Here is a 461,373-nt window from a genome sequence, read left to right as displayed (position 1 = left end):
AGGTAGGCGACGGAGAATCCGGTCCACGACGTGGAATGTTCCGAACCGCTGATCACGAATGCAGCGAGAATGGTTGCCACCGTCGCACTGCAGATCGTGCTTCCGGACGTCCGCAGAAGTGAGTTCACCCCGTTGGCAGCCGCCAGTCGCTGACGAGGTACGGCAACCAGAATCAGCAGCGAGAGCGTGCTGTACACGATGGCAGTCCCGACCGCTGTGATACCCAGTGCTGCAACCACTCCCCACAGCGGCTTACCGGCAACGGCGTGAATCCCGTACCCGCCGGCGAGGAACACGGCGCCGGTCAACATCGCGGTCCGTGAACCGAAGCGGTCGGTGATACGCACCGCAACCGGTGAGAACAGCACCATCGCGATACTCGCCGGAATCTGGCAGAGCGCTGCCGCGATGATCGACAGGCCGTACCCGGCACCCGGCCCCTTCATCCCCTGCAGCAGTTGTGTCGTGATCAGCGTGTTCCCGAAAAACGCGAACCCGACCAGCAGAGCCGCCAGATGCGGGATCAACACCGCACGTTTCACGAGAGCACGGACGTCGACCAGCGGATTGACGTTGCGCCGCTGTTGAATTACCCAGAGCGTGAACAGCACCGCCGACGCGGCCAGCATGGAGATCACCGCTCCACTGGTCCACCCCCAACTCGACCCCTGAGTGATCGGCACAAGCAGAGCAATCATCGCGGCGCTCAGACCAACCGCCCCGACGCCGTCGAATCTTCCCGACGGATTCGGCTCGGACTCTCGAATGAACAGCACCGCAGCAAGAGTCACGGACAGCCCGATGGCGGTGGTTACCCAGAACAGGACGTGCCAGTTCGAGTACTGCGCGATCATCGCGGAAAACGGTATGCCCAAAGCGGTTCCGACGCCGAGCGTCGAACTCATCATGGCCACTGCGCCGTTGACCTTGTTGCGTGGCAATTCGTCACGGAGCATGGAGATTCCGATGGGGATGACTGCCGACCCGGCCCCCTGCAACGCTCTCGCGAAGATGAGGACAGCGATGTCCGACGACAGCGCACACAACATCGAGCCGAGAGTCATCATCGAGAAAGCAACCAGAAGCATCTTCTTCTTGCCGAACATGTCGGCGAGTCGACCGAAGATGGGAGTGACGACAGCGCCGACCAGCAGCGTGACGGTCACCAGCCAGGACACGGCCGTGCGTCCAGCGCCGGTGAAGTGCGGCAACTCCGGCAGCAGTGGAACGATGACCGTCTGCAGAACAGCCTGGAACACTGCGGCGGCGACAACGATGGGGAACAGGAAGCGGGAGCGCGGCTGCGCGAGTCCCGCATCGGAGGTGGTGACTGCAGGCGTGCCCGGCGGACGGTCGAGCGTCGTCACCCCACACCGCCTGTTCTCACTAGGTAAATATCCGTTCACCTACATTAGGTGAACGGATATTTACCTAGCAAGAATTGTGACGCCGCTCACCCGTCGAGCAGCTTTTGCACCAGCGGTGCGTACAGCGCAACCACCTCGTCCTGGGTGCCGGTGGCATGGCCGGCCATCATCCGTCGGCGCATGATCGCCACTCCGACCACCATCGACATCGCCAGTTCCGCGCGCAATCTCGCGTCGGGGCCGGACAGGCGACCGGCGAGGGTGTCGATCATCTGCGTCGAATAGTTCTCGCGCAGCTTGCGGTTGCTCTCTTCACTGACGCCGCTCATGAACAACAAGCTCATGGACAGCGGCTTGTACGACTCCAACGGCTTGGTGAACAGCGAGACCATGCGCTCGCCGAGCGAGTCGTTCGGGGCATCGAAGACCGTGACCGCCGCTGCCCGGAAGTCGACCAACTCGTCGTACAACTGCTCTTTGGAACCGAAGTACTTGATGATCAGAGGCGCGCTGACGCCTGCGTCTTCGGCGATGTCCTTGAGCGTGATTTCGCGGTACGGCCGAGTCGCGAATGCTTTCCCGGCCGACGCGATGATCTGCGCACGCGTCTGCTCGGACGTACGACGCACCTGCTGACCTTGCTCCGTGCCGCTCATCAAGCGTTCCGCGACAATTCACGACGGCCGGACAATGCCCGACCCAGCGTCAACTCGTCTGCGAATTCGAGATCGCCACCCATCGGAAGACCCGAAGCCAACCGAGACACCGTCAGCCCCGGAATGTCTCGCATCATGCGAACGAGATAGGTAGCTGTCGCCTCACCCTCCGTGTTGGGGTCGGTGGCGATGATGACCTCGGACACGTCGACGCCGTCCTCCTGATTTGCGATGCGAGCCAACAACTCCCGGATACGCAACTGGTCAGGCCCGATCCCCGAGAGCGGATTGAGCGCACCGCCGAGCACGTGATAACGACCCTTGAACTCACGGGTGCGCTCGACGGCCTGAACGTCCTTCGGTTCCTCCACGACGCAGATCACCGTGCGATCGCGACGTGCGTCGGCGCATATGCGGCACTTCTCCTGATCGGAGACAGTTCCGCACACCGTGCAGAACTGAACGCCGTCACGGATGCGCTGCAATGCATTTTTCAAACGGTCGATCTCGGGAGGCTCCACGGAGAGCAGGTGAAAAGCGATGCGTTGAGCGCTCTTCGGCCCGACTCCGGGAAGCTTCCCGAGTTCGTCGATCAGATCCTGAACCGGACCTTCGTACACGCGTTCTCGTTTCTAGAAGCCGGGGAGACCGGGAAGGCCTCCGCCGAGTCCGCCGGCCAACGGGCCGAGCTTCTCAGCAGCGACTTCCTGTGCCTTACGCGAAGCGTCCTCGATCGCGCCGATCACCAGATCCTGCAGCGTCTCGACATCTTCGGGGTCGACGACCTTGGGATCGATCTGCAGACCGACAACCTCGCCGGTGCCCTTGACCGTGGCGACAACCAGTCCGCCACCGGCCTGACCGGTCACTTCGGCCTGAGCCATTTCCTGCTGCGCCGCCATCAATTGCTGCTGCATCTGCTGAGCCTGAGCCAACAGAGCAGACATGTCGGGTGCTCCACCTGGTTGCACGAGCGGTCCTTTCTACAGAGTTATCCCCACCAGCGTAGTCGGTGCGCGCTACCGTGAGCGGGTGCGCCGGAACCAGTCAGACACCGTAAAACCGTCAAGAGGGTCAAACATGGCATCTCGTGTGTTCCGCTCCACTGCCCTGATCGCCGTGGTCTGGGCCGGGCTTCTGAGCGCTGCGTGCACGATTCCGACCGAGACTGCCGAGGCCACGACTTCGGTCGAGGTGTCTCCGCTGAGCACTGTCGCCGCTGACGTCCCCGCTGCGCTCACCGGCAAGGTCGTCTTCCTCGATCCCGGGCACAGCGGGGCGAACGACGACAGCATCAACACCCAGGTCCCCACGGGCCGCGGCGGCACCAAGAACTGCCAGACCACCGGCACCAACACCGATGCCGGGTTCCCCGAGCACACCTTCAACTGGGAAGTCGCGAGCCTGGTCAAGAGCGAACTCGAAGGCCAAGGCGCCACAGTGGTCCTGAGTCGACCGGACGACATCAGCGTCGGATCTTGCGTCGACGCACGCGCCGAAGCTGCCAATTCCTCCGGCGCCGACGTAGTGGTGAGCATTCACGCGGACGGCGCAGCAGCCGGAGCCGAGGGCTTCCACGTCTGCTACTCCGCGCCCCCGCTGAACGCGGTGCAGGCCGGCCCGTCCGTCACCTTTGCCGAGACCATGCGCGACTCACTCGTCACAGCCGGACTCACCCCGTCGACCTACATCGGTGACGACGGGCTGGCACCGCGCGCCGATCTGACGGGACTCAATCTGTCGCAGCGGCCGTCGATTCTGGTCGAACTCGGCAACATGCGAAATGCCGACGAGGCAGCGCGCATGACGAGCCCGGACGGTCAGCAGGAATATGCGTCCGCCGTCACCAGCGGAGTCACCGCCTTCCTCACAACCCCCTGACCTGTCTTCTGTGGAGAAATTCCACTTGTCCACAGGTATGTCGGCACCGCCGAGGTAGCCCGCTCACCTGGATACGGTTCTGCCATGGGGCCGATACTTCAGGTAGATTTCGCTGCTCTGCAGCAACTTTCAGCTGATCTGTCTCGAATTGCGGATCAGATCTCGGGGATCGATTCCGCCGGCCCGATTTTCGAAGCCGCGGCGGCCCTGAATTCGTCCGCTGTCACGGCTGTGTCGACTGGGAATGCAGGCGTCATCGCCGACGCGTACCGGCACCTGGCTACGCAGTTGGGACTCATGGCGTCGGGAACCGCTGCCGCAGCACGTCTGTACGACGCTGCCGAGGGCGAAGTGGTGTCCGAACTGCGCGGAGCCTACTGATGCAGCCCACCGTCTCTCAGCTTCGAACGTGGTCACCGGAGAAATTGCGCACAAGCGCTTCAGAATTGATCGACATCGACCGGCAGATCGAAGTCCTCGGCAATGACGCCGGACGCAGCATCGACGCCGTCCGCGAATTCTGGCAGGGACAAGCGTCGAGCGCGGCGGCAGTGCAGTGGTCGGGTATCTCGCTTTCCTCGTCGCGGCTGTCGGTTGCGGTTCGCGTAGTTGCGGATCTGTATGGCGGAGCGGCCAATACGATCGGTGCGGCGCGAAAATCAGTTCTGGACCTGGTCGAGGAGGCGACTCTCGAACACGGCTTGACGGTGTCAGACAGTGGAGCGGTATCGGCACCTGAGACGAAGCAGCCATGGAATCTGGCCGACGCTATGCAAGATTCCGAAAACGCCACGGCTGCACAGGTTTTTCAGCAGAAGATCTCCACTGCATTGACGGCACTCGACGACGAAGACAACCGGGCCGCGACTGCTCTGCGTGCGGCATTCCGAGAGATCGGATCACTCCTTGGCAATCAGCCTGATCGCCTCGACCGCACTGTCGTCGACATCCTCGACGGGAGGTCGACACTCCCCGGGACACCCACGGAGCTACACCGACTCTGGGAATTGCTCACGCCCAACGAGAAAGACGCGTTGGCGAGGTGGGATCCGTCCATCGGTAGCCGCGACGGCCTTCCCGCTCTCGACCGGGACTACTACAACCGGCGGTACCTCTCTGCGCTCGAGCAGTTGCCGGATCGAACGGTAGCTGCCGGATACACGGCCGTGCGCGGCGAACTTCGACCGGACACGTTCCTTCTCTCGGTCACGGATGGGCATGCCGTCGTGGCAGTCGGTAATCCCGATGCCGCCGGCAACGTCGCAACACTGGTTCCCGGAACCGGCTCCGGGCTGTCGGGCGTCGGCGGAGACCTGCAACGAACCAAGGCCATGTACGACGCGTCCGTCAGGGCAGCACCGACGGAAGCCACATCAGTGATCCTGTGGTCCGGATACGACGCTCCCCCAGGCATTCCCGAGGCAGCATCGGATCGGTACGCCACCTCCGCAGCGCCGAGGCTCGACAGCTTCCAGGACGGGTTACGAACCTCGCATGACGGTCCGCCTTCGCACAACGTGGTGATCGGTCATTCCTACGGCAGCACCGTCATCGGTGCTGCGACTACCCGTGGCGCTTCCCTCGACGTCGACGAACTGGTTTTTGTCGCAAGCCCCGGCGTCGATGCCGAGCGCGTGAACGAACTGAGCCTGGACGGCGTCGACTCGGCCGAGATGGCTCGCCATGTTCATTCGACGACGGCCTTCTGGGATCCGGTCCAATTGATCCCCACGATCCTCGGAGTCCACGGGTTCGACCCGTCGGATCCGGAATTCGGCGCGCAGGTATTCACCGGATCTCCCGGGGAGCCTGGGTTCGGAGTTCACAGCGATTACTGGGAAAGCGGAAACCCCGCACTCACCGAATTCGGACGGATCATTACCGGCCCATGAAAGAAGGCGCCGTACCGGTGAAGGTACGACGCCATCTCGGTGATGCAGGATCGGTTAGACGAGTTCGCGCTTGAGGTTGTCCAGGACCTGGGCCTGGATGCGCTGCAGACCCTTCGGAGCGAACGTGCGCTCGAAGAAGCCGCCGATACCGGTGGCACCCTGCCACTGGGTGAGCGTCGTCACCGTCGTTCCGGTGCCGTTGGGGGCAACGGTCCAGGTGGTGACGAGGCTGGAGTTCGCGTCCTTCTCGGTGATGACGTTGCCGTCGACCGTCACTGTCGCCTTGACGTTGCGCGAGCGCTTTTCCGTCGCCTTGAGCGTCCACTGCGCGACGGTTCCGTCACCCTGGCCACCTTCGACGACCTTGTAGTCGAGGTACTGCTCGGACAGGATTCGCGGGCGAACCGTCTCGTAGTCCGAGAGCGCCGCGAGCACCTTGTCGGGTGCTGCTGTGACGACTGTCGAACTCATTGCATTGACCTGACCCATATGCTCTACGTCTCCTTGCTCGACCAACGCGGCTCGATACCGCGAATGACTACCCGAATCCGCACCTCGAACTGCGCAGATATTCCTTTCCATACTGCCTGCTGCGCCCGGGTATCTCGACCATCTACCCATTCCGTGTGAGCTGGTTCACCACTCGGAGCATTTACCGAGTTCGATTGCAACAACTCGATCAAATTCGGGCATTAATACCCCTCCGGATAGCTTGCACACGCAACTACCGATAGCGTCAGGGTGTGACTCTCTCGTTCAATGGGGTAGTTCAGAAGTTAGATCGAATCCGGACAAAGCAAGGCCCGGGTTCCGATGCTGCGCGTGAAATGGGGTTCGAGCAGCACAGAGAAGGCGTCGAACGCCTACTCGCGTCATACCGCGCCATTCCCGCCGATGCTTCTGTACGCCTGGCAAAGAAGACATCCAATCTGTTCCGCGCTCGCGCCAAGACGTCGGCCCCCGGCCTCGACGTCAGCGGTCTGGCAGGTGTCATCGCCGTCGATGCGCAGGCGCGCACAGCCGACGTCGCCGGCATGTGCACGTACGAGGACCTCGTCGACGCGACGCTGCCCTACGGGCTGGCGCCCCTGGTCGTGCCTCAACTCAAGACCATCACCCTGGGCGGTGCGGTGACCGGCCTGGGCATCGAGTCCACCTCGTTCCGCAACGGCCTGCCGCACGAGTCGGTACTCGAAATCGACGTACTGACCGGAAGCGGCGAGATCATCACCGCAACACCGGACGGCGAACACGCCGAACTGTTCTTCGGTTTCCCCAATTCCTACGGCACCCTTGGCTATTCGACGCGATTGAAGATCGCACTCGAACCCGTCAAGAAGTACGTCGCCTTGCGCCACGTGCGCTTCGATTCGTTGAAGAAGCTCGAAGAAACGATGGATCGCATCGTCACCGAACGCGAGTACGACGGGATCGCCGTCGACTATCTCGACGGGGTGGTCTTCACCGATTCCGAGAGCTACCTCACACTCGGCGTGCAAACCGACGAGGAAGGCCCGGTCAGCGATTACACCGACCAGGACATCTTCTACCGGTCGATCCAGCATTCGTCACTCACCCAGCCCAAGACGGATCGCTTGACCATTCGCGACTACCTGTGGCGCTGGGACACCGACTGGTTCTGGTGCTCACGAGCTTTCGGTGCACAGAACCCGAAGATCCGGCGCTTCTGGCCCAAGCAGTACCTGCGCAGCAGCTTCTACTGGAAGCTGATCGCCCTCGACCACAAGTACGACATCGGAGATCGCCTCGAAAAGCGCAAGGGCAAGCCCCCGCGCGAACGCGTCGTCCAGGACGTCGAGGTACCCATCGAACGAACCGCGGACTTCGTCTCGTGGTTCCTCGAGGAAATCCCGATCGAACCACTGTGGTTGTGCCCGTTGCGTCTTCGTGAGCCAAGCCCGGCCGCCGCTTCTGCATCACGGCCGTGGCCCCTCTACCCCCTCGAACCCAAGCGCACCTACGTCAACATCGGCTTCTGGTCTTCGGTGCCGATCGTTCCCGGTGAGCGCGAGGGGGCAGCAAATCGACTGATCGAAGAAAAGGTCAGCGATTTCGACGGACACAAATCGCTCTACTCCGACTCCTACTACTCGAAGGAAGACTTCGAGGAGCTGTACTACGGCGGCGACCGGTACATCGGACTCAAGGAACGCTACGACCCGAAATCCCGTTTATTGGATCTATTCTCTAAGGCGGTGCAACGTAAATGACCACGTTCAAAGACTCCAAAAGCCAGGACAAGCTCTCTATTGCCGAGATTCTCGAGACGCTTTCCGACGGCATGCTGCCGCTTCGATTCACCGCGTACGACGGCAGCACCGCCGGCCCCGAAGATGCCGACTACGGACTGCACCTCAAGTCGACTCGCGGAACCACTTATCTCGCAACAGCTCCCGGCGACCTCGGCATGGCCCGCGCGTACGTCTCCGGCGATCTCGAAGCCGAGGGTGTCCACCCCGGTGATCCGTACGAGATCCTGCGCATCATGGGTGACGAACTCCACCTCAAGCGCCCGTCCGCACTGACGCTCGCCAGCATCACGCGCTCCCTGGGCTGGGATCTGTTGCGGCCCATCGCCCCGCCGCCCCAGGAACATCTCCCTCGCTGGCGTCGCGTCGCAGAAGGACTGCGTCACTCCAAGACTCGTGACGCCGAAGTCATCCATCACCACTACGACGTCTCCAACACCTTCTACGAGTACGTCCTCGGCCCGTCCATGACGTACACCTGTGCCGCTTACGACAATGCGGAACAGACGCTCGAAGAAGCCCAGGAGAACAAGTACCGCCTGGTGTTCGAGAAGCTCGGACTCCAGAAGGGTGATCGACTTCTCGACATCGGCTGCGGCTGGGGCTCGATGGTCCGCTACGCGGCCAGGCGCGGCGTCAAGGTGATCGGCGTGACTCTCTCTCGCGAGCAAGCGGATTGGGCACAGAAGGCCATCGAGGACGAGGGCCTCGCCGATCTCGCCCAGGTCCGTTTCTCCGACTACCGCGACGTGGCCGAGACCGGATTCGACGCAGTGTCCTCCATCGGCCTGACCGAGCACATCGGCGTCGGAAACTACCCGGCGTACTTCGAGTTCCTCAAGGGCAAGCTGCGTGAGGGTGGGCGTCTGCTCAACCACTGCATCACCCGTCCGGACAACCGAAGCAGCGCCAAGGCAGGCGGATTCATCGACCGGTACGTCTTCCCCGACGGGGAGCTCACCGGTTCGGGTCGCATCATCTCCGAGATCCAGAACGTCGGCCTCGAGGTGCGTCACGAAGAGAACCTTCGCGAGCATTACGCACTGACGCTCGCCGGATGGTGCCAGAATCTCGTCGACAACTGGGACGCCTGCGTCGCCGAGGTCGGCGAAGGAACCGCCCGCGTCTGGGGCCTGTACATGGCCGGCTCACGACTCGGGTTCGAGCGCAATGTCGTTCAGCTGCACCAGGTTCTGGCCGTGAAGCTCGGCCCCAAGGGTGAGGCGCATGTGCCGCTTCGCCCGTGGTGGAAGGCCTAGGGGCAAAGCCCCCGTGCGCCTTTTTGGTAGTCGGCACTACCAAAAAGGCGCACAGGTGCCGCAGGCACCCGACTGCGTCCTCACCCAACCTCCCCGCCGCAAGACCGTCTCCACCTCGTGCGCAACCTGGCACGGGGTCTTCATCACCTCGTCGAATCCGTAGACCAACCGCGGACGACCTGCCAGCTCTGCCGCATTGTCACGACGGCGATCACGGAATGCCACCTCGGCCATGGAATGCGCCCACCGACCGTCGAGACGCACGATCAGCGGCACACCGAATTCGCTGTAGTCGCAATCCTCGTACAACGTGCGACCGTCGACGCGAACCGGTGACTGGCGTCTGGCCGACGGCAACCCGTGCGCCTGCTCCACGTCGACCGCATAGTGGTATTCGAGCGTTGACTGCACCCCGTCTGCCAGGAGTCGTACCGCATCGGAAAGCGCGCCCTTGAATCGATGTGGTGTTCGTTCGTCAATCCGACGACGTACATGGTTCAACGGAATTCGCGCATTTGTCACTGTAGTGATGAGTGAAACGTAGGCGCTTCGCGCTGTGGATTCGGCGGTCGCAAGATCAATCGCGGTATCCGCACGCGACGTTCGAGGTATGACTGACGGCACGCCGATGTATCGGTGGGCTCGGGATCGGTGGACGACTACCCCGGGGTGAACCACGCCACCCACTCTGACAAGTGCACCCGACGTTCGCGCTGGAACTCGGCGGATTGTCGCGGGCTGACAGCGAGCGGACTTGCCGTATGGCACGGTGACATGGACTGGCTTGTCTGCGTCGATGCGACGCATTCCCCATTCCTCAGCTGCAGTGTCGTGGCTCAGAATCGCTTGCGCGCCACCATAAAGCCAAGCGGCGTTCAAGATCATTTCTCTGGTGAGCGGGCCAGCGGTCACTGCATACACGCCTTGTAGAACGCGCTGCCATTCGCCGCGGTCCAGAAAGTTCCGCAGCATCCCTCGGTTGTATCCGAATGACGAGAGTTGCTGTTGCCGTACCAGACCGGATTGCGCATCGAGAATCCGGAGAAACTCGCTTCCACCATGAGACGTAGTCATGGCACCAAGCGTCAGGCCGAACTCCGACAGGACTGACGTGAAATTCGCTGTCGGAGTTCGTCTGTGGATAACTCACCAGCTGGGGATGAACCCCTGTGCGCCTTTTTGGTAGCCGTAACTACCAAAAAGGCGCACGGGGGCTATGCCCCTAGCGAAGCCGGCGGGGTGAACCGCGGGCCGTACTGCGCAGCGAGTTCCTTTGCACGAGCGACGAAGCCGGCCGTGCCGCCCTCGTAACCGACGATGAACTGGTGAACGCCACCGGTCCAGGCCGGGAATCCGATGCCCATGATGGAGCCGATGTTGGCGTCCGCCGTGGTGATCAGGACGTTCTCGTCGAAGCACTTCTGCGTCTCGATCGCCTCGATGAACAGCATGCGGTCGATGAGGTCCTGGATCGGAGCATCGGAGGTTCCGGAGTTGAAGTTCTCGCGGAGTCCGGACCACAGGCCGGTGCGCTTGCCCTCGGCGTAATCGTAGAAGCCGGCTCCACCGAGCTTGCCCTTACGATCGAACTTCTCGACGAGGGTGTTGATGACCTCGCCGGCCGGATCTGCCGGCAGTTCCTTGCCCTCGGCCTTGGCGGCGTCGGCAGATTCCTTGCGGATCTTCTGCATGAGGGTGAGGTTGAGCTCATCCGAAAGCTGAAGCGGCGCAGCCGGGTAACCGGCCTGCATACCGGCCTGCTCGATGGTGGCGGGCTCGACGCCCTCGGCGAGCATGCCGATGGCCTCGTTGATGAAGGTGCCGATGACACGCGAGGTGAAGAAGCCACGCGAGTCGTTGACCACGATCGGCGTCTTGCGGATCGCCTGGACGTAGTCGAACACGCGAGCCAGAGTCTCGTCGGAGGTCTTCTCACCGCGGATGATCTCCACCAGCGGCATCTTGTCGACGGGCGAGAAGAAGTGGATGCCGATGAAGTCTTCCTGACGCTTCACGCCGGTGGCGAGACCCGTGATGGGCAGCGTCGAGGTGTTCGAGCCCAGCAGTGCCTTGGGATCGACGATGTCCTCGATCTCCTGGAACACCTTGTGCTTGAGTTCCTGGCTCTCGAAGACTGCTTCGATGACGAAGTCGACGCCGGCGAAATCTGCCGGGTCAGCCGTCGGGGTGATCTTGGCGAGGAGTGCGTCGGACTTCTCCTGCGTGGTCTTGCCGCGCGAGAGCGCCTTGGCCTCAATGCCTTCGGCGTACGCCTTGCCCTTGTTGGCAGCCTCGATGCTGACGTCCTTGAGGACGACGTCGAAGCCGGCCTTCGCGGAGACGTACGCGATGCCCGCGCCCATCATGCCTGCGCCGAGGACGCCGACCTTCTTGATGGTGGACTTCTCGATGCCTGCCGGACGTGAACCGCCGCCGTTGATCGACTGCAGGTCGAAGAAGAACGCCTGGATCATGTTCTTCGCGACGCGGCCGGTCACCAGCGAGGTGAAGTAGCGAGCCTCGATGAGCAGCGCGTTGTCGATGTCGACCTGCGAACCCTCGACGGCTGCGGCCATGATGGCGCGCGGAGCTGGCATCGGAGCGCCCTTGAGTTGCTTACGCAGGTTCGCGGGGAACGCCGGAAGGTTGGCAGCGAATGCCGGAGTGGACGGAGTTCCGCCAGGGATCTTGTAGCCCTTGACATCCCACGGCTGAACGCCGCCTTCGGGGTTGGCCTTGATCCATGCCTTCGCAGCCGGAACCAGTTCTTCTACCGAGCCGACGACCTCGTCGATGAGGCCGACTTCCTTGGCCTGAACGGGTCCACGCTGCTGCCCCTGGAGCAGGACGCCCATGAGCGCGTTCTGCAGGCCGAGCATCCGCACGGTGCGCACGACGCCGCCGCCGCCGGGCAGCAGGCCGAGGGTGACCTCGGGCAGGCCGATCTTGACGCCCTTGACGTCTGCCGCGATGCGGTGGTGGGTCGCGAGAGCGATCTCGAGGCCGCCGCCGAGTGCCGCGCCGTTGATGGCGGCGACAACCGGCTTGCCGAGAGTTTCGAGACGACGCAGGTCTGCCTTGATCTCGACGCTGTGGTTGTAGATCTCCTCGGCCTGCTCGGGGCCGACCTTGATCATGTTCTTGAGGTCGCCACCGGCGAAGAAGGTCTTCTTGCCGGAAGTGATGACGGCACCGGTGATGGAGTCCTTCTCGGCGACCAGACGGTCGACGGTGGCCTTCATCGACGCGATGTACGCGTCGTTCATGGTGTTTGCGCCCTGGTTGGGATCGTTGATGGTGAGCACGACGATGCCGTCGGCGTCCTGGTCCCAGTTGATGATGTTCTGATCAGTCACTTTGCTTGACTCCTGGTAAGCCTCGTTGGAAGGACGGACGCCGCGTCAGACGCGCTCGATGATGGTGGCAACGCCCATACCGCCGCCGATGCACAGGGTGATGAGGGCGCGCTTGCCGCCACGACGCTCGAGCTCGTCGACCATCGTTCCGGTGATCATCGCGCCGGTTGCACCGAGCGGGTGACCCATGGCGATAGCGCCGCCGTTGACGTTGAGCTTCTCGTCCGGGATGTTCAGGTCCTTCTGGAACTTCAGGACGACGGAAGCGAATGCCTCGTTGATCTCGAAGAGGTCGATGTCGTCGACTGTCAGGCCGGCAGCTGCCAGAACCTTCTTCGACGCCGGCGTCGGGCCGGTGAGCATGATGGTGGAGTCGGCGCCGCTGGTGGCGGTGGCGACGACGCGAGCGCGCGGCGTCAGACCCATGTCCTTGCCGGCCTGCTCGCTACCGACGAGCACGAGGGCAGCGCCGTCGACGATTCCCGAGCTGTTACCGCCGTGGTGAACGTGGTTGATCTTCTCGACCCAGTGGTACTTCTGCAGCGACACGGCGTCGAATCCGCCGATTTCACCGATCACACCGAACGCGGGAGCCAAGCCGGCGAGGTTCTCTGCCGTGGTGCCCGGACGCATGTGCTCGTCGTTGTCGAGGATGGTGATGCCGTTGATGTCCTTGACCGGCACTACCGACTTGGCGAAGTATCCGCCGGTCCACGCCTTGGCGGCGAGGTCCTGCGAGCGCACGGCGTATGCGTCGACGTCGTCACGCGAGAAGCCCTCGATGGTGGCGATGAGGTCTGCGCCGACGCCCTGCGGCACGAAGTAGTTGTCGTAGTTGGTGGCGGGGTCGAGTGCCCACGGTCCACCGTCGGATCCCATCGGAACGCGGGACATCGACTCGACGCCACCGGCGATCACCAGTTCGTCCCAGCCGGACCGAACCTTCTGAGCAGCCATGTTCACGGCCTCGAGGCCGGAAGCGCAAAAACGGTTGAGCTGAACGCCGCCGACGGTGTCGGGCAGTCCCGCATCGTTGACTGCAACGCGGGCGATGTCCATTCCCTGATCGCCAACGGGGGTGACGACGCCCAGGATGAGGTCGGAGATCCGGTCCTCGTCGAGGTCGGGAAAGCGCACGCGCAGTTCCTGGATCAGACCCGTGACCAGCGAGATCGGCTTGACCGAGTGCAACGACCCGGTCTTCTTGCCGCGGCCTCGCGGGGTACGGATGGCTTCATAAATGAATGCCTCTGTGGTCACTGTGAGGTGTTCCTTCCGTGTAATTCGTCGAACCGGTCTGCAGATCGTCCGCGCCACCTTCGGTGGTGGCGCATGGCCGAGGTACAGACCTCAGCCCTTTCACTGTAGAACGTGTTCCAAATTCATGGGAAGGACCGAAGCGATCCTGCTAGGTGACCGAGGTGATCAGGTGCGCGAACGCCTGCCCGCTTCGGTTCATTTCGGGTGCGCCCCCGGAAGCACTCACGGCACGATGCGATACGGCAACATCATGTCGTGATCTTCGTGATCGAGTAGATGGCAATGCCACACGTATCCCTGGAGTCGACCAGAATCAGCCATATCGTGGCGCCCACCGCCCGTCATCCCACTACCCGTCATCACACCGCTCGGAAGACGATCGAACATCGCGTCGGGATCGAAACCCAGCTCATCCGCGGTGGGGAATCGCACGATGATCCGGGTGACAGTGCCGCCGTCCACCCTGACGGTGTCCTTCATCCCCGCTTCCCACGGCGCCGGCGCGATCATCGGCCCCGCCTCGAACCCGTCGGGCGACGGAGTCCACTTGTTGCCGATCACCGGCTGCGGATGGCGGATCAAGTACTCCAGCGTCCGCATCGGTGTTCTGCCGAAAATCCGGAAATTCACCAAGTGCAGGTGTATCGGATGCGGGTCCGGCGTGGTGTTGACGATGTTCCACTGCTCGACGGTGCCTTGCCGCGGCCTCTCGACGTCCGTGGTGCTGAACGTCAGGTTGTTCAACGTCATCTGAGCCGGTGGATTCCGCAGTTCCAGTTGCTGGCTCACCGTCACCGTGCGAATTACCGTCGGCTGCTCCAACGGGGCGAGAACGTCACGTTGCCGGCGCCCACCGCGCAGTTGCGACGGAACACCACCGGTGAATCCGCGCCTGGCGTCACCGCGGAACCGGCAGAACAGCGGCATAGTCACTTCACCGATGACAGCGGCGGGTAGCGGGGGCGCCTCGTCGTTGCGAAGCTCCACCGTCGATCCCTCCGACAGTCCGGTGAAATCGACGAGGAGGTCGTACCGCTCCCCCGGTGCGCAGCGGAAGGCATTGACCGCGACGGGTGCGTCGAGCATTCCGGCGTCGTTGCCGATGACCCAGAACGTCATCATGTTCGAGAAGTGAAGATTCCACACACTTGCCGACGACGCATTGACGATGCGGAGGCGGCAAAGGCCCCGAGCCACGGACAGTTCCGGCCACACCTTGCCGTTGACCAAGCCGACGTCGCCCACCGCGCCGCCTTCCCACGATCCTTCCGGGATCAAGATGGTGGATCGGCCGTTCTGGGCGCCTGTCGGCGTGAAGATCTTCTCCTGCAGGATCAACGGGATCTCGAATTCCTCGGCCGGCAACCCCAACGGATTTCCCAGTTCGCCGGTGTCGAATTCATCCCTGATCAGATAGTTGCCGATCAGACCGGCGTAGACGTTGAGCCGGGTGATGCCCATCGCATGATCGTGATACCAGAGGTGGGCGGCTTCCTGACCGTGCAAAAAGTGATGCATCGCAGCCTGTCCCGGCATCACCAGCAGCTCCGGATGGCCGTCGCTCTCAGGTGAAGTGACTCCCCCGTGCAAGTGCAACGACGTCGGCGGGTGCGCACGAAAGTCGGCCTGCATTCCGTGCAGCGTCATATCCATGTCCGCTGCCAACGGATGTCCGGTCAGATCGTTCTCGAACGTCAACATGATCGGCTCGCCGGAATGCGCCTCGACGGTAGGGCCCAGATAACCGCCACCGATCTCTCCGCTGCGGTACGACAGTGCTGGGGACGAGGGAAAATCCCGATGAAAGGCATGTTGCCCCACTTGCGCTGTCAGTGTGATCTCGTTTCCGGAAAGCGTTGACAACGAATGTAGTTCGTCACAGAACGGCTCGAACTCCGGCGAATGAAAAATCAACGGAGACTCGATATCCACACTCCCCGCCGGAGCAGCACCTGCCTTTGCGCCCAAAGCAACAGCCGCTGTGCCGACTACCGACCCTTTCAGAACCGATCTTCTGGAAACCCCGATACCCATACATGCCCCTCCCCATCGAAACGGGTTGCGTTCTCCGGCAAGGAAAACGCAACCCGTCTCTCCACTTCGATCTCGGAAAATCCCCCGTCTACTTTCCGTCGATCGCCTCCAGCACCGAATCGATCAGCGACTGTGGAAGTTTCGACGGCGGAGAGATTTCCAGTTCTCCCGGAGCGCCCGGCATCGTCCAGACAGTTCTGTGCCGAGCGATCGCGAGCTTCTCCCGTGATCCGTCCTCATTGACCTTGAAGTACTCGAACTCGAGGTCGATCCCCCTCTCGTAGAGGGCAGACAAGGACATCGTGACCAGGACGTCGTCGAACGGCATGACCTCGCGCAGATGCTCAACCCTGGTGTGCACACAACGAAGTTCCCCGAGAGCGCCTCTGGCCGCCACGGCCTCACGCTGAGAACGGACCAGGAACTTGTCCCGAACCCTCGACTGCCAGATGTAATAGTTGCCGAAGTAGATGTTGCCCACGACGTTTCCGTCCTGCAACGTCGTCGAGAACACCTCGGATTCGAGCAGGTACGGATTGCGCGGCACCATCGGAGCCGAGCGGATCACGGAACCACGATCGACGTTCTTCGGTTCGGTGGGAACAGCGATGTTCTTCGTCCCCGTCGGAATCGTCATCGGCTCGATGAAATCGTGGAAGTACTGCGGCATCGGCCGTGCCGCCACCACACCGTGGGAGAGGATTTCCACCCACGTCGTCTGCATCGCACTCCACCCGATGTGAGTGCGCGTCTCGCCGTCGACCCGGCACCATTCGACATGCAGATTGGTGGTTGCCCGATCCGGACCGGTGAGCTCGGTGATCCAGATCGTCCCCTCGACAATGTCGTCGGTGTACAGGTTCGCATCGATGAACACCTCGGAGTTGTTGGTCACCATGCCCCAACGACCCGTCGCCATGTCCTCCACGATCTGCTTCGAGATCGGTCCGGTTCCCCTCTCTCGCAAAGCGCCCAACCACAGCGCGAAGCTCGCGAACCCCACTGATCCACCGACGTTGCACGCGTCCCGGAACCCGACGGGGAACCGGATCGACACCGCCGGATAGCCGCTCCGGGCCACCACATGCACGTCGGAGCCGTAGGCCATCGGATCGAACTGCGCGAGAGACTTCGCCGACAACGGGCCGGAGTCGAACTGTGGTGCCGAGTCCTGCGCCGGTTCTTCCGCATCCTCCTCATGAGTCACAAACGCGAGAATCCGCTCCTCGTTGTCGGTCAACAGAGCTGGAAAAGTAAGAACCACCACGCTTCCGTCTGCGCCGCCGCGGAAGGTCACTGCGTCGTCCTCCCTGGCGCCCATCGCCAGAGAAACCGACATCTGCCCCGTGGCCTTTCGGATCGCCTCGGCCGCCGCCCACAGCCTGGTTCCCGCACGATCGAGTGATTCGCCGCCCGCGATCAACTCGTCCAGCAGCGGAATCCGCGCCGAACCCAGAAGCGCCTTCCACTGCATGACGGTTCGGGAGCGAATCGGTTCGATGTCACACCCCTGAGGCCAGTCGCCGGCCGAACTGAGTGACTTACTGCCGTCGTGCGAGAGCGAGACATCCACAGAGTGTGGAATATCACCGACGACGACGGGCTTTCCGGTTTCCTGCCATTCGATGGCAAAGGCATTACTCATTTGATCACCACATCCTCATCGAGATGAATGTTCACGGCCGCCTCGGCGATCGGTTTCTCCTGCTCGTGGCGTTCCGACTTGGTCAACTCGTGAATCCCCGGGGTATGCGCGACCACAACCCGCGGGCTCTTCACTCCCAACGCCCGGCTGTGTTGCGCGAGCTTGTCGAGAATGATCTGTGCGTCGCGCGCAGTCGGATCCGCGATTTCCTCAGCCGTAGGACGGCTTTCGTCGTGGGAGAGAATCTGGGAGCGATATCCCTCGAGCTGCATCACCACTCGTCCGTCCTTCACCACCGCCACGTCGGCTTGCATGTGGGTCTCTGTCTGCACCTTGTCGTAGGCGTACGCGGTGAACGAGCGAGCCTCGAATCGTCCGTCGTACATGTCGATTCGCGCAATGTTGACCGGAAGGCAGATCTCCCGCGGAACCATGATCTGACCCGATTGGAGCAGGGAATCGAGGAAGTAGGGATCACCGAGGAGGTGCTGCTTACGGTCGGCTCGCGAAATAGCGCTGAAGAGAATGTGCTCGGAATCGAGGCTCGAGATCTCTTCGAGTCGGCGGAAATCGCCCTCCTGGAACAGCAACCACGAGTAGAGATCGTCCAACGGATCGATGTCGAGCACCGGTCGCGGCAACTCCTTCTCGAACTCCGGCAGTGTTTCGTCCAGCCCGAAGATGAAGTCGGCCGAGAAATGGGGCCGTCCGTACCCGGTCCGTTCGGTGCCGATCGTGACATGCACCCGCGTTCCTGCAGCATCACGATCCTGCTCCACGACGCTTGCCTTGATCTCGACTCTGGTGCCCTCGACCGTGTCGACGACGATCGGTCGATCCAGCTTGATGTCGTCGATGCGGACGCGGCCCAGAGTCGCGCGTCCGGTGACATAGGCCGCCGCCTGCGACATCGCCTCGAGTCCGAACACCGTCGGAAGCAGCGCCGATCCTTTCCAGACATGGTCTAGGACAAAAGGATCTGCCGAGGTGGACAACGTCGTCCGGGTAACCAGTTCTACCTGCGGCTCGAAGGTCACCACTTGGTCGATGTACCGCGACACCGCCGGCAGAGCCGGTGCTGCCGGCGCCCAGGTGTCCAGACCGCCGAGTCGACTGGTCACGACGATACGACTCGCCTCGGGTCCGCTGTCGACCAGGCGAAGGAAATGATCCACTCCCGCAGCTGTGGAAATCGGCATGACACCCATCTTCGCGAGGTGGTTGACACTGCCCATGCGGGCACCCATGCCGGTCTCCCCCCCACACGCTGTAGGCGAGCGAAAACGTCCGAGTCTTCGGGTGCCCGGCGGCATACCGCATCACCATTTCGTCGAGAAGCTCGTTTCCGTATGCATACCAGCTGTTTCCGGGCATACCTGTGAATCCGATGATGGAGGAGAAGCCCACGAACAGCTTCAAGTCGCGATCAGCGAGCGCTTCGACGAAGTTGGCTGCGCCCAGGACCTTAGGTGCAACCTCCTTGAAAGCCGCAGCGCTGTCTACTCTCTCGAACCGCCGCGGAACATTCGCCCCCGCACCGTGGACAAACCCGGTGATCGGCCCAACCTCGACCTCGATCTGGGCGACGACGCCGGCCACCGCCGCAGCATCCGTGACGTTGCAGCGATAGTAGTGAGCGCTCAAACCGGCAGACGTGAAGTCCGCAAGAGTGGAAGCGATTTCGTCACCCGCTTGTCGCTGAGAGCTTCCGATCAGCACTAGTTCGGCGCCTGTCTTTCGGCCGAGAGCCAGAGCGCATTGCGCCATGATGCCTTTCGCGCCACCGGTCACGACCACTACATCCGAACTCCCCAACCCGCTCTCGCGGACGGTGTAGTCGCTCGAGGCGAGAACCCGCGGTTGCAGTGCCGTGCGTCCCATCTCGGTGTCGTAAGTCGCGAACACATAGGGTGCAACCGAATCCAACTCGGAGACGACGGTGGTTGCCACCACCGCGTCCGCAGTCGAGCCGTCGAATCCTATGACGCGGACATCCAGTTCGGGGCGCTCGTGATGCACCGAAGCGGCAAAAGCCGCCGCACTCGGTACCGGCGCCGGATTGCCCAACTCGACATCGGTGAACTGAATCACTGCCAATGTGGTTCGTGCGCCTGCACTTTGCTGTGCCGGAACCATCTTGTGCATGTGTTCGATCCCACTGCGCAAGCCGATTTCGGTGACGGAATCATCGGTCACGCGCGGCATTACGGCAACCACGTGCTGCGCATTCGCAGGAGCGCCGTCGGAGAATGTGCGAATGTCGACCTGAGCACCACGCACTCGTAGTCCGGATTCCAACCTTCCGACCAAACCGGCGTCGTCACCGATGACGACAAACGTCATGTCCGTGAGGTCTCGGACTCCGTGCAACGCTGTCTCGCTCCGAACCTTTTCCAGGGTGTAATCGCGAACCCAGGTGAAGCTGTCGGCTGACATACCCTTTGCCTTCACCGGCAGCGCCCGCGCAACCGGCTGCTGCTGCCCCGACTTCTCTTTCGCGGATCGATCGAGCACTTCGATCAGTTCACCCAGGCTGACGTTGACGAGTTCGGCCGGATCCAGATCACCCTGAACGCCCAATCGCGTTGCCACAGTTGCTATCGCATCGGCAGCCTTGATCGAGTCCATGTTCAGGTCGTCGAGCAGGTGGAGATCCACATCGAGAGACTCCACCGGAAATCCGGTGTCCTCCGCGATTACCTCGAGCAGTATTCGCGACACGTCCGACTGCACCGAACTCGCTGCTGGAACGGCAGAACCGGGATTCGGTGATGCCGCAAGGATCAGCGATGCTGCATCTCCGATCGTGGCATTGGCCAACTCGGCAGGGTCGAGGTCGACAACCTCGAACTGATGCGCAACCTTCGAAATAGCCTCTGCCGCACTGATCGAGTCGAGATTCAGATCATCGAGCAGACGCAGATCCGTCGTGATCGACTCGGCGGGGAATCCCGTCGTATCGGCGAGGATCCTGATCAGCTCACTTTCCACGGACCCAGCGCCCGCGTCAGCCGGCTCTTCGACTACCGGAGCCGAAACCGGCGAAGGAGCTTTCGCTGCCACGGATTCGTGGCCGTTGGTGACTGCCCGCGAAGTCGGAGCAGATGGAGAAGACGGAGAAGTCGCTCCACTGCCTACATCAGCACGAATCACGTCGACGAGGAAGGTCCCGCGTCGGCTCAGGTAATCGGCCAGCGCCGCAGCCGGATCCCCGCCGGACGTACCAAGTGCGAGCGGTTCGGGAGCAGAGGTAACCGTCAGCTTCGCCTCGGCCAGGTTCTCGATGAACACCTTCTGATCGGCAGGAACGAATTCGCGCACGAACCGGCCGTCGAAAAGTTCGTTCCATCGGACCTGAGCGCCGTGTACGTACATCGCGGCCAGTGCGACATTGAAGTCCTCGTCGCGTCCGGACTTGGACGCAACGGGGAAGCAGCGCACGCCGTCGGTCCCATTGATCGCCTTGGTGAGCCCGGTCAGCACACGGCCGGGACCGACCTCGACGAGCAGGTCCACGTCCTGCGCGATTCCACTTACCGTCTTGACCCAGTCGACCGGTGAGACAACCTGTTTGGTGACCAATTCGCGAAGTGCCAGTGGCGTCTGTACGCGTTTCCCTTCGACGCAGGAATAGACGGGGCAAGTCAGCGAATCGACTTGCTCGTCAACGGGCGCAGTGGACTTCAGCTCCCGCTCGGCCTCGTTCATCATCTCGGAGTGGAAAGCATTCGACACGGCAAGCGCCTGAGCCGACACTCCGCGCGTCTTCGCGATGGCAACCACATCGTCGACCGCGTCTTTGGTGCCCGAAACCACGGTCTGTGTAGGCGTATTCAGATTCGCGACGGTCGCGTAACCCTTTGTTTCCGCGATGATCGCCTCAGCCGTCGATCGGTCGCAGGTCAGGCTCGCCATCGCGCCGTTTCCACCACCACTGACAGCCATGGCCGCACCCTTCGCCGCAGCCAAGGTGATCAGCGTCTTCTGGTCGTAAGCTCCTGCCGCGTAGAGCGCGGTCAACTCGCCGAGACTGTGGCCGGCGACAGCACTGGGTGTGACACCCAATCGGCGGACGTACTCGAACCAGAGCAGCGAAGCCAAAGCGACGGCAGGCTGGGTGAACTGCGTCTGGGCGAGATCCCGCTTCCACTTCGCCAATTCCGCAGCGTCAGCGCTCTTGACCGGGTTCCGCAGAATTCGAGGCGTGATCGCCTCCGCTCCAACTCCCTCCAACCAGCCGTCCGCCTCGGTCGCCAGTTCGCGTGCCCACTCGAAGCGCTCGATCAGCACGCGCGCCATCTCTAGTTGTTGGGATCCCTGTCCCGGGAACAGGAATCCGATGTCGTGGTGGACGGCGTTCGAGATCGAGATCTCGTTGCTCACGACCTTCACCTGGCCGGATGCAGGAGCGGAGTTCTCGCAGATCACGGCAAGCTGACGCATGCGTTCGGCCAACTGCGCGGGACGTCCGGCCACCACTGCGGCACGAAAGGGCGCGGTCGGCGAGATCACTCGAGAGAGTTTCGCCGAAAAGTCCAGCAGCTCGGCAACACTCAACGGAACCGCCAGATCTGCAACATCCCGCGCTCGGGTCGCCAAGTCCACCGCGGAATCTGCAGAAAGTACGAAAACCTCGGTGTCCTGATACGACGCCATCATCGTGCGGACGTCTCGCGAGGGTGTCAGCTTGCTGGACGGTGCATCAGCCGATTCGATCGCGACGTGGCAGTTGATACCGCCGAAACCCATGGCTTGCGCACCGGCCCGCATCTTCTCGGACGGATCTCTGATCTCACCGTTGACGAGCGGAAAGAGTGCCGGCGCTTCGGTTCCGAACGCCGGGTTCGGGTCGGTGCAACCGGCGAGCGGCGGAAGGATTCGTTGATTGACGGCCATGGTCGCCTTGATCAGCGCAAGGATGCCCGACGCCGCCTTCGTGTGCCCGATCAACGACTTCAGTGACGTCATGCCGATGCTACGAGCCTCGACGGGCCCGTCCGTCTGAGCGGCCTGCTGGACGCCGGCCAGTTCGACGGGGTCTCCGACGGGAGTACCAGTTCCGTGTCCTTCGACGAAGGCAACCTCGCTGGCCGCGAATCCCGCTCGCGAGTATGCGCGACGGATCATCTCGGCCTGAGTTTCGGCGCGGGGCTTGGTGATTCCACCCTTGCCATCGGTGGAGATACCCCAGCCGCGAATCGTCGCGTACACGTAGTCGCCGTCCGCCCTGGCGTCCTCGAGTCGTTTCAAGGCCACGAATCCGCAACCTTCACCCGGGATGAATCCGCTTCGGCTTGCGTCGTACACGTTCATGTCGCCACGGGTCAGTGCACCCAAACGGGCGAATCCCACCAGTTCCAAAGGATCCAAGCTGACGTCGACTCCCCCTGCCAAGACGAAGTCGGCCGCGCCGGACGCCAGCTTTTCGGCTGCAGTCGCCACCGCGAGCATTCCGGACGCGCACGCACCGTCCACGACGTACCCGCCGCCGTTGAAGTCGAGATAATTGCAGATCCGGCCGGCAATCGTATTCGACAACATGCCGGCGAGAGTGTCTTCACTCGGCTCCACCAATGGGCCCTTGTAGACCTCTTCCATCGTCTCGGCGAGAGCATCGGCGACGGAACTGTCCAACTGGCGCGCTTCGGCTGCCACAGCGAGTGCGCGCTTGACGTAAGGCCAACGCAAACGCATCGACCACATCCGGGATTCTTCACCGGTGAGGGAGTTGCCGACGATTGCGGCGCTGCGTCCAGAGGGTGCCGATCCTCGGCTGTAGCCCGCGTCGGTCAAAGCCCCGAGTGCTGTTTCCAGAGCCAACCAGTGTGTGAGATCTGTCGACTTGAAGGTCCGCTCCGGTATCCGGCGACCGACCCAGTCGAATTCGAAACCATCCATGAACGCGCCGCGATCGGCGTATGTCTTGTCGACGTCGTCAGGGCTCGCGCTCCAGTAGTCGTCGAGGGACATCCGTGACTCCGGAAACTTTCGGAATTGCATCCGACGCGCGAGGACGTTCTCCCAAAATCCTTGCAGATCATGTGCACCGGGGGACCACATGCTCATCCCGACTATCGCAATCGCAGGATTAGTTGAATCTTCAGTCATCTTACACTTCCTATTTTCGCGCGCATCCACGGGAGACTCAATCGACCGAAGACTAACCACGCCCTCATCGGTGTGTAAAACGCAGATTCACCTCAAGGCATAAACAAATAACAAAGGTTGTTCGGCGCAATGAACGTGTTTCAGCAATTTGACAGCAATCGAGAGTTAGCTGTAACTCGGAGTTACCTATTTGCTTCGTAACCGGTCATGCTCCTGCTTGAACATCCGTACCGGATCCCGGTTTCACGGCCGCCATTTTCTCGCGATCGGCAAATATTCAGTTGAATATGCACCGAAATGCCGCAATGCCGAATATGTGGCCAATTCGCCGGATGTCCCAAATTGGTCGATCCCCGCAAATCAAACATCCGACAACTATCAATCTGAACATTCGTGACACACCGAAATTTAACAGCAGCACTCGAATGCCCATCAGACAACGAGAAATTCCAGATATTCTTCGGCGACCATCGTCCGAATCGACGTTTCGTTACACCGGAACTGAGCGAACGAATGTGCCAGCAAACCAGCCACATACAATTCAGCTTTGCGAGGCCGAGCCGGCGCGCTTTCGAGACGCGCGCGCACAAAGGGAACGGCACTTATAACAATTCGATCACACAGTGGTGCAGCTGGATTCCGACAGCTGTTTCACGCACACGGACCGAGACGGCAACTCAGCTTTCGAGGCGGCGAGCTCCGAGGACGTCCTTGAGGAGTTCCTTTGCAACATCCTCAGGATCACGTCTGGCAGTCGGATCAGCGGGCTCAGCCGCCTCCGCAAACATCTCGTCCTCGTCCTCCGGCGTTGCAGGCGGAGGAGTTGCCTCGTAGTCGACCTCAGGAGCAGGCGCCGGTCCAGGGTCTTCCGGATAGTTGGGTGCCTCGGGCGGCGGAATGTCGTCCGAATCGCCGCGCTGGGGCTGCGGGGCCTTGGGCTGCTGCGCTGCGCGCTCCTGACTGGGCCGCGAGAAGCGGGGCGCAGCGGCAGGGCGGCTCGGAGCTTCCGTCGCCTTGGTTGCGCTCGATACTGTCGGCGCTGTAGGCGCACCTTCTTGATACTCGACCTGCCAAGTGCCACCGAACATTTCGGCAAGGACCTCGCAAATGACCGCCGCGTTGTGCGGTTGCGTCACACGAGCACCCAGGACCGGTGAGCCGTGAGCGATGACAACGACATGTCCACGCACGTCGTGAACCGTCGCAGCGGACAGCATGGCCGGAAGAACCTTGTTTCGTTCACCGACCTTGTTGCGCAAGGTGTTCCACGATTCACGGAGAGTCTCGACTGTGGGGCCTGCCGAGACCGGCGCAGCTTCGGCAACCGCCGGCTCGTCGAACTCGGGCTCGGGCTCGTAGTCGGGTTCCGGCTCGGCAAGCCCGATCAGCTCTTCCGCCTCGACAGAAGCAGTAACCGGTGGTTCAACCACAGGAGCTTCAACTATTGGAGCTTCGGCAACCGGAGCTTCAACCACCGGAGCTTCGGCAACCGGCGGTTCCACGATCTCGACAGTGGGAGTCTCGGCGACGGGAACTGCCGCTACCGGAGGTTCGACGACAGGAGCCTCCACAACCGGCGGCGCCGCAGCTGGAGCAGGCGCGGCTGGTTCCGGCCGCACCTCAGGCTCGGCCTTGCGTTGAGAGGGCCGTTGGAACTTGGAAGCAATCTCCGGTTCGAGCGGCGGCACGGTCGGTGCCGGCGTTGCTGCCGCGCGAGGGGCAGCCGCGACTCCGGCAGCCGGAATACCTTGTTCCAGGCGCTCCAGCCGCTGCAATACAGCTGACTCGGTGTCGGAGGCCGACGGCAGCAGCATTCGCGCGCACATCACTTCGAGCAGCAGCCGCGGCGCCGTCGCCCCACGCATTTCGCTGAGTCCGGCATGGACAGTCTCGGCGAAGCGGGTGAGCGTGGCCGGGCCGACTCGTTGAATCTGCTCACGCATCGTGACCAGCTCCGCTTCCGGAGCGTCGACCAATCCTCGTTCGCTGGCGTCGGAAACAGCCTGCATCAAGATGAGATCACGCAGGCGCTCGAGAAGATCGAGCGCGAATCGGCGTGGATCGTGACCGGCGTCCATCACGCGATCGACAGTGCCGAACAACGCGGCCCCGTCACTGGCAGACAGGGCGTCTACTGCTTCGTCGATGAGCGCGACGTCGGTGACTCCGAGAAGAGAGAGAGCGCGCGGATACGTGACACCTTCTTCTCCTGCGCCCGCGAGCAGCTGATCGAGGACACTCAACGAGTCACGAGGGGAACCGCCGCCGGCCTTGATGACCAGTGGATACACCGCAGGCTCGACCGGTACGCCCTCCTGGGCGCAGATCTTTTCCAGGAGTCCGCGCATGGTCGACGGCGCCAACAGGCGGAACGGGTAATGGTGTGTACGCGAACGGATGGTCGGGAGAACCTTTTCCGGTTCCGTCGTCGCAAAGATGAAGATGAGGTGTTCCGGCGGCTCTTCGACGATCTTGAGCAGCGCATTGAAACCCGCCGCCGTCACCATGTGTGCCTCGTCGATGATGAAGACGCGGTAGCGAGATGCGGCGGGTGCGTGGAACGCCTTGTCTCGGAGTTCTCGGGTGTCGTCGACGCCACCGTGACTTGCGGCGTCGAGTTCCGTCACATCCAGGTTGCCTGTGCCGCCCGGGCCCAGCGAAACGCACGAGTCGCACACGTCGCACGGCGTCGACGTCGGTCCCTGCTCACAGTTCAGCGAACGCGCCAGGATTCGCGCCGACGACGTCTTTCCGCAGCCGCGCGGGCCGGAAAACAGGTAGGCATGGTTGATGCGTCCGGTGTCGAGGGCCGTGCTGAGCGGTGCGGTGACATGCTCCTGCCCCACCACCTCGGCGAAGGACGCGGGTCGATACTTCCGGTACAGGGCCACGCGCAAAGACTACCGGCGACCCACGACAGGTGGTCCGGTGCGGGTGCAACGCCGACTTCTCCCGAAACATGTTCGCAACACAATCGCAGTGCGGAGGAAACCGCACGCACCCATCGTGGGTTCCGTGCACGCGGGCTGGTCCGCGTGCGTGAGGAGAAAACTGTGCCCGCCACCATCGATGCCGGAGCAACTGCCTGGTTGCTCGTCAGTACTGCACTCGTACTTCTGATGACGCCAGGACTCGCACTGTTCTACGGCGGCATGGTCCGCTCGACGGGCGTACTCAACATGATCATGATGAGTTTCGTCTCGATCGCACTCGTCACGGTTGCGTGGTTGTTCGTGGGCTACAGCCTCGTGTTCGGCGACGATCACGGTGGCATCATCGGCGGACTCGAGCACATCGGCATGGCGGGCATCGACCCGTCGACGGTGCACGGGAATGTCCCGGAAGTGTTGTTCGCAACCTTCCAATTGACGTTCGCAATCCTTACTGCAGCGCTCATCAGTGGTGCGATCGCCGACCGCGCGAAGTTCTCCGCCTGGATGATCTTCGTCCCCATCTGGTCCTTGCTCGTCTATGTCCCCGTCGCTCACTGGGTGTGGAATCCGCAGGGATGGCTCGCCCAGATGGGCGCACTCGACTACGCCGGTGGCCTCGTGGTCGAAATCGTGTCCGGAGCGTCGGGTCTGGCATTGGCACTGGTCCTCGGCCAGCGGATGGGTTTCAAGGCCGAGTCGATGCGTCCGCACAATCTGCCGTTCGTCCTGCTCGGCGTAGGCCTGCTCTGGTTCGGTTGGTTCGGATTCAACGCCGGCTCGGCCCTTGCGGCCGACGGTATGGCCTCGCAGATCTTCCTCAACACACTCGTCGCCGGTTGCACCGGACTACTCGGCTGGCTGTTCGTCGAGCAGAATCGTGACGGACACCCCACCACGTTCGGCGCAGCTTCGGGCGTCGTCGCCGGTCTGGTCGCGATCACCCCGTCGTGCGGAACGGTGAACATGTTCGGTGCGCTCGTCATCGGTCTGATCGCCGGCATCGTCTGCTCGTACGCCGTGGGATGGAAGCACAAGCTCGGCTACGACGACTCCCTCGACGTCGTCGGCGTGCACCTCGTCGGCGGAATCGTCGGCTCGTTGTTGATCGGACTCCTCGCGACGGCCGTGATGACAGGCGGTCCGGAAGGTTTGTTCTTCGGCGGTGGATTCGCGCAGTTGGGCAAGCAGTTCGTCGGCGTCGTCGTGGTCGCGCTCTATGCCTTCGGTGTGACCTACGGTCTCGGAAAGCTCATCGACAAGACCTTCGGCTTCCGCATTTCGCGTGAAGACGAGGCCCGCGGAATCGACGTTGCCCTGCACGCGGAGTCGGCCTACGAGCACGGAGTCCTCGGCCACGGTCCGATCGGCGGACAGAACCCGAGCCCGTTCCTCCAGCGTCAGCGGGAGGAACGGGAGAACCGCGAGCGGGACTGACCGCCCTCACCGGTTCGCGATTTCCTCCATCAGGATCGGAACGCCGACATTGCAGGAATGAATCCCGACGACGGTGGTCAGTTTCAGCACCTCGAGAATCTCCTTCGGGGTCACTCCCATGTCGAGCGCGGCGCGAATATGGCGTCGTACGCCGGGCGCGTACATGTGTGTGCTCGCCGCATCGACGGCTATGCACAGCAACTGGATCACCTGAGGTGACAGCACCCCGCTGTTCCAGGGCTGCATCGCTGTCTTCATGTACAGCTCGGTCCACTCGGGATCCAGCTCCGAAAGTCCGTCCCACAACGGATTCCAGCCACCCGAATCCTTCATGGCCTGGGTCACGGGAAAAGCTTCACTTGCTCGAACGTCAGTCATCGATCTCCTCAGACCATCGAAAATGCTTGATTCAGTTCACGTTTGAGAATCTTTCCGGTTGCCGTCATCGGCAGCGACGGCACGAACTCGATGCGACGCGGATATTTGTAGGCGGCCATCTGTTCCCGCGTCCATTCCACGAGATCCGATTCGGAGATCTCTTCACTCGGCTCTCGGATCACGAACGCGACAACTTCTTCGCCGAGGCTCGTGTCCGGCACCCCGACGACGGCGACGAGTGAGACGGCTGGGTGGGTGAGCAGAACCTCTTCGATTTCGCGTGGGTAGACGTTGAATCCGCCCCGCACGATCATGTCCTTCGCGCGATCGACGATGTAGTAATTTCCGTCGGTATCGACCCGTGCCAAATCCCCGGTGCGAAACCAACCGTCGCGCATGGCTTCCGCCGTCGCCTCTGGTCGGTTGAAATAGCCCTTCATGACGTTGTGCCCGCGAATGGCCAACTCACCCACTTCGTCGGGGCCGGCGATCGTGTGCCAAGAGTCGTCGACAAGCCGCGCTTCGACGCCCCAGATCGGCACGCCGATCGAACCGGGCCGGGGGTCGCTCTCCGGGTCACTGAACAAGGCCAACGGAGAGGTCTCGGACAACCCGTACCCTTCGAGGATCTGAACACCGAAGCGTTCCCTGAACTGTGTCAAGATTTCGACGGGAAGCGCTGCACCACCGGAGATCGCGCACCGCATGTTCTGTGCAACGGTCTCGATATCCACCCCGGATTTCACTACCTCGTCCAGCACGCCGAGCAGTCCCCAATACATGGTCGGGACGCCCGCGAAGACCGAGATCTTTTCGCGTTCCATGATCTCGAGTGCCGCGGTCGCATCGAAGCGCGGCATCAACACCAAGGTGGCACCGACGCAGATTCCCGCATTCATGGTCACTGTCTGGCCGAACGAGTGGAACAACGGCAAAGTCAGGAGATAACGCTCATGCATGGACGGAACGCTCTCGAACAACCGGTTGGTCGACAGTGCATTCAAGACCATGTTGCAGTGAGTGAGTTCGGCGCCCTTGGGCTTTCCGGTCGTGCCGCTGGTGTAGAGGATGACCGCGGTGTCCGTCGGTTCACGAACAACCGCGACTGCAGGCGTTTCCGTGCCGGACACGGATGCCAGTGCTTCGCCTAGAGTCTCGACTCCGAGGATCGACGACGGTGCACCCGACTCGGCGCTGATCACGATCAGGGCCGAACAGGTCTCGCTCTGCTCGAACCCGGCGATGGCGTACTCAGCGATCGGCAATTCGGGACTTCCCTCGAAACAGAAGTACAGCTTTGCTTCCGAATCAGCCAGGTGATAGGCGATTTCGCGCCCCTTGAGCAGAATGTTCAGAGGAACGACGACGCCGCCGGCCTTGAGAATGCCGTAGTAGACGATCGGGAACTCGAGAACGTTCGGGCAGGACAACGCCACCTTGTCACCTGGCTCGACACCCCGCGAGACGAGCAGATGGGCGATGCGATTCGCGTAGGCGTCGAACTGCGCATACGTCAGCCTCGCTTCCCCGAGAACCAGCGCATCCCGTTCCGGGTATCGCCGGGCCGAATCTTCCAGCAGAGCAGCAAGATCAAGCATGACTGTGTTCCTCCTGCGCCTCGGAATCCGTGGCATGAGACGAGGCAGCGCGCGACACCGACTCGAGCAGTTCCCGCACCAACGATTCCGCCCGCGGCCAATACCCGTATCCGGACGCCGGATTGAGGTGTCCGACCTCGCCCAGATCCAGTAACCGACTCCCCCATCCTTCAGCCAAACCCACAACTCGGCGATACCCGGCCAGCGGATCGTTCCGACTCGCCGCGACCGTGCTCGGAAACGGCAGACGCTGACGCGGTATCGGTAGCCACCCGTGTCGGTCGAGATCTTCGAGAGACGGATAAGACTCGGGCAGCGGAAGTTCGAGATCCGCCGGCGTGACCAGAAGTGCGCCCGCAACCTCTCGATGATGCGCCCTCGCCCAGTGAGCAACTGTCATGACTCCGGCGCTGTGCGCGACCAGGACCACCGGGCTGGAAACACTTGTCAACACCTCGTCCAATGCCGCAACCCGCGCATCGCGACTGAGCTTGTCGGTCTCGAGGGGAGGAACCGTCAGAACGTTGTCGAGCCTGCGCGCGAGGTGAGTCTGCCAATGATCCTCGACATGATCGCGCAGACCGGGAACTATTACTACCGTGGGTGATTCATCCATCAGGCACTCCGAACATCTGCTACTTCAGTGGCGTCGGGGATCTCGGGCCGATTCTGCAACGTCGCCAGCCGCCTCATCCCGGCGGTATAGGCACGCTTGCCGGCTACCAACGCGAGGGCCGCGACGACATAGACGAAGGGCGAAAGCTGTAGAGCGCCGAGAAGACCCAGGTGATCGGCGAGGATGCCGACCACGAAGGGGCCGAGCGCCAGCCCGAGAAGGTTGTTGGCAACGGTGAGCGTTCCCATGGCCGACGCTCGAATCGAGTGATGGGTAAGGTTCGCGACCATAGCTGCCGTCGGCCCCGACGAACCGGCGGAGAAGAATGCACCGATACCGAGCAACACGAGTTGTGCTGTCCCCGTGCCCAACCGGAGCCCGATGCTCAGCGTCACCAACGAGATGGCGCAGTAAACGATGGCGGTGGTCCATTTTCGCGCCGAATCGTCGCGGCTGAATCGATCTGTGATGAAACCGCAGACCACCATCCCGCTTCCGACCAGGAGGACGAATACGGAAGCTGTGACGCCGGCCTTGTCCGGGGCCAAATCGTAGTAGCGATTGAAGAAGCTCGGCAACCACGCCAGAAGTACAGCGGCGGTGAACATCTGGAGACCACCACCGATGTAGGCGAACAACACGGCGGGATTGGTGAACAGCGAGGACACCGGCGCACGAAAACCGTCGTGTCTCACCGCTTCCCCGGCGGCATCCGGCGCGGCCTCGACGGCGTAAGCGGTGAGCTTCTTCTCGGTGACGAGGGCACGGAAGAGCGCGACCAGAATCAGACCGAAGATTGCCATGGCGGCAAAAGACCACCGCCAACTGAACTGGACTGCGATGAACCCACCGATTGCCACACCGATGACCGAACCGAACGATCCACCGGCCATGAAGGCACCGGCAAGAGCTGCGTGCACGCGGGGCGCAAACACACTGAGGACCACGGCGATACCCACGCTGCCGTACGCCGCTTCACCGACACCGACCAGGAACCGGGCGCCCAACATCTGTTCGTAGGTCTGAGCGATTGCGCACAGCAACGTCGCGACACTCCACAACACCGCCATCAAGATCAAGCTCTTGACGCGGCCCCAGCGGTCCGCGAGCAGCGACAACGGGAACGTCAACAGCCCGACCATCAATGCCACCACGCTGCTCAGGGAGGCGAGGTGCGAATCGGAGAGATCCCAGTCCGCTTTCAGGATCGGGAAGACTGCACTGAGCACCTGCCTCGACATGTAGTCCGAGAGCAGAAGACCGAAAGCCAGGGCGAAAACGATCCACGGGTATAACTTTCGTCGTCCGCCGATTCCGAGCGCGGTGTCCACACGTGGCGTGGCGGGAGCTTGCAGTCCCATGACTCTCCTAGGAAGTACTCGAGGTAGACGGGGGGATTCGGGGGTACGAACCGTCGCGGTTCGTACCCCCGGAACTGTTGTACGAGAGGGTGCGAACTCAGGCGTGCTGCGTGAATCCCAGCTGGCCGATCCGGCGGTTGGGCGCGTAACCCAGCTTCGCCAACGTCTCGTCGGTGTCGGCATACGTCTCACCGATCCGGTAGATGTCCCGAGCTTCCTTCGCCGTAGCCACCTCGCGGCCCAATTCGCCTGCAATGCGCACCAACTGCTCGATCTGCTGCACCGACGTCATCTTCTCGCCCTTGCGGCCCCAGATGGTGTCCTCGTTGCCGCAGCGAGCGTGCAAGCCCATCGCGATGGCCATCGTGTTCACCGGCAGGACGCTACGCATCAGCGTTTCCAGCGTCAGGCACGCACCGTCGGGAACACGCTGGACGAAGTTCATCATGTTGTACGGGTTGGGTCCGTCGAAGCCGCCGCCGATTGCGACCCACGTGAGGTTGACCGGACCCGTGTAGATGCCGCGTCGGATCAACCGCTCCACCGTTTCGAGCTGCGGAATACTGGACAACTGGAAATGCGGCTGGATTCCGGCGGCCTGCAACCGGCGCAGGTGCTCTGCCACCCACTCCGGACCGGCGGGCACAGTCATTTCCCGATACGTATCGGCCAATTCCGGACGCTGCATCGACGTACCCGCGATGTCGTCGTCGGTCATCAGTTCCATGATGTTCATCTGGCTGGTATTGATCGCGATCGTCACCTGATCGGGAGCCGGCTCCAATTCCGCCAGCATGTGACGCACGTCGTCGGACAACCACTTCGCATCGGCACCTTCCCCCTCCGGGGCAAACGAAATCGACCCGCCGACCTGCAGAATCATCTCGGGAACGGCCTCACGCAAGCGACCGAGAAGCTCGTTGAACTTCGACAGACGCTTCGAGCCCTTGCCGTCGAGTTCACGCACGTGGATGTGGAGAACTGTGGCACCGGCGTTGAAGCAGTCGACGGCTTGCTGGACGTGCTCGTCCATCGACAGAGGGAGGTCTTCTGCAAAATCGTCCGGCTCCCACTCCGGTCCGTAGGGAGCAACGGTGATGACAAGCTTGTCCTGGGTTTCGGGGAACAGTGAATCGTCGTGGAAATGCATAGCGTGACTCCGATCGAGTGAATGAATTTATCTTCGGGGCTGGGAAGAGAGATCAGAACGGTGCGTCGCCGATGATTCCGGCGCGCTCCATCTTTCGAACCGCGGGCCAGTAGTCCTGCACCGCGTAATGCTGTGTCGATCGGTTGTCCCAGATCGCGACGCTGTTTTCGGTCCAACGCCACCGAACCTGGTACTCGGGAATCTGAGCCTGGCTCGCCAGGTAAGTGAGCAGATTCCCGGCGCCGGGGGCGTAATCGATTCCATAGCGGACGTTCTCGGGCGTGTGATAGTTCACGAGGTGTGTGGCGAACGAATTGACGAAGAGAATCTTCTCGCCGGTCTCCGGATGTGTTCGTACCACGGGATGTTCGGCGTCGGGAAAGCGTTCCTTCAGCTGGTGCCGCTGTTCGATCGGCATCCGAGCGCCGAAGGTCGACTCGATACTGTGCCTGGCACGCAGATCCTTGATCTGCTCCTTGACCCGCGCCGGCAGATTCTCGTAGGCGAGTGTCATGTTCACCCAAATCGTGTCGCCGCCGACAGGAGGTGTTTCCACACAACGCAATACACATCCCATGGGCGGGTTAACGCGCCAGGTGGCGTCGCAGTGATATGCATTCTCGAAATGCTCCGGCGGGCTGTCCAGATCCTTGTAGATGCGGACCAGGCCCGGGTGGTCGGGGTCGCTGCCCAGAGCCGGATGATCCTCGAGTTCACCGAATCGCTGGGCAAGTTCTACGTGCTCGGCTTTGGAGAAGGTCTGGTCGCGAAAGAACAGAACCTTGTGTTCGAGCAACAATGCCTTGATTTCGGCGAAGAGTGCATCATCTCGCGCGACCTCGCCGAGATCCACCCCGGACAACTCTGCCCCGATCGAACAGGTCAATTTCTCGACGCGGATCGTATTCCTCGACGAGGGAAGGTTTTCTGTGAGCGTTGCGGTGTTGGTCATGACAATTCCTCTGGGAAGTGCTGTTTCGGTTCAGACGGAGAAGACGGAGGAACCGATACTGCGACCGGACTCCATGTCGTGGTGCGCACGCACCGCATCTTCGAGGGGGTACCGCTGGTTGATCTCGATCTTGATTCGCCCGGACTCGACGTGTGAGAACAGTTCGCCCGCCAGTTCGGCACGTTCTTCGGGATCCGCGATGTAATCGGCGAGAGCCGGACGTGTGAGGAAGAGTGATCCCTTGACTGCCAACTGCATTGCCTGAATCGGCGGAGTCGGTCCGGACGCCGTTCCGAAGCACACCAGCAGCCCCCGCCTGGCAAGGCAATCGAGAGAGATGTCGAACGTGGATTGCCCGATACTGTCGTAGACAACCGGCACGCCGACGCCCCCGGTGATCTCCTTGACACGCGCGACGACGTCCTCGCGGGTGTAGATGACGACTTCATCGCACCCGTGAGCTCGGGCAACGCTCGCCTTCTCGTCGCTCGACACCGTTCCGATCACTTTGATTCCCAACAGTTTTGCCCACTGGGTGAAGATCAGTCCAACCCCGCCCGCCGCAGCATGTAGCAACACGGTGTCTCCCGCTTTCAACGGGTAGATGCGACGCAGAAGGTAGGCGGCAGTCAGTCCTCGCATGGTCATGGCGGCCGCGGTGTCGAAGGCGATGCCGTCGGGTAGCGCGATCAGGTCGGACGACGCCATGATCCGCTCGGTGGCGTACGCACCCAGCGGACTGCCGGTGTAGGTCACACGGTCCCCCACTGCAAAATCGACTACTCCCTCGCCGATCTCTTCGACCACACCGGCGCCCTCGACGCCCATCCCGGCAGGCAATTGCGCAGGATAGAGGCCACTTCGAAAGTAGGTGTCGGCGAAGTTCAACCCCACCGCTTCATGACGAACCCGAACCTCTCCGGCGCCCGGTCGTCCTACCTCGATCTCTTCCCAACGCATGACGGACGGTGTGCCGATCTCGTGGAACCGAATGGCGTTTGCCATCAATGCTCTCCAATTCTGTGGGCGGGCTCGACTCGATTACGGTCGAGCTGTATTCGTACGCAACAACTTCCAGAAGTCGGTGCTCGGCTTCGTGGTCGTGCCGAACTGATGTGAACAAAACTATGTGAGATCCGGCTCACATGCTTAACTTGACGAGACACACAACACAACATTTCGGGACATCGAGTAAAGGGGGCCCTATGAAGCCACTCGCCCGCTACGCGTCACTGAACCGATACGTCGACCTGTGCCGAACAGTGGACGTGGACGCTGTGGCCCTCATGAGAAGTGTCGGCCTGAGCCCGGCAAGCCTGGCGAACCCCGACCAATGGGTACCGGCCGCCTCCATCGCATCGCTCCTGGAGCGATCGGCAGCGGAGTCCGGACACGAAGACTTCGGGCTTCTACTCGCCGGCCTGCGTCGACTGTCCAATCTCGGTCCCCTCAGCTTGGTCATCAGGGAAGAACCAGACGTCAGGAGCGCGCTCGACGTATTGATGCGATACGAGCACACGTACAACGAGTCATTACGCATTCGATTGAACGAGGTCAACGGACTCGCCACCCTGCGAATCTCGCTCGAGGTCGGCGAACCGGTCGACACCAGACAGAGCGTCGAACTCGCAGTCGGCGCGACGCTGCAGATCCTGCGAAGTTTCCTGGGTTCTCGATGGCAACCGGTCAGCGTGGGATTCACGCACAATGCCCCGAAAGACACGAGCACGCATCGGCGAATCCTCGGCGAGACGGTGGAATTCGATCACGAGTTCACCGGCATCGTTTTCTTCGCCGCCGACCTGGATGCGGCTAACCAACTTTCCGACGAGTTACTCCGGCCGTACGCTCGCCAGTTCCTCGACTCGCTTCCCGCCTCGGAAACCTCCGATACCCTCAGCCGCACCAAGGAATTGATCGAAGTTCTGCTTCCGACCGGCCGCTGCTCTGTCGAGCAGGTGGCACGCAGTCTCGGATTCGACCGGCGGACACTGCACCGTCATCTCGCCGAATCCGGAGATACGTTCACGGCCGTTCTCAATTCGGTTCGAAGCTCCCTCGCGGAACGATTTGTCTCCAACCCTCGCTATTCGTTGACCGAAGTGGCTGTGCACCTCGGGTTTTCGACGCAGGGTAGTTTCTCGCGCTGGTTTCGCACTCAGTTCTCGATGAGCCCGAGCGCGTGGCGGACTCAGCGCTCGATCAGCTGACCAGCACGACTCCGACGTAGGCGATCGTTGCCACCCACACAGTGGAAATCGCGGCCAGCACGAATGGCCGGGCGCCAACTCCACGAATGACGCTCAACCGCACCCCCAGCCCGAGTGCGAACATCGCGGCCGCCAACAGCGCCGTCTGCACCGTCTTCGCCAGCCCCAGAAGCTCATCCGGCAAGATGCCCGTGGAGCGCAAGCCCATGCAGCCGATGAATGCCACGACGAACAACGGAATCAGCGGGGGACGCTTGGCGGCAGTGCTGTCGACCATCCTGCGTTGCCGGATACTCAGAAATGCCATGACCGGCGCCAACATCAACACGCGCGCAAGTTTCACCACGGTCGCGACACCCAACGCGGTGGCGCCGAGAGCGCTGCCGGCAGCCACCACTTGCGCCACTTCGTGGATCGACCCACCGGCCCACAAGCCTGCACCGACCTCGTTCATACCGAAAGCGTTGGCCAACAGTGGGATTGTCGGAATCATCAGAGTTCCGAAGATCACCACCAACGCAACAGCGGTGAGCAACTCTTCCTCTCGCGCATTCACCACACCGTCCGCAGCAGCCACGGCGGCAGCGCCACAGATCGAGAAGCCGCAGGCAATCAGAATTCTCTGCGACCAACTCAATCCGAGAAGTTTTCCGGCATACATGGTCCCGGCGATACCGAGGAACACAATCGCCACCACAACGGCGATCACTCCCCAGCCCAAACCGACGATGTCGGAGAACATCAATTGCAGCCCGAGCAGAGCGATACCCACCCGAAGTAGCCGTTTCGCCGAGAATGCCAGGCCAGGTTGGAATTTCGCCGGCAAAGAGACGGTATTCGCCAACACCGCACCCGCCACGATCGCAATCAGCAACGGACTCACGGCGGAGGTGAACTGACCGGCTATCAGCGCGACCGTGGCCCCCAAGGCGCACAACGCAACTCCGGGCACCAATGCAGCCACACTGGACCACCGTCGTACTTCTGACGAAGGTGCGACTGCGGGTTTCTCGGCCACGGACTTCACATCACGGTTCACTCATCCAGCGTCCTTGAGCCACCATCGCTCCGGTAGGGCGATTTCTACCATCACGGCATATCAAATCGATATGAACGTGAAGTTCGGTATAGCCTGTTTGCATGACCAGACGGTGGCCCGACCTCACCACTCTCGAGCTACTCATCGGCATCGATGATCACGGAAGTCTCAGTGCGGCAAGCCGTTCAGCAAACATTGCGCAGCCGAATGCCAGCCGCGCCGTCAAAGCCCTCGAGCGGCAGCTCGGGATGCCACTCATACACCGAAGGTCGACGGGGGCGACTTTGACTCCGCAGGGGACCGTCATCGTCCACTGGGCGCGCCGCGTCCTCGCCAACTCGAGGCAGCTTCTCGACGTCGCCGAAGGGATGCGGACCGAACGATCCGCGGAATTGACCGTGTGTGCCAGCATGACCGTCGCCGAACATCTGATTCCGGCCTGGCTCGGTATCTTTCGGTCACTACATCCTGGTGTCACCGTCCACCTTCAGGTCTACAACTCGACCCGCGTCCTCGAGGCTGTCGAGGTGGGAATGTGCGACCTCGGATTCGTCGAGTCACCGACCGTTCCGAAGAGCCTGTCCAGCGTCACCGTCGCGCGTGACTCGCTGGTCGTGGTCGTTCATCCGGATCATCCATGGGCGCGTCGACGAAAGCCGCTGACCGTCGCCGAACTGGCAGCGACGCCGCTGCTGGTGCGCGAGCCCGGATCGGGAACCAGAACGACTCTCGACCTGGCGTTACACGAATACGAGCGCGGTGCACCGTTGTTGGAACTGGGTAGTTCGGCCGCGATTCGAACCAGCGTGCTCGGTGGCGTCGGCCCGGCGGTACTGAGCACGCTGGCCGTCGAGGACCAGGTGAAGCAGGGAGAACTTCGGGTCGTAGCCGTCGAAGGCTTGGAACTCGACCGATCCCTGCGTGCAGTGTGGCGCCCGCCGCGTCAGCTCGAGGGCCCCGCAGGCGACCTGATGAAAGTAGTGCGTGCCAGCGGGTCCCGGAAATCCTGAAAGCGGCTTACTTCTTGTCGGCCTTCGCTGCTGCCTTTGCGGCCTTCTTGAACTCGCGGACCTCGAGCAAAGACTGTTCGTCGACCACGTCTGCAATCGAGCGCCTCGAACCTTCGAGCCCGTAGTCGCCGGCCGCTTGGCGCCAACCTTTCGGCTCGACGCCGATCTGTTTTCCGAGCAACGCCAGGAAGATCCGGGCTTTCTGATCCCCGTAACCGGGTAGGGCTTTGAGCCGCTTCAGTACTTCCTTGCCGTCGGGATTTCCCGAAGTCCAGATCGCCGCGGTGTCGCCGTCGTAGTTCTCGACGATGAACTGGCACATGAGCTGGATACGCTCGCCCATCGACTTGGGGAATCGGTGCACAGCCGGAGGCTCGGCACAGACGGCGATGAACTCGTCGGTGTCCATGTCGGCGATACGCCTGACGTCGATACCGCTGAGCCGATCCGCCAGCTTCTTCGGACCGAGGAAGGCCGTTTCCATCGGAACCTGTTGATCGAGAAGCATTCCGATCAACAACGCCAACGGGTCCTCGGCGAGGAGAGCATCAGCTTCGGGGTCACCGACAAGGTTCAGTTGAAGTGCCATGAGTCCGATACTGCCACGTCAGACGGCAGTTGTGACCGGCGCCGACGCATCCGGGGCCGGAATCTTCCACTTCTTCCAGCCGAACAGAACCAACGTCCAGACCGCGGCAAGCGTGAAGACCCAGAGGTAGACGCCGACGGTCGGAATCCGCAGATACTCGGGCGGCACGAACATGAACAGGCCCATTCCGATGAAGCGATCCGTACCCGGAATGACCGACGGGTCCCACCAGGTGTGAGACCAGTTCAAGACCGGGAGCAGGAAAACGAACGGCGCCACCCACGCCCAGCGCTTCTTCGACACCATCGCGTAGTGCGCGGCGAGGACGACCAGCGGGACGAACCACACCCAGTGATGGCCCCACGAGAACGGCGAGACAGTGGTCGCAGTCAACCCCGTCATGGTGAGGCCGAGCAATTTCTGGCCGTGCCGGTGAGCAATCCTCGCGGCACCGAGTCCGAGGCATACCGCCAGCGCACTGAAGACTAGAACCAGGACCCGCGACGGCGTCGGAGTGTGAGTGAGCTGAGCGATCAGACCGGACACGGACTGGTTGCTCGGAGCATCCGTCGGTCCGACGCGTTCGCTGTCGACAAGAGTGCCGGTCCAGTACTTGTACGCATCGTTGTAGATCACGACGAAGCCGATCGCAACGGTCGCAGCGAACGTCACGACGGCCGTCACCAACGCACGCCATTGACGAGTGATGAAGAGGTACGCCCAGAAGAAGGCCGGAGTGAGCTTCACGCCGGCGGCGATGCCTGCCCCGATTCCTCGGAGCCGACTCTTCTCGTCCCGACCGAGGTCCCACACGATCAAGAGCAGCAGGAAGATGTTGATCTGCCCGAGCCAGAGCGTCGTACGTATCGGTTCCATGAACAGAAAGATCGTCGTCGCCAACGCACTCACGGCGTACGCCTTCACGTCGAGCCGATAACCGAGGTACTTCCAGCACAACAAGATCACTGCGAACAACGCAGCGATGTTCAAACCCGTCCACACAACAATCGCCTGTTTGAACGAGAGCACCGCCCACACCGTGAACAGCAAAGCCGCAAACGGGGTGTACGTGAACATCATTCCGTCCAGGACTGGCCCGTCGTACAACGGAAGGCCCTGAACCACAACGCTGCCGCCGTGGCGGTAGACGTCGAGATCGAGGAAATTTTCGAAGATCCCCCAGTACCGCGTATTCATCGGCACGGCGAAAAGAACCATCAGCACGGACGCGACTGCCAGAACACCGAGTACAGAGAATCCGAGAACACCGACACGGAGGGTGCGTCGCGGTATGTCAGCTTCGATGACCGACTCTGATTTCGCGGTGTGCGCCTCGAAAGAAGGCCCATCCGAAGCGTTGATCGCGCCCGTCACTACAACCTCCGGGATTTACACCCTATGTCGGGAATTGATGCTCCGAACGGTACAAGACGAGACCGAAAAGTACCGACCGGGCACGCCGCTTCGAGAACTCAGATCTCGGAGAGACGCGATTCGGTGGCTGCGAGCAGAACACACGTAGCCACGCCGTCCATGGCAACTTCGAGTTCAGCCTTGGACGGGAAGCTCGGGGCCAACCGGATGTTCCGGTCATCCGGATCCGTGCTGTACGGGAAAGCCGATCCGGCAGCGGTGAGCGCGATACCCGCGTTCTTCGCCAGTTCGATGACCCGCTTGGCCGTGCCGTCGACCACGTCGAGGCTGATGAAGTATCCGCCCTTCGGCTCGGTCCAAGACGCGACCTTCGATGCACCGAGACGATCCTCGAGGATCCGCAGTACGAGCTCGAACTTGGGCGCGAGGAACGCGCGATGCTTCTCCATGTGCGCACGAACGCCGTCGGCATTGCCGAAGAAACGCAGGTGGCGAAGCTGATTGACCTTGTCCGGTCCGATGCTCTTCTTGCCCAGGAACTTCTGGTACCAGGCAAGGTTTTCCGCCGAGCTACCGAAGAAGCTCACACCGGCGCCGGCGAAAGTGATCTTGGACGTCGACGCGAACACGAGCGGACGGTTGGGGTGTCCGGCCTCCGCTGCCATCGAGAGAATGTCGTAGGAAGGCGCAGTCTCGCCGACAAGCGGATGTACGGCGTACGCGTTGTCCCAGTACAGGCGGAAGTCGGGCGCGGCCGTCGGCATCGACGCGAGCGTACGGACAATTTCTTCGGAGTACACGGCACCGGTGGGGTTCGCGTAAACCGGAACCGCCCACATGCCCTTGATCTGCGGATCTGACGCAACAAGTTCGGCGATCTTGACGACATCCGGGCCGTCGTGGTTCATCGGCACCGCGATCATCTCGATGCCGAGGGACTCGGTGATCGCGAAGTGGCGGTCGTAGCCCGGTGCGGGGCAGAGAAACTTGATCTTCTCTTCCTGTGCCCACGGCCGGGCCGAATCCGGAGTGCCGTGGAGCAGTGAGAACACGACGTTGTCGTGCATGATCTCGAGGCTCGCGTTGTTTCCGGCGAGAAGGTTCGCAACGGGGATACCCAGCAGCTCGCCGAAGATGGCGCGCAGTTCCGGCAGACCGGTGAGTCCGCCGTAGTTACGGCAGTCGGTGCCGCTTCCGTCACGGAAATCACCGTCGCCGGGCAGCGTCAGCAGCTCTGCGGAAAGGTCGAGTTGTTCCGGGGAAGGCTTACCGCGGGTCAGATCGAGTGCGAGCTTCTGCGCCTGGAGCTGCGTGTACTTCGCGCTCTGGCTCTCATGCTCGGAGGTGAGTTCTTCATGGCTCATCAACCCGATCTGGGTTTGGATAGGCATCCGGAGCGGCCTTTCACCGACGAGGCGGGGTCGGGTATGTGAAAAAATAGAGGACCCCGCGCACCCGGCAGAGCCCGTTGACCCTTGCTGCCTTCCGGCCCTGGGGGAGTTCACAGGATGCGCGCCGCGCGGGATCCAATGAACAGTGTAGACGGCTTTCTCCGGCCGCTGCACACCACCTACCGGGGCCGAGATGCAAACCTCGAGTTCCACCGGTTCTTCGCAGGTCAGGTACCCGTTTAACGCTTCGCGCCCGCAATTGGGTATGCTGCTCCACGGAGGATTCGCCTAGTGGCCTATGGCGCTCGCCTGGAACGCGGGTTGGGTTAACGCCCTCAGGGGTTCAAATCCCCTATCCTCCGCCAAAGGAACCCCTGTGAACTGCTGAGAAGCGGTTCACAGGGGTTCTTTTCTGTCCTCATGCAACGAGTAATGCAACAGGGTCTCGGTTCAGCTCGATGTTCTGCGAGCTCAGACGGTCTGCCGACTCGTGGTGGTTTCGATCCCGCAGCGCGCCGAATCGGAATGCTGCTGCGTGATTTCGAGTGGCCCGCCGATGGCCCGAACCCGATTCGGGAAGCTATGGCCACATCTGCTCCTGCAGCCCGCGTTGGTCATGAAATGACACCCGCGCCGCAAGTCTTATTTATCCAGATCCCATTCTGGATAAGATAGGCATGGAAAGCAAGGCGGCAATATAGCGTGGATACAGGGAGAGACCAGATGGCGTACAGGACGTTGAAATCGATCTTTCACCAACGAGATCGTGCTGGTGCCGATGCTGAGGAGCGAGCGCGACGCGATTCTCCCGCCGCCGTCCACTGGGACCTACTGATCGGCGAACACTCGACGTTCGCACTGATGACACCCGAAGTCGCAGCGCTGATCGAACGGATCATGAGCTTCGAGCCGAAGATCCGGGCTGAGTGGAACGGGCTGCCGGCCCTCGCGCGCACCCACTACCTGCATCGCATGGTGATCGACGAGATCCAGGCAACGAACGAGATCGAACAGGTCCGCTCAACCCGGAAGGAGATCAGCGAGGCAATCGAGATGGTGTGGGCGGAGCAACCCCTCGCGAACAAGCGGTTCGCCGAGATGGCGCGGCTCTATCTCAATATCGGCAACGACCAGGCCGAGAGTCCGCAGACGCTCGACGACATCCGAGACGTCTACGACGCGGTAACTCGGGGCGAGATTCGCGACGAGGACGCCCCCGATGGGAAGCGGTTCCGGCAAGGGCCAGTATCGATCACGTCAGGAATCAAGGTCGTGCACACCGGTGTGGTACCCGAGTCAGCGATCGACGACGCGCTGACCCTCATGCTGAGCCAGGGGGGCGACGACTCGATTCCACGACTGATCAGGGCAGTGGTCGCGCACTTCATCTTCGAGTACACGCACCCGTTCTACGACGGCAACGGCCGAACCGGACGCTACCTTCTCGCGCTGGACCTTCGACAGGTGTTGGCTCCGTATGCGAGCCTGGCATTGTCGGCGACCGTCGCCGACAACAAGGATCGTTACTACAAAGCATTCTCTGACGCGGAGAATCCATTGAACCGCGGAGATCTGACGCCCTACCTGATCGATATGCTGGAGATCATCGCCGAGGCGCAACATCGACTGCTGCTCGACCTCTCCGAGAGGCGGCATAAGATCGACACACTCGAGGCGCGTATCCGCGTTCTGGTGGAGGATGAGGAATTTCCGCTGAACTTGGGACTCGATCGCGAGTCGACGCCGCCGGTTGATAGCAACCACATCGGCGCAGTCCTGTTCACCCTGGGTCAGGCCCACTGCTTCGAGGCGAACCGCGCCATCAAGTTGAACACCCTGGTCGAGGTGGTGGGTCGATCCAGCCAGTTCGCCCGCCCGCGACTTCAGCGCCTGGACGATGCCGGGATCATTGAGACGGTTACGAAGAGACCGCTGCGCTTCCGGCTCACGGCACGGGGGGTATCGCTCCTCGATCTGGATGGGGCGTGATTTTCGCCAGGTCGCAGATGGGCTAGGTGGCGATTGGGCGCACGATCGACGTTTCCATTCCCACTCGCGAATGGAGTGCAGTGGCCGCAACATTTGTGGTCTTCGTCGGCGCACTGGTTCTGCCGCCGGGTACCGCACGACGATTGGTTGCAGCGAGCTGGGCCGTCCACCCGATTTTCGACCTACTTCACGAGCGTGGTCCAGAATCACGTCTGCCGGATTGGTACCCCGCAATTGCGCGGGATACGACCTCGGAGCCGCTGGACTTCTTGCTGCCGAACCACGCAATTTCGTTTGACAGACTCACAAACCCGAGGACAGACTTTCCGTCCAACCCAACCATCGGGAGTACGCGTGATTGCCGGCCAGACCAATCTGCTCGCAGATTGCAGCAGTTGCTTCGGTCTGTGCTGCGTCGCACTCCCCTTTTCCAAGTCCTCCGACTTCGCGACCAACAAGAATGCCGGCGACCCCTGCAAGAACCTGCAGCAGGATTTCCGTTGCGGCATTCACACCGGATTGCGAAAGAAGGGCTTCACCGGTTGCACCGTCTACGACTGTTTCGGTGCGGGACAGAAGGTTTCACAGCAGACCTACGACGGCGTCAGCTGGCGTGATGCCCCGGAGACCGCGTCAGACATGTTCGAAACCTTCCCTGTCATACGCCAGTTGCACGAACTGCTCTGGTATCTCGCCGAAGCCCGCTCGCTGAAGCAAACCCACTCGATACGAAAGGAACTCGACGCTGCACTCGCAGAGACGGAAAGCCTGACCAACGGCACACCTTCGCAGATTCAAACCGTCGACGTCTCAGCACACCGAGCGGCAGTCAACACACTGCTCTTGCAGACGAGTAACCTTGTGCGCTCACCGATCTCAACCAAGAAGGGTCGAAAACTCGACCACCGCGGCGCAGACCTCATCGGCGCCAAATTTCGTGGTTCCGATCTACGTGGGGCCAACTTTCGCGGGAGTTACCTGATCGGTGCAGACCTCCGCGACTGCGAACTCGATCGAGCCGATCTGATCGGTGCAGACTTGCGCGGCACCGACATTCGCGGCGCAAAACTCCGCGGCAGTATCTTTCTCACGCAGTTCCAGATCAACGCGGCGATCGGCGATTCGGCTACCACGCTGCCCGATTCACTGACCCGCCCCAGCCACTGGGCCTGAACCCGACTGTCAACTCCGTCGACGGAGAACGACCTTGTTAGCTTCCGGATCGACAGACACCCACGGCGGGTCACCGTCCGTTCCGTCCTCACGATGCATCAATGCGCTCTGACGCTGTTCGAATTCATGATGCTTGGACCCCTGAAACAGAGCAGCAACCTCTTCGAAGCCCGCGGCCGAGACCGGACGAGTCGTACGTCCCCGAGTCCACGGCAGTGCCCGGCCGCCGGTGAGCCGGTTCCAGAGAGTCTCGGCGAAAGCGAACAGGACCAGCAGCACGAGCAAGCCTGGCAGCGTCAACGCGAACAGAGTGCCCATGAAAGAAGTCTAGCGACGAACGCCCCCGGTCCCCTCGACTTCCGATCGGCCGCCCTATGTCTGGTCCCGCGGTCGATGATCTGCCACAATGCAAGCTGTTACGACTAGTAACACCTTCGGGGGGAGGATTTCACGTGAGCTTGATACTTGCAGCTACCGATCGTTCGGAGCTTGCCCAGACGCTTGGTACCGAATTAATACATTTCGGGCACCAGATACAGCTCGTCCGCACCGGGCGTCGACTACTCGATGACCTGGACACCGACAGTTTCGATATCGCCGTGATCGATCTCCTTCTGCCGGACATCGACGGCTACGAGATCGCACGGCAGATCCGCTTGCGCAGTTCGATGCCGATCATGATGCTGGTGGATACCTACGAGGACATCGACGAAGCACCACATCGCGCTGTCTCGGACTTTGTGCTGAACCCGATCGATTCTCACGCGCTCGATCTTCGGGTCACCGCAATCCTTCGTGAAACCGCACATCCCGCCCCCGGCAAACACCAACGTCACGGTGACCTGCTCCTCGATCGACGTGCGATGACGGCGACGATGGGCGGAAAGCTGCTGGTCCTCAGTCGGACCGAGTGGCGGGTACTCCTGGAGCTGTCGACCGAGCCTGGGCGCGTGTACTCACGTGATCACCTGATCCGAAACGTGTGGGGTTCCGACCACGAAAGGACGCGTGTAGTCGACGCAACCATTCTCAGCCTGCGGTCCAAACTCGAATCCGATCCCGCGAAACCGAAGTACATCAAAACCATCAGGGGATTCGGATACCGCTTCGGCCCGGTCGACTGAAGTCGCCTTCGTGTCGGTGCCGCTCGATAAGCTCTTGTCATGGGTTGGTACACACCACAATCGGTCGCCCCGGATCTCTCCGACATCCTGGTGTGTGGCTGGACGGCGTGCGCAGAAGGAGAACACCTCCTCGTGCCCGATGCTTGCATGGACGTGCTGTGGATACGCGGCGTCGGCATACGCGTCTGTGGCCCCGAAACCGCTGCATGGTCATTCACTCTTCCGCCCGGAACACGCTCCGTGGGTGTTCGATTCCGCCCTGGATCGGCATCGCCGATGTTGCGAACCTCGGCGTCCGAGCTTCGGGATTCTCGCGCCGATCTCAGCGATGTAACCGACGCACGCACGGAACGAATACTGTTGAACCGCTTGGAAAATTCCGAAGACCACGAACAGGTCTCCATCCTCGAAAGCGCTGTTCGGAGTTGGGTAAGTTCGAGTTTCCGTCACGATCCGGTGATCAACCACGTTCGCACCGCACTGTCCGAACATTCGTGGAATGTCAGCTCTCTCGCCGACGCGGCGGCACTGACTTCGCGCCAACTCCAACGTCGATGCAACGACGCCTTCGGATACGGCCCGGCAACGCTGCGCTCGATCCTGCGCCTCCAGCGCTTCATGGCGCTCGCTCGCAGTCGACCCGCGCTGGGACTCGCTGAATCCGCCGCCCACTGCGGATTCAGCGATCAGGCCCACTTGACCCGTGAATGCCGCCGAATCTCGTCGCTGACCCCGGCGGCTCTACTCCGCACCCAAGCCCCCGACTGGCACGGGTCGGATACCGTTGTCGCGCTGGCGGAGGGAGACGCGGTCGCGTAATCCCGACCGCGCTCCCCCGCCGTCACTTCTGGCTGAAAAGCGTCCTTGCCGACCACAGCCCACCGAGGGAAAGAACTGCGACCGTCATGTAGTAGTAACTGGGGGCGTCGAGCGAGCCTGTTGTACTGATCAACCAGGTCAAGACCAACGGCGCGATTCCGCCGAGCAAAGTCACTCCGAGGTTGTACGACAATGACATTCCGGTAGCCCGGATCTCTGCCGGGAACAGCGAACTCATCAGGGCGGGCAAGGGACCGAAGGCAAACGCCATGATGACACCCAGGACCGAAACAACCAGGACGAGGGTCAGAGTCGACGGGTGATCGACCATCAATTTGAAGAGCGGCCAGGCCAAGACGATCGCCGCAACGGCAGCCCAGGTCATAACTCTCGCCGGTCCGACCCGGTCTGCAAGATGCCCGATCAACGGCACGGTGATCAAGGTGACCAGTCCGGCGACGATGCCGCCGAGATAGCCGGCCGAGGCGGAAACTCCGAGGTTCTTCACGGCAAACGTCGGCATGTACAAGATGAGGTAGATCGAGATAGTCGCGACGCCCACTACTGCGGCACCGGTCAGCACCCGGCCGAGATGCCTGGTCAGCGTCGTCTTCAGCGGAGCCCTTTCCGGGACGCTCGTCTTGAAATCGTCCGTTTCGTCAAGCTTGGCACGGATGTAGAGTCCGACCGGCCCGACGATGATGCCGAAGAAGAACGGAACGCGCCAGCCCCACGAGTAGAGCGCTTCATGCGAAAGGTGAGTGTTGAGCACGTATCCGAACAGCGATGCCAGGAAAACCGAGGCACCCTGGCTGGCAACTTGCCAGGAAGAGTAGAACGCCTTCTTGTGTGGCGCAGTCTCCACGAGGAAGGTTGTAGCAGTACCGAATTCACCGCCGGCGGAGAATCCTTGAATGAGACGCGAAACAAGGATGACGACGCCGGCCCACGGTCCGATCATCGAGGTCGTCGGCGCCACGGCCATGATGAGCGTGCCGATCATCATCAGCATCATCGTCAACGTCAAGGCGTTCTTGCGCCCGCGACGATCGGCGTAGCTACCGAGAACCATCCCGCCAAGCGGCCGGATGACGTACGAGATCGCGAACGTCGCGAACGTCAGTATCAAACCGAGCGTGTTGTCGCCGCCGGGAAAGAAATTATGGGCGATCACCACTGCGAATGATGCGTAGACGATGACGTCGAACCATTCGAGCGCAGCGCCGAGCGAACTGCTGATAACCGCCTTGCGAGCAGCGGCCAGGCGTTCCGGGGTGACTGTTCCGGAGGTTGGCGTAGTTGCCGTGGACATGGTTTTCCTTAGGGGGTCAGGGTGGGTCAGGCGCGGGCGTGAGCGATGACGTTCCGAACGAATTGCTCGCACTGTGCCAATTGGTCAAGTGTCACGTACTCGTCAGGTGCATGCGCCTGAGTGATGCTTCCCGGCCCACACACGACAGTGGGGATACCGATAGTCGCGAACATCCCGGCCTCGGTGGCGTACGCGACCTTTTCGTCCGATGCCCGACCACCCCATTGTTCGACCAGTGCGGCCGCCGAAGCATTCGCATCCGTCTCCAGGGGAGGGACCGAGGCCGACACGTGCATCGTCACGGAGGCTGACGGGTTTTCTTCCTGCATCAGGTTCTCGATCCGATTCGTCTCGGCGGCAAAGCGTTCGAGCAAATCTGCGGCGCCAGCTGAGCTGATGCTCCTGAATTCGAAAGTGATGGAGCAATCCTCGGGGACAGTGTTCACTGCGATCCCGCCGGATACGAGATTGACCGAACACGTCGTCCAGGCCACGTCGAATGCGTCGTCGTACGGGCCGGACGCACGGAGCTCGTCGGCCGCGCTTCTGACGAATCGAATCAACTCCGCGCCGTATTCGATCGCGTTGACTCCTTGCGGAGTGAGCGACGAGTGCGCCGAAACACCATGCAGATCAACACGTATGACGTTCATCGACTTGTGTGCGCGAATGACCCGCATCTCCGACGGCTCTCCGACGACGCACACATCAGGGCGCAGGTTCCGGGAAACAACCTCCTCGACCAACCCGGCCGCACCGATGCAGCCGACTTCCTCGTCGTAGGAGAATGCAAAGTGAATCGGCTTCGCCAGCGGCCGAGCAACGATGTCGGGGATCGCAGCGACGACGATCCCGATGAACGACTTCATGTCGCACGTGCCACGTCCGTACAGGCTTCCGTCGCGAACGTCGGGCGTGAAAGGCTCGCTACTCCAGTCTTGATCGTCAACCGGCACTACGTCTGTATGGCCGGAGAACATCACACCGCCGGCAGTACTTCCGTCAGGAGGCGTGAACGTTGCCAACAAGTTGAGTTTCGTTCCCTCGTCATCGGCAACAAGTACCGGCTCGACCCCATGGCGACGTAGTTCCGCCGCAATGAGATCGATCAACGGTCGATTGCTCACGGCACTCGTCGTATCGATTCCGATGAGGCGTTGCACCCACTCGAGGCTTCTCTCTGTCGGAACAGCGGGCAACGTGGTCGATGACATCTGGTTTCTCCTTTCACAGCATGAACGCGGTGGGCACTCGCCACCGCGTTCTGCCCTTCGAGCATGAATGAAGTGATCCCAGACACAGTGAAGATGCACGATACTTGCACCATGATCGAAGAAACGCAGGATTCCGCCGTACTGGACGACGTCGACCTCGCCCTGATCAATTGCCTGCAACTCGACCCGCGAGCGTCGTGGCGCACGGTTGGCGACGCGCTCAAAGTAGATCCGGTTACCGTGGCTCGCCGCTGGCAGCGGTTACAGGATTCCGGCACCGCTTGGGTCTCTGCCAGGGCAACCGGCCATGGCCGTCCGGAATCGTGTCTGGCTTTTGTCGAAGTCGACTGCACGACTTCGAACGCGTTGACGATTGCAGAACGACTTGCCCGCTGGCCGCACGTGCTGAGCGTCGAACACACAAGCGGCCCAGGCGACTTGACACTTCTCGTCGAGGTCAGAGACATGGCTTTCCTGTCGCGCTTCCTGCTTCGGTCGCTCGCGTCGGTACCCGGGATCGTCAGTTCGCGTGCACACCTCGTCACCGAGGTCTTCGCGATCGGAGACGATTGGAAATTGCAGGTACTCGATGCCGCGCAGCGGGCGACGATGACAGACCGGCCTGTGCGATACAAATACGCGCCGACGGATCAGCGCCATCACGGGAAGACGTTCGACGCTGTCGACCGACAATTGATATTGAAGCTGGGCGAGGACGGTCGATCCTCGATTGCCGAGCTCACGGTCGGTACCGGCCTCAGCGAAAGTACGGTCAGGCGGCGACTTGCCGAATTGACGTCGCGCAACCAGATCGTGTTCCGCTGCGACGTGTCTCTGCCACTGTCCGGCTGGCCCCTCGTGACCTGGGTGTGGGGATATGTCGATCCCACGGACCGGTCGACGATTCGTGCCCTGGTGGAGCGAGTGCCGGGAACGCGGGTGTGCATGCGGATATCCGGTGGACGCGCCAACACACTGCTCGCGATCGCCGCACACTCCCTTCGCGAAACTCCCATTACCGAAGTACAACTCGCACAAGAGGCACCGGGCCTGGTGGTGCTGAACAGGTCAGTGGTGCTGCGATCGATGAAGAGGGTGGGCCGACTTCTCGACGACGAGGGCAAGAGTGCCGGGGTCGTACCGATGGACATCTGGGCGGAGGCCCCGGAGATCGAGTGAATGTCCGAAATAATCAATCATGACGCGCCGCGGTGGAGAAGGATTGCTGTCATGACTTCAACAGAGATCTCCCCCGCCCAGCGTTATCGGGATCTGGCCGCCGGATTCACGGCGCGGATCGACGCCGTACCCGCCGACCGCTGGGACGACGATTCCCCCTGCGAGGGCTGGACCGCCCGCGACGTGGTGAGACACGTACTCGACAGCGAACGAGACATGGTCAAGGTAGTCGGCCTGGAATTGGCACCCGGTCCGTCGGTCGACGACGACCCGTCGGCAGCCTGGGCGGCCGTCCGCGATTCGATGCAGGAAATTCTGGACGATCCGGCAAAGTCCACCCTGGAATACGACGGACACTTCGGCAGGACCAATCTCGGGGCCACGGTCGAAGGGTTCTTGTGTTTCGATCTGGTCATCCACGGTTGGGACCTCGCGGCCGCAACCGGCACCGATACGACGATGCGAGACGCGGACGTGGAGTGGGTGTCGGAGATCGCCGCGGGCCTGGGCGAGTCGATCCGCATGAGCGGTGTGTGCGGCCCGGAAATACAGGTTCCGGACAACGCTGACAAAGCGACGAAACTCCTTGCCTTCCTCGGCCGGAAGGCGTGAAAAAGCACCCCTGACGTGGGCATTACTTCCATACGCATGTAATGTCGCGGTATGCCGGAACGCCGAAAATCCTCCACGAGTCCAGACCTGCTTGCGGCGGCATTGTTCGATGTCGCCGCGGAATCCGGACTGGAAAATGCCAGCGTTCGCGAGGTCGCAAAACGGGCGGGTGTCTCGATCGGCGCAGTGCAACATCATTTCTCGACCAAGGACGAGATGTTCGCATTCGCACTGCGAACACTCGTCGATCGATTGTTGACGCGACTGGCCGAATCGTCCGCCGACGCAGACCCGCATACCGCCCTGTTCCAGGCGCTCTCGCAACTCCTGCCCCTCGACGAGCAACGCACGCGTGAGGCGCATGTGCTCGCCGCGTTTGCCGTGCGCGCCGCAACCAGTGAGTCACTCTCCGAAATTCGCCGGACAACCCTGTTCACAATCCGCACCGGCATCTCGACAGTTCTGATCGGCATCGGAACTCCGGAAGCGGAAACCAGAGCGGCACTTCTGCTTTCAACCGTCAATGGATTGGCACTCGACGCACTCGGAAGCCCCGCCATGTATCCGCCGCAGTACCTCGATCACGCTTTGGAAACCCAGATCCGCCTCACCCTGCACGACGCCGAGAACCCGCTCGCCTCCGTCGGGCTCGCCAGCTGACGTGGAAGGAGCAGGACGCTTCGCGCCGAGCCCGTCTGGCGATCTCCATCTGGGAAACCTCCGAACCGCCCTCTTGGCTTGGCTTTTCGCCCGCACCAGCGGGCGCGACTTCCTCATTCGGGTAGAGGATCTCGACCGTGTCCGCCCCGGCGCGATGGAACGACAACTCGACGATCTGCGCAGGCTCGGCCTCACGTGGGACGGCCCAGTCGTATTGCAGTCACACCGTCTTCCCTTGTACCACAAGGCTATCGACCAATTGCGCGAGCGTGACCTGACCTATCCCTGCTTCTGCACACGCAAGGAGATCCTGCAGGCACCGTCAGCGCCCCATGCTCCAGACGGCGCCTACCCCGGCACGTGTCGGAACCTTTCGGAGGCCGAACGCGCCGAGAAATCGGCAAGTGGCCGATCTCCCGCGCTGAGGCTACGGGCCGGCATCGACTCGTTCACCGTCCATGACGAACTGTTCGGCGAGGTGACGGGACCAGTCGACGACGTCGTCCTGCTCCGCGGAGACGGGGTGCCCGCTTACAACCTTGCCGTTGTCGTCGACGACGGTGCACAGAACATCGACCAGGTGGTTCGCGGCGACGACCTCCTGACCTCGGCTCCACGTCAGGCATACCTTGCCCAGCTGCTCGACATCGAACCACCGTCGTACGCCCACGTTCCTCTTGCCTTGAACAGTGAAGGCAAGCGACTCGCGAAGCGCGACGGCGCAGTGACTCTGGCAGATCAACTCGAGGCCGGACGCAGTACCGAGCAGGTTCTGACGATGATCGCGTCGAGCATCGGTCTCGCCGAACCCGGCGAGGTTGTCACACCACCCCAATTGGCGGATCGATTCGACTCTCGCAAGATCCCCCGGACCCCGTGGGTTTTCCCGGCGAAGTAAGTGACGTATCAATCGGTGCCTCGTCGGAACAAAACTACGATTGTCCGATATGACAAAGCCGTCCGCAATAGCTATTCGTTGGCAATTCTCGAATAGTGAAGTACGGTCGAGACTGGCGAAGGAAATTCAGGGCGAGTTGTTCCTGCAAAACCACGCCCGGGATCTGAACCTGGAATCCGACCACAGTACCCACTTGCAGCATCCACGCTGACACGCACGTGCGGCACGGGCGACTCAGGACGAAAAGGAATACGCATGGTCCGCGAGCTTCGCGAGGCACTCGACGACCATCAATTCGAGGTGTTGTATCAACCCCAGGTCAATCTGAACTCGTCAGCAATTATCAGCTATGAAGCTCTTTTGCGTTGGCGCCATCCGCTGCGAGGGTTGATCGAACCTCAAGATTTCATGCGCTCCGCCGAATCCTCTGGGCTCATCATTCCCATCGGGCTACAAGCTCTGGAAATGATTTGTGCCCAAACAGCGTCGTGGCCTGAGCACATGATGGTCGCGGTCAACTTTTCGCCTCGCCAACTCGCTACCCCGCACGCCGCTCACGAGATCCTCGGAGCCCTCGACAGTTCACAAACGCCACTGAGCAGAATAATCGTGGAAGTCACCGAACTCGGCGTCGTAGGCCGGCATGCCGCCGAGACTCTTCACGTCTTGCACAACGAGGGAATTCGAATCGCGCTGGATGATTTCGGGGCGGGCTTCGCGTCCTTCTCCGCATTGTCGGAATTGCCGCTCGACATTCTCAAGATCGACCAATCCTTGACCTGGGCTGTCAGCGCAGCGGGTCGTGCTGGAGACCGCGCCTTCATGGTCATGGAGTCCATCGCCGACATCGCTCGGAAGCTAGGGCTTGATTCGATCGCAGAGGGCGTCGAAACCGCGGAACACGCAGCCAACGTCTTGCGGGCCGGCTGCGACATGGGCCAGGGCTATTACTTCGGCAAGCCACTTCCTGCGTCGTCCGTCGTCACTCCCGTGTGAGCGCTCGCCACTTCAGCACGACGACACTTCAGTACGACGACGATGCACTCGCTATGAGTGCGACCACGAGAATCACGGCAAAAATTGCCAAGAAGGCCGCGCCGACCGCAATTCCGGCTATCGCAAGCCCTCGCCCCTGTTGACCTGTCTGCTTGATCTGATTGAGCGCGACAATTCCCAGAATGATTCCGACGATTCCGCCGAGACTGTAGAAGCAACCACCCGCAAGCGATACAACCAGCGATGCAATTGCGAGACCATTGGTGCCGACCGGCTGCATCGGCGGTGCGTACCCACCCGCGAATTGATTCGGTTGACCGTACGGGTTCGGAGGTTGGCCGTACTGAGGCTGTCCGTATTGAGCTTGTCCGTATTGTCCGGATTGCTGATATTGATTCTGCTGATACTGATTTTGCGGTCCGAAATTCTGCGGCGGCAGGTACGGGTTCGGTTCACCGATTCCGCCCGGCTGGGGGTTATTACCGGGCGGGTTGTACGACGGCGGTGGATAACCCGGGTACTGCTCGTTGGGAGTGGTATATCCGGGAACTTCAGGTGAAGACTGCGTTTCGGACGGGGACACGCCGTACCCCTCAGGAGGCAGGCTCGGAAATTCTCCGTACCCAGGTTTTGCCTGGTAATCGCTCGAAGAATCGTCGTTGTTGCCCCCGGAACTCGTCATACAACGCAGCCTAAACCACAGGTGACCTCCGAATCCAAGTGAGCAGATGTCATCCACATCGCTCTTTGATCCCAGTAGGGTCATATCCACTGTCACACTCGAGCGCGATATTTACGACTGAGGGGAACACATGACAACCGGTGGGTACGACCCCAACCAGAATCCAGAAGGCGGGAAGCAATTCCCACCCCAGGATCCATATGGCCAGCAGGGAACACCTCCTCCCGGAAGTTACCCCCCTCCCGCCGGCCCCCCGCAAGGCGGAAGCTACCCGCCCCCGCAGGGCGGAAACTTCCCGCCCCCTCAGGGTGGCAACTACCCGCCTCCCGGTGGATACCCGCCGCCGCCCCAGGGCGGAAACTTCCCGCCGCCTCCGCAGTTCAACGACCAAGGTGCGTACGGCGGAGGAAACCGGCTGCCTTCGGGTGCTCAGCCGGGCGATCTGTGGATTCGACTCGGTGCCCGCATCATCGACGGCATCATCGTCGGCGTCATCGCCGCGATTCTGGCTCTATTGGTCAGTGACTCCGACAGCTTGATTCTGGTCTCGGGACTGTTCTCGGGAATTCTGACCTTCGCTTACTTCATCGCAATGGAAGTAACGCAGGGTCGGACTTTGGGAAAGATGATTCTGGGCCTTTCAGTACACGGTCCGGGTGGCGCACCTCGCCCCTCCGTCCAGCAGTCTGCGATTCGCAACGCCTTCACGTTGCTCTCGATCATTCCGATCATCGGCGGAATCCTCGCGTTGGTCGCCTACATCGTCATCGCGGTCACGATCAACAACAGCCCCACCAAGCAGGGCAAGCATGACGAGCTCGCTGGTGGAACTCAGGTAGTCAAGGGTTAGGTGCGCATATGACAACCGGTGGGCACGACCCCAACCAGAATCCCGAGGACGGAAAGCAATTCCCGCCCCAGGATCCCTACGGCCAGCAGGGAACGCCTCCTCCTGGGAGCTATCCCCCGCCGGCGGGGCCTCCGCAGGGCGGAAGCTACCCGCCGCCTGGTGGATACCCCCCACCTCCTCAAGGTGGCAATTACCCGCCGCCAGGTGGATATCCGCCGCCTCCGCAGGGTGGAAGCTATCCCCCTCCCGGTGGCAACTACCCACCGCCCGGTGGATACCCGCCACCTCCCGGAGGCGGTAACTTCCCACCGCCGCCCGCCAACGACTACGGCGCAGGATTCGGTGGACCGCAGCTTTCTGTGGGTGCGGCAATTACCTACGGCTGGAACAAGTTCAAAGACAACGCATTGGTTTGGATCGGAATCTCGATCATCGCGTTCTTGATCGCCGGACTGATCCAGGGCGCTTTCAACGGTTTCGACTACACCAATACCGAATTCAGCGCGCTGTCGATCGTGGGTGGATTGGTCACCGCTATCGTCGGCTACATCATCCAAGCCGCATTCCTTCGTGGAGCGTTGAGCGAACTGGATGGAATCAAGCCGGCTTTCGGCACCTTCTTCCAATTCACCAACATCGGCGCAGTTGTTCTCGGCGGTTTCCTGGTAGCAGTGGCAACTTACGTCGGTTTGGCTCTCTGCATCATTCCCGGCATCATCGCGGCGTTCCTGCTCTACTACACGCTGACCTTCATCGTGGACAAGAATCAGGATGCGATTTCGGGCATCAAATCGAGTTACGCGTTGACCTCGTCGAACGTCGGAACGTTGGTCCTGCTGGCGCTCGCTCTGATCGGTATCAACATCGTCGGTGCGCTGCTGTGTGGAATCGGTCTTCTGGTGACGGCGCCCGTCGCGTTGATCGCCAGCACCTACGCATACCGCGTGCTGACCGGCGGCCATGTAGCTGCCTGATCCGTTCGTTTGCATCACCGAAGGCCCTGCGGTTCCACGTGAAACCGCAGGGCCTTCGGTGTGTTCTGCGCAACTGGACGGTCGCCAACTCGCATCCGAGCGCCTTGTGGTGCTTGGATGACGGACGTGACAGCTCAGGATCAGCAAGACGAATCGACCCACGAAACCAAATTTGCGCACGTCAGCCGGGGTTATTACCCGACGATCGTCGCGCTCTTCACCGCAACGCTGCTGATCTCGAACGTGGCGGCGACCAAGGGGGTCGCCTTCTTTGCGGATTCCGACTTCTCGCTCGGTCCCTTGCAGATTCTGCCCATCATCACCGATGGTGGATTCTTCTTGTTCCCGCTCGCCTACGTCCTCGGTGACGTGCTCAGCGAGGTCTACGGCTTCAAAGCGACCCGACGCGCGATCTACCTGGGCTTCGGCGCACTGATTCTTGCCGCTGCGTGCTTCTGGATTGCAGTGCAACTCCCGTCGGCAGAGTTCTACGAGAACCAGGCCGCCCTCGAAACCGTGGTCGGTGTCATTCCCCGGCTACTGGTCGCGGGCTTGGCCGCCTACCTCGTCGGACAGCTACTGAACTCACTGGTTCTGGTCATGATGAAAAAGCGCATGCAGGAGAAGCATCTTTGGGCGCGACTGATCGGCTCGACCGTCGTCGGCGAATTCGCCGATACCCTCATCTTCTGTTCCATCGCGGCCGGTGTCATCGGCATCAGCACATGGGAAGACTTCATCAACTACGTGCTGGTCGGCTTCCTGTGGAAGACGCTTGTCGAGGTTCTGGTCATGCCGATCACCTACCGCGCCATCGCATACGTGAAGAAGCGCGAACCGACCTACGCCTGAGGTGCAGGCGTCTTCGCCGCGTAGAACTTTCCGAGCATGTCTGCCTTGAAGTCGTGGAAATACCCACCTTCGATGCTGGCTCGGATGTCGTCGACCAACTTCACGGTGAATCGCTCGTTGTGGATGGTGCAAAGCGTCGACGCGAGCATTTCCTTCGCCTTGAAGAGGTGATGGATGTACGCGCGGGTGTAATTGGCGCACGTGTAGCAGTCGCACTCGTCGTCGATAGGCGTGAAGTCACGACGGAATCGGCTGGTGTTGATGTTGAACCTGCCGGAGCGGACGTAAATCGCAGCATTGCGAGCAACACGCGACGGGTTGACGCAGTCGAAAGTGTCCGCGCCGTTCTCGATTGCGACGAAGAAGTCGTCCGGTTCACTGATGCCGAGCATATGACGCGGCTTGTTCTCGGGTAGTTCCTCGTTACACCAACGCACGATCGTTCCGAGGTTCTGCTTCTCGAGGGCGCCGCCGATGCCGTAGCCGTCGAAGCCGTATCCGTTCTCGCCTTCGATCGACTCGAGTCCGCGGCAGGCTTGACGTCGCAGATCTTCGTACTGCGCGCCTTGGATCACGCCGAAGAGAGCCTGATAGGGCTTGTCAGCGCGTTCGGCGGTGAGCTTCTCGTGTTCATTGATACAGCGGATCGCCCACGCCTGCGTGCGCTCGACCGATCGCTCCTGGTAGCCGCGGGTGTTGAGCAGCGTTGTGAGCTCGTCGAACGCGAACATGATGTCGGCGCCGAGCTGATGCTGGATCTGCATCGACACCTCGGGGGTGAAGCGATGCTTACTGCCGTCGAGGTGCGATTTGAACGTCACGCCCTCGTCGTCGACTGTCGCGAGACGCTCCTTGCCCTTCGCGATGACGTCGTCGGACTGCACACCGACGGCCTCCATCGCGAGCACCTTCTTGAACCCGACGCCAAGAGACATCACCTGGAAGCCACCGCTGTCGGTGAAGGTGGGCCCGTCCCAGTTCATGAACTTGCCCAGCCCGCCGGCCTCGTCGACGATGTCGGGGCCCGGCTGCAGGTACAGGTGGTACGCATTGGCGAGCAACGACTGCGCACCGAGTTCCTTCATGGACTCGGGCAGCACGGCCTTGACCGTGGCCTTGGTTCCGACAGCCACGAACGACGGCGTCGCGATATCGCCGTGCGGTGTGTGGATGGTTCCGGTTCGTCCGAGCCGGTCCTCGAGCCTGGTCCCTATCGTGAAAATCGACTCGGGACGCTTGTCGACGGAGGGCGCGGGCGGTGTCGGTACTGCAGAAGTCACGGGCTCAATCCTGTCACAGGAGCAAATATCGCCGTGATCACAGCGAAGAAAGTTCCTACGCGATCAGCATCCGCATTGGTCTACTGACCGAACCCGAGCGGTACCGCCGCGTGAGGGTCCCCACCATACTTCCCACTACACATCCCCCGGCTCGACCGGTTTACCCCGCCAACCCGCTGACAGGAGCTCACTTGACGAGACAGACCGGCCAGACCTACAACTTCGTCACCGTCGAGGTCACAGACTCGATTGCCACCGTGACTATCGACAAACCTCCAGCCAACGCATTCAACCCCAGCATGATCGCCGAGCTTCTGGAGATACTGCCGGTACTCGCGTCGGACCAGACCGTCCGCGTCATTGTCGTGACGGGCACTGGACGGTTCTTCGTCGCCGGTGCGGACATCACCGTGATGCGCGAGCTGACGGAAGAAACTCAGCGCGCGATGCGCCCGTGGGTCGACGTACAGCGGATCCTCGAGTCGGCTCCCAAACCTGTCGTCGCGAAGATCAACGGGCACGCACTCGGCGGCGGAGCAGAACTGACGTTGGCCTGCGACTTCCGCATCATGGCGCAGTCGGCGACCATCGGCTTCCCCGAGATCGGACTTGGGCTTTTTCCGGGTGCCGGTGGCAGCCAGCGACTTCCACGCCTCATCGGGGCTCACCGAGCCAAAGTGCTCATGATCGAAGGCAAGCGCCTCAGCGCCGAGCATGCACTCGATATCGGCCTGGTCGACACCGTCGTTGCGGACGCCGACCTCGATGCGCATTGCGCTGACCTCGCACGCGAACTCGCGACGAAACCCACTGCCACCATCGGAATGATCAAACGCATTGTCGACGAGGGCATGTCGTTGCCGCTCGATCAAGCGCTGGATCTCGAATTCGAGGCAGTGCTCGACCTGATCAAGACGGACGACGCTGCTGAGGGACTTCAGTCATTCCTCGACAAGCGGTCCCCCACCTTCACGGGACGCTGACAGCTCCCATTTACCGAGAGGCCATCATGCTCAACAAATTTCAGAAGAAATGGGTGGGCGCAGTCGCTTCTCTCGCCGCCCTGACGATCGCGGTCAGCGGATGCACCCGGCCCGCTACCGACAACTCCGCGGAAAGTGGTGGCCTGGTACGGATCGCGGTGGGTGTAGACCCGTCGTACGCCCCGATTTTCCTGGCCGACCACGAGGGCATGTTCGAGGCCGCCGGCCTCGACGTCCAGGTCATCCAGACGGAAGGCGGGGCGGCGGGCGCCCAGAACGTCGTAGCCGGAACTTCGGAACTCTCCGGCAATGCCGACTCGACGGCACTGTCCGTCATGGCCGCCAATCCGAGCCTGCGGGCGCTGGGCGTATTTCAGGAATCCGACCGGTACTTCCAGGTTGTACTGAGGAACGGCGTCGAACCGAAGTCGATCAAGACCATGGGCGTCTTCCCCGGCATCGGTCTCTACTTCACGAACCAGTACCTGGCCAGTCTCGGCATCGACCCCACGACGGTCACACTCGTGAGCACAAGCCCGCCCGAACAGCCTGCTTTGCTGGCGCGCGGTGACATCGACGGCTTCCTGTCCTTCGACCCCTGGGTGACGCAGAGTGTCAATACCGGCGGGCGCGTTGTTGCCACGACCGGCGACTTCGGCGCCAAGTACGCCCAATGGATCATCGCTTCGGACAACTGGTTGTCCGCGAACGAAGAAACCGCAGGCAAGGTGTTCAAGGTGATCTCGGAAGCGTCGGCAATCGTGAACTCGGATCCGGATCGGGCTGCAACCGCAATTGCCGCGTCTATCCAGATGGACCCGGCCGAGGCCGCAGACCGGGTGACCCAAATCGATTTCGGTGGACGCGGATTCACCGAGGACGACGTGGAGCGCGCAAACGAACTTGTTGCATTCTTCCGCGAGCAGGGCAAGATCTCCGCGGACATCGATCCGTCGGCCGTCCTGCTCTCGGGATGGGTCGAGCAGAACGCCGCCTGAGCGGAGAGTGAGAACGGGTCCGGTGGGCAGACCGAAATCATGTCGCCCACCGGCCCGCAGAACTACGTTCGACACCAGTCGGTTCGGCGATATCTTTCGATTGAAACGGAGTAGTTGTGGTGCATCCCCCGGTACGGGTCGTAGAGATTTCCAGTCCGTTTGCGCGATTCGCCGGGCGCATCCTGGTCGGGCTGGGTTTCGAAGTCATTCTGGTAGAACCACCCACCGGTGACCCCAGTCGCACCGAGTCCCAGGGTGATTCGTACTTGCATTGGCATGCGGGCAAGAAGTCCGTTGTCCTCGATATCGACGACAGCAACGATCGCCTCGCTTTCGAAGCACTGCTGCGCAGTGCCGACGTCCTGCTCGACGGCAGCGCGACCGGCGCTCTACGCGACAACCGAGGATCTCTCGTTCACGTACGAGTGACACCCTTCGGCACAACCGGACCGCGAAGTGACTGGAAGGCAACAAATCTGACCGTCGCGGCACTCGGCGGGATGATGGCCCAGGTCGGCGATCCCGAGCACCCTCCACTGCTGCTCCCCGAACTCCAGGCTGAGCAGCTCGCCGGAATCAATGCCGCAATCGGCGTGCTTCTCGGACTGCGTTCGCGATCCAAGGGCCACAACCCGTTGCTGGAGATCAGCGCTCAGGAATGTGTTGCCGCCGCGCTGGAAGCGGGCACTCTTGCCTACATTCACGAGGACCGCGTACCACCGCGTCCGGGCCGGGTACATCCGCTCGTTCCGCACGGACTGTTCCAGGCCGCCGACGGTTATGTCGGTGGCGGCCTCGGCGGTAGCCCCCGCATGTGGGACGGCATGCTGGCCTGGCTGATCGACAACGATGCTCAGGACGATCTCGATCAACCGGAGTGGTCCGACGCGGTCTACCGAAAGACGCATCAGGAACACATTTTCGACGTTCTGTCCGCCTTCATCGCGAAGTGGCCGAAGGAAGAATTCGCGGTCAGCGCGCAGTCACGCAAGTTGCCGTGGGCAGCGGTCGACCGGCCCGAAGAACTGCTGCGTAACCCGCAACTCAACGACCGGGACTTCTTCACCGACGTGACCGGAGATCACGGTACCTACCGCGATCTCGGGTTCGGCTTCGCTTTCCCCGAAGGCCGGCGCATCGGAACGCTCGAGGCTGCCCGGTTGGGCCAGCATCAGGAACTCTTGAAGGCCACCTCGCCTGTGGCAGTGAACGAAACCCACGAGTTCAGCGGTGGCAGCACGCCCAGCCTCGAAGGTGTCCGCGTCCTGGATCTCACGTGGGTGTTGGCGGGCCCGTACGGCACCAGAATCCTTGCCGACCACGGTGCCGATGTCATCAAGGTCGAATCGATCGGACGCCCGGACCCGACTCGCTTTGCACCGTTCATGCATCTCTCGCGAGGACCGCACGACAATCCGAACACCAGCGGGTACTTCAACGACGTCAACCGAAACAAGCGCAGCATCACACTCGATACCCGATCCGCAGAGGGCCTTTCGGTACTGCGCGACCTGATCAGGAACTCCGACGTCGTGGTCGAGAATTTCAGCTCGTCGGTCATGGACAAGATGGGGCTCGGCTACGAACAACTCCGGGAGCTCAACCCGGACATCATCTACGTGTCGATGTCCGGGATGGGTCACACCGGTCCTCGCAAGGACTGGGTGTCGTATGCCGACATCGTTTCGGCAAGTACCGGTTTGACCGCACTGACCGGCTGGAACGCCGATGACGTTGTCGGAGTCATCTACGGCCATGGCGACATCGTCGCCGGACTGCAAGCCGGCGTCGCGATGCTGGCAGCCCTCGACTACCGCGACCGGACCGGCCGGGGACAGCACGTAGACCTGTCACAACTCGAAGCCATGACAGCGCACATGGGTACCAGCGTTCTCCGAGCCGCCCGGTCACAGTCCCCCGATCCGATCGGCAACAGCCATCACGAACTGGCACCACACGGCGTGTACCCGTGCCTCGGCAGCGACCGGTGGTGCTCGATTGCCGTTCGCGATACCACGGAATGGAATGCATTGTGCCGCATCATCGAAGCAGAGAAATGGATCGGCAATCCTGACTTCGCGAGTGCAGAAAGCCGCCAAGCCGATCACGAACGTATCGACGACGCCATCGCCGACTGGACCAGGACTCTGTCACCCGAAACCGTCATGGAACGCTTGCAATCGGCGGGTATCGCGGCCGGCACCGTCCAGGACGGACGCGACCTGGTCGAGAGCGATCCACATCTTCGGGCACGCAGTTTCTATTCGGCACAGGAACATCCCCTCGCCGGAACATTCCTCCACGAAGGCATCCCCGTTCGCCGGAACTCCGAACCCGGCTCGATCCGACGCGCTGCGCCGGTGCTGGGCGCGGACACCGACGACGTCCTCGAGTCGGTGCTCGGATACAGCGACGAACTGATCGCCGGACTTCGCGACCAGTCGATCCTGTCCTGACCGCACTCATATTCAGTACATCCATTCACAGATCGCTACTAGGAGACACAATGCGCGCGGCCCGACTCCATCAGTTCGGCACTTCACCGGTCATCGACGACATCGACATTCCCACACGTGAATCCGGTCAGACGCTCGTGCGCATCGACGCTGCCGCGCTCGGCCATCTCGACATCACCGTCGCGAGCGGAAACTTCGGAGTCAAGCCGAACCTGCCACATATCGGTGGAACAGACGGAGCGGCGACGGTAATCGAATCCGACACCTATGAGCCTGGCACCCGCCTTCTGGTCCGAGGCGGCGGAGTCGGCCTGTTCAAGAACGGTTGCTGGGCTGAGTATCTGGTAGCGGCAGACAAGGCGTTCACACCCTTTGATCCCGCACTGTCGCCGGCCGTCGCCGCAACCTTCTTCCTGCCCAGCACAACCGGCTATGTTGCCGTCAACGACATTGCAGCCGTCGCTCCCGGCGAACGAGTTGTTGTCGCCGGAGCATCCGGCGCTGTCGGATCGATGGCAGCACAGTTCGCTCTGCTTGCCGGAGCGTCCGAGGTAATCGGTGTTGTACCGCGCGAAGATCAGGCTGCCTTGCTTCCGGAGGGTGTGCGTCCCGTCGTCGGGCAAGGCGACGAACTTGCCGGAGTGCTGGGATCCGAGCCTTCCGTCGACGCCGTGATCGACACGCTTGGCGGCGACGGCTTGCCGCACCTTCTGGCGAGTGTTGTCCCCGGTGGCCGGGCTGCCCTGATCGGATATACCTTGGGTAAGAGCCTCACCCTGGACTTGCCGAACTGGTTGCTCAGCGATGTCCGGATCCTGCCCGTCAACATGATTCGCAAGACTGCCCGGCAAGCCGAACTGGCACCTGAAATGATCCGGCTGCTCATCGAACGCAAGATTTCCGTTGCAGTGCAGGAGTTTCCGCTGGATGACATCGCAACGGCACTGCAGTTGATGGGTGAGGGCAAGGTTGCCGGCCGGGCCGTCGTCGTACCCTGAGGGATACAATTACCCATGCCCCACGACGCACATGCCATTCCGCGCTCGCTTCCGGATTTGATCCGGAGGCGAGCTTTGGAGCGTCCGGAGCACCCGGCGCTCGTCGTCGACGGGATCACGGTCACCTACCGTGAATTGCGGGATCGTGCAGCGTCGATTGGGGCGGATCTCCGTAATCACGGTGTCGGCCGTGGGGAGCGCGTGGCGGCACTGTCCGGCAACAGGATCGAACTGGCAGACCTTGTTCTCGGATGCGTGTGGATCGGTGCGGTTGTCGTCCCACTCAATACGGCCCTCCGAGCCGACAGTGTTGCCAGCGCACTCGAACAGGCTGGTGTACAACGGATCCTGGTTTCACCCGAATACTCAGGCGCTGTAGCCGGATTCGACGGCACCGTGTGGGTCATGGGTGAACAGTGCGTCCCCACTGCCGGTTCGCATCCGGGCTGTGAGCCCGAGACCCTCGATCCGCTCGACCTGGCCGCGATACTCTTCACCTCCGGCACCACCGGTCTGCCCCGAGGCGTCCGATGCCCGCACGCGCAGTTCCTGCAGTGGGGCAAAGGCGTCGGCGCCTCACTCGGGCTCACCGGGGACGATGTGCTGTACAACTGCCTGCCGCTGTTTCACACCAATGCTCTCAATGCCTTTGTTCAGTCCCTTTGGGCCGGGTCTACTTTTTTCCTGGGACAACGCTTTTCGGTCCGCAATCATTGGCGCGAAGTTCGCGAGATCGGCGCAACTGTCGACTACCTGCTGGGTGCGATGGTGGCCATGTTGATGAACGCGGACCCATCGCCGCAAGACCGACAGCACAGCGTCCACGTGGCACTTGCCCCCGCAACGCCGGCTCATCTGATCGAACCGTTTGCCCAGAGATTCGGTGTAGAACTCGTGGACGGATTCGGAAGTACCGAAACCAATCTCGTGATCGGCACACTTCCGGGAGATCGGCGGGCCGGGTACATGGGGCGGGTGATGAGTGGCTACGACGCCGCAGTCGTCAACGACGGTACTGCTGCCGCAGACGGGGAGCCCGGCGAACTGGTGGTCCGCAGCACGATCCCCGGCGCCTGTTCACTGGGCTATCTGGGCGAGGAGATTCCGGCGACGGAGAGTTGGATACAGACCGGTGACAGGGTGATTCGGGAAGCAGACGGCTGGTTCCGATTTGTCGATCGCATCAAAGACGTGATTCGGCGCCGCGGTGAAAATATTTCCGGGGCCGAAGTGGAAACCGTTCTGGCGTTGCATCCGTCGGTCGGTCAGGTTGCCGTCTTCCCGGTACCGTCGGATCTGGCCGAGGACGACGTCATGGCAACTGTAATACTGCGCCCCGGAGTATCTTTCGACCCCATTTCGATTCTGGAGTTCTCCCAGCAACAGCTGCCGTACTTTGCACTTCCCCGGTACATCGACGTCGTGGACACGTTGCCACTCACCGAAACCGGCAAGGTACAGAAAGCAGTGCTACGTGAGAGGGGCGTCGGCCCACACACCTGGGACTGCGAGAAGAGCGTGTTCCGCGCCCGGCGATAGACCGCGCCTCGCTACTTGCCGCAACCGTTGAACGAACACATCACCGGACTGCAGATCGTGCGCAGAGCCAGCGGGTCGCTCGGCGAATGTGTGCACTTCATGGCATGAAGTTTTCGGGTGATTCCGGCGCCGGCAGTGCGCAGGGCCCCGGTGATGCGGCTGACGTTGAGGCGAGCCGTCGGCGCTGTCACAGACAACGCGCCGGCCAGAGTGCGCGGGCCGCTGAACACCGGCACTGCGACGCTCATGTACCCGAGCCGTGTCTCCTCGACCTCCACCGCGAGTTGTTCCTTACGCATCCGCTCGGTTTGCTGGCGCAGCACGCTGACGGACATCGTCGTTCGACTGGTCAAGGCGGTGAAACCCTGCTCGACTACCTCGTCGAAGACCGATTGCGGGGAGAAGGCAAGGATGATCTTGCCGGTGGCGGTGCAGTACAGCGGGAGCCGACCGGCCACCCGCGACTGCTGATTGAGCCCGCGGTGTCCGATGATCTTCTCGATGTAGAGGACGTCGATGCCGTCACGAACCGCAAAGTGAACCGTCTCCTGCGTCGCCAGCAGTAGGTCCTCCATGTACGGCAGCGCCGCGTCGCGCAGAATCCGCTGACGCGGCACCAATTGGCCCAGCTCGAACAATCGCAGGCCGAGCCGGTACTTGGTACCCGCGCGCTCGAGCAATCCCCACTCGACCAGCTCGCCGGCCAACCGGTGAACCGTCGCTTTCGCGACCCCACTGCGCCGGGTGAGCTCCGTCAGAGACAGGTCACTGTGGTCGGTGTCGAAAGCGTCCAAGATCATTCGAGCCTTGCCCAGGACCGAGGACAGTTCACCTGCAGGCTGCGATGCAGCGGTCGTTTCCGACGCGATGGGTAGTACGGATCCGAACCCGACGGATTGTTGTGGAGCGGCCATGAGTGTCCTCCTGAACGATCTGTGACAGCCTGCCGAGACCGAGTGCCACAACGACCGAGATCGGTCGGGGTCCTCGTTAGGTGCAGGTGCTTCGAGACTGACACTATGGTGACGACACGATGAGACGCACGCCACACGGTCCGCTCAGTGAACCCGTCCCGCAGAGTTTACACGGGGCGCCTACCTGCGTAATTCTCCAGAAACATGCGGACGGCGGATGCAATCTGCGGAGCGTGCTCCTCGACGAGTGCGACGGTCCCCGATTCGACGATCTCCGTTTCCACCACTGCCGCACCCGTCAGGTGTGCACGTAACGGCGCAATGTTAGGCATCGAGAAGGGATCCTTCTGCGCGCCGATCAGCAAAACCGGCGCAGTCACCGAACCGACTCTCGCCTCCATGACGTAGCGGGCGCAGGCTTTGTGCCCCTCCGCCGGATCTACCCGGTAGGCAAGCGCGTCTCGGATGAACCTGTCGAGCAGTGCGGTGCCTGGTTCGGGGTAGTAGGGGCGACGCATCTCCCACAGCCTGGTCAGATGGCTACCGTCTGCGGCCCGGTCGACGCAGTCGATCCCACCGGGTCCCGAGTGCCCCTCGCGGTAGTTGCGGTCGGTCCACGGGCACGACGAGAGCACGGCAGCGTGCACCCTCTCGGGGCGTGATGCCGCCATCTCGAGCGCCACTGCCGCACCGGTGTGGTGACCGATGACCGTGACTCGATCGACGCCCAGGGTGTCGAGCAATTCCCACGCGCCTCGCGCATAGGTCTCGATGGTCTGCGGGCCGGGCACCGGAGCACTGTTGCCGTACCCCGGCATGTCCATCGCGACAACGCGGAAGTCGTCGGCAAGGAGTGGAATGAACTCGCGGAACTCGTCCCACGACCGGGGCGCCTGATGAAGCAGGAGAATCGCCTCACCCGAACCTTGCTGCGCGTAATGCAATTGCCCGAAAGACGAATCAACGTATCCGAGTTGCAGGCCGCCAGCCATCAGAACGCCGCAACCATCGGGGTATCGACGCCGACGATGTCGATCTTTGCCGAACCACCCGGATTTCCGACGGGCTCGCTACGGGTAGGCAAGACCTCGAGGAAGAAGCGCTTGTTGTCTTCCTTGAAATCCGGGTCTGCTTTCCGGTCGACGGTGATCGCCTCCACCGGGCAGGCCAATTCGCAAGCGCCGCAATCGATGCATTCGTTCGGGTTGATGTAGAGCTTGCGATCACCCTCGTAGATGCAATCCACGGGGCATTCTTCCATGCATGATCGGTCCGTGTAGTCGATGCATGCTTCACCGATGACAAATGCCATTGCCTAGCTCTCCTGTTCGGTGGAGTGTCCAGGGAAGATTTCTGCTTCCGGATCCAGCACTGCCGCAGCGTTGTTCACCGCAGTCGCGGCCTCGCCGAAACCGACGGCGATCAAGCGGACCTTGCCGGGATAGTCCGTGATGTCCCCGGCGGCATACACACGCGGAACATTCGTCTCCATCCGTGTGTTCACCGCGATGTGGCGATTGTCGATCTCGATTCCCCACTCCATCATCGGACCGAGGTCGGCCGTGAATCCCAATGCAGCGATGACGGATTGAGCGAGCAGCGTGGACGTGCTCTTGTCTTGTTTGTGGGTGATGTCGACCTCGCCGATCCACCCGTTTCCACGTACCGCCGAGACATCGGCGTTGACGAGAACCTGGACACTGCTTTCCTGCACCTTGGCGACTGTGGATTTGTGCGCGCGGAAACGATCTCGCCGGTGAACCAGGGTGACGGACTTGGCAATCGGTTCCAGGTGAACGGCCCAGTCGAACGCGCTGTCGCCGCCACCGACGATGACAACGTCTTTCCCGGTGTGCGCCGACAAATCCGGGACGAAGTAACTCAGCCCCCGATCCATGAACTCCGAACCCTTCGCCAACGGACGCGGGGTGAAGGTTCCGATGCCGCCGGTGATGACAACCGCGCCGGCCACCACGACCTGGCCCGTGCTGGTGGTGATCCGCACCCGGCCGTCGTCGTCATGCGACAGCTCACGAGCCTGCATGCCCAGAAGGTACACCGGATCGAACGGGGCAGCCTGCGCCATCAAACCCTCGATGAGGTTGCGTCCCTTGACCGAAGGGAATCCCGCGATGTCGAGGATCGCCTTCTCCGGGTACATCGCACTGACCTGTCCCCCCGGTTCCGCAAGGGCATCGATCACGGCAACCGAGAGGCCGCGGAAGCCTGCGTAGTACGCGCCGTACAGCCCGGCGGGGCCGGCACCAATGATCAGAATATCGACGCCGATCTCGTTGTCGGTCGCCGTGGAAGACGTTTTGTTCACACTCGATACGGTATTGCGCCGACGGACTCACGCAAATGAAACCGGTCCGCTCAACAGACCTCGGTAACAGTTGCGGGACAACACGAAAAGGGCCCGCCGACCTCTCGGTCGACGGGCCCAAAGTTCGCAGGAATTCAGTGCGCGAAGAATTCAGTGCGCGAATACCTCGGGTTCGTCTGCTGCGATCTTCTGGATGATGGTCGAGTACGCAAACCACCCCACCTTCTCGGTGCCGACTGCTTCGTAGGTCTGCGCCGCGATCTTCTCGTGCAGGACAAGCGGATCACCGGCGGCTCGCGCCGTCAACTCCGCCTGCATCGACCGCTCCATCGACACATACCACCACACTGCGCTCTCCACGGAAGTTCCGACGGTCAGATGACCGTGGTTGGTGAGGATCACGGCCTTGTTCGATCCGAGGGCATCCGCGATGCGAATCCCCTCCTCTTCGTCCAGCGCCACCCCGTGATACTCCTCGTAGATCGAGTGATCCTCGTGAAAGGCGCACGCGTCCTGAGTGATCGGCGTGAGGCGGGTGTGCAGCGAGGAGAACGCCTTACCGTTCAAACCGTGAGCGTGAACAGCTCCGATGACGTCGGGACGAGCCTCGTGAACCTTGCTGTGGATGACAAACGCTGCTCGGTTGAGCGGTCCGTCTCCGGAAATGACCGCGCCGTCCGACGCCACATGCAGCAATTCCTCCGGCTGAACCTGGGAGAAGTGCCGCCCGAACGGCGCAGTCCAGAAAGTCTCCGGATCTTCTGGGTCTCGGGCGGTGATATGTCCCGAGATTCCCTCGTCCAAACCGAATTTCGACAAAATCCGATACCCGCCGATGACAGCGGTCTTGCGACGACGCCGCTCACTCTCGATATCGGTGAACTCGGGCGGTCCCGGAATTCCGGCCTGCTCGGCAATGCTCAGCGGGTGATTCATGCTGCGCTCCTGACTATTTGACGCCGTAACGGGCGAGGTACCGCGAGGACAGAATGCGGAGAATCCGGTCGAAGATGAAGCCCATGATGCCCAGGACGATGATGCCGACGAACGTCCAGTCGATCCGGCCGTAGTTTCGAGCCTGCCAGATCATCGAACCGATACCCTGGTCGGCGGCGACGATCTCCGCCGACACGATGGTGAGGAAGCTGTTGCCCATCGCCAGGCGAGCGCCCGTGACGATGCCGGGGATCGACGACGGCAAGACCACCGTCTTCATGATCTGAAGTTTGTTGGCACCAAGATTTGCCGCTGCCTGCAGTTTGTTCTCGCTGATCGCTACAGTCGCGGCAATCGTGCTGACCGTGACGATGAATACCGAGGTGTAGAAGATCAGAACAACCTTCGACGTCTCACCGATGCCGAACCAGACGACGGCGAGAGTGACAAACGCAATAGGCGGAATGAACCGGAAGAACTCGATGTACGGATCGAGGAGCTGTCGCACGATGGAAATGCGGCCCATCAGAATTCCGACGGGAGCACCGATCACGACACCCAGGAACCAGCCGATGAGAATTCGCTGACCCGATGCGGTGATCGACGACCACAGAACGCCGCTCTCCCACAGTTCCTGTGCCGCCGACCATACTTCGGCCGGTGATGCAATGGTGGTCGGCCCGTACCACCACGCCAGGAACGACCAGATGCCCAAACCGATTGCCGCTGAGGCTGCATACATCAGCGTCGCTTTGACAATCTTGGATCGCCGCGCCGACGAACGCTTTTTTGTCTCCGCCACCTTCGCTGTTCTCACACCGGCTGAACCACCGGTCACTACAGCCGTCACAGCTCGTCCTCCTCAATGCCTTGGTTCCGCAGCGACGCAACCACTTCTGCCCGAATGTCGTCCCGCAGCTTCTCGTAGAGCTCGATCACCTCGGGATCGTTGCGGTCTCGCGGACGAGCCGCATTGACCTCGTAGACGCTCTTGATCCGGGCCCGCGGGCCGGCCGACATCACGATCACACGGTCAGCCAACGTCAGTGCCTCGTCGATATCGTGAGTCACGAATACCACGGTGCAGCGGGTGTGCCGCCAGATACGGTCGAGTTCGGTCTGCAGAACCTGACGAGTCTGAGCGTCCAACGCACCGAACGGCTCGTCCATGAGAACCAACGACGGCTGGTTGGCAAGAACTCGTGCGATCTGAACACGTTGCCGCATACCGCCGGACAGCTGCGAGGGGAACTTCGCACCCGCGTGGGGCAAGCCGACCATCGCGAGGTACTCGGCCGCGATACTCGCCTGCTCGCTGCGGTTCGCTCCACGCATCCTGGGGCCGTAGGCCACGTTCTGGCTCACGGTCATCCATTCGAACAACGCTTCGGAGCTCTGAAACACCATGCCGGCGTGGCGGTTACTGCCGGCGACGACATCTCCGTCGCACACGATCTCGCCGGCGCTGGGTTCCACGAAGCCGGCCATGGACGACAGCAGCGTCGACTTGCCGCAGCCACTCGGACCGAGCAGACAGACGAATTCACCTGGCTGCACGTGCATGTCGATTCCGGCGACGATCTCCGCCGCGCCGAAGCTGATTCCGAGGTCGACCACGTCGATGGCAACACCGGTGTTCTTCTTGCCGGGGCCGGCTGTCCCCGCGCTATTCGTCGAGCTGGTCGTTGAACCACTTGTTGCGATACTCACTGTGCACCATCCTTGTACCAATCCAGAAGCATTGCCGATTCGAGATCCGGCTGGTCGCTGAGAACACCGATCGACTTGTAGAAATCTACGATCGACTGAGCCGACTCGACATCCGCAGCTTCGAGATTCACCACGGCGAAGTCGATCTCGTCCACCGCGGCAATAGTCTGATCCTCGCTGACGTTCACAGCCGCCTTGGTCGCGGACGCTGCCACGCCCGGATCCGACTCGACCTTGCGCGTTGCCTCGTCGAGCACCTTCGCGACGGTTCGCGCTGTCTCTTCGTTGGCCGACAACCACGGAGCCGTCGTGATCGCCCAATGATGATAGAACCAGCCGTAGTCTCCGGTTACTGCCACCACGTGGCCGGTTCCCTGATCCAGGGCGGTGGCCGGCCACGGCTCCCACAGGACAAACCCGTCGATGTCGCCGCGACTGAGCAGTGCGGGCATGTCCGTCGGGGTCGCCGAGATCATCTCGACCGAACCGGGGGCAATGGAGTTGGCAGCGAGGTACTTGTCCGTCGAAATCTGGCTGAGACCCGGGACGATGCCCATCTTCTTGATCGCAGCCGGTGAGTCGACACCGTTACGCAGCACGACCTTGATGTAGTCACCCGACGCCTCGTACGAGTACATCGCGCGCAACGACGGATTCTGACGCAACTGGGCGATCGTTGTCGTATCGGAGCTACCGGCGATCTGGACCTGCCCGGTCGAGAGTGCGTCGACGGCCTCGCCACCACGACCGAACTGGACGAGTTCGACGTCCAAACCGGCAGCGTCGAACATGCCTTCCTGATCCGCTACGAAGAACGGAGCGTAGGAAGCATCGATTCCGACTGCGATACGCAGTGGTCCACTTCCGGCAGAATCAGCTGTGCTTTGCGTCGCCGGGCGGCTGCATGCGCCGGTTGCAACGGTCAGCAGCAGCGCAGCCGAAACAAGAGCAGTCCTTCCAAACTTTGACAGCGAGGCCATCTACTCACACCTTTGTTTGTGATCTGTGCCGCAGTTGCGGGTCGTGGAGAGCAAACCTAGCTGTGTGTACCTACACCCGAGAACCAACCGGGTCCACCGTGCGGACCGGGGACAGGAACTTACCTCGGCGAAACACTGCGCCTGGAGGAACGTGCGGACCGAAATACTTCGGTAACACGGCCCTCGATCACAATGTCCACCGAATCACAATGTCCACCGAATTGTCTGCGAGCGCAGCGCACTGGCGACATTCTGCGCCGTCATCGAATAGATCGACGCACGCGCTCCGGCGCTGCCGCCGGCGACGTGCGGGCTCAGGAGGGTCGAATCGAATCCACGGAGCGGGCTCGAAATCGGTAGTGGTTCAACGTCGAACACATCGAGGGCAGCGCCGCCGACATGCCTGGAACGCAAGGCACGCGCCAATGCCGCGTCGTCGACGACAGCGCCGCGCGCCACATTGACCACGATCGCTCCGGTGGGCAACTGCGCAACTCGATGGGAATTGATCAGTCCCCGAGTTGATTCCGTAAGCGGGACGGCCAGCACCAGGACATCCGCGAGAGGCAGTAACTCGTCGAGTGACACAAACGTCGCAGCCACAGTGTCACGCGGTCTCGAACGCGCGGTGACATAGACGTCGCAACCGAAGGCGGCAAACAATTCTGCACACCGGCGGCCGATCGAACCAACACCTACGACGCCGACCCGGCGCTGCGCCAGATCGCGGCAATCGCGCGTCAGGATGGATTCCTGTGGCCATCGACCATCGGTAACCTCGTTGTGCGCCCAGAACATGGAGCGGCACAACACACCTGCCGCGAGCACTGCCCACTCCGCAACCGAGTTCGCGTTTGCACCGGGAGTATTCGCCACCGGAACTCCGGCGGCGCGCCAGGCTTCGGCATCGATGAAATTGGTTCCGGCACCAGGCTGTTGGACGAGGAGCACATTCCGGCCGAGCTCTGCTTCCTCCTTGCCCAGTGGCAGATCACCACTCCAGTCCCCCACCACGACGTCGCATGTCGGCAACTCCGCACGGAGCGCCCCCGTGGTGCGCTCAGGTAATCGAACTACCTCCGCCTCACCCCTGACAGCGTCACGGATTGCGGTACCGAGTCCGTTGTCGGCGTCGGCCGTCAGCAGAAGTACTTTCTTCACGAGAACTCCTTCGCTGTAAGACGATGACTGTACCTTCGAAAACGCGGAAGCCGGCCTCCCAATCGAGAGACCGGCTCCATTACGCAGCAGCATATTTGGCAGGAACTTCTCAGATAGCTGCCTTCGCGCTGGCTGATGCCTTTGCCAAGAACTCGAGGCTCAGCGGGTTGTACTTCGCTGCCTGCTCGTGCTGCGGCCAGTGACCGCACTCCGAGTAGAGTTCGAGCTGAGCGCCCGGAATATCCTCGGCCATCTTCTTCGCTTCCGGAACATCACCGAACGGATTTTCCTGACCCCAGACCACAAGAGTCGGCGCCTTGATGAGTGCCATTCGATCCGGGCGCAGCAGGTTCCGCTGGCGAACCTCCATCTCCTGCAGGGAAAGGAGGTTGTGGATGTTGGCGACAAAGTCAGGCTGATGGTAGATCCGGTGACGAGCCTGAACCAATTCCTCGGTTGCATCGGCGGGATCATGCATGAGCAACTGCATACGTGCGCGGGTCAATTCGATGTCGTCACTCTGGACGGCCTTCGCGGTCGACGTCTTGATGCGCTCCATGACTACCGGGTTCGCGACTGTTCCGCCTGCTGCCAGCAACTGCAGCGACAGAACACGTTCGGGCTGCTCGCTGGCCAGGTAGGCAGCGACCCAACCACCGAGGCTTTCACCCACCAAGTGCACACGGTCCAGTCCGACCGCGTCGAGGTAGTTCACCAAATGCTCGACGTAGCGCGGAATCTCGTACGGGTAGTCAGGCTTGCCGGTGTAACCATGGCCGAGCATGTCGATCGCGTGAACCCGGTAAGACTCGGCGTGCGGTGCAATATTGCGTGCAAATGCCTCGAGGTGTCCGCTGGTGCCGTGCAGGAAGATCACGGCCTCGTCACCGGATCCTGCCTGCAGAGAGCGCGTGGGCACACCGCCGGCGTCGACGGTCGTCAACTCGAAATCGAGCCCGGCAAGTTCGTTCCAGATTGTCATCAGAGAAACTTCCTTTACTGAAGGTGCAGATTATGTTGTTGCGCTGTCTGTTCCAGCTGGATCGAGAATCGTGACACCCATACCGGTGAGCCACTCGGGAATCGCTTCGTAGGCAAGGCGTTCACCCGGAACGTAGTCGAGCATCGCGGCCATCATGAGCCAGGTCCGCAACTCCTGCGCCCCGTTGCCCGCCTCGTCTTCGATCTGCTGCGTCGTGAACTCGGCAAGCTCACTTGCCTTGCCGCTGGCAAACAGATCAAGAATTCGGTCATCGAACTCCGGAGTGATCGCGGCATCGGCTGCGCGGATGATCTGGCGTCGCCGGACGTCGTAGTCGGACCAGTTCTCCCGGCCGTCCAGCCAGGCTTGAACCATGAAATCCTCGTCCTCACCGTGCGGATCCCGCCAGTCCGGCCAGGGCAGACGATGAGACAATCCACCGGACGCGATCACCACGACCCGGGTATCCGCCGGATACGACGCAACGGCATCCCGCAGGGCCTTCGCCACTTCCTCACATCGCTTGAACGTCGGGAGGGGCGGCGCGAATACGTTGACCACCAACGGAACTATCGGAACATCGATTCCGTCGAGAAGGTACTGAATCGCGTGAGACTGACCATGATCGATCTGCAATCGCGCCGAGTAGGCAAGATCGAACCGGCCACCTTCGATCAGCTCGTTTGCAAGGTGCCTGGCGAACTCCACGTCGACCCGTTGCGGCCCCTTGGGTGTTCCTGACTCGCCACTGGAAATGCACTCTCCGACGCCGAGAGTGAACGCCGGAATCAGATCCAGCCAGAAACCGCGAAAGTGGTTGGAGCCGAAAATCAAGACAACATCGGGTTTCGACGCCGCGATCTTCTCCCGGCTCAGATACAGCGCGTCCCGGAAGCGTTCGGCCTCCGCCTTGTGCGTCGTCTCTTCCCAATGGGTGTTCATCAAGGTGCTGTGGGAGGCACCGATACCCAGAACTATCTTCGCCATCAGTCGATTCCTACTTCCTCGAGCGAGCGGGTGACGGTGTCGAGGGCCACTCGGATCAGATACTTCGTAAATCTCTCCGCCGCAGCCAGGTCCACAGTGTTCATCCCCATCGCGAAGTCCACCTCGAACGGTGCGTCGACCACCTTGGGCATACCCACCCGAATCGTCGGGATGCCGCGGCTGCGCAGGATGTTTGCGTCGGTGGCTCCACTCGCGTCGAAGAAGTCCTGATGCGGCTCTCCTTCGGCAGCTTCCCACGCGTGGACTGCGGCGCGGCGCAACCACATTCGAGGGTCGGAACCCTCACCGGGGATGGCAAGAACCTGTTCGACGTCGATCTGCAGATCCAGCGATTGTGCGATCTCCGCAACGACGGCTTTGAGTTCGCGCTTGGCCGCGGTGGGCGTCGTCCGCGGGCTGAGCCGTAGATCAACGGTAAGGCGCACCTGCTCGGGGGTGAACGACGCTGTTCGCTCCCACCCGCCGCGGATGTTGGCAACGATCCCCTGAGGCGCAACCAAACCGTCCTGATGCGCCGCCGAGTACTTCGGGAACCATTCCTCCAACTTGGCGACCACCTCGCCGGCTGCGGTAATCGCGTTGCGGTACGGCAACCGGTGGCGCGAGCCGACGTAGGTGTGCAGACCGTGCACCGTGATCTCGAACCAGGCCAGTCCCACTTCTTCCCAGGAGACCGTCCAGCCGGGCTTGGCGATCAACGCGCAGTCCGCCCACACTCCCTGTTCCAGGAGGAACGAGCAGCCGACGCCCTGGCCGGTGTTGCGTCGGGGGTTTCCGACACCGGGGCGGGCATTGGTCGGCATACCACCGGCGCCGAATCCGAGCACCAGGTCACCGCGGAGCGGAATACCGGCTGCGGCAATTGCTTCGGCCGCCGCGACAATGCAGACGGCGTGGCCTTTGGGGTTCGACGCACCCAATCCGATCACGTAGTTCTCGTCGCACTGGGCGTGCGGCGTCAGATCCGCTCGCAGCTCATTTCCCACCCACGGCAGGTCTTCCGCCGGATCGCCGGTCGTGACGGTGTCGATCGGCGCATACAGCAACAGGTCCGGTCCGGACCCGTCACCGCGGAGCCTTCCCCACGAGTTCGCCTGCCGATCATCGAGATCCATTGTGTGGGCCTCGATGCCCGACGCTGCCAGGACCGCCGTGATGTAGCGGGCCAGCGGTGCTTCGTCACCCGTCGGACTGGGAATGTTGACCACCGAAGTGGCGAGATCCCGCAATCGCGCACGATCGACATGGGCGTAGGCTCGCTCGACCCATTCCCGGCGCTCGTCGCCTAGGCCTGCGAGAGCATCGGCCCTCGCAGTGGTCATGGATTGACCTGATGTACCTGAGTATTGCTGCGCTCGCCGGCCAGCTGCCACAGCTTGGGAACTGCCACTGCAACAGCGGCACCGATAGCGACAGCCGTCAGAATCTTGAACATGTATCTCTCCTATTCGCTGGTGCCGGTGGGAATCTGAGCGTCGGCGACAGGGGCCGAGCGGGGCGTTGGCGTCCGGCGCTCTCGGGTGGGCCTGACCGGCGCCTTGGGGGTGTGCTTGGCCGCGTCGGCGATCTTCTCGGCGTACTCTTCCTCTGCCAGATTTCGCCACGTCGTCAGCGACACGTCCGGTCGGTACAGCTTCTCCGGCGGTGCGTCGGTGACCTCGACCATCCACGCATCCTGACCCGAGAACTGACCGTGGAACAGCCAGCGGATCGCGCCGAGATACTTGGCGTAGAAGCCCAATTTTGCTGCGCCGGAGACGAAGTTGACCATGAGGCCGACGTACTTGTGGTTGTCTTCGTCCACCGGGACGTAGAACTCGTAGTGAATGAACTTGGGGTACGCGATGCGCAGGACACCCGGCATGGACAGTGAAGCAAAACCGGGGAAGTTCTGAGCTGCGATCACAGGATTGACGTCCAGACCGGCGCCGACGTTTCCGATCTGCGAAATCTGGGTCTCGTCCGGCTTCTTCTTCCACCACCGCTTGTTCGTCCAGGTTCCCACGCCCGGGAATTCCGCCTCCCAGTACACCTCTTCCTGCACGCGGTAGATCCAGCGTCCCTCCGGAACGATGCTCGTGATGTTCCACGTCGGCATCGGCTTGAACAGACGCCACAATGCGGTGCGGTGCAGGTACTTCGCATGTCCCTCGTCGAAACCGTTCTCACATGCGAAGCGCCAGTTGCCTTCTCGGGGCTGAATCCGACCACCGACGATACCCTTGTTCTCCACCAGCTCACGCGGCAACTGGTCGTCGATGGACGGCGCCGGCTCGTTGGCGATCGGGATGTACACCCACACCAGACCGAGTCGCTCCTCGATCGCATAGGTCTGGACGTTCAGCTTGCCGCAGATCTTGGAATCCGGACCGTCGGTGATGACCGCGGCCAGCTTGCCGTCAGTGAGCCGGTACGTCCAGCCGTGGTACGGGCAGCTGACAGTTCCCGGGAACTGCTGATCGCCCTCGGACAACGGAACGCCGCGGTGCGGGCACCGATCGTGCAGGGCATATGCCTTGCCTGCGTCGCGGATGATCGCCAGCTTTTCACCACAGATGGTGAAGCTCTTGGGGTCTTTGGTGATGTGGTTCGACCACGTGACCGGGTACCAGTAACCGCGGTATCCGCTGCCGGCTGCGTTGTAACCCGGCCATGCCGTCCAATCCTGCCGACCGGCCGCTCGTGGCCGCTCGGGCAGCGCGAACGTGGCTTCCGACGCCTCGACACCAGTCATGTGAAGTCCTCTCGACACTGAACGTTTGAATGAAACAGATCTTGGGTGAGATTGCTTTCTACGCCAATGGATTCGGTTCGCTCAGCAGACCCGGACCACCACAGCGGTTCCGACGGCACACAGCACGCCATTGTCCGAATGCTCCCGCAATGCCAAAGTTAGTTGGTCACTGTCGATTTGGGACACTTCACCCGACACCTCGAGTGTGGTTCCGACGGGCGCGGGCGCACGATTCTGCCAGGAGACGGACACAACTCCTTCGTATCCACCGGCAAAGTGTGACGCGGCACGAAAGAACAGCGTGCCCTGCAACTGGGCCATCACCACCGGTGCGGACAACCCCTCCGTCTGCGCATAGGAGGCGTCGTAGTGAATACGGTGCGAATTGTGCGTCGACGCCCCGAATCGAAGGATCCGAACCGGATCGCAGACCAAGGTCACCGATTCGATCGGCGTGCCCACGACTACTGTTTCGGTCATCGGACGATGAACTTCTCGACGACCTCGGCGAATGCGCCGGACTGCGCACCCCGGTAAGTCTTGGTGACCGAGAGCAGCAGAAACTCGTCCGGAGCCCGGCCCTTGGTCGTCACGGTATCGAGTACTCGCCCTACGACGACAGCCTCACCCAGCGGGGCCGGTCGCAAGAAAGTCACACTCTGCCCGCCGGCCATCAAGCGCACGTCGATACCGTCTGTGCCCGGCACTTCGTCACGGAACATGCCGTCTGCTCGGTACTCTCGATCGGAGCCACCTTGCGGTCCTCGCAAAAGCGAAGGCAGATACATCGGATGGACGGCAAATGCCGGGTGCACCGGGTCGAGAAACCGGGGGTCCGTCTCGGCGGTGGCAACCGCAAACGCAACCGACTCCGCCGGACGCACCGTTCCCAACTCTCGCGTTTCCCGCGTACCGATCATCGCCTCCGCGCGATCACGCGCGTGCTCGAGTTCTGTTCTCATGCCAGCACGCTAGGCATTCGGAAGTCTCACAGCCACGAACCGGGTTCGCCTGCCGGACCGCGATACTTCCCATACCGCTCACCTCGAGGTCAGGTATAGCCATGGCTGATCAACCGAAGAGCTTGTACGCCAAAGCAGATGGCGTCACATTCCATTACTACGACCTCGGCGAGGGCGACCCCACGATTTTCCTGCACGGAGGCGGCCCCGGCTGCACTGCGTGGTCCGACTTCGGGCCAGTGGCACCGCTCTTCGCCTCGGATCGACGAGCGATTCTCGTTGATCTGCTGCAATACGGTCGGTCCGACAAGTGCACCATCGCCGGCCCAATGTGGGACTTCCACGCCGCCAAGGTGGTTGCCCTGCTCGACGAACTCGGAATCGAACGCGCAGACTTCGTCTGCAACTCGTGGGGCGGCACCATAGCTCTCAATCTTGCGGCAAAGTACCCGGAACGCGTTCGCTCCCTGGTGATCACGGGCAGCATGCCCGTCTTCTACGGTCCTCTCGCGCCGCTCCCCGAGGATGGCCGTCGTGGCCGCAACGCCCGCGACGTCTACTACGGCGGCACCGGCCCCACCCTCGAAAAACTCCGCACCTTGATCACCAGTCTCGAATGGTTCGACGGATCGAAGTTGCCCGCCGAAACCCTCCAGATGCGATACGAGCAAAGTCTCGACCCCGAAGAAATGGCCCTGGCTGCCTCGGCGGACTCACCTCGTGGCGATTGGCAGGATCTCACAGCTGAACTCGGCCAGATCCAGGCGCCGACGCTCTTCGCCTGGGGCATGCACGACGCATTCCTCACCCCGGACTACCCGCTCATGCTTGCGCGGATGATTCCCCATGGCCATCTCTACATCATGGACAAGGCGTCGCATCATCTTCAGGAAGAACGACCATACGACTACTACAGTGTAGTTTCGGGTTTCCTTGACCAACAGCACAACTGAACGAACGGTGATCGCCCCGACGGGCGGTGCACGGATCCGATTGGTACTGCTTCTCGGAATTCTCACCGCCCTCGGGCCGTTCACCGTCGACATGTATCTTCCTGCGCTGCCACAGATCACGCAGGAATTCGGCACGTCGGACACGGTGGTTCAGCTGACCCTGACGGGCACACTGCTGGGTCTGGCTTTCGGCCAGTTGCTCATCGGCCCACTGTCCGACATCTACGGACGTCGACGTCCCCTGCTCGTGGGCACAGTAATTCACGTCGGCGCGTCGTTGGCCTGCTTCTTTGCTCCGTCCATCGAAGTCCTCACTGCGCTGCGAACCCTTCAAGGTTTCGGCGCCGCCGCGACAGGCGTGATCGCGATGGCAATCGTTCGTGATCTATTCACCGGACACGATGCGGCAGTTGTACTTTCGCGGCTGATGTTGGTCATGGGCGTAGCGCCCATCCTGGCCCCCTCCATCGGCGGGGCACTGATGTCCGTAACACAGTGGCGCGGAGTCTTTCTCGCTCTCTTCATCCTGGGCATCGCGATGATCGCACTCGCGGCAGTATCGCTGCCGGAAACACTTCCACCCGAGAATCGGTCGGGCAAGGGCATCGGCGCCATCGCGCGAAACTACATTGCGCTCGGCAAGGATGCCCACTTCATGGTGTTGGTGCTCGTGTGCGGTCTCGGCCGCGGCGTTTTGTGGTCGTACATCGCCGCGTCGTCCTACGTGATGCAGGAACAGTTCGGACTGAGCGCCACCGCATACGGATTTGCCTTTGCCGGCGGCGCCGTCGTTCTGATCGGTTCGTCCCAGCTCAACGTCGTGCTTCTCGGCCGGTGGTCGCCGAATTCCATCACGATCTGGGCAATGTGGGGCAGTAGTGCCGTCGGCGCTGCATTTGTTGTTGTTGCCGCCACCGACTCGTGGGGATTCGTCGGGTTTGCCGTCCCCATCCTGCTGATGCTCTGCGCAACGGGTTTTGTCATGCCCAACGCACCGGCGGTTGCACTGTCCCGTCACGGAGAAGCCGCAGGCTCAGCAGCCGCGCTGATCGGATTTGCGCAGTTCGGCGCTGCCGCTGTGGTTGCGCCCATCGTCGGCCTTCTCGGCAACACCAGTCTTGCCGTGGCCATCTCCATGACCGGGGCTTCGGTTCTCGGCGTGATCGCGCTGCTCTGCGTGCGTCGATAAAACGGTTATGCCGAGCGTTCGAGAACCGATACCTTCCGGCTGATCCCTTCGGCCGCCGCGCGCAACGGTTCGGCAAAACGCTCGGTGTCCATTCGATACCGCGGACTCGACACACCGATCGCGGCAACTGCTTCACCAAGTCCACCGAAGATCGGGGCAGCGATACTCGATGTTCCCAGGCGAACCTCCTCGGTCTCGACCGCCAACTGCTGCGAACGAACAGCGTCGAGTTGCCTACGTAACCCGTCTTCCGAGTTCACCGTCCGATCGGTGAACTCGACAAATCCGTTGCCTGTTACCGCTCGAAAAACGGAATCCGGTGAGTACGCGAGTATCGCTTTGCCGGTTGCCGTGGCATACATCGGCAGCCGGCCAGCCACCCGCGACGGCAGGTCCACCCCGTGATGACCGGAGATCTTGTCGATGTACAGAACATCGAGGCCGTCGCGAATCGCGAGGTGAACCGTCTCCCGGGTCGCCGCGTGAAGATCCTGCACATACGTCAAGGACACCTCGCGCAGAATACGTTGACGAGGAACCAACTGCCCCAGTTCGAAGAGCCGTAACCCCAACCTGTACTTGGTTCCGACCCGTTCCAGTAGACCAAGAGACACCAGTTCACCGGCTATTCGATGCACCGTCGCCTTCGCAACACCACTCCGATTCGCAAGTTCGGTCAGCGACAGCGCACCCGAATCCGCATCGAAGGAATCGAGTATCAGGCGCGCTTTCCCCAGCAACGAATGCATCGCCGAGCGCCTCCAGTACACAGAATGTGGTCCACCCAGCGGACCAAGTCTGCTCCAGTCTACTGAGGCATCAGATCTCCGCGCCCACGAATTGGCTGTTGTACAGACGGAAGTACGCGCCGCGGGATTCGAGCAGAGCCTCATGGCTCCCCTGCTCCACGATCCGGCCTTCATCCATCACCACGATCAGGTTCGCATCACGAATTGTCGAAAGACGGTGCGCGATGACAAAGCTGGTTCGGTCGTTGCGCAGAACCGCGGTGGCGCTCTGGACCAGCAGTTCGGTGCGCGTGTCCACCGAACTGGTCGCCTCGTCGAGGATCAGGATGGACGGCTGCGAGATGAAGGCGCGGGCGATAGTGATGAGCTGCTTCTCGCCCGCACTGACGTTGCTGCCTTCCTCGTCGATGACCGTGTCGTAACCCTCAGGCAGAGAGTGCACGAACTTGTCGACGTAGCTCATCTCGGCCGCACGACGAATCTCCTCGTCGGTGGCACCAGGCTTGCCGTAGGCGATGTTCTCGCGGATGGTTCCACCGAACAGCCATGCGTCCTGCAGAACCATGCCGATCCGTGAGCGCAGATCGTCTCGCGTCATGTCGGCGATGTCGATGCCGTCCAAAGTGATTCGGCCCGAATTGAGTTCGTAGAACCGCAGGATGAGGTTGACGAGGGTGGTCTTGCCTGCGCCGGTGGGTCCGACGATCGCAACCATCTGGCCCGGCTCGGCAGTCAGGGACAGGTCCTCGATCAGCGGCTGTTCCGGCTTGTAACTGAAGGTGACGTTCTCGAACTTGACGCGACCCTTGTCGACCGTGGGCGACTTCGCGCTCTTCGGGTCCTCCGACTGCTCGTCTTGGTCGAGCAGCGCGAAGACCCGCTCGGCCGAAGCGACGCCGGACTGCAGCAGATTGGTCATCGACGCTATCTGCGTGAGCGGCTGGGTGAACTGCCGCGAGTACTGGATGAACGCTTGCACATCGCCGAGCGTCATCGTTCCGGATGCGACGCGCATGCCACCCACCACTGCGATGGCGACGTAGTTGAGGTTGCCCAGGAACATCACGGCCGGCATGACCAGACCGGAAATGAACTGCGCCTTGAAGCTGGACTCGTACAGATCCTCGTTCTGCTTGCGGAAGCGCTCCTCGACCTCCTGCTGGCGACCGAACACCTTGACCAACTCGTGGCCGCTGAATGCTTCCTCGACCTGCGCGTTGATTCCGCCGGTGCTCTTCCACTGCGCCACGAAGTGCTTCTGTGAACGCTTCGCGATAAACGCCGTCACCATGATCGACAGCGGAACAGTTGCCACCGCGATCAAGGCGAGCAGCGGTGAGATCCACAGCATCATCACCAGAATGCCCAGGACGGTCATCACCGACATGACCAACTGGCTGAGCGTCTGCTGCAAGCTCTGCGCGACGTTGTCGATGTCATTGGTCACGCGTGAGAGAACATCACCGCGGGCATGGGTATCGAAGTACCGCAAGGGAAGTCGGTGAATCTTCTGCTCGACGTCCTCACGCAGACGACGAACGGTTCGCTGGACCACGATGTTGAGCAGATACGCCTGCAGCCAACTGAACAGCGACGCGCAGACGAACAGCAGCAGCACGATCATCAAGACCTTGCCGACTGCGTCGAAATCGATTCCGGTTCCAGGCACAACTGCCATGCCGGACACCATGTCGGCGAGCTGACCCTGCCCCGAAGCGCGCAATCCTTCAACAGCCTGTTCCTTTGTCGTCCCCGGCTGGAGTTGCTTGCTGACGATTCCGTCGAAGATCAGGTTGGTGGCGTTTCCCAGGATCTTCGGAGCGATCGAGGAAAGTACGACGCTTGCGGTCACCAAAGCGAAGATCAGGACGACGATCGGCTTGTCGGGGCTCAAGCGACCGAGGAGGCGTTTGAGCGAAGGGCCGAAGTTCATGGCCTTCTTTGTGGGATCGCCGCCGCCGGGCGGGCCGATGGGAGGCGAGGAAGTCGGTCGATTGCTCATGATGCGTCCTGTACGGCTAGCTGAGAGGCGACGATTTCGCCGTAGGTGGGACAACTGACCACGAGTTCGTCGTGCGTGCCGATCCCCACGATGGCGCCGTCGTCGAGCACGATGATCTGATCGGCTTCCACGATGGTGGAAATGCGCTGCGCGACAACGACGATGCAGGCGTCTTGCGTGACCGGCCGGAGCGCCGCACGCAGCCTCGCATCCGTAGTGAGGTCGAGTGCCGAGAAGGAATCGTCGAACAGATAGATCTGTGGCTTACGCACCAACGCTCTGGCGATGGCGAGTCTCTGACGCTGACCGCCCGATACCGTCGTACCGCCTTGTGCCACCGGTGTGTCCAGGCCTTCGGGCATGGCGCGGACGAAGTCGGCAGCTTGGGCGATCTCGAGGCACTCCCACAGCCATTCGTCGGTAGCTTCGGGGTTTCCGTAGCGGAGATTGGTGGCGACAGTGCCGGAGAACAGATACGGCTTCTGCGGGACCAGACCGATCACCGAACAGAGCAGCTCCGTGTCGATGTCGCGGACGTCGACGCCGCCCACCGATACCGATCCGGAGGTGGAGTCGATCAAACGCGGAATCAGGTTGAGCAGAGTGGTCTTTCCCGAACCGGTGCCGCCGATGATCGCCGTCGTCTTGCCTGGTTCGGCACGGAACGTGATGTCGCGCAATACAGGTTCCTCGGCTCCGGGGAACTGGAACTGAGCTCCACGAAGTTCGACGACTCCCGGGTCCTTCAGTTCTCGGACCGGATTCTCGGGCGGAATCACCGACGAATCCGTGTCGAGCACCTCGGAGATACGTTCGGCGCACACCGACGCACGCGGCAGCATCACCGCCATGAAAGTGGCCATCATGACGGCCATCAGGATCTGCATGATGTAGCTGAGCATCGCGGTGAGCGAGCCGATCTGCATCGAGCCCTCGTTGATCTGATGGCCACCGAACCAGATGACCGCGACGCTGGTGACATTGCTGATCAGCATCACGAGCGGGAACATCAGTGCCATGAGGCGGCCGACGCCGAGTGCAGTCTCCGTCAGCTCACGGTTGGCATCGCCGAAACGCTCTACCTCGTACGGTTCCCGTACAAACGCTCGGACGACACGGATGCCCGTGATCTGTTCGCGAAGAACACGGTTGACGGCGTCGAGGCGGCCCTGCATGACCCTGAATCCGGGGACCATCCGGGCAATCAGGAAACCCATCGAGACTACGAGAAGCGGGACGCTGATCCCCAGGATCCAGGACAGATTCAGGTCCTGGCGCAGAGCCATGATGATGCCGCCGACGCACATGATCGGCGCCATGACGAGGATGGTGCAACTCATCACGACCATCATCTGCACTTGCTGGACGTCGTTGGTGTTGCGGGTGATCAGCGAAGGCGCACCGAAGTGCCCGACCTCTCGGGCCGAAAACGTCCCGACCTGATGCAGCACCGAAGCCCGGAGATCGCGTCCGACGCCCATGGCAACTCGCGCACCGAAGAAGACGGCCCCCACCGAGCACAGGATCTGCGTGAGCGTGACCATCAGCATCATCCCGCCGGTGGAGAGGATGTAGCCGGTGTCGCCTTTCGTCACGCCGTTGTCGATGATGTCGGCGTTGAGACTCGGAAGGTAAAGGGCCGCCATAGTCGAAATAAACTGCAGGACGACAACGCCCGTGAGTTCACCCCGGTACGGCATCAGATAAGTGCGCAGCAGCCTGATCAGCATAGTGAGCGAAGGTTACCAATCCTGGCCGACATGTGCCGCTGGATATTTCGATACACAAAAACTGCTGTGCGCCTTTATTAACCGCGGGGGGTTAATAAAGGCGCACAGCAGAGATCAAGCAGATGCGGACTGAAGCTCCGCTTCCTTTTCTTCACGGAGGGCCTTGCTGAGCTTCTCACCCTCGATGTCGACGTTCGGCAGAATCTTGTCCAGCCACTTCGGCAACCACCACGCCTTGTCGCCGAGCAGTGCCATGACGGACGGGATGATCACCATGCGCACGATGAAGGCGTCGAAGAACACCGCCGCGGCAAGCGCGAAGCCGATCGACTTGATGAACGAGTTCGGTTCCGCGATGAAGGCACCGAACACGGAGATCATGATGACCGCGGCCGCACTGACGACCCGGGCGCCATGGTTGAAGCCGATGGTCACGGCCTCCTTCGCGCTCGCGCCGTGGACGTACTCCTCACGCATACGCGTCACGAGGAACACCTGGTAGTCCATCGCGAGTCCGAACACCACACCGATCAGGAAGATCGGCATGAAACTCACGAGTGGTTGCGGGTTCGAGATGATGCCCAACCAACCGTGCTGGAAGATCGCCACCGTCGCACCGAATGTCGCGAGCACGCTGAGCAGGAAGCCGAGCGTCGCCGTCAGCGGAACCAGGATCGAACGGAACACCAAGAGCAACAAGATGAATGCAAGGCCGACGACGACGGCCAGGTAGGGCACCAATGCATCCTTCAGCGTGTCCGAGACGTCGCCTTCGAGTGCGGTCTGACCGGTGATGCCGTAGCTGACGCCGATCGAATCGTTGAGTCCGCCTTCGGCTCCACGAAGGCTGGACACCAGATCCATCGTGGCGGGGTCGGTCGGACCACTCTTCGGAGTGATCAGTACCTGCGCGGTGTCGCCGGCCTCGTTGACCCCGACGACCTGTGCGTTCTGGACGTCATCGAAGCCCGAGATGGTCGAGACGACCTCCGCAAAGGCCTCCCCGGCGGGAACGCTGGCATCCTTGGCGTCGACAACGGCGATGAGCGGTCCGTTGCGACCGTCACCGAAGCCCTCGTCGATCAGGTCGTATGCCTGACGCGCACTGGTCGCCGGGTCACCGGTGGCCTCCGACGGCAGTGCCAGGCTCAATCCCGTTGCGGGCAGAGCCAATGCGCCCAGAAGCACTACTCCACCGATCAGCGGCACCAGCGGACGACGGACGACGGCACTGATGAAGCGCAGAGCCAACTTCGGCTTGCCCGAATCTTCGTCTTCGGACTCCTCAGCGCGCTTGCTGAGGAAGGGAATCTTGCCGGCAAAAGCCTTGCGTCCGAACATACCCAGGATCGCAGGCAGCAAGGTCAAGGCGATCAGAACCGCGATCAGCACGGTAAAGGCCGCTGCCGCACCCATATCGGAGAGGAACGGGATGCCGACGACGCGCAATGCAACTAGCGCGATGATGACCGTCAAACCAGCGAATACCACTGCGGAACCGGCGGTTCCGACGGCGCGACCTGCTGCTTCGGCACGGTTGTCGGTAAGGGTGAGCTCATGCCTGAACCTGGACATGATGAACAGCGAGTAGTCGATCGCCACAGCCAGACCGATCATGATCGCCAGCGTCGGAGTCATCGAACTGAGATCCATGAATCCGGTGGCAACCGTGATTCCGAGGCTGCCGATAGCGATACCGATGATCGCGGTGAGGAGCGGAAGCCCCGCGGCCACAAGCGAACCGAACGTGATGGCCAGAACGACTGCGGCAACGGCGATACCGATCAGCTCGGTGACACCACCGGGCATCTCCGCTTCCTGAGCAGCAGAACCACTGACCTGGACGTTGAGTCCCTCGGCCCGACCGACATCGGCTGCGGAGTTGATCGAATCACGCAACGCCTGATCGAGATCGGCGAAGTCACCGCTGAACGGAACCTCGACGTACCCGACTGTGCCGTCGGCACTGAGCGGCGACAACGCACGCGCGTCGTCCACGGCCTGTGTCTCGGAAGTTCCAGCCGCAGCAGCCTTTTCCTTGAACATCGCAACCATGGAGTCGTTGCCGGTAACCGGATTGACCAACGCCTTCGCGGCCTGTTCCGGAGTGGCAGTCGCCGGGTCCACCTTGGCAGAGTCGGCGACCTTGTCGATGCCACGAATACTCGCGAGCATGTCGTCCATGGCCTTGACGTTCGCCGGATCGGCCAGCGTCGTGCCTGCCGGAGCTTGCACTACGTATCGCGCGCTCAACGAATCCATAGGATTGGGCGCGTCGGGAAAACGCTCCGCCATCAGGTCTTGCGCCTGCTGCGCCGGGGTTCCCGGAATGGAGAACGAGTCCTTGGTGGGGCCGGACAGAGTCGCTGCCCCGACGCCCATCAGGACCAGGATTATCAGCCAAACGCTGAGGACCGCGCCTTTTCGCCGGTAGGCGAACTTGCCGATCCGATAAAGATAGGTGGCCACGACGGGCTCCTTGCTGTTTCGGTGCGTGTACGTGGACAGGTATTACGTGTGGGGCTCAGAGACGAGACATCTCAGGGACGCGACATCTCAGGGGCAGGCGGCGGCGCGGGCAACCCGGCACGAATCTGCCGAAAAGCGTCGTGAACCAACTCTTCCGGACTGGAAGCCTCCGACTTTCCGCCAGTCCAGACGTCGATCACCGATTTAGCGGCTCCGCCCACCGCTCCCAGGAGGAGCGTCGGGTACAGGTCCTTCTCGGCGTCGGTACCGGTGCGTTCCGCCAATGCCTGAACGACTGCACGGTTGATCCGCTGATGCATGTCTGCGGCATCCCGGTAGAGCGCGGGACTCGAATCCGACAGCAGCCAGATACTTGCCTTCTCACTCCCACTCGGACCTGAGTCGTTCACGATTTCGACCACAAGTTCTTCGAGGACGTCGAGAATTGGTTCGTCCGCGGGCCGTGACGCAAGCGCCTCGATCCACAGGTTCACCGATTCCTCGAAACTGGCGAGCACTGCCTCCTCCTTGCTGGAGAAGTAGTTGTGGAACGTCCTCGTCGACACTCCGGCCTCGGAGGCGATTGCGTCAGCGGTGACGCATTCGATCCCCAGCGCACGAGCGAGCCGTGCTGCCGCGCCGCTGAGTGCGGCACGGGTTGCTGCCTTCTTGCGGTCACGAAGGCCTTGTTCGATGATCACCCCAACACGGTACCGAACTTGCAGACCTCTGCAACTTTGCAGAGGTCTGCAATATTGTGCGATCGAACACACGGCACGGAAACTCGAGGCGTACCTCACACTCACGCACGGCAAATGCCTGAACAGCGCGACGGAGAGAGTTGCGAGCAACTCCGCAGCCTGACGCCGCCTGCCAAGTTGACGCGTGAATCAACATGGCCTGACATACTTTGCGGTGAATTAACCGTAATTTGCTCGGCGAAGGAATCTGATGGACCCGCTCCTGCACACCTGGCCGGTTTCGTCCACGGTGATGCTGTGGGGATCGAAGTCCGGACGAGGCTCCGTACTACGTCTCGTCCGTCTCACCATCGGGTTCTGCTCACTCAATTTCTCGATCGTGGCGTTCCTGTTTCTCCTCAGCGGAGAGGGCCCGGACGGACCGTTTGCGCGCAGTTGGCTCGTCGGCATTGCGGCCGTCAACCTGATCCCTACGATTCTCTGGTTTGTCGGCCGAATCAGAGGTTCACGCATGCTCAAGCTCTACGGACTGTGGGCAGATCTCGGAACTGCCTCGGTTCTCATCACCTTCACCAGCCATAACGCCGCCCTCTTCGGCGCGGCACTCTTTGTCGCCACCGGCGCCTACTTCACCTATTTTCTCGATTACCGCTGGTTGGCCTTCCATCTCGCCTTTGCCACGACATTTGTCATCGCCCTGACGGTGCTCGGCCTGACGAACGGCGACTACTCGACAACCAGCGTGATCGCACGCACGGACGTCGTCCTGTGTGCAGTGATCTTCATTCCGGCCACAATTCAGTTCACTTGGCGGCAATTACTCGCGCGCGCAACGGGATCCAAAGTGGATGCGCTTACCGGCCTACTGAACCGACGAGGACTGTGGGACATGTCGGAGCGCATCTGGTCGGTCGCGTCGGCAAATCGTGCCGACATTGCTGTTGCCGTCGTCGACATCGACAAGTTCAAGGCGGTGAACGACACGTTCGGCCACGAAGTCGGTGACGCCGTCATCATCCGGACCGGAACGCGCCTGCAGGCGCATGTGAACGGTTTCGGTTACGCCGCGCGCACCGGCGGCGAGGAGTTCACCGTTGTGATGATCGGTACTCCGTACGGACTTCGCAAACGAATCGCGACGCTCCCCAAAGCCGTGGTGAACGCCTCCGACGACCCCCTGGCCACGGTCAGCGTCGGCGCAGCGACGCTACCTTTCATCCCACATCAGGAAGAGTTCGACTACAACGAGTTCTCCCGAGCAATCGTTGCGGCCGATCATCTGATGTACGACGCAAAATCCGCGGGAGGCAACACCGCGAACACTGCTCCTATGGCAGTTCCGCGTCGACGGGCACACTGAAACCGGGCTGTATCAGCGCCGATTCCACGCCTCGGGATCTGCCGTCAGTTCGTGAATGAACTCGGGCAACTCTCCACCTGCAACATCGGTGAGTGTGACATTTTCGAGCACAGCACGGAGGTTGACTCGCACTGCAATCCACACCTCCTTGAGGGGCGTTGCCGGTCCCCCGTAGTCGACGTCTTCCGGTCGCTGACCCCGAATCGAAGCCAGCGGTCCTTCGACAGCTCGTATGACGTCGGCAATCGTGATCTCGTCCGCGGACCGAGCGAGCCAGTATCCCCCGTCCGGGCCTCGACGGCTGTTGACCAAGCCGCCGCGCCGCAGGTCCGAGAGCACCGCTTCCAGGAACTTGTGGGGTATTACCTGGGATTTGGCGAGAAACTCGGCCTTGGCCGGGTCAGGACCAACTGCCGCGAGCTCGACCAGAGTCCGCACGGCGTAGTCCACCTTCGCGGTGATATGCACCGGCAATTCCTACCATCGTTCTATGAATAGTCGCAACAAACCTGCGAGTTCTTCGCCGCAAAGGGTTCCCTGACGTTACATTTTGATGCATGATGTAACGATCAGAGCTAGAGAACAGGACAAATCGCGTGTGGGAAACCCTTCTCGAATCATGGAAGTCACTGCTCGAACCGCTCCATGATCCCGTTACGCTCGCAATCCCCGCGTTTGTCATCTTCCTCGCAATCGAATGGTTCGCGGCCCGTGCGCTCGAAGATCATCCCGACGACGCCGACGGACGCGCACGGCCGGCACAGGGCGGCTACCGAAGCGTCGACGCCAGAACCAGCGTTCTACTCGGACTCGTGTCGATCGCAACGAGCACCTTCTGGAAAGTGCTGGCGCTGATCGGCTATTCCGCAATCTGGGTGTATCTCGCTCCGTGGCACCTCTCGCCGACTGCCTGGTACACCTGGGTGATCCTGCTGCTCGGAATCGACGTCCTCTATTACGCGTATCACCGCATCGCACACCGAGTTCGAGTCATCTGGGCCACACACCAGGCTCACCATTCGAGCGAGTACTTCAATTTCAGCACCGCACTGCGGCAGAAGTGGAACAACAGCGGTGAGATCATCATGTGGTTGCCGTTGCCGTTCCTCGGGATCCCGCCGTGGATGGTGTTCGTCGGCTTCTCCGTCAGCCTCGTCTACCAGTTCTTCGTCCACACCGAACGTGTCGGAAAACTCTGGCCGCCCATCGAATTCATCTTCAACACGCCGTCACACCATCGCGTCCACCACGGCTCCGACGCCGAGTACCTCGACCGCAACTACGCCGGAATCCTCATCATCTGGGACCGGATGTTCGGAACCTTCGCAGCCGAAACCCACCGCCCCACCTACGGACTCACGACGCCGGTCGGAACGTACAACATCTGGAAGCTCCAAACGCGCGAATATGCTGCCATTGCTCGCGATTGGAAGGCGTCGACATCGTGGCGGCAGCGAGCCGGCTACGTGTTCGGCCCGCCCGGCTGGGCGCCGAAAGCCGAGGTCACTTCAGCAGAATCCACAGCCCCGTCGCACTGAGCAGGAGCAGAGCGACCGCGAGAGTTGCTCCCATACCCAAAGCGGGCGTTGCCTTTTCGGCCGAAAACTGGGCCAACCGCCTGGGCCGCGACCGACGTTCGTAGACCGTCACCGCGACGACGAGCACGGCAGCGACGGACGGGCCGATCAGGGCCACCGACCCGAACGGCGGCAACCATCTCAGACAGGCGGCAGACAAGCCGAGGATCGACAGACTCGTACGCACGAACGAGAGCGATGTGCGCTCGGACTGCAAGCCCTTGTCCGGAGGCTTGACACCTTCCGACGGTTCCAGCGCGGTCAATCAGTTCACGACCTCGACCACCAGGACGGTCGCGCAGATCACCAGCACGATGCCGACGACCGGCGCCATGAGCGGCACCGGCAACGAGCGCTCAGTTCGCAGTGCACGCTCGGCGCTGATCCAGTGGACAAAGGAAGTGATGGCGATCAGAGCACCGCCGACGAGCAACAACGCGGCCAAGCCGGATCGAACCGTCGGATTGAGAATGTCGCCGCCGAACGCTTCGAGTCCGACGCCCGACGCGACGAAAGCCGTTGCAGTGCGGATCCAAGCCAGATATGTCCGCTCATTGGCGAGAGTGAACCGTGGATCGGGGTCTTCGCCCGTTCGGAACGGTCTCCACCGGGGCATCACCTGTTCATTCCGTCCGGGCAGAGATCGCACACTGCCTTCGGAACGGACAAGAAGAAAGGAAGGTCATGTCCTTAATCTTCCCTGCCCGCCCCGAAGCAGTGCGAATCGGGTGGACGTAATTCAGCTCGCGGCGAGTGAGACCAGGAAGTCCACCGAGCCGCTGCCGTCGACGGTGACGAAACCGAGGGACGGAGGCTCGACTCCGAAATCGGTCCAGGTGACCGGAATCGAGCCCGATGCGATCAGCGAATCACCCGAATGCAGCACGGTCATGTCGACCGACACCGGCTTGGACTGACCCTTGAGCGTCAGCGTTCCTGACACCGTGACCGTCGCCGTTGTTCCGTCCGTCGGTACAGCAGACAAGTCCACCGGCGAGTCGATCGTGAACGTCGCCGTCGGATACGTGCTGGTATCCATCACATTGCCCGTGAACTGGCCGTCGCGCCGATCCGAGTCGGTCTTGATGCTTGCCACCTGCACCGTTACTTCGCCGGAAGTGAGCTTTTCACCCTCGACAACCGCGTTTCCGCTCACCTCGCCAGTGGTTCCGACGACGGTCACACTCGATCCGTTGAGAATCTCGTGCACGGTGTACCCAGCTGCCGTCTGGTTGTCCCCCTGCCCGGCGACGACGGTCCATTGCCTGTCGATCGATCCGGACGCCGCCTCCGCGCCCTCAGTGGACACCACGGCCGCCGGTGCATCGTCTTCAGCGATGAACTTCCCGTACGCCCACGGCCCCACGAGCAGGGCGAGTACGACCACAACTACTGCTCCGCCGATCCACCAGATCTTTTTCATGGGCTCGACGATAGTTGCAGCTTCAACAGTTGTCAGGACTTACGACCTGGGAGAACCCTGTGAAAGTGCTCCACGAACACCGAAGGGTGAGCCGCGCCTACAGCCATTAGTAATCATTTGGTAAAGTCGACTGTGCATTCCGGCCCCCAGCCTGGAATGCCTGGGCCGTGCGCATCGAATCATGCATCGATCCCGATGCGCACGGTCTGCCCGAAACACGAATCACACCGATCGAGGGAGCTCGCGATGGCGGACCTGACGCTCCTGACCGACGACGAGTTACGCGAGCGTCGGATCGCCCTCAGTCGATCCCTCACTACCGCAGCAGATTTGATCCCCACCCCGCCACCTTCGTTCTTCGAGAAGCTGAAGCAGGACATCGATGCCGCCGCTGCAGAGTGGATCGCCCGCCGCTCCTGAACTTCGTCAACCTGGGAATGTCCACCGGAGGACGGCCCCTCCCCCATAAGACTGAGTGCGGCTTCCGGTCTCCTCCGAAGTCCAGCGCTGTCCTCGTCCGAATGACGGATTTCTGCTCAATCCGAACGATTGTTTCTCGATTGCGGAATAGGTTCACGACGACGGATCCGCCCGGCGGCCGATCAGGTCTGTGTGTCGAACCCTCTCAGCCTCGACATGCATGGACGCGGGCTTCGACCTGGCCGGTCGTCCGATGGTCCAGTCGGAGCGTGTCCGTCCCCGACAGTCGGCAGCATCCGGGACCCATCCACAAAAAAGCTCCCCACCTGCGTGAACAGGTGGGGAGCTTTGGCGGTGGCGGAGGGATTTGAACCCTCGGACGGGGGTTACCCGTCACACGCTTTCGAGGCGTGCTCCTTAGGCCGCTCGGACACGCCACCGTTGGTGACTTTACCGGATGGAGTGCCCGTGGCTGAAATCGCCAGGTGGATCGGTATTACGTGAGCTTGTCCTTGATGCTGGAAGCGGCGTCCTTGACCTTCTCGCCTGCATCCTTGACGGCCGATTTCACCTGGTCGCCCTTGCCTTCGTTTTCGAGGTCCCGGTCACCGGTAGCGCTGCCAGCAGCTTCCTTGGCCTTGCCCCCGAGGTCTTCGGCCTTGTTCTGAGCCTTGTCTGCGATTCCCATGAGTACTCCTCTGTGAACGCGAACGAATCGCCTTCCGACGATCCGCCGATGCCCTGACGGCATCTGCCTCCACCATGCCCTCGATTAATGGATCCGGCTACCCGAGTGTGCGATCACTCTCGATGGGGAATACCGAATTCAGGCCCGCTGCTCGCGGAAGAAATCTTCCAAAAGCCCAGCGCATTCGTCCTCGAGGACCCCGCCGCGCACCTGCGGCCGATAGGTCAATCTTTTATCTCGAACTACGTCCCATAATGATCCGACGGCTCCGGTTTTCGGCTCCCACGCCCCGAAAACGACCCGAGAAACCCGGGCGAGGACCAGAGCGCCCGCACACATCGTGCATGGCTCGAGGGTCACGGCAAGCGTCGCACCTTCCAGGCGCCAGCCGTCACCGTAGGTTTTCGCGGCAGCACGCAACGCGAGGATTTCGGCGTGCGCGGTCGGATCGGACGACGCTTCCCTGGCATTGGAGGCCCGAGCAACTTCGACGCCGTCTGCGTCGAACACCACTGCCCCGACCGGGACGTCTGCGTCGGAGGCGGAACGCGCGGCCACGATGGCCGCACGGATCATGCGCTGATCGTCAGCGAGAGTCATCTAGCGCGGGAGCTTGTCGAGCGCTGCGCCGAACTCGGATGCGAACCCGAGTCGCTGCGCGATCATCCCCAACTGCTCGTCCGGATAGAGATCGGTCTCGGCCGCGATGACGGCGAGCACGGGTTCCGGCAGGCCCAGATCGGCCAGCACGGACAGATCGCCCTCTTCCCAGGGTTCGACATCGTCGAGGTCGTCCGGGTCGATGTCGGGGATCTCGATGTGCAAGGCGTCGAGGACGTCGGCCGCGATGTCGTAGTCGATGGCGGCGGTCGCGTCGGAAATCAGCAACTGCGTGCCCGACGGCGCCGGACGCAACACGATGAAGAACTCGTCGTCGACGTCGAGAAGACCGAAGACGGCACCCGAACTTCGCAGCTCACGCAGCTGCGTTTCGGCGGCCGAGAGCGAGGTCAACGCGTCGGGCGTCAGTGCCTTGACCGTCCAACGCCCCTCTTCACGGACCACCGCGACACCGAAGCCTTCAAGCTCCTCCGACTGGTTCGAAGAGGCGCTCTTGTTACCCGCGCGCTGTGCACCCATGGCGCAACGGTAGCCCGCCTGGTGCCAGTGAGTGAAGTCCGAGCATCGATGTGCCAACCTGAACTCGTGTCTGCGATCGATTCCGCCCCACCAGTCTGCGTTCTCGGCCTCGGATTGATCGGCGGTTCGCTACTTCGCGCCGCCGTCCGATCCGGCCGCCGGGCGTGGGGTTACAACCGTTCCAGCGAGTCCGCCGACGCGGCCCGAGCCGACGGTTTCGACGCCGACACCGATCTGGTTTCAGTGCTGCAGAGAGCAAACGAAAGCGGCGCGATCATCGTGGTCGCCGTGCCGATGCCTGCCGTCGACGCCACCTTGGAGGCAATCGCCGCGCATGCGCCCGACAATCCGATCACGGACGTCGTCAGCGTCAAGGGTGAAGTGAAGGCCGCGGTCGAACGAGCGGGCTTGAGCGCCAAGTTCGTGGGCGGTCATCCGATGGCGGGGACGTCAGCTTCGGGTTGGGCGGTCGGGGATGCCGATCTGTTCGTCGACGCGGTGTGGGTCGTTGCCACCGACGAGGGCGTCGACGCAGACGTGTGGTCGCAGGTCGCCGACCTTGCACTCGACTGCGGCTCGGTCGTCGTGCCGGCCGAATCTCTGGAACACGATCGAGCAGTCGCGCGAATCTCGCATCTGCCTCACCTGCTCGCGGAAACGCTTGCGATCACCGGAGCTGCCGGAGGCGAACTGGCTCTCGGGCTGGCTGCCGGATCATTTCGCGACGGCACTCGCGTGGCCGGGAGCGCTCCTGGCCTGGTGCGGGCGATGTGCGAGGGCAACCGCGACGCCCTGCTGGTCGCGCTGGACGAGGCGCTCGACCTTTTGCAGGGTGCACGTACCGATCTGCTCGACAACGGCTCGACGGCACGACTGGTGGACGCGGGGTTCGCTGCGCGCGGAGCGTACGAGTCGCACGAGCGGTGGGACATCGAAGACGTTCAGGTCGGAGAACCCGACTGGATCAACCGGATGCGGGACGCCGGTCGACGCGGCGGCGTCATCCGGCGATCCGCAACCTAGAACTACGCAACCTGGAGATACGAAACCTAGATACGAGTTGCCAGACCCGGGTAGTCGAGGACAAAGCCTTCGGTATCGACGGACAACGTCGAGCTGGACACCGGGGACAGCACACTGATTCCGTCGGCGCCGGAGCTGTAGGTGATGGTCGCACCCTCGACGCGCAGGTCGAGAAGGTTTACGTAGACGACCGGCACCTCGGCGTCTTCGATGTCGTTCTGCAGACCGACGCGGCGGATGGGCAGCGTGTTGAAGAACGGGCTGAGGATCACGTCGACATCGAGTGCGCCATCGAACGCAGAGCGCTGGTGACTGGCGCCGTTCTCGACCATCCAGGTGCCTTCTTCGTCCCGGCTGATCGACATCTGACGCTCACCGGCGGCCAGGGCGGTCCGCACGGACAACCGGCGGGTGATGCCGGCCTCGTCGGTGACCAGGTCGTACGACGCGCTGAATGCCGGGTGCTCACTGCAGGCTCCACCGATGATCCGGCCGGAAGCCTTGATGCGATTTCCGTTCAGCTGCACACGAACAGACTCCATACGAGGAGCGTTGTGGGCCTGCCAGGTCAATACCGCGGGCCAGGACGCGTCACCGGAAGGTTGGATGCTCACCCGACCACGGTAATGGACGAACGGGCACGGAGCACCGCTGGTTCGGGTTATTGCTTCGATCAGGGACCTTTTAAGGACTTCGATCGGCCCCGAAGATCTCGATGTAAGGCGTTTCACAACGGTTCTTCCGTAAGGAGCACGCCGCGGACCGAATAGTTGGCAAACGGTGTCGGAGTTCTCGAGTACCGTGCTTCTAGGTCGGTTCGTGAGGAAGGGTGCTGTGACGTCGTCGCGGAGCATGGTGGGTTTGTTTGCCGGTATCGGTGGTCTCGAGTTGGGGCTCTCGGAACATGGGTGGAACACCGAACTGCTGTGTGAAATCGATCCGGGCGCGCAGGCAGTTCTCCGTTCGCGTTTCGCCGACGTGCCGTTGCACGGTGACGTCACCAAACTTCGCGCGCTGCCCAGTGACATCGAATTGGTGGCCGCAGGTTTCCCCTGCCAGGACCTCTCTCAGGCCGGCAAAACGGCAGGCATCACCGGCGCACGCTCAGGCCTGGTGGACGAGGTGTTCCGTCTGGTCAAGCGTAAGAGGGGCCCGCGCTGGCTGTTGATCGAGAACGTTCCGTTCATGCTCCAGCTCGGCAAGGGCGCCGCCATGCGGCACATCACCGACGCCCTCGAAGACCTCGGATACACCTGGGCGTACCGGGTGGTCGACGCCCGCGCCTTCGGACTCCCCCAGCGTCGCCAGCGAGTCATCATGCTTGCCTCGCGCACAGACGATCCCCGCGAAATCCTGTTCGGCCAGGACGCCGGCGAGCGCCTGGGTGGCGATCCCGCGGACTACCCCTGCGGCTTCTACTGGACCGAAGGCACTCGCGGTCTCGGATGGGCCGTCAATGCCGTGCCGACGCTCAAGGGCGGCTCGTCCGTCGGCATCCCCAGTCAGCCGGCAGTCCGGTTGCCGTCAGGTGAGATCGTCACTCCCGGTCTAGTCGATGCCGAGCGACTGCAGGGTTTCGATCCCGACTGGACGCTGCCGTCCGTCGAGGTTCCCGGCCTACGCCACAGCCATCGCTGGAAGCTCGTCGGCAATGCCGTGAGCGTGCGGATGGCGTCGTGGGTCGGTGGCCGGTTGAGCGATCCCATCGAATACGACGCCGCGGGCGAGACGCCACTCGAACCGGGCGACGCCTGGCCGAGTGCGGCCTGGGGCCGTAACCGCCAGGCCTTCCGCGTCCATACCTCGACCTGGCCGGTCCAGTACGACTACGAGGATCTGAGCGGCTTCCTCGAAGACACGCGGTTGCTGTCGGCTCGGGCCACCGCCGGCTTCCTCAAGCGCGCGCGCATGGGCAATCTTCGGTTCATCCCCGGTTTCATCGAGGACGTCGAAAGCCATCTCGAGCGGATGGGCGGATACCCCGAGGCCGCAGCATGACGGACTCGCTGTTCCCCGAACCGGAAACGCTGTTTTCCGAGCCGGAACACGAACCACTGTGGAGTGCACTGCAACTCGCGGGCGACAAGCCCCCGGCCGACGCCGATCGCGGCGAGAAGAAGAACTACGCCCAGCGACTGTCCAATCAACTGGCACAGACGGTGGCCGACGCTCTGCGTCCGCTGTATCCCAACATCACCCCGACGGCGTCCGGTGAAGGCCAGGAGGCAACAGTCGATGTCGCCAAGGGCCGAAAGCGCTTGGATGTCAAGGCACTCGACCCCACTCTCGGCCTGATCCTCTGCGTTTCCATCAAGACGTACAACTTCCAGGACTACAGTCCCCGCAGCGGCAAGCTGGGACGGTGGACCAAGAACATCGTCCGCAACGACCACGAATTGCGTGGCGAGGCAATGGTTCTGCATCAGCGTCAGCCGTACAGCGTGTTGGTCGCCGTCATGTTCGAGCCGTACGCCACGTGCGACGACGGCGACCCGACCAAGACCAGCGACACCGGCAAATCCTCTTTTGCACACCACGTCACGACGCTCTCGAAGCGCTCGGGCCGAGGCAAGCGCGCGGTGGTCGGCGTTCCGGGAAAGGCCTGGGTGGATCTCGGCGCCGAGGACACCCGCTACGACCTCTTCGAGAAGGTCTACATCGGACTCTACGAACCCGATGGTGCAGTCCGGTTCTTCGACGTCGACGAGCCGCCGCCGCGCAACGGCCGCCCCACCGAAGCTCAGACGCTCTCGTTCACCGACTTCGTGACCGTCGTGCACGGTGAAGTGGAGCGTCGCAACAGGTTTGCGCCTACCTGGTCCGATCCCGAAGACAGCGAAGATTCCGACGGCTGAGGGAACCACGGTGCCTGCGACGGATCCTGCCACCAGCGCTCGGATGAGCGCTCAGCGTCGGCGCGACACCAAACCCGAAATCGCACTTCGACGCGAGCTGCATCGACGCGGACTCCGGTACTTCGTGGATCGGGCGCCGATCAAAGGTGTTCGCCGACGGGCCGATCTGGTATTTCCACGCCGCAAAGTCGCGGTGTTCGTGGACGGATGCTTCTGGCACAGCTGCCCGCAGCATGCGACGTTTCCCAAGAACAACGCGCAGTGGTGGACGGACAAGTTGGCCGCCAACGTGGTTCGAGACCGCGACACCGATGCACGTCTGGCAGAGCAGGGTTGGACCGTCATCCGCATCTGGGAGCACGAAGATCCGCTGGTAGCGGCCGAACGCGTCCAGAAAGCCCTGCTCGGTCCGTAAGCTCGATTTCGTGAAGGAACGCAACGTTGCGCGGTGGGGTTTGGTGGCTGCGCTGGCTCTGGGCGGAATCGTCTACTCGTCGTGGATTCTCGAATTCTTCCTGGACACCGGCCTCGACCCGGTGACATCGTTCCTCAGCGAACTCGATGCCGAGAACCAGAAATACCGCGATGTCTTCGGTAACGCCGATGTCCTGTCCGCAATCTTGATGTTGATCTCCGGAGCGCTGGGTCTGCTGATCACGCCCCGGCGAAGGCTCTACGTCACGGGCTGGATTGCGCTGGCGTTGTTCGGCATCGCGACCATCGCCGACGCGTCGTTCCCCCTCGAATGCTCGGGCGAGGGTTGCCCGTCGAGCGCACCCGACGGTCTACTTCCGCAGCTCCACCATGTTCACGCGTTGACGAGCAGCGTGGCGGTCTTCGCGATCTTCACCGCGATGATCGCATTCACCGTGGGAGCGTTCAGGTATCGCGAGCACCCTTCTTTGCGGACGACGGGTCTGACCATTCTGATCCTGACTTCCCTTGCGACGGTGTGGATGTTGACGACCAACAGCATCGAAGTCTCCGGCGGCGGTAATCTCGGACTGGGTATCGCTCAACGTGCGCAGGTGCTGGGAATGTCGTTGTGGTTGTGCACCCTGGCATTTGCGATGTCGAGGCCGCCATCCACCGGGCTCCCGGCGTCGCCGCGCTGACAGGTTTTCCGGCAAGCGATTCGGGCGATCCTGGAACTACAACTGAAAATGGCTGCCCCGAACTAGCGAAGGTGTGCCCATGTCTCTCGCGTCGTCGTTATTCGCCCATCCGCACCAGGCGTTCACTGCTGGTTTCTATCGCAACGAGTCCTTCGACTTCGAGCTACGAGTCGTTCTCGGGCAAGCCACCTTCGGCGCGGCAGATACCGGCGAAGTGCTCTCGGCCATCGCTCACGTCGGCGAGAAGGACCTCGAAGGCTGGTACGAGGCCTGGTTCGACCTCGGCACACGGGTATTCGGGCAGGCCGATGAGGCAGCCGAGGCCGGGCATTCGCGAAGCGCGTCCAACGCGTACCTGCGGGCGGCGTCGTACTTCGGTGTGGCGATCAACGCCGTCGACGGTCTCAGCGACGATTCGGTTCTGGTCCCCACTTTCAAACGTCACCGACAGGCGTGGGACCGCTTCGTCGACACCACCGCCCAGCCCGTCGAACGCGTCCGGATCCCTTACGAGGACACCTACCTGCCCGGGTACTTCTTCCGGCCGCCCGGGGACGTGCGACGGCCGACTTTGATCATGGTGAACGGTAGCGACGGCCCGATCAGCGGGCTGTGGGGCAGCGGCGGTGCCGGGGCGCTCGAGCGGGGCTACAACGTGTTGATGTTCGACGGTCCCGGTCAGCAGTCGATGCTCTTCGAGCGCAACATCCCGTTCCGTCACGACTGGGAAGCCGTCATCACGCCCGTCGTCGACTATCTCGTGGACCGGCCGGACGTCGATGCGTCGAAGCTGGCGATGTACGGGATCAGTCAGGGCGGGTACTGGGTGCCCCAGTCGTTGGCGTTCGAGCATCGGATCGCGGCAGCGATCGCCGATCCGGGGGTCGTGGACGTGGCCGCGTCGTGGCTCGCCCATATCCCCAAGAACATGCAGAAGCTGCTCGACGAGGGGAAGTCGGAGGCCTTCGACCGCGACATGGCGATAGGGCTGGGGATGAAATTCTCGAAGGACAGCGCCCGGATCTGGCGTTTCCGAGCGCGTCCGTATCTCGCCGACGGCTACTACAACACTCTCGCCGAGGTTCGGAAGTACCACCTCGAACACGTCGCCGGCTCGATCTCCACTCCCCTGCTCATCACCGATCCGGAAGGCGAGCAATTCTGGCCCGGTCAATCCAAGCGGCTTGCCGCCCTATCCGGCGGACCGACGTCGGTGGTTCCCTTCACCGCTGCCGAGGGCGCGAACTTCCACTGCCAGCCCATGGCGAGGCGTCTGACGGATCAGCGGATGTTCGACTGGCTCGACGAGCAGTTGGATCTCTGAATCAGGCCCTCGAATCAACGATCGAATGATGGCGTATTTGCTGTGCGCTCGATGGAGTTCGGCATTCGTCGGGTATCAATCTGTGGAAGCGTGCGAGTGTGCCTACCTATCACGACTATGTGTGGATTCAGCAGTACCTCAACACGAGCCTGTCTCTCGGGTACTGCGCTGCACTCATCCCTCGGTCCACTCCCGCACAGGTGTTGAGTACCCTCGGCGCCGACGAGAACACACAATCGGAGGCAATCGGGATCGCCGAACTCGGCGAGGTGATGTCCGATCTCACTGAACAGCCCGAGACAGCCGGGGCTGGGCAGGTAGTCGCAGTCGCGGCGGTGGGCGACGACAGCACACTGTTGATGCAGATCAACGGCGGTTCCTTCGCTATCTCGGAAGAATTGATGCGGCCCCTTCTATCCGATCGCGAGGTGGCTTCGCACTATCTCAGCGTCAATGCCGACAGCCAGTTCATCTGGTGGTCGAACGGCACACGCGTGGCTGAATTCGAACTCTTCGGATCCAGCCCGGTGGTCGGGGACGATCGGATGGTGGATTTGATTCTCGATGTCGGCGGAATCGGAATCGACGATGACGCCCAAGGCTATGCAGGTGAGCATGCGTTGGAGGGCGCCTTTGCTCTCGCCGAGCAGATCACCGGCGTCGCAGTCCCCGCCTCGCTATTCGTGGAAGGCCAATTTATGGTGGCCGTTGTCCCCAAGTCAGGACAGTCCCCCTCGGCAGATGTGCCATCTGAGGCTTCTCCGCGAAAGTCGCCCGCTGCGTGGAGCGAGGTAGCGCGACGTTACAAAGCGGCGGAACGGATTCCGCTACATGGGGTGATGTTCCGCGGGCGACCCCCCGGCGGTCGTCCCTCCGTGCGACTCGAATTCTGGTTCAAGCCGCGCACCTGCATCCGTCTCGAAGACGAGCAGGGAGTGCTGTTTCTGCAGAACCGACAGAAGCAGACGTGGTTCCGCACCGACGGGGTCCTCGAACGACGAAACGGCGGATACAGTCTCGACATCCATATCGAACAACTTCTCCAGATACACAGAACCTGGCCGTACACACCTTTCGCCGACCTACGCCCACCCGACACGACAGGGCGGGAAGTAGAGGTCGACGGGCGGAGAGCGTGGGAATTCGCGATGCCACCGGATTGGGCCGGCCGTGATGCCACGGTGGCGTTCGACGCGGAAACCGGGATCCCTTTGCGGTGGGCGGACCGAACGGGCAGCCATGAGATATCGGCGCTGGAAACCGGTATCGACGTCGACGACGGCTTTTTCTCCGGCCCCTGATAATCGAAGCAAGCGAAGCGTCTGACGGATCAGCGGATGTTCGACTGGCTCGACGAGCAGTTGGATCTCTGAATCAGGACACTTTCTCTTTCTTCGACAACAGAGTGGCAATCATCGGCAACAGCAGAACCGTGATCGCCCCGGCCGCGACAAGAATCGACGCGTTGTCCGAGGACATCTGATGCGCGTCGACGGCCGCGCCCGTGACCGCCACGATCATGGGCAGGCCGGTAGCCCCGTACAACGCGACTTGCGCACTTTCGCGCGTGGTGAAGGGTGGTTCGACCTTCTCGAACTTGGTCACGAAGAACACCGGCACGCCCCGGACGACAACGATCAGGATCAAAAACGCAGTCAGTATGCCGGGACTGGCGGCGACCGCCGAGACGTCGATCGCCATGCCTGAAGTGATGAAGAAAATCGGGATGAGGAACCCGAAGGCGATCCCGTCGAGCTTGATCTCGAGGCGCTCGTCGCCCTCTGGCATCAATCGCCGCAGGATGAAGCCGGCCGCAAATGCACCGAGAATGACGTCGAGTGAGAACACGGCCGACAGCACTCCGAGGCTGACCAACAACAGAACGGTGAGGCGGACCGTCGTCTGCGCCGTCGTGTCCGCCCCTGCCCGCACCAGGCGATGTGTCCACGAGCCTTCGTGAATCAGCTTGCCGGGCAGCACCGCAACGATGACAGCGATCAAGGCGAAGACGGCAAGAACGATCAGCGACAGTACGGCACCACGGGCACTCAGCAGCACCGCCATCGCGACGACCGGCCCGAGCTCGCCGACGGCCCCGTGGTTGAGGACGGTCTTACCCAAGCGTGTGTCGAGGAGTTTGTTGTCCTTGAGGATCGGCAGCAGCGTGCCCAGAGCGGTCGACGTCATCGCGATGGCAACAGCGGCTTCGGCGGAGATCACGTTCCTCATGCCAAGCAGCGCGACCACCGTGAACGCCAGCGCGAGGCAGAACAGCCACGTGTAGAGCGCTCGACGTCCGCCGCGCCCACTGAGTTCCTGTCGGTCGATCTCGTAGCCGGCGAGCAGGAACAGCATGCCGAGGCCGAGTTCGCGCAGGATGCCGACCGCTTCGCTGTCAGCTGCGATGTTGAGGGCGAACGGCCCGACCACTGCGCCCGCGACCAGTAGCAACACCACTTCGGGAACCAGTCGACGCGGGATCAGGCCCGCGACTATCGGCGCAATGGCCGCGATCAGCGCAATCCAGAACAGCGATGAGGCAATTGAAGGCACGGATCATTATCGGACATAGGTGACGGATCTGCGCTCAGTACAGGTACTTGCGGTACGCCTCTTGTCTGGCGGGTGCGAGGTCCTCGACGCGCAGGCTGTGTTGCTCCGCCATCATGTCGCGCAGACTCGGCACCTCATCGGATGCGGGCCACGTCGACGGATCCCACAGCTTCGCCCGCAAAATTGCTCTCGCGCAATGCAGATACGCCTCGTCGATCTGCACGATCACCGCAAGCTGTGCAGGCTTGCCGTTCATCGCCATCGAATCCAACAGATCAGGATCGGTGGACAGAGTCGCCGTGCCGTTGACGCGCACGATCTCGTCGTGCCCGGGCGCGAGAAAGAGGATCCCCACGTGAGGATTCTCGATCATGTTCCGGTACGAGTCAGCGCGCCGGTTGCCCGGACGATCCGGGAGCACGAGCGTCTTCTCGTCGGGAAACAGAACCTGACTGACCAGGTCTCCACGCGGCGAGCAGTCGCAATTTCCGGCCGCATCGGATGTCGCGAGCACAAAAAACCGTGCCTGCTCGATGAATTCACGGATCAACGGAGTCGTGTGAGCGGTCTGCTTCTCCATGATCGTCGGATGGGGCTGTCCGAGAATCGCATTGAGTTGTTCCACGGATTCGATCCGCCCGCCCGGGGCGTTCGACGCCGTCACGTCGACACGTCGTCGAGCACGTGGTGGCGCCCGAGCGGCAACACCAACGGCTTACCCGACATGGGGTCGGGGATGATTCGGCTCTCGAGACCGAACACGGTGCGGACGTTGTCGCTCGTGAGCACCTCGGCAGGATCACCCGCCGCGTAGACCCGGCGATCGGCCATGGCGACGAGGTAGTCGGCGTAGCGGGCGGCGAGATTGAGATCGTGCAGAACCATGACAATCGTTGTACCCCGAGTCCGGTTCAGGTCGGTGAGCAGGTCCAAGACCTCAACCTGGTGGCTCACGTCCAAGAAGGTGGTCGGCTCGTCGAGTAGAAGCAGATCGGTTTGTTGGGCGAGCGCCATCGCAATCCACACACGTTGGCGCTGACCACCGGAAAGCTCGTCCACCGATCGCTCGGCCAATCCGGTTGTGTCCGTGGCCGCAAGCGCCTCGGCGACGGCTGCGTCATCCTCGCGGCTCCACCTCGACAGCACCCGCTGATGTGGATGACGACCACGGCCGACGAGATCGGCGACAACTATCCCTTCCGGTGCGATCGGTGACTGCGGCAGCAGACCGAGCGTGCGAGCGAGCTTCTTCGCAGGCAGGCGATGAACATCCTTGCCGTCCAACAGAACATGACCGCTTCGGGGACTGAGTAGCCGCGACATCGACCGCAGCAGTGTCGATTTGCCGCACGCGTTGGCGCCCACGATGGTCGTGATCTTTCCCGGCGGCACCGCGAGGTCGAGCGATTCGACGACGGTCCGTCCTCCGTAACCGAGTTCGAGGTTTTCGACAGTCAGAGAGTGGGATTCGGTCACAGCGAACCTCCCGTTCGGTTGGAGCGAATGATGAGGTAGACAAGATACGGCGCTCCCAGCGCACCGGTCACCACGCCAACGGGGTAGCGGGTGCCGAAGGCGTACTGTCCGCAGAAATCGGCGACGAGCACCAGCAGCGCTCCGACCAGCGCCGACGGAATCAAAAGTGATGTTCCCGGACCGACGATGCGGGCGGCGATGGGCCCTGACAGAAATGCGACGAAGGCGATGGGCCCCGCAGCGGCAGTGGCAAAGGCGATGAGTCCGACGGCCGCAATGATCGTCAGAATGCGCGTTCGTTCCACTCTGACGCCGAGCGCTTGTGCTGCGTCGTCACCGAGCTGGCTGGTCGAAAGGTTGCGCGATTGGCTCAGCAGCACCGGTCCGAGGACAACCAGCGCCAGGAGTACGGGAACCGTCGAACCCCAGTTGGCACCGTTGAGACTGCCGGTGAGCCAACGCATCGTCTCCTGCAGATCCCATGCGGCGGCGGTACTGAGAAGGTAGGCGGTGACGCTGTCGAGCATCGCGGCGATGCCGATACCGATCAGTATGAGCCGAGTGCCCGCCACACCGTCCCGGAAAGACAGAACGTAGATCAAGACTGCGACGCCCAGACCGACGGCGATAGCAAAAACCGATACCTGTGAACCGCCGAGTGAAAGCGAGATGATCGCGAAAGCCGCTGCAGCGCTTGCGCCGGAGCTGATTCCGATGATGTCGGGGCTCGCGAGCGGGTTGCGCAGCATCGTCTGGAACGTGATGCCGCCCAAGCCGAAACAGATTCCGGCGACCACAGCGAGGACAGCGCGAGGCAGACGGAGGCGACCGACGGTGAACGAGGCACCAGGCACGTTCTCCCCCAGCACGACGCGAAGCACATCTGACGGCGGGTAGAAGGTTTTTCCCACCATCAGAGTGACCGCGAAAGAGGCGACGGCGAGGACCGTCAGCACGGCAATCACGATGCGGCGGCGTCTACCTCGTCGGATACGGCTTGCTCCGACTGCGTCGACCTCGACTTCGGGAGTAACGAATGTAGTGGTCACAGCTCACGTATCTTCTGACGGCGGACGATATAGATGAAGAAGGGCGCTCCGATGAGCGCGGTGATGATGCCGACGTCGATTTCGCTCGGCCGGGCGACAATTCGTCCGAGAATGTCGGCGGCGACGAGAAGGCCGGCACCTGTCAGCGCAGAAAACGGTAGTAGCCAACGGTTGTCGATACCGATCAGCAGGCGGCACAGATGCGGGACAACCAAACCGACGAAGCCGATCGGTCCGGCAATGGCAGTGGCTGCACCGCAGAGCAACACTGCACCGAGCGCTGCCACTGCACGAACCACCGCGACGCGTTCGCCGAGACCTGACGCAACCTCGTCGCCGAGCGCAAGAGAGTTGAGACTGCGCGCTGACAGCAGACAGATCACGAAGCCGACAATGAGGAAAGGCAGACCCTGCCGGATCACCTCGAAACTCGCGCCACCGACGCCGCCGATCTGCCACGAACGAATGTTGCCCGCAATATCGTTTCGCGGCAGCATGATCGCAGTGATGAACGAAGCAAACGCAGCCGATGTTGCGGCCCCGGCGAGAGCCAACTTGAGTGGGGTGGCTCCACCTCGCCCGAATGACCCGACCACGTAGACGAACAACGCCGCCCCGGCTGCACCGAGTACGGCCACCCAGATCATGCTGGTCTGGGTCCACAGTCCGAACCATGCCATTCCGATCACCACGGCGAGCGAAGCGCCCATGTTGACGCCCAGGATTCCGGGATCCGCCAAAGGGTTTCGGGTGATCCCCTGCATCACTGCGCCGGCAAGACCGAGCGCAGCTCCCACGATTATCGCGAGCACCGTCCGCGGAATGCGCTTGGCAATCGCACCCTGACCGATGTTGTCCGTTGAACCGCCTAGTGCGGCAACGATATCGGACCAGTCGACCTCACGAGAGCCGATGACGATCGAGGCGCACATGAGCACCGCGAGGACAACGAGAAGGGCGATCAGCCACAGCGAATTGCCGAACGTCGGGCGCCGCGTATCGCGAGCGCCCGACGTCGAATCCTGCGAGGTTACAGTCACTCCGACTTTCCAGCGGCCCCGGCGAGCAGATCGACGTAGTCGCCGAGTACCCACGAAATTGCGAGTGGAGTCGGGTTGGCCGCCGTTCCCATCGGCCCGGTTCCATTGAGGAACACGATCGCGTTGTTGGCGACGGCAGGCATCTGCGAGAGCAGCGGGTCAGCCTTGAGTGCGTCGACAAGTGCCTGGTCACCGTAGGTGACGATCAGTTCGACGTCGTCGAAGACGTCCACACGCTCCGCACTGACCTTCTTCGAGAACTCACCACCCGTCGAGGCGTCGGCAACGCTCTTCGGCGTCGAAAGTCCGAGGTCCTCGAAGAACGCGGCGCGCGTGTCGTTCGCCGTGTAGAAGCTGACCTGGCTCAGATCAGCGGTGTCGACGTGCGTCAGGAACATGGTTGCCTTGCCTGCAAGCTGCGGATGCGCGGCAACCTCGTCGGCGATCTCCTTCTCGATGGTGGAGATCAGTTCCTGCCCTTCGGATTCCATGCCGAGGCCCATGCTGTTGAACTTGATGACGTCACGCCACGACGTCGCCCACGGCCCCTCGGGGTATGCCACGACCGGAGCGATCTCACTGAGAGTGTCGTAGTCCTCCTGCGTCAATCCGGAGTATGCGGCAAGAATGACATCAGGGTTCGTATCGGAGACGGCTTCGAAGTCGATGCCGTCGGTCTCGTCGAAGAGCACCGGCGGCTTCGCGCCAAGGTCGTCGAGCTTTTCCTCGACCCACGGCAGCATTCCGTTGCCGTTGTCGTCACCGAAAGTCGCCGCTGCCATTCCGACGGGAACCACGCCGAGAGCAAGGGGCACTTCGTGATTGGCCCAGGCAACGGTGGCAACTCGCTCCGGCTTGGCGTCGATCGTCGTAGTTCCGAAAGCGTGCTCGATCGTGACAGGGAAGGAGCTGGATCCGCTTCCGGCGCTGCCGCCGTCGGCGGTCTCCGAGGAGTCGGAACTGCAAGCTGTCATGCCGAGGGCGACTGCGACCGCTGCTGCGGCCACCGCCAAGAAGCGTTTTGAACGCATGAAAACAGAACTCTCTCGAGAAGGGGTACGGCCCTCAACCCGGCTCAATCAGGCACTTAGGTGAGGTTTGCCTAAACCGTATACGGGAGGGCAATGTGGCGCAATCGCGTGTTTGGGACACCCCGTGTAGCGATCGAGACAAGGTGTGATGGCCGATCAGCTAGCCCGGAACATCCCTGGTGTAGCGCCTGTAGTGCGCCGGAATGCCGCCCCAAATGCGCTGGTCGAGTGGTAGCCCACACGCTCGGCAACCTCTTGTAGATCCAAGCCGTGGGCAAGAAGGGTCACCGCTCGTTGGGCGCGCACAGCCGAGACCCACTGCCCGAAACTCATCCCGGTCTCCGACCGAAATACCCGGGTGATGGTTCGCGGGCTGACACCGAGGAGCCTTGCCCAGTCGGACAGCGTTCGCATGTCACTCGGATCGTCACCGATCGCATCGACGATGGGTTGCAGAAGTGGCGAGTCCGGCACCAGCACCAGCAACTCGTTCGGCGACGGTGCCAGCACGTCGATCACCATCTGCTCCGTGAGCGAGCGCGAAGGAGCTCCGAGTGACTCGTCTGCCAGTCGCTCGAGGAGGTTCCGCAGCAGCGGAGTGACCTCGATCGCCACCGGCACGTCGGACAGAGAAGGAACCGATGCGATGTCGAGCTGAGCGGCGCGATACCAGGTGCCGGCCGGCGCGATCGCCGAGTGCAGGACGCCGGCGGGCATCCACAGACCGACGGTCGGCGTAATGGTCCACGTGCGCGATCCCACCGTGGCGCTCGACGCTCCCCGCTCGTTCCACAACAATTCGTGAGTCGGGTGCGAGTGCGCATCCCACCGGGTCTCGCGGGAGACAAGTTCGTCCATGCCCGCAATGACAAAGGGCACCTCGACCGCCCCGGCCGAGTAGACCGGGAGCGTCCGACTGTCGACGGTCTCCAACGGGTTCTCCTCGGTTCGCGTGGCTGCTCCGCAGAAAGCATAGGTCGCGGGGATCGGTTGTCGGTTCCCACGATCGCGAGGATCACCGCCCGAAATCGCCGAGGTGACCTCACACACATTCAAGAATTGCGTATGCACCACAACAAAAAGAAGGTCACAGACCTGAAGTCTGTGACCTTCTTTCTTGTGCGCCCGAAGGGATTCGAACCCCTAACCTCTTGATCCGTAGTCAAGTGCTCTATCCGTTGAGCTACGGGCGCATGTTCTGTTGTCTTGCTGGTCTTGCGTGTCTTACCGTCGTAATTTCTATCATTTCTAACCCGCCGGTCAAAATCACCGGCTTGGCGGAGGCGAGAGGATTTGAACCTCCGGTCCCTCGTAAAAGGGACAACTCATTAGCAGTGAGTCCCATTCGGCCGCTCTGGCACGCCTCCCTGGGGGTTCCGATCCTTTCGGACCGCCGGATCGAAAGATTACACACCCTTCGCCACCAAAGGCAAAACGTGTGGTCAGCGGACTGTTTTGTGGACTTACCGCAGGTGGCTGTCGAACCAGTCGAAGATCCGGGTCTGAGCTTCGATGATCGAGGCCGAATCAGGGTCGTCGAGGTCAGCGTCCTCGGACAGCTGTGGCGGCTCGTCCGCCCGGTGAGCCAGTCCGGCGTAGCTGACCACCAGTGTCGCGACGTCGGCCTTCGCGGTCGCTTCCCGGAGCAGAGTCACGTGTTCGCGAGGCGTGCTGGGATCGTCCTCGCCGTACAGCGCCAGCCACGGCGCCTGCAGGGAAGTGGCCGCGTCGACAAGCGCCTGAGCATCCACCGACAAGGCTTCGACGATTCCCCGGGCGGCGACGCTCACCGCGGCGCCGACCGGACGGCTGGTGGCCACGCGCATCGCGGCGGTACCGGCGTCGTCGAATCCGAGCACCCCGATGGTGTCTGCGAGAACTTCGCGTCCGACGAGCCAATCGAGGGTCGCGTCGAAGTCGGCGAAGAGGTTGTCACCGAACACCTCACCCTGCATGTGTTCGGGTTCGCGGTGAAACAGGTGAGGTGCGACGCTCACCCACCCTTCGCCGGCAAGCGCGCACATCAGATTCAGCAGAGCCGGGCTGAACTTCCGGGCTTCATGCAGGACGACGATCCCGCCCCTCGTCGGGCCGTCCGGCTCCACCACGGTCAGCGGAACAGCCGTGGCGACCTCCCCTTCGGCTCCGCGCAGATACGCGGTGGCTCGGAAGATTTCCGACATCTTCTAACTCTGACACGCAGACGGCCGCTACGCACCAAATCAGTGCGCGCATAATCGACTCGTGACCGCACACATTCGCCCTGACCTCGCCTCCATCCCCGCCTACGTTCCCGGACGCAATTTTCCGGGTGCGATCAAGCTGGCGAGCAACGAAACGACAGTAGGGCCGTTGCCCGGTGTGCGTGACGCCGTCGCCGACGCGGTCGCCAATGCCAACCGCTACCCGGACAATGCCGCGGTCGCACTCATCGAGGCGCTGGCCAGCTTCCTGAAAGTCGAGCCGGCCAACGTCGCCGCTGGTTGTGGCTCCGTGACGCTGTGCCAGGAACTCGTGCAGATCACCTGCGATCAGGGTGACGAGGTCATCTACGCGTGGCGTTCGTTCGAGGCGTACCCCGTGGTCACCCAGGTCGGCCATGCCGTCTCGGTCAAGGTTCCGCTGACCGAGGACTTCGGCCACGACCTCGACGCGATGCTGGCCGCGATCACGGATCGCACGCGGTTGATCTTCGTATGCAACCCCAACAACCCGACCGGCAATGCACTGTCGAAGGCAGAGCTCGAGAGCTTCCTCGACGCGGTCCCGGCGCACGTCGTCGTCGCACTCGACGAGGCGTACTTCGAATACTCACGCTCGGACGCCGACGGCATCGAGCTGTTCCGCAGCCGCCCCAACGTGGTTGTTCTGCGCACCTTCTCGAAGGCGTACGGCCTCGCGGGAATCCGCGTGGGTTACGCGGTCGCGGATCCGGAGATCATCGTGGCCCTCGGCAAGGTGCACACCCCGTTCACCGTGAGCGCTGTTGCGCAGGCCGCCGCAATCGCTTCCCTGGCTGCAGCAGACGAACTGCTTGCCCGCACCGAAGGTGTCATCGCCGAGCGGACGCGAGTTCGAACCGCTCTGATCGAAGCCGGGTACACCGTCCCCGAGTCGTCGGCGAACTTCGTCTATCTCCCCCTCGGAGAACTCTCTCCCGCTTTTGCCGAGGCGAGTACCGAAGCGGGCATTCTGATCCGCCAGTACGGCGTCGAGGGCGTCCGGATGACCATCGGCGATCCACACGAGAACGACGCATTCCTCGCTTTCGCTGACACCGACGTCGCGAAGCAGGCCGCGGGCATCGGCGTCACCGCGTGACACTCGATACATAACTGTTACGCCGGGGACTGGAATTCGTTTCGGCAGACGGGCACACTCAGGGAGGTTCGAAGCCGGTCCGAGTGAGGGAGCACGACGCATGACGCGACGCATGACACGAACGTGTGCCGTGCTCGCAACGACCCTTCTCGCCACCACCGCGACCTCCCTGAGTGGCGTCGCCGACGCAGAGTCCCAGGACACGGTGTCGGTACGTCTGTTGGCGTTCAACGATCTGCACGGCAGTCTCCGCCCGCCGGAAGGTGTTCGCAGCGAGATCAGGCAGGCCGACGGCTCTCTCACCCCCGCAGGTGGCGCGGCGTATCTCGCTGCTTACGTGACGCAACTTCGCAGTCAAGCCACCAACTCGCTGCTGTATTCGGTCGGTGACAACTGGGGATCGTCGGCGCTCGAGTCGGCGATGTTCAACGACGAACCGACGGTCGAACTCCTGAACCGGATGAAGATCGACGCTTCCGCGATCGGCAACCACGAACTGGACAAAGGGCTCGCCGAGTTCCGTCGCATGCAGTCCGGCGGTTGCTCCGCCGTCGATGCATGCACGTTCAGTCCGTCCTTCGGCGGCGCCAACTTCCCTCTGATGGCCGCGAACATGACGTACACCAACGGCACCCCGGCCACGCTGCCCTTCACCGTGAACATGGTCGACGGCATTCCGCTCGGAGTCATCGCGATATCCCCCGCCAACACGTCGCAGATCGTGACACCGGGTGGGATCGCCGATCTGCAGTTCGGCGACGAAGTCGAAGCGATCAACCGCACCGCCGACGTCCTCGACTTCTTCGGCGTCAAAGCCATCACCGTCCTCCTGCACCGTGGGGACGAACCGGCCGTCGAAGGTGGGCCCAACGACTGCAATGTCGAGTCCGGCCCGGCCCGCGACATCGCCCTTCGCGCCTCACCGAAGGTGGACGTCATCTTCACCGCCGACAGCCACCAGCAGTACAACTGCGAATTCCCTGATCCCGCAGGCAATCCCAGAGTCGTGATGCAGGGCGCTTCGCACGGCCGGATCGTGTCCGTCGCAGACGTCACCATCGATCGCAACACACGCGAGGTCGTTCGCGATCAGACGTCCGCGTTCAATCAGATAGTGACACACGACATTTCGCCGGATCCCGATATTCAGGCTCTCGCCGACCGGGCCTGGTCGGAGGCGTCGGACAGCGCTCAGCGGCCGGTGGGGACCATTACCGCCGATCTGACACGCGACCGCGTCCCCAGCGGCGAATCGACACTCGGCAACCTGGTCGCCGACGCTCAACTCGCCGCCGGATCGACACGAGGCGCCCAACTAGCGTTGACGAACCCCGGCGGCATGCGCGAGGACTTGGACTTCGGCACTTCCGGCCAGGTCACCTACCGCCAGGCCTACGGTGTTCAACCCTTCGGTAACAGCCTCGAGGTGCTCTCCGTCACAGGAGCGGTGTTGAAGGACGCTCTCGAACAGCAATTCCAGATCGACCTCGACGGCACCGCTACCGAGCGCATCCTCTCCCCGTCCGCGGGCTTCACCTACGCCATGGACCGGCGAGCAGCGCCGGGCTCGCGAATCTCGGAAATGCGCTTGAACGGGCAGGACATCGCCCCCGACGGCGTCTACAGCGTCGTGGTGAACAAGTTCCTCGCCGAGGGCGGGGACGGCTTCACCGCACTGAAGAACTCCACCCAGATGACCGGTGCCGGCAACGACCTCGACGCCTTGACCGCCCTGTTCGCAGCCGGGTCGCCGGTCTCGCCACCTGCCACCGACCGCATCCGCACCATCGGCTGACTAGGCATCCCCGCGCTCGATTGCCTAGTCTCGACGGGTGATCATCGCGACCCATAACGGCAAGTTCCATGCAGACGACGTCTTCGGCGTATCGCTGCTCAAGCAGCTGTACCCCGACGCCACCGTCGTTCGCAGCCGTGACGAGTCCGTCCTCGACAGCGCGGACATCGTGCTCGACGTCGGCGGTCGCTACAACCCGGCCGAGGGGCGCTTCGACCATCACCAGCGTGATGCCGGCGAGCGCAGCAACGGCATCCTGTACTCCGCCTTCGGTCTGCTCTGGCAGGAATACGGCCTGCAGTTCTGTGAAGGCGACGCCTCCGTGTTCCGCCGTATCGACAGCCGACTGGTCGAGGGCATCGACGCCGTCGACAACGGCCAAGAGATCTACACCCTCAACGACTACGGCACCAAGCCTTTTGATCTGTCGTCCGTGCTGGACCTTTTCAATCCGATCTCGTCCACCGACGAGGAGTTCGACACCCAGTTCGAGCTGGCCGTCGTTCTCGCAACCCAGGTCTTGATTCGCCTGCGCGCCAAGTACGCCGGCGACGCGGCCGCCGAGCGCGAGTTCACCGAGACCTACGAAAAAGCAACGGATCCGCGCTTCGTCGTCCTGGATCGCTTCGTTCCCCACGGCCGCGCCGCGTCGGCCCAGCCGGAGCTGCTGTTCACCATCTTCCCGAACACCAACGGCGGCTGGTCGATTCAGACGGTCAAGCCTGCTGACTCCAAGTTCGGTTCACGAAAGCTGTTGCCGGAGCCGTGGCGCGGCCTGAACGGCTCGGATCTTGCCGCCCAGACGGGCGTCGACAGTTCGGTCTTCTGCCACAAGGCCGGGTTCATCGCGGCTGCGCAGACCCGTGACGGCGCCCTCCAATTGCTCGAACTGGCACTGGCCGAGTAGTTCTCAGCTCACATTCCCAGTGCCGTCTTCACCGTCGGCCAGGAATCGTGAAGCGCGTCTTGCCAGTACGGCCACGAATGGGTGCCGTCGTTCCGATACGCGAATACTGCGGGAATCGACAACTCGCCCAACCTCGCTTCGAACAGTTGTGTGCACGTATTAGCGAGCGCCTCGAGCGGTCCGCCTTCGATGGCAGTCTGCAGTCCACTCGGGGTGAAGACGTTGTCGTATTCTCCGGGCGCACCTGTACCGGAGGACACGTAGATCGTCTTCCCTCGCAGCGTTTCCGCGTTGGTGGACGGGTCGTGCTTTTGCCAGTCGGGGTCCGACGCCGGACCCCACATGTTGGTGGCGTCGCCCGCCTTGCTGGCCACGGTGAGCCGCACGGAATCCTGCGAGGACGATTCGGAGTTGTCGAGACAGCCACTGTACGAGGCCAATCCGGTGTAGAGCTTCGGGTGATGTGTGATGAGGTTGGCCGCGCCGAGCGCACCCATGGACACCCCGCCGACCACATTCGTCCCATTTCCGGAAAACGCAGAATCGATCAACGCCGGAAGCTCTTCAGCGAGAAACGATTCCCACTTGTTCACACCGAGGTTCGGATCGTCGTTCTTCCAGTTGGTGTAGAAACTGCCGGTACCGCCAACAGGGAGAACGACGTTGACGTTTTTGTCGGCGAAAAACGCTTCGATGTCGGTCTTTTGAGTCCAGGTGCTTTGGGAGTATCCGGATTCCGAACCGGCACTGACGCCGTCGAGTAGGTAGAAGGACGGACGCGAACCGGCACTCGACGCTGGATGCAGAACCTGCACTTGCACCTCGCGCCGCATGGCCGGCGACTCGACGAAGACGGCACTGCGTGTGGGCGACAACTGCTCTATGCGATTGATATGAGCCCCGGCCTGACCGGCCGAATCTCCTGGCGGGTTTTCAGGTGCCGGTTCGGCATACGCCACTCCGCCCACGACAAGCGCGAGCACGACCAACACAATCCCGACAAACCCAAATCTCCGCATCCGTCAAGCGCCCCCTGAGCATCGCACGACTACCGCTGACTCTCGATTGGACAGGACGAACGTCCCGGGGTCAACCCACTGGTTGGGATTTATTACTCGCGGGTATCCAATGGAGTTGGACAGTTCTCCACCGATGCACACACAGGTGTGGATAACTTCATTCACATCCGCTTCCCAGTTGTGCATAACCTGTGGACAAAAGGATGAATTACAACATAGTTATTCCTTCTACCTGCAACGATTCGTTTCCCCACAGTGTGCATAACTTTGTCGAACAGGGCTCGCGAGACGCCGGTTTCCGGGCGTGTCCATGCAGTTCACACCGCCGCGCCACTCTTTGTTCACAGGCCCGACACCACCGGCCGACAATGCTCCCCACCCCGACTTCATACTTGTTGCATGCTGACCGCTCTGCTCGCCGCCACAGCTGTGCTCGCCCTACTGACTCTGGTCCCCGGGCCCGACATGGCCGTCGTGACGCAGGCTGCTCTCGGCGCGGGCAGATCCGCCGGTTTCCGGGTAGCTGCCGGCATCGTCTCGGGCCTTCTGGTGTGGGGTCTGTTGACCGTCCTCGGGCTGTCGGCGATCCTGGCCGCGTCGGCGGAGGCGTACACCGTCGTCAAGCTCGCCGGCGCGGCTTACCTGATCTATCTCGGTGTGCGAGCACTGTGGGAGAGCCGGACGTCGCGGATGCAACACAATGCCGACGCTCCACGATCGCAGAAGGCCGGGACATGGAAGACGGGCTTCACCACCAACCTGCTCAACCCCAAGATCGCCGTCTTCTACACCGGACTGTTGCCGCAGTTGGTTCCGGCCGGGTGGCCGACGGGACCGTCGCTTGCATTGCTGGTGCTCATCCACGCAGCCATCACCATCGTGTGGCTCAGTGGCTACGTGGTCCTTCTCTCGCGAGCGCGTAGCACCTTCGAAAAGCCCCGAGTGCGACAGGCACTCGAGCGCATAACCGGAACAGTTCTTCTAGGATTCGGAGCGAAGATCGCGCTCGAAGCGCGCTGACACGGCAATCGGAAAAGAGTAGACAGTGGGCGCGTGGGGATCGGGACCGTTCGAGAACGACGGTGCAGGGGATTTGATCGCGTCCATCGGGCACGGTGATTTCACCTTCGAATCGGTGAAGTGGGCATTCGAAGACGACTACCTCGAGGTCGACGGCGGTCAAATCGCCGTCGCCTTGCTCGAATTGGTACTGATCGTGCGTGCCGACCGCAAGCGTGACCCTGCCACCCAAGACCTCGATCTCGACTCCTTCACCTCGGCTCTGACCAGTGAACGGCTCACCTGGCTGATCGAAATGGTGGAGCGCACCATCGCATCGACCGATTCGGAACTGTTCGAGCTGTGGGACGAGCAGGGACCGGAAGAGCTTGCGTCGTGGCGCGTTCCCGTCGTGGACGGTCTCGAGGATCTGCGCGTTCTGTCGGTCTGATTCCGTCGCCGCTCCATCACGTTTGCTTATCGGGCCACAACGGTTCGGTCTTGGTCAGATGCCCTGGTAGGACCCTATGGTCGAACGGATCACCGAGTGAGAACTGTGGCTCGTCGACGACGGGAATCCACGCTCACCCCGGACCCAGGAGCAGACCATCATGGCGACTTTCGTTCCGGCTGCGCGCGTCGACAGAATCAGGGAGTCGCCGAGTGTGGCTGCCGCACAACGAGTGCGCGAGCTGAAGGCCCAGGGCCGTGAAATACTCGACCTGACCGTCGGGGAGCCCGATTTCGACACACCCGACAACATCAAGTCTGCGGCGATCACTGCGATCAACACGGGTCAGACCAAGTACACCGCAGTCAACGGCATCCAGGCTCTACGCGAGGCAATCGCAGCACGCGCGGCTTCGCGAACCGGAATCCAGTACGCGGACAACCAGATCACCGTCGGCGGCGGCGCGAAACAGGTCATCTTCCTCGCTCTCATGGCGACGGTCGAAGCCGGCGTCGAGGTTATCGTTCCCGCCCCTTACTGGGTTTCGTACCCGGATATGGTCCTCGCTCACGACGGAACTCCGGTGATCGTTCAGTGCGAGGAGTCCGACAACTTTCTTCTCACAGCCGAAGCACTATCCGCTGCAATCACTTCGAACACCAAGTGGGTCATCCTCAATGCCCCGGGCAACCCCACCGGATCTGTGTACACCCGCGAGCAGCTGCAGGCCCTCGCCGAAGTGATAGAGGCCAATCCCCATGTCAGTGTGTTGGTCGACGAGATATACGACGAGATCAACTTCGGCGACGCTCCGATCCCGAGTCTGCTGCAGGTCGCTCCGCACCTCCGTGATCAGGTACTGGTCACCAACGGAGTCTCCAAGTCTCATGCCATGACCGGGTGGCGACTCGGATACGGACTCGGAAATTCCGGATTGATCGGCGCCGTCAACAAACTGCAGGGTCAAAGTTCTTCCTGCCCGTCCTCGATCAGCCAGGCCGCAGCCGTGGAAGCCCTTACCGGCGACCAGAGTTTCCTCACCGAATCCGTACGAAGTTACCGACGACGACGCGACCTCTCGGCTCACCTCCTCAGTGTTGTCCCCGGGCTCGAGCCCGTCGTGCCGCAGGGTGCGTTCTACCTGTTCGTCAACTGTGCCGGCTTGATCGGCAAGCAGACCCCGGATGGCACCGTGATCGAGTCCGACCAGGATCTCGTCCTCTATCTCCTCGACGAGGCGTCGGTTGCCACCATTCAGGGTTCGGCTTACGGCGCATCGCCGTACTTCCGTATCTCCTTCGCCACCTCCGAGGCCGTCCTCGAAAAGGCCGCGGCACAGATCGCCGCGGCAGTCGAACGCCTTTCCTGATCTTTCATACTTTCTGGAGTACAAGATGATTCACGTCAAGACGAAAATTGATCGCGCGGACAAGGACCTGATTGCCGAACTGGGGACGTTCTCCGCGGCCACGATTCACGAGGCACAGGGACGTAAGGGGTCGCTGCATCCGGCGATCAAACCGATCGACCGCGACATGAAGTTCTGCGGCTCCGCCTTCACAGTCAAGTGCCATCCCCGTGACAACCTCATGCTGCAGGTTGCGATCAGCTACGCACAGCCGGGTGACGTCCTGATCGTCTCTTCAGGTGATCAAGCCGCCGGCCAGTTCGGCGATGTCCTCGCCAATGCCTGTGTTGCGCGCGGCATTACCGCACTGGTCACCGACGGCGGAGTGCGCGATACCCGGGAGATCCGCGAACTCGGATTCCCCGTCTTCTCCAAGCACGTGTACATCGAGGGAACCGTCAAGGAATCTCTCGGCCCGATCAACCATCCCCTGGTCTTCGGAGAACAGGTCATTTATCCCGGTGACGTCGTCAAGGGTGACTGCGACGGCGTTGTCGTGGTCCGCCGCGAGGAGGTTGCCGAGGCAATCGAACTCTCGCGTGCCCGTGACGAAGCCGAAGCCGGGTACATCGAGCGTTACAAGCGGGGCGAGACCCCACTCGAGGTGAGCAATCTGACTGCTCTGCTGGAAGCCAAGGGCCTGGTGGTCGAATAACCTGCTGTGCGCCTTTATTAACCGCCCGCGGTTAATAAAGGCGCACAGGGTCGAAGGACTCAGAACCGCAACAGCACCTTCCCCGACACCGAAGCATCCTTGGCGACTGCGAAGGCTTCCAGAGCTTCCTCGACCGGATATTCGTGTGTGAGAACAGCATCGACAGCAAGCGAACCGTCGGCGAGGGCGAGCAGCACCTCGTCGATTTCGTCGTTGAAGCGGAATGAGCCCACCAACTCCAACTCTCGCGTGATCGCCAGCGAAATGTGTACCGGTTGAGGTCCGGACGGAAGAAGCCCGAGCATGACCACCCGTCCACCGCGCGTCGCCCCGCGAATAGCGGATTCGAGCCCGCGATGATTGCCGGTGCACTCGACGACCACGTCGGCATCGGATGCGGCGACTGCCTCGGCGTCGGTGGCCTCGAGAACCCGATCCGCACCGAGCGTCGACGCGATCTGCAGCGGAACGTCGTGCACGTCGACCGCGGTGATCGACTGCGCGCCTGCTCGTCTGAGCACAGCCACGACCAGTGCGCCGATGGGTCCGCAGCCGACGACCAGCGCCTTCTTCCCGCGTACGTCTCCCGCTCGCGAAACAGCGTGCCAGGCAACGCTTGCCGGTTCGGCTACCGACGCAGTCCGCAGGTCCAACCCCTCGGGCAGTTCCCGGAGCATGCGTGTCGGGAGCACTGCGTATTTCACGAAGGCGCCCTCGGTGTGTGGGTACTGCGCTGCACTTCCCAGGTATGTGCAGCAGGGCGAGAGGTTGGGCCGATCGCTCGGGAACCGAGGCGCGGTCCCACCGGGCGTTGCGGGGTGTACGGCCACGGAAGTTCCAACTGCCGGCCCCGTTCCGTCCGCCGCGGCCGTCACGACCGTGCCGACCACCTCGTGACCGAGCAGCATCGGTGCCTTCAGAATCGACTCCCCCGCCGCGCCGTGCGTCCAGTAGTGCAGATCTGATCCACACACACCGCCGTAAGCGATCTCGATCACTGCCTGCTCGGCGGTCGGCGCAGTCAACGCAACATGCTCGACCCGCAGGTCACCTGCCGCATGGGCCACCACTCCGAGCGTCGTTTCCGGTAGTACAAAACTCATGATGCGCTCTCTCAGTCGTTGCGACGGATGAAGTCGAGGCCACCGGGCACCTGGAAGGTGGGGAGCACCTCGATGAGACCAAGATTGACGTGGCCAGGGGCGTCGATCGCGAACTCGATGGTATCCGCGATGTCCTTGGTAGTGATGGATTCGTAGCCTTCGTAGAAGGTCTCCCACGCTTCCTTCATGGCTTCGGGCGTGCCGCCGAGGTTGCGACCGAAGATCTCGGTCTCGACCCGGCCAGGGCAGATCTCGGTCACTCGAATCCGCTTGCCGATGCAGTCGTTTCGCAGCTGGCGCGAAATCTGGTGCACCGCAGCCTTGGTCGCGTGGTAGGCAGTGTGGCCGTAGAAGTTGTACAGGCCGGCGATGGAGCTGATGTTGACGACATGACCTAGATCGCGCTCCACCATTCCCGGCAGCAGAATGCGGCACAGGTGCAGCACCGCACGAAGATTCACGTCCACCATCGCGTCGACCGATGCTTCTTCGGCGTCGAGAATGTTTCCGGTTGCGGACACCCCCGCGTTGTTGACGAGGATGTCGATCTCCAGTCCGCCGACAGCTTCGGCGAGCGCGGCGGTGTCGGTGATGTCCACGGGCAGAGGGATCATTCCGGTGCGATCGGCAACCTCACCGAGCTTGTCGGCATTGCGGGCGACGCCGTAGACCGTCAGTCCGCGCTTGGTGAACATCTCGGTGACGGCGGCACCCATTCCGGTGTTGGCGCCGGTGACGAGAGCTGTGCGGTAATCGGAGAAAGGCATTGTGTGCTCCTACAGGAAGAAATTGGTATGACCCGGCGGCCGCCGCGGACTGCAGGCGGCCACCGGGCCGGATCAGGAGTGACTCACGCGAGAAGTCACAGAGTGTCGCGTAGCGGAACGTGGGCGCGATCGGTGATGGTGCTGACCGCGATCAGCGTGCCGACTGCGGTGATGACCGCGTAGAAGGCGGGAACGTAGATACCGAATTCGGGGATCAACCAGGTCATCAACAACGGTGCGGTACCACCGAAGAGTGCGGACGAGATGTTGTAACCCAAACCGTAGGCGGAGTAGCGAACCCGCGTGGGGAACAGTTCGACGATCAGGATGTGGATGACGGCTGTGTGCCCGGCGAAGATCACTGCCATGAGGCAAGCACCGAGAACGGCGAGGCCGACGTTGCCGGTCACGATCATGGCATAGCAGGGGATCGCTCCGATCGCCATTGCCGCAGCTGCACCGGCGATGACCTTCTTGCGACCGATCCGGTCGGAGAGAGCACCCATGAACGGAATCGCGAAGCAGATCGCGACCAGGCTGGATGCGGTGACGAGAAGCGCTGTCCCGGTCGAGAATCCGATCTGATCGCCTTTGAGGAACGTGGGCATGTACGAGAACAGAACGTAGTAGCCGGAACCATTCATCAAGGGGATGAACAGGGCGAGGATCATGGCGCGACGGTGTTCGGGAGTGGAGAATGCTTCCTTGAGCGGATTGCGCGACAAACCGCCGGATTCCTTGAGCCGCTCGAAGTTCGGGGTATCGGAGATCGCGCGGCGGATGTACCAGCCGATGATTCCCATCGGAATGGCCATGAGGAACGGGATGCGCCACGCCCACGATGCGAGTCCGCCGCCGTTGATCGCGTCGGCGTTGAGCCACGGCGACATGGCAAACGCGATCATCGTTCCGGTCAGCAGTGCGAGGAACGACGCGATCTGCGCGTAGCTCGTGATCAAGCCGCGCTTGCCTTCCGGGGCGTGTTCGGCGAGGAACGTCATGGCGCCGGCAGCTTCACCACCGACGGAGAATCCCTGCACGATCCGCAGAAAGATCAGCAGTGCCGGTGCCGCGATACCGATGGCCGCGTAGGTGGGCAGCAAGCCGATACCGGCGGTCGCCACGCTGATCAGCATGATGACGAACACCAACATCTTCTGTCGACCGATCCGGTCGCCGAGGATGCCGCAGACCACCGCGCCGAGGGGTCGAACGAAGAACGAGACCGCGTAGCCGGCGAACACCAGCATCAGCGCGTCGCTCGACTTCGATACGTCGAAGAACACGATGGCCAGTGCCGTCGCCATGAACGCGAAGACACCGTTGTCGTAGAGCTCGACGAAGATGCCGACGCAGCCCGCTGCGACGACTTTCCGGACCTTGCGCGGGTCGACTACCTGGCCGTCTACCGCTTCGATGGTGTTGGTCATGCTGTCTCCAAAATAGACGCGCGGCGCGGAGCGCTCGCGGGGCGTGTGGTGCCGACGTGGCTCGGTACTCGGGCTTCCGAGGTGTGAAGAGGTATCCGGAGGGTGGTGAATACGTTCTCCACACGCCGCCTCAGCAAGGCGATGCGGTGCTGCTGTTCGCGGTGCTCTGCAACCGCCGTTGCGACGCTGCAGTTCCGGAATCGGACGCGGTGCCCGGGTCGGGCCTGTCCCAGCTGTGAGAGTGAAACGGTGGTGACGACTGCCAGCACCGGATAACCGGCGGTGACGCCTCTACCTCGATGCAGGACCAGAAGTTCGTTGCCAGCGGGTACTTCGACGGCGCCGATGGGGACGCCGCGCGAGAGGACCTCGCCGGTGCCGGTGCGCTGTGGGAGCGGCTGCTCATCGGTAGATGCCAGCCGAAGCCCGATGTGATTGCTCTGATCGCCCACCACGAATTCGGTGCCGAACAGCGCGGCTGCACTCTCCCCGAAGTCGTCGATGTCGGGGCCGTCGGTCACGTCGAGCGTCCACACGTTGCCGAAGGTCGGTCGGTCGGGCAACAACCGGAACAGCGGTAGCCGGAAGACCGGGTGGTCGATCGGCGGGCAGTCGGTGTCGACGACCAGCGTCTCCCCCGCGGTCAAGTGACGGCCGAATCCGAGGACCTGGTCGGGAGCGCAGCTGCCCAGGAGGTAGTCGGCCGTCAGCTCTCCGTGGACGGCGACGTAGACGCGCAATCCGTCGTGGATTCCGGTGACGGCAAGCCGCTGACCGGCTCGCCAGACGATCGGTTCCCACTGCGGTTGCCGATGTCCGTCCACCGTCACCGTTGCGGGTGCACCCGTGACGGCGATCAGCAGATCCGTGGACGCCGACGCTGAAAAGTCGAGGGCCGTCAACTCCAGTAGCGGGGCCTCGCGCCTACTACCCACCAACGCGTTGGCGATCTCCGCGCTGATCTGGTCGGCTGCGCCGCCCGTCGCCTGACCGAACTGTGACGCCGATCCACGCCCCAAATCCTGGACGGAGCTGATTCCGGGAGTCAGGACGGTGACGGTCTCAGCCATGGGGATCACCCCCTACGGGCAGGAGCGAGCGTCCGTCGAAGTCGTCCCAGCGATCGGCGTCGATCGCACGGAAGACGAACAGATCGCCCGGGCGGTAGGCAGAAATCTGCTCCGACGCCGGATCGACCAAGATGAGCGGGGTCCGGCCGATCACTGCCCAACCGCCGGGCGCAGGCCTGGCCGAAACGACTGCCTGACGTCCGGCCACCGCAACGGAACCGGCCGCGACGTGCGGTCGCGGGCTCGATCGGCGCGGGATGGGAAGGCCGAACGCCGGGCCGTCGAGCATCGGGGCGCCGCCGGGTGAGCCGTAGCAACGCATGACCAACGGGGCTGCGGAGTGAAGGCGCACCACTTCGGCTTCGGTGACGCCGAGAAACCGCGCTGTATCACCCAGGTCCGGGCCGTGTTCGCCCCCGTAGACGACGGGGATCTCGAACGTCCTAGGTTCACCTTCCAGCGGTCGGGGGATAGTCGTTGCTTCGCGAACCAGGCCGCGGACGGCGTCGTGGTCCGTGAGGAGGTTGTCGAACTCGACCAGCAGGGCGTCGTATGTCGGGATGACGCTGACGATGCCGTCGGCACCGAGATCGAAACGTGCAGCGATCGATCGAACGGTGTTCCAGTTCTGCTCGGCGGTCCCGCCGCTGACACTGACGCGAACGGCGGCGTCACCGCAGTCGGCGACGTAGGTCTTCACGCGGAACACCCGACATCACGGGCCCGCCGTGACGCCACGACCCGGGTCAGCGGCGCAATGGTGACACCGGCGGCCTCGAGCGCGGCGCGAATCGCCTTCGCGTTCGCGACGGCACCGGGGTTGTCACCGTGCACGAGGACCGTATCGGCGACAACCGGGATCAACGTGCCGTCCACAGCTTCGACGACTTCCTCGACCACCATCCGAACGGTCCGCTCGACCAGAACGTCGACGTCGTGAATCACCGCTCCCGGCTCGCTGCGGGGCACGAGAGTTCCGTCGGAGTTGTATGCGCGATCCGCGATTCCGACGATGCCGACGCTCAATCCGCGGGCAGTCGCCTCGTCGGCCAACGCCCCGTCCTGGGCGAGCACGATCAACGACGGATCGAAGGCCGCGACCGCATCGACGACGGCGCGCGCGTAATCCTGGCGTACAGCAACAAGATTCCCGAGTTTGCCGTGGGGAGCGATGTGCGACAACGACGTTCCGTTCGCGACCGCAAAGGCGTGAAGGGCGCCGAGTTGGAACAGCACGTCGGTTCGGACCTCGTTCTCACTGAGATCCATCGCGCGACGTCCGAATCCGGCGAGGTCCGGAAAACTCGGATGCGCGCCGATGGCGATACCGCGCGATACGCACCCCCGCACGGTCGCATCCATGGTTCGTGGATCGCCTGCATGGAATCCGCAAGCGATGTTGGCCGAAGTCAGCGTGTCGAGCAGAGCATCGTCGGCGCCCATGGTCCACGTGCCGAAACCTTCGCCGAGATCGGCGACAAGATCGATGCTGGTTGCCATTTCGGTCCTTCCGGTTCGTTTACTTGTTCGTACGGGCGCCGTTGCCCGTGGTTGGTCCGACTGTCGAAGTTCTGTGTGTCGACTTCGGTGTTTCTGGGACGCTACTCAGGAACGCCAAAGGGTTGTTAATACCGTTTCGCGTTGGGGTGATCGGAATTCGATATGTCCGTTGAGCTGGTAGTTTGCACAGCATGGACACGAGAAGGCTCTACTCGTTCGTACGAATTGTCGATGCCGGCAGCATCACCCGAGCCGCCGACATCCTGCACATCGCACAACCCGCCCTGAGCCAACAGATGACGTCGCTGGAAACGCAGTTCGGTCAGCAACTTCTGATCCGCAGCAAACAGGGTGTCGAGCCGACCGATGCGGGGCACGCACTCTATCGGCATGCTCAGGTGATTCTGCGTCAGGTGGAGAGTGCTCAGGCCGAGGTGTCCGTGGTCGGACGGGCGCTGGCGGGTGGCGTCTCGGTCGGCCTCGCCCCGTACAGCACCGCGACGGCAATCGCCTTGCCGCTCTTGGCCCGTGTGCGCGAGCAGCACCCGAATATCTTGTTGCACATCAACGAGAACTTCGGTGGCGTGCTCAGCGAAGCGATGATGACCGGTCGCATGGATCTGGCGTTGTTGTACGACGCCGGCCCGATCAAGGGTGTGACGTTCGAACGCTTGCTCACCGAGGAGCTGGTGGTGGTTGCGCCGTTCGGTACCGGACTGGCAGGCGAATCGGGATCCGACATCTCCCTGCCCGAGATCGCCGAACTACCACTATTGCTTCCGGGTCGGATGCACACCATCCGCAAGGTGGTGGAGCAGGCTTTCGACCGTGCAGAGCAGCAACCGAACATCGTGGCCGAAGTGGAATCGGTGATGACGCTGTCCGAGGCCGTACGCACCGGATTGGGCGCGACGGTTCTGCCGTGGTCGGTGGCCCGCAGGGTCATGGACGTCGAAGCGCTCGAGCTACGACGCATCGAGCCGGGCATCGAAGTGCATGTCTCCCTTGGCACCCCGGCCAATCAGCCCCTCTCCAAACCGGCCGAGGCGGTGCGCGATGTTCTGCGCACCGTCGTTGCCGATTACGTGAAGGGAACCAACGCGAGCGGTCAGTAGCCCGCCGACGGATCGATCACGGCGGCGAGGTCCTCACCTGCGGCGAATCGGGCGACGTTGGCTGCAACGTGATCTGCCAGGACGCGGGTGAGCGTCGTAGCCGGGTTGGCGACGTGTGGAGTGATGATCGCGTTGGGCAGCTTCCACAACCGATGCCCGTCCGGCAACGGCTCGGGATCGGTGACGTCCAGTGCCGCCCCGCCGATCGAACCGGCTTCCAGTGCGTCGACCAATGCGTCCGTGTCGACGAGGGTGCCACGCGCGATGTTCACGATCCAGCTCGACTCCGACATCTGGTCCAGTTCGGCCTTGCCGACCAGATGCCGCGTCGCGGATGTCGACGGTGCTGCGATCACGAAGTGATCTGCCTTGGACCAGATTTCGCCGGTGCGGTCGGCCGAGAGCGTTTCGGAAGCACCCTCGACAGGGGTCCCGGAGCGGGTGATCGCGATGACCTTGACTTTGGACGCGGCGAGGTACGGGATCAACGCACGGCCGATTCCGCCGCAACCGATGATCGCCACTGTCGAGCCCTGCAAAGTGCCCACCCGCGGGTCGAACTCTTCCTTGCGCCACGATTGCGCCGCCAATTGTTCGGGGAGAGAACGAACTCCGGCGAGGAGAAGCATCATCGTATGTTCGGCAACATTGCCCGCGTACGCTCCGGCAGCAGACGTCCAGACCCGCTTGTCGTCGATCACCCCGGCGTCGAACCAGGGCTCGATGCCGGCGAACGGCAACTGCACCCAACGAACCGAATCGGGTAGCGACGACGGGAACGTCTCCGGCCCGTGTACCCACACGACGCCCTCGGCGTCTGCCAGTGGAACGAGAACTCCACCGGCTCGGCGTATTCCGTCGGCGACGTGAGGATCCTCGACGGGACCGAGGTGGATGCGAGGGGCGCTGGCGTCTGTCATGTGGGTGCTTTCTGTTCGAGTAGCGGACGATCTAACAGCGGACAATCAGACGACGGCCGTCATTCCGCCGTCGACGTAGAGGATCTGACCGTTGACGAAATCCGAAGCCGGGGAGGCCAAGAACAGTAGCGACCCGATCAGCTCCTCGGTACGGCCCCAACGTCCGGCGGGTGTCCGCTTGGCGAGCCACGCGGTGAACTCCGGATCGTTGACCAGCGCAGAGGTCAGTTCGGTGTCGAAGTATCCCGGTGCGATCGCGTTGATCTGCAAACCGAAGGGTGCCCAGTCAGCGCACATTCCGCGGGTGAGCATCTTGAGCCCGCCCTTGCTGGCCGCGTACGGTGCGATTCCCGCTCGGCCGAGTTCGCTCTGCACCGAGCAGATGTTGACGATCTTCCCGTGTCCGCGCTCGACCATGCCGCGGGCGAATTCACGTCCGACGTAGAACGCACTGGTCAGGTTGGTGTCCATGACACGCCGGAAGTCGTCGTCGCCGAACTCGAGAAGCGGGGCGCGGTGCTGCACGCCGGTGTTGTTGACAACGATCTCGACCGGGCCGACCTCCGCCTCGATGCGTGTCGCCGCATCCCGGACGGCGGCCGAATCGGTGACGTCGAACGCGTATGCGTGCACCGTTGCGCCGGTCGCGTCGGCGATGCGTCGACGCTCGGCTTCGAGCACGTCGGAATTTCGGCTGTTGAGCACCACCACCGCACCCGCCTCGGCGAGACCAGTCGCGAGGGCCGAGCCGATGCCTCGGCTCGAACCCGTCACCAGCGCGACCTTCCCGGAAATGTCGAACGGGCCGGGGCTTGCGGTGCTACTCACGCTGTGACGCTCCTCTGAGATGTATGGATGTAGTCGACTGCCTCGCCCACCAGTGTGCTCGGTTCGGAGACGACATTCAGCGTGATGCCGCGCTCGTCGTCTGTAAGCGGTTCGAGAGCCTCGAACTGGGAGATGAGCAGACTCTCCGGCATGAAGTGCCCGGCGCGGAAACGCATACGTGCGGAGATAGTCTCGAAATCACCGGCCAGGTGGACGAACTGCACGTCGAGACCGTCCGGGCGCAACCGGCCCCGATAGTCCTTTCGCAGAGCCGAACAGGCAACGACGCCTGTTCGTCCCGCATCGGCACGCTCGGAAAGCCAGGCCGCGATCGCGTCGAGCCACGGCACACGGTCTTCGTCGGTCAACGGTGTCCCCGAACGCATTTTGGCGACATTGGACTCGGGGTGCAGATCGTCACCGTCGACGAAGTCTGCCCCGAGAGACGTGGCGAGACCCACTGCCACGGTGCTTTTTCCAGCACCGGCCACACCCATCACAACTACCTGCACGGTCATGCTTCGACCATGCCCGACTACCGAAGGCCAGACAATACTCGAGTGATACCGGTTCGCGAGGGTGCCATAGCGGAACGATCTAGGAACTTCTGCCCGTTCGAGCCCTATCCGTTCGCCTTCGCGATCGAATCCTTGCCCTCGGCCGCTCCACCCTCGATGGTGTCGTGCTGGATGGGAACGAACTTCTTCTTCGGCAGCAGGAACAGCCACGTCGCGAAGACGAACGGGCCCGTTCCGGCCGGCAGGCTGATCGGAGCAAAGGCAGACACCAGCGTGCCGTGGATGACAACAGTCACCAGTACTCCGAAGACGGTGTAGACGAAGACACGCCACGACGGGTTGTAGAACACCGATCCGAGAGCAATTGCCGTCAGCACCGAACTGAGCCCGTAGAGACCATTGCCGATGTCGACGGTGTTTGCGCCCAGCGCCAGTACCGAACCCATCGCTATCGCGGAACCGATGAGCGCGAACAACGCCGCCCAACGCGACGCGACCAGCAGCGCGATCACGAAGATAATGCCGGTGACGGTGTTGTTGATCAGAAAGATCTGGGAAACGTTGCGGAACAGCGTGTCCCACAGGAAGCTGAAAGTAATTTCGGCATGAACTGACGCGTCCCCGATGTGCTGGGGAAACTGGCCCGCGCTGAGGTCTGACGTTTCGATCCGCAGGAACTGGAACGCCGCGAGGAGGAAGAACCAGTTGACGAGGTTGAACGGAAAGGTCAGCGCCGGTACGCCCCACGTCTTGAAGACATTGGCAACGGCCAGGAACGCGATCGTCGACGCGGCAGCTCCCACCACGAGGTAGATCCACAGCATCACACCGCCGGCAAGGAACGTCGGAAAGGCAGCTCCCACAAGAACTCCGTTGTATCCGTACAGGCCGATACGCATCGAATCGTCGTCGGAGTGCAGCATCATGCCGGTGACGGTGGATACCACCAGACCCACCACGGCACCAATTGCGACGGTGATCGTGTCCGCGGCTATCGCTCCCCAGAAGATACCGACCAGAAACAGCAGGCCCGTCAGCGCATTGCCCTGGAACATCACCTGCCCGGAGCCTTTGAGATTGGTGTCGATGAATCTGAGCACGACGTTCTTGTCCGCGACGTCGTCCCAGGGTTTGGTGATGGTGGTCATCGCACGTCCCTCGATCCTTCTCCGACGATCCGCGTCATCCCCACAGCGGGACGGGCGGAATGGTGGTGTCCAGAACTGCCTTTCGCACCAGAGCCCAGAAATCACGAACCTTCGCCTTGACGGGTTCGCTCTCCGGACCGAGGACTTTGAAGATGAGACCGGCGTCGTTCGGTAGCCGACTCGCTCCGGAAACGACCTTGCCGTCACGGCCCGGAACTACCTCTTCGAGAATCGCGTCGGCGTGCTCCTTCGGTGTCAGCAGGATGACATTGCCGAACACGTCGTGGTCGCCCATGATTCCGCCGTATCGCACGGGGAAGCGTGCCGGTTCGATCACCAATTTCTCGGTGAAGAGGTTCTTCCCGTCCGGACGCTCCGCCTTGATCATTGTGGAGTACAGGTCGTAGACGAACATCTCTCCGCCGTCGTGGTACTTGCGACCCGACATCACGATCTCCGAGAACAACAGCGTTGCAGTCGGATCCACCGTGATGTCGGTGCGCGCGTAGTACCTCGCGTTGCGGTGTGGGATCGTCACCCCGGGCATCAGTTCGAGATACGAATTCTCCGCGAGCACCACTTTCTGGAGTTGCGACGCGTGATTGGCATCCATCCGGTGAACCTTGGTGGCCGACTGAGTGGTCACGTGCGCGAGGGAACCCGGTTCCATCTCGATGGTCAGGAACAGTCGATCGCCTTGCAACACACTGCCGGACGTCGAGATCATGTAGACGCACGGCATGGTCGGCAACGCTTCGTCCCAGTACAGCGCCTGCTGAACGAGCAGCGGTGTCTTGCGGTACATGTCCCGCAGAATCGTCTTGTCGCCACGGTCGACAAATCGCATCTCGAGAACGCCGGTCTTCCCGACCTTGCCGGCCGGGGCCTGCTTCGGCTGGTCCTGGTACTGGTCGAGTTCCGGGATGGTCGGGATCGGCCCCGGGAGCGACCGCGATGCTCCCGGGACGGACGTTGCGCTCACGGTGCGCTCGCTCCCACTTCCTCTTCGTCGAAGAGGACTCCGTGCACGATGAGGTCCACCACTTCCTTGATGCCTTCCCCGGTCATGCAATTGGTGAAGACGAACGGCTTGTCGCCGCGCATCCCCTTGGAGTCGCGATCCATGACTCCGAGATCGGCGTTGACGTACGGTGCGAGATCGGTCTTGTTGATGACCAGGATGTCGGACTGCGAGATTCCCGGACCGTTCTTGCGCGGAATCTTGTCGCCTGCGGCTACGTCGATGACGTAGATGAAGAAGTCGACCAGAGCTGGACTGAACGTCAGTGTGAGGTTGTCGCCACCACTTTCGATGAACACCACGTCGGTGTCCGGGAACGTTTTCTCCATGTCCTCGACCGCCGCGAGATTCATACTCGGGTCTTCGCGGACGGCGGTGTGTGGGCAGGCTCCCGTCTCCACGCCGACGATACGTTCCTCCACGAGAACACCTTTGAGAGCCTTGCGCACATGCTTGGCATCTTCGGTGGTGACCACGTCGTTGGTGATGATCAGAACGCTGGTGCCCCGCTTGATGAACTCCGGTGTGATCGCCTCGATGAGCGCGGTCTTACCCGAACCCACGGGTCCGCCGATTCCGATGCGCGTTGTCTTCTTCATCGTTCTCCTTCTAGTTCATGAACATTCGGACGTGCGCCTTGACGTGCACCGCAGCCAGAATGTCGATCATCGGGGCGAAATTGGACATGTCGTCGAGTCCGTAGTCACGCACTGCGGCGTACTCATGGCCGGCAGTCTGATTGACCTCGAACAGAATCTCTTGCGTCGCGAGGTGATCGACTCGGACGATACGAAGGGCAGCGCCGAGCAACGTCATCGCGACACCGTACTGATTGACCGTGAAAGCGTCCTCTTCCGGAGAACCCATCTCCGCGAAAGCAATTCCGAGGCCGACGGGGTAGGTACCCGGTGTCTCCCCCGATGCGATCGCGGCCAACCACTTGTTGAACAGGGTCTCACCGGCCAAGCGCCCGCCGAGTTCGGCCAACTTCTTACCCATGCGGGTACTCATCGTGCGTGCTTCTTCGTTGAGTTTGCGTTCGATCACTGCATGATCAGCGGCGAGGATCGCCGAGAAATCACCGGCTGCCGCACCCCGGTGCGCTGCGAGTACGGCGATACCGTCGCACGTCGCGCCCTGATGGGCGGCCGAGAGCACAAACTCCCGCAGCGACGGACCACCCGTGACAATTCCTTGCGCCACGGCCGATTCCAAACCGTTGGAGAACGAGAAGGAACCGACCGGGAACATGGAATCGGAAAACTGCATCATCCGCATCGCGCGGTTGATGCTGAGCCCGGATCCCTCAGACGAGAGGGTCATGGGTATGCCCCTCGCCCTCACGCGCGGCCGCACCGAACAAACGGCGTGCCTCGTGTGGAGCGATGTAGGGAATGACCTCGGCGCCCGGGATGAAGGTGTACTCGATGCCCTCGAAAGCATGCGTACGCATCACCGAGCCCATGACCGCCTTGTCGACGGTCAACGGAACGTAGACCTTCATTCCCTTCACCACCGCAGGCCAGTGCTGGTTACCCACGGCATGTCCCAACTCCAGGCACGTCTGAATCATCTTCTCGGGCGTGACGTCGACCAGCGCGCTCAGGTCGATCTCCAACACGTCCTTGAGGTTGATCCTGGCCACGACCACGGTGTTCGCCGGCTCGTCCCACAGCAGAATGTCGCCGTCCTGCAACTGAATACCACGATCAAGCGAGACGGCCAATTCACGGCCACCGATCGTGGTGCGTCGTAACCGACTCTTCTGCGCTTCCCACTGATCGAGCGACAAGACGTCGACTACCGCATTGTCGAGTCGACCGGCCCACTCCTCGTCGGTCTCCTTCCCGAGCAGCGCGTCGACTCGCGTCGGCTTTCCGCTCGGCGCGGTCATCTCGCCGTGCGTGTGTGGCGTCGCATCGGCACCGTGCGTGTGTGTGATTGTTCCCGACACTGGAGACCCCTAACTGAAGAAGTAAAGTTGGTTCAAGCGAATGGATTCGGCGGGTTCGACGTACGCATGGACACCGTCCGCAGTCACCGCGAAGGTCTCCGGGTCCACCTTGATTTCCGGAGTAGCCGAGTTACGAACCAGATCACGCTTGGTGACCGTCCTCGTGCCCTCGACGGCGACAACCTGACGTTCGAGACCGAGTCGATCCTTGATGCCGTCGTCGAGCGCCGCTCGCGAGACGAACGAGACCGAACTCTGCGGCAACGCCTTGCCGAATCCACCGAACATCGGCCGGTAGATCACCGGTTGTGGTGTCGGGAGCGACGCATTCGGATCTCCCATGGCGTGCCAGCTGATCAACCCGTTCTTGATGATCGTCTTCGGCTTCGCGCCGAAGAATGCGGGCTCCCAGAGAACAAGATCCGCCATCTTCCCGACACCGATCGACCCGACCACATGCGAAAGACCGAACGTCAACGCTGGATTGATCGTGACCTTCGCGACGTAGCGCAACACGCGAAAGTTGTCGTGCGTCGGTGAATCCTCGGGCAGCTTTCCGCGGGACCGCTTCATGCAGTCCGCTGTTTGGATCGCGCGTAGCCAGTTTTCTCCAACCCGGCCCATCGCCTGTGAGTCACTCGAGAACATCGAGATGACGCCCATGTCCTGCAGTACGTTCTCGGCACCGATCGTCTCGGCGCGAACGCGGGACTCGGCAAACGAAACATCCGAGGGCACTTTGGGATTGAGGTTGTGACAGACCATGATCATGTCGAAGAGTTCGGCCTGAGTGTTGATGCCGTATGGCAACGTCGGATTGGTCGACGCCGGAAGTACGTTGTCCTCGCCCGTCACCCGCAGAATGTCGGGTGCGTGACCGCCACCCGCGCCCTCGCTGTGATAGGTGTGAATGGTACGGCCTTCGAAGGCCGCGATGGTGTCCTCGACGTATCCGGCCTCGTTGAGTGTGTCCGTGTGAATGGCGACCTGAACGTCCATTTCGTCTGCCACCCGCAGAGACTCACGAATTGTGGCCGGTGTCGCGCCCCAGTCCTCGTGGACCTTCAGACCGGCCGCACCGGCCTTGATCTGTTCGACCAGCGACTGATGCCCGGACGAGTTCCCCTTGCCCAACATGCAGACGTTGACCGGCAAACCCTCGTTGGCCTTGAGCATCATCTCCATGTTCCAGATACCGGAAGTGATGGTGGTGCCGTTCGTTCCGTCGGTCGGGCCGATGCCACCACCGATCAGCGTCGTCACTCCCCCACTGAGTGCGTGGTACGCCTGCTGTGGTGACACGAGGTGCACGTGCGGATCGATGCCGGCGGCAGTGAGGATCATCTGCTCACCGGAAATCGCGTCGGTCGCCGGACCGGTGGTCAGCCCCGGGGTGACGCCTTCCATCGTGCTGGAATTTCCCGCCTTACCCCAGCCGACGATCTTGCCGTCCTTGATTCCCACGTCTGCCTTGACGACGCCGATGGTTGCATCGACGATGACCACGTTGGTGATCACGAGGTCGAGGGCACCGTCGATGCTGCACGACTCCGGATCCTGGCCCATGCCGTCGCGCAGCGTCTTGCCGCCGCCGTAGATCGACTCGTCGCCGATCGTTCGAAGATCTTCCTCGACCTCGATGTACAGGTCGGTATTGCCCAGCCTGATCTGGTCACCCGTGGTGACCCCGAACAGACCCGAATACTCTTGTCTCGAAATGCTTGTCATGGGTATTGCTCTCCTTCGTCCGCCGTGAACGAGAATCAGTCGGTTTGAGGTTCGGACAGGAAGCCGAGTTCTTCGGCACGCTGGACGGCTCCGGGGAGCCTCGGCCGGTAGGCGGCGTGGGTCGGCGCCCAACCGTCGACAAGTCCGTTGAAGCCTTGCACTCGTTGCTTGCCGCCGAACGGCACCAACGTCACTTCCTTCTCGTCGCCCGGCTCGAACCTGACCGCCGTGCCCGCGGGAATGTCGAGGCGCCAGCCGAAGGACTGTTCACGATCGAAGGACAACGCGCGATTGACTTCCATGAAGTGGTAGTGCGAACCCACCTGGATGGGACGGTCACCGGTGTTTCGGACTCGCAACTTCAAACGTGGACGGCCCTCGTTGAGTTCGATCGGCTCGTCCCGCAACACGTATCCGCCGACCGGTACTTTCTTCTCGCCGCCGGAATCCTTCTTCGTCGATTTGCTTGCCATCTTGGAGTGCTCCTGACATCTCGGTCGGGCTACTGGATCGGAGAGTGCACGGTGACGAGCCGGCTACCGTCGAGGAACACCGCCTCGACCTGCACACGTGGAATCATCTCCGCCACACCGTCCATCACGTCGTCGACCGTCAAGGCGTGCGATGCGTCGGCCATGACCTCCTCGAGAGTCTTGCCCTCCCGAGCTCCCTCCAGGGCGGCTGCAGTGATAACTGCGACGGACTCCGGGTGATTGAGTTTGAGCCCCTTTGCCTTTCGCCTCAGTGCGACATCCGCCAACATGAGGATTGTCAGCTTGTCGAGTTCTCGCGGTGTCAGATGCATTCTGAACGCTCCTTGTCGATCATGCGGTAACTCCCTGTCGTCGAATACATGTCAGCTCCCCTGTTCCGTCGCTTCGGTGAGAGGTTCGGCCGCTTGCTGGACGAAACCGCTCCTCCTGCCGCCCGAGTACTCGTTGATCGCGTCCAGAACTGCCTGGGCATGTTCCGAGGCGACCAGCACCTCGACACGCAACCGCTCGGTGAACACGACGTCGTTGCGTTGTCCGCGGAACTTGAGCGAGGCCGAGTCACTCGCGGAGACATGCGCTTCCGATACGACTATCGACTCCGCTCCGGCAGCCAGCAGCGCCTCCCGTAGCTTCTCGGACTCGATGGTCTGCAATACCGCGGTGATGAGTTCGTGCTTCGGGGCGCCGAGGTTCGGAACAAGTTTTGCCCCCTCGACCAGGACCCCCGAGTCGAACCCGCTGGTCTGCGGCGCACCACCCGCGCCCACGAATGCGGCGTTGTAGCGGTATGCGTCCATGCCTTGCTGACGACGGTCGATGTCCACCTGGTCTTTCGGGGCCAGCTTGAGACCGATGGTCTTCTCGATGCCCGTGGCGATCAGCCAGGTCACCACGAACGAGAAAGCGATGACGACGATCAACGCCAGCGCCTGCTCGCCGAGTAGTCCTGCCCCGCCGCCGAAGAAGAGTCCGTCGCGGCCGATCGAATTGATGGCTTTTTCGCCGAACAAACCGAGAAGGAGTGAACCGAGGATGCCGCCGATGAAGTGGACCGCGATGACGTCGAGCGCGTCGTCGAACTTGAAGATCGACTTGAGCGCGAGCGCGAAGTGGCAGACCAGTCCGGCAAGCGCGCCGATCGCCAACGCGGAGAAGGTGCTGACGAAGCCGGCGCAAGGGGTGACGGTCGCGAGACCGGCTACCGCGCCGGTGATTCCGCCGATCGCCGTGGCCTTGCCCTCGGTGTACCTTTCGATGACGAGCCAGACGACCATACCGCCCGCTGCGGCGATGTGAGTGTTCATCAAGGCTTGTGCCGCAACACCATCGGCGGCCAATCCGTCGCCTGCGTTGAATCCGAACCAGCCGAACCACAGGATGCCTGCGCCGATCAACGCCAGAGGCACCGAGTGCGGGACTGCCTCGGCGTTGGGCCATCCCGGACGTTTACCGACCACCAGCAAGATTGCCAGGGCGGCGGCGCCGGCGGATGCGTGGACGACAATTCCGCCGGCCCAGTCCTGAGCTCCGCGGAGCGCCAACCAGCCTTCGGGATTGAAGAGCCAGTGCGCAATCGGGGGGTAGACGATGATCGACCACAGCACGAGCAGAACGGCCCAGCCCAAGGGCTTGAGCCGGTTTGCGGTCGCACCGGTGATCAGCGCGGGCGTGATGATCGCGAACATCATCTGATAGACCACGAACGCCAGAGTCGGTACCGCGACTGCACCTTCGATCAGGTGGAAGCCCGGGGCGGCGGCTGTGTGTATGTCCTGCAAGCCGAACAATTTGAGGTCACCGAGGAAGCCGGAACCCCAGTCTCCACTGAACGCGAAGCTGTATCCGAACACGACCCAGGTAATCGAGACGAGTCCGAGTGGGACGAGGTTCTGCTGCAACATGACGAGCGCACTGCTACCACGCACCAGACCGGCGTAGAAGAAGGCGAGTCCGGGAACCATGAAGAGAACCAGACCCGCGGAGATCAGCACCCACGCCGTGTCCCCACTGTCTATCACTGCTTCGGCTAACACCATTTCCATCGACATCGACGACCTCCGAGCATTATTCGGACCTGAACAAAGTCATTGGTTAGAGCAGCAATTCGCGATGTTCCGGTTCGCTGCGACAGTTACGCTACGCCCCATAGTTGCACCTTCTCAGCAAAATCGGGGGAACATCCGGTTTTCACGTTTAGTAGAGCATTGTTCTGGGAAAAGATGGGACTTTGCCTAAACATTGCGGACGCTCCACAACCTACAATTGCGAGACTAAATCTCGCCGAAAGTGGTTTAAGTCCTGCAAAATGGGGAACGTAGCCGCAGGTGAGCGCCACTTTCGGAGCAGAAATGCCGTTTCCAGCTCGGGACTTAGCTCCCTAACCAAGACAATCGCGAGCACCTTATGCGATTACCAACGTCGGTGACCCGCCTATCCAATCGGGTAGGTAATTTCACCGAACATCTTCTCACCTGTTCAGATGATTAACCTTCACCGCACTGAGGGCAATCCTGTCGTTAATATGTTCTTCATCTGTACTGGATATTTCGACTGGAAGGTCGAAGATCACCTTTCGATAACCTTTAAGGTTGAATGAATTTCGCTGTGACTCTTTTGTTATGCAGAACCTAGAGGGGAGGATTGATCCCACCAGGCGAGCACTCGGATGCCGGATAAAGTCAGCCACCTCGACGGCTCCCCCGCCTTTGTGTCGACCTCGAACCACACCCGCCCCGGTTGGCGACCGGCCTGGAGCCACGTCCCATCCGAGGCTCGAGCGGCCCGGATCATCTCGATCGCGTCCGCCATTCGCGGATCAGGCTCATTTCCATCCGACAACGACGCTTCGCGGAAGTAGTCGGCTGCGTTGAGCACGTTGTAACGCCACCGGAACGGGTACGCGAACCGGCCGATCCAGTCCCCCACCGGTTCCCCGGTCGAGAGTCTCCGGAACAGACCGCGCTGCAGCAAGAATTCCTCACCGGATCGTCGAGCCGCGCGCGTCTCAATTGTTCCCCCGGTCGCGATCTCGTACGCGAGAAGCCCTTTGAGTGAATTGAGCGTCGAATGGAACGACGATCGGGTCGAACCTTCGATCCACTCACAGTTCCACCCACCATCCGGAAGTTGATGCCGCACAAACCAATCAGCCAGTTCATCAACGGGCATGCCGAGCCACACACCGTTTGCCACCGTCCAGGCGTTGATGCAGCAATCGACCTCACCGTCCCAGTACGGCCGGCCCTCGTACTCCCAGCGACAGTTCTCCGCGAGCAGTTCTGCAGTACGACGCTCCCGCAGAACACTGGCGTCGAGGCCCCACTCACGCAAGGAGTTGAGCGTCCAAGTAGTTGCCGTCCAGGGTTGCGAACCTTCTTCTGCTGCTTCGGGTCCCACGAAGTCGAATTCTGCCGGGAAGAACGCCCCACCCGCCCATTTGCCGTCTCGATCCTGCAATGAAGGCAGGCGTGCACCAAATCCTTTGGTAGCGATCGACGCGCGCGTCGCCGCCCACACAGTGGGCGCTTCGTTCAGCAGGTCGCGCTCCACCTGCCACCGAATCGCCGGATCCGAATCGAGGAGCCACGCGAGCAAGTCGGCTCGGGGTGCCATCTGGCAATACTATCGAAAGGCGAAGCAGGTCATCCGGTTAACACATTTCTCGACGTCTGATGCAATGGTGAACTCCGGACCCGTTGCGTGGCCTACACCGGATAACCCAACGCCGCCCGCACCGCCACGATGTCGGCGGCAGCGACCTGCATAGGCTTGTCCCCCAACCGAATCAACGTGCCAGTGGGCAGTTCCTCCACCACCGCAGATTGGGGGAGTTTGCTGCGATCGAACGTAACTCCTGAATGGAAGTATGTTTCCCATCCCACCTCCACCTCACCTTTCGACCGATTCTGAAGGTGCCGGTAGTCGCCGATGCTCCACCGAGCCCGATCCGGATCCCAATGCTTGACGATCACTCTCACGATCGCGTCTCCGATATCCGGGTCGAGCAACCGCCGGGTACTGTCGGTGAGCTGCTTCTCCGTCGGCAACGACACCCGGACACTGTTGGGGGCGCTGGTTTCTAAGCCGCCGACCCCGGCGATAATCCGCCGCGCGGTCCCGTCCTCGGGCGACAAACCGATGCTGTACCCCGGTCCCGGGGTGTCCGAATACCCCATCTCCTTCGAGCGGGAATGCTCGAAGATTCGCACCAACCCGTCCACACTGAGATCTGCGGGGCCTTTGTCCAGTTTTTTGGTGTACACCCACGGCAACGCCAACTCCGGGTCGATCTCTTCCAGATCGTCGAGGAAGGCCCGCATCGTCTGCGCCACTTCCTGACTCGACTGCACCCGCGTGCCCCAATATCCGATCACGGTCGGCCATCGCCCGACTATGCTCATCGCCCCGTCCTTTCCAACCACTGCGTAATAGTCTCCGTCCGACTACGTGTCGCGACATGAGCAAGGGTCGGCGGTCACGCGGCGTCTTAGACCGGGTAACCCAGTGCTTCCCGCACGGCCAGGATGTCGTCGAAGTTGACGTCTAACGGTTTCTCGCCCAACCGAATCAGCGTTCCGTTGGGGAGTTCCTCCAGTACGGCGACGACGGGCAGTTTGCTGTGATCAAGATCGATCCCGGACTGGATGTATGTCTCCCAACCGACTTCGATTTCGCTGACCTCATTTCCCTGCGCATTGCGGTACTCCCGCGTCCCCCACCGCGCAGACTCCGGCGACCAATGCTCGATGATCGCTTTCATGATCGCGTCCCCGACGCGTGCAGTCAGCAACTGCGACGCCTCCCCGATTGCTTGTTTCTCCGGGGGGAGGGTGACGTTGACGAGATTCGGAACCCTCGGAACATTCCGGCCGAGAGAGAATTGGATTCTCAAGAACTGATATCTGTCCGGGTGCAACAAACTCACGATGTAGCCAAGGTCGAAGGCAGCAACGGATTGCCCTTCGACATCCTTCGCTGCCCGGAAGATTTTCGCTAGGCCTTCCACGCTTAGATCGGTCGACTCGAAGGCAGTCTCGGGCGAAAACACCCAAGCTTGTCCAAGTGCTGGATCAATGTTCCTCAGACTATGAAGAAACGAGAACACCTCCGCTGCAATGTCTTCTACCGGTTGCGTCCGAGGGCCCCAATACCCGATCACTGTCGCGCCACGATCCGAATTCATCGACCTTTCCTTTCCAGCCACTCTGCGATCGTCATAGTCGTTCTCGGCAAATCATTGTCATTGAACAGTTGTGGTCCGGGTTGCTGCGGAGCGCCGGGAGCATCCGGATTCACCGGCACCTGACCGACATCAGGCAGAGTCGGCACACTCGGTTCCTCGGCACGACCTGGCGAGGGAGCCTCCGGGGTGGAGTTCTCGGGTCTCGGGTTCGACCCCGGATCGCCAATCCCACCGGGCGAGAATGATTCCCACTCGCCACGATCGGGAACGCCGGGAAAGTGGGTTGCGAGGGTTCCGGAATCGCGGGATCCGGGCGTGCAGGTTTCATTCACGGACGGAACAGAGGGTTGATCATGCTCGGCAGGTTGAACTGTGCCGTCGATGGCGGGTATGCCGCGCGGTGGCACTCCACCCGGAGCGTCGATCAGCTGGTGCGTAGCCGGATCGGGATCGCGGCGCGGTAATTGCGGGCAGGCTGGTCGGTCCGCGCCATCCCTACCTGCAGGCAGCCCCGAGTGCGCCCAACGTAGGGCTCACAGCCGTCTGAAACCTTTGGGTAGAGGAATCTCCGGTCGTTCGGTCGGCAGTCCTGCTGCTGCGCGGATGCTTCGGATGTCCTCGACGGTTAACGGCGTGGACAGATTCTTCTGGATGACGATTGTGCCGTCCTGGTAGGGAAACGCCTCCACGCTGGGCGGGAGCTGCGTTTCCTTGATCGGCAACTCAGGACCGAAGTAGGTGCAACTGCCCACGATCGCGTCACCCGGTACGTTGAACTGAGGCGATGATTCGGTTCGGCGGTAGAGCACGGTGACACGCGAGTCCCAGATGTCGGCTAGTCCCTGTACGAGCTTCAATGCCAGCGAAATCAGTGATTCGTCGGCAAAGGCACATGCGAATGCGCCGGACCCTGAGGTGCCCCCGAAACTGACAACGACTTTGACGTCTCCAGCGGGTGAATACAGGGTCATATGTCGTCCCAATGAGAGGGGATACATACCGCCGGTGGCATCGGGGGATCGTCTGCGCTCGATCAATGCGGCTTCGATCGATTTTTCCGTCGGAGGTACAAGGATCTGACGGAGATTCGACGCCAAGGCCTGCTCGACTCCGGCGCCGTCGGGGAGTGCATCGCCTACTGTTTGGTACAAGTCGACGTCGAAGACAGGATCGATGTCGCGAAGCAATCGTAGCGAACGTGCAACGAGCGCGGCCGTGACGGCCTCGCTTTCAGGCGAACCCTTTCGTGGAATGACCTTCACTGTCAAGCCCGCCGTAGGATTGCGGCGCAGTGATGACGTAGGCACTTTCACTCCCCTCCAAATACGATGATGTTGATGTTCTCCATCCCGATGACCTCGTCGAACGCATCCTCCATTATCTGAGCAGCTTGTTCTTAAGAACACCATCACCTGCGGACGTGAGCTTGGCCGTAACTTCTGGTGTCACAGCCGGCGCGAGCCTTTCGGTAGGCGAACCTCCGGTCGTTCGGTCAGCAGGCCGACTGCTGCACGGATGCTTCGGCTTCCGTCGGCAACCAACGGGGCGCGTGGATCACGCTGGATGACGATCGTTCCTTTCTTGTACGGAAAAGCTTCGACAGTGGGTGGGATCTGCGTTTCGTTGATCGGCATCTCAGGGCCGAAGTAGGTGCAACGTGCCCACCGTTGCGTCGCCGGGCACGTTGTACTGAGGTGTGAGCTCCGCATCCCGGTAGAGCACGGCCGTGGGAGCGTCCCAGATATCGGCCATGCCCTGGACGAGTTTCAATGACAGTGAGATCAGAGATTCATCGGCGAAGCCCCCTGGGTACGGCCAGATGAAGGTGCAAAGTAAGGAACCTGCTCCTGCCGTACCCCCGAATCCGATGAGAATTTCGATGTTTCCGTTGTCGGTGAACAACCTGAGTTGATGCCCGAATGAGAGTGGGTAAATCCCGCCTGCGGCATCAGGAGACTTTCTGCTCTCGATCATTGCGGCCTCGAGGGAGTCCTCTGCCTGAAGCGTGAGGATCCGTCCACCATTCGATGCCAGAGCCTGCTCGACCGTAACGCCGTCGGGAAGGTCATTCCTCACGGCGCGGTACATGTCGACGTCAAAGACTGGGTCAAGCTCTCGAAGGAACTGCAGTGACCGCGCTGCCAGCGCCGCGGTGACCGATTCGGCTTCCGGCGGTCCCTTTCGCGCCATGACTTTCAAGGTCAACCCGGAGGTCGGATCACGACGTAAAGATAAGGCAGACAACGTCACTCCTGTTCGAAGACGATCGACCAATTGGAACAGGCTCTGGCGCTACACCGGGTAACCCATCGCCGCCCGCACCGCCACGATGTCGGCGGCAGCGACCTCCATTGGCTTGTCCCCCAACCGAACCAACGTGCCAATGGGCAGTTCCTCCACCACCGCAGATTGGGGGAGTTTGCTGCGATCGAACGTAACTCCTGAATGGAAGTATGTTTCCCATCCCACCTCCACCTCACCTTTCGACCGATTCTGAAGGTGCCGGTAGTCGCCGATGCTCCACCGAGCCCGAACTGCCCACGATCGCGTCGCCGGGTACGTTGCGCTGAGGCGATGATTCGGTCCGGTGGTAGAGCACGGTGACACGAGAGGCCCAGATATCGGCCTGCCCCCGTACGACCCTTAACGCCAGCGCAATCAGCGATTCGTCGGCAATGGTGCAGGAAAACGAGTCGATGCGTGAGGTACCCCCGAAACCGATCATGACCTCGAGATCCCTTTTGGTCAGACAAATTGATCATCTGCTCTTTGGAGACTGGATCCGAGGCACGTGGGGCAAGAGCGCACACAAATTGCTTAGACTGTCTCCAGTCTGGCTATCCAAGGCGCAGGCTCTAGGCACCGAGTCCGACGTTGGTCCAGATATCAAGGTAAGTGGAGTAATCGACCAGTTCAGGGGGTTCCGTCAATGACCACACAACACCCCTTGTCGATTCCTCACCAAAGTACAAGCAAAGATAACCGCCGCCGCCCGATCTGAATGTCGCGATGCAACGAGCCGGATCTGGGTACTCTTCAGGGGACAGCCCGTCCAGAATAGACCATTCAAAGCTGTCAATTCGAAACATATCTTCAAGAGGCAGTGGCCCGACAGTCTTACCGGCAATATAGTACCAACCGTTGTGCAAATTTGAATAGAAATTCTTTAGACTGGAGGGGAATTTATTCCAATACCCTGAAAGTTCATCACCATCCACTACCGGTGGCGTACCCAAATAGTAGAGATCGGTCCCGTCTGCCATTTTAATTTTATATAGAAGAAAGAACCTATTTTCAGACCTGAGCAACCGCACATCAGATAGATTATCTTTAATGTTTCTGTAAGTGTCGCCCAATATCGGTCGCCCAAATACGTCCCATTGGTCCAATATCCCAGAAATTCGAGCTGCAACGTCACCATTTAGTGCATCCAACCAATAATTCGGAAGCGCCATACGTTCAAGTGGTGTCAAGTCGTCAATCTCCGCAAGCACGGGCGAGTCGACACACCGCGAAATCTTGACCAGATCCACTACTGAACTCCATTCAATATATTAGATATCATTAACTATCCAGACGAGGCGGATGCTCGAAAAATGGGATGAGCTGCAGGGACTAGGGGAAGAGGACTACCGCTCGCGATGGCGCTGACAGCTACTGAATTGGGCTGCGCGAAGAGCAGCTTCGAGCCATCGATCATCCTGGTTACTGTACAGCTTGCGCAAACCGGGCAGGTGTACGCCGCCATGTGGAAAGTACTGTTTCCCACGGCATCTCACTACAAGCTGTTCGGGTACGCGCGAGGGTGGTATCAAGGACAAAGCGCTCTACGCGCCGGCTCAGGTGTTGACCTGATTTCCGTCAGAATCGGTATCTCGTGCTTGGCGGTCAGTGTCTTTGTAGTGCAATTTGTCGTACCTGTTTACCGGAGGTGCATCCTTCTGCTCGCGGTAGAGCGCCCGTGTCAGCCAAGCACCGAAAACATCGTTGAATCCGGTGGGATGCCTTCGCGTGAGGAAGGGGGTCCACCACCACGCCACGAACACAGCAGCGAAACCGCACAAGAGGACAGGTCCGAGAATCGACCGCTGTGGAGCGGTGAGCCAAGCGAAAACGATGGTAAGGATCGACGAACTCCAGTAGATCGTTCTCGCATGACTGCGGTACATCACGTAGGGCGTAGATACGATCAACGCCACAGCCCCTGCAGCAATCGCACAAATCGCATAAAAGGTGGTCATGGTGCCGGTTCCGCTTGAGGAACGGTGTGTCGTCGGTATATGGAACTCTTCGGGAGAAAACGCAAAACGAGGACCGCCGCAGTGCCCGCGACAGCGCCGATCCGGGTGGTCGAATTGTCAGTCACGAGGAACACCATCCCACTCGCAGCCGTCAACGAAACGGCCAAGGTTATCGCGCCCCGCATCGGATTGCCTGCTGCGGCATCAAGCGCCGACAGCACCCCCGAGGCTAGGCAGAATGCAATGGCAGCGATCAGCAGGTAATGCACGGTCTCAGTCCCTTCTCTTGGAGCGATCGATCATTGTCTAAGGCTTCAATCAAATGATCGGCCTGCCCGGGTACCCAAGTATGCCCCGAGTAGCGATCCTCCGATTGCACCGATTCCGCCCCCGACTGCGGCACCTATCGGGCCGCCGAGAAACCCGCCGAGTGCGGCGCCACCTTTGCCGCCTGCCCATCCCAATGCGATTGCGCCACCGGAATTTCCCACAGTTTCGCCACGTGGCGCGCCTTCGCGCCACTTGATGACACCCGAGGCAACCTCAACTGCCACCGATAATCTGCTTAAAACAGTACCCACTGCCGCCGACCGAGCGGCCTGCGCAGCGCTCGGGAGCGAACCAGCATGATGCACACCGGTGTTCGCAAGGGCGCCCGCAGATTGCAAGCCCGAGGCGGGGCCACCGAGCGCGGTGCTGCCTTTACTCAAGACAGTTGCGATCTCGGAATCTGTATAGCCGCGGTCTCGCATCTGATCCACCTGCCATTGCAGGTCGTCAAGTTGTTGCTGTGCGGTCAGAGGGACGTTGCCAGTGAAGTCAGCAGGTACGTCGCCATGGGCGAGCGCCCGTTGGTTCGCGGCCCTCTGCGCGGGGCCGATCAAACCGTTGTTGGGATCAGAGTCAAAGATCCCGAATGGTAATTCCATTGGAGGATCTGGCTGCGTCTGCGTTTCCATGTCGAGGTTGTCGAGTGGGTTCCACGGAGGGTCGCTCGCTGTACCCCCGGGTGTATCGGTGCCCGAGTCGGTCGGCGATCCGATATCGAACGGCAGTGGTGTTGTCGGTGCCGGCTGCGTCGGGGCGTCCATGTCGAGGTTGTCGAGTGGGTTCCACGGAGGCTCGCTCGTATCGGTGCCCGAGTCGGTCGGCGATCCGATATCGAACGGCAGAGGCGTTGTCGGTGCCGGCTGCGTCGGCGGATCCATGTCGAGATTGCCCAGTGGGTCGATCCCGCCGACGTCGTTGTAGGGGGAGTCTGTCGGGACGTTGACCATGACCGGTCCGCCGGACTGGTTGACGACCTCACCGCCGCCTTGAAGGGGTGTAGCGGTGACGTCTCGTCCGGTGACCGGGTCGCTGCCGCCGTAGGGGCCGTCAGCAGTGACCGGGTAGATGACGCCCGGGGTCGGGATAACGACTTGGTAGAGCTTGCCGTCACGGATCTCGTAGTAGGTGGGAACCGGATCGCCGTTGACGTCGTACGCCCACGCAGCGGCAACGGTGCCCTGCAAGTCTCCGTTCGCGTCGTAGACACCGACGGACCCGTCGTCGTTGATGCTCATGTGTCCGCCGGGTGGTAGGTCGACCACCATTTCAGCTTCATGCGAGGAGGTTTCGTCGTGAATGAGGAAGATGGTGCGTTGTCCGCCACCTGGGTCGGGGATGACCACGACGTCCTGACCGCCGACGAAATACGGCATGAACGGTTTCGCGACCGTACCGACTACCTGGGAGAGAACCGACTCCCACGGACGCGCGCTCACACGCGCACTGAACGGTCCCGGCCGCCCCCTCACTCTCATACCCGCAGCGGTGAACGCCGCGGCCCCGACGAGGACCAGTTCGAGATACCGGTCACGGCCCGAGTCCTCCCCGGCGGTGGAAACATCTGCTGCCGGGCCCGGAACCGTTTGGGCCGGTGCGATATTCGAATCCGAATCCGCGGGGATCGGTCCGGGACCACGATCGGTGGTGGTTCCCTCACCCGGGGTGGGTGTGGGTGAGGGAACCGCTGATGCCGATGCATTGGGGAATGCACCGACACCAGTTTCCGAGGCCGGGGACTCGGAAGTAATGGGCGGAACCTCGATCGTCGGCACAGGGACGATGGGGGTGCCGTTGTAGGTGGGAAAGTTCGTCGGAGCATTCGCGCCGACATTCGGGCCACCGCCTGGAGCCTGCGCACCGGGGAGCCCGACCGTGGTCGTCGGCGCAACTGTCGCCGTCGTGGACGGCGCACTCAGGCACGGGTTGATGATCTCTGGCGGGATGGGTGCACCAGGTGGCAGCGACGCAATGAGATTCAGGTAGATCTGATGATCACGTGCCCGCACCGCCGCGCAGTCTTCTTCCGGCGTCGCGTTCGCCGGAGCGGCGGAGAGTGCGATTCCCGCACCGATCACTCCGGCCGCTCCGGTCAACAGCGCCCCGGCGGCAAGCACTCCCGCGAGAGTCCGGCGAAGTCGTCTACCGGACTTCACCGGTGCGCACCACAATTGTCACTCTTCTTCGTTCGGAGTAGCGCGATGAGTTTGTCTGCGCCCCACCAGAACAACCGTCCGGAGATCGACATCCACAAGAAGAATGCCAGGTAAACCAGGATCGTCCCGTAGTCGTTCGCCCAGCCGGCGAGCTTCCCGATCACCGCGAATGCCGCGATCAGCAACCCCAGTCCGACTGCGGTGGCGATCACAGCCTTGGAAAGTGGACTGAGTTCGCTGTCCGGATCCCAGTCATCAACGTCTGCAACGTCTTTACTATCGACGGCAGTGGATTCCGACTGGGCACTGCGGCGTTCGGCGTTGTTGACGGGCATGGCTGGAACTCCAAATAGGAAGGGAGAGCGGGGACAACGGGTCGCCGACGTTCGGCCTGGTATCAGTTCCAGTACTGCTCCGTCAGCACTATGTGCCCCTCACTGGCGGGGTGATTCGGGTCGGAGACAAAGACATTGGCATGCCCACCACGCGCGGCTGCTTCACCGAGCACAGCTCCTTCGAGGGCGTCGACCTTGCCATCGGTAACAGTTATCGCGGAACCAGGCGCCAACCAGACCCCCCTCAGCGAACCTGGAACGATGTTCGCAATCGCATCAGGAATCGGGCTCGCCGCCAATGCCGCGGTTTCCGCATTCGAGAGCGACAGACCGATCCGGCCATGTTCCGGTTGCACGATCGGAGTTGCAGCAGATGCCACGCCGGCGCCGAGAACACCGATCAGGGCGATACCTGCGGTGAGGGTTCCGGCAGTGGCCAAGGTACGAATCTTCATGATTTCTCCTTTGTGAGCGTGATGAGTAACCACCCAGGGACGGGACGGATCAGGAATAGTCGCCAGCAGCGCCGGCGAAGTCTGCGTGGGTTAGAGCCAGGTGGGATCGGAGTACACGAACAACGTGTTGTCGGACGTCGCCGTCGACACCGAGAGTTGTGCGTACGAGCGGATCGTCACCGGCCCCATGCACGCATCAACCTTCACGTGCACGTTCTCCGCGGTGATCGACGCCTTCGACGACTCGAGATCCTTCTTCCCCAACGGAATCGTCGTGATCGTGCCCGGCGCAATCGTCGACTGAATACTCGGATTCACCGACGCATTCACACCCACGTTCGCCGACGGGACACCCGAAATACTCACACCGACAGACGGACCGAGCGAAAAGCCAAGCCCCAAGCCAAGTCCGGAGGAAACATCGATCTGGCAGCCGATCTGCAACCCCTGCTCGACATAACCGGTCTTCACCGCCGAATCACCCGCACCACCGATCGTGCCGGTCACCTTCGCCGACACGAACCCCTCACGGGTGAACGCCGTCGTCGCCAGATTCGGCACCGGGTTCGCCGACAGTTTCGTGGCGGCAAGATCCAACGACCAGCCGTCATCGGTGACCGTGCTCGCGAATTTGTCCGCCAACGCCGTCGGCGTTGCCGATGCGCTCCCTGCGAAGACCACACCCGACGACAGCGCGGCAACCGCACACGCCGCGAGCCCTACCGCGGCCCTCGATCGACGATGGGATACGCCGTTTTGCGATTCGATCGACATGAACTGCTCCTCCACGTGACACAGCAACCAGAGCGGTAGCCGACAACTAACTGAATTAGTTACCGGACGGTACCAATCGTCCTGTTTGCCCGCCAGTGCGCCATCTCCCACATCTTGGATTTAGGGTGAACTTTCGGTAACAGATATATATCGACAGGCTTATCAGCAGCGAAAAGGACCTAAGTCCCACTATGAGCAAGGTCACCGTTTACGGACGACAAGATCCCTCAGAAACAGTGCGGCAAATCGAATTGAATCCGCATTTCGCGGGCCTCAGAGCAGTTGAAGACCGAAAGTGCGGGCATCAAGCCAGTGCGCGTACTTGAATATGAAACCAACAGGCATTACTTGGCAATCAATCGTGTAGTACGGCGCCCGAACGGGGCCTGGGAGCGCAACTCTGCACAGCTCACGCGGAGATACTCACTTCGTGGTCGGCGCGAACTCGTCGGACCCAACGGCATCGCATCGTTAGCTTGTCAATCACTGATTCGCGCAGGCGACGCACACAAGTAGTACGCAAGTACGAGAAAAGGCCCTGACCAAGACCGGAGTCCTTGATCAGAGCCCTACCAACTCAGGGTCGAACGTTATGCCGGTTCTCTCATGATGCCGAGATGCCGAGCAGTCCCGGACACCCCAGGAACCTCTTGCACAGGAGACCAGGTGTTCAGCCCGTCCGTGCTGTCGGAGTAGAGATACTTTCCTTCGGTATAGGCGTCGAGATAGATCCGCCAGTCGCCGCTCGGCAACTGAACCACGGCCGGACCTTCGACAAGCGAACCCCAATTCCCGGGCGGGACAAACGAATAAGGTCCCGTCACCGAAGGAGCGACCGCATGCTCGACGACCTTCTTCGTCTCGTTCTTGGTGAACGCATGATAGGTCGATCCGACTTTGACCACGGTGGTGTCGATGTGGTCCGCACCGATCCCGGCGAGCGGAACAGGCGGGCTCCACAACCGGAGCGACGGTTCCAACGCCGTCATCAGATACGGCACAAATCCTCCACCGGTCGACATCGACAGGATGACGTTGACGCGATCGCCGTCCACAAACCATTCAGGCGCCCAGGCCTTGGTGACGAATGGTGACAGCGACGGTCCGTCGCTGAAACCAGCCGAACCCGAGAAGCCCGGGGGGCTCGCAGAACCGGTGCCATCTCCCGTACCGGGCAACAAGGCGCAGCAAAACGGAACCGGATAGTTCCCCAGCGGCGTCCAGTTGATGCGGTCGCTGCTGCGTGCGAACCCGATGTTCGCCCCACCACCCGTCGTGTAGGTGAGGTAGTACACCCCGTCCGTGTTCCGGAAGATGCTCGGATCACGCACGAGCCCAGATGGCGGCCTGTACGCCGACTGCTGGACGAGCTGAAAGCCGGTGCCGTCGGCCGACTCGTAGACATCCATGTCGCGGTCGCTGGCATTGCTGAACGCCACCATTGTGTATTTCCAGTCAGGCGGCGGCGCGGCGCTGCTGGCAGGGGCTGCGACCAGCAACCCCGCGACGACGAGGATCACCAGCGATACAACAGAAAGGCCGGTCCGTTTTGTCGGAATCACCGATGAAGTATGTATGACAGCAGGCCCACCATGGGTAACTTCGGTCGGAGGCAGAGCAGGATCGTTACCTAAGTCGATTCGTCTTGTAGTGACGGCGGGACGGCGGCAGGTCGGCCGTTAGCATCACGCCATGGAACTTGGGGTGCATTTCGCGCTGTCAGACAGCGTGGCAGCGGAACTTCTGGACGCGCGCGGCGACGACGACAAACTCGGCGCTGTGGTCGAGGACATCGAGGAGACGGGCCGATCCGAGTTCTCGTGCGACACGGACAAGGCGTGGGATCCGATCCTGTGCGCCCTCTCCAGCACGGGGTACGAGCGCGTGTCCGAGAACTGGCCGGCCTACGGCGTGATCCTGGGGGACGAAGACCTCAACACCGACACCGACGACCAACTCGTCACCTACCTGGCACCCGATCGGGTCGCCGAAGTCTCCTCGTACCTGGCGGAAATCACCGAATCCGAGTTCGGCGTGCGCTACGACGCGATGCCGCTCGACGACCGCAACCCGGAGTACGGCTCCGACGAGCGCGGGTACGCCTGGGGCTGGCTTCAGGAAGTGGCGGACTTTTTCCAGCGCGCGGCCCGAGAGCGTCGCCACGTGGTATTCACCGTGCGGTTCTGACAGTCGAGAGCCCACTGCCGAAGCAGCGCGCCCTCGAAGAAGGAAAGACCGCTTGACAGTGGCGCTCAACTGCGGAGGACCCTCTGCGCGGGTTCTTGCTCTGACAATTCCTGTGCCGCAGCGTTTCTGGGTGACCGAGTGCGTGTCCTTCTCGCAGCCAGACTGACCAGTAACGGAAACGTAACGACGGCCCGGGCGCTTCTCTGGCATTCACGATCTTGACCAGCAATTTCACTGAAACAGTTTATTCTTCAACGGATTTCCAGTAGTGAGCTGCATCTCAAACCAACCCAATGGATTGCTCATTGTTTGCAACATGTCGTTGACTGTTACCGGAAGAATCAGACAAAGTGGCCCGTGGAGGCGCCAACTCGAGTGGGCCACCGACGAGGGAGAAGCCGAATGACGCACCTACGCAGGATGATTACCGCGGCCGCATTGATACCTGCCGGTATCGCAGCCATCGCACTCAGTGGCGCGGGCGCAGCATCAGCTGTTACTCCGATCGCCGACAACGGGCGCATCGGCGTGCAGCTGAACCAGGGTGAGACGGCATTGTTCGGCCAGCTCAATGCCGGCGCTGCGATCGAAAGCATCACTAACTCCACCCAGATCGGCGTGCGCCTCGCACCAGGATCGCGCTTCGAGAGCGGCCCCAACGTCGTCTGGGGACGTCTCGACCAGTTCGCCAACGAAGCAGCCTCCCGTGGTGGAGAAATTTCTCTCGGCGTACTCAACCCGGCGAGGGGTTCACAGCAGTTCTTCTTCATTCAGAACTGGTAATACCCTCCGCCGTCGAATTGATGCTTCGCTCTTCCTGTGGCGGGGCGGAGTATTTTTCGTTTCCCGTGGCCACGTTCGTCGCCGAGTGTTGAACAGGCGACGTTATCCCGGACGACTTTTGCGAGGACTGCAATCGGGCACCGATGCGTGCGGGAATTCCCTGTGCCGCTGCGTAATAACGCATCCACAACCGACCCCTGAGGCGAACGAATGAGGTGGACTCGGCGCACCTCTTTTATTGAAAATGAAAATCATTTTGACGGAGGCAAGTGGATGGCATTCAAACTTAACTGTCCAGACGAGACGGATCCTCGAAAAGTGGGATGAGCTGCAGACTTAGGCGGCGTTGCCGTGCCGGTCGCTCTGCTCCATTACGTCCAGTTCGTCTGAGACGACGTCACGAGCGCTTTCGAATACTGAAAGTAACTTCTTCTGTTCCGAAGACAAGGTGACACGCCAGGCAGGCATACGGACGCCTGCGCTGCTGTACAGGTAGTCGGTTTTACCTGGAATCATCAGGATGTGGTCGTGTTCCACTGGGATGCGGTAGGCGAGGTAGTCGTGATCGGTGATCAGGGCAAATGGATGGCCGCCCTCGAAGGCGAAGACGTCTGAACCGTCAGCCTGCGAATCCTAATCTGCTCCCGCATCACAATAAGCAACTGCTGGCCAGTGTCACTTGACATGACACTGGTCGCGCAAGTGAGTCAAAGCCTGCCTTGATTAGTCGCCCCTGGACCGAGAAAAGAGACTACGGAAGCAAGTCCAAGAATTCTTGAATAACTTCTCGCACCTCCGACTCATTTTTGCTCGAATTCGAAGGATCATCCTGGTTAATTGCATTCATTATTTCAATTTGACCCCAGGCCCCCCTCAGGGTTTCGGAATCTGATGCACGCTCCGATTCACGTTCTCTGACGTACCTCTCGAATATTTCAACTAGCGCATGCAGGGATATTTTTCCGTCACAATAATCACGATTAACCTGCTCAGCTTCCAGGCGGTAAATTGATTGATCCGTCATGTTTTTCACTTTCCCGATAAATTGCCAAATGAGGTGGCCACAACTCTGCCCGTTTCATTGATGATAACTGATAGGTTGTTTATCGAATCATAGATCACGGTCGTGTTTCCTCTGCTCGGGGTCGCCAACCCTTCACGAATGGCCTGTTCAACCAGGGATGGAAGTATGCCGCGCTCTTGCATTCGGTCGAACGCATGCCCCGTATATTCACGACCGTTGACTATTCCAGGACGATTGGTTCCGGGCTTTACATTTATTTCGCGATCTCCGCGCCCACCCACAGGCGTCGAGGCCGGTCTGTCTCCGACGGGAATAGTCGGATCGCTAGGGGCTCTATTCCCGGCCTCACCGGCGGTGGCGGCTGCCCTGCGACCTGCGGCTTCGGCGTCTGCGGCGGTTCCGCCGCGCCGCAGAACAGCCTCCACCGCTTCTTGCACGGCAGCTCCGCCGACTTTGCCTCCTGTGCCTACGATCGGAAATGAGGGAGACGATATTTGCTGCTGCGGCAGCGATCTCAGCCGGAGAATGCTCGGGTGAAGGCTGTGCTCGTTGGCCGCGATTGAAGCCGAACGGATCGACGGCGGCATCGTGCACGGGGACTACGAGGAAGTTTCGCCACGCGTCTCCGAGCGTTCCGACGCTATCGACTGTTGTGTCGACGGCACTTTCCCCGACACCCCACGCGGTGTCCCATACTTTTTGCGGGAACGATCGGTCGTCGGGCTCGTTCGGATCTGGCGGGATCGGCACATTGCCGGTGAAACCGGCAGGCACGTCCCCGTGCGCTTCGGCAAGCTGGTTCGCAGCTTGTTGACGTGGACTGACAGTGGGTTTGGGGCCCCGACTGGTCACCAAACTTGGACCATCCGCCCATTGGTGACAGTCGAGCAAACGTGCAAACAAGGCACGATCCGGAGCATTTCAGCAGATTGAATGCAACGTGGTCTCTGGCGATATGGCCACGCAAACTTATTGAACGGTCAACAGTTAATTGGTGGCGCGCAGCTCATTCGGACACCAAGCGCAAGGAGGCCGCGTAAACCACGAGCCCATCTAGCCAAGGAGGGAATCGAATTGACCACCAGCCGCACGATGCGATCACCTGGAACTCTCGTCGCCGAGCGCCGCAATGGCTGATCGTTCACCACAGCACAACGAGAACCGGCAGATTGCCGCAACATCGGACGTAGCACCGAAGTGGCGAAGCCATTGCTTCACCCGGCGACCCCAGGGCGGCAAAGATTGCTACACATCCGACTCCTCGACGCTCCTGCGCTTCGTAGGGCACGAAAAAACCCAGCCCACGCTTTCGCGCGGGCTGGGTTTGAACAACGAACATTTGGCGGAAGCGGAGGGATTTGAACCCCCGGTGGGTTTAACGCCACGCTCGCTTTCAAGGCGAGTGCATTCGGCCGCTCTGCCACGCTTCCGTGGGCGATCCTATCGGGTGTTCCCACGGACCGCGAAAACGGCTCCAGAAGTCAGCGCTCGCCGATGGCTTTGTCGACCTTCTCGAAGACGTCTGCCAGCACGTCCAGTTCCTGGGGAGTCAGCAGATCGACCAGATTGTTCCGCACCCCGGCCACGTGAGTAGGCGCTGCCTCGGCGAGGCGACGCCTACCCTCTTCCGTGATCCGCGCGAGCACGCCGCGACCATCTTCGACGCAGGTGTCTCGCACGACGATGCCCTGAGATTCCATCCGCCTGATCTGGTGCGTGAGGCGACTCCGCGAAGACAGCACGCCGTCTGCCAGGTCACTCATCCGCAACGACCCGTCAGCTGACTCCGAGAGCATGACCAAAATGCGGTAATCGGCCAACGACAGGTCGTGTGAATCCTGCAGTTCGCGGTTGAGAACCTCCATGAGGCGCTGATTACCGTCCATGTAGCCGCGCCATGCACGCATCTCGCATGGCGTCAGCCACGGTGTCTCACCGTGCGCCGCCTGCGATGTCTCCTCGGTTGTCGCTTCAGCTGTCACAGGTTCCAAGTTTAGACCTGTGTCCGCCCGTCACAGTAAGACTCACCCTAAAGTCACGAATTGGACATCAGGATCGAACGGTCGATTTCGGCAACCGATGCCAGCCCCGCCAGTCCCATAGTGAGATCCAGGTCGGCCAGGAGACTGCGCAATGCATGACGCACTCCGTCCGCTCCGGCCAATCCCAACCCGTACACCCACGGCCGCCCGTACAGCACTGCGTCGGCACCCAAGGCCAGAGCCTTGATTACGTCTGCGCCACAACGAATTCCGGAGTCCATCAGGATGTCCACCTCATGCCCCACCGCATCAGCGACGGGACCGAGAGCGTCGAGTGCCGAAATCGACCCGTCGACCTGACGCCCACCATGGTTGCTCACCACAATGCCGTTGGCGCCGGCCGCGACGGCCTCACGTGCGTCGTCGGGATGGACAATTCCCTTCACTGCGATCGGAAGTGTCGTCCACTGGCGAAGTTTCGCGATATCCGCGATCCGCACCGCATGGTTACCGAACAACGACACCCACGTGAGAACCGCGATCTGCAGCGCTTCTGCGCTCTCCTCGGGCGGCGTCGCCAGTTTGGCGCGGAACACCGGATCCGACAGATAGTTGGCAATACCCTTCGCCTGCAGGAACGGAAGGTGGCCGAGCTCGAGATCCCTTGGACGCCAACCCATACCGGGAGTGTCGGCAGTCAGGACGATAGCCTTCGCGCCCGCCGTCTCCGCTCGGCGGACAAACGACTCCGCAAGTTCGTCGTCGGCCGGCCAGTACAGCTGGTACCACCAGTTCTCGCCGGAGGCCGCCGCTACGTCTTCGATGGTCGAGGATGCCGCCGTCGAGAGAATCGATCCGATCCCCAACTCGGCAGTGACCGAACCGACCGCAACCTCGGCGTCGTCGTGGACCAAGCCGAGCACGCCCACCGGAGCCGTCAGGATCGGTGCAGCCAACCGCGTCCCCAACACCTCGACGCTCAGATCACGCGCGTCGGGCGCCGCAGTCCCCCGCAACATCCGCGGCACGATCGCATGCTTGTCGAACGCCCGCAGATTCGACACCGCGGTTCGTTCGGTCGACGCGCTACCGGCGATGTACCCGAAGGCCTCCGGTGAGAGTTGCTCGCGCGCGGCATCTTCCAAGCCTGCCGCAGTCATCGGCAAAGCCGGCTTCGCGCCGCTCAGTCCCGTCAGATAAATCTCGTTCTGCATGTTCCCGAAGTAAGTCACGTCCGCGACGGTAGCGGCAAAACACCCGTCAGCGGGGAGATTCGCTAGCGTCGTATCCATGTACGCCATAACGATCGATCAGCCCGGCGGTCCCGAGGTCATGAAATGGGCGCAGCAGCCCGATCCTGAACTACCTCGCGGGCACGTACTCGTCGAGGTCGCCGCAACCGCGGTCAACCGCGCCGACCTGCTCCAACGTCAAGGCTTCTACCCGCCGCCGCCCGGCGCGAGTGACATTCTCGGCCTCGAATGCTCGGGTGTGATCACCGAACTCGGCGAAGACGTCACGGGTTGGTCCGTCGGCGACGAAGTCTGCGCACTGCTGGCCGGCGGCGGTTACGCCGAGAAGGTCGCGGTCCCGGCAACACAACTTCTCCCGGTTCCCGCGGGCGTCGATCTCCGTGTCGCAGCGTCTCTGCCGGAAGTTGCGTGCACGGTGTGGTCGAACGTCGTGATGCGCGGCGGCCTACGACGCGGACAGGTACTACTCGTCCATGGCGGTGGCGGCGGAATCGGCACCCACGCCATCCAGGTCGGCAAAGCCCTCGGCGCCCGCGTCGCAGTTACCGCGGGTTCGGAGGACAAATTGAACCGCTGCCGCGAATTGGGCGCGGATATTCTCATCAACTATCGCGACAGCGACTTCGTAGCATCACTCGCCGAAGCCACCGACAACCACGGCGCCGATGTGGTTCTGGACAACATGGGAGCGTCGTACCTCGGGCGCAACGTCGACGCACTCGCCATGGACGGCCACGTCGTGATCATCGGAATGCAGGGTGGCCGCAAGGGCGAAGTCGACATCGCCAAGCTGATGGGAAAGCGCGGAAACATCACGTCGACGGGCCTGCGCGGGCGTCCGCTCACCGGCCCAGGCGGTAAAGCGGACATCGTCGCCGACGTCCGTGCGAAGTTGTGGCCGTTGATCGCCGATGGATCGGTTCAACCGATCGTGTCGACCGAACTTCCGATCACCGAGGCGCCATTAGCCCATCAGTTGCTGGATTCGTCGGAAACCGTAGGCAAGGTCATCCTCACCGTGAAGTGAGCCGAGCGGGATCGATCAGCCCAGGGCGCCGAGTTCGGCGACCAGCTGATTGATCTCGTACCGCGTCGTATACGGCGCAAGGCCGACGGTGACCGCGCCGCCTTCGTCGTTGACACCGAGGGCGTCGAGCAGCCTGGAACCACCATGCGTACCGCTGACCGTCGCGATGCGCTTGTCGGCCAGGTGCGCCGCGACCTTGTCTGCCGCCATCCCCTCGAGTGTGAAGCTGAGCGTCGGCACCCGCGTGGGTGCGCCGCCGATCACCATCACGTTGGGCAGGGCTGCGAGAGAACGCATGAGGTGATCGAACAGACCGTCCTGGTAGTCCTGCAGCGAGCTGATCGAGGTTTCGAGGCGCTCACGCCTGGTTCCCGTTGCCGATTCGTCCAAGCCCGCCAGGAAATCGATCGACGACGTGAGACCGGACAGCAGCGCGAACTGATGACCGCCCACCTCGAGTCGCTCGGCGCCACGCGCGTACGGGTTGAGCGACACGGCCGGAATCCGGTCGAGCAGTCCGGGATCGCGGAAGACGAGTGCGCCCACCTGTGGACCGCCCCACGACGGCGCGCTGACGGCAACGATGTCCGCCCCGAGATCAGCCATGTCCACATGCGCATATGGCGCTGCACCGACGGCGTCGACCACCATCAGTCCGCCGAATTCGTGCAGACGATCAGCTGCGGCACGGACGTTCGGAGCCGAACCGACGACCGGCGATGCGGCCGTCAAGGCCACCAAGCGAGTGGTCGAGGTGATGAGATCGTTGAACTGCCAACTCGGGAGCTCACACGTTTCGATTTCGACCTCTGCCCATCGCACCTGAGCGCCGTAGCGACTGGCCACACGAAGCCAGGGCGCGACGTTCGCCTCTTCGTCGAGGCGCGAGAGTACGAGACCGGTTCCGAGGCCCAACCGCGAACTGAGCGACTCGGCGAGCCAAGCCAACAACACCGCTCGGTCTGATCCGAGAACGACTCCCGCAGGATCTCCGCCGACCAGATCCGCGACCGCGGTGCGCGCACTCTCGAGAATGGCAGCACTACGACGGTTCGAGACGTGGCGACCGGAGGAAGAAGATGCAGAGGCACGGAACGCGGTGGAGACCGTCCGCGAGACGGCGTCCGGGATCTGCATTCCGGCCTGCGGATCGAGGTGGATCCAGCCGTCACCGAGTGAGGGAATCAACCCCCGTACGCGGGCAACGTCGTAAGCCATGCTCGACACTCTAGGTGCAGACGCCCGCTTAGTCGAAGGCAGTCACCCAATTACCCGTCAGTACAGTTATTCGGTAGCTAACTTTTTGGGGGTTACGCGGCGTTTGTCGCCCACACACGACAAGATGGAAGCATGACGAACCCCGACAAAGAGCAGGTACTCGTTATCGGACCCGACGGTCGACCCGTCGCGATGCCGGCGGCCGAGGCAGAGGCCTCCACATCTGGCACCACCGAAGGCGCGGAATCCGAAGCCGAGTCCGTCGCCGAGATGGTCGAGCAGCCGGCGAAGGTCATGAGAATCGGCACGATGATCAAACAACTGTTGGAAGAAGTGCGCGCCGCGCCGCTCGACGACGCCAGCCGCAAGCGCCTCAAGGACATCCACACCTCGTCCATCCGAGAACTGGAACAAGGCCTGGCACCCGAACTCCGTGAAGAACTCGAGCGACTGAGCCTCCCGTTCACCGACGACTCCATTCCCTCGGACGCCGAACTGCGAATCGCGCAGGCCCAACTCGTCGGCTGGCTCGAAGGACTGTTTCACGGAATTCAGACCGCACTGTTCGCGCAGCAGATGGCAGCGCGCGCTCAGCTCGAACAGATGCGTCAGGGCGCACTGCCTCCCGGCATGAGCATCGGGGCTCCGCATTCGCCTGCCCATCCGGACCAACAGAGCCCAGGAACCGGCCAGTATCTGTAACTCGGACCACCACGAAGTCCGCGGGAAAACCGGCTCCGACGCCAGGCCGGTAGGCTCGACCTCCGTGTCAGCATCCGCAATCGAATCCGAGACGCCGGGCGCACCCGCGCCCGTGTCCGACTCCCAGACGTTCCGTCGTGCGTTCAAAGACCTTCGCGACGGTCTGAATCAGCGTGAGTTGTGGCTCAGCCTCGGCTGGCAGGACATCAAACAGCGCTACCGCCGGTCGGTGATCGGTCCGTTCTGGATCACGATCGCCACCGGCGTTCAGGCCGCCGCGATGGGTCTTCTGTACTCCGCGTTGCTGAACATTCCGCTCAAGGAGTTCCTGCCGTACGTCACGGTCGGGCTGATCGTGTGGAACCTGATCAGTGCAAGCATTCTCGAAGGTTCCGAGGTCTTCATCGCCAACGAGGGCCTGATCAAGCAGTTGCCGTCGGCGTTGAGTGTGCACGTATATCGCCTGGTTTGGCGTCAGGTGCTGTTCTTCGCGCACAACTTCGCGATCTACATAGTTCTTCTGTTCGCGTTCAGTATCTGGCAGAACATGAGCTGGACGGCGCTCGCGGCAATACCGGCATTCGTGCTGATCGTCGCGAACACGCTGTGGGTCTCGATCGTCTTCGGTATCTTCTCCACCCGGTACCGCGACATCGCCCCCATCCTCGGCAGCCTCACCCTGCTGCTGTTCGTGCTGACGCCGATCATGTGGACGACGCAGGCTCTCAAGGATCAAAGTCCAGAAGCCGCAGGGCGCGTGCGACTCGCCGAGCTCAACCCGCTGTACCACTACCTCGAGATCATCCGAGCACCACTCATCGGGGCCGACCAGCAGGCATACCACTGGTACATCGTCATCGCCTTCACCGTCGTCGGCTGGGCCGTCGCGATTCTGGCACTCCGCAAGTACCGGGCACGCGTGCCCTACTGGGTCTAGAGGAAACACATGAGTCAGCCAGTCAGCATCCACACGCAGAACGCGTGCGTCGACTTCCCGATCTTCGACGCGAAATCCCGCTCGCTCAAGAAGGCCTTCCTCGGCAAGGCCGGAGGATCCATCGGCCGCAACGACTCCGATGTCGTCGTCGTCGAAGCGCTCCGCGACATCACGATGACGCTCAAGGAAGGCGACCGCATCGGGCTCGTCGGCCACAACGGCGCCGGCAAATCCACCCTGCTGCGCCTGCTCTCCGGAATCTACGAACCGACCCGGGGATCCGCCAGCATTCGCGGACGCGTCGCACCCGTCTTCGACCTCGGTGTCGGCATGGACCCGGAAATCTCCGGGTACGAGAACATCATCATCCGCGGCCTGTTCCTTGGTCAGACCCGCAAGCAGATGCTCGCGAAGATGGACGAGATCGCCGAATTCACCGAACTCGGTGAATACCTCTCCATGCCACTGCGTACCTACTCCACCGGTATGCGCGTTCGCGTTGCCATGGGCGTCGTGACCAGTATCGATCCCGAGATCTTGCTTCTCGACGAGGGCATCGGTGCCGTCGACGCGGAATTCATGAAGAAGGCCCGCATCCGGCTGCAGAAGCTGGTGGAACGCTCCGGCATCCTGGTATTCGCCAGCCACTCCAACGAATTCCTCGCTCAGCTGTGCAACAGTGCGATGTGGATCGACCACGGCCAGATCCGCATGCAAGGCGACATCGAAGACGTCGTACGCGCCTACGAAGGTGACGACGCCGCCGAACATGTGCGCCACGTGATCAAAGAAATGGAACGGGAGAACACCCCGTGAGCGCACCCGAGAAAATCATCGGGGTCGTCGTCACTCACAAGCGTCGTGAACTGCTGGCCGAATCCTTGAAGGTTCTCAGCACCCAGTCGCGTCCGCTCGATCATCTGGTTGTCGTCGACAATGCCGACGAAGCCGATGTGAAAGAGCTCGTCGACAACGCTCCACTGCCGACCAGTTACATCGGTTCTCAGCACAACCTCGGCGGTGCCGGAGGATTTGCTCTTGGCATTCTCTACGCGCTTTCACTCGGCGCCGACCGCGTCTGGCTCGCCGACGACGACGGCCGCCCGGAGGGGCCTGAGGTCCTGGAAACACTGCTCGACTGTGCAATTCGGAACGACCTGGCCGAGGTCTCCCCCGTCGTCTGCGACATCGACGACCCCGACCGACTCGCTTTCCCACTTCGCCGCGGCACGTCGTGGCGCCGGTTGCGTTCCGAGCTCGGCGACGAGGATCTCCTGCCCGGTATCGCGTCCCTCTTCAACGGCGCACTGTTCACCGCCGACGCGATCGATGCCGTCGGAGTTCCGGATCTACGCCTGTTCGTCCGCGGCGACGAGGTCGAGGTACACCGTCGCCTCGTGCGCTCCGGCCTGAAGTTCGGTACCTGCCTGCAAACTGCCTACGTCCACCCCAACGGCGCGGACGAGTTCAAGCCGATCCTCGGCGGACGCATGCACACGCAGTACCCCGACAACGACGCGAAGCGCTACTTCACGTACCGCAACCGTGGATACATCCTCTCCCAACCGGGAATGCGGAAACTGCTTCCGCAGGAATGGGTTCGGTTCGGCTGGTACTTCCTGATCACCCGCCGCGATCCGGCCGGACTGCGCGAGTGGATGCGACTGCGCAAGCTCGGCCGGGAAGAGAAGTTCGCACGCCCGAGTTGAGTCAGTCGGCCTGAGTTGAATCAGTTAGCCGATCTCTTTTAAATCAGTTGCACAGTCGCGACCGCGGCTGAGACGATTCTGATCCGACGCATGGTGCGTCCTGAGATTTTCGAGGAGTGAGTATTGATGACTGTCGTGTTCCGCAGTTTCAGCGCCGTCAAAATTCACACTTCTTCGCACTCGAGGACACACTCACCATGTCGGAAAACAGCACGCCCCTGACCGAATACGGTTGGAACGCAACACTCTCGAACACATTCACTGACCTGGCCCCACCGGACTCCGCACCCGGGCGCATTCTTCGCGTCGACCGCGGCCGATGCGACGTGGCCGTCGCCGAAGGCACAGTTCGCGCACTCAGCGGCAGCGATCCACTCTGTACGGGTGACTGGGTCGCCGTGGCCGAGTTACGGGACTCACGCGAACCCGAGATGCACACGGTCACTTCGATACTCCCTCGATCAAGCAGCATCGTTCGATCCTCGGCATCCGGAAAATCGGAAGGCCAGATTCTGGCGGCCAATGTCGACACCGTCGTCATCGCCACGGCTTCGGACGGCGACGTCGATCTCGGGCGCATCGAGCGACTACTCGCACTCGCCTGGGAAAGTGGTGCAACCCCTGTCGTCGCACTCACCAAATCGGATGCAGCTCACTATATCTCCGACACTCTCGCCGAGGTCACTGCCATTGCGCCCGGCGCAACAGTGCTGGCCGTCAGTGCCGAGACCAACGAAGGAATGGATGTACTCGATGCAGTTCTGGACGGCACCGTGGCGATACTCGGTCCATCAGGCGCCGGTAAGTCGACGCTCGCGAACGCCCTCCTCGCGGACACCACAGACGCCGATCGACTCGAGACCGGTCGCGTTCGGACCGGTGACGGAAAGGGACGCCACACCACCGTCACCAGAGAGTTGATCTCATTCTCCGGCGGCCGGACACTGATCGACACACCCGGCCTGCGAGGGGTCGGCATGTGGAACGCGGCGGAGGGGATCGAGAAGACGTTCCCCGAGATCGAGGAGCTGATTGCAGAGTGCCGGTTCTCCGATTGCGCACACAACTCCGAGCCGGGATGCGCAGTCCTGAGCGCACTCGGGCGTGGCGATATCGATGAGCGGAGGCTCGCGAGCTACCGGAAACTACAGCGAGAGAATGCATGGAACGCCGCGCGAAGCGATGCTCGTCTGCAGGCAGAGAGGACGCGGGAGATCAAGGTGATCTCCCGACAACTCAAGAGTCACTACCGCGGTCGGGACCGGTAGCGAACAAAGCCTGGCAGCATGGGGGTGATCCCGACGAGAGGTTGCCATGTTCGAGCAGTTCCGTTCCAGCGCCAGAACCAAGCTTCAGCGTGCGGTATCCGAGGTGGTCGAGGCCGCCGACCGGCGCAACGCAGATCGCACGCAACAGATCCTCGACGCGCTGGCACTCTCACGTGACGAACTGGCCGAGGCCCGCGGTGACATCGCGGGCCTCCGGTCCAGGATCGACGAGCTGGAATTTCGCCAGCGTCGGGATCTGGCCTACGCCGTGGATCTGGAAGCGACAGCGTCGACTGCCGAGTTCATCCTCGAACACCTTCGCGTCGCGGAGACATTCGGCCACCCGCACGACACGCTGCGCCACGCATTGGGCTTGATCGAAATACCCGGCATGGCACTCGAATTCGGCGTCGCCAGCGGAACCACACTCAGGATCGTCGCGGAGGCTTTCACCGAACGCGAGGGGACCGTCGCAGGTTTCGACGTGTTCTCCGGCCTTCCGGAGACCTGGCGCACCGGGTTCCCGGTCGGCGAGTTCGCTCAGGAATCCATCCCCGAAGTGCCTGGAGCGCAACTTGTTCCGGGCCTCTTCGAGGACACCTTGCCCTCGTTCCTGAACGACGAATCCGGCCCCGTTGCGTTCCTGCACCTCGACGCCGACCTTTACTCGTCCACCAAGACCGTGCTCGATCTGCTCGGCGACCGACTGGTACCCGGGTCGATCGTCGTCTTCGACGAGTTCTTCAACTATCCCGGGTGGCAGCTGCACGAGTACCGGGCGTGGACGGAGTTCGTCACACGCACCGGCATCTCGTTCGAATATCTCGGGTACACCGTCGACAACGAGCAGGTCATCGCCAAGATAGTGCGTTGAGGCTCACTTTTCGTACAGACGGGCCCAGTTCTCGCGGCTGGTGAGCTGCGGGAACTCACGAGCGAATGCTTCAGCCACACTTGGCGCTTCGGCGAGGAACCGCTTCATGACGCCGGCGAGGCGACCGCTCATCTCGGCGGCCTTCTCGCTGTCGAAGCGGCGTTCACGCACGCCTCCCTGCGAAGCATCGGTGACGAAGACGTGATCGAAACGTCCGACGTGCCACCACTGCGCATCTTCGTACGAGATCGCCACCGGACCCCGCTCCAGATGATTGCGCGCCTGCATCACAGCGCGTTTCGCCAAAACGAGGTCTGTCCACAAACCGGGTTTCGGGCTGGGCGCAACGCGACGGATCGGCAGCCTCCCCGGCAACTCCGACGCCGGGCGAGTTACCGTCTCGGGGAAGCGCTTACGTTCCTGGTTGATCGCGGCAAGCGCCTCCTGCCCACCGTCCGCCAAACCTTCCGGCCCCTCGAGGAATCCCTCGATCGCCCGGAGTTGCGTGTGTGCAAGGCCGTACTGCAACCCGACGATCGAATGCGAAATGTCGCGAGAGAGTTGCTTCGCGAGCGTTTTGGGCGCGAACCCCGGGTCGAGCGAAGCGGTGATGAGTCCGTTGCGCGTACTGAAGTAGTGCGCGAAACCGTCGACGTCCTTCCAATAGAAGTCCGCATGCCACACAGCAGCCGACGGCAACGTGATGGTGGGAATCCCGGCCCGCCCGGCCCGCAAGCTGTACTCGACGTCGTCCCACTGGAAGAAGACCGGCAGTGGCAAGCCGATCCGCTCGATGGCTTCAGCAGGAATCAGGCAAGACCACCAGCCGTTGTATTCGGCGTCCACGCGACGTTCCGGCAGTTTCTCGAGCACACTCCGGTTACGAACACCGTGCTCATCGGTCGGTACACCACGCTGAAGCGTGCCCAGATCCACGCGTTCACCCGAAGCCAGCAGGTAGTCGGGGTTGAACAGGAAGAGCATCTGGGCACCGATCAACGCCGGCTCCGTCGTCATGTTCGCGAACGCACTCAGTCGAAGAACCGATTCGGGTTCGCACAGAATGTCGTCGTCCATCAAGATCACGTCGGCGTGCGGCCCGGCCGCCGAAGCCTCGTACAGGCCCCGGGTGAATCCGCCGGCACCACCCAGATTCGCCTGCCGCAGATATTGCAACCGCGAACCGAACTTCTTCGACACTTCCTGGAACAGCTCACGGCTCTCTACCGGATCCGTTCCCTGATCGACGACGTACAGAGCGTCGAGCAACGCGAGTACACGCTCGTCGGACGCGAGGGCCTCGACCGTGCGCGCACAGTCGTCCGCACGATTGAACGTGCAGATCGCCACGGCTACCGGGCGAATCGACTCCGGCGAGACGACGGTCCATTCCACATCGTCGACCACTGCGCCGCCACCCTGCGCTTCGAACTGCAGCCACAGTGCCCCGCCGTCGACGAAAGTATCGAGCGGGGCGGTCATGGACACTCGCTCGTCGCCGGTCACGACGACGTTCGTCACGATACGACGGTGGCCACCGATGTCCGAGGCCTGGATCTGGATGCGGCAAGCGGTATCGGCCACGACATGTGCAGTGACGGTGACCTCGGTGACATTGGTCCAGCGCTGCCAGTAGCTGGCCGGAAAACGACCGAAGAAGGTATTGGTGTGCGCGACCGCGCCCGGCTGAAGCCGCAACTCGAACCGCGATCGCGTCGACATACCGACCTTGGTCACCGCATACAGTTCGTCACTGGCGACGGGCGAAGTTCCGGTGAACAACGTCCGCTGCGCCAGCAGTCGATCCGACGTCGCGCTGCGTTCGATCAACTCGACTCCGGAATCGGACTGGTCATCGGTCGTGTTCACGGTATCCACGCCCCGCAGGGTATCGCGAATCCGCACCTCGGCGCCCCGGGCACCGAGTCACACCAGGTCTACCCGTGATTACTCACTGCAGCGGCGGAGCGCAGCTCGGTCTTTCGCCGACGAAGCGACAACAGACCCTTCGCCATCTGGACCACGTCCTTGGGCGAGATACGGCTCGCGTGCGCCAGATGATCGTCGCTGAGTCGGATCGGGACCTCGACCGGGCGCACCCCAGCCAATTCGAGCGCGTAGTCCAATTCGGTGGTGAAAAGGAAGCCACGCTCGGTCAACGAGGGTGCGATTCGACGTAGCAAGACACCGTCGACGATGAAAGTTCCCTGGGGATCGCCCGTGCGGGTACCCAGCACCACCCGTCGCAGCGTCGCGAATCCACCCGTCATCACCGAACGCAGCAAGCCACGTTCCACCTCTGAGTCCGAATGAGCCTTTGAACCGATGACGACCGGCGGGACGGACCCTAGATCCGCCATCACGCGGTCGGCGCCTTCGATGTCACCGAAACCGAACGGAAGGTCGTCCGCGGTGAGCAACACGCGTCGTCCACGCGAAGCAAGCGTCCCGGCGCGAAGCGCTGCGCCCATCCCTTTGTCGCTGCTCATCGGCAGGAAGGTCACTCCAGGCCAAGACCAGGAAGCTGCCAGAGCAGCACACACGTCGGCAGTGTTGTCCGTCGAACCGTTCTCCACGACGATGATCTCGACCTGACCGGCGCTCTCGGCCGGGCGGCTGGTGAAGTACTCGGCGAATTGACGCACCGTCGACTCCAGCACCTCGCCTGAGTTGTATGCGGGGATGATCACCGAGAGTTCCGGCGTAGCTGGTTCCCCACGAACGGGTTCCGTTCGCGATGTCGCCACGTCCCGATCTCCTTACTTCCCCGACTGCAGTTCGAACTCGTCGGAATACTACGCTCCGAGAAACAAGGCGCAGCCCAGGCTCCGAGAAAAAGAGCACGACCCAGGCTCCGAACAACAGCCATCGACTCGAAGACGAAAGCACATCGTGAAATCTGACTTACCGCTCGCACAACGCGTGGTGCCGCCAATTCTTCTCGCCGCTCTGGTGTCGATCGTCGCCGCCATCCCACTGATCTCCAATCGGTGGTTCTACTACTGGGACGACAGCGCAGCAGCTTTCACGCCTGGTTGGCACACGATCGGCCAGCGAATCCTGTCCGGGTCATGGCCGAAGCTCATTCCCGAATTGTGGGCCGGCGGCAATGTCACAGCCGAAGCCCTTTACGGGACATACAATCCCGTGATCCTTCTGGATTCGGTTGCCATTGCACTCATTCCGAACCTGGGAATCGGAATCACCCTGGTCAAGATGCAATTCATGGCGATTCTCGCGGTAGGCGTTTATCTGGTGGCCCGCCAGTACGGCGCCAATCGGTCGATGGCTTTCATCGCCGGATTTGCCATGCCGTTCGCCGGATACACGCTCTATTTCGACGCCTCCAGTTGGGCGTCCGGGCTGATCGCCTTCGCCTGGATCCCCCACGTCTGGTGGTCTACCCGCGCCAGCGCCCTCGGCCGAGTGAACCCCCTGGTACCGATCGTTTTCGGCTATCTTGCGATGACCACCGGAAACCCGTACGGCGCTGTCGGTGTCGCGGTCGTCTACCTCGCTGTCATAGCGGAATGCATCGCAATCAAACGCGCAGGCAGCATCAAATCACTGATGATCAGCGCGGCAGCGATCATCATGATGTCGCTGATCGTGTATCTACCGTTGCTCTTCACCACCGGCGTGTCGGTGCGTACTCAGTCCGGAATCGCGAACGACGGTTCGCTTCGACCCGATCTCGGTGACCTGCTCAACCTCTCCGGCCCGTCGAACCAACCGTACGTCACCGCTTTCGCTTCGCCTGCCATGACGATTCCACTGGTGTACCTGGCCTGGTTCCTCATACCGCTCGCACCGTGGATTCAGTGGAAGTCACTGAAGAAGTTGGGCCGCCACAGCGTCTCGCTGTTCGTATTCGGCGGAATCTACGTCGTACTACTTCTCGGACCGTCGAATCTCTGGCTGTTCCGTTGGCCAGCGCGACTGCTCGAGTACGGTCAACTGCCCGCCATCGTGGTCACGGCGGTCGCCCTCTCTGCCGGACTGCATCGTGATCGAATCCGGACAAGATCAATCATCACCGCGGGATTGTTGGCACTTCAGTTCTATCTTGCCTGGTCGAATGTCCCGGAAGACATCGGTATTCACTCGGCATCACTGATAATCACCGTGGTTCTCACCGTCTTCGCGTTGGTCGTGGCCTACCGAAAGCCCCGCTACCTCGCCGGTGCACTCGCTGTCGGCATCGTCGTCGTGCTCAGTGCTCAGACCAATTTCTGGTTCACCGGAAACTACAACGTGACACCGTGGAAGTTCCCCAGGCAGGTGGCATTCCTGGAGTCCAAGTTCGAGGACCGTTACCAGGGAACCACTTTCGCGATTGCCGACCCCGTCAACATCCCGCCGGACAACGAAACCGGGCAGTGGGGTGACCTCCTGTTCGGCAACGCCTGGCAGCCTGCCGGAGTCAATGCCGTCAACAGCTACGCCGGAATCAGCTACAACGATTTCGTTCAAGCACTGTGCTTGAACTACTACGGCGGCGTCCAGTGTCCGGACGGCGTCGACCGACTGCTCGCTGAATCGCCGGGAACGGGTGTGTCCTGGCTCGACGCGATGCGAGTCGACACGGTCGTCGTTCAGAATTCCGGACCGTACGGCGGAAAACGCGCCCTCGACGCCCTACCCGAGGGCGAGTGGACCGTATCGCCGGATCGGGTGGTCACGGTCGGCCATCGCACCACCGAGCATCAGTGGCCCGACGGTCGCGTATCCGCAGCGACGCCTGGTCTCGACGTACGTGGCGATGCCGCCGCTACGGACACCAGGGAAACCGTCGAGTACACCGGGTCCGGCACGGTTACATTCGCCCTACTGGCCTGGCCGGGCTGGACGGCGACTGTCGATGGTCAGACGGTCGAGACGAAGGCGAGCCCCGGCGGGTTGTTGCAGGTCGATCTACCGCCGAGTGCCACGTCCGGATCCGCCCTCACCATCGAATTCAGTCCACCCGGAAGCACTTTCGGCTGGACTGTCGCCGGCGTCGGATTACTCCTGGCACTGTCTCAAGGTGCCTGGGCCTTCCGACGCCGACGCAGCGGTCAGGACGACAACGCTGCAGCCAACGCAGATTCCGTCACCTCGTGAACCGCGCGGTGAGCGGGCAGAATCGACGCTCGCTCACCGTCCGCGTCACCGGTGCCCTGCACCAATCCGAGGAAATGCGTCAGCTGCGCGGCAAGCGGTTCCTCGCTGTAGCGGATCGTCGGAATTTCGATGACCGTCTGCTGCTGGTAGCCGTCCCGATCGGTGGGCATGTTGTCGTCGATGTGCCGGTAGATCGTGATGTCGCGACGCAGGAGATCGATCTCGATGAGTCGATCGGCCTCGAGCAACGACAGCTGGCGAATCTTGCGCTGACTGATCCGGCTCGCGGAAATCGTTGCAACAGCACCTGATCCGAAGCGCAATACGGCGTCGGCGCAATCTTCCGACCGGTTCTGCACGGACGTCGGGTGGAAGTAGCCGAACTCCCCTTTTGCCAAACTGGGTTCCGAGCCGGCAAATCCGATGGCAAGGTCGATATCGTGAATCAGCAGGTCCGTCGCGACACCCGTCGGAATGCGGGAAACGAACGGCGAGTGACGGATACCGTTCACCTGCCACACATCGCCGGAGAACTCGCGGGCGGTGCGGACAGCGGGATTGAACCGTTCGAGCAGTCCACACATCAGGGGAACACCGGACGCGCGTGAACGATCGACCAGGTCGACGCTCTGCTCGTACGTCGCAGCCAACGGCTTCTCCACCAGGACAGGCTTCCCCAGATCGAGAACCCGCCCGGCCAACTCGTAGTGCGCCGGCGTAGCAGCGGCGATCACGACGGCGTCGATACCGTCGAGCGAGTCGAAATCGGCGGCCCAACGCGTATCGAACCGCGCAGCAACAGCTTTGCCCTGCTCCTCGCGCGGCTCGATCAGCAGATCCAACTCGCACAGCGGCGACTGCGCGATGACCCGCGCATGCAGCGAGCCCATCTGACCGGATCCGACAAGAGCGATACGTGGATTGCTAGCAGTCATTTTTCAGGCCTCCATGGCGCCGCGTACCGCGGCAACGATCTGATCGACGTCGCCGGCGGACAACGCAGCGTGGACGGGGATGCTCAGGCACCGCGACGCAACCGAAGTGGCCACCGGCGTCTCGTCGATGACGACGCGCGGATGTTCGCGGTAGCACTCGTAGTCGTAGACGGCCTTCGGGTAGTAGATGCCGCTACCGATGTCCTTCGCGGCCAGACGCTCACTCAACTGGTCGCGAGTGATCGGTGCGTCTTCGGCCAGCAGCAAGGTGAACTGATGCCAGACATGTCCACGACCGGACAGTTCGCTCGGCAGGATCAGTCCTTCGACATCCTTCAGGCCGACACGCAACGCCTCCGCATTCCGGCGGCGCGCCTCGACCTGCTGCATGTACGTCGCCATCTGGGGCAGAGCCAAGCTCGCCTGGAGGTCAGTCATCCGGTAGTTCTGGCCGACCATCTCGTACTGGTAGCGCGCCCGCATGCCCTGGTTGCGCAGGACCCGAAGTCGATCGGCGATCGCGTCGTCGTCGGTCGTGATCATTCCGCCCTCGGCGGTCGTGAGGTTCTTCGTTGCATAGAACGAGAAGCAACCCACACCGAAACTGCCGGCGCCTCGCCCGTCGTACGTCGCTCCGTGGGCCTGAGCGGCGTCCTCGACGACAGTCAGACCGTTTTTCGATGCCAGCGGCATCAATGCGCCCATGTCCGCCGACTGTCCGTACAGATGAACCGGCATCAGAACCTTCGTGCGGTCACCGATTCGATCGGCAGCGACTGCCGGGTCGATGTTGAAATCGGACTCGGAGATATCGGCAAACCTCGCGGTCGCGCCTGCCTCGAGAATTGCATTGAGGGTGGCCACGAATGTGAACGGCGTGGTCAGAACCTCGTCACCTGGCTGAAGATCCTGGACCTGAAGAGCCGCGATCAATGCGGTCGTGCCGTTGTTCACCGCCACCGCGTGTCGCGTTCCGACCAGCGCCGCGAACTCGTCCTCGAGCCGCTTCACCTTGGGTCCCTGCGCGACGATTCCCGATCGCAGAGTGTCCAGCACCTCGCGCTCGACTTCTTCCCCGAACGAGATACTGGATATCGCGATCACTGAGTTACCTCCGATAGATTCATCCGACCGTCGTCGGAACGAAATACCCCGACAACCCAGGAAGCGTATCGAAACACGATTCGATACTTCGAGAGGATTCCGGAACCTGCATGTCTGAACGAGCCGACTGCCACATCCATCCGACCGCCGTGATCGGCGCCGACGTACTGATCGGGGCGGGAGTCACGATCGGACCGAACGCGGTACTCACGGGCCCACTCGAGATCGGCGACGACTGCTGGATCGGCTCGGGAGCGGTCTTGGGAGCTCCCCCCGAGATCCTCGGCGCGTTACATCCGACGTCCTGGTCCGTCAGCGCCGGTCTGGGAATTCGAATCGGTGCTCGAACGACGATTCGCGAATTGAGCACAGTCCATCAGGGAAGCGAACGCCGCACCGAAATCGGCGAAGACTGCTTCGTGATGAACAGAGTGGGAATCGAGCACGACGTGCAGATCGGTGACCGCTGCGTCGTGTCCTCCGGTACGACGCTTGCCGGGCACGTCAGCGTCGGAGACGGCGTCAACCTGGGCATGCACACTGTCGCGCACCAACGACGCGTCGTCGGATCCGGATCCATGATCGGCATGGGAACCGTCGTGGTCAAGGACGTCCCGCCCTTCTCCAAGGCCTTCGGCAACCCGGTGTCGTTGCACGGTGTCAACCGGGTCGGAATGAGTCGGTCGGGAATCGCGGAGGAGGACATCGCCGCGATCGAAGCCGTGTACGCCGCGGGAAGCTTCGGCACGTCACCGGCCATTCCGGACTCGCTGTCGGAGGCCTTCACCTGGTGGCGGGAACGCGCCGACAAACCGCTCGTGGTTTAGCGAGACAAATCCTGGTTGGTATCGTCTGCGAAATGACGAACGGGCGGGATGCAGGCGCGTGAGTACCTCTCCCGAATCTGAACAACCGGTCGAAGACGTCGAACCGGCCGCAGAGCCGAACGCTCTACGCGGCCTTCTCGTCAACGGATTCAAGGTCCTCGTCACCCTCGCGATCGTCGTCGCGATCATCTTCGCGGTGAAGTCCCAATGGTCCGAGGTCAAGAACACGATCACCGAGCTGAACTGGTGGACGCTTGCCGCCTCGTCGGTGTTCATCTTCCTCGGTATGGGTGCCGCAGTGCGGGCCTGGCAACACGCACTCGGCGCCCTCGAACAACCGATTCCGGCCTTCGACGCCGCTCGCGCTTATCTGGTCGGCCAACTCGGCAAGTACCTTCCCGGCAGTGTCTGGGCCTTCGTTCTGCAAACGGAACTCGTGAGGCGCGCCGGTGTGTCCCGTGCCGCAGGCTTTGTCGCAGTGCTGGTCACGGTGGGGTTGAGCACAACTTCGGCGCTGGTCGTCGGCCTCTTCGGTCTACCTGCCCTGTTCGAGGTCAGCACGGCGGCAGCGGTCGGCGTGATCATCCTCGTACCGATCGCATTGGTCTGCGCCTACCCGCCGGTGCTCACACGCCTGGTGAACCTCGCGCTGAAACTGCTCCGCCGCACGCCGCTGCACAAGCCGCTCACGATGCACAAGATTGCGCTCGCGTTGGGCTGGTGCGCAGCAAGCTGGGTGCTCTACGGCATCCAGTTGTGGCTGCTCGCGTCCAGTTCGGCCGGCTTCGAAATCCGTGGGCTCGTCCAGTGCATCGGCGCTCTCGCCCTCGGTATGTGCGCGGGGGTCCTCGTCTTTGTCGTCCCGTCCGGAATCGGTGTCCGCGAAGCCGTCATCGTCGCAGCGCTTTCACCGTTCATGGATGCCGGCGTCGCGCTCGGCCTCGCACTGGCGTCGAGGCTGCTGTTCACCCTCTGTGAGGTCTTTGCCGGCGTCGTGGCTGCACTGTCGGGATCACGAGGCCTGCGCAATGCACTCGTGCACGAGCGCTCGCGGGTGCCGGACCCCACCAAAGCCTGACGTTCGGTCAGACCACTTTCTCGGACGCGGAATACTGCGTCTCGACGCCGGCCTTCTGCGGACGCCACCACTGCTCGTTGTCGCGATACCACTCGACGGTGGCTTCCAGTCCGCTTCGAAAATCGCGGTACTGCGGCTTCCACCCGAGCTCCTGCTGCAGTCGCGTCGAATCGATCGCATACCGCAGATCGTGACCAGGGCGGTCGGTGACGAAGTCGAAATCGTCCGGCTTGCGTCCGAAAATTTCGAGCAGAGCCGCAATCACCGTCCGGTTGTCGGTTTCACCGTCGGCGCCGATCAGATAAGTCTCGCCGAACTTTCCGCGGTCCAGAATGTCCCAGACGGCGCGGTTGTGGTCCTCGACGTGAATCCAGTCGCGGACGTTGCGGCCTTCCCCGTACAACCGTGGACGCACTCCGTCGAGCAGATTGGTGATCTGGCGTGGGATGAACTTCTCCACATGCTGGTACGGGCCGTAATTGTTGGAGCAGTTCGAGATGGTCGCCGCGATCCCGAACGAGCGCACCCAGGCGCGCACGAACAGATCACTCGACGCCTTGGACGCGGAGTACGGGCTCGACGGGTTGTACGGTGTCGTCTCCGTGAACTTCGCCGGATCATCCAGTTCGAGGTCGCCGTACACCTCGTCGGTCGAAATGTGGTGATAACGGACCCCGTGCGAACGCACAGCCTGCAGGAGCGAGAAGGTTCCCATGACGTTGGTGCGCAAAAACGGTTCGGGGTCGGCGAGGGAATTGTCGTTGTGGCTTTCGGCCGCGAAGTGCACGACTGCGTCGGAGCGCGAGACAAGATCGTCGACCAGCGGCTCGTCGGCCACGTCGCCGTGGACAAACGTGATCCGGTCCTCGACGGACGCCAGGGACTGGCGATTTCCGGCGTAGGTCAGAGCGTCGAGAACCGTGACTTCCACGTCGGGACGCGTCGCCACCGTCTGATGAACGAAATTGGCACCGATGAAGCCGGCACCCCCGGTGACCAGTAGTCGCACGTCATCTCCTCAGGCTCATCGGACGAACCCCACTTTAGCGGCCGGGCGTGTCATGTCCGTTTGCGTCGGCAGGCAGGAGTGCAGGACACTGCACGCATGCGCGGAATCATTCTGGCCGGTGGCACCGGGTCGCGGTTGCACCCGATCACCCTCGGAGTGAGCAAGCAACTCTTGCCTGTCTACGACAAGCCGATGATCTACTACCCGCTCTCCACTCTCATGCTCGCCGACATTCGCGACATCTTGATCATCACGACCCCACACGACGCCGAACAATTCCGCCGGGTTCTCGGCGACGGCTCACAATTCGGCGTCAACCTCACCTATGCAGTGCAACACGAACCGAACGGCCTCGCAACGGCATTCACCCTCGGCGCAGAGCACATCGGATCCGACTCCGTGGCGCTCGTCCTCGGCGACAACATCTTCTACGGCCCCGGCCTCGGAACCCAACTCAGGCGTTTCTCCGACATCGACGGCGGAGCCGTATTCGCTTACTGGGTCTCGAATCCGACCGCCTACGGCGTCGTCGAATTCGACGACTCGGGTCGCGCCGTGTCCATCGAGGAAAAGCCGACGTCGCCGAAATCCAATTACGCAGTCCCCGGCCTCTATTTCTACGACAGCGACGTCGTGGACATCGCACGCACTCTGAAGCCCTCTGCGCGTGGCGAATACGAAATCAGCGACATCAATCAGCACTATCTCGAAGCTGGCAAACTTTCTGTCGATGTCCTCCCCCGCGGAACCGCGTGGCTCGACACCGGCACACCCGATTCCCTGCTCGAGGCAGCGAACTACGTGCGGACCATCGAACACCGCCAAGGCCTCAAGATCGGTTCCCCTGAAGAGGTTGCGTGGCGTCAAGGATTCATCAGCTCCGACCAATTACGCACTCAGGCAGAAGCATTGGGCAAATCCGGGTACGGCAACTACCTACTCGAGCTGCTCGAGCACGGCAAGGAATGGTGACGTGGAAATCCGTCCACTGAAGATCGCCGGAGCTTGGGAAATTACACCGAAGCAGTTCGGCGACAACCGCGGTGTCTTTCTCGAATGGTTCAAAAGCTCCGCCTTCACCGCCGCGACGGGCCGCACTCTCGACCTCGCGCAGGCCAACTGCTCGGTTTCCGAAGCCGGTAGCCTCCGCGGGATCCACTTCACCGACAATCCGCCCGGACAGGCGAAGTACATCACCTGCGTGAAAGGTGCCTTCCTGGACGTTGTCGTAGACCTGCGCGTCGGATCACCGACCTTCGGCGAGTGGGATGCAGTGGTGATCGACGACGTCGATCGACGAGCGGTGTTCCTGGAGGAAGGCCTCGGCCACGCGATCCTTTCACTCGAAGACGGATCGACAGTGATGTACCTGTGCAGCATCGAATACTCGCCCAACCTGGACCGCGACCTCGATCCCTTCGATCCGGAACTCGAGATCGAATGGCCGAGAACAGACCGTAAGGGCAACCCTCTGACCTACGAGCTCTCCGCAAAGGACGCTGCCGCGCCGTCCCTGGCGACGCTCCGCGCGGACGGCATGTTGCCCGGTTTTGTGGCCGAAGATTCGCCGAATCGGTAATCTTCACCTTTCACGACTCGATGGCATGACACCGGCGGGACGGACGGCTGGATGACCAAACGTGCGAGCAGACGCGGCCTGTGGACGGCCGTCGTTCTCGCAGCCGGCCTCGGTGGTCTCGCGCTGGTCGCACCGCCCCTGACTCCGGGAACGATCGAGTCCGCACCGGTCACCGTCATCACGACCACCCCACCCGCGCCGGTTGTTCCGCTCACCCCGGAGGAGCTCTCGGCCCGGGTGGTCCCCACCATCGTCACCATCACGGCGCCGGCCGGATTCACCACCACTGCTGGGACCGGGATCGTGCTCTCCCCTGACGGAGTGGTGCTCACGAATCACCACGTCATCAGCGGAGCCTCGGACGTCACTGCCGTCAGCATGTCCAACGGGCTGATCTACGACGCCGAGATCCTCGGGTACGACAGCGTCAGCGATCTTGCCGTCCTTCGACTCGCGGGCGCTGACGATCTGCCGGTGGCTGTGGTCGGCAAATCAGCAGAAGCCGCTCGCGGGGACTCCGTCACCGCAATCGGAAATGCGGAAGGCGGCGGAGTACCCGTCCCTGCTCCCGGCGTCATCACCAACCTCGGTGTCACCGTCAACACCCGCAACGTGTCCGACGGATCGCGAAACCAGTTGAAGGGCCTCATCGAGGTGGACGCGGACATCCGGCCTGGCGATTCCGGTGGCCCCCTGGTCAACGCCGTTGGCGAGCTGATCGGCGTCAGCAGCGCGGGCAACGCCGTCACCGACCGCACCGAAACCTCACCGGCGCCTCAGTCCTACGCGATACCGATCGACACCGCACTACCGATCGTCGAGCAGGTACTCGGTGGCCGCTCCTCCGAGACCGTGCGTGTGGGACCGACACCCGTACTCGGTGTCGCGGTGAAGGATCACGCGGACATGCCGGCCGGCGCCGAAGTTGTTGCCGTGAGCTTCGATTCGCCGGCCGAGCGGGTGGGGCTGACCAAAGGTGCGGTCATCACCGAGTTCGGTGGCAGCCGGATCGCGTCGTCCGCTGATCTCAACGCGGCGATGAGCTCGCGCCGCCCCGGCGACACCGTCGCGGTGACGTGGGTGGACGCAACCGGGCAACCCGGGACCGGTTCGCTGGTCCTCGACGAGGGGCCACCTCGCTAGTCGTACAGGGCGCCAGCCGTGAAAGCATCGTGGCATGACCACGGTTCTCCTGCTCACCTGTGACGGCGCCGCCCGCGAGGCGGATGTCGAAAGCAAACTCGTCATGGATGCTCTCACCTCCTACGGCATCGCGTCGACGATGGCGCCGTGGTCGAGCCCGTCCCTCCTCGATATCGACGCCGACCTGGTTCTGATCCGGTCGACCTGGGACTACACCCAGCGCCTCGACGAATTTCTTGCCGTTCTCGATCAGCTGACCGCTCCGATCGCCAATCCACTCTCGATCGTGAAGTGGAACGCACACAAGGGATACCTCACCGAACTTGCCGCGGCCGGCGTACCTATCGTCCCCACCGCTGTGATCGCTGCCGGACAGAGCGAAACACTCACCCTCCCTTCGTTCGAGGGTGCCGACGTCATCGTCAAGCCGGCAGTGTCCGCCGGCGCTGTCGGAGTGGGAAAGTTTGCCTCGGGGTCCGCGCAGGCCCACGCTCACCTCAGCTCGATCCTCGAGAGTGGCAACGACGCGTTGGTCCAGCCATTCGTCTCGGACGTCGTCGACGGTGAGCGCTCGATCATCCACATCGGCGGACGCTACTCGCACGCTGTCCGGAAGATCCCGGCCGCCAACGACTTCCGCGTGCAGGAATTTCACGGCGGAACCAACCACCTCCACGAACCGTCCGCCGCCGAACTCGCGGTGGCCGACGCAGCACTGGCCGCGACCCCATGCGGCCCTGGCGAATTGCTTTATGCGCGTGTGGACGTCGTGGGTCCGGTGGATCAGCCACTGCTCATGGAAGTGGAACTGATCGAGCCCGAACTCTTTCTGCCATTCGCCCCTGGATCTGCCGACGCCCTCGCACGGGCAGTTGTCGCGTCACTGCGCACGTGACGCCTGGGGCGGGACCGCATCCAGCCTGGTGCGAATGAACCTGGCAACGTCACGTAGCGCTGCCCGACTCTCCGGCAAGCCAGGCCAGACGGCGGGAAACGCGTGAACCTGGCCGTTCCAGATCTGCAGCGAGCACGGCACCCCCGCGGCGGCGAGCCGTTGCGCCATCACCTCCGAATCGACTCTGAGCACCTCGGATTCGGCGGCGATCAGCAACGACGGCGGCAGCGCGGCCAGATCGCCGTCGACGGGTGAGTTCGTCTGTCCGCCAAGCTTTCCGATCGCCATCAATGCCGACACCGGGGCGATCACGTCGCGTCGAGCGTTGGCGTGGACCGATTTGGTGGTGCAATCGAGATCGAGGAGAGGTGAGAGCCCGACAAGACCGGCCGGAACCTCGAGCCCCGCGGAAACAGCTGCAAGTGCCGTCGCGAAGACCAGAAAGCCTCCGGCCGAATCGCCAACGAAGACAACCTTTTCCGGCAAGGCTCCCTGTTCGAGGAGCCGCCGGTATGCATCGAGACAGTCGTCGATCGACCCGCTGATGCTCGTGCTCGGCAACTGTCGATATGCGATGTGCAGGACCGGAAGGCCGGTTCGCTTGGCGATGCTTGCAACGATCGGCCGATGCGTGTTGAGCCCGCAGCACATGAACCCGCCGCCGTGCAGGTAGAGAACAACACCGTCGCGCAGATCAGCCGTCGAGCCTGCCGTCCGCACGAGTTCACCGTCGAAACCTGGAAAGCGAATCGCTTCCCGATCGATCCCGGACGGAATGCGTACACCCGCGGCCGAGTCCAGCACTGCGGCGCGGCGCATGGCGCCAGGCGTCAGCGGCGCGATCCCGACCACGGGCCGAAGCATCCATCGGCACGCGTTGTAGAGGACCTGCGATTCGATACTCGGCCTGCCGTATCGAGTTCCGGTCCTTCGACTGACTGTCGGCAACAGAGACATCTGTCCAGATTAGAAGCGATCAGGCACCGAAGAGGTCGACTTCGTCGAGATCGTCGACGATCGTGACCTTTCTTTTCCGCCCGCCGATGACCTTGCCCAGACCGCGCAGTCCACCGGACTGAGCTTTCGGGGCGGGTTCGATGCGCTGCGGCGCAACTCTCGTCCGCGCTGCGCGCTGAACAGGCTTGGGGGCGGGGGCTGCTGCAGGTGCCGCGGGTTCGGGAACCTCGGCTGGAACCACCGCTTCCGGCTCCACGAAGCCCTGAGCAACCGGGGCCTCGGGCGCGACCTCAGCGGCTTCCTCGACCTCCGCCACCTGCTCCACCTGCACCGGTCCGTCGATCACCGGGATGTCCGACGCCCAGCGGACCCGATACTCCAGACCGCGCGACGCCAGCTCACGCGCGAGATCGCCGTGCCAGACCCCGTCTTCGCCGTCGCCGTATGCCCGTGCGTCGGAGCTCACCCAGATGACGTCGACGCCCGGGTTGCGGTCGGCGAGATCGAGCACGGTCAGCCAGTTCAGCGTCGCCGGATATCCGTCTCGTTTCTTCTTGTCGGTATAGGGCCGACGCAGCGAGATCGCCCTCTCGGCCACCTCGAGATGCGAAACGTCGACTGGATCGACCACTTCGACGCCGATCGCCACGAGGTCTTCGATCACGTCGTCGACGTAGCCGTCGGCCTTGTCGTGAGCCGCGTCGACGAACCTCGTAAGGTCGCGCCGCAACCCCAGTCGGTCGTACATGCGCGCCTGGACGCTCAGGGCCGCGATCATCTCCGCCGATTCCTCGCGGTAGCGACTCGCAACCTCGAGGACGACCAATCGCGGCACGACGACGCGGTGTCCGAGTGCGCGAGCGTCGGCGATGGCAGTGTCGAACCGTGCGCCCCTGGTCAGGGCCGAAGAATCGAGAACGATGATCATGGGCTCGATTCTCTCTCGAGAAACCGGACGAATGCGCTAATCCACCCCGAACCGTTACTTGATCTTGAAGATCACTGCCCGCTGAACGATGAAGTTGATGACCGTCGCGGTGCCCTGCGCGATGACGAAGGCCAGCGGTGTCCGCCACCAATGCTCGTCGAAGACATGGACCATCAGTTCGTTGAGTCCGACCTGAACCGCAAAAGTGACCGCGTACAGCGCGACTACAGCGATGAAGCGGGCGCGAGAAGGCTCGGCCTTGAACGTCCACCGACGATTGATGAGGTACGCCGTCGTGGTGCCCGCAACGAAGCTCAGCGATTTTGCGGCGACGCGCGGCAACCCCAACGCAAGGAGCAGCACATACAGCCCGTAGTCCACGACCGCCGACAGCCCACCCGTCGCGACGAACCGGACGATCTGCGTTTTCAGGTCCAACGCGTCGTCGGCGATGTCCGTCGTGACAGGAATCTCGACGGGCAGCGGGACGTGGGGTTCGTGCTGGTGACTTGCAGGTGTTTCGGGCACGACGACGAGAGTAACCACTCGAGTCGGAGCCGTCGGCACTACTCCCAGGTAACCTCTACCTTGATGTCCACGACAGCAGAAGAGACGCCGCAGCCGGCTCTCCACACCCAAGCCCGCACCCTCACCGGTTGGGGACGCACCGCCGCCACCACTGCACAGGTGCTGTCCACCCCCGACGTGGAAGTGATCGCCAACGCGGTCGCCCAGGTTGCGGAACAGAACGATTCCAAGCCCTCGCATCTGCGACGCGGCGTCATCGCGCGCGGCCTCGGCCGCTCGTACGGTGACCCAGCGCAGAACGCCGGCGGCCTGGTCATCGACATGAATGCCCTCAGCCGCATTCACCGCATCGATCGCGACACCGCTCTGGTGGACGTCGACGCCGGCGTGAATCTGGATCAGCTGATGAAGGCTGCTCTGCCGTTCGGCCTGTGGGTTCCGGTCCTGCCGGGTACTCGTCAGGTCACGATCGGCGGCGCCATCGGCTCGGATATCCACGGCAAGAACCACCACAGCGCGGGCAGCTTCGGCAACCACGTCGTGTCGTTGGATCTGCTGACGGCCGACGGCAAGGTTCGCACGCTCACCCCCAAGGGCGGGCGCAACGACCCGAAGGCCGCACTGTTCTGGGCCACGATCGGCGGCATGGGCCTGACGGGCATCATCTTGCGGGCAACCATCAAGATGACACCGACCGAGACGGCGTACTTCATCGCCGACGGCGACGTCACCAACAGCCTCGACGAGACCATCGCGCTGCACAGCGACGGCAGCGAGGCCAACTACGAGTATTCGAGCGCCTGGTTCGACGCGATTTCCGCGCCCCCGAAGCTCGGTCGTGCGGCAGTCTCGCGCGGATCTCTGGCGAAGCTCGACCAGCTTCCGGCCAAGCTGCAGAAGAACCCGCTCGCCTTCGACGCACCGCAGTTGCTGACGTTCCCCGACGTCTTCCCCAACGGGCTGGCCAACAAGTTCAACTTCACCGCGATCGGTGAGGTCTGGTTCCGCAAGTCCGGCAAGTATCGCGGCAAGGTCCAGAATCTGACGCAGTTCTACCACCCGCTCGACATGTTCGGTGAGTGGAACCGGGCGTACGGATCCAACGGATTCCTGCAGTACCAGTTCGTGGTTCCGCCGGAGGCCGTCGACGAGTTCAAGAAGATCATCGTCGACATCCAGCGCAGCGGGCACTACTCGTTCCTCAACGTGTTCAAGCTCTTCGGCGAAGGCAATCAGGCGCCGCTGAGCTTCCCGATCCCGGGCTGGAACATCTGCGTCGACTTCCGCATCAAGCCGGGCCTGAACGAGTTCGTCACCGAACTCGACAAGCGTGTCCTCGAATTCGGCGGACGCCTGTACACGGCCAAGGACTCGCGGACGTCCGCGGAAACCTTCCACGCCATGTACCCGCGCATCGACGAGTGGATCGCGACGCGCCGCAAGTACGACCCCACAGGCGTTTTCGCCTCCGATATGTCCAGAAGGCTGGAACTGTGATCAACGCTGTAGGTAACCCGCAAACCGTTTTGCTTCTCGGTGGAACCTCCGAGATCGGCCTCGCCATCTGTGAGGAATACCTGAAGAAGGCGCCGCTCCGCGTCGTTCTGGCGGCACTCCCTGGCGATCCGGGACGCGAAGCTGCGGTCAAGCAGCTCGAAGCGAAGGGTGCCACCTCGGTGGAGCTCATCGACTTCGACGCCGTTGATTTCGAATCGCACCCGAAGGTGATCGACCAGGCGTTCTCGAACGGTGACGTCGACGTCGCCATCGTCGCCTTCGCACTGGACGGTGACTCCGAAGAGCTGTGGCAGAACCAGCGCAAGGCCGTTCTGGTGGCAAACGTCAACTACACCGCTTCCGTCTCGGTCGGTGTTCTTCTCGGCGAGAAGATGAAGGCTCAGGGCTTCGGCAAGATCATCGCGATGTCGTCGGTTGCCGGCGAGCGCGTCAAGCGTGCCAACTTCGTCTACGGATCCACCAAGGCGGGCCTCGACGGTTTCTACCTCGGACTCGGCGAGGCTCTCGCGGAATTCGGACCGCAGGTCACCGTCGTTCGCCCCGGCATGGTGCGCACGCAGTTCAGTGCCCACGTCAAGGAAGCTCCGCTGACGGTCAACAAGGACATCGTCGCGAAGCTCGCTGTTGCCGCCTCGGACAAGGGCAAGGAAATCGTCTGGACTCCCGGCCCGTGGCGCTTCGTCATGATGGGTCTTCGCCACGTGCCGCGCCCGATCTTCCGGAAGTTGCCGGTTTAAGCTCCTCCCGTGCCAGAAACAACAACTGCTCCGAGTACAGACCTTTCGACCCCGTCGCCGTGGCGTAATGCCGCGGCGACGGTGGTGGAAATGGCCCTCGGAGCGCTGGTCGCCGCTGTTGTAGCCGCTGTCGGGCTCTTTGCTTTCGGCCGAGTGCAGTGGCCGGCGTTCACCTCTTCCAATGTCACGCAGGCCGTCACGACGGTGCTGCAGGTGCTCTGCATCGCAGTGGTCGGTGTTGCGGTTCTGATGTTCCGCGCCCGCAAGGCCGAGCGGGTCGCAAAACTCCTCTCGTGGGCCGGGCTCTCCGGCTTCGTCACCACGACGCTCGGACTTCCCCTGGCCGCGACGAGTCTGTATCTGCACGGCGTCTCGGTCGATCAGCAGTTCCGGACCGAGTACCTGACCCGGCTGACGGATTCTGCTGCGCTGCAGGACATGACGTACGTGGATCTGCCGCCGTTCTACCCGGCCGGCTGGTTCTGGATCGGTGGACGCGTCGCGAACCTGCTGGGAATGGACGGCTGGGAAGCCTTCAAGCCTTATGCGATCGGCTCGTTGGCTGTCGTCGCCGTCGTTGCACTCGTGTTGTGGACCAAGCTGATTCGACGCGATTGGGCCGTCGTCGCGGCATTGGCCGTCACTGCCGTCGTGTTGGCGTACAACTCCCCCGAGGCGTACGGCGCCGTCATCAACCTCCTGATCCCGCCGGTTCTGATCCTCGCGTGGGGTGCATTGGACCGGCCGGGGGCATCTCGATTTGCCGGAGCCGGCGCAATACTCGGGACGGGCCTGTTCCTCGGTTTCGCCGCAACGGTCTACACGCTCTATCTCGGATTCGCCGCGTTCGCAGTGACTCTGATGGCAGTGGTGGCCGCAGTACTTGCCGCACGCGCCCAGAACACGTGGAAAGCCGCACTGGGCCCCCTCGTCAGGCTCGCCGTGATCGCGGTGATCTCCGGCCTGGTGGCTCTGACCGTCTGGACGCCGTACCTGCTGAAGGCACTCTCCGGTGCCACCGCAGAGTCCGGCACCGCAATGCACTACCTCCCCGATTCCGGTGCGGTACTGCCCTTCCCGATGCTGAGCTTCACCCTCGTCGGTGGACTGTGCCTACTCGGCACGATCTGGCTGATTTCACGGTTCCTGTTCTCCCGCCGCGCCCGAGCACTCGGTATCGGTGTCATTGCCGTGTACCTGTGGGCACTGCTGTCCATGACGTTCACCGTCGCCGGCAGTACGCTCCTCGGCTTCCGACTGGAGCCGGTCCTGATCGGACTCCTTGCCGCCGCCGGTGTGTTCGGTTTCTTCGAGTTCGCCGGTTGGATCGTGCTGGCCACCAGCGAAAATCCTCGCGTCAAAGCGGTACTGGTTGCACTCGGTGTCATCGGAGCCATCGCCTTCGCGCAGAACATCCCGCAGGTGCTGGCGCCGGATATCGCTGTGGCATACAGCGATACCGACGGCAACGGCGAGCGCGGGGACAAGCGACCCCCGGGTGCCGAAGCCAATTACGCCGACATCGACCGGATCATTCGCGAGCAGTTGGGACGCGAACCCCATGACACGGTGGTCCTCACTGCCGACATCGGCTTCCTCAGCTTCTACCCGTACTTCGGCTTTCAAGGACTGACGTCGCACTACGCGAACCCGCTCGCCGATTTCCGTGCGCGCGCCGCGCTGATCGAGCAGTGGTCGGAACTGAAGACGCCTGACGAACTGATAGCTGCGCTGGACTCGGCGCCGTGGCGCAGCCCCGACGCCTTCGTCTTCCGCCAGGGCGCCGACGGGTACACGCTGCGGTTGGCAGAGGACGTCTACCCCAACGACCCGAACGTCCGCCGCTACACGGTCACGTTCCCCAAGGAACTGTTCGACGATCCTCGTTTCACCGTGACCGAGCAGGGGCCGTTTGTGGTCGTTACCCGCTCTGACGCAATCTAACCAGGAGATACGTCACAAAAGGCTTACCGTCGGGGTCGTTGACGCGACCCCGACGCACCCCTAACTTCATACCGTGCCCCGAACCGATGCCCGAGCGGCGATGATCGATGCAGCCGAGCGTCTGGTTGCCGAGCGAGGTCTGGCCGCTCTGACTCTTCGTGATGTTCAGACCGAAGCCGGGCAGGCCAACAAATCGGCTGCGCAGTATCACTTCGGGTCACGTGAAGGTTTGCTGGCGGCCGTCGTCGAGTCCAGAATGCGACCTGCCGGTGAGCGTCGTCGTGAGTTGCTCGACACGATCGATCTCGACGCGAATCCACCGACGATGCGTGCCCTCGTCGAGGCTCTCCTCCTGCCGTTGGCGGAACAGACCATCTACCGCGAGGGCACGTTGTACGCGCGGTTCCTGGTGCAGTCGATCTTCGACCCGGCGATGTCGTCGACTATCCGTGACCACATGCAGGCCGAGAGTTTCCGCGAAGTTCAGCGGCGGATAGTCGCTGCGTCCTCGTTACCGGCAGAGATCGCCGAACTTCGGGCGGGAACTCTGACCGTGCTCACCGTCGTCACTTTTGCCACGTGGGAAGGCCGCGTCGACAGCCGCGAACGTGCTCACGTGATCGTTGCCGACCTGATCGAAAGTTGCCTCGGAGCACTCTCGGCCCCGGCTGCGCAAATCTGACACGCTGTCCGGCGAGTTTGTTTCCGAAACTGCCGGGGTACTCAGCCCCTCCAAGCGCAGTCGAGCAAACGGCCGCATCAACCACCGGCGGGGTAGGTGATGACAGTGAGCGAACTCGTTGCGCAAAGCCGCGAGCTTGTACCGCATCGTGCAGTTCTCGATTCCGCAGAGCATGTTCTGGTCATTGCGCGCGGCAAACCGTTCGGGCGCGAGCAGGCTTTCCATGAAGTGTTGAGCGTCGCGATTCGCAATCGCATCGAAGTACTCACTCTGGCAAGGGCTCTCATCGACGTGTCCGAGTCCCGCGACTACCGCGCGATCCCGACCGACACCGCGCACACCGTTGCGGTGCTCGAATGGGGCGAGCTACTCGAGATCCCCACCGAACACCACGAGAAGTCCAGGGCCGAGTCATCCGAGGACGTCGATGAATCGAGTGAACCCGACGATCCGATCGAACCCGAGTATCTGGTCGAGACCGACGTGGGCGGACGGGTCGTCTTCGTCGCCCTCGCGTTCACGATCGGCGGGATAGTCGGATTCTTCGCGCACGACTGGGCACTTCTGCTTCTGATCACCGCCGTGTACCTCGTGTGGATCGCGGCACGGTTGGTCGCGAAACTCGTCAGTGTTTCCCGTAGTGCCCACTGGGCGGACGCTTCGCCGATTCGTGGCGCCGATTCGACCACACGGAACACGGAAAACTCCCACCATCACGCTGTTGCAGCGTGACGGCGGGAGCATCCGCTTTCGCTAAAGCCTCTGCGGTACACCGTAAGTGACGACGGTATCGCCATTCGACGTGACAGCCTTCGCGTACGGCCTGATGGTCACCGGACCGATGGCTCCCTGTACGTAACCGTGAACTCCGGACAGACGGACCGCGGCTTCGGGACCGTCAAATGTCTGATCCTCGAGCAGCGCGACGTCGGTGATTCCGCCGGGCGCCAGATCGACGTCAAGTTCCTGCGACGGAATGATGTCCCCGCCGAGAATGACGTGATTCGTGAAGTCCACGCCCAGTGCCGGGTCTGGGATGAGTCCGATGCCGATGTCGGTGCCACTGTCGATCGCCCAGTCGAGACCGGGACTGTTGAGAACGACCGTCGCGCCGGTCAGCGCGATCGGGTAACCGATCTGATAGCCGATCGTCAGCTTCGTTCCGGTGAAACTTGCTGCATCCGGGCCGTCGATCTTCACGCCGGCAACCCCGTCGTGGAAGAACTCGACACTCAGCGGTGAGCTGTCGAGAGGTGGAAAGACGTGGATAGCGGTATCAGCCTGATAGACCTCTATCCGATTTCCTTTGACGTCGGTGATCGAACTGGTGTTGTCGACGCCTGCCGACGCCGTCCCACCCCCCAGGACAACGGCCAACAGGGCCACTGCTCCTACTGCGCTACTACGAACTGCTGTCTTCGACATGCACAAGCACCATCCCATCCGGTATAGGCCCCGGACGTAGGTTCCAACTCTTCGTCGAGGATGGGATTCGTCGGGGCTGCCTGAACAAACGCGAGCAAGATCCTTGTTGCGATACCCCGGTCACGAACCCGTCAAACGGTGCACGAAAACATTACTTTCCGGACAAGTCGGGCGGACCGGTTTGTCCCGCTGACTGCGCCCGCTCGCGGACGCGAACCGTTTTGTTCGTTACTCTGACAGTGGAAGTTATCGAATCGAGACCTAAGTAGGCCACCCCGAACTTCTGAGATCGCCACTTCAGGGATGGGCGCCAGAACCGAAAGGCACCGACTGCATGACCGAGACCTTGCCCGACGTCCAACTGCTCGAAGAAGCACGTCCAGGGCGAGTCCGTTCAGCAGTGCGGCGCTCGGTCGTCCAGCGCGGTCGTCTGGTCGACCTCGCGATCATGGCGACGTTCACCGTCGCGGCGATCTACGTGATGTCCAACCTGTGGAGCGATCTGCAGTCCGGCTATCTGTTCAACGCGGGCCGCGACCAGGCCATGTGGGAATGGTTCTTCGCCGATACCGCTCACGCCCTCGCCCAGTTCCGCAGCCCACTGTTCAGTGACCTGCAGAATTATCCACTCGGCGTGAACCTGATGGCCAATACCGCGATGTTCGGCATCAGTATCCCGTTGGCCCCGATCACGCTGATCTTCGGACCGACCGCCACGTATGCGATCGGGCTGACCGCCGGCCTCGGCGGCACCGCCATCGCTTGGTACTGGGCATTCTCGCGGCACGTACTGACCGGAGTCTCCGTCCGCTCCAAGGTCGCCGCCGCCGTCGGAGCGGGGTTCTGCGGATTCGCGCCCGCCATGATCTCGCATGCCAACGGCCACCCGAACTTCGTCGCGTTCTTCGTACTTCCGTTCATATTCTTGCAGGTAGTGCGCATTTCGAACGGCAAGCGTCCGGTTCGCGACGGTGTCGTCCTCGGCCTACTCGTCGCCTGGCAGATCTTCCTCGGTGAAGAACCGCTCCTCATCTTCACGATGTCAGCCATGGTGTTCGGCGCCGCCTATGCACTGCCCGGCCTGGCCAAGTCGCGCCAGGCGATCAAGCGCGCGATGCCCGGCCTCGTGATCGGCGGCGCGGTCACACTCCTGATCACTGCGGTGCCGCTGTGGTCGCAGTTCTTCGGCCCAGCGAGCTACGACGGCGTCTCACACGGTCAGGCAGGCAACGACACCGCTGCACTCACCACGTTCCCGACCGAATCGGTTGCGGGCGACCCCGAGGGCGCGGAGTTCCGAATGAACCCGACCGAGGAGAACGCGTACTTCGGATGGCCGCTGGTGCTCCTGCTTCTCGGTGCAACGGTGTGGCTGTGGCGCATCCGCCTGACCCGCGCGGCTGCCGCCGTGATCGTGGTCATGGGTGTGCTCTCACTCGGTTCCGAACTGACCATCGACGGTGACAAGACCGGCATCACTCTGCCGTGGAAACTCCTCGCCGACCTGCCGTTGTTCGAATCGGTGCTCGAATCCCGATTCGCGATGGGCGCGATTCCGGCGATCGGGCTGCTGCTCACCCTCGGCACCTACCGCGCTTTTGTCGAACTTCGTGGACCGCGCCGCACGGCAGCCGGTGTCTGGCTGGTGGCTCTCGCCGTCGCGATGATTCCCCTGATCCCGACCCCCATTGACGCCGATCAGCGATCTGCGACGCCCGAATTCATCACCAGCGGCTCGTGGGAGAACTACGTCAGCGACGGCACCGTGGTGACGGTTCCCGTCGCGAGCGCCGAAGACGCCCGCGCACTGAGCTGGCAGGTCGACGCCGACTTCGGTTTCCCCATCGCCGGCGGGTACTTCGTCGGCCCGGATTCGAAGACCCGCGCCGGAATCTACGGCGCCGAGTCCCGGCCCACCTCGACCCTGCTGGTCAATGCCAAACAAACCGGCAAGGTCCCGTTGATCGACGTGGGCACCAGAGCGAACGCACTGACCGACCTGCGGTACTGGCACGCCGACGTACTGGTGCTTCCCCGATTCTCCGGCGACGACGCCCTGCGCCACACGGTCGACGAGCTGGTCGGCTTCGACGCCAAGCACGTCGACGACGTGTGGGTGTGGGACGTACGAGACCTCGTGAGCGGCAAGACCTCCAACCAGAGCTGAGCGGGTTGATCAGCGGGTCATGATCACCGGACCGTCTTCGGTGATCGCGACCGTGTGCTCACTGTGCGCAGCCCGGGCGCCCGAAACGGTACGAAGGGTCCACCCGTCGGCGTCGTGCCGGTAGTCGTCGGTTCCGTCGGCGATGAGCATCGGTTCGATGGCGATGACCAGGCCGGGACGCAGCCGGAAGCCTTTGCCTGCTCGACCTTCGTTGGGCACGTCCGGGCCTTCGTGCATCTCGCGGCCGATGCCGTGCCCACCGTGATCGGCCAGCATGCCGTACCCGCGGCCACGCGCGTAATGTCCGATCGCGGCACCGATGTCGCCCAATCGGTTTCCGGGCTGGGCAGCGGCAATGCCACGGGCAAGTGCCTCATCGGTCGCGTCGATCAGTGCCTGATCCTCACTGCTCCCCCGCCCGACAGTGAAGCTGATGGCGGAGTCACCACACCAACCGTCGAGTCTCGCGCCGCAGTCGATGCTGACCAGGTCACCGTCGCGAAGCCGGTACTCATTCGGGATACCGTGCACCACAGCATCGTTCACACTCGCACAGATGGCGCCTGGGAACGGCGTCGGTGCCGTTGCCGGCCGGTAGTTCAAGAACAGCGCCGAGGCGCCGGCCGCCGAAATAACCTCCGCGGCAACGGCGTCCAATTCGAGCAACGTCACCCCGACGCTTGCCGCCTCACGCGCCGCAGCCAGAGCCTGCGCCGTGATTCTCCCAGCCGCCGCCATCGCGTCGATTTCCCCTGCGGTCTTGATTTCGACCATTTCGAACACCTTCCTTGTCGAATAACTATACCGGTATTACTATAAGCACATGGTGCGCGTACCGCTGACGGCGGAAGAACTCGAACGAGGACTACGACTGGGTGAACTCCTGCGATCTGCACGGGGAGACCGAAGCATGGTTCAGGTAGCGCTCGATGCCGGCATCTCGGTCGAAACGCTGCGCAAGATCGAAACCGGACGCATCGCGACACCCGCCTTCTTCACCATCAGCGCGGTCGCGGAAGTGTTGGGTATTTCACTCGACACCATTGCCCGAACACTTGAAACACCACAATCCGAACAGGAAGTTGCATCCTGAGTAGTTCTCTCAGGATGTGCGGGCCCACACTCGCCTAACATCGTTCCTTGTGCCGTCTGAAGTAGTAGTGCCCCCGAAACCCGTGCCCACTGGCCCCGAAGCTCCCCGAGAATCGGATTCCCAGCGAGTCCGGACGGCACGACTCATCGCGATAGTCACCGGCCTTCTTGGCCTGCTTCTTGCACTCGCGACGCCCTTCCTGCCCGTCAAGCAGGAAGCCGCGAGCATCGACTGGCCGCAGGGTGGGACCGTCAACAGCGTTTCGTCGCCGCTTATCTCCTACTCGCCCACATCGCTCGACATCAGCATCCCCTGTTCCACTCTCGGCCAGTTGGGCGGCAGCGGCGGCACACTGCTCTCGACCATGCCGAACGGGGCGCCGGACCGAAACGCCCGCGGCCTCACCGTCCGCACCACTGCCGACCGCCTCGAAGCACTCACCCGCGATTCGGTGCTGATCTCGACCCCGCTCGATCAACTGAACGGGTGCACGGCGATCACCATCACGACCAACTCCGAGCAGACCGTCGCGGCGGTCACCGGAATCGACGGCGTCGGCACCACCCTGACCGGTGACTACCGCCCACAGGTTGTCGGCATCTTCACCGACCTGCAGGGCGCAGCGCCCGCCGGACTGTCCGCCCACATGGACGTCGACTCCCGGTTCTCGTCCAGCCCCACACTTCTCAAACTGTTCGCGATGATCGTGGCGGCACTCTCGACCATCGTCTCGCTGTACGCACTGCACCGGATCGACGGCGTCGACGGCCGTCGTGCGCGGCGGTTCCTGCCGGCGCGATGGTGGAAGTTCACCGGCATCGACGCCCTGGTTATCGGCACGCTGGCGCTGTGGCATGTGTTCGGCGCCAACACTTCCGACGACGGTTACCTGCTCGGCATGGCCCGAGTCTCGGAGCACTCCGGGTACATGGCTAATTACTTCCGCTGGTTCGGAGTCCCCGAAGCGCCGTTCGGTTGGTACTACGACGTGCTGGCGCTGTTCGCGAAGGTCAGCACCGCGAGCATGTGGATGCGCCTGCCCGCGTTGATCGCCGGCATTCTGTGCTGGATGGTCATCAGCCGCGAGGTGATACCGCGACTCGGTGTTGCGGTGCGCCGCAACAAGGTTGCCATCTGGACGGGCGGGCTCGTGTTCCTGGCCTTCTGGTTGCCGTACAACAACGGCCTGCGTCCCGAGCCCATCATCGCCCTGGGCGCTCTGCTCACGTGGTGCTCCATCGAGCGCGCCATCGCCACCGGACGTCTGTTGCCCGCCGCGATGGCCGTGCTGATCGCCGCATTCTCGTTGGCCGCCGGGCCTTCCGGGCTGATCGCGATCGGCGCGTTGATCGCCGGTGCCCGGCCGATCCTGCAGATCCTGATCGCCCGCGGCAAACGCGTCGGCTTCCTGTCCCAGATCATGCCGATTCTCGCCGCCGGAACCGTGGTGCTCGTCGCGGTCTTCGCAGATCAAACCCTCGCGACAGTTCTCGAATCGACCAGAGTGCGAACGGCCGTCGGGCCGAACGTTCCGTGGTTCGAGGAACGGTTGCGTTGGGACGCACTGATGACCATCTCCCCCGACGGCTCACTGGCCCGCCGCTTCGGCATGTTCGTCATGATCGTCGGACTCGTCTTCTGCGTCATGATGATCCTGCGCAAGGGCCGGATCCCCGGCACCGCGATCGGGCCCTCGCGCCGAATCCTCGGCATCGTGTTCGCGTCGCTGCTCCTGATGCAGTTCACCCCCACCAAGTGGACTCACCACTTCGGTGTGTACGCCGGTCTGGCCGCCACGGTGGCCGTCCTCGCTGCCGTCGGTGTGAGTGCGTCGAGCATGCGTTCCAAACGAAACCGCGCGCTGTTCGCCGCGGGCATCCTGTTCATCCTCGCTGTGGCGTTCACGAGCTCCAACGGCTGGTGGTACGTCTCGAGTTACGGCGTCCCGTGGTGGGACAAGCCGCCGTCAATCGCCGGCAAGGGATTCTCGACGGCCTTCCTCGGCCTCACGATTCTCGCGCTGCTGCTGGCCGCGTGGTACCACGTCATGGAGCCGCGCCGGCGAAACGGCACGGAGGACAGCGTCAAGAAGACCAGGCGACTCCGCCTTCTCGCCCCGTCACCGTTGACCATCGCGGCCGGAGCGGTCGTGCTGTTCGAGGTGCTGTCCCTGCTCAAGGGCGCGGTCGCGCAGTACCCCGCGTATTCGATCGGCAAGTCCAACATCGAATCCGTCTTCGGCGGAAGCTGCGGTCTCGCGGGTGAGGTACTCGTCGAGTCCGATCCGAACGCCGGCGTTCTGCAATTGACGGATCGGCCCACCGATCTCGCCGGCGCGGGTGCATTCGGTGCGAGCGAATCAACCGGGTTCTCGCCGGACGGGGTTGCAGGCGACCTCACGGCCGACGCAGAAGACTCGACGGCAGGCAGTGCAAACAGCCTCGACACCTCGACCTCGCAGTCCGGCACCACCACGCCGGGAACCGGATCCGGCACCGCCGGTGGCTCGCAGTCGACGGCCGGCGTCAACGGCAGCAACGTCGCGCTCCCGTTCGGGCTCGACCCCGCAAAAACCCCGGTGCTCGGTAGTTACGGAGCACCTCAGAACGCGTCACTGACCACCGGTTGGTATTCACTCCCCGAGCGCAACGACGCCGCACCGCTCCTGACCGTCGCGGCCGCCGGACGCATCCGCTACGTCAACTCCGACGGCATCGTCACCCCCGGCGCAGTGCTGCAGGTCGAGTACGGCAAGAAGCAGGCAGACGGGAGCGTCGACGCACTGGGACGTGTCGATCCGATCGACATCGGCCCGTCGCCGTCGTGGCGCAACCTGCGCGTTCCGATGGATCAGCTGCCCGCCGACGCCGACACCGTGCGTCTGGTGGCCAGTGACACCGACATCAGCGCCGACCAGTGGCTGGCGCTCACACCGCCACGAGTGCCGACCATGCGCACGCTGCAGGACGTCGTCGGATCCACCGATCCCGTGCTGATGGATTGGGCTGTCGGTCTGGCCTTCCCGTGCCAACGTCCGGTGGATCACCTGTACGGCGTCGCCGAGATCCCCGACTGGCGCATCCTGCCCGACCGCATCGGCGCGGAGTCCACCAACGCCTGGCAGGACCACTACGGCGGCGGACCGCTCGGCTGGACTACCGAACTGCTCTCGGCCAGGGCATTGCCGACCTATCTGGACAACGACTGGGATCGTGACTGGGGATCGCTCGAGCAGTACACACCGCTCGATTCGGACGCGGTTCCCGCGCAAATGAACGTCACCACAGAGACCCGATCGGGCACCTGGACACCGGGCCCGATTCGTTACCAGTCGTAACTGTTACGCGTGGACCTACCAACCACCCAGGCACGGTAGGTCCACGCTCAGCCCTGACATACCATCGGTAGCCGTGCCCGACGCCGTGACAGCTTCACCTCAGACTTCGAGTTCGCCGCCTCCTGCTGGTCAGGATGCCCGCGAGCGTTTCCATCGCACGCGATGGGTCGCGATCATCGCCGGCTTGCTCGGCTTCGTGCTCGCACTGGCAACTCCGCTGCTTCCCGTCGTGCAGACGACGGCTTCGGTCAACTGGCCGCAGAACGGAGTGATCGGCGACGTCGAGGCACCGCTGATGGCGCAGGTTCCCATCGACGTCAACGCATCGATCCCCTGTACCGCGGTCAGCTCGCTGCCGGAGGGCGGCGGCATCTTGCTGTCGACGGCACCTGCACAGGGCGACGGCGCGGCACTGTCGTCGATGTTCGTCCGGGTGTCCGCGACGAGCGTCGACGTGCTCGATCGCAACGTCGTCGTCGCTTCGGCGGCACGCGAGGACGTCGAGTCCAGTCGCTGTGGCGCCATCGCGTTCAGCTCTGACGTCAACCGAACCACGGCAGAGTTCGTCGGACTGACCTATCCCGACGGCAACCCGATTCGTGGCCAGCTCGACGGTGACTTCCGCCCGCAGGTGGTCGGCGTCTTCAGCGACCTGCCCGACGGCGCTGCCCCCGAGGGCCTCGGCTTCTCGATGACGATCGACTCACGTTTCTCCTCGAGCCCCAGCGTCTTGAAGCTGGTCGCGATGATCGTGGCCGTCCTCTCGACCATCGTCGCGCTGGTCGCCCTGGCTCGCCTCGACGGCACCGACGGCCGCAAGCACCGACGCTTCCTGCCCGCACGCTGGTGGAAGTTCTCCGGTATCGACGGAGTGGTGGTCGGCACGCTCGTCGTGTGGCACTTCATCGGCGCGAACACCGCCGACGACGGTTACCTCCTCACCATGGCCCGAGTCTCACCGGACGCGGGATACATGGCCAACTACTTCCGTTGGTTCGGCGTTCCCGAGGCCCCGTTCGGCTGGTACTACGAAGTGCTGGCCGTGATGGCGAAGATCTCGACCGCGAGCCCGTTCATGCGTCTGCCCGCTCTGCTCGCCGGAATCCTCTGCTGGATGGTCATCAGCCGCGAGGTCGTCCCGCGTCTCGGGCGGGCGGTTCGCCGGAGCAACGTCGCCCTCTGGACCGGCGGTCTGGTGTTCCTGTCCTTCTGGCTGGCGTACAACAACGGTCTTCGCCCCGAACCCATCGTGGCTCTCGGCGCACTGCTCACCTGGTGCTCCATCGAGCGCGCCATCGCCACCGGACGTCTGCTGCCCGCGGCCACGGCAATCTTGATCGGCGCCTTCACTCTTGCCGCCGCACCCACCGGATTGATGTGTATCGCAGCCCTTCTCGCCGGTGTGCGCCCGTTGGTGCGCATCGTCGTCAAGCGTCACCGACTGGTCGGCACCCTGCCGCTTCTCGCTCCGATCGCCGCTGCCGGAACCATCGTGCTGGTGGTCATCTTCGCCGACCAGACCTTTGCCGGCGTCATGGAAGCAACGCGCGTCCGAACGATCATCGGCCCCAATCTCGAGTGGTACCAGGACTTCCTGCGCTACTACTACCTCTTCGTCCAGACGGTCGACGGCTCGGTTGCCCGACGCTTCGCGTTCTTGACGATGATCCTGTGCCTCTTCACGACGCTCTTCGTGTTGTTGCGCCGCGGCCGCGTCCCCGGCGCGGCCACCGGTCCGTCGTGGCGCCTGGTCGGCGTCGTCTTCGGCACGATGTTCCTGATGATGTTCAACCCCACCAAGTGGACTCACCACTTCGGTGCGTACGCGGGCATCGCCGGTTCTCTCGCCGCGCTGACCGCCGTGGCCGTGTCCGCGTCCGCCCTGCGCTCGCGTCGTAACCGGTCGGTGTTCGTGGCCGGACTACTCCTGATGCTCGCGTTGACGTTCGCCGGCATCAACGGCTACTGGTACGTCTCGAGTTACGGCGTGCCGTGGTTCGACAAGACCATCTCCTACGACGGCCGTGAATCCAACACCCTGTTCCTCGCGCTCTTTGCTCTCGCCTTGGCCTTTGCCGCCTGGCAGTACCTGCGTGAGGGATTTGCCGCCCCGCCCGAGAAGCCGAACACGGCCAAGGGCAGACGAATTCGCAAGTTCGCGGCCGCTCCCCTCACCGTGATTGCCGGTCTGATGGTCCTGTTCGAGGTGCTCTCGCTACTCAAGGGTGCAGTGTCGCAGTACCCGGCGTACTCGCTGGGCCGAAGCAACGTCGAGGCACTCGCGGGCAAGACCTGCGGCATGGCCGAGGACGTTCTGGTCGAGACCGACGTCAATTCCGGGAATCTGCGGCCTCTGACCGCTCCCGGATTCAACGCCGAGGATCCGTTGTCCGGCGTTGGTTCGAAGGGCTTCTCCCCCAATGGGGTTCCCAGCGATCTGACTGCGGATTACATCGAAGTCAAGCAGGGCATGGGCAATACCGACAGCCAGAGTGTCGGTCCCACCTTCGCCACCGGTTCCGGCGCCGGAACCAGCGGCGGCACCGGCAACGTCGGCGTCAACGGCAGCACGGCCAAGCTCCCCTTCGGCCTCGATCCGTCGAAGACACCGGTCATGGGCAGCTATCAGCCCGGTGTGCAGGAACCTGCTTCCCTCATCTCGAGTTGGTACGGATTGCCCACTCGCAGTGAAGAATCACCGCTGGTGGTCATGTCCGTCGCCGGGCGTGTGTGGTCCGTCGACAACACCGGTGCGATCACGTACGGCCAGTCACTTCTGGTCGAGTACGGCAAGACTCAGCCCGACGGGACCGTGCAGGTTCAGGGTTCGTACATGCCGCGAGACATCGGACCCGCGCCGTCGTGGCGCAACGTCCGTATCCCGATCGACGAACTCGCGCCGGACGCCGACGCCGTTCGGGTGGTCGCGTTCGATCCCAACCTCACGGGCGATCAGTGGATGGCATTCACGCCGCCGCGCGTGCCCAAGCTCGAGTCCCTGAACTCGTACATCGGCAACGAGCAGCCGGTGCTCCTGGACTGGGCTGTCGGCCTTCAGTTCCCGTGCCAACGTCCGTTCACACATCAGAACGGCGTGGCCGAGATGCCGAACTTCCGCATCCTCCCGGACCGTCCTCTTGCGGTCAGTTCCACCGACACCTGGCAGTCCGCGGACAACGGTGGCCCGCTCGGATTCACCGAGGTTCTTGCCGGTGCGACGACGGTTCCTACGTACCTGAAGGACGACTGGGCGCGGGACTGGGGATCACTCGAGCGCTACGACCGGTACTTCCCGAATGCTGTTCCGGCAGAGGTGGAGACGGGCACCGCAACCCGCTCGGGCATGTGGATGCCCGGCGAGATGCGAGTGCACTAGCCTGCGCTACCTACTCGGGTGACTGCTCGGGTGCGACGTACGGAGACGGCCGAGACCGCTCCGACAACGACGACGCACCCGAGTAGTTGCCCAACGCCTGGCCGTTCGCCGAGCAGCACGACCGCCAGCAGTACGGCAAGTACCGGTTGCATGAGCAGGAGCGTCGCGCCCACCTCGGCGGGAAGCCGAGGGAGCGAGTTCCCCATCAGCATCCAGCCGAACACCTGGCCGACCAGTGCCAGTGCCGCGAGCCAGCCGAACGCTTCCCAGCCCGGGACGAAATCGATCCGGCCCCACAGTGATCCGATGACGGACCCGGCGATGCCCGCGGACGTCGTCGAGATCAACACCTGGCTCGCTGCCCGATCCGCCTCGCCCGTCCGGCCGACCACGAAGATGTAGCCGCCGTAGGCGATTCCGGAGACGAGCGAGAGCGCCGTTCCCCACAGCAAGTCGTCGCCGGTTCCCCCACCTCCGAACACGCCGCCCGCCAAGGCGATTCCCGTGAACATGAACGGCAGGGCGAAGACGAACCGCATCGGCACCCGATGGCCGAACACCAACCAGGACAGTGCGGGCACCACGACCACCTGCACGTTCACGACGACGCTCGCCATCCCCGCGCCGATCATCAGAATCGACTGCGACCACAACGCGAAATCCAGTCCGAGCAGCAGACCGCCGAGCACCTGCAGAACGACTGCCCGCCGGCTCGGCTTGCCCACCCGGCGGTACTCCCGCCACGCCAACCACAACAGCGGCGGCAGGGCCAGGAAGCAACGGAAGAAGACGGCCGTCGAGGGCCCGACATCAGCCAACTTGATGAGGAGCGAACTGATCGAGATCGCGGCTGCGCCTCCGACGACGAGCAATCGAGGGTCGATGCGCCCCCGAGGAGTTCGGGTGGGTGTCGGTGTCTGCGCGGTCGCGGAGGTCAGAGTGGTCACTCGACAATGTTCCTGCCGCTAACTATTCAGCACAAGCAAATGTTCAGACCGTATATTCGGTAGCATTGCTACTGTGTTGAATCTCGAAAGACTCCGCGCCCTGCACGCCGTCGCCGAGAACGGATCAGTGGCGGCTGCCGCCCGCACCTTGCATGTCACACCGTCCGGGATTTCGCAGCAGTTGAACAAACTCGAGCGCGAGGTCGGTGTTCCGCTCCTCGAACCGCAGGGCCGCGGTGTGCGACTCACAGAAGCGGGCCGAATCCTCGCGCGCCGAACCGCAGAGGTTCTCTCGACGCTCGCTCAGGCCGAGGCGGAAATCGCGTCGCTGCAGAGCGAGGTGACGGGCCGCGTACGTATCGGCGCCCTGGTCTCCCCCAGCAGGACGGTGCTGCCGCGAGCCATCGCCGAAATCAGGCATGCGCATCCGCAGCTCGAAATCACCTTCAACGAAGGCGAATCCGAAGAACTGCTCCCAGCACTGATTCGCCGCGACCTCGACGTCGTGGTGGTCGACAGTTGGAGCACTCTGCCCGTCGAACTTCCCGACGGACTCTCCTTCACGCCCGTGTACGACGACGTGGCGCTGCTCGCTCTCCCGGCGTCACATCCGCTGGCGGAGAACAAGGTCGTCGCGCTCAGCGAGCTGTCCGAGCATGCCTGGGCGACGTGGACACGGGGAACGGACTTTCACACCTTCACCGTCCGGACCCTGCGCGCGCAGGGGTTCGACCCACGAATCGAGTACGAGGTCGCCGAGTTTCCCACCCAGGTCGAATTCGTCGCTCAGGGCCTCGCCGTCGCATTGATTCCACGTCTGGCGAGAGTTGTACCGCCGGAAGGTGTTCGAATGCTCGACACGGTTCCGCCGCTCGGCCGAGACATCTACCTCGCCTGGCGGACAGACAGCGAAAGGCCGGCCGTCCTGGCGGCGATAGAAGCGCTACGCCGCCAGTTCGACGCCCTCGGTGACCAAAAGAACTAGAGCGGCATCAAGTTGTGCTTGCGCGGGTTCTTGAAGATCGTCTTGTCCGCGAGCAACTTCAGAGCCTTGCGGATCTCGAGACGCGTCTGCGAAGGCTCGATCACCGCGTCGATGTATCCGCGCTCGGCCGCGATGTACGGCGTCGCGACGAACTCGTTGTAGAAGTTGATCAGCTGAGCACGCACCGCGGGTGCATTCTCACCGGCCTCGGCGAGCTGACGCCGCCCCATGATGTTGACGGCACCCTCGGCGCCCATCACGGCGATACGAGCGGTCGGCCACGCGAGGTTGATGTCGGCACCGAGCTGCTTGCAGCCCATGACGGCATAACCGCCGCCGTACGCCTTACGAACCACCACAGTCACCTTCGGCACAGTGGCTTCGATGTACGAGAACAGGAAACGCCCGCCGCGCTTGATGACGCCGACCTTTTCCTGATCGACGCCGGGAAGGAAGCCCGGTGTGTCGACGACGAAGACGAGCGGGATGTTGAAAGCGTCGCACAGACGCACGAAATGGGCGGCCTTGTCGGAGCTGTCCGCGTCGAGGGCGCCGCTGAGGTACGTGGGCTGGTTGGCCACGACACCGACGGGCAGGCCGTCGACGCGGGAGAATCCGGTGATCACGTTGTGCGCGACCTGGGCTCCGATTTCGTGGAAAGTGCCGTCGTCGAAGATCCGCAGAATGATGTCGTGCATGTCGTAGCCGGCGTTGTCGGCATCCGGCATGAACGCATTGAGTTCGAGATCCGACTCGGTGATCTCGGGTTCGAGGCCCGGGTTGATCAGCGGCGCCTTCTCCTGGCACGACGACGGCATGAAGCTCAGGTACTCACGCACCCAGTCGAATGCAGCCTTCTCGTCGGGAGCGACGTGATGGATGTTTCCGTACTCCGCCTGCTTGCGCGCCCCGCCCAGATCCTCGAGGCTGACCTCTTCGCCGGTGACCGACTTGATGACGTCGGGTCCGGTGACGAACATGTACGACTCTTCGGTCGCGACCACGACGTCGGTGTTGATCGGTGCGTACACGGCACCGCCGGCGCACTTACCGAGGATGACCGAGATCTGCGGGCAGACACCGGACAAGGGCTCCTGACGTGAACCCATGTTGGCGTACCAGGCCAATGAGGAAACGGCATCCTGGATTCGAGCTCCACCGGAATCGTTGATACCGACGACCGGGCAGCCCACCTTCAGTGCAAAATCGTTGACGGCTGCGACCTTACGGCCGAACATCTCTCCGGCGGCACCGCCGAACACCGTCTGATCGTGCGCGAACACGGCGACCGGACGCCCGTCGACAGTTCCGTGACCGGTCATGACGCCGTCGCTGTACGGGTTGTCCTCGCCCGCCATCTTCACCAGGGCGCCGACCTCGACGAAGCTACCGGGATCGAGCAACATGTCGATGCGCTGGCGCGGCGTACTGTGCCCTGCTGCATCGCGCTTCGCAATGGCCCGAGCCGAGCCGGGTTCCTTTGCCTTCTCCAACTTTTCGCGGAGTTCAGCGAGCTTCTCCGCGGTGGTTGTCGTCACTTCTGAACTCCGGTTTCCGCTGCTTTGGTCTGAGCTGTCTCGATCTGGGCCAGCTTGGTGGTGAGGTCTGCCGCAACCTTCGCGATGTACGGCTCGTCGACGATCTGCAGGTGGTCCCCGCCGATGTAGACGACCTCGAGGTTCTTCACGTAGTCACCCCAACCACCATCTGCCTTGCGGGTCTTGAATGCAGGCTCGAGCGTCATCAGCTCGTCGTGGTACTTGTCGGCCATGTAGAGCACGACGTCGCCGTCGTAACTGCTGAACTCGGCCGTCTGGATGGCGCGATTGTCCAACCACGACGTCCGCTGATGCTCGATGATGCCGCCGGGAATCTTGGCGCCGCTCATCTTGATCATGTCCATCAAGATCTGGATCTGATCCTCGTCGGCTTCGGTGGAAGCCAGAACGTCAAGCGGCAGCGGCACATCCAGGTTGTAGGTGCGCTTGGCGAACTTGCCGTAGCGCTCCCAACGCTTGCGTCGTTCCGCCTCGGTGTCCGGCACGACCTCGCCGGCCATGACGGTGTCGAGCAGCCCGACCACACGCACGTCGGCGCCCTGCTCGCGCAGCAACTTCGCGACCGCATACGACATCACGCCACCGAACGACCAGCCACACAGCACGTACGGCCCGTCGCCCTGGATCTCACGCAGCAGCGGAACGTAAGCAGCAGCGCGGGTTTCGATCGAGCCCTCGACCCGCTCGAATCCGTACATCGGCGTGCCGGCGGGCAGGCGCTTGAGCAGAGGCTCGTACGTCACCGTCGAACCACCGGCAGCATGGAAGACGAATACCGGTACGGCAGTGGAACCTTCGGGGCGGGCACGCAGAGTACGTACGAGTCCGTCGATCTTGCCGTCGTCCTCGAGGTACTGGCGAACGACGTCCGCAAGCTCTTCGATGGTGGTGGAGTCGAGAACGTCGTCGAGAGTGATCTCGCCACCGGCACGCTCGGAAAGCCGAGCAGCAAGCTTCTCGGCGACCTCGTCACCGACGATCGGCAGATCGTTGAAGATGCCCTTGGCCGACTTCCCGGTGACAACCGCCCACGTCGCAAACGTCAAGCGCTCGGCCGCATCTCGCGGCGGAACGTCCGAGCCTGCGTCGTCGGCAGTTCCGGCTCGAGAAGGATCGGAAGGCGCAGCAGCAACCGGAGCAGTGGTAGGTAGTTCCACTGCCACCTCGGCGGGAGCAACGTCCTCGTCAGCAGCGTCGGCCGCCAACTTCTCCGCGGCCTGCTTGTCGGCCATCGCCTGAACCTCTTCGCGATTGTCGATCGCGTAGCGCAGGTACTTGTTGACCTCGTTGAGGCTCGCGTCCTTGACTGCCTGGAGCTGGAGCTGCGGAATGTCGAACTCGTACTCGACGCGGTTCTTGATACGCATCGCCATGAGCGAGTCGAGACCCAGTTCGATGAGCGGAACCTCGGCCGGCAGATCCTCCGGCGAGTACCCCATCGACTCGGCAACCACGATCTTGAGGCGGTCGTCGAGGCTCTGCGAACCGTTCGGATCCCACTTGTCTCCGGCGTCTTCGACGACCTCGGCCAAGGATTCCATCGGCGCACTGGTCTTGACCGGCGCGCTGACGACCAGCTCGGGCAGCGGCTCACCCGACGTGACGACGGCGTCGAAGAGCAGACGGAACGTAGCGCCCTCACGAGCGTGCACCTGCACCGACGCTCCACCCGGATGCGGGTTGAGTGTCGTGGTCAGGGTCGAAGCACCGGCCAGTTCACCGTGCGGAACAGCAGCGGTCAGAGAGACATCCGAAAGCACCTGTCCGGCAGCGGCGCTCACCAGCACCGCCAGGTCGGTGACGGCGGATGCGTCGACCTCCCACACGTGGCGGCCGTCGGGCAGAGCGACGTGCGAACCGGGTACGCGAGCCGAACCGCCGGCACTGACGCGAATGTCGAGCCAATACGGCTTACGCAGGAATGCGGTACGCGGAACCGAAGCGAAATCGCCTGCGGGAAGCAGAGACTCGAGGTTCACGGCATGGCCGTGCACGTACAGCTGCGCGAGAGCGGCAAGAACACCCGCGGACTCGTCTTCCTTACGCTTGAGCGTCTGGATGAGCTCCATGTCGTGCAGGCCCGAATCGAAAGCGGTAGCCGCCACCGACATCAGCGTCACCGGGTTGGGTGCAAGCTCGACAAAAGTGGTGTGGCCGTGGGCAACTGCACCGCGTACCGCATTGGTGAAGTACACGCTGTGGCGAAGACCCTTGACCCAGTACGCCTCTTGATGGATCGGCTCGTGACCGGGACGGTAGAAAGTGTCCTTGTCGACGGACGAGTAGACGCCGAGCTTCAACGTGGTCGGCTCGATACCGGCCAACTCGGCGGCAAGCTCACCGAGCAGCGGATCTACCTGCGAAGTATGGCTGGCGCCCTTGGTCTGCAGGACACGCGCCATCTTGCCGTCGGCCTCGGCGGCCGCGACGATCGCCTCGATGTCCGGCTGCGGTCCACCGATCACCGTGTGCGTCGGAGCTGCGTAAACACAGACCTCGAGCTTGGGGTACGTGGGCAGTAGCGCCTCGATCTCGGATGCGCTGTACTCGAGCAGAGCCATCAGACGGATGTCGTCACCGACAAGTGCGCCCTCGGCCTCACCCATCAGCCGTGAACGTGAACAGATCACGCGGACAGCGTCTTCCAGGTTCAGGCCGCCGGAAACGTACGCGGCAGCGGCCTCACCCATCGAGTGCGGAACCACGGCTTCGGCCTCGGCGCCGTGGTGACGCAGCAACGCGGCCAGACCGACCTGGATGGTGAAGATTCCCACCTGCGCGGTCTCGACGTTGTACTCGATCGAATCGTCGAGGAACATCTCGACCATCGAGTAACCGGCCTCGTCCTGGATCAGCGCGTCGACCTCGTCGACGGCCGCCTTGAAGGCCGAGTTCTCCGTGTAGAGCTGCTTGGCCATCTTGCGGTGCTGCGAGCCGAAGCCCGAGAACACCCACACCGCGCCCTTGGGCGACGGCGAGTCGGCGGAGAAGACTCCTTGAGCAGGCTTGCCTGCGGCGACGGCGCGCAGCGAGCTGATGGCCTCGGAGCGCGTCTGCGCCAGAACAGCGGCGCGCGAGCGTCCGTGGTTGCGACGCGCGAGTGTGCGGGCGACGTCGGCGAGGGGCGTCTTGCTTCCCTCTTCGGTTTCGAGCCAGTCGGCCAGATCAGCGGCTGCGCGGCGACGACGCGACGGCAGCGCGCCGGACACGGCCAGCACAACGGTGCTCTCGTTCTCTGCTGCCGGTTCGTCGACCACCGGGGCATCCACAACCGGTTCATCGACTACCGCGTCGGCAGGTACGTACTCCTTGACCACGACGTGCGCGTTGGTTCCACCGAAACCGAAACCGGAGACACCGGCGACAGCCTTGCCGGTGTAACGCGGCCAGTCGGTGGCCTCGGGCGTCACCTGCAGGTGCGACTTCTCGAAGTCGATGTGCGGGTTCGGGCCCAGGTAGTTGATCGTCGCGGGAATCTTGTTTTCCTGCATCGCCAAAACGACCTTGATCAGGCCGGCGGCACCTGCAGCTGCTTCCAGGTGCCCGAAGTTGGTCTTCGCGCTACCGAGCAGTGCCGGCTTGTCTTCGTCACGACCACGACCGACGACACGACTGAGCGCGTCGGCCTCGATGGGATCACCGAGATCGGTACCCGTTCCGTGCGCCTCGATGTAGTCGACGGTGGTCGGCAAGATTCCGGCGTCGCGGTACGCGAAACGCAACACGTCGGCCTGGGCATCGGGATTGGGTGCGAGCAGACCGTTGGAACGGCCGTCCTGGTTGACCGCGGATCCGGCGATCACCGCGAGGATGGAATCTCCATCACGCTCGGCGTCTTCGAGGCGCTTGAGCACGACGAGTCCGCCGCCCTCACTGCGAACGATTCCCTGAGCCTGAGCGGAGAAGGCACGCAGTTTTCCGTCGGGAGCGAGCATCCCGGTCTGATCGAAACCGAGGGTTCCGGGAGGGGCCAGCAGCATGTTGACGCCACCGGCCAGCGCGATGTTGGAGTCACCGCTGCGCAGCGAGCGCACAGCCTCGTGAACGGCAACCAGCGAAGACGAACACGCGGTGTCCAGAGCGATGGACGGTCCACGGAAGTCGAAGAAGTACGAGACCCGGTTCGCGACGATGGCAGTCGACGTTCCGGTCAACGCGTACGGATGCGCCGTCGTCGGATCACTGACCGCGAGCAGCTGGTAGTCGTTGGCGGAACTGCCGATGAAAACACCGACCTGCTTGCCCTTGAGCCCACTGGCCGGAATGCGAGCGTGCTCGAGTGCTTCCCACGCGAGTTCGAGTGCGAGGCGCTGCTGCGGATCGACGTTGACGACCTCGAGCGGAGACATCGCGAAGAACTCGGCGTCGAAACCCTTGACGTCGTCGAGGTACCCGCCCTTGGTGTTCGCGTTCTCGACCGCGGCCTTGATGGCGGGATCCGACATGAACTCGGCCCAGCGGTCCTCGGGGAGGTCGCTGATGCCGTCGCGTCCGTCCGCCAGCATTTCCCACATGTCCGAAGGCGTGTGCCCGGCACCGGGGAATCGTGTGGACAGTCCGACGATGGCGATGTCGTGAGCGTCCGTCGTGCCGCCTGAGACGTAATACGAGGCGTCGACGGTCTCCTGCGGCGCCTCGGGCTCACCTTCAATGATCCGAGTAGCCAGCGAAGCGATGGTGGGGTGTTGATAGGCAACCGTGGCGGTCAGCGTGACGCCGAGCAGATCCTCGATGTCTCCGCTCAGAGCAACTGCGTCCCGCGAGGCGAGCCCGAACTCTTCCATCGGGCGATCGTCCGTGATCGAACCCGCCGGCTGACCGGTCGCGTTGGCGATCCAATTGCGAAGCCACTCACGCAGCTGCGCGACACTCATCTCGCTCACAACGTCTTTGCTCTGCGCACCATCTTGTTCAACCATCAACTCACCAAGCCACCGATCATGAAGGGACTGCTCCTCAAACGCTATCGGGGAATGCGGTCTGCTGATAGCCGCCTCGCAACGTTCCCTCGATATAGCTCGCCTTACACGCGCGGCGAGCGATCTTGCCGCTCGACGTACGCGGAATCGAACCCGCGGGGACGAGCAGGATGTCTCGGGCCGTAACACCGTGACGGGAAGAAATCGCCGCACGCACGGTGTCCGCGATCGGCTGCGGATCGGCCTTGCCTGCGCCGGGAGCACGCTCGGCCACGATGACCAACTGCTCCGAGGAATCGTCGTCGTCGAACTTCAGGCCCGAGTGCGTGTTGGAGAACACGACGGACGGCAGCTGGTTGGCCGGTACGGCAAACGCAGCGATGAAGCCGGGGCGCAGAGCCGGGCTGGCTTCCTGAGCCGAAGCCTCGAGGTCCTGCGGGTAATGATTGCGACCGTCGACGATCACGAGGTCCTTGACGCGCCCGGTGATGTACAGCTCGCCGTCGACGTAGACGCCGAAGTCGCCGGTACGCATCCAGTTGGCATCCGCCGGCGTGCCCTCGGTGTGGCTGTCTTCGCTCAACCGATTGTCCAGCTTGTTGTGGAAGGTCTCCGCCGTCTCGTCAGGGCGACCCCAGTAGCCGATACCGATGTTCTCGCCGTGCAACCAGATCTCGCCGACGTGATTGTCGGGGACCTCGGTCAGCGTCTCGGGATCGACGATCGCCGCCCACTGACTGCGCGAGACGTACCCACAGGAGACCTGCGCGATTGCGTTCTCGGAGTACTGGTCGACGATGACCATGCGTCCCTTGTTGAGTTCCGTGCGGTCGACGTAGATGACCTTGGCCTCGTCGGAATGCTTGGTCGAGGAGACGAAGAGCGTCGCCTCGGCCATGCCGTACGACGGCTTGATCGCAGTCTTGGGCAGACCGTACTGAGCAAAAGCGTCGTTGAACTTGCGCATCGACGACGTCGTGACCGGCTCACTGCCGTTGATCAGACCGATGACGTTGCTCAGGTCCAGGGTCTCGCCGTCCTTCGGCAGGCCACGCGCGGCAGCGTGCTCGAAAGCGAAGTTGGGAGCGGCAGCAAAGGTTCCGGCGCCGTCGGAAACCGCAGCAAGTTCCTTGATCCACCGGTACGGCCGCTGCACGAAAGCACGCGGGCTCATGATGGTGATGTACTTGCCGCCCAGAGCAGGCAGGATGACCGTCAGCAGGCCCATGTCGTGGAACAGCGGCAGCCACGTGACGCCCCGCGAGTCCTCGTTGAGTTCGATGGAATCGACCATCTGGAGCGCGTTCGTTCCGACAGCACGATGGGTGATCTCCACGCCGGCGGGAACTCGGGTCGAACCAGAGGTGTACTGCAGGTACGCGATGTCGTCGAGTTCGATGTCGGGGCGAACCCACGTTTCACCGACGGTGTCGGGAATCGCGTCGACGGCGATGATGCGCGGACGCTCGGCAGCGGGAAGCGAGCGGAACAACTGGCGAACACCGGCTGCCGACGATGCGGCAGTCAGAATCGCAGTCGGCTTGCAGTCACCGAGAACAGCGTGAAGACGGTCGGTGTGACCGGGCTCGTCCGGATCGAAGAGCGGCACCGCGATGGAACCGGCCTGAATGGCCGCGAAGAACGAAATGACGTAGTCGAGTCCCTGCGGAGCAAGAATCGCGACACGGTCGCCACGCTTGGTGACCTGCTGCAGACGGGCTGCAACAGCGCGCAGACGCACACCGAACTGCTCCCAGGTCAGCTCCAGGGCTTCACCGTCACGCTCGCGTGAGTAGTCGATGTACCGATACGCGAGCTCGTCCGCGTTGACACGCGAGTGTTGCTCGACGTAGTCGACCAGCGTGAAGCCTGGTTGCAGGCGGATCTGGCCCTTCTCGTCGAGAAAGCCATCGAACAGCGCGTTCATTCCATCTCCTCCGAAGCGATCACACAAGCACTGTCTTTCATGCCTGCGCCCCAGACTTCCTTCGCTCTCTCGGGTCCATCTTCGATCAATCGAATCGCACTTTGTGCGCAACTCACCTGAATCACTTCATCGATCCCAAACCATCGATATGTTACAGATTCGCATCGTCCGTATTCTCCGGCCTACTCGCCCGCCAGTAACGGGATGATCGGGGCGAACGCTTCCATCTGCGTCGGGAAGACCCCGACGTACGACATCGACGTCTTCTCGCGGACCAGTCGAATCTGGTCTGCGATTTCCTCGAAAGTGCCCACAGCCAGGTATGGAGAGTTCAACAGCTCCTCCACGCTCAGCTTACGATCCACTTCGATGTTCGGCGGAAAACCTTGGTCCAGAGCGGCGATTGCCATTTCGGCAGCCTGCTCTCGATCGTCGGTGATCATGATCATGGTGATGGTCCAGTTGAGTTCGATCTCATCGAAACGCTCGCCGGCAGCTTCGCGGATCCGCTCGACACGTTCGATGGTCTTTTCCATCGTGATTCCGGAGAGCAGAAGCCGCCCGTCACGGTTCGTCGGTGTGGCGACCGAGATGATGTCCGCGTACTTCGCCGCGAGAGCAAGCATCTTCGGGCCTCCGCCGCCCACGATGATCGGTGGCCGCGGGCCCTGCCGCGGTCGCGGGCTGCCCTTGAGGCCGCGGACCTGATAGTGCTTGCCTTCGAAAGTGCATTCCTGCCCGCGCAGAAGAACGTCGAGAATCTGCAGAGACTCCTCGAGCTTCTCGATGCGAACGCCCGGACTTTCGTAGGCGATGCCGCCCTTGTCGAACTCTTCCTTCATCCAGCCCGCACCGATACCGAGTTCGAGTCGACCACCGGACAGCACGTCGATAGTCGCCGCGTCCTTCGCGAGCACAGCAGGATGACGGAAGCCGTTGGCCAACACGGCGGTGCCGAGACGAATCTTGTCGGTGGCCACCGCGAGCGCTCCGAGAGCGGCGATCGGGCCGACCTGATTACCCAGGTGATCCGGAATCATGAACGAGTCGTAGCCGAGTTCCTCGGCCTTCTGCGCGAGCTTGACGAAGCGTCGCGCACCACCCTCTTCGGCGTTGCCCTCGCCACCGGCCGCAAACCGAAATTTGCGTAGGGCATCGCTGCCGTGGGTGGAACTCATATATCGATCTCCTGTGATGGACACGTACGTCGTACTCGAACTACAAACTCGGACAAATCGAACCTACTCGCCAGTCACTTACGTGACAGCACTGTAGAGGAAGCCCCCGGACCGTGCAGCACTCTACCGGGACCAAACGAGCAGATTACCCGCGAGCGAACTCCCGAGACGCCCGATTGTGACGAATCAACAGTGCGGCGGTGACTCAACTGTGGGGCGGCGTCGGTGCAGCGTCGATCTTCTCCGCAGCCCACTGTGCCATCCATTGGGTGGCCGTCGTGCCGTTCGGATCGACTTGGAAGGAGTTGTACATCGCGTGCACAGGGTTGTTGTAGTACTCGAGCAGTCGCGGCGCCGAACTCAGCCAGTTGGTCGGGTTGAGAGCGGCTGCCGGCGCGTCGCAGATACCGTCGCTCGGCGCGCAGATCTGATAGGTCCGATCGTTGAGGTCACCGAACCCGCCGGGCCTCGGGCCGGTCATCGTGAGACCGGGCAGCTTCAGCCCGTTCAGCGACAGCTCGGCGCCGACACCGGCAACGCTCGGGCCAACGGTGTTCCCGAACGCCGGATCGCGCCGACCGTCGGCGATCAAGCCGACGCCCAGAACCAGATCGGCAGGCACCGCGCCGGTACCGTCGCCGATACTCGCGGCGACGTCACCCGCGATCACCGCGCCCTGGGAAAATCCGGTCAGGACGTAACTCGTGAGCGGGCACTCGGCGTGCCGCTTCATCAGAAAGTCGTTAGTGGCAGCAGTTCCCGCAGCCCGACTGTTGTTGTAGGACTGCTGTCCGTCCGGCGGGATCGCCACCGGATTCGAAAACTGTGCGACATACGGAACGGTGTAGACGTCGGCCCGTGAAGTATCGAACTTCTCCTGCAGAGGACGGGTCACGTTCAGCATCAACGACGCCGGATTGGCCGTCGGGTTGTACGGGTCGTCGGTAGCGCTCGACTCCCACGTACCCGGTATGGCTACTACCTGGACATCGGGGCAACTGGCCGGCTGAGACACCGGAGGCTCCGGGCTCGGCGGGATCGGAGTCGGCGAAGGCACCCGCCCGGCCAGGATGTACCAACCGCCGATCACGACCGCTGCGACCACAAGAATGATCAGCAGCGGGATCAGGCACCCACGACGCTTTCCAGACCTCGCCATGACCCGCGCCTACTTGCAGTAGGTGGCGTTGGCGACGTCGATGTAGATCTGAGCGTTCGCACCTGCCTGCTCGGGAGTGATCTGCTTGCCTTCCGCCGACGCTTCCTGGCCGACGAAGGCGGTCACGAAGGTCAGGACCTCGTCGTCGGTCTGAGGACCGGCAGCGCAGATGTAATTGGCCGTGTTGACGGCGATGCTTCCGTCACCGGCTGGGGTGATGCCCTTCGCCTTCAGTCCGTCGAGGAACTTCTGTGCCTCGGGACTGACCTCGACGACTGTGGGACCCGGGAAGCCCTCGATGCTCTGCGGCTGCTCCGGCGGCGCGGTGGCCGCGGCTCCCGGGCTGGTGGGCGCAGCCGACGCCGTCGTGGTCGCAGAGGCGGACGCAGATGCCGAACCGCTCGAGGACGAAGCCGCCGCGGACGTCGTGGTGACCGGATTGGAGGTTGCAGTGGAGTCGTCACTACCGCACGCGACAAGCGCGCCACCGGTGGCGAGCGCCAGGGCGCCGACCGCGATCGCGCGTGCACAAGTGTTTCGGTTACCCGAGAAAAGCGACATCAATGTCCGTCCTTGCCTTCAGTCGAAAGTCCATCAACAGGTTACGCAACGCACGCGGGCGGGCACCGATCCGTGATCGGGCCCGCCCGTCGTGCACCACTGTGAGTTAGTGAACTTCTGTCTTGTCACCGATCACCGTGATGTAGCCGAACTGGAAGTTCTGCTGGACACCACCGGGAATGTCGAACTTGTCACTGATCGGGAATCCGAGTCGCCCACCTTCGTATCCGACGCTCTTCCAACCGTCGAACAGCGGACCGTTCTCGACGGACCATGCACCGGTGCCGGGGCTCCAGTAGATGTTGCCGCCCTCGAACTCGGTGAAGCGTCCGTTGTCCTTGATCGGAACCTCGTTCGACTTCGGGAATCCGAGCCAGCCGTTTTCCCAGCCGAGTTCGCCGTACTTGCCCATGATCATTCCGAGAACCGCGTGAGTTCCGTTGGCGCTGCTGTACATTGCGCCGATCTCGAATCCCTGGACCTTGCCCGGCTTGCCGGGGGTCGCGATCTCGTCGGCAGTCGGGTAGCCGAGCGGGCCACCTTCCCAACCCTGTGCGGACCACTCGGCGAGGATGTCGCCGCTGACGGGGTGAGCGCCGGTCTGCGGGGTCCAGTAGATGGAGCCGTTCTGGAAGTGGTTGAAGCGTCCGCGTCCGTCGGGGGTACCGAGTTCGGGGGTACGCGGGAAGCCGAGCGGGCCGGCCGCTGCTCCGGTGTTCATGTACGCGCCGGCGATACGACCGGCGACGGGCTGGGCGCCCGTTCCACTGGTGAAGTAGATGCGACCGTTGCGGAAGTCCTGTGCCAGGCCACCCGCGACGCTGTACTCGGGGGTGATGCAGTCACCGATCCAGCCGTTGGCTGCGGCCGTCGCACCGATCTCACCCGAAGTGCCGCAAGCCGGCTTCTCGACCTCGACGCCGATGGCGTTGGCCAACTGCGGCCACAGCTGATGAAGCTCGAACTGCCAGTACGGCCACGAGTGGGTTCCGGACGGGCGGTAGTTGACCTGCGCGGGGATTCCGAGCTGGTTGAGCTTGGTCGCGAAGGTCTGCGAGGTCAGGCGAGCGAGGATCTCGAGGCCCATGCCTGCGTAGTTGGTGCTCACGCCGGGAATTCCCGACGGCTGGTCGTACGGGCCGGTCGTACCGCTACCACTCGAGACGTACAGGCTGACGCCCTTGAGCTTCTCGGCGAGCGCGTACGGATCGTGTGCAGCCCACTGCGGGTTGGACGGCGGTCCCCACATCGCGGCGGAGTTGTATCCACCGGCGTCGGTCATCGCGAACTGGATTGCCTGAGGCATGCCGAGCGAGGTGGTGGTGAGGATGCCGGAGAGCGAAGCGGCGAACTTGAAGAAGCCGGGGTTGCGCGCCGTGAGGAACATGGCGGACGTACCGCCCATCGACAGACCGACGACACCGCGTGTCTGCGTGGTCCGCCAGTCCTTTTCGAGGATGGGGGGCAGTTCCTTGGTCAGGAACGTCTCCCACTGGTAGTTCTTGCCGTTGTCGGGCTGGAGCCAGTCGGAGTAGAAGCTGGACTGACCGCCGACCGGGAGGATGACGTTGACGTTCTTGTCCGCGTAGAAGGACTCGGCGTCGGTCTCGTAGGTCCAGGCGTTCTCGTTGTCGGTCGCGCGAAGACCGTCGAGCATCCAGACCGAGGGGAAGCTGGCCGACGGATTGACGTTCCAATCGCGGGCCAAGAGGATCTGCACCTGAATCGGGGTGCCCATCGCGGGAGAGTTCACCCACAGCGCGACGCGACGCTCGCTGAGCCAGTCGACCTTCGTGACCGCTGCTCCGGTGGGGTTCTGGGTGGCGGCCGGTGCGGCCTGAGCAGGTGCCGGCGCGGCTGCCGCGGTTCCGGCCGTCGTCAAGCCCGCGGCGATCGGCAGAACCAGCATCGCTGCCAGTGCGCCGACGACCTTTGTCCGGAAGGTTGCCCGGGACCGGCGACGGTCCTCCGTGGCAAGGCCTACTCGCATGAGCTCACTCTCTTTCCTTACGTTCGGTCCGCGCGTCGATCGTGTGGCCGCCTGAGCAGCCAGACCCCCGTTGAAACTATTTCTACACGCAAACGATCCCCGCTTGGGGTAGCCGCGCTGTTACTGGTGGTGCAATTGTTACTGACATCGGGCGCTTGTGCAGCACCTGAATACACAAGTGCCGTCCCGGTTCTCCTTCGAGGAGTCCGGAACGGCACTGGTGAAGTGACTAGGTCACGGGATCGCGCACGATCACCAAGCGTTCATGGTGTCGAGGATCTGGCCGCGAGCCTTCCACAGCTCTGCCGACCAGTACGGCCACGAGTGCGTGCCGTTGGACGGGAAGCTGTAGGTGGCCGGGATACCCAGCGAGTTCATGCGGATCTGGAATGCACGGGTGTTGACCAGGGCGAGAGCCTCGAGACCCATGCCGTTAGCCGTGTTGTAGTAATCGATCGGTGCGCGCGGGTGGTCGTATTCACCGGGCAGGCCGCTTGCCGACGAGATGTACATCGACAGGCCCTGCAGACGCGGTGCGAAGACGAACGGGTCGTTGCGCAGCCAGGACGGGCTCCACGGCGGTCCCCACATGGAGTCGACGTTGAAGCGACCGGCATCGAGCATTGCGACGCGGATTGCCTCGCGCATGCCCGGAGCCGAGATGTTCAGGTAGCCCGACAGCGAGCCGGCGAACTTGAACTGGTCACGGTGGTAAGCAGCCAGCGTCAGAGCAGCGCTGCCACCCATCGAGAGGCCGAGGACCGCGTTGTTGGTGGGCGAGACGCCGTAGTTCGCGAGGAAGTTGGGCAGTTCTTCGGTGAGGAAGGTTTCCCACTTGTACGTGATCTGCTGGCCGTTGAAGTTCGACGGTGCATACCAGTCGCTGTAGAAGCTGGACTCGCCGCCGACGGGCATCACGAGAGTGATGTTGTCGTTGCGGTACTGGTCCATCGCATTGGTCTCGAAGCTCCACGCGTTGGCGTCGTTACGCGCACGCAGGCCGTCGAGGAGGTAAAGGGCAGCGTTTCCGCCGCGAGCGGCCCACTGGACCTGGACCTTGATGTTGCCCATCGAGGAGGGCACCCACAGCTCGTCGTATCCGCCGGAGGGGGCGGTGTGGCTGGGAGCAGTGTGCGCAGGCGCAGCAGAGGCGACAGCACTACCGGCAACTCCTGCAGCAAGGGGGAGCACAAGTGCTGCGGCACCGATGGCCAACGCTCGGTGCTTGAGGCGCTGGGTCAGCCTCTTTCTGGCAAAACGCATGGATACTGCTCTCTCTCTTCGTCTGCGGAACCCACTCGGTGGAGTGGTTCCGGCGGATTCCGTCGGGGAACAGGCTTTTCTGCCAGCCCGAACGAGTTCGGGTCGGCAGCGGACCTCTTCCAAGTCACACTGCGCTCGCTGGACTTTATGTCACAGGTTCAGCTGTGACAAATAGGTGGACCGTTACGTCCCAATCCGCGAGCAACACCGTCATCACCCCTCGGGGGTGATTCAGGTTAGGTGAATCGTCTTCGAGTACATCGTGGCCAATCAATTCGGTGTTACTGAATCGAAATATTCAAACCCTCAACAGTCGGTGATGCTGATCACATCACCTGGGTGACTCCGGTGGAACGAGACCGCAGCGTTCCAATTCGTAGGCCGGAACCCGGTCGAATCGGTACTTCGCGAAGTCGAATGCCTGCTGGAAGTTCTGTTTGAATCTGGCCCAGGTCAGCTCGGAGCGGTACGACGTGAGCAGCTCCTGAGTTTCCGGGCAGGTGATGGCCAGCTTTGCGTCCGCAACCCAGTCTTCGTCGAGGAAGAACGGCAGCCACGGTCGAACGTCGATCATTCCCGTGTCCGCGACCACCCAGTCCGGATAGAGATTCTTGTCGTGCCCGATCCGGCCGTCCTCGAGTCGCTCGGTGTGAGCTGCCAGGGGATACGCCAGCCCCATCTGATCGAGCACCCGAACGTCGAGGCCGACGTTCATGCTCGTCATTCCGAGGTTGAGGAAGAAGACGACGTGCTCGGCCGGCTCTTCGATCGGTCCGGGTGGTGGGACGACGAACCAGGAGTCGTAGCTCGCGGACGGCAGCAGCAGCCCACCCTCCGGAGTCCGCGCGATGGTCTCGACCATGGCACGCATTCGCGGATAGTCGAGGTAGTCCTCGGCCAGGATCGGATGCTTGTGACCGGTGTTGAGTGCGTAGAACGCTCGCTCGTCGACGATTCCCGAGCGACCCACCACGGATCCTTCGGGCATACCCGTCGTGTTCGCGGCGAAGAAGGCCCAGATGATCGTGCCGATCCACAGCACCGCCGAGACTCCGAAGATCGCGGTGTCGCGATTACTTCCGAACGCTGCCCGCGCCGGCACCCGCAACGGAATGACCGCCACCGGGATGAGCAGGCAGAACAGCACCGGCAACAGGACGCGGCCGTGCATGAAGTCGCCGCCGACGCGCAGAGAGTAGATCCCGAGGATCAGCCCACTGCCGAGAATGAAGGTGACAATCGCCCGCGGCGTGCGCAGAAACTGCTGAAAGCGCTGCCACAGCGGGCGTGCGGGTTGATCTGCGGTGGCGGTAGGTGTGTCCGCTCGGCTTCGCCACACGAGCAGCAGCGCACCGATGAGCAGGAACAGCAACGGCAACCAGAGCAGGTACGGCCCGACCAGGTTCCACAGGTAAGCAAAACCCTGCGCCCACTTCGCGCCACCGGCGTCCTTCGACACCGCGGTGTTCGGGTACGGCAAGGCGTAGTAGCCCATTCGCCAGATCTGATAGGCCACCGGGACAAGTCCGGCGACGACGACGATCAGTGTGCGAATCTTCCAGGTCAGGCCTGCGGAGAGAACGATCATCATCAACGCGGCAGCACCGGGAATCGCCATCTCGGGTCGAACCAGTGGTCCGAGTCCGGCCACGAACGAGAGAGTCAGGATCGACGCCGTGGACGGCGTCGACGCCTGCGCCCACCGAACGAGCAGTACCCACAGGAGCGCGATCCAGAAGATCACCAAGCATGTCTCGAGCCCGGAAGTGGCGAAATCTCGCGCAGGCGGAACCGCGATGTAGACGAGAACACCCGCCGGTACCAGCAGGATCGTTCCGCCCGCCGACGGCCGAACGCCGCGGTACAGACGACCGGTGCCGAGCATCGCCAACACGACGGCAGCAGTCGAGAGTACGAGCGCGATCGTCAGAACAACGTATTCGAGACGGATCTGCGTGAGCCAACTGAACGCGTAGACGATGTACGTCCACGCGGTACTCGTGTTCGCCTCGACACGCTCACCCGCGTTGAAGACCGGGCCGTTCCCCGCGAGCAGGTTGCGAACGGTTCGCAAGACGATGAGTCCGTCGTCGGCGATCCAGCGACGCTCCCACGCACCCCAGAACATGAGGGCAGCAGCAAGCACCACCCCGCCGAGAAAAACTCCTCGACTGAGGGTGGTGCGATTCGCCGCAGTGTCGACGTGCGGGTCGGCCTCGGTGCGTGGCTCAGACGAGGTAGACAGCGACACCCACTACTCCGATCCACGCAATCGCGAGGAGTTGCAGCACCCGGTCACCGAGCGCGATCTCCTCAGGCTCTCCGGCTTCGCCGCCGTCGACGTCCACCGCGTATCGCAGCACCGCGATGGTGAACGGCACCATCGAGATGGCGTACCAGTTGGTGCCCTTGATGGCGTCCTGTTGGAACGCCCACAGTCCGTAGCAGAGGACCAGCGTCGTCGCTGCCATCGTCCACACGAAACGCAGGTACGTCATCGTGTAGCTCTCGAGGGACTTACGGATCTTGGCGCCGGTCTTCTCGGCCAACTGCAGTTCGGCGTAGCGCTTGCCGGCCGCCATGAAGAGTGATCCGAACGCCATCATCAGCAGGAACCACTGCGAGAGATCGATCTCGGCGGCAACGCCACCGGCGATCGCTCGAAGCAGGAAGCCGGACGAGACGATGCAGATGTCGATGACGGCCTGATGCTTGAGACCGAAGCAGTAGGCGAGCTGGATGACGATGTACACGCCCATGACCACGGCGAGTTGCCAGTTGGCCAGGAAGGACAGCCCGATCGCACCGGCAAGCAGCACGACGGCCATGCCGTAGGCGATGTTGACGGGTAGAACGCCGGCCGCGATGGGACGGAATCGCTTCGTGGGGTGAGCACGGTCGGCTTCGACATCCATCGCGTCGTTGACGAGATAGATGCCTGATGCCGCCATACAGAACACGACGAACGCCAGCGCGACGGGCAACAGCACGTCGGCTTCGGTGGCGGTTCCGGCCGCGATGGGCGCTGCCAGCACAAGGACGTTCTTGACCCACTGACGTGGGCGAAGCGCCTTGACGATGCCGGCGGGCAGGGACTTCGGGGGTCCGCTGACCGTAGCCGGTTCCTCGCTCATTTATCTCCACATTTCTGTTCGGCTCTGGCTTCTTCGACCCGGCGAACTACCGCCGCGGATGCGGCTCCCAGTGCCGCTCCGGCGAGTACGTCGGTCGGGTAGTGAACTCCCAGGACCAGACGCGAGAGCATCATCGGGGGCACCAGCAACGCCGGTAAGGGTAGCCCGGTGAGCCGACCGATCAGCACAGCCGCCGCCGTCGTCGACGTCGCGTGTGATGACGGGAAGCTGAGCTTGCTCGGTGTCGAGACGTTGACCTGCACCGAAGGATCGGAAGGTCGCTTGCGCCTGACCACTCGTTTGATCACCACGGAGGCGGCGTGTGCACCGAATGCTCCGACGGCTGCTCCGGCCCATTCCCGTCGACGCGGCTTGTCCACAGCAGCTCCGACGGCAGCGATCGCGATCCACCCGAGGGAGTGCTCACCGAAGTGAGACATACCGCGGGCGACCTTGACGGCTCCCGGCAGCTGCCCGACGGTCGACTGAATCCCGGCCAGAATCTGTACTTCAGGAGATGCCGAAGACACGTTCCCACCTTTCCGTGCTGGTCAGTGAAGGAACGGCGTCCTGGTACTGCTTCTTGAGCTCGGGGAAACGGGCGGCGAGTTCGCGGCGCAACCGTGTTGCTTCCTTGAGCAGTTCGAGCGCGAGTTTCGGGTTTCGCTTGCGGTAGACGACGCCGCGACCGTCGGCCGTGGTGACGGTGACGCCGTCGACCTGCGAGAGCAGGAACCAACGGGCGTCGATGGTCGGAACGTTGAGCTGAGGGCGCTCGAGGTGTTCCGGCTTGGCCGGCTTCACGTTGTGCACTCCGGCCCTGAGGACCCGGGTGATCTTCGCGACGGTCGACAGCGGCAGGCTCACGTCTCCGACGTCCGCACCGGAGGGCAGCGGCAACGCAGTCGACGACGGCAGTACGACGGCGTCGGAGAATTCCTTGCGCTGGGCGTGGACCTCACCGAGTGCCGTCGGCAGCATGTTCGCGACGTGCTCGGGTCCGGCGAGGAAGTCCGCGATGGCCTTGTTCTGGATCGCGACGGTGGAGTACTCGAGGCACAGCAGGTGCTTGAGCGTTGCCTTCACCGTGTTGACCACGAGGCCACGGCCGTTGCCCGGCATGTGGAGCGCGGCCACCACCAGACGGTTACGGAGGTGGAAGTACGCCTGCCAGTCGATGGCGTCGTCCTTGTCGCTCCACGCCATGTGCCAGATCGCGGCACCGGGCAGAGTGACGGTCGGGTATCCGGCTTTCTTTGCGCGCAAACCGTATTCGCAGTCGTCCCACTTGATGAAAAGCGGTAGCGGCTGCTTGAGTTCTTCGGCGACCTGGCGCGGGATCATGCACATCCACCAGCCGTTGAAGTCGACGTCGATGCGGCGGTGCAGGAGTTTCGATTCGCGCAGCGGCTTCTTCGAGAAATCGTGGTCGTATTCGACGTTCGGTGCCGCGGTCCACATGAAGATGCCGCGGTCGACCACTTCACCCATCACGTGGAGGTGGCTTCGTTCCTGCAGGTTGAGCATCTGCCCACCCACCAGCATCGGCGACTTCGCGAAGCGCGAGAATGAAAGCGCACGCAGAATCGAGTCCGGTTCGATCTCGATGTCGTCGTCCATGAACAGGATGTGCTGGCACTGCGTCGTCTTGAGTGCCTCGTACATGATTCGGCTGTATCCGCCCGAGCCGCCGAGGTTGCCCTGATCGTGAATGGCGAGCCGATCACCGAGCGCTGCAGCAGCTTCGGCGAATCCGGGTTCGTCACGCACCTTGCGGGTGCCCTGATCCGGCATGATGACGGCCTTGATCACGTCCGACACCAGCGGATCCGAAGCCAGTGCAGCAAGCGCCTTGACCGCGTCGGTCGGACGGTTGAACGTCGGAATACCAACGGCGACAGTCGCTTCGCCGGGAGCCTCGACGGGCGCGTACCAGCCGCCGCTCTCGACGACCACTGCCGTATCGGTGGTGATGTCGAACCAGATCCAGCCACCGTCCTCGAACGGCGCCAGTTCCACCTCGAACTCGACCGCGGCATCGCCGTCGGCAAATTCCTTGCCTTCCACGTGAATTCGCGAGGAATCCGCCTTGGAACGGTAGATGTCGACGCGGCCGTGGCCGGACAGCTCGAGACGAAGGACCACCGATTTCAGGATGGACCATCGACGCCAGTAGCTGGCAGGGAACGCGTTGAAGTACGTGGCGAACGAGACCTCGGTCTCGGCGCCGAGCGCTACCGACGTGCGCGAGGTCGAGTGCGCCCGCCGACTGTTGGACCAGGACTCTTCCAAGTACAACGTGCGGACGTCGAGCGGCTCACCGGCGCGGGGCAGGATGATCCGCTGAAGCAGGGACTTGCCGAGGTAGGTCACCTCGTCGCCGCTGACGGCATCTTCGCCTTCGAGTAGATGACGTGCGTTCATTCGCTCTCCCCTGCCAATTCCGCACCCGATTCGAGATGCGGGCGCAGGGTGTTCTCGAACATGGTCAGCGCGCTGGCGATCGCCATGTGCATGTCCAGGTACTGGTAGGTGCCGAGACGCCCACCGAAGAGGACCTTGTTCTCCGCGGTCTCCTTCTTGGCGCGTGAGCGGTACGCGGAGAGCTTCTCGCGATCCTCTGGAGTGTTGATCGGGTAGTACGGCTCGTCCTTCGCCTCCGCGGCACGTGAGAACTCACGCATGATGACGGTCTTGTCGGTCGGGTACTCGCGCTCCGGATGGAAGTGACGGAACTCGTGGATACGGGTGAACGGCACGTCGGCGTCGTTGTAGTTCATGACCGGGGTGCCCTGGAAGTCTCCGGTGGGCAGAACCTCGGTCTCGAAATCGAGGGTGCGCCATCCCAGTGCACCTTCGGAGTAGTCGAAGTAGCGGTCGAGCGGGCCCGTGTAGATGACAGGGGCGTCGGGGCTGGCGGTGCGCAGTTCGTCGCGGACGTCGAAGTAATCGGTGTCGAGGCGGACCTCGATCTTCGGATCCTTCGCCATGTTCTCGAGCCACGCCGTATATCCGTCGACGGGCAGGCCCTCGTACGTGTCGTTGAAGTAGCGATTGTCGAAGTTGTAGCGGACCGGCAGGCGGCTGATGTTCGCCGCGGGCAACTCGGTGGGGTCGGTCTGCCACTGCTTAGCCGTGTAGTCACGCACGAATGCTTCGTAGAGCGGGCGCCCGATCAGGGAGATCGCCTTCTCTTCGAGGTTGGAGGCGTCCTTCGAATCGATCTCGCTGGACTGTTCGGCGATGAGGGCGCGTGCTTCTTCGGGAGTGAAGTACCGACCGAAGAACTGCGACACGAGGCCGAGTCCCATCGGGAACTGGTACGCCTGTCCCTTGTGCAGCGCGAAAACGCGGTGCTGGTAGTTCGTGAACTCCGTGAACTGGGTGACGTAGTCCCAGACCTTCTTGTTGGAGGTGTGGAACAGGTGGGCACCGTACTTGTGGACCTCGATGCCGGTCTCCGGCTCTGCCTCCGAGTATGCGTTTCCCCCCAGGTGGTGACGGCGATCCAGCACCAGCACGCGCTTACCCAGCTGGGTAGCGGCACGCTCGGCGATGGTCAGCCCGAAGAATCCCGAACCGACGACGATCAGGTCGTACTGGGCACGGGCGGTCTCTGAATTTGCAGCGGTCACGATGAACCAGGGTATCGGACCTGTTCGGAAGCCGAGGGTTGGATGCGTCACCAGGGCCGATGCGGCAAGTCAGGACGTTGCAAGACCGATTAGACCGGAAGCACTCGGTGCACCGCTCGACTCGAATTCGATCACGATCGGTTCGTCGACGGGGAAGTGTGCGGGAAGTAGAAGTAGTCCCTCCGACGCGCAGCGTTCGAGAAGTTCGCGGCGGGTGACCCTCGCGATCTCGGGATCCGCGTCGCCGCCCTGGCTGAGGTCCGGGTACAGAAACTGGATCGGATGGTGGATCACATCGCCGGAGATGACGGCGCCGCCGTCGGCAGTGCGAATCTCGATCACGATATGGCCCGGCGTGTGGCCGGGCGCGCTGCGAACGACGACGCGTGTGCCTTCGGACTCGACCAGGACGTGGCCGTCGTCGACCGCCTCCCACTTCGCCCCGTCCAGAACGGGACGGACGCTGTCCTCGAAGGTCTGCGCCAGATCCGAGACCACTCCTTCGTGCGGACCGTCGGCGGCGAGTTGTTGGAGCGCGGCCAGTTCGGTGCGATCGAAAATGTAGGTCGCGCGGGGGAAGGTAGGCCGCCAGGTTTCGGCGTCGAGGGCGGTGTTCCAGCCACAGTGGTCAGGGTGCAGATGTGTGCTGACCACCAGATCGACGTCGTCGACGGACACACCGGTGGCTGCGAAGCGTGAGAGGTAGTCGGTGCCGAACATGTGATGCGGCAAGAGGTTCGGCCGGTGCTTGCTGTTTCCGTTGCCGGTGTCGACGACGACGGCCTTGCCGCCGATCTCCACCAGGTAGGTGTGGATGGCAAGCACGAGGTCACCACTACCCTCGTCGAAGAACTCCGGTGTCAGCCGCGCCGACGCTTCACTGATCTCGGCCTCACTCGCCTGGGGAAAGAGCTCTCGCGGCGGAAACGGCCAGTGCGCCAGCTCTGTCAGTTGGGTGACGCGCGCCGACCCGACGTCGATGGTGAAGCTCATCAGTGTTTGCCTTCCGAACAGCTCGATACCGCTTGTGGGCACACACAAAGGCACCCACCGAAATGCTCGGTGGGTGCCTGGTCGGTGTCAATGGTTTTCGACGCCGGTGATCAAAGACTCTTCGCGATGATGCCCTTCATCACTTCGTTGGCGCCGGCGTAGATCTTCTGGACGCGGGAGTCCTCGTACATGCGCGCGATCGGGTATTCACGCATGTAACCGTATCCGCCGTAGAGCTGCACGCACCGGTCGACGACGGCGCATTGCTGCTCGGTGAGCCAGTACTTGACCATCGCGGCGTCTGCGCCGTCCAGCTCGCCGTAGAGGTGATCCTCGATGCAGTTGTCGAGGAAGACACGGCAGGTGCGTGCGATCGTCTGGCACTCGGCCAGCTCGAAGGCGGTGTTCTGGAACTCGAAGAGGCTGTGCCCGAACGCTTGACGCGCCTTGGTGTATGCAACGGTCTCCTCGACTGCACGCTCGATGGTGCCGATGGCCTGCGCGCCGATGATGAGGCGTTCCTGCACCAGCTGCGCCATCAACTGACCGAAGCCGAGCCCCTCGGACTCACCGAGGAGGTTCGAGACGGGAACGCGAACGTCGGTGAAGGACAGCTCCGACGTATCTGCGCCGTGCTGACCGACCTTGTCGAGCACGCGGCCGACCGCAAAGCCTTCGCAGTCACGAAGATCCACGATCAGGAGCGAGACACCCTTGGCGCCCGCCTTGGGGTCGGTCTTGACGGCAAGCACGATCATGTCTGCGCTGCCACCATTGGTGATGAAGGTCTTCGACCCGTTCACGACGTAGTGGTCACCGTCACGGATCGCGGAGGTGGTGATTGCCTTGAGGTCGGAACCTGTTCCGGGCTCGGTCATTCCGATGGCGCCGAGGATTTCGCCCGTCGCCATACCTGGCAGCCAGGCCTTCTTCTGCTCTTCGCTTCCGTATTCGAGCACGTAGTGGGCGACGATGCCACTGTGCACGGAGTTACCGAGCGCATAGTCACCGCAGTAGCCCTGCGCCTCGAAGACAGCGAGATCGTGCGCGAAAGTTCCACCGCCCCCGCCGTATTCCTCGGGAATCGAGCAGCACAGCAGGCCGAGCTTGCCGGCTTCGAGCCACACGGACCGGTCGACGCGATGCTGAGCGTCCCACTGCTCACGCTTGGCGATCAGTTCACGATCGAAGAAACCACGGGCCAGTTCGGCTACCGCGGTGATCTCGTCGTCGTGCCACGACGGCTTGCGCTTGGTCGCCATGATCAGACCCGCTTCAGCAGGGCAGCGAGTGCCTGACCGCCGCCGATGCACATGGTGACGATGCCGAATTCGAGGTCGCGGCGGACCATGTCGCGGGCCGCACGCAGGGTCAGGATGGCTCCGGTGGCGCCGACCGGGTGTCCGAGGGCGATCGCTCCGCCGTACGGGTTGGTCTTCTCCGGATCCAGGCCACTGTCACGGATGACGGCGATGGCCTGCGAAGCGAACGCCTCGTTGACCTCGGCGGTGCCGATGTCGGACGGCTTCAATCCTGTTTGCGCAAAGAGCTTTTCGAGAGCGAGCACGGGAGCGTAGCCCATCAGACCGGGCTCCATGGCTGCCGTCGTGACGGTTTCGAGCGTGACCAGTCCGGTGAGACCGCGCTTGGCTGCCTCGGTGCCCGTCGCGAGGACGAGTGCGCCGGCGCCGTCGTTGATCCCCGACGCGTTACCGGCGGTGACGGATCCGCCCTCTTCGAATGCGGGGCGCAGCTTGGCGAGGGTTTCGACGGTGGTTCCGGGCTTGGGATGCTCGTCCTCGGTGACGGTGACGGAGCGCCGACCACCGGTCTCGACGGGAGTGATTTCCTCGGCGAATGCCGCCTTCGCTGCGTCGGTAGCGGCGCGGCGCTGAGATTCGACGGCGAACTCGTCCTGCTGCTCGCGACTGACGCCGTACTTACGGGCGACGGCTTCGGCAGTGCGGCCCATGTGAGCCTTGCTGAACGGGTCGGTGAGCATCGCGACGGTGCCGTCGACGAGGCTGCGATCGCCGAGCTTGTAGCCCGAGCGGGCGGCGAAGTCGTAGAAGGGCATGCGAGACATGCTCTCGTCACCGCCGGCGAGCGTGATGGCAGCTGCGCCCCATCGCATCTGCATCGCCGCAGACCACACAGCCTGCAGGCCGCTGCCACAGAGGCGGTTGACGGTGTAGGCGGGGACGTTCTCGGGCAGTCCGGCGGCGATGCCGACGCGGCGTGCGTTGTAGGCGTCCGGGCCGACCTGGCCGATGCAGCCCATGACGACCTCGTCGATGTCTTCGGGCGCAACGCCGGCGCGGCTCAGCGCGGCCTTGGCTGCTGCGGCGCCCAGCTCGTGTGCGGGTACGTCCTTGAAGACGCCGCCGAAGCTACCGACGGGGGTCCTGGCCCCGTCGACGATGACGATCGGTTCGGGTGTGGTCATGATTGTCCCCATCTGCTGTGCTCACGTCGATTTCTCTGTCCGTGGCCGATACTAGGACATCTAAGTATCTCGCAGATGGGGACGTTGGTGTCAGGGTGTGGGAGCGCTCTCGGCGACGGGCACGACCTCGGCGTCGGTGTCTTTGTGGTTCCGGTAGCGGTAGAGCCCGATACCCACGAGGATCGCTGCAAGTCCCAGGGACACGATCATCTGGCTGCGCGTCGAGTCCAGGGTGAGCATGCCGATGCAGAGCGCGATGATGGCGGCGATCGTGGCGTAGGTCAGGTACGGGAAGAACCACATCTTGAGTTCCAGCTCCTGGCCCGAAGCTTCGAGCTTGCGGCGGGTGCGCAGCTGGGACACCGAGATGACCAGCCAGACGAACAGCGCGATCGCACCGGAGGAGTTGACCAGGAACAGGAAGACCTTGTCCGGGGAGAGGTAGTTCATGCCGACGGTGAGGAAGCCGACGATCGTCGAGACCAGGACAGCGCGCATCGGGACGCCGGTCTTCTCGATACGTGAGAGCGACTTGGGGGCGTCGCCGCGGCCGGCGAGGGAGAAGATCATGCGGCTCGCGGTGTAGAGACCCGAGTTGAGGCAGGACAGAACCGACGTGAGGACGACGACGTCCATGATGTTGCCCGCGGCCGGAATGCCGTAGGAGTCCATGACGGCGACGTACGGGCTGAGTGCAACCGACGCGCTGTCCCAGGGAAGCAGAGTGACGACCACCGCGATCGAGCCGATGTAGAAGATGAGAATTCGCCAGACGACGGATTTGACGGCTGCGCGAACAGCTTCGAGCGGGTTGGCCGATTCACCGGCTGCGATCGTGGCGATTTCGGCCCCGAAGAACGAGAACACGACCACAAGGACTGCGGCGAGCATCGCTCCTGTTCCGTTCGGCAGGAAGCCGCCGTGACCGGTCAGGTTTGTCATTCCGGGTGCTTCGACGCCGGGCATCCATCCGCAGATCGCCACGATGCCCATGCCGAGGAACGCGATGATGGCGACGACCTTGATGGAGGCGAACCAGAACTCGAACTCGCCGAACGACTTGACCGAGATGATGTTGGTCAGCGTCAGCACGATCATCAGAATCAATGCCCAGGTCCACTGGGGAACCCCCGGAACCCAGCGATTCATGATGAGGGCACCGGCGGTGGCCTCGATGCCGAGCACGATGATCCAGAACCACGCGTACAGCCAGCCGATCGAGAAGCCCGCCCAGCGGCCGATGGCCTTGTCGGCGTACGAGGAGAACGAGCCGGTTTCCGGCGACGCTGCCGACATCTCACCGAGCATGCGCATCACGAGGATGACGACGACGCCGGCAAGCGCGTAGGAAATCAGGACACCGGGTCCCGTCTCCTGGATCGCCACACCGGAGCCGACGAACAGTCCGGCGCCGATGACGCCTGCGATCGCAATCATCGACAGATGCCGCTTCTTCAGCGTGTGCTGAAGTGCCGGCTGGTCTGTACTGGACATCAGTACTCCTTGTGGGCTGTTCGGAACGTGGATCTCGGTGGCGCTCTATCCGGAGCGCATTTTCGATAGCGCCAGTGTCGGACCTTCGGCAAGCTCGCGTCAGGCTCCACTTTGTACAAACGTGACCGCAGGCACTACAAAGTGGCGAGTTCGAGGTGTCAGACTGGACTCATGCCCATCACGCTCCGCCAGCTTTGTGCGACCGAACAGTTCGGCCTTCGCGTCCTGGCTGGGCACGACCAGCTCGATCGCACCCTGACCTGGGCACATGTCTCCGAACTTCCCGACCCGACGCCCTTCCTCGACGGCGGTGAACTACTACTCATCACCGGGGTGTCACTACCGACGACGGCCGCGGAAACGACCCGATTCGTACGGACCCTGGTGGCGGCCGGAATTGCCGGAATCGGTTTCGGAACCGGCCTCGGATACGAGCAGGCGCCACAGACTCTGGTGGATGCGGCCACCCGTTTCAGTGTGCCCCTTCTCGACGTCCCATTGCGAACACCTTTCATCGCCCTGACCAAAGCGGTGTCGAAGGCGCAATCCGACGACGACATGAAAGCGCTGCGCAGCAATTACCAGAGCCTGCGGCGACTGCTTCAAGCTGCGGTGACGGTCAACGGCACCCGGGCAGTCGTACGACGGGTGGCGGAATTGATCGGCGGATGGGCGGCTCTGCTGGACTCGGCCGGACATACCGTCGAGATCTCACACACCGCCGCGGCCGCCGGAATCGAGCGAACTGCCCCCGAGCGCGACGCCCGTCCGATGGAAGTCAGTTTCCTCACGAGTGAGAACGAGGACGTCATCTCCCATCCGCTGCTGACGTCGAGGGGAAAGCTGATGGGGTACCTCGTCGCCGGCTGCCCCGGCGCCGTCGGTTCACTGAATCAGGGCATCGTCATCGCAGCCGCGTCTCTGCTCACGTTGATGACGGCTCGAACCCGAGACGCACAGCTGACGATGAACCACCTTCGTACCGTTGCGATGCATCAGCTGTTCGAGGGACAGAATGCGCTCGCCCGCAACATCTCCGGGGAACTGTGGGGAGGATTTCCGGTCGAGCCTTTCCAGGTCTTCCACGTAGCGGGCCCGAGTGGCCTGCTCGAGAGCGTGTCCGTCTCACTGCTCGATGGTCTCAGCCGCGATCTGGCGTTCGGCATCACCGACGGTGCACTGATTGCCGTCGTCTCGGCTACCGACAGCGGGCGAATCCTCGCCCGTGTCAACGAAATCGACGTCACCGTCGGCGTGTCGGACATGCTGTGGTGGGACGATCTCTCGCGCGCCAGACGCCAAGCCGCGCAGGCAGCAGCCGAGGCCGGTGCCCGCAACCTGCCTTCGATGCGGTTCGCCGAACTCTCGGAGAGCGGATTGTCCGCATTTCTCGACCAGGATCGCTCGACGGCATTCGCGGCGGCACACTTGCGCCCGCTTCTGGAAGCGAAGGGCGGTAGCGATCTCTACCGGACCTTGGCCATGTGGTTGGCACACAACGGGGTGGGCGACGCCGCAGCCACAGCGCTGAATATTCATCGGCATACGTTGCGCAGCAGACTCGCTCGGATCGAGAGCCTTCTCCAGCTCGACCTCGGCTCCCCCACGGAACGTGCAGAGTTGTGGCTCGAGTACCGCCTGCTCGGCGACGCCCCGACCATCTGACCGACAACCAACGAACCCTGAACGACCTGAAGGGCCTCCGCCGGGTTACGGCAGAGACCCTTCAGAGTCGATACGTGCGAGTCGCTACCGACCGACCTTCCCCTAGCTTCCGCCCGTCGGTATCCACTCGCGGAGCACGTTGGCATCAACTACCTGCGCGCCCAAAACCTTTGTCCAGATGATGGTTCCGTTTTCGTAGACACGGAAAGTGCCTGCTTCGGAGGGCAACTGCATCTCCGGGCCGGCAGGAGCACCGAGAGAGCCGCTTTCACCGCCGAGCTCCCGATACTTCTTCTCGATCTGCGTCTCCGTAACCGTACCCGATGGATCGTCGGATGGCGAATTGGATTCCGGCACTGTCGATTCCGAATCCGGTGCCACTACCACACCCGCACCGTCACCGATGGTGAACCAGTCGGATTTCAGGCCGAGTTTCTGGCGGAACTGAATTCCGGTGGCGCCAACAGTTGCATCTGTTCCGACTACCTCGACTGCCGTCACTCGCCCGCCGTCGGTACCGAATCCGTTGCGCGAGAGAATCTTGAGCGATTGCAGCTCACCCACATCGAAGGCGTCCGCAATCTGCCCTGCGGTCAGATTCACTGTCCAGTCATGATTCGGAGAAAGGGCGTCACCGAGATCCTCGACGGCCGGGAATTCACCGCCGGAGCTGTAACCTCCTGTGGACGAGGAGAATTCGGTGGCAACGATCTTGCCGTCACGCGACAGAACGGCGCCGGCGGTGGACCGGACGGCTTCGGTGGTGCGGGGATCTTCCTTGCCCGCTCCGCCGTAGACCTGGCAGTCCTGAGTGTCGCAGGTGTCGGCGTACGAGCTGCGATGCTCGGTCGCAGCGTACGAGCGTGCTGCCACGGCTTGCGCCCGTAGCGCTTCGGCCCCACCGGAATCGGCCCATTCGGCCTTCGCTTCGACCGGCACCACGCCGAGCAGGTAGTCCTCCATGTCGAGGAGATTGACTGTCCGAGCCGAGCCGTTGTCGAGCACTACGCCGAGGGCGCCTCGATAGGGCGCGTCGTTGTTGCACAGCTTCAGGAACTGGTCGGCGGGTCGATCAGGACCGAGGTCCACCGGGTCCACCCACGGATGGTCGGTGACCGCTTCCCAGACAACCCCGCCACCGCACCCGCTGGTGACCACTACCTGCGCACCGCCACCGGGCAGTGCAGTGAGATGGGCAGCCTCGCCGGGCGCGGTGCGCTGACCGTTGACCACGAGGCCGGCGTCGGAGTAGACGTCGAGCGTCGAGTTGTCCTGGGCCGTGAGCCGCACACTCATCTGGGCAGGCGGCATCGAGTCCAGGACGGTTCCCCCGTAGTAGTGACTGAGGATTCGCTCGCCGGACCAGCCGTCGTTCTTGGCGTAGCCGTAAGCGCCCCACTGGCCCATTCCACGGCCATGTCCGTTGCCGTGCCCGGAGAGCGTGAATTGCGTGTCGGCAGCGACGGCGTGCAGGATCGACGGCTCGTCAGCGCGGATTTGCGTGAAACCTCCGATCGCGACGCCGAGCGCAAGAGCCGGAACGAGACCGAGGACCGAGATCCGCATCAGCGAGGTTCGCCTCCCGGGTCCGCCCACCAGAAAGCGACCTGCGCGACCGGACACAGGCTTCTTACCTGCAGTTCCGCTTCTTCCGCTTCTCGCCATCAATGCTCTCCTCATCGCTACCGGCCTCACGAGTCCGCGAAGTCGGTACTTCGCGCGCAGGCCAGTCCACAACGATTTAACTAAAGTCTCACCCTAAGGTTGAGCGTTATGGACTTTTGTGACTAGTGTGGCAAGAGTGTTTGGAGTTAGCAACACCAGTCACACGAGTCACATCAGCATCACGAGTTGCAGACGTACGCGTCCGAAAACTGGAGTTCAACCCCAGAACATGGCATCCGACCTGCTCGGATCCGGTTTTGAAGGATTCCGTTCACGGCCGTCATCGGCCCTGAAGTTCGCTCGCAAGTAACTACAACCGAGGAGTAATCCCTTGCCACACCGTCGACCGAAGCCCTCGCTCGTACTCGGGGCTGTAGCCGCAGTGGCTGTCGCAAGTCCTTTTGCGGTCTACGGCTTCACGAGCACTACGTCCGATGTACGTTCCGCGAACGAGACGACGTCAGTAGCAGTGCCGACCCAGATCGCAGAGGTGCTCCTCGCGTCGGTGCCCGACATCATCATTCCGGTCAAGGAGCTGACCGGTCTCGATCTCCCCGACATCAACCTCGGTGATCTGAGAAACCTCAAGCTCCCGACCGAAATCCCGCTACCTCCAGGGATCACGCTGCCGACCGAGCTGTTCCCGGCACCCGCTGCTCCCGGCGCCCCGACCGAAACCGCTCCGGTTCCTTCCGAGGAAGAGCCAGGTGCCGTGGTCAAGGAAGTCACCCGCGACACTCCGTTCAGCATGGTCGCGTTGACCTCGGACACCATCGCCTCGGCGCAGTCCAAGGTCCGCGCCCTGGCCGAAGACGGCACCTGGGGCCCGTGGTTCACCCCTGACGCCATCGACTCCGCCAGCTCGGATCAGGCCACCAACGCCGGTACCGCCACCGAACCGGTCTTCGTCGGCGCCACCAAGTCCATCCAGATCCTCACGCCGCAGGGTGCCGCTGCTCCCGCAGCCGAGGTTGTGCCGGCCCCGGCTCCGGAAGCTGCCCCCGCGCCCGCTCCGGAAGCTGCCCCCGCTGAAGCACCCGCAGCCACCGGCGAACTCGGGTACACACCCGCTTCGGTGTCCAAGCCGCTTCGCCAGGTGACGACGGCAGCAGATGCCGTCACCGCCGTGTTGATCGACCCGGGTGCCAGCGAGGCAGACAGCAATCTGCAGGCCGTCGCAGCGCCGCTCGGCGGCAGCGGACCGTCCGTCATCACCCGTGCTCAGTGGGGAGCAGACGAGTCACTTCGCTGCGACTCCCCCACCTACGACGACTTCATCGGTGGCGCGACCGTTCACCACACCGCAGGTAGCAACAACTACACGAAGGCCGAATCGGCCGGCATCGTCCGCTCGATCTACGCCTACCACGCACAGACGCTCGGCTGGTGCGACGTCGGATACAACGTCCTCGTCGACAAGTACGGTCAGACCTTCGAAGGCCGCGCAGGCGGACTCGACAAGGCAGTTCAGGGTGCACACGCGGGTGGATTCAACGAGAACACCACCGGTATCGCGATGATGGGCGACTACTCCACCGTCGAGCCTTCGCAGGCGACGCTCAACGCCGTCGGCAAGTTCCTCGGTTGGAAGCTCGGCATGGCCGGACTCGATCCCAAGGGCCGAACGACGATGTACTCCGAGGGCACCGAGTTCACGCCGTACCCGCAGGGCGCAGCAGTCGATCTGCCGATCATCTTCGCCCACCGCGACGTCGGAAACACCGCGTGCCCGGGTGATGCCGCATACGCGCACATGAACGACATCCGGAACATCGCGGCCGCGAACATCGGGGGAACGTTGAACCCCTCGAACCCTTCCAATCCGTCGACGCCTGCGCCCAAGCCGACCACTCCGGTCGACACGGTCACCGGTGGCACCGGTTCGTCGATCCCGGATCTGGTCACCCAGATTCTGCAGATCACCGACAATTCACCGCTCGCGCAGAAGTGGATCGCCGAAGGTGGCGAGATCGGACGCCTCGGCCAGGCACTGTCCGGAATTCTGCAGGCGAAGCTCGGCAACCAGGGTGCGCTGTTCCAGAACGGCGCTGTCTACACCTCGCCGAACGGCGGAGTGTTCACCGTGCTCGGCGAGATCTTCAAGTCGTGGCAGAGTTTCGGTTCCGACGCGGGTGAACTGGGATTGCCGATCTCGGACGAGTACTCGATCCCGGACGGCCTGCGAAGCGACTTCGAGAACGGTTCGCTGATCTTCAACCAGATCACCGGCATGGTCACGAAGGTCCTCAAGACCTACAACGAGACCTTTGCCCAGGAAATGGCCAACAGCGCGCCTGTCGGCTGACACTCGAGCAAGACACGTCCTCGGGCGCTGGTGGGTTCTACGACCACCAGCGCTCGAGGACTTTTGCAACCCCGTGTGCCGAATTGGTGTCGGTGACCTCGTCGGCTGCGGCTTTGGCTTCGGGGTGAGCGTTGCCCATGGCAACGCCGAGGCGTGCCATCCCCAGCATCGGGATGTCGTTGGGCATGTCCCCGAAGGCCACCAGACCCGACAGGTCGAAGCCGAACCTCTCCGCGGCAGCAACCAGGCCCGACGCCTTCGTGATTCCCGGCGCCGAGAGTTCGATCAGTCCGTTCTCGGTGGAGTACGTCATGTCGGCGAGCGCACCGACGTGCGGAGCGAGCGTGTCGTACATCGCCGTGCTGGTCATGCCTGGACGGCGAATCAGGAGTTTGACGGCCGGCGCCGCAAGCACTTCGTCCTCGGACATCTCGGTGTTGTCCGGGTTGAGCCAGGCGTGTTCGTAATCTGGTGAGCTGACGAACTGTGGGGTGGCGGCGTCATGTGCGCTCTCCCCTACTCGTTCCGCGGCCAAACCTGCGCCCGGGAGTGCAACCAGTGCCAGCTCGGAGAGTTCGGTGAGTGCGTCGACCGACAAGGTCGCGGCGCTGAGGACGCGGTCGGCGTAGCTGTCGTAGACAACGGCTCCATTGGCGCAGACGGCGAGTGGCGCGTATCCCAAGCCCTCGACGACGGGCGAAATCCATCGCGGAGGACGCCCGGTTGCCAGCAGGAACGGCGTGCCGGATTCGACGACGGCATGCACGGCGGCGCGGGTGCGGGCACTGACCAACTCGTCGTGATCGATGAGGGTGCCGTCGACATCGGTCGCAACCAAGGTTGGGCGGTCAGGGCTGATACGACGGTCTGGGCTCACACCGCCATTGTGCCTGCCCGGTACGACGGTCTCGCTCAGCGCGCCCGCTTCGCGCGTTCCTGTGCGTCCATGGCCGCAGCTTCCTCCGGCGTCGGTGCGCCACCGCCGAGTCGACGAGGCACCCAGTACGCCCCGGGCTCGTGCACGAACCCGTCCTGCACGTGGCGCAGGATTGCATCCATCTCGATGCGCAGAATCTCGCTCAACGCTTCGGCGGGCTCGACCGGATCGATCGGTGCACCCACCTCCACCGAGATCGGGAAATGATTGCGGCCCAGATTTTTCGGTCCGCCCTTGGTGACGATCCGCTGGGCGCCCCAGACGATCAGCGGAATTATCGGAACGCCGGCGTCGATGGCCATCCGAGCTGCTCCGGATTTCATTTCCTTGATCTCGAAGCTCCGGCTGATCGTCGCCTCCGGGTAGACGCCCACCAGTTCGCCCCGTTTCAGGGCGTCGACTCCGGCTCGATACGCCTGCGCTCCGGCAGCGCGATCGACTTCGATGACACCGCATCCACGCATGAGGAAGCCGAGGACCTTGTTGTCCGCCAACTCGGCCTTTGCCATCACCCTGAGCTTGCGTTTCGCGGTACCGACCGCCAGGGCCGCCGGTATGAAATCGAGGTAGCTCGTGTGGTTGATCGCGATGACGGCACCGCCGGACACCGGGACGTGCTCCGTCCCGGTGCGGGTGACTTTCACGCCCTGGAAACCGCTCAGACCACGCGCGACTACCTCGACAGCGGTGTAAACGGGTTCGAAGGACATCGGTCAGCCTTCGGACTTCCGCGCCTCGCGAGCCTTGGCTTTCGCCTCGGCCTCATCGGCATCCATCTTGTCGGCCTGCTCGAGCGTCGGCGCGCTGCCACCGAGGCGAGCCGGCACCCAGTACTCGCCGGCGGGATGGTCGTAGTTCTTCTGCAGATCGAGCAGCAACTCCTGCATCGTCGACCGCAGCTTCGCCGTCAGCTCACTCGCCGGCTCGAAAGGTGCAATCGGCTCGCCGACGGCAATGGAGATGGGAGTGTTGGTGCGGCCCAAACGCTTCGGATAACCCTTCGTCCACACGCGCTGAGCGCCCCAAATGACGACGGGAACGATCGGGACGCCCGCCTCGATCGCCATCCGAGCGGCGCCGGACTTGAATTCCTTGATCTCGAAGCTCCGACTGATCGTGGCTTCGGGGTACACGCCCACCAATTCGCCGCGCTTCAGGAAATCTACGGCCGCCTTGTAGGAGTCGGCGCCCGCGCCGCGGTCGACCGGGATGTGCTTGAGGGCCCGCATGATCGGTCCGGAGATCTTGTTGTCGAAGACCTCTTTCTTGGCCATGAACCGGATGTAGCGCTTCGGGGTCCGTGCCGGCAGTCCCGCATACGTGAAGTCCATGTACCCGGTGTGGTTGATCGCGATCACGGCGCCACCGGACGCCGGGATGTTCTGCTCTCCCTTGACGGAGAACTTCAGGCCCTCGAAAGCGAAGACGGTACGGGCGATGCCGATGACTGTTCTGTAAACGGGATCCACAGTTCGCTAGCGTAGACGGGAATCCGTGATCTGACCCGCAGCAGTTCTGGGGTGGATGTTGGTCAGAATGTCGCAAAAGGGGCGTACGAACGAATGAAGTCGGCAGGACGAGCGGCAGTGGGGGCAGTCGCACTCGCCATGACGTTGGCGATAACCGCATGTGAGGACGACGGACGGACGGGAATCCTGACGGACGAACCGTCTCCGCCGACGACTGAAACCACGACGACAACCACTCTCGCACCCACGACGACAATTGCGCCCGCTGCGCCGGTCGCGCCACCTCCGGTTGGTGACGTGCCCGGCAATCCGGCTGCTGCGCCGGCCTTGGCAGCTTGGGCAACGGACCTGGTGTCCTTGGACGTGGACGCGCTCACGAACGCATGCTGGACGATGCCGCCCACAACGATCGCCGACCGATACTCGGATGTTCCCGCCATCTTGACGGCCATCGCCGCACCAGGCGTCGACGGCCAGTACGCGGTCACCTGGAGCGGCGGCGGACTCTCCGTCGCCGCCAAGCGCTCGGAGATCGCTTCCGGCTATGCGTGCCCGTTCGTCTTCCCTGCGGGGCAATCAAACTTCTACACCGCGGCCGACGCTTCCCACGCCGTCGTCAGGTTTCTCTCACGCGCCACGGGACGGCCGGTCAATACCCGCGACGTCGAGACGTTCTATCCACTGATCTGCCCCGGCAACAGCCCGTGGGATCCGGACGGCACCGGCGCAACCGGCCAGCCGCCTCTCAAGCTCGATCCGAATCAGCTGGCCGGTATCAAGTCTTTCGACGCCGACGCTGCAACAGTCAGTCCGGTTCGCGGCGACTACGTCCGTGTCACCCTGCCCGTCAGCGACGGAACCGGTAACTCGCGCTCGATGCAGTTCACCCTGTCGATCGGCCCCGAGGGATATTGCCTCGGGGCCGCGACCTGAACTGCTTCGGTCAGGAACCGAAGGGAAGGAAATCGCTCGAGCCAGCGCTGCCTGAACCGAGGCTGCCCGTGCCACCACCGGTTGCAGCCTTGACCTGAATTGCGTGGGCCGTCGAGGTGGAGCCTGTGAATCCGGCTGCGCCACTGTAGATTGCCGAAATCGAATGCGTGCCGGTTGTGGTGAAGGTGTGGTTCAGCGCCGCGATCCCGTTGACCACTGCAACAGCGTCACCGATCGGAGTATCCCCATCCATGAACTGCACCGTTCCACCGTTCTGCACCGAACTGACAGTCGCCGACAGGGTCACCGACTTGTTCACCACGGCATCACCAGGCACCGTCACCACAGTCTCCGTGGTGACATCCGAAGGCGCAGGGTCCGTTACATTCACCGTCCGCGCCTGGGCCGAGGATCCGACTACACCGGCTCCTCCCGAATAGACCGCAGTGATGCTGTGCGCACCCGCAGAGGTAAACGAATGCGTCAGGCCGGCAGCGCCGACCGTAACCGCTTCAGGACCGCCGATCGCGACCCCACCGTCGTAGAACTGCACGGTTCCGACGCCGACAGCATCATCCGACGACGTTCGGACGTTTGCCCACAAGTCGGTCGCCACACCAGTTTTGGCGTCGGTCGGAATATTCAGTTCGACGACGGATTCCTGGTCGGCAACACTGACCTGAACTGACTTCGCACTCGCAACCGAGTTCTTGAATCCGGCACCAGCCGTGAAATCCGCGGTAATGCTCTGCGCGCCAGCGGCATCGAAGGAATGCGAGAGCGTCGCGGTCCCACCGGAAACCGTTACCGGGGAACCGATCGCCGCACCGTTCGACTTGAACTGCACCGAACCCACAACGTTGTTCGGAGCCACGGTAGCGGTCAGATCTACCGCCGTACCCGTAACCGCCGTAGCCGGAACCGAGAGCGACGTCGTCGTCTCGACATCCACTGGAGCCGGATCAGAGACCGTCACCGTGTGAGCCGACGCCGACGAACTCACAAACCCTGCACCGGCAGTGAAGTCAGCCGTAACACTCTGAGCACCAGCAGTATCGAAGGAATGCGAGAGCGTCGCAACACCCGACGTGACTGCCACCGGAGTGCCGATCGCAGTGCCATTCGACTTGAACTGCACCGTACCGACAGCATTGTTCGGAGCAACCGTCGCGGTCAGATCAACAGCCGTGCCCGTGATGGCAGTCGCGGGAACCGACAACGACGTCGTCGTCACCACATCCACCGGAGCCGGATCCGACACCGTCACCGCCTGAGCAGGCGCCGACGAGCTGACAAACCCTGCACCGGCAGTGAAGTCAGCCGTAACACTTTGTGCACCAGCAGTATCGAATGCATGCGACAGCGTCGCGACACCTGACGCAACTGCAACCGGTGAACCGATCGCAGTGTTGTTCGACTTGAACTGCACCGTGCCGACAGCGTTGTTCGGAGCGACGGTAGCGGTCAGATCTACGGCCGTACCCGTGATGGCAGTCGCCGGAATCGACAGCGACGTCGTCGTCACCACATCCACCGGAGCCGGATCAGACACCGTCACCGTCTGAGCAGGCGCCGACGAACTCACAAACCCTGCACCAGCAGTGAAGTCAGCCGTAACACTCTGAGCACCAGCAGCATCGAACGAATGGCTCAATGTCGCAACACCCGCGGAGACTGTCACCGGCGAGCCGATCGCCGCACCGTTCGACTTGAACTGCACCGAACCCACAGCATTGTTCGGAGCAACCGTCGCGGTCAGATCAACAGTCGTACCCGTGATGGCAGTCGCCGGAATCGACAACGACGTCGTCGTCTCCACATCCACCGGAGCCGGATCAGACACCGTCACCGTCTGAGCAGGCGCCGACGAACTCACAAAGCCAGCACCGGCGGTGAAGTCAGCCGTAACACTCTGAGCACCAGCAGCATCGAACGAATGGCTCAATGTCGCAACACCCGCGGAGACTGTCACCGGTGAACCGATTGAAGTGCCGTTCGACTTGAACTGCACCGTGCCGACAGCGTTGTTCGGAGCGACGGTAGCGGTCAGATCTACGGCCGTACCCGTGACCGCCGTAGCCGGAACTTGAAGCGTTGTAGTCGTACTCAGCGCTGAGCTCGAGATCTCGATGGTCTGAGCTTGCGCGGTCGAACCACCAAAACCTGCAGTACCTGAGTAGACCGCAGTGATCGAGTGTGATCCCGTCGTGGTGAACGTGTGATCCAGGGTCGCCGCTCCGCCAGTCACCGCGATCGGTCCGCCGATGTCGATGCCACCGTCCTTGAACTGGACCGTTCCGCCGTTAGCTGCCGGTGAGATGTTTGCGGTCAGCGCGACCGAGGTCTGCTCGACGGCACTACTCGGGACTGTCAACGACGCAGTCGTCTGTACATCGGCAGCGGCCACGCTCACTGTGCGTGCTGGTGACGTGGATGTCAGAAACTCGAGAACACCGTCGTATACAGCGGTGATGGAGTGATCGCCTGCCGCGGTGAATGTATGTGGCAGTGTGGCAACGCCATTGACGACGGCCACCGGGGCGCCGATGTCAGTTCCGCCATCCTTGAACTGAACGGTGCCGCCTGTCGGTGCCGGGGAGACCTGCGCAACCAAATCGGTCGACTGACCGACCGTTGCAGCCGCGCCGGATGTCACTGTGGTCGAGGTCGCCGCCTGCGAGACGACGTTGACGGTGGCCAATGTCTGACCACCCGCATTCAACCCACCACTACTCGAATCGCGCGGAGAGCAGTTGTAGCGCTCCCAGTACCCCGGCCAAAGGGTCTCGTACTGCAAGAACGTGAACGCATTCTTCGGCGAATTGAACGCACCCGAATCACCATCTGTGGCACGCAACTTCGGCTGCACCGTACTACCCGCGGCACCGGCAACCACCGTCACGTCGATCGCGGGCAACCGGAAGGTCTTCCCTGCCCCTACCTCGATTCCACCGTCACTGTTCTTGCTCGTGCTCGGGCCGTTACCGCCCTTGTTGTTCGAGTCAGCAGTCTGATTGTTCCCCGAAATACGCAGATGCGTACCCGCGCCATCCGGCGAACCGCCGTCGTTGATCCGAATCACCGACGGAGTTACACCGGACAAATTCGACGAAGTACCTGCCACGACCTGAGCATCCACCAACGACACCCCTGCAGGTATATCGAAGTCGTACTTGAGCCGCGTCCATTTACCGACACTGCGGCCTGCATGCCCACCCGTCGGCACCGACATCACGTTCGGCTGAACCCGATAGGTGAACGTCGACCCCGCCACCACCTTCTCCGGTGCAGACACCGTCACACCCGTCGAATGAAACACATCCGCGATATCAACAGCCAGATGTTCATAACCATCGCAACCCAGCTTGAACCCGATCGAGTTCTCCACCGCGGGAGATGACGTCGGAGCTGCCGAAGCAACGCCACCTGCCACCAGCACGCCACCGACCAACGCCGCCACCACGACCGCGGAACTTCTTCTCACCAACACGAACTCTCCTCAGCTAGCAACAGACGTGGATCGGGAACCGCACGGAAGGAGGTCACTCGAACAGAGCGGAAATCGGAATGGAGCTGGACGCTCGTACAGTACCCGTCAAAAGTAGTACTTGTATCAGTTCTTTCAGACAAATATTCACGAATTGCCAATAGTTCAGCTAACGACCAATCCGCGATTCCCGAAGAGCAATGCCCCCTTGCACCTATGGGCGCAAGGGGGCATCACATCATCGGAGAATCATGAACCGAACGGCAGCGACAGCGAACCGAGCGAACCGGAGCCACCACCCCCGTTACCGACGTTCACAACCGATGCAGTCGACGTGGAACCCGTGACGCCCTGGGCTCCGCTGTAGACCGCGGTGATCGAATGGTTGCCGGTCGTGGTGAAGGTGTGGCTCAGCACGGCCTGCCCACCGACAACATCAACGGCAGTTCCGATCGGAGTCGTTCCGTCGAAGAACTGGACGGTTCCCGACGTCGCGCCGGAAGAACTGACCACAGCCTTCAGCTGCACCGCCGTGCCGACCTTTGCCGAGGACGGAGCCGTCAACGACGTAGAGCTTTCGACATCCGACGGGGTCGGAACCGTGACATTGACGTCGACAGACTCCGCAGTGGACGACGTGAACACACCGGATCCACTGAATACAGCCGAGACTGCAAAGGTGCCTTCTGCTCCGAAGACGTGCGGGAGCTTGGCAACTCCGTCAACAACCGCGACCGGGGCGCCCAGATCGACTCCACCGATCTTGAACTGGACCGTTCCGCCGGAAGGCACCAGGGCGTCCGAGGGATCTTCGGACACTGTCGCGAAGAGATCAACAGGCAGTCCGACCTTGGCTTCACCCTGAACACTCAGCACCGTCTTTGTCGCCTTGTCGACCGGAGCCGGATCAGACACCGTCACCGTCTGAGCAGGCGCCGACGAACTCACGAAGCCAGCACCGGCGGTGAAGTCAGCCGTAACGCTTTGAGCACCAGCAACATCGAACGAATGCGAGAGCGTCGCAACACCCGACGTGACTGTCACCGGTGAACCAATGGCCGTGCCGTTCGACTTGAACTGCACCGTACCGACAGCGTTGTTCGGAGCAACCGTCGCGGTCAGATCAACCGCGCTGCCCGTGATCGCCGTCGCCGGAACCGACAACGACGTCGTCGTTTCCACATCCACCGGAGCCGGATCAGAAACGGTCACCGTCTGAGCCGACGCCGACGAACTCACAAACCCTGCACCAGCAGTGAAGTCAGCCGTAACGCTTTGAGCGCCAGCAGCATCGAACGCATGGCTCAATGTCGCAACACCACCAGTCACCGTGACCGGAGTGCCGATTGCAGTGCCGTTCGACTTGAACTGCACCGTACCGACAGCGTTGTTCGGAGCAACCGTCGCGGTCAGATCAACCGCCGTACCCGTGATCGCCGTCGCCGGAACCGAGAGTGACGTCGTGGTCTCGACATCCACCGGAGCCGGATCAGAAACGGTCACCGTCTGAGCCGATGCCGACGAACTCACAAACCCTGCACCAGCAGTGAAGTCAGCCGTAACGCTTTGAGCGCCAGCAGCATCGAACGCGTGCGACAGAGTCGCAACACCGCCAGTCACCGTGACCGGGGAGCCGATTGCCGTGCCGTTCGACTTGAACTGCACCGTGCCGACAGCGTTGTTCGGAGCAACCGTCGCGCTCAGATCAACAGCGGTACCCGTGACGGCAGTCGCCGGAACCGACAACGACGTCGTCGTCTCGACATCCACCGGAGCCGGATCAGAAACGGTCACCGTCTGAGCAGGCGCCGACGAGCTGACGAACCCTGCACCAGCGGTGAAGTCAGCCGTAACGCTTTGAGCGCCAGCAGCATCGAACGCGTGCGACAGAGTCGCAACACCGCCAGTCACCGTGACCGGGGAGCCGATTGCCGTGCCGTTCGACTTGAACTGCACCGTACCGACAGCAGTATTCGGAGCAACCGTCGCCGTCAGATTAACCGCCGTACCCGTGACGGCAGTCGCCGGAACCGACAACGACGTCGTCGTCTCCACATCCACCGGAGCCGGATCAGAAACGGTCACCGTCTGAGCAGGCGCCGACGAACTCACAAACCCTGCACCAGCAGTGAAGTCAGCCGTAACACTCTGTGCACCAGCAGCATCGAACGCGTGCGACAGAGTCGCAACACCGCCACTCACCGTCACCGGTGAGCCGATCGCCGTGCCGTTCGACTTGAACTGCACCGTGCCGACAGCATTGTTCGGAGCAACCGTCGCCGTCAGATCAACCGCCGTACCTGTGATGGCAGTAGCCGGAACCGAGAGTGACGTCGTGGTCTCGACATCCACCGGAGCCGAAGCAATGCTGATCGTCGCGAGTGGACCTGCACCAGCGTTGAGAGCGCTACCCTTCGCATCTCGAGGCGTGCATCTGGTCGGAGCCCATTGCGTGCCGAGGAGACTCGCTTTCGCAAGCTGTGTATTGAAATTTTTGTCGTTGCCGTATGTAGCAGCGTCACCGGCAGTTCTGACCTTCGGCTGAATCACACCGGATGCGCCGGCGATCATCGTAATATCGATTGCAGGCATCCTGAACCAACTGTCACCGTTGGTGTTGGTGCTCCCGTCGAGGTTCTTTTTCGTCTTGGGTGCGCGGATCCCACCCTCACTGTTCGTGCTGGTACTGGGACTGTTTCCGATCACCTCGTTGTTACCCGAGATTCGGAGATATGGACCCGCCGCGTCAGGGCTTCCAGCCTCGTTGATGCGGATGACACTGGGAGCGACGTTCTCCAAGTTGAACGAGGTTCCGGGCACGATCGCCGCACTGATGAAGGTGGCATTTGCCGGGACATCGAAATCGTTCTTCAAGCGCGACAAATTGGTTGTTGTGGCGCCCGAATCCGAGTTCGGAAAAGACTGTCCATTGGATTGCATTCGGATAGTGAAGGTTTCACCCGGAGCAACTGATGTGGGGGCATCCACGGTGACAAAACTCGTAGTTACTTTGTCGACAGTGATGAGTGCTTTCGCCTGGCATGAGGTAGAGAAGTTGAATTGGCTTTGAACTGCTGAGGCTGGGGACCCGACCAGCAGCATTCCGGCGACCATGGCGGTTCCGGTTATGGGCACGGCGAATCGCCGCAACTGAGAGATTTGGGGCATGGGCACTTCCTTCGGAAGGGCAAACATGAGCAGTGGATTCGGACAAAACGTGTGCGCGCCGTCACAACATAACGAAAAAACTAGTACGTGTACTACTTTTGGCAAGACACTTGTCCAATTCACCCCGGACTCACCCTCGTATCACCAGACGCGAGATGGAAAAGCAGGGTATGGAAACTCGATTGAACGCAAAACTATCGCCAAAGCGGCCCATCGACAACGCTTTTGGTGGTCACCGCGCCAATCGGCGGGAAAAATTTGATATTTCGTCAGTTCAGAAAAAGTTCCAAACCTACCAGTACGAAAGTACGAAAAGGGCCGCGACGGAGTCCGTCGCGGCCCTGATTGTGTTGGTTCAGCGTGTCAGCGAAGCACATCCGTGCCGACAAACGGCACCAATGCCTCGGGCACTCGCACCGAGCCGTCGGCCTGCTGATGGTTCTCGAGAATCGACACGATCCAGCGCGTCGTAGCCAAGGTGCCGTTGAGAGTGGCGGCCGTCTGCGGCTTGCCGTTCTCGTCGCGGTACCGAACTCCGAGGCGGCGGGCCTGGAACGTCGTGCAGTTGGACGTCGATGTCAGCTCGCGGTAAGTGCCCTGCGTCGGGACCCATGCCTCGCAGTCGAACTTACGCGCAGCCGAAGAACCGAGGTCTCCGCCGGCGACGTCGATCACGCGGTACGGAACGTCGATGGCTGCCAACATGTCTCGCTCCCACCCTAGGAGACGCTGGTGTTCGGCGTCGGCGTCCTCGGGACGGCAGTACGTGAACATCTCGACCTTGTCGAACTGATGGACACGGATGATGCCGCGGGTGTCCTTGCCGTAGCTTCCGGCCTCGCGGCGGAAGCACGAGGACCAACCGGCGTAGCGCTTCGGGCCTTCGTTCAGTTCGAGGATCTCGCCCGAGTGGTAGCCGGCCATGGGTACCTCGGAAGTTCCGACGAGGTACAGGTCGTCATCCTGCAAGTGGTAGATCTCGTCCGAGTGAGCACCGAGGAAGCCGGTACCGGCCATGATTTCCGGGCGTACGAGCACCGGCGGAATCATCATCGTGAATCCGTTGGCGATCGCCTTCTGCGCAGCCAACTGCAGCAGTCCGAGCTGGAGCATGGCCCCGTAGCCGGTCATGAAGTAGAAGCGCGAACCCGAAACCTTGGCGCCGCGTTCCATGTCGATCAGGCCGAGCGACTCGCCCAGCTCGAGGTGATCCTTCGGCTCGAAGTCGAACTTCGGAATCTCACCGACGTGTTCGAGAACGATGTAATCGTCCTCGCCGCCCGCCGGCGCACCTTCTTGTACGACGTTGGAAATCGCGCGGTGTGCGGCGTCGAGCGCGGCCTGCGCCTCGTGCTGCGCGGCCTCGGCTTCCTTGACCTTTGCCGCCAGTTCCTTGGAACCTTCGAGCAGTGCGGGACGCTCCTCCGGAGATGCCTGTCCGACCTTCTTGCCGAAGGCCTTCTGCTCTGCACGGAGGTTGTCTCCGGTCAGAACGGCAGCGCGTCGGGACGCGTCGGCTTCGAGCAGAGCGTCGACCAGTCCTGGATCTTCTCCACGGGTGCGCTGCGACTCGCGGACGATTTCGGGGTTCTCACGGAGAAACTTGAGGTCAATCACGACTTCGAACTTTACCCACTCACTGCAGCTCTCCGACGGTCACGTCCACGTCGGAGAGGGAGAGATCACGATTCGAGCAGACTCAGGTAGTCCTCGCGTCCGAACATCCGAGCCGCGTCGACCGCCGTCGGGTGTCCACCTTTCGGGTCGGCTCCCCCGCTCACCAGCGCTTTCACCACCGCATCCTCGCCCTTGAAGACCGCCCCGGCAAGGGGCGTCTGGTTCTTGTCGTTGGGCCGGTTGACGTCGGCGCCGCGCTCGATCAGGGCAACGACGGCGTCAGCGTGACCGTGGTACGCCGCCAACATGACGAGCGTGTCGCCACTCTCGTTGGTCAGATTGACGGGAACTCCGGCATCGACGTACGACGCCAGCCCGGCTGCATCACCGGTTCGTGCCATGTCGAAGAGCCGGCCCGCCAGCTCGACAGCCTCGGGATCGAGTGGGGTGTTTTCGCTCATGACTACAAAATACTCACAGACGCGATTGTGAGTTTTGTAGCGAAGGTTCGATATCGCCACGGCAACAGGCATGATGGAATCGATGTCCGAAGACAAGATCGAGAAGTCGCCAGATCCGGCCGATCCCCAGGGGACGCCGGCGAAGAAAACTGTCTCCGCGAGTCGCACCCGTCGGGTCCTGGCTGCTGTGGCGGTAGGTGCGGTGGTCGCCGCGATCGCAACGATCGCGATTTCCGGTGGATTGAACAAGGACGACTCGTCCTCGGTCAGTGTCAGTGGCGGCGGTCCCGCAGCGACGGGATCGACTCGCGACGACGCCTTCACCGCGGCTGCGGCCGGCGACTGCCTCAACTGGACGCCTGCGACCGAGTCGGGCGGAGACCGCACGGACATGTCGAAGGTTCAGTGCGGAACTGAACACCGCTTCGAGGTAGCCGGACCACTCGACCTCTCGGTGTTCCCCGGCGCCGAGTTCGGCCCCGGTTCCCGGTACCCGGGCGCCCTTCGGTTCGCCGAACTCCGCGACGAGCACTGCACACCCATCGTCATGTCCTACCTCGATTCGAAATTCGATCCCAAAGGCAAGTTCAGCGTCGGCTTGATGTTCCCGAGTGAATCGGGTTGGGCTTCGGGTGAACGCGCACTGCGTTGCGGGTTGCAGTTCTCGACCACGACCGGCGAGCTACAACCGTTCGTAGGCCGCGTGGCGGACCAGGACCAGTCGAACGTGTGGGACGTCGGCACGTGCATCGGCATCAACCAGAACCTCCCGACCGATCCGGTCGATTGCGCGAAACCGCATGCATACGAGGTTATTTCGGTGATAGACCTCGGCACTCAATTCCCGGGCGCAATGCCGTCGGTCGAAGATCAGGACCGCTATCTCGAGGGCGTCTGCACTCAGGCGTCCAACGAGTACCTTGGTTCCGCAGACGCGCTTCGCGACAAGACGCTGACACTGTTCTGGGACAACATTTCACTGGAAAGCTGGTTGGCCGGCAGCCGCCGAGTCAATTGTTCGATCGGCAAAGAGGTCGAAACCGGCGGGTTTGCCGCGATCACCGGAAGCGCCAAGGGCGACATCCTGATCAACGGCGCCGCTCCGGTCCCGCCACCCGCTGCACCGGAAGGTCGGTCGTTGCCGACGCCGTTGCCCGGCGCAGCTCCGCCGTCGTAAGCCATGACGGTAACTATGACGCCCGACCGGTTCGAGGAACTGGTCGGCGAGGCGCTCGATCTGATTCCGCCCGAACTTGCCAAGGCAATCGACAATGTCGTGGTGCTTGTCGAAGCACGTGACGAAGAAGAACCGGGGCTGCTCGGTTTGTATCAGGGCGTCGCTCTGACCGAGCGGGATTCTCATTACGGTGGGTACCTGCCGGACACGGTCACTATTTTCCGCGATTCGATACTCGACATCTGCGCATCCGAGGACGAGGTTGTTCACGAGGTTGCCGTGACCGTCATCCACGAGATCGCGCACTACTTCGGCATCGAAGAAGACAGATTGCACGAACTCGGCTGGGGCTGAGGGCAAAGTCGTCCGATTTCGGGGGGAACCAAAAGCGGGCGGTAGGCATCAAAGTATGTGCGGGGGGATATCGACGGCTGTGCGCACGGCCTCCCGACCACTTATCCGCCCTGGTCAGGAAGGAGTTCGGCACTATGCACGTCGATCCTCAAGCCCTAGTTGCCGCCGCACTGGAACTCGAGTCTGCGGCGACGCGATTGCGCGGAATCGTCTCTACTGCGCAGCCGACGCTACGCGTTCTCCCAGCGGGATCCGAAGAAGTGTCCGGTAGCGCGGCAAATTACTTCAACACCATCTCGGGCAGCCTTGCCTCGTCCACCGATCGGGCAATCGAGGAGCTCACCGCGGCTGCGGCAGCTCTGCGCAAGAATGCAGCTGCCTACGAGCTCGAAGACCAGCTCACCAAGTCCAGCCTGGCAGCCGCACCGATCTGATCGACAGAAATCGAGCTCGGTAACTCGGCAACACAGTCACACTTCCTGGGGGGAAGAACAATGGTCGGCATCACCGGCGTCATCTGGTATCCACGGGGCGCAGCACCCAACTCCGCAGCACTGGTCGCCGGAGCCGGGCCGGTCCCTCTCGGCGTGGCGGCCGGGGCCTGGTCCACCGTGTCGTCCGGACTGAACGACACCGCTGCATCAATCTCTCGCGTGATGGCGGACCTTCGCACCGGGTGGTCCGGAGAAGCAGCGGATGCCGCATTGAGCAAGTTCGCGCCGTTTCAGGAATGGGCTGCTGCTGCCGCGTTGCTCGCGGGAGAAACTGCAGGTAAGGCCCAGGTGCAGTCCGGTTCGTACACGGTTGCCACCCTCGCCATGCCGTCCCTGGCCGAGATTGCAGCAGTTCAAGCGGCCAAGGTCGCCGCGTATTCCATCGGCGGGGCGCTGGTAGGCGGAGCCGCTGCAGCCGAGGCTGCCGAAGAAGCTCTCAAAATTCGAGCGGCGGTGACAATGGAAACGTACGACGCCGCAACGGCCCATCTGGCCGTGCAGCAGAACTTCGACTCACCACCGTCCATCGCGGAACCCACAGCTGGGGCATCCGCTTCGGCCGAAAGCCCAGGCAGCGCCGCACGACAGTCCGTCGTGCAAGCGGCATCCACGCTCGCTGACGCAATCGCGGATCCCGTGCGCGCCGCCACCGCTGCTGTCGCATCCGTAGTTTCCAACCCGGTATTTGCCGCCTCTGCCTCACAGGCCGGTGCCATCTCCGGTGGAGTTGCCACCGCAGCCAGCGCCACCACCACCGCAGTCACAGGCGCCACCACTGCCGCATCAGCTCTCGCGACGGCAGGAGCACGACTCACCGGACTCGGCGGCGCAAGACTCGGCGCTTCCACACCATCACTGTTCGGCACCCCGTCGGCAAGCCAGGCACCGGCACAGGTCAGCGCAGCATCCGCGACTACAGGAGTCGGAGCAATCGCGGGCTCGTCGTCGAGCAGCAGCAGCACCGGTCGGCACGCTCTTCCTGATCCCTCCACCGGCCAGAGCGCCACGCGCCAGAACCCCGTGACCTCGCCGGTTCAGGGCACCGCGGATACCGTCAAGGTGGATCCGGCCCGAACCGCAGGCGGATCTGCGCCGATCGCCGGCGGCCGTCATGCGGCCCAATCTGAAGACGAGACCGAGCACGACACACCCGATTACCTGAAGCACTTCGAGCACTTCGCCGACGGCCGAACAGTCATCCCGTCCGTGATCGGTGGCGCACTCGAAACTGCAGAGCATTGATGGTGGACCTCGGCACCTCACCTGAGGGGTGGAATTTACCTGTCGTCGCCCTGTCACAGGACGAAATCGACTATGTACGTGAGCGACTCGGACTCGATGCGCTTCCCGTGGTTCTCGGTGGCGCGACGGTTCACGGTAGTGCGAGCGCTCACCGTACGGCGATGCAGTCCGCGGCAGATTCACTCTCCGAGCGCGATCTCCTCCCCGGCGGGGAGATCCATCACGACCTCAGTGCCCGCCTGCGCGTCCTGACCCACCCCAAGTGGGAGTTGGCGCTGCGTCGGCATGTCGGCGGAAGCATTTCACGCCTCTGCGTCGCGCAGGGCGAATTCCTTTGTGTCGAAGCGACTTCAACTGATTCTTCGTTCGCATTGCGCAGCGTCACCGCCGAACCGACTGCACCCGTTGTCACCGCGCTCGGCAGCGCCGAAGCAATGCCGATTGCCGTGATCAACGCACCGACCGAGATGCTCAGCCTGGCATTCGGCGCCGGCCCGGATGCAGGCAGCGTAACCTCGGCCTTGATCAACGCCGGAATACCCGAAGACGACGCGCGCCAACTGGGTAGCGCAATCGTCACATGCACCGCCTTCGCCGAATTGGTCGGAATACCACACAGTTTGGGAGCGACGACGCTCATGACCGGCGCAGTGACTGTGTACGACACCTTGTCGGGTCGGCTGGTCGGTTCGACCACTCGGGCCGCCGACGGCACCGAATGGACGTCCATCAGTTCCGGAACATCCCATCGCCTCCGACAAGCCGTGAACGCTCTGGTAACTGAACTCGAGGAATCGGCGCCGGAGACTTCCGGGTAACCTCGGGGCGTCCCTTCAACGCCCGGAGCCTTACTTCAGCATGCAGTTCTCGCGTCAACCGTCGTCACCGGGCGAACAAGGCTCGGTCGCCACGATCGACCGGCCGAACGATGAACGGGCAACAACACCGCACCGACAAGACCTGAACGGACTGCGTGGCCTCGCCATCGGTTTGGTGGTCGTGTTCCACGTGTGGTTCGGACGGGTATCGGGCGGGGTGGACGTCTTCCTGGTTCTGTCCGGATACTTCTTCGTCGGCTCACTGGTTCGACGCGCCGAAGCCGGGGGTTCACTCAACCCGGTCCCGGCACTGCGGCGGGTGTTTCTGCGGCTGTTCCCCCTGATCGCGGTGGTCAGCATTTTGACCGCACTGGGGACCGCGTTGCTGCTGCCACGCACACGCTGGGCCGATCTGGGCGATCAACTGATCGCGGTGCTCGGGTTCTTCCAGAACTGGCAGCTCGCCAGCACCGCAAGCGACTACCTGGCCGCCGACGGCTCGGTCACTCCCCTGCAGCACCTGTGGTCGATGGCCGTACAAGGTCAGTTCTATCTCCTGGCCATCGCACTGGTCTCCGTGATCGCTTATGTGGCTTCACGCGTGAATCCCAACTATTTCCGCCCGTCACTCGCGGTCACCCTTCTGGTTCTGACCGCAGGATCTTTTCTCTACGCACTCGCCAAATCTTCACGTCACCAAGCCTGGGCGTACTACGACTCCGGTGCCAGGTTGTGGGAATTGGCACTCGGTGGTCTGCTGGCCGTTCTGATGACCAGCACACGCAGTCGGCAGATCGCATCCCTGCCGTTCTCGGTCAGAGCGACGATCGGCTGGGCGGGTCTTTCGTCGATCCTGTTGTGCGGCATAGTGCTCGACGGCGCCCAGCAGTTCCCCGGCCCGTGGGCGCTGGTGCCGGTGCTGGCCACTCTTGCGCTGATCCTGTCCGGAGTCGGCGACGACACGCCTTGGACGTCGAAGACGCTCGCCCATCCGGCACTGACGTGGCTCGGCTCGTTCGCATTCGCGCTGTACCTGATTCACTGGCCGATTCTGGTGTTTGCACTCGTGATCACCGGACGCCCCGAAGCCGGCCTGCTCGGTGGGGCACTGATCATCGCCCTCTCCGTCGCGGGGGCGCTTGCACTCCGGCGCCTGATCGAGGTTCCGGTGGAACGTGGAGGCCGCTCGCGCCGGTACACCGTCCTGGCATGCGTCGTCACCGCTGCCGTGGTCCTCGCCGCTTCGGTCGCCTGGCAGTCGTACGCGAGCAGCCAGACGACGGGCCAGCGGGCAGTCGACACCCTCGACCTCCCGACCCATCCCGGCGCACTCGCGCTCACCGACGGTGTCGAAGTACCCAAGGCGTCGATGGTTCCCTCGATCTTCGATGCGCCACTGGACCTTCCGGCCAGTACGCTCGACGGCTGTATCGCCGATTTTCTCGAGCGGGACGTCGTCCACTGCACCTACGGCGACGCCGACGCAGACAGAACCATCGCGCTCGCGGGTGGTTCGCACTCCGAGCACTGGCTCACTGCGCTCGACGAACTCGGCAAGAGTCACGGGTTCCGCGTCGACACGTATCTGAAGATGGGCTGCCCGCTCACCATCGACTCCATGCAGACGTTGTCGGACAACGACTATCCGGATTGCGTCGACTGGTCGCGTGGAGTGCTGACCGAGTTGGCCGACGCCTCACCCGATTTCGTGTTCACGACGGCAACCAGGCCGAGTTCCGACGGCCCTGGCGACGTGACGCCCGAGTCTTACGTACACGTGTGGGAGGAACTGGGGCGCGACGGTATCGACGTGCTCGCCATCCGCGATACCCCGTGGTTGCACCACGACGGCGTCGCCTACCGCGCGATCGACTGTCTGGCGACAACCACGTCACCCGATCACTGCGCGATGCCACGGTCCGAAATGCTCAGCGACGTCAATCCGGCGCCGTCGGCGATCGGCGATCTGACCAACGTCCGTCTACTCGACCTCAGCGACGGCGTCTGCGGACCGGAGTTGTGCCGCGTCGTGGAGGGAAATGTATTGGTGTATCACGATTCCCACCACCTGACAGCCAGCTACGTGAGCACTCTGTCCGCTGAACTCGGGCGCCAACTGAGCGTCCAGACCGGTTGGTGGTGAAGCCGGCCGTCAGCCCATCACGTCGTCGGCACCGGGGATGAGTCGATGCTCGAACGGCGGGTTGACGGTTCCCCAGCGCAGGCACTCCCAACCGCCGTCGACCGAAGGCAACAGTTCGACAGTCTCGGTGTTGGCCAAGTGGTTGTTGGCTGCGAACAGACCGGGGACACCGGCAAGCTGGGCTGCGACAAGACGGATCGCTGCACCATGACTGACCACGACGATGTCGCCGCCGTCTCGTGAGCCTTCGAGAAATTCTTCGCGTAACGAATTGACGACTGGGACGTATCGCTCCAGGACGTCGTATCCCGTTTCACCACCGGGGATGCGAGCGCCGAGGTTGCCGGTGTGCCAGTGATGGAACGTCTCCATGAACAGTCGGTGCGCGGCCTCGTCGGTACGATCTTCGAGGTCACCGGCCTGCACCTCGTGCAATCCGTCCCGCACGTCCAGAGAGACACCGGCGGCCTGCTCCACGAAACCTGCTGTCTGCCGGGCACGCAAAGCCAACGACGATACGAGTGCCAGCGGCGGCGCCGAAGCCAGGCCGATGCCCAAAGTCTCGGCCTGCGCCAACCCTTCCGGCGTGAGCTTTGCTCCGGGTAGTGCGGTGTCGAGACGTTTGGCGACATTCGCCTCCGTCTGACCGTGCCGAACGAGGATGAGCCTTCCGGTCATCGTTCTCCCCCTCCACGCTTGAGTTCGTCGATCCACCGAATCGCTTCTTCGTCCGAAGGAGGTTGTGGCCCGGTCGAATTCGCTGTCGCCCACGACCCCAGGAAGCGGACTCCGGATTTACGATGCAGGGCACGCATCGCCTCGGCCACCAGCGAGTCCTCGACGTGTCCGACGCAGTCCACGAAGAACCGGTACGTGCCCAATTCCGTTCGCATCGGCCGTGATTCGATCCGAGTCAGGTCGATACCGCGAGCGGCGAATTCGGAGAGTGCACGCACCAGGGAGCCGGGAGCGTTGTCGAGGTGAAGCACCAGCGCGGTGCGATCGGCACCGGTCCGCGCCGGAACCGGGGCCGGCTTGGTGACCAACACGAAACGTGTGCGGGCGCCGCCTACATCGGCGACGTTGTCCGCCAGGCTGTCGAGTCCGAGCATCTGACCTGCCAAAGCCGTGGACACACCGGCGTCGACGGTTCCGGCCTGCACATCCAGGGCCGCACCGGCGTTGGACGAGGCCAACACCACCTCGGCCTGGGGCAGGTTCTCGGCGATCCATCCGCGGACCTGCGCGCCCGCATGGGGGTACGCGCCGATCGTTCGGACCTGATCGGCGGTGGTCCCGGCCCGAACCAGGATGGAGAAACTCACGTCCAGATCGGTTTCGGCGACGATCTGCAGCGGAGAACCGAGAGCGAGTGAATCGAGCGTCGGAGCTACGCCGCCTTCCACCGAGTTCTCGAAGGGAACCACGGCTCCGTCCACGGAACCGTCGCGAACCATGTCGAGAGTCGCCGGCGGACTGCCGGCCGGTACTCGCTCGACGGTTTCGCCGAACGCGCCCTCAGCCTCCAACTGGGCGAGAGCTATCTCCGTGAAGGTTCCCGACGGACCGAAATACGCGATTCTTGGCACGCCTAAAAGATTACGCACCGACCCACGCCGGTCACTGCAAACCCGCGGCACGCAAAGCCGTTTCCACTGCAGGCAGATCCGCGACCTCGATCGTGAGCAGCACCTCACGCATGGCCGACGCGGCTTCGGGGATCAGCGCGGCAAGTTTTTCCGGCTTCGGATCGACCATCGCGGCGCGCACGTCGTCGCCGCGCAGTGCAGCGACGGTGCCACACAGCAGGGAGATCACCTCGTCGCCGTCGGCCGCGCGGGCTACGAAACCGACGGACTCGTGCGCGAGTACCGCCAGGAAATCAGCCACTTCGGTGGGCGTAAGACCGGCGGCGAGTCCGGGGATCCGGCCACCTTCGCACAGACGCAGCGCCGCTTCAGCGGGTGTCAGATCCTCTTCGCCGCCGTCGACATACACAGCGAGCGGAGCGGGCAGGCGCAGCGCGATCGCGTCGTCGATCTGGTCGGTGGTGACGTCGACGTCGAAACGGACGGCCTCGTACGACGCTTCCGTGTCCGCACGCAGTTCTTCCGGATCGATATCGAGACGGACGACAACCCGGCGTGCTGCTTCGCCACCGATCAGAACCGACGCCGGAACAACCGGGAGAAAGAGTGCTTCGAGGAGTCCGCGCGAGTTTCTCGGGGCGGGCAGCCCGAGTGAGAGAGGAATGGCCACAGACAAACCGTAACCCCGGCGCAGGCGGCGGATTCCACGCGAGTTGCACAAAAGTCTTGCGATTCACACCGAAGCGCCTTAGGTTAGGGTTACCTCATCATCCGATGGAGTTCGAGAGAACACCCGCCAAGGGGGCAGCATGGCAACGAAGACCAGCACCGGCCCGTCCACCGCCGAACGCGTCCGCAGCGCCTGTGTGCGCGCACAAGACGCAGTTCTCGCCATCGAAGGCAGCGATCCCACCGTCACGTCGGTGCATCACCTGCGTTCGAACGGTGACGTCGTCGTTGCAGTCCCACATGCCTCCGCTGCTGCGGCTCTGGCCTGGAACTCCGGCGGCGGCGGCCTGCCTGCCGTCCTCGAGATCACCGATCACGCACCACTGCGGCTGCGTGAGCCCGTGCGCTCCCTCGTGTGGCTTCGCGGCTCGTTGCACGCCGTGCCCGACTACGAGGCACGCGTTCTCGCCGACGACGTCGCATCCGAACATCCACACCCGGGGCTCCTCGACATCGGCCACACCTCGGTCCTCCTTCGCTTGAGCCTGGCCTCGGCTGTAGTCGCTGATTCAACGGGGGCAGAACCCGTCGCCGTGGACGAACTGCTGAACGCCAGCCCCGATCCCTTCTGGGAAATGGAGACCGCATGGCTGCAGCATCTCGACGAAGACCACCGCGACCTCGTGGACCTGCTCGTGCGCAAGCTTCCCCCGTACATGCGCACCGGACGCGTTCGCCCACTCGGCATCGACCGCTACGGACTTCGCCTGCGGGTCGAGGATCACACCGGTGACCGCGACGTGTGGATGCCGTTCGCCAACCCCGTCGACGACGCTCCCGCGCTGAGCCGCGCCATCCGCATGCTGGTCGGGTGCCCTTTCCTCAACGGCCTCCGATCGGGCGGCGCATCAAACGGCTAGCGTTGCGCGGGTGAATGCCCGCGAAACCGTCCGCACCTGGTTACGGCCGCCGACTCCCGTCCCGGCCGGCCCGGCCCTCGATCCGGCCGCCAGACGCGGAGTCTGGATCGAGATCACGATCGTCCTGCTGGTCACCTTCGGACTCAGCGGATTGTCCGGGATCCTCTCACTCGCCGAATCCTTGGCGACGCCGGTTGCGCTCTCGGATCAGACGGTTGCACTCAACCCGTCACGGGCCGCCATCGACTGGATCGACCTGGCGCGCCAATTGCTGGGCGTCGCAAAGCTTCTCGCGTGGGCAGCGCTGGGACTCTATCTACTGTGGCGTTCGGGGATCGGTCCACGTGCTGCGGGACTGACCCCCAAGCCTCGATTCGGGCGCGACATAGCACCGGGATTCGGCCTCGCCGCTGTGATCGGTCTCCCCGGTCTGCTGTTCTATCTCGTGGCTCAGGCACTGAGCATCAACCTCACCGTCCAGGCCAGTGCGCTCGACGATCACTGGTGGCGGGTGCCGATCCTCGTACTGTCCGCGATCGCGAACTCCGGTGCCGAAGAGGTGCTGGTCGTCGCCTACCTGATCACTCGCCTCCGAACGCTGGGTTGGAGCGAGAACAAATCACTGCTCGCGTCGTCACTCCTGCGCGGCAGTTACCACCTCTATCAGGGGTTCGGTGGCGGCGTCGGAAACGTGATCATGGGGCTCGTGTTCGGCCGGTACTGGCAGCGCACCGGGAAACTCTGGCCGCTGGTCATCGCCCACGCTCTCATCGACATGGTGGCGTTCATCGGTTACGCCCTCCTGCGCGATCACGTCTCCTGGCTGCCGTGACCGGTACCGTGAACTGGTGACCGGCGACTCCGAATATCCTCAGCGCCCTCCGCGGCGCCAGCCGCCAGGGCCACCTCCGCGTGGACCGATGCCTCCGAGGCAGAACCCTCCACGCCAGAATCCACCCCGTCAGGGCCCACCCCCGCAGCGGCGTCCACCGATGCCGCCGGAAGGGCCGACGGTCATTCGGCGCGACGGACGCCCGCAGCAGCAGAATCCGGCCAATCAGGCCTGGTCACAGGTCCCACCACAAGCGCCGCAGCAGCCCAGGCGTGAGGACTGGGCGCCGACCCAGCGCCCGCAACCGTTTCAGGACGACCCGCGCAGGCAGGGGCCGCCGCGTCAGGATCCGCAGCGCCAGGCGAAGTACGCGCCCGCACCGCCGCGCCGAACCCCGCCGAACGCCCCGCCGCGCCCTCCAGAACCTCCGAAGCAGCGACGCCCCCGCAAGCGTCGTAGCTGGGGTAAACGTATCGGCATCACGTTGTTGGTCTTGCTGCTCGCGCTGGCCGGCGCGATCTACTACGTCGACAGTTCGCTCAATCGAATCGACGCGCTGCCCGACTACGCGGGACGCGTCGCCGATACTCCGGGCACGAACTGGCTGATCGTCGGGTCCGACAGTCGTGAGGGGCTCACCCCAGAGCAGGAGCAAGCCCTTGCGACGGGCGGTGACACCGGCCCCAAGCGCACTGACACGGTCATCTTGGTCCACGTCCCCAAAAGTGGGAAGACGACCATGGTCAGCATCCCTCGCGATTCGTACGTTCCGATTCCCGGCTACGGGTCGGACAAGATCAACGCCGCCTTCGCCTTCGGTGGCGCTCCATTGCTGGTGCAGACCGTCGAAGAGGCAACGGGGCTTCGCATCGACCACTACGCCGAGATCGGATTCAGCGGGTTCGCCGGCATCGTCGACGCCGTCGGTGGCGTCAACGTGTGCCTGGCACAGCCGATCGACGATCCGCTGGCCGGGATCAACCTCCCCGCCGGATGCCAGGACTTGAAGGGTTCGGACGCACTCGGGTTCGTGCGAACTCGCGCGACGGCGCTCGCCGACCTCGACCGCATGAACAACCAGCGCCAGTTCATGTCGGCGTTGCTGTCGAAGGCGACGAGTCCGACCACGTTCCTCAATCCGTTCCGGTTGTGGCCACTCGTCTCCGATACCGCCAAATCTCTACAGGTCGACGAAGGCGATCACATCTGGAATCTGGCCTCACTCGCCTGGGCGCTTCGCGGCGGGATGACCACCACGACGGTTCCGGTCGCCGGTTTCGAGGACGTGGACGGTTCGGGCAACGTGTTGTTGTGGGACAAGGCGCGCGCTTCGCAGTTCTTCGACGCCCTGGCCAACGATCAGCAGATTCCACAGGATCTGATCACCACGGGGTAATCGCCCTGAGTTCCGGTAGTACCGCGGGAGGACAAGCCCGGCGAACAAATCGCTTTCCGGCAGGACGCGGAATCGGCGGCCGAAAAATACCGTGAAGGTATGAACACAACACACCACCGATTCCGCACTCTCGCCGTCGTTGCCGCCGCCGTCGGAGCTGCTGCACTCGTGACGTCCTGCTCCGGAACCTTCGAGAAGTTCGACGACTCCAAGGCGTACAAGAAAACCGAAACCTTCTCTTTTGCACAAGCATCCAACGGAATCGACACACTGCCGAGTTGGGTTCCCGCCGGCGCAACGGGTATCGACGAGGTCATCCGCACCACCGGCAACGAACGCATCCTGCGAATGACTGCGAACATCGCGGAGATAGATCACAACAGCTGCATCGCACGACCCACCGTCGAAACTCGTCCCGCATCGTTGTCCGCACAGTGGTGGCCGACGGGGGTCGAGAAGGGCAGTTCTTTTCAGTGCGGCGATTGGTACGTCGGCGAAAAGGACTCGTTCGTCTACGGGTACCGACCGGAAACTGTGGGCTTCGTCATCGATCAGCTCGACAAGAAGTAGCTCCCTCTCAGCGGCGACGACCCAGTAACCTGTTGGGATGACACAGGCGAAGAACTCGAGCGAATTCACCACTCTGCTGCGTCAGCAGATCCGTAACGAGTTCACTGCATCGCAGCAGTACATCGCGGTAGCGGTGTACTTCGATGCACACGATCTTCCGCAGATGGCCGCGCGCTTCTACAGCCAGGCCACCGAGGAACGCGGTCACGCGATGATGATGATCCAGTACCTGCTCGACAACGACCTCGACGTGGATGTTCCGGGCATCGACGACGTCGTGACGAAGTTCGACAGTGTCCGGGCTCCGGTCGAGTTGGCACTCGAGCAGGAGAAGACGGTCACGGAGCAGATCACGCAGCTGGCACGCACCGCGCGCGATACCGGCGACTACCTGGGCGAGCAGTTCATGCAGTGGTTCCTCAAGGAACAGGTCGAGGAAGTGGCAAGCATGACAACACTTCTCACCATCGTCGACCGCGCCGGCGACAACCTGTTCCACCTCGAAACGTTTGTCGCACGCGAGATGAACACCCCGGCCGCTGCCGACGCAATGGCGCCGACGCCCGCCGGCGGCGGCGTCTGAGGGCCACCGGCCTACCGAGTCTCCGGCCGCTCGGCGGCGTTCAGTGATCTGAGGAAATTGTTGTACGCCTCAAGATCACTGTCGCCGTCGATCTCGGCGCGGCGGTCCAGGTCGGCATTCATCCGTTTGTCGTCGCGGTTCCAGCGCATCGCGAAGATCACGACCACCACCAGCGCGACGGGCTCTCCGTACGACCACGCGAGGGCGCCCGCCAGCTGCTGATCCTGCATCACGTCCACGCCCCACTCCGGAGGCGGATCCACGAACGTGGTCAGCAGCGGCTTTGTCGCCATCATGAGTACGACGCCGATGAACACGTGCAGCGGCATCTCCACGAACAGGTCGAAACACCGGCCGAGGTAGCTCTGTCGCACCGGCAGTGGGCCCGTGGCGAGCACCGGCATGATGAATAGCAGACCGCTGGCGAGAAAGAAGATCTCGAGAAAGACGTGTCCAGCCGGTAACGCCGAGACGGTGTCGAAGATCGGCGACAGGTAGATCCCGTAGTAGCTGAACAGAAATACCGGGATCGTGAACCCGGGGTGCAGCATCCACCGCGCCGGCGGGCTGCGCAATGCCGAGAGGGCAAGCGCGAGAATGCCTTTTCCTATTCCTCGGTGCGGCGTCGAACGTAGTAGCAGCAGTCCCGGCGAGCCCAGTACCCAGAGCGGCGGGATCGCCATCGAGAGCGTCAGGTGTTGGAACATCCAGACGCTGAAGAGTTCGTAGCCGTAGCTCTCGACCTTCAGTCCGGTCACCGCGATCAGCAGCAGGCACCCACCGAGGAAACACGCTGTCCGATGCCACGGCCACGGTCGCCCGCTCGCGCGAACTCGCTGAGCGCCAGTCCAATACCAGAGTGCAAGAACAACTCCCAGGGCAGGAAGAAGCGGGAGGGATGAGGTATCCCACTCCAGCATCTGCCCGATCGACGGCGGCGGCGTGTCATTCACGAACGCTTCACCGGCGGGTCCTCCTTCGTCTCCATGCGGGTACCGTCGACTCTACACCTAACTACTATGTTGGATAGTATTTAGGAATTCGACGGAAGGTACAGGTGCACAGCAGTGTCCAGAAGCATGAAGATATCCGCCGCCCTGATCGCGGTGTTCGCGGTAGCACTGATCACGTTCATCACCGTCGATCCGATTCGGGCAGACAACGAGAACGCCGATCGGGCAGCACAATCCACCGCCGTCCTCACCGACGACGCGTACCGATTGACCTCGGCCGCCGACGGCAAGGTGAACCTGGTCGAGTTCCTCGACTTCGAATGCGAAGCCTGCCTCGCGCTGTACCCGACGATGGAGCGGATCAGAGCGGAGTACGAGGATCGAATCACGTTCGGCATCAGATACTTTCCGATTCCGAGTCACACCAACAGCACTCTCGCGGCGCAGGTCGTCGAATCCGCATCTCGCCAGGGCAAATTCGTCGAGATGTACAAGCGAATGTACGAGACGCAGTCGCAATGGGGTGAATCCGCCGAATCACAGGAGGCGCTGTTCCGTTCCTACGCACAAGATCTCGGACTTGACATGGCCCGATTCGAATCCGACCTCGGCAGCCGCGGCGTCCGCGAGCGGGTCGAGCGCGACTTCGAAGAAGGCCGACGCCTCGGCGTCCAAGGTACTCCGACGCTGTTCCTCAACGACGTGAAGCTGGACCAGATGCCGAGCTACGAGCAGTTGAAAGCCCAGATCGATTCGGCCTTGGGAGAATGATCAGGTCAGAACAGCGCAGATCCCCGCGGAGACGGCCACCGTCACGGCTGCGGCAACGGCCGTCGTGACAGCGGCCGGCGCACAGGCCGCCACCGCGCAGGTCAGTCGCCGAGGCGACGCCACGTCGCCGTCGACCAGGGAACTCAATCGCACCGCGGTCGCGCTGCCGCGATCGCTCAAGCTCCAGTCCGGCTGAGGAAGCGGCGATTTCGACACCACGGCAAGGGCGGAACGCACCGCAGCCGGGCTGGTGACGCGAGCGGCGTGTCTGTCCGCCGACAGTTCGACGATCGCGCCGACGGCAGCGGGTGCCGCCGCGAACAACGGCACTCGCGGAAGAACAGCGGCCAAGACTTCGCACGCACCGACAATTCGGTGATGACCGCCGCTCAGGTGTGCACGCTCGTGCGCGAGGACGGCGTCACGCTCGCCTCCACTGAGAGCGGATGACAAGCCTTGCGTCGCAACAACAAATCCAGGCTTTCCGGCGACGCTGTACGCCATAGGCAGCGGATGATCCAGCCACAACACGTCGGACTCCGAGTTGTCGCGGCGCGCGACGATCGAGAGAACATCACGATGGAAATCTCGGACCCTCGCGTGCTCACGTGCCTGCTTGCGGCCGGCCAGCACGATCCGAACGGCGATCACACCCACCACAGCAACGGCTGTGCCGGTGATCAGTTCACCCACCCATGAACTCGTGCCGTGAGCGAAGGCGCTGAAACACCGAGCGATACCGTCGACCAGCCCCTCGACCGGCGCGTGGCTCGGCCACACCAGAACCAAGACCGCGGAGAGAGCGAGATACAGAGCCGACGCCATGCTGCCGAGCCACGCCGCGAGCAGCACCGCCGGTGACAACGCCGAGGAAACGGCTCGCAACACTCTCGGAACCAGGAATCCCACGAGCATCGCACCGAGAAACATCGGCAACGCCAATGTCATTGCACACCTTCCCCGGAAAGACCCCGGCGCAGGGCCTCGTTCTCGGCATCTGTCATGGTCTTGGCGAAGTGCAACAGCACGGCAGCGGAATCGGAACTGCTGTCCAACAATTCGCGCAGTGCTCTGGATGTGGCCTCTTCACGGCTGCGACTCGGCCGATAGAAGTAGGCGCGACTCTTCTTCTCACGACTCACCCAGCCCTTGTCGAAGAGATGCGTCACGACGGTCAGGATCGTGGTGTACGCAAGTTGTCGACGCTCACCCAGGATCTCGACCAGATCCTTGACCGAGAGCGCGTCGTCGGACTGCCAGAGCACATCCATGACCTCGGCTTCGAGTCCGCCAAGCCCCTGCATTGCTCCTCCATCGCGTCGTGACAGAACTTCAGTCGCCCGTGGTCTTCTCCCCGAACGACACGCCCCGGGAATTCAGGTACACGAGCGGATCGGTCTTCTGTCCGTCAGATTGCCACACCTCGTAGTGCAGGTGTGGTCCTGTCGATTGTCCACGATTGCCCACGGTCGCGATCAACTCACCCGCCCGCACCTTCTGACCCGCAACCACGAGCGCCTCGTTGATGTGTCCGTAGACGCCGACGGTCCCGTCGTCCTGCTGGATGCGGACCCAGAGCCCGAATCCCGCGGCGGGACCGGATTCGAGCACAACACCGTCGGTCGCCGACACGATGGGCGTTCCGATCGCGTTCGCGATGTCGAGACCGTAGTGGGTGGTTCCCCACCGTGGACCGAAGTTGGACGTCATCGTCCCGCTGACGGGGGCCATCACCTGTGGCTTTTCGGCCTCGAACGCCAGCGCCGCTCGCTCGGATTCGAGTTGTCGCGTCTTGCCGAGTTGTTCGGCTATTCCAGCAAGATCCGTCGGCCGGACAAGGTCGAGGATCTCCGGCGCCGACACCGCAGATGCATCCTCGACTGCAATCGGCGGCGGCGACGCGTGCCCGATGGAAGTGCCGGACGCGAGGATTGCACCCGTCGCCACGGAAACCGCGGCCATGCGCCCGCCGGGTCTGATCGGCTCGGATTTTCGATGTCTTCCCACTTCTCGGTCCTCGCGTCGATGACAAATGAAGGTCTACGCCGCCACCTTACAACTATGTTGCATAGTTTTTAAAACATGCACTATTGCGCATATATGCATATGTGTCTAGGCTGGCGGCGACGAAAGGACCTTCGATGTCACACGGACACGGGCACGGAATCTCCCCCGCCGAGGCTGCGACCAGCAACAGCGGCAAGCATGTCAACAAACTGTGGATCGCCGCCGGCCTCGGGTTGGTGACCTTCGTGCTGCAGGTGACGGTCGGCCTCTTCACCTCGTCACTGGCCCTGCTCTCGGACTCGGCGCACGTGTTCACAGACATCTTCGGCATCTTCATGGCGCTCGCCGCGATCCTCGTCGCACAGCGTGCCGCCCGGCGCCCCGACCGTACTTTCGGCATGTACCGCACGGAAGTGTTTGCGGCACTGGCCAATGCGATCCTGCTCTTCGCAGTCGCCGGGTGGGTGCTTTACGAGGCCGCCAGCCGCTTCACGGATCCGCCCGAGGTTCCCGGCCTTCCCGTCGCGACAGTCGCCGTCGTCGGTCTGGCGATGAACGTCATCGCCTTCCTCATGCTGCGCAGCGGCGCGAAGGAAAGCATCAACATCCGCGGCGCCTACCTCGAAGTCATGGCGGACATGGTCGGGTCCATCGGCGTCCTGGTCAGCGGCTTGGTCACGCTCGCGTTCGGTTGGCGCTACGCCGACCCCGTCATCGGCGTCGCGATCGGCCTCTTCGTCTTGCCACGTGCCTTCAACCTGGGCCGCCACGCCGTTCGCATCCTCCTCCAGCAGGCTCCCGACCGCATCGACGTCACCTCGATCATCGAGAAGATCAACGCTCTGCCGGGAGTCGTCGACGCGCACGATCTGCACGTCTGGACACTCACCTCGGGGATGGAAGTTGCTTCCGTTCACGTCACCGCGGTCAGTGACGCCGATCCCACAACGGTGCTCGCAGCAACCCGAACCTTGCTTGCCGAGGTATTCGAACTGGGGCACGCCACCGTACAGGTGGAACTACAGGGAAGCGACGGTAAATGCGCGGAACTCGCCTGGTGAAATGGACATTCCTAAATGAAACATTCGAATTCACCGGGCTCGATAACCTCACCGAATTCGAAGAAAAATTAGGTCTTCTTTAGTTTGGGAACGCTTACCACAATAAGGTCATACTGGGATGACAGGGCCTCTGACCTGCACTATCTTGGAATTCATGACTTCTGGGGAGACTCACATGACCAAATTCCACGCACTACTCCGAGACCAGATTCGCAACGAGTTCAACGCTTCGCATCAGTACATCGCGACAGCGGTTTACTTCGACAATGCGGATCTGCCACAGCTGGCAAAGCACTTCTACAAGCAGGCTGTGGAAGAGCGTAACCACGCCATGATGATCGTTCAGTATTTCCTCGATCGCGACATCAATGTCGAACTCACCGGCGTCGACGCCGCGAAGGCCGACTTCAAGGATGCCCGCGAGCCCATCGCTCTCGCGCTGACGCAGGAGAAGACGGTCACCGAGCAAATCGTCCAGCTCGCGAGCACTGCCCGCGAAGAAGGCGACTACCTCGGCGAGCAGTTCATGCAGTGGTTCCTCAAGGAGCAGGTCGAGGAAGTTGCAAGCATGACAACACTTCTCACCATCGCGGACCGCGCAGGCGCCAACCTGTTCGACCTCGAAGACTTCGTGTCCCGCGAGATGAGCACCGTCGGTGACACCACCGGTGCACCGAGCGCAGCCGGCGGAACCATCTAGCCTGCAGCACTCACGGATTTTGCCCTCGAGCCGAACGGTTCGCTTCCTGCCAGCAGGATCGAACTGATCAGCTCGGGGGCATCTGTCATCGGTACGTGCCCCAGGCCGGGCAGAACCATCAACTTTGCCTGCGGGAACGGCTTTTTCACGCGCTGCGCCTGATACACGGGCAGGATGAGATCGCGTCGACCCCACGCAACCGTCACCGGCACAGTGGGATCCACGATGGGCGGCAGCACGAAGTCCATCTCGAGACCGAGATCGACGAGTTCGTTCGACACGAGCGAACGGCAGTCGGCCAACGCCGCTGCATAACCGACATGACTCGGGTGAGCGAAGAACGCGGCGAGCGCCGGATAGCGAATCAGCTTGTACCGCAATGCGCGTGGCAATCCGTCACCCATGAGCTTGGCCGTGCCGCGCAGTGCACGGAACGTGTTGATCGCTCGCACCTGATCGAGGTGATTGACAAAGAACCCGGCCGGCGAAAGAGCTGTCGCCGACGCGACATCTCCGCGCGCTGCCAGCGAGAGGGCAATCCAGCCGCCGAGGGAGTTTCCCGCGACGTGGGCACGCTCCCCCGCCGGCGTCACTTCCTTGACGAACTCACTGACATCGTCGATCAGCTGTCCCATGACGTCCGGACCGAGTTCGGGCAGCAGCGACTCTCCGTGACCCGGCAGGTCGACGGTGACGACGCGGCGGTACGGCGTCAGCTGGTCCAAAAGCGAATCCCACGCCTGCCGTCGATGGACGATGCCATGGACGAGCACAAGCGTGGGACCACTACCGGAGATGTCATGCGACAAGGTCATGTCACCAACATTAACCGTAACTTCGCGTAACGCCTATAGTTCGGGCGAAAAAATCAGCGCAGCGTGACCTGACGACCACGAAGTCCGTCGCGCGAGCGAAGCTCGGCCGAGGTCAGCGGAGCATCGACGGCCAGAGCCTCGGCAAGACGCTCACCGAGCTCGACGGTTGCCGCTACCCACTCGTTTGCATGCTTTTCGCGGTCGAGGTCGAAGACGGGAACCAACAGGCCGTGGGTGCGGAACGAGCCTGCGTAGCGCGAGCCCTCACCCAGATGCAGTCCACCGGTCGCGTGCACGCGCGCCAGCGCGAGCATCAGGTCGTCTTCGCTCTCGGGACGAACCCAACGCAGGTGCGCCTTCTCGCCGGCGTCGACCCACCACGCGGCAACGAGGCCGTCGCCTTCGAGGCGTGCAGAGGGCATGATCGCCGAGTTGGCGTGCTGCACGGTGGCGGCAACCTCGGGATCGGTTTCGACGCCCTCGGGGATCCACCAGTTGAAGTTCTGGTGCACGGTGATGTCGAGCAGTGCCGAGGGATCGACGACAGCGGTGACTGCGGGGGTCTCGGAATCGGGGTTCGCGGCAGAAAGCGCGTCGCCGGGGGCCGCGTCCTTGATCCAGTTCACCGAAGCGGCGAGGTCTGCGCCGAGGTCGGCCGAGTGCGCCTGAACCTGGACACCGACAAATCCTGTGGCCGTCTCGCCCTCGTCGCGGACGAGTGCGGCAACAGCGCCGGGGAGGACCGTTGCCAACGTGACGGGACGGTCGGAGCCGATGACCGGCAACGGAGCCGTGGCGGACGGAACGAATTCGCGCAGCGCGACCAGATCGCACTCGGCGGCAAGGCCCTCGAACGGGCGGCTGACTACGCCGGCAGCGGCTTCACGCTCTGCTTGGCGTGCCGCCAGCTTCTCTGCGCGTGCGCTGCCCTGCTTCGGTCCACTGTTTCTTTTGCTCTTCTTGGCCACGAGGGCAAAATCTACACGCTGCCCAGCCATTGCTTCGTGCGCCCGGGATGGTTGGTGGCAACCCAACTGACCCCGAGCTCACGACACAGGTCCACATCCGCCTTGTCGTCGACGGTCCAGCAGTACGTCGCGCGACCCGCAGCGGCGGCCCGATCGACCAGATCGGGATGTTCGCGCAGCGCCTTGATCGACGGCCCGATCGCCGTAGCGCCCACAGCCGTCGACGCACCGCCGCCGAGGTACCGCGACGCGTCACCGAGCAGGACCGTCGGCAGCAGCGGTGCCGAACGACGCACTCGCCACACCGCACTCGCCGAGAAAGACATGACGACAGCGCGCGAATGATCGGCCGACGGCGGCGACGCGATCCCGAAGCGGTGCAGTTCCGCCAGGAGTTTGGCTTCGACCAATCCGCCGAACCTCACGGGGTGCTTGGTCTCGATGAACAGCTTCACCGGGCGCGCAAAATCCAGAGCGAGGGTGATGAGATCGGAGAGAGTCAGCAGTTCGGCCGGTTCGCTCGTCGACCCGTAGTCCAGAGCGTTCAGCGAATCGAGCGTCATCTCGCTGACGATCCCCGTCCCGCTGGAGGTGCGGTCGACCTTGCGGTCGTGAACGCAGACCAGGTGTCCGTCGCGGGTGAGCCGGACGTCGCATTCGAGCCCGTCGGCACCCTCCTCGAGGGCCAGTTCGTAGGCGGCGAGGGTGTGCTCCGGCCGCGCAGCCGACGCACCTCGGTGCGCAACGACGAGTGGACCTCGACGATCTGGGCTCACAGGGCAGCGGTCTCCTTCTCGTCCAGCACCGTCTTCTCTTCCAGCACCGTCTTTTCTTCCAGCACCGAGCGCGGCACTGGCACCCAGCGGGTTTCCGATTCCGGTTCACCGCGCCAGCTCTTGCGCTCGATCCGGCGGATCACGACGAGCGTCAACGCCGCGGTGACGGCAGCGATCAGTGCGATGAAAGCGTTCAGCAGAACCCCGTCGGCCATTGCCTGAATCCCCGGGCGTGATCGCCAGTACGCGTTGACCACCAGCAGCAGAGCGCTGAATGCCCAGAAGCCCCACCAGATCTTGACCAGCAGGGTTCCGCGCGGATCGCGGCGGACCAACTCGAAGAGATAAACGGCCGGCATCACCAGGTTGAGGATCGGCACAGCGCAGCCGACGACAACTTCCGACGCTGTGCGTGGATCGGATTCCCGGGCACCTGCGAAGTGTTCACGACGCCGACGAAGCAGCCAGCACACAGCGGCGATTGCCGCGAAGACCGAGATCAGCAGTCCACCCAACTGAGTGAAGTACACGGCGGCGTCGGAGACCGTGAGCAGCGGCTGCGGGATCAGCCTGGTGCGGTTGCGGACCAGGATCGCGTATCTGCCCAGTTCGGCGAACACCGCCAGTCCGTAGAGGATCGTTGCGAGCGTCAGCAACGGCCCGACTCGGTCGGCCATCCGGTCCGCTCGCGAGGGCGGCACCGGTGAGGTGTCGACGACGTCCTGGAGTCCCCACTGCGGGACAGCGTCGTAGCGCGGAGTGGAGAAGCTACGACGCACTGGTGCGTCCCCCACGCCGCGGGGGTCGGACGGGGAGCGCGCGATCCAGCGGAAGCCACGGCGGTTGGGCGGTTGGTAGATCTCGGTGCGGGTGGGGATCAGCAGGACGCCGCTGCAGCGCGGGCACCACTGCGTCGGGCCGCCGACGACAGGCCAGCGTGCGGCGCACCGGGCGCAGACCTGAACGACACTCACAACTTCGATTCTGTCACGCCGTATCGGTAACGGCAGCAAATGGATTCACTCCCGATTTGTGATCGAACCTCCACCGCGTTCACCTGCATTGTTCGAATAATGTGACCTCCGCCACTTAAAAACTCGAGTTATCCACAGTTTCCACAGGTTCATCCACAGTTCTGGATGAATGAATCGGGCTTTATCCACAGGTCACGGGCAAGACCCTGAGAATTTGCTGACAGGTGTTAGCGAACGATGCACAGGCTCGAGGATGAATTTGACACCGCAGGTCAGTGAACTTTCGGGCGTCGACGTCATTTATCCCGGCAAAGTTCACAATCCATTCAGAAATTGCTCCCGAAAAGACAGAAAAGACCGGTATCCCCTTTTTATGAGAAGTCGGTTTTTGACACACCTGGAAGCATGACCGTCGATGACTTCTCCACAGCCCGAGCCAACTCTGACGTTCACCCCGAGACGGGTCACGCAGCTCGCGTTCGTGTTGATCGGATGTCAGCTCGTCATTCGCGTCTGGGTTGCCGCGAGCAATTACTTCTACTGGGACGACCTCATCCTGATGGGCCGCGGAGGACGCTTCCCACTCTTCTCGAGCGAACTCCTGCTCTACGACCACGACGGTCACTTCATGCCCGCGGCCTTCTTCTTCACCGGGTTGATCGCCCGTTTCGCGCCGTACAACTGGGCGCTGTCGGCGGCACTGCTCGTCGTCGGTCAGGCCGCCGCGTCGTTGGCGCTTCTGCGCACTCTTCGGTTGGTCCTCGGCCGGCGACCGGCACTGTTGATTCCGTTGATCCTGTATCTGTTCGTCCCGCTGACACTTCCGGCGTTCTCGTGGTGGGCAGCCGCGCTCAATGCATTGCCGCTCCAGATCGCGCTGGCCTGGGCATGCGGCGACGCGATCAAGCTGTACCGCACCGGGCAGGTGCGCTACGTGTTCTCGGGCACCGCGGTTTTTGTCATCTCCTTGCTGTTCTTCGAGAAAGCAGTGCTCGTTCCGTTCGTGGCACTCGCTTTTCTGGTGCTGTACTTGCGCACACAAGGTGAAGGAACGCCGATACGAAGTGCGATCACGAAGTGCCGACTCCTGTGGACGGCCTGCGCCGCCGTGCTCGCGATCTGGATTCCGGTGTATCTGACAACTGTCGAATCTCCGATCACCGGATACGGCCGTTCGATGTCCACCGAACTGCTGCATCACGGAACGTCTTTGGGGATGCTTCCCACTCTTCTCGGCGGCCCCTGGCGCTGGGAGCGGTGGATCCCCAGCCCCGCCTGGGCCGATCCGCCGACGCTCTTGGTGGTCGCATCCTGGGCCGCGCTGCTGACGACGGCCGTGATGACAGTGCGTGCCCGACGCGGCGCTGCCTGGATCTGGGCTGCCGCGGCGCTGTACTTCCTGGCCTCCGTGGTGGCGATGACCGCTACCCGATCCGACACCGACACCACTTACGAGTTGGCGCAGACCTTGCGTTACTTCACGGATTCGGCGACGGTGTTCGCCCTCGCCGCCGCTCTTATTCTCGCTGCGCCTCGGCGACGTCCGGCCCGTTTGCCCGTCGCAGTCGCCGCCGGCCTGTCAGTGCTCTTCGTGATCAGTTCGCTCGTCTCGACCGTCACGTTCGTCGACATCTGGCGCGAGAACCCGACCCGCGACTACCTCGCGAACGCGCGAATGTCGTTGTCACAGAATCAGAATGCTCCACTGCTCGAGCAACCCGTCGCGATCGAAGTGCTCCTTCCCGTCGCCTTTCCGAACAATTTGGCAAGCAACGTTCTCGCGCCGCTGCCTGATCGCCCCGAATTCTCTTCCAGCACTCCGATTCTGCGCGCCATCGACGACAGCGGTCAGATCGTCGATGCCGAAGTGACCTGGACGAGAAGGATTCCCGAAGGAACGGCGCCGAACTGCGGCACCCGTGCCGAAGGCCCGACCGAGCTCCCCCTCGACGGCCCCCTGGCCGGCTGGGAATGGACGGTTCAGCTCAATTACCTCGCCAGCGCCGACGGAACGATCGATGTTGCGTTGGAGTCCGGCGACGCAGTATCCGTACCCGTCACCCAAGGTTTGCACTCGGTGTTCGTGCGCCTGGTCGGCCACGGAAACAGCGTGAAGATCACGCCGACAACACCGGGACCGACCCTGTGTTTCGGCGCCGGACAAGTCGGTGCCGTCGTCCCGACCAAGTGAAATAGTGGCAGAGTAGAACTCATGGAGCTGCGTATATTCACCGAACCCCAGCAGGGCGCTACCTACGAACAACTACTGACTGTTGCCCAGACCGCCGAAAAACTCGGCTACGGCGCATTTTTCCGCTCGGACCACTATCTCGCCATGAATTCCGACGGCCTTCCCGGGCCCACCGACGCGTGGATCACGCTCGCCGGAATCGCCCGCGAAACATCCACCATCCGCCTCGGCACTCTGGTGACGTCGGCTACGTTCCGTCACGCCGGACCGCTGGCCATCTCGGTCGCACAGGTCGATCAGATGAGTGGTGGCCGCGTAGACCTCGGCATCGGTGCCGGCTGGTACGAGGAAGAGCACCAGGCGTACGGCATCCCGTTCCCGGCGCTCAAGGATCGCTTCGAACTGCTCGAGGAAACTCTCGACGTCGTGACCGGTCTGTGGCGTACGACGGTCGGCGACACGTTCGACTACGACGGTAAGCACGTGCAGATCAAGAACTCTCCCGCGCTTCCCAAACCGCACCAGGTCGACGGTCCGCCGATCCTGATCGGTGGCACAGGCAAGAAGAAGACTCCAGCGCTCGCCGCTCGGTTCGCAAACGAGTTCAACATCCCGTTCAAGTCCCTCGAGGAAACGAAGGACATCTTTGCGCGGGTTCGTCAGGCTTGCGTCGAGCACGAGCGCGATCCGAACGAATTGGTGTACTCCAACGCTCTCGTCCTGTGCTGCGGCCGCGACGAGGCGGAGATCAAGAAGCGCGCCGAGGCTATCGGACGCGACGTCGACGAGCTACGTGAGAACGGTCTGGCCGGAACACCTTCGGAGCTGGTCGACAAGATCGGCACTTTCGCCGACGCCGGTTCACAGCGCGTGTATCTGCAGACTCTCGATCTCGCCGATCTGGATCATCTCGAACTCGTCGCAAGCGAGGTCATGCCCCAACTGCAGTAAGGAATGGGCCGGGATCTACAGCGCGTTCGCGTCGAGGAACGCGCGTAGGTCTCGGTCCCACTGGGCCGAGCGGGAACGGTCGAGAAAGACGCGCACCAGCATGAAAGCGATGACCAGCAGCGACATCACGCTGAACCAGGTGAAAACCCCGGTCACCACGGCTGCGACGTCGGCAGCACTCTGAGTGATCGGAGCTACGGTCTTGTCGCCCTGATCATTGACGTAGATGGGGACCTCGGTGCCGGCGGGCGTCGCCGAGTCGACAGTGACATCACCCGTGTGAACCTGGCCGTTCCAGTTCCACTGCGCGCTGGCCATTTCGGTGGTCGGCGCAATGTAATCGGCTGTCGAGGCGGTGGTCTGCGTCGAATCTGCTGTCGTCGTCGCCGAAATACTGTGTAATTCGGCGGATTGTTTGGCGATCAGTGCGTTCTGGCTCGAAGCAGTCGCAGCCCCTGCCCATACCGCGAGAGGCAGCAGAAGAATCGCGAAAATGATCAGACCGAAGGACATGAACCCTTCGATCCGATCACTGCGGCGAACCATCGGATCGTGGCCTACATGAATTGTGCGTCGGAGCAGCGACGCAGTTCCTCGCGTACTACCTGACATTGTGAGCTCAGTTCTCTCGACGACACACTCTTACATCGAGATTCCCTTTGTTTCGATCTAGTTGCAAGTGTTAACGAGCTGAATCACATGTGTCCTCCAACACCTGTCCAGTTATTCGCTCGGCGGAAGGATGTCCGTCTGCGCCGGAACCTGATCCTGACGGAGCAATCCGACCGGGCAACTGACGCCCGTGGCATGCACCGGGCAGTAACCGCCGGGATTCTTCGCCAGATACTGCTGGTGGTAATCCTCCGCGTAGAAGAAGTCGCGCAGCGGACCGATTTCGGTGGTGATCGCTCCATATCCGGCTTCGGCAAGCCGTTCACCGAAAGCGACGGCCGACGCATGAGCGATTTCTTCCTGCTCCGCGGACGTCGTGAAGATCGCCGAACGGTACTGCGAGCCCTGGTCGTTACCCTGACGCATCCCCTGCGTCGGATCGTGGTTCTCCCAGAAGTGCGCCAGGATCTGCTCGTAGGAGATCACTGCGGGATCGAAGACCACCAGCACGACTTCGGTGTGACCCGTACGTCCGGAGCACGTCTCTTCGTACGTCGGGTTGGGCGTGAAGCCGCCCGCATAACCCGCAGCGGTCGTGTACACGCCGGGAAGCTGCCAGAACTCCTTCTCGGCGCCCCAGAAACAACCCATCCCTACGACGACGGTCTGCAGTTCGGCCGGAAACGGCGGCGTCAACGGATGCCCGTTGACGTAGTGCGCGGTCGGAACCGGCATTTTCTGCTCTCGGCCCGGGAGTGCGTCCTCAGGCGCGATCAGCGTGGATTTTGCGGACGCTCGTCCCAGAATGTCGTCGTACCAGCTCATGCTTCGATGCTACGCGCGAGCGACTGTTTCGCCACGCCGTGATCGCGCGGGCGCCGGGCAACTCCACCCACCGGTAGCCGATTTCTGCTACCGCGGCCGTGGCCAGAAGGAAGAGTGCAAACGCCAGCGTCGGTCCGACGTACAAAACGGTGTTCTCGACGACGCGGTACAGGATCAGGGTGTGCACGAGATAGATGACGTAACTACGCGTCGAGAGCCACTTCACGACCGGCCAGCGCGTCGGGACGCCGTCGTAGCGGCCGATGAGAACTACCGCTGCAGCGACTACCGAAATGGTCCACAGATAGTGCTCACCGGCCCAGTAGACGCGGAACTGGGTCGCCACGATGATGACGTGCATCTGGACGAGGACGGCCGCGATCAGCCAGCGGCCGGGAGCGAGCTTCGCCCACGCGAGGTACATGATCTGGCCGAGGAAGACGGCCGGCAGCGTCGCGGCGATCTTGGACAGCATCGGCACGGTGTACGGCAGCGGCGCGTAGACGTTGTAGAGCAGCACCAGCGAGCACAGCGCACCACCGGCGAGCGGCATGACGATCGGTCGCAGCCGCAGTATCGGGCGAGCCGCTACACATGCGAGATAAAAGAGGAATTGAACGGTGAGTGTCCAGGTCACTCCCAGAACTGCTACCTCGGGCTTGAGAAAGAATCCGCCGAGAAAAAAGCTCATCAACGCTTCGGTATCGGAAATACCCTCCTGACCGCTGAACATTCCGTTGATTCCGAGGCGGACCAGAAGAATGGCAATCGCGGTCGCCACCCAGAATGCGGGCAGCAGTCGACTGAATCGGTTGGTCAAGAACTTTCCGGGGCCGTCGCGAATCGCGGATCGCGTCACCAGAGCACCGGTAAGCATCATGAATACTGCGACGCCGACAAAAGAGAGGTGCTGGTTGAGTTCGGCAGGCTCGATCAAAACGCCGTAGACGACGTCGATCACCCACCAACCCGAGCCGAGATCGTCGATGACGTAGAAAGAGATGTGGGAGTAGATCACGGCGGCAACCGCCAGGGCTCGCAACAGGTCAGCGCCCGGAAGATTCACCCGAGGCGCGGCCGCCTCTGGTGATTCCGGGAGGAAAACTGGTGCGGGCATCGCGCAAGTTTAAGGTTCCGTTCACCTTTACGACGAATTTGCGCATATTAGCTTACCCTTAGATCGGGGCAAGTTCGGTTTCCCAAACTTTATTCTTTGGTGATTACTACCTGAGCCGGACTGTTGCGGACGGTGTACGAATGTTATTGGGTGGAAACCCGAAGAATGATTTGCACATACGCGAGTGACGTCACGCCGTGACCGGTGATCGACGCACTCTAAAGCACCAGGGCTCACCAGCCCGCAAAGAAGGGACCCTCGTGTCTGTTTACACGCTGCCGGAACTCCCCTACGACTACGCAGCCCTCGAGCCGCACATCTCGGGCAAGATCATGGAGCTGCATCACGACAAGCACCACGCGGCTTACGTTGCCGGTGCCAACGCTGCACTCGAGAAGCTGGCCGAGGCTCGTGAGAACGACACCATCGCAGCGCAGGCCAACCTGCTCGAGAAGAACCTGGCGTTCCACCTCGGTGGCCACACCAACCACACCGTTTTCTGGAACAACCTCAGCGCTGACGGTGGCGACAAGCCCGAAGGTGAACTCGCCGCAGCGATCGACGACAACTTCGGTTCGTTCGATCTCTTCCGCGCTCACTTCTCCGCGAACGCCAACGCCATCCAGGGCTCCGGCTGGTCCATCCTCGCGTGGGACTCGATCGGACAGCGTCTGATCATCGTCCAGCTCTACGATCAGCAGGGCAACATCTCCATCGGCCTCACGCCGCTGCTGCTCCTCGACATGTGGGAGCACGCTTTCTACCTCGACTACCAGAACGTCAAGGGCGACTACGTCAAGGCATTCTGGAACATCGTCAACTGGAACGACGTTTCGGCTCGCTTCGACCGTGCACGTACCCAGACCGCAGGTCTGATCGTCTAGTCACGCTCTTCTTGCGAACGGCGGCGCCTCACCAGGGGCGCCGCCGTTCGTGTCAGCAGAGCACCACCGAGCAGGACCGTCGTGGCTCCGAAGACCAATGCCAGTGTGCGAGTTCCGGAGTCACCGCTGCCCGCGGTGGTCTGATTCACGGCCACCGGATCCGACAGCACCGAGGTCAGCTGAACCTGCTGCGGGGTGGTCATCGCGGGAATACCGGATTTTGCGCCGTCGAGGCCCGTGACCAGTGACTTGGCGATTCCTTGCAGCGTCGTGAATCCCTGGGTGATCTGATCGGTCACGTCACCGAGCATCTGCGGCGCCTGATCAGCGATGGGAATGAGGCCGTCGTTCAATTGTCCGGCAGCACTGCTCAGTTGATCGCTCGCGCCTTGCAGCTGCCCGACAGCGGTGCGGACTAGATCACCGAGCTCCGTATCGGGCCCGACCGAGCCACCCAACAGCGCCGGAACGGTGCCCAGTTGCGCATTCAGCGCACCGAGATCCGAACTCACACCGGCCAGTTGCGTTGTCACGTCAGGCGGGATCGGAAGGCCGTTCAGCGCAGTCTGCAGCGTGTCGATTCGTGTCTTCAGTTCCGCGGTCGAGGACGACGCCTCCCCAAGCGTCAGGCCCAGTGAGTCCGCGCGCGTGGCCAGCTCTTCCGCCGACCCCGACGCCTGATCGACAACACCGGACACCTGATCCGCGACGCTCATCAGCTCCAACGCCCCGGACCGTGCGGTCTCGAGGTACGGCAGCAGAGTGCCTGCGCCTGCTTTCACCTGATCGATGGACTTTCCGGCCTCGTTGGTTCCGGCGACCAGAATCTGTGCGGTGGTGAGGTTTTGATCGATCGAGCGTCTGGCGGCCGACGTCTGAGCCAGCAGGCCCTTGATGCCGTCCGCGCCGACCTGCGCCGACACGGCCCGAGTCAACTCGGCCGACTTCTCCGAATCCGAGCCCTTCACCTCGAGGTCGACGCTCGCCTGCCGTGGATCCATGCCGAACATCGACGCGACGGTTTCGCTGAAGTCCTCCGGCACGGTCAACGTCGCGAAGTAGTTCCCGCCGGGGTTGTCGACCACCTGGAAGTCGAAGTCTTCGTTCTTGCCCAACGTGTCCACCAGCGTGTCGCCGGCCCGAAGTTCCTTGCCGTCGAGCGTGGTTCCCGCGTCGGCGTTCACGATCGCGACGGTGTTCGAGGTGTCGGCACCGCCCGCGAAGATCACGAACCCGATCCCCGCCACCGCAGCCGCGACGATCGCGGCCACACCACCGACTGCCAGCCGTCGACCGAGTCGTGACGGCCGGCGATGGGAGTTTTCTGTGGTGTTCTCGGCGCTCATGGGCGAGACGATAAAGCAACAACTTGTAGAAACACTGAGAGCCCTAGCCTGCGGGCGTCGCCGGCTTCTCAGACTCCTCGGGTTCCTCCTTCGGCATGTCCCGAGGGCCACTGATCAGGATGTCGGCCCAGCGCGTGGCTGGGTCGATGTCGAGCAGGACGGCCTTCACCAACAACGAGAGCGGGATCGCCAGCAGCGCTCCGAGCGCCCCGAGAACCCACGACCAGAAGACAAGTGAGAGGAACGTCATCGTCACCGACAGTCCGACGGCGTCGCCGACGAACTTGGGTTGGATGATGGACTGGATCACGAAGTTGATGACGGAGTAGACGACGATCACCCACAGCATCAGCCACGGCCCGCCCTGCAACAGTCCCAGGAGCGCCGGTGGAATCACGCCGATGACGAACCCGATGTTGGGGATGTAGTTGGTGATGAAGGACAGCAACGCCCACAGGACGGGCAGCTGAATGCCCATGAGCCACAGCGCGCCACCGTCGAGTACCGCCACGATGAGGCCGAAGACCGTCGAGACCACCAGGTATTTGCGAGTTCCGGCGGCAAAGGTGGAGAGCGCGTAGGAGATTTCGGGACGTTGCTCGGACAGCACATGCAACCGCGAGCGGATGCTCATGCCGTCGAAGGCCATGAACAGCAACAACGCGAGAATGAACACCAGATCCGACAGGATGCCGAGCAGGCCCTCCAGCCCGCTTTCGAGTACGCCCACAACCTTCGTGAGATCGACACTGCTGAGCGTGCTTTGGATCTGTTCGGTACTCACTCCGAAGTCGGCCAACTTGTCGCGGCCCTCGTTGAGGAGGTTGGTCATCTCCTCGGAGTACTGCGGCAGGATCGTCGCCAACTGAGCCGTCGACACGATCAACGACGCCGCCAACCCGAGCAGGATCAAGTACACGGTGACCAGTGAGCCGAGCATCCCGACCCACTTGGGCCACCCTCGGCGCTGTGACCAATCCTGAATGGGCTGAACGGCAATCGTCAGCACCAGGGCCAGGAATACCGGTCCGAGGATGCCGCCGAACACCTTCATTCCGCCGACGGCGACCACGGTGGCGGCAATACCGAGCAGGACGATCAAACCGCGCGGGATCGACCAGTTCTCGCTACCGGACAGCGTGGGGATCGGAGTGGGAGCCTCGACGGCCGGCTTTCCCTTCTTAGAGAACACCGGCTTAGAGAACACCGGCTTCCTTTGCCCGGCTCCTGATCTGGAATGCTCCCACGATCATGAAGAGGCCGAACAGGATTGCGTACCAACCCAACAACCAGATGAGGCTGATGATGCCTTCGCCGGGCGCGATGAGAAGAATGATGCCGAAGATGACAGCAAGCACCGATGCGGCGAGCAACCATCCCCAACTGGATCCGGGCAGCGCCTTCATCTTGAAGGCGCCGACAATTCCGAAGATTCCGAACATGATGGCGTAGAAGGCAATTATGTACAGCAGCACCAGCGCAGTGATGCCCGGCCAGACCAGCGCGACGATGCCGGCTCCGACCGAGACGACGCCCGTGAACACCCACCAACCCCACGAGCTCAGATGCTCGCGGTCCCGGATGGCGCGAACTATCGTGATCAAACCGTCGGCGATGGAGTAGATACCGAACAGGAAAACCAAGGCCACCACGGTAATTCCCGGCCACACGAGCGCGATGATTCCGAAGATCACGCCGAAGATTCCGCGGATCAGGATCATCCACCAGATCTCTTTGCCGTACTGCACGAACGGATTCTGCGTGACCATCAGTAGCCTCCGAAACAAGCGGGTGTCTCTGACCGATTCAACAGCTCTTCAAACAGGGCAATACCGACAGATCGTATGACTCTTGTGACCTTTCCGCCCATCGAAACGCGCGGCTGATACCGAGTTGTGCTCTTCGGGTACGAAGCGAGGGGACTTTCAGCCTGCTTCTCGAATACTTGCTTCTCGAATACCGGGCGCAGTCCACGATCCCGACAGCACTGCCGCCTTCGGCCAGTACAGGCGCAGAAAGACGTTGAAGTCGCCGGACGGAGCCGGCAGCCAGTTCCGCTCCTTCTCACCACCAGGGGATTCGTGCTGGAGATAGATGTCAAGGGAACCGTCGTCGGCAAACACCAGATCGCTTCGATCGCCAATCGCGTATCGGTCGATCGGGTTGTCCACGAAGAACTGCCGCTCGTTCATCATCGTGAGCGACCAGAAGCCCTCGACCGGTGGCAGCTCGTCCTTCTCGAAGTGCAGGACGTACTTCTTCGCCCCGGTCAGCGGCTTCCCGTCGACGTCCGTCGTGGCATGCGGGTACACGGCATCAGCGTCGAGATTGGCCCCGAAACCGAGCCAGACGATCAGAGCCCGCTGAGCGTAATGGGTTCCGTAGTGCCCCAAGCCGCGGTGCATCGTCCAGCCGTTCTTCGGACTGCCCTCGGCCTCTTCGGCGATCTCGCTCAGCACGTCCATACCGGTTCGCGCAGCTCTATCGAGGGCATCACGTACCTCCTGCGGACGCGACCTCCAGGGCAAGGAGGAGCCGATTCCTATGTCGGACAGTTGTTTCATCATCTCGGTGTCCTCCGGACGCGGAGGATTGTCGTCGAGAAGTGCGTCGAGTCTGGTGAAGAATGCCTCGCCGTCCATGGCGGCCACCTGGTCCACCGGCGGCGTCCGCGTGTCGACGGCAGGGTTCACCGGCATTTCACCAGGCGTGTAGTCCTGCGGGTCACCCGTCCACTCCGACAGAGGAGTGAGTCGCGTCCGGTCCTGCAGGCTGTGCACTTCTGCCAGGTCTGTTCCCCCCGACGTCGCGTAGCGGGCGACTATCCAGTTCATCGCCGTCGGAGACCGCAGCAGCGTCAAACCCTTGGGCACGTTGCCTTTCCAATTCGGCCCGGCCACCAGGTACGGTCCCCCGGTCCGCCCGACTGTCCGAGATCCCGGAACCGTGAACACGTCGCTCCACGCGTCGAGGATGGGGACCAGCCAGTACCGCGTGCCGAAGTCCGGCAGTGAGAGCACCTGCGGTTCCGTCGAGACGTCCAGCCACCCCGACGAGTAGAGAGTGTCCGCGTTGGGTGAGACGACATCGGTGAAGGTCGCATCCGGCGTCGTACGCGCGTATGCGAACTGGTTGAGCGGGGCTTTCATCGCCACCGGCGAAGGCACCGCCGTCATGACATCCCGCGATACCGCAGCAATCAACAGGGGATATCCGAAGATCCACGCCTGCGTTGCCAGGTCTTCCAGCCGAGAACGGTTCTTCGACAGAGTCATGTCTGCGCATACCACCGCCCTCACCAGCGCAAACCTGGCTGGCACTCTCCCTCTCTTGTGTGCCAGTACCGAATGGGTGCATATTTCGATTACCCAACGAGGTGTGCCGGACCGACGCATGCGCGTCTGCCCGAGATTTGCCCCAGCACCGAGGGAGGAACAGAAATGAACAGAAACGAAGCAATAGGCATTTCTCCGTTCCAAGCCGCTGGGTCTTTGCAGGGGTTCGTCATTTCCGGTCGTTGGCCGGACACCACCCAGGAGTGGGCGCAGCTTCTCGCATTGGCTGTCCGCGTGGCCTCGATGCCAGGTTTGTTGCCGACCACGACGGTCTTCGGGGTCCGTGAAGACGTTCCCGAAGATCCGCAGCCGGGCACCGTCGGTCTGGTGGTTGCCGAAGGTCCGGTACTCGGCGATTTCGCCTTGACACCCGGCCGTTTCTCCGACCATCAGCCACCGGCGCTGATCATGCTGCACCCACCGTCGGAAACCACGCCCAGCCTGCCGGAATGCGAGGGCAGCGCGTCGGGGTGCGTACTGCTGCCAGGCCTTCCCTATCTGGGTTTGGAGCATCGTGCGGCGTGGGTCGAGGCTGAGCCGGACGGCACAGTCGTCTCCATGATCAGTCGTGTCGGCATCGATCCGATCAGCGATCCCGACACCGCTGTTTTGGCCATGCTCCTCGCCTCGTGACGGCCCCGGTAAGCGATAAGTTCGGACTCCCAAACTTGCTGTGCGCTTTGCCAATTCGTTTCAGGCGCGCTAACGTGGGCAGCAACGAAGGGGAGTAGCCCCCAATCGCCCGTGTCGACATACTGGTTCGACGCGCTCCGCCTGGTGCGGATCGCGAAGCACCCGGCCTGGCGAACCGAAGGTCCTGTGGCCTCGGTGGGCGAGACCTTCGGCCGGACAAGCGCACCCACTGCGCCTGCCCAGGCCGGAGGCTCGCATTTTTCCTCCGACCTACACCGACCGGAGGAGTAAATCTTGCTTGCCGCAATACTTTTGAGTTTCGGCGTCATTTTTGTCGCAGAACTCGGTGACAAGTCCCAACTGATGGCAATGACGTTTGCCTTGCGCTATCGCTGGTGGGTCGTCCTCGGCGGAATCACCGTCGCCACCACCCTTGTTCACCTCGTCTCGGTCGCCGTCGGCCACTACCTGGGCGTCGCCCTCCCCACCGCGGCGATTTCCATCGTCGGCGGTATCGCTTTCCTGATCTTCGGCCTCTGGACCTTGCGCGGCGACGATCTCACCGACGACGAGCAGAACAAGGCCGGTCGCGTCACGCGATCCGCCTTCATCGCCGTCGCCTCGGCCTTCTTCCTGGCAGAACTCGGCGACAAGACCATGCTCGCCACCATCACCCTTGCGACTGACAACGACTGGATCGGCGTCTGGATCGGGTCGACGGTAGGCATGGTGGCGGCCGACGCTCTCGCCATCATCGTCGGCTCGGTGCTGGGCAAGCACCTTCCGGACGGATTCATCAAGATCGGCGCCGCGGTGCTGTTCTTCGTCTTCGGTGTCTGGCTGCTGCTCGAGGGCATCTTCCCGGACTCGTCGGCCGGCATCATCGGCGGTGGCGTTGTCCTGGCAGTGTCCGTACTGGGTGCGCTGGCACGGATGATCTGGAAGCGCTCCCGTGCGACCGACTCCGCTACACACCTCGTCGACGACAATCGGACGCCGATCGACTGACGCTCAACGAATAACGTCGCCGGCACCCCAAATTGCGACCGGGACATGACCTTCCGCCACTCCGCTCGGTCCGAGTAGCTGCCCGAACCGCTTCATCGGGTACAGCGAGACACGTCGATCAAGGATCCGCACACTACCGATTCGGCGGAGTCGATCCTCGACGACAAGACTCTGCGCGAGGCTGCTCAGCCACACGCTGATCAACATGTTCGCTGTTCCGGTAGTCGCCACCAACAATCTGATCTCCGGCCAACTCGACACAAGATTGCCGAGTTCGTCGGTGGAACCGTCCACAGCGACATCGAAGATCACTTCGAACGGTGAACCGACAGCCTGTTGCGAGACATCGCAGCGGAAAATCAACTGTTGCGACGCAGTCAGTTGGGCCAAGCGCCGTCGAATCGCAGTCTCGTTCGTTCCACAAATCGCGGCGAGGCGCGCGTAGCTGGCACGTCCGTCACGGCCGAGCGCCTCCAACAGGGCACCGTCGGACTCGCGGAACTCTGTCGGATCTGCCGGCACCGCAGCGCCCTTTGTCGATGCCGTTGCCAGCCGAGCCCGACCCGCTTGCCCCAGAGCGCCCGGCTCCCAGCTGAACCCGTCCCGGTACACCTTCACCCCGACCCGGCTTCTGATCGACAGAATTCCAGGATCGGCGGCAAGGTGCTCACACACCAAGGCGTCCAAACTCTTGTGGTCGGCGGCCACGACTCCGACGAAGTACTCGTACTCGCCTTCCGTCCTGGCCAACAGATAGGCACAGGAGAGTTGACGTAACAGCTCCCCCACGTCGGCAACGGAATCCTGTGTGGTCCTGATCAGGAGATAGCCGAATATGTGGGTTCGACCGATTGCGACCGCGTTGACCCACGAATGACCGTTCGAGACGAGGCGACGCCACCGGCGGGCGATCGTCGTCGAATCCATGTCGAGCACTGACGACAACTGCGTCCACGACGCGCGGGGGTTGAGCTGAAGTGCATTGATGATCTCCAGATCAGATTCCGCGATCACGAATGTGTCGGATTCCGGCTTCATCAGGCCAGTATTGCCGGATTACTGCATTCTGGTCGGTGATCCCTGCCTGTTTGCCAAAGATGTGTGAATCACTTCACAGGTTCACCACTTGGAGGCCCAGTGCTTCGCTCCACCAAAGTCACGGTCGCGTTGCTGTTCGTCGCGTACGCGATCGACTACATAGATCGGCTGGCGATCAACCTCGCTCTCCCCTTGCTCGGTGAGGAGTTCGATCTCGACTACTCCCAGCGCGGATTGATCATCTCCACGTTCTTCATTGCATACACGCTGGCCCAACTGCCTGGTGGACTGCTCGCCGATCGATACGGCGCAGTCCGGATGGCTCTGATCGGATTGGTGGCGTGGAGTGTCTTCACCGGCCTCACTGCCCTTGCCTGGTCGTTCGGGACGCTTCTGGTTGTTCGCTTTCTCTTCGGTCTCGCGCAGGGCGTGTTTCCGGCAGCTGCAGTAAAGCTCGTTGCCGAGCGGAGCATCCCGGAGCAACGTGCCACTGCCACAGGATGGATGAACAGTTCCAACGCCGTCGGTACGCTTCTCGCCATCGTTGTTGCGGCAGCTCTTCTCCCGTTGATCGGCTGGCGTGGAATGTTTCTGGCCGTCGCGGCGCTCGGCGTACTCTCGCTCGTCAGCATCAAGTTGTGGCTCCCGCCGGCACTTCCGGCGGAGAACGACCACGGTCCGGATTCCTCCTGGGACAACATGCGCACCGTACTTCGCTCCCGCGCGATGTGGCTCTTCGCCTTGATGTTCTTCGGATACGACTTCGTGATCTGGGGGATGTCGTCGTGGGTTCCGTCCTACCTCCATGACGAACGTGGAATCGCCCTCTCGAGTGCAAGCCTCCTTCTGATTCCGGCTACCGTGGTGGCCGCCGTGACCACCGTCATCGGCGGGCGAATCTCCGATCGACTGGCTGGCAACAGTCGTGTCGTCGTGGTGCCGTCCATGCTCGCGTGCATCGTGATGCTCGTTTCGATTCCTTTCGTCTCCAACACGGCCTTGTTCGTCGTTCTCGTCACCCTCGGATCTGCCGCTGCCTCTTTCGCTTTCATGCCGTGTTTTGCACTTCCGCTTCGTAGCCTGCCTTCGTCGGTGGTCGGAGCAGCCTCGTCGATGATCATTTTCGGCGGCATGGTCGCCGGAATAGTCGCGCCGTTGGTATTCGGATTCATCGTGGACCACCTCTCCTGGTCAGCAGCGTTCGTATCTCTCGCGCTCGGGCCTGTCGTGGCGATCGTCGCGGTCATGGCAGCGCCGCAAACCCGAGAAAAGATGCTGAACCTGGTGCAACTGAAAACCGCCAACTGAAAGAAGATCAACCATGAATCAACTGCTTTCGAATCTCGAGTTCGGAGACCCGTCGCGGTTGCGAACCGTCGAGCCGCACTGGTTCGAGCTCTACCGGGACCTACACGCACACCCCGAGTTGTCCGGCGACGAAACTCGCACCGCCGCAATTGTTGCCGAGGAACTTCGGCGAATCGGCGGCTGGGACGTCACGGTCGGGGTCGGCGGTACGGGTGTCGTCGGTGTTCTCGAAGGGAGCAGCGGTCCGGTGATCCTGCTACGCGCCGACATGGACGCGTTGCCGGTGGCAGAAGACACCGGGCTGTCCTACGCCTCCAGAACTGATGGAGTCATGCATGCGTGTGGCCACGATGTCCACGTAACCGCGCTACTTGCCACGTGCGCCGCACTTTCCGCGGATTCGACATCGATCACCGGGACTGTTGTCGCGGTCTTCCAGCCTGCCGAGGAGACCGGCTCCGGCGCTCGCGCGATGGTCGACGACGGAATCTTCGACCGCTTCCCACGACCGGACCTCTGCCTGGGACAGCACGTGGGCCCGACTCCGGCGGGGATGTTGGTCAGCAAACCCGACATCTTGATGGCAGCATCCGACACGATACGAGTGGTCTTTCGCGGCCGTGGTGGACACGCGTCCTCACCGTACGCATGCATCGACCCTTTGTTGATGGCAGCGTCTTTCGCGCTGCGCATTCAAAGTCTGGTCGCTCATGAAGCGGCAACCCCGACAGCACCTGTGCTCACGGTGGGAGCCTTGCACGCCGGCACAGCTGCGAACATCATTGCCGACGACGCCGAACTGCTACTCAGCCTGCGAACTTTCAGTGCGTCGTCGCGAGATCACATGCTCGAATCGGTGGGCAGGATCGCTCGCGCAGAAGCGGACGGAGCCGGCGCCGTCGAGACGCCGGACGTTCATGCGTACAACGGCTTTCCGGCCACGGTCAACACTCCGGACGCCACGTCCACAGTGATGTCCGACCTGCGACAGGCCGGCTTGGGAATGCACACTCTGTCACAACCACTTTCAGGTAGCGAGGACTTCGGAATCTTCGGCACCGCCGCCCAATGCCCCTCCGTGTTCTGGCATTTCGGCGGAACGGCACTGCAGAGTTTCGACGGAACCGCCCTTGCCGCGCTCGCCGAGGGACGGATACCACCCGGCACGCCGTCCAATCATTCACCGCGCTTCGCCCCCGATCCCGCCGCTGCCCTACCCGAAGGTGTTACAGCCATGACCGCGGCCGCGCTGGGAGCCCTTGCGCGGAGCGCGTGATTCCCACGCATACTGTCCCAGGGAGATAACGTCATGTCAGACGAACTGCACTACCTCAGCGCCACCGAAGCCATTGCTCACTTTCGCGCGCGGGAATTGTCTCCGGTCGAACTGCTACAGGCAATCATCGACCGAACTCAGAAGTTCGAACCTCACATCAATGCCTTCACCGAAGAGATGTTCGACGAGGCACTCGCAGGCGCCCGGGATGCCGAGAGCCGGTATCGCGGCCAAGGACCCGACCCGCGGCCACTGGAGGGAATTCCGGTAGCTGCCAAGGAAAAACATGCCATTGCCGGAAAGTCGCTGACCGAAGGCTCTCTGGCGGGGCGCGGCAACATCGCCCGCGAGAACGCACCGGTGATCGACCGAGTTCTGGCAGCAGGCGGTCTGATTCACGCACGCACGACGACACCGGAATTCTGCGTCGCGGCATTCACACACTCTCCTTTGTGGGGCGTGACCCGCAATCCCTGGAACCTCGATTACAGCCCCGGAGGTTCATCCGGAGGAGCCGGCGCCGCACTGGCCGCCGGAACTACTACTCTGGCAACAGCATCCGACATCGGCGGGTCGACGCGAGGCCCGGCAGGCTTTACCGGCACCGTCGGTCTCAAGGCCTCGTACGGGCGTATCGCCGGGGTCGCCCCGCTGTCCATGGATTCCTACCGTGGCGACGGTCCGATGGCCCGAACTGTCGACGACGCAATTCTTTTGGCCAACGTTCTGATCGGGCCGGATCCGCGTGACCATTCTTCCCTGAGGCCGGCGATCACGCTGCCACACGAGTACCCGTCGGTCGAGGGAATGCGAATTGCCCTGTGCCTGCGGCTCGGTGACTTCCCCATCGAGCCTGACATCGAGGTGAACACCCGGGCTCTCGCACAGTCGTTGGTCGATGCCGGCGCGATCGTCGAGGAGATCGAGTTGCCGTGGACTCGTGATTCGATGGCAGCAGCGGTGAAAGTCCATTTCGGAACGATCATGGGTGCATCCGTCGCGGAAGTTGCTCGCGTCCACGGTGATCTTCTTGCCGACTACACGCTCGACAACGTCGCGATCACGTCGAAGGGCGCTGCGGAAATGTCATTTCTGGACGGCCTTCGCAAGGAAACCCAAATGCAACGAGAGCTCGCCGAGGCGATGGCTCCCTTCGATGCGCTGATCTGCCCGACTTCGGGCACCATCGCCTTCCCGGCAGGCGAGTCTTTGCTCGACGGCCTCACTGTGGCGGGTCAGCACGTGAATAACACCGCCGAAGCACTTCTCACATTGCCGTTCAACGTCGCCAATCGGTGCCCCGTATTGGCGGTGCCGAGTGGACACGCACACAACGGCGTTCCCACGGGCGTCCAGATCGTCGGCCATACGTACGACGAACCGACCGTGTTCCGGATCGGCAAAGCACTGGAGAAGATCCGCCCGTGGGCATACACCGACCAGCATCAACCGAAGCTGAATGTGGTGACGCCGGCGTCCTCTTGATTGCTGAGGAGATCAGAGCTTGGCTCTGATCTCCTCAGCGATCGGCTGGAACTGCTCGAGGAATGTCAGGGCCCAACCGAAGGACGCGACGCCCTCGTAGTCGAACGAGTACACCTGATCGTTCTTGACGGCGCGCAGACGCTGGAAGATGGTGTCGTTCGCCAACTTCTCGTTGATGGGACCCTTGCCACTGTTGGTGATGATGACGTCGGCCTCGTCGAGTAGCTCTAACTGCTCCTTCGGGAACCACTCGTTGCTGCCGGCGGGAATTGCGAGTGAGCGGTCGTTGAACTGGAACCCGGCCTCGCTGATGACCGTCGTCTGATACTTGGTCGGCGAGTACAGCGAGAAACCACTCTCCTCGAAGTACGTGGTGTAGACGACCTTAACCTTGCTCAGCACATCAGCGTTGTCGCTGCGGAACTTGGCGATCCGCGCCTCGTACCGATCTGCCAACTCTTGAACCTTCGCGCTCTGGTTCAGCGCGTCCGCGACTCCGAAGGCGCGCTCCTTCCATGCGTACTGCCCGTCTTCGGCAAAAACCGCGGTCGGTGCGATCGACCGGATCTGCTCGTAAAGATCCGGGTTGTTCTCCGACAGCAGGTTGGTCATCACGATCAGGTCGGGAGACAAAGCCGCTATCGCCTCGGCGTTGGGCTCGTACCAGCGTCCCACCTTCGGGAGAGACCGCAGAGCGGTCGCATAGGGTTCCGGGACGCCGTCGGCGTTCTCGTAGTCGACCGGCAATCCGACCGGTGTGAACCCGGCGTCGAACATCGCGGGGCCTGTGTAGTAATCGGCGCTGACCACCCGTTGCGGGTTGGTGGGCACTTCCACCTGCCCCAGAGCCGTGTTGATGGTGCGCATCGAACCCTCGGCCGATTCACCGGAGCTGGTTCCGCAGGCCGTGAGCAATCCGATCCCCGCCAAGGCACCGGCTCCGAGGAAACCGCGTCGGGTAAGTGCTGCGGTGATGCGAGCGAATTCGGCATCGGTGTCAGCGGTGGGCAATAGAAGTGATGTCATGAAAGTGCCTCCAAGGCGCCGGTTTCGAGTTCGTTGAGCCAGTTGATTGCAGTGCCGTAGTCGGTGACCTGAGTGCTGATTCCGAATACCCGGCCCGAAGCTGCTGCCGGAATGCGGCTCCACAGCGGGCTGGCGAAGACGGATTTCATTCCTGCAGAATCAGTTCCGTTCGGCTGCTTCGGGTAGATGACGACGGTGACGTCCCGCAGCATTTCGAGTTGTTCGAGCGGGAAGGCTTCGAAGCCGGTGGCTGGGCGCAGGTCCGGGATGAATTCGCCGCGGGTCACGTTCAGGTCGGCGAGCATCGCGCCGGTCACTCCGGTTGGATACAAGATGGAGAAGTGCCCTTCCGAACCACCGATAGCAACCTGGGCCCACCGATTCTCGCCAAGCTGCGCGGCGTATTCGGTGCGGATTCGCTCTTGCATCGCCTGATACTTCTCACGATTCGACGTCAGTGCCGAACCCTTGTTGACCGCGTCTGCGACACCCTCGGCGACAGCGCGCCAATCCGATCGGTTCGTGCCCGAATACACCGCTGTCGGAGCAATTTTCGAGAGCTCGCGGAACATGTCCTCGTCGATCTCGTACGCATCGCCGACAATGAGATCAGGCGCGGCAGCCACGACGGCTTCGCGGTTGACCTCGAGGAAAACCCCCACCGTGGACAAGCCGTCGATGAACTTCTGCTGTGTCGGGGTGAACTGGTCGATGTACGCGCTGTAGTCGAGCGTCGCGACGGGTCGGGCGCCGACGGCTTGCAACTGCCACGGGGTGTTGTAGGAGACGGCGACGATGCGCTGCGGATCAACGGGAACAGCCACGGGTCCGTAATGCGTCTGCACCGTCCGAGTTTCGCCTTCCGCACCGCCACCGCCGTCCTCACTGCTGCATCCGGCAAGGGCGAGCATGGACAGTGCGGCGGCACTTCCGCCCAGAAAGCCGCGTCGGGTCAAGGCCGCGGTGATGCGAGCGAACTCTGCGTCGGTGTCTAGCGTCGGTAACAGGAGAGGTGTCATGGGCTTCCTGACGGTATTCCGAATTAGGGTCGCCTAAAATTACTCTCACCTGCGCCGTTACGGTGAAGCTTGTTGGCCAAGGGGTATCTCTTTCACGCCAGTGCGCAACTGGTAATACCACTTGACCTCTCACCAGCAAGCGCTTAAGGTCGGTACATGTTCCAACCCGTTGCACGTACCTCGGCCTCCGGCGCAGTCTTCGACCAGATTTCGGTGAAAGTGCTGGCCGGAGAGCTGGCTGCGGGTGAGGCACTACCCAGCGAGCGCAAACTCGCCGAGGCATTCGGTGTCTCGCGGCCCGCAGTCCGCGAGGCAATTCAGAAGCTCGCCCAGGCCGGACTCGTCGAGGTCCGCCAGGGCGAGTCCACGTCGGTGCGCGATTTTCGACGCCAGGCCGGACCCGAACTTCTCCCCCAGCTGCTGGTGCGCGACGGCGTCCCCGACCTGAGCGTGGTGCGCAGCGTGCTGGAAACTCGCGAGTTGATGGGACCGCAGATCGCTGTGCTGGCCGCCCGTCGCATCTCCGCGGAATCCGCCCGAGAACTCGACACGGCCGTTGATCAACTAGGCGCCACCGAAGATCCAGTGGAGTTGCAAGACCGGGCTCTGGCGTTCTGGGACGTCGTCGTCGACAGCGCAGATTCCATTGCCTTCCGTTTAATCTTCAACAGCCTTCGGGCTGCATACGAGCCGGCTATGACTGCACTTGCATCCGTCATGGTCGCCGAAGTCGGCCAGACCGACCTGTATCGAAAACTGGCCTCCGCCATCACTTCACACGACGAGCCAACTGCCGAGGCGTCAGCCGCACAGCTCCTTCACACCGGCACGACGGCAATCGGCGACGCTCTCACCTTCCTGGAAGGACTGAAACCATGAGCAAGCCTCTTACTCTCGCCGATGCGGCACGGACGTTCCGCAAGTCACCGACGCCGTGGATGATCGGCACCATGCTGCTGGCCGCCGCGGCGGCGCGCATCGCAGTGGGCAACTGGCAGATCACCGACGCCCTCGTTCCGCTCGTGATGCTTGCCGCATTCCCCTTCGTGGAGTGGATCATTCACGTCTTCGTTCTCCATTGGAAGCCGCGAACCATTGCCGGCGTCACACTCGATTCACGGCTGGCGCGCAGCCATCGGGAACACCACTTTGCGCCGCGAACCGTCTCACTCATCTTCATCCCGTGGCAGACGCTCCTGATCGTGATTCCCGTTCTGACAGCCGTCGCCCTCCTGGCATTTCCCCGCGTCGAACTCGGTCTGACGTTCCTGACCTGCATTTCCCTGCTCGGCCTCGGTTACGAGTGGACACATTTCCTCATCCACAGTGACTACAAGCCGAAAACTGCTCTCTACCGGTCGGTTTGGCGCAATCACCGCAACCACCACTTCAAGAACGAGCACTACTGGTTCACCGTCACCACCGCGGGAACTGCCGATCGCGTACTGGGCACGTACCCCGATCCCAAATCCGTCGAGACCTCCCCGACAGCCAAGAACCTGCACGGCGCAGCGTCCAAGCTGTGAAGGAAGACCGATTCCTGGCCCCCAGCTGGCAATGAACTTGAACTTGCCTGTGTATCAGCAATTTTCGTTGAAACTCGTCAGAACCGTGCTTAGTGTCGATGGAGTCAGAAGTTCGAAAAACGCTGTAACCGAAGGACACAACACATGTTCAACGATGTATTCAACAACGTCATCCACCCGATGGTCACGAACTTCCAGCAGTTGGGCCCCCAGCAGTTCATTCCGCAGCAGTTCATCCCACAGGGAGTGTTCCAGCAGGCGCCGCAGGCAGCAGAGCAGGCAGTGACGATCTTCGGTAGCTGATACCGCAATCCACAGATAGCGCCACTCAGGGGTGGTCCGTCCAATATGCTGGACGGACGACCTGAGTGCCTCCGCCTGACAAGGATCCCCATGACCGCGAACACCCCCATCCACGCTTTCACCGACGACGCCCTGGGCGACCTCGACGCCACCGGCGTCGCCGCCCGGATCGAATCAGGCGAGGTGACCGCACGGGAAGTCATGGAGGCATCAATCGCCCGCGCCGAGGCAGTGCAGGGGCAATTGAACGGTCTGGCCTGCACTGATTTCGATCGTGCCCTCGCCAGGAGCAACCGGCCCGCCAAGGGCGTCTTTGCCGGTGTCCCCACCGCGATCAAGGACAACACCGACAGCGCCGGCCTTCCCACCCAGCAGGGCAGTACCGCCTTCACCGCGATCCCCGCCAAAGCCGACAGCGATTTCGCGAAGCAGTTCCTCTCCACCGGGGCCATTTCGATCGGCAAGACCCGACTGCCCGAGTTCGGATTCAGTGCGTCCACCGAATACATGACGGAAGAACCCGTCCACAACCCGTGGAATCCGGCGTACTCGTCGGGCGCTTCCTCGGGAGGCGCAGCCGCGCTTGTTGCTGCCGGCGTACTCCCGATCGCGCACGCCAACGACGGCGGTGGATCGATTCGCATTCCCGCCGCTGCCTGCGGACTCGTCGGACTCAAACCCACTCGCGGACGCACCATCGCCGATCCGGCCGACAAGTCGATGCCGATCCGGTTGATCGCCCAGGGCGCCGTTACTCGCACTGTTCGCGACTCTGCACGATGGATGTCTGCGGCTGAGAACTACTACCGCAATCCGCGACTCGCACCGGTTCGCTTGATCGAAGGACCCAGCTCAACCCGCCTGCGCGTCGGCGTGATCGCCGATTCCTTCACCGTCACCAAGACGGACGACGAGACGCGCAAGTCCGTCGAAGCTACGGCCGAACTCCTTGCAAGCCTTGGCCATCATGTCGAGGACGCAGCACTGCCCGTCGGCCCCGAATTCATCGACGACTTCAGCATTTACTGGGGCTTTCTGTCGTTTGCCATCTCCACCGGTGGCAAACAAATGCTCGGACCCGACTTCGACAAGTCCGGCACCGACAATCTCACCAAGGGCCTCTACACGCTGTACCGGAAGAACCTGGTGAAGACGCCGCGCGTGCTCTATCGTCTGCGACGGCTCCAGCAGCAATACAGCGCCATGTTCTTGAAGTACGACGTCGTGCTCTCGCCGGCCCTGGGGCACACCACCCCCGAGCTGGGATACCTCTCTCCCGCTCAGCCTTTCGAGGAACTCTTCGACAAGCTGATCGCGTACACATCGTTCACGCCACTGAACAACATCTCCGGAGGTCCCGCGATTTCGCTACCGATGCATCAGACCAGCAATGGTTTGCCGTTGGCTGCGCATTTCTCCGCCGATCTCGGCGACGAGCGCACGCTCCTCGAATTGGCCTTCGAACTGGAAGAGGCTCAGCCCTGGAGAAGAATCCAGGACTGAGCCTCGCCGGTAAATACCCTCAGTCTCGCGGCAATCCGAGCATGCGCTCACCGATCACGTTGAGTTGCACCTCGGTTGTGCCACCGTAGATGGTGGTGGCACGGCCCGAAATGAGTTGCTCCATCGCCTTGTCGCTTGGCTGACCTGGGATGCTGACCGCTCCGGCAGCACCCAGTTCGGCGACGACGAACTCGGCGATCGACTGGCTGATCTTCATCGCCAACAGCTTGCCGACGCTCGACGTCGTACTCACGTCGATTCCCGAAAGTTGCTTGAGCACAACGCGGGAACCGATGAGATCGATCGCCTGACTCTCCGCAACCAGCTCGCCGACACGGTAGCGTCCGATCGGGCTCAGGTCTGCCGACTTCGCGAACTTCAGCAGATCGGAGTCCGAGGCGTACGCCTCCATCTTCTGGCTGAGCGCGACGCGCTCGCTGGCCAGCGTCGTCCGGGCGACGTTCCAACCGTCGTTGACCTCACCGACCACGTTCTCGTCGGGGATGAACACGTCGTCGAGGAACACCTCGTTGAACAGCGCCGAGCCCGTCATCTCACGCAGCGGGCGGACGGTGATGCCCGGTGTCGACATATCGAGCACGAAGTAGGTGATGCCCTGATGCTTCGGCTTGGTGGCGTCCGTGCGGGCGATCAGCATTGCCCAGTCGGAGAACTGCGCAACCGTGGTCCAGATCTTCTGACCGGTGATCATCCAACCGCCGTCGACCTTTTCGGCCTTCGTGGACAAGGACGCAAGGTCGGAACCAGCACCGGGCTCGCTGAAGAGCTGGCACCACACCAGCTCACCCTGCAGGGTAGGCACGGCCAGCTCTTGCTTCTGCTTGTCCGAACCATGTGCCACGACGGCCTGCACTGCCCACGTTCCCATCAGAAGCTGCGGCATCGAGATACCGGCAGTCTTGATTTCCTGGGAGATGACGATCTGCTCGAGCGGAGCGGCGCTGCGCCCGTACGGCTTCGGCAGGTGAGGCTGAACCCAGCCGCCGTCGCCGAGCGCGATCAGCTGGTCGTCCTCGTCGAGCTCGACCAACTTGGCAAGCTCGGCCGCGATGCCGCCGCGGATCTCCTCTGCCTCCGGCGGCAGTTCGAGAACCGAAGCCCGGCTGACACCGTCAAGTGCTTGCTGCGCAACACGATTGGCTCGATCCTCGCGGGTGCCGAGAATGCCGCGGATCGAGAGCGCGCGGCGGTAGTACAGGTGTGCGTCGTGCTCCCACGTGAATCCGATTCCGCCGTGAACCTGCACGCAGTCCTGCGCTACCTGCACTGCGGCGTCCGGCACGATGACTGCTGCGATGTCGGCGGCAAAATCTGCCGTGTCGTCGCCCTTGTCCAATGCACTTGCCGCATCCCACACAACGGCGCGTGCCTGCTCGAGCGCAATGCCCATCTGCGCGCACTTGTGCTTGACGCCCTGGAACTGACCGATGGGTCGCCCGAACTGCACGCGCGTCTTGGCATACTCCGATGCAGTGGAGACGCACCAGGACATGACACCGACGTCTTCGGCACCGAGAACGACTGCGGCAATGGACCGTACCCGCGCCTCGGTGAGACCGTCGAGTATCCGTTCGGCGCTGATCTGAGCATTGTCAGCTTCGATCCGCGCACTACCGCGCAGCACGTCGATGCTGTCCTGAACGGTGATCGCGACTGCGCTGCTCTCGAGCACCGCGTAGCGAACGCCCTCGGGCAACTGGATCGGAACCAGCAGTACGTCGGCGTGCTCACCACCGAGCACACCGTCGAGTGCGCCCGTGATCTTGTACCCACCGTCCGACGACTCGGCCGCCAACGGTGCACCCAAGGCGACTGCTGCCGTACGACTTCCGTCGATCAGACCGGGCAGGAACTCGGGTCCCGCCTTGGAATCGGCGGCGCCGAGAACGGCGCTTGCCAATACCGTCGGAACGAACGGGCCGGGAGAGACTGTGCGGCCCAATGCTTCCAGTGCCACCGCCAAGGTCAGCAGGCCGGCGCCGTGGCCACCCTGCTCTTCCGGAACCGCGAGCCCGAGAAGGTCCTGCCCGACGAGCGCCGTCCAGAACTGGGGGAACTTGTCCTCGGTCCGCGACTCCACGGCCGCGCGCACCTGCTCGGTGGTGATGGTGCGCTCGGCGAAGGAGCGCACCGAATCTGCAAGCGCGGTGTGCTCCTCACTCAGCCCGAGACCGAGTTCGTATGCGTTGCGTGCCATGCGCTTACAGTCGTTCTGCGAGGTCGGCGGTGGTCCAGGGACCCTCGCTCTCGATGGTGTTCACACCGTGCCAGCCGGCGAGTTCCGTGATGGCCCCACCCTGAACGGCATACACCTTGCCGGTCAGCTTGCAATCCGCTGCCGCTAGATAGGCCACCAGCGGGGAGATGTTGGACGGCGCAAACGCGTCGAACTCACCCTCGGGGACCTCGGCGGCGAACAACGCGCCCATACCGGGTGTCGCCAGCGTCAGCCGAGTACGCGCGATCGGCGCAATAGCGTTGACACGCACGCCGTATCGATCGAGCTCGTCAGCGGCCACCAACGTCAGGGCTGCGATGCCCGCCTTGGCGGCGCCGTAGTTGCCCTGGCCCGCGTTGGGCATGAAGGTACCCGAAGCCGAAGCGGTGTTGATGACCGAAGCGTTGACGGTCTCGCCTGCCTTGCTCTGGTCCTTCCAGTACGCGGCAGCGTGGTGCAGCGTCGCTGCGTGCCCCTTGAGGTGCACGGCAATGACTGCATCCCACTGGCTCTCGTCCATACCGGCGATGAAGGCGTCACGAAGAATGCCGGCGTTGTTGACCAGTACGTCGAGTCGGCCGAACTCGCTGACGGCCTGCTTGACGAGGCCCTCGGCGCCGTCCCAGGTGGCGATGTTGTCGGTGTTGGCAACAGCCTTGCCGCCTGCAGCGACGATCTCGTCGACTACCTGCTGCGCGGGGCCGGCATCTGCACCGGAACCGTCGTTTGCTCCGCCGAGATCGTTGACCACGACGCTCGCACCCTCACGAGCGAAGAGCAGCGCATGCTCACGGCCGATGCCGCGTCCTGCTCCGGTGATGATCGCTACGCGACCGTCGAGACTTCCCATCAGTTCAGATTCCCATCAGTTCAGTTGTCGGACATGAAGACTCATTTGTCGGCGATGACCGCCAGGCCGTCCTTGATCACGAGGTCGCCGACCGCGCTGGTTTCGTACGAGTACGACGTGGCTCCGTCTGCCGAACCCGACTTGTAGAACACCGTCTCGATGTCCTGGGTCGGGAGTACGGGTTTCGCGAATCGCACTGCGAGACGGCGCAACCGCTCGGTCTCGCCGCCTGCCAGTTCGGTCAGGGCTCCCCACGACGTGAACGCCATCGTGCACAGTCCATGGTTGATGATTCCGGGGAGACCGGACATCCGAGCGATCTCCTCGTCGAGGTGAATCGGCATCGGATCGCCGGAAGCCGGTGAGTACCGGAATGTCTGGTCCTCGTCGATGTGCTGGTTCACCACCGCTGCGGGTCTACCAGCGCGAAGAGCGTCGTCGAATCGGTGTTCGGGAGCCTTCTCGCCAAGTCCGGGGCCCGCGTCGACCTTGCGGAAGAAGGCCGTCATCCACTGCTCGTTGACCAATTCACCCTTGTCGGTTTTGGTTTCGACGTAGATGACGACGGTGGATCCGTTGTCCCGGCCCTCGAATCCGATGGGCTTGGCACGAGCGACAAGGTGGTCACCGGGGTAGATCGGACGGTGGAACAGGAAGTCCTGCTCACCGTGAACGAGCTTCATCAGCAGTTCGACCGGCGCCACCGACAGCGCAGCGGGTGCCATCGACATGAAGACGGGTACCACCGCGAAGACCGGCGGAGCGATCTCGCCTTTCAGGTGTCGCTCGATGGGGTCGTTTGTGGCAGCGGCATATTCGGCGATGCGCTCGGCTGTCACCTCGAAGTGCTCCGGATCGGTCCATACGTCCAGCCCGGACGTATCGAATTCGACCGCGTTGGTCTTCGGTGTCGTCATCGAGCCGTTACCCGACCAGCTCGGCGAACTTGGCCAGCGAGGCCTCGAGATCAGCCTTGGCGTTCTTGGCAACTGCCTTGCCGATCGGCCCGACGATCATGGTGCCCTTGAAGCTGGCGTCGACGGTTGCCTTCGAGCCCGCACCGTCGGCCTCGACCGAGAGGATGAATTCGACGGTGACGCCGGCCATTCCGGTACCGGCAATCTTGACCATCTTCGGAACCTCGACCTCTTCGACGGTCCACTCGATCTTGTTGGCCATACCCATCACGGAGACGACCTCGGTGAACTTGGCGCCCAACGCGACCTCGGTGGGGAGTTCACTCTTCCAGCCCTGGTGAATGGTGAGCCACTCTTCCCAGCGAGACAGATCGGAGAGCGCATCCCAGGTCTTCTCGGGGGATGCGGGCAGTACGGCGGAGACGGAAACGGAAGCCATGATGAAACTCCTAGTGGGTAGCTAGCGGGTTGAGGGTGTGATTCAGCGTGCGTAGGGCTTGTATGCGGTCACGACAACTGCACCGCCGAGTCCGATGTTGTGCTGGAGGGCGACCTTCGCGCCGTCGACCTGACGCTTGTCCGCGGTTCCGCGGAGCTGCCAGGTGAGTTCGGCGCACTGCGCGAGGCCTGTTGCTCCGAGGGGGTGGCCCTTCGAGATGAGGCCGCCGGACGGGTTCACCACCCAGCGTCCGCCGTAGGTGGTGTCGTCGGCGTCGACGAGCTTGCCGCCGTCACCTTCGGCGCACAGTCCGAGCGCCTCGTAGGTCAGCAACTCGTTGGTGGAGAAGCAGTCGTGGAGTTCGATGACGTCGACGTCGTCGGCGGTGATCCCGGCCTGGGCGTATACCTTCTCGGCGGCCTTGCGGGTCATGTCTGCGCCGACGAGGCTGATGGCGCTCTTGTCCTCGAAAGTGCTGTTCATGTCGGTGACCATGGCCTGCCCGACGATCTCGATCGCCTGAGCAGCGAGGCCGTGCTTCTCGACGAATGCTTCGCTGGCGATGATCGCCGCGCCGGATCCGTCCGAGGTGGGCGAGCACTGGAGCTTGGTGAGCGGCCCGTGAATCTGGCGTGCTTCGAGGATCTGCTCGAGGGTGTACTCGTCCTGGAACTGCGCGTACGGGTTGTTCAGTGAGTGCTTGTGGTTCTTGACGGCGATCTTCGCGAACTGCTCGGCAGTGGTTCCGAAGCGTTCCATGTGCTCGACGCCCGCGGCGCCGAACATGTACGGAGCCGGCGGCATCGCGAACTCCTGCAGTTCGGCGAGAGCGAGGAGGTGCCGCATGAGTGGCTGTTCACGGTCGTCGTAGGTGGATCCGAGGGACCCGGACTGCATCTTCTCGAAGCCCAGCGCCAGTGCGCAGTCGGCCTGGCCACTCTTGACTGCCTGCGTGGCGAGGTAGAGCGCGGTCGATCCCGTCGAACAGTTGTTGTTCACGTTGACGATGGGGATACCTGTCAGACCGAGCTCGTAGACAGCGCGCTGACCTGCGGTGGACTCGCCGTAGACGTAGCCGACGTATGCCTGCTCGACCTCGGTGTAGTCGATACCCGCGTCTTCGAGCGCCTTGGTACCCGACTCGCGTGCCATGTCGGGGTAGTCCCACTCGCGGGCTCCCGGCTTCTCGAACTTCGTCATGCCGACGCCGACGACAAAAACCCTGTTACTCATTGCCACTCCTGAAGAGAACGGTATCTGTGTGTGACACGCTGTCCCACCAAAGTATGTGAGACATCTTGTCCAGTCAATGGCGGGGTGAGTATCGTTCGATTTATGACAAAAACAGCCGAGTCGGCGCAGCCCGACGGGCGCAGCACTCGCTGGAATGATCACAAGGAACAGCGCAAAGCGCGGATCCTCGACGCAGCACTCGATGCAGTCAACGAAGGTGGCGCCGACGTCGGCGTCCAGCAGATCGCCGAGCGCGCCGACGTCCCCCGTTCCGTTGTCTACCGGATCTTCAAGGATCGAGCCGACCTCGACGAGCAGCTGCGAGTCCGCATCCTCGAGATGATGATGACCGACCTGACCCCCACCCTCACGCCACAAGGCACCGTCGGCGAGGCCATCTCACGGGCCGTCGAGACCTACCTCCAGTGGATTGTGAAATATCCACGACTGCACCACTTTTTAGGCAAGGGCTCGCCGAGTACGCGGGCCACCGGTTCGAAAGTGGTGACCGGAACCAAGACGGCAATCGCCGTCCAATTGGGAAATTTGTTGGGCACGATCCTCACCAGCCGTGGCAAACCGTCGAAGATGGCTGAGCCCTTGGCTTTCGGCGTCATCGGATTGGTCGACGTCAGCGTCAACCGTTGGCTCAGCCAGCCGGGTTCCGATGTGACCAGTGCGGAATTGGCCGAATTCCTCGAACGCTCCATCTGGCAAGTCCTCGACGGCAATCTCCGGAGCATCGGTGTCGACATAACGCTGTCGACTCCGATCGCCGACCTGTGACAGTCACCGAACTACCCTGGACACTCGGCGGACGTGGACTTCAACTGGTCCAGGTTCCATCACTCGCCCTGCACGCACTGGGTGAAGACAACGCCACTCTTGCAATGGAACTCGCACCCGACCTCCTGACCCCGTATCTCCTCGGCGAAGAATGCCAGGGCTTGTGGCGCTACCGGAGCAAGCAGATAGCAGAGAATCCCCTCGACAGCGCGTGGATCACCCGCATCGCAGTCGATGCCCGCACCTCGACGCCGGTGGGGTTGGCCGGATTCCACGGTCGCCCCGATGCGCGCGGGATGGTGGAGGTCGGATATCGCATCGACCCGGCGTTCCGGCGTCAGGGCTACGCACGAACCGCCCTCGAGATACTTCTCGACGTCGCAAGTCGCGAATCCGAAGTACACACCGTTCGAGCGACCATCAGTCCGGACAACATCGCATCACGAAATCTGATCAGCCAGTACGGTTTCAACGAAGTCGGTGAGCAGTGGGACGAAGAAGACGGTCTGGAGACCATCTTCGAAGTCAGTGCCTCTCCGGAACCGTGACCGCCGTCAACCCGCTGGTTTTATCGGTCCAGTGAATGGCACGGTCCTCCAGCATCACCGGTGTCCACAACCTGTATGTCTTCACCTGATGGTGATGACGACACAAGCATTGGAGGTTGCTCGCAATGGTCCACCCACCGCGTCTCGGATCGGAAGGATCGAACTCGGTGACGTGGTCGAGTTGGCACCTGTTCGCGGGCACCGAACAACCAGGGAACCGGCAGTGACCGTCGACGGCCCGCACCAATGCGGCCAGAGCCGCTCCCGGAGCATAGGTCAGCGCGCCGGGAGGCGGATCGGGTTGGGTGCCATGCCCATCCGATCTTCGAACGATGTCCGGTGATCGCGCGACCAACCGTTGCATTGCCCGAATCCGATCCCCGCAGCCGTTCGGTTCGCGACTTGGGCGATCACGTCGGGTGACAAGCGGCAGGACAGTCGGAGCATGCTGCCGACGCGGCCGGTTCCCCGCGGCCTGGGCGCGGAAATCAACGAACAAGGCCTGCCAGGTGGAATCAGCGGCGAGCTCGCGAGCAAAATCAGGATCGATCGGCCCGTATCCGTCGATGCTCGCGGGATCTGACATCAATCCGAGGAGCGTCGCCAGATCACACACGATGTGCAACAACGGCTTCCGACGTGAGGATGCAGTCGATCGAGCTGCTGTGGATGCTGCCTCGCACGTTTCGCTGCCACACTGACAAGTCAGCCCCTGTTCGCCGTGCAGCAGAGCGACCAGTGCGTCGGCCCTACGGGTCGAGACATTTCGTGGATCGTGGTTGCAGACGCTTCCGGCGGCCTCGTTGATCAGGCCAAGCGCTTCGACGGCCTCGGTCGCACTGAGTGTTGCCTGCAACTGGGCGAGTCCGTGACGGTCTGCACGCGTGCGAACATCGCGGTGTTCCAGCATCTTCCGGCGACGTTCGGCGGCAGCATCCGGATCGTAGGCAAAAAGCTGGCGCTCGATGTCGCGCTCCAGTTGCCCGGGCGGAAGACGGTGCGCCGAGGCAAGTACCCGGCGCTCGAGTGCTGCGATCGCCTCCGGGTCGGCCCCGGTGAGTCCGTCGACAATCTTGCGCACACGCGCATAGTCCAGCTCGCCGGCAGCGAAGGCGGCCTTGGTGAGCGGAAGGAACTCCCGTAGGGCATCACCGATCTCGATGTGGACTTCGGCAGTACGACGCGAGCACGTGAGCATGACCGCGATCTCGTTGCATGCGATCCGCCACGCCTTGTCGACATCACCGGACACGTCGAGTTCGGCGTTGAATCTCGACTCCGACAACATGGATGCACCGAGCACCTTTTGCGCGGCTAGCATGTTCTCGCTCTGCGCCGTCGCAAAGAGCATGTCCGGCAACACGAGTGGGTCGACGACAGGACGGCCGTCATCGACGGATGTGCCCACACCGCCCGTCGATCCGTTATCGAACATACATTCGACAATAAACCCACCCACCGACAAGAAAGCTAGAGTGCCGGTTTGTATCCCTTACCCTGCATCCACGCCAGCACGTCCAACACCCTGATGACCGGAACGGATTCGTCGAGACCTGCTCGTGCACGTAGATCGAGGAGTCGACTCTGCAACTCGTCTTCCCGCATGGCTACGCGAACGGGTTCCAGGTGGGCCGACTTCGTTCCCAACTCCCGCCCGATGACGTCGTCGTAGATCGGGAAGAGTCGCGGACGCTTGCGCGCGATCAGTTTGGACGCCATGGTTCGCCCGACGCCGTGAATCTCTCGAAGCGCCGTCTCCAACCGCCACACCGGAGATTCCGGAGTGAAGGGATCGGGTTCGTTCGATAGATCGCGATCCGGGCCCACGTCCGCCAGGAGTCGGTTCAGTTCGGCATTGTTCTCCCCGAGCAGGAAGAAGGCTCCTTGCGCCGGAACCTGAACCGACAGAAGCGTCACCGCAACAAGATCTTCCGCGGTGAAGATGTTCGCATCACGATCGCGATTGCCACTGGGATCCCAGGAATCCCACAACGCACCGGTTCGGAGATAACCGGTCTTTCGGAGCGGCCTCGTGAAATATTCCTGCAGCACGTCGACCGCGCCGTCATCGTCCCCGTCTCGCAGCACACGCGGGAGTCGGATGGGCAACTGATCAAGCATGGTCGAGCGACCTTTCCAGTACATATTTGGCGAACCCGGCGTTGTGATACTGCCGAAATGGGCCCTTGCCCTTGGCAACAAGATGCTCCGCGAGCGGACGAACCGTCGTCATGTCGACGGGCAGTTGAGCAAACTGTTCCAACGCATCCGAGTCCTCGAGACTGCAGTCGATCACGGTCCCGTCGCCGTCGGCGGACGCCAACTCGGTGCGTCTGATGGCGACCAGATCGTGCTTGGCGTCGAGTTCTTCGATGCTGCATCCGGTTCGCGATTCCAGTGCCGAACTGGATACGTACACGGACATGACGTGCTCGATCGCCTTACCGCCGACCAGATGGCACTCGACGCTCAGAATCTCCATCGGACCGATATTGAGCGTGAACAAGCGATGGCGCTCCGCCGATCGGTTGGTCGACGGCAGGCAACTGATCGTCCACTGTTCGATCTCGACGGCGGCCGGAGCGTCGAACGCGTAGGAGAGAACCTCGGCAATCAGTTCGGCAAGATCTTCGAAGAGAGGGTCGCGCTGCAACCGCTCGAAATTCTCGACAGAAGCGGCGGGACGCACAGGCGCCTTGCTCACGCAGGTCCCCTCTCGTCCGGTGCTTTGCTCTCAGACCTCGCGTCCAAGGTACCCAGCCCTACGCGGGTCTCGCGCGTTCGCCCTCACATACACCCTCGCGTTATGGTTCTCGACACGTACCACCGCCTTACCGATCGCTAACTCGAGGAGCACACGAAGTGGAAATCAAGGGAACCGCAGCACTGGTCACCGGAGCGGCATCAGGCCTCGGCGCCGCAACAGCCAAGCGCCTCGCCGACGCCGGCGCTACCGTCTTCGGCCTGGATCTGCCCGCGTCGATCGAGCGCGCAGGCGACAACGTCCCCGCCGGCGTCACCCTCATCCCCACCGACGTGACCAGCGGCGAAGAGGTCGAAGCAGCGATCAACCAGATCGTCGAGTCGGGCTCCCCGCTGCGCATCGTCGTCAACTGTGCCGGTGTCGGCTGGGCCGGACGCATCCTGTCCAAGAAGGGTCCGCACGACCTCGAGCTGTTCCGCACGGTCATCACCGTCAACCTGCTCGGCACCTTCAACGTCATGCGCCTGGCCGCCGACGCCATCGCCAAGACCGAGGCCGTCGACGAGTCGGGCCAGCACGGCGTTGTCATCAACACCGCTTCCGTTGCTGCCTTCGAAGGCCAGATCGGCCAGATCGCGTACTCCGCCTCCAAGGGCGGCGTGCACGGCATGACGGTTCCGGCTGCCCGTGACCTTGCGCAGTTCGGCATCCGCGTCAACACGATCGCTCCCGGCATCATCGACACCCCGATGCTCGCAGGCGTCACCGACGAGTACCGCAAGGGCCTCGAGGCCGGCGTTCCGTTCCCGTCGCGCCTGGGCCAGCCGTCCGAGTACGCGCAGCTCGCGCAGATGATCGTCGAGCACGACTACCTCAACGGCGAGACCATCCGCATGGACGGCGCACTGCGCATGGCGCCGCGCTAACCTCCCTGCTGTGCGCCTTTATTAACCGCCCGCGGTTAATAAAGGCGCACAGTTGTCAGAACGAATGAAAATACCCACCGTTGGAGTGGGCAGTTGCGCTGAGGTACTCGGCCACTTCCTTCGCCGGCATCGGTCGGCTGATGTAGTAACCCTGAACCAATTCGCAACCGGCGGTAAGCAAGAGCCTCAGCTGGTCGGCCGTCTCCACGCCTTCCGCCAATGACTGCATACCGAGCGCCTTCGCCACCTCGACCACCGAAGTGACAACTGCCGAATCACCCTCGCTCAGTTCGGTGATGAACGACCGGTCGATCTTGAGGATGTCCAACGGCAGTTTCTTCAAACTCTCGAAAGACGAATAGCCGGTTCCGAAGTCGTCCAGGGCAATCGCAATTCCGGTGGCACGCAGGCGATCCAACTCGGCGACGGCAAGCTCCTCCACTGCTCCCGTCTCTGTGATTTCCAGCTGAAGCCGTTTGCCGGACAGACCGCTTGCCTCCAGCGCATCGTTCACGGCCGATCCGAAGCCGGACGACATCAGTTGCACCGGAGAGACGTTCACCGTCACGTAAGTGTCGTCGGGCCACGTCGCGGCTTCGGCGCACGCCATGTTCAGTACCTGAAGCCCCAGAGGGACTATCAAGCCGGTCTCCTCCGCGACATCGATGAAAATGTGCGGTGCAAGCACGCCCCGCACCGGGTGATTCCAGCGAAGCAGTGCCTCGAAACCCTCGACGCGGCCGGTGTCCGCACGAACCTGCGGTTGGTAGTACAGCTCGAACTGCCGAGACTCGATCGCAAGCCCAAGTTCTTGCAGGGCCGATGCTCGCTCCCTGGCCCGCGCCCGCAGCACCGGTGAGTATCTTCCTACCCGGTTCTTGCCGGCGGATTTTGCCGCATACAGCGCCAGGTCGGCGGACATGACAAGCGTGTCCGCATCTTCGGAATCTGCGGGTGCGCCGGCATAGCCGATCGATGCACGAACCTCGATGCGATTCCCCCGCACGTAAAACGGCTCACGCAATGCATCCAGATAGCGAGCGAACACCTCTCCGCCGTCCCCTGTTCCCCGCAAGACGACGCCGAATTCGTCACCACCGATTCGCGCGCACATGGCGCCGTCGACCACCCGATTGAGCCGTGCAGCAACGGAAATCAACAATTTGTCACCGACAGGGTGCCCTAACGTGTCGTTCACCGACTTGAAATTGTCCAGGTCGAGGATTCCGACAAGGACTTCCTCGCCGGTTCGGACGGTGCCGAGCGCGTCGGACAGCTCCGAGCCGAACGTCCGGCGATTCGGGAGCCCGGTCAGTCCGTCGGTTGCAGCAAGCCACAGAATTCGCCGCTCGTAGTTGTACTTCTCGGTGATGTCCGAGCCCACGCCTCGCCAACCCACGAACTCCGTGGCCTCGGATAGCCGGGGATGACCCGACAGAGACCACCATCGGTCGACGCCGTCGACACGAACGGGAATGACGACCTCTCGAAACGGCATGAGGCGGTCGAGGTGATCTCCGATGACCTGGACCGCGGCTCGGCCACTCTTCGTCGAACCCACGTCGAGCCGATCCAACAATCCGCGCAGCGACAGGGTTCGCAAGTCGGAGACGGGAACTCCCGAGATCTGCGACAGCCGAGCGGAGGTGTGCGACAACGTCCCGGTGGGGTCGACTTCCCACAGCCAGTCGCGTGACCCACCCTCGAAATCGTCGAGAAGCAAACTGACCGTCTGGCGCTCGGCAGCAGCCTCGAACTCGGCAAGACAACGACTTCGGAACGACGCCCAGAGGTACACGACGCCGATAATCAGTGTCACCGAGTACACGACCAACTGGAACGAGAGGACAGCGTATTCCGTAGTTCTCTTGGGCAGGATAACGACGAGCAATCCGATGCTGTGCACCAGAATCCACGCTACCGCTATCGACCGAACCGTCGACAATGCTACGGCGCCGGCGCCCATGACTCCGGCGAATGTCGCTATAAGCACAAGCTTTCGCGAGTTGTCCGTCACGGGAAGCATCGCGGCGGCGAGAACGACAAGCAGAAGCCCGAGCAGGATCACCTCGAGCATGAGCGCCCAGTAGTCGTACCTCGTCGTATGTTTGGGCGTGTACCGGCCCTTCAGGACGACTCGCGGTATCCAGACGCGCACCGAATTGAGGACGACCAAGAAGGCCGCAGAACCCCAGATCACCCGAAACTCGTTGTGACCGGGGGGTACGACATACACAAGCAAAGCGCACACGCTGAGTACATTGACCATGTTGGCCAGTGGCGCGACCGTCGTCACCTGCAGTATCTGGCGTGCGAAGAGGTCGCGCCGCTCGACGTCAGACAGTTCGGCGTCGCTCGCACTCGAAGTCAGCCTGCTCAGCATGCAACACCCTCCATCGTGGAGCCGACCAGATGAAGGTAGCGCGGATGCGGGTTCCGGACACACGATGACGAGAAACTACGAGTTGAAACATACTGTTAAATAGGATGTTTCAGACAATCGCGACAGAACGGATCAGCGCTACAACTCGGAAGCCAGCGGAATTTCCTTCTCCGCGCGGTCCGTCATCCACTCACGGAGGACCTTGGTGGCAATGACGTCGTCCTCGTTGTACTGCAGGATGCGTGTCCGCTGCGTCTCGTCCGGCTCACCGTCGTAGCCAACCGCCTCGCGGTACCACGCCATCGACGCTTCACCCCCGGCCTCGGCGTCACGCCAGTTGAAGCCGGCGACGGGCGCAATCTTCTTGAGCCCCTTTCCGTTCGGGCAGATGAACTGATCACTCACTGCTTGATAGATGTCGACCCACTGCGGACTGTCGATGAACTCGCGGATCTCGTCCTTACTCGGAATCCCGGGTTCACCGGCAAACCTGCGCGCCGAGTCCAACAACCACTTGTCCTCGGCTGAACGCGAATAACAGTATGCGGCAAAGGTTTTACCCGAAGCAGCGGCCGCGGCACGCTCCGCCATCAGCCAGCCCCAGAACTCTGCGAACGACCGCGCCTCGTCACGCGTCGGCAGCGGATCCCACGTCGCAAATCCTCGATACATCGAGAAGCCGCCGACATTGAGCAACGTCCCCCACAGGTACGCGCCGTGCTCCTGATAGCTCTCCATGTCGACGTCGATCTCGATGTCCGCCCGAGTCACCGAGATCTTCTCGAACCGCCGCACCAACGGAGCATCTGCCAACCACGCCTTGGCGATCACGACTGCGTCGTCGAAATTTCCGTGCGGCCAATCCTCGAGCGGCTCACCGTCCCAGGCGGCCAGCTGATCGATCGTGTTGCAGCCGACGTCGCGCAGAAGCTCGGCCCGCGATCCGACAGCCACCAGGCTGACGTCGCGGTTGCGGACCAATTCCTGCTTGCATTCGGTCCACCACGGGCACGACTTGCACTCGCTCACCTGTGACGGAGACGTCAGCACCTCACCGCGGGCCACAGCGATACGGTCGGCGAAACGCTCGTCGTAATCGTCGAGAATCGCGCTGAGGTCGTGGACGAGGATGCAGTCTCCGTTGTATCCGATCGCGCCTGCCGTCAGCGACGGGCTCGCCAGCCCACGACGCTCGAGCATCCGATAGACCTGCGCGACGCGCATCTGATCGCGGACCTGACTGCGGACCTTGCGTTTGGGATCGGCCGCGGGCTCCCATTCGAAGAGCCCCGAGGTGATCGCGCCCTGGCCGGGATCGGTCACCTTGTGATTGACGACAATGACGGGGATGTACCCGCCACCCTCGTCGTCACGGATGAGCATTTCGCAGCGACCCTTGCGTCCGGTGTCGCGCTCGACCGGCAAGACCGCGCCCCAGATCCGGTCCGCGCCGGCCTCACAGGCAGCCAAGGTGTCGCGAGCCTGAGCCGACGCCGATTGGTCGGGGTTGATCTTCACCCAACGCTCGGGAGCAGCACCGATCACGAGTTCGGCGATCTCCGCGCGCTTCGCGATCGCGGCATCCTGGCGCTGCTTGACGCCGGTGTCGACGGGTTCCGAAGCCGATTTCCCGGGAAACAACCCGTCCAGACGCACCCGATGACGGCATCGGGTCAACGCCCCCGAATCGATGATCGGGAGCTGGGGCGCGGGGTTGTTAACGGAACACACGATGACGAAGATTATGTGCTCCCCTAGGCTGAAGCCGAAGCGCAGGTACCTGGCAACACACAAACACCTGGAAACGGGGTCCTTTTCGATGGGGTTGTTCAAGAAGCGAAAGTCTCGTGCCACCCGCAAGGCGGAGGCAAAGGCTCTCAAGCACAAGGCTGAGGTCGAGGCGAAGCTCAACGCCAAGAGCCAGCGTAAGCGCGACAAGGTCGAGACCAAGTCGCTCAAGAAGCTGGAGAAAGCCGAGATCGAGTCACAGCACAAGATCGAAAAGGCGCAGATCGCGACCCTGAAGGCGCAGGAGAAGGCCGCTGCGAATCAGGGCCTGACCGTCGCCAAGGTGCGTAAGTACCTGGGAGTGGCACGTCTGCTTGCCCCCGTTCTCCTGCCGATCGCTTACCGCGCAGCCACGGCGGTGCGCGCCCAGCTCGACACCACGCGTGCACAGAAGATGGGCATCGCCGTCGACCAGCTCGGTGACTACACCGGTCACGGCGCGAAGTTGAGCGCTCGTATCGCCGGCGCCGAGAGCTCGGTCACCGAGATCCTCAGCCGCAAGCCCGACGACGCGGAGACGCAGCGTTTCGCCGCCGCCATCCGTGAGCGCCTCGGCGACCTCAGCACGGCAGTTCGCGCTGCCGAGCAGATGCCGCAGGCTCGCCGTAAAGCAGCTCACCAGGCGATTTCTTCCGAACTCGACGGCGTCGAAGCAGATCTGCTCGCACGTCTCGGCGTGCGCTAGACCTGAGAACGCCAGTGAGAGCAGCCGAGCAGACCTCGACCCTCCGGGGGACAGCTGTCGGTTCCGCTTCGGCTGCTCTCGCTGTCGCCGCGCACGGGATCGGCGGAGGCGAGCTGCCACAGTCGTCGTCGCTGACCCTGTTGCTCGCCGTCTGCGCAACCGTCGGTGCCGTGACGGCCACCCTTCCCGCCCTCTCACGGGGGCCCGCTGCCCTGATCGTTGCTCTGGGTCTGGGTCAGTTGGCCGCTCACACCACCATGACGCTCTCCGAGCACGCTCATTCGCCCGCTCCGGGATTGGTGATGCTCGGTGCTCACGCCGGTGCCACCGTTGCTTGTGCGGTGGCGGTCCTGGCCGCCGAGCGCCTCTACCGAGTTGTCACCCACGCTCTCCACGTCGTCCTGGCGTCTCTGGCTCCCGCCGCTGTCACTTCCCGCGGCCACACCGTCTCGACCGGAATCCATCACGGACCTGTCGACGCTCTACTTCGCGCCAGCATCTCGCGGCGCGGTCCTCCTGCCCTGGTCTGAAGATTCGTAGAATGCCCCCCTTCACCAGACCAAGAGGACACTTCCCGACATGAAGAACACCCTGATTTCGCGCGCGGTTGTCACGACCGTCGCTACCGGCAGCGCCGTGCTGCTGGCCGCCGGAATTGCTTCAGCACACGTCAGCGTCGTCGCACCAGGAGCTGCGCAGGGCGGATACTCCGTTCTCACGTTCCGCGTGCCCACCGAATCCGACACCGCTTCGACCACCAAACTGACGGTGGCGCTCCCCGACCTCAAGTCGGCACGCACCGAACCGATGCCCGGCTGGACCGCCGTCGTGGAGAAGGACCCCACCTCGTTGGTCGCCAAGTCCGTGACGTGGACCGCCGACCCCGGCGTCGGAATCGCCCCCGGCCAGTTCCAGCAGTTCGTCCTTTCTGCCGGCCCGCTGCCGGAGCAGGACGAGGTCGAGTTCAAGGCCGCCCAGACGTACAGCGACGGCAACGTCGTCAACTGGGATCAGGAAGAGCTTGCCGACGGCAGCGAGCCGGACAAGCCCGCCCCGACGCTGACTCTCGCCGCGTCCACCGGCGATGCCCACGGAGCCCCCTCTGCCGATAACACTGCCGAGACGTCCGCCGCATCCGAAGCCTCTGACTCTTCGTCGGACAACACCGCCCGCTGGCTCGGCGGCGTCGGCCTGGTGCTCGGCGCGTTGGGCGCTGCACTCGGCCTCGGCGCACTGGTCAGGAGCAAGCGCTGATGAGTACCCGGATCAAGGTCATCGCCGTCGGCATGCTCGCGATGCTGGCCACGATGCTCGGAATGGGCACGGCCAGTGCACACTCCGCGGTGGTCGGCTCCAACCCGGAAAACGGTGCGTCCATTCAGGTTGCGCCTGACACGGTTTCGGTCACGTTCAACGAGGCTCTGCAGGCACAGTTCGCGGCGCTGACCGTCACCGGTCCGGACGGCAACCTCTGGACCAAGAGCGATCCGTCCGTCGAAGGACCCACTGTCAGTGCAGACCTCGGCGATCTCGGGCCGACCGGCGTCTACACCATCGCGTACCGCGTCACCTCCGCTGACGGTCACCCCGTCAACGGAACCCTGACGTTCACCCTCACCGAGGCGGGGTCGGGCACTCCCGGCGCTGCCGCCGCGTCGAGTACGGGTGAGTCGGAGTCCGGCAGCATGCCGGTGTGGATCTTCATCGTCGCCGGCGTCGTCGTGTTCGGCGGTGCGCTGTTCTTCGTGCTCCGTAAGCCGAAGTCGAGCTGATCGCGTGACGGGTACGGCAAACAGGTGGTGGTTGCTGTTTGCCGTACCCACAGCTCTGCTGGGAGTCCTGATCGCCTGGGGCCTCGCCAGCCCGTCGGGACCCGAATCGTCGAGCACGGTCCGCGTTCTCGCGATCGGATGTGGTTCGTTGACGCTCGGCATCGCGACTCTCGCCTGGATGGGCCGCAGTGAACGCCGCCCGGCAACATCCCCCGCCGTCATGTGGACTCAGCTCACCGCGGTGGCAGCAGTGTGGCTCGTCGCCGAGATCACGCTCCTCGTGCTCAATGCCGCAGCGGCCGACGGCGCCCCGGTCACCTCGCTGACCATCGGGCACTTCGGCGCATTCGTCTCCGAGGTCAACGTCGGCCGCGTCGGCGTCGCGATCATCGCGTGCGCGTTTGCCGTCGTCTGTTACGGCATCTACGGATTCACCAATCCCGAGACGGTGCCCGTCGCACCGGCATTGGTCGTCTCCGCGTTGGCGCTCGCTGCCCGCCCGATCACCGGGCACATGGCGCAGCAGAGCTTCGGATCGATCCTCGACGCCGTTCACGTCCTCGCTGCGGCCTTGTGGTTCGGCGTGCTCGCCGCACTCGCGCTTGCCGTACCGTCGCGCGGTGCCTGGGCGATCTGGTTGCCCAAGTACTCCGCTCTCGCCTGGCGATGCGTCCTCGCGCTGGTCGTCACCGGTATCGTCAACGCCGTCGTGCGACTCGACTCACTCTCCGCCTTCTACGACACCGCATACGGCCGGGTGATCCTCGCCAAGATCGTGGCGATCGGACTGCTCGTCGCCCTGGGATGGTGGTGGCGCCGGACATGGGTGGTCGCGAGCGCTGCACACCGCATGAGTTCGGGCGGATCCCTGCGTCGCGCCATCGGTGAAGTTGTCTTCATGGCCATCGCATTCGGGCTTGCCGCGGCCCTTGCGACAACTGCGTAAGACGTGCCTCAGCGCGACATTTCGTGACCCGCACATTTAACGTTTCACGTCGAGATTTAACCTCTACGTGAGTTTATTTTCCCAGCTTGCGGCGGTTTCCGGCCCCCCTTAGCGTTGCTCGCATGACGGAGGCCCAACGCTCGTTTCTCGTCTGCGCTTCGCAGCGCAGCGGCAGTACTTTGCTGGTCGAATCCCTGCGAGCAACCGGGGTCGCGGGTGAGCCGGAAGAGTTCTTCCAGTACCTCCCCGAGACCTCGCGATCGCCGCAACCGAGGCAGTGGTTCGAAGACGTCACGGACGAGTCCGTCCTGGGTCTGCTCGCCCCGTTCCACCCGGGCACGCCGGACACTCGCACCTCCGAACAGTGGCGCACACAACTTCTCGAACTCGGCCGAACCCCCAACGGAGTCTGGGGTGGCAAGCTGATGTGGAACCAGACGCCGCTCCTACTCGATCGCGCGGCCGGATTGCCCTGGCGCAGTGGGACGGACCTACGTTCCGCACTCCACGACACCCTCGATCACGACCTGCAGTTCATCCACGTCTATCGAGAAGATGTCGTCGCTCAAGCTGTGTCGATGTGGCGCGCCGTGCAGACACAGGTTTGGCGCGACGACGCGACTCCACCGAATCTCTCGGACGGTGCGCAGTACAACGCAGTCGGAATCGCGCACCTGGTGACGATTCTCGGTGAGCAGGAACGCCAATGGAAGCGCTGGTTCGAGGAAGAGGACATCTCTCCCATCGAAGTCGGGTTCCGCGATCTCACCGAAGACCCGCAGTCCGTGGTCGCAAAAACCCTCATCTCCCTCGGCCTCGACGGACAACTGGCCCCGCCACCGCCGCTGCGTCGTCAGAGCGACGGACGATCCCGCGAATGGGTGCAGCGTTATCGCATCGACGCCGAACAGAACGGATATCCCGTCACATGAGCACCGTCACCGATGTCGTCGACGAACTCCGAGTTCTCGAATCCGAAGCGGTTCACATCATTCGAGAGGTGGTGGCCGAACTCGAGAGACCGGTACTGCTCTTCTCGGCCGGCAAGGACTCGATAGTCCTGCTTCGTCTGGCCGAGAAGGCGTTTCGGCCCTCCCCACTCCCTTTCCCGGTCCTGCACGTCGACACCGGTCACAATTTCGAGGAGGTCATCGAATTTCGCGACCGCCGAATCAAGGAGGGCGGGCACACACTTCTGGTTGCTTCCGTTCAGGATTCGATCGACCAGGGCAGAGTGCAGGAGTCGACCGAGACCAGCGGATCGCGAAACCGCCTGCAGACCAGAACCCTGCTCGACGCTCTCGAAGCTGGAAGGTTCGACGCCGCGTTCGGCGGCGCCCGCCGGGACGAGGAACGTGCGCGCGCCAAGGAAAGAGTCCTCAGCTTCCGTGACGAGTTCGGCCAGTGGGACCCGCGAGCGCAACGGGCCGAACCGTGGTCGCTCTACAACGGTCGGATCAGACGCGGCGAGTCCGTTCGTGTCTTCCCGCTGAGCAACTGGACCGAGCTCGACATCTGGCGCTACATAGCCCAGGAGGAACTGGAACTGCCGTCCATCTATTTCGCGCACCAGCGGAGGGTATTCGAGCGCGACGGAATGCTCCTCGCTGCTTCCGAATTCAGCACCGACGCCGAGAACGCCGCGGCAACGACCGAGTGGGTGCGATATCGAACCGTCGGCGATCTGACCATCACCGGCGCCGTTCGATCGCACGCCACCACCATCGACGACGTCGTCACCGAAATCTCGGCCGCGACGGTTTCCGAACGAGGCGAGACTCGCGCAGACGACCGAACGTCGGTCGCCGCGATGGAAGACCGAAAGCGTGAGGGCTACTTCTGATGACGACCACCATCACTCGCCAACTCCTGCGACTGGCCACGGCGGGTAGCGTCGACGACGGCAAGAGCACGCTGATCGGCCGACTGTTGCATGACACCGACAGTCTGCCAACCGATCACCTCGATTCCGTCACCGACGAGCACGGTGTCGCCGACCTGGCTGCACTCTCCGACGGACTACGTGCCGAGCGTGAACAGGGCATCACGATCGACGTCGCGTACCGATTCTTCTCCACTCCGACCAGAAGTTACGTACTCGCCGACACCCCGGGGCACGAACGCTACACGCGCAACATGTTCACCGGAGCATCCAACGCTCACGTAGCGGTCCTGCTGGTCGACGCGAGGACCGGCGTGCTGCGTCAGACCCGTCGGCACGCCAGAATCGCCGCACTGCTCGGTGTTCCGAACCTTGTAGCCGTGGTGAACAAGATCGATCTGGTGGACTTCGACGAAGCGAGATTCGCTCAGGTGCAGGAAGAATTGCGGGCCTTGGCACGGCAAGTCGGACGCGAGGACGTACTCGCCATACCGGTCTCCGCGAAAGCCGGCGACAATGTCGTGACGCGGTCCGAGAACACCGCGTGGTACGAGGGGCCGACGCTCCTCGAGTACCTCGAAGGCGTCGAACTCCATGCGCCCGCGACGCACATCGAGGAGCTTCGGCTTCCCGTGCAATGGGTTTCGCGCCCCGATCCGCAGAATCGTCGCCGGTACACCGGCCGGATCTCGGCAGGCACACTGAGCGTCGGAGACGAGGTAGTGGTCCTGCCGTCCGGATCGAAGAGCACCGTGATCAGTCTGGACACTCTCGACGACAACCGCAGTACTGCCGTTGCACCACTGTCGGTTTCGGTGGAACTGGCCGACGACATCGACGTCGGACGTGGCGACGTTCTGGTCAGTGGCGGTGCGCAGGCTCATTTGCCGGTTCTGGCCCGAGAACTCGAAGCCACCATCTGCTGGTTGTCCAACACACCGTTGCGCGCGGGCGATCGGATAGCGCTCAAACACACGTCCCGGACCGTGCGAGCGACCGTCCAAGAATTGCACACCCGTCTCGATCCTGAAACGCTCGACGAGCAGGACAGCCCAGTCGAATTGGGACTCAACGACATCGGAACGGTCACGCTCCGAACCAGTTCCGTGGTGGTCGCCGACACCTACGACCACAATCGGGACTCCGGCGCCTTCATCCTGATCGACGAGCAGAGCAACGACACCGTCGGCGCCGGCACCATTCTCGAACCACGCGTCGTCGTTCCCGGCGAGCAGACCCGCAACGACATCAAGTGGCATCCGTCCTCACTCGAACGTCAACGGCGATGGGCGTCTACCACCCAGAGGGGCGCGACGATCTGGCTGACCGGCCTTCCTGCCTCCGGAAAATCCACCGTCGCTGTGGCTGTCGAACGTGCGCTCGTCGACGCGGGACGCACCGCGTATCTCCTGGACGGTGACAACGTCCGCCACGGTATCTCCGACGATCTCGGGTTCTCGCCGGGAGACCGGGCCGAGAACATCCGGCGCGTCGGGCATCTCACTCGACTGTTCGCCGACGCCGGCGTCGTGGCCATCGCGTCGATGGTTTCGCCGCTGCGTTCGGATCGAGCAATTGCGCGTGCTCTCAACGAAGCTGCCGGGCTCACTTTCCTCGAAGTTGCCGTCACCACTCCCGTCGAAGAATGCGAACGCCGCGATCCCAAGGGCCTGTACGCACGTGCGCGGGCGGGTGAACTGAAGGGGCTCACCGGAATCGACGCGCCTTACGAGACGCCGGAGGACCCGGACCTGGCATTCGACACAACCGGCGCTGACATCAACGAGCTGGTCGAGCGGGTCATCGCATTGTTGGAAGAGCGCGAAGCCGCGAGGCCCTAGGGGTTTTCGGTGTCCGACTCGAGGTAACCGCGGTCCGCACTGTAGGCGGACCGCACGTTGGGTCGGACACCGATCTTCTCGAGGTACGCCGCCATGCGGTGCACCGCCATCGCGCTTCCCAATGCCTCGTCCGGGAGACGATCATCCGTTTCGGCGCGCCACGTGTGAAGCTGCGAGGACAATTCCGCCTGTATTGCCGAGACTTCCGGTCGATCGATCAGATTGATCTTCTCGTCAGGGTCGGCACGAAGGTCGTACAGCTCCCGGGGTGCGCGTACCGCCAGATGCTCGGTGCCGAGCGCTTTTCCGGAAAGACTGTCCTCGATGTCGAGCGGTAGATCCAGAGCGGGGCGGACGGCGTAGTTCTCGATGTAGCTGTAGTCCTTGGTACGCACCGCTCGAATGGGATCGAAACTGTCGTGAAAGGTCTTCTCCGTGAACAAGGAGGTCCGGACAGGTTCGGACGGCTCGGTTCCACGATCGACGAGGGCATCGGCGTGCGAGCGCCCTTCCACCTCGGTGGGGACATCGATACCGAGGAGATCGAGAATGGTCGGAACAAGGTCCACACCGCTGAACAGTGTCTCGTATTCCTTTCCGCCACTGCGATACCGCGCGGGAGGCCGAGCGATCAAGGCAATACCGGTACCCGGGGCGTAGAGCGTCGACTTGGCACGCGGGAACGCCGCGCCGTGATCAGTGAGGAAGTAGACCCAGGTGTTCTCGTCGAGCCCCTCTTCCTCGAGGGTCGCGAGCAGTTCCCCCACCGCGGCGTCGGCCACCTCTACGCTGCCGTGGAATTCGGCCAGATCCTCGCGCACCTGTGGCACGTCCGGAAGGTATCCGGGGACCTCCAGGGCTGCGGTGTCCGCCGGGGTATAGCGATCGGCGGGGTACGGGCGATGCGTTTCGAAGAATCCCGTGGTGAGCAGGAACGGCTCGGGCGGGAAGCGTCGTAGCCAGTTCTGGGCACGCGGAACCACGTAGTCGCAGAACGAGTTGGTGACGTCGTACTCGTGATAGCCCAGTCGCTTCGGATACGCAGTCTCGTGCTGCATGCCGAACAGCGAGGTGTACCAACCGTTGTCGGAGAGGATCTGCGGGAGCGTCTGCACCTCCGCGTGGTACTCCCAGCCGTGGTGCGCCAACCCGATCAGACCGTTGTTGTGCGGATACCTACCCGAGAAGAGCGATCCGCGCGAAGGCGAGCACAGCGGCGCCGTCGCGTGTGCGTCGGTGAACCGGATGCCTTCTGCCGCCAGTCGGTCGAGATGGGGGCTGTTGACCCCGGCGACACCGTAACTCGCGAGGTGTCGCCCCAGGTCGTGCCAATGAATGATCAGGACGTTATCTCGCGCAGCCGACACGTGGGCAAGGCTAGTTGCCCCGCCCACGTGCGGCAACAGCTCGAATCAGCAGGATCTCAACTGTTTCTGCCGAGTTGTCTGATCCATCCACGGGTATCGGCCGGGTCGATGACGTCGTCCAGTTCGAACGTGGTCGCCGCCATCAGCGCCTTGCCCTGTGCGTAGGCCAGTTCCACGAACTGACCGAACAGCGTTTCCCGAGCCACCGGATCTTCGACGGACTCGAGTTCCTTGCGGAAACCGAGACGCACAGCACCTTCCAGACCCATCGGCCCGATCTCGCCCGTCGGCCACGCGACCGTGAACTCGGGGGCGTGGAAGGAACCACCGGCCATTGCCATGGCGCCCAACCCGTAACCCTTGCGCAGGATGATCGTTCCGAACGGCACGGTGAGGCGAGCACCGGCAACGAAGAACCTGCCGAACCTTCGAACCGTCGCCTCCTCCTCCGAATCCGGGCCCACCATGAATCCCGGTGTGTCGCACAGCGTCACCAGAGGGATGCGGTGCGCTTCGAGCAGTTCCAGGAAATCCGAAGCCTTGTCCGAGGCTTCCGCGTCGATCGCGCCGCCGAGATGCTCGCTGCTGTTCGCCAGCACACCGTACGGAACTCCTTCGACACGAACGAGTGCGGTTACTACACCGCGTCCGTAGTCTCGACGCAGTTCCAGGACGCTGTCGACGTCCGCGATTGCGTCGATCGCTCCACGAACGTCGTACGAGCGCAGGCGATTCTCCGGCACCACATGCCGCGAGAGCCGCGGATCCGGAGCGGTCCACTCTCCGCTCGCACCCTGGAAGTAGCCGAGGTACTGCTTGGCCAGCGCCACCGCATGAGCGTCGTCGTCAGCGACCAGGTGTACGACGCCGTTGCGGCGCTGCACGTCGATGGGGCCGATGTCCTCGGGGCGAAAGTTTCCGAGCCCGCCGCCCTCGACCATGGCAGGACCACCCATCCCGATGTTGGCGTCCGGTGTCGCGATCAGGACGTCGCACGCGCCGGCCAGGGCCGCGTTGCCTGCGAAACAGCGCCCGGACACGACGGCGACCATGGGCACCCGCCCGCTCAGCGCCGCCATGGCGCGGAAGGTTCCCAGCTCGAGGCCCGCCCCGGCGCCGGCGTCGGTGTCACCGGGGCGACCGCCGCCACCTTCCGCGAACAGCACCACCGGAACTCGCTTGCGATCGGCGATCTCGAGCAGGCGGTCGGTCTTGGCGTGATTGCGCATGCCCTGGGTACCGGCGAGCACCGAGTAGTCGTACGAGATCACGACGCTCTCGCCGCCGCTGATGGTCGCCACTCCGCCGATCAACCCGTCGGCAGGAGTGTTGGCGATCAGGTCTTCCTCGCTTCGCCGACTCCGCTGCGCCGCCAGCGCGAGAGCGCCGTACTCGACCAGGCTGTCGTCGTCGACCAGGTCGTAGACGTTCTCGCGAGCAGTCCGGCGTCCCAGCTTGTGACGCTTCGCCACGGCTGCGGGCCGGGCCGGGTCCAGGGTCACCTCGTGGCGAGCGATGATCTCCGCGAGATCGGGACGCACGTCGTCGAGGTCCACCTCGTCGACCTCGGCGAGCTTCGATCCCGCGCTTGCACTACAGACGACGAGCAACGGTTCGCCCGCACCCACCGACCTCCCCGGTGACGACAGGACCCGGACCACTTCGAGATCACCGGGCGCCGAGAGAACATGCTGCATCTTCATCGCCTCGAGGACGGCAACCTGGCCACCCGCATGGACTCCGTCACCGACTGCCGCGAGTTCGACGACGATGCCCGCCATCTGTGCACGGACCACATCCTCGTCCGGTGCCACGTCCACAGACGAGGAGGGCGTTTGTGGGCCAACGTCGGGGACGAGGTCCGCCAATCGAGAACCCAACCAGTCGACGTCGACCAGGCCGTCGCGGAAGTCCTTGTCCGACAGTATTGCCTGCAGGAACTCGATGTTGGTCGCTACGCCGTCGATGGCGAACTCACTCAAAGCGGCAATCGACTTGCGCACCGCGGCAGGGAAATCCGATCGACGCGTGTGGGTGATCACCTTTGCCAAGAGCGAATCGTAACGCGCACTCGGCGAGATTCCGACCGTACCGAAGGTGTCCACTCGCACGCCGGGCCCGCCCGGAGGAGTGAAGTTGTCGAGCGTGCCCGACGAGGGCAACGCATTGCCGTCCGGCGTCATGGTTTCCATGTTGACGCGGGTCTGGATCGCGATTCCCGAAGCGTTTGCCACGGATCCGACTGCCTCCGAGCCCTTCTCGACAGCGATGATCCCTGTTGGCAAGTCCAAGTTCTCGAACGGAACTCCGTCCGCGATCGCGAGCTGCACGGAGACGAGGTCGACTCCGGTGACCTCCTCGGTCACCGTGTGCTCCACCTGAATTCGGGGATTGACCTCGAGGAAGACGAAGCCGCGTTCCTCGACGAGGAACTCGACCGTCGCGATGCCGCGGTAGCCGACCTCGGCGCACAGCCTCGCCGCCGCAGCGTGAAGACGATCGCGCAGGGCCCCCGACAGCCCCTGCGCGGGCGCAACCTCGATCAACTTCTGATGGCGACGTTGGACGCTGCAATCGCGGTCACCCAGAGCGAGCGCGTGGGTTCCACCTTGCCCCGGTGCCGCCACGATCTGCACTTCGATGTGCCGAGCGTGCTCACTGAGTACCTCGGCGAACAGTGCCGAACTGCCGAATCCCGACTGGGCTTCGGCCGCACACACACGGTACGCGTCGTCGAGTGCTTTCGGGTCACGCACCGCGCGCATGCCGCGGCCACCGCCGCCGCTGAGCGCCTTGATCATGATCCCGCGGGAATTGCGCTCGAAGAATTCACGCACCTCGTCGAGGTCGGCGTTCGCCGATGTCGACGGCAGGACCGGCACTCCTGAGTCGACAGCCGCGGTGCGGGCACTGGCCTTGTCGCCGAAAGTCCGGAGAACCTGGGCGTCCGGGCCGACGAAGACGATGCCCGCCTCGGTACACGCCTGCGCGAATTCGGCGTTCTCACTGAGGAACCCGTAACCCGGGTGCACGTGCGTGGCGCCTGTTTCGGCCGCGATCTTCAGCAAAGCCCCCTGATCGAGATACGCGGATGCGCCCGACGCTCCGAGCGGCACCGACTCCGTGGCCGCCGCGACGTGCGGACTGGACGCGTCGTCCTCGGCGTACACCGACACCGTCTCGATCCCGAGTTCACGGGCAGTTCGAATGATCCGCAGCGCAATTTCGCCGCGGTTCGCAATCAGCAGTCTCACTTGTCCCCCTGAGTGCGCTCGAACAGATCGCCCTTGCGCACCTTTCCTGTCGCTGTCATCGGAAGCGCCTCGAGCACTTCCACTTCGGGCACCTTGTACGTGGCCATGTTCTCCTTCGCCCACGAGACGATCTCGTCGGCCACAGTGTCGGAACCCTCGACCAGTTGGACAAACGCAAAAGCCACCTGCCCCTTGTCCGGGTCCGGTTTCGGCACCACCGCAGCCTTTTCGATCGCCGGGTGCAGCATGAGCAGCGCTTCCACCTCGGAGGGAAAGACACTCATGCCGTTGGTCTTGATCATTTCCTTGTTCCGCGCCAAATAGTGCAAACCGCCACGCTCACTGAACTTTCCGACGTCACCGGTCTGCAGCCAGCCGTCACGGATGGCGTCGGCGGTGGCCCCCTCGTTGCGGTAGTACGCGGAAAGGATGGACGGGCTGCGCACGATGATCTGCCCGTGCTCGCCGACGGGAACCGGCCTGCCGTCGTGATCGACGATCAGAACGTCGGTGCCGGGCACCGGAATTCCGCAGAACACCGGCTCGCTTTTCAGGTCGTAGTCGCCGTCCTGGAAGCCGAGGGTGATCGTGTCCGCGGTGTGGGTTTCGGTCATGCCGTAGCTCGCTTCGCGCAGAACGCCGCCGGTAGCCTCGCGCCACCGCTGGCGCGTGGCCGGATCGAGTTTGAGAACGAACGAAACTGCCATGACGTTCTGGAGTGTCGAGAGATTTCGCTCCGCGAATCCTGGCGTGTCCATCAGTTCGACGTAATTGTCGACAGTTCCGACCAGCGAGGTCACGCCGTAAGCCTCGACAGCGTCGAGCGTGGTCTCCGCATCCCAACGATTCAGCAGGACCACGGTTCCGCCGTTGACGAGCGGAACCAGGATGCCGAAGTCCTCACCTGCGATCCAGAAGATCGGCAAGAACACCAGGGACACCGGCGGATTGGCACCCACCTGGTCACCGCCCGCAAGCGTCGCGGTGGCCGCGGTGTAAACCATGTGGCGCTGAGTGTGCTCACAGCCCTTGGGCATTCCCGTCGTTCCGCCCGTGTAGTTCAGGGCGGCGAGGGAATCGAGTTCGGTGGCGACAGGAGTCGCCCGCTCACTGGTGATGATCGACTGCCAGTCGCTCAGGCGCGGATCGTCGACCTCGAAGGGCAGTTCGACGGTCGGGATCGCCGTCAGCATGTCCGACACTGCAGTCTTCGCGACGTGTTCGAGTGGAGTCTGTGAGCGAACCTTCTTCACCAACTTCGAGAAGGTGTTCTGCGTCAGTAGGACCTTGACGCCGGCATCGTTGAGTTCGTGAATCAATTCATGTTCACGGAAGAGTGGATTGATCGGCACGTGAACCGCACCGACCTTGAGAATGCCGAGCATCGCGATATGGAACTGAGGGCAATTGACCAGGTGAACGCCGACGCGATCGCCGCGTTCGACTCCGAGTGACAGCAGCCATCCGGCAAAACGATCCGAAAGCTCGTCGTATTCGGAATACGTGATGACCCGGCCGTAGAAGACGATGGCAGGAGTATCCGGCCGCTCGATCGCCCAATGCCGCAAGTAATCGACAAGTCCCCCACCTTCGAGCGGATACTCGACGGCGCGGGGAATGCCGGCGGGCCAATGCGCTTGTTGCAGCGCAGAGATCTCCGCCAGAGCCGCTTCGAGCACGTCTTGTTCTGCCACCGATCACTCCATTCGTAAAAGAAATCTATTTCGACTCTTCGAACCCGATCAACCGCTCGGACATCGTCGTCATATCTGCAATGAACTGGTTCTGCTCTTCGACACTCGCCTTACTCAGTCGTGCTCCACCGGCCATCTGTGCGTCCGAGATCATCTGAACGAGCACCGGGGGCGAAACACAGGGATCTACGTCGTGAACCTGTCGAATCCGTTCGACAAAGCGGACGTAGCGGCTCACGAGCTTTTCGCGAACCGCCGACCAACTGCGCTCGACCTCGGAATCCACCCGCGCCCGATGCTCGATCACCGCGAGCAGGTCACCGTAGGTGTACACGGCCGTGATGAACGCCGACGTGGTCGTTCGGAGAACTTCGCGTAGATCCTCGGCCGCCGGGCCCTCCATGTGCTGAGCGTCGAGGAAGCGTCGGCACATCATTTCGGCGACGGCGCGGAAGACCTCGTCCTTCGACGAGAAGTACGCGTAGAAGGTCGCCCGGGACACATCAGCCCTGGTCGTGATCGTCTCGACCGTCACGGCGTCGTATCCGAGTTCGCCGAAGCAGAGGGCAGCGGTGTCGAGCAGTCCGGCACGGCGTGGACCGTCGCCGAGTTTGCGGGCTGTCCGCGCTCGCTCCTGCGTTTCACTGGTGGTCACCGTCACAGTGTGTGTTGACGTTGACGTCAATGTCAAGAATCGCGAGCCCGGCGCCCCACTTCGGCTTTTTGTTCGGGTCACCCTTTCACACCCCGCATATCGGGTGTAAGACTCTGCCTCTAATGTTTTTCGCCTTTCCCAGAAGGAGTCAATTCCGTGCCGGAAGAATCCGCCTCGCCCTCCTATTCCACGATCAAGGAAACAGTTGCAGCTTTGATGCCGGCACTGGAGTCGGAACTCGTCGAACTTGTTCGTATTCCGTCGATAGCAACAGAAGGTTTCCCCAGCGAGCCCCTGTTCGAGGCTCACGACCTGATCGTTTCTCTATTGGAGAGGTCCGGAGTCACGAAGATAGAGAAACTCGAAATAACAGGTAAAACTGCGCCGGTCATCATTGCGACAGTCCCCGGCCCAGAGGGAGCCCCGACCGTATTGATGTATTCGCATTACGACGTCGTTCCCGCCGACGACGTCGAACTCTGGGATTCACCGCCTTTCGAACCGAGCAAGCGTGACGGCGCGATTTACGGCCGCGGTACGGCAGATTCGAAGGCAAACGTCATCGGTATGATCGGCGCGCTTCGCGTCTTCGACGGAAAGCCGCCGGTGACGGTCAAGCTCGTCATCGAAGGCCAGGAAGAATTCGGCAGCCCCTTCGACAACTATCCGCCGGAAGCCCCCGAATTGTTTGCGGCCGACGCAATGGTCATCGCCGACGTCGGGAGCGTTCGACCCGGATCACCGACCCTGACCGTCGCACTGCGCGGATCGGCCCAGGTGATCGTCGAACTCACCACTCTCGGAGCCGACAAGCACAACGGCCTCTACGGCGGCGCCGCACCGGACGCCCGCCTCGCGCTCACCCGCGCACTGGCGTCGCTGCACGACGACAACGGTGACGTGGCGGTCGACGGCCTCCTGCGCGAACCGTGGACCGGCAGTTCATACACCGAGGACGAGTTCCGCACCCTCGCCGAGATCCAAGACGGGCTTCCGCTGCTCGGAACCGGCGGCATCGGCGAACGCATCTGGTCGGGCCCGGCCATCACCGTGACGGGCATCGACGCTCCCCCTGTGGACGGGGCGGTCAACGCCGTCGCAAGCACTGCCCGCGCCGTGATCAATCTGCGCGTACACCCGCGCCAACCTGCCATCGAGGCGCAGGCTGCTCTGGTCCGGCACCTGGAAGCCCTGCGCCCCTTCGGTTTACAACTGACTGTCACCGCGGGAGAAACCGGCGACGGGTTTGCGGCAGCCGAAGGTGGACCGGCCTTCGACGCGGCATTGTCTGCATTATCGCAGTCGTGGGGTGAGCCGGCCGGGCTGATGGCAGGCGGCGGCTCGATCCCCCTCGTGATGGCCTTGGATACAGCAGTGCCCACCGCCGAGAAGCTGTTGTTCGGCGCCACCGACGGTTACGCGAACATCCACGGCCCCAACGAACGCGTCCTGCTCGACGAGCTCGAGAAGGCCGTCGTCGCCAAAGCACTGTTCTTCCAGGAGTACGCACACACCTTCGAGGGGAAGAAATGAGCACCGAGACCGATACGGGATCCGCGCAAACGCCCGCCAAGAAGAAGTTCGAGTTTCCCGGTGCGGTCACGATGCTCGCGATCGTCACCATTCTGGTCTGGGTTGCGGCACTGTCCATTCCGGCCGGACGCTTCGGCGTCGACGTGGACGGCTCACCCGTTCCCGGCAGCTTCGAGACCGTCACGTCTCCGCTCTCGTTCTGGGAACGAATCCAGCAACTGATCCTCTCCCCCGTGAACGGCCTGTACGGCGTACAGGATTCGATCACCGGGTTCGTCGACACCGACAACATCGGACGGCTCTTCGGTTCGGTCGGCGTAGTCCTCTTCATCATGGCGCTCGGTGCGTTCATCTCGGTCAGCTTTGCCACCCGCAGTCTCGAAACCGCTGTCTCCCAACTCGCTACCAAGCTCAGCGACAAGGGCTGGTTGCTCATCACCGTCATCATGGTGCTGTTCTCGCTGCTCGGTTCGACGATGGGCTTCTCGGTCGAGACGTTCGGCTTCTACGCCCTGCTCATCCCGCTGATGACGGCACTGGGTTACGACCGCATGGTCGCGGCCACCATGATCATCCTCGGCGCTCTGGTCGGAAACATGGCGTCGACCGTCAATCCGTTCTCGATCGGCGTCGCCTCCGGTGAGGCAGGCGTCTCCATCGGTGACGGCATCGTGCTGCGCGTGATCCTGTGGATCGTATTGACCGCTGTGGCAGTGGTATTCGTTCTCCGCTACGCCGCAAAGGTGAAGAAGGATCCGTCCAAGTCGCTTGTCGGTTTCGACATCGCGGACGACGAAGACGAAGAGCCGGCCGAGCCGGTGGACATCGACGGCAAGCTCACCGGAACTCAGAAGCTGGTACTGCTCATCACCGGACTCACCTTCGGACTGATGATCTTCTCCGTCATCCCGTGGTCGAGCATCTTCGGCGCCACTACCGGTCCGGCCGAGTACGACGCGTACCACGTCACGGCAACCGAGCCCTACTGGTTCGAGTTGAACTGGTGGTTCCCGCAATTGGCGATGCTGTTCATCCTCGCCGCCGTTCTCGTCGGCATAGTCGCGAAGATGGGTGAGAAGAAGATCGTCTCCCTGATCACGCGTGGAGCCGGCGACATGGTCGGACCGGCGATCGTCATCCTGCTCGCTCGCGGCGTCTCGGTGATCATGACCAACACCGAAACCCTCGACACCATCCTCAACGCGATGGAGCAATTGGTCAGCGGCGCTTCGGCGGGGGTCTTCGCGATCCTGGTGATGCTCGTCAACATCCCGCTGGCGTTCCTGATCCCGTCCAGTTCCGGTCACGCCACCCTGGCGATGCCGCTGCTCGCGCCGCTGGGCGACTTTGCCGGAGTCAGCCGAGCACTCGTCATCACCGCCTTCCAGATGGGCCACGGCCTGATGCTGATGGTTGCCCCGACCAACGTCGTCGTTGTCGGCGGGTTGGCCATGGCGAAGGTCGGCTACGACAAGTTCCTGCGCTTCGTCTGGCCACTGCTACTGATCAACTTCGTGATCGTTGTCGTGGTGATCGGCGCGGCAGCGGTATTCGAGTAGTTCAAGCGTGGTGGGCCTCGCGTGCCGCCGTCTCCAGACGGTCGGTGTACTCGGCCCACCACGCCTCATCGCCGGGAGCCAGATTGTTGTCGCCCGCCTTCATCCCAGCGGCGCCGTCGATCAGCTCCCGCACGATGTCCGCGTGGCCGGCGTGCCGATGGATCTCGGTGACAACGTGAACGAGTATCCGGTGCAGTGTGACGTCGCGACGATCCTCCGGCCAGTGCTTCACGAAGCCGGGGGCGTCCAGATCGTGCTCCTCGATCGTGGCGTCGGCGAAAGCCCAGGTGCGGCGATAGGTTTCGACGATGTCGGCAGTGGACTCGTCGGCGCGGGCCCACATGTCGACGTTGAGTTCCTCCGAACGCAACCACGCGGGGAGATCGGGAACCCGACGGCCGAACGTCGGACCGAAATACCCGAGCTCGACGCCGATCATGTGTTTGACCAGACCCAACAAGTTGGTCCCTGTCCGGGTCATCGGGCGCCGAATGTCATACTCCGACAGCCCGTCGAGCTTCCAGACGAGCGCATCACGTGCTGCCTGCAGGTACCGCTGGAGATCTTCCTTTTCCGAGTTGGTGGTCATGAAACCAACCTAAACCGAGTGGAGCAGACATTGACAGCGGTCGAGGATCTGACCGAGGTTGCCTCCCGGGCCGTCGCCGCCGAGCGTGACGCCCGGTCGGTGCGCTGGCACAACCCGGCAGCCGTCCGCAAGGCTGCCGCGGCCGTCCGTGATTCGCTCGACGACGAACGATCAGCGCTGAGCCGACCGTCGTACAGCGGGTTGTCACCGTCGCCGCACATGGCGCGCCAACTCGAACTGATCACGACGTTGCAGCCGACGCTGCCCGCCGACGCCGGCATCGGCACCGCCGCGCAGGCCGAGGCCGACGCCGTCGCCGCGGTGACCACCGCACGGATAGCCTTGCGCGCCGCCCACCTTGCGGTTCTCGAAGCACGCGTCGCCGCGCTCGATGCCGGTGACACCGATACCGTCGCCGCCGCGATCCGTGGTTACGTCCCGCTGAACTCGGGCAACCCCGTCGTCCGGCATGTGCAGGATCTCGGCTCCCGGATCCGTGAGGAAGCACGGCACGTGGTGAGTGGAAAGCCTCGGTCGATCGCTTTTCGGCTGGGGCTGAGCCTCGGAATGGGCTTGGCGTACCTGGCATTCATTCGCCTCTTCCAGTGGGACACCAAGGAAGATCGACTGCCTTACCTTGCGCTGTACGCACTCTCGGGTGTGGTCGGAAGCGTCGTGTGCACCAATGCGCTCAGCTTCGACGCCGGCCGCGTGCGCGCTGCGTTGTCCGGTGGAACGAGGCTCTGGCACGTGCTCGTCGCGAAAAACGCGGTGATGCTGCTCCTCGTCGGCAGCGCCGGGTTCCTGCTCAGCGCCGTCCTCGCGTGGCGCTCCGGAAGCAGTGCCGACCTGGTGAAGGCGTGCGGCCAGGTGCTCACCATGATCCTGCTCTGGTTGGGGGTCGCGAACGTGATGTCGGTGAGCTTGCCGCTGCGGGCAGAACCGATGACGGCGCGGCGCCACGACGGCACGTGGAAGCAGTTCCTGCTGTCCTTCGTCATCTCGTACGGTGTCGGACTGATCGTCAATCTGATGCTCTACTGGCGCGTCTGGGCAAAGACGACGCTGCTCGAGCAGATGGGCGGTCCGTGGATTCCGGTCCTGCTGCTCCTCGCGAGCGCGGCCGCGACGTGGCTGTTGCTGACCGTGCTGGCCGTACTCTTGGCCGAGCAACCGCGCTTCCGTCGCGCCTTGCACCGGGAGATGGTGGTCTACCGCGAAGAAACCAACCACTTGCAGGCGACCATTCAGCACAATTCCGGCTAATGTAGCCGTGCGTGGCTGATCCGGGCACGTCGCGAGTACACGCAGTGTCGAGGAAGGCGTGACCCATCATGTCCGTAAAGCCTGGCGCGGCCGCCACAACGGCCGCCGTGAGCACCGCCTCCTGGCTACCACTCATCGTGGTGGTCCTCACCCAGATTCAGGCGTCGTTCGCCGTCAACGCCCTGACCGTCTCGATGGCCGGCATCACCACCGATCTCGACACGCCCGCAACAAGTGTCGGCACCGCGATCACCGCGGGCACCTTCGCCATGGCTGCCTTCATTCTGTTGGGGGCCAAGATCGGCGCCCGTTACGGAACGCGTCTGGTCTTCCAGATTGCCGTCGCGATTCACGGCCTCGCAATGGCCGCGGTCGCCCTGAGTCAGAGCCCGGCAATGCTGTTCGTGGCCCAAGCTGCATCCGGCGCCGTGATCGCCCTCATCGCTCCCGCGTTGACGGTCTTCATCGCCACGAACTTCAGTGGCGATCAGCAGGCAAAGGCCATCGGTTACCTGGCAGCAGCAATCCCGGCGGCCGGTGTGCTGGCGCTGCTCATCGCCGGTTCCTTCGCGACGACGATCGGGTGGCGATACTCGTTCGCCCTCGTCGTGGCTCTCGCGGTGGTCAACCTGATCCTGAGCTTCCGGGTCAAACCTGTTCCCCCGCAGAAGGACATCACCATCGACTGGGCCGGCGCCGCCATTGCTGCCGTTGCCGTCATCCTGCTCAGCTTCGGTTTCAGCGGCCTGAACTCGTGGGGCGTCATCCTGGCCACCGACGCTGCGCCGTTCTCGGTCATCGGTGTTTCACCCGCGGCCATCCTGATCGTCCTCGGCACCATCTGCGCGCAGGGATTCTTCCAGTGGACGCGAAGCCGCAAGGCGCAGAACAAGCCTCAGCTCTTCAACCTCGACGTCCTCAAGACCGGCGCCGAGCGCGCCACCACGATTTGCATGGCGACGATGATGTTCGTGGGAACCGCGGCCAACTTCCTCATTCCGCTGTACATGCAGATCATCCAGGGCCGCAGCAGCTTGCAGACGTCGTTCTCGATCATCCCGTACACACTTTCGATCTTCATCGCGAGCACCGTCGTCGCGCGTCTGTACAAGACGTACTCCCCGCGTCTGATCGCACGAGCCGGGTTCGTCGTCGTTGCCGCTGGACTCATCTTGTTGGCCTTCACCATTCGTGGCGACTGGCATCAGATCTTTGTCGTCATCGGACTGATCACCCTCGGCCTCGGGCAGGGCGCCATCGTTGCGCTGGTGTTCAACACCCTCCTCACCGCAGCCCCCAAGGAACTGGCCGGCGACGTCGGTGCCTGGCGAGGACTGGTACACAACATGTCCGGCAGCGTCGGCATCGCGGTGGCCAGCGTCTTCGCCGTCGGAATCCTCGGTTCCCTCGTCAGCTCGCAGCTGATCGACAACCCCACCATCCCGGCATCACTCAAGGTCGAGTCCGGGATCAATCTCGACCAGGTCAACTTCGTCCCCAACGATCAACTCGTCGTGACGCTCGAAAACACCTCGGCGACACAAGCACAGATCGACGAAGCCATCCGGATCAACACCGAAGCGCGCTTGCGCGCCCTGCGAACCTCGCTACTCGTCCTCGCCGGACTCTCCCTGCTCGCCATCATTCCGGCCGGCCGCATGCCCGACGAAGTACCTGCTCTGGAAGAACCGCAACCCACGAAGGGCAAGAAGTAACCGATGTCCAACCAAGACCAATTCGGTCCGATCGAATACGTTGCCGTCGAGTTTCCCGGCGGTGCACCGACCTCCGCAGGATTCGAGCAGCTGCTCACTCTCGTCGACTCCGGCGTGATCCGCATCCTCGACCTCGAGTTCGTCACCAAAGCCGCCGATGGATCAGTGGCCGTCGTACCGGCATCGACCTTCGAACTCGCAGATTTCGATCTGGCGCAGTTCGACGGCGCAGCCTCCGGACTGCTCGACGCCGGCGACATCGCCGCCGTTGGTGACGAGTTGGCCACCGGTAGTGTTGCCGCCGTGCTCGTTTACGAGGAACTGGCCATACTGCCGGTGATCGACGCGTGGACACGCAGCGGCGCAAAGATTGTCACCGAAGGTCACCTGAGCTTGGACGAACTTGCCACCGCACTCGACAACACCGCACCAGGCAATACGGAGAAGGACGCATGAGTTTCTTGAGGCGAGCCGGCCGGGTAGCCGTCGCAAGCTCCATTCACGGCAATGTTCAGCGCCGTCAGCGGACCCGTTGGGCCGCCGAAGATCAGGCTCGCGCAGCGCAGGCCCAGCCGGTGCCTCCGATTCCCGATCTACCACCCCTGCCACCGCAGGCAGCTCCGGCAGCATCGATGGACTTAAAGCTCGAACAGCTCACCAAGCTGGGCGAACTCAAGAATGCGGGAGTATTGACCGAGGCCGAGTTCGAGACCCAGAAGGCGCGCATCCTCGCCTGACCTAGCTGCGCCTCCCGAGGGCAAAAGCCATGACGGGAAGCTGCGTCGTCGCGAGATTCAACAGAGATGCCACTCGCGCATCCGTGAATCCTGCGATGGCGCAGCCCACAAGTCCCATCGCCTCGGTCACGAGGTACAGATTCTGAACCAGCACACCGGCATCCACGTGCATCGTGCGGTAGTGCCGCATCGCGTACTTCTCGAGCGGCGCTTCCACGTCGGCAACCACAAACAAAAGAACCGGGAACACGTCGACGAACTCGGGTTGGAGAAGGCTCGCTCGAAGGTGCTCTCGCACGTCGCCTGGCCGGACAGCTTCGGCACGGCCTCGGGCATATCGGTATACCCCGGCTCCGAGCTCGTCTCCGGGTCGGCTGAGAACAAACGACAGCGTCAGTTCGCGCATCCCGCCCGCCGTCGGGCTGCTGACAACACTGTGGTGCAACACGTTTGACAGCTCGCCTGCTCGGAGTGCCGTCTGTGCGGGGTCGTAGCGGCTCCGCCGTGCCTGCAAGACGTCCGCGAACCCGCAGGCCGGCAGTGGCGTCGCGGCCGGCAGTTCCACGGATTCACACGTCACCGGCGGCAGTGCGTGCTCGTCGAACGGTAGCTCCGACGGACTCACCGTCCGGTCCAACACTGCATGCAGCGATACGACGGCCTCGATTCGCTCGAGTGCGGTCACGAACCCGGGTGCAGCAGGCGAGACACCTCGCCGGCCCCGTCGATCGAGACCAACTCGCCGGCGAACCACGCCTCCGGAACGGCAAAGATCGCATTCGATGTCGCGGCGGGGGTTCCGGCAAATGCCGTCCGCGCAGCATCCAGGGTGGATTCCCGAGCCGACTCGGTGGAGTAGACGACGAGGACAGCCTTCGGCGACTTCGCGAGCACCGATTCCGTGGCTACCTGGCCGAAGTACTTTCCGTCGGGAAGGTCGTTCTCGAAAAGATTGCTTCCCCCGGCGGCCTCGAGCACACTGCTGTAGAGGCCCCTGGCCAGAGCATAGGACTGTCCCTCCGAAACCTGAACCATCACAGTGGGAACCGGCTCCTGCCCGGCGACAGATGCCTCGGTTGCTGCGAGGGACTTCTTGCCGTCGGTCAGGAGGGTTGCTGCCGCGTCACTTGTTCCGGTCAAGGCGCCGAGACCGTCGAGGTCGGACCAGACGTCGTCGATCCGCCCTTCGGTGACGGCCTTGTGGCAGTAGCCGCTGTTCACGAAGATCGGGATGCCGAGGTCACGCAATTCGTCCATGGTCTGCAATCGGTCACCGTCGAACCAGTATTCCCCGTCGGAGACGATCAGATCCGGTCGGGCGTCGAGCAATGCTTCTTTCGCGGGAACTCCGGTGCTCAGTACCGGCACGGCCGCGAACTGATCAGCGAGTTCGGGGCTGGGAGGAGAGAGGTCGGTATTCGATTGTCCGACAATGCGGTCGGCGGCGCCGAGCTGAATGAGAAGTTCCGTCATCGACGGATACAGCGAGACAATCCGCTCCGCCGTCTTGGGCACCGTCACCTCGCGATCACAATTGGTGACGGTGATCTTCTCGGACGACGACGCCGCCGAATCCGCCGTGGAGTTTCCGCATGCGGTCAGTACTGCGGTGGCGGTAACGGCCGAGCACATCAGCGCGGCAGTACGTATCGAGGATTTCAAGACACTGCTTCTTTCGTGTGTAGGAGCGGAGGGGCGAACGAGAGCAGGGGGCGCCCGGTCAACGGATGAGTGCCGAGATGCACCTGAACCCCGAATACTTCGGACAGCAGGTCCTCGGTGAGGACCTCGGCCGTTGGTCCTGTCGCGACAACTACCCCGCCGGAGAGCAGACAGACGTAGTCGCAATACGCTGCGGCCAAGGCGAGTTCATGGATCGCGACAATCGTCGTGGTACCGAGTTCGGCGACCAATTCCATCAATTCGAGTTGAGCACGGATGTCGAGGTGGTTGGTGGGCTCGTCCAGGACCAGGACCGACGGTTGTTGAGCGATCGCCCGGGCCAACATCACACGCTGTTTTTCTCCGCCGGACAGTTCGGCGAAGAGACGTGATCCAAAGCCCTGCATGCCGGTTCGCACCAGTGCGGCGCTGACGATGTCTCGGTCGATCTCGCCGAGTCGAGAGAACGCGCTGTGATGCGGCGTCCGACCCGTTGCAACCACCTCGCGGACACTGAACGAGAAATCGGATGAATGCTCCTGCCCCACAACACCGATGATGCGTGCCGCCGATCGAGGCGAGAGATCGTCCCAAACATTCACCTCGTCCACCTTCACGATTCCGCTTCGAGGCTTCATCGAGCGATACAACGCGCGCAGGAGGGAGGACTTTCCACTGCCGTTCGGTCCGACGAGTCCGACCACGCTTCCCTCGGGCGCTTCGAGGTCTACACCCGAAACCACGAGGCGTCCGCCCCGAACGACGTGAATTCCGCTGGCCGACAATCTCATGACTGCGCACCGCCGTCCCGTCGAAGCAACCAGAGGAAGAACGGTGCACCCAATCCGGCGGTGATGATCCCGAGTGGTAATTCGTTGGGCGCATCCAACATCCGAGCCGCAAGATCGACGATCACCAGGAAGGTGGCACCAACCAACGCGGTCGCGGGGAGCAGCTTGCCGTGATCGGAACCGACCAGAAGTCGTACGGCGTGCGGCACGAGCAGCCCCACGAAACCGATTCCCCCGGCGACGGATACGACAACCGCGGTCAGCAACGACGCGATCACCAGTAGTAGCAACCTGGTACGGCGCACGTCCACGCCGACCGATTGCGCGCTCTCGTCTCCCATGGCCAACGCGTTGAGTTGGCGCGATTGTGTCAACAGAATTGCCGCACAGACGGTGATCACCGCGGCGGGCACACCGAGATCCGACCAACTGGCCCCGCTCACCGAGCCCAGCAACCAGAAGAGCACTCCCGAAAGCTGACTCGGATCGGCGCGCAACTGCACAAAACTTGTTGCAGCCGAGAGCAGATAGCCGATGGCAACTCCGGCCAGGACCATGCGCAGCGGGACGAGCATTCCCTCTCGCCGACCCAGTACGAGAACCGCGATCAGGGAAACCATGGCCCCCAGGAAGGCTGCCACCGGAACACCGATCGACAGGCCGGTGCCGATGCCGGTCGTCATGATCAGTACTGCACCGAAGGATGCTCCGGAACCCACGCCCAGAATGTACGGATCGGCAATCGGGTTGCGCACCAACGCTTGCAGCACGGCGCCGGCCAGCGACAGCCCGGCGCCCGCCAATGCCGCAATCAGAATGCGCGGTACCCGCAATCCCCACACGATCCGATCGAGCAACGGGTCGACCGGCGGACCGCCGACGTGTGCGTACAACACCGCGAACACGTCGGCAAAGGACACCGACGCGGCACCCGACCACACCGCGACGGTGGAGACCGCGACAAGCACAACCGCCGTGGCCAACAGAAACGGGACGTACCCGCGCTCGCCGACGGGATGTGGACGCGACGGCACTCGTGGTGCTGCCTCGCTGGTCAGCGTCATCGCACTCCTGAGTCGGTGGGGTTCGCAGTCATGAACAGGTGGATCTAACCATAACGACAGTCGTTTTCATTAATAGTCACATGCTCATTTGTGCGGATAAGGGTCGGTCCGCAGCGCGCTCGCCCACGCGAAGAGCGCCCCGACCAGCGCAAAGATGCACGCAACGAGGTAGGCGGTGCCGATGTCCCAGCGTCCTGCGATTGCCCCGGCAATCAAGGCGCCGACCGGCGAACCACCCCAGGCGACCATCCTCGCCGTGGTGTTCACGCGCCCCTGCAGACGATCCGGAGTCAGGCGCTGACGTGCACCGATGCCATTGAGGATGGTGACGGTCGCACAGCCGGAGTAGACGACGAGCGCCGTGATCGCGGCGCCGGTGTTGCCGGTTGTCGCAACGACGAACAGCACCACCGGGGCGATGGTCAGCGCCCCGACAGTGATCGCCCCGACCGGCCACTGCGCCGGTAGGCGTGGAAGCACGAGCGCCCCGACCACTCCACCCACGGAGACGGCCGTCCACACGGCGCCGATCATCGGACTCGACGTCGAAATCCCAAGCCTCTCGGATGCGTACACCACCAGGAGCGCCGTAACCGCACCCTGCGTCAGGGAATTGACGAAGCCGACGCCGGTCAAGGCTCGCAGAAGCGGCGACCGCCAGAGGAAGCTGAGGCCCTCGCGTATGTCACGCGCAATTCCGGTTCCCGACTTCTTCGGCGCCGCAGGAGTAATCGAAAACGAGGCTCCGATCGAGGCCATGGCCAGCCCGGCCAGTACGTAAGCCAGTGCATCAGCACCCAATGCGTAGGCCGGGCCGATCGAGGCCACAAGCACGCCGGCTATCGCCGGAAAGACAACATCGATCAGCGTGCTGGACGTCCACAGCGCGCTGTTGGCCGCCGGTATCCTCTGCCGACCGACCAGAGCAGGCAGCGCTCCGAAAGCAGCGGCGTCGAACCACACGAAACACGTTCCGATGCACATCGATACGCCGACGGCATGCCACGCCGTCAATACGCCGAGTGCCTGCGCCGCCGGAATACTCGCCAAAGCAAGTGCAGCTACGGCCTGCGCACACAGGATGACCGTCCGCCGGTTGACTCGGTCTGCCACGGCGCCGGCGAACAAGCCGAACACGAGATACGGCAGAACCGTCCCCGCAGCCGCGAGCGAGGTGAGAAACGGAGACCGGCTGATGTCGAACACCAGGATCGGCATGGCCACTCCGGTGACCGCCGCACCGGCTACGGCAATCGTACGAGCCGTGAAGAACAATCGAAACGATCTGTCCCGAAAGACATGTGGTTGCGCTTCGACGGATCCCGTCGTCGGGGTCTCGCTCATGTATGCACTCTCTTGTACCTGTTGCTCTCCGTGGCGATCTTTCGTACGGTGGCATCGTAATGGAAATGGTTTCCATTACGGAAGGGATGACAATGAGCAACATTTCGTTCGACAGCGTCTCCAACTCGGCTCCGGCCAATGCACTCCAGGGCGTCGGCACCAACGCTCTCGTCGACAACCCGTTCACCTTCGAGCCGGTTGCCGAGGCAACGTCCGCACACGCCCTGCAGGGTGTGGGCACCAACGCCCTCGTCGACAACCCGTTCAGCTTCCAGAGCTGAAACCTCCCCTGATCCAGACTGTTTCGACAGTCTGATCTGCCGATGACCCCGCCCGCATCCGACTCGTCGGGTGCGGGCACCGACAAGGAGATCCGTGTACGCCCTCGCCGACGGACGCCAGCTGTATCCGACCCCGGACGGCACTTGGCATTACCTGACACCGGACGAGAACGCGGTCACGATCGGCGCGCCGGCCGAAGACCTCGCGGAACTCGACAACTTTCTCAGGCGCTCTGGTTCGGTGCTCGGCCCGGGAGCTATCGAGATCGCCGACGCCCTCGTCTCTCGCGGCGTGCTGGCTGTTCCAGGTCAAGTGCCAGAGATTCCGCGCCCACAGCGTGTGCTGATGGACGGGATCGGGCCCGTTGCCGATGCTTGCATCGCCCTGCTCTCCAAGGCTCTTCCGCATCTCGAGGTCGTATCCACCACTGCGCCAATCGAACACGACGTTGCGTCGTCGGACCTCGTACTGTCGGTTGCCGGCGCTCCTCCTCACGACGAGTGGTCGGAACTCGATACCTGGTGCCGCCGAAACCAAACACCGTGGCAACGCGTCCACGCGGAGCTGGGTGAGATCTGCATCGGACCCTTCTTCGACGGTATCGGCAGCGCAAGCTACCGGGACGTCTGCGGTCGACGGCTTGCCGCGTCGCGCGTCCCGGATCATCTGCGGGCACTGTGGAATCACCTCGCCGGCAGCGAACTTCGCCCGCTCGAACTTTCACCCACCGCAGCCGCAATGGCCAGTGCGCTTGCATGTTCGGACGTCGTGGCTGGTGTACATGGCGCACCGCCATCACACCTTCACCACCAGATCCGGATGAATCCGCGAACCCTCATGATGACTCGCCATCCCGTGCTACCTCTGCCAGGCGGCGTTCTCGAGCCTTCGCCGACGCTCCGGTGATCTCACTCGGAGTGAAGATCCCGGCAGCAGACGGCTCTTCGCTGGCTACGGATGTGCTTCTCCCACCGGATTCTTCACCTCGAGGATTGATCGTGATCCGAACCCCGTACGGACGCGGGTGGCATCTGGCCGAGGGGCTCGAATGGCGATCGCGAGGAATTGCCTTCATCTGTCAGGACGTACGTGGACGGCACGATTCCACCGGATCTTGGGAACCGTACTTCCACGAGCGCGAGGACGCCGCCGCCCTGGCCGAGTGGCTGCAGGATCAGCCGTGGACACCGGAGTGCGTCATCGCGAGCGGGGCTTCGTATGCGGCCGGAACCGCCTGGGCATTTGCTGCCGAGACCAACAGCGCCGATCGGTCATTTCGTGTAGACGGCGTCGTCTCCAAGGTGCCGACCATCGGAAGCGACCGCGTCAAACGTGATCCCTCGGGGATACTTCTCCTCGCCGAGCATCTGGCGTGGTGGGGCGAGCACGGAGATTCGTCTTCCTCCCGTGAGGGTTTCATCCCTGAACTGATGCGTTCGGATTCAGCTTTGCTGGAACATCTCCCGGTGCAGTCGATGATCGAGAAAGTCGGTCTGACCTCCGATTCACCGGGCTGGTTGACGCCGATCCTTCGCGCTCGCAAACGCGAAGACTTCGGTGGCGATGATCTGGTGTCCGCGGACGAACTCTCCGAACTCGACATCGCCGGGCTGCACATCGGCGGTTGGGACGATGCGATGATTCGGGAGACACTGCGGCACTTCACGTCCGTGGGGCGCGGGCCGCAGAGTTTGATCGTGGGCCCCTGGGCGCACGACCTCCGCCCTGGAAGGGTCGGCGAGACAAGTTTCGGCCGCCTTCAGGTCGAGTGGATGGAATCGGTATTCGCTGCGCGGCCCCTGACCATCAATCGGGTATTCGACCGGGGTGTCGGCGAATGGTCGACCGAACCGTTTGTCACGGGTGCGAATCGCGTTCATCTCGAACCAGATCGGAAGGATGCGGCCTACAGCTTCCTGTATGACGCCTCACGGGACCGAAACGACTGTGTTGTCTGGACTTTCGACATGGAGGTCGAGTGTGTGCTGTCGGGAATGCCTTCGGTGGAGTTGACAGTGCATTCGCCCGAGGGCGAAGCTGACTGGATCGTCGAGCTGAGCGTCGTCGATAGCGCCGGAGTCACCAGGTCGATCGCTCGTGGGGCCGGCGTCAGCCTTTGCTCCGGCACGTTGACCATCGATCTCGATCCCGTGTTGCACACAGTGCGCGCGGGTGATGTCTTGTCGCTGCGGATCGCCGGATCGGACTTCCCCCGCCTCGCACGCAATCTCGGAGACGGTGATCGCTATCGAGGAACACGCAGTACCGCACTGCACCAATCATTTTCCGGGTCGTTGACCCTGCCGATACTCGGAGGAACTGACGGTGGATGACTTGCTGGTCGACGCCCGGAGCGGCGTGCTGACCTCACTGGAACCACACATTCGCTCGGACATGCCGACGGGCTGGGTCGGTTGGGCCGCGAGGGTGGCCGACACCAGAAACTTCGGCGGCAGCGGTTCACTGTTTCGCGCGGACCCTTACGGATTCGGGGCTTCGATACGCAACGATGCAGCGGCCCGCGGGGCGGCAACCGGTGAGGCCGTCGAAAGATATTGCGGCAACGTGGTCCCCGAGGATCTGGTCCGCAGCAGTGCATCAGCGCTGGAACTGGCCGGCTCACGGGTCGTCGATCCGGCGAAATTTGCGTTGTACAGCGAGGATCAGTACCGCCTTCCCGGATTCCCCTTTGTTCCCTTCACCTCTGATCTGAACATTCGCTGGGCATTGGGTCACACCATGGACGAAAAGGTGCCCACCTACGTGCCTGCGGCCCTGACTTATCTCGGGTACTACACAGGCACCCGTCGCTGCGAGCCACCGATCGCGTCGTTGCAGTACGCCGGAATCGCAGCGGGACGCTCACGCGACGAGGCCGAGATGTCAGCTCTGCTGGAACTTCTCGAACGCGATGCCACCGCGCTGTGGTGGTGCGGGGACCGGTCACAGCCGGCGATCGAGCTTTCCGACTGGGAGCGGTTGCCTGCGCACCGCCAACTCGGGGATCTGGAGAGCCAGACCCGGAGCGTTCGAGTGCTGCTGCTTCCCTCCCCCTTCGGCATTCCCGTCGCCGCAGCGTGGATCCGCGATGACCGACGTGGACTGGTCGCGCTGGGCACAGCTTGTCGACCGACGGTGGAGGCGGCAGTCTCGAAGGCGCTTGTCGAGGCGTATGCCGTACTTGCCATCACGATCGACCTCGCCGACCCCGACGGGCCGACCTGGCGCAGCGTGGCGGACGGAACGCTGCCGGCGCACCTGTACAAACCCTTTCGGGCCGACCGTCGTTACCGGGACGAGTTCGATCCGCAATGGAAAGACATCGTCGATCTGCCGACCGTCGCCCAACTCTATCTCGATCCCGTGATGGCCCTGGCCGCAGAGGAACATCTCTTCGACTACACCGAAACACTCTCGGTATCAGAGATTCCCGACGAAGCGCCGTTGGATCTGGCTTCTCTCGTAGCGCTTCTGATGTCACGGGGACACCAGCCGATTTCCGTCGATCTCACCACCGGCGACATCTCGATTGCCGGGTTGCACGTCGTCCGCATCCTGACTCCGGGCCTGTACAACAACGCCCCGGCAGCCTTTCCCCTTCTTGGAGGTAGCAGATTGACCAGCGCATCGACCACCCATCTGCATCTGCCGGTCCCCCTCGCATGACATCTTCGCTCGTCGACCGCCGAACTGGGATCATTCGAGAGCTGGTCGACGCCGTTGTTCCCCAGCACTTTCCGCCCGAGTTCAAGCTGATTCACTCGTATGTCAGTGATTCAGCACGCTTTTCACCCTGGTCCAGTGACTCGGCCGGCGCCGGATATTGCTTCGATCTGGGCAACCGTGCACGGCCTACCGCAGCTGCGATAGGCGAAGCGGTGGAACGATATTGCGGCAACATCGTCGCCAAACCGATCGTCCGCGGGTCGGCCGATGCCTTGATCGGAGCAAGCATCGACCTGTCACAACTCGCGCGTTTCGACGCCGCCCAGTACGCGCGGCCACAGTTCCCGTTCGTCGAACCAACCGACGATCTGGAGATGGACTGGACTCGCGGAGCCGACCTGATCACGGGTTCGGATATCTGGGTACCGGCCGAACTCGTCTGGGGTTCGTATCCTCATTTCGTCGCCCGGACGGGTCCGGCGATCTCTCCGGTAGCTCAGGCGGGTCTCGCCGCCGGACCCTCGGTGAAGTTCGCAATCGACAATGCCTTGCGCGAGATAGTCGAACGAGACGCGATGACGCTGTCCTGGACCGGGCGGCGTGGTGTTCGGGTCGTCACCGGCATGCCCGAGGCGCTTCTTCGACTGGGCAATCACGACAGCCTCTCGACCAGGTGGATTTCATTCGAGAGTGATTTTGAGATCCCCGTCCTGGGCGCCCTGGTTTGCGACCGACTGACCGGATACTCGACCATGGGTACCGCTTGCCACGAAGACGCCCAGACCGCTGCGTTCAAGTCACTCGGCGAAGCGCTTCAGCTGCAGCTGCTTTCCGCCGACTACGACAACCCGCAGAGCGGCATCGGTCGAGCCGCGGCCTCCCCGACCAGTCCGCTTGCGCCTTGGCGAGCTGACCGAAGCTATGCAGGCGCCTACCGATCGGATTTTGCCGACGTGATGGACTACGGATGCCACTTGCAACTTCACCTGGACCCGGAGATCCAAGCACGATTCGAGAGTGAGCTGGTCGGTGCCGTCGTCGGCGAGGTGGGACTCGACTCTCTGACATCAGCCGCCGGCACCGAAAGCGCTCTGACGGCAGCCGGTTTCCGGCCGGCATGGGTCGATCTCACCACAACTGATGTTCTCCACGCCGGCCTGCACGTCGTCCGCGTCGTCGTACCCGGTTGTCTCACCAATGCGGCCGCCGGATTGCCGTTTCTCGGCTCGCCCCGACTAGTGGACAGTCTTGCCGGACGATCGGCTCGCACCATCCCATTGCCGCACTGACAGTTCGGGAACCGCCGCTTGCAACGACTCGGTGGTTTCCACCGCGTGGAACCACGTCGGCTTCGAGATCGCGGCATCCCGAATCACCTGCACGGCGCGCGCGGCGATAGCTGCCGTCGCGACCGACTGGCTACGCCCCGAAACCCACAGCGCCGGGCCGGTATCCGCTCGGGCCATCGCTACCCAACGATCCGAGCCCCACAGCTTCTTCGGCACGACCTTCTGTAGCGCGGGTGCCCACGTCATGGCCGCAAGTCCGAGCGTCGCGGTGGACGTGTCCAATCGCAGGTACGTCCTGACCGGAACACCGAGGTCTCGCGTCAACGCATGCTGGTCCGAAAAGTCGGCCCGCACAGCAGGACCGGTGCGGTAGCCGGTCGCATCGGCCGGTATTCGAAACGTCTTCATCCCGGTGTAGTTGCGGACCGATCGTCCGTCGGGATCAGGAAACCTCGTGCCCAACATCCCGTACGTCCACGCCGTTGCGGCCGGCCCGTGTAGTTCTCCACCGCCGAGGCCGATCAGGATGTCCACGGGTCCGTCGCCGAGTCGATGCGCCTCGGTTGCAAGGACACTGGTCAATCCCGGCGCCAACCCGACGCCCATGAGAACGGGTCCGTCGACCGCTTCCAATTCTTCGCAGTAGCTCGAGGTCGCCGTGATGTCGACGAATGCCGCCCCACCGCGTACCGCTTCGTCGGCCAGGCGAACATCCTCGAAACCCGACGCATTCACCACGACATCGAAGTCTCGAACCACAGTCGAATACGCGCCTGGTTCTTTAAGATCAACGACGACGTCCGCGCGGGCAGGGTCACGGCCGGCGGAGTACGCGGAGATTTCGGGGACCTTCGCGAGTTGTTTCATCAGGGGAATCCCGACGGCACCGTAGCCACCGAGTACAAGAACCTTCGTCATTACTTCGCCTCCCGAGTCGCTAGAGTTCGACTCTAGAGTTAGACTCTAATCATGACTGAGGTTCTTCGGGAAGACACGTCGGCGCGGCGCAAGATCATCGAGGCAGCGCGTGAGGTTTTTGTCGATCCCGGCTACGCGGCCGCCACGATCAAGCAGCTTGCCGCGGCGGCGGGCGTGTCGGTGCAGAGTGTCTATTTCGTGTTCGGCAACAAGCCGAGCGTGCTGTCAGCACTGCTCGACGTGGCCGTTGCGGGCGACGAGGAAAAGACGGCAACTCTCGACCGTCCGTGGGTGGCGGCAGCACTCGGCGCCCCACATCCACTCGGGCAACTCCGGATTCAGGTTCACCACGGACGGCTCATTCTGGAACGCACCGCAGACATCCTGCTGGCACTGCGGGCCGCAGCTTCCGCCGACGAGGACGCCGCCCGTCTGTGGCAAATCAACCGCACTCAGAGACGCACGGTGCAGGAACATCTGATGGTCGGCATCGTCGAAAAAGCGCCAACCGTCGACCTCGAAACAGCCGTGAACGTCGCACTCACGCTGCTCAGTCCCGAGACCTACACAGACCTCGTGGTCGGCGCGGGTTGGACCGGCCAACAGTACGAAGAATGGGTGGTCAACACCCTTGCCGCCACCCTCGGCCTGGACCGAACCGTCAAATCCCGGAAGTAGCTGGGATTACTTGGTGGGCTTGTCGTCGATGTGCCGTGGGTTGTTCCACAGGCGCTCCGTCAGATCGTGGAGGACGGCAAGGGTGATCGTGTCGTCGTCCCGTCGGAGCAGAGACTGGCTGACCGTCGCGCGCACCAACGTGGAGTCGGAGTGCACGAACTCCTTGACCGAGCCCGGCTCGGAACTCAGTTCACGATGGGCCTGCTCTGCACTGACGTCGTCGGCATCCTTGTCGTAGAGGATGTCCTGCAAACGCAACGCCGAGACGGCCTTCTTGGGATATCCCAGCATGTCAGCGAAGGACGGATTGGCAAAAACGATGCTGCCGTCGCGGTGAACGGCCATGACCGGCACCGGAAGCCGGTCGAGGAGAATCAGGGCAGGCATCTGCTCCAGATCCGCAATCGGCGATTGTGGCGGCTGCGCAACGTTGCGGCGGCGTTCCATAACACGTCCTCTCAAGTTGCCCGAGTCGACAACAGTCTAACTGCCCAGCAAATCGCGGGTTGACTTCCCGCCCGGATGCAGTGACGAATGCCCGAATCGTGCCCGCCTGAGTCACGCCGCGAGCGCCTCCTGATCCTCCGCCAAGGAACCGTCAACAACACGATAGACAGTATCCATCCGAGACAGGTGACTTCGGTCGTGTGTCACGAGAAGGGTTGCCGCCTCGCGTTCCCGCACCACGCCGATGATCAGATCCATGACAGCGGCACCGCGCTCCTGATCGAGCGCACTCGTGGGCTCGTCGACCACGAGAAGCTGCGGATCGTTCATCAATGCTCGCGCGAGATTGACGCGCTGTCGCTGCCCGCCCGACAGCTGGGACGGCCGTTTTCCGCTCTGATCCGCGAGCCCGACAGCGTCCAGCAAATCCATCGCTTTTGATTTCACGGCCTTGCGACGGGCCCGTGACGTGAACACGGACTGCCCCAGATGCGCCATCACCTCGAGCTGCTCCAGTGCAGTCAGCGAAGACACGAGGTTCGACTGTTGGAAGACGATGCCGATCGACGAGCGTCGCAGCTCCGACGCCGCCCGCCGACTCAGCGCAGCGATGTCGGTGCTGCCTTCCGGCGTCCGGAGATAGACGTGCCCGGAATCCGGACGGATCAGCGTCGACGCCACCGCCAACAGGCTGGACTTGCCCGAACCCGAGGGCCCGGTGATCGCGGCGATCTCGCCGCGGTGCAGTCGCAGAGACACGTCGTCCAGCGCCGTCACCCGCGATTGCCCATCGGGAAACGTCAGATCGACGTTCTGGATGTCGAGAACTGTGGTGCCGGTTGTCATGGTCATCGTGCGCTCCCCAATGCTGTGAGTGGATCGGTGGTCGAGAGGAATCGAAGTGCAAAGGCCGCGCCGAGCAGACCGAGCCCGATCAATGCCACGGCAGGTACGACGGTGGTGGATGCGTCCAGGACAAACGGCATGGCGTCACCGATCAGCGATCCGGCCACGGCCGTCAGCCCGATTCCGACGGTGACACCGGCAATCAGAACGATGAGCGCCTGACCCAGTGCGTCGCGCACCAGCGAACCGGTAGTCGCACCGAGCGCTTTCAGCGTCGCGATGTCCGGAGTTCGCTGGATCGTCCACACCGTGAAGAACGCACCGATCACCAGGGCTGAGATCGCGAACAACATGAGCGTCATCAACGTCAACGACCCGTTCTCCGACTTGTACGAACCGATCGCGTCGAGCGAACCGCTGACCGTCGTCGACGTCGTCGCAGCCGCCTTGTCCGTTGCGGAAGCGTCAGAGGCTCCGGTGACAGCCAGTACTGTCGCAACTCCGCCGCGCGGATTGGCCGCCTGCCAGTCGTCGAGCGTCATCCAGACGACGGGCGAATGGCTGTACCAGTCGTCACCGCGAACGGCGCTGACGGTGAACTGCTGCGTACCGACACTCACCTGATCGCCGGCGCCCGCCCCCAGATCGCGAGCGGCACCTTCGCTCAACACCACCGTGCCTGACGCCGACGGCGTCACGTCACCGAAACCGCCATCAGCGCCGAACAGGGCCACCGACTTCTGATTTCCGTCGGCCAATCCCGCTTTCCCGCGACCGATTCCGATGGGGTCGACGTCCTTTGACGTGGAGGTCCAAGCGTTGACCTGGTCCTGCGTGAGCGCCGACTCGTCGAACGACGCCCCGGCTCCGGTGTCGGCGAACACCACCGTGTCGGCATTCATGGCCTCGATGGCCGACACGTTCTGATGGCGAAGTCCTGCAGTCAACCCGCTGAGAAAACTGACCAGAAGTGCAACCAACAGAACCACGACGGAGATCAGCGCGAAACGACCTCGCGCTGCCCGTAAGTCCCTCATTGCGACAAACACTGTGAATTCCTTTCCTGTGCTTGCCTCTACGCTCTCGCGGATGCAGACTCTTTCCATCGCACCTCGGATCGACATTCCAGCGCTCGAAAGAACCATCCCGGTTTACAACTTTTGATGGATGAACCAGGCCCGAACCTCGCTAAGCTGGGCGAGATGCACCGATCTCCGCTCACGCCTGTCTTCGCCGGCCTACAACTGGGCCTGCATGTCCTTGTCATGGCGCTGGCCGGTGTGGTGTTTCTTCGAGCGCTGATCGACGAATCCGACCTGACCGCAACAATCATCGCGTTGGCCGTGATCTTTGTTGCCGTCTATCTTTTCGGGGTCGCCAAAAGGCTGCGCGGCAACGCTGCCCGCTGGTGGCTGGCCGTGCTGACCCTCGTCTGGATCGCGACGATGGCGGTATCCGCCGACGCCGCCTACCTCGCGTTCGGACTCTTCTTCCTCTATCTCCATATTCTGCGACGCCCCTGGAGTCTTCTCGCCGTCACCGCGGCAACGGCTGTCGCCGTGGTCGGCACCGGCCTGCATCGTGGATGGACGATTGCCGGCGCCGTCGGCCCGATCATCGGCGCTGCCGTAGCGGTTGCAATCGGCCTCGGATATCAAGCGCTGTACCGCGAGGCAGCCGAGCGCGGTCGTCTCATCGACGAGTTGATGAATACTCGTGAAGAATTGGCGTCGACGTCTCGCGATGCCGGAAAATTCGCGGAACGTGAAAGACTCGCCGCCGAGATTCACGACACCGTGGCCCAAGGACTTTCGAGCATCCAGATGCTCCTTCACGCTGCCGAACGCGCCGATCCGGACAGCCCGGCCATCCGTCAGATCAGCCTCGCACGGGAAACTGCCGCGGACAGTCTTGCCGAAACCCGCCAACTCATAGCCGAATTGACGCCCGCGGCCTTGGACGGTCAGTCGCTCGCCGACGCGCTTCGTCGAATCTGCGAACGCGCGAGCAGTCCTGAACTGGAAGCGCGCTCCGTGGTCGAAGGCGAGGCAGTGCGGCTGCCGATGCCCCTCGAAGCAACATTGGTACGCATCGCTCAGGGCGCGGTGTCCAATGTTCTCCGCCATGCCGATGCAACCAGAATGGCTGTGACACTGACCTATTCCGATGACACCGTCAGCCTCGACGTGGTCGACAACGGTCGCGGCTTCGACGTGGCAGTTCTCGAACGTGGCCCGGCGGAATCTTTCGGCCTCAATGCAATTCGCCGACGCGTCGAACTGCAGGGCGGGACTTTCTCAATCGAGTCCGAGCCGGGACACACGGCCGTCGCAGTGACGTTTCCTCTCGAAGTCGGCGAACCGTGATCCGCCTGCTGCTCGCCGACGATCACGCGATCGTGCGCGCCGGGTTACGAGCGCTGCTCGAAAGCGAAGCCGACATCGAGGTAGTCGGCGAAGCGGGCACCGCCGAGGAAGCCATAGCCTTCTGCGCCACCACGCCGGTCGACCTCGTGCTCATGGACCTGCGATTCGGCCCCGGGAAGACGGGCGTCGACGCCACCCGCGCGGTGTGCGCGCTGCCGAATCCGCCGCACGTACTCGTCGTGACCAACTACGACACGGATGCAGACATCTTGAGCGCTGTCGAGGCCGGGGCCAGCGGGTACCTACTCAAGGACACACCACCGGTCGAGTTGCTGTCAGCCGTCCGCGCCGCTGCGAGCGGGGACAGCGTTCTCTCCCCCGCCATCGCGTCGAAGCTCATGACTCGGGTACGTAAGCCCGAAACCAGCCTCAGTCCAAGGGAAATCGAAGTTCTGAAGTTGGTGGCGGCGGGTCGCTCCAACCGAGAGATCGGCAAAGAACTGTTCCTGAGTGAGACCACGGTCAAGTCGCACCTGGTTCACATCTTCGGCAAGTTGGGAGTGAAGTCGCGGACGTCGGCGGTAGCTCGTGCGCGCGAGTTGGGTTCAATCTGACATTTGCCCGAATTGTCGAAAGTAGCTGGACAGCAGCAATTTTCGCCTGCGATTCTCTTGTGTTCGAAACTTTGTTCGATTAAACTTTGAGCATGGACAGTCGGGGAGCGTGGCAGCTGGATGGTGAGGGCCTCAAGAGTGAGGTTCTGGATCTGGTGCGTGTCCGGCACGAGTTGCAGTCGCGGATGGTGTTGCTGATCGTGGAGATGTTTTCCCGTGAGGTTCTCGGTGGGAAGGGTTTTCGGGCGATCGCGCTGTGGTTGCATGGTTCGACGAATTTGGAGATCGGTGAGTGCAGTCTGTTGGTCGGGTTGGCGCGGTTGTTGATGCTCGAACCTGTTGTCGCGGATGCGTTTCATCGTGGTGACGTGGATGCGTTGAAGGCGCGGCAGGTGGCGTCGTTTTGTCAGCATCCGCCGAAGAACATGACCGTGGCGGATGTGGACAAGGCTCGCGGGATCCTGCTTGGCCTGGCGTCGAAGAACATTGCCGATTGTGATGCGGTGCGGGCGGCGATCCGGCGGATCGAGAAGCAGTACGGCAAGCGTGAGGACGGGGTTCCGGTCGGCGAGGATTCCGAACGTAACGAGTTCTATGCCTCGAAAGGGTTGTACGGGCGCGTGTCGGTGAAGGGTGACCTGGATGCTGTGAACGGGGCGCGTCTGATCACGTTGCTGTCGAGCCTGTCTGCGCCGACGCCGGAGAAGGACGGCGTCAAGGACGCCCGCACGCCGGCGCTACGGCGCGCGGACGGGTTCTGCGAATTGTTGCGGCGGTACGAGCGGGCGGGGTTGGGTCCGATCGAAGGCGGAGTGAAACCGCACATCACCGTTACCGCCAGCGCAAAAGACATGACAGACCTCAAGGCGTTGAAAGACCTCTTGCCGTCCACCGAGGAACTGGGTTTCGCGTGGGCGGATTGGGTGGGCCCGATCAGTATCGATACTGCCCGGATGCTGGCGTGCGACTGCACCGTCACCCGGATCCTCCTGGACGAGAACGGTGTTCCGCTCGACTGCGGCAAAGAAGCAAGGACCGCGACGGTACCCCAGCGGCGGGCGTTGGCGGTTCGTGATGGCGGGTGTGCGTTTCCGGGGTGCGGGACACCGTCGGGGTGGTGCGATGCTCACCATATTGTTCACTGGAACGATGGTGGCCCAACGGATCTCGACAATCTGATTCTGTTGTGCGGTCATCATCACCGGACGCTGCATCACACGGAGTGGCGGGTGGAGATCGGTCCGGATCGGAAATCGGTGTTCTATCCACCGATGTCGATCGACCCGTATCAACAGCCGATCGGCGGGAACAGCCCACCGACAGCGGCGTGAACCGACATAACTGATGTCCGTCTTGCGACAGCATCTGTCTCCACTTCGACACGCAGGACCAATAGGGTCGAGGCATGTCTTTCTGCGAACCCGCCCGCGTTGTCACCGTCACGTCCCTGACCCCGCACATGCGGCGAATCAGCATCGAGGCAGAAGGCAACTGGCACTGGCCGACCGGCGGACAAGGCGACGAGCGCATCGACATCGCGTTCCCGAAACCCGGTGAAACAGAAGCAGATTACGACTACTTCAACAATCCCGACTACGGCAAGGCCGATCTCGGAACCGAGCCACCGTGGCGGCACTACACCGTGCGCAAGGTGCACGACGGCGGCCGACGTCTGGACATCGACTTCGTCGTGCACCCTGGCGGTATTGCAGCGGATTGGGCCCTGCGGGCCGAACCAGGTCACCTACTAGGCGTCTTCTGGTCGGACAGTTCGCGGTCCCACTACCAAGCACCGGCGGGTCCTCGCTGGCAGCTGCTGGTCGCAGACGCCACGGGTCTCCCCGGACTGGGCAGGATTGTCGAAGAACTTCGTGAAGGCGATGTCGCACAGGCGATCATCGAGGTCGAAACCGAAGAGGATCGACAGGAATTTGTCACTCGCGCCGACGTCACGTACACGTGGCTCGTGGGGAGTGGCCTCGGAAAGGCGCCGAGCGCACTGTTCGAGGCTGTGGAGAAGGTCGAGTTTCCCGAATCCGAATCGGCCGACATCTACGCGTGGGTGGCGTGCGAAAGCGCAACCAGCCGTCGTATTCGTAAGCATCTGAGGGAAGTTCGAGGAATAGCTCGCGACAAGCACAATGTTGTCGGGTACTGGCGAGAGGGCGCCGACGGCCACGTTTCCGGCATGAACAGCGAGGAAGTCACCGTCGGCGCCTGAGCGCCGTGATCACTCTGCCGGCAGCGTGTCGGTAGATTCTGTGTGAGCCTGCTGCGCGTCAGCCGGCTTTTCCGCCAGCATCTCGAACAGTGCTCGGCGTGCCTCGGCGAGAATTGCCTCGGCCTTGGCTACCTGCTCAGCGGTCCCACCTGCGGCTACCGCGACAGCGGCACCTCGGAGTAGGCCCATCGCGGGACGGAGCGCTGCGCCGGCTTCACCGAAACCCGGCCGACCGTGTCCGCGCTGGTCAAGTCGACCGCGCCGGCCTTCGGGGCGTCCTTCTGCTCGGTCTTCGAAGCGACCCTCGGGTCGCTCGCCCTCGAATCCTCGACGGAAACCGTGTCCACGATGCGGGCCTCGGCGGCCATGCTCGCGACGTTCTTGCATTTCTGGGTTGTTGTGTGGGGCGTACATGTTGTCCTCCTGGACTGCCTGTGTTTGTTTGACGTATCGACGATATATCGACAATAGATCGAACGCAAGGGTTCGTAGAATAATTCCCGCACCCTCGTCCGGATACGCTGAAGCCGTGAACACGGATCTACAAGCCCAGGCCGCGGACGTCCTACGCCGCCTCGCACTCGACGAATCCCTGAAAGAACGCACCATGGCGGACGCCGCGACGGCAGCACTCGCACGGAAAGTCGCCGCTCGCTACATCGGCGGCGAAACCATCGACGACGCTTTCGACCGACTCCCCTCGATCTTCGCGCGAGGACACAAGGCGAGCATCGAATACACCGGGGAAAGCGTCCGGGATCCCGAACTCGCGAACGCCGAAACCGATGTGTTCGTGGAATTGGCGGAACGGATCGGAACGTCGGGCGTAGACAGCACCGTGTCGTTCGACCTCTCGCACATCGGCTTGGTCATCGATCCGGAGCAGTGCTTTCGCAATGTCGTGCGCCTGGCCGAGACCACGGAACGCGCAGGTGCCGAGCTGATCATCTCCGCCGAAGCGTCCGACCGCACCGACCTGGTCCTCGACATGCACGCGCGACTGGCCGAGCGCTTCACTCACGTGGGGATCACCGTTCAGGCCCGACTGCACCGCACGGCAAAGGATCTCGCCGCTCTGCTGGACCGACCCGGCCGCATCCGTCTCGTGAAGGGCGCCTTCCTCGAAGCCGAGTCCGTCGCCTACCCACGCGGTAGTGCCGAACTGCGCAGCGCGTATCTCGACTACGCAGCCCGAATCGTCGACTCGGGTCACCAGGTCTCCATCGCGACACATGACCGCGACATCCTCGAAGCACTACGCGCCGAACATGATTCGAAGCTCAGAGGCGAGCACGTCGAGTTCGAGATGCTGCTCGGCCTCGGCACCGAGCAACTGGACGCACTCCGAGGAGCGGGCTTCACCACACGCGAATACGTCATCTTCGGAACACAGTGGTGGCTGTACGTACTCAATCGCATCGCCGAAGAACCGGAGCGTGTCTACACCGCGCTCATCGACGCTGCGCTCATCAGCACTGCAAACTAGATCTCCAACAACAGAAGTGGGACCGCACTCGAATCGAGTGCAGCCCCACTTGTGTCAGTTTCTAGCTCTCCAGAAACGCCTTGATGCGCGCCAGGGTGGTTTCCATTCCGGTCTGCATCAGCTGATCTCGACCCCGACCGAGTAGGCCGCTACCCGACATCATGCGCACGTAAAGCGCAGGCGTCGCATAGATCTCACGAGTCTCGGTAAGCACAGTGCCCGTTCCCGAAGGCTCGAGCACAAAGGTCCACCGCGCTTTCGGCTCGTCCGATTCGAAGGAGAACCTCCGGCAGTCGACCACGTCGACCACCGTGCAGTGCGTGCTCCACCGAATCAGACCATGCTTGTTGGTGCCCTTGAACTTTGCACCCACAGTGCCCGGAGTTCCGGAAGTCCATGTTCCACCGGTGTTTTCAGGACTGAAGCGACCCATACCTTCGATGTCGCTGACAACCTTCCACACCGATACCGGCGTTGCCTCGATGTACGCGCTGGCGGTTTCCACCCGTTACCGGCCCGGAACCCAGGACATGATCTTGATGGCGTGAGGCATGAGCTTTGCCCACACCTTGGCCGGAAGTCCGCGCGGTCCACCGAGATTCATGACGCGAGTGGTGGCAACGGTCTGCGGTTCGGTGTACTTGATCAGCCCCTCGGCGCCGTGACGACGACCGACGCCCGAGACACCCATACCGCCCATCGGTGCTGCGGTGCTGCCCCAGGTGGGTGCGTAACCCTCGTCGACGTTGACGGTGCCGGCGTGGATGCGCGCTGCGATGGCTTCGCCGGCAGCCTTGCTTCCCGCCCACACACTGGCGTTGAGGCCGTACTCGGTGTCGTTGGCCGCAGCGATGGCCTCTTCGACGTCCTTGACGGGGTAGATCGAGACGAGCGGCCCGAAGGTCTCGTCGCGGTAGCACTCGGCGTCTTCGGGAACCCCGGTGAGCAGGGTGGGCTCGTAGAACAGCGGTCCGATGTCCGGCCGAGCCTTGCCACCGGCAATGACGGTGGCGCCCTTGACCACTGCGTCGTCGACATGAGCGGAGATTGCCTTGACCTGCGCCTCGGAGACGAGGCTGCCCATCTCGATTCCGAATTCGTATCCGGCGGCGAGGTTCATCTTCTTGACGCGGTCACCGAACATGCGGATGAACTCGGGTGCGATGGACTCTTCGACGTAGATGCGCTCGATGGAGATGCACAGCTGACCGGAGTTGGAGAAGCACGCACGCACAGCGGCGTCGGTGACCTCGCGCAGGTCTGCGCCGGCGGCAACGATCATCGGGTTCTTGCCACCGAGTTCGGCGGAGAAGCCGATCAGTCGACGGCCGGCCTGCTCGGCGAGGAGCTGACCGGTCGCGGTGGAACCGGTGAACATGAGGTAATCGGTGTTCTCGACCAGGGCGGTGCCGACGACGGAGCCCGGCCCGGGAACCACGGCGAAGAGGTCGCGAGGCAGACCCGCCTTGTAGAGCAGTTCGACGCAGGCGAGCGCGCAGTACGGTGTCTGGCTGTCCGGCTTGAGGACAACGGCGTTACCGGCGAGCAGCGCGGCGATGGCGTCGGACACGGCCAGCGTCATCGGGTAGTTCCACGGCGAGATGACGCCGACTACGCCCTTGGGCTGGTAGCGGACGACGGTCTTCGTCAGACCCGGGAGCATGCCGGAGACGCGACGCGGGCGCAGCAGCTTCGGCGCCACACGTGCGTAGTGACGCGACGTCATCGAGATGTCGAGGACTTCTTCCTGAGCTGCGGTACGCGACTTTCCGGTCTCGGCCTGAGCCATGTCCATGAGGGCGTCGCGGTTCTCGAGGATGAGATCGCGGTAGCGGTGGAAGACGGCAGCGCGGTCGAGGACGGAGCGCTTGGCCCATTCCTTCTGGGCGACGCGGGCACGGGCGATGGCCGCAAGTGCGTCGTCGGCGGTGCCAACGGGGATGGTCGCCAGCTCCTTGCCGGTGAACACCTCGGTGATGGACTTCGTCGGGCGATCGGCAACATTGTCGATGGCGATCAGATCGGCGAGCCGCGAGAAGGTCGCAGCGGACGGAGCAGGCATTTCAGGACCCCTACTGGTGAGTAGTTCTTGGAGTTACACACAACTTACCCCGTCGGTGGTACCGATCACAGTGCCGAATCAGACAGAGTCAACCAATACTGCCTCTTTCGGACGTTTTGCGATCAACAACGACATGACTGCGGCGATCGCGCAGAGCGCGCCGGCCACCAAGAAGGCAGCGTCGTACGAGCCGATCTGATCACGAACGAGACCGGCCAAGAAGGCCACCAGACCCGCACCGATCTGGTGCGATGCCAGCACCCAACCGAACACGATGGGGGCGTCGGCGCCGAAGTGTTGACGGCACAGCGCGACGGTCGGGGGAACCGTCGCCACCCAGTCGAGCCCGTAGAAGATGACAAACGCGATCATCGGTGGATTCACAGTGTTCGCGAGCAGCAGCGGCAGGAAGAGCAGCGAGATTCCGCGGAACAGGTAATAGATGCCGAGAAGTTTTCGCGAGTCCATCCGGTCGGTGAACCAACCCGAAGCAATGGTGCCGACCATGTCGAGGATTCCGATCAACGCCAACAGGGACGCGGCAGTCGTGATCGGCATTCCGTGGTCGTGCGACGCCGGGACGAAGTGCGTGCCGATCAGGCCGTTGGTGCTCGCGCCGCAGATCGCGAAGGTACCGGCGAGAAGCCAGAACACCTTGGTCTTCGACGCCATCACCAACACCGAGATCGCCCGGCCTCCGGCACCGCCGCGCTGGTAGACAGGCTTGGCTGGTGGGGCGTAATCGGCGGGCGCGCCGTACGGCGTCGTACCCACGTCTGACGGATAGTTACGCAGGAACAGCAGAACGAACGGCACAACGGCCAGTGCGGCAAACGAAACTGTGAAGGCGACGCTCTTCCAGTCGTACGTTTCGGCGATCTTCGCCAGGACCGGAAGGAACACCAGCTGACCGGCAGCACCACCGGCCGTCAGGATGCCGGTCACGAGACCACGCTTCTCGACGAACCAGCGATCGACGACGGTGGCGACAAACGCCAGCGCCATCGAACCGGTACCGAGACCGACGAAGACACCCCACAGCAGAATGAGCTGCCAACTCGAGGTCATGAAGATCGTGAGACCACTGCCGAGCGAGATGAGCGCCAACGCCGAGGTGACGACCGCCCGGATACCGAACCTCTCCATCAAGGCAGCAGCGAACGGCGAGGTCAACCCGTACAGAATCAGGTTGACCGAGACGGCCGCCGAGATGCTGGCGCGCGACCACCCGAAATCCTCGTGCAGCGGATCGATCAGCACCGATGGGGCAGCGCGGAAGCTCGCCGCACCGACCAACGCCAGGAATGCCACGATCGCGACGGACCAGGCGCGGTGAAAGCGCGGCGGGCTCACCTGCTGTTGGCCTGATTCGGGGAGAGCGGTCTCAGAAGTCACAGAGAGAATTCTGCAGTTCGGATTCGATGGAGAACAGTGGCCAGATTGCCAATATATGAAAGAATCAAGCCATGTCTGGTCCGCATCGCGTCGTCGTACTGGCTCTGAATGGAGTCATCCCCTTCGAACTCGGCATCCCGGCGCGCATCTTCGGACGTGCCCTCGACGTCGAGGATCGGCCGCTGTACGAGATCCTGACGTGCACCGTCGACGGCAATCCCGTGCAGACCGACGCAGACTTCAGCATCTCGGTCGACCACGGGAGCGAGTTGCTCGCCACCGCCGACACCGTCGTCATCCCCGCGTCGTACGAGTTGGGTCCGGCCTACGAAGACGGCTACCTCTCCCCCGAGTTGGCCGCAGCTTTCCAACACATCCGGCCGGGCACTCGGCTGGTCTCGATCTGCACCGGGTCGTACATCCTCGCCGCGGCGGGTTTGCTCGACGGACTCCGCGCCACGACGCACTGGCGCAACACCGACCATTTCCAGCGTGTCTATCCCAAGGTGAACGTGGATCCGGACGTGCTGTTCGTCGACGAAGGCCACATCCTGACCTCGGCCGGGGTGGCGTCGGGAGTCGACCTCTGCCTGCATATCGTCAGGCGTGACCACGGCATGGAAGTGGCGAACACCGTCGCGAGGCGTTGCGTCGTACCGCCGTGGCGCGACGGTGGCCAAGCTCAGTACATCCGACGCCCCCTGGCCGACAAGCCTTCGGAATCGACTGCCGACGCTCGGCACTGGGCCCTCGAACATCTCGACGACCCGATCACCCTGGCGGACCTGGCGACGCGCGCCAACATGAGCGTCCGCACGTTCAGCCGTCGATTCCGCGACGAAGTCGGAACCACACCGAACCGCTGGTTGACCAGCAGACGCGTCGATCGGGCGCGGGAACTACTGGAGGAATCCGATCTGTCGATCGATGCGATTGCTGCTCGAACCGGCTTCGGGACTGCGACATCCATGCGTCAACACATGAACGAGGCCCTCGGCGTTTCACCGAGCGCCTACCGACGCACGTTCAAGGCACCGGTGTAAGCGGCAGTACCAGGCACTATCCTGGATGCCATGGCCGAACAGACTCGCCCGAACTTTCCTCAGTACTGCGGATACCTCCTGGGGAAGACGCTCCCCGACCGGTATCAGGACTGGGTACGGAACGATCTCGTCGGCCCGGGCGCCCAGGCCCGCTACATCATCCGCTTCACCGTGCCGGCGACGCTGATCCTTCTGCTGTTCCTCTTGATCCCGGGACCGATCTGGATTCCCTTGGCCATGATGGCCTTGTTGCTCATCCCGCTCGCGTACTTCGTCGTGGCGCTCGGGACCATCTACCGCCGTCACCGCCTGCTGAGCCACGGACTCGATCCCGAACTGCTCGACGAGAAGGCCCAGCGCCGTGCCGATCGCACTCGCGAGGACTACGAGAAGCGGCACGGTCGCTGAGCACCCCTCAGCGGAACATCGTCACTGCGGCCTTGGCGAGGACCTTCGGATCCTTCTCGTAGTGATGCATCTTGGTGAGCTTGTCTTCTGGAATCCCCAGGAACTTGTAGACGGCTACCTGAGCGCAGCGCACCGAGTACTGCTCGGTGAACACCATGTCGAACGGCATCTCCGCGAACTGACTGATGAACGCCAGGTTCTTGGAGTGCTTCGGCACCACCAGCGGCCGGTCGCCGACGGCGCGCCGATTGAACAGCGCACTGGCGTAAGGCATATGGCTGGGAATCGAATTCACGACGCTGTCCATAATCTCTTGTCGACGCGCGGCGAGCGCACCGCTCTCGTCGAGCGCCTCGAGGTGTCCGAGCGTCTCTTCCAGCATTTCCTGGCCGGTCATCTCGATGAACGGCTTCTTCACGTAGTCGCCGTCCTTGCGCGGGAACAGACAGTAACCCCAGAAGACTCCTTCGTTCTCCTTCTGCGCGTGATAGTGCGGCTGATGGTGAACCACGATCGAGAGAAGCACGTTCGAGTCCACGAATGTGTTGAGCGCATTTCCGGGAAGCTGCTTGGTGATTCGGGAAATCTCGTTGATGAGCTCGTGTGACGAAGTGGTGACGGTGAAGCTGGTCCACTCACTCTGCGCCCGGTCCCCGAAGAACTTGTCGGGATTCCCGAGATCGTAGAAATGCTCGGTGGCCTGCTTCCACAGCAGCGCACTCGGTGCGTATCTCATGTCTTCGACGATCGGGGTATCCAGATCGCCGATCGAAGAACTGTCGGTGATGCTGCCGTTGGTGTCGAAGACGAAATCGCCCTCCGCCACGTCGATTCGGCCCTTCTCACCGGTGCGGACGTTTTCGTAATCGAGTCCCGTCACGATGATCTCGTCTCGTAGCGGGGTGTCCTTGAACACGAACTCCGTGATCTTCAGTTCGTTGACGAACTTCACGCCCTTGCCTTCGAGGAAGGCCCGCATCGGCAAAATGATGCTCTCGTACTGGTTGTACGGGGATCTGGTGACACCGGCAAGAGTTTGAATGCGACTGAACTCGAGAATCATTCGGTTCATGTACCGGCGCAGCTCCATCGCCGAACTCACCCGCTTGAAAGCAAATGTGGTCTCCCACATGTACCAGAAGTTGGTGGTGAAGAAGTGCGGAGTGTCCTCGAACCACTGCTCGATACTGATGTCGTCGAGTTTTGCCTCGTCCGACTCCGGCATCGTCATCAGCTTCGTCAACAAGTACCGATCCTTGTTGTCGAATTGCATGTGCTTGTAGTCGTTTTCACCCTTGTTGCGAATACCGTCGCGATCGATCAATCGTGCGACGTCGTGCGTCGGATGTGCGTGGTCGAAATCGAGAATGTCATCCGTCACCGATTTTCCCGGGTTGTCCAGCGACGGAACCACACTCAGCACGTCCCAGAGGTTCTCATAGGTCTCCTCGTTGAGCATGCGACCGCCACGATTGATGAAGCCCGCGTCGTTGCCCAGCTCGCGATGACCGTACTGGTGCTGGAAGGTAGCGGCAGATTCGCCGTCGTTCGCTCCATGCATGTCCAGCCCCATGATGGTGATGTCCTCACCGCTCCACTCACCGTCTCGAATCAAATAGACGGCAGCCGAGAGGTTTCCGATGCCGGCACCGATCATGTAGGCCTTGTGAGACAGCTTGGAAGACATTGGGTTTCGTTCCTTACTCGAGTCGCGGTACGGATACCTTCCAAGCATGGACCCCTTTGCCCGCTGGCGCATCACCCGAACCGGATGACGTCCGTCACGGTCGCTGAAGGCGCACCAGATCCAGTGCAAAACGCGCGTAGTCGCGTGCAATTTCCTCGGGCGTTTGTGGTCCGCTCGGCCGATACCATTGCGCGACAGAGACACACATCACGACAATCGCACGCGCGGCCTGTCTCGGCCGATCCGTCTCGAACACACCGGCGGCGATTCCGTCGTCCACCTGCTTCGTCATCAACCATTGCTGGTAGTTGCGTGATTCCGTGATGCGCAACCTGTTCTCGGCTGTGAGACTGCGCATTTCGCTGGCGCCGAGGAATCCTTGATCACGCCGATAGATATGGAACAAGGTCACACATTCGACGAGGAAAGCCAGCCTTTCGGAGGGACTTTCGCCCTCGTCGATAGCCGCCAACGATCTCGTGTTCAGTTCAGCCATGGTGAGGTCGAGAATTTCGGCCAACATCTGTTGCTTGCTGGAATAGTGGTGATACAGACCCGGAACACTCATCTGCGCACGTTTGGCGATCTCACGCATCGCAGCGCCGTGATATCCGGTCTTCACCATCTCCGCGAGCGCTGCAGCCAACACCGGATCGAACGAACTCGGACCGAACCTTCGCCACTCGTTCGGGCGAAAATGTGCGTCCGGGTCGGCGTCGTCGCCTCCCCATCGCGGCTGTTCCGGCGGACGCACTATCGCAGCCGGGAGCAGAGCGTCGAAACGCACTCCGAGAATCCCGCCGATTGCCGCCAACCGGTCGACGCTGACTCTGGTCTTTCCGGTCTCGACAGCGCTGAGGGTAGCCGGGCTGACATCGAGACGCCTGGCCAATTCACGCAGCGAGAGCCCGCTGTGACGCCGCGCTTGCCGGATCGACGCTCCGATCAGGACGGCATTCTCGAATTCGGTCACAGTGTTCAGTATTCCCGAACATTGGATTTCCAACAATGCGATGACCACGGCAATCGGTGAACCTGTTGACTACTGATTATCGGCCTGAACATGATGTGGATCACAAAGACCCAGGTCCGCCCGAGCGATCGTTCGGTGTCGGTAGCGAGAGGATCGAATCACCATGACCGAGGCGCCATATCTTGGAGAACTCCTGCGCGACGCACCCAGCAACTGGGGCAAGTGGGGAGAGTCCGACGAGGTCGGTTCACTGAACTACCTCGACGCCGGACAGGTGCTTCGTGGCGTCGGAACCATCAAGCAGGGTTCCGTGTTCACACTCCAACGTCTTATCGGCGATCCCAAGGGTGATCCGGTCTGGCCGGGCCGGAGCCCCGCCGAGCGCACACAGATCTTCGACGAGAGCAGCTGGGACGGCGACGACGCACCCAACTTCCCCGGCGGCCTGCATTACGCGGACGACAAGATCGACGCGTTCCTGCAGGGTTCGACGCAGTACGACGCGCTCGGACACGTCTGGTACGACGGCGCCCTGTGGAACGGATACTCCGCTGACACGACAGTCGGCGGCCTCGAGAAGGCCAGCGTCGAACCGATTGCCGACCGCGGCGTCGTCGGACGCGCAGTACTTCTCGACATGGCAAAGTTCCGCGGCAAGGAAAACCTCGACAAGGCCGAAACATTCACGCACCATGATCTTTTGGCCTGTGCCGAAGCGCAGGGCGTCACCATCGAGAAGCGTGACATCCTCGTCATCCGCACCAACTTCCTCAAGCTGTTCTTCGACCAGGGCGAAGCCTTCTACGAGGGCTTCTGCGAGCCCGGCCTGATCTACAGCCCCGAACTCGTCCAGTGGTTCCAGGACATGGAGATCCCCAACCTTGTCACTGACACCATTGCCAACGAGGTCACCACCGACCCCGAAAACGGTGTGGCACTGGTTCTCCACAACGCATTGATGCGCAACCTCGGAGTGGTGTTCACCGAGATCTGCGATCTGGAGAAGTTGGCCGCGGACTGCGCGGCCGACGGCCAGTACACGTTCCTGTACGTCGCCGCACCACTCAAGGTTGCCAAGGCCAGCGGCTCTCCCGTGAATCCGGTTGCCATCAAATGACATACGAAGATCGCCCTTGGTTGGCGTTGTACCGCAACGACGTTCCCCCCGACATCGACGTCGAACACCCCACGATGCTCGAAATGTTGGCAGCGGCGGTCCGCTCTGATCCGGACGCCACGGCTGTGAAGTACTTCGACGGTCAACTCAGTTTCGCCGAACTGGATCAGCAGAGTGACGCCCTGGCCCGAGCACTCCGAGCCGGTGGACTGGTGAAGGGTGACCGCGTCGCTCTGTTCCTCCAGAACGTTCCGCAGTTCGTGCTTGCGCTCGCCGGAATCTGGAAAGCCGGCGGCGTCGCAGTCTCGATCAATCCCATGAGCCGTGAACGAGAACTGGGATACCAACTCGAAGATTCCGGAGCAGCGGTTCTGATCGCTCTCGAGGGGCTCTACGAGTCCGTCGGCCGCAATGTCGTCTCCGACTCGCCGGTCAGGCGAGTTATCACCACCTCGGAACTCGAGTACCAAAGTCGCAACGATCCGAGGATTTTCGACGGAATCGTCAAGAAGGATCTCGGTACCGACGATCTCGCGACGCTGATCGACGAACATCGTCTCGGCGATCCGATCACCACTGACGCTGCACCGGAAGACATTGCGGTACTGACGTATACGTCGGGAACCACAGGTCCGCCGAAGGGAGCGATGACCTCTCACGCGAACATGACCTTCAACGCCCAGGTCTACCGTAACTGGCTGGGGCTCACCCCTAAAGACACGGTTCTCGGAGTTGCACCGCTCTTCCACATCACGGGGTTGATCGGTCACATCGCGGTGTCCGTCCTGGCGAGAATGCCGCTGGTGCTGGCCTATCGCTTCCACCCCGAGGTGATGCTCGACGCGATTCGTGAGCACCAACCGACATTCACAGTCGGCGCCATCACTGCTTTTACGGCACTGCTCAACACTCCGGGTTGCGCGCCGGAAGACTTCACCTCCATACGGTTGCTCTACTCCGGCGGCGCACCCATCTCGCCGACTGCCGCCGAGGCCGTCCGCGCCATGACCGGTGCTGCGCTGCACAACATCTACGGGCTGACCGAGACCACGTCGCCGACCCATGCCGTTCCCGTTGGTGCGGATACGCCGGTCGACCCCACATCCGGAGCACTGTCTGTCGGCGTTCCCGTACCCAACACCGTGGTCCGCATCGAAGACGAGGGCGGTGCGATCCTGCCGATCGGAGAGATCGGCGAACTGGTCGTCCGAGGTCCACAGGTGGTGCGCGGTTACTGGAACAAGCCGGAGGAGAGTGCGTCGGCCATTCGCGACGGGTGGTTCCACACCGGCGACGTGGGGTTCATGGACGAAGCCGGCTGGTTCTACGTCGTCGACCGTAAGAAGGACATGATCATCGCGTCCGGCTACAAGGTGTGGCCACGCGAGGTCGAGGACGTTCTTGCCGAGCACCCCGCAGTCCGTGAGGCGGCAGTCGTCGGGATCGCCGACGAATACCGCGGTGAGACGGTGAAGGCGTTTGTCAGCCTCGTCGCGGGGGCGTCCGTCACCCCGGAAGATCTGATCGATCACTGCAAGCAGCGGATGGCGGCGTACAAGTACCCACGCTCCGTGGTGCTGGTGGAGGAACTGCCCAAGACCGTCACCGGCAAGATACTGCGACGGGAACTGCGCACGATCTCTTGATCGCGGGGCAGCGGGCGGACTTCGCGGTCCGCCTGCTGTCTGATCGCGCACAGTTTCCGGTCGACCGCGCCATTGGGGTAATGGAACAGTAATATGTGCTGAGTACCCACGGACAAACGGGAGACATCAGTGAGCAAGTTCGGACGTAAGAAGCAGCCCACGCCCAAGAGCTACCAGTGGCTGGCCATGACCCTCATCGCTTTGTCGCTCTCCGTGTCGATCGGGATTGCCGCCAAACCCTCCTGAGCTCTGCGAATCCGAAACTTGTAACCCCGCGTCCATCTGCACATGGGCAAATAGGTGCAATTCGGACGCTTAGCTGTTCTAACTTTCCTTCCGTCGTGTCACCTCGGCACCGACGGAGAGGATCAACTCACCATGCGAAGCTCACGCTTCGGCGTGCTGGCCGCTGCCGGCGCTGTCGGACTAGTGCTTGTCACCAGCAGCGTCCAGTCCATCGCCACGGCGTCACCGTTCGGTTCGCTCGACGCCGGTTCGAGCTCCGGTTCGACAGAGATACCAACCGTCAGCGACGGCGGCTTCACGTCCAAGACGCCCTACACTCCCGGCCAGCGCATCGCCGACTATCAGGCGCCGCCGACGGGATACTCCCCCGTGTACACGGAAAGTGTTGCGCGCCATGGTTCCAGAGCACTGTCGAGCCTGAAGTACGACGACCTGAGCCTGCAGCTGTGGGAAATCGCCGAAGCCGAGAACGCATTGACTCCCGTCGGCAAGGAATTCGGCCCGGCCCTCCGTGATCTCATGGCCGCCAACAAGAAGCTGGGGTACGGCAACCTCAGCGGACGCGGGATCACCGAACACAGACAGCTCGGCGCGCGGGTCACCGAACGCCTCCCCCAACTGTTCGACGCCATCGCAGCGCAACAGGGCACCATCACCTTGACCTCGTCGGGTGTGGACCGTGCCGTGGACAGCGCCGAGAACTTCGCGCAAGGGCTGACCGGTGCGTTTCCAGCCGTCGCCGGCGATGTTGCACCGGTGACCACGGATGCCGATCTTCTCTACTTCCACGACTCGGATGCAAACGCCGACTACAAGGACTACGAAGAGTCCGATCCTCGACTGAAAGCCGTCGACGACCAGATCGCCGATCTTCCCCGCACCCGCGAGGTCTCGCGGCACATGATGCTCAGGCTCTACTCGGAGGACTTCGTGAACCGGCTGAGTGCGGGCGAGTTCTCACTCGTCGACCGTGGCAAGGGTTCCAGCACGATCGACAACGAAGTCGACGCCGCGTACATGCTGTACAACACGTACATCATCACTCCGGGCATGGCCGAAGAAGGCAAGTGGAATTTCGAGCGGTTCATCGAACCTGCTGACGCGCAGTGGCTCGCATACACGAACGATGCCGAGGACTTCTACGCCAAGGGCCCGGGCTTCACCGGTGAGGACGTCACCTACCGGATGGCAACCGTCCTGCGCGACGAGTTCCTGCGCGGCCTGCAGAAACACACCGGCGACGACGCCGTCCCGGGAGCGGATTTCCGGTTTGCACACGCAGAAACGATCATCCCCTTCGCGGCACTCTTGAAACTGCCGGGAAGCACCGTCTCGCAGGCGGAGGGCGACCTCTACACCTATGCGAACAACCCCTGGCGCGGATCGCAGGTCAGCCCGATGGCCGCCAACGTGCAGTGGGACGTGTACGCCGGACCGGAGGGTAAGCGTCTGGTCCGAATGCTCTACAACGAGCGCGAGACGGCCTTTGCTGCCCCGTGCGCTCCGGTGAGCGCCGGGAGTTTCTTCTACACGCCGGACGAACTGGCCCGCTGCCTGCCGGAGATTTCACCGGCAGCCTGAGACCCGGCTGCTCGGGATCCAGCCAGCGGTCGACGAGGGCGCGCCCATACCTGGTGCAATGCCAGCATGCGCGCCTTCTCGTCGTCTTCCATCAACAAGGCGTCGCAGATCCTCACGATGACCGGAGCCGAAACACCAACGGACGTACCCTGTTCCAGCCGCTGATAGTGATTGAAACTGATGTCGGCAATCTGCGCGACGTCGCGCCGACTGAGGCCGTGCATTCGGCGAGCACCCTCGCAGCGCATGCCGACCTTTTCGGGCGCAAGACTGTTTCGTTTTTCGACGAGCATCTGGCTCATCAACTGACGCGCGCTCGACCCGTTCACGTCGCCACCTTTTCCATCCCTGAAATATGCTTTCACCTAACATGTTTCAGAATATGGGATGGGACGGACCCGGCGGTATCTCCGAGATGACAGATAATCACGCGATACCGCCAACCCTGTGCCCGTTCAGGCTGTGACGATCAGGCTCAAGATCAGGCTATGAACCTGCCGATCGTCGGATTCGACTGGCAGATGGGGCTACTGCCCCAGTTGATCGAACCGAACGCCGTCGCAACGACATTGCCGACGCCGGTGTTCACCGTCGCGGACAGGTACGGATAGGTACCGACCAGGTCGACGATTCCGGACTTGCCCGTGTCGGTGTTGACCCAAGCAACAGTCACCTGACCCGCCGCCGGGATGGGTGCAGCGGCCGGGAACGAATCGAAGCGAATATCACCCTTGGCGATGGGCGGATTGGACTCTGGTCCGGACTGGCCGGTGAGCCCGGTCAACGAGGCCAGTGACCCCTGATTCGGGCACCCGATAGTGACGGCGGCGCCGCCGAAAGGGTGGGGCGGATCAGCCGAGGCGACTCCGGCGAACATGACGCTCGCGGCAATCGGTAGTCCGATGGCCGCAAAAACCCCGGCCGTGCGTGTGACGCTCATAGCTGCTCCTCGGGTCGACAACACTTTCCGGATACCCCTGGTACAACGCCCGAAACGAAGGAAAGACGACTATTCACACCCCCTAGACAACGCGTGTTGTCAGAACTACAGTCGGTGGTGCAGCTCACACCTATCTCTGCCGCGCGCAGACCAGTCCCAGGGAGTGTTCAGATGAAGCGCTACGACCTCCGCAGTCGCACGGATCAACTCGATCCCGAAACCGATTACGAAGAGATGTCGCGCATTCTCGCGGCGCAAGAGTTTCCCTGGGACATCAATCAGGCGCTCAGCTTCGCACTGTTCCGCACATACGCTGTCCCCTCGATCGGCAAGCTCCTCTTCTCCACAGGCGAGTTCACCGACAAGGTTCAGAAGCGCTACGACGACACCAGCCTGATCCTCGACGCCATCCTCGAGCACGGCCTCAGCAGCACCGAAGGCCGCAAGAGCGTGCGTCGAATGAATCAGATGCACGGCTCGTACGACATCTCCAACGACGACATGCTCTATGTCCTGGCCACCTTCGTCGTCACGCCGGTCAGATGGCTCGACGAGTACGGCTGGCGGAAGATGACCGACAACGAGATCGTCGGGTCGACGAATTATTACCGCCACCTGGGTCGGTACATGAACATCAAAGACACTCCGGACACCTACGAGGGCTTCGTCAAACTTCTCGACGACTATGAGCGCGAACACTTTTCATTCGATCCCGGCGCCCGAGCCGTCGCTGATTCCACCCTCGACCTGATGTGCACCTTCCCGCCCAACAACCTGGCACCGAAGGCTCTGGTCAAGGGATTCGCCTTCGCGCTCATGGACGATCACCTACTCGACGCCTTCCACTACAAGCACCCGAGCACTGCGATGCGCGTCGTCTCGCGCGGTGCGCTGAAGGTCCGCGCGCGCCTGCTGCGGTTCTTCCCGGTACGCACGAAGCGGAAATTCGCCCGCGAGCTGCCCAACATCCGCAGCTACCCGAGCGGTTACAAGGTCGAAGACCTCGGCACCTTCCCCACGGGATGCCCGGTCAAGCACCTGCAGGCAGACCAGCAGGCCCAAGCGTAAGCAGGTTCCCATCGTGGAGTGGTGGAACTCCTGGCACCCGGGCTGATTCGCGTTTCTCATGCCTAGATGAGGGAGGAGTCGCGACCAGTACGACGAAGGGTGATCAATTCATGGTTCGTCTCGGCGTCGTGTCGACGCCCCTCTTCTTCGAACTCCATCAGCGCATAGAACCTGCGGGCGCGATCGTTGAGCGTGTAGACCTCCAGTGTCACCTCGCCGTGCATGGTTGTGGCGTGTTCGACCAACGCCCGCCCGACGCCCAACCCTTGTGACGCCGGCGCGACGAACAGTCCCCCGATTTCGGAGCCGATCATTCCCAACAGTCCAACGACAGCGGAGTTGTGCTCAGCGACCCAATTGTCGGCCTGAATCAGATAGACCTCTCGCATCTTCTGCTCGCGTTCGCCCGTCCCCTCACCCGCAAGGAACGGATGGGCTTCACGGGCAGCGCGCGACCACAGGTCGACGACCACGTCCTCATCCGAGGGCTGGTAGCGGCGAATGATCAGATCCTGGTTCACAATCCGACCATACCCTCAGACATTAGAGGACTGGCTGGCGCCGAAAATGTTCAATTCGCGGATCTACGCACGACGACCCCGACGTATATCAGTGGACGATTCCGTTCGTTGCCGCTCCGCAGTTACTGCGGTGTGCAAGGGTTGTCCGATGACTGACGGTGATCCGACAACTGAGCGTGGAGGTCCGGCATCCTGGTGGAAGGTGACAGCGATTGTCACCGCAGTGCTTGTCACTCTCACATGCGGCGTCATCGTGTGGTCCTTCATGCCGCCGGTTGTGTACTTTCCGTTCTTTGCGCTCGCAGCCTCAGTACTGCTCGGTTTGGGCGGAGTGTGGTTGATACTCAGCCTGATTGGCTGGATGAAGTACAAAACTCTGCGTTTGAGCACGATCGCGCCGGTGATCGTGCTCGTCACCGGTGCGCTCGTGACCTTGTCCGTCCCTTCGCATGTTGCGTTTGCATTGTCGAAAGATTCGCTCGAAGCAGTGGCCGCGGATTGCCAGAAGTCGTTGGAAAACCGAACAATTGGCGTCTACCGGGTCCTGCAGGTCTGGCCCGTCGGCAACGGGTGCCGCTTCCACATCGAGGGTGGTCTAATCGATTCGATCGGATTGGCGTACTTACCTGACGGCGCACCATATCTCGGCAAGCCCCGCCGCGACGGCGAGATCGGATACCAGGAGTTCGACGGCGACTGGTACTCGTTCGTTCAAGCGTTTTAGCAGCGAGAAACTAGCCGACCAGCTTGGCCTTCAGAAGCGCGATCGTGTCCGCAGTGAGTCCGAGACCTTCGGTGAGATAACCGTCGACGGTTCCGTAATCGCTGGCTACCTGCGCGAGTCCAGCTTCCAGGTACGAAGCGTCGACACCGAGGGCCGGCTCGAGATTGGTCGCCACCTGCGGGCTCAGGGCCTGAGAGATCTGCGCAAGGATCTTCTCGTTGGTCGCCTGAAGGTAGGTGTTGCTCAACAGATAGTCGTCCATGATCGTCTGGGCGGGGACACCGGCGATGGACTGCAGCAACATCGCGGTCCAACCCGTGCGGTCCTTGCCTGAGGTGCAATGGAACAACTGCACCCCGTCACTCGCAGCGATGTCCGAGAGGACCTGCTTGAAGCCGGCACGGCGAACGGGATCGGTGACAAAACTGCGGTTGGTGTCGACCAAGAACTGCTTGGCCTCCTCCGGCGACTTGATCGTCGTCGCGAGCTGGGTGAGATCCTTGAACTCGATGGGGATGTTCGTGTACGTCACACCGTCCGGGAGTTTGTCCGCGCCACCGATGAACGGGTTGGAGATCTCGGTTGCGCCGCGCAGGTCATAGGCGTCGGCAAGCCCGAGGCCGGTGAGTGTCGTCTTGTCTGCGTCGGTGGTAGCGGTCAGCGCATTGGACCGGTAGATGACGCCGCGCTTGAGGTGTGAGCCGTCGACGGTGGCGTATCCCCTACCGTCGTTGCCGGCAACGTCGCGAAAGTTGGCCACGGAGGCCAAATTCGGTGTCGGCGCGAGGACAGGATCGAGCGAGCCGAGATCGACCGCTCCAAGCGAGCCTGTGTTGAGAGAGCCCAGGTCGAGCGGGATTGCCGTGGCGGGAGCAGCAAACATCAGACCACCTGTAACAACTAATGCGGCGGCCTTTGCAGTGCGAGCGAACAACATTCGTGTGCGTGTGGACATGTGGCAGTGCCTCTCTCTGCAGTTTGGGATTTGTGGTGTGGTGATCTGGAGTTACGGAGCGACATCACCGATGCCGGTAAATCCGTATCGCTGGTGAGGTCCGATGACTGCTACCTCGAACAGGCCTGTCCCGGTGCGGGTTACGCCGTCCTCGACGAGGGTGAACCGAGCCAGGTTGTCGACCGGGCACAGCATCTTCTTCCACGATTCGATGTCCGAAACCTTTTCCCGCAGGCCTTGAACCACCAGTTCGCCCTGCCACATCCCGTGGCGCCAATCCTGCTCGAGTCCGTAGCCCGTGCCGACACCGATGTAGTTGGGCAGTATCGGTTCGCAGGTGATCTCCAGGATGTGGTCGGATTCGCCTGGTGCACCGGGGCGCCGGAAGTACAGAGTTCCGCTCTTCACCTCGCGAGTACCGGAAATGAACGTGAGCTGGTGGTCCGGTCGACCCAACCACTCCGGCTCGCGCGAGCGGTCCGCCCAGACGCGAGTCGCATCTTCGAGGATTCGGCGTCCCTGCTGATCTTCTTGAACGATCGTGACGATGGTGAAGTCGCCGAATTGCATGATCGAGTAAATCCAGAAGAAGTTCTGACTGCCGGCTATCGCCGGATCTGCCTTGCGTCCAGGCGGTTCCGCTTCGCCGACCGGTCGCACACCCCAGGACCGATCGCGATTACCCCGCCACGTCTCCGGGGTGACCGGGATGACGTCGCCGTCGACGGTCAGGGATCCGGACCATGTTCCGGTCTGCACGAATCGTTGCGTGTCGAAGGTGACTCGTTCGAGCTGGCGATGGAAATGTCTGGCCTCGAGATTGGCGGGGCCGTCGGACTCGAAGGTGAGGTCGAAGCTCAGGTCCGGCGCTTCGGGACTCGGGTCCAACACCACACGTAGGCGGTGCAGACCCTCGATGATTTCGATTCGCAGCGGGCCTACTGACAGGTCCATACGATCGTCACCCAAGGCTCGGGATGCCCGGAAGACAATATGGTCTTCGCCGCGCCGAAGAACCGCAAAGCCGTCGCATACACCAAGATTGGGGTACTGACCGAGACCGATGATGAGAAACAGTGGCTCGGTGTCGCCGTCGACGCCTGCATGGCAGTTGAAGTAGTAACGGTCGTAGAAGTTTCGATCCGAGGTGCCCACGTGGCGGATGGTCTCGGCGATCTGATGTACCGGGTAGTCGTCGAGCGGGGACAGTGTCATCGTGCATCTCCTGTTGTGAGCGGGGATGTTGCGAGCGACTCCCAGTAGGTGCCGTCGAGCATGGCTTCGAGTGTCTTGTGGTGCAAGATCATCTCGTCCGGGTTGTCGGGGAATTCGGCCTGACCGAAAGCCACTGCGCGGCTTTGGACTCGGAACATGATCACCGCATGCCGCAGCGCGGCGTACACGATGTAGAAATCTAGATCCGCAACTTGGTGGCCGGAAAGCGAGCCGTAGGCCTCTGCCACGTCCTCGCGACGAAGGAAGTCCGGCATTCCGGGGAGTCCTGCCATGGCAGCGAGATCCTCGAAGAACCTGTGCTGGAAGATCATCCAGCCGAGGTCCAGCTCACGCGGCCCCAGTGTGGCCATCTCCCAATCGAGGACCGCCGCCGGCTCGAAGTCGCGGTAGATGACATTTCCGATCCGCGAGTCACCCCAGCAGAGCACTGCGGAACCGGCATCGACGGGAAAGTTCGCTTCGATCCAGTCGAAACCGCGCTCGATCAAAGGAGATCCTGGTCCCGTCGGCTGTTGCCCACTCGTAGTAGCGTCGCTGGTCCTCGAGGTGCGCGCGAAGCGCTTCTGCCCCAGTCGGTTCGGCACCCTCGCGGCACAACTCGGGGAGTGCGAGGTGCGGATCGGCCATAGCGTGTAGCTCGGCGAGCACCCGGACCGATGACTGCTGGAGTCGAGAACAGTCGTCGGCCGAAGCTTCCGAGAGCCAGGATCCGAACGTGTACGGCATGACATCGGGCGGGATTTCGCCCTCGCGCCGTTCCATCACGAAGAACTCGCCGCCGAGCGCGTCCGGGTTGCTCTCGGACCAGTACACCCGCGGGATCGGCACCGACGTGTGAGCGGCGACGGCACTCATGACCCGAAACTGCTGGTCCAGGTTGTAAGACGGAAAGATCGGTACCGCACTGTCCCGCGGGGCGATACGGGCGACCAGGCGATGCACGCCTCGAATCCCGTCCTCGATCCACGTCGCATCGAAAAGCACAGTCTCGTTGGACATGCCGTTCGCGGCCGGCACCTCGACCGAAGTCACCGAAGGTTTCGAGCCTCGCCACAGCACGGTCGCGAGCCAGCCTTCGAGGCTGCGCCGCATCTCCGCCGGGTCGTTGCGGGATTCGCCGGGCCTGGCAAATTCGGCGTAGTCGGGATCTTCGCCGGAGGTTTCTGTTTCGGTTCGAAGGTTCATCACCACTCCTCGTGGTTCGGTGGCGCCGATGCGCACGTGCCGATTGTCGATACAATATGTATCGACTAAAGCCGTGACAGAATGTAACGGCCATCACAGCGATACCGCAAGGGATTTGCCCAAAATGTCCAAAGATTCCGAAACTCAGCACCGCCTGGGCCCGCAGCGAAACCCTGCAATCGACGACGCAGTACTGGACGCGACCAGGCAACTGTTGGAAGAAAAGGGGTACGCGGGCACGTCCATCGACGCCATAGCCACGCGTGCGGGAGTAGGACGTCCAGCCATCTACCGTCGGTGGCCGTCGAAGGCACACATCGTCAACGACGCGATCTATCCCGTACTCGACGTCGAACAGGGCGCGGACATCGACACCGAACTCGGCACCGAGGGCACGATCACGGATCAGATCCGCGCGCTGGTGCACGGCGCGGTTGCTCTGTTCGCAGCTCCCGCCACACGAGCCGCTGCTCCCGGATTGATGAGCGAAGTGCGAACAAACGCGGAATTACGCGACGTTCTCGTGGTGCGGCAACTGGCCGGAGTCCGCGTCGAGCTGAACCGTCGACTCGAGGCGGCGAGAGAGCGCGGCGACATCCGAAGCGGCGTCGACGCCGACGCTCTTCTCGACATCATGGCTGGCGCGGCCATCTTTGCGATGTCGGTTCGCGACGTCTCGGACCCGGGACCGTTTGCCGATTCTCTTGCCGACATAGTGCTGAACGGCATACTCCCCGACGACAACTAGGCCCGAGCCCCGCCGACTATCCTGTGGGGCATGACCGAGCCTGTAGCGACCGCTGACCTTGCCGACGAGATCGGACCCGACATCCGTAGCTGCGACACGCAGTTCACCCAGTTCGGTGGACGTGAAGTCTTTGCCGGCCCCATCACCACCATCAAGTGCTTCCAGGACAACCTGCTCGTGAAGCAGACCCTCAGTGAACCGGGCAACGGCGGAGTCCTCGTCGTCGACGGTGACGCGAGCATCCACACCGCCCTGGTCGGCGACATCATTGCCGGCCGCGGCGTCGACAACGGTTGGGCCGGTGTCATCGTCAACGGAGCCGTCCGCGACTCCGCGATCCTGCGCACCCTCGACATCGGCGTCAAGGCTTTGGGCACCAACCCGCGCAAGAGCACGCAAACCGGTTCGGGCGAGAAGAACGTGCCGATCGAAATCGGCGGAGTCACCTTCAACCCCGGCGAGATCGTCTACAGCGACCAGGACGGCGTCGTCGTTCGCGAAAGCTAGCCAGAAGTCGCGGGATCAGGCGGGGGCTTCCACTTTGGCGGCCATCCCGCCGATCTCGACGACATCGCCGTCACGAAGCTGACGGCCACGGCGATCCTCAACCTCACCGTTGACCGAAACCATGCCGTCGGCGATCACTTCCTTGGCCTCCGCGCCCGATTCGATGAGGTTCGCGAGCTTGAGAAACTGACCGAGCCGAATCATTTCGTCGCGGATGGGTACTGCTGGAATGTTGTCGGTCATGTCAATCATCTTCCTCCTCCCACAAAACTGGACACGACAGACCACACTTAGCGTGAGGATCTGATCGACCGGTAGGAGAGGAAGCTCGATGGCACCATTGACCGAGGTATCGGACACCACTGCAGAGTTGGTGGAATCGCCACCCGAAAATCCGCGCCAGGCGCGTCGATTCCGCAAAGGGCGGTTCAGCCAGGTTCCCCATATCTCGGGACTGATCCTCGGAGTCTTCTCCGTACTGGTGTTCCTGTGGAGCATCTCGCCGGTACTGCGGCACATCCTCCGCGTCCCACGCGAATACATCGACAGCTACTACTTCGACGCACCGGATACGAGCCTGTCGTGGGCGCTCGTCGTCGCCCTGCTCGCCGCCGCCCTCGCGAGCCGCAAGCGCATCGCCTGGTGGCTGCTGACGATCTACCTGTCACTGATCACCCTCACCAACATCGCCTCCGCGATCGTCGACAAGAACCCGAACAACGCCGTGGCCGTTGTCGTTTTGCTTGTCGTGATCGGAATCCTCATCGCGGCGAGGCCCGAGTTCTACACACGCGTACGGCGCGGCGCCGGCTGGAAAGCACTCGGCGTGCTGATCGGCGGCATGGCTGTAGCGACCGTGATCGGTTGGGGCCTTGTCGAACTCTTCCCAGGTGACCTACCGCAGAACCAGCGATTCCTGTGGGCCCTGAACCGCGTCACCGCGGCGGCTTCGGTCGACAACGAGGTGTTCGACGGCCACCCGCGCGTCTTCGTCAACACGGTCCTCGGTCTGCTCGGCGCCATCGCGCTCCTCGCGGCCGTCATGACGCTCTTCCGCGCGCAACGCTCCAACAACGCGCTCACCGGAAACGACGAGTCCGCGATCCGCGGGTTGATCCAGAACTTCGGTGCCGACGACTCTCTCGCTTACTTCGCCACCCGCCGCGACAAGGCGGTCATCTTCGCGCCGAGCGGCAAGGCCGCGATCACGTACCGCGTCGAGATCGGCGTCTGCCTCGCCAGTGGTGATCCCATCGGTGATCCCGAAGCGTGGCCGCACGCCATCGAAGCGTGGCAGGGGCTCGCGTCGCAGTACGGCTGGGCGACGGCCGTCATGGGCGCCAGCGAAACCGGGGCGACGGCGTACAAGAAGGCGGGCCTGAGCGTCCTGCAGCTCGGCGACGAAGCGATCCTGCGCACCCGCGAGTTCAATCTCAACGGACGCGACATGCGCCCGGTGCGCCAGGCGGTCACCCGCGTGAGGCGTCACGGCGTCACCGTCCGGATGCGACGCCATCGCGACATCCCGCCCGAGGACATGGCAGCCGTCATCATCCGCGCCGACGACTGGCGCGACACCGACACCGAGCGCGGCTTCTCCATGGCGCTCGGCCGACTGGGCGATCACCTCGACGGCGACTGCCTCCTCGTCGAAGCCGTCATGGGTGAAGGCACCGAGGACGAAAGCGTCGTCGGCATGCTCTCGCTCGTGCCGTGGGGACCGAACGGTGTTTCGCTCGACCTGATGCGCCGTAAGCCGACGGCGCCCAACGGTGTCGTCGAATTGATGGTCTCGGAGTTGGCCACACGTTCGGACGAGATCGGCGTCGTGCGAGTCTCGCTCAACTTCGCCGTGTTCCGCTCGGTGTTCGAGGAAGGTTCGCGCATCGGCGCCGGCCCGATCCTCCGCATCTGGCGCTCGGTGCTCGTCTTCTTCTCCCGCTGGTGGCAGCTCGAAGCGCTGTACCGCTCGAACGTGAAATACCAGCCGGATTGGGCGCCGCGCTTCCTCTGCTTCGAGGACAACCGCGAACTGCCGCGCGTCGGATTCGCGTCGGCCATCGCCGAAGGCTTTGTGGTGCTGCCCAGTTTCGGGCGCAAGTCCAGCCAGGTCGTCAAGCACACCGGTACGCATGCGGCAGTGCCCGCAGCTCTGGTGACGTCCGAAGGACTGCATGCCGACGGCAGCCCGCCGGACTCGGCGCCGACGTTCACGACCAACGGTCCGCGTCGACCCGAGCAGGTCCGCGTGCGCATGAACAAGCTCGCGCAACTGGCCGACGAAGGGATCGCCGCGTACCCCGTCGCCTATCCGCCGACCCACACGATTGCCGCCGCAGCGAAGTCACCGGAGGGCACCCGCGTGCGAATCGCGGGACGCCTCCTGCGGGTCCGCGACTACGGCGGAGTGGTGTTCACGGACGTGCGCGACTGGTCCGGCGACATCCAGGTTCTGGTCGACCAGGACAACGTCGGCCGCGAGAAGTTGGCGGAGTTCGCTGCCGAGTTCGATCTCGGTGACCTGATCGAAGTCAGCGGAACCATCGGGCGCAGCCGCAAGGGCGAGCTGTCGCTCATCGCCGTCGAGTGGCGCATGAACGGCAAGTGCCTGCACCCGCTGCCGGACAAGTGGAAGGGCCTCTCGGATCCCGAGACCCGCGTCCGCCAGCGGTACCTCGACATCGCCCTCAACCCGAAGGCCCGCGAACTGCTCGAGGCCCGAAGCGCCGTCGTGAAGTCGCTGCGCGATTCACTCGGTGGTCGCGGATACCTCGAAGTCGAGACCCCGATTCTGCAGCAGGTGCACGGCGGCGCGAATGCCGCTCCGTTCCTGACACACATCAACGCGTACAACCTCGACCTCTATCTCCGCATCGCACCCGAGCTGTACCTGAAGCGGTTGTGCGTCGCCGGTATGGAGAAGGTGTTCGAGATCGGCCGCGTGTTCCGCAACGAGGGCGTCGACTTCAAACACAATCCCGAGTTCACGATCCTCGAGGCCTACGAAGCCCACAGCGACTACGAGGGCATGATGCGGATGTGCCGCGAGCTGATCCAGGCGGCGGCCGTCGCAGCATTCGGTCGCGAGATCATCATGCGTCCCGGCCCGGACGGCGAACTGGTCGAGGTCGACATCTCCGGTGAGTGGCCGGTGAAGACGATGCACGGCGCCGTCGCCGAAAAACTTGGTGTCGACGTCTCCCCCGAGACAAGTCTCGAAGACCTGCAGAAGTTGTGCGACGCCAACGAGATCCCGTACCAGTCCAGCTGGGATACCGGCGCCATCGCGCAGGAAATGTACGAGCACCTGGTCGAGGACTACACGGAGTTCCCGACGTTCTACACCAACTTCCCCACCTCGATGTCGCCGCTCACCCGGCCGCACCGCAGCATCCCCGGCGTCGCCGAGAAGTGGGACCTGGTGGCGTGGGGCGTCGAACTCGGAACCGCGTACAGCGAGCTGACCGACCCTGTGGATCAGCGCAACCGGCTCACCGAGCAGTCGATGCTCGCGGCCGGCGGCGACCCGGAAGCGATGGAATTGGACGAAGACTTCCTCCAAGCCCTCGAACACGCGATGCCGCCGACGGGTGGTCTCGGGATGGGCGTCGACCGAATCGTCATGCTGATCACGGGTGGCAGCATCCGCGAGACGCTGGCCTTCCCCCTCGCGAAACCGCGTCAGTAGTCCGGATTCTCGCGTGCCGGAATTGTTCCACGTGAAACCACCGGGCGAGATCTTGCAGGTCGGCGAGAGCCGACTGCATGTTCTTGCCGAGGGCGACGGCCCCGTCGTCGTCCTGTGCGGTGGGCTGGCGGGCAATTGGTTCGACTGGGATGACTGCGCGCGTCATCTTCAGTCGGACCACACCGTCGTCCGCTTCGATCGCCCGGGCTTCGGGCTCAGCGAGCCTACTTCCGAAGTTCCGACCGTCCGCGGCGAAGCTCAGCGGATCCGCGACGTGCTCGACATTCTGGGACTGAGTGGTCCGGCCGTGGTGGTCGGCCACTCCATCGCCGGCTTCTACGTCGAAGGCTTCGCGCGCCTGTTCCCCGATCGGGCGGCGGGGATGCTCCTCCTCGATTCCAGTGCCGAGAAGGAGCCGAAACGTCTTTTCCCCCGCGACCTGCTGCTGATCGCCTCCCGAGCCGCCGCGGCTTCGTTCAGCACCACCGGGCTCCAACGACTCCTCGGTACGACGACGCGCAAGATCCTCAACCAGTCCGTGCCGCCGAGCGGGTCGTCCGAAGCCACTCTCGAATGGGTGCGGAAGATCTACCGCGAGCCTCATTATCTGGAAGCGGCGATGATCGAATACGTCGCGTACACCGATATGGCGCTGGAGCTCACCGCTTTACGACGCTCGAGCAAGCATCCACTGCCCGACATCGACCTCAGCGTCGTTGCCGCACACACTGGCCACACCACTCCCTGGTCCATCGCCTGGATGGCAAAGCAGCAGAAACTCGCCACCTACCTCGGCGGGAGTTTTCACGTCCTGCGCCCGGCGCATCACCACGCGATGATCGATCAGCCCGAGGAGTTGGCGAACTTGATTCGGCGCCTCACGCAGCCGAACCGTCGGGGATGACACTTAAAGTTACAACTCGGACAGTAGCCGGATCATTGCTAGTCTCGGACAGCTTCTGCTTTCTACGACAGGCTGACCATGGACCGTTCGACACGTCGGGTGCGCTCGTGCCTGATTTTCGTGGCGATCCTCGTTGTCGCCCTGGCGGGCATCGCCGCCCGTCCGCCCGGTTTTCTGTCGACCTTCTGGCCCGCCAACGCGATCCTTCTGGGCATTCTCCTCCGTAACCCGCGCTCGTTTGCGCCGATCGGACTCGCTGTCGGCGGCGCAGCGCTGCTGACGGCGGATCTTGCGACCGGAAGCCCCGTGCAGAGGGCCTTCGAACTGAATGCGATCAATCTGGTCGGCGTCACGACAGGATTGATCGCCGCGAACTTGCTCGGCTGCTTTCCACGGCGAATCTCCGAGACGAAGTACACGGCCAGAATCTTCCTCATCTCGGTTCTGGCGTCGTTCACGGCCGGGTCCGCCAGCGCACTACGCACTCAACTCCACGAAGGAAGCGGTGCGGCAACGGAATTGGTGGGGTGGTTCTTCGCCGACCTGTGTACGTATCTGATCGTGCTGCCGATCGTTCTGTCGGCACCGACGCTCGAACACATTCGAAGAACCTGCGGGCCGTCCGTGCGGCAGAGTCTGCGCTTGAGGCGGCTCGCACAGATCCTGGTACCTCTGGCCGCTCTCCTGGCCTGTCTGCCACTCGCCCTGGAGGTCCAGGGAGCCCTTGCGCTGCTGCTGCCGATGCCGGCGCTCCTGTGGTGCGCAATGCGTGTCTCACTGTTCAGCACTTCGCTCCTGGCAGCCGGATGGAGCGCGTGGGCACTGGTCACGGCGGGTAAGGGACGTCTGGCACTGGCAGATCCGGTGCACCTACTCAGTGAGGGGGTGACCACCCGGATCTCCGTCATCTTGATGGCACTCTCCCCCATCGCCGTAGCCGTCGCCACTGGCGCACAGCGGCGCGCTGAGCGAGAACTCCAACGCATCGCCGAATGCGACGCCCTCACCGGAACGCTGAGTCGCCACGCGTTCTGGACCCAATCGCAGGAACTCCTCGACGCCCAGCACGCGGCGCAACGACCGATCGCCGTCATGATGCTCGATCTCGACCACTTCAAATCGATCAACGACAACCTCGGCCACCTCACCGGCGATTCCGTCCTCGAACAGTTCGGAAACACCCTCCTCGCCGCTACCGAAGGGCTGGGACTCTCCGGCCGACTGGGTGGTGAGGAATTTGCCGTCGCCGCCGCCGACTGCACCTTCGAGGAAGCCATCCAGCTCGCGGAGCGCATCAGAGAGGCGCAAGAGGCCCACGCGCGATCCATTCGCGGTTTCGCGGGAACGGTCAGTATCGGCGTCGCCTGGGCCGATCGCGCGATGCCGGGCATGGAGACTCTGCTCGATATCGCCGACAACGCGATGTACCAGGCAAAACGCGACGGCCGAAACCTCGTGGTGGCGTTCGATCTCTACATGGCAAGGTGACGTAGGTGCAACTACTCCTGATCCGACACGCGCTCCCCGAACTGGCCGAGGTCACCGAAGGCCGCGCAGATCCCTCGCTGACCGACGAAGGTCGTGTCCAGGCACTACGGCTGCCCGCAGCACTGGCGCCGTACCGGATCACCGGACTCTTCAGCAGCCCGCAAAAGCGCGCACTCGAGACCGCAGCCCCGGTAGCGCAGATATTGGGCCTTCCGGTCACCCAGCGCGAGGGTCTGGCGGAATACGACTACGAGCAGCCGCACTACATCCCGATGCACGAGGTCCTGGAGCGGGCGCCGGAAACCTATGCGCGCATCAAAGCCGGCTGGCTCCCCGAGTCGGTGGACGGCGACGCCTTTCGTGCGCGAGTCCTCGGTGCGATCGACGAGATAGTCGCGGCAACGGACAACGACGCCACCGTGGCGATCTTCTGCCACGGCGGCGTCGTCAACATCGTTCTGCAGGAACTGCTCGGACTGGAGCGCCCGTTGACCTTCCCGATCGAGTACGTGTCCGTCACGCGCATTCTCGTGTCGCGTAACGGAAGCCGCAGGGTCGGGTCGATCAACGAAACCGGTCACGTACGCAACATGCTTCGCGTGTAGTCACACGTGGTGGCACGCCACCTGATGGCCGCCCTCGACGAGACGCAGCTCGGGAACTACCTCGGCGCAGAGATCAGTAGCCAGCGGGCACCGCGTGCGGAAGCGGCAGCCACTGGGCGGATTGAGCGGCGAGGGCAGTTCGATGACCTTCTGCTCGACGTTCTGCGCCGCAGTGACGGTGGCGTCGGGATCGGGAATCGACGCCAGCAGTAGCTGCGTGTACGGGTGCAGCGCGCGGTTCTGCATGTCTTCTGCGGGAACGATTTCGCAGACGCGGCCCAAGTACATGATCATCACGCGGTCACTGATGTTCTTCACGACGGCCATGTTGTGCGCAATGAACAGCAGCGACAGCCCGTGACGCTTCTTCGCGTCCTCGAGCAGGTTCAGAATCTGCGCCTGCACGGAGACGTCGAGGCTCGAGACCGGCTCGTCACAGATCAGGACCTTGGGGTCGAGCATCAATGCGCGGGCGATGCACACGCGCTGGCACTGACCACCCGAGAGTTCGCGTGGGGTTCGATCCCACACCATGTCCGGGTCCAGCCCGACCTCGGCAAGAACCTCGCGTGCCCGAGCGTCGATGGCGGCCTTGTCTTTTCCACCCCAGATCGACGGACCCTCGGTGATGAGAGCCTTGACCTTGCGACGGGGATTCAAGGAGGAGATGGGATCCTGAAAGATCATCTGCAACTGAGTGCGGCTGCGACGCAATTCTTCCGCGCCCAGTGCCGTCATTTCCGTCTCTCCGAGGCGGATCGAGCCCGACGTCGGTGAGGGCAACTGCATGATCGCCCGGCCCGCCGTGGACTTGCCGCAGCCGGATTCACCGACCACGCCCAAGGTTTCGCCCGGCGCGACGGTGAAACTGATTCCGGACACGGCGTGAACGGTCTGCCCCTTGCCGACGTTGAATTCGACAACCAAGTCCTCGACCGTCAAGGCCGCGTCCACCGTCTCGGACTGCCTGGTATCGGTTGCTGCAGTCATCAGACCATCTCCTTCACCGCGAGCGTCAGGCCCGCTGCGGTAGTGCCGGCCTTCTCGTTGGCGACCAATGCCGTTGTGCCTTCAGGGGTGTCGACCGGGTAGTGGCACGCGAACGTGTGGCTTTCGGTTGTGTTGTCCCCCGGTCCGCCGGGAGCCAGGGCCGGGTCGCCGGTCAGGCAGTCGTCCTGGGCGTAACGGCAGCGGGCGGCGAAGCGGCAGCCGGTGATCGGCTTCGTCATGTCCGGGAGACCGCCCGGAATTGTCTGCAGCACTGTGTGCGTCGGTGACTCGAGTCGCGGAATCGCGGCCATCAGCGCTTCGGTGTACGGGTGGCGAGGACGAGTGAACAACTCTTCGGTTGCCGACGTTTCCACGACGGAACCGGCGTACATGACGGCGACACGATCGGATCGGCCCGAGACCACACCGAGGTCGTGGCTGATCAGGATGACGGCCATGTTGAGCTTGTCGTTGAGTGAGGCGAGCAGATCGAGAATCTGCTTCTGCACCGTCACGTCGAGAGCGGTGGTCGGCTCGTCCGCGATCAGCAGTTTCGGCTCGCAGGCCAGGGCCATCGCGATGACCACGCGCTGTCGCATACCGCCCGAAAGTTCGTGGGGGTACTGGTCGAGCCGACGCTTGGGCTCGGGGATACCCACCATCGACAGGAGTTCCGCTGCGCGATCGCGGGCCGCGTCCTTCTTCAGACCCAGGTGGAACTTCAAGGATTCGGTGATGTGGGTACCGATGCGCTTGAACGGATTGAGCGAGGTCATCGGATCCTGGAAGACCATGGCGATCTCGGGTCCCCAGAAGTGCTTCATCTCCGACTTCTTCATCGTCGACATGTCGCGGCCGGCAAACGTCACCGTCCCGCTGATGTCGAGAGCCGGACCCTTCTGGAGCAGTCCCATGATGGTGCGCCCGAGAACCGACTTGCCGGAACCGGATTCACCCACGATGCCGAGAGTTTCGCCGGCGGAGACGTGGATCGAGACACCGTCGACTGCTCGCAACTGGCCACGGGGAGTGGCGAATACGGTTCTGATGTTGTCCGCCTGCAGCAGCGGAACGCCGTGCTGAGCTGAAGTGGTCACAGCTTACTCCGATACTTCTCGCCGATGAGGTTGAAGGAGAACACCGTCAGGAAGAGGAAGACGCCTGGTACCAGGACGATGAACGGATGCTTCTCCACGATCCCGCCCTGACCTTCCGCAATCATGTTGCCCCAGGTCGGATCAGGTTGTGCGATACCGAGTCCGAGGAAGCTCAGTGATGCTTCCGCGACGATCAGGCCGGAGACGGCCACCAGGCCGAGCGCGGCGACGGGAACGAGGACGTTGGGAACCAGCTCGCGCCAGATGACGCGCCATTTGGTGGCGCCCATGGCTCTCGCGGCAAGCACGAACTCCCGTTGGGCGACGACGATGGTGTTTGCCCTGGCGATTCGAACCATGCTGGGAATGCAGAGAATCGACAGTGCGAGGGTGATGTTGCGCAGGTTCGACGTGAGCACCGCGGCCAGTGCGATGAGCAGCACCAGAGAAGGAATGGCCAGCAGCGAGTTGGTCAGGATTCCGACCACGGCGTCGACCTTGCCACGGAAATAGCCGGCCATGACGCCGATGGTGCCACCGATGATCATGCCGATCAGCACGGCGCAGATGGCGACAGTCAAGGAGGCACGAGCACCGAACAGGGCGCGGGCGAGGAGGTCGAGACCGAAGTTGTTGGTACCCAACGGATGATCGGAGAGCAGGCTCGGCGAGGCGAAGCCCGGCTCGGCCAAGGTCTTGACCGTGTCCTTGTACTCACCGAGCGGCAGCAGCGGCGCGAAGATCGCGGCCAGGATCAGCGCGACCAGCCAGATGCACGCCAACCAGTACGAGAGATCGAACTGACTGCCCCACTTGGACGTACCGAGTTTGCCGAGACCCTTGAAGAGGAAAACCAGGGCAACGAGCGCGAGCACGATGCGGACGGTCATCATGATCGCTGAACCGAAGAGTGCGGTGCCGAGCAGCGCAACGCCGACCACTGTGAGAATCGATCCGATCAGGACCAGATTCTTGGGCTGTTCCAGCGTCTCGACGGGACCGGGAGCCAGCAGGACTGTCTGCTGCCGGTATGTCATCACCTCGGACGGGGCCGGCGACGGGGCCGCTCCGTCTGGCGTCACTTCAGACATGGACACGACGACTCCTCGGGTCAAGATAGGTGTACAGAACATCGATCGCACTGTTGACGAGGACGTAGATGACCGCGATCACGACCACCGCGCCCAGCAGCATCGGCGAATCACCCTGCTGCGCTGCGCGGACGATGAGCGTGCCCATTCCGGGCAGTGAGAACAGCGTCTCGACGATCACGGTGCTGCCGATCATGCCGCCGAGAGCCAGACCCATCATCGTGATGAGCGAGAACGACGACGGGCGAAGCGCGTCGCTGAAAAGCACTCGCAGCGTGGGCATTCCCTTGGCCTTCGACGCGAGGATGTAATCCTCACGGAGCGTCGTCACCAGGTCGGATCGGAGAACGCGAGTGAACATCGCCATCTCGAGGAGGCTGATGGTGATCGCGGGAAGTATTGCGTGTGAAAGGTTTCCGGACAGGCTGTCGCCGATGCGCACCCACTGTGATCGCGGGAACCAGCCGAGCCAGTTGACGGTGACCATGATCAGCAACAGACCGGCGAGGAAGCTCGGGACGGAAAGAACACCGAACGTCGCGGCGCTGATGACGCGGTCGATGACGCCGCCTTCGTGGTGCGCCGACCAGAGTGCGAGCGGAACTGCGACGACGAGTGCGATGACCAGACCCATCACTGCCAACTGAACGCTGACGGGGAGAGCGGAACTGATCGCGGTGAGGACGTCCTGCTGCGGGGGAACGAGCGAGTTGCCGAGGTCGCCCTGGAGAGCGCTGGTCAGCCAGTCCCAATAGCGAACCAGGAGTGGATCGTTGAGTCCGAGCTGTTGCCGAACTTCCTCGTACTCGGCAGGCGTTCGGCCTTCACCGAGAACGGAGACAGCGGGATCGCCGGGGATCAGTGATGCCAGCACGAAGGTTCCGAAGCTGACGATCAGGATCACAATGACGAGCTGGCCCAATTTCTTACCTATTGCGCCGATGTTCATCGATTTCGTCTCCTTCGGACAGCGAGCTCGCAATACACAGCAGTTCCTCTGATTTCATTTCTTCGTTCGCAGCCGGCCCCGATCCGCTGCAATACGGGCGCGGGGCCGGCTGTGAACTTCAGGCTCTCTAGGACTTCCAAGCTCCGTCGAAGAGCACGATTCCGTCGAGGCTCTGCTCGAGTCCGTGAACGTTCTGGTTCCACACGTCGAGTGCGGCGACGTTGCCCCACACCTGCCACGGGACGGTCTCGTTGGCGCGTTCCTGGATCTGTGCCAGGACTGCCTTCTTGTCCTCGTCGGTGGTTGCGACACCCAACTTGTCCAGGAGAGCATCCATTTCGGCGTCGGAGTAGCCGGTCGCGTTGTTACGGCCACCGGACTTGATGCCCGTGTACAGACGCTCGTAGGGATCGGCCTCGGCGAGGCTCAGTGCTGCGGTGCTCATGTCGTAGTCGTGATCGGCGTACATCCGCTTGACCAGATCACCTGCACCGGTGACGTATTCGATCTGAGCGTCGAAGCCGACTGCGTTGAGCATCGCCTGGATGGCCAGAGCCGTTGCCTGTGCGGACGGTTCCTGGATGGAGAGGAAGGTGATCTTTCCGTCGTAGCCGTCCGCCTTGGCCTGATCGAGCAGTTCCTTCGCCTTGGCGGGATCGACGCCGATCGGTGCGACGTCGTTGTGCCAGCGCGAGGTGTCCTGGAAGATCTCCTGGCCGGGCAGTCCCTTGCCGTTGTTGACGCGGGTGTTGAGCGTCTCCGGATCGACGGCCAGCGCCATCGCCTGGCGGACACGGACATCCGAGCCCGGGCGGCCCGGGGCCATGTTCACGTTGGCGATGTAACCGAGCGACGGGATGTCGACGAAGCCGGGGTAACCCGACTCGATCAGATCCAGGATCGGGGTGAGCGTACGCATGTACGCGGCGTCGATGCCGCCCGTCTTGAGTGCTTCGGCGGTGGGCTGAGCGCCGACGATGCTGATCAGCTTGAGCTTGTCGATGTTCGGTGCGCCGTCGTAGTAGTCGGGGCGAGCAGCCAACAGCAGTTCCTCGTTGGGAGCGAACTTCTCGAGGGTGAAGGCGCCGGCGCCGATCGGGGTGAACTGGTCACCCTGCTGGGCGCTCGGGGCGACGATCATGCCGGGTCCGGTGGCGAGCATCGACTGGATGCCTGTCCACGGATCAACGAGGTTGAAGACTACGGTCGTCGCGTCGGGGGTGTCGATCGAGGCAACCTTGGAAGCCCACAGGCTCGACTGAGGTCCCTTGTTGGTGACGTAGCGGTTGATGCTGTCGGCGACGGCCTTCGAGTCGAGAGCTGTGCCATCGCTGAACTTCACACCGTCGCGGAGCTTCAGCGTCCAGGTCTTGCTGTCCGAACTCGCTTCCAGCGACTGAGCGAGCTTGGGCTCGAACCTCTGCCCGATGGGGTCGTAACGCATGAGCACGTCGTAGATGGCGCTGAGCTCGCTGCCACCGGTGGCGCCGGCAACCTGAGCCTTCGCGGGATCGAGAGTCGTGACCGCCGAGTAACCGCTGAACGTCAGCGTGCCGCCCTTGGTGGGAGTGCCGGGATCGGCCTGCTCGTTGACCATGCCGATCTTCAGTGAGGAACCGGAATCAGCGGATTCGCCGCCGCCATTGCTCGAGCCGTTGTCGGCGCACGACGCCAGGAACATACTTGCGGTGATCGCCAGCGCAGCCGCAGCCAATCTGCGACTTCCGCGGCGGGAACTACGACTCATTCGAATGCCTCCAAGGCGGGGTAAGACCGTGACGTGATGTTGAACACGAAACAGTCTGTGATGGGAGGCACAGAAAATTGGATCGAGTCTCGCTCAGTGGAATCGGTTAAGTTGCAGGCCTCAACAGTCAGGTAAACCGACCCTGGCCAGCGGTTACCTTCGTGGACAGCAGACCAGCCGGTCTAGTCCCGGTCGAGCGTCGCTTCCTCGAGATCGAGCTCGCGAAGTACCTTCCGGAGGACCTCGTCGTCGATCCGGCCGGCATCGCGTTCGGCGATGAAGACGCCTCGCTCGGCATCGATCATCTCGAGGCGCAGCGAGCGGAAGGCGTTCGACGGGCTCTCCCCCAGATCCTCGTCGCTGCGTCCCAGTCGCTCCCACGCCGAGTTCGCGCGGTGGGTGTTCCAGCTTCGCAAGATGTCCGCGGCACGATTGCGGACCTGAGGGACGTCGTCGGCGTCGGCTCCGACCAATTCGTCCAGCCGCGCCGCAGCGGCCCGTGCAGCCTTGTCCTGGGCTGCCGCCTCGGCGCGGGCGTCGGACTGCTCTTCGTCCCCCTGCACGCCGAGGACACGGATCACCCACGGCAACGTCAGGCCGTGCAGCAACAGCGTGCCGACCACGACGACAAACGTCAGGAAGAGGATCAGCGACCGCCCCGGGAAGTCCTCCCCACTGTTGACCGTCAGCGGAATGGCGAAGGCAGCTGCCAGCGACACGACCCCTCGCATACCGGCCCACGACACGACGAACACCGCCCGCGCCGAAATCTCCGGCTCCCTCGCTCGAATACGCGGCGACAGCCAGCGCGGTACGTACGTGAACGGGAACACCCAGGCGATTCGGACCACCACGACGGTCACGAGAACGGCAACCGACGCCCAGACGACGATCGAAGTACTGTACCCCTGCAATCCGTTGACGACACTGGGCAATTGGAGACCGATCAACAGGAAGACGAACGACTCCAGGATCAGGTCGACGGCCCTCCACACTGCCGTGTCCTGCAAACGCGTCGCATAACTCGCGCGGGTGGAGCGCTGGCCGAGGAACAATCCGGCTACGACGACCGCGATGACGCCCGACGCGTGGACCTCTTCCGCAGCCAGGTAGGTGAAGAACGGCACCACCAATCCGATTCCGCTCTCCATCACCGGATCCTGGAGCTTGCCGCGAACCTTCGAGATGACGAACCCCACCGCGAGGCCGATCACCGTTCCACCGACCGCCGCGACGAGGAAGGTCTCGAAGCCGCCGATCAGCGTCGCACCCGTACCGACGGCAGCCGCGAGAGCGAACTTGTACGCCGTCAGAGCGGTGGCGTCGTTGAGCAGGCTCTCCCCGCCCAGCAGGGTCATGATCCGGCGCGGCAGGCCGAGCTTGCGTCCGATTGCGCTCGCGGACACCGCGTCCGGCGGCGCCACGATCGCGCCGAGAACCAGAGCAGCCGCTATCGAGAACTCCGGCACGATCAGGTAGGCGACAAAGCCCACCGCAGCCGTCGTCGCCAGGGGAAGCCCCACCGCGAGAAATCCGATCGGACGCAGATTCGAGCGCAAAGCCAGGTATGAACTGTCCAGTGCTGCCGAGTACAGAAGTGGAGGCAACACGACGAACAGGACGAGGTCGGGATCGAGTTCCAATTCCGGAACACCCGGTATCTGACAGGCGATCAAACCGACCAGGACGAGGATCAGCGGCGAAGACAGCCCGAACCTTCGCGCGACCGCCGCCACCAGCAACGCCGCTACTACAACCCCCAGTAATATGCCGTTCACCCTGGCAGCATGCAGTATGGAAGGCGATGAAGAAAATCCTGAAGCGAGCAGCAGCTCGCACACAGCAGCCCGCACCCGCTCCCACCGGTTGCGAGGAACTAACCAATGCGCCCGAAACGGACCCGGCGGCGCTTACGCCCGGCGTCTGCCAGGAGTGCGCCGAGTTGGGCGAGGATAACTGGTCTCACCTGCGCATGTGCCTGTCCTGCGGCCACGTCGGATGCTGCGATTCCAGCCCTCATCAGCACGCCACCAACCACTACCGCGAAACCGGGCACCCGGTCATGCGCTCACACGAGCCCGGCGAATCCTGGCGCTGGTGCTACGTCCACGACCTGATGGACTGACCGCGCGCGACTGGCGGTGCACTGCGCATAGTGCCCACCTGTCACGGCGCACAGCCCTCGGTGTTGCGCACATTGCTCAATCCACCGGGTAGCTATTGCTCAATCTGTATGCCGATGATGGACTTTGACGCAGAATCTGCACAACAGATCGACAGGTGCGGCTGGACTTTGCCGCACCGAACGGTTCGGCCTCAGGAAGTCCTGCCAAACATCACAACCACATCGTCGGCCCCACGATCTGGGGTACAGGCGGTGCGGTGATCGATGTCCACTACTGAAGGCAGGACCGGCCGTGAACAGCCCCAACATCGACCAGAACGCTCCCGAGTCACTGGCGGAGATCGAGAAGCGCGTTCTGTGGTTGTCGACCGCGATGATCCATCACGCCAACCGTGTCCGTCCGAATCCCAGCGGGCTCAAGGTCGGCGGCCATCAGGCCTCGTGCGCGTCGATGGTCTCGATCATGACGTCCCTGTGGTTCGGCCAACTTCGTTCCGGCGACCGGGTTTCCGTCAAGCCGCATGCGGCGCCGGTGCTCCACGGCATCAACTATCTGCTCGGCGAACTCGACGAGTCCTACCTGACGACTCTGCGCGAATTCGGGGGCCTGCAGAGCTACCCGAGTCGATCGAAAGATCCTGATCCGGTGGATTATTCGACCGGTTCGGTGGGTATCGGCGCGACGGCTCCCATCTGGGGCGCCATCGCTCGCCGATACGTCGACGCCTCCCTCGGCGGCGCCGGAACCGGGCGTCAGTACTCCCTGGTCGGTGACGCCGAACTCGACGAGGGCGCGGTGTGGGAAGCAGTTCTCGATCATTCGGTTGCCGAACTGGGTGAGATCGTGTGGATAGTCGACCTCAACCGCCAATCACTCGACCGGGTGGTGCCGAACATCGCGGCAACCCGCCTGGAGCACATGTTCTCGGGTGCCGGCTGGCAGGTCATCACCGTGAAGTTCGGTGCGCTGCTGGAATCACTGTTCACCCGGCCGGGCGGCACCGCGTTGCGCGAACGAATCCTGGACATGCCGAATCCGGAGTACCAGCGCCTGCTGCGATGCACGGCCGACGAGGTACGTCTGAGACTGCCCGGCGACGCGGCGGACGCCGACGCGATCACGGCGCTGATCGACGACCTCGACGACGCCACGGTGCTCGAGGCCATCCGCAATCTCGGTGGCCACGACCTCGACGCTCTGCGAGAGGCGTACGCACAGATCGACGACACCCGTCCCACCGTGATCATCGCGTACACGATCAAGGGTCGGGGTCTGCCGACGCAGGGTCATCCGCAGAACCACTCGTCGCTGCTCACCGCCGAGCAGTTCGAGCACCTGGCGGCGGAACTCGGCATGGATCCGTCGAAGCCCTGGGAACGGTTCGAGACCGACAGCCCGTCCGGCCGCATCTGCGCCGAAACCGCTGGGCGCCTGACTCGCCCGAAGGTGGAGCATCTGGTGCCCCCGGCAGTTCCGAAAGACATCGGCCGTACGCCCTCCGGCACGTCCACCACTCAGGCAGCTCTCGGCCGGGTACTACTCGACCTCAGCCGCGAAGCGCCGGACGCCGCGAAACGTGTTGTCACACTGAGCCCGGACGTCAGTTCCACCACCAACCTCGCAGGCTGGCTGAACAAGGTCGGGGTCTGGTCCCCCGACGAGCGGCACAACTGGTTTGCCGACGACGCCGAAACGATCATGCACTGGCGTGAGAAGCCCACCGGTCAGCACATGGAACTCGGTATCGCCGAGACCAACCTGGTCGGACTGATGGGCGAACTCGGTGCAACCTGGAGTCGTTGGGGCCAGCCACTCTTCCCTATCGGCGTGATGTACGACCCCTTCATCGAGCGGGCTCTCGAACCGTGGTCGTACGGCATCTACGCCGGTGGACAGTCGATCATGGTCGGCACTCCGTCGGGCGTCACCTTGGCCGCCGAAGGTGGTGCGCACCAGTCGATCAAGACCCCGTCCATCGGACTGGAACAGCCGGGTTGCACCAGTTTCGAACCGGCATTCGCCGTCGACGTGGAGTGGACGCTCCTCGACAGCATCGGACGCCTGGGCCGACCGGACGGCAGCTCGTCGTACCTGCGCCTGTCGACCCGTCCGGTCGATCAGGCCCTGGCCGCGGTACCGACCGATCCGGCTGCGCGAGAACGCCGTCGACGTCAGGTGGTGGCCGGCGCGTACACACTGCGGCACAACCCTGATCCGGCCGTCACCCTGGTCGGCATGGGTGCCACTGTCACCGAAACACTGGTCGCAGCCGAAAGACTGGGCGAGCAGGGCATTTCCGCCGACGTCGTCTGCGTGACCAGCCCCGGCTTGCTCTTCGAAGCACTCCAGTCTCGGCGCGGTCTCGCGGACGGTCCGTCGTGGATCCTGGATCAGGTCTTTCCGAGTAGCCGGTCCGCGCCGATGGTGACCGTTCTCGACGGGCACCCGCACACCCTCGCGTTCCTGACGGGAATCAACAACGTTCCGGGTGCTGCGCTCGGAGTGAGCCGGTTCGGTCAGGTCGGTTCGCTCGAGGACGTCTACCGATACCACGGCCTCGACTCCGACAGCATCGTCCGCGCTGCCCTCGATCTCACTTCTTGATCTATCCCACTCTCTGATGCCGAGAAGCGTCCCCGCAGGGACGCTTCTCGGGTCCATTCAGTCATTCAGGTGTCTAGTTCTTCCAGGCCTTGTCGAAGAACATGATTCCGTCCAGGCTCTGCTGAATGCCGTGGACGTTCTGTCCCCACACACCGAGCCACGGGGTGTTGCCGTAAACCTGCCACGGCACAACCTCATTGGCGCGCTCCTGGATCTTGGCGAGCACCTCGATCTTCGAGTCGGTCGACGTCGCGACACCCAATTGATCGAGCAGCGAATCCATCTCGGGGTCGGAGAAGCTCGTGGCGTTGTTCCGTCCACCCGACTTGAGATTGGAGTACAGACGCTCGAAAGGATCGGCTTCCGCGAGGCTGGCGGAACCTGTTGCCATGTCGAAGTCGCGGTCGGCGTACAAACGCTTGACGACGTCGGCAACCGAGTTGACGTACTCGATCTGGAAATCGAAACCGACGGCGTTGGCCATCGACTGCAGTGCGAGAGCCATCGCCTGCGCCGAATTCTCCTGCAGCGTAAGGTATGTGATCTTGCCGTCGTAACCGTCGGCCTTGGCCTCGTCGAGAAGCTGCTTCGCCTTGGCGGTGTCGACGCCGATCGGAGCGACGTCGTTATGCCAGCGGGAGGTGTCCTGGAAGATGACCTGTCCGGGCAGACCCTTGCCCTCGTTGAGTCGGTTGTCGAGTGCGACGGGATCGGTTGCGAGCGCCAATGCCTGACGGATGCGCACGTCGGCACCGGGACGACCGGGTGCCGTGTTCACCAGCGACAGGTACGACAGCGACGGAATGTCGACGAAGCCCGGGTAGCCGGAGTCGATCAGATCCAGCACGTTCGGTAGCGAACGCATGTATGCGACGTCCGTGCCGCCGCTCTTGAGCGATTCGGTGGTGGACTGCGAACCGACGATGCTGATCAACCGCAGCTTGTCCACGTTCGGGGCACCGTCGAAGTAGTCCTCCCGAGCGTCGAGGATCAATTCCTCGTTGGGAGCGAACTTCTCGAGGGTGAAGGCACCCGCGCCGATCGGGGTGAACTGATCACCTTGCTGGGCGCTCGGCGCGACGATCATGCCGGGGCCGGTGGAGAGCAGTGACTCGATACCGGTCCACGGGTCGACGAGATTGAAGACGACCGTCGACGGATCCGGAGTGTCTACCGACGCGACCTTCGACGCGTACAGACTCGACTGCGGTCCCTTGTTGGTGACGTAGCGATTGAGGCTCGCCGAGACGGCCGCCGAATCCACCGGCGTCCCGTCGCTGAACTTCACACCGTCACGCAGTTCGAGGGTCCACGTCTTGAAGTCGGAACTCGGCTCCATCGACTCTGCGAGCTTCGGAACGAATTCCTTGGATGCCGGGTCGTACCGCAGGAGCGTGTCGTAGATCGCGCCCAACTCCGAACCGGCGACCGAACCGGCGATCTGAGTCTTCGCCGGATCGAGATTGGTGACGGCGGAGTACCCGCTGAACGTGAGGGTGCCGCCCTTGACCGGATCGCCCTCGCCGGACTGCTCGTTGACCGGGCCGATGGACAATCCCGAACCGGAGTCCGGTGCGTCGCCGCTCCCACCCCCGTTCCCGCTGTCAGCGCACGACGAGACGAACAGGCCGGCGGAGACTGCCAGCGCGACGGCGGCAACCTTGCGGTGACCGCGCCGAGAACTGCGACTCATTCAAAACCTCCAGGTCAGAAACTGTGATGTGAAGCATTGTCGAGACAGTTTGTGACTTAAGGCACAGGTATTAGTCGCAGGTCCCGCTCAGTGGAATGGAGCGCGAAGATTGGTCAGTTTTCGAGCGACATTCGCAGGTCAGACCCTTAGCGAAGGTCAGGAATTCATTCTGATTCAGGCGCCTTTCAACGGATGAATCGCCGGAGCGCCGTCGAGAAGTGGTCCGGCGGCGGCCAGCGCGGCCTGCAGATGCGGGGACTGCATGTGAGCGTCCAACTCCTCCTGCCCGCGCCAAGTTTCGATCGTGACGAACGTGCCGGGCGCAGCCGCTGACTCGAACAACTCGTACGACACACAGCCGTCCTCGGACCGACTCGCCTCCGCGAGAGTTGTCAGAGCCGATCGGACGTCGTCCTCGGAACCGGACTTGGCCGGGATGGTTGCAACTACACGAAGCTCGCTCATCGGATACCTTTCGCAGAGGGGAAGTCAGCTAGAGACACACGCCACAAACGTACACACGAAAAGGGCAACCAATGGGGCTACTGAAGGACGTCACCGGCTGGCGACGCGGAACGAAGTTGCAGCGTCGACTGCGCGATCTCACCGGCACGCTGGTGGTGATCACCGGTGCGGGCAGCGGCATCGGGCGTGAAACGGCCCTCGCCTTCGCCGCCCAGGGAGCTATCGTCGTGGTCTCCGACATCAATCTCGAAAGCGCGCAGGACACTGCGGCACTTGTAAACATCCCTTCGCAAGCGGGCGGCGCCGAAGCAGTGTTCGGTGGCGGTGCCCACGCCTATCAGGTGGACGTGTCCGACGAACAGGCCGTGATTCGGTTCGCCGAGACCGTCGCGGCACATCACGGCGTACCGGACATCGTCGTCAACAACGCCGGAATCGGGTTCTCGGGAACGTTCGCCGACACCGAGCAGCGCCAGTTCGAGCGCGTCATGGACATCAACTTCTGGGGAGTTGTCTACGGCTGCCGGGCATTTACCCCGATGATGATCGACCGGGGAACAGGAGGGCACGTCGTCAATCTGTCCTCGGCCGCCGCGTACACACCACAGAAGGCCCTCACCGCGTATTCGACAAGCAAAGCAGCGGTATTCATGCTCTCGGATTGCCTACGGGCAGAGCTGCTTCCACACGGCATCGGCGTCAGCACCATCTGCCCCGGCCTCGTTCACACGAACATCCTCAAGACCACCGAGTTCGCCGGGACCACCGCCGAGGAGCAGCTCGAGAACCAGACCAAGGTCGACAACTTCTACCGCAAGCGCAACTTCACGCCTGACCGAGTCGCCAGTGCCATCGTGAAAGCGGTTCGCACGAACAAGGCCGTCGTACCCGTGACCGTCGAAGCCAAGCTCGGACGCACGATCAGCCGGTTGTCTCCCGGGTCGATGCGCGTCGGAGCTCGGTTCGAGATCTAGGTCAGCTTCCGAAACTCAGGCTTCCCGTGAAACCCTGCTGCACATCGGCTTCCGAGCGGGGAAGAACCTCGTAGGTGCTGGCGTACTGGCCACTGAAACCGGTGACGGTGATCGGGCGTCCGACGGCGACGGCATCGACGTCGATTCCGGTCTGGGTGTTGACGAAGATGACGGTGTTTCCCTCGGCGCCCGAGACCAGGATCTTGTGGCCGTACGGCAGATCGTCGACGACGGGTCCGCTCACGATTCCGGACACCGTCACGAGACGACCTTCGCTGCCCTCACCGATTGCATTGAGGGGCAGTCGCGCCGGGCTGATCTGGGTAGTCGTACCGATTACCTCGACGGCAGTCGGGCGGACGACGAGCAGGCCTTCCTGATCCGCGAGGACTCCGGTGACCTGAACCTGATCGCCGAGAGCAATCCCGGAGTTGTTCGGATCGCTGATGTAGATGCCCGAATTGCCGCTCTGGAGACCAAAGCCCTTGTCGTAGAAGCTGGATTCGAAGACTCCCGACGGCGTAGTCGCGGTTCCCACGACGGTGACCGTCGTTCCGATGGCCTGCGCACGGGCTGCCGCGATGGAGTCCGCGGACACCTCACCGGCGACTGCCGCCGGCTCCGCCGTCGCTGCAGTACCGACAAACATGGTGGCTGCGGCCGCAACTGCCAGTGCCGTCACACCCCGGCGCAGGACCGGACCAGCAAGAACGCTGTCTCGAAACATGTTTGAGGACTCCCCTGTGATTTCGTGGCCGCGCAGGTGCTCCTGATGGAGTGCCGCCTTCGCCCACCCTGAGGCACAGGTTATTACAGGTCGGACGCCGCAGCGGTGGTGACATTCCGTCACCACCGCTGCGTCTAGGCTTCCGATTTTTCAGGAACCGGAGCTTCCGGACGAACCGCTCGAGCCACTGGAACCGCTGGATCCTGTTCCGCCGCCGAGATCGTCGAGAGGATCGCTACCGGTGAGGCCGCCCGGGTACAGGTAGGCGTCGGAGATCGTGCTGAGCGAGGTTCCCGACGTGGCCGGTACCTTTGCTCGCCAGTTGACGATCGGGTTCAGCACTCCGAACGGTCCGCAACCACTGGCGGCGGGCAGCGCGAAGCCGGTTGCCTCGTTCCCGACCGGGCTCACCTTCAGCGCAGTCGACGGCAGCACCGTGTAGGTCGGTACCACCGACGGGTCAGGCGCGAGACGAAGATTCACCGGCGCCGCCGCGGAACCCAGGTAGCAGTTGTCACCGAGGAACGCGTTGTTGATCTTCATCCGCACCGGGATGCTCAGATCCATGTCGGTGATGATTCCGTTGAGGGTCGGCGCAGCCGTTGCCTCCACTTCGGCCGTTACTGCGGCCAGGCCGAAGAGATTGCCGAACGGAAGATCGATTCCCAGGACTCCACCCGGAACGGTCAACGGCTTGGAGTAGACACCGTGGTGTCCGTCGTCGCGCGGGAGAAGAACGGTGGACTCACCTTCACCGGAGCCGGCCTCGGCGGCGATGATCATGTCGCCTTTTCCGATCGGGAGGTTGAAGCCGTTGTTGTCGAAGGTTCCGCTCTGAACCACAACCGACACACAGGATTCGGCAGTAGCCGGACACACTGCGGCGCCCGGTACCGAATTGTCGACCGGGTCCTGAGCCGAGGCCATCGGCGCCGCGAACGCGAGGACCGCACCTGCGGTACCTGCAATGACGGCCACGCGCGTGCCGAGACGTCTGTTGCCGTTCTTGTGAGATTTCTGCACTGATTTCTCCCTGCCGTTTATGTGATGGGGGACGAAACTCGCAGTCATTGCTTGTGTTTCGACCGCCGCCGACAAGGTCTTTGCGGTGTGCTCCTACTCACAAGTAACAACTGAACAGATGTATATCACAGGACTTCGACTTAAAAACAGGGCAAAAGGGAGTTTCCTTAAAACGGACAAAATAAGCGGTACGGTGTGTAACACTCACGGGTGATGAACACGAACAGACTGGTCCTCTGCGTCGCGGCAGCGGGCCTACTCCTCAGCGGCTGCAGCAGCCAGTCCGACAGCGACGCATCGGAATCCACTTCTGCGGCCACCAGCACGTCGGTTGCGGCGACGTCGAGTTCGACTGCCCCCAGTACGCTTTCCGAGCTGCCGACCAGCCCGCTCGCCGCAACAACTCCGGAAGCCGCGCCGAGCGTCGTCGAATCGACGCCCCCGCCGGTGTCGCTACCGGTAGCGCCAGCGGCCAATGCACCGATCGACGCCCGCTCACCGGAAGAGATCGTCGCGAACGCCGGCGAGAAGGGGCAGCGGTACATCGCCGCTCTGCGTCTGGCCGGGATCCCGCCCGCCGGAATGGATTCCGCAGAGATCCTCTACGCCGACGGCACCTGCAAGGCGCTCGCTGACGGTATGCCTCGGTCCGAAGTGCTGGCAGAGTTCGACTCCGTCGGCGAGGTGTACTCAAAGATCACGCCGATGTCCTCGCAGCGCGTTGCCGAGATCTACGTCGACACGGCGGAGCAGACGTACTGCTGATCAGGCCTTGCCGGCCAACCAGCCGTGCAGCCAGGATGTAGCCGAATTGCCTGCGCCGTCAACGACGTAACGCGTGTAGTCGGTGTGGACCTGCGAGCCGTAGAAGTCGACCAACTGATCGATGCGCCGCGAGTTCGCGCCCGGATCGAGCTGGGCCATCAAAGCGGGGAGACCGCCTGCGGTGATCAGATCATTGACGATCACGGCGGCCTCGTCGCGCAGCGCGAGCGCACTGGCCGGAGTGGGATCGGACGCCTGAGCCATGAATCCGGCCAGACGCATCACGAAATCGTCCTTCGGCGTCGAGCAGTACAGGTCACCGACCGCGCAGAGCGTCACCGTTTTGCCTGACAGCCAACCGAATCCACCGATGCGAGGGCCGCTGGCACCGTTACCGCCGACAGCGGGGCCGATCAGGACGTCGGACTCGGAACGACGGGGATCGGACAGCAAGCCGACGCCCTCGACGCGAGTCGGGGGGACCACGCCGATGCCGGTTCCGATCTCGGCGGCGAGATCGCCTGCCGCGTCGGCGCCCTGGCTGTATCCGACGATGGCGAAGCGAGTGTCACCGCACGAGGCGGCCATGGCGCCGATCATGCCGCGGGCATTGTCGACGGCCTGCTGCTTCGACTTGGCGTAGACGTTGGACTCCCACGGGAAGGCCGTCGCCGAGTAGGTGACGTAATCGGTGCGTACGGAGCCCGGAAGCCCGTTGGTCACCGGGGCGAGCATGCCGGCGCCGGGCCTGGTGCCCGAGGGCTCCCAGGTTCCCGGGATGGCCACGACGTACAGGCTGGGGCAGGGATCAGCCGACGCCACGGGAGCACTGACAACCGGTACCACTACTGCCGCAGCAAGTGCCGACAACACCGCAACGAGACGCCTCGCACGCATGAAACTCCCCTGTTTTACCTTCAGCAACCCATACACCACTATCGGTGCTCCGGAATCATACTGTCTGGGCGTTGTGTCTGTCCGATGCACGATTGATGAAGGTTTGTTACAGATCGTGCGAATTGCTTGCAGAAACAAAGCCGCACCCCACCGAATGCGGTGGGGTGCGGCTTTGTGAGAGCCTCTAGCGCTGCGGAGCCGCTGTCGGGTGGATCGGTGACGGAAGGGCCGTGACACCCTCGAGGTAGGTGTCCACAGCGGCTGCTGCGGAACGTCCCTCGGCGATGGCCCAGACGATCAGGGACTGACCGCGGCCCATGTCGCCGGCCACGAACACGCCGTCGACGTTGGTGTTCCACTTCGACGTGCGGGCGACGTTGCCACGCTCGTTCAAGTCGACACCGAGATCGGTGAGCAGACCCGGCTTCTCGGGACCGACGAAGCCCATTGCCAGGAGCACGAGATCGGCTTCGAGCTCGAAGTCCGAGCCCTCGACCTTCTCGAAGCGACCCGACTTCATCTCGACCTCGTGAGCCTTGAGTCCGGTGACCTTGCCGTTTTCACCGACGAAGTTCTCGGTGTTGACGGAGAACAGACGCTCGCCGCCCTCCTCGTGAGCCGAAGCCACGCGGAACATGAGCGGGTACGTCGGCCACGGAGTCTGCTCGGCGCGAGTCTCCGGCGGACGCGGCATGATCTCGAACTGGTGGACGCTGGCCGCACCCTGACGGTGCGAGGTGCCGAGGCAGTCCGCTCCGGTGTCGCCGCCGCCGATGATGACAACCTTCTTGCCCTCAGCGGTGATGGTGGGAGCGTCGAGGTCACCCAACTGCACGCGGTTGGCGATCGGCAGGAACTCCATCGCCTGGTGGATGCCGTCCAGTTCGCGGCCCGGGATCGGAAGATCGCGAGCTGCGGTGGCGCCGCCGGCCAGAACCACTGCGTCGAACTGCTCACGCAGCTCGTCCGCGGTGATGTCCACGCCGACATTGACGTTGGTCTTGAAGACGGTGCCTTCGGCTTCCATCTGCTCGAGACGGCGGTCGATGTGCCGCTTCTCCATCTTGAACTCGGGGATGCCGTAGCGCAGCAGGCCGCCGATGCGGTCTGCCCGCTCGAAGACCGTCACTGCGTGACCGGCGCGGGTCAGCTGCTGCGCTGCAGCCAGACCGGCCGGACCACTGCCGACAACCGCAACCTTCTTGTTGGTGGCGTGCGCGGCGCGAACCGGCTTGACCCACCCTTCGTCGAAGGCCTTGTCGATGATCTCGACCTCGACCTGCTTGATGGTGACCGGATCCTGGTTGATGCCCAGGACACAGGACGCCTCACAGGGTGCGGGGCACAGACGACCGGTGAACTCCGGGAAGTTGTTGGTCGCGTGCAGACGCTCGATGGCGTCGTGCCAGTGGTCCTTGTAGACCAGGTCGTTCCACTCGGGAATCAAGTTTCCGAGAGGGCAACCGTTGTGGCAGAAAGGAATTCCGCAGTCCATGCAACGGCTGGCCTGGGTCTTGAGGGTTTCCTTCGGGAACTCCTCGTAGACCTCTTTCCAGTCGAGCAGGCGCAACGGCACCGGCCGGCGAACCGGAAGTTCGCGCGACGTGTGCTTCAGGAAGCCGCTTGGATCACCCACGAGCTGCCTCCATAACTGCCTCGTCCACGTTCTTGCCATCCTTCTCTGCGGCCGCGATGGCCAAAAGAACCTTCTTGTAGTCGCGGGGCATCACCTTTGCGAAGTGACCCACCTGCTGCGACCAGTCAGCGAGGATGCGCGTTGCAACCTCGGAGCCGGTTTCGTCGCGATGACGTTCGATGGCGCCCTTCAACCAGGTGAAGTCGTCGCCCGAAAGATCCTCGAGGTCCACCAGTTCGGTGTTGAGGTTCTTCTCGAATGCCTTGTCGGGGTTGTAGATGTACGCGACGCCACCGGACATGCCGGCGCCGAAGTTACGTCCGGTGGCTCCGAGGATGACCACCTTTCCACCCGTCATGTACTCGCAACCATGATCGCCCACACCCTCGACGACGGCAGTGGCGCCGGAGTTACGGACTGCGAAGCGTTCGCCGACGACACCGCGAAGCAGAGCCTCGCCGCTGGTGGCGCCGAACAGGATGACGTTGCCACCGATGATGTTGTCCTCGGCGACAAAGCCTTCCGCTGCATCGAGCGGCGGGCGTACGACGATGCGTCCGCCCGAAAGGCCCTTGCCGACGAAGTCGTTGGCGTCGCCGTGCAGGCGCAAGGTCATACCGCTGGGCACGAAAGCACCGAAGCTGTTACCGGCGGAACCGGTGAACGTGATGTCGATGGTGCCCTCGGGCAAGCCCTCTCCACCGAACGCCTTGGTGACCTCGTGGCCGAGCATGGTGCCGACCGTGCGGTTGACGTTGGTGATCGCGGACTCGAAGGAGACCGCCTCACCCTTGTCGAGTGCGTTGCGGGCCGAGACGATCAACTGCTGATCGAGTGCCTTGTCCAGACCGTGATCCTGCGTGCCGGTGCAGTGGACGTCCTGGTCCATGAACGCGGACTCGACCTGGGTCAGGATCGGCGACAGATCGAGATTGCCTGCCTTGCTTCCCTTCCAGTGATCGAGAGCGCGCGTGGTGTCCAGCATGTCGACCTGGCCGACGGCTTCGAGCAGCGTGCGGAAACCGAGTTCCGCGAGAAGCTCGCGAACCTCTTCGGCGATGAACATGAAGAAGTTCTCGACGAATTCCGGCTTGCCACTGAAACGCTGACGCAGCAACGGGTTCTGCGTCGCGACACCGACGGGGCAGGTGTCGAGATGGCAGACGCGCATCATGATGCAGCCCGAGACCACCAGTGGTGCGGTGGCGAAACCGAACTCCTCGCCGCCGAGCAGGGCAGCGACCACGACGTCGCGACCCGTCTTGAGCTGGCCGTCGACCTGCACGACGATGCGGTCACGGAGACCGTTGAGCAGCAACGTCTGCTGGGTCTCGGCGAGGCCGAGCTCCCACGGTGCGCCCGCGTGCTTGACGGAGGTCAGCGGGGTGGCACCGGTGCCACCGTCGTGACCGGAGATCAGAACGACGTCGGCATGTGCCTTGGAGACACCGGCCGCGACGGTTCCGACGCCGACCTCGGAGACCAGCTTCACGTGAATGCGGGCCTGCGGGTTGGCGTTCTTCAGGTCGTGGATCAGCTGAGCGAGATCCTCGATCGAGTAGATGTCGTGGTGCGGCGGCGGCGAAATCAGGCCGACGCCAGGCGTGGAGTGCCGAACCTCGGCCACCCACGGGTACACCTTGTGAGCCGGAAGCTGGCCGCCCTCACCGGGCTTGGCTCCCTGCGCCATCTTGATCTGGATGTCGGTGCAGTTGCTCAGGTAGTGCGAGGTGACACCGAAGCGTCCCGACGCGACCTGCTTGATGGCACTGCGACGCAGATCGCCGTTCTCGTCCGGCGTGAAGCGCGACGGATGTTCGCCGCCCTCACCGGAATTGGAGCGGGCGCCCAGACGGTTCATCGCGATGGCGAGAGTCTCGTGAGCCTCGGCGGAGATGGAGCCGTAGCTCATCGCACCCGTCGAGAAACGCTTGACGATCTCGCTGGCCGGCTCGACCTCGTCGATCGAGATCGACGGCCGCTTGCCGATGTTGAAGTCGAACAGACCACGCAGAGCGGCAAGGCGCTCCGACTGGTCGTTGACCATGGTCGTGTACTCCTTGAACACCTCGTACTGACCTGTGCGAGTTGCGTGCTGGAGCTTGAAGACGGTGTCCGGGTTGAACAGGTGGTACTCGCCTTCACGACGCCACTGGTACTCGCCGCCGACCTCGAGCTCGCGGTGAGCGCGCTCTTCGGGGCGATCGAGGTATGCGACGGCGTGACGTGCCTGGACGTCGGCTGCGATCTGGTCGAGGCCGATGCCACCGAGCTGCGACTGCAGACCGGTGAAGTACTCGTCCGTCAGCTCCTGCGAGAGGCCGATGACCTGGAACAACTGAGCACCGGTGTACGACGCGAGCGTCGAGATGCCCATCTTGGACATCACCTTCAGGACACCCTTGCCGGCTGCCTTGATGTAGTTCGCGATGCCCTTCTCGAGGGTCAGACCCTCGAGCTCGCCGTTCTGCAGGAACTCGTCGATGGTCTCGAAAGCCATGTACGGGTTGACCGCTGCGGCACCGAAGCCGATGAGGAGCGCCATGTGGTGCACCTCGCGGGCGTCGCCGGCCTCGACGATGAGGCCGACCTTGGTGCGCGACTTCTCACGAACCAGGTGGTGGTGCACGGCCGAGGTGAGGAGCAGCGACGGGATCGGCGCGTAGTCCTCGGTGGACTCACGGTCCGAGAGCACGACGATGCGTGCGCCACCCTCGATTGCCTGCGAGACCTGGTACTTGATGCCCTCGAGCGCACGACGGATACCGTCGCCGCCTTCCTTGACGGGGTACAGGCCGCGGATCACGACGCTGCGGAAGCCCGGGAATTCGCCGTCGTCGTTGACGTGAACGAGCTTCGACAGGTCGTCGTTGTGCAGGATCGGCTGCGGGAGCGCAATCTGCTTGCAGGAGTCCGCATTCGGGTGCAGCAGGTCACCCTCGGGGCCGATGGTCGCGCCGAGGCTGGTGACAACCTCTTCACGGATCGCGTCGAGAGGCGGGTTGGTGACCTGAGCGAAGAGCTGCGAGAAGTAGTCGAACAGCATCCGGGGACGTGACGAGAGCACGGCGATCGGAGTGTCGGTACCCATCGAGCCCAGTGCCTCGGCACCGGAGAGAGCCATCGGCTTGACCAGCAGGTTGACCTCTTCGTTGGTGAAACCGAAGAGCTGCTGACGCAGGACGACGCGCTCGTGCGACATGTACGTGTACGGACGGTCCGGCAGGTCGTCCATGTGGATCAGACCTTCGTCGATCCACTGCTGGTACGGGTGCTCGGCAGCGAGTTCGTTCTTCAGTTCCTCGTCGCTGATGACCCGGCCCTGCGCGGTGTCCACGAGGAACATGCGGCCGGGCTGGAGGCGGACCTTGCGGACAACGGTGGACGGATCGATCGGCAGGACGCCGACCTCCGACGCCATGACGACGAGGCCGTCTTCGGTGATCCACAGACGCGACGGACGCAGACCGTTGCGGTCCAGCACGGCGCCGATGACGGTGCCGTCGGTGAAGCACACCGACGCCGGTCCGTCCCAGGGCTCCATGAGAGCCGAGTGGTACTCGTAGAACGCCCGACGAGCGGGGTCCATGCTCTCGTGCTTCTCCCAGGCTTCGGGGATCATCATGAGAACTGCGTGCGGCAGGCTGCGACCGGCGAGGTGCAGCATCTCGAGCACCTCGTCGAAACGAGCGGTGTCACTGGCGCCCTGGGTGCAGATCGGGAAGATCTTGTCCAGGTTCTCGCGGCCACCGAAGACGTCACTGTCGATCAGGGACTCGCGAGCGCGCATCCAGTTCTCGTTGCCGGTGACGGTGTTGATCTCACCGTTGTGAGCGACCCGGCGGAACGGGTGCGCCAGCGGCCACGACGGGAACGTGTTGGTGGAGAAGCGCGAGTGGACCAGGCCCAGTGCGCTCTCGACACGATCGTCCTGCAGGTCGAGGTAGAAACCCTTGAGCTGCGGGGTGGTGAGCATGCCCTTGTAGACGAACGTCTGGCCGGACAGGCTGGGGAAGTACACGGTCTCGCTACCCGGGCCACCCTTGCCGGCGCCTTCGGAGCCGAGTTCGTGCTCGGTGCGCTTACGCACCACGTATGCACGACGCTCGAGATCCATGCCGGTGTACTTGTCACCCTCGGAGCCGATGAAGATCTGACGGAACGTCGGCATCGCGTCGCGCGCCAGTGCGCCCAGCGAGGAGTCGTCGGTTCCGACCTCGCGCCAACCGAGAACCTTCAGGCCCTCTTCGACGACGATCTTCTCGACTGCAGCAGCAGCCTCGTGTGCATCGGCATCGCCCTGCGGGAGGAATGCGATACCGGTTGCGTACGCGCCTTCGGCGGGCAGCGCGAAGTCCACGACAGCTCGGAAGAACTTGTCGGGAACCTGCAGCAGAATGCCCGCACCGTCACCCGTGTTGGGTTCTGATCCGGCAGCGCCGCGATGCTCGAGGTTGACCAGAGCGGTGATCGCCTTTTCGACGATGTCCCTGCTGCGGCGACCATGCATGTCGACAACAAATGCGACTCCACAGGAGTCGTGCTCATTGGACGGGTGATAGAGGCCCTGGGGGCCTGGAAGTTGCTTCATACCCAGCCTTCGTATGCCATAAAGATGCACCGACGACCAGCAGCGCTGATGGCCATCAACTTGCAATGCAAGTCCTTCAAAGCACCGACACGACGATGTGTTCGGTACCACCGAAGTAGCCGCCCTGCGCAGACGCGATGGTGTGCGTTCTGGCACCCGGCGACGTGAGTCTTCGGTCGGTTGAAACTTTTGTGAGTCAACCGTGTAACGAAAACGATAATTCAGAACCCCGGCACGGGCGCAACTAAGGTAGCCCTATAATTGCTCTGAACTGCGGCGATGCAGGGAGCCAGAAGGCCCCTCGACAGATTTCGGAGCTGCGTCTGTGCAGAGAAGTTCCGATTCACAGGATACCGAATCCGCAGGAAACAGGCGCGATGGGCGATGAATGCAACAACTGGCCGCAGCGATAAGAATCAGCTGCGGCCAGTGCGCCTCGAACTGTAACAAAAGTTGATCGATCAACCAAGGTCTAGGCCTGAATTGTTTGCTCGCAGAATGCCATCGCTGTAATTTCCGTAGGCTCACCCTTGAGAAGACGGGTGGCGAAGCGCAAATGACAACAGCAGTAGTGGTGGGCAGTGGCCCCAACGGTCTCGCGGCGGCGATCGAACTCGCCCGCACCGGAATCGACGTCCATGTCATCGAGGGTGCGGACAAGATCGGCGGTGGCACCCGCAGTAGCGAATACATAGTCGACGGGCTCGTCCACGACGATTGCTCCGCCTTCCATCCCACCGCTTTGGCTTCTCCCTACTTCAAGGAACTCGACCGCGAATTCGGGCTCGCCAAGCATGGCCTGACGTGGCTGTGGCCCGAGATCGATCTGGTCCATCCACTCGACGACGGCACCGCCGGGGTTCTGTGGCGCGACATCAACCGGACCGCTGACGGATTGGGTGCCGACGGTAAGAGGTGGCTCGACGTCTTCGGATACCTATCCGAGAACTTCGACGAGTTGGTGCAGGACGTCTTCCAGCCGATCGTCCACGTCCCGAAGCACCCGCTGATGCTCGCCCGTTTCGGGACGGGCGCTCTGCTTCCCGCGACGGGTTTCGCGCGGATGTTCAAGACCCCACAGGCGCGGGCACTGTTCGGTGGCGTCGCGGCGCACATGTTCGGGACGCTGACCCTTCCACTCTCCAGTGCTGTCGGCTCGATGCTCACTGCGGCCGCTCATGCTCACGGTTGGCCTGTGGCGCAAGGGGGTTCAGGATCAATTGCGGATGCGCTCGCCTCGATCCTGCGCAGCCTCGGTGGCACCATCGAAACCGGGAACTGGGTGACCAACTACTCCCAGATCGCCGGTTACGACATCGTCATGCTCGACATCGCCCCCGATGCGGCCGGGCGCCTGCTCGACGGCCGGCAGCCCGACCGCATCGCCCGGGCCTACCGCAAATTCCGCTACGGCACCGCCGCCTACAAGGTCGACTACGCCGTGCGTGGTGACTCCGACGGGAGCGTCGTGCCGTGGACGAATCCGCATGCCCGCAAGGCCGGCACCCTGCATCTGTCCGGGACGATTTCGGAAACTGCAGCTGTCGAACGTCAGACCGTTCAGGGTCAGATGCCGGACAAGCCCTTCATTCTGTTGGGCCAGCAGTTCTTGGCCGACCCCTCCCGATCTGTGGGAGACATCCATCCGGTCTGGGCGTATGCGCATGTGCCGCATGGCTATCCGGGTGACGCCACCGATGCGATCACGAGTCAGATCGAGCGCTTTGCGCCGGGGTTCCGGGACCGGGTCGTGGGCGTCCACGTGCGCAATGTGCCGCAGATGCAGGCGTACAACCCCAACTATGTGGGCGGCGACATCTCCGCGGGGGCGAACACTGCGCGGCAGATCATCGCGCGCCCCCGGTTCGGGCTCGACCCCTATGCCACTGGGGTTGAGGGCGTCTACCTCTGCTCTTCCGCGACTCCCCCGGGCGGCGGGGTCCACGGGATGGGTGGGTTCAATGCTGCGCGGGCGGCGCTGAAGTCTCGAGGTTGAGGCGTCCCCGATGGGGACGACATTTCGGACAAACACCATCGGAGGAGTCCCTGACCCAGCCGGCCAACACGGGCGAAACGAAGATGCCCGGCCCATGGCCGAAGCGAACCCACGAAAGGGCAACTAATGGCATGAGACGCAGGACATGCATTGCTAATCAGGCACCTCGCCGTTGGTGTCGAACCACCCCGCTCCGACCTCAAGAGACTCCGAGAAAAGGGTGCGGACGCTGCGGATTCCCCTGCTGTCGAGCTCGCGCTGAGCTGCCTCGATCTGATCGAGTCCGGCGGCTGCCACCGGACCGGCGCCGACGACAACCCAGATAACCGACGTGGCTGCGGCTTGCTCGAGTGCGGTGCTGTAGTCGGCTGCCGCATCGGCACCGATGACATCGGTGCGCGCAACGAACGCGAGCATGGCCGGTGATCCGGTGAGAGCGATCATCACGACGGAACTGACGGGGACGAATCCGAGCAACGCCGGGATTGCGGCCAAGACGTCGGTGGCGGTCCTCAAACGGATGTTCTGCATGTCGTTCCCCTTGCTGTGAAAGTGACCGGGCCTCGTGCCCCGCCAATTTTTTTCGCCTTCTGGCAAAGGAGAATCGCGTCGGCATGAGGGGGCTGGAGTGCCACCCCTGGGCCGAGAAAATTTTGACGGGAGCTTGCGAGTGGCGAAAATTTCTCGGAGCCATCGGCCGGCGCTTGCGCCGCCAGGGGTTGCGCGCAGGTCACCGCCGACGAGAATCGGAAGGCCAGAAGGAGAAACAAATCAATGCTTTTTCACAGAACGGAGCGCAGCGGAGTTCATGTCGGGGGACACCGAAGGTGGCCGGCCGCCGGGCAGGCGTCACCTTTCCACCGGCCGCGTGCAGTCGCAGCACTCCCACTGCCCACCGACCCGGGTACAGGTGCGGCGTTGCTCGCACAACCAGCACCGTTGATTGCGTCGGGTCAACAACTGCGCTCCGGTCGCGGCGGGCCGTGGGGTTCGGTGGTCTCGGTGCACTCTCGCTCGGATACAGGCCTGATCATGTCGCCGAAGATGCGGCGGCACTGCGAGCAGATTTCTCCGTCCTCGGCCACGATATTCGGGCATCCCGCGAGAACGCATCCGGTGAACATCTGCGGATCCACCATCGTCTCTGCCCTCGGCGCGTTCACCATCGGAATCGGATTCCGTGCAGTGCGGCGGCGCGCTCGACTCGGCCGTAAACCCGATTCACCCGTGAGGGTGCGATCTGTCCGGCGTCCTAGGCGCGGCGGGTCGCGACGGCGAGCATGGGCGACAGCTTCGCGGGCGGTCACTTCGTGCGCGAGGGTGAGCCACCCGATTTCGGCTTGCATCCCTCCCAATCCGACAAACGGTACCGATGAACGGTCGAAGATTACGCCCCCGCTGTCAACGATGGCCAGGGTAAACTCCGTATGAGCAGGCGTGCCAGTACAAAGGCTGCGGCAATCGCGGAACCGGTGGAGATCCCCTCCCAAAGGCTGCTACTCATGGCGCCGACAACCACACCGGAGAGGCTTCCCGCTGACAGCGCAAACACGCCGTCGAAACGCGCCGGACGATTTTGATGCATGCCGTCAACTCTCACCTCAAAATAGAAATCCTCGCGACGGCGCGGATGAAGACCGTGATCGACAGTCGCTATGCCCCTGCTCATTTGGCGCCAGAGCGTCATCTACGCCGGGTTTTCGAATGCTAATTCGACGGCTGGAGTGGCTATTTTGCCTTCCTTTGGGCCTCGAATGCCGCACTAGCGCCGAGCTGGACATGGTGTTGCGTTATCCCCGTACTGATGTCTACCCATTCGGGAGCCGTCTAGTCACCGAAAGTTACTTCGGCTAAGCCGTTGCCCGCAATCGGAACTGTTGTGGACATCGAGCGACCCGCAGAATCGACGCCCACGGATGCGCTGACCGCCGCCAGCAGGTGTCGCTGTGATTTCGGTGGCGAGGGCATGGCTGATGCACGCCGCTAGCACCACGTTCCTGCGATAGCTCTCGCGAGCCACGCCGATGCGGGGCCCGTACTTCGCGGCGCGCCCAAAGCAGTTCGGTAGGCGAGATAGTAAGCGGGGTGGTTGGCGTATTCGCCAAAAGAAATCCGGCTCGTAATGTTCGTGCGTTATGGCGTGACGATCGGGAATGCAGGATCTGGTCGGTCGGTCAGGGCAACAATTCTGCTGATCGTCGTAGCGTCCCCGTCCATCGCGATACCGTCGCTACCAGAGCCGGACAGCAGACCGAGCAGCTGCGACTTCGTCAGTGTCACTACGAGATCAGCCGGATCGGACCGCCCCGTGGGGTAATGGATCAGTACGCCATTCGAAAGCTCCATTCGATACGACTGGTCGACGTCGGTGAAGTGCCAGCGGATCGTCGCTGTCGTGTCCCACGCCTTCGGACCGTTGATCCGGATGGCAACACTGTCGAAGACTTGGGTGATGGTGAGCGCGGACGCCATCCCGGCGGCGCTGACTTCAGCGGGGTGCGGCGGACCATCGACTTCGCTGGCCCCGACGAGATAGTTGTTTCGCCACGTTGCGCACTCGGAACCGTAACCAAGACGTGTCAACGCTTCGGCCAGAACCGCTTTCGCGCCGGCATGGCCCGGATCGGCGAACACCGCGTGGCTTGCCAGCTCAGCGGCAAAGCGTAAGTCCCCTTCATCGGCGAACTCGCGGGCCCGCGCGACGGCCGCCTCGATGCCTCCGATCGCGCGGACGTAGCGTGCACCGGCTCCTTCCGGCGGGTGCTGCCAGAGGTGCGCGGGGTTGCCGTCGTACCACCCGAGGTAGCGCTGGTAGATCGCTTTCACATTGTGGCTGACTGATCCGTAGTACCCATGGGTGTGCCACGCCGCGTCGAGGGCCGGCGGCATTTCGAAGTCTTCGGCGATCTCGCTGCCGACGAGACCTTGATTGAGCTGGCGCAACGTCTGATCGTGGAGGTAGGCGTAGAGATCACGCTGCTCGGTCAAGTATCCGATCAGATTGTCGGTGCCCCAGGTAGGCCAATGATGCGAGGCGAAGGCGACGTCTGAATCGTAGCCGAACATCTCGATTGCCTCGGCAAGGTAGCGCGACCAGTTACGGGCGTCGCGCACCTCCGCACCACGCAACGTCAGGAGGTTATGCAAATTGTGAGTTGCGTTCTCCGCCAGGCACAATGCACGGTGGTCGGGGAAAAAGAAGTTCATTTCCGAGGGAGCCTCGGTACCGGGAGTGACTTGGAAAATCATGCGCACGCCGTCGAATGTTTCTTCCTGGCCGGTGTGCGTGATGTCCAAGGTCGGTGCAAGGAGTCCGACGGTTCCAGTCGACGTACTGGGCCCCAGGCCCGCGCCCAGTGTTCCGTCCGCCCCTACCGGAAGCACGATGCCGGTGTGGAACATCCCGCGCCGCAACATCGCTCCGCCCGCATAGACGTTCTCGGAGACCGCGTGTTCGAGGAAATGTTCAGGAGCGATGATCGGCACCGTCGTGTCAGCATCGACAACGCCGAGCACCCCACCGAAGTGGTCTATGTGTGAATGGGTATAGATGACTGCGGTGACCGGGCGGTCGCCACGGTGCTCTCGATACAGTGCCAGACCGGCCGATGCGCATTCGGCGGAGACGAGCGGATCGATCACGATCACGCCGGTGTCGCCCTCCACGAGAGTCATGTTGGACAGGTCGTAACCGCGGATCTGGTAAATGCCGCCGGTGACCTCGAATAATCCGTGGATCGCAGTCAGCTGCGCTTGACGCCACAAGCTGGGGTTCACTGTGTCAGGACAATCTCCTGATGTCGCCTGGGCGAATCCTGCTGCGTCGTACACAATCCGACCGTCGCCGGCGCGAACCTGCGCGGGCTCGAGGGTTGCAACCAGTCCACGGCCGGCATTGTCGAAATCGGTGCGGTCGGCGAAATCAGCGGGCATCAGGACTCCTCAAGAGACGGTCGGCGGTTCCGAATCGAGAACACAAAACGTAGGCCGGAATTCAAGAACGCAGGTCGGAGTTCAAGATTGGCAATGTGCACGAATGAATCACAGGCCGACTCCATCCCTTACCTTCAGAATGCGAACTCTTCGCCCCATCGTCGCGACAACACCGCCAGCGGACATCACCCGAAGTGGATGAACCCGTACGCCACCGAGGGCTGGATCCTCAGTGCCCCATACAACGGCTGGGATCAGGTCAGACCGGCGCTAGGTTGGGGACCCGGCCTGGCCAAGTTGTGACCGGTTCCCATCGAACGCCACCCGTGCTGAGCACACAACACGAATGACCAACTACATGTCGGTTCCGACCCCTCGATCGAATCCGACTCATCGAACGTATTCGGCAAGCATCAGGCAAACTCGCAAATTGGACAGAAATCCACCAAACGAACGAAGGTGACCCCACCCTCAGGGTGAGATCAGGGTCCGATTTCGATGTACAGAGGAAGGGCCCACCCCCGGCGAGTCGACAGCCGGAAGGCAGGCCGTGCGCGACGGAACTGACCACTCAGAATCGCCGCAGCAAAGAAATGATAGCCAATTCCGTCGTTACGCAAACCCCGCCTCAGTAGCTCGTGACCGCTGATCCATTGAGGTTCTGTCCTGGACGGAGAAGGATTTGGGTATGGATGCGGAAGAGGAGCAGCGACTGATTGCTCACGCGACTTCGCGCTTGAAAGTCCGATATCCGGGTTTGGCTTGTATCAGGTTTGGGATGGCACCGAGCGGATCGCGGTGGCGATTGTCGTAGCCCGATCGATTGCAACGTGACTGTTGTTTCCCGCTACAGGTTTCGGCACAGAGTACTGCGGGCGGTGTTCAGCACTTCGGCGATCTCGGTCATGGATACGCCGTCGCCCTTCATTTTGGTCGCCTGCCGTTTCTTCCCTGGGGTCAGCGAGGACGACGCAACATCGCGAGCCCACTCGCCGACGTTCGAGGACCCGCGGGTCGCACTCGCGCCATCGCCACCGCGATCCGTACCGGGATCGAACAGCACGTAAGAAGCGATGTCATCGAAGAGCATATCGCTGCGGCCGAGGCTGCGGGACGTCCGCTCTCACTCTGGTAGCGCCAACACTCGATACTGACGATTTACGTTCACCGTGGATGTATTTCATTGCAGTGCATCGACTTTCATATATAGAATGACATAATATAAGTTATCGGTGAACGATACGGCTGGGATTCTGTCGAGCTGCAACAGATCTGCCCCCGAACGGACCACTCGGCAGGGACGGTCAGCTGTGGCGGCTCGACAGTGCCGCAACCGTAACCCCGGCTCTGCACATCAGAGCCGGGGCAGTGAAACGCCATCTGCGTTGAGCACACAACTCAGATGACCCTCTTTCGATGCGCGGCCAGTTATCCGCCCCGCACCTTCCATTATAAACCGCACAATCGGTATGCATTGCCTGAATCCTTTCGGGTAATCAGGCAAAGCTGTACGCCGCCGACAAATGAAATAGTCTGTGCGCTAGTACTTTCGGATTATCGAACTCCGTACTAATGGTTGTTGGCCATTCGGCGATAGTCGGTCTGGCGACCGACCAATTCGTCGTGCACGATCTCTAGCCGGATCTGCTCACATCGGTTTCGTTTCGTGAGATTCTCGAGTCGATGCAGCTCCTCGACCAACTCTGTCTCCGTCATCGCCTTTCTGACATCCTTCATCCGTTGAGCGCCTCCCGAACTCGTTGTTTCGTATCGGCGTACCCCAGGTCGGTGATCCCGTAATCAAGTCAGGGAGTCGGGCACATTGGCTGCTGAACCGTAGGGCTGTTGAGGCGATTGCCCGTAAGGCTGATGCGGGTCTGGACCATACGAATTGGGTCCTGCGAAGGCAGCGTCATGATGACTTCCTTCGGCTCTGCGCACACCCATCACCTGGGGGCTCTCCCATAGGACTACCAGAGCAACGCCCCCATACGGGCAGCTTGCGAAAACCCGCTACCTCAACCACACGACGATCCCAACGAACAACTCACCACAGGAATCACTGCCTACCCTTCACGTGGCAGGTGCCCAGCCCTGCGCGTGGCACGGGGAAGCCTGTTTTCCGCACGCACTGAGCGGGTAGCTCACCCAGATGAGCACCGGACACGCACCAACCGGCGACGGAGCCCGGCCGCAACGCCCACGCCCCGAACCGCGTCCCGAGGCCACTGCACCGCCACGCGCCGATTCAGAATGGAACTATCGCGTCCGCCACGAGACACCCACCCAACGTCTCGACCGCAACTGGTCCCACATCCTCCAAGAGCTCCGGGTAGTCCAGACCGGCATGCAGATCCTCACCGGCTTCCTCCTGACATTGCCCTTCCAACAACGCTTCTCGGATCTACAAGCTTTCGAGAAGGACTTGTATCTGATCACGCTGGCAATGTCTACGGCAGCGACGATCGTGCTCGTATCACCTGTCGCCATGCACCGCCTACTCTTCAGGCGTCACGCCCTCCCCGTCCTCGTCGAGCAGGGTCAACGATTCGCCGTCACCGGCCTTCTCCTACTCGGCGGCGCACTGACTGGCGTTCTCACCCTGACTTTCGATGTAGTCGTCAACAAAAGCACAGGCCTGATCGCCGGCGGCTGCGCCGTACTTCTGGCAATCACATTGTGGTGCTGCTACCCACTTCTCTTCGCACACCAACTGCATCTCGGCCGCCCCGAGAAACAACCCGACGAACCACAGCACCCACGCAACCACCATTAGACCGCGGATGCTGACGCATCACGCATCCGAATACACCACCGCCGATGTTTCAGCCCGCCGGCCCCTCGGTAACTACCCCACGCGGCGAACGGTTCGGTGAGTCGCACACAGGCCCTCACCCGCACTCTGTCACTCACGACGGTGGACACCTGACCCGAACAAACCGCACTCCAACACTTTTTGGTGTCGCCAACCGCACCGAAACGGGCGACGCACCGCCGCGCCTCCTATCCCCGAACGCTGCGACAGGCATCCCTCAACCGGCGAAAGGTTGTTCGGCTGCGAGTCGAGTGCGATGCTGCATCCCCCGAAGACCCGACCGTCACCACCGCATACCGGAAGTTCGGATCCGCCACACCCAGCCGATCAGCGCTCCCGGAAGTCCAGGCGCGCAACGACAGCCAACCCTATACACAACACGATCACCAGCACTGCAACATTGATCATCACGATCTCCCCTCTGGCAACCGTGTGGGGTCAGTCAGTCCCAACGCACGGTGAACCAGACTCATACGGCAGTCTGGGCGAGCCTGTCGAGAAGCAACTTCTTCCCGATCTCCGCACCCTTGGGGCTCTCGCTCTGGGCTTTACGGAACAGATCGGCCACTTCGCCGTCCCCGTCACGCTCGGCATCGTCGATGTAGGTCTGCATACGCAACGCATTACTCAACGACGCTTCGACGAACCAGATCAAGTTGTAGTCCTTGTCCCGTGTACCCGTCGCCGCACCGGATTCCAGCCCACTCATGGCCCTCTCTCCTTCTCTATTCCCGCCGACTTTCCCCTGTCCATGGCCATACCCCGCACAGACGACGTCCACGCGGCGCATCGGCAATCGTCAACGAACACCGCCCCCCACTCCCGGGAGAATCCGCGGCCGCCGACAGAACTGACGTGTACGCGCATCAGTCCTGACGCTGCACCGGTTTCACCATCCGCCTTGCCGGGTAATCCGCCCTGACGGCGGAACGCTGCCCAGGCAACGAGTCGCCGAACAGGGCCCTTCCCGGCAAGCACCAACCGGTAACGGCCCGCGCGCATCCCACACGACGCGAGCCAACGGGATACGCCCGATTCGTCGGCTGCCGTCACCAGCAGCCGGCGAATCGCCCACACCCAGCGAAACCCCCGAAAAGGTCGCCCGCAACCGGTCACACCTCGCTGACCGGAACTCCGCACACTGTGCTCTACGACAAAATTCGCCTCGCGGATAATCAGCAGCTGCGATTGGATAACATCCTCGTACGCAGCACCCGCAGAACACTGCCCCTACCTCGGCATCGCCGGTGAGAGCCGAGCCCGGGACGCACGCCGACTCTCAGCAGGCCTGCCGATGGATCGCCGCCACCGCGTGCACCGACGACGACGTCGCCCACATGCGCCGCCGCTACGGTTTCCCCACCGCACCCTGACCCGCGAACTCCCGGGGCTCGGCCACGGATCGACCTACTGCCGCTCCCAACTCGGTCCCAGCCGATACTCAGGACTTTGTTCCGGTGCCTTTCGGAACGAGAGCGCCTCGGTCGGCGTACATCGACTCGATACGAGCCTTGATCTCGGCAGTACTCATCGAACCGCTGTGCACAGCCGGCCACGAGTTCGATCTCGAAGTCTGAACGTTCATCTGAAAGGTCCTTCACACATTGAGGATTGAAGATTAGAAGCGGTTCGGCCGAACGGCGTCAGACCACACGACATGAGCCGGGTAGGTCCGTCTGATCGTTCGTCAGTAACGACCAGACGGACCCTGCACGCCCTTGCCGACGGGAAGGACGCACAACTGCACTCCGCCAACGGCGTCGATAGATTCCAGACGGGGAACTATCGACCCCCACCGGCGGACACACGCCACCGCCCATGGCGGGTGGGATTGCGCTCTCGACGAATCTACGCAGCGTGCAGAATCCGAGAAGAGGCGTCCTCGATACTCCGATTCGGTGTCATCGTCGACGTCGCGGCACCCGCGCTGCCCCCTGTGACGACCTGACGCCACCACGCTTCACGTTCCTCGGATTCCGGCCACACCACCACATCGAGGTCATCGACATCCATGCGAGTACTCCTTCATGTCCTCTGACCACCTGTTACCCCGCCTACGGTCCTGTAAACCCTTCACAGCTTCGACGTCGGATCGACCGTCGACTCCGCCACCAGCGCCGGGCTCGGCATGCCGATCTTCGGGCACCATGTGCCGCGGTGCCCGCCGGGAGGCAGTTTCGTGGGCAACAACGCCCCGAGGTGGTCGTAGCGCTGGACATGCAATCCCCCACTACTACCGCCGTTGGCCGCCGTCGCCGCCACGATCGCCTCGTTGTCCGAATCGAAGAACTCCTCGGCGGTCGATCCGTCCGCGAACGTGAACCTGTACCGTTCCATCACGCAACCTCGCCGTCTGTCGAAAGAAGCTGGTAGACCGAAAATAACTCGTAGACATTGTGTTCGGACGAAACTCTGCACGGTATGCGTTCACGCTGCGCGCCGGAAAAGGTGATTGCCGAGCCGGTCACACCTCTCGCACTTTCTACCGTCCAAGGCCTGTACCCGCTGCTGCTCGGTACTCGCAAAAGACGTCACAGTGTGTGAGCGTCTCGGCAACCACCGCGCAAGAACCCACGGACCCTGCCCGCAAGTCCTCACACCCGAGGGTCCCCCGCTGCGCCGTCGAGGGCCGGGCAACGAGAAACCCGCCCACGCCCCTAACCCTGTGGAGGGGAGCGTTGGGTCGCCCGAGGCCGCATCACCGGAACCCGATACGTATACCGGGACATCATGATCGGCGGGGCCACCAAGCCGGGGTCGAGGGTGCAGCCGGCAATCCGGGTGAGCAACACCCACGCCGCCGGAGTGAGCGCATCGGCGAGAATCCGATCCGAATCCTCCACCACGGCAGCATATTCCAGTTCGTGCCAGAGGCGGATACCCAGCCTCTCCCACTCCGAGTCGCCGCGCCGACCCCTGCCGGCTACTTCACGCTCATCCTCGGCGATGCGGTCGATCTCGACGTCATCGACCCCAGTCATTGTCGCTGCACCCTCTCGAAACCTGCTGTTGTGGACTGCGGACTGTTCCGGCGTGCTGTTCACGCATCGAGCTGCTTGCTCTCCTGCTTGTGGCCCACCTCCTTGCTGCTCCCGTTGCTGTTCCCGGCGCTGCTGATCTCGATCTTGCGGGGCTTGGCCCGCTCCGCGAGCGGGATCGTCAACCTCAGTACGCCCGCGTCGTAGCCGGCCTCGATATTGTCGGTGTCGAGGTTCTCGCCCAGGAACAGTTGACGACTGAATACCCCGCGCGGGCGCTCAGCGGCAATCATCTCCGCCTCGCTGGCGCGAACCGGCCGCTCGGCGTGCACCGTCAACACATTGCGGTCCACATCGAGGTCGAGTGAATCCGGGTCCATGCCGGGAAGATCGAACTCGACGACGAACTGCTCACCTTCCTGCCATGCATCCATCGGCATCACCGCCGGCTGCGAAGCAGTACCCAACAGCTGTCGGGTCAGGCGGTCAAGGTCACGGAAAGGATCGGTGCGCATCAACATTTTCGGTCACCTCCAGGAAAAGTCACTGGAACCGTTCACTGACTACCACCACCGCATCCACCGAACTTCTACAGTAGATGCTGTAGATTTGGTATATCATCAAACACACATCGGATCAAGAGCTTGCCCGCAGATATCGAAATTTCTTTGATGGGAGGACCATCATGGCGCGCAACCCCGCTATCGCCGAACCCCCTGGCCTGTACGCGATCTCGGTGACATCGGAGCTCTCCGGATTCACCGCCGGCACGCTGCGACTCTACGAACAGTACGGCCTGATCACCCCCGCCCGCACCCGCGGCGGTACCCGCCGCTACAACGACGAGGACCTTACTCGTCTGGGCCGCATCACAGAACTCATCGCCGACGGCATCAACCTCGTCGGCATCAAACGAGTCCTCGAACTCGAAGACAGCACCGCCCTACTACGCCGCGACAACACCCGGCTACGCGCAGACAACGCCCACCTACGCCGGAAAAACACACACGACACAGAGAAACGTCCGTGATCGCCCGACAGAGAAAGGGCCACCGCCATGGAAGACAACCGCATTCGCTCAGCCCTCGACGCGACACCCGACACCGACTACCTCGAACAAACCATCCCAGCCGACCCGAATGCAGTGGATGCCGTCGACCTCGAAGCCCTCACCACGGAACTCGACACCCCATGGCCGGCGCCCGAGGGAGATCTGCTCGAACAATCGACACCCGCCCCGCTCGACGACGAACGCTGAGGTTCCCTGTCCGACTGGTGCACTACACCAACCGGGCAGGGAACGCCCTGCCGACCCGAGGCATCTCTGTATCCGAATACGTTGTCTAACAGCTCTTTCGGGAACGACTGCACGACCGGGTCTGAGAGTGCATACGATACGAAAACTTCCCGGTAAGGATCACTTCATGCTCGTGCCACCTAGGAGGCTCTGCCTCACCGGGCATCCGGGTTCGCCAGCACCAACGACGAGTACGCCGCGGCGCTGATCCCTCGTCGCCGCGCGTTCTCCGCCAGCCGTGCAGTTGCGAGTTCGATCGAAATACCGTCGAGTTCGGCGATCATGCCGACTGCCTGTTCCACGTCGCCGCGGACCGCGATCAGCTTCTTGACCGCCGTCACCACCTGCGAATGACGATCCTGACGACTGTCCGTGGACAGAGTCAGAGCGGCCAAATCTGCCATCGACTGCCCGTATGCATTACTACGCTCCGCGCTGTGCCACGAATCGTGAGTAAAGACCACGAGTGATCCGAGCGATGTCCGACCCAACCTCATCGGAAAGCAGCGGCACCCGCCCAGCCCATGTTCGAGTCCTGAGCGACCGAATTTCCGCCACCGCTCCCCCACGTCTTTGAAGCTGTCGACCATCACAACCGCTCCGCTCTCAGCGCTCAGCGCAGCCGGACCCGATATGGCAAGAGTCCGGTCGGGAACGAACTCGGCATTTGCCGACTCCACCAACACATCGAGATAACCTTGCTCCCCGTTTCGCACGACGAGGACGCACCACACACCGCTCAGATTCTGTCTCGATCGCTCAACGATCGTCTCGAGTACACGCAGGGAATCGAAGTCGGTGGTGAGAAGATGAGTCACCTCGGCAATGCTCAATTGTATTGCGGGGGTGTTCATCCTGGGCTCCCATCGTCAAGTACTGCAGAGACATTGCGCGATCTTTCCGAATCAGATGTCATCCGTCGTCACCACCGTGTGCGAATCGGATCCGCCGATTCACGACATCTGCGGCGATCTCCCAAATCGGCCTCCCCGAGGAGTACGCGGCGGCTCGAAGCCGAGAAAGCGACTCTTCGACCGAGACACGAAGTTGGATCGCGATCATCCCGACTGCCTGGTTCACCTCGGGTCGGTGAAAGGCATTGACGAGCATCCCGGCGTCCAGATCACCGGTGACAGGAAGTTCGGCAAGAATCGCCATCGAAATCGCAGCGGCACTCGCAGTCGCCAATTCGATCTGCTCGTCGTCGAGGCCAATGGGATCGAGACGGTACAGTTCGAGCACACCGAAGACATCACCTCCGCCCCTGAGCGGAAAGGCGAACACCGATCCGACACCGGCTTTGTCTGCCTCGCTGGCAAACCCCGGCCAGATGTCATTGGCGGAATCACTGGAAGTGTCGTTGCAGAACATCGGTCGCTCAGTTGTAAATGCATCAACGCACGGACCGTCACCGCCGGTGAACTGTAGTTCGTCGAGATGTTGTGCCACCGAGTCCGTCGCGTACATCAATTCCCTCGACGAAGAGCTGCTGAGCACTGTGATCGCCGCCCCTTGAACTTCCGCCAGCCTCAAACACTGTCGACACAGTTTCGCGGTCATCGGCAACTCGACTGATGCGCGGCGCCCTCTCTCACTTTCGGATTCGTCGGGAAATTCGGGTGTGTCCTGACTTCCTCTCGGATCTGCATTCACAGGACGCACCTCCTCAGTCGCCTTCACGGGACACACACGGCGCCTGGTCACTCCGATCCGGCGTAAAGTCGAGATTACCGAATAGAGGTACTTCTCAGGCGCGCGGCCGAGTCGGCCGCGTCGGTGCCACTTTTCGTTGGTGGACCACTTCCACCGCGCGGATCGGGCAAGAAATCATGAACTTCGACAGTTCTCATCCGCGCGCGCGACCGTCGGCCGCCTTCGTACGAGCACAAGGTCGCGAGCCGCGACTCATCGATCGCCTCGAACAATCTCTCTCCATACCGGCTGATTCCCCGGATCGAGTCGTGGAGTTGATGATTCGATGCACGATCGCCGCCGTCGAGTTGGTTGTCGGTGTTGATCACGCCGGTGTCACGGCATCCCTGGACAGCGAACCGTTCACCCTCGCCCCTACCGATGAACGTGTAGAAGAATTCGATCGCACGCAATATCTCCTCGGTGACGGACCCTGCCTGTCAGCATCGCGCACGGGTCGGTCGGTCCGAATGTCGGTCGAGCAGTTAGGCACACGGTGGCCAACTCTCGGCATTGCTGCGCGCAACGCCGGATTGGAAGGTTTTCTCGCGATACCACTGTTCAACGCCGACGTGCCGGTCGGGTCGCTGAACCTGTACTCGCATTCAGCGGTGGCAGAGACGGACCGGGACCGCGATCTCGTCGTCGTCATCGCCGAATATCTGGGAGCGGGGCTCGACGCCATCGCAACAGACCATCGACTCGAACATGCCGCCAACGCCCTGCGCCGAGGAATCGACTCACGTGCCGACATCGAACGAGCAGTCGGAATCTTAATGATCCGCCGCAATACAGACCCCCAGACCGCGCTTTCCGAACTACAGGCTTCAGCACGTCATCAGTCGCGGGATTTACTGGACGTTGCACGTCAGACAATCATTTCAGCCGACGACCAACGCACATAGAGCTTCCGATCGACCGGTCAGAACGCTGCGACGGCACGAAGCGGCGTGCCGTCGATAGGCGGGAGAACTCACCATCGCCGCGTTCGAGGGGCCTCGTCATCTCTAGGTGTGCGCACGCTCGCTAACAATTCCTCCGCGACGACCCTGACTTTCGTATTGGTACGTCGGGACGTCTCGACCAACATCGCGAACGCCCCATCCGCATCGACACCGTGCACCGCCATCAACACCCCCTTCGCCCCCTTCGCCTGATCGATCACCGCCCGCGAATCGAGAGCACGCTCAAAGTTCCTTTCGCTGGGTGTAAGAGTCAGACGGCGTCTACGGTATGGCCGGCCGAGTGGAACGTGTTGGCGGTGATGCCGCCGCTGTCGAGCAGCCAGCGTTCGGCGTCGATTGCTGCGGCGCATCCGGCGCGGACAGCGGTGATCGCCTGACCTGTCGGTGTTCGGTTCTGCCGGGGTATCACCGAAAGAAATGCCGCTTCGAGCGGCCGCTTGCCGATAAGCGCAAGACGGGCACCGATCCTGAAAAGCCACTGGACACCTTCGGTGCCGGCGGCTTCGTCATATCTGGGCCAGGGAGACGGGTTGCATCAGATGCAAGATTGATGCTTCTGATGTGGTGCCAATTGCCCTTCGTTTCCGGTGGTCAGTGTCGTCCGGGGAGGTCGACTGGCGGATGTGCAGGATTCGAAACGGGCGGTATTCATAGCCAGGAAGCCGCACCGCTATAGATCGTGGCTCCTCGTACGGGTTGCTGGGGATTTCCATTCCCCGGCGCTATACGCTCACTTCGATCGAGTCCTGTTGCAGAACCGTCAACAGCGTTAAGCTCGATGTTTGACCGCCGATCCACTGCGTAGTTGAAAACGGCTGGGCAGTTGAACGGTTTGTCAGGCTATGCGGGTGTGCGACCGTGGCTCTCACCAGGAGCAGCCTGCACCCCTCAGGTACAGGAGCACACTCACGTGACGTCCTTCGAGCGGGCCATCCTTTCACCGGCCGCAACGACACCTTCACTGTCCGTCTCCGCATCACCTGACCAACTCCCAGTACTGCGATCACTGATCCGGACCGTGGCCGCCCACTATGCACTCTCGCTGAGCAGGTTGTCAGACCTGGTCCTCGCGGCAGACGAAGCTGCAACCATTCTCATCTCCCGTGCTCTCCCCTTCAGCACCTTGACGTGCACATTCGACGGAAACGTCGCCACTGTGCAGGTAATCCTCTCGACGACAACGACGGGTCAGATCACCACGAGCACCTCGTCCTTCATATGGCACGTCCTTGACACTCTGGCCGACGGCGTAGTCCTCGAGCAGGTCCCGCCCACCCTTCCAGAGAAAAACTGGATGGCCACGATCACACTCACCAAGGCGTTGCAGGCGGGTTCGTGACCCCGCCCGGCCTCGAGGACAACGAGTACACGGAGGTCACCGCTCTGTTCGTGCGCCTTGCCGCCCTGCCCGCCGACGATCTCGATTTCGAACGGCTTCGCACCGAAATCATCGAAATCTGTCTGCCCCTCGCCGATCACATTGCCCGGCGGTATCGAGGACGAGGCCAGTCACACGAGGATCTCGTCCAAGTCGCCAGTCTGGGTCTGGTCAATGCAGTCAATCGCTTCGACCTTGCGAAAGGTAAAGATTTTCTGTCCTTTGCCGTCCCGACGATGATGGGTGAGGTGCGCAGGCACTTTCGTGACCGGGGTTGGGATGTCCGAGTTCCACGCTCACTCCAGGAGAATTACCTAAGCCTCAAAAGGTCGCGAGCCACGCTCACCCAGACTCTCGGTCGCGAGCCCACGATCCCCGAGCTCGCGGCAGATCTGGGTGTCGAACCGGCCGACATCGTGAACATCGCGGCGGCCGGAGATTCCTATCATTCCGCATCGCTAGACGCCGTCACTGCGCCCGACGGGGCGTCAATCGGAGACACGCTCGGCGAGTACGACGCCGCGCTCGACGGAATCGACAACCACGAAACCCTCCGGCCTGCGCTCCTCGCTCTGCCTGAACGCGAACGGACAATCCTCGTGTACCGGTTCTTCGGGGAACTGACTCAATCGGAAATCGCCGAGAAGGTCGGCCTTTCCCAGATGCATGTCTCACGATTGCTCAGCCGGTCTCTCGAGTCCCTGCGCCGCGAAATCGGCGAAGTCACCAATTGAGGGACGATGGGCACGAAACAGGACGGACAAGGAAGCTCGCCCCGGTCCGCGGTAACTCGAAGGACTCACTCGACTGCTTTCGGATGATGGTGTGATGTGCTCCCGATTCGATCGTGTGCCCATGAGTTCGGCCTGATCCGGCACTGAATCATAGGTTCTGCAGGCGAAGCGGACGCATACGGTGGACAAGATGGCTCAGGACGCACTTTCGTGATCTTCGAGTCCACCGGCCATGCGTAGTTTCTTTGAGGTCTTTGCCGAGTTCGAGGTGCTCTTTCGAGAGCTGCTTCATCAGGTCGGCGAGGCCGTCTGCGATGGCATTGAGTTTGTGCTGAACGGCGTCGTCGGAGCGTTTCTGGGTGTTTTGGAGCAACGCCACGAGGAGGAATGTGACGATGGTGGTGACGGTGGTGATGATCAGTTGCCAGGTGACGATGGTGCCCAACAGGAAAAATGACGGAGCCCAGAGCACAACCGTGACATGTCAGATGCGCAATGGACGTGAGTTCCGCGGTGACCGAGGGGCCGGCGCCGCAGCGTCAGTAGTAGTGCCGCCGACCACCGACAGCATGTCCGGCGGCGCCGAGCGCGAACAGAACGACCCCGATCACCACGAGAATGATGCCGATCGTCCACAGGATCGAGATGCCAGTCAAGAAGCCGACGATCAACAAGACAATTCCGAGAATGATCATGGACCCTCCTTCGACACGGATCACCCATCGAGGGCGACGTACCCGCTGGTCACAGTCCTCAAACACTTGGAACGGGCTGGGCGCAGGTACGGCCGTGCCTGATGCGACCGACTCCTCGACTGCTTTCGGGTGGTGACACAGGGTGCCTTGTTTTCCGGTTTGATCGTCCACCTCACGGGTAGCACCTGTACGAGACCGGACCCTCAGTTCAAAGGCACAGTGGGAGGACGCACCAGTGGCTCGCCAAGACTCACAACCCCAACTCAAGGATCAGGACCTCTACGAAGAATTACGAAAGAAAGGGGATTCGAAGCAGAAGGCGGCACGGATTTCCAACGCGGCCGCCAATCGTGGGCGGTCGAGTGTGGGTAAATCCGGGGGCAAGTCTTCGCCGTACGAAGACTGGACGGTGGAGGAATTGAAGAAGCGTGCCAAAGAGCTGGATCTTCACGGTTATTCGAAACTCAAGAAGAGCGAACTGATCGATACCCTCCGAAATCACTGAACCTCGCCCTTGGCGTCAGGTCCACTCCGACACTCGGCTTCTGTGTACGAATCGCCATGCGACACCGCTCGGTCCGAAGCGCAGAAATCATGCCAGTATGGCCACCGCGGCGATGACGAAAACGATGACAACCAACGCGACCGCGACCATCGCTGCAATTCCTGTTCCTGGAAAGCGTTTGACGGTCGCGGGTTCGGGTTCGGACAATCCCGACGTCTGGGGAGCATCGGGCGGGGTGCTCCCCGGCTTGACCCCGCCTCCGGGTTCCAGGTCAGGGGTATTGTCCGGATCTGGTTCGGGCGGTGTAGAAGTCACGATGTTCCTCCCGGTCAACTTCCCTCGGAAGTCGTCGTCGATGCCTGGGACTGCCGGAGCGTGTCGGTCAGTGTCGCGCAGAACGCCGGCAGATCATCGGGGTTGCGGCTCGATATCAACGTATTCGGTCCTGAAGTACAGACCACGACTTCTTCGTCCACCCACGTGCCGCCGGCGTTCGTGATGTCGGTGCGCAAACTAGGCCACGACGTCAGCGTGCGACCGGCGACCACGCCGGCTTCGACCAGCGTCCACGGTCCGTGGCAGATCACTGCGACAGGCTTCCCGGCGTCGAAGAAACTCCGGGCGAACGCCACCGCCCCTGGATTCACACGAAGGAAATCAGGGTTGGCCACACCACCGGGTAGGACGAGTGCGTCGTATTCCGACCACTTCGCCGACTCGACCACCGCATCCACGTCGAAGACGTCAGCTTTGTCGAGATGATTGAATGCCTGAATAGTTCCGGATTTTGTCGAAACAATCGACGGCTGAGCGTGTTCGGCAACCAACGCATCCCACGGGTCCGTCAACTCGATTTGTTCGACTCCCTCCGTCGCCACGAGGAATGCCACTTTCTTTCCTGCGAGTAGTCGACTCATGCTTGAACGTCCTCCCTCATCTTCGTCACAACCGTCGAGCGACTGCTCAGCTGGATGCGCCCTCGGTGTCGTCGAAGAACGACCATTCACCGTCATGCTGGACTTCCATGCGCCATCCCAGTTCCGAGTTGTCGGCGCGGGCATCGACGAACCAGGCATGCGCATCGTCAGCGCTGTCGATCTCGCGCGTCGCGGTGACGTCGCCTGCAGGATTGATCACTCTGTAAGTAGCCATTCGGGTCGGCTTCCCCAGCCGATGCTTCTTCAATCATCGACTGCGACGACGGCGTATCAACCCGTACCGTCACCATGGACGCTCAGGCGCTGACCCCGCGCGTCGTACGCCGACTGTACGGTTCACACACGAAGTGCGCGAGGCGATCAGAGAGGTCGCTGGTATGCGACCTGAGCCGTCAGAAACAGATTTACGACTTGGGGATCCCCGCATCTCCCCGATACGCAAACCGTCGACGATCATCTCGAGCCGAAGAGCGAAGCCATCGGAAGTCCAGACACATCACCACACCCATGCCGATACTCAGCATCACAAGCAACAGAACAACATTCAGCACCGTGCATCCACCCTTCTATGAGGCCGGCTCTCAGGCCGCCGTCACGCCGCGAAACGCAGCGGGCTTCCATTCGTGCCTGCGGAGGCCGTGGAATCCTTGGCACACGGCAAGTCTCCGACATCTCTTACCACACGGCGGTCTTCGAAAGGTGCGATTCCCACGATCTCGCGCCACCACCTTTCGTGCTCTTCAGACTCCGTCCACGACGCGACATCCACCACAAGCCCTCCTTCACCGACCCCCGATTTGTTACCCAGCTCACGCACTGAGGAAACGTGACGTGGCAATGACCGTGCGCTCTGGGAGATCCGCGCGGTTGCAGGACGTCAACGAACTCGGCTGGGAAGAAGTTCAGTCGTCGGCGCCGAGGCCTTGGGGAACTGGACGATCGCATTCGTTCCGACGACGACCTGCCGGCACCGACGACGACCTGGTGGTGCCACTGACGGTGGGGTGTCAAGCACTCACACACTCGTCGAGCAATGTCGCAGCTAGCTCCTCGTTCATCCTGTGGCAGAACGGAGTTCGCGCAAGGCAATTTATGGAAGCCTTCTCCGCCGAACTCGATACCCTATGGCCGGCACCCGAGGAATATCTGCTCGAACAATCGATCTCCCCGCTCGACGACCAGCGCTGAACTCCGAGCGCGTCCGTGGCTCGGTAACGAGGCGTCTGTTGCCGAGGAGCCTGCTTTGTCACCGAACCAACGGTTCTCGATTCGCTACGAACGGGCTCTGCCGGACGGGGATGGGAGTCGACGTCCGGCAGAACAACAGTCCCGAGCCAGCACAGACCGGGACGATTCTCACCCTGCACCCGATCGGCTGAAAGTACCAGCCCTCACCGGACTGAAATGCGACACGTGTGATGCAGTGCTCTCTCATTGGTTTCGGAAACCCAGACAGTTCCGGCCCCACAACGAGGGTGCGGTGTGTGTGTGTGCCGATCGTAGGGTGGCCCAGCGGCAGGTCGGAGGAGTCACACCTCACATCACCCGATCAGCACGACCCCGGACGCGGACCCTCGCACGCTCATTGCCCGGCATCGGCGAGGGCTTGTCATCATCTCTAGGTGATGCGCACACTCGCCAGCAGATCCTCTGCCACCGCCCGCAGTTTCGTGTTGGTGCGTTGGGATCTCTCGACCAGCATCGCGAACGCCGCATCCGCATCGACACCGTGGACCGCCATCAACACCCCCTTCGCCTGATCGATCACCGCCCGCGAATCGAGAGCACGCTCGAGCTGCAGAGCCAACTGCCGGGCACCCCGGTAACGTTCGGTACTGCCGATCGCATACCCAGCGGCAGTGGTGAACAAATTCATCAACGCCACCTCAGAACGAGCGAACCCGTCCGCACGGCTGCCGTACACGTTGACCGCACCCGCACGCACCCCGGGCTCGAGCGCAGGCAACGGAATCGACAGGAAACTCTGCACCCCGAATCGCCGGGCCTCGGACGCCAGACCCGGCCACCGCTCACTGGCAGTCGTGCGGTCCGCCACCACGATCTGCTCGCTCTCCGCGGCCTCGATACACGGACCCGCCCACGACCGATACTGCAGCTCGTCTACTATGACGACCTCACGGGACGTGCGCGCCGCCGTCGACGCAGCACCCTCCTCATCGAGAACCGTCACCCCCGCCATGTCCGCATCCTCGATCAACTCCACCGCATGCTCACACAACCGGTTCAGATACTTCTCGATGTGACCGGCCGGATTCAACACCCGATACAGATCCTGCAACGCTTCGGCAGCCGCATCGAGCGGAGGAAACCACCCATCACCGACAGCAGCGCTTCGTACGACATCCATCCCACACCTCACACGCACTCCCACGAGACCGTGACGGCACACGACGAAAATGGGCAAAACCCCGATCTCCACTTGTCAACAACTCACGAATGCCCGAACACACCACCACCAAACCCCACCACGACGCCGCGGTCCCGCCGCACCAGCAACCCGAACCAAAGGGTGGTTCGCCGGCGCCGAGGTGTGAGCGCCGACGCCAGCGAACCCGATGCGCATCCCGGCACTGCCCGTACCAGGATGCCCCATTTCGGGGCTGACCCACCCCCGGCGAGCGGACAGCCGGAAGGCAGGTCGTCTGCGCGGCGCCCCGAAATCCTTTTCGAGTGCTCCCGATACCGCAACCCAGAGGTATCCCACACACCACCAACGCAAACCCGCCCCGACCACAGACCTTCAACGGTATGGGGAAACGCCGCAACGCCACATCCATGCGGACCCACTACCGACCAGACGCACCTACGTAGCCAAGATCGCCGGTCTGCGCCTCCCCACACCTGTAGTGGCTACACGGAGTACAAACAGCTGTCGGCTTCACCCTCCTCGGACGGTTCTGCAATCACACGTCGACATCGAACGTCGCATCATCTTCCTCGACTCCGGACGGCTCCCCGTCCCGAAGTCCTCCTCCAGCCTCGCGGAGCACCCTTCCAACAGCGAATTACATCGCGGTTCAGCGCTAAAGTCTCCGTGTCTCCGTTCCAACGAGACGGAGACGAACGCGTAGCCTTCATGATTAGGCTCACTGGCGGGTGCAGTCGGTGGCCCACAAACTGTTGAGGAGCTTCGGTCGGTATCAGTCTCGGTCAGTCCACCGTGATCGAGCCCCTCAACCTCCGAGAGGACACTCACCGAGCCAACCGGTACCATCGGTATTCGTAGAGACTGCAACAAGATTCACAACTGAACTACCGTCTTCCGAAAAAGATCGAGCTATTGGATGGCCGTCAGGAGTGCACGGCCGACAGAGGACCGACCGACGCCCAGTGTCGAAGCGATGGAGTCAAGACTCCTCCCTTGCTCGCGCAGTGCACGGGCGAGTTCAGTGCGTTCCGGGGTCATGACAGTCGGCCGGCCGCCGCGTCGACCTTGACGTCGGGCGGCTTCGAGGCCGGCGTGGGTACGTTCGACGATCATGCGGCGTTCCATTTGGGCAAGGGCTGCCATGATGTGGAAGAGAAATTCGCCGCCTGCGGTGGTGGTATCGAATCCTTCTGTGAGGGAACGGAATGCGATGCCGCGCTCACCGAGGTTGTGAACGGTGTCGATGACGTGGCGGACGGATCGTCCGAGCCTGTCGAGTTTCCAGACGACGAGGACATCACCGTCGTGGTCACGTAGGTAGTTCAGGCATTCGGTGAGCTGGGGGCGCTGCGTTTTGGAGCCGGATTCGTAGTCGGTGAAGATGCGGATCGCTCCGGCTTGGCGGAGTGCGTGTTCTTGCAGTTCGGGGTTTTGTTCGAGGGTGGAGACGCGGGCGTATCCGATGATGCTCACAGTCTCGGTCCTTCTGGTCTGCTGCTGTGTTGTGGGATGGTGCGGCTGTTCATGAGTTGGTGGTCGACCTCGGGGCTCCAGTGGGTGTGAAACTTGGTGGTGTCGAGGTCGGCTAGTTCCGGTTCCGGAGCGGCCGGCTTGGGGGCTGGCCGGATCTCGGTCGTCTGTGGGTCATGTTGTGGTGCTTCGGGTTTGATCTGGCTCGCCCAGGTATAGGTCTGTTCGGGCATGGTGTCGTGGTGCTCGATCATCGCCTGCCAGTGCTCGGGGAACGTCATGACGTTCTCGCGGGGTGCGGTGGCGATGGAGTCCATGGGCACTTCGGTGACAGGTTTGATCGCGGGTCGTAGGACGTCGGCGAGGATGGTTCCGCCGTCGATGTAGGCGAAGTTGCGGGCGGCTTGGACGGCGTCGGCGCTGAGTTCGCGCCATTCGATTGCCCATCCGACGTCGCGTGCGAGTTGGTCGAAGAAAACCCTTTGGGTGCGGGAGTTTCCGTCGACGAACGGGTGGACACTGGTGAGATCTCCCCAGTGTCCGGCGAGGTCCTGGACGAACGCTTCGTGGCTGTGGTGGTTGACGTAGACGCCGCTGTTGATGTCGGTGAACACTCGGTCGAGTTCGCCTGGGATGGCGGCGGGTGGGTCGTGGAGGATGCCGAGATCGCCTGGCGCGGTGTCGATGGTGCGGATTTCACCGGCCCATTCGTACAGGTCGCCGAGTAGGTGTCGGTGGATTGCTTGCAGGTGCGCGAAGTCGAAGTGTCCGTCGATCGGGTTCGCTGCCAATTCCGCCATTCGTGATCTCGTTGTTCATGGCGTTCCTTTCTGTCGTTTCCGGCGATTGTGCCTGGTAGCTCCGACACGGACCTACGGACGGGTTTTCAGAACAGAGTGTTTTGGGTTTGTGCGGCGGCGTTGTCGGTGCGTTTCTCGTAGGCGGTTGCGAGGGTTTGCGCGGTGGTGGGGCTGCATCCCATTTCGGTGCCGATGTCGTCCCAGCTGGCTCCGTGGTGGTGCAGTTGCCAGGCATCGTGTTCGTCGTCGCTCACGTTCAACCCTCCTCTTCGGCGGGTGTCTTGAGTTCTCGGCGGAGGCGTAGGGCTACGACGTAGTGGTAGACGGCAAGCCCGAGGAGGCTTGTTCCGGCGATGAGTGAAATGGTTGTTCCGCCGGTGAGGAAGATGATGCCTACGGCGAGGCTGATCAGCGCGACGACGGTGTGCGCTTTCCAGCCGGGTTTGCTGGTGTCTTTTTCGGTCGTCATGGTCGATTCCCTTTGTCGTTTGGGGCTTTTCGGAGGCTGGCGGCTTTGGTGAAGCTGTAGACGGAGGCGGCGAGGGCGATGATTCCGGCGGTGATCATGTGTTTGGTGCCGATGGTGAAGTCCAGGGCTGCGACGGCGAGCGCGAGGACTCCGAAGATGCTGTGTTTCAACACTCTCGGTTTGTTAGTCATGGGCGGCCTTCGCGGATGGCTGCGAGGCGTTGGGAGGCTGCGCGGCGTTCGCGGCCGATGCTGAGCAGGTGTTCGAACAGTTGGTCTTCGGGGAGTTCTTCGGCGGCTTGGGCGAGGGATCGTGCTGCTTCGCGGAATCCGCGCCGGTAGGCCTGGATGAGGACTGCGGCAATCTTGTGCTCGAGTTCAGCGGACGGGACGCCGATGGTGCTGATGTCGGTGAGTGCTTTGGTGAGTTGTTTCCCGAGGTGCCCGCTGGTGCGTCCTTCCTGCTGCAAGGTGGCGAAGACATGGGCACTGTTGTGCGGTTTGCCGGAAGTGACTAGCTCCTCGATGGCGGTGAACAGTGCCGCGTTCACGGGCCGGTAGAAGTCTGCGCTGGTCAGAGCTGCGACGGCACGTTTCGCGCTCTCAGCCGGCGCCCAGAGCAGCGAGCACAGGAGTTGAGCCTCGACGTCGAGGGCGGTGCTGTACTCGCGAGGGGACTGAACCCGAGGTCTCCCCCACCGACGATGAACTGCCGTGCGGCGATTGCTGCGTGATAGGCGTGGTACGCGTTTCCGAGGATGCTGATCACGACAACGCTGACTGCAAGCGCTATGTAGAAGCCTCTGTCGCGTTTGTTCATGTTGAGCTTGCTGATGATGACGATGGCGATGGCGATGGTCGCGCCGAGGATTGCACTGTCGACGATCGCCGGGAAAATCCAGGTCAGGTGTTCGGGGATCAGCGCTTGCCTTGCAAGGTCGCGTTGTACGGCGAAGGAAAGTACGAATGCGCCGGTGGTGATGCCGAGTGCAATGACGATCGCGAGTGCGAGTGCGGCGAGCAATGCGCCTAGCTGGATACGGGCAGCCCGGAGGCTAAAGTCGTTCATGATCGGGTTTTTCCTTCCAAAGGTTCCCGGTCTGGAGCTTCGCCGGGTTGCCTCCTTGTGGGACCCCCATTTAGCTTTCCGTGTATGTCCGCATCTACGGATATACGTACATACGAAAAGGGTCAGCGTCGAGCGAGAACGTCACGTTTTACCCGTTACTGAGGGTTCGTCGGCCAACAGACGTTCAACCAAGACGACAAGAATCTCCTGGGCAGTCACCCGGGCAAGTCCCAAGTCTCTGACTGCTGGGAACGACGAAGCACTTCGTGCCGAACCACTCCGCCATGGGGTGAATGTCCGTTATCTTCCTCGGCAGTAGTTGCAATCTCCTGGCTGCTCGGCGTCCACGCACGGATGCTGTCACCACGAAAGGGAGCACATCTGTGAATGGACTCGAAACACCTACTCGTTTGTCCCGGACCACCGCGGCCCTCGGTGTCGGCGCGCTCGCTGCCGCGATCACCTTCGGCAGTGCAGTTGGTACTGCATCGGCCGACACTCCGGTCGCCGACTTCGGCAGTATCTCTTTCGCGGTGACCAACGGCCCCGACAACACCATCTACGACATCAAGGCCATCATCAATCTCCCACCCGGCACACTGCCGCCAGGGATGATGACCCCGCAGATCACTACGCCCGCCGCGGCCCCTCAACCAGTCGGCAACCCGTTTGCGGGCACCGCATTGGACTTCGTTCTGAGCTTCATTCAGGCTGCGGCCAGATAGCCGACAACAAAAAACGAGGCCACCAACTCTTGTGAGTTCGTGGCCTCGTCTTGTGGTGGGCGAAGGGGGACTTGAACCCCCACGTCCCGAAGGACACTGGCACCTGAAGCCAGCGCGTCTGCCATTCCGCCACTCGCCCGAGCAACGCCGAAACATTATCACGACAAACTTTGAAAGTTCTATTCGTGCAGCTCAGGGCACGAATCGATGAACACCGAGCACCCGAAAGCCCAGAACCGATACCATGCTGAAACAGCGGCCAGGTACTGCCGAAGCGACATTTGACAGTACCGTGGAACCTGTACAGCAGTTTGGACGACACGCGACAAGGCGGTGCCGGCGCTACTTGCCGAGCATTTTGCCGTCGTAGATGCGAGGCGAGAGGAGGGCCCGATGGGCATCGTGCAGCGTTTCGAACGAAAGCTCCAAGGAGCTGTCGGCGACGCATTCGCGCGGGTCTTCGGTGGTGGCGTTGTGCCGCAGGAAGTAGAGGCGGCGCTCCAGCAGGAGGCACGTGACCGCGTCGAGCACCTCGGCGGCGGAATCCTTCTCGCCCCCAACAACTACGTGATCACCATCAACAACTCCGATCACGAAGAGTTGGCAGCTGATCGCGAACTGACGACAAAGGCTTTCAGCCGACACCTGCAGGATTTCATCCGCGATCAGGGTTGGCAGACGTACGGCGATATCTCGGTCACATTCGAGCCTTCGCCTACGCTCCACACCGGTCAGTTCCGCACCCGCGGAACCGTCGACCCGGACGGTGACGCCGAGCAGGCATCACCGCCGTCGCATGTTCCGCAGGTTTCGTCGCGGCCTCCACAACGGCCGCCTCAGCGACCCGCACCGATTGTTCCCCCTGTTTCCAATCCAGTCCCGTCACAACCAGGAGCCGGCCCCATGACGCAGAACTCAGGCTACGAACCAAGCCGCGAACCGGCGGGTCGCCAGCCCGAACCGCAGCAGCCGGCACGGAACGGGTACTCCCACGACGACGGCGGTTACGCCGCTCCGCAGGGCCAGGAAGCGCCGTACCAGAACGGTTACGACCGCGGCGACGGTTACCGCACGGGCGACGACCAGCAGGGCTACAACCAGCAGCAGGGTGGCTACGACCAGCAGGCGTACCCGAACCAGCAGCAGCCGTACGAGCAGGCCGGTTACGACCAGCAGGGCTATGACCAGCAGGGCGGCGGCTACGACCAGCAGGGTTACCAGCAGCAGCCGTACGACCAGCAGGGCTACGGCCAGCAGGCGTACCAGGGTGGGTACGACCAGCAGGGCTACCAGCAAGGCGGCTACGACCAGCAGGGTTACCAGCAGCCGTACAACGGCCAGTCCTACGATCAGCCGGGTTACGACCAGCAGAGCTACCAGCAGGGCGGTTACGACCAGCAGGCGTACACACAGCAGCCGTACGAGCAGGCCGGCTACGAGCAGGGCGGCAACTTCGAGCAGACGCAGGCCTACCCGCAGCAGGGTTACGCCCAGCCGCAGGGCGGTTACGCACCGACGGCCCAGAGCCTGACGGCAACCCTGCAGCTCGAGGACGGCAGCGGACGCCACTTCCAGCTTCGCGACGGCAGCAATGTCATCGGCCGCGGCCAGGAAGCTCAGTTCCGCCTCCCGGACACCGGCGTCTCACGTCGCCACATCGACATCCGTTGGGACGGCCGCACAGCGATGCTGTCCGATCTGGGATCCACGAACGGCACCACCGTCAACGGAGCACCGGTCCAGGACTGGCAGCTGGCAGACGGCGACATCATTCGCGCAGGTCACTCGGAGATTCTGGTTCGCATTCTCTGAGCTGAGAAACGGACGCCAGGATCTTTCCGATAACAATCGAACATTCGGCGGTCCGTCGGCGCGCCGCCGTCACGCGGCTGTCAGTATCGTGATCTTCGGGGCCCAGAGCCCCCTATGATGCTGCCAGTCGACAATGCTCGAACCCCGCTGCGGCGGGGCTCGAGCCATAGAAGGAGGTGGACAGCCGTGCAGGGCCTGATTCTGCAACTCACACGGGCGGGCTTCCTGCTCCTACTGTGGCTGTTCGTCTGGGCAGTCCTCCGCACTCTCCGCTCCGATATCTATGCCGGTTCCGGGGTCAGGGTTCCGCCGCGGTACACCCGTGCCGGAAAGGTCCTGCCCTCGCTGGGCAAGGCGAAGGTGCCTCGGTACCTGGTGGTCACGCAGGGCGCCCTCGCCGGTACCCGCATCACCCTGGGTTCTCAGCCCGTCATGATCGGTCGCGCCGACGATTCGACGCTCGTTCTCACCGACGATTACGCGTCGACGCGCCATGCGCGGCTCTCTCAGCGCGGCGCTGATTGGTACGTCGAGGATCTCGGTTCGACCAACGGCACCTATCTGGACCGCGCCAAGGTCACCACTGCGGTGCGGGTGCCGCTGGGCACTCCGGTTCGCGTCGGCAAGACGGTAATCGAGCTACGCCCGTGACCCTTGTTCTCCGCTACGCGGCGCGCAGCGACCGCGGTCTCGTGCGCTCCAACAACGAAGATTCCGTGTACGCCGGTGCCCGTCTGCTGGCTTTGGCCGACGGTATGGGCGGACACGCGGCCGGTGAGGTCGCGTCACAGTTGATGATTGCCGCCCTGGCGCATCTCGACGACGACGAGCCCGGCGAGGATCTGCTCGGCAAGCTCGAGGCAGCCACCCGCGAGGGCAACGATTCCATCGCCGATCACGTCGAAGAAGAACCCGAACTCGACGGCATGGGCACCACGCTCACCGCGATCCTCTTCTCCGGCAGCAAGCTCGGCCTCGTGCACATCGGCGACTCGCGCGCCTACCTGCTCCGCGACGACCACCTGACGCAGATCACCCGCGACGACACGTTCGTTCAGTCGCTGGTCGACGAGGGCAGGATCACTGCCGAACAGGCACACACTCACCCGCAGCGATCCCTGATCATGCGGGCGTTGACCGGCAACGAGATCGAGCCGACGCTCACCGTGCGCGAAGCCCGCGCCGGCGATCGTTACCTGCTCTGCTCCGACGGCCTCTCCGACGTGGTCAGCGACGAGACCATCGAGAACACGATGCGCGAGGGCTCGCAGGAGCAGTGCGCCGACCGTCTCATCGAATTGGCGCTGCGCAGCGGCGGTCCTGACAACGTCACTGTCGTCGTCGCCGATGTCATCGACCTCGACTACGGCCAGTCGCATCCCATCGTCGCGGGCGCCGCGTCGACGGAAGAGGAAGAGGACGCCCCTCCCCCCAACACCGCTGCCGGCCGCGCCGCTGCCATGCGTCCGCCGCGCGCGACGCCCAAGCGAGTTGTCTCCCAACCCGAACCGGAACCGAAGAAGAAGCGGAACCGGTTGTGGTGGGTGGTCCTCGCCGTGGTGCTGATCGCGCTGGTCGGCGTCGGCGCCGTGATCGGCCGCGCCGTCATCCGCAACAACTACTACGTCGGCGAAGACAACGGCCGCGTGACGGTGCTGCGCGGAATCCCCGGTTCGGTGCTCGGCTACTCGCTGCAAGACGCGGATCTGGTGGGTTGCGTCGGCGACGACGACGTCCTGACCCTCGTCTCCCTCGACGCGATTCCCAGCAACTGCAACATCCTCGAAGTGACGGATCTGCAGCCGTCGGCGCAGGAGCAGGTGCGCGCCGGGTTGCCGTCCGGCAAGCGTGAGGATGCGCAGAGCCAGATGATCCGTCTCATCGGCGGCGATCTGCTGCCTCGTTGTGAGCCGATTCCGACGACGACGGCCACGCCCACTCCCCCGCCGGCACCGGAGACCACGCCGCCCCCCGCACCGCCCGGGGAGCCTGCTGCGCCGACGACGGCGGCACCCACGACTACGCCGACGCCGACCGACATTCCCGGTCAGACTTGCAGGACGGTCAACTGATGTCGTCCAACGCAGCTGCGGGGACGGCTTTTCCGAGTCCGCCCGGAGGTTTTGCCCCGGCGCCGGTCCAGTCGACCCGTCGAAACATGGAGCTGCTGCTCCTGGGCTTTGCCGTCATCATCACGACGGTCTCGCTTCTGCTCGTCGAGGCGAGCCAGGAACAGAAGATCACTCTCGATCTGGCCAAGTACGCGCTCGCGTACACGGGCTTGTTCCTGATCGCGCACTTGGCAATTCGGCGGTATGCGCCGTACGCCGATCCGCTGTTGCTGCCGATCGTCGCCCTGCTCAACGGCCTCGGGTTGGTGCTCATCCACCGACTCGACCTCGCCGACGAACAGACAGCGCTCTACAACGGCGTCGAGGCACCGTCACCGGATGCGAACCAGCAGGTCATGTGGACTGCATTGGCGATCACCGGTTTCGTGCTGCTGCTCGTGTTCTTGAAGGACTACCGCCTGATGGCGCGGTTCAGCTACACACTCGGCCTCGCAGGCCTGGTGTTCCTGGCGATTCCCGCGATCCTGCCGGCGAAGTTCTCGAGCGTGAACGGCGCAAAAATCTGGATTCGCCTGCCCGGATTCAGCATTCAGCCAGGTGAGTTCGCGAAGATCCTGCTCATCATCTTCTTCGCGTCAGTGCTCGTCGCCAAGCGCGACCTGTTCACCTCGGCCGGTAAACACTTCCTGGGCATGGACTTTCCGCGTGCCCGCGACCTCGGCCCGATCCTGCTCGCCTGGATCGTCTCGGTGGGCGTGCTCGTCTTCGAAACCGACCTCGGTACGTCGCTGCTGCTCTTCAGCACCGTGCTGGTGATGCTCTACATCGCGACCGAGCGTGTGGGCTGGCTGGTGATCGGCGGCGGACTGCTCGCCATCGGATTCTTCTTCGCCTACAAGATGTTCGGACACGTGCGCGTTCGCGTCGACACCTGGCTGGACCCGCTCGGCGACTACGCCAACACCGGTTATCAGATCTCGCAATCGCTGTTCGGCCTGGCCACCGGTGGTATCGCCGGAACAGGTCTGGGCAGCGGCCGCCCCAACCAGGTGCCGTTCGCGAAGACGGACTTCATCATCGCGACCATCGGCGAAGAGCTCGGCCTGATCGGCCTGGCCGCTGTGCTCATGCTGTTCCTGCTTCTCATCGTGCGCGGCCTGCGTACGGCGTTGGCCGTGCGCGACAGCTTCGGCAAACTGCTCGCCGCCGGTCTGTCGTTCACGATCGCGATCCAGATTTTCGTCGTCGTCGGCGGCGTCACCAAGCTGATCCCGCTGACGGGTCTGACAACACCGTTCATGTCGTACGGCGGCTCGTCGCTGCTCGCGAACTACCTACTGCTGGCCATCCTCGTCCGGATCTCGGACGCGGCTCGTGCGCCGGTAGTGACGAAGAAGAAAGGTCCGCCCCCAATCGCTGACGCCAATACCGAGATGATGCCGCGCGTATGAACACTCCACTGCGCCGCGTCGCGATGGCCGTCATGGTGATGGTCGTCGCGCTCCTCGCCAACGCCACGTACGTACAGGTCATCAAAGCTGACGACCTGCGAGCCGACCCGCGCAACTCGCGCGTGCTGCTCGACGAGTACTCACGCCAGCGAGGTCAGATCTCGGCTTCCGGTCAGGTGCTTGCCGCCTCCCGCGCCACCGACGACCGGTACAAGTACCTGCGTGAGTATCCGAATCCGTACCCGTACGCACCGGTCACCGGTTTCTACTCGATGCAGTACGGCAGCGCCGGCCTCGAGCGCACCGAGGATCCGATTCTCAACGGCTCGGACAACCGGCTGTTCAGCCAGCGCTTCTTCGACCTTGTATCCGGACGCGATCCGCGCGGCGGCAACGTCGTCACGACGCTCAATCCGGCCATGCAGCAGGTGGCGTACGACCAGCTGACCAGCAAGGGCTACACCGGTTCCGTCGTCGCCATCGAGCCGAGCACCGGACGCATCCTGACGATGGTCAGCACTCCGAGCTACGACCCGAACCTGCTTGCCAGCCACGACGGCGCCGAAACCACGAAGGCGTGGGACGAGCTCAACGCCGATCCCAACGATCCGTTGGTCAACCGCGCGATCTCGCAGACCTACCCTCCCGGTTCGACGTTCAAGGTGCTCACCACGGCCGCAGCTCTTGGCAACGGTGCGACGCCGGACGACCAGCTGACCGCGGCTCCGCAGATCACGCTGCCCGGCACCAGCACGACCCTCGAGAACTACAACGGCAGCACCTGCGGCCCCAACCCGACGGCGTCGTTGCGTGACGCGTTTGCGCGCTCGTGCAACACGGCTTTCGTCGAACTGGGCATCAAGGACGGCGCCGACGCCATCAAGGACGAGGCCAGCGCCTTCGGCATCGGACCCAACACTCCCGCGATCCCGCTGCCGGTTGCAGACAGCACCGTCGGCGACATCTCCGACGACGCGGCTCTCGGCCAGACCAGCATCGGCCAGCGCGACGTCGCGGTGACCCCGCTCGAGAATGCAGTGATCGCCGCGACCGTCGCCAACGGCGGTGTGCGGATGCAGCCCAACCTGATCTCCCAGTTGCAGGCACCCGATCTGACCGATCTCAGTACGCCGTCACCGGTGTCGATGGGTCAGGCGATCTCGCCGGCAGTTGCGGCAACGCTGACCGATCTGATGATCGGCTCGGAGAACTTCACCGGCGGCGACGGCAAGATTCCCGGCGTTCAGATCGCGTCCAAGACCGGTACCGCCGAGCACGGCGTGAACCCGCGGGAAACTCCGCCGCACGCCTGGTACATCGCTTTTGCACCGGCGCAGAATCCGACGGTCGCCGTGGCCGTCATAGTCGAGAACGGTGGTGACCGCGGACTTGCCGCTACCGGTGGCTCGGTTGCTGCGCCGATCGGTCGTGCAGTCATCGCAGCCGGAATCCAAGGGGGCTGAACCGTGGCGTTGAACAACGGCGCTTTGATCGCCGATCGTTACCGATTGATCCGTCTCATCGCCACCGGTGGGATGGGTCAGGTGTGGGAAGCCACGGACTCCCGGCTCAACCGTCGCGTCGCCGTCAAGGTACTCAAGTCCGAGTTCTCTTCCGATCCGGAGTTCTTGGAGCGCTTCCGCTTCGAGGCCCGCACCACCGCACAGCTCAACCATCCCGGTATCGCCGGAATCTACGACTACGGCGAGACCCGCGACAGCTCGGGTGATTCCACGGCGTACCTGGTGATGGAACTCGTCAACGGTGAACCGCTCAACGCTGTCCTGGCACGCGTCGGCCGCCTGGCGGTTCCGCATGCCCTCGACATGCTCGAGCAGACCGGCCGCGCCCTGCAGGTCGCACACGACGCCGGTGTCGTGCACCGCGACGTGAAGCCGGGCAATATCCTCATCACGCCTACTGGCCAGGTGAAGATCACGGACTTCGGCATCGCCAAGGCCGTCGAGAACTCTCCTGTCACGCGCACGGGAATGGTGATGGGCACCGCCCAGTACATCGCGCCCGAGCAGGCTCTCGGTCAGGACGCGACCGCGGCGAGTGACGTGTACTCGCTGGGAATCGTCGGATACGAAGCACTTTCGGGTCGACGCCCGTTCACCGGTGACGGCGCGCTGACCGTCGCGATGAAGCACGTGCAGGAAACCCCGGCTCCGATGCCGGCCGACCTGCCGCCGAACATCCGCGAGCTCATCGACATCACGTTGACCAAGGATCCGGCCGGCCGCTACGCCAGTGGCGGCGAGTTCGCCGACGCCGTTGCAGCCGTTCGGGCAGGAAGGCGTCCACCGCCGCCCGGTCTGCTCGCCACCGGTGCCGCGAGCGCGTTGCCGGCAACGGGTGCCACGCAGGTCATGCCGCCGACGTACGCGGGTCCGGTGACGGGCGCCGCTGTTGCGGACGACGCGGCAGCCGGCGGACTGACCAGTGGGCAGAAGGCCGTGGCGTGGGCCGGCGGCGGATTGATCTTGTTGGCGTTGATCATCGGCGGAGTCTGGATCGCAACCGACGGTCCGAGCGACCCGACGCCGCCCGTCGTCACGTCCACGACATTGCCGACCACCACGACGACCAAGCCCACCACGACGACGACTCGGCCGACAACGACGACCACCGAGCCGACAACCACGACGACTCGGCCGACGACAACCACGACCGAGCCGACAACCACCACGACAACGCCGACCACGACAACAACAACTCCGACGACCACAACCACCACCACGACGACAACGACGACCACAACGACCACTGAGCCGTTGGCGGATCCCGGAGACGCTGAAGAACCGCTAGGACAAGACCAATGACGACACCCCGCAATCTCTCCTCCCGCTACGAGCTGGGTGAGATTCTCGGCTTCGGCGGAATGTCCGAGGTTCACCTGGCGCGCGACCTCCGACTCAGCCGCGACGTCGCGATCAAGGTGCTGCGTGCAGACCTCGCGCGCGATCCCACGTTCTACTTGCGGTTCCGTCGTGAGGCGCAGAACGCTGCTGCGCTGAACCATCCGGCGATCGTGGCCGTCTACGACACCGGTGAAGCCGAGACCGACGCCGGGCCGCTGCCGTACATCGTCATGGAGTACGTCGACGGCGACACGTTGCGTGACATCGTGCGCAGCACCGGGCCGATGGCTCCGCGCAAGGCGATGGAAGTGATCGCGGACGTCTGTGCCGCTTTGGACTTCAGCCACCGCAACGGCATCGTGCACCGCGACGTCAAGCCCGCCAACATCATGATCAACCGTGCCGGCGCCGTGAAGGTGATGGACTTCGGTATCGCCCGTGCCATTTCCGACGCGTCGAGCCCGATGACGCAGACGGCCGCCGTGATCGGCACCGCTCAGTACCTCTCGCCGGAGCAGGCGCGAGGTGAGCAGGTCGACGCGCGTTCGGACGTGTACTCGCTCGGTTGTGTGCTGTTCGAGATTCTGACGGGCGAGCCGCCCTTCAAGGGTGATTCACCGGTCGCCGTGGCGTACCAGCATGTTCGTGAAGATCCGCAGACGCCGTCGGAGATCAATCCCGACATTCCGCGCGAGCTGGATTCGATCATTCTCAAGGCGATGAGCAAGAACCCGGCCAACCGCTACCAGAGCGCCGGCGACATGCGCAGCGACTTGGTACGTGTCCTGGGCGGTCAGCGTCCGAGTGCTCCGATGGTGATGAACGACGAGGACCGCACCACCATCCTCGGCGCCGTCGGCTCCGACACCGGGAACTACCGCACCGCTCCCGATCCGGTCGAGCCGGTTCCTGCGAGGACAACTCGCGCCGCCGAGCCGCCTGCCAAGAAGAAGGGCGGACGCTACGCCCTGATGGGCATCGCGGCGCTTCTGGTGATCGGTCTGGTGACGTTCTTCCTCATTCGGGTGAACTCGCCGAAGGTCGAGATGGTGACCGTTCCGGGTGACCTGACCAACCAGCCCGCCGACGTCGCCGAGGCGACGCTGACCAACGCCGGATTCCAGGTGGAGCGTCAGCAGAAGACGGACAAGGTGATCGCCGCCGGAAACGTCATCACGACGCGTCCGGTTGCCGGGGTGCGTATCGAGAAGGGCAGCACCGTCACCATCGACGTGTCCACCGGACCCGAGCAGGTCGCGATCCCACGCCTGACCGGGCTGAGCCAGGACGACGCGGAGAAGAAGCTCAACTCCGTCGGACTCCGACTTGATCCGACCATCGGCAAGGCGGCATCGACCGTCGCCGAGGTCGACAAGATCGTCAATCAGGACCCGGCCGTCGGAGTGTCGGTTGTTCTCGATTCCGCGGTCTCGATCACCGTCGGCACCGGACCGGAGCAGGTTCGTGTCCCGGATGTCACCGGTCAGCGTGAAGAGGTGGCGAGGCCCAACATCGAAGGTGCCGGGTTCGTCGTCCAGATCACGGAGATCGATTCGGGACTGCCCAAGGGACAGGTTGTTTCGACCGACCCGACCGGCGGTACTTCGGCCACCAAGGGTTCGACCGTGACGCTACGAGTGTCCAACGGCAACCAGGTCGCGATGCCTGATCTGACCAACAAGACGGTGTCGGAGGCGTTGAGCACGCTTCGCGCAGCCGGCTGGGCGGGAACTGCATCGCAGCTGGTGCAGAACCAGAGCACGACGCTCACCCCGGAAATGGTGGGCAAGATCGTCTCGCAGACGCAGCCTCCGGGCTCGGAGATCTCCAAGGACGCAGTCATCACCGTCAGCGTCGGAGCGCTCGGAATCCCCGGCCGCTAGCAAAGTGAAAAAGTGCCTCCCGGAGATTTCCGGGAGGCACTTTTTTGTGGACAGGTGTCAGAGAATTGCGGGCAATGCGCCGCCGAGCGCCGACGCGACCTCGGCCTCGAGGGCTGCGACGAGCCCTTCCGGCGGCGCCTCACCGCAGACTGCGAGCCAGTTCGCGAGCATCCGGTGTCCACCCTGGGTGAGTACGGACTCGGGGTGGAACTGGACGCCGTGAATCGGCAGTTCGCGGTGGCGCATCGCCATCACGACGCCGCTCTCGGTGTGGGCGGTCACCTCGAGTTCCTCGGGAATGGTGTCCTCGAGAACCGTCAGCGAGTGGTAGCGGGTAGCGGTGAACGGATCGGGCAGTCCGGCCAGGACGCCGACGTCCTTGTGATGAACCAGACTCGTCTTGCCGTGAAGCAGTTCGGGCGCGCGGTCGACGGTTCCGCCGAAAGCCGCACCGATCGCCTGATGTCCGAGGCAGACGCCAAGCAGCGGGGTCTTGGTGTCGGCGCAGACCTTCACCAGATCCATCGTCGCTCCCGCGCGCTGCGGAGTTCCGGGGCCCGGGCTCAGGAGAATGCCGTCGAACTGCGCTACTGCACCTTCGAGGTCTGCCGTCAGTTGTGGATCGTCGTTGCGCCAGACCACGGCTTCGGTTCCGAGCTGGCCGAGGTACTGCACCAGGTTGAACACAAAGCTGTCGTAGTTGTCGACGACGAGAATCCTCATGAGAGCAGGGTAAACGCCTGTGCTATCCGCCGGTATAGGCGGGGACCGTGATCTGCGACGGCGTCGCCTGCGTGTACCCGAGGCCGAAGCGGGTCGCGTACTGCTTGTAGATCCGAATGCCCGGTTCGGCAGCGAGTGCCGCCTCGAGGCGCGCGACGTCGCCGATGGCACTCATCACGTACGGCGGGCTGTAGGTACGTCCGTGAAGAAGGAGGGTGTTTCCGATGCACCGCGGCGCCGACGTACTGATGATCCGTTGGTCCTGCATGCCCACCGCTTCGGCACCGCCCGCCCACAGTGCGTTCAGGACGCTCTGGACGTCCTGCTGATGCACGACGAGGTCGTCCGGGGTGGCGTCGACCGGATACTTGCCGTCGGCGTTGCGCGGAGCGTCCGTCATCGTGACGACAACACCCGGGCCGGTCATCTCCGTCAGTCCCGCGTCGGCGGAGATGTTCTTGATGTCTCCGAGCGCGGCGGCCACTCCGGCGTCGGACCGAGCGGCGTCTTGCTGCAGCGAATCGAGCTGAGCGGCAAGTTCGTCCCGGTCGGCCGAAACTTTTTCGGCATTGGCCTGGGCGCTGCGGACCAGATCGGAGAGCCTGGTGCTTTCGGTGACCTGGAGCTGGTTTTCCTCGGCGGATCGTTGCGCCGTGGCGACCATCAGACCGGCTACCAGGCAGACGGCAAGTACACCGATGTGCCAGACGGTTCGTGAAGATTCACCCGAAGACACGTGGCTCCTCCCGGATTGTGCAGGTCGGCCGGTGACCAACTGGACACAGCTACGTTAGCGTGTAGGTAACACATGCAGGTCACACCGTAGAGCGAGGACGTCATGCCCAAGTCGAAGGTCCGTAAGAAGAACGACTACACAGTCAACCCGGCAAACCGCACTCCGGTGAAGGTGAAGATGGGTCCGTCGAGCACGTTGTACGTCTCCGTAATGCTCGGATTCATGCTCGTCGGCCTGGCGTGGTTGATTGTGTACTACTTGGCCGCGGATTCGATCACGTGGATGAACGACTTGGGAAACTATAACTTCCTCGTCGGCTTCGGCTTCATGGTTGTGGGTCTTGTGATGACCATGAGATGGCGCTGACCAGCGAGTATCTGATTCGACTCGAATCGTGACCGTCTCTCAATTACATGGGTGTCATTCATCCCCATTGTGGATAACCCCTGTGGACAACCTAGGAAGTTATCCACATGCTCGAGGATGAATTTCATCCACAGCCTCGTGACAACGCCACGGAAGTCGTCTCGTGGGCCACTCCGATGGGTGTTGTCTACGCGATGTTCGGCGGCGGAATTGCCCTCGCGATCGCCTCGATAATCGCGCCCACGGAGCCTGCCGGGCGCTTCCTGCTCGCCCTCGCGGTGATCGGGCTGTTCGTGATGGGCGGACTCGCCCTGCGTCAGCGCCCCCGCCTGGCTGTGATCGAAGACGCGGGAACCAAGTCGATCGCGGTGCAGCGCCTGCGCGCCCGCCACGAGTTCACCCGCGAACAGATCGACCGGGTCCGTCTCGTCCGCTACCCGCGCCTCGGTCGACGCGTCCCGATGCTCGAGATCGACATCGTCGACCGTCCCACCGACACGGAGAAGCTGTTGATCTTCGGACGCTGGGATCTCGGCACGTCACCGGAGGACGTCCTGGACGTGCTCGCCGTCCACGGTTTGGTGCCGCCCGAGAAATAAGCGCTGGTTACATGGCCAGTGCCGCGAGGTCCGGCTGCACGATGTCGAGAGCCTGCTGCGGCACCGCGACTGCGTCGCTCGACCATCCCCAGATCGAGTACAGCTCACGGCCGGGGTCGGTGTATCCGTCGCGGCCGTGCAGTACCCGGTAGTTGTCGATGCAGATCATCTCGCCGGCTTCGGCGCGGAACATCGGACCGCTGTCTCGCACGTGAATCACAGCCTCACTCCACTGCTTCACCAGCGGCCACTGCGCTACTTCCGATTCACCGGCGATCGGCGCGAGATATGGGTGATACCGAACCTGGTTGCGTCCACTCGGCACCGTCCGGGCGATCGGCGCAAATGTGTTCTGCGGGAAGTTCGGTTCCGAATGGTCGATGTCTGTGCTCCAACAGAATTCGGCCAGCTCCGCTGTTGCGGGATCGAAGGCGAGCAATTGGGTCAGTTTGACCGCGTCGATGAGAAACGAGTCGCCGCCGCTCGGGTACGCAGGACGCTTGCACCACAGAAATAGATAGTCGGGCGCGTAATCACCGAAAGCAAACCCGTCGTTGTGGGCGGTCATCCGCTCGCCGGAGATACCGAACGAGCGCTTGCGCCCGCGTTCGTCCACCGGTTGGGTGTCGACGACAGCGGCTTCGGCATCCTGACTTTTGGCGCTCGCCTCGAACTGGCGGCCGACGCGAATGCACTTCTCACCGAGCAACTTCGACGCGAAGGCAATGGCATCTTCCTCGGTGTGCAGGCCACCGAACACCGCGGCGCCGTCGAGAGCGATTGCCGCCCGGACGGCCTCGACCGTCTCCACGCGCCGCGGAACAACACTTGCCAGCGTCAAATCGGAAGAGAACATTCATCACTCCATACGTCGAGTTGGCCAAACGGTTCAACTCGAGCGTAGGAACTCGTCATTTCGACGGCGTAACTCCGGAAACCGATTCGGTTACGGAGCCAGCCTTTCAGATCACCTTGCCCGGGTTCATGATTCCGTGGGGGTCGAGTGCACCCTTGATCGCGTGATGCATCGCGACGACGGCCGGTGACAGTTCTTGCGCCAAGCCGCCCATCTTCAGTAGGCCGACGCCGTGCTCACCGGTGACGGTTCCGCCCAACTCGAGGGCGTTGTCGATGATCTCGGCAAAAGCGGCCTGAGCGCGCCTCCGCGCCGCTTCGTCGTCGTGTGGCGTGATCAGCAGCGGGTGCAGGTTGCCGTCACCCGCATGCGCGATGTTCGCGATGTGCGTGTCGTGCCGGGCCGAGATGGCCTCGATGCGCGCCAACATCTCCGGGACCGCCGCCTTGGGGACGCAGATGTCCTCGGTGAGCACCGGGCCGAGCCGCTCGAGGGCGGGGTATGCCAGACGCCGGGCGGAGAACAGGGCGTCGGCTTCCTCCTGGTCGGTGGATCTCGCGCTCCAGGTAGCTCCAGAGCGGTTGAAGCAGGCCAACATTCGCTCGGCTTCGGCGTCGCCGATCTCGCCCGGTGTGTCGATGCGGCCGAGCAGGACAACCTCGGCGTCGGCCGAGAGGCCCATGTTCTTCCAGGCATCGACGGCAAGCAGGCACTGCCGATCGATCAGCTCGAGGGCCGACGGCGTGAGACCGTCTGCGGCGACGGCTTCGACGGCCTTGCCCGCAGCGACGATGGAGTCGAAGTATCCGACGATGGTGCGTTCGGGATCGCGCTGAGGACGAAGCTTGACGGTCACCTCGGTGATCACCCCGAGAGTGCCTTCGGAGCCGACCATGAGTGCCGAGAGATCAAACCCAGCCACTCCCTTGGCAGTTCGACGCCCGAGCCGAACCAGCTCACCGGTTCCGGTGACCACCTGCATGCCCAGCACGTAGTCCTTGGTGACGCCGTACTTGACGCAACACAGGCCGCCGGCATTGGTCGCGACGTTGCCGCCGATCGTCGACCAGGGTGCGCTCGCCGGATCGGGTGGATACCAGAGGCCGTGCTCGGCGCAGGCGTCGCGGAGGTGATCGTTGACCACTCCGGGTTCGACCACGGCCAAACGCTCGAGGGTGTTGATCTCCTTGATGGCGTTCATCGCGTCGAAGGCGATCACGACGCCGCCGGCGACTGCGTTGGCTCCGCCCGACAGACCGGTTCCGGCGCCGCGCGTGACGACGGGCGCACCGTGGGCGATGCACGCCTGCACAACTGTCTGTACCTGCTCGGCTGTACGCGGGCGGACCACTGCGACCGGCATCTCGTAGGGAGCCCACTCGGCGTCGTCGTGGATGTAGCTCGCCATGATGTCGGGGTCGGTGATCAGTCGATCCGCATCGATCTGCGAGCCGAGCGCCTCGAGGAGTGTCATGTCTCCACGATAGTGACGGCCGCTACACCGCCCCATGTAGATTTACTCCGAGAAACCGGAAACTGTATGGACATTCTCTCCATACTCATCATTGGTCTGACGAGTTGGTCTGACGAGTTTGTCTGACAAGGGAGCGCGGATGCACGAGAACTGGCTACAGCTTCTCCTGGCCGAGGCATCCACCGAGGAACTGATCGAACACCGCGATCAGTTGGCCGCTGGGTCAGGCCCCGAGGCCGCCGCCGAAATCGAGCGAGAAGCCCGATCGGCACTTCAACTACGAAGTCTCCTGGCTCAGCGCCGACAGCGCGCCACCGAACTCGGGGCACTCAACGACATCGCGTCACTGCTGACCACGATGCACGATCACCACGCCCTCCTGCAGGAGATCGTGGATCAGGCCAAACGACTACTCGGCGTCGACCTTTCGTACCTTGCTCTCATTCATGACGACATCTTGATCATCGAAGTCACGAGCGGGGCGTACACGTCGCAACTGCTCGGCCTCACAGTTCCGTTCCGTGAAGGCCTCATCGGTCGCGTGGTCGAGAACTCCTCTCCTGCTTGGTCTCCCGACTACCGAAACGATCCCTCGTTTGCACACATCGGACCGGCCGACGACGCAGCGCGAGCCGAGAACATGCGCGGCCTGTTGGCCGTGCCGCTGACCTTGAACGGCAAGATCCTGGGTGCGCTGTGCGCGTGCAAACGTCAGGAGCGTCGATTCGGCAACGAGGAAGTTGCGTTGCTGTCCGCCCTCGCAGCTCATGCCTCGGTGGCGATCGAGAATGCCCGCTCTCTCGAACGCTATCGCGCGACGGTTGCAGAAGTGAATGCAGCGAACACCGAACTTGCTGAGCGCACAGCACTTCTCGAACAGACACTGACTTGGGATCGTTCGCTCACTCAGGTTGTCCTGCGCGGCGGCGGTGTTCGTGAACTCGTGGAGGAAACCTCGGCGTCGACGGGTTCGCCGGTGTTCTTCGTGACCGGAACATCCGAGATCCCACCGGGACTGCAACGGGTGAGCGAGAGCGTGCATCGGGTCTTCGACATCTTTGCCGCCGACCGACGCGAGCAGGAGGTGACGCTGATCGTCGGTGAGCAGTTCCTGTTCGCCACCGAAGTACGCAGTGCCGGTGACCAACTCGGAGTTCTGTTCCTATTCTCGCGCCAGGAACCCACCGCCGCCATGAGATTGGCACTCGAAAGGTCAGCCCCGGCCATTGCGCTTGCGCTGGTAGGCGAACGGGCGGCCAGGGAAGCTACCCGTCGGGCACGCGACGCATTTCTGGTCGATCTGATCACCAGGCCTGCGCCGACGCCAGCCGAGGTCACCGGTCAGTTCCGCCTGGCCGGGCTCAATCCTAACCGCTCGTACACCGTCGTGGTGGCCCGCCCGGCCGACGCCGTCGACCGTGCGCGTCGCAGTATCGAGGAAATTACATTCCCCTCGGGAACCGTTGTTGCCGAACATGGTTCACGAGTCATCGCACTGATTCCCGGAATGTCACCGGCAGCAGTTGCGAAGGCGTGGGTTCAGCCGGCGGAGAACCCGACCGTCGGAATCGCCGATCCCGCGGTGGGAGCGGAAGCTCTGGCGCGAGCCTATGTCGAGGCACAGCACACCGTCGACGTCCTCGAGACTCTCGGGCGGGCCTCCCACGTGGAGCCGGCAAGTTCACTCGGTATCTACCGAATTCTCCTCAGCCGCACCGGCCGCGAAGAACTGGAAGCCCTGACAGAGCGTTCCCTCGGTCCTCTCCTCGAGGAGGAGCAACGACGCGGCGTTCCGCTATTGGACACCCTCGCGTCGTACCTGTCGCACAACTGCAAGCACTCCGCGACCGCCGCCGCGCTCGCGATTCACGCCAACACCCTGTACCAACGGCTCGAGTCGATCGACAGGTTGATCGGTACACAGTGGCGTCAGCCGGACCAGGCGCTCGATCTTGCGCTCCTGATCCGGCTGCGTGCCAGTGCGGGGAAACTCGGTCAGATCTGAGCGGGCTTGCTCGGTCGCTTTGCCAGCGCCACCACAAGGATTGCGGCACAGAGCATCACGGCGCCCACCACCCATAGTCCTGCCTTGGCATTTCCGGTTACATCGGTGAGCCAGCCGGTGATGTACGGAGCACCGAAGCCCGACGCATTGCCGATCGAGTTGATCATGGCGATGCCCGCGGCCGCGCTGGCACCCGTCAGGAACGTGGTGGGCAGGTACCAGAAGACGGGGAGCGCACAGAGCACGCCGACGGCGGTGAGCGAGACCGCGATCATGACGGTGAACGGTGAATCCAGATACAGCGCAATCGGAATGGATACCGCGCCCAGGAGCGTCGGGGCTGCAACGTGCCACATTCGTTCACCGGTCTTGTCGGAATGGCGGCTCCACAGCACCATCGCGACAGCGCCGATCGCGTAGGGGACGGCCACGATCAGGCCTGTCTCGACGAGCGAGAAATCGGTGTCGAACGTCTGCTTGAATCCCGCGACGATGCTGGGCAGGAAGAAGCTCAAAGCGTAAAGGCCGTAGGTGATTCCGAAGTAGACCAGACCGAAACCGATGACGCGGGGATCACGCAGGGTCTTACCGGCCGACTGGTGACCGGCGTCGCCGAGTTCTTTTTCCTCGTCGGCCATCGACTTCATCAGCCAGGTGCGCTCCTCGAGGGTCAACCACTTTGCGTCGGCGGGACGATCGGTGAGGTAGAACCAGACGACAAACGCCAAGATCACGGCGGGCAGACCCTCGATCAGGTACATCACGCGCCATCCGGCGAGGCCGAACAGTCCGTCGCCGTACTGGATGATGGCCGCCGAAAGCGGGGCACCGAGCGCCGACGAGAGCGGAAGCGTCAGCAGGAACAGACCCATCAGGCGCACGCGGTACTTCTTCGGGAACCAGAAGGTCAGGTAGAGAAGAACTCCGGGGAAGAAGCCGGCCTCGGCGATTCCCAGCAGAATGCGGAGGAAATAGAGGCTGCCCACGTTAGGCACGAATGCCAGCGCAGCGGCAAGGATGCCCCAGGTGAGCATGATCCGCGCGATCCACAGCCGGGCGCCGAAGCGGTGCAGGGCCAGGTTGCTCGGCACCTCGAACAGCAGGTAGCCGACAAAGAAGAGACCGGACGCAAGGCCGAACATCGTCTCGGTCATCCCGAGGTCGGCGCTCATGGTGAGCTTCGCGAAGGCGATGTTCGTACGATCCAGATAGTTCACGAAATAGAGCAGGATCAAAAAGGGGATCAGTCGTCGCGCTACCTTCTTCACCACGCGAGATTCGATCTCGCTCGGCGCAACCCCACCGTCAGTGGTGGTGCTATCGGTGGAGGTCATGGCAGGGGTACTCCTCGGAAAAGGTCAGCGTTGCTATCTACGAAGTGACTCAAGCCACAGTAGAAGCACGACCGAGCCCAACCTATGTGGACAATCTCTACAGAAGCCGTCTCTGCATGTGCGATTGCTCCCAAAGATCCGGCAGATGATCCCGGGCCGCCAGACGAACGTCCCTGAACAGTCGAAGGCGACAAACCCGTCTGAGCTGGGGGTTTAGAGCTACGAGCACCGAGTCACTGGCTAGTGTTGTCGGCGAAACAGCCAGAGCAAGTGCGGACGCACCGCGTGACTTGAAGGACAGAACATGACGAAGTTGGTTCGGACCACGATGACCCGCCGGTCCTCCACCGCAGTCGCTGCCACCCTCGCGGCGGTCGCTCTATTCGCCTCCGCCTGCGGCAGCGACTCCGACAAGACCGACTCCGACAAGAGCGCTGCCGGCGCCTCGTCCGCTACATCCTCGGCCACCGTCGGCGGGAAGACGCTCGACGCCAAATTCGAGACGAAGTGCGCAAAGGACGGCGGCACGACAGTTATGACACTGCTCGACGCGGAAAATCCCACCTACGGCATGTTGACCGTCTCGGCCATCGTCGATGAATCCGGCACGGTTCAGACTGCTGGAATCGCCGGAAGCGAGGGTGGATCGAACGGTCTGCCGTACACCGCCGGATACGCACCGGGACTGCCCGGCGGATCTGCCAGTGCCAAGCAGAACGGCAATACCTTCGTGGTGACGGGCGAGGGAATCGGCGCCCGGGACAAGGGCAACCCGACGGCGACGTCGAGCTTCGAGATCACATTCGCCTGCGAGTCCATCATCGGCGGCTGATCCATAGAACGGCTGGGCCCTAGGATTCTTGCTAGCTGATTCCCAGCTGTTCGCGCAGTTGGACGACGCGGAGCACGATGACTCCCAACGTCACCACTGTGACGGCACCAAAAGCGATCCAGCCGATCCGCACCGCCTTCACGCGGTTCTCACCGGCGCCCAACCACTGTGGGGCGTACAGGAAGGCAGCGGCCGTTGCAGCACCTGCCACCAGACCTCCCGCGTGACCCCAGAACGAGATCCCGGGCAGCGAAATGCTGATGATCACATTGATCGCGATCACCGAGATGATCGGGACCGGGCTTCGACGCAAACGCAGTAGAAGGACGGCCTGTGCGCCCATGATGCCGAAGATTGCACCCGATGCTCCAGCGGTCCAGGACAGGGCCGTGAGCGAGGAGAACACCGGCTGGAACGCCATCACCGAGGCGGAACCGCCGAGGAGCGAAACCAGGTAGATGCCGACGTACCGGGAGCGGCCCATCACGATTTCGGTGTCGCGCCCCAGGATGTAGAGGGCGTACATGTTGACCGCGAGGTGCAAGATGCCGAAGTGCAAGAACCCGGAGCCGATGAGCCGGAACCAGTCACCGCTGGCGACCAGACCCGGATTGAGTGCCCAGTTCGCGAAGATCGACGAGCCGACCTGATTGTTCATGATGCTTCGCGACTGCGCGAAGGTGGCGAGGAACGCCAGGACGTTGAGCCCCATCAAGGTGTACGTCACGATCGGGATCGCACGGGCGGGGCTCACGGTGTTTCCGGCGACGCCCCGAACGGGGCGGACATCGCGTTGGCCGGCAGCTACACAGTCAACACATTGGTATCCCACCGCCGCCTCGCGGAGGCAGTCCGGGCACGCCGGACGTCCACAACGATTGCAGGAAAGTGCGGTGGGTCGATCTGGATGGCGGACGCACCGCGGTTGGGGCGGGATGCCCTCACTCGCACCGCCGCCCCAACCGGGGTTCGTCATCTGCTTGTTTTACCTGTTCAGGAGATGGTGATGCTGTTGATCACGACGGGCTCGACCGGACGATCGCCACGATCGACGGCGGTGGAGGAGATAGCGTCGACAACCTTCTTGGAATCGTCGTCGAGAACCTCACCGAAGATGGTGTGGCGACGGTTCAGGTGCGGCGTCGGGCCGGTGGTGATGAAGAACTGCGAGCCGTTGGTTCCCGGGCCTGCGTTGGCCATGGCCAGCAGGTAGGAACGGTCGAACTGCAGTTCCGGGTGGAACTCGTCACCGAACTTGTAGCCCGGGCCGCCGGTGCCGGTTCCGGTGGGGTCGCCACCCTGGATCATGAAGCCGTCGATGACGCGGTGGAAGATGGCACCGTCGTAGAACGGGCCGGTCTTGGTGCCGGCGGCGTTTGCGGTGGTGTACTCCTTCGAGCCGTCGGCGAGGCCGACGAAGTTCTCGACGGTCTTCGGCGCATGGTTGCCGAACAGAGCGATCTTGATGTCGCCGCGGTTCGTGTGCAGCGTTGCGGTTGCGGTCTGATGAGTTGAAGTCACACCACCATCGTGCCATTGCCGGCGTTCTCGCGGATGTCGCCCCGCAAAACTCTCCCTGTCCCCGCCTCACTGTTATGGCACAGTGAAGTCATGACACGAGTGACCGAGTCCCTCAGCACGCAGTTGCCCGACACCTTCGATCACGCGCGCGCCCGCGTCGAGGACACCTTCGACGAGACTGCCGCCTACCTCGAAGAGACAGCGGCTCGCATCAAAGAGTCCGAGGCAGCCGACAACGCTCGCCGCATCGCTGCGGTGGTCGCCACGTCGGTCGCTCGCGGCGCTGGGCAGGTCGGGTTGTTCCTGGGTCGTCAGGGCAAAGTCCTCGCCAAGAAGGGCGTCGAGCGCGCAAAGGCCATCCCCACGAAATCCACGGAACGCACCGAGAAGCCTCGCGGTCGCAAGCGCGTCACCGTGTTCGTCATCGCCGGTGTTGCGGTGATCGGTGGCGCGGTGTTCTTCAAGAGCCGCCGACGCGAGCATCCGCCGGTCGCTTCCGCACCCCCTCGCCTCGAGGAGAACTCGGCCGAGAAGACCGCTTAGTCGACATACGAAAAGCCCCGGAACAGATTGTGTTCCGGGGCTTTTCGATGTTCACATTCAGCAGTTGGACGGTGCCGGGACGTTGTTGAAGCGATCGATCATGTATCCGATGGATTCGGGGGTACCCACCAGGTACGGCGTCGCGTGATTGATTGCCAGTCCCGGAATGATCGGGGGCAGTTCGTTGACGGAGAACTGCACCGTTGCACCCTTGCCGCACCAGTCTCGCGCCAGTTGCTGTCCCTGGCCGAACGGAACGATGTCATCGGAGCGGCCATGCTGAATGAGCACGGGCGACTCCGGCGTCAGCTTGCCGATCTTCTGCTCGTCGAGGATCGCCTGCGCCATGGGGAGACGCGCCAGAACTGCGGAGAGTGATTCACCGGAATTGGTGAAGCTCGACGACTGCTGGAAGCCGAACTGCAATCCACTTTCGGCGACGCACTGGTTCTTGGTGGCGGCCAACATCTGTCGGCCGCGATCGTTGATCTCGGCGTCGAGCAGCGGCTGAACCTCGGGGTACTGGGCAAGGATCCCGTTGAGCGCGTATCCGATCACTCCGGTGAGGAACGTGCCGTCGACCTGCTGCAGCGTCGCCGCCAGATCGGCGGGCGGTGCACCTGCGTAGGTGCCCTTGAGATCAAGCTCAGGAGCATACGACGGCTTCAATTCCGTTGCGGCAGCGGCAGCTCCACCACCTTGCGAGTAACCCCACAGTCCGACGGGGCCGTCGGCGGGAATGCTCGTGTTCGGGAGTTGCTGAGCGGCTCGCACCGAGTCCAGAACGGCGTGCGCTTCGGCTTCACGGTTGACGTAGGTGTGATCGCCCGGAGTTCCGAGGCCCTCGTAATCGGTGACGACGACGGCAATGCCGTTGAGCAGCAACGTGTTCACCCAGATGGACTCGTAGCCGACCATGACGTCCGTCGGGAACTGGTACTCGATACCGGTGTTGAACAGCTTGGACGGAGCGCATTGATCGCCCTGCCCGTGCGTTCCCACCGCTGCGGCAACCAGTGGACGCGCCCCCTGCCCGGTCCACGGGTTCGACGGTTCGAGATAGGTGCCCGTCACGGCAACGGGGGCGCCCTTGGCGTCCTCGCTTCGGTACATGATCTTGGTGGCGGTTGCCGGCCACGCACCGTTCGATCCGGGCACGCTCAGCAGCAGTGGTGACGGCTCACTCTTGATGAGATCTCCGTTGGCACCTGCCGGAAGCTCGACCGGCGGCGTGTAGAAATCCGCCGGCTCCGCCGTTGCGGCAGGGGCCGTCACAGCACCCATGACCAGTGCCGCGACGGAGACCCCTGCCGCCCACCATGCTCTGCTCTTCACGTTTCGATCTCCCCACGTTCGCTTGCGCTGTGGCTTGGCACACAGCGAACGCAGAGTAACACATACCTCACGTAACACCTTTTCGTGAGGTTTTCGCCTTAACAGGCTGAATTACAACCGTTTACAACTACTTCGTGGGCTCCAGATTGGTGGTCAGCAGCGCACGAAGCTTGTCGGTATCAGCCGACGTCCAGGCCTCGGGGTGCAGGATCTTGGCCCACATGTCCGCTGCATCCTCGCCGTAATTGTGACCGTGCCCGGACGGGACGTCAGCCGAGAAGACCATGTCGAGGGTTACCTGCCAGAAGGTCACGAGAGGAACCCATGTCATTCCCGGATCCACGTCGCGACCCAGCGGTTCCTTGAGCCAATCCGGCTTGTTGAGCAGCAGGTCGAAGGACCACCACGTGATCGGGTCGCTGGCGTGCTGCCAGTACACGATGCGATCGTCGTCCCAGTCCGACTTCAGCTCCAGATCTTCCGGATCACCGGCAAACCGAATTGCCTGGCCACCGTCGATCACCGGCAGAATCTCCGGTGAGCCCGAGTCACGACTGTCCGTGATTTCCTGCCACTGAGCAGTGAAGTTGGGGGTTCCGACCCACAGTGCGCCGTCGACGCGCGTCATCATGTCCTGGGCGCCGGCGAATGCGGCCTGGCCACCGTAGGAGCCGAGGCTCTCACCGAAGACAACCAGTTCGGGTCGCGTCTCCACGGGCAAGTCGATCCACTTGGCGTAGACCGCGTTGAACAGCGCGCGGCCGGCGATCATCGGCGTCTCACGGTCGGCGATGAAGGCCAACGGACTCGGAAGGAACGAGTACTGCATCGACGCGATCGCCGTGTCCCCACCCTCGACGTACTCGAACGCCGACGCGACGTCCTCGTTCACCCAACCGCGACCGGTGGTCGTGACAACTGCGAGAGTTCCGCGGTCGAATCCGCCGGTGCGCTCCAACTCGTCGACGACCCGCTGTGCGACACCGTTGATCGAGTCCGAGGATTCACGTCCGGCATACACCCGGATCGGTTGCTTCGCTTCACGTCCGGTCAATGCAGAGATCTCGGCTGCAGTGGGACCGCTACCCATGAAGGTGCGACCCTCCTGGCCGAGAGAATCCCAAGCCTCGGCGGACATCGGCGAACCGCTCCGCTCTGCAATCATGGGCTGTTCGATGCCGTCCGGTGTTTCGTGATCCGCACCGGAGAAACTCCAGTTCGCGAAGGCGATCAGCCCGTTGTACAGCGCACCGTTCACGATGAAGATGCCGAGGGCGAAGATGACGATCAAGCTGCCGACCTTCGCCGCCTCGAGGGGAACGAACCGTAGTGCGACGGCGGTGAGCTTGTTGGTGGTGAACCGAAGACCACGGCCTGCCTCGAGCAGGATGAACCAGATTCCGAGCGAAATCATCAGCACCAGAAGATAATTCGCTTGATTGGTGCGTGGAGCTTCCACGAGATCGCGAACGATCTGCTGCCACCACGAACCGAGGACCAAGAACGTCGGCACAAGAATGACGGCCGCGACCAACAGGATTCGCCAGCCGATCTTCTTGGTGCGATCCGACCACTGCGGTTCGACGCCGCACTTGCGGATCATCCAGGCGACCGTCACGCCGACGCCGTATCCCATGGCGAGCGAGATGCCCGTCGCAACGCCCTGCAGGTACCACGCGCGCGGCAACAGGGACGGACTCATCGACCAGGTGAAGAAGACCAGAGCAAAGGCAAGCCCGACCGGGTGCAGCGTCTTGCAGTAGAGGCGCAGCCGTTCCCACACACGTTTCATGCCGGAATCGTATGCGCCCCGTGCCCGAATCAGGTCACGAGGCGCACACGCGTCCAGTCTGTTTACGGGGCGAAGCGCAAAATCGCGGCAACTGCGCCGCCGCCCGGAATGTCCTCCGCGCGAACAGCGAGCACCCGCGCACCCGTCAGGAGCGCACGACGAGCGATCTCGTCGACGACCCCGTAGGTGCTTCCGTTGGTCGACTCACCGGTCGTGAGAGCGCCCGTCTGGGGATCGAGACTTCCGGGTACGACGGAATCTATGTCGATGAAAACGGTGTCGACCTGTCCGTACGTCGCGGCTGTTGCCACGTCGGCGACGTCGGTTTGAGTGCGACCTTGTTCCGTGCGCACATTGAAGGTGTCCCGCACCGCCGCCAGCTGCTCGGCATGGAAGTCGTCGAGCGCCGGACGCGAACCGTCCGCCACTTCCTGCGTCGACAAGGCTTCGGGGTTTCCCTCGACGGTTTTGTCGACCAGGTGGCGGTACGAATTCACGGAGCGATACACCGACGCGATGGGTTCCGCAGCGGCCAGAATCAAGGGGACGTCACGGCCGGCGAGCACACCGCGGACCTCGTGATCGACTGCGCGGGCGTACTGATTGACGCGCAGCTTTCGGCTGTCCGAACCCGAGAGCCGACCCGCTTCGGTACGGCTGTTGATCGACGACTTGCCCGCGTGATCCGCAGCGTTCTTCGGCATTCCCTGAACACGAACCTCGTCGGCCGGTTGATCGGCGGCGATCTCGATCAGTCGCACCGAACCCTCTGCCAGAGCGAGAACAAACGCCGTCTGGGGGAACGTCACCGAACGGAGCAGTGGCTTGAGATGAAACCGATCGCTGACCGTTTCGAGCGCCTGCAGACGGTTGGGGAGGCGGAAGGTCACCAGACGGTCCGGCGTCGCGTACGTGACCAATGAGCGCGACTGGAAGCGCCAGAAATCGTCGTCGTCGTCGAGCTCTGCGTATTCGGCCTCGAACTGCTTGCGCTCGGCCGGATCCTCCACCGATGCGAGTGCCGAGCGGACCTGGTCCTTGAAGGCTATGCGCGCTTTGTCGTAATCCTGCGGCGCATCTTCAGTCGGAGTAACGATGGTGATGCAGGTGGGCCCCTCCACCTCCGCGAGTGCGGCAATTTCACCGTGGCTGGGAATGTCGTTGTGAAGCACTACGAACCTCCTGAAATTGGGTTCTCCTCACGCTACGCCCGGCTGGTTATGACCACTAGACTTTCCGGAGAATTCGGGACGAACGGTCCATAGTGGGCGCGGTTCTGGCCACCCCACTCCGAGCGAACGGCATGTTCATCGCCTCCAGTGCGCCGAAAGTGCCGTTCGCTCAAAAACGGGTGGGGTGGAACCACACAAGCCGGGCACCGGCCGGGGCGAGCAGAGATCGGGTACATCGGCATACAAAAACACCCTCCCGGATCCCGGGAGGGTGTTTTCTTACTGTGGAGCCTAGGAGATTCGAACTCCTGACATCTGCCTTGCAAAGGCAGCGCTCTACCAACTGAGCTAAGGCCCCGTTCGGTTTTCTGACCGGAGTCAGAGTACCTAGGTTCTATCCTGTTTCCAAATCGTGCCAAACCTTGTCTCCGCGCTGACTTTTGATCAGCTTGGTGACCCCGAGAGCTACCAGAATTCCGGCCCCGACAAGCAGGAAAACCTTCATTCCAGCAACCCTTCTTCGGCACATGGGAGTGGGCCTAGGAGGACTTGAACCTCCGACCTCTTCATTATCAGTAAAGCGCTCTAACCACCTGAGCTATAGGCCCCTGAACCGATTCCAAAGATTACCCCACCGGGCCGCTGACACCAAAACGGGCCCGGCGGAGCAATGTTTTCGCAGGTCAGTCGCGGTCGGCGAGAGTTACCTCTACGCCGCCAACCAGGTCGCTGCAGAGGTTGTAGATGAACGATCCGATCGTGACGAGTGCCGTGAAAAGCACCATGTTCGCGATGCCGATCAGCGCGGCGTAGCCGAACACCTGGCCGGCCGTCACCAGACCGTCCGAGCCGCCATCGGCAACGATGTCGGTGAACGCGTTGTTCAGGCGATCCCAGACGCCCATGCCGTCGAGAACGACGTAGAGCAGTCCGACGGCCACCATCCACACGAAGAACAGCGACACCGAGATCACGGATGTGATCTTGAGCGTGGACCACGGGTCGATACGACGGATCTGGACCGTTGCGCGCAGTGGCGCACCGTCCACGACCGAAGCCGATACGGCGTGAGTTTTCTCACCCTTCACCGCAGCAGGCAACGGATGCTTGGCCTCGGAGAGGTCAGGCATGTCCTTCGGCAGATCCTTGCGATCGATGTGCCGGGTGGGCCCGTCGATCGCTGCGGCTTTTGCTTTCGGATTTGCGACCGTGGGATTGGCGACTGTGGCATTTGCAGCCTTGGGATTTGCGCCCGAGGGTGTAACAGCCTTGGCTGCTGCCGCACCGGCGATACCACCGGTAGCTGCAGCCGCTGCTGTTCCTGTCACGACGGGACGTGCCGACGGGTTGCCGGCAGGACGACCCGTCGGTGCACCGGCAGCGGGACGACCCGATTGCGGCTGTCCCTTCGGCGCACCACCCTGCGCGGGGTTTTTGGCCGGACCACCCTGCACCGGACCACCCTGCGCCGGGCCGGCCGCTGCAGGACGCTGCGGACCCGCAGGCGGCTTACCCCCGGCAGGAGCTGCCGGTCGACCCGCAGGAGCACCAGCGCCGGCTGGGCGCGTGATGTTGGTCTGCGGCTGACTTTGCGGCGCCTGATTCTGCGGTGGCTGAGTCTTCGACGCCGGGGCTTTGGACGCCGGGTTCTGAGCAGCCGGGTTCTGAGCTGGCTGCCCCTGCGGCTGACCCGACGGCTGGGGTCCGCGTTGCCACGGCGGCGCCTGGCTGCCACGAGCCTGATTGGCAACCGGTTGCGGCGGAGCCTGACCGTCACCCTTTGCCGGAGTTACCGGCGCAGCCGGAGCCACTGAAGGAGCGGAAGGAGCTTGACCCTTGGCCGCACCCGCGGCGTCGGAAGCCCCACCCGCCGGCTTCTGAGCCGACGGGCCGCGAGGCGGCTCCGGTGCCTTGGGCGCCGGAGCTGCCTCGGAAGCTTTGGGTCCGCCGTCCGCTGGAGCTGCAGGTTTCGAGGTCTGCGGCCCCGCCGGAGCAGTTGCCTGCTCCGGCTTCGGTGGCGTCGAACCTGAAGTGCTTTCGCTCTTCTGGTCACTGCCCGGCTGGTTGGGAGTGCTCACTAGGACTCCTTAGCTCCATCGGCATTGTCTGCGTTGTCGGTGGTCTCTGCAGCGAGCTCTTCGGGCTCGTCGGCGTTGCGCGCAATCGCGAGCAGTGTGTCGCCTTCGCCGAGGTTCATCAGACGCACGCCCTTGGTCTGGCGTCCCGCCTTACGAACCTGCTTGGCAGCCGTCCTGATGACGCCGCCGCCCGAGGTGATCGCGTACAGCTCGTCGTCGTCGTCGACGATGAGCGCACCGACCAGAGTGCCACGTTTCTTGTCGTACTGAATCGTGAGCACGCCCTTGCCGCCGCGACCCTGCACCGGGTAGTCCTCCATGCCGGTTCGCTTGGAGTAACCGCCCGACGTGGCGACCAGGAGGAATGTTCCTTCACGAACGACGTTGAGCGAGAGCAGCTCGTCGTCACCGTTGAAACGCATGCCCTGGACACCGGAAGTGGCGCGGCCCATCGGACGCAGTGCCTCGTCGGTGGCCGAGAAGCGGATCGACTGGCCCTGTGCCGAGACGAGAAGGAGGTCGTCTTCGGCGGAGCAGAGGACAGCGCCGACCAGTTCGTCTTCACCGCGCAGGTTGATGGCGACGATGCCACCGCTGCGGTTGGAGTCGAAGTCGGTGAGCTTGGACTTCTTGACCAGACCGTTGCGAGTGGCGAGCACCAGGTAGGGCGCGTCTTCGTACGTCTTGATCTGGATGACGGACTGGATGCGCTCGTCCGGCTGGAATGCCAGCAGGTTGGCAACGTGCTGACCGCGAGCTGTACGGCTCGCCTCGGGCAACTCGTAAGCCTTGGCGCGGTAGACGCGGCCCTTCGTGGTGAAGAACAGCAGCCAGTCGTGCGTCGACGTGACGAAGAAGTGCGAGACGATGTCGTCCTGCTTGAGGCCGGCACCCTGAACACCCTTGCCGCCGCGCTTCTGCGAGCGGTACAGGTCGGTCTTGGTGCGCTTGGCGTAACCGGTCTCGGTGATCGTGACGACGACGTCTTCGCGGGCGATCAGATCCTCGTCGTTGACGTCTCCGTCGGCGGCGATGATGCGGGTACGACGGTCGTCGCCGTACTTGTCGACGATTTCCTTGAGCTCGTCACGAACGATCGCGCGCTGACGCTCCGGGCGAGCCAGAATGTCTTCGAGGTCCGCGATTTCGAGTTCGATCTCGGCCAACTCGTCGACGATCTTCTGACGCTCGAGGGCGGCCAGACGACGCAGCTGCATGCCGAGGATGGCGTCGGCCTGGATCTCGTCGACGTCGAGGAGTTCCATCAATCCGGCGCGAGCGATGTCGACGGTCTGCGACGCACGGATCAAGGCGATGACCTCGTCCAGAGCGTCGAGGGCCTTGACCAGACCGCGCAGGATGTGGGCGCGCTCCTGTGCCTTGCGAAGCAGGTACCTGGTACGACGAACGATGACCTCGAGCTGATGCGCCGTGTACAGACGGATCATCTGGTCGAGGCGCAGAGTGCGCGGCACTCCGTCGACGATGGAGAGCATGTTGCAGCCGAAGCTGGTCTGCAGCTGGGTGTGCTTGTAAAGGTTGTTCAGCACGACCTTGGCAACGGCGTCACGCTTGACGGTGACGACGATGCGCATGCCGACGCGGTCCGAGGACTCGTCGTGGATGTCGGAGATGCCACCGATCTTGGCGTCACGAACCTGCTCCGCGATGGAGGTGATCAGGTTGTCCGGGTTGACCTGGTAGGGCAGCTCGGTGATGACGATTGTGGTGCGGCCCTTGGCATCTTCTTCGATCTCGACGACGCCGCGCATACGAACGGAGCCACGGCCGGTGGTGTAGGCGTCCTGGATGCCCTGTCCACCGACGATGAGCCCGTGCGTGGGGAAGTCGGGTCCCTTGATGCGCTCCATGACGGCCGCGAGGGTGGCTTCCTCGTCCGCTTCGAAGTTGTCGAGCGCCCAGTAGATGGCCTCGGCAACTTCACGCAGGTTGTGCGGCGGAATGTTGGTGGCCATACCGACGGCGATGCCGTTGGAACCGTTGATCAGCAGGTTCGGGATACGGCTGGGCAGAACCGTCGGTTCCTGCGTCTTGCCGTCGTAGTTCGGGGTGAAATCGACTGTCTCGTGGTCGATTTCGCGCAGCATTTCCATCGCGAGCGGCGTGAGCCTGCACTCGGTGTAACGCATGGCGGCTGCGCCGTCGTTGCCGCGGGAGCCGAAGTTTCCCTGACCGTCGACTAGCGGGTAACGCAGCGACCACGGCTGGGCCATACGAACCAACGTGTCGTAGATCGAGGAGTCGCCGTGGGGGTGGTAGTTACCCATGGTCTCGGCGACCGGTCGGGCAGACTTCACGTATCCGCGGTCGGGGCGATATCCGTTGTCGTACATCGCGTAGAGCACGCGGCGGTGCACCGGCTTGAGTCCGTCGCGGACATCCGGCAGAGCGCGACCGACGATGACGCTCATGGCGTAGTCGATGTAGCTGTTCTGCATTTCCTGCTGGATGTCGACCGGTTCGATCCGGTCGTGTTGTGGACCGTCCGGTGGCAACGTGGTGTCGGTCATGAGCTCACTTTCTTAAAAGAGGGGGCAAGCCCCTGTGCGCGGAAAGGGAGTCCGGGGACTCCTCAACCGCGCACAGGGCTGCAGGCCCTACACGTCGAGGAAACGAACGTCCCGGGCATTGCGGGTGATGAAGCTGCGTCGTGCTTCGACGTCTTCGCCCATCAGCACGCTGAACAGCTCGTCGGCAGCAGCCGCGTCGTCGAGCGTGACGAGACGCAGAACGCGCACCGTCGGGTCCATCGTGGTTTCCCACAGCTCCTTGGCGTTCATCTCGCCGAGGCCTTTGTAGCGCTGGATGCCGTCGTCCTTGTTGATCTTCTTGCCGGACTCGAGGCCGGCCTTGACCATCGCGTCGCGTTCGCGGTCGGAGTACGCGAATTCCGGCTGCGCACCCTTCTGCCACTTGAGCTTGTACAGCGGCGGCTGCGCAAGGTAGACCTTGCCGTGCTCGACGAGCGGCCGCATGAAGCGGAACAGCAGCGTGAGCAGCAGCGTTGCGATGTGCTGACCGTCGACGTCGGCGTCGGCCATGAGCACGATCTTGTGATAGCGCAGCTTGGCGATGTCGAACTCGTCGTGGATGCCCGTGCCGAACGCGGTGATGATCGACTGGACTTCGGTGTTCTTGAGGACGCGATCGATACGCGCCTTCTCGACGTTGATGATCTTTCCGCGGAGCGGGAGGATCGCCTGGTACATCGAGTCTCGGCCGGACTTGGCCGAGCCGCCTGCGGAGTCGCCCTCCACGATGTAGATCTCGGACTTCTCTGGATCGTTGGAGCGGCAATCGGCGAGCTTGCCTGGCAGGCCACCGAGGTCGGTCGCACTCTTACGACGGACCAGCTCACGCGCCTTACGTGCGGCGACGCGGGCCTGCGCCGACGAAACAGCCTTGTTCACAATGGTTTTCGCGTCGGCGGGGTTCGCCTCGAACCAGTGCGCGAGGTGCTCGTTGCACGCCTTCTGCACGAAGGACTTGACCTCGGTATTGCCGAGCTTGGTCTTGGTCTGACCCTCGAACTGGGGTTCACCGACCTTCACCGAGATGATGGCCGCGAGTCCTTCACGGATGTCGTCGCCGGTGAGCTTGGGATCCTTGTCCTTGAGCAGCTTCTTTTCGAGCGCGTACTTGTTGACCGTTGCGGTCAGTGCGGCGCGGAAGCCCTCTTCGTGGGTACCACCCTCGTGGGTGTTGATGGTGTTGGCGAAGGTGTGCACGGACTCCGAGTATCCGGAGTTCCACTGCATTGCGACCTCGAGCTCGTGGCCGGTGCCCTTGGCGGTGAATCCGACGACCGAGTTGTGGATCGGGGTCTTGCTCTTGTTGATGTGCCGGACGTAGTCCTCGAGTCCACCGGGGTAGTGGTAGATACGGGTCTTGGACTTACGCGGCGCTGCCTGAGCAGCTTCTTCGGCTTCTTCGGCAGCAGACTTGGGAGCCTCGGCCACCTCGGCAGCTTCGTCGTCGATGACCTCGGCGCGCTCGTCGGTCAGCGTGATGGTCAGGCCCTTGTTGAGGAAGGCCATTTCCTGCAGACGACGCGCAACGGTCTCGAAGTTGTAGCGGGTGGTCTCGAAGATCTCGGGATCCGCCCAGAAACTGACGGTGGTGCCGGTCTCCTTCGTCGGGTCGCCCTGTACGAGCTCTCCCGGCTTGGAATCGGTGTACGTCTGCTGCCACCGGTAGCCGTCGACCTTGATGTCGACGTCGAGCCGGGTGGAAAGAGCGTTGACCACCGAGATACCGACGCCGTGCAGACCACCGGAGACGGCGTAGGAGTCGGAGTCGAACTTGCCGCCGGCGTGCAGCTGGGTCAGCACGACCTCGACGGTGGGGACTCCGGAGGCGTGCATGCCGACCGGGATGCCACGGCCGTCGTCGATGACGCGGATTCCGCCGTCTTCGAGGAGGGTGACCTCGACCTTGGTGGCGTGTCCGGCCATCGCCTCGTCGACCGAGTTGTCGACGACCTCCCAAATGAGGTGGTGCAGGCCGCGTTCACCGGTGGAACCGATGTACATGCCTGGACGCTTACGTACCGCCTCGAGTCCTTCGAGGACGGTGATGGACGACGCGTTGTAGTCCTTGCTGGAAGTGCTTGTATCTGACTTCTGGGCAGCCACGGGTGGGTAGCTCTCCTTCTCCGTCAATACTCGAGCGCAGCCGTCAGCAAGCCCTTGCGGGTGTCGTCGGAGCGGGTTCGAGAATGTTGCCGCTAGTTACCGTTGACCATCTTACTGGTAAGCACCGACTAGAAGCGGCCAATGACACCCCTGGCTGCGCCGCAGACGAATTTTTACGATCCCCGGAAGGTGAAATGCTAGGAACTTTGCTTCTCCGAGCGACGCTCTCTCAGGCTCGCGATAAATGCCCGCGCATGTTCGGCAACCTCGCCCGGATGTGAAAACGGTGACCAGTGTCCCGCGGCAATTTCACGTCGCTGCAGGTCGGAGACCCATTTTTCGGTGTCTTCGTATCCCACCGGACGAACGGCTTTGTCGTACTTGTTCAGAATGAGCTGAACAGGCACGTCCGTGTACCGATCCCGCGGCTTGCCGAGAGACGGCCGGATGTTAGCGCGATAAAGCTTGAGTCCGTTCACCATGTCGTCGGCGATGGTGGGCGCGGTGTTGACCACACGGGGGTCCAGACCGTCGAAGAAGCCCAGAAATGCCGGCCAGTGCTTGGAGAACCACAGACGCAACGGAAGGGTGCACAGCCCGGGAATCTGGAACAGAACGGTGTAGGCCGACGCAATTCCCTGCGCCGCCGGGCCGAGGAAACGACGCTTGGACGCGCTCGCCCGGATCCACTTGCCGAGATGATCGAGATTGGGGCCCGAGATGGACGAGAACGACGCGATCTTCTCTTCGGCACCCGGCTCGCAGACCGCTTCCCACGTTTCGACGGATCCCCAGTCGTGCGCGAGGACGTGCACCGGCTTGCCCGGGCTGACCGCGTCGATGACGGCAAAAAGATCGCCGGCCAGTGCGCTCAGTTGGTAGTCCTGCACCCTCGAGGGGATTGTGCTCTCACCGGCCCCGCGGCTGTCGTAGCTGACGACGCGGAAGTCGTCTGCCAGCAAAGGCACGATGCGGTTCCACAGTTCATGGGTGTCGGGCCAACCATGCACCAGGACGATGGTCTCGCCGTCCGCCTTGCCCTGCTCGAACACGGCCAGGCTGACGGAACCGTTGGTCACGCGACGCGCGGTCACGGCATGGACAGGAGAGTGCTTCGACATTGTCGAACCCTTCGGAGTCGGGAAATATCTAGAGATCGAGAACGAGACGTCCACCGTCGGAACGGGATACGCAGATGAGCATCTCCGTTTCCTGTTCGGTGTCGGTCAGACGCCTTTCGCGGTGATCGGGTTTACCCGCGAGCACCTTCACACGACAGGTTCCGCAGAAACCCTGCTGACACGAGTACCCGACACCGGGCAATGTCTTCTTGATGACGTCGAGCGCGGACTCGTCGGCGGGCACGGTGAGCACCTGTCCCGAATTGACAAGCTGCACTTCGAATTCCTTGCCGTCGATCACCGGCGGAGCCCCGAACCGCTCGAAATGCAAAGCGGTGGAGGGTGTATCGCGGAAACCGCGGCGGACGGCATCGAGCATCGGCGTCGGGCCACAGCAGTACACGGCGCCGCCGACCGGCGCTCGTCCGAGAAGGTCTGTGGTGGTGGGCAATCCGAACTCGTCGTCCGGGCGCACGAAGACACGCTCGGGTTCCCAGGTTGCGATCTCGTCGAGGAACGGCATGGATTCACGAGAGCGGCCCGAGTACACGAAGTACCAGTCCATCCCCAATTCTCTTGCCGCACGGACCATTGCGATGATCGGCGTGATACCGATGCCGCCGGCGACGAACAACGCGCTGCCTTCTCCGACAAACGGGAAGCCGTTGCGTGGTCCGCGTACCGTGACGTGCTCACCGGGCTGGAGAGCGTGCATCTCGATGGAACCGCCACCGCCGTCGGGGATCCGGCGCACCGCGACGCTGTATCCCGTGCGATCGGCCGGGTCGCCGCACAGCGAATACTGACGCCGCAGACCCGAAGGTAGATGGAAGTCCAGGTGCGAACCCGGATGCCACGGCGGAATCGGTGAGCCGTCGGCGGATTCGAAGCGCAGGCGAACGACGTTCTCGTCAGTCGCCACCACCTCACGTGTGCTGACCACCATGTTCATGGCCGTGTCGGGGTTGTGGCCCGCGATCTCGGGGTTGTAGTCGTAGGCCGTCAACACCCGAAGGTACTTGTCCGCCAATAACTCCGTGATGCGCATGGCACGGTCGGGACGGTTCTTTCCGGACAAATCGGGTGGCGCCGGAAAACGCGGCAACCCGTCGTGCCCGGAGATGACGTCCTTGACCCTCGAGAGTGAAATCACCGTGCAGCCGCCTGAGCTGCGGGTGACGACGCCAGGTACTGCACCGCCTGGGCGGTCGAGCCCTCGTTACTGGGGTGATAGGACTTGCTGAAGTACGTCGACATCCGCTTGACCAGCTCGAACGACGTGGGAACTGTGCCACGCTTTCCGGCCGCGATGAAATCGGACAGGTGGGGTCGTCGACGGCTGGGGGCCTGAGCGGCAAGTTCGGGATCGTTGCGCATCAGGAACCGGGTTCCACGAATCCACAGCCACACGATTGCGGGCGTGACGAGGATCTGGGTACGGATCCGGCGGGTCTCACGCTTGTCGAAGTAGCGCATGACGTCGTACGCGACGGCTCGGTGTTCGACTTCTTCGGCGCCGTGCCAGCGAAGGAGATCAAGCATGGTCGGGTGCATGCCGGCTTTGTCCAGCCCCTTGGCGTTGAGCACCCAGTCGCCGAGGAAAGCAGTGATGTGTTCGATGGCCGCGATGATCGCCAAGCGCTCCACCAGGTGATTCTCGGCGCGCAGACCCGTCATCGGGCGCGGTCCGAGCAGTTTCGAGAATGCCCACTCCATCTGCTGGGTGTACGGCGTCGGATCGAGGCCGTTTTCCTTGAGATGGACCAGGACACCCGAGTGCGCGTTGGAGTGCATCGCCTCTTGGCCGATGAATCCGACGACGTCCTCACGGAGTTTCTCGTCCTCGATCAGAGGAAGAGCTTCCTTGAAAGTCTCGACAAACCATTCCTCACCGGCGGGGAGGAGAAGGTGAAGCACGTTGAGAACGTGTGTGCTGAACGGATCGCCCGGAATCCAGTGCATGGGCAGATCGGACCAGTCGAACTCGACATTGCGAGCCTGCAACAGGATGTGATCCGGCTCGGCGAACGACGAAGCGGGTGTCGATATCTTCTGCGACATCTAGCTACTCCTTCATGCCTGCCGATCGGTGGGGAGCGACAGCCTTGTGACACAGTTCACTCACTAGCGAGTTTTAACTGTAACACGAAGTAATAGGTAGAACCAGGGCCTGGTTGAGTTTTCCTCAGCCGTACGTATCGCGAGGTCCGCGGCCTTTCACATGCCTTTCTCCCTTGCGCCAGCTAGGCGCACTCGGACCGGTGATCCGCAGTGTCTTCACGACGCCGTCACCGACGGCAGCAGCGATCTTGGCCAGAATCTGGGACTGCATCATGCGCAACTGGGTAGCCCACGCCGTCGACTCGGCGGAGATGCTGAGAACACCTTCTTTCAGAGAGATCGGCTCGGCGTGCGCGGAGATGTCTTCTCCGACGACCTGCGGCCACCGACCGAGGACCGTGCCCTCGGACACCTTGGGGGACCACCCACGCGATTTGGAGATAGCGCTGGTGAGAGCGCCGAACGGCTGAGGGTCCCGCGCATCCGGGCCGGGGCCGGACCAACCGCTGCGTCGACGCGGTCGGCCACTTCCGTATTTGGGCGACGATCGCCCCTGCCCGACGGCCTTGCCGTTGGCCTTTGCCGTCGCGCGTGCCTCCTCGAGGGCACGGCGCGCCAGATCGATCCCTTTGAGCTCGGGCTCCGGAGCCGCGCTGCTGTCTTCAGTCATCGAACTCGACCTCCTGATCTGTCGAGCCTACGGGCACTATCCGGGATATCCGACCGTCTCCGGTATCGGAGGCTTCGACGCCGAACTTGGCCGCCTCGAGTTCGTCCGGTACGTCCTCGGGAACAGCAGCTGTGATCAGTACCTGTTCTGCGGTGGCGGCAACGGTGGCGAGCGCACGACGCCGACGACGGTCCAATTCCGCGAAGACATCGTCGAGCATCAGGACCGGGTCGCTGCCGTCGGCGCGCAACAGGGCAAAACCTGCCAGCCGCAGCGAAAGCGCAAAAGACCACGATTCACCATGGCTTGCAAAGCCTTTCGCCGGGCTGTCACCGAGAATCAGCTCCAGATCGTCCCGATGCGGACCGACCAGACACACTCCGCGATCGATTTCCTTCGACCTCATCTGCGCCAACTCGAGGTGGAATCTCTCCTCGAGGTACGCAACGTCGTCGATACCGGAAATCCTTGCAGGATCGGTGAATTCGGGATCCAACGACGAACCCAGGCTGCTCTTGTATCGAATCGACGCCGGCCGGGATTCGGGTGCGATGGAACGATACGACTCCGCCAGATGCGGCGCCAGATCATGGACCAACTCGAGGCGCCCGGCCAACAATTGTGCGCCGTGAGCGGCCAGATGCCCGTCCCACACCTCGAGGGTGGAGAGGACGTTGTCGGACTCGCCACCACGAGAACCGCGACGCAAAGCCGCACCAGCAGTTTTGAGTAGGGCTGAGCGCTGACGCAGCACTTTGTCGTAATCCGCACGGACAGCAGCCATTCGGGGTATCCGGGACGTCAACAACTCGTCGAGATAGCGTCGACGATCGCCAGGATCTCCGCGAACCAACGACAGATCTTCCGGCGCGAACATCACCGACTGCAGAATCCCCAGCACTTCCCGCGGACGACGCGTCGGAGACTGATTTATCCTGGCGCGGTTGGACTTTCCCTCGATCAGTTCGACATCGATGGTCAGTTCGCGCCCATTGTTGACCACCGTTGCACCGGCAAAGGCACTGGCGGAACCGCTGCGGATCATCGGTGCATCCGCGGACACTCGATGTGACGACAGCGTCGACAGATACCCGAGCGACTCGAGGACATTGGTTTTACCGTGCCCGTTGGAACCGAGGAACACGGTTGTTCCCGGCGTGAGGTCAAGCGTCAGCGAATCCCAGGATCGGAAGTCCCGCAGCGAAAATCTACGAACGAACACTTAGCTTCCAGAAGCCGAATTCTTGGGCGAAGCGCTCTTGACCGCGTGACCACCGAACTGATTACGCAAAGCCGACACCGCCTTCATGGCCGGTGAATCATCCTGTCGTGAAGCAAATCTCGCGAACAGAGCAGCGGAGATGACGGGAGCGGGGACAGCGTGCTTGATGGCTTCCTCGACCGTCCAGCGGCCCTCGCCGGAATCCTCGGTATAGCCCGTGATCTGCGCAAGCTCCGGATCTTCCTCGAGGGCGTCGACAAGCAGATCGAGCAACCACGAACGTACGACGGTTCCCTTCGACCAAGCTCGGAGCACGCCCGGAACGTCCGCGATCAGGCTTTCCGCCTCGAGGAGCTCGTACCCCTCGGCATACGCCTGCATCAGGCCGTATTCGATGCCGTTGTGCACCATCTTCGCGTAATGACCAGCACCGACGGGACCGGCGTGGACAAAGCCGTCTGCAGCCTCACCGTCGGGGCGAAGGGCGTCGAAGATCGGCATTGCCTTCTCGACGTCGGGCTCGGATCCGCCCACCATCAGGCCGTAGCCGTTCTCACGGCCCCAGATGCCACCGGAGACACCGCAGTCGAGGAAACCGATCCCACGGGCACCCAACAACTCGGCATGGACAGCGTCGTCGGTGAAGCGAGAGTTTCCACCGTCGATGACCAGATCGCCGCCCTCGAGGGCATCCGCCAGTTCGGCAATGGTGCTCTGGGTGATGTCACCGGCCGGAACCATCACCCAGACGACTCTAGGTCCCTCGAGGGAAGCAGCGAGTTCGGCAAGAGACCCGACGTCGGTGACTTCCGGTCGAGGGTCGTATCCGATCACCTCGAGGCCATGCGCGCGCAAGCGCTCACGCATGTTGAAGCCCATCTTGCCGAGACCTACGAGTCCGATCTTCATACTGTTCTCCCTGGTCAGGCGCGAACTGAAGTGCGGGGTTCCACTCAGCCCGGAAGGCGAACCGGCATCAGCAGGTACGTGTACTCGCTCGAGGGCGCAGCGAAGTTACCGGACTCGTCTGCCGTGGGCTCTTCCTCGGCCGCGGGGCGAAGAACAGCCGGACGGCTGGGAGTGGTGAAGCCGAACAGAACGTTTTCGCTGTGAAGCGAGTTCAACCCGTCGATCAGGTAACCGGGGTTGAACGCAATGGTGAGTGCTTCGCCCTGGAACGACGCGTTGAGCGTCTCTTCCGCGCGGCCGGCGTCGTCGCCACCCGCAGAGAGGAGCAGGCCGTCAGCGGAGAACTGCATGCGAACCTGTGCGCCACGCTCGGCGACGAGTGCTACACGCTTGATGGCTTCGATGAGTGGCGTGACCTCGACCGTTGCCATCGCGGTGTGCTGAGCAGGCAGCAACTGACGGAACTTCGGGAACTCGGCGTCGAGGAGGCGCGTCGTGGTGCGGCGTCCGTCGTTGACGATGCCGAGGAGTCCGTCGTTTCCGATGGTCGTACCGGAGCCGAGAGCCAACTCGACCGGCGAATTTGCATTGCCGGCAAGCGTTTTCGCGGACTCGGACAAAGTCTTGGCCGGGATGAGAACAGCAGCCTGGACGTCGGGATTGGCCGGAGTCCACTCGAGTTCACGTACGGCGAGACGGAAGCGGTCGGTAGCGGCGAGGACGATCGAATTCTGTTCGATCTCGACACGGATACCCGTGAGCATCGGAAGGGTGTCGTCCTTGCCGGCTGCAACAGCTACCTGGCTGATGGCTTCGGAGAACAGGTCGACGGGAATGGACCCGGACTGCTGCGGAAGCGTCGGAAGCTGGGGGTAGTCCTCGACCGGCATCGTAGGCAGGGAGAACTTGGCGCTTCCGCACGAGATGAGCACGCGAGTGCCCTCGAGGGTCACATCGACCGGCTTGTTGGGAAGCGACTTGGTGATATCTGCGAGGAGGCGTCCGGAGACGAGTGCCTGACCTGCAGTCGTGACATCTGCCGAGACGCGGACCTGCGCAGATACCTCGTAGTCGAACCCGGAAACGGTGAGGCCGGCTTCGGTTGCGTCGAGAAGAACTCCGCCGAGAACCGGCACAGGCGGCCTCGAGGGCAGGCTACGAGCAACCCACGCTACTGAATCAGCGAACTCTTCCCGGGAAACGCGAAACTTCAGGCTTCCAAGCTCCATCGCCGGGTTATTCCTCTCGGTAGGCATGTTCGTCTGCTGCGGATCTGCATCAGCTCACTTGAAGTCTGACACAGACCGAGCGATGCCCACCGTATGCCCTCGAGGGCGCAAGTGGAAAGCCGAAGCCGCGGCGAGCGCAGCCTGAGGCGAGGTTCTCAACAGGAGTTGTCCCCAGAACTATTTTCAAAGAGCTTTTCCTAGGAAATTCTCAGTAGTAGTAATAAGTCCTGTGCAATCTGTGGAGCAACGGTTGTCGACGCTGGTAGGTCCCCTCGAGGGCCTGTGCACTTCTCGAGGACAGACTCGAGGACCAATCGACCCCCTCTGTGCACTCTCTGAAAGTTTTCGGATTCCTCCTCGAGAACTCCACAGACTTTCGGAGTTATCAACACACTTATCCACAGATGTGAATACTTTTCACAAGAAACGAAGAGTTTGTTCTCATCGGCGTGTCTGACTCCGGCGTGTCGTCCCTCGAGGTGGACAACCGCCCTCGAGGGGACCGCACGTGGAACCCTTCGAATACACCGATGCCGCTCGAGGGAACCTCTGCCTCGAGCGGCATCGATCGAAATAAGTGCAGGTCAACGCTTGGAGCGCTGCTTGATCCTTGCGGTCAACTCCTGAACCTGGTCGTACACCTTGCGGCGTTCCGTCATTTCCTTACGGATCTTCTTGTCGGCGTACATGACCGTCGTGTGGTCACGGCCGAACGTCTGACCGATCTTCGGCAAGGACAAATCAGTGAGCTCACGGCACAAATACATCGAGATCTGGCGGGCCTGAGCGAGTGGCCGGGCCTTACCCGGCCCACACAGGTCGTCGATCGACATGTTGAAGTATTCGGCCGTCACCGCCATGATCGTCGCCGCGTTGATCTCGAGGCTCGACGAATCGGGCATCAGATCGCGCAGGACCACCTCGGCCAACGTCAGATCCAACGGCTGGCGGTTGAGCGAGGCAAAAGCGGTGACGCGGATCAACGCGCCCTCGAGTTCACGAATGTTGCGCTCGATACGGCTGGCGATCAACTCGAGGACGTCGTGCGGGACCTCGAGGCGATCCATCCTCGCCTTCTTGCTCAGAATCGCGATACGCGTCTCGAGCTCAGGCGGCTGAACGTCGGTGATCAGGCCCCATTCGAAGCGCGTCCGCAGACGCTCCTCGAGGGTTGCCAACTGTTTGGGCGGACGGTCCGAGGAGACGACGATCTGCTTGTTCGCGTTGTGCAAGGTGTTGAAGGTATGGAAGAACTCCTCCTGGATACCTTCCTTGCCTTCGATGAACTGGATGTCGTCGACCAGCAGGACGTCCGTTTCCCGGTATCGACGTTTGAACGCGACCTTGCGGTCGTCACGAAGACTGTTGATGAAGTCGTTGGTGAATTCTTCGGTCGAGACGTACTTGACCCGCATGCCGGGGAACAGTCGCTGTGCGTAGTGGCCGGCGGCGTGAAGAAGGTGCGTCTTGCCCAGGCCCGAAGCTCCCCAGATGAACAAGGGGTTGTAGGCACGCGCCGGCGCCTCCGCGATCGCGACGGCAGCGGCATGAGCGAATCGGTTGGACGATCCGATCACAAAAGTGTCGAAGGTGTACTTCGCGTTGAGGCTGTTGGCGCCGGACCCCGAAGCAGAAGGAGTAGCGGGCGGCTTCGTGAAGTACGACGGCCACGATTCGTGAACGCTCGCGAGTGCTTCGCGGTCGTCGTCGACTTCTTCGGTCTCGGCAGTCTCGGAGTCCGAAGGTTCGCCGTCGCCTTCGGTGAATCTGCGCCGACGGTATGCGCCCGATGAGTTGACCGACTCGAACTGACGGCTGCCCGTGCGCTCCTCGACCGGTTCGGCGGGTGCGTCGGCATCGTCTTCGAGTGCGATGCGGACACCGAGTCCCTCGACCTGGCCGCCGAGGTGGCGTCCGAGTGCCTGCAGGATCGGCTCGCGTAGATCGCGCTCGATCGTCTCTTGAGCAAATGGCGATGGAACCGAGAGGAGTGCAAAACCCTGAGCAAGTGTGAGAGGCCTCACCAGACGGACAAATGCCTTCTGCTTGCTGCTCAAAGCCGGAAGATTACTTTCGGGGTCATCACTCGTGAGTTCTGCAACCACGTCGACCCAGACCCGTGCGAGCGCGTTGGGATCGTCGTTCACGTGG

422 protein-coding genes, 8 tRNA genes, 1 other RNA gene and 5 pseudogenes (1 of these 436 only partly in view) are annotated in these 461,373 nt (G+C 62.6%); 170 read left to right on the top strand and 266 right to left on the bottom strand.

From position 1 onward, the window contains the following. The 4 genes from BH682_RS02185 to BH682_RS02170 form a co-directional block, all read right to left on the bottom strand. On the bottom strand, positions 1–1,367 hold the 5' portion of the coding sequence (locus tag BH682_RS02185) for an MFS transporter (protein WP_007731537.1). Its footprint begins 106 nt before the window's first position; 1,367 of the gene's 1,473 nt are visible here — the first part of the coding sequence; the start codon lies at positions 1,365–1,367; its stop codon lies off the left edge, out of view. 86 nt (positions 1,368–1,453) lie between these two features. Then, positions 1,454–2,023 (bottom strand): TetR/AcrR family transcriptional regulator, encoded by a 570-nt coding sequence (locus BH682_RS02180; protein ID WP_042447770.1) that lies wholly within the window; start codon positions 2,021–2,023, stop codon positions 1,454–1,456. Beyond that, positions 2,023–2,643 carry a recombination mediator RecR gene (gene recR, locus BH682_RS02175; protein ID WP_003943917.1) on the bottom strand — a complete coding sequence of 207 codons (621 nt, stop codon included), beginning with the start codon at positions 2,641–2,643 and terminating at the stop codon, positions 2,023–2,025. Before recR ends, BH682_RS02180 begins: the two co-directional genes overlap by 1 nt. A gap of 12 nt (positions 2,644–2,655) precedes the next feature. Then, positions 2,656–2,994 carry a YbaB/EbfC family nucleoid-associated protein gene (locus BH682_RS02170; RefSeq protein ID WP_003943929.1) on the bottom strand — a complete coding sequence of 113 codons (339 nt, stop codon included), beginning with the start codon at positions 2,992–2,994 and terminating at the stop codon, positions 2,656–2,658. A gap of 109 nt (positions 2,995–3,103) precedes the next feature. Here BH682_RS02170 and BH682_RS02165 point away from each other — a divergent pair, with 109 nt between their 5' ends. The 3 genes from BH682_RS02165 to BH682_RS02155 all read left to right on the top strand — a co-directional run bounded on the left by BH682_RS02165 (position 3,104) and on the right by BH682_RS02155 (position 5,796). Continuing rightward, positions 3,104–3,904, top strand: a complete 801-nt coding sequence (locus BH682_RS02165; RefSeq protein ID WP_075831911.1) for an Rv3717 family N-acetylmuramoyl-L-alanine amidase — start codon at positions 3,104–3,106, stop codon at positions 3,902–3,904. An 84-nt stretch (positions 3,905–3,988) separates the two neighbouring features. Beyond that, the gene (locus BH682_RS02160; RefSeq protein WP_007731542.1) at positions 3,989–4,285 is read left to right on the top strand and encodes a hypothetical protein; all 297 of its coding nucleotides are present in this window, start codon (positions 3,989–3,991) and stop codon (positions 4,283–4,285) included. Then, complete coding sequence (locus BH682_RS02155; protein WP_075831910.1) at positions 4,285–5,796, top strand: alpha/beta hydrolase; 1,512 nt, start codon at positions 4,285–4,287, stop codon at positions 5,794–5,796. Before BH682_RS02160 ends, BH682_RS02155 begins: the two co-directional genes overlap by 1 nt. A gap of 54 nt (positions 5,797–5,850) precedes the next feature. Here the strand turns inward: BH682_RS02155 and BH682_RS02150 are convergent, their stop codons facing one another. Then, complete coding sequence (locus BH682_RS02150; protein ID WP_003943959.1) at positions 5,851–6,285, bottom strand: SRPBCC family protein; 435 nt, start codon at positions 6,283–6,285, stop codon at positions 5,851–5,853. Between the two features lie 338 nt (positions 6,286–6,623). On the opposite strand from BH682_RS02150, the gene BH682_RS02140 reads away from it, so the two are divergent. Both BH682_RS02140 and BH682_RS02135 read left to right on the top strand, forming a co-directional pair. Beyond that, positions 6,624–8,027: an FAD-binding oxidoreductase gene (locus tag BH682_RS02140; RefSeq protein WP_007731548.1), complete on the top strand. Its 1,404-nt coding sequence runs from the start codon at positions 6,624–6,626 to the stop codon at positions 8,025–8,027. Next, complete coding sequence (locus BH682_RS02135; RefSeq protein WP_003943932.1) at positions 8,024–9,325, top strand: class I SAM-dependent methyltransferase; 1,302 nt, start codon at positions 8,024–8,026, stop codon at positions 9,323–9,325. The genes BH682_RS02140 and BH682_RS02135 overlap by 4 nt, the downstream gene beginning before the upstream one ends. Positions 9,326–9,361: 36 nt before the next feature. On the opposite strand, the gene BH682_RS02130 is transcribed toward BH682_RS02135, so the two are convergent. The 8 genes and pseudogenes from BH682_RS02130 to BH682_RS02100 form a co-directional block, all read right to left on the bottom strand. Next, on the bottom strand, positions 9,362–10,399 hold the full coding sequence (locus tag BH682_RS02130) for a type IV toxin-antitoxin system AbiEi family antitoxin domain-containing protein (RefSeq protein WP_075831908.1): 1,038 nt from the start codon (positions 10,397–10,399) through the stop codon (positions 9,362–9,364). A 140-nt stretch (positions 10,400–10,539) separates the two neighbouring features. Further along, entirely contained in the window at positions 10,540–12,681 is a 2,142-nt protein-coding gene (locus BH682_RS02125; RefSeq protein WP_003943799.1) for a 3-hydroxyacyl-CoA dehydrogenase NAD-binding domain-containing protein, read from the bottom strand. A 45-nt stretch (positions 12,682–12,726) separates the two neighbouring features. Then, entirely contained in the window at positions 12,727–13,941 is a 1,215-nt protein-coding gene (locus BH682_RS02120) for an acetyl-CoA C-acetyltransferase (protein WP_007731553.1), read from the bottom strand. A 222-nt stretch (positions 13,942–14,163) separates the two neighbouring features. Then, the gene (locus BH682_RS02115; RefSeq protein WP_075831906.1) at positions 14,164–15,975 is read right to left on the bottom strand and encodes a multicopper oxidase family protein; all 1,812 of its coding nucleotides are present in this window, start codon (positions 15,973–15,975) and stop codon (positions 14,164–14,166) included. 88 nt (positions 15,976–16,063) lie between these two features. Then, positions 16,064–17,620, bottom strand: a complete 1,557-nt coding sequence (locus BH682_RS02110; protein WP_075831904.1) for a hypothetical protein — start codon at positions 17,618–17,620, stop codon at positions 16,064–16,066. Next, entirely contained in the window at positions 17,617–18,819 is a 1,203-nt protein-coding gene (locus tag BH682_RS36615) for a polyketide synthase dehydratase domain-containing protein (RefSeq protein ID WP_223304520.1), read from the bottom strand. The genes BH682_RS02110 and BH682_RS36615 overlap by 4 nt, the downstream gene beginning before the upstream one ends. A gap of 121 nt (positions 18,820–18,940) precedes the next feature. After that, positions 18,941–23,680, bottom strand: a pseudogene (locus BH682_RS02105) (SDR family NAD(P)-dependent oxidoreductase); the annotation flags it as partial. A 725-nt stretch (positions 23,681–24,405) separates the two neighbouring features. Next, on the bottom strand, positions 24,406–26,619 hold the full coding sequence (locus tag BH682_RS02100; protein ID WP_075831901.1) for a DNA polymerase III subunit gamma and tau: 2,214 nt from the start codon (positions 26,617–26,619) through the stop codon (positions 24,406–24,408). Positions 26,620–26,781: 162 nt separating this feature from the next. Between BH682_RS02100 and BH682_RS02095 the strand changes: the two genes are divergently transcribed. After that, the gene (locus tag BH682_RS02095) at positions 26,782–28,095 is read left to right on the top strand and encodes an ammonium transporter (RefSeq protein WP_003943791.1); all 1,314 of its coding nucleotides are present in this window, start codon (positions 26,782–26,784) and stop codon (positions 28,093–28,095) included. Between the two features lie 6 nt (positions 28,096–28,101). Here BH682_RS02095 and BH682_RS02090 read toward each other — a convergent pair whose 3' ends face one another. From BH682_RS02090 to BH682_RS02060, 7 genes are all read right to left on the bottom strand, one after another. Beyond that, positions 28,102–28,473 carry a carboxymuconolactone decarboxylase family protein gene (locus BH682_RS02090; protein ID WP_020905896.1) on the bottom strand — a complete coding sequence of 124 codons (372 nt, stop codon included), beginning with the start codon at positions 28,471–28,473 and terminating at the stop codon, positions 28,102–28,104. A gap of 8 nt (positions 28,474–28,481) precedes the next feature. Next, on the bottom strand, positions 28,482–30,071 hold the full coding sequence (locus BH682_RS02085; RefSeq protein WP_075831899.1) for a long-chain-fatty-acid--CoA ligase: 1,590 nt from the start codon (positions 30,069–30,071) through the stop codon (positions 28,482–28,484). After that, positions 30,064–30,687, bottom strand: coding sequence for an RBBP9/YdeN family alpha/beta hydrolase (locus BH682_RS02080; RefSeq protein WP_075831897.1), 624 nt, complete (start codon positions 30,685–30,687; stop codon positions 30,064–30,066). The genes BH682_RS02085 and BH682_RS02080 overlap by 8 nt, the downstream gene beginning before the upstream one ends. Then, positions 30,687–32,048, bottom strand: coding sequence for an MFS transporter (locus BH682_RS02075; protein WP_075831895.1), 1,362 nt, complete (start codon positions 32,046–32,048; stop codon positions 30,687–30,689). Before BH682_RS02075 ends, BH682_RS02080 begins: the two co-directional genes overlap by 1 nt. Positions 32,049–32,145: 97 nt before the next feature. Further along, a complete protein-coding gene (locus tag BH682_RS02070; protein ID WP_003943988.1) occupies positions 32,146–33,198 on the bottom strand; it encodes a 3-keto-5-aminohexanoate cleavage protein in 1,053 nt (350 codons plus the stop codon). Positions 33,199–33,250: 52 nt separating this feature from the next. Next, complete coding sequence (locus BH682_RS02065; protein WP_075831893.1) at positions 33,251–34,150, bottom strand: TauD/TfdA dioxygenase family protein; 900 nt, start codon at positions 34,148–34,150, stop codon at positions 33,251–33,253. Positions 34,151–34,180: 30 nt separating this feature from the next. Further along, positions 34,181–35,155, bottom strand: coding sequence for a quinone oxidoreductase family protein (locus tag BH682_RS02060; RefSeq protein ID WP_003943928.1), 975 nt, complete (start codon positions 35,153–35,155; stop codon positions 34,181–34,183). A gap of 200 nt (positions 35,156–35,355) precedes the next feature. Here BH682_RS02060 and BH682_RS02055 point away from each other — a divergent pair, with 200 nt between their 5' ends. Beyond that, on the top strand, positions 35,356–36,360 hold the full coding sequence (locus tag BH682_RS02055; RefSeq protein WP_007731570.1) for an AraC family transcriptional regulator: 1,005 nt from the start codon (positions 35,356–35,358) through the stop codon (positions 36,358–36,360). Here the strand turns inward: BH682_RS02055 and BH682_RS02050 are convergent. Then, positions 36,353–37,399, bottom strand: coding sequence for a YeiH family protein (locus BH682_RS02050; protein ID WP_082893095.1), 1,047 nt, complete (start codon positions 37,397–37,399; stop codon positions 36,353–36,355). The genes BH682_RS02055 and BH682_RS02050 overlap by 8 nt on opposite strands. Before the next feature lie 101 nt (positions 37,400–37,500). Here BH682_RS02050 and BH682_RS02045 point away from each other — a divergent pair, with 101 nt between their 5' ends. Continuing rightward, on the top strand, positions 37,501–38,409 hold the full coding sequence (locus BH682_RS02045; RefSeq protein ID WP_003943906.1) for a LysR family transcriptional regulator: 909 nt from the start codon (positions 37,501–37,503) through the stop codon (positions 38,407–38,409). Positions 38,410–38,416: 7 nt separating this feature from the next. Here BH682_RS02045 and BH682_RS02040 read toward each other — a convergent pair whose 3' ends face one another. From BH682_RS02040 to ffs, 4 genes are all read right to left on the bottom strand, one after another. Continuing rightward, entirely contained in the window at positions 38,417–38,998 is a 582-nt protein-coding gene (locus tag BH682_RS02040; RefSeq protein WP_003943868.1) for an HhH-GPD-type base excision DNA repair protein, read from the bottom strand. Positions 38,999–39,016: 18 nt separating this feature from the next. Continuing rightward, positions 39,017–40,372, bottom strand: coding sequence for a glycosyltransferase 87 family protein (locus BH682_RS02035; RefSeq protein ID WP_075831891.1), 1,356 nt, complete (start codon positions 40,370–40,372; stop codon positions 39,017–39,019). Between the two features lie 98 nt (positions 40,373–40,470). Beyond that, the gene (locus BH682_RS02030; protein ID WP_003943985.1) at positions 40,471–41,763 is read right to left on the bottom strand and encodes an aminotransferase class I/II-fold pyridoxal phosphate-dependent enzyme; all 1,293 of its coding nucleotides are present in this window, start codon (positions 41,761–41,763) and stop codon (positions 40,471–40,473) included. A gap of 41 nt (positions 41,764–41,804) precedes the next feature. Further along, positions 41,805–41,904: signal recognition particle sRNA small type (gene ffs, locus BH682_RS02025), an RNA gene on the bottom strand. Between the two features lie 136 nt (positions 41,905–42,040). Here ffs and BH682_RS02020 point away from each other — a divergent pair. The 3 genes from BH682_RS02020 (at position 42,041) to BH682_RS02005 (ending at position 44,925) form a co-directional block, all read left to right on the top strand. After that, a tRNA-Ser gene (locus tag BH682_RS02020) sits at positions 42,041–42,128 on the top strand. A 532-nt stretch (positions 42,129–42,660) separates the two neighbouring features. Next, positions 42,661–43,752 (top strand): Fic family protein, encoded by a 1,092-nt coding sequence (locus BH682_RS02015; protein ID WP_223304519.1) that lies wholly within the window; start codon positions 42,661–42,663, stop codon positions 43,750–43,752. Between the two features lie 354 nt (positions 43,753–44,106). Beyond that, complete coding sequence (locus BH682_RS02005) at positions 44,107–44,925, top strand: pentapeptide repeat-containing protein (protein ID WP_042447733.1); 819 nt, start codon at positions 44,107–44,109, stop codon at positions 44,923–44,925. A 9-nt stretch (positions 44,926–44,934) separates the two neighbouring features. Here BH682_RS02005 and BH682_RS02000 read toward each other — a convergent pair whose 3' ends face one another. Continuing rightward, positions 44,935–45,243, bottom strand: coding sequence for a DUF6191 domain-containing protein (locus BH682_RS02000; RefSeq protein WP_007731580.1), 309 nt, complete (start codon positions 45,241–45,243; stop codon positions 44,935–44,937). Positions 45,244–45,377: 134 nt separating this feature from the next. Here BH682_RS02000 and BH682_RS01995 point away from each other — a divergent pair, with 134 nt between their 5' ends. Further along, entirely contained in the window at positions 45,378–46,049 is a 672-nt protein-coding gene (locus BH682_RS01995; protein ID WP_007731581.1) for a response regulator transcription factor, read from the top strand. Positions 46,050–46,088: 39 nt separating this feature from the next. Then, the gene (locus tag BH682_RS01990; RefSeq protein ID WP_003943809.1) at positions 46,089–46,868 is read left to right on the top strand and encodes a helix-turn-helix domain-containing protein; all 780 of its coding nucleotides are present in this window, start codon (positions 46,089–46,091) and stop codon (positions 46,866–46,868) included. 22 nt (positions 46,869–46,890) lie between these two features. Here BH682_RS01990 and BH682_RS01985 read toward each other — a convergent pair whose 3' ends face one another. Both BH682_RS01985 and argE read right to left on the bottom strand, forming a co-directional pair. Then, positions 46,891–48,180 carry an MFS transporter gene (locus BH682_RS01985; protein ID WP_030535736.1) on the bottom strand — a complete coding sequence of 430 codons (1,290 nt, stop codon included), beginning with the start codon at positions 48,178–48,180 and terminating at the stop codon, positions 46,891–46,893. Positions 48,181–48,206: 26 nt separating this feature from the next. After that, a complete protein-coding gene (gene argE / locus BH682_RS01980; protein WP_064443003.1) occupies positions 48,207–49,394 on the bottom strand; it encodes an acetylornithine deacetylase in 1,188 nt (395 codons plus the stop codon). Between the two features lie 111 nt (positions 49,395–49,505). Between argE and BH682_RS01975 the strand changes: the two genes are divergently transcribed. From BH682_RS01975 to BH682_RS01955, 5 genes are all read left to right on the top strand, one after another. Next, positions 49,506–50,573, top strand: coding sequence for an Lrp/AsnC family transcriptional regulator (locus BH682_RS01975; RefSeq protein ID WP_064073653.1), 1,068 nt, complete (start codon positions 49,506–49,508; stop codon positions 50,571–50,573). A 51-nt stretch (positions 50,574–50,624) separates the two neighbouring features. Beyond that, on the top strand, positions 50,625–51,185 hold the full coding sequence (locus BH682_RS01970; protein WP_007731584.1) for a TIGR03086 family metal-binding protein: 561 nt from the start codon (positions 50,625–50,627) through the stop codon (positions 51,183–51,185). A gap of 51 nt (positions 51,186–51,236) precedes the next feature. Then, positions 51,237–51,845, top strand: coding sequence for a TetR/AcrR family transcriptional regulator (locus BH682_RS01965; protein ID WP_019746515.1), 609 nt, complete (start codon positions 51,237–51,239; stop codon positions 51,843–51,845). 1 nt (position 51,846) lies between these two features. After that, positions 51,847–52,743: a tRNA glutamyl-Q(34) synthetase GluQRS gene (gene gluQRS / locus BH682_RS01960; protein WP_054827994.1), complete on the top strand. Its 897-nt coding sequence runs from the start codon at positions 51,847–51,849 to the stop codon at positions 52,741–52,743. A 255-nt stretch (positions 52,744–52,998) separates the two neighbouring features. Next, the gene (locus BH682_RS01955) at positions 52,999–53,739 is read left to right on the top strand and encodes an EAL domain-containing protein (protein WP_003943863.1); all 741 of its coding nucleotides are present in this window, start codon (positions 52,999–53,001) and stop codon (positions 53,737–53,739) included. A gap of 28 nt (positions 53,740–53,767) precedes the next feature. On the opposite strand, the gene BH682_RS01950 is transcribed toward BH682_RS01955, so the two are convergent. Beyond that, positions 53,768–54,421 (bottom strand): DUF4190 domain-containing protein, encoded by a 654-nt coding sequence (locus tag BH682_RS01950; protein WP_047271551.1) that lies wholly within the window; start codon positions 54,419–54,421, stop codon positions 53,768–53,770. A gap of 130 nt (positions 54,422–54,551) precedes the next feature. Here BH682_RS01950 and BH682_RS37175 point away from each other — a divergent pair, with 130 nt between their 5' ends. From BH682_RS37175 to BH682_RS01935, 3 genes are all read left to right on the top strand, one after another. Beyond that, on the top strand, positions 54,552–55,271 hold the full coding sequence (locus BH682_RS37175; protein ID WP_047271549.1) for an RDD family protein: 720 nt from the start codon (positions 54,552–54,554) through the stop codon (positions 55,269–55,271). Positions 55,272–55,279: 8 nt separating this feature from the next. Further along, positions 55,280–56,245 (top strand): hypothetical protein, encoded by a 966-nt coding sequence (locus BH682_RS36610; protein WP_223304518.1) that lies wholly within the window; start codon positions 55,280–55,282, stop codon positions 56,243–56,245. A 117-nt stretch (positions 56,246–56,362) separates the two neighbouring features. Continuing rightward, positions 56,363–57,097: a queuosine precursor transporter gene (locus tag BH682_RS01935; RefSeq protein WP_087503824.1), complete on the top strand. Its 735-nt coding sequence runs from the start codon at positions 56,363–56,365 to the stop codon at positions 57,095–57,097. Here BH682_RS01935 and tgt read toward each other — a convergent pair. Continuing rightward, positions 57,088–58,377, bottom strand: coding sequence for a tRNA guanosine(34) transglycosylase Tgt (tgt, locus tag BH682_RS01930; protein ID WP_007731594.1), 1,290 nt, complete (start codon positions 58,375–58,377; stop codon positions 57,088–57,090). The two genes, BH682_RS01935 and tgt, sit on opposite strands and share 10 nt — an antisense overlap. 191 nt (positions 58,378–58,568) lie before the next feature. On the opposite strand from tgt, the gene BH682_RS01925 reads away from it, so the two are divergent. The 5 genes from BH682_RS01925 (at position 58,569) to BH682_RS01905 (ending at position 65,351) form a co-directional block, all read left to right on the top strand. After that, a complete protein-coding gene (locus BH682_RS01925) occupies positions 58,569–59,360 on the top strand; it encodes an enoyl-CoA hydratase/isomerase family protein (RefSeq protein WP_064112125.1) in 792 nt (263 codons plus the stop codon). 26 nt (positions 59,361–59,386) lie between these two features. Then, positions 59,387–60,358: an ABC transporter substrate-binding protein gene (locus BH682_RS01920; protein ID WP_075831887.1), complete on the top strand. Its 972-nt coding sequence runs from the start codon at positions 59,387–59,389 to the stop codon at positions 60,356–60,358. Positions 60,359–60,477: 119 nt separating this feature from the next. Beyond that, on the top strand, positions 60,478–62,814 hold the full coding sequence (locus tag BH682_RS01915) for a CaiB/BaiF CoA-transferase family protein (RefSeq protein ID WP_223304517.1): 2,337 nt from the start codon (positions 60,478–60,480) through the stop codon (positions 62,812–62,814). 50 nt (positions 62,815–62,864) lie between these two features. After that, on the top strand, positions 62,865–63,812 hold the full coding sequence (locus tag BH682_RS01910) for a quinone oxidoreductase family protein (RefSeq protein WP_075831883.1): 948 nt from the start codon (positions 62,865–62,867) through the stop codon (positions 63,810–63,812). 15 nt (positions 63,813–63,827) lie between these two features. Further along, positions 63,828–65,351 (top strand): AMP-binding protein, encoded by a 1,524-nt coding sequence (locus tag BH682_RS01905; RefSeq protein ID WP_075831881.1) that lies wholly within the window; start codon positions 63,828–63,830, stop codon positions 65,349–65,351. 11 nt (positions 65,352–65,362) lie between these two features. On the opposite strand, the gene BH682_RS01900 is transcribed toward BH682_RS01905, so the two are convergent. From BH682_RS01900 to BH682_RS01830, 15 genes are all read right to left on the bottom strand, one after another. Then, complete coding sequence (locus BH682_RS01900) at positions 65,363–66,265, bottom strand: IclR family transcriptional regulator (protein WP_007731601.1); 903 nt, start codon at positions 66,263–66,265, stop codon at positions 65,363–65,365. Positions 66,266–66,432: 167 nt separating this feature from the next. Beyond that, positions 66,433–67,257: an alpha/beta fold hydrolase gene (locus BH682_RS01895; RefSeq protein ID WP_007731603.1), complete on the bottom strand. Its 825-nt coding sequence runs from the start codon at positions 67,255–67,257 to the stop codon at positions 66,433–66,435. Next, the gene (locus tag BH682_RS01890) at positions 67,257–67,577 is read right to left on the bottom strand and encodes a DUF362 domain-containing protein (protein WP_007731605.1); all 321 of its coding nucleotides are present in this window, start codon (positions 67,575–67,577) and stop codon (positions 67,257–67,259) included. The genes BH682_RS01895 and BH682_RS01890 overlap by 1 nt, the downstream gene beginning before the upstream one ends. Positions 67,578–67,580: 3 nt before the next feature. Beyond that, the gene (locus tag BH682_RS01885; RefSeq protein ID WP_007731607.1) at positions 67,581–68,591 is read right to left on the bottom strand and encodes an NAD(P)/FAD-dependent oxidoreductase; all 1,011 of its coding nucleotides are present in this window, start codon (positions 68,589–68,591) and stop codon (positions 67,581–67,583) included. A 150-nt stretch (positions 68,592–68,741) separates the two neighbouring features. Continuing rightward, the gene (locus BH682_RS01880) at positions 68,742–69,527 is read right to left on the bottom strand and encodes a class II aldolase/adducin family protein (protein WP_075831879.1); all 786 of its coding nucleotides are present in this window, start codon (positions 69,525–69,527) and stop codon (positions 68,742–68,744) included. A 13-nt stretch (positions 69,528–69,540) separates the two neighbouring features. Then, complete coding sequence (locus BH682_RS01875; RefSeq protein WP_019746502.1) at positions 69,541–70,377, bottom strand: ABC transporter permease; 837 nt, start codon at positions 70,375–70,377, stop codon at positions 69,541–69,543. After that, positions 70,374–71,237: an ABC transporter ATP-binding protein gene (locus BH682_RS01870; RefSeq protein ID WP_007731623.1), complete on the bottom strand. Its 864-nt coding sequence runs from the start codon at positions 71,235–71,237 to the stop codon at positions 70,374–70,376. The genes BH682_RS01875 and BH682_RS01870 overlap by 4 nt, the downstream gene beginning before the upstream one ends. After that, positions 71,234–72,217: an ABC transporter substrate-binding protein gene (locus tag BH682_RS01865; RefSeq protein ID WP_007731624.1), complete on the bottom strand. Its 984-nt coding sequence runs from the start codon at positions 72,215–72,217 to the stop codon at positions 71,234–71,236. Before BH682_RS01865 ends, BH682_RS01870 begins: the two co-directional genes overlap by 4 nt. Positions 72,218–72,421: 204 nt before the next feature. After that, positions 72,422–73,378 (bottom strand): NAD(P)-dependent oxidoreductase, encoded by a 957-nt coding sequence (locus BH682_RS01860; RefSeq protein ID WP_019746501.1) that lies wholly within the window; start codon positions 73,376–73,378, stop codon positions 72,422–72,424. A gap of 109 nt (positions 73,379–73,487) precedes the next feature. Next, entirely contained in the window at positions 73,488–74,360 is an 873-nt protein-coding gene (locus BH682_RS01855) for an alpha/beta fold hydrolase (protein ID WP_019746500.1), read from the bottom strand. A gap of 30 nt (positions 74,361–74,390) precedes the next feature. Beyond that, positions 74,391–75,347: a catechol 1,2-dioxygenase gene (locus BH682_RS01850; protein WP_054188629.1), complete on the bottom strand. Its 957-nt coding sequence runs from the start codon at positions 75,345–75,347 to the stop codon at positions 74,391–74,393. Beyond that, positions 75,347–76,690 carry a M20 family metallopeptidase gene (locus tag BH682_RS01845; protein ID WP_075831877.1) on the bottom strand — a complete coding sequence of 448 codons (1,344 nt, stop codon included), beginning with the start codon at positions 76,688–76,690 and terminating at the stop codon, positions 75,347–75,349. Before BH682_RS01845 ends, BH682_RS01850 begins: the two co-directional genes overlap by 1 nt. A gap of 122 nt (positions 76,691–76,812) precedes the next feature. Further along, positions 76,813–78,102, bottom strand: coding sequence for an aromatic ring-hydroxylating oxygenase subunit alpha (locus tag BH682_RS01840; RefSeq protein WP_007731634.1), 1,290 nt, complete (start codon positions 78,100–78,102; stop codon positions 76,813–76,815). Between the two features lie 81 nt (positions 78,103–78,183). Next, on the bottom strand, positions 78,184–78,582 hold the full coding sequence (locus tag BH682_RS01835) for a hypothetical protein (RefSeq protein ID WP_021332874.1): 399 nt from the start codon (positions 78,580–78,582) through the stop codon (positions 78,184–78,186). Next, entirely contained in the window at positions 78,579–79,064 is a 486-nt protein-coding gene (locus BH682_RS01830; protein ID WP_075831875.1) for a hypothetical protein, read from the bottom strand. The genes BH682_RS01835 and BH682_RS01830 overlap by 4 nt, the downstream gene beginning before the upstream one ends. 101 nt (positions 79,065–79,165) lie before the next feature. Here BH682_RS01830 and BH682_RS01825 point away from each other — a divergent pair, with 101 nt between their 5' ends. Next, positions 79,166–80,017, top strand: coding sequence for an alpha/beta fold hydrolase (locus BH682_RS01825; RefSeq protein ID WP_007731641.1), 852 nt, complete (start codon positions 79,166–79,168; stop codon positions 80,015–80,017). Between the two features lie 7 nt (positions 80,018–80,024). Next, positions 80,025–81,206, top strand: coding sequence for a multidrug effflux MFS transporter (locus tag BH682_RS01820; RefSeq protein ID WP_075831873.1), 1,182 nt, complete (start codon positions 80,025–80,027; stop codon positions 81,204–81,206). A 5-nt stretch (positions 81,207–81,211) separates the two neighbouring features. Here the strand turns inward: BH682_RS01820 and BH682_RS01815 are convergent, their stop codons facing one another. The 5 genes from BH682_RS01815 to BH682_RS01795 form a co-directional block, all read right to left on the bottom strand. After that, positions 81,212–81,955 (bottom strand): IclR family transcriptional regulator, encoded by a 744-nt coding sequence (locus tag BH682_RS01815; RefSeq protein WP_007731643.1) that lies wholly within the window; start codon positions 81,953–81,955, stop codon positions 81,212–81,214. Between the two features lie 70 nt (positions 81,956–82,025). Further along, entirely contained in the window at positions 82,026–83,957 is a 1,932-nt protein-coding gene (locus tag BH682_RS01810) for an ABC transporter ATP-binding protein (protein ID WP_083471246.1), read from the bottom strand. Then, complete coding sequence (locus BH682_RS01805; protein WP_054188631.1) at positions 83,954–85,687, bottom strand: ABC transporter ATP-binding protein; 1,734 nt, start codon at positions 85,685–85,687, stop codon at positions 83,954–83,956. The genes BH682_RS01810 and BH682_RS01805 overlap by 4 nt, the downstream gene beginning before the upstream one ends. 114 nt (positions 85,688–85,801) lie before the next feature. Next, a complete protein-coding gene (locus BH682_RS01800) occupies positions 85,802–88,156 on the bottom strand; it encodes an MMPL family transporter (RefSeq protein WP_042447716.1) in 2,355 nt (784 codons plus the stop codon). Between the two features lie 71 nt (positions 88,157–88,227). After that, the gene (locus BH682_RS01795) at positions 88,228–88,857 is read right to left on the bottom strand and encodes a TetR/AcrR family transcriptional regulator (protein WP_007731646.1); all 630 of its coding nucleotides are present in this window, start codon (positions 88,855–88,857) and stop codon (positions 88,228–88,230) included. A 250-nt stretch (positions 88,858–89,107) separates the two neighbouring features. On the opposite strand from BH682_RS01795, the gene BH682_RS01790 reads away from it, so the two are divergent. Then, entirely contained in the window at positions 89,108–90,217 is a 1,110-nt protein-coding gene (locus BH682_RS01790; RefSeq protein WP_020968182.1) for a GGDEF domain-containing protein, read from the top strand. Between the two features lie 12 nt (positions 90,218–90,229). On the opposite strand, the gene BH682_RS01785 is transcribed toward BH682_RS01790, so the two are convergent. Beyond that, a complete protein-coding gene (locus tag BH682_RS01785; RefSeq protein ID WP_003943908.1) occupies positions 90,230–90,685 on the bottom strand; it encodes an RrF2 family transcriptional regulator in 456 nt (151 codons plus the stop codon). Positions 90,686–90,813: 128 nt separating this feature from the next. Here BH682_RS01785 and BH682_RS01780 point away from each other — a divergent pair, with 128 nt between their 5' ends. Next, positions 90,814–91,755, top strand: coding sequence for a sterol desaturase family protein (locus BH682_RS01780; RefSeq protein ID WP_075831871.1), 942 nt, complete (start codon positions 90,814–90,816; stop codon positions 91,753–91,755). On the opposite strand, the gene BH682_RS01775 is transcribed toward BH682_RS01780, so the two are convergent. From BH682_RS01775 to BH682_RS01765, 3 genes are all read right to left on the bottom strand, one after another. Then, positions 91,721–92,059 (bottom strand): DUF202 domain-containing protein, encoded by a 339-nt coding sequence (locus BH682_RS01775; RefSeq protein WP_003943794.1) that lies wholly within the window; start codon positions 92,057–92,059, stop codon positions 91,721–91,723. The genes BH682_RS01780 and BH682_RS01775 overlap by 35 nt on opposite strands. Further along, positions 92,060–92,410, bottom strand: a complete 351-nt coding sequence (locus tag BH682_RS01770) for a YidH family protein (RefSeq protein ID WP_003943804.1) — start codon at positions 92,408–92,410, stop codon at positions 92,060–92,062. Between the two features lie 123 nt (positions 92,411–92,533). Then, entirely contained in the window at positions 92,534–93,217 is a 684-nt protein-coding gene (locus BH682_RS01765) for a YceI family protein (protein ID WP_075831869.1), read from the bottom strand. Between the two features lie 246 nt (positions 93,218–93,463). On the opposite strand from BH682_RS01765, the gene BH682_RS36270 reads away from it, so the two are divergent. Continuing rightward, positions 93,464–93,637: a hypothetical protein gene (locus tag BH682_RS36270; protein ID WP_003943953.1), complete on the top strand. Its 174-nt coding sequence runs from the start codon at positions 93,464–93,466 to the stop codon at positions 93,635–93,637. A gap of 349 nt (positions 93,638–93,986) precedes the next feature. On the opposite strand, the gene BH682_RS01760 is transcribed toward BH682_RS36270, so the two are convergent. The 4 genes from BH682_RS01760 to BH682_RS01745 all read right to left on the bottom strand — a co-directional run bounded on the left by BH682_RS01760 (position 93,987) and on the right by BH682_RS01745 (position 95,465). Beyond that, positions 93,987–94,077 (bottom strand) — tRNA-Ser (locus tag BH682_RS01760). Positions 94,078–94,133: 56 nt separating this feature from the next. Then, a complete protein-coding gene (locus BH682_RS01755) occupies positions 94,134–94,325 on the bottom strand; it encodes a CsbD family protein (protein ID WP_003943869.1) in 192 nt (63 codons plus the stop codon). Positions 94,326–94,463: 138 nt separating this feature from the next. Then, the gene (locus BH682_RS01750; protein ID WP_003943976.1) at positions 94,464–94,925 is read right to left on the bottom strand and encodes a nucleoside deaminase; all 462 of its coding nucleotides are present in this window, start codon (positions 94,923–94,925) and stop codon (positions 94,464–94,466) included. Then, positions 94,926–95,465, bottom strand: a complete 540-nt coding sequence (locus tag BH682_RS01745; protein WP_003943823.1) for a tRNA adenosine deaminase-associated protein — start codon at positions 95,463–95,465, stop codon at positions 94,926–94,928. It abuts the gene before it with no gap. Between the two features lie 48 nt (positions 95,466–95,513). Between BH682_RS01745 and BH682_RS01740 the strand changes: the two genes are divergently transcribed. Further along, positions 95,514–96,488 carry a prephenate dehydrogenase gene (locus tag BH682_RS01740; RefSeq protein WP_047271538.1) on the top strand — a complete coding sequence of 325 codons (975 nt, stop codon included), beginning with the start codon at positions 95,514–95,516 and terminating at the stop codon, positions 96,486–96,488. 26 nt (positions 96,489–96,514) lie between these two features. On the opposite strand, the gene BH682_RS01735 is transcribed toward BH682_RS01740, so the two are convergent. After that, entirely contained in the window at positions 96,515–97,102 is a 588-nt protein-coding gene (locus tag BH682_RS01735; protein ID WP_073512852.1) for a putative glycolipid-binding domain-containing protein, read from the bottom strand. A 238-nt stretch (positions 97,103–97,340) separates the two neighbouring features. Between BH682_RS01735 and BH682_RS01730 the strand changes: the two genes are divergently transcribed. The 6 genes from BH682_RS01730 (at position 97,341) to BH682_RS01705 (ending at position 103,083) form a co-directional block, all read left to right on the top strand. Continuing rightward, positions 97,341–98,486 carry a DNA cytosine methyltransferase gene (locus BH682_RS01730; RefSeq protein ID WP_178377331.1) on the top strand — a complete coding sequence of 382 codons (1,146 nt, stop codon included), beginning with the start codon at positions 97,341–97,343 and terminating at the stop codon, positions 98,484–98,486. After that, positions 98,483–99,343 carry a hypothetical protein gene (locus tag BH682_RS01725; RefSeq protein ID WP_003943911.1) on the top strand — a complete coding sequence of 287 codons (861 nt, stop codon included), beginning with the start codon at positions 98,483–98,485 and terminating at the stop codon, positions 99,341–99,343. Before BH682_RS01730 ends, BH682_RS01725 begins: the two co-directional genes overlap by 4 nt. 10 nt (positions 99,344–99,353) lie before the next feature. Beyond that, complete coding sequence (locus BH682_RS01720) at positions 99,354–99,758, top strand: very short patch repair endonuclease (protein WP_030535751.1); 405 nt, start codon at positions 99,354–99,356, stop codon at positions 99,756–99,758. Between the two features lie 10 nt (positions 99,759–99,768). Beyond that, positions 99,769–100,458 (top strand): DUF998 domain-containing protein, encoded by a 690-nt coding sequence (locus BH682_RS01715; RefSeq protein ID WP_075831867.1) that lies wholly within the window; start codon positions 99,769–99,771, stop codon positions 100,456–100,458. A 79-nt stretch (positions 100,459–100,537) separates the two neighbouring features. Next, the gene (locus BH682_RS01710; protein ID WP_075831865.1) at positions 100,538–101,782 is read left to right on the top strand and encodes an alpha/beta hydrolase family protein; all 1,245 of its coding nucleotides are present in this window, start codon (positions 100,538–100,540) and stop codon (positions 101,780–101,782) included. Positions 101,783–101,880: 98 nt separating this feature from the next. Beyond that, a complete protein-coding gene (locus tag BH682_RS01705) occupies positions 101,881–103,083 on the top strand; it encodes a DUF6461 domain-containing protein (protein WP_075831862.1) in 1,203 nt (400 codons plus the stop codon). 73 nt (positions 103,084–103,156) lie between these two features. Here the strand turns inward: BH682_RS01705 and BH682_RS01700 are convergent, their stop codons facing one another. The 10 genes from BH682_RS01700 to BH682_RS01655 all read right to left on the bottom strand — a co-directional run bounded on the left by BH682_RS01700 (position 103,157) and on the right by BH682_RS01655 (position 111,114). Then, on the bottom strand, positions 103,157–104,335 hold the full coding sequence (locus BH682_RS01700) for a cation:proton antiporter (protein ID WP_075831860.1): 1,179 nt from the start codon (positions 104,333–104,335) through the stop codon (positions 103,157–103,159). Positions 104,336–104,369: 34 nt separating this feature from the next. Next, positions 104,370–104,999, bottom strand: a complete 630-nt coding sequence (locus BH682_RS01695; RefSeq protein ID WP_075831858.1) for a pyridoxamine 5'-phosphate oxidase family protein — start codon at positions 104,997–104,999, stop codon at positions 104,370–104,372. Further along, on the bottom strand, positions 104,996–105,811 hold the full coding sequence (locus tag BH682_RS01690) for an ABC transporter ATP-binding protein (RefSeq protein ID WP_075831856.1): 816 nt from the start codon (positions 105,809–105,811) through the stop codon (positions 104,996–104,998). Before BH682_RS01690 ends, BH682_RS01695 begins: the two co-directional genes overlap by 4 nt. Then, entirely contained in the window at positions 105,808–106,860 is a 1,053-nt protein-coding gene (locus BH682_RS01685; RefSeq protein WP_003943885.1) for a FecCD family ABC transporter permease, read from the bottom strand. Before BH682_RS01685 ends, BH682_RS01690 begins: the two co-directional genes overlap by 4 nt. Continuing rightward, positions 106,857–107,900 (bottom strand): FecCD family ABC transporter permease, encoded by a 1,044-nt coding sequence (locus BH682_RS01680; RefSeq protein ID WP_075831854.1) that lies wholly within the window; start codon positions 107,898–107,900, stop codon positions 106,857–106,859. Before BH682_RS01680 ends, BH682_RS01685 begins: the two co-directional genes overlap by 4 nt. After that, positions 107,897–108,931: an iron-siderophore ABC transporter substrate-binding protein gene (locus BH682_RS01675; protein WP_030535759.1), complete on the bottom strand. Its 1,035-nt coding sequence runs from the start codon at positions 108,929–108,931 to the stop codon at positions 107,897–107,899. Before BH682_RS01675 ends, BH682_RS01680 begins: the two co-directional genes overlap by 4 nt. 156 nt (positions 108,932–109,087) lie before the next feature. Then, positions 109,088–110,005, bottom strand: coding sequence for a helix-turn-helix domain-containing protein (locus BH682_RS01670; RefSeq protein WP_007731681.1), 918 nt, complete (start codon positions 110,003–110,005; stop codon positions 109,088–109,090). Positions 110,006–110,051: 46 nt separating this feature from the next. Then, positions 110,052–110,124 (bottom strand) — tRNA-Arg (locus BH682_RS01665). An 82-nt stretch (positions 110,125–110,206) separates the two neighbouring features. Next, positions 110,207–110,298: transfer RNA gene (locus tag BH682_RS01660), tRNA-Ser, on the bottom strand. Positions 110,299–110,394: 96 nt separating this feature from the next. After that, positions 110,395–111,114: a dienelactone hydrolase family protein gene (locus tag BH682_RS01655; RefSeq protein WP_075831852.1), complete on the bottom strand. Its 720-nt coding sequence runs from the start codon at positions 111,112–111,114 to the stop codon at positions 110,395–110,397. A 61-nt stretch (positions 111,115–111,175) separates the two neighbouring features. On the opposite strand from BH682_RS01655, the gene hisC reads away from it, so the two are divergent. The 3 genes from hisC to BH682_RS01640 all read left to right on the top strand — a co-directional run bounded on the left by hisC (position 111,176) and on the right by BH682_RS01640 (position 114,954). Next, positions 111,176–112,252 carry a histidinol-phosphate transaminase gene (gene hisC, locus BH682_RS01650; RefSeq protein WP_064073569.1) on the top strand — a complete coding sequence of 359 codons (1,077 nt, stop codon included), beginning with the start codon at positions 111,176–111,178 and terminating at the stop codon, positions 112,250–112,252. A gap of 100 nt (positions 112,253–112,352) precedes the next feature. Then, positions 112,353–114,047 carry a bifunctional metallophosphatase/5'-nucleotidase gene (locus BH682_RS01645; protein ID WP_075831850.1) on the top strand — a complete coding sequence of 565 codons (1,695 nt, stop codon included), beginning with the start codon at positions 112,353–112,355 and terminating at the stop codon, positions 114,045–114,047. A gap of 37 nt (positions 114,048–114,084) precedes the next feature. Next, positions 114,085–114,954 (top strand): MYG1 family protein, encoded by an 870-nt coding sequence (locus tag BH682_RS01640; RefSeq protein ID WP_075831848.1) that lies wholly within the window; start codon positions 114,085–114,087, stop codon positions 114,952–114,954. An 8-nt stretch (positions 114,955–114,962) separates the two neighbouring features. Here the strand turns inward: BH682_RS01640 and BH682_RS01635 are convergent, their stop codons facing one another. Continuing rightward, entirely contained in the window at positions 114,963–115,973 is a 1,011-nt protein-coding gene (locus BH682_RS01635) for an alpha/beta hydrolase (RefSeq protein ID WP_075831846.1), read from the bottom strand. A gap of 399 nt (positions 115,974–116,372) precedes the next feature. On the opposite strand from BH682_RS01635, the gene BH682_RS01630 reads away from it, so the two are divergent. The 4 genes from BH682_RS01630 (at position 116,373) to BH682_RS01615 (ending at position 119,486) form a co-directional block, all read left to right on the top strand. Next, positions 116,373–116,993: a LysE family translocator gene (locus tag BH682_RS01630; protein ID WP_007731691.1), complete on the top strand. Its 621-nt coding sequence runs from the start codon at positions 116,373–116,375 to the stop codon at positions 116,991–116,993. A gap of 25 nt (positions 116,994–117,018) precedes the next feature. Next, positions 117,019–117,423 (top strand): DUF4259 domain-containing protein, encoded by a 405-nt coding sequence (locus BH682_RS01625; RefSeq protein ID WP_042447698.1) that lies wholly within the window; start codon positions 117,019–117,021, stop codon positions 117,421–117,423. Between the two features lie 160 nt (positions 117,424–117,583). Beyond that, positions 117,584–118,792 carry an aspartate transaminase gene (locus BH682_RS01620; protein WP_075831844.1) on the top strand — a complete coding sequence of 403 codons (1,209 nt, stop codon included), beginning with the start codon at positions 117,584–117,586 and terminating at the stop codon, positions 118,790–118,792. A 25-nt stretch (positions 118,793–118,817) separates the two neighbouring features. Next, positions 118,818–119,486 carry a 4-carboxy-4-hydroxy-2-oxoadipate aldolase/oxaloacetate decarboxylase gene (locus BH682_RS01615; protein ID WP_007731695.1) on the top strand — a complete coding sequence of 223 codons (669 nt, stop codon included), beginning with the start codon at positions 118,818–118,820 and terminating at the stop codon, positions 119,484–119,486. A 59-nt stretch (positions 119,487–119,545) separates the two neighbouring features. Here BH682_RS01615 and BH682_RS01610 read toward each other — a convergent pair whose 3' ends face one another. The 6 genes from BH682_RS01610 to BH682_RS01585 form a co-directional block, all read right to left on the bottom strand. Further along, positions 119,546–120,589, bottom strand: a complete 1,044-nt coding sequence (locus tag BH682_RS01610) for an L-idonate 5-dehydrogenase (protein ID WP_030535776.1) — start codon at positions 120,587–120,589, stop codon at positions 119,546–119,548. A gap of 11 nt (positions 120,590–120,600) precedes the next feature. Further along, entirely contained in the window at positions 120,601–121,356 is a 756-nt protein-coding gene (locus tag BH682_RS01605; RefSeq protein ID WP_007731698.1) for an SDR family oxidoreductase, read from the bottom strand. 95 nt (positions 121,357–121,451) lie between these two features. Continuing rightward, positions 121,452–122,786 carry an MFS transporter gene (locus BH682_RS01600; protein WP_075831842.1) on the bottom strand — a complete coding sequence of 445 codons (1,335 nt, stop codon included), beginning with the start codon at positions 122,784–122,786 and terminating at the stop codon, positions 121,452–121,454. After that, on the bottom strand, positions 122,783–123,856 hold the full coding sequence (locus tag BH682_RS01595) for a biotin-dependent carboxyltransferase family protein (protein WP_075835106.1): 1,074 nt from the start codon (positions 123,854–123,856) through the stop codon (positions 122,783–122,785). Before BH682_RS01595 ends, BH682_RS01600 begins: the two co-directional genes overlap by 4 nt. Next, positions 123,849–124,556, bottom strand: a complete 708-nt coding sequence (locus BH682_RS01590) for a 5-oxoprolinase subunit B family protein (RefSeq protein ID WP_172403470.1) — start codon at positions 124,554–124,556, stop codon at positions 123,849–123,851. Before BH682_RS01590 ends, BH682_RS01595 begins: the two co-directional genes overlap by 8 nt. Beyond that, on the bottom strand, positions 124,553–125,356 hold the full coding sequence (locus BH682_RS01585) for a LamB/YcsF family protein (protein WP_075831840.1): 804 nt from the start codon (positions 125,354–125,356) through the stop codon (positions 124,553–124,555). Before BH682_RS01585 ends, BH682_RS01590 begins: the two co-directional genes overlap by 4 nt. A gap of 191 nt (positions 125,357–125,547) precedes the next feature. On the opposite strand from BH682_RS01585, the gene nac reads away from it, so the two are divergent. Continuing rightward, positions 125,548–126,471 (top strand): nitrogen assimilation transcriptional regulator NAC, encoded by a 924-nt coding sequence (gene nac / locus BH682_RS01580; protein WP_064073574.1) that lies wholly within the window; start codon positions 125,548–125,550, stop codon positions 126,469–126,471. On the opposite strand, the gene BH682_RS01575 is transcribed toward nac, so the two are convergent. The 21 genes from BH682_RS01575 to BH682_RS01475 form a co-directional block, all read right to left on the bottom strand. Then, positions 126,465–127,391: a D-isomer specific 2-hydroxyacid dehydrogenase family protein gene (locus tag BH682_RS01575; protein WP_007731707.1), complete on the bottom strand. Its 927-nt coding sequence runs from the start codon at positions 127,389–127,391 to the stop codon at positions 126,465–126,467. The two genes, nac and BH682_RS01575, sit on opposite strands and share 7 nt — an antisense overlap. Before the next feature lie 45 nt (positions 127,392–127,436). Beyond that, positions 127,437–128,219 carry an SDR family oxidoreductase gene (locus BH682_RS01570; RefSeq protein WP_007731708.1) on the bottom strand — a complete coding sequence of 261 codons (783 nt, stop codon included), beginning with the start codon at positions 128,217–128,219 and terminating at the stop codon, positions 127,437–127,439. Then, a complete protein-coding gene (locus tag BH682_RS01565) occupies positions 128,216–128,737 on the bottom strand; it encodes a gluconokinase (protein WP_030535782.1) in 522 nt (173 codons plus the stop codon). The genes BH682_RS01570 and BH682_RS01565 overlap by 4 nt, the downstream gene beginning before the upstream one ends. 104 nt (positions 128,738–128,841) lie before the next feature. Next, positions 128,842–129,885: an urea transporter gene (gene yut / locus BH682_RS01560; RefSeq protein ID WP_030535783.1), complete on the bottom strand. Its 1,044-nt coding sequence runs from the start codon at positions 129,883–129,885 to the stop codon at positions 128,842–128,844. A 34-nt stretch (positions 129,886–129,919) separates the two neighbouring features. Then, a complete protein-coding gene (locus BH682_RS01555; protein ID WP_007731712.1) occupies positions 129,920–130,867 on the bottom strand; it encodes an urease accessory protein UreD in 948 nt (315 codons plus the stop codon). Continuing rightward, complete coding sequence (ureG, locus tag BH682_RS01550) at positions 130,864–131,505, bottom strand: urease accessory protein UreG (RefSeq protein WP_007731713.1); 642 nt, start codon at positions 131,503–131,505, stop codon at positions 130,864–130,866. Before ureG ends, BH682_RS01555 begins: the two co-directional genes overlap by 4 nt. 10 nt (positions 131,506–131,515) lie before the next feature. Then, a complete protein-coding gene (locus BH682_RS01545; protein ID WP_042921156.1) occupies positions 131,516–132,229 on the bottom strand; it encodes an urease accessory protein UreF in 714 nt (237 codons plus the stop codon). Then, on the bottom strand, positions 132,213–132,860 hold the full coding sequence (ureE, locus tag BH682_RS01540) for an urease accessory protein UreE (protein WP_007731715.1): 648 nt from the start codon (positions 132,858–132,860) through the stop codon (positions 132,213–132,215). Before ureE ends, BH682_RS01545 begins: the two co-directional genes overlap by 17 nt. A gap of 9 nt (positions 132,861–132,869) precedes the next feature. Continuing rightward, positions 132,870–134,588, bottom strand: coding sequence for an urease subunit alpha (locus BH682_RS01535; protein ID WP_003943847.1), 1,719 nt, complete (start codon positions 134,586–134,588; stop codon positions 132,870–132,872). Between the two features lie 35 nt (positions 134,589–134,623). Beyond that, positions 134,624–135,061: an urease subunit beta gene (locus tag BH682_RS01530; RefSeq protein ID WP_003943812.1), complete on the bottom strand. Its 438-nt coding sequence runs from the start codon at positions 135,059–135,061 to the stop codon at positions 134,624–134,626. Positions 135,062–135,090: 29 nt separating this feature from the next. Beyond that, complete coding sequence (locus BH682_RS01525) at positions 135,091–135,393, bottom strand: urease subunit gamma (RefSeq protein WP_007731718.1); 303 nt, start codon at positions 135,391–135,393, stop codon at positions 135,091–135,093. A gap of 51 nt (positions 135,394–135,444) precedes the next feature. Then, complete coding sequence (amt, locus tag BH682_RS01520) at positions 135,445–137,130, bottom strand: ammonium transporter (RefSeq protein WP_075831838.1); 1,686 nt, start codon at positions 137,128–137,130, stop codon at positions 135,445–135,447. Positions 137,131–137,698: 568 nt separating this feature from the next. Next, complete coding sequence (locus tag BH682_RS01515) at positions 137,699–138,694, bottom strand: squalene cyclase (RefSeq protein ID WP_075831836.1); 996 nt, start codon at positions 138,692–138,694, stop codon at positions 137,699–137,701. Positions 138,695–138,786: 92 nt separating this feature from the next. Beyond that, positions 138,787–139,482: an Imm52 family immunity protein gene (locus BH682_RS01510; protein WP_232354229.1), complete on the bottom strand. Its 696-nt coding sequence runs from the start codon at positions 139,480–139,482 to the stop codon at positions 138,787–138,789. A gap of 86 nt (positions 139,483–139,568) precedes the next feature. Further along, positions 139,569–140,264, bottom strand: coding sequence for an Imm52 family immunity protein (locus tag BH682_RS01505; RefSeq protein WP_332328460.1), 696 nt, complete (start codon positions 140,262–140,264; stop codon positions 139,569–139,571). Between the two features lie 533 nt (positions 140,265–140,797). After that, positions 140,798–141,571, bottom strand: coding sequence for a hypothetical protein (locus BH682_RS01495; protein ID WP_223304698.1), 774 nt, complete (start codon positions 141,569–141,571; stop codon positions 140,798–140,800). A gap of 138 nt (positions 141,572–141,709) precedes the next feature. Further along, the gene (locus BH682_RS36605) at positions 141,710–141,898 is read right to left on the bottom strand and encodes a hypothetical protein (RefSeq protein ID WP_007731733.1); all 189 of its coding nucleotides are present in this window, start codon (positions 141,896–141,898) and stop codon (positions 141,710–141,712) included. Position 141,899: 1 nt separating this feature from the next. Next, positions 141,900–142,508 carry a hypothetical protein gene (locus BH682_RS01490; protein ID WP_223304699.1) on the bottom strand — a complete coding sequence of 203 codons (609 nt, stop codon included), beginning with the start codon at positions 142,506–142,508 and terminating at the stop codon, positions 141,900–141,902. A 48-nt stretch (positions 142,509–142,556) separates the two neighbouring features. Further along, a complete protein-coding gene (locus BH682_RS01485; protein ID WP_228401677.1) occupies positions 142,557–142,733 on the bottom strand; it encodes a hypothetical protein in 177 nt (58 codons plus the stop codon). Between the two features lie 386 nt (positions 142,734–143,119). Further along, positions 143,120–143,797: an SMI1/KNR4 family protein gene (locus BH682_RS01480; protein ID WP_054781775.1), complete on the bottom strand. Its 678-nt coding sequence runs from the start codon at positions 143,795–143,797 to the stop codon at positions 143,120–143,122. 306 nt (positions 143,798–144,103) lie between these two features. Continuing rightward, complete coding sequence (locus BH682_RS01475; RefSeq protein WP_007731740.1) at positions 144,104–144,505, bottom strand: hypothetical protein; 402 nt, start codon at positions 144,503–144,505, stop codon at positions 144,104–144,106. A gap of 81 nt (positions 144,506–144,586) precedes the next feature. On the opposite strand from BH682_RS01475, the gene BH682_RS36600 reads away from it, so the two are divergent. Continuing rightward, on the top strand, positions 144,587–144,769 hold the full coding sequence (locus tag BH682_RS36600; protein WP_154100278.1) for a hypothetical protein: 183 nt from the start codon (positions 144,587–144,589) through the stop codon (positions 144,767–144,769). A gap of 50 nt (positions 144,770–144,819) precedes the next feature. On the opposite strand, the gene BH682_RS01465 is transcribed toward BH682_RS36600, so the two are convergent. The 5 genes from BH682_RS01465 to BH682_RS01445 form a co-directional block, all read right to left on the bottom strand. Further along, a complete protein-coding gene (locus BH682_RS01465) occupies positions 144,820–146,988 on the bottom strand; it encodes a hypothetical protein (RefSeq protein ID WP_190287624.1) in 2,169 nt (722 codons plus the stop codon). Further along, positions 146,985–147,323 carry a hypothetical protein gene (locus BH682_RS01460; protein WP_075831832.1) on the bottom strand — a complete coding sequence of 113 codons (339 nt, stop codon included), beginning with the start codon at positions 147,321–147,323 and terminating at the stop codon, positions 146,985–146,987. Before BH682_RS01460 ends, BH682_RS01465 begins: the two co-directional genes overlap by 4 nt. Positions 147,324–147,385: 62 nt before the next feature. Further along, entirely contained in the window at positions 147,386–147,778 is a 393-nt protein-coding gene (locus tag BH682_RS01455) for a hypothetical protein (RefSeq protein WP_029254241.1), read from the bottom strand. 90 nt (positions 147,779–147,868) lie between these two features. Then, positions 147,869–148,552, bottom strand: coding sequence for an MspA family porin (locus tag BH682_RS01450; protein ID WP_020968149.1), 684 nt, complete (start codon positions 148,550–148,552; stop codon positions 147,869–147,871). A gap of 590 nt (positions 148,553–149,142) precedes the next feature. Next, positions 149,143–149,994, bottom strand: coding sequence for a glycoside hydrolase family 43 protein (locus tag BH682_RS01445; RefSeq protein ID WP_223304563.1), 852 nt, complete (start codon positions 149,992–149,994; stop codon positions 149,143–149,145). Between the two features lie 250 nt (positions 149,995–150,244). Here BH682_RS01445 and BH682_RS01440 point away from each other — a divergent pair, with 250 nt between their 5' ends. Both BH682_RS01440 and BH682_RS01435 read left to right on the top strand, forming a co-directional pair. Next, entirely contained in the window at positions 150,245–150,739 is a 495-nt protein-coding gene (locus BH682_RS01440; protein ID WP_019746449.1) for a DUF1877 family protein, read from the top strand. A 402-nt stretch (positions 150,740–151,141) separates the two neighbouring features. Continuing rightward, positions 151,142–151,522, top strand: a complete 381-nt coding sequence (locus tag BH682_RS01435; RefSeq protein ID WP_020968146.1) for a hypothetical protein — start codon at positions 151,142–151,144, stop codon at positions 151,520–151,522. A 751-nt stretch (positions 151,523–152,273) separates the two neighbouring features. Here BH682_RS01435 and BH682_RS01425 read toward each other — a convergent pair. The 4 genes from BH682_RS01425 to BH682_RS01405 form a co-directional block, all read right to left on the bottom strand. Continuing rightward, the gene (locus BH682_RS01425) at positions 152,274–152,546 is read right to left on the bottom strand and encodes a hypothetical protein (protein ID WP_020968145.1); all 273 of its coding nucleotides are present in this window, start codon (positions 152,544–152,546) and stop codon (positions 152,274–152,276) included. Positions 152,547–153,886: 1,340 nt separating this feature from the next. Then, positions 153,887–153,976: transfer RNA gene (locus BH682_RS01415), tRNA-Ser, on the bottom strand. A gap of 51 nt (positions 153,977–154,027) precedes the next feature. Next, a complete protein-coding gene (locus tag BH682_RS01410; protein ID WP_020968140.1) occupies positions 154,028–154,453 on the bottom strand; it encodes a MarR family winged helix-turn-helix transcriptional regulator in 426 nt (141 codons plus the stop codon). Positions 154,454–154,581: 128 nt separating this feature from the next. After that, positions 154,582–155,820, bottom strand: coding sequence for a lactate 2-monooxygenase (locus BH682_RS01405; RefSeq protein WP_044480920.1), 1,239 nt, complete (start codon positions 155,818–155,820; stop codon positions 154,582–154,584). Between BH682_RS01405 and BH682_RS01400 the strand changes: the two genes are divergently transcribed. After that, positions 155,819–156,808 (top strand): NAD(P)H-quinone oxidoreductase, encoded by a 990-nt coding sequence (locus tag BH682_RS01400; protein WP_075831828.1) that lies wholly within the window; start codon positions 155,819–155,821, stop codon positions 156,806–156,808. The genes BH682_RS01405 and BH682_RS01400 overlap by 2 nt on opposite strands. Positions 156,809–156,823: 15 nt before the next feature. Here BH682_RS01400 and BH682_RS01395 read toward each other — a convergent pair whose 3' ends face one another. After that, positions 156,824–158,026, bottom strand: a complete 1,203-nt coding sequence (locus tag BH682_RS01395) for a cysteine desulfurase-like protein (protein WP_007731767.1) — start codon at positions 158,024–158,026, stop codon at positions 156,824–156,826. Positions 158,027–158,158: 132 nt separating this feature from the next. Here BH682_RS01395 and BH682_RS01390 point away from each other — a divergent pair, with 132 nt between their 5' ends. From BH682_RS01390 to BH682_RS01365, 6 genes are all read left to right on the top strand, one after another. Beyond that, entirely contained in the window at positions 158,159–158,728 is a 570-nt protein-coding gene (locus tag BH682_RS01390; protein WP_003943894.1) for a bacterial proteasome activator family protein, read from the top strand. A 64-nt stretch (positions 158,729–158,792) separates the two neighbouring features. Continuing rightward, entirely contained in the window at positions 158,793–159,665 is an 873-nt protein-coding gene (gene wzm / locus BH682_RS01385; protein WP_020968137.1) for a galactan export ABC transporter permease subunit Wzm/RfbD, read from the top strand. Positions 159,666–159,674: 9 nt separating this feature from the next. Next, the gene (gene wzt / locus BH682_RS01380) at positions 159,675–160,481 is read left to right on the top strand and encodes a galactan export ABC transporter ATP-binding subunit Wzt/RfbE (protein WP_007731776.1); all 807 of its coding nucleotides are present in this window, start codon (positions 159,675–159,677) and stop codon (positions 160,479–160,481) included. Further along, on the top strand, positions 160,478–161,374 hold the full coding sequence (gene glfT1 / locus BH682_RS01375; RefSeq protein WP_058038036.1) for a galactofuranosyltransferase GlfT1: 897 nt from the start codon (positions 160,478–160,480) through the stop codon (positions 161,372–161,374). The genes wzt and glfT1 overlap by 4 nt, the downstream gene beginning before the upstream one ends. A gap of 197 nt (positions 161,375–161,571) precedes the next feature. Then, positions 161,572–162,642 carry a ribosome small subunit-dependent GTPase A gene (gene rsgA, locus BH682_RS01370; RefSeq protein ID WP_050655629.1) on the top strand — a complete coding sequence of 357 codons (1,071 nt, stop codon included), beginning with the start codon at positions 161,572–161,574 and terminating at the stop codon, positions 162,640–162,642. Between the two features lie 46 nt (positions 162,643–162,688). Further along, complete coding sequence (locus tag BH682_RS01365; protein WP_054827091.1) at positions 162,689–163,516, top strand: TylF/MycF/NovP-related O-methyltransferase; 828 nt, start codon at positions 162,689–162,691, stop codon at positions 163,514–163,516. A gap of 3 nt (positions 163,517–163,519) precedes the next feature. On the opposite strand, the gene BH682_RS01360 is transcribed toward BH682_RS01365, so the two are convergent. Next, positions 163,520–165,385, bottom strand: coding sequence for a glycosyltransferase (locus tag BH682_RS01360; protein WP_082661403.1), 1,866 nt, complete (start codon positions 165,383–165,385; stop codon positions 163,520–163,522). A 68-nt stretch (positions 165,386–165,453) separates the two neighbouring features. Beyond that, positions 165,454–166,263 carry a glycosyltransferase gene (locus tag BH682_RS01355; protein ID WP_054827093.1) on the bottom strand — a complete coding sequence of 270 codons (810 nt, stop codon included), beginning with the start codon at positions 166,261–166,263 and terminating at the stop codon, positions 165,454–165,456. Positions 166,264–166,408: 145 nt separating this feature from the next. Between BH682_RS01355 and BH682_RS01350 the strand changes: the two genes are divergently transcribed. After that, entirely contained in the window at positions 166,409–168,619 is a 2,211-nt protein-coding gene (locus tag BH682_RS01350; protein ID WP_075831826.1) for a hypothetical protein, read from the top strand. On the opposite strand, the gene BH682_RS01345 is transcribed toward BH682_RS01350, so the two are convergent. Continuing rightward, positions 168,574–169,554, bottom strand: a complete 981-nt coding sequence (locus tag BH682_RS01345; protein ID WP_075831824.1) for a Gfo/Idh/MocA family protein — start codon at positions 169,552–169,554, stop codon at positions 168,574–168,576. The two genes, BH682_RS01350 and BH682_RS01345, sit on opposite strands and share 46 nt — an antisense overlap. Positions 169,555–169,557: 3 nt before the next feature. Further along, entirely contained in the window at positions 169,558–170,658 is a 1,101-nt protein-coding gene (locus tag BH682_RS01340; protein ID WP_042950324.1) for a DegT/DnrJ/EryC1/StrS family aminotransferase, read from the bottom strand. 110 nt (positions 170,659–170,768) lie between these two features. Between BH682_RS01340 and BH682_RS01335 the strand changes: the two genes are divergently transcribed. Then, positions 170,769–171,485, top strand: a complete 717-nt coding sequence (locus BH682_RS01335; protein ID WP_058038038.1) for a DapH/DapD/GlmU-related protein — start codon at positions 170,769–170,771, stop codon at positions 171,483–171,485. Between the two features lie 58 nt (positions 171,486–171,543). Further along, complete coding sequence (locus tag BH682_RS01330) at positions 171,544–172,563, top strand: lysylphosphatidylglycerol synthase transmembrane domain-containing protein (RefSeq protein ID WP_058038039.1); 1,020 nt, start codon at positions 171,544–171,546, stop codon at positions 172,561–172,563. Between the two features lie 7 nt (positions 172,564–172,570). Here BH682_RS01330 and rfbB read toward each other — a convergent pair whose 3' ends face one another. Continuing rightward, positions 172,571–173,572, bottom strand: coding sequence for a dTDP-glucose 4,6-dehydratase (rfbB, locus tag BH682_RS01325; protein ID WP_073513410.1), 1,002 nt, complete (start codon positions 173,570–173,572; stop codon positions 172,571–172,573). 96 nt (positions 173,573–173,668) lie between these two features. On the opposite strand from rfbB, the gene rfbA reads away from it, so the two are divergent. The 4 genes from rfbA to BH682_RS01305 are packed head-to-tail and all read left to right on the top strand — an operon-like array spanning position 173,669 to position 177,189. Further along, complete coding sequence (rfbA, locus tag BH682_RS01320; RefSeq protein ID WP_003943968.1) at positions 173,669–174,544, top strand: glucose-1-phosphate thymidylyltransferase RfbA; 876 nt, start codon at positions 173,669–173,671, stop codon at positions 174,542–174,544. A 1-nt stretch (position 174,545) separates the two neighbouring features. Beyond that, the gene (locus BH682_RS01315) at positions 174,546–175,151 is read left to right on the top strand and encodes a dTDP-4-dehydrorhamnose 3,5-epimerase family protein (protein WP_075831822.1); all 606 of its coding nucleotides are present in this window, start codon (positions 174,546–174,548) and stop codon (positions 175,149–175,151) included. A gap of 51 nt (positions 175,152–175,202) precedes the next feature. Beyond that, complete coding sequence (locus tag BH682_RS01310; RefSeq protein ID WP_003943984.1) at positions 175,203–176,294, top strand: S1C family serine protease; 1,092 nt, start codon at positions 175,203–175,205, stop codon at positions 176,292–176,294. A gap of 34 nt (positions 176,295–176,328) precedes the next feature. Continuing rightward, the gene (locus BH682_RS01305; protein WP_075831820.1) at positions 176,329–177,189 is read left to right on the top strand and encodes an ATP-grasp domain-containing protein; all 861 of its coding nucleotides are present in this window, start codon (positions 176,329–176,331) and stop codon (positions 177,187–177,189) included. On the opposite strand, the gene BH682_RS01300 is transcribed toward BH682_RS01305, so the two are convergent. From BH682_RS01300 to BH682_RS01290, 3 genes are read right to left on the bottom strand one after another with little or no spacing between them, the layout of a single operon-like run. Continuing rightward, complete coding sequence (locus BH682_RS01300; RefSeq protein ID WP_075831818.1) at positions 177,175–178,146, bottom strand: alpha/beta hydrolase; 972 nt, start codon at positions 178,144–178,146, stop codon at positions 177,175–177,177. The genes BH682_RS01305 and BH682_RS01300 overlap by 15 nt on opposite strands. Positions 178,147–178,165: 19 nt before the next feature. Beyond that, positions 178,166–179,074: a PIN domain-containing protein gene (locus tag BH682_RS01295; protein ID WP_042447630.1), complete on the bottom strand. Its 909-nt coding sequence runs from the start codon at positions 179,072–179,074 to the stop codon at positions 178,166–178,168. A 54-nt stretch (positions 179,075–179,128) separates the two neighbouring features. Then, positions 179,129–179,602: a GtrA family protein gene (locus tag BH682_RS01290; RefSeq protein WP_074447111.1), complete on the bottom strand. Its 474-nt coding sequence runs from the start codon at positions 179,600–179,602 to the stop codon at positions 179,129–179,131. 63 nt (positions 179,603–179,665) lie between these two features. Between BH682_RS01290 and BH682_RS01285 the strand changes: the two genes are divergently transcribed. The 5 genes from BH682_RS01285 to BH682_RS01265 all read left to right on the top strand — a co-directional run bounded on the left by BH682_RS01285 (position 179,666) and on the right by BH682_RS01265 (position 185,215). After that, entirely contained in the window at positions 179,666–181,099 is a 1,434-nt protein-coding gene (locus BH682_RS01285; RefSeq protein WP_003943934.1) for an FAD-binding oxidoreductase, read from the top strand. Then, complete coding sequence (locus BH682_RS01280) at positions 181,096–181,857, top strand: decaprenylphospho-beta-D-erythro-pentofuranosid-2-ulose 2-reductase (protein WP_007731800.1); 762 nt, start codon at positions 181,096–181,098, stop codon at positions 181,855–181,857. The genes BH682_RS01285 and BH682_RS01280 overlap by 4 nt, the downstream gene beginning before the upstream one ends. A gap of 90 nt (positions 181,858–181,947) precedes the next feature. After that, complete coding sequence (locus BH682_RS01275; protein ID WP_075835100.1) at positions 181,948–183,801, top strand: galactan 5-O-arabinofuranosyltransferase; 1,854 nt, start codon at positions 181,948–181,950, stop codon at positions 183,799–183,801. A gap of 73 nt (positions 183,802–183,874) precedes the next feature. Next, positions 183,875–184,483, top strand: coding sequence for a TetR/AcrR family transcriptional regulator (locus tag BH682_RS01270; protein WP_223304560.1), 609 nt, complete (start codon positions 183,875–183,877; stop codon positions 184,481–184,483). Positions 184,484–184,582: 99 nt separating this feature from the next. Next, the gene (locus tag BH682_RS01265) at positions 184,583–185,215 is read left to right on the top strand and encodes a hypothetical protein (protein ID WP_223304561.1); all 633 of its coding nucleotides are present in this window, start codon (positions 184,583–184,585) and stop codon (positions 185,213–185,215) included. A 21-nt stretch (positions 185,216–185,236) separates the two neighbouring features. Here the strand turns inward: BH682_RS01265 and BH682_RS01260 are convergent, their stop codons facing one another. After that, positions 185,237–185,908 (bottom strand): MspA family porin, encoded by a 672-nt coding sequence (locus BH682_RS01260; protein WP_223304562.1) that lies wholly within the window; start codon positions 185,906–185,908, stop codon positions 185,237–185,239. A gap of 334 nt (positions 185,909–186,242) precedes the next feature. Here BH682_RS01260 and BH682_RS01255 point away from each other — a divergent pair, with 334 nt between their 5' ends. Then, on the top strand, positions 186,243–188,075 hold the full coding sequence (locus tag BH682_RS01255) for a glycosyl transferase (RefSeq protein ID WP_075831814.1): 1,833 nt from the start codon (positions 186,243–186,245) through the stop codon (positions 188,073–188,075). A gap of 9 nt (positions 188,076–188,084) precedes the next feature. On the opposite strand, the gene map is transcribed toward BH682_RS01255, so the two are convergent. Next, the gene (gene map / locus BH682_RS01250) at positions 188,085–188,849 is read right to left on the bottom strand and encodes a type I methionyl aminopeptidase (RefSeq protein WP_075835096.1); all 765 of its coding nucleotides are present in this window, start codon (positions 188,847–188,849) and stop codon (positions 188,085–188,087) included. Positions 188,850–188,898: 49 nt separating this feature from the next. On the opposite strand from map, the gene BH682_RS01245 reads away from it, so the two are divergent. The 3 genes from BH682_RS01245 (at position 188,899) to BH682_RS01235 (ending at position 195,881) form a co-directional block, all read left to right on the top strand. Further along, the gene (locus tag BH682_RS01245; protein ID WP_003943854.1) at positions 188,899–189,168 is read left to right on the top strand and encodes a helix-turn-helix domain-containing protein; all 270 of its coding nucleotides are present in this window, start codon (positions 188,899–188,901) and stop codon (positions 189,166–189,168) included. Positions 189,169–189,250: 82 nt separating this feature from the next. Beyond that, positions 189,251–192,505, top strand: coding sequence for an arabinosyltransferase domain-containing protein (locus BH682_RS01240; protein WP_075831812.1), 3,255 nt, complete (start codon positions 189,251–189,253; stop codon positions 192,503–192,505). A gap of 73 nt (positions 192,506–192,578) precedes the next feature. Further along, on the top strand, positions 192,579–195,881 hold the full coding sequence (locus BH682_RS01235) for an arabinosyltransferase domain-containing protein (protein WP_075831810.1): 3,303 nt from the start codon (positions 192,579–192,581) through the stop codon (positions 195,879–195,881). Here the strand turns inward: BH682_RS01235 and BH682_RS01230 are convergent. Further along, positions 195,878–196,828: a DMT family transporter gene (locus BH682_RS01230; protein ID WP_075831808.1), complete on the bottom strand. Its 951-nt coding sequence runs from the start codon at positions 196,826–196,828 to the stop codon at positions 195,878–195,880. The genes BH682_RS01235 and BH682_RS01230 overlap by 4 nt on opposite strands. A 73-nt stretch (positions 196,829–196,901) precedes the next feature. On the opposite strand from BH682_RS01230, the gene BH682_RS01225 reads away from it, so the two are divergent. Next, entirely contained in the window at positions 196,902–197,813 is a 912-nt protein-coding gene (locus BH682_RS01225; protein ID WP_075831806.1) for a LysR family transcriptional regulator, read from the top strand. Here the strand turns inward: BH682_RS01225 and BH682_RS01220 are convergent. From BH682_RS01220 to BH682_RS01140, 17 genes are all read right to left on the bottom strand, one after another. After that, positions 197,810–199,351: an acyl-CoA carboxylase subunit beta gene (locus BH682_RS01220; RefSeq protein WP_075831804.1), complete on the bottom strand. Its 1,542-nt coding sequence runs from the start codon at positions 199,349–199,351 to the stop codon at positions 197,810–197,812. The two genes, BH682_RS01225 and BH682_RS01220, sit on opposite strands and share 4 nt — an antisense overlap. Further along, positions 199,348–204,291 (bottom strand): polyketide synthase Pks13, encoded by a 4,944-nt coding sequence (gene pks13 / locus BH682_RS01215; protein ID WP_075831802.1) that lies wholly within the window; start codon positions 204,289–204,291, stop codon positions 199,348–199,350. Before pks13 ends, BH682_RS01220 begins: the two co-directional genes overlap by 4 nt. A 37-nt stretch (positions 204,292–204,328) precedes the next feature. Then, positions 204,329–206,218, bottom strand: coding sequence for a long-chain-fatty-acid--AMP ligase FadD32 (gene fadD32 / locus BH682_RS01210; protein WP_003943899.1), 1,890 nt, complete (start codon positions 206,216–206,218; stop codon positions 204,329–204,331). A gap of 182 nt (positions 206,219–206,400) precedes the next feature. Then, on the bottom strand, positions 206,401–207,396 hold the full coding sequence (locus tag BH682_RS01205; RefSeq protein WP_007731815.1) for an LLM class F420-dependent oxidoreductase: 996 nt from the start codon (positions 207,394–207,396) through the stop codon (positions 206,401–206,403). 205 nt (positions 207,397–207,601) lie between these two features. Continuing rightward, the gene (locus BH682_RS01200) at positions 207,602–208,555 is read right to left on the bottom strand and encodes a cutinase family protein (RefSeq protein ID WP_003943848.1); all 954 of its coding nucleotides are present in this window, start codon (positions 208,553–208,555) and stop codon (positions 207,602–207,604) included. Positions 208,556–208,564: 9 nt separating this feature from the next. Next, positions 208,565–209,116: a DUF732 domain-containing protein gene (locus BH682_RS01195; RefSeq protein ID WP_003943980.1), complete on the bottom strand. Its 552-nt coding sequence runs from the start codon at positions 209,114–209,116 to the stop codon at positions 208,565–208,567. A 106-nt stretch (positions 209,117–209,222) separates the two neighbouring features. Continuing rightward, positions 209,223–211,106 carry an alpha/beta hydrolase-fold protein gene (locus BH682_RS01190; RefSeq protein ID WP_003943922.1) on the bottom strand — a complete coding sequence of 628 codons (1,884 nt, stop codon included), beginning with the start codon at positions 211,104–211,106 and terminating at the stop codon, positions 209,223–209,225. 252 nt (positions 211,107–211,358) lie between these two features. Continuing rightward, positions 211,359–212,369, bottom strand: coding sequence for an alpha/beta hydrolase (locus BH682_RS01185; RefSeq protein WP_007731818.1), 1,011 nt, complete (start codon positions 212,367–212,369; stop codon positions 211,359–211,361). A 331-nt stretch (positions 212,370–212,700) separates the two neighbouring features. Continuing rightward, entirely contained in the window at positions 212,701–214,620 is a 1,920-nt protein-coding gene (gene zomB / locus BH682_RS01180) for a flagellar motor control protein ZomB (RefSeq protein ID WP_063315260.1), read from the bottom strand. Next, positions 214,598–215,503, bottom strand: a complete 906-nt coding sequence (locus BH682_RS01175) for a decaprenyl-phosphate phosphoribosyltransferase (RefSeq protein ID WP_003943808.1) — start codon at positions 215,501–215,503, stop codon at positions 214,598–214,600. The genes zomB and BH682_RS01175 overlap by 23 nt, the downstream gene beginning before the upstream one ends. Beyond that, on the bottom strand, positions 215,500–216,033 hold the full coding sequence (locus BH682_RS01170) for a phosphatase PAP2 family protein (protein WP_003943893.1): 534 nt from the start codon (positions 216,031–216,033) through the stop codon (positions 215,500–215,502). The genes BH682_RS01175 and BH682_RS01170 overlap by 4 nt, the downstream gene beginning before the upstream one ends. Further along, complete coding sequence (locus BH682_RS01165) at positions 216,014–217,927, bottom strand: glycosyltransferase (protein ID WP_075831800.1); 1,914 nt, start codon at positions 217,925–217,927, stop codon at positions 216,014–216,016. Before BH682_RS01165 ends, BH682_RS01170 begins: the two co-directional genes overlap by 20 nt. Continuing rightward, positions 217,924–219,138 carry a UDP-galactopyranose mutase gene (glf, locus tag BH682_RS01160; RefSeq protein ID WP_075835094.1) on the bottom strand — a complete coding sequence of 405 codons (1,215 nt, stop codon included), beginning with the start codon at positions 219,136–219,138 and terminating at the stop codon, positions 217,924–217,926. The genes BH682_RS01165 and glf overlap by 4 nt, the downstream gene beginning before the upstream one ends. A gap of 69 nt (positions 219,139–219,207) precedes the next feature. Further along, entirely contained in the window at positions 219,208–220,131 is a 924-nt protein-coding gene (locus BH682_RS01155; protein WP_064687987.1) for an MBL fold metallo-hydrolase, read from the bottom strand. A gap of 110 nt (positions 220,132–220,241) precedes the next feature. Next, entirely contained in the window at positions 220,242–221,393 is a 1,152-nt protein-coding gene (locus BH682_RS01150; RefSeq protein ID WP_075831798.1) for an acyl-CoA dehydrogenase family protein, read from the bottom strand. 2 nt (positions 221,394–221,395) lie between these two features. Continuing rightward, positions 221,396–222,577, bottom strand: a complete 1,182-nt coding sequence (locus BH682_RS01145) for a thiolase family protein (protein ID WP_007731825.1) — start codon at positions 222,575–222,577, stop codon at positions 221,396–221,398. 90 nt (positions 222,578–222,667) lie between these two features. Next, a complete protein-coding gene (locus BH682_RS01140; RefSeq protein ID WP_007731826.1) occupies positions 222,668–224,071 on the bottom strand; it encodes an amino acid permease in 1,404 nt (467 codons plus the stop codon). 171 nt (positions 224,072–224,242) lie between these two features. Between BH682_RS01140 and BH682_RS01135 the strand changes: the two genes are divergently transcribed. Then, on the top strand, positions 224,243–225,736 hold the full coding sequence (locus BH682_RS01135; protein ID WP_003943944.1) for a PucR family transcriptional regulator: 1,494 nt from the start codon (positions 224,243–224,245) through the stop codon (positions 225,734–225,736). Positions 225,737–225,838: 102 nt separating this feature from the next. Here BH682_RS01135 and BH682_RS01130 read toward each other — a convergent pair whose 3' ends face one another. Continuing rightward, positions 225,839–227,401, bottom strand: coding sequence for a SpoIID/LytB domain-containing protein (locus tag BH682_RS01130; RefSeq protein ID WP_030535824.1), 1,563 nt, complete (start codon positions 227,399–227,401; stop codon positions 225,839–225,841). Positions 227,402–227,732: 331 nt separating this feature from the next. On the opposite strand from BH682_RS01130, the gene BH682_RS01125 reads away from it, so the two are divergent. Continuing rightward, complete coding sequence (locus BH682_RS01125) at positions 227,733–229,706, top strand: N-acetylmuramoyl-L-alanine amidase (protein ID WP_064073596.1); 1,974 nt, start codon at positions 227,733–227,735, stop codon at positions 229,704–229,706. A gap of 37 nt (positions 229,707–229,743) precedes the next feature. On the opposite strand, the gene BH682_RS01120 is transcribed toward BH682_RS01125, so the two are convergent. The 3 genes from BH682_RS01120 to BH682_RS01110 are packed head-to-tail and all read right to left on the bottom strand — an operon-like array spanning position 229,744 to position 232,112. Next, entirely contained in the window at positions 229,744–230,565 is an 822-nt protein-coding gene (locus BH682_RS01120; RefSeq protein ID WP_037131235.1) for a Cof-type HAD-IIB family hydrolase, read from the bottom strand. A gap of 53 nt (positions 230,566–230,618) precedes the next feature. Further along, positions 230,619–231,353, bottom strand: coding sequence for a lysophospholipid acyltransferase family protein (locus tag BH682_RS01115; RefSeq protein ID WP_075831796.1), 735 nt, complete (start codon positions 231,351–231,353; stop codon positions 230,619–230,621). Positions 231,354–231,356: 3 nt separating this feature from the next. Continuing rightward, positions 231,357–232,112: a lysophospholipid acyltransferase family protein gene (locus tag BH682_RS01110; protein ID WP_003943903.1), complete on the bottom strand. Its 756-nt coding sequence runs from the start codon at positions 232,110–232,112 to the stop codon at positions 231,357–231,359. 93 nt (positions 232,113–232,205) lie between these two features. On the opposite strand from BH682_RS01110, the gene BH682_RS01105 reads away from it, so the two are divergent. Continuing rightward, positions 232,206–233,045, top strand: coding sequence for a hypothetical protein (locus BH682_RS01105; protein ID WP_075831794.1), 840 nt, complete (start codon positions 232,206–232,208; stop codon positions 233,043–233,045). 10 nt (positions 233,046–233,055) lie between these two features. On the opposite strand, the gene BH682_RS35645 is transcribed toward BH682_RS01105, so the two are convergent. The 4 genes from BH682_RS35645 to BH682_RS01075 form a co-directional block, all read right to left on the bottom strand. Further along, positions 233,056–236,529: a beta strand repeat-containing protein gene (locus BH682_RS35645; protein WP_157127646.1), complete on the bottom strand. Its 3,474-nt coding sequence runs from the start codon at positions 236,527–236,529 to the stop codon at positions 233,056–233,058. Between the two features lie 252 nt (positions 236,530–236,781). Next, positions 236,782–239,700: an Ig-like domain-containing protein gene (locus BH682_RS01085; RefSeq protein WP_198174631.1), complete on the bottom strand. Its 2,919-nt coding sequence runs from the start codon at positions 239,698–239,700 to the stop codon at positions 236,782–236,784. A 363-nt stretch (positions 239,701–240,063) separates the two neighbouring features. Next, positions 240,064–241,317 (bottom strand): serine--tRNA ligase, encoded by a 1,254-nt coding sequence (gene serS / locus BH682_RS01080; RefSeq protein WP_007736032.1) that lies wholly within the window; start codon positions 241,315–241,317, stop codon positions 240,064–240,066. 65 nt (positions 241,318–241,382) lie between these two features. Next, positions 241,383–241,778: an ankyrin repeat domain-containing protein gene (locus BH682_RS01075; RefSeq protein ID WP_003945404.1), complete on the bottom strand. Its 396-nt coding sequence runs from the start codon at positions 241,776–241,778 to the stop codon at positions 241,383–241,385. A 70-nt stretch (positions 241,779–241,848) separates the two neighbouring features. Here BH682_RS01075 and BH682_RS01070 point away from each other — a divergent pair, with 70 nt between their 5' ends. From BH682_RS01070 to BH682_RS01045, 6 genes are all read left to right on the top strand, one after another. Then, complete coding sequence (locus tag BH682_RS01070) at positions 241,849–242,955, top strand: septum formation family protein (protein ID WP_003945397.1); 1,107 nt, start codon at positions 241,849–241,851, stop codon at positions 242,953–242,955. Positions 242,956–242,958: 3 nt separating this feature from the next. Next, on the top strand, positions 242,959–243,309 hold the full coding sequence (locus BH682_RS01065) for a metallopeptidase family protein (protein ID WP_007736028.1): 351 nt from the start codon (positions 242,959–242,961) through the stop codon (positions 243,307–243,309). Positions 243,310–243,443: 134 nt separating this feature from the next. Next, on the top strand, positions 243,444–243,743 hold the full coding sequence (locus tag BH682_RS01060) for a PE domain-containing protein (protein WP_063315263.1): 300 nt from the start codon (positions 243,444–243,446) through the stop codon (positions 243,741–243,743). 60 nt (positions 243,744–243,803) lie between these two features. Beyond that, positions 243,804–245,045, top strand: a complete 1,242-nt coding sequence (locus BH682_RS01055) for a PPE domain-containing protein (RefSeq protein WP_075831790.1) — start codon at positions 243,804–243,806, stop codon at positions 245,043–245,045. Further along, positions 245,045–245,863: an ESX secretion-associated protein EspG gene (locus tag BH682_RS01050; protein ID WP_003945407.1), complete on the top strand. Its 819-nt coding sequence runs from the start codon at positions 245,045–245,047 to the stop codon at positions 245,861–245,863. Before BH682_RS01055 ends, BH682_RS01050 begins: the two co-directional genes overlap by 1 nt. Before the next feature lie 40 nt (positions 245,864–245,903). After that, on the top strand, positions 245,904–248,006 hold the full coding sequence (locus tag BH682_RS01045; protein WP_075831788.1) for an acyltransferase family protein: 2,103 nt from the start codon (positions 245,904–245,906) through the stop codon (positions 248,004–248,006). 9 nt (positions 248,007–248,015) lie between these two features. Here BH682_RS01045 and BH682_RS01040 read toward each other — a convergent pair whose 3' ends face one another. The 3 genes from BH682_RS01040 to BH682_RS01030 are packed head-to-tail and all read right to left on the bottom strand — an operon-like array spanning position 248,016 to position 250,265. Next, positions 248,016–248,684 carry a histidine phosphatase family protein gene (locus BH682_RS01040; RefSeq protein WP_007736019.1) on the bottom strand — a complete coding sequence of 223 codons (669 nt, stop codon included), beginning with the start codon at positions 248,682–248,684 and terminating at the stop codon, positions 248,016–248,018. Further along, positions 248,681–249,595: a prephenate dehydratase gene (gene pheA, locus BH682_RS01035; protein ID WP_042920580.1), complete on the bottom strand. Its 915-nt coding sequence runs from the start codon at positions 249,593–249,595 to the stop codon at positions 248,681–248,683. Before pheA ends, BH682_RS01040 begins: the two co-directional genes overlap by 4 nt. 31 nt (positions 249,596–249,626) lie before the next feature. Further along, entirely contained in the window at positions 249,627–250,265 is a 639-nt protein-coding gene (locus tag BH682_RS01030; protein WP_075831786.1) for a hypothetical protein, read from the bottom strand. 139 nt (positions 250,266–250,404) lie between these two features. On the opposite strand from BH682_RS01030, the gene BH682_RS01025 reads away from it, so the two are divergent. The 5 genes from BH682_RS01025 (at position 250,405) to BH682_RS01005 (ending at position 254,565) form a co-directional block, all read left to right on the top strand. Next, a complete protein-coding gene (locus tag BH682_RS01025) occupies positions 250,405–251,184 on the top strand; it encodes a DUF2470 domain-containing protein (protein ID WP_003945406.1) in 780 nt (259 codons plus the stop codon). A gap of 10 nt (positions 251,185–251,194) precedes the next feature. Continuing rightward, positions 251,195–252,016 carry a CPBP family intramembrane glutamic endopeptidase gene (locus BH682_RS01020; RefSeq protein ID WP_003945405.1) on the top strand — a complete coding sequence of 274 codons (822 nt, stop codon included), beginning with the start codon at positions 251,195–251,197 and terminating at the stop codon, positions 252,014–252,016. Between the two features lie 160 nt (positions 252,017–252,176). After that, positions 252,177–253,412 carry an LCP family protein gene (locus BH682_RS01015; RefSeq protein ID WP_007736010.1) on the top strand — a complete coding sequence of 412 codons (1,236 nt, stop codon included), beginning with the start codon at positions 252,177–252,179 and terminating at the stop codon, positions 253,410–253,412. Between the two features lie 99 nt (positions 253,413–253,511). Next, positions 253,512–253,982 carry a hypothetical protein gene (locus BH682_RS01010; RefSeq protein WP_075831784.1) on the top strand — a complete coding sequence of 157 codons (471 nt, stop codon included), beginning with the start codon at positions 253,512–253,514 and terminating at the stop codon, positions 253,980–253,982. 37 nt (positions 253,983–254,019) lie between these two features. After that, complete coding sequence (locus BH682_RS01005) at positions 254,020–254,565, top strand: ferritin (protein ID WP_003944176.1); 546 nt, start codon at positions 254,020–254,022, stop codon at positions 254,563–254,565. A gap of 11 nt (positions 254,566–254,576) precedes the next feature. Here the strand turns inward: BH682_RS01005 and BH682_RS01000 are convergent, their stop codons facing one another. Then, the gene (locus BH682_RS01000; protein WP_042920585.1) at positions 254,577–255,518 is read right to left on the bottom strand and encodes a cytochrome c oxidase assembly protein; all 942 of its coding nucleotides are present in this window, start codon (positions 255,516–255,518) and stop codon (positions 254,577–254,579) included. Positions 255,519–255,644: 126 nt separating this feature from the next. Between BH682_RS01000 and BH682_RS00995 the strand changes: the two genes are divergently transcribed. Next, on the top strand, positions 255,645–256,289 hold the full coding sequence (locus tag BH682_RS00995; RefSeq protein ID WP_030535837.1) for a DsbA family protein: 645 nt from the start codon (positions 255,645–255,647) through the stop codon (positions 256,287–256,289). On the opposite strand, the gene BH682_RS00990 is transcribed toward BH682_RS00995, so the two are convergent. From BH682_RS00990 to BH682_RS00980, 3 genes are read right to left on the bottom strand one after another with little or no spacing between them, the layout of a single operon-like run. Then, positions 256,290–257,237 (bottom strand): M56 family metallopeptidase, encoded by a 948-nt coding sequence (locus tag BH682_RS00990; protein ID WP_003944128.1) that lies wholly within the window; start codon positions 257,235–257,237, stop codon positions 256,290–256,292. It lies immediately after the preceding gene. Continuing rightward, positions 257,234–257,593, bottom strand: coding sequence for a BlaI/MecI/CopY family transcriptional regulator (locus BH682_RS00985; protein ID WP_063315268.1), 360 nt, complete (start codon positions 257,591–257,593; stop codon positions 257,234–257,236). The genes BH682_RS00990 and BH682_RS00985 overlap by 4 nt, the downstream gene beginning before the upstream one ends. A 28-nt stretch (positions 257,594–257,621) precedes the next feature. Further along, positions 257,622–258,251: a M23 family metallopeptidase gene (locus BH682_RS00980; protein ID WP_075831782.1), complete on the bottom strand. Its 630-nt coding sequence runs from the start codon at positions 258,249–258,251 to the stop codon at positions 257,622–257,624. A gap of 179 nt (positions 258,252–258,430) precedes the next feature. On the opposite strand from BH682_RS00980, the gene BH682_RS00975 reads away from it, so the two are divergent. Beyond that, positions 258,431–259,357 (top strand): cation diffusion facilitator family transporter, encoded by a 927-nt coding sequence (locus BH682_RS00975; RefSeq protein ID WP_007735998.1) that lies wholly within the window; start codon positions 258,431–258,433, stop codon positions 259,355–259,357. 154 nt (positions 259,358–259,511) lie between these two features. Then, positions 259,512–260,057, top strand: coding sequence for a ferritin (locus BH682_RS00970; protein WP_030535839.1), 546 nt, complete (start codon positions 259,512–259,514; stop codon positions 260,055–260,057). Here the strand turns inward: BH682_RS00970 and BH682_RS00965 are convergent. The 4 genes from BH682_RS00965 to BH682_RS00950 are packed head-to-tail and all read right to left on the bottom strand — an operon-like array spanning position 260,054 to position 263,590. Further along, positions 260,054–260,872 (bottom strand): alpha/beta fold hydrolase, encoded by an 819-nt coding sequence (locus BH682_RS00965; protein ID WP_003944129.1) that lies wholly within the window; start codon positions 260,870–260,872, stop codon positions 260,054–260,056. The genes BH682_RS00970 and BH682_RS00965 overlap by 4 nt on opposite strands. A gap of 53 nt (positions 260,873–260,925) precedes the next feature. Beyond that, the gene (locus BH682_RS00960; protein WP_003944127.1) at positions 260,926–261,840 is read right to left on the bottom strand and encodes a DUF5926 family protein; all 915 of its coding nucleotides are present in this window, start codon (positions 261,838–261,840) and stop codon (positions 260,926–260,928) included. An 11-nt stretch (positions 261,841–261,851) separates the two neighbouring features. Continuing rightward, a complete protein-coding gene (locus BH682_RS00955; protein ID WP_003944175.1) occupies positions 261,852–262,616 on the bottom strand; it encodes a glycerophosphodiester phosphodiesterase in 765 nt (254 codons plus the stop codon). Continuing rightward, positions 262,613–263,590 (bottom strand): DUF4328 domain-containing protein, encoded by a 978-nt coding sequence (locus BH682_RS00950; protein WP_064688001.1) that lies wholly within the window; start codon positions 263,588–263,590, stop codon positions 262,613–262,615. The genes BH682_RS00955 and BH682_RS00950 overlap by 4 nt, the downstream gene beginning before the upstream one ends. A gap of 415 nt (positions 263,591–264,005) precedes the next feature. Here BH682_RS00950 and BH682_RS00945 point away from each other — a divergent pair, with 415 nt between their 5' ends. Beyond that, positions 264,006–265,781: a hypothetical protein gene (locus BH682_RS00945; RefSeq protein WP_075831780.1), complete on the top strand. Its 1,776-nt coding sequence runs from the start codon at positions 264,006–264,008 to the stop codon at positions 265,779–265,781. A 21-nt stretch (positions 265,782–265,802) separates the two neighbouring features. Beyond that, entirely contained in the window at positions 265,803–266,732 is a 930-nt protein-coding gene (locus BH682_RS00940; RefSeq protein WP_003944174.1) for an LLM class F420-dependent oxidoreductase, read from the top strand. Between the two features lie 15 nt (positions 266,733–266,747). Here the strand turns inward: BH682_RS00940 and BH682_RS00935 are convergent, their stop codons facing one another. The 3 genes from BH682_RS00935 to BH682_RS00925 form a co-directional block, all read right to left on the bottom strand. After that, positions 266,748–267,344, bottom strand: coding sequence for an Rv1733c family protein (locus BH682_RS00935; protein WP_223304488.1), 597 nt, complete (start codon positions 267,342–267,344; stop codon positions 266,748–266,750). 111 nt (positions 267,345–267,455) lie between these two features. Continuing rightward, entirely contained in the window at positions 267,456–268,169 is a 714-nt protein-coding gene (gene msrA / locus BH682_RS00930; protein WP_020905733.1) for a peptide-methionine (S)-S-oxide reductase MsrA, read from the bottom strand. Then, positions 268,108–269,286, bottom strand: coding sequence for an acyltransferase family protein (locus BH682_RS00925; protein WP_047272742.1), 1,179 nt, complete (start codon positions 269,284–269,286; stop codon positions 268,108–268,110). The genes msrA and BH682_RS00925 overlap by 62 nt, the downstream gene beginning before the upstream one ends. 260 nt (positions 269,287–269,546) lie before the next feature. On the opposite strand from BH682_RS00925, the gene BH682_RS00920 reads away from it, so the two are divergent. Continuing rightward, positions 269,547–270,170: a superoxide dismutase gene (locus BH682_RS00920; protein WP_003944189.1), complete on the top strand. Its 624-nt coding sequence runs from the start codon at positions 269,547–269,549 to the stop codon at positions 270,168–270,170. Here BH682_RS00920 and BH682_RS00915 read toward each other — a convergent pair. The 4 genes from BH682_RS00915 to BH682_RS00900 all read right to left on the bottom strand — a co-directional run bounded on the left by BH682_RS00915 (position 270,167) and on the right by BH682_RS00900 (position 274,791). Continuing rightward, positions 270,167–271,516 (bottom strand): hypothetical protein, encoded by a 1,350-nt coding sequence (locus BH682_RS00915; protein ID WP_064073605.1) that lies wholly within the window; start codon positions 271,514–271,516, stop codon positions 270,167–270,169. The two genes, BH682_RS00920 and BH682_RS00915, sit on opposite strands and share 4 nt — an antisense overlap. Before the next feature lie 43 nt (positions 271,517–271,559). Beyond that, positions 271,560–272,708: an AI-2E family transporter gene (locus BH682_RS00910; protein WP_042453218.1), complete on the bottom strand. Its 1,149-nt coding sequence runs from the start codon at positions 272,706–272,708 to the stop codon at positions 271,560–271,562. Between the two features lie 4 nt (positions 272,709–272,712). Further along, positions 272,713–273,285 carry an HdeD family acid-resistance protein gene (locus tag BH682_RS00905; protein ID WP_003944155.1) on the bottom strand — a complete coding sequence of 191 codons (573 nt, stop codon included), beginning with the start codon at positions 273,283–273,285 and terminating at the stop codon, positions 272,713–272,715. Positions 273,286–273,441: 156 nt separating this feature from the next. Then, entirely contained in the window at positions 273,442–274,791 is a 1,350-nt protein-coding gene (locus BH682_RS00900) for a DUF1254 domain-containing protein (RefSeq protein WP_003944160.1), read from the bottom strand. Between the two features lie 165 nt (positions 274,792–274,956). On the opposite strand from BH682_RS00900, the gene BH682_RS00895 reads away from it, so the two are divergent. Together BH682_RS00895 and BH682_RS00890 are read left to right on the top strand one after the other, a co-directional pair. Next, entirely contained in the window at positions 274,957–275,484 is a 528-nt protein-coding gene (locus BH682_RS00895; protein WP_003944138.1) for a hypothetical protein, read from the top strand. A gap of 294 nt (positions 275,485–275,778) precedes the next feature. After that, positions 275,779–276,492, top strand: a complete 714-nt coding sequence (locus tag BH682_RS00890) for a TMEM165/GDT1 family protein (RefSeq protein WP_058227350.1) — start codon at positions 275,779–275,781, stop codon at positions 276,490–276,492. Between the two features lie 3 nt (positions 276,493–276,495). Here the strand turns inward: BH682_RS00890 and BH682_RS00885 are convergent, their stop codons facing one another. After that, a complete protein-coding gene (locus BH682_RS00885; protein WP_075831778.1) occupies positions 276,496–277,530 on the bottom strand; it encodes an Lrp/AsnC family transcriptional regulator in 1,035 nt (344 codons plus the stop codon). A 99-nt stretch (positions 277,531–277,629) separates the two neighbouring features. Between BH682_RS00885 and BH682_RS00880 the strand changes: the two genes are divergently transcribed. Genes BH682_RS00880 through BH682_RS00870 form a run of 3 tightly spaced genes read left to right on the top strand, consistent with a single transcriptional unit; the run spans position 277,630 to position 281,599 of the window. Continuing rightward, positions 277,630–278,838 carry an MFS transporter gene (locus tag BH682_RS00880; protein ID WP_030535848.1) on the top strand — a complete coding sequence of 403 codons (1,209 nt, stop codon included), beginning with the start codon at positions 277,630–277,632 and terminating at the stop codon, positions 278,836–278,838. Positions 278,839–278,851: 13 nt separating this feature from the next. Then, positions 278,852–280,114, top strand: a complete 1,263-nt coding sequence (locus BH682_RS00875; protein WP_075831776.1) for an amidohydrolase — start codon at positions 278,852–278,854, stop codon at positions 280,112–280,114. Between the two features lie 33 nt (positions 280,115–280,147). Then, positions 280,148–281,599 carry an amidase gene (locus BH682_RS00870; RefSeq protein ID WP_075831774.1) on the top strand — a complete coding sequence of 484 codons (1,452 nt, stop codon included), beginning with the start codon at positions 280,148–280,150 and terminating at the stop codon, positions 281,597–281,599. Between the two features lie 12 nt (positions 281,600–281,611). On the opposite strand, the gene BH682_RS00865 is transcribed toward BH682_RS00870, so the two are convergent. Both BH682_RS00865 and BH682_RS00860 read right to left on the bottom strand, forming a co-directional pair. Beyond that, positions 281,612–282,625 (bottom strand): ABC transporter substrate-binding protein, encoded by a 1,014-nt coding sequence (locus BH682_RS00865; protein ID WP_075831772.1) that lies wholly within the window; start codon positions 282,623–282,625, stop codon positions 281,612–281,614. Then, the gene (locus BH682_RS00860; protein WP_075831770.1) at positions 282,622–283,644 is read right to left on the bottom strand and encodes an ABC transporter substrate-binding protein; all 1,023 of its coding nucleotides are present in this window, start codon (positions 283,642–283,644) and stop codon (positions 282,622–282,624) included. The genes BH682_RS00865 and BH682_RS00860 overlap by 4 nt, the downstream gene beginning before the upstream one ends. A gap of 156 nt (positions 283,645–283,800) precedes the next feature. Between BH682_RS00860 and BH682_RS00855 the strand changes: the two genes are divergently transcribed. The 4 genes from BH682_RS00855 (at position 283,801) to BH682_RS00845 (ending at position 286,976) form a co-directional block, all read left to right on the top strand. Then, positions 283,801–284,523 (top strand): FadR/GntR family transcriptional regulator, encoded by a 723-nt coding sequence (locus tag BH682_RS00855; RefSeq protein WP_007735969.1) that lies wholly within the window; start codon positions 283,801–283,803, stop codon positions 284,521–284,523. After that, a complete protein-coding gene (locus BH682_RS00850) occupies positions 284,520–285,170 on the top strand; it encodes a sterol desaturase family protein (protein ID WP_007735968.1) in 651 nt (216 codons plus the stop codon). The genes BH682_RS00855 and BH682_RS00850 overlap by 4 nt, the downstream gene beginning before the upstream one ends. A gap of 144 nt (positions 285,171–285,314) precedes the next feature. Next, positions 285,315–285,473: a hypothetical protein gene (locus tag BH682_RS36265; RefSeq protein ID WP_003944172.1), complete on the top strand. Its 159-nt coding sequence runs from the start codon at positions 285,315–285,317 to the stop codon at positions 285,471–285,473. Between the two features lie 90 nt (positions 285,474–285,563). Continuing rightward, positions 285,564–286,976 carry an amidase gene (locus tag BH682_RS00845; RefSeq protein ID WP_075831768.1) on the top strand — a complete coding sequence of 471 codons (1,413 nt, stop codon included), beginning with the start codon at positions 285,564–285,566 and terminating at the stop codon, positions 286,974–286,976. 19 nt (positions 286,977–286,995) lie between these two features. Here the strand turns inward: BH682_RS00845 and BH682_RS00840 are convergent, their stop codons facing one another. The 5 genes from BH682_RS00840 to BH682_RS00820 are packed head-to-tail and all read right to left on the bottom strand — an operon-like array spanning position 286,996 to position 292,654. After that, positions 286,996–289,194, bottom strand: a complete 2,199-nt coding sequence (locus BH682_RS00840) for an acyl-CoA dehydrogenase (protein ID WP_075831765.1) — start codon at positions 289,192–289,194, stop codon at positions 286,996–286,998. A gap of 4 nt (positions 289,195–289,198) precedes the next feature. Beyond that, positions 289,199–290,065 carry an SDR family oxidoreductase gene (locus tag BH682_RS00835; protein WP_007735961.1) on the bottom strand — a complete coding sequence of 289 codons (867 nt, stop codon included), beginning with the start codon at positions 290,063–290,065 and terminating at the stop codon, positions 289,199–289,201. Positions 290,066–290,106: 41 nt separating this feature from the next. Further along, the gene (locus BH682_RS00830) at positions 290,107–290,982 is read right to left on the bottom strand and encodes a MaoC/PaaZ C-terminal domain-containing protein (RefSeq protein ID WP_030535857.1); all 876 of its coding nucleotides are present in this window, start codon (positions 290,980–290,982) and stop codon (positions 290,107–290,109) included. A 7-nt stretch (positions 290,983–290,989) separates the two neighbouring features. Then, positions 290,990–291,421: a type II toxin-antitoxin system Rv0910 family toxin gene (locus BH682_RS00825; RefSeq protein ID WP_030535858.1), complete on the bottom strand. Its 432-nt coding sequence runs from the start codon at positions 291,419–291,421 to the stop codon at positions 290,990–290,992. Positions 291,422–291,463: 42 nt separating this feature from the next. Then, entirely contained in the window at positions 291,464–292,654 is a 1,191-nt protein-coding gene (locus tag BH682_RS00820; RefSeq protein ID WP_007735955.1) for a lipid-transfer protein, read from the bottom strand. Between the two features lie 102 nt (positions 292,655–292,756). Between BH682_RS00820 and BH682_RS00815 the strand changes: the two genes are divergently transcribed. Then, positions 292,757–293,440 (top strand): TetR/AcrR family transcriptional regulator, encoded by a 684-nt coding sequence (locus BH682_RS00815; protein WP_007735953.1) that lies wholly within the window; start codon positions 292,757–292,759, stop codon positions 293,438–293,440. Next, positions 293,437–293,988 (top strand): GNAT family N-acetyltransferase, encoded by a 552-nt coding sequence (locus tag BH682_RS00810; protein WP_075831763.1) that lies wholly within the window; start codon positions 293,437–293,439, stop codon positions 293,986–293,988. Before BH682_RS00815 ends, BH682_RS00810 begins: the two co-directional genes overlap by 4 nt. On the opposite strand, the gene BH682_RS00805 is transcribed toward BH682_RS00810, so the two are convergent. The 3 genes from BH682_RS00805 to BH682_RS00795 are packed head-to-tail and all read right to left on the bottom strand — an operon-like array spanning position 293,966 to position 296,692. Then, positions 293,966–295,423, bottom strand: coding sequence for an HNH endonuclease signature motif containing protein (locus BH682_RS00805; RefSeq protein ID WP_075831761.1), 1,458 nt, complete (start codon positions 295,421–295,423; stop codon positions 293,966–293,968). The two genes, BH682_RS00810 and BH682_RS00805, sit on opposite strands and share 23 nt — an antisense overlap. A gap of 35 nt (positions 295,424–295,458) precedes the next feature. Next, complete coding sequence (locus tag BH682_RS00800; RefSeq protein ID WP_003944144.1) at positions 295,459–296,109, bottom strand: DUF6308 family protein; 651 nt, start codon at positions 296,107–296,109, stop codon at positions 295,459–295,461. After that, positions 296,102–296,692, bottom strand: a complete 591-nt coding sequence (locus BH682_RS00795; protein WP_050655957.1) for a hypothetical protein — start codon at positions 296,690–296,692, stop codon at positions 296,102–296,104. Before BH682_RS00795 ends, BH682_RS00800 begins: the two co-directional genes overlap by 8 nt. A 158-nt stretch (positions 296,693–296,850) precedes the next feature. Between BH682_RS00795 and BH682_RS00790 the strand changes: the two genes are divergently transcribed. Then, positions 296,851–297,618, top strand: a complete 768-nt coding sequence (locus BH682_RS00790; protein ID WP_075831759.1) for an SDR family NAD(P)-dependent oxidoreductase — start codon at positions 296,851–296,853, stop codon at positions 297,616–297,618. A gap of 55 nt (positions 297,619–297,673) precedes the next feature. Here BH682_RS00790 and BH682_RS00785 read toward each other — a convergent pair whose 3' ends face one another. Together BH682_RS00785 and BH682_RS00780 are read right to left on the bottom strand one after the other, a co-directional pair. Next, positions 297,674–300,001: a putative bifunctional diguanylate cyclase/phosphodiesterase gene (locus BH682_RS00785; protein WP_075831757.1), complete on the bottom strand. Its 2,328-nt coding sequence runs from the start codon at positions 299,999–300,001 to the stop codon at positions 297,674–297,676. A 138-nt stretch (positions 300,002–300,139) separates the two neighbouring features. Next, positions 300,140–301,696: a TM0106 family RecB-like putative nuclease gene (locus BH682_RS00780; RefSeq protein ID WP_058227446.1), complete on the bottom strand. Its 1,557-nt coding sequence runs from the start codon at positions 301,694–301,696 to the stop codon at positions 300,140–300,142. Between the two features lie 124 nt (positions 301,697–301,820). Between BH682_RS00780 and BH682_RS00775 the strand changes: the two genes are divergently transcribed. The 8 genes from BH682_RS00775 to cysC all read left to right on the top strand — a co-directional run bounded on the left by BH682_RS00775 (position 301,821) and on the right by cysC (position 308,915). Continuing rightward, positions 301,821–302,474: a DUF6474 family protein gene (locus BH682_RS00775; RefSeq protein WP_003944178.1), complete on the top strand. Its 654-nt coding sequence runs from the start codon at positions 301,821–301,823 to the stop codon at positions 302,472–302,474. Positions 302,475–302,488: 14 nt separating this feature from the next. Further along, entirely contained in the window at positions 302,489–303,004 is a 516-nt protein-coding gene (locus BH682_RS00770) for a hypothetical protein (RefSeq protein WP_047272730.1), read from the top strand. Positions 303,005–303,053: 49 nt separating this feature from the next. Then, positions 303,054–303,728, top strand: coding sequence for a YcnI family copper-binding membrane protein (locus BH682_RS00765; RefSeq protein WP_075831755.1), 675 nt, complete (start codon positions 303,054–303,056; stop codon positions 303,726–303,728). Further along, on the top strand, positions 303,728–304,246 hold the full coding sequence (locus BH682_RS00760; protein WP_003944137.1) for a copper resistance CopC family protein: 519 nt from the start codon (positions 303,728–303,730) through the stop codon (positions 304,244–304,246). Before BH682_RS00765 ends, BH682_RS00760 begins: the two co-directional genes overlap by 1 nt. 4 nt (positions 304,247–304,250) lie before the next feature. After that, entirely contained in the window at positions 304,251–305,192 is a 942-nt protein-coding gene (locus BH682_RS00755; protein WP_047272729.1) for a copper resistance D family protein, read from the top strand. A 122-nt stretch (positions 305,193–305,314) separates the two neighbouring features. After that, positions 305,315–306,124: a trehalose 2-sulfotransferase gene (gene stf0, locus BH682_RS00750; protein WP_007735934.1), complete on the top strand. Its 810-nt coding sequence runs from the start codon at positions 305,315–305,317 to the stop codon at positions 306,122–306,124. Then, on the top strand, positions 306,121–307,035 hold the full coding sequence (cysD, locus tag BH682_RS00745; protein ID WP_047272728.1) for a sulfate adenylyltransferase subunit CysD: 915 nt from the start codon (positions 306,121–306,123) through the stop codon (positions 307,033–307,035). The genes stf0 and cysD overlap by 4 nt, the downstream gene beginning before the upstream one ends. Beyond that, entirely contained in the window at positions 307,035–308,915 is a 1,881-nt protein-coding gene (gene cysC / locus BH682_RS00740; protein WP_058038087.1) for an adenylyl-sulfate kinase, read from the top strand. The genes cysD and cysC overlap by 1 nt, the downstream gene beginning before the upstream one ends. Here the strand turns inward: cysC and BH682_RS00735 are convergent. Genes BH682_RS00735 through BH682_RS00720 form a run of 4 tightly spaced genes read right to left on the bottom strand, consistent with a single transcriptional unit; the run spans position 308,912 to position 315,891 of the window. Continuing rightward, positions 308,912–310,282, bottom strand: a complete 1,371-nt coding sequence (locus tag BH682_RS00735) for a sulfatase family protein (protein WP_075835089.1) — start codon at positions 310,280–310,282, stop codon at positions 308,912–308,914. The two genes, cysC and BH682_RS00735, sit on opposite strands and share 4 nt — an antisense overlap. 56 nt (positions 310,283–310,338) lie before the next feature. Then, positions 310,339–313,536, bottom strand: a complete 3,198-nt coding sequence (locus BH682_RS00730) for a carboxyl transferase domain-containing protein (protein WP_075831753.1) — start codon at positions 313,534–313,536, stop codon at positions 310,339–310,341. Next, entirely contained in the window at positions 313,533–315,230 is a 1,698-nt protein-coding gene (locus BH682_RS00725; RefSeq protein ID WP_075831751.1) for an AMP-binding protein, read from the bottom strand. Before BH682_RS00725 ends, BH682_RS00730 begins: the two co-directional genes overlap by 4 nt. Before the next feature lie 25 nt (positions 315,231–315,255). Next, positions 315,256–315,891, bottom strand: coding sequence for a TetR/AcrR family transcriptional regulator (locus tag BH682_RS00720; RefSeq protein ID WP_019746323.1), 636 nt, complete (start codon positions 315,889–315,891; stop codon positions 315,256–315,258). Positions 315,892–316,041: 150 nt separating this feature from the next. On the opposite strand from BH682_RS00720, the gene BH682_RS00715 reads away from it, so the two are divergent. Together BH682_RS00715 and BH682_RS00710 are read left to right on the top strand one after the other, a co-directional pair. Next, positions 316,042–317,418: a M20/M25/M40 family metallo-hydrolase gene (locus BH682_RS00715; RefSeq protein ID WP_075831749.1), complete on the top strand. Its 1,377-nt coding sequence runs from the start codon at positions 316,042–316,044 to the stop codon at positions 317,416–317,418. Next, a complete protein-coding gene (locus tag BH682_RS00710; protein ID WP_075831747.1) occupies positions 317,415–318,977 on the top strand; it encodes a YfcC family protein in 1,563 nt (520 codons plus the stop codon). Before BH682_RS00715 ends, BH682_RS00710 begins: the two co-directional genes overlap by 4 nt. 1 nt (position 318,978) lies before the next feature. On the opposite strand, the gene BH682_RS00705 is transcribed toward BH682_RS00710, so the two are convergent. Then, positions 318,979–319,566 carry a DinB family protein gene (locus tag BH682_RS00705; RefSeq protein ID WP_003944177.1) on the bottom strand — a complete coding sequence of 196 codons (588 nt, stop codon included), beginning with the start codon at positions 319,564–319,566 and terminating at the stop codon, positions 318,979–318,981. Positions 319,567–319,584: 18 nt separating this feature from the next. Between BH682_RS00705 and BH682_RS00700 the strand changes: the two genes are divergently transcribed. The 4 genes from BH682_RS00700 (at position 319,585) to BH682_RS00685 (ending at position 323,284) form a co-directional block, all read left to right on the top strand. After that, positions 319,585–320,832: a hypothetical protein gene (locus BH682_RS00700; protein WP_223304489.1), complete on the top strand. Its 1,248-nt coding sequence runs from the start codon at positions 319,585–319,587 to the stop codon at positions 320,830–320,832. A 68-nt stretch (positions 320,833–320,900) separates the two neighbouring features. Then, positions 320,901–322,547, top strand: coding sequence for an MFS transporter (locus BH682_RS00695; RefSeq protein WP_050657053.1), 1,647 nt, complete (start codon positions 320,901–320,903; stop codon positions 322,545–322,547). Positions 322,548–322,550: 3 nt separating this feature from the next. Further along, a complete protein-coding gene (locus BH682_RS00690) occupies positions 322,551–323,003 on the top strand; it encodes a DUF6325 family protein (RefSeq protein ID WP_007735911.1) in 453 nt (150 codons plus the stop codon). Next, positions 323,000–323,284: an SHOCT domain-containing protein gene (locus tag BH682_RS00685; RefSeq protein ID WP_007735909.1), complete on the top strand. Its 285-nt coding sequence runs from the start codon at positions 323,000–323,002 to the stop codon at positions 323,282–323,284. The genes BH682_RS00690 and BH682_RS00685 overlap by 4 nt, the downstream gene beginning before the upstream one ends. 1 nt (position 323,285) lies before the next feature. Here BH682_RS00685 and BH682_RS00680 read toward each other — a convergent pair whose 3' ends face one another. The 5 genes from BH682_RS00680 to BH682_RS00660 form a co-directional block, all read right to left on the bottom strand. Beyond that, positions 323,286–323,969 (bottom strand): SagB family peptide dehydrogenase, encoded by a 684-nt coding sequence (locus BH682_RS00680; RefSeq protein WP_075831745.1) that lies wholly within the window; start codon positions 323,967–323,969, stop codon positions 323,286–323,288. Next, entirely contained in the window at positions 323,966–324,946 is a 981-nt protein-coding gene (locus tag BH682_RS00675) for an ABC transporter substrate-binding protein (protein ID WP_075831743.1), read from the bottom strand. The genes BH682_RS00680 and BH682_RS00675 overlap by 4 nt, the downstream gene beginning before the upstream one ends. After that, a complete protein-coding gene (locus tag BH682_RS00670) occupies positions 324,943–325,737 on the bottom strand; it encodes an ABC transporter ATP-binding protein (protein WP_042453274.1) in 795 nt (264 codons plus the stop codon). The genes BH682_RS00675 and BH682_RS00670 overlap by 4 nt, the downstream gene beginning before the upstream one ends. After that, positions 325,734–326,801: a FecCD family ABC transporter permease gene (locus tag BH682_RS00665; protein WP_042920630.1), complete on the bottom strand. Its 1,068-nt coding sequence runs from the start codon at positions 326,799–326,801 to the stop codon at positions 325,734–325,736. The genes BH682_RS00670 and BH682_RS00665 overlap by 4 nt, the downstream gene beginning before the upstream one ends. 84 nt (positions 326,802–326,885) lie before the next feature. Next, positions 326,886–328,145, bottom strand: coding sequence for an MFS transporter (locus BH682_RS00660; RefSeq protein ID WP_042920631.1), 1,260 nt, complete (start codon positions 328,143–328,145; stop codon positions 326,886–326,888). A 92-nt stretch (positions 328,146–328,237) separates the two neighbouring features. Here BH682_RS00660 and BH682_RS00655 point away from each other — a divergent pair, with 92 nt between their 5' ends. The 5 genes from BH682_RS00655 to BH682_RS00635 all read left to right on the top strand — a co-directional run bounded on the left by BH682_RS00655 (position 328,238) and on the right by BH682_RS00635 (position 333,382). Continuing rightward, the gene (locus BH682_RS00655) at positions 328,238–328,426 is read left to right on the top strand and encodes a streptamidine-related RiPP repeat protein (RefSeq protein WP_003943543.1); all 189 of its coding nucleotides are present in this window, start codon (positions 328,238–328,240) and stop codon (positions 328,424–328,426) included. Between the two features lie 94 nt (positions 328,427–328,520). Continuing rightward, positions 328,521–329,333 carry a hypothetical protein gene (locus tag BH682_RS00650; RefSeq protein WP_075831741.1) on the top strand — a complete coding sequence of 271 codons (813 nt, stop codon included), beginning with the start codon at positions 328,521–328,523 and terminating at the stop codon, positions 329,331–329,333. Next, a complete protein-coding gene (locus BH682_RS00645) occupies positions 329,330–330,760 on the top strand; it encodes a CocE/NonD family hydrolase (protein ID WP_075831739.1) in 1,431 nt (476 codons plus the stop codon). Before BH682_RS00650 ends, BH682_RS00645 begins: the two co-directional genes overlap by 4 nt. Further along, positions 330,753–332,093 (top strand): YcaO-like family protein, encoded by a 1,341-nt coding sequence (locus BH682_RS00640; RefSeq protein WP_075831737.1) that lies wholly within the window; start codon positions 330,753–330,755, stop codon positions 332,091–332,093. The genes BH682_RS00645 and BH682_RS00640 overlap by 8 nt, the downstream gene beginning before the upstream one ends. After that, a complete protein-coding gene (locus BH682_RS00635) occupies positions 332,090–333,382 on the top strand; it encodes a YcaO-like family protein (protein ID WP_030535883.1) in 1,293 nt (430 codons plus the stop codon). Before BH682_RS00640 ends, BH682_RS00635 begins: the two co-directional genes overlap by 4 nt. Here the strand turns inward: BH682_RS00635 and BH682_RS00630 are convergent. Then, complete coding sequence (locus BH682_RS00630; protein ID WP_037130941.1) at positions 333,329–334,300, bottom strand: hypothetical protein; 972 nt, start codon at positions 334,298–334,300, stop codon at positions 333,329–333,331. The two genes, BH682_RS00635 and BH682_RS00630, sit on opposite strands and share 54 nt — an antisense overlap. Before the next feature lie 51 nt (positions 334,301–334,351). On the opposite strand from BH682_RS00630, the gene BH682_RS00625 reads away from it, so the two are divergent. After that, positions 334,352–334,978 carry a TetR/AcrR family transcriptional regulator gene (locus tag BH682_RS00625; RefSeq protein ID WP_003943606.1) on the top strand — a complete coding sequence of 209 codons (627 nt, stop codon included), beginning with the start codon at positions 334,352–334,354 and terminating at the stop codon, positions 334,976–334,978. Between the two features lie 6 nt (positions 334,979–334,984). Here BH682_RS00625 and BH682_RS00620 read toward each other — a convergent pair whose 3' ends face one another. The 3 genes from BH682_RS00620 to BH682_RS00610 all read right to left on the bottom strand — a co-directional run bounded on the left by BH682_RS00620 (position 334,985) and on the right by BH682_RS00610 (position 337,320). Then, entirely contained in the window at positions 334,985–335,425 is a 441-nt protein-coding gene (locus BH682_RS00620) for a PAS domain S-box protein (RefSeq protein ID WP_003943598.1), read from the bottom strand. 111 nt (positions 335,426–335,536) lie between these two features. Then, positions 335,537–336,277 (bottom strand): ABC transporter ATP-binding protein, encoded by a 741-nt coding sequence (locus BH682_RS00615; protein WP_003943539.1) that lies wholly within the window; start codon positions 336,275–336,277, stop codon positions 335,537–335,539. Then, entirely contained in the window at positions 336,274–337,320 is a 1,047-nt protein-coding gene (locus tag BH682_RS00610) for an ABC transporter permease (protein WP_039973533.1), read from the bottom strand. The genes BH682_RS00615 and BH682_RS00610 overlap by 4 nt, the downstream gene beginning before the upstream one ends. A 114-nt stretch (positions 337,321–337,434) precedes the next feature. On the opposite strand from BH682_RS00610, the gene BH682_RS00605 reads away from it, so the two are divergent. The 4 genes from BH682_RS00605 to BH682_RS00590 all read left to right on the top strand — a co-directional run bounded on the left by BH682_RS00605 (position 337,435) and on the right by BH682_RS00590 (position 341,472). Beyond that, complete coding sequence (locus tag BH682_RS00605; RefSeq protein WP_003943587.1) at positions 337,435–338,637, top strand: sensor histidine kinase; 1,203 nt, start codon at positions 337,435–337,437, stop codon at positions 338,635–338,637. After that, positions 338,634–339,251, top strand: coding sequence for a response regulator (locus tag BH682_RS00600; protein WP_003943536.1), 618 nt, complete (start codon positions 338,634–338,636; stop codon positions 339,249–339,251). Before BH682_RS00605 ends, BH682_RS00600 begins: the two co-directional genes overlap by 4 nt. Before the next feature lie 92 nt (positions 339,252–339,343). Further along, positions 339,344–340,582, top strand: a complete 1,239-nt coding sequence (locus BH682_RS00595) for an HNH endonuclease signature motif containing protein (protein WP_075831735.1) — start codon at positions 339,344–339,346, stop codon at positions 340,580–340,582. A gap of 74 nt (positions 340,583–340,656) precedes the next feature. Next, positions 340,657–341,472, top strand: a complete 816-nt coding sequence (locus BH682_RS00590; protein ID WP_075831733.1) for a siderophore-interacting protein — start codon at positions 340,657–340,659, stop codon at positions 341,470–341,472. Positions 341,473–341,481: 9 nt separating this feature from the next. On the opposite strand, the gene BH682_RS36595 is transcribed toward BH682_RS00590, so the two are convergent. Further along, the gene (locus BH682_RS36595; RefSeq protein ID WP_223304633.1) at positions 341,482–341,886 is read right to left on the bottom strand and encodes a hypothetical protein; all 405 of its coding nucleotides are present in this window, start codon (positions 341,884–341,886) and stop codon (positions 341,482–341,484) included. A 115-nt stretch (positions 341,887–342,001) separates the two neighbouring features. Here BH682_RS36595 and BH682_RS00575 point away from each other — a divergent pair, with 115 nt between their 5' ends. Next, the gene (locus BH682_RS00575; RefSeq protein ID WP_054827482.1) at positions 342,002–342,958 is read left to right on the top strand and encodes a proline dehydrogenase family protein; all 957 of its coding nucleotides are present in this window, start codon (positions 342,002–342,004) and stop codon (positions 342,956–342,958) included. A gap of 61 nt (positions 342,959–343,019) precedes the next feature. On the opposite strand, the gene BH682_RS00570 is transcribed toward BH682_RS00575, so the two are convergent. The 3 genes from BH682_RS00570 to BH682_RS00560 form a co-directional block, all read right to left on the bottom strand. Beyond that, the gene (locus BH682_RS00570; protein ID WP_003943564.1) at positions 343,020–343,463 is read right to left on the bottom strand and encodes an SRPBCC family protein; all 444 of its coding nucleotides are present in this window, start codon (positions 343,461–343,463) and stop codon (positions 343,020–343,022) included. Positions 343,464–343,466: 3 nt separating this feature from the next. Next, a complete protein-coding gene (locus tag BH682_RS00565) occupies positions 343,467–345,020 on the bottom strand; it encodes a succinic semialdehyde dehydrogenase (RefSeq protein WP_003943578.1) in 1,554 nt (517 codons plus the stop codon). 78 nt (positions 345,021–345,098) lie between these two features. Then, entirely contained in the window at positions 345,099–346,415 is a 1,317-nt protein-coding gene (locus tag BH682_RS00560; protein ID WP_030536659.1) for an MFS transporter, read from the bottom strand. A 71-nt stretch (positions 346,416–346,486) separates the two neighbouring features. Here BH682_RS00560 and BH682_RS00555 point away from each other — a divergent pair, with 71 nt between their 5' ends. Beyond that, positions 346,487–347,458 (top strand): GlxA family transcriptional regulator, encoded by a 972-nt coding sequence (locus BH682_RS00555; protein WP_007735863.1) that lies wholly within the window; start codon positions 346,487–346,489, stop codon positions 347,456–347,458. Between the two features lie 30 nt (positions 347,459–347,488). Beyond that, positions 347,489–347,866, top strand: a complete 378-nt coding sequence (locus BH682_RS00550) for a DUF5313 family protein (RefSeq protein WP_003943558.1) — start codon at positions 347,489–347,491, stop codon at positions 347,864–347,866. Positions 347,867–347,873: 7 nt separating this feature from the next. On the opposite strand, the gene BH682_RS00545 is transcribed toward BH682_RS00550, so the two are convergent. Further along, positions 347,874–349,601 (bottom strand): oleate hydratase, encoded by a 1,728-nt coding sequence (locus BH682_RS00545; RefSeq protein ID WP_075831731.1) that lies wholly within the window; start codon positions 349,599–349,601, stop codon positions 347,874–347,876. Positions 349,602–349,647: 46 nt separating this feature from the next. Next, positions 349,648–350,526 carry a TetR family transcriptional regulator gene (locus BH682_RS00540; protein WP_223304632.1) on the bottom strand — a complete coding sequence of 293 codons (879 nt, stop codon included), beginning with the start codon at positions 350,524–350,526 and terminating at the stop codon, positions 349,648–349,650. A gap of 163 nt (positions 350,527–350,689) precedes the next feature. On the opposite strand from BH682_RS00540, the gene BH682_RS00535 reads away from it, so the two are divergent. The 3 genes from BH682_RS00535 (at position 350,690) to BH682_RS00525 (ending at position 355,116) form a co-directional block, all read left to right on the top strand. Continuing rightward, on the top strand, positions 350,690–351,643 hold the full coding sequence (locus BH682_RS00535) for a cyclase family protein (protein ID WP_007735859.1): 954 nt from the start codon (positions 350,690–350,692) through the stop codon (positions 351,641–351,643). After that, the gene (locus BH682_RS00530) at positions 351,640–353,289 is read left to right on the top strand and encodes a class I adenylate-forming enzyme family protein (RefSeq protein WP_075831729.1); all 1,650 of its coding nucleotides are present in this window, start codon (positions 351,640–351,642) and stop codon (positions 353,287–353,289) included. The genes BH682_RS00535 and BH682_RS00530 overlap by 4 nt, the downstream gene beginning before the upstream one ends. A 378-nt stretch (positions 353,290–353,667) precedes the next feature. Beyond that, complete coding sequence (locus tag BH682_RS00525) at positions 353,668–355,116, top strand: histidine-type phosphatase (RefSeq protein WP_003943593.1); 1,449 nt, start codon at positions 353,668–353,670, stop codon at positions 355,114–355,116. Here the strand turns inward: BH682_RS00525 and BH682_RS00520 are convergent. Both BH682_RS00520 and BH682_RS00515 read right to left on the bottom strand, forming a co-directional pair. Beyond that, positions 355,062–355,445: a helix-turn-helix domain-containing protein gene (locus BH682_RS00520; RefSeq protein ID WP_143542578.1), complete on the bottom strand. Its 384-nt coding sequence runs from the start codon at positions 355,443–355,445 to the stop codon at positions 355,062–355,064. The genes BH682_RS00525 and BH682_RS00520 overlap by 55 nt on opposite strands. Before the next feature lie 152 nt (positions 355,446–355,597). Beyond that, a complete protein-coding gene (locus BH682_RS00515; protein ID WP_003943607.1) occupies positions 355,598–356,056 on the bottom strand; it encodes a hypothetical protein in 459 nt (152 codons plus the stop codon). A gap of 171 nt (positions 356,057–356,227) precedes the next feature. Here BH682_RS00515 and BH682_RS00510 point away from each other — a divergent pair, with 171 nt between their 5' ends. After that, positions 356,228–357,124, top strand: coding sequence for an oxygenase MpaB family protein (locus BH682_RS00510; RefSeq protein WP_064113857.1), 897 nt, complete (start codon positions 356,228–356,230; stop codon positions 357,122–357,124). A gap of 62 nt (positions 357,125–357,186) precedes the next feature. Here BH682_RS00510 and BH682_RS00505 read toward each other — a convergent pair whose 3' ends face one another. Further along, the gene (locus tag BH682_RS00505; RefSeq protein WP_063315305.1) at positions 357,187–357,645 is read right to left on the bottom strand and encodes a GNAT family N-acetyltransferase; all 459 of its coding nucleotides are present in this window, start codon (positions 357,643–357,645) and stop codon (positions 357,187–357,189) included. Between the two features lie 148 nt (positions 357,646–357,793). On the opposite strand from BH682_RS00505, the gene BH682_RS00500 reads away from it, so the two are divergent. Next, the gene (locus tag BH682_RS00500; protein WP_064113858.1) at positions 357,794–358,369 is read left to right on the top strand and encodes a hypothetical protein; all 576 of its coding nucleotides are present in this window, start codon (positions 357,794–357,796) and stop codon (positions 358,367–358,369) included. A gap of 10 nt (positions 358,370–358,379) precedes the next feature. Here BH682_RS00500 and BH682_RS00495 read toward each other — a convergent pair whose 3' ends face one another. The 3 genes and pseudogenes from BH682_RS00495 to BH682_RS00485 form a co-directional block, all read right to left on the bottom strand. Continuing rightward, positions 358,380–359,324 carry a tyrosine-protein phosphatase gene (locus BH682_RS00495; protein WP_050794040.1) on the bottom strand — a complete coding sequence of 315 codons (945 nt, stop codon included), beginning with the start codon at positions 359,322–359,324 and terminating at the stop codon, positions 358,380–358,382. Between the two features lie 51 nt (positions 359,325–359,375). Beyond that, positions 359,376–360,539, bottom strand: a complete 1,164-nt coding sequence (locus BH682_RS00490; RefSeq protein WP_003943541.1) for a hypothetical protein — start codon at positions 360,537–360,539, stop codon at positions 359,376–359,378. Beyond that, positions 360,536–361,745: pseudogene (locus tag BH682_RS00485) on the bottom strand (phosphotransferase family protein). The gene BH682_RS00490 and the pseudogene BH682_RS00485 overlap by 4 nt, the downstream one beginning before the upstream one ends. Positions 361,746–361,869: 124 nt before the next feature. On the opposite strand from BH682_RS00485, the gene BH682_RS00480 reads away from it, so the two are divergent. Together BH682_RS00480 and rraA are read left to right on the top strand one after the other, a co-directional pair. Then, entirely contained in the window at positions 361,870–362,493 is a 624-nt protein-coding gene (locus BH682_RS00480; protein ID WP_042453334.1) for a TetR/AcrR family transcriptional regulator, read from the top strand. A 30-nt stretch (positions 362,494–362,523) separates the two neighbouring features. Then, positions 362,524–363,000 (top strand): ribonuclease E activity regulator RraA, encoded by a 477-nt coding sequence (gene rraA / locus BH682_RS00475; RefSeq protein WP_003943552.1) that lies wholly within the window; start codon positions 362,524–362,526, stop codon positions 362,998–363,000. 15 nt (positions 363,001–363,015) lie between these two features. Here the strand turns inward: rraA and BH682_RS00470 are convergent, their stop codons facing one another. After that, complete coding sequence (locus BH682_RS00470) at positions 363,016–363,243, bottom strand: RNA-binding S4 domain-containing protein (RefSeq protein WP_003943569.1); 228 nt, start codon at positions 363,241–363,243, stop codon at positions 363,016–363,018. An 88-nt stretch (positions 363,244–363,331) separates the two neighbouring features. Here BH682_RS00470 and lysX point away from each other — a divergent pair, with 88 nt between their 5' ends. The 4 genes from lysX to BH682_RS00450 all read left to right on the top strand — a co-directional run bounded on the left by lysX (position 363,332) and on the right by BH682_RS00450 (position 369,685). Beyond that, complete coding sequence (gene lysX / locus BH682_RS00465) at positions 363,332–366,688, top strand: bifunctional lysylphosphatidylglycerol synthetase/lysine--tRNA ligase LysX (protein ID WP_003943575.1); 3,357 nt, start codon at positions 363,332–363,334, stop codon at positions 366,686–366,688. Positions 366,689–366,701: 13 nt separating this feature from the next. Next, positions 366,702–367,592: an alpha/beta fold hydrolase gene (locus tag BH682_RS00460; protein ID WP_082900962.1), complete on the top strand. Its 891-nt coding sequence runs from the start codon at positions 366,702–366,704 to the stop codon at positions 367,590–367,592. 78 nt (positions 367,593–367,670) lie between these two features. Continuing rightward, on the top strand, positions 367,671–369,080 hold the full coding sequence (locus tag BH682_RS00455; protein ID WP_075831725.1) for a GGDEF domain-containing protein: 1,410 nt from the start codon (positions 367,671–367,673) through the stop codon (positions 369,078–369,080). Positions 369,081–369,085: 5 nt separating this feature from the next. Next, the gene (locus BH682_RS00450) at positions 369,086–369,685 is read left to right on the top strand and encodes a histidine phosphatase family protein (RefSeq protein ID WP_075831723.1); all 600 of its coding nucleotides are present in this window, start codon (positions 369,086–369,088) and stop codon (positions 369,683–369,685) included. Here BH682_RS00450 and BH682_RS00445 read toward each other — a convergent pair whose 3' ends face one another. The 6 genes from BH682_RS00445 to BH682_RS00420 all read right to left on the bottom strand — a co-directional run bounded on the left by BH682_RS00445 (position 369,686) and on the right by BH682_RS00420 (position 377,337). After that, positions 369,686–370,675, bottom strand: a complete 990-nt coding sequence (locus BH682_RS00445) for an ABC transporter ATP-binding protein (protein ID WP_075831721.1) — start codon at positions 370,673–370,675, stop codon at positions 369,686–369,688. It abuts the gene before it with no gap. Beyond that, positions 370,675–371,772, bottom strand: a complete 1,098-nt coding sequence (locus BH682_RS00440) for an ABC transporter ATP-binding protein (protein ID WP_021342346.1) — start codon at positions 371,770–371,772, stop codon at positions 370,675–370,677. Before BH682_RS00440 ends, BH682_RS00445 begins: the two co-directional genes overlap by 1 nt. Further along, the gene (locus BH682_RS00435) at positions 371,769–372,863 is read right to left on the bottom strand and encodes an ABC transporter permease (RefSeq protein WP_007735813.1); all 1,095 of its coding nucleotides are present in this window, start codon (positions 372,861–372,863) and stop codon (positions 371,769–371,771) included. The genes BH682_RS00440 and BH682_RS00435 overlap by 4 nt, the downstream gene beginning before the upstream one ends. After that, on the bottom strand, positions 372,856–373,812 hold the full coding sequence (locus BH682_RS00430) for an ABC transporter permease (RefSeq protein ID WP_003943571.1): 957 nt from the start codon (positions 373,810–373,812) through the stop codon (positions 372,856–372,858). The genes BH682_RS00435 and BH682_RS00430 overlap by 8 nt, the downstream gene beginning before the upstream one ends. A 127-nt stretch (positions 373,813–373,939) precedes the next feature. Continuing rightward, positions 373,940–375,559, bottom strand: a complete 1,620-nt coding sequence (locus BH682_RS00425; RefSeq protein ID WP_063315312.1) for an ABC transporter substrate-binding protein — start codon at positions 375,557–375,559, stop codon at positions 373,940–373,942. A gap of 182 nt (positions 375,560–375,741) precedes the next feature. Beyond that, positions 375,742–377,337, bottom strand: a complete 1,596-nt coding sequence (locus BH682_RS00420; protein ID WP_075831719.1) for a Na+/H+ antiporter — start codon at positions 377,335–377,337, stop codon at positions 375,742–375,744. Between the two features lie 26 nt (positions 377,338–377,363). Here BH682_RS00420 and BH682_RS00415 point away from each other — a divergent pair, with 26 nt between their 5' ends. Together BH682_RS00415 and BH682_RS00410 are read left to right on the top strand one after the other, a co-directional pair. Next, complete coding sequence (locus tag BH682_RS00415) at positions 377,364–377,684, top strand: UBP-type zinc finger domain-containing protein (RefSeq protein WP_003943615.1); 321 nt, start codon at positions 377,364–377,366, stop codon at positions 377,682–377,684. 292 nt (positions 377,685–377,976) lie between these two features. Continuing rightward, complete coding sequence (locus BH682_RS00410; RefSeq protein ID WP_075831717.1) at positions 377,977–380,289, top strand: transketolase-like TK C-terminal-containing protein; 2,313 nt, start codon at positions 377,977–377,979, stop codon at positions 380,287–380,289. 73 nt (positions 380,290–380,362) lie between these two features. On the opposite strand, the gene BH682_RS00405 is transcribed toward BH682_RS00410, so the two are convergent. After that, entirely contained in the window at positions 380,363–381,982 is a 1,620-nt protein-coding gene (locus BH682_RS00405; protein WP_065351725.1) for an ABC transporter substrate-binding protein, read from the bottom strand. 174 nt (positions 381,983–382,156) lie between these two features. Beyond that, positions 382,157–382,447: a putative quinol monooxygenase gene (locus tag BH682_RS00400; protein ID WP_003943546.1), complete on the bottom strand. Its 291-nt coding sequence runs from the start codon at positions 382,445–382,447 to the stop codon at positions 382,157–382,159. A gap of 71 nt (positions 382,448–382,518) precedes the next feature. Between BH682_RS00400 and BH682_RS00395 the strand changes: the two genes are divergently transcribed. Next, positions 382,519–383,421 carry an SDR family NAD(P)-dependent oxidoreductase gene (locus tag BH682_RS00395; protein ID WP_003943614.1) on the top strand — a complete coding sequence of 301 codons (903 nt, stop codon included), beginning with the start codon at positions 382,519–382,521 and terminating at the stop codon, positions 383,419–383,421. 1 nt (position 383,422) lies between these two features. Here the strand turns inward: BH682_RS00395 and BH682_RS00390 are convergent, their stop codons facing one another. After that, positions 383,423–384,148: a hypothetical protein gene (locus BH682_RS00390; protein ID WP_065456391.1), complete on the bottom strand. Its 726-nt coding sequence runs from the start codon at positions 384,146–384,148 to the stop codon at positions 383,423–383,425. 150 nt (positions 384,149–384,298) lie between these two features. After that, a complete protein-coding gene (locus tag BH682_RS00385; protein ID WP_064442914.1) occupies positions 384,299–385,171 on the bottom strand; it encodes a hypothetical protein in 873 nt (290 codons plus the stop codon). 213 nt (positions 385,172–385,384) lie between these two features. Here BH682_RS00385 and BH682_RS00380 point away from each other — a divergent pair, with 213 nt between their 5' ends. Next, positions 385,385–385,936: a DUF732 domain-containing protein gene (locus BH682_RS00380; RefSeq protein ID WP_007735798.1), complete on the top strand. Its 552-nt coding sequence runs from the start codon at positions 385,385–385,387 to the stop codon at positions 385,934–385,936. Here BH682_RS00380 and BH682_RS00375 read toward each other — a convergent pair whose 3' ends face one another. From BH682_RS00375 to gltB, 3 genes are all read right to left on the bottom strand, one after another. Continuing rightward, positions 385,937–386,833: a cutinase family protein gene (locus BH682_RS00375; protein ID WP_007735797.1), complete on the bottom strand. Its 897-nt coding sequence runs from the start codon at positions 386,831–386,833 to the stop codon at positions 385,937–385,939. A 184-nt stretch (positions 386,834–387,017) separates the two neighbouring features. After that, on the bottom strand, positions 387,018–388,469 hold the full coding sequence (locus BH682_RS00370) for a glutamate synthase subunit beta (RefSeq protein ID WP_003943594.1): 1,452 nt from the start codon (positions 388,467–388,469) through the stop codon (positions 387,018–387,020). Further along, positions 388,462–393,060, bottom strand: a complete 4,599-nt coding sequence (gene gltB / locus BH682_RS00365; protein ID WP_042453347.1) for a glutamate synthase large subunit — start codon at positions 393,058–393,060, stop codon at positions 388,462–388,464. Before gltB ends, BH682_RS00370 begins: the two co-directional genes overlap by 8 nt. 556 nt (positions 393,061–393,616) lie before the next feature. On the opposite strand from gltB, the gene BH682_RS00360 reads away from it, so the two are divergent. Continuing rightward, on the top strand, positions 393,617–395,056 hold the full coding sequence (locus BH682_RS00360; protein WP_075831715.1) for a phytoene desaturase family protein: 1,440 nt from the start codon (positions 393,617–393,619) through the stop codon (positions 395,054–395,056). A 153-nt stretch (positions 395,057–395,209) separates the two neighbouring features. Here the strand turns inward: BH682_RS00360 and BH682_RS36260 are convergent, their stop codons facing one another. The 5 genes from BH682_RS36260 to BH682_RS35825 form a co-directional block, all read right to left on the bottom strand. Next, on the bottom strand, positions 395,210–395,587 hold the full coding sequence (locus BH682_RS36260; protein ID WP_058036988.1) for a DUF4192 family protein: 378 nt from the start codon (positions 395,585–395,587) through the stop codon (positions 395,210–395,212). A gap of 422 nt (positions 395,588–396,009) precedes the next feature. Then, entirely contained in the window at positions 396,010–396,402 is a 393-nt protein-coding gene (locus tag BH682_RS36590) for a hypothetical protein (RefSeq protein WP_054781538.1), read from the bottom strand. Positions 396,403–397,189: 787 nt separating this feature from the next. After that, positions 397,190–398,989 carry an alkyl/aryl-sulfatase gene (locus BH682_RS00340; protein WP_063315320.1) on the bottom strand — a complete coding sequence of 600 codons (1,800 nt, stop codon included), beginning with the start codon at positions 398,987–398,989 and terminating at the stop codon, positions 397,190–397,192. Between the two features lie 847 nt (positions 398,990–399,836). Next, complete coding sequence (locus tag BH682_RS36250) at positions 399,837–400,079, bottom strand: hypothetical protein (protein ID WP_054781540.1); 243 nt, start codon at positions 400,077–400,079, stop codon at positions 399,837–399,839. Positions 400,080–400,558: 479 nt separating this feature from the next. Beyond that, positions 400,559–400,726 (bottom strand): hypothetical protein, encoded by a 168-nt coding sequence (locus tag BH682_RS35825; RefSeq protein WP_156888899.1) that lies wholly within the window; start codon positions 400,724–400,726, stop codon positions 400,559–400,561. Between the two features lie 415 nt (positions 400,727–401,141). Between BH682_RS35825 and BH682_RS00325 the strand changes: the two genes are divergently transcribed. After that, a complete protein-coding gene (locus BH682_RS00325; RefSeq protein ID WP_223304630.1) occupies positions 401,142–401,765 on the top strand; it encodes a DUF6328 family protein in 624 nt (207 codons plus the stop codon). Between the two features lie 508 nt (positions 401,766–402,273). Here the strand turns inward: BH682_RS00325 and BH682_RS00320 are convergent. Further along, positions 402,274–402,513: a hypothetical protein gene (locus BH682_RS00320; RefSeq protein ID WP_042445260.1), complete on the bottom strand. Its 240-nt coding sequence runs from the start codon at positions 402,511–402,513 to the stop codon at positions 402,274–402,276. A gap of 538 nt (positions 402,514–403,051) precedes the next feature. On the opposite strand from BH682_RS00320, the gene BH682_RS37025 reads away from it, so the two are divergent. Then, positions 403,052–403,177: a hypothetical protein gene (locus BH682_RS37025; protein WP_256082775.1), complete on the top strand. Its 126-nt coding sequence runs from the start codon at positions 403,052–403,054 to the stop codon at positions 403,175–403,177. A gap of 68 nt (positions 403,178–403,245) precedes the next feature. Here BH682_RS37025 and BH682_RS36245 read toward each other — a convergent pair whose 3' ends face one another. From BH682_RS36245 to BH682_RS00300, 5 genes are all read right to left on the bottom strand, one after another. Continuing rightward, positions 403,246–403,389 carry a hypothetical protein gene (locus tag BH682_RS36245; RefSeq protein WP_164490684.1) on the bottom strand — a complete coding sequence of 48 codons (144 nt, stop codon included), beginning with the start codon at positions 403,387–403,389 and terminating at the stop codon, positions 403,246–403,248. A gap of 263 nt (positions 403,390–403,652) precedes the next feature. Beyond that, the gene (locus BH682_RS35820) at positions 403,653–403,817 is read right to left on the bottom strand and encodes a hypothetical protein (protein WP_156423042.1); all 165 of its coding nucleotides are present in this window, start codon (positions 403,815–403,817) and stop codon (positions 403,653–403,655) included. A 60-nt stretch (positions 403,818–403,877) separates the two neighbouring features. Next, positions 403,878–404,141 (bottom strand): hypothetical protein, encoded by a 264-nt coding sequence (locus BH682_RS00310; protein ID WP_054781739.1) that lies wholly within the window; start codon positions 404,139–404,141, stop codon positions 403,878–403,880. Positions 404,142–404,461: 320 nt separating this feature from the next. Further along, entirely contained in the window at positions 404,462–404,848 is a 387-nt protein-coding gene (locus BH682_RS00305; protein ID WP_058036960.1) for a hypothetical protein, read from the bottom strand. Beyond that, positions 404,845–405,303: an Hsp20/alpha crystallin family protein gene (locus BH682_RS00300; RefSeq protein ID WP_058036959.1), complete on the bottom strand. Its 459-nt coding sequence runs from the start codon at positions 405,301–405,303 to the stop codon at positions 404,845–404,847. Before BH682_RS00300 ends, BH682_RS00305 begins: the two co-directional genes overlap by 4 nt. Before the next feature lie 164 nt (positions 405,304–405,467). Between BH682_RS00300 and BH682_RS00295 the strand changes: the two genes are divergently transcribed. Both BH682_RS00295 and BH682_RS00290 read left to right on the top strand, forming a co-directional pair. Next, the gene (locus tag BH682_RS00295; RefSeq protein WP_054781737.1) at positions 405,468–405,812 is read left to right on the top strand and encodes a MerR family transcriptional regulator; all 345 of its coding nucleotides are present in this window, start codon (positions 405,468–405,470) and stop codon (positions 405,810–405,812) included. A gap of 27 nt (positions 405,813–405,839) precedes the next feature. Continuing rightward, on the top strand, positions 405,840–406,040 hold the full coding sequence (locus BH682_RS00290) for a hypothetical protein (RefSeq protein WP_042445278.1): 201 nt from the start codon (positions 405,840–405,842) through the stop codon (positions 406,038–406,040). Positions 406,041–406,234: 194 nt separating this feature from the next. Here the strand turns inward: BH682_RS00290 and BH682_RS00285 are convergent, their stop codons facing one another. Next, the gene (locus BH682_RS00285; protein ID WP_042445280.1) at positions 406,235–406,933 is read right to left on the bottom strand and encodes a GAF domain-containing protein; all 699 of its coding nucleotides are present in this window, start codon (positions 406,931–406,933) and stop codon (positions 406,235–406,237) included. 58 nt (positions 406,934–406,991) lie between these two features. Next, on the bottom strand, positions 406,992–407,639 hold the full coding sequence (locus tag BH682_RS00280) for a GAF and ANTAR domain-containing protein (RefSeq protein WP_075835087.1): 648 nt from the start codon (positions 407,637–407,639) through the stop codon (positions 406,992–406,994). A 269-nt stretch (positions 407,640–407,908) separates the two neighbouring features. On the opposite strand from BH682_RS00280, the gene BH682_RS00275 reads away from it, so the two are divergent. Beyond that, positions 407,909–408,676 carry a GAF and ANTAR domain-containing protein gene (locus tag BH682_RS00275; RefSeq protein WP_075831713.1) on the top strand — a complete coding sequence of 256 codons (768 nt, stop codon included), beginning with the start codon at positions 407,909–407,911 and terminating at the stop codon, positions 408,674–408,676. Positions 408,677–408,744: 68 nt separating this feature from the next. Here BH682_RS00275 and BH682_RS36585 read toward each other — a convergent pair whose 3' ends face one another. Both BH682_RS36585 and BH682_RS36580 read right to left on the bottom strand, forming a co-directional pair. After that, positions 408,745–408,990, bottom strand: coding sequence for an ANTAR domain-containing protein (locus BH682_RS36585; protein ID WP_308115469.1), 246 nt, complete (start codon positions 408,988–408,990; stop codon positions 408,745–408,747). Then, a pseudogene (locus BH682_RS36580) lies at positions 408,987–409,112 on the bottom strand (thioredoxin-disulfide reductase); the annotation flags it as partial. The pseudogene BH682_RS36580 and the gene BH682_RS36585, both read right to left, overlap by 4 nt. A 534-nt stretch (positions 409,113–409,646) precedes the next feature. Here BH682_RS36580 and BH682_RS00265 point away from each other — a divergent pair. After that, on the top strand, positions 409,647–410,075 hold the full coding sequence (locus BH682_RS00265) for an ATP-binding protein (RefSeq protein WP_139799826.1): 429 nt from the start codon (positions 409,647–409,649) through the stop codon (positions 410,073–410,075). After that, positions 410,072–410,848, top strand: a complete 777-nt coding sequence (locus BH682_RS00260) for a SigB/SigF/SigG family RNA polymerase sigma factor (protein ID WP_054781731.1) — start codon at positions 410,072–410,074, stop codon at positions 410,846–410,848. Before BH682_RS00265 ends, BH682_RS00260 begins: the two co-directional genes overlap by 4 nt. A 195-nt stretch (positions 410,849–411,043) precedes the next feature. Here BH682_RS00260 and BH682_RS00255 read toward each other — a convergent pair. Continuing rightward, positions 411,044–411,323: pseudogene (locus tag BH682_RS00255) on the bottom strand (low affinity iron permease family protein); the annotation flags it as partial. Between the two features lie 64 nt (positions 411,324–411,387). Next, complete coding sequence (locus BH682_RS36240) at positions 411,388–411,543, bottom strand: DUF6131 family protein (RefSeq protein ID WP_087503864.1); 156 nt, start codon at positions 411,541–411,543, stop codon at positions 411,388–411,390. Positions 411,544–411,778: 235 nt separating this feature from the next. Here BH682_RS36240 and BH682_RS00245 point away from each other — a divergent pair, with 235 nt between their 5' ends. Then, positions 411,779–412,048, top strand: coding sequence for a DUF7218 family protein (locus tag BH682_RS00245; RefSeq protein WP_054781729.1), 270 nt, complete (start codon positions 411,779–411,781; stop codon positions 412,046–412,048). 87 nt (positions 412,049–412,135) lie between these two features. On the opposite strand, the gene BH682_RS00240 is transcribed toward BH682_RS00245, so the two are convergent. The 3 genes from BH682_RS00240 to BH682_RS00230 are packed head-to-tail and all read right to left on the bottom strand — an operon-like array spanning position 412,136 to position 413,200. Further along, positions 412,136–412,363 carry a DUF6480 family protein gene (locus tag BH682_RS00240; RefSeq protein WP_058037006.1) on the bottom strand — a complete coding sequence of 76 codons (228 nt, stop codon included), beginning with the start codon at positions 412,361–412,363 and terminating at the stop codon, positions 412,136–412,138. Positions 412,364–412,377: 14 nt separating this feature from the next. Continuing rightward, positions 412,378–412,965 (bottom strand): type 1 glutamine amidotransferase domain-containing protein, encoded by a 588-nt coding sequence (locus BH682_RS00235; protein ID WP_058036954.1) that lies wholly within the window; start codon positions 412,963–412,965, stop codon positions 412,378–412,380. A gap of 46 nt (positions 412,966–413,011) precedes the next feature. After that, entirely contained in the window at positions 413,012–413,200 is a 189-nt protein-coding gene (locus tag BH682_RS00230; protein WP_058036953.1) for a hypothetical protein, read from the bottom strand. A gap of 617 nt (positions 413,201–413,817) precedes the next feature. Here BH682_RS00230 and BH682_RS00220 point away from each other — a divergent pair. Then, positions 413,818–414,174 (top strand): hypothetical protein, encoded by a 357-nt coding sequence (locus tag BH682_RS00220; protein ID WP_054781728.1) that lies wholly within the window; start codon positions 413,818–413,820, stop codon positions 414,172–414,174. 430 nt (positions 414,175–414,604) lie between these two features. On the opposite strand, the gene BH682_RS00215 is transcribed toward BH682_RS00220, so the two are convergent. The 8 genes and pseudogenes from BH682_RS00215 to BH682_RS00190 all read right to left on the bottom strand — a co-directional run. Then, positions 414,605–415,354 carry a GAF and ANTAR domain-containing protein gene (locus BH682_RS00215; RefSeq protein WP_054781727.1) on the bottom strand — a complete coding sequence of 250 codons (750 nt, stop codon included), beginning with the start codon at positions 415,352–415,354 and terminating at the stop codon, positions 414,605–414,607. 930 nt (positions 415,355–416,284) lie between these two features. Beyond that, a complete protein-coding gene (locus BH682_RS00210; RefSeq protein WP_054781726.1) occupies positions 416,285–416,848 on the bottom strand; it encodes a recombinase family protein in 564 nt (187 codons plus the stop codon). After that, positions 416,845–417,645 (bottom strand): Fic/DOC family protein, encoded by an 801-nt coding sequence (locus tag BH682_RS00205; protein ID WP_058036950.1) that lies wholly within the window; start codon positions 417,643–417,645, stop codon positions 416,845–416,847. The genes BH682_RS00210 and BH682_RS00205 overlap by 4 nt, the downstream gene beginning before the upstream one ends. An 86-nt stretch (positions 417,646–417,731) precedes the next feature. Continuing rightward, positions 417,732–417,899, bottom strand: coding sequence for a hypothetical protein (locus tag BH682_RS36235; RefSeq protein WP_165638552.1), 168 nt, complete (start codon positions 417,897–417,899; stop codon positions 417,732–417,734). A 2-nt stretch (positions 417,900–417,901) separates the two neighbouring features. Next, entirely contained in the window at positions 417,902–418,114 is a 213-nt protein-coding gene (locus tag BH682_RS00200; RefSeq protein ID WP_054781723.1) for a hypothetical protein, read from the bottom strand. Further along, positions 418,111–418,287 (bottom strand): hypothetical protein, encoded by a 177-nt coding sequence (locus tag BH682_RS36230; protein WP_165638551.1) that lies wholly within the window; start codon positions 418,285–418,287, stop codon positions 418,111–418,113. Before BH682_RS36230 ends, BH682_RS00200 begins: the two co-directional genes overlap by 4 nt. 14 nt (positions 418,288–418,301) lie before the next feature. Further along, complete coding sequence (locus BH682_RS00195; RefSeq protein WP_232330067.1) at positions 418,302–418,736, bottom strand: DnaB-like helicase N-terminal domain-containing protein; 435 nt, start codon at positions 418,734–418,736, stop codon at positions 418,302–418,304. Positions 418,737–418,780: 44 nt separating this feature from the next. Then, positions 418,781–419,182, bottom strand: a pseudogene (locus tag BH682_RS00190) (DUF2637 domain-containing protein); the annotation flags it as partial. Positions 419,183–419,565: 383 nt separating this feature from the next. Between BH682_RS00190 and BH682_RS00185 the strand changes: the two are divergent. Then, the gene (locus tag BH682_RS00185) at positions 419,566–419,907 is read left to right on the top strand and encodes a hypothetical protein (RefSeq protein ID WP_075835085.1); all 342 of its coding nucleotides are present in this window, start codon (positions 419,566–419,568) and stop codon (positions 419,905–419,907) included. A gap of 53 nt (positions 419,908–419,960) precedes the next feature. Here the strand turns inward: BH682_RS00185 and BH682_RS00180 are convergent. Further along, positions 419,961–420,046: transfer RNA gene (locus BH682_RS00180), tRNA-Leu, on the bottom strand. Positions 420,047–420,300: 254 nt separating this feature from the next. On the opposite strand from BH682_RS00180, the gene BH682_RS00175 reads away from it, so the two are divergent. The 7 genes from BH682_RS00175 (at position 420,301) to pknB (ending at position 429,989) form a co-directional block, all read left to right on the top strand. Beyond that, positions 420,301–421,719 carry a DUF3662 and FHA domain-containing protein gene (locus BH682_RS00175; protein ID WP_020905627.1) on the top strand — a complete coding sequence of 473 codons (1,419 nt, stop codon included), beginning with the start codon at positions 420,301–420,303 and terminating at the stop codon, positions 421,717–421,719. Between the two features lie 186 nt (positions 421,720–421,905). Next, entirely contained in the window at positions 421,906–422,370 is a 465-nt protein-coding gene (locus BH682_RS00170; protein WP_003943418.1) for an FHA domain-containing protein FhaB/FipA, read from the top strand. After that, positions 422,367–423,791: a PP2C family protein-serine/threonine phosphatase gene (locus tag BH682_RS00165; RefSeq protein ID WP_075831709.1), complete on the top strand. Its 1,425-nt coding sequence runs from the start codon at positions 422,367–422,369 to the stop codon at positions 423,789–423,791. Before BH682_RS00170 ends, BH682_RS00165 begins: the two co-directional genes overlap by 4 nt. Continuing rightward, positions 423,791–425,242: an FtsW/RodA/SpoVE family cell cycle protein gene (locus tag BH682_RS00160; protein WP_007735775.1), complete on the top strand. Its 1,452-nt coding sequence runs from the start codon at positions 423,791–423,793 to the stop codon at positions 425,240–425,242. Before BH682_RS00165 ends, BH682_RS00160 begins: the two co-directional genes overlap by 1 nt. After that, positions 425,239–426,705: a peptidoglycan D,D-transpeptidase FtsI family protein gene (locus BH682_RS00155; RefSeq protein ID WP_007735774.1), complete on the top strand. Its 1,467-nt coding sequence runs from the start codon at positions 425,239–425,241 to the stop codon at positions 426,703–426,705. Before BH682_RS00160 ends, BH682_RS00155 begins: the two co-directional genes overlap by 4 nt. Positions 426,706–426,708: 3 nt before the next feature. Further along, positions 426,709–428,067 (top strand): protein kinase domain-containing protein, encoded by a 1,359-nt coding sequence (locus tag BH682_RS00150; RefSeq protein WP_075831707.1) that lies wholly within the window; start codon positions 426,709–426,711, stop codon positions 428,065–428,067. After that, positions 428,064–429,989 carry a Stk1 family PASTA domain-containing Ser/Thr kinase gene (gene pknB / locus BH682_RS00145; RefSeq protein ID WP_042453355.1) on the top strand — a complete coding sequence of 642 codons (1,926 nt, stop codon included), beginning with the start codon at positions 428,064–428,066 and terminating at the stop codon, positions 429,987–429,989. Before BH682_RS00150 ends, pknB begins: the two co-directional genes overlap by 4 nt. Before the next feature lie 57 nt (positions 429,990–430,046). On the opposite strand, the gene BH682_RS00140 is transcribed toward pknB, so the two are convergent. Both BH682_RS00140 and BH682_RS00135 read right to left on the bottom strand, forming a co-directional pair. Next, positions 430,047–430,712, bottom strand: coding sequence for an aminodeoxychorismate/anthranilate synthase component II (locus BH682_RS00140; protein ID WP_003942537.1), 666 nt, complete (start codon positions 430,710–430,712; stop codon positions 430,047–430,049). Between the two features lie 22 nt (positions 430,713–430,734). Next, entirely contained in the window at positions 430,735–431,448 is a 714-nt protein-coding gene (locus BH682_RS00135; protein WP_003942461.1) for a DUF881 domain-containing protein, read from the bottom strand. A 102-nt stretch (positions 431,449–431,550) separates the two neighbouring features. Between BH682_RS00135 and crgA the strand changes: the two genes are divergently transcribed. Beyond that, positions 431,551–431,814: a cell division protein CrgA gene (crgA, locus tag BH682_RS00130; RefSeq protein WP_003942576.1), complete on the top strand. Its 264-nt coding sequence runs from the start codon at positions 431,551–431,553 to the stop codon at positions 431,812–431,814. Between the two features lie 107 nt (positions 431,815–431,921). Next, the gene (locus BH682_RS00125; protein ID WP_063315331.1) at positions 431,922–432,413 is read left to right on the top strand and encodes a PH domain-containing protein; all 492 of its coding nucleotides are present in this window, start codon (positions 431,922–431,924) and stop codon (positions 432,411–432,413) included. Between the two features lie 7 nt (positions 432,414–432,420). On the opposite strand, the gene BH682_RS00120 is transcribed toward BH682_RS00125, so the two are convergent. Then, positions 432,421–433,269 carry a TauD/TfdA family dioxygenase gene (locus BH682_RS00120; RefSeq protein ID WP_030536704.1) on the bottom strand — a complete coding sequence of 283 codons (849 nt, stop codon included), beginning with the start codon at positions 433,267–433,269 and terminating at the stop codon, positions 432,421–432,423. A gap of 106 nt (positions 433,270–433,375) precedes the next feature. Beyond that, positions 433,376–434,743 (bottom strand): FAD-binding oxidoreductase, encoded by a 1,368-nt coding sequence (locus BH682_RS00115; protein WP_024487653.1) that lies wholly within the window; start codon positions 434,741–434,743, stop codon positions 433,376–433,378. 139 nt (positions 434,744–434,882) lie between these two features. Between BH682_RS00115 and BH682_RS00110 the strand changes: the two genes are divergently transcribed. Further along, entirely contained in the window at positions 434,883–436,748 is a 1,866-nt protein-coding gene (locus BH682_RS00110; protein ID WP_075831702.1) for a helix-turn-helix domain-containing protein, read from the top strand. Here the strand turns inward: BH682_RS00110 and BH682_RS00105 are convergent. Continuing rightward, positions 436,739–438,082 carry an MFS transporter gene (locus BH682_RS00105; protein ID WP_075831700.1) on the bottom strand — a complete coding sequence of 448 codons (1,344 nt, stop codon included), beginning with the start codon at positions 438,080–438,082 and terminating at the stop codon, positions 436,739–436,741. The two genes, BH682_RS00110 and BH682_RS00105, sit on opposite strands and share 10 nt — an antisense overlap. A gap of 304 nt (positions 438,083–438,386) precedes the next feature. Here BH682_RS00105 and BH682_RS00100 point away from each other — a divergent pair, with 304 nt between their 5' ends. Next, the gene (locus BH682_RS00100) at positions 438,387–438,914 is read left to right on the top strand and encodes a lipoprotein LpqH (protein WP_075831698.1); all 528 of its coding nucleotides are present in this window, start codon (positions 438,387–438,389) and stop codon (positions 438,912–438,914) included. Positions 438,915–438,945: 31 nt separating this feature from the next. Here the strand turns inward: BH682_RS00100 and BH682_RS00095 are convergent, their stop codons facing one another. Beyond that, positions 438,946–439,890, bottom strand: a complete 945-nt coding sequence (locus BH682_RS00095) for a rhomboid family intramembrane serine protease (RefSeq protein WP_064075687.1) — start codon at positions 439,888–439,890, stop codon at positions 438,946–438,948. Positions 439,891–439,907: 17 nt separating this feature from the next. Continuing rightward, positions 439,908–440,435 carry a peptidylprolyl isomerase gene (locus BH682_RS00090; protein ID WP_007729190.1) on the bottom strand — a complete coding sequence of 176 codons (528 nt, stop codon included), beginning with the start codon at positions 440,433–440,435 and terminating at the stop codon, positions 439,908–439,910. A gap of 90 nt (positions 440,436–440,525) precedes the next feature. On the opposite strand from BH682_RS00090, the gene BH682_RS00085 reads away from it, so the two are divergent. Beyond that, entirely contained in the window at positions 440,526–440,978 is a 453-nt protein-coding gene (locus tag BH682_RS00085; RefSeq protein ID WP_039973062.1) for a hypothetical protein, read from the top strand. Positions 440,979–441,035: 57 nt separating this feature from the next. Here BH682_RS00085 and BH682_RS00080 read toward each other — a convergent pair whose 3' ends face one another. The 16 genes from BH682_RS00080 to dnaA form a co-directional block, all read right to left on the bottom strand. After that, positions 441,036–442,313, bottom strand: coding sequence for a lipase family protein (locus tag BH682_RS00080; RefSeq protein WP_050656763.1), 1,278 nt, complete (start codon positions 442,311–442,313; stop codon positions 441,036–441,038). Between the two features lie 127 nt (positions 442,314–442,440). Then, positions 442,441–444,105: an alpha/beta hydrolase gene (locus BH682_RS00075; RefSeq protein ID WP_007729186.1), complete on the bottom strand. Its 1,665-nt coding sequence runs from the start codon at positions 444,103–444,105 to the stop codon at positions 442,441–442,443. 62 nt (positions 444,106–444,167) lie between these two features. Beyond that, positions 444,168–445,277, bottom strand: coding sequence for a baeRF11 domain-containing protein (locus tag BH682_RS00070; protein WP_054828211.1), 1,110 nt, complete (start codon positions 445,275–445,277; stop codon positions 444,168–444,170). A 285-nt stretch (positions 445,278–445,562) separates the two neighbouring features. After that, a tRNA-Ala gene (locus BH682_RS00065) sits at positions 445,563–445,635 on the bottom strand. Between the two features lie 176 nt (positions 445,636–445,811). Continuing rightward, positions 445,812–445,885, bottom strand: a tRNA-Ile gene (locus BH682_RS00060). Positions 445,886–445,960: 75 nt separating this feature from the next. Then, entirely contained in the window at positions 445,961–447,355 is a 1,395-nt protein-coding gene (locus BH682_RS00055) for a DUF3566 domain-containing protein (RefSeq protein ID WP_075831696.1), read from the bottom strand. After that, the gene (gene gyrA / locus BH682_RS00050) at positions 447,355–449,886 is read right to left on the bottom strand and encodes a DNA gyrase subunit A (RefSeq protein WP_047272672.1); all 2,532 of its coding nucleotides are present in this window, start codon (positions 449,884–449,886) and stop codon (positions 447,355–447,357) included. The genes BH682_RS00055 and gyrA overlap by 1 nt, the downstream gene beginning before the upstream one ends. An 87-nt stretch (positions 449,887–449,973) precedes the next feature. Next, positions 449,974–452,010 carry a DNA topoisomerase (ATP-hydrolyzing) subunit B gene (gene gyrB, locus BH682_RS00045; RefSeq protein ID WP_003942515.1) on the bottom strand — a complete coding sequence of 679 codons (2,037 nt, stop codon included), beginning with the start codon at positions 452,008–452,010 and terminating at the stop codon, positions 449,974–449,976. A gap of 197 nt (positions 452,011–452,207) precedes the next feature. Continuing rightward, positions 452,208–453,131 (bottom strand): alpha/beta fold hydrolase, encoded by a 924-nt coding sequence (locus BH682_RS00040; RefSeq protein ID WP_007729179.1) that lies wholly within the window; start codon positions 453,129–453,131, stop codon positions 452,208–452,210. Between the two features lie 28 nt (positions 453,132–453,159). Further along, positions 453,160–454,281 carry a PDR/VanB family oxidoreductase gene (locus tag BH682_RS00035; RefSeq protein ID WP_030536717.1) on the bottom strand — a complete coding sequence of 374 codons (1,122 nt, stop codon included), beginning with the start codon at positions 454,279–454,281 and terminating at the stop codon, positions 453,160–453,162. Then, entirely contained in the window at positions 454,281–455,192 is a 912-nt protein-coding gene (locus BH682_RS00030; RefSeq protein ID WP_007729174.1) for a metal-dependent hydrolase, read from the bottom strand. The genes BH682_RS00035 and BH682_RS00030 overlap by 1 nt, the downstream gene beginning before the upstream one ends. 124 nt (positions 455,193–455,316) lie before the next feature. After that, positions 455,317–455,862 (bottom strand): DUF721 family protein, encoded by a 546-nt coding sequence (locus tag BH682_RS00025; RefSeq protein ID WP_003942471.1) that lies wholly within the window; start codon positions 455,860–455,862, stop codon positions 455,317–455,319. Next, positions 455,855–457,084: a DNA replication/repair protein RecF gene (gene recF, locus BH682_RS00020; protein ID WP_030536718.1), complete on the bottom strand. Its 1,230-nt coding sequence runs from the start codon at positions 457,082–457,084 to the stop codon at positions 455,855–455,857. Before recF ends, BH682_RS00025 begins: the two co-directional genes overlap by 8 nt. Beyond that, the gene (gnd, locus tag BH682_RS00015) at positions 457,085–457,993 is read right to left on the bottom strand and encodes a phosphogluconate dehydrogenase (NAD(+)-dependent, decarboxylating) (RefSeq protein ID WP_075831694.1); all 909 of its coding nucleotides are present in this window, start codon (positions 457,991–457,993) and stop codon (positions 457,085–457,087) included. Positions 457,994–458,037: 44 nt separating this feature from the next. Further along, complete coding sequence (dnaN, locus tag BH682_RS00010; RefSeq protein WP_007729165.1) at positions 458,038–459,222, bottom strand: DNA polymerase III subunit beta; 1,185 nt, start codon at positions 459,220–459,222, stop codon at positions 458,038–458,040. Between the two features lie 584 nt (positions 459,223–459,806). Continuing rightward, positions 459,807–461,369 carry a chromosomal replication initiator protein DnaA gene (dnaA, locus tag BH682_RS00005; protein ID WP_075835083.1) on the bottom strand — a complete coding sequence of 521 codons (1,563 nt, stop codon included), beginning with the start codon at positions 461,367–461,369 and terminating at the stop codon, positions 459,807–459,809. Positions 461,370–461,373: the final 4 nt, after the last annotated feature.

Source organism: Rhodococcus sp. YL-1 (genome assembly GCF_001942025.1).
GTDB classification, from domain to species: domain Bacteria; phylum Actinomycetota; class Actinomycetes; order Mycobacteriales; family Mycobacteriaceae; genus Rhodococcus_F; species Rhodococcus_F qingshengii.
Note: the sequence above shows the minus strand (reverse complement) of the source record. Positions and strands in the feature narration are given on the sequence as shown.

Bases quoted from the DNA above. Each gene is read 5' to 3' on its own strand.
- BH682_RS02180 (WP_042447770.1), bottom strand. From the start codon at position 2,023: ATGAGCGGCACGGAGCAAGGTCAGCAGGTGCGTCGTACGTCCGAGCAG.
- BH682_RS02165 (WP_075831911.1), top strand. From the start codon at position 3,104: ATGGCATCTCGTGTGTTCCGCTCCACTGCCCTGATCGCCGTGGTCTGG.
- BH682_RS02160 (WP_007731542.1), top strand. From the start codon at position 3,989: ATGGGGCCGATACTTCAGGTAGATTTCGCTGCTCTGCAGCAACTTTCA.
- BH682_RS02155 (WP_075831910.1), top strand. From the start codon at position 4,285: ATGCAGCCCACCGTCTCTCAGCTTCGAACGTGGTCACCGGAGAAATTG.
- BH682_RS02150 (WP_003943959.1), bottom strand. From the start codon at position 6,285: ATGGGTCAGGTCAATGCAATGAGTTCGACAGTCGTCACAGCAGCACCC.
- BH682_RS02140 (WP_007731548.1), top strand. From the start codon at position 6,624: ATGGGGTTCGAGCAGCACAGAGAAGGCGTCGAACGCCTACTCGCGTCA.
- BH682_RS02135 (WP_003943932.1), top strand. From the start codon at position 8,024: ATGACCACGTTCAAAGACTCCAAAAGCCAGGACAAGCTCTCTATTGCC.
- BH682_RS02130 (WP_075831908.1), bottom strand. From the start codon at position 10,399: ATGACTACGTCTCATGGTGGAAGCGAGTTTCTCCGGATTCTCGATGCG.
- BH682_RS02115 (WP_075831906.1), bottom strand. From the start codon at position 15,975: ATGGGTATCGGGGTTTCCAGAAGATCGGTTCTGAAAGGGTCGGTAGTC.
- BH682_RS02110 (WP_075831904.1), bottom strand. From the start codon at position 17,620: ATGAGTAATGCCTTTGCCATCGAATGGCAGGAAACCGGAAAGCCCGTC.
- BH682_RS36615 (WP_223304520.1), bottom strand. From the start codon at position 18,819: ATGCCGATTTCCACAGCTGCGGGAGTGGATCATTTCCTTCGCCTGGTC.
- BH682_RS02090 (WP_020905896.1), bottom strand. From the start codon at position 28,473: ATGACTGACGTTCGAGCAAGTGAAGCTTTTCCCGTGACCCAGGCCATG.
- BH682_RS02085 (WP_075831899.1), bottom strand. From the start codon at position 30,071: ATGCTTGATCTTGCTGCTCTGCTGGAAGATTCGGCCCGGCGATACCCG.
- BH682_RS02080 (WP_075831897.1), bottom strand. From the start codon at position 30,687: ATGGATGAATCACCCACGGTAGTAATAGTTCCCGGTCTGCGCGATCAT.
- BH682_RS02075 (WP_075831895.1), bottom strand. From the start codon at position 32,048: ATGGGACTGCAAGCTCCCGCCACGCCACGTGTGGACACCGCGCTCGGA.
- BH682_RS02070 (WP_003943988.1), bottom strand. From the start codon at position 33,198: ATGCATTTCCACGACGATTCACTGTTCCCCGAAACCCAGGACAAGCTT.
- BH682_RS02065 (WP_075831893.1), bottom strand. From the start codon at position 34,150: ATGACCAACACCGCAACGCTCACAGAAAACCTTCCCTCGTCGAGGAAT.
- BH682_RS02060 (WP_003943928.1), bottom strand. From the start codon at position 35,155: ATGGCAAACGCCATTCGGTTCCACGAGATCGGCACACCGTCCGTCATG.
- BH682_RS02055 (WP_007731570.1), top strand. From the start codon at position 35,356: ATGAAGCCACTCGCCCGCTACGCGTCACTGAACCGATACGTCGACCTG.
- BH682_RS02045 (WP_003943906.1), top strand. From the start codon at position 37,501: ATGACCAGACGGTGGCCCGACCTCACCACTCTCGAGCTACTCATCGGC.
- BH682_RS02040 (WP_003943868.1), bottom strand. From the start codon at position 38,998: ATGGCACTTCAACTGAACCTTGTCGGTGACCCCGAAGCTGATGCTCTC.
- BH682_RS02030 (WP_003943985.1), bottom strand. From the start codon at position 41,763: ATGCCTATCCAAACCCAGATCGGGTTGATGAGCCATGAAGAACTCACC.
- BH682_RS02015 (WP_223304519.1), top strand. From the start codon at position 42,661: ATGAGCTTCGAGCCGAAGATCCGGGCTGAGTGGAACGGGCTGCCGGCC.
- BH682_RS02000 (WP_007731580.1), bottom strand. From the start codon at position 45,243: ATGGGCACTCTGTTCGCGTTGACGCTGCCAGGCTTGCTCGTGCTGCTG.
- BH682_RS01990 (WP_003943809.1), top strand. From the start codon at position 46,089: ATGGGTTGGTACACACCACAATCGGTCGCCCCGGATCTCTCCGACATC.
- BH682_RS01985 (WP_030535736.1), bottom strand. From the start codon at position 48,180: ATGTCCACGGCAACTACGCCAACCTCCGGAACAGTCACCCCGGAACGC.
- argE (WP_064443003.1), bottom strand. From the start codon at position 49,394: ATGTCATCGACCACGTTGCCCGCTGTTCCGACAGAGAGAAGCCTCGAG.
- BH682_RS01975 (WP_064073653.1), top strand. From the start codon at position 49,506: ATGATCGAAGAAACGCAGGATTCCGCCGTACTGGACGACGTCGACCTC.
- BH682_RS01970 (WP_007731584.1), top strand. From the start codon at position 50,625: ATGACTTCAACAGAGATCTCCCCCGCCCAGCGTTATCGGGATCTGGCC.
- BH682_RS01965 (WP_019746515.1), top strand. From the start codon at position 51,237: ATGCCGGAACGCCGAAAATCCTCCACGAGTCCAGACCTGCTTGCGGCG.
- BH682_RS01955 (WP_003943863.1), top strand. From the start codon at position 52,999: ATGGTCCGCGAGCTTCGCGAGGCACTCGACGACCATCAATTCGAGGTG.
- BH682_RS01950 (WP_047271551.1), bottom strand. From the start codon at position 54,421: ATGACGAGTTCCGGGGGCAACAACGACGATTCTTCGAGCGATTACCAG.
- BH682_RS37175 (WP_047271549.1), top strand. From the start codon at position 54,552: ATGACAACCGGTGGGTACGACCCCAACCAGAATCCAGAAGGCGGGAAG.
- BH682_RS36610 (WP_223304518.1), top strand. From the start codon at position 55,280: ATGACAACCGGTGGGCACGACCCCAACCAGAATCCCGAGGACGGAAAG.
- BH682_RS01935 (WP_087503824.1), top strand. From the start codon at position 56,363: ATGACGGACGTGACAGCTCAGGATCAGCAAGACGAATCGACCCACGAA.
- BH682_RS01920 (WP_075831887.1), top strand. From the start codon at position 59,387: ATGCTCAACAAATTTCAGAAGAAATGGGTGGGCGCAGTCGCTTCTCTC.
- BH682_RS01910 (WP_075831883.1), top strand. From the start codon at position 62,865: ATGCGCGCGGCCCGACTCCATCAGTTCGGCACTTCACCGGTCATCGAC.
- BH682_RS01905 (WP_075831881.1), top strand. From the start codon at position 63,828: ATGCCCCACGACGCACATGCCATTCCGCGCTCGCTTCCGGATTTGATC.
- BH682_RS01900 (WP_007731601.1), bottom strand. From the start codon at position 66,265: ATGGCCGCTCCACAACAATCCGTCGGGTTCGGATCCGTACTACCCATC.
- BH682_RS01895 (WP_007731603.1), bottom strand. From the start codon at position 67,257: ATGGCTGGCGGCCTGCAACTCGGATACGTTGATTCGTCTTTCGGGCAA.
- BH682_RS01890 (WP_007731605.1), bottom strand. From the start codon at position 67,577: ATGGCATTTGTCATCGGTGAAGCATGCATCGACTACACGGACCGATCA.
- BH682_RS01880 (WP_075831879.1), bottom strand. From the start codon at position 69,527: ATGAATCACCCGCTGAGCATTGCCGAGCAGGCCGGAATTCCGGGACCG.
- BH682_RS01865 (WP_007731624.1), bottom strand. From the start codon at position 72,217: ATGGCCTCGCTGTCAAAGTTTGGAAGGACTGCTCTTGTTTCGGCTGCG.
- BH682_RS01855 (WP_019746500.1), bottom strand. From the start codon at position 74,360: ATGACAATCTGGAACGAACTTGCCGGGCTCGATTTCGAGTTGACGACC.
- BH682_RS01850 (WP_054188629.1), bottom strand. From the start codon at position 75,347: ATGGCGAAGATAGTTCTGGGTATCGGTGCCTCCCACAGCACCTTGATG.
- BH682_RS01845 (WP_075831877.1), bottom strand. From the start codon at position 76,690: ATGACCACTGCGAGGGCCGATGCTCTCGCAGGCCTAGGCGACGAGCGC.
- BH682_RS01840 (WP_007731634.1), bottom strand. From the start codon at position 78,102: ATGACTGGTGTCGAGGCGTCGGAAGCCACGTTCGCGCTGCCCGAGCGG.
- BH682_RS01835 (WP_021332874.1), bottom strand. From the start codon at position 78,582: ATGACCGAAACAGTAGTCGTGGGCACGCCGATCGAATCGGTGACCTTG.
- BH682_RS01830 (WP_075831875.1), bottom strand. From the start codon at position 79,064: ATGAGAACAGAACTCGAGCACGCGCGTGATCGCGCGGAGGCGATGATC.
- BH682_RS01825 (WP_007731641.1), top strand. From the start codon at position 79,166: ATGGCTGATCAACCGAAGAGCTTGTACGCCAAAGCAGATGGCGTCACA.
- BH682_RS01815 (WP_007731643.1), bottom strand. From the start codon at position 81,955: ATGCATTCGTTGCTGGGGAAAGCGCGCCTGATACTCGATTCCTTCGAT.
- BH682_RS01810 (WP_083471246.1), bottom strand. From the start codon at position 83,957: ATGAGCAATCGACCGACTTCCTCGCCTCCCATCGGCCCGCCCGGCGGC.
- BH682_RS01805 (WP_054188631.1), bottom strand. From the start codon at position 85,687: ATGCTGATCAGGCTGCTGCGCACTTATCTGATGCCGTACCGGGGTGAA.
- BH682_RS01790 (WP_020968182.1), top strand. From the start codon at position 89,108: ATGGACCCGCTCCTGCACACCTGGCCGGTTTCGTCCACGGTGATGCTG.
- BH682_RS01770 (WP_003943804.1), bottom strand. From the start codon at position 92,410: ATGCCCCGGTGGAGACCGTTCCGAACGGGCGAAGACCCCGATCCACGG.
- BH682_RS01765 (WP_075831869.1), bottom strand. From the start codon at position 93,217: ATGAAAAAGATCTGGTGGATCGGCGGAGCAGTAGTTGTGGTCGTACTC.
- BH682_RS36270 (WP_003943953.1), top strand. From the start codon at position 93,464: ATGGCGGACCTGACGCTCCTGACCGACGACGAGTTACGCGAGCGTCGG.
- BH682_RS01755 (WP_003943869.1), bottom strand. From the start codon at position 94,325: ATGGGAATCGCAGACAAGGCTCAGAACAAGGCCGAAGACCTCGGGGGC.
- BH682_RS01750 (WP_003943976.1), bottom strand. From the start codon at position 94,925: ATGACTCTCGCTGACGATCAGCGCATGATCCGTGCGGCCATCGTGGCC.
- BH682_RS01745 (WP_003943823.1), bottom strand. From the start codon at position 95,465: ATGGGTGCACAGCGCGCGGGTAACAAGAGCGCCTCTTCGAACCAGTCG.
- BH682_RS01740 (WP_047271538.1), top strand. From the start codon at position 95,514: ATGTGCCAACCTGAACTCGTGTCTGCGATCGATTCCGCCCCACCAGTC.
- BH682_RS01730 (WP_178377331.1), top strand. From the start codon at position 97,341: ATGGTGGGTTTGTTTGCCGGTATCGGTGGTCTCGAGTTGGGGCTCTCG.
- BH682_RS01725 (WP_003943911.1), top strand. From the start codon at position 98,483: ATGACGGACTCGCTGTTCCCCGAACCGGAAACGCTGTTTTCCGAGCCG.
- BH682_RS01710 (WP_075831865.1), top strand. From the start codon at position 100,538: ATGTCTCTCGCGTCGTCGTTATTCGCCCATCCGCACCAGGCGTTCACT.
- BH682_RS01675 (WP_030535759.1), bottom strand. From the start codon at position 108,931: ATGCGTTCAAAACGCTTCTTGGCGGTGGCCGCAGCAGCGGTCGCAGTC.
- BH682_RS01655 (WP_075831852.1), bottom strand. From the start codon at position 111,114: ATGTCGGAAATCTTCCGAGCCACCGCGTATCTGCGCGGAGCCGAAGGG.
- BH682_RS01645 (WP_075831850.1), top strand. From the start codon at position 112,353: ATGACGCGACGCATGACACGAACGTGTGCCGTGCTCGCAACGACCCTT.
- BH682_RS01635 (WP_075831846.1), bottom strand. From the start codon at position 115,973: ATGCGGAGATTTGGGTTTGTCGGGATTGTGTTGGTCGTGCTCGCGCTT.
- BH682_RS01630 (WP_007731691.1), top strand. From the start codon at position 116,373: ATGCTGACCGCTCTGCTCGCCGCCACAGCTGTGCTCGCCCTACTGACT.
- BH682_RS01620 (WP_075831844.1), top strand. From the start codon at position 117,584: ATGGCGACTTTCGTTCCGGCTGCGCGCGTCGACAGAATCAGGGAGTCG.
- BH682_RS01615 (WP_007731695.1), top strand. From the start codon at position 118,818: ATGATTCACGTCAAGACGAAAATTGATCGCGCGGACAAGGACCTGATT.
- BH682_RS01610 (WP_030535776.1), bottom strand. From the start codon at position 120,589: ATGAGTTTTGTACTACCGGAAACGACGCTCGGAGTGGTGGCCCATGCG.
- BH682_RS01605 (WP_007731698.1), bottom strand. From the start codon at position 121,356: ATGCCTTTCTCCGATTACCGCACAGCTCTCGTCACCGGCGCCAACACC.
- BH682_RS01600 (WP_075831842.1), bottom strand. From the start codon at position 122,786: ATGACCAACACCATCGAAGCGGTAGACGGCCAGGTAGTCGACCCGCGC.
- BH682_RS01595 (WP_075835106.1), bottom strand. From the start codon at position 123,856: ATGGCTGAGACCGTCACCGTCCTGACTCCCGGAATCAGCTCCGTCCAG.
- BH682_RS01585 (WP_075831840.1), bottom strand. From the start codon at position 125,356: ATGGCAACCAGCATCGATCTTGTCGCCGATCTCGGCGAAGGTTTCGGC.
- nac (WP_064073574.1), top strand. From the start codon at position 125,548: ATGGACACGAGAAGGCTCTACTCGTTCGTACGAATTGTCGATGCCGGC.
- BH682_RS01575 (WP_007731707.1), bottom strand. From the start codon at position 127,391: ATGACAGACGCCAGCGCCCCTCGCATCCACCTCGGTCCCGTCGAGGAT.
- BH682_RS01565 (WP_030535782.1), bottom strand. From the start codon at position 128,737: ATGACCGTGCAGGTAGTTGTGATGGGTGTGGCCGGTGCTGGAAAAAGC.
- yut (WP_030535783.1), bottom strand. From the start codon at position 129,885: ATGACCACCATCACCAAACCCTGGGACGACGTCGCGGACAAGAACGTC.
- ureG (WP_007731713.1), bottom strand. From the start codon at position 131,505: ATGAAGAAGACAACGCGCATCGGAATCGGCGGACCCGTGGGTTCGGGT.
- BH682_RS01545 (WP_042921156.1), bottom strand. From the start codon at position 132,229: ATGACCCTCTCGTCTGAGGGATCCGGGCTCAGCATCAACCGCGCGATG.
- BH682_RS01535 (WP_003943847.1), bottom strand. From the start codon at position 134,588: ATGACAAGCATTTCGAGACAAGAGTATTCGGGTCTGTTCGGGGTCACC.
- BH682_RS01530 (WP_003943812.1), bottom strand. From the start codon at position 135,061: ATGGCAAGCAAATCGACGAAGAAGGATTCCGGCGGCGAGAAGAAAGTA.
- BH682_RS01525 (WP_007731718.1), bottom strand. From the start codon at position 135,393: ATGCATCTGACACCGCGAGAACTCGACAAGCTGACAATCCTCATGTTG.
- amt (WP_075831838.1), bottom strand. From the start codon at position 137,130: ATGTCGATGGAAATGGTGTTAGCCGAAGCAGTGATAGACAGTGGGGAC.
- BH682_RS01515 (WP_075831836.1), bottom strand. From the start codon at position 138,694: ATGGCACCCCGAGCCGACTTGCTCGCGTGGCTCCTCGATTCGGATCCG.
- BH682_RS01510 (WP_232354229.1), bottom strand. From the start codon at position 139,482: ATGAGCATAGTCGGGCGATGGCCGACCGTGATCGGATATTGGGGCACG.
- BH682_RS01505 (WP_332328460.1), bottom strand. From the start codon at position 140,264: ATGAATTCGGATCGTGGCGCGACAGTGATCGGGTATTGGGGCCCTCGG.
- BH682_RS36605 (WP_007731733.1), bottom strand. From the start codon at position 141,898: ATGCCGATCAACGAAACGCAGATCCCACCCACTGTCGAAGCTTTTCCG.
- BH682_RS01475 (WP_007731740.1), bottom strand. From the start codon at position 144,505: ATGACCACCTTTTATGCGATTTGTGCGATTGCTGCAGGGGCTGTGGCG.
- BH682_RS01460 (WP_075831832.1), bottom strand. From the start codon at position 147,323: ATGCCCGTCAACAACGCCGAACGCCGCAGTGCCCAGTCGGAATCCACT.
- BH682_RS01455 (WP_029254241.1), bottom strand. From the start codon at position 147,778: ATGAAGATTCGTACCTTGGCCACTGCCGGAACCCTCACCGCAGGTATC.
- BH682_RS01450 (WP_020968149.1), bottom strand. From the start codon at position 148,552: ATGTCGATCGAATCGCAAAACGGCGTATCCCATCGTCGATCGAGGGCC.
- BH682_RS01445 (WP_223304563.1), bottom strand. From the start codon at position 149,994: ATGGTGGCGTTCAGCAATGCCAGCGACCGCGACATGGATGTCTACGAG.
- BH682_RS01440 (WP_019746449.1), top strand. From the start codon at position 150,245: ATGGAACTTGGGGTGCATTTCGCGCTGTCAGACAGCGTGGCAGCGGAA.
- BH682_RS01435 (WP_020968146.1), top strand. From the start codon at position 151,142: ATGACGCACCTACGCAGGATGATTACCGCGGCCGCATTGATACCTGCC.
- BH682_RS01425 (WP_020968145.1), bottom strand. From the start codon at position 152,546: ATGACGGATCAATCAATTTACCGCCTGGAAGCTGAGCAGGTTAATCGT.
- BH682_RS01410 (WP_020968140.1), bottom strand. From the start codon at position 154,453: ATGCGTGCATGGCGCGGCTACATGGACGGTAATCAGCGCCTCATGGAG.
- BH682_RS01400 (WP_075831828.1), top strand. From the start codon at position 155,819: ATGTACGCCATAACGATCGATCAGCCCGGCGGTCCCGAGGTCATGAAA.
- BH682_RS01405 (WP_044480920.1), bottom strand. From the start codon at position 155,820: ATGGATACGACGCTAGCGAATCTCCCCGCTGACGGGTGTTTTGCCGCT.
- BH682_RS01395 (WP_007731767.1), bottom strand. From the start codon at position 158,026: ATGGCTTACGACGTTGCCCGCGTACGGGGGTTGATTCCCTCACTCGGT.
- BH682_RS01390 (WP_003943894.1), top strand. From the start codon at position 158,159: ATGACGAACCCCGACAAAGAGCAGGTACTCGTTATCGGACCCGACGGT.
- wzt (WP_007731776.1), top strand. From the start codon at position 159,675: ATGAGTCAGCCAGTCAGCATCCACACGCAGAACGCGTGCGTCGACTTC.
- rsgA (WP_050655629.1), top strand. From the start codon at position 161,572: ATGTCGGAAAACAGCACGCCCCTGACCGAATACGGTTGGAACGCAACA.
- BH682_RS01365 (WP_054827091.1), top strand. From the start codon at position 162,689: ATGTTCGAGCAGTTCCGTTCCAGCGCCAGAACCAAGCTTCAGCGTGCG.
- BH682_RS01345 (WP_075831824.1), bottom strand. From the start codon at position 169,554: ATGACTGCTAGCAATCCACGTATCGCTCTTGTCGGATCCGGTCAGATG.
- BH682_RS01335 (WP_058038038.1), top strand. From the start codon at position 170,769: ATGTCTGAACGAGCCGACTGCCACATCCATCCGACCGCCGTGATCGGC.
- rfbA (WP_003943968.1), top strand. From the start codon at position 173,669: ATGCGCGGAATCATTCTGGCCGGTGGCACCGGGTCGCGGTTGCACCCG.
- BH682_RS01310 (WP_003943984.1), top strand. From the start codon at position 175,203: ATGACCAAACGTGCGAGCAGACGCGGCCTGTGGACGGCCGTCGTTCTC.
- BH682_RS01305 (WP_075831820.1), top strand. From the start codon at position 176,329: ATGACCACGGTTCTCCTGCTCACCTGTGACGGCGCCGCCCGCGAGGCG.
- BH682_RS01300 (WP_075831818.1), bottom strand. From the start codon at position 178,146: ATGTCTCTGTTGCCGACAGTCAGTCGAAGGACCGGAACTCGATACGGC.
- BH682_RS01295 (WP_042447630.1), bottom strand. From the start codon at position 179,074: ATGATCATCGTTCTCGATTCTTCGGCCCTGACCAGGGGCGCACGGTTC.
- BH682_RS01285 (WP_003943934.1), top strand. From the start codon at position 179,666: ATGTCCACGACAGCAGAAGAGACGCCGCAGCCGGCTCTCCACACCCAA.
- BH682_RS01275 (WP_075835100.1), top strand. From the start codon at position 181,948: ATGGCCCTCGGAGCGCTGGTCGCCGCTGTTGTAGCCGCTGTCGGGCTC.
- BH682_RS01265 (WP_223304561.1), top strand. From the start codon at position 184,583: ATGACAGTGAGCGAACTCGTTGCGCAAAGCCGCGAGCTTGTACCGCAT.
- BH682_RS01260 (WP_223304562.1), bottom strand. From the start codon at position 185,908: ATGTCGAAGACAGCAGTTCGTAGTAGCGCAGTAGGAGCAGTGGCCCTG.
- BH682_RS01255 (WP_075831814.1), top strand. From the start codon at position 186,243: ATGACCGAGACCTTGCCCGACGTCCAACTGCTCGAAGAAGCACGTCCA.
- map (WP_075835096.1), bottom strand. From the start codon at position 188,849: ATGGTCGAAATCAAGACCGCAGGGGAAATCGACGCGATGGCGGCGGCT.
- BH682_RS01245 (WP_003943854.1), top strand. From the start codon at position 188,899: ATGGTGCGCGTACCGCTGACGGCGGAAGAACTCGAACGAGGACTACGA.
- pks13 (WP_075831802.1), bottom strand. From the start codon at position 204,291: ATGGTTGAACAAGATGGTGCGCAGAGCAAAGACGTTGTGAGCGAGATG.
- fadD32 (WP_003943899.1), bottom strand. From the start codon at position 206,218: ATGAACGCGCTGTTCGATGGCTTTCTCGACGAGAAGGGCCAGATCCGC.
- BH682_RS01205 (WP_007731815.1), bottom strand. From the start codon at position 207,396: ATGAGTTCCACCCACGGCAGCGATGCCCTACGCAAATTTCGGTTTGCG.
- BH682_RS01200 (WP_003943848.1), bottom strand. From the start codon at position 208,555: ATGGCGAGGTCTGGAAAGCGTCGTGGGTGCCTGATCCCGCTGCTGATC.
- BH682_RS01195 (WP_003943980.1), bottom strand. From the start codon at position 209,116: ATGTCGCTTTTCTCGGGTAACCGAAACACTTGTGCACGCGCGATCGCG.
- BH682_RS01190 (WP_003943922.1), bottom strand. From the start codon at position 211,106: ATGCGAGTAGGCCTTGCCACGGAGGACCGTCGCCGGTCCCGGGCAACC.
- BH682_RS01185 (WP_007731818.1), bottom strand. From the start codon at position 212,369: ATGCGTTTTGCCAGAAAGAGGCTGACCCAGCGCCTCAAGCACCGAGCG.
- BH682_RS01175 (WP_003943808.1), bottom strand. From the start codon at position 215,503: ATGAGCGAGGAACCGGCTACGGTCAGCGGACCCCCGAAGTCCCTGCCC.
- BH682_RS01165 (WP_075831800.1), bottom strand. From the start codon at position 217,927: ATGAACGCACGTCATCTACTCGAAGGCGAAGATGCCGTCAGCGGCGAC.
- BH682_RS01155 (WP_064687987.1), bottom strand. From the start codon at position 220,131: ATGAGCTTCACCATCGACGTCGGGTCGGCGCGCGTCACCCAACTGACA.
- BH682_RS01150 (WP_075831798.1), bottom strand. From the start codon at position 221,393: ATGGCGACCAAGCGCAAGCCGTCGTGGCACGACGACGAGATCACCGCG.
- BH682_RS01145 (WP_007731825.1), bottom strand. From the start codon at position 222,577: ATGACCACACCCGAACCGATCGTCATCGTCGACGGGGCCAGGACCCCC.
- BH682_RS01140 (WP_007731826.1), bottom strand. From the start codon at position 224,071: ATGTCCAGTACAGACCAGCCGGCACTTCAGCACACGCTGAAGAAGCGG.
- BH682_RS01135 (WP_003943944.1), top strand. From the start codon at position 224,243: ATGCCCATCACGCTCCGCCAGCTTTGTGCGACCGAACAGTTCGGCCTT.
- BH682_RS01130 (WP_030535824.1), bottom strand. From the start codon at position 227,401: ATGGCGAGAAGCGGAAGAAGCGGAACTGCAGGTAAGAAGCCTGTGTCC.
- BH682_RS01115 (WP_075831796.1), bottom strand. From the start codon at position 231,353: ATGTCCTTCGAACCCGTTTACACCGCTGTCGAGGTAGTCGCGCGTGGT.
- BH682_RS01105 (WP_075831794.1), top strand. From the start codon at position 232,206: ATGAAGTCGGCAGGACGAGCGGCAGTGGGGGCAGTCGCACTCGCCATG.
- BH682_RS01085 (WP_198174631.1), bottom strand. From the start codon at position 239,700: ATGCCCCAAATCTCTCAGTTGCGGCGATTCGCCGTGCCCATAACCGGA.
- BH682_RS01075 (WP_003945404.1), bottom strand. From the start codon at position 241,778: ATGAGCGAAAACACCCCACTCGATCCCGAGGCTGTCGAGCTGGCGGGC.
- BH682_RS01070 (WP_003945397.1), top strand. From the start codon at position 241,849: ATGATGGAATCGATGTCCGAAGACAAGATCGAGAAGTCGCCAGATCCG.
- BH682_RS01065 (WP_007736028.1), top strand. From the start codon at position 242,959: ATGACGGTAACTATGACGCCCGACCGGTTCGAGGAACTGGTCGGCGAG.
- BH682_RS01060 (WP_063315263.1), top strand. From the start codon at position 243,444: ATGCACGTCGATCCTCAAGCCCTAGTTGCCGCCGCACTGGAACTCGAG.
- BH682_RS01055 (WP_075831790.1), top strand. From the start codon at position 243,804: ATGGTCGGCATCACCGGCGTCATCTGGTATCCACGGGGCGCAGCACCC.
- BH682_RS01050 (WP_003945407.1), top strand. From the start codon at position 245,045: ATGGTGGACCTCGGCACCTCACCTGAGGGGTGGAATTTACCTGTCGTC.
- BH682_RS01045 (WP_075831788.1), top strand. From the start codon at position 245,904: ATGCAGTTCTCGCGTCAACCGTCGTCACCGGGCGAACAAGGCTCGGTC.
- BH682_RS01040 (WP_007736019.1), bottom strand. From the start codon at position 248,684: ATGACCGGAAGGCTCATCCTCGTTCGGCACGGTCAGACGGAGGCGAAT.
- BH682_RS01025 (WP_003945406.1), top strand. From the start codon at position 250,405: ATGGCAACGAAGACCAGCACCGGCCCGTCCACCGCCGAACGCGTCCGC.
- BH682_RS01015 (WP_007736010.1), top strand. From the start codon at position 252,177: ATGCCGCCGGAAGGGCCGACGGTCATTCGGCGCGACGGACGCCCGCAG.
- BH682_RS01010 (WP_075831784.1), top strand. From the start codon at position 253,512: ATGAACACAACACACCACCGATTCCGCACTCTCGCCGTCGTTGCCGCC.
- BH682_RS01005 (WP_003944176.1), top strand. From the start codon at position 254,020: ATGACACAGGCGAAGAACTCGAGCGAATTCACCACTCTGCTGCGTCAG.
- BH682_RS00995 (WP_030535837.1), top strand. From the start codon at position 255,645: ATGAAGATATCCGCCGCCCTGATCGCGGTGTTCGCGGTAGCACTGATC.
- BH682_RS00990 (WP_003944128.1), bottom strand. From the start codon at position 257,237: ATGACATTGGCGTTGCCGATGTTTCTCGGTGCGATGCTCGTGGGATTC.
- BH682_RS00985 (WP_063315268.1), bottom strand. From the start codon at position 257,593: ATGCAGGGGCTTGGCGGACTCGAAGCCGAGGTCATGGATGTGCTCTGG.
- BH682_RS00980 (WP_075831782.1), bottom strand. From the start codon at position 258,251: ATGGCCGCGGTTTCCGTGGCGACGGGTGCAATCCTCGCGTCCGGCACT.
- BH682_RS00975 (WP_007735998.1), top strand. From the start codon at position 258,431: ATGTCACACGGACACGGGCACGGAATCTCCCCCGCCGAGGCTGCGACC.
- BH682_RS00970 (WP_030535839.1), top strand. From the start codon at position 259,512: ATGACTTCTGGGGAGACTCACATGACCAAATTCCACGCACTACTCCGA.
- BH682_RS00965 (WP_003944129.1), bottom strand. From the start codon at position 260,872: ATGACCTTGTCGCATGACATCTCCGGTAGTGGTCCCACGCTTGTGCTC.
- BH682_RS00945 (WP_075831780.1), top strand. From the start codon at position 264,006: ATGACTTCTCCACAGCCCGAGCCAACTCTGACGTTCACCCCGAGACGG.
- BH682_RS00940 (WP_003944174.1), top strand. From the start codon at position 265,803: ATGGAGCTGCGTATATTCACCGAACCCCAGCAGGGCGCTACCTACGAA.
- BH682_RS00935 (WP_223304488.1), bottom strand. From the start codon at position 267,344: ATGTCAGGTAGTACGCGAGGAACTGCGTCGCTGCTCCGACGCACAATT.
- msrA (WP_020905733.1), bottom strand. From the start codon at position 268,169: ATGAGCTGGTACGACGACATTCTGGGACGAGCGTCCGCAAAATCCACG.
- BH682_RS00925 (WP_047272742.1), bottom strand. From the start codon at position 269,286: ATGCCCGCACCAGTTTTCCTCCCGGAATCACCAGAGGCGGCCGCGCCT.
- BH682_RS00915 (WP_064073605.1), bottom strand. From the start codon at position 271,516: ATGAGCGCCGAGAACACCACAGAAAACTCCCATCGCCGGCCGTCACGA.
- BH682_RS00905 (WP_003944155.1), bottom strand. From the start codon at position 273,285: ATGGTCACGCAGAATCCGTTCGTGCAGTACGGCAAAGAGATCTGGTGG.
- BH682_RS00900 (WP_003944160.1), bottom strand. From the start codon at position 274,791: ATGACTCTGTCGAAGAACCGTTCTCGGCTGGAAGACCTGGCAACGCAG.
- BH682_RS00895 (WP_003944138.1), top strand. From the start codon at position 274,957: ATGAACAGAAACGAAGCAATAGGCATTTCTCCGTTCCAAGCCGCTGGG.
- BH682_RS00885 (WP_075831778.1), bottom strand. From the start codon at position 277,530: ATGAAGCCGGAATCCGACACATTCGTGATCGCGGAATCTGATCTGGAG.
- BH682_RS00875 (WP_075831776.1), top strand. From the start codon at position 278,852: ATGAATCAACTGCTTTCGAATCTCGAGTTCGGAGACCCGTCGCGGTTG.
- BH682_RS00870 (WP_075831774.1), top strand. From the start codon at position 280,148: ATGTCAGACGAACTGCACTACCTCAGCGCCACCGAAGCCATTGCTCAC.
- BH682_RS00865 (WP_075831772.1), bottom strand. From the start codon at position 282,625: ATGACATCACTTCTATTGCCCACCGCTGACACCGATGCCGAATTCGCT.
- BH682_RS00860 (WP_075831770.1), bottom strand. From the start codon at position 283,644: ATGACACCTCTCCTGTTACCGACGCTAGACACCGACGCAGAGTTCGCT.
- BH682_RS00855 (WP_007735969.1), top strand. From the start codon at position 283,801: ATGTTCCAACCCGTTGCACGTACCTCGGCCTCCGGCGCAGTCTTCGAC.
- BH682_RS00850 (WP_007735968.1), top strand. From the start codon at position 284,520: ATGAGCAAGCCTCTTACTCTCGCCGATGCGGCACGGACGTTCCGCAAG.
- BH682_RS36265 (WP_003944172.1), top strand. From the start codon at position 285,315: ATGTTCAACGATGTATTCAACAACGTCATCCACCCGATGGTCACGAAC.
- BH682_RS00845 (WP_075831768.1), top strand. From the start codon at position 285,564: ATGACCGCGAACACCCCCATCCACGCTTTCACCGACGACGCCCTGGGC.
- BH682_RS00840 (WP_075831765.1), bottom strand. From the start codon at position 289,194: ATGGCACGCAACGCATACGAACTCGGTCTCGGGCTGAGTGAGGAGCAC.
- BH682_RS00835 (WP_007735961.1), bottom strand. From the start codon at position 290,065: ATGGGAAGTCTCGACGGTCGCGTAGCGATCATCACCGGAGCAGGACGC.
- BH682_RS00830 (WP_030535857.1), bottom strand. From the start codon at position 290,982: ATGACGACACCGAAGACCAACGCGGTCGAATTCGATACGTCCGGGCTG.
- BH682_RS00825 (WP_030535858.1), bottom strand. From the start codon at position 291,421: ATGGCTTCCGTTTCCGTCTCCGCCGTACTGCCCGCATCCCCCGAGAAG.
- BH682_RS00820 (WP_007735955.1), bottom strand. From the start codon at position 292,654: ATGAGTAACAGGGTTTTTGTCGTCGGCGTCGGCATGACGAAGTTCGAG.
- BH682_RS00815 (WP_007735953.1), top strand. From the start codon at position 292,757: ATGACAAAAACAGCCGAGTCGGCGCAGCCCGACGGGCGCAGCACTCGC.
- BH682_RS00805 (WP_075831761.1), bottom strand. From the start codon at position 295,423: ATGTTCGATAACGGATCGACGGGCGGTGTGGGCACATCCGTCGATGAC.
- BH682_RS00800 (WP_003944144.1), bottom strand. From the start codon at position 296,109: ATGCTTGATCAGTTGCCCATCCGACTCCCGCGTGTGCTGCGAGACGGG.
- BH682_RS00785 (WP_075831757.1), bottom strand. From the start codon at position 300,001: ATGCTGAGCAGGCTGACTTCGAGTGCGAGCGACGCCGAACTGTCTGAC.
- BH682_RS00775 (WP_003944178.1), top strand. From the start codon at position 301,821: ATGGGGTTGTTCAAGAAGCGAAAGTCTCGTGCCACCCGCAAGGCGGAG.
- BH682_RS00765 (WP_075831755.1), top strand. From the start codon at position 303,054: ATGAAGAACACCCTGATTTCGCGCGCGGTTGTCACGACCGTCGCTACC.
- BH682_RS00760 (WP_003944137.1), top strand. From the start codon at position 303,728: ATGAGTACCCGGATCAAGGTCATCGCCGTCGGCATGCTCGCGATGCTG.
- stf0 (WP_007735934.1), top strand. From the start codon at position 305,315: ATGACGGAGGCCCAACGCTCGTTTCTCGTCTGCGCTTCGCAGCGCAGC.
- cysD (WP_047272728.1), top strand. From the start codon at position 306,121: ATGAGCACCGTCACCGATGTCGTCGACGAACTCCGAGTTCTCGAATCC.
- cysC (WP_058038087.1), top strand. From the start codon at position 307,035: ATGACGACCACCATCACTCGCCAACTCCTGCGACTGGCCACGGCGGGT.
- BH682_RS00710 (WP_075831747.1), top strand. From the start codon at position 317,415: ATGAGCACCGAGACCGATACGGGATCCGCGCAAACGCCCGCCAAGAAG.
- BH682_RS00705 (WP_003944177.1), bottom strand. From the start codon at position 319,566: ATGACCACCAACTCGGAAAAGGAAGATCTCCAGCGGTACCTGCAGGCA.
- BH682_RS00695 (WP_050657053.1), top strand. From the start codon at position 320,901: ATGTCCGTAAAGCCTGGCGCGGCCGCCACAACGGCCGCCGTGAGCACC.
- BH682_RS00690 (WP_007735911.1), top strand. From the start codon at position 322,551: ATGTCCAACCAAGACCAATTCGGTCCGATCGAATACGTTGCCGTCGAG.
- BH682_RS00685 (WP_007735909.1), top strand. From the start codon at position 323,000: ATGAGTTTCTTGAGGCGAGCCGGCCGGGTAGCCGTCGCAAGCTCCATT.
- BH682_RS00670 (WP_042453274.1), bottom strand. From the start codon at position 325,737: ATGAGATTGTCGGCCAGCGGAATTCACGTCGTTCGGGGCGGACGCCTC.
- BH682_RS00665 (WP_042920630.1), bottom strand. From the start codon at position 326,801: ATGACGCTGACCAGCGAGGCAGCACCACGAGTGCCGTCGCGTCCACAT.
- BH682_RS00660 (WP_042920631.1), bottom strand. From the start codon at position 328,145: ATGAGCGAGACCCCGACGACGGGATCCGTCGAAGCGCAACCACATGTC.
- BH682_RS00655 (WP_003943543.1), top strand. From the start codon at position 328,238: ATGAGCAACATTTCGTTCGACAGCGTCTCCAACTCGGCTCCGGCCAAT.
- BH682_RS00635 (WP_030535883.1), top strand. From the start codon at position 332,090: ATGACATCTTCGCTCGTCGACCGCCGAACTGGGATCATTCGAGAGCTG.
- BH682_RS00630 (WP_037130941.1), bottom strand. From the start codon at position 334,300: ATGACGAAGGTTCTTGTACTCGGTGGCTACGGTGCCGTCGGGATTCCC.
- BH682_RS00625 (WP_003943606.1), top strand. From the start codon at position 334,352: ATGACTGAGGTTCTTCGGGAAGACACGTCGGCGCGGCGCAAGATCATC.
- BH682_RS00620 (WP_003943598.1), bottom strand. From the start codon at position 335,425: ATGGAACGCCGCCGCAACGTTGCGCAGCCGCCACAATCGCCGATTGCG.
- BH682_RS00615 (WP_003943539.1), bottom strand. From the start codon at position 336,277: ATGACCATGACAACCGGCACCACAGTTCTCGACATCCAGAACGTCGAT.
- BH682_RS00605 (WP_003943587.1), top strand. From the start codon at position 337,435: ATGGATGAACCAGGCCCGAACCTCGCTAAGCTGGGCGAGATGCACCGA.
- BH682_RS00595 (WP_075831735.1), top strand. From the start codon at position 339,344: ATGGACAGTCGGGGAGCGTGGCAGCTGGATGGTGAGGGCCTCAAGAGT.
- BH682_RS00590 (WP_075831733.1), top strand. From the start codon at position 340,657: ATGTCTTTCTGCGAACCCGCCCGCGTTGTCACCGTCACGTCCCTGACC.
- BH682_RS36595 (WP_223304633.1), bottom strand. From the start codon at position 341,886: ATGTACGCCCCACACAACAACCCAGAAATGCAAGAACGTCGCGAGCAT.
- BH682_RS00565 (WP_003943578.1), bottom strand. From the start codon at position 345,020: ATGCCTGCTCCGTCCGCTGCGACCTTCTCGCGGCTCGCCGATCTGATC.
- BH682_RS00555 (WP_007735863.1), top strand. From the start codon at position 346,487: ATGTCTGGTCCGCATCGCGTCGTCGTACTGGCTCTGAATGGAGTCATC.
- BH682_RS00550 (WP_003943558.1), top strand. From the start codon at position 347,489: ATGGCCGAACAGACTCGCCCGAACTTTCCTCAGTACTGCGGATACCTC.
- BH682_RS00545 (WP_075831731.1), bottom strand. From the start codon at position 349,601: ATGCTTGGAAGGTATCCGTACCGCGACTCGAGTAAGGAACGAAACCCA.
- BH682_RS00535 (WP_007735859.1), top strand. From the start codon at position 350,690: ATGACCGAGGCGCCATATCTTGGAGAACTCCTGCGCGACGCACCCAGC.
- BH682_RS00530 (WP_075831729.1), top strand. From the start codon at position 351,640: ATGACATACGAAGATCGCCCTTGGTTGGCGTTGTACCGCAACGACGTT.
- BH682_RS00525 (WP_003943593.1), top strand. From the start codon at position 353,668: ATGCGAAGCTCACGCTTCGGCGTGCTGGCCGCTGCCGGCGCTGTCGGA.
- BH682_RS00515 (WP_003943607.1), bottom strand. From the start codon at position 356,056: ATGAGCGTCACACGCACGGCCGGGGTTTTTGCGGCCATCGGACTACCG.
- BH682_RS00510 (WP_064113857.1), top strand. From the start codon at position 356,228: ATGAAGCGCTACGACCTCCGCAGTCGCACGGATCAACTCGATCCCGAA.
- BH682_RS00500 (WP_064113858.1), top strand. From the start codon at position 357,794: ATGACTGACGGTGATCCGACAACTGAGCGTGGAGGTCCGGCATCCTGG.
- BH682_RS00495 (WP_050794040.1), bottom strand. From the start codon at position 359,324: ATGTCCACACGCACACGAATGTTGTTCGCTCGCACTGCAAAGGCCGCC.
- BH682_RS00490 (WP_003943541.1), bottom strand. From the start codon at position 360,539: ATGACACTGTCCCCGCTCGACGACTACCCGGTACATCAGATCGCCGAG.
- BH682_RS00480 (WP_042453334.1), top strand. From the start codon at position 361,870: ATGTCCAAAGATTCCGAAACTCAGCACCGCCTGGGCCCGCAGCGAAAC.
- rraA (WP_003943552.1), top strand. From the start codon at position 362,524: ATGACCGAGCCTGTAGCGACCGCTGACCTTGCCGACGAGATCGGACCC.
- BH682_RS00470 (WP_003943569.1), bottom strand. From the start codon at position 363,243: ATGACCGACAACATTCCAGCAGTACCCATCCGCGACGAAATGATTCGG.
- lysX (WP_003943575.1), top strand. From the start codon at position 363,332: ATGGCACCATTGACCGAGGTATCGGACACCACTGCAGAGTTGGTGGAA.
- BH682_RS00455 (WP_075831725.1), top strand. From the start codon at position 367,671: ATGGACCGTTCGACACGTCGGGTGCGCTCGTGCCTGATTTTCGTGGCG.
- BH682_RS00445 (WP_075831721.1), bottom strand. From the start codon at position 370,675: ATGACTGCAGCAACCGATACCAGGCAGTCCGAGACGGTGGACGCGGCC.
- BH682_RS00435 (WP_007735813.1), bottom strand. From the start codon at position 372,863: ATGTCTGAAGTGACGCCAGACGGAGCGGCCCCGTCGCCGGCCCCGTCC.
- BH682_RS00430 (WP_003943571.1), bottom strand. From the start codon at position 373,812: ATGAACATCGGCGCAATAGGTAAGAAATTGGGCCAGCTCGTCATTGTG.
- BH682_RS00425 (WP_063315312.1), bottom strand. From the start codon at position 375,559: ATGAGTCGTAGTTCCCGCCGCGGAAGTCGCAGATTGGCTGCGGCTGCG.
- BH682_RS00415 (WP_003943615.1), top strand. From the start codon at position 377,364: ATGAAGAAAATCCTGAAGCGAGCAGCAGCTCGCACACAGCAGCCCGCA.
- BH682_RS00405 (WP_065351725.1), bottom strand. From the start codon at position 381,982: ATGAGTCGCAGTTCTCGGCGCGGTCACCGCAAGGTTGCCGCCGTCGCG.
- BH682_RS00400 (WP_003943546.1), bottom strand. From the start codon at position 382,447: ATGAGCGAGCTTCGTGTAGTTGCAACCATCCCGGCCAAGTCCGGTTCC.
- BH682_RS00395 (WP_003943614.1), top strand. From the start codon at position 382,519: ATGGGGCTACTGAAGGACGTCACCGGCTGGCGACGCGGAACGAAGTTG.
- BH682_RS00390 (WP_065456391.1), bottom strand. From the start codon at position 384,148: ATGTTTCGAGACAGCGTTCTTGCTGGTCCGGTCCTGCGCCGGGGTGTG.
- BH682_RS00380 (WP_007735798.1), top strand. From the start codon at position 385,385: ATGAACACGAACAGACTGGTCCTCTGCGTCGCGGCAGCGGGCCTACTC.
- BH682_RS00375 (WP_007735797.1), bottom strand. From the start codon at position 386,833: ATGCGTGCGAGGCGTCTCGTTGCGGTGTTGTCGGCACTTGCTGCGGCA.
- gltB (WP_042453347.1), bottom strand. From the start codon at position 393,060: ATGAAGCAACTTCCAGGCCCCCAGGGCCTCTATCACCCGTCCAATGAG.
- BH682_RS00360 (WP_075831715.1), top strand. From the start codon at position 393,617: ATGACAACAGCAGTAGTGGTGGGCAGTGGCCCCAACGGTCTCGCGGCG.
- BH682_RS36260 (WP_058036988.1), bottom strand. From the start codon at position 395,587: ATGCAGAACATCCGTTTGAGGACCGCCACCGACGTCTTGGCCGCAATC.
- BH682_RS36590 (WP_054781538.1), bottom strand. From the start codon at position 396,402: ATGCAAGCCGAAATCGGGTGGCTCACCCTCGCGCACGAAGTGACCGCC.
- BH682_RS00340 (WP_063315320.1), bottom strand. From the start codon at position 398,989: ATGCCCGCTGATTTCGCCGACCGCACCGATTTCGACAATGCCGGCCGT.
- BH682_RS36250 (WP_054781540.1), bottom strand. From the start codon at position 400,079: ATGCTCTTCGATGACATCGCTTCTTACGTGCTGTTCGATCCCGGTACG.
- BH682_RS35825 (WP_156888899.1), bottom strand. From the start codon at position 400,726: ATGAAGGATGTCAGAAAGGCGATGACGGAGACAGAGTTGGTCGAGGAG.
- BH682_RS00325 (WP_223304630.1), top strand. From the start codon at position 401,142: ATGAGCACCGGACACGCACCAACCGGCGACGGAGCCCGGCCGCAACGC.
- BH682_RS00320 (WP_042445260.1), bottom strand. From the start codon at position 402,513: ATGAGTGGGCTGGAATCCGGTGCGGCGACGGGTACACGGGACAAGGAC.
- BH682_RS36245 (WP_164490684.1), bottom strand. From the start codon at position 403,389: ATGAACGTTCAGACTTCGAGATCGAACTCGTGGCCGGCTGTGCACAGC.
- BH682_RS35820 (WP_156423042.1), bottom strand. From the start codon at position 403,817: ATGGATGTCGATGACCTCGATGTGGTGGTGTGGCCGGAATCCGAGGAA.
- BH682_RS00310 (WP_054781739.1), bottom strand. From the start codon at position 404,141: ATGGAACGGTACAGGTTCACGTTCGCGGACGGATCGACCGCCGAGGAG.
- BH682_RS00300 (WP_058036959.1), bottom strand. From the start codon at position 405,303: ATGTTGATGCGCACCGATCCTTTCCGTGACCTTGACCGCCTGACCCGA.
- BH682_RS00295 (WP_054781737.1), top strand. From the start codon at position 405,468: ATGGCGCGCAACCCCGCTATCGCCGAACCCCCTGGCCTGTACGCGATC.
- BH682_RS00290 (WP_042445278.1), top strand. From the start codon at position 405,840: ATGGAAGACAACCGCATTCGCTCAGCCCTCGACGCGACACCCGACACC.
- BH682_RS00285 (WP_042445280.1), bottom strand. From the start codon at position 406,933: ATGAACACCCCCGCAATACAATTGAGCATTGCCGAGGTGACTCATCTT.
- BH682_RS00280 (WP_075835087.1), bottom strand. From the start codon at position 407,639: ATGACCGCGAAACTGTGTCGACAGTGTTTGAGGCTGGCGGAAGTTCAA.
- BH682_RS00275 (WP_075831713.1), top strand. From the start codon at position 407,909: ATGAACTTCGACAGTTCTCATCCGCGCGCGCGACCGTCGGCCGCCTTC.
- BH682_RS36240 (WP_087503864.1), bottom strand. From the start codon at position 411,543: ATGATCATTCTCGGAATTGTCTTGTTGATCGTCGGCTTCTTGACTGGC.
- BH682_RS00235 (WP_058036954.1), bottom strand. From the start codon at position 412,965: ATGAGTCGACTACTCGCAGGAAAGAAAGTGGCATTCCTCGTGGCGACG.
- BH682_RS00230 (WP_058036953.1), bottom strand. From the start codon at position 413,200: ATGGCTACTTACAGAGTGATCAATCCTGCAGGCGACGTCACCGCGACG.
- BH682_RS00215 (WP_054781727.1), bottom strand. From the start codon at position 415,354: ATGGATGTCGTACGAAGCGCTGCTGTCGGTGATGGGTGGTTTCCTCCG.
- BH682_RS00205 (WP_058036950.1), bottom strand. From the start codon at position 417,645: ATGGCGGAATTGGCAGCGAACCCGATCGACGGACACTTCGACTTCGCG.
- BH682_RS00200 (WP_054781723.1), bottom strand. From the start codon at position 418,114: ATGACGACCGAAAAAGACACCAGCAAACCCGGCTGGAAAGCGCACACC.
- BH682_RS00175 (WP_020905627.1), top strand. From the start codon at position 420,301: ATGGGCATCGTGCAGCGTTTCGAACGAAAGCTCCAAGGAGCTGTCGGC.
- BH682_RS00160 (WP_007735775.1), top strand. From the start codon at position 423,791: ATGTCGTCCAACGCAGCTGCGGGGACGGCTTTTCCGAGTCCGCCCGGA.
- BH682_RS00155 (WP_007735774.1), top strand. From the start codon at position 425,239: ATGAACACTCCACTGCGCCGCGTCGCGATGGCCGTCATGGTGATGGTC.
- pknB (WP_042453355.1), top strand. From the start codon at position 428,064: ATGACGACACCCCGCAATCTCTCCTCCCGCTACGAGCTGGGTGAGATT.
- BH682_RS00140 (WP_003942537.1), bottom strand. From the start codon at position 430,712: ATGAGGATTCTCGTCGTCGACAACTACGACAGCTTTGTGTTCAACCTG.
- crgA (WP_003942576.1), top strand. From the start codon at position 431,551: ATGCCCAAGTCGAAGGTCCGTAAGAAGAACGACTACACAGTCAACCCG.
- BH682_RS00125 (WP_063315331.1), top strand. From the start codon at position 431,922: ATGCTCGAGGATGAATTTCATCCACAGCCTCGTGACAACGCCACGGAA.
- BH682_RS00120 (WP_030536704.1), bottom strand. From the start codon at position 433,269: ATGTTCTCTTCCGATTTGACGCTGGCAAGTGTTGTTCCGCGGCGCGTG.
- BH682_RS00115 (WP_024487653.1), bottom strand. From the start codon at position 434,743: ATGACACTCCTCGAGGCGCTCGGCTCGCAGATCGATGCGGATCGACTG.
- BH682_RS00110 (WP_075831702.1), top strand. From the start codon at position 434,883: ATGCACGAGAACTGGCTACAGCTTCTCCTGGCCGAGGCATCCACCGAG.
- BH682_RS00105 (WP_075831700.1), bottom strand. From the start codon at position 438,082: ATGACCTCCACCGATAGCACCACCACTGACGGTGGGGTTGCGCCGAGC.
- BH682_RS00100 (WP_075831698.1), top strand. From the start codon at position 438,387: ATGACGAAGTTGGTTCGGACCACGATGACCCGCCGGTCCTCCACCGCA.
- BH682_RS00095 (WP_064075687.1), bottom strand. From the start codon at position 439,890: ATGACGAACCCCGGTTGGGGCGGCGGTGCGAGTGAGGGCATCCCGCCC.
- BH682_RS00085 (WP_039973062.1), top strand. From the start codon at position 440,526: ATGACACGAGTGACCGAGTCCCTCAGCACGCAGTTGCCCGACACCTTC.
- BH682_RS00075 (WP_007729186.1), bottom strand. From the start codon at position 444,105: ATGAAACGTGTGTGGGAACGGCTGCGCCTCTACTGCAAGACGCTGCAC.
- gyrA (WP_047272672.1), bottom strand. From the start codon at position 449,886: ATGACCGACACCACGTTGCCACCGGACGGTCCACAACACGACCGGATC.
- BH682_RS00040 (WP_007729179.1), bottom strand. From the start codon at position 453,131: ATGTCGAAGCACTCTCCTGTCCATGCCGTGACCGCGCGTCGCGTGACC.
- BH682_RS00030 (WP_007729174.1), bottom strand. From the start codon at position 455,192: ATGTCGCAGAAGATATCGACACCCGCTTCGTCGTTCGCCGAGCCGGAT.
- BH682_RS00025 (WP_003942471.1), bottom strand. From the start codon at position 455,862: ATGACTGAAGACAGCAGCGCGGCTCCGGAGCCCGAGCTCAAAGGGATC.
- gnd (WP_075831694.1), bottom strand. From the start codon at position 457,993: ATGAAGATCGGACTCGTAGGTCTCGGCAAGATGGGCTTCAACATGCGT.
- dnaN (WP_007729165.1), bottom strand. From the start codon at position 459,222: ATGGAGCTTGGAAGCCTGAAGTTTCGCGTTTCCCGGGAAGAGTTCGCT.